Raw genomic sequence first — 452,501 nt, 5'->3', positions numbered from 1 at the left:
GGCATCTCCACCTGGTTCGTCGGCCACACCGAGATCGACAACGGCGCCGTCCCGCACCACCTTCGGCGACGGCCTCATGCCCACCAGCACGATCAAAACCGCCGATCAACCCCACCACCTCACGTACGGGTGGCAGCACGCCCCCGACGGCCGATCCGTCGCCAACGAATACCTCATCGAAGCCCGCGACCGATCCGCCACCGTCCTGCGCGCCGTCATCAGCGGCTTCCTGCCCGGCGACGACTGGGCCGACGAGTTCGAAGCCATGCAGTACGGCAACGCCCTCTTCTTCGCCACCCTCACCGAATACCTGCGCCACTTCCCCGGCCGCAACCTCACCCCGGCCACCCAGTTCGGCCCACCCGTCACCGACTGGGACGCCACCTGGACCACCCTCCACCAACACCTCGGCCTGAGCGCCGACCCGCAACCCGGCGACCGCACCACCGACGGCGGCCACGTCTACCACCGCAACCCCCACACCCTCGGCATCCGCACCGCCCACGGCCTCCACCGCTACCTGCGCGGCTTCCACGGCGCGATGGTCACCGCCCACTCCCACCTCTAGAAAGGCACACCCATGCCCACCGTCACCTCCGCCGACGGCACCACCATCGCCTACGAGACCACCGGAACCGGCCCCGCCCTCATCGTCGTCGACGGCGCCATGTGCCACCGCGACTTCGGCCCCGCCCGCGCCATCGCCAAGGCCCTCGCCGACACCTACACCGTGCACACGTACGACCGGCGCGGCCGCGGCGCCAGCGGCAACACCCCGCCCTGGTCGGCCCAGCGCGAGATCGACGACCTGGCCGCCCTCATCGCCGCCGCCGGCGGCCACACCTACCTGTTCGGCACCTCCTCCGGCGCCGTCCTGGCCGCCGACGCCGCCGCCCGGCTGACCGGCGTCCACGCCGTCGCCCTCTACGAACCGCCGTTCATCGTCGACGACACCCGGCCGCCCCGCGAGGACACCTTCACCGCCGACACCGAGGCGCTGCTCGCCCGCGGCGACCGCTCCGGCGCCCTGAAGAAGTTCATGAAACACGTCGGCATGCCCACCCTCATGGTCAACGTCATGGCGCTGACCCCGGCCTGGAAGAAGCTCAAGGCGGTCGCCCCCACCCTCCCGTACGACCTGCACATCCTCGGCGACACCGGCCGCGGCGTGCCGCTCGACCCGGCGCGCTGGGCGGGGGTGACGATGCCGGCGCTCGTCATGGACGGGGGCAAGAGTCCGGCGTACATGCGCAATGCCGCCCGCGCCTGGAGCGAGACCCTCCCGAACGCCGACTACCGCACCCTGCCCGGCCAGACCCACATGGTGCGGGCGGCGGTCATCGCGCCCGAGATCAAGCGCTTCCTCAGTGCGGCCGGCCGAACCTCAGATACAGAAACCCGCCGAGCGGAATGACGAAGACGATCAGCAGCCGCCAGGTCTCCCGGGGCAGCACCGCCACGACCGGCGCCCCGGCGAGATCGGCCAGGCAGAACGCGACGAACCGGTAGATCAGCGCCACCGCGGCCAAGACGAGCAGCATCGCCGCCGCCAGCGCCAGCGTCACACCGATCCGGTGCGCGTCCATGCCCCCGATTATGCGCGCCACCGTCGCCCGCTTCGCATGTCACAGGCGGGTTGTCGTTGATTCCTTTTTGGTTTGGCTTTTCGGTTTGGCCCTTGCCGTGACCCGGTGGCGGCGCGCACACCGCGTAGAGCATCCTAGGATGCTGCCTTGCCGGGACCGGCGCGCCTAGGGTGAGCAGGCGATGAGCGACAACGACGCCACCACCGAGTCCGAGACCCGACCGTGCGCGCACTGCGGCCGCCCGGTGCCGCAGCGCGCCGCCGCCGGCCGCCCGTTCCGCTACTGCCGCGACAACGACGGCGAATGCCAGCGGGCGTCGCGGAACAGCCGGATGCGGCACCGCTCCTCGCCCGGCCTGGCCGGCCAGGTCGCCCGCACCTGGGAGGTCGTCGACCGCCTCGACCAGCTGGTGGTCACCCTCTCCGAGGCGCTGCACTCGGAGCTCTCCCCCGCCGGCGTCGAACGCCGGCTGGCCGAGCTCCGCGCCGAGACGTCCGGCCAGCTCGCCGCCGCCCACGCCGAACGCGACGACGCCCGCCGCGACGTCGAACGGGCCGAGTCGTCGGCCGCCACCGCCCAGCAGCTGACCGCCGCCGCCGTCGCCGAACGCGACGAGGCCCGCCACCAGGCCGAGGAGTCCGCCCGCCGGGCCGCCGCCGCCGTCGAGGCAGCGGAGGCGGCCCGGCGCGAGCGCGACGAGGCCCGCCGCGAGGCCACCGCCGCCGCGGCCCTGCAGGAGCGGGCCGAGACCGAACGGGAGCACGCCCGCGCCGAGCTGGCCGCCGCCCGGACCGAGCTGACCGCCGAGCTGGCCGCCGTCCGCGCCGAGCTCACCGCCGAGCTGGCCGCGGTGCGCGAACAGTCGCGCGACGAGCTGGCCGCCGCCCAGGACGAGCTGCGCCAGTCCCGCCGCGAACGCGACACCCTGGAACACGACCTGGCCGACGCCGTCCGTGAGGCCCGGTCGGCGACCGCCCGCGCCGACGAGCTGCGCGAGACGACCACGGCGCTGAAGACCGCGCAGCGCGAGCTCACCGATCAGCTCACGGCCGCCACCACGACCATTGCTGCCGTACGCCGGGAGGCCGCCGAGCTGACCGAGAAGCTGACCGCGGCGCAGGCCGACCGGGAGGCCCAGCGCCGCGAGCTCGACGATCGGCAGCACGCCGCCGACCGCGCCGTCCAGGACCGCGCCGACCTCGAGCGCCGCCTGGCCACCGCCCGGGCCGAGGCCGAGGCCGCCCAGGCCCGCTCCGCCCAACTTTCGGCCCAGGTCAGCGACTTGGCTTCGGCGCTCGCGTCGCTGGGCGGGGCCCGCCCGGCCACGCCACCGTCCCAGCCGGACCGCGCCCAGGCCCACTAGGGCGGAGGCGAACCGCGGCGCCGGACCCCGATCCGGGCATTGCGGGATTGCGGGGCGGCCCCCGACCGTCGACTATGGAGCGGGCGACCCGCCTCCCGGCGGGCCGACAAGCGCGCGGCGAGGTGGCATGACGGACGTTCTGCTGGTCGTCTACCGCGGTGTGGACCTTGATGAGGTGCGGGCGGCCGTCGGGGACGAGGATGTGCACTTCGTGGTGGCCACCGGGCTGGAGGAGCTGCGGACGGCGTTCGCGGCCGGAACTTTCGATCATGTGGTGATGGGCGGCGGGCTCGACATCGAGACGCGGCTCGCGGCGGTGCGGGAGGTCTTCCGGCTCAGTGCGGGAACCACCGTGCATCTGAAGGACCGGGCCTCGGGGCCGGGCGGCTATGCGGCGTTCGTGGCGGCGGTAGTGACGGGAATGGCGGGGTACTCCGCATCACCTGGGTGAAGGATGCGGAAATTTCCCTCACTTCTGGCCGGCAGCGGACGAACGTAGCCGGACGACGAGAGAAACGGCGCGGCGATTTGCCGGGTACCGCGCCGCGTGACCGGGATCGCACCAACCGTAGAACACCCATAAGCCGGTAAAGTGGACCAAGGTCCACTGCGGCGCGGGGCTGCGGTGACGGGAACGGGCCGGGTCCGGTTACGCTCGTAGCGTTAACACCGCCGTCACAACGGCGGTGCAGAGCTTTGGCGACCGTTGGAATCTCACGGCCGTCCCTTTCGTTACACCAACGAGAGCAGCACCACGAGCGAGGGGAAGCCGATCATGGGCGAACGCATGCTGCGCGGCAGCCGTCTTGGCGCAGTCAGCTACGAGTCCGACCGCAACACCGAGCTGGCGCCCCGACAGACCCGAGAGTACCTGTGCGTCAAGGGCCACCAGTTCGAGGTGCCCTTCGCCGTCGACGCCGAGGTCCCGACCACCTGGGAGTGCAAGTTCGACGGCAGCGTCGCCCGTCTGGTGGACGGCAGCGAGCCCGAGGCGAAGAAGGCGAAGCCGCCGCGCACGCACTGGGACATGCTCCTGGAGCGGCGTTCGATCTCGGAGCTCGAGGACATCCTCAACGAGCGGCTCCAGGAGGTCCGCACCCGCCGGGGTCGCTGACCGCACGAACGACGATGGCCGTCCCGCACGAGCGGGGCGGCCATTTCGTGTGCGCCGAGCGCGGTGGGAGGGGCGGGAGGGGCGCTAGCGGAGGACCTCGCCCTCGATGACCTCGCCCTCGATCGCGCCGGCGGGCGCGCGGACCGCGTCGGGCTGCTCGGGGACGACCACGACCGGGTCGCCGACCGGCTCGCCGCGGCGGACCTTCACCCGGCGGGGGCCGAAGAAGTCGCCGGCGACCGCCGCGCCGACCTGGCGCTCGGTGAACCGCTCGATGCCGCGGCGGGCCAGGGTGCGCCCGGGCGGCAGCAGCAGCACGAGGCCGATCACCGCGGTGAGGAAGCCGGGCATCGCCAGCAGCAGGGCGCCGCCCAGGCCGGCCAGCGAGTTGCTCACCTCGGGGCCGGGCGGCCGGCCGGACTCGGCGGCGGCGCGGAAGGCCCGCCAGCCGCGGATGCCCTCGCGGCGCAGCAGCGCCATGCCGGTGATGCTGAACGCCGCCAGCAGCAGCAGGGCCCACCCGCCGCCGATCGCGTGCGCCACGGTCACGAACAGCGCCACCTCGGCGACCGCCAGAACGGCCAGCACGAGCGGCAGCAGGGCAAATCCTCGACGCTGCATGGGATCCTCCGGGTCACGCCAACTCGTCCAGCATGACACGGCGGTGCCCGGTCACGGCCAGGTCGAACCCTGGCCGGGCTTGCGCCCGAGCCGCTTCATCAGGTCGTCGCGGCGCGACTGCACACCCCACACGGTGACCCTGAGCAGCTGTTCCTTGAAGATATTGCCGCTCATCTTGCTGACGCCGTGTTCGCGCTCGGTGAACGTGATCGGCACCTCGACGAGCCGGAAGCCGTGCTTGTACGACCGCCAGGCGAGCTCGACCTGGAACGAGTAGCCGGTCGAGGCGACGGTCTCCACGTTGATCGCGTCGAGCACCGGCATGCGGTAGGCGCGGTAGCCGCCGGTCGCGTCCCGGAACGGCATGCCCAGCGCCATCCGGATGTAGATGTTGCCGCCGCGGGAGAGCAGCAGCCGGCGCATCGGCCAGTTGTGCACGCTGCCGCCGGGGATGTAGCGGGTGCCGAGCACCACGTCCGCCCCGGCCAGCGCCTCAAGCAGCTTCGGCAGCTCCTCGGGGGCGTGCGAGCCGTCGGCGTCCATCTCGACGACCGCTTCGTACCCCTTGTTCTTGGCCCAGGCGAAGCCGGCCTTGTACGCGGCGCCGAGGCCCTCCTTGCCCGCCCGGTGCAGCACGAAGATGTGGTCGTCGGCCTCGGCGAGCTCGTCGGCGATGCGGCCGGTGCCGTCGGGCGAGTTGTCGTCGGCGACCAGGATGTCGACGGCGGGCACCGCGGCCCGGACCCGGCCGGTGATGGTGCGGATGTTGTCCGCCTCGTTGTAGGTCGGGATGACCACGAGGACCCGTCCCACTCCCGGGTAACCTTCGTCGCTCACCGTGCCTCCGCCTTGTAGTCGCCGTTGACGCGCCGGCCGCGCCGCAGGGCGAACGCGCCGACCAGTGCGGCCACCGTCAGCGCGACGGCCGCGATCTCGGGCAGCACGCCCAAGCGAGTCGCTAGCGTACGCGACGTACCCAGGTGCATCGCACGCACCTGGACCGCCCGGACATTGAACCCGGTGTCCTGGTGGACGCGGCCGGCGGTGTCCACGAAACCGGACACGCCGACGGTGGAGACCATCAGCGAGTCGCGGCCGTGCTCGACCGCGCGCAGCCGCACCATGGCCAGCTGCTGGCGGGCCTCGGCCTCGTTGAAGGTCGCGTTGTTGGTCTGCACGGCCAGCACCTGGGCGCCGCCGGTGACGGTGTCGCGGACGATGCCGTCGTAGGCGACCTCGAAGCAGATCACGTCGCCGAGCGTCAACGGCCCCGTCCGGATCACCCCGGGGTGGTCGCCGGCGAGCATGTTGCGCACCAGGTCGACCTTGTCGGACACCAGGCGGGCGATCGAGCGCAGCGGCATGTACTCGGCGAACGGCACCGGGTGCCGCTTGACGTACTGCTGGGCCAGGTCGGCCCCGGCGCCGGGCACCCACAGCAGGCCGGCGTTCTTGATGTCGTTCGGGTTGTCGGTACGCAGGACGGCGCCGACCAGGATCGGGGCGCCGATCGCCTCGGTGGCCGCCGCGATCTCCGACGACGCGTCCTGGTTGCGCAGCGGGTCGATGTCGCTGGCGTTCTCCGGCCACACGACCAGGTCGGGGCGCGGCTGCCGGCCGGCGGCGACGTCGGCGGCCAGCTGCAGGGTGGCCGTGACGTGGTTGTCGAGGACGGCCCGGCGCTGCTCGTTGAAGTCGAGCCCGAGCCGGGGCACATTGCCCTGCACGATCGCGACGACCTTGGCCGGGGCGTGGGCGGTGGAGGCGACCGGCAGCGCCGCCGGCAGCAGGACCAGGGCCGGCAGCACCGCGGCGAACCCGAGGACCGGACCCAGCCGGGCCCGGACCGGCCGCAGGAAGACCGGCCGCAGGAAGAACAGGGCGGCCAGCGCGCCCCCGGCGGCGGCCACCGCGAAGGTCACGGCCGGGGCGCCGCCGTACGCGGCCAGCCGCAGGCTCGGCGCGTCGCCCTGCGAGAACGCCAGCCGGCCCCACGGGAAGCCGCCGAACGGCGCCCGGTCGCGCACCGCCTCCTGAGTCACCCACAGCAGCCCGGTCAGCGGCACCCACAACGCGCCGTGCCACCGCTCCAGCAACGGCCGCAGCCAGGCGGTGGCCAGGCCGGTGAGGCCGACGAACAGCGCCTCGGCCAGCGACAGCAGCGACCACGGCAGCCAGCCGGCGGAGAAGCTGGTCCAGTGCAGCAGCGGGAAGAACAGCACCACGCCGGTGAGGAAGCCGAGCCCGAGACCGGCCCGCAGGCGGCGGCGGTGGGTGGCGACGCCGAGCAGGGCGACCCCGACCGGCGCCAGCGGCCACAGATCCCACGGCGGCAGGGCGAGCAGCAGGGCCGCGCCGGCCGCGATCGACAGGGCCACGGCCACCGGCAGCGGCAGCCGCCGCGGGGGCTCGCCGGGCACCGCGGCCTGGGGTGCGACCGGGGGCTGCAGCGTCATTTCCACCCGCGGAAGGCTACCGGCAGAAACTTGAAGGTGGGAACACGGTACGGAAGAGGCGCGGCCGGTGCGGCCGCGCCTCGTGTGCTCCACTCGTGCATCCGGGCACGGCCGGTGGGTCAGCAGGACATCGCGGACGCCTTCGGACCGACGCGCCGGTGACTGGCTGCCCCCGCCGTGCCGTTGTCTACTGGCGCCGTTCCGACCCCCTGCCCCACCCTCGGCGCGATCGGTCCGCTGCCGCCCCGCCGGCCCCCTTCCACTGGACCTGGCTGAACGCGCGACCCCTGCGAGGACTGCGGCCAGTGGAGGAGGAACGAAGTTGACGACGATCGCTTGCCGTGCTCAGGACCTGAAGACGGTACGTCCGGCCCCCGCCCGCCTGTCAACAGGGGTGCCCGTGCTGCGGCGTGTCGCGTTCCCCGGCGTGTCATGCCGCGTACTCGATCGGGTTACAGCGTGTTCAACAGCGCGGCCGCGGCGTCACGGTGGTCGATGGCCAGCAGGCCGGCCGCGGCGAGCACGTAGCGCTCGTCGACCACGGTGCGGGCGCCGGCCGGCGCGGCCCAGCCGCCGGCCGTGTCGGCGAGCACGGTGTCCAGCACAAATTTGCCGCCGCCGTGCCGCAGCACCCCGCCCGAGCCGACGACGAGCCGCACGTCGCGCAGGTCACGGCCGCCGGTGCGTGGAAGACCCGGCCCCGGAGAGTGACCGCGGGCGTGCCGGCGCAGGGCCACGACGGCGGCCGCGGCGGCCAAAGATCGATCACTCTCCGGCGTCGGCGGCAGTCCGGATTCCGGTAGTGCCAAGTTGAGTGTCAATTTCTCCGTTGTGGCGGCTGCCACAGTTCCGGGCGCACCGACCGCCACACCGAGGTCACCCTCGACGGTCCGGGAACGCCACAGCGTGCCCGCCACGTCACGCCGCGGGCCGGTCTCGGCCTCGGCGTCGGGCACCAGCGCCGAGTAGACGTCGGTGGTGGCGCCGCCGACGTCGACGACGAGCACCCCGGCGCCGGTGAGGTCGGCGAGCAGCTCGACCCCGGCCAGCACTGCGTCGGGGGTGGCCGCCCGGACCAGCGAGGCGAAGCGCCGGCCCCGGGACAGCTTCTTGCCGCCGATCACGTGCCGCAGGAACACCGAGCGGATCGCGGCCCGGGCCGGCCCCGGGTCAAGCACGCCGATCCGGGGCAGCACGTTCGAGGTCACGGTGACCGGAATGCCGCGGTCGGTGAGCAGCGCGGCGGCCGAAGGGGAAATGTCGGAGTTGCCGGCCACGACGACCGGCACCCGGATGCGGGACGTGGCAAGACGGCGGGCGTTGTGCAGCAGCACCGAGGCGTCGCCGCCGTCGGTGCCGCCCACCAGCAGGATCACGTCGGGTCGCGCGGCCCGCACGGCGGCGATCCCCCGCCCGTCGAGCGGCCCGGCGGCCACGTGCACGACCTGCGCCCCGGCCGACAGACCCACGCGATGCCCGGCCTCGGCGGTGACCAGCGACTCGTACCCGATGACGGCGAGCCGCAGCCCCCCACCGGCGCTCGAACAGACGTACCGGGGAAGGGAAGCGGAACCCCCCACCGCCGCGACCGCCTCGTCCAGGCCGTGCAGCACGTCGGTGGCGGAGGTGGTGGGGACCTCGGCCCGCGCGCCCATCTCCCCCGACGCGAGATCGACCCGGCACGCCTTCGTGTACGTGGACCCGACGTCGACGCAGACGGCGGAGGTCATCCCTTCGGCGGCACGACCACCGTGCCCGTCGCCGTCACCGCCACGATCGGCTCGTCGAGCACCGCCGCCGACGACCCGCCGGTCCCCCGGCACACCACCGCCGACGTGAACGCGATCTTCCGCGAGCGAGTGCCCATCGCCACCACGGTCGCGGTGACCTCCAGGACGTCGCCGGCCTGCACCGGCGCCTTGAACTGCACGTCGTCGTAGGAGGCGAACAGGCCCTCGTCGCCGTCGAGCCGGATGCACACCTCGGTGGCGACGTCGCCGAACAGGCCCAGCGAGTAGGCGCCGTCGACCAGGTTCCCGGCGTAGTGGGCGTGCGCGTAGGGCACGTAGCGGCGGTGGGTGACGGTGATCATGCGGGACTCCCGGCGAGCGCGTGGACGAGGTAGGAGGCGACTTCCCGCGGGGTCGTCCCGCGGCCGAAGATCCGGTCGACGCCGAGCTCGGCCGCCATCAGCTCGTCGAAGCGCGGCCCGCCGACGATCAGCAGCGGCCGCTTGCCCGCCGGCAGCGCCTCCCGGAAGGCGGCCGACATGGCCCGGGTGTTCTGCAGGTGGGCGTCGCGCTGGGTGACCACCTGGGAGACCAGCACCGCGTCGGCCTTGCGGGCGCGGGCGGTCTCGACCAGCTCCGGCACCGACACCTGCGCGCCCATATTGGTCACCGACAGCTCGCTGTAGTACTCCAGGCCCTTCTCGCCGGCGATGCCCTTGACGTTGAGGATCGCGTCGATGCCGACCGTGTGCGCGTCGGTGCCGATGCAGGCGCCGACCACGTTGAGCCGCCGCCGCAGCCGCCGCTTGATCGCCGCGTTCACCTCCTTGGCGCTCAGCAGCGGGAAGTCCCGCTCGACGACCTGCACCTTCTCGGTGTCGACCAGGTGGTTCACCCGGCCGTAGACCACGAAGAAGGTGTACGCGTCGCCCATCTGCTTGGCGTGCACGAGCATCGCCGGGTCCATGCCCATCTTGGCCGCCAGCTGCAGCGCGGCGCCCTCGGCCCGCTTGTCGTGCGGGATCGGCAGCGTGAACGACAGCTGCACCATGCCGTCGCCGGTGGTGTCCCCGTAGGGGCGGATGATGCTCATGCCTCCAGGGCCTCCGTCACCGGGTTGTAGTAGCCGTCCTCGTGCCTGGCGACGCCGTCGAGGCCCTTGCCGCGGTCGGCCGGGCGCTTCATGATCCCGAAGGTGCCGTCGGCGATCGCGTTCAGCAGGGTGTCGTCGGCGATCCGCTCCAGAAGATCGACGGCTTCCCCGAGTACGCGGTGAGCCCGCTGCTGGATGAAGCCGCCGGCCGCCGGCACGAAGTCCTCGTGCAGCCCGCCGGCGCCGTTGAGCACGTACCGCACGTTCTGCAGCGCCACGTCCCGGTCGGACAGCCACGGCGTCACCACCGCCTCGGTCATCATCCCGACCAGCAGGATGCCCTGCCCGGTGAGCGTGCCGGCCAGGTTGAAGAAGCCGTCGAGCAGGTTGCCGCGGAACACGTCGCCGGTCATGTGCTTGGTCGGCGGCATCCACTTCAGCGGCGCGTCCGGGAACAGCTCCCGGGCCAGCAGCGCATGCGCGAGCTCGAGCCGGAACGACTCCGGCAGGTCCGGGTTGATCTCGAACGCGTGCCCCAGGCCCAGCTGCCAGTCCGCCAGACCCGCCTCGTGCGCGAAGTACTCGTTCAGCAGCTGCGACACCGTGACCGTGTGGGCCGCCTCGACCGCGTCCGCGGTGGTCAGGTAGTTGTCCTCGCCGGTGTTGATGATGATCCCGGCCCGGGCGTGCACCTGCCGGCTGAACCGCTGGTCGACGAACGTGCGGATCGGGTTGATGTCGCGGAACAGAATCCCGTACATCGAGTCGTTGAGCATCATGTCCAGCCGTTCCAGACCGGCCAGCGCGGCGATCTCCGGCATGCACAGCCCGGACGCGTAGTTGGTCAGCCGCACGTACCGGCCCAGCTCCTTCGACGTCTCGTCCAGCGCCGAGCGCATCAGCCGGAAGTTCTCCTGCGTCGCGTAGGTGCCGGCGAAGCCCTCCCGGGTGGCGCCCTCCGGCACGTAGTCCAGCAGCGACTGCCCGGTCGACCGGATGACGGCGATGATGTCGGCCCCGGCCCGGGCGGCGGCCTGCGCCTGCGGGATGTCCTCGTAGATGTCGCCGGTGGCCACGATCAGGTAGATCCAGGGGCGTTGCGGCGGGTCACCGTACCGCTTGATCAGCCGTTCCCGCTCGGCGCGGCGCCGGTCGATCCGCTTGATGCCGTCGCCGGTCGCCCTCTTCGCCAGGCGCCGGGCCGCGAGGGCATCCGCCTTCCCCGCCGGTACGGTGAACCGCACCGCCCCCGCCGCCGCCTTCTGCGCCAGGACGGTGACGTCGTCGATGCCCGCCTCGCGCAGGGCGTGGAACACCGGCAGGGCGACGCCGTGCCCCAGCCCCACATCGGCCCGCACGGCGTCGACCAGCCGGTTCACCCACGGGATGCCGTCCGCATCGGCGCCGTGCACGCCGGCCAGGCGCAGCACGGCCCGCTCGACCGACACCGTGGTGTGTGACCGGGCGAGGTCGACGATCGGGCGGCCCGCCTTCGCGGCCAGCCGCCGCGCCGTGCGCACCACCTTCGGGTCCAGATTCAGTTTCCCGGCCACCTGTGCTCCTTGACTGCTCCGAAAACCCGGCCGGCTCCGCTGCCGGCCGGGGTCACGCCTCGAAGATCGTTTCGCCGGCCAGCACCGTGCGCCGGCACACCGGCCGCGCCGGCGTCACGCCGTCGACATCCGGCACCAGGGCCGGCAACCCGCCGGTGATCCCGCCCGGCGTCTCCCACACCGCGAACGTGGCCGCCTTGCCCGGCGCCAGCACGCCCGCGTCGTCCACCCCGGCCGCCCGCCAGCCGCCCCGCGACGACGCCGCGAACGCCGACCGCACGCTCATCCGGTGCACCGGGTTGGTCGGGGCCGCGGCCGCCACCACCACCGCCCACGGGTCGAGCGCCGTCACCGGCGAGTCCGACCCGAACGCCAGCGGCACCCCGGTCGCGTGCATCGTGCCGATCGGGTTGCTGGCCAGCGTCCGCTCCCGGCCCAGCCGCTGCTCGTACATGCGCCCGGGCCCGCCCCACAGGGCGTCGAAGACCGGCTGCACCGAGGCGGTCACCCCGAACTCCACCATCCGGCCGATCATCGGCTTGTCGATCAGCTCGACGTGCTCGACCCGGTGCCCGCCCGCGCGTACCCCGTCGACGCCCACCCGCTTCGCGGCCAGCGCGAACCCGTCGAGCACCGCCTCGATCGCGGCGTCACCGATCGCGTGGAAGCCGCCCTGCACCCCGACCCGCATGCACTCCAGCAGATGCTCGGCCGCCTGCTCCGCGGTCACGAACGCCTCACCGACCCCGCCGTCACCGTCGTGGTAGGCGTGCCGCAGCGACGCCGTCCGCGAGCCGAGCGCACCGTCCGCGTACAGGTCACCGGCCGCGCCGACCGCGCCCAGATCCCGCGCCCGCTCCGCGCCGCCCAGCTCACCCCAGTAGCCGAAGACGAGCGGCAGCCCCTGGCCGGACAGCGCCAGCACCGACCGCAGGTCCTCCTCGCTGGACGTGCCCGGACCGGCGCACTCGTGCACCGCGGCGATGCCCAGCGACGCCGCCCGGGACAGCGCGGTCCGCTGCGCCGCCGACCGCTGCTGCGGCGTCAGCGACTCGAGCGCGATCGCGCGTACGGCGTGATGGGCCTGCTCGCGCACCCAGCCCGACGGGTCGTACCCGGCGACGCCCTCCGCCGCCGACAACAGCGACGTCGACGCCAGCGCCGAATGCACGCTCGCCTGCGACAGATAGACCCGCCGGCCGCCGGCCGCCCGCTCCAGCTCCGCCGCCGACGGCGGGGTCTGCTCGACCCAGGTCGACTCGTCCCAGCCGTGCCCGTGCACCACCGCGCCCGGCGGCCGGGTCGCCGCGAACGCCGTCACCCGGTCCAGCAGCTCGGCCGCCGAGCGCACCCCGGACAGGTCGAGACCGTCGAAAGCCAGGCCGGTGTCGGTGGCGTGCAGGTGCGCGTCGACGAACGCCGGCGTCACCAGCAGGCCGGCCAGATCGACCCGCCGGTCGGCGGCGGGCGCGTCGGCGGCGTCGCCCAGCCAGGCGATCCGGCCGTCGCGGACCAGCATCGCGGTGGCCCGCGGATCGGCGGCGGAGTAGAAGCGGCCGTTGGTGTAGAGAACCGTCATGCGCGTCAGTGTCCCGCGACGCGGGCCTCGAACAGCCGCCGGACCGCCGGGACCCGGCGCAGCAGGTCGACCGCGAACTCGGCGTGACCGGGCAGGTACCCGTTGCCGATCAGCATCGTCACGTCGGCGGCCAGGCCCTCGGCGCCGAGCGCGGCGGCCGGGAAGCTGGTCGCCATCGAGAAGAAGATCACCGTGCCGCCGGCCGCGGTCGCCAGGATCGCGCCGTGCTCGCAACCCGGGACGTCCACGCAGACGACCGTCACCGTGGCCGGCGCGCCCAGGGCCGTCTCCACCGCTCGCGCGACCGCCACCGGATCCCGCGCATCGGCGACGGCTGTGGCGTCGGCGAGTCCGTTTCTCCGGATGTTTTCGGCTTCTTCGTCATTGACGACCACCGCCACGGTACGGGCGCCGGCCAGGCGGGCCGCGGCCAGCGACAGGGACCCCGACTTGCCGGCCCCGCCGAGCACCGCGACCGTCTTCTCCCCCTCGTACTCGCGCACCACCCGGTCGGTCAGCGCCGGAGCACCGCACACGTCGAACACGGCCAGGGCCAGCTCGGGGGCGAGATCGTCGGGCAGCACCGCCGCCACCGACCGGCCGAACAGGATCGCCGTTCCCGCGGCCGGGACCTGCTCCGACTTGCCGTCCCAGGCCGACAGCCCATCGGTGATCCGCAGCGGGGTCAGCGTCAGCGAGACCAGCGTGGCGACCCGGTCGCCGGCCTTGAGACCCAGCGGCGACTCCGGCCCGGCCTCCTCGACCACGCCGATCAGCATGCCGCCGGACCCGGTCACCGGGTTGTGCATCTTGCCGCGCGTCCCGACGATCTCCAGCACCTCGGCCCGGATCGCGTCGCCGTCACCCTCGTGTTTCTCCGCCAGCTGCCGATAACTCGCGGCATCCAGGTTCAACCGCTCGACGGCGATGCGCACCTCGTCGGCCCCGATCTCCGGGCTCGCGTCGAGGCGCCACGCCGCCTGCGGCAGCACCCCGGCCGGCTCCAGCACCCTTCCCAGACCCACCGAAACGGACATCCACCCCACCCCCACCAGAAATCAAGGCCCTATGTCGCCGTCACACCGTAAATCCTCCGGGCCAACGGTTTCTAGGCCGGAAATTATCCAGTACGTTGGTTCAGTCCGAACAGCCGACCCAGGGAGGCACCGATGACCGCACCCGCCGGTCAGCCCTACGACTACCAGCGCCGCCCCTTGGTCGAGCCGGACTGGACCCGCTTCCCCGGCTGGCGCGACGTCACCGCCGCCCAGTGGGAGAGCGCCCAGTGGCAGCGCGTCAACTGCGTCAAGAACATCAAGCAGCTGCGCACGGTCATGGGCGACCTGCTCGACGAGCGGTTCTACGACGACCTCCTGGCCGACCAGCAGCGGATGGCCACCATGTCGATGCTGGTCCCGCCGCAGATGCTCAACACCATGGTGCCCGGCGAGACCCCGTCCACGGAGTCGTTCTACGCCGACCCGGTCCGCCGCTACATGATCCCGGTCGCCTCCGACCGCGACCCGATCTGGCCGTCGCACCCGCACGCCACCCGCGACTCCCTGCACGAGCACGACATGTGGGTCGCCGAAGGGCTCACCCACCGCTACCCCACCAAGGTCCTCGCCGAGCTGCTCAGCACCTGCCCGCAGTACTGCGGCCACTGCACCCGGATGGACCTGGTCGGCAACAGCACCCCGGCCGTCGACAAGCTCAAGCTCTCGCTCAAACCCGTCGACCGGTACGACGCGCACCTCACCTACCTTCGCGCGCACCCGGGCGTACGCGACGTCGTGGTGTCCGGCGGCGACGTCGCCAACGTGCCCTGGAAGCAGCTCGAGGCGTACCTCATGGGCCTGCTGTCCGTGCCCACCGTGCGCGACATCCGCCTCGCGACCAAGGCGCTGATGGGTCTCCCCCAGCACTGGCTCCAGCCCGACGTCGTCGAGGGCCTGCACCGGGTCGCGATCACCGCCTCACGGCGCGGGGTCAACCTGGCCGTGCACACCCACGTCAACCACGTGAACTCGCTGACCCCCCTGGTCGCCCGGGCGACCCAGACGCTGCTCGACGTCGGCGTGCGCGACGTGCGCAACCAGGGCGTGCTCATGCGCGGCGTCAACGCGACGACCAAGGACCTGCTCGACCTGTGCTTCGCGCTGCAGGGCGAGGCCGGCATCCTGCCCTACTACTTCTACATGTGCGACATGATCCCGCACGCCGAGCACTGGCGGGTCCCGGTCTGGCACGCCCAGCAGCTGCAGCACGACATGATGGGCTACCTGCCCGGCTACGCGACCCCGCGGATCGTCTGCGACGTGCCGTTCGTCGGCAAGCGGTGGGTGCACATGCTCAACGAGTACGACCGGGAGCACGGCATCTCGTACTGGACCAAGAACTACCGCACGTCCATCGAGAAGGACGACGCCGAGGCGCTGTCGAAGCTCTACGCCTACTACGACCCGATCGACACCCTCCCCCAGTCCGGCCAGGACTGGTGGCGCAAGCAGTCCGCCGAGTCCTGATCTTTCCTCTGCTGGGGGTGTGAAACGGCCCGGGGCTTTTCCTCTTTTGCCCCGGGCCGTTTCACTGTCCGCTCACCGCGGCTCGTCCTAGCTGAACGCGTCCTTGACGTCCTTGCCGGCGTCCTTGACGTGCTCGGCGGCCTTGCGCGCCTCGGCCGAGGTCTCCTGCGCCTCGCCCTTGGCCACCAGGCTCTCGTTGTCGGTGGCACGGCCGACGGCCTGCTTCGTCTTGCCGGCCAGCTCGTCGGCCTCGTTCTTGACCTTGTCCGTGAAGCTCATCGTCAACCCTCCGTGGTTGTCCGTCGACAAGCTTCTGCCCGTACGCGCGAATTTCGAAACCGGGTGCGGGCGCATACCGCCTCGAGCGTCCTAGGATAGTGTCGTCGCCGTGAACGATCACGCCGCCCACGCCAACTCGTTCGGACCCGCCGCCGACATCTACGAACGCGGCCGCCCCGGCTACCCCGCCGACGCCCTCGACTGGCTGCTGCCGCCCGGCGACCCCCGGGTGCTCGACCTCGGCGCCGGCACCGGCAAGCTGACCCGGCAGATCCGCGACCGCGGCCTCGCCGTCACCGCCGTCGACCCGTCCCACGGCATGCTCGCCGAGCTCAACCGCGTCGTGCCCGGCGTGCCCACCCTGGCCGGCACCGCCGAGGACATCCCGCTCCCGCCCGCGTCGGCCGACGTGGTACTGGTCGCCCAGGCCTGGCACTGGGTCGACCCGGCCCGCGCGGTCCCCGAGATCGCCCGGATCCTCGCCCCCGGCGGCCGGCTGGGCCTGATCTGGAACCTGCGCGACGAGACCGTGCCGTGGGTCAGCCGCCTCGGCGACATCATGGGCCACAGCGACCAGGAGCGAGACACGTCCGTCGGCGCGCCGTTCGGCCCCGCCGAGATGGCCCACTTCCGCTGGTCGCAGACGATGGGGCTGGAACGCCTGCTCGACGTGGTCGCCTCCCGCAGCCGGATCATCCTGATGCCGGCCGACGAGCGGGCGGCCCTGCTCAGCGAGGTGCGCAAGCTGGTCGCCACCCATCCCGACCTGGTGGGGCGCACGGAGTTCGAGATGCCGTACGTGACCGAGTGCGTCCGGGCGTCCCTTCCCGCCTGATCGTCGCGTCAGCCGCGGTTGTGTCGCGTTTGCGTCGTCGCTACATCGCGGGTCGGCGCCGTCACAACCGCTAGAGCATCCTAGGAGGCTAGGTTGTTGCTGCTTGCCGCGAACGCAGAGGTCGACGGCGCGGACGCGGGTCAGCCGGGCGGCGACCCCGGTCAGCCGGGCGGCGGCGCCGGGCGGCGGCGCTGGTTAGTCGGGCGGCGGCGCCGCTGCCGCTGCCTCCGGTGGAGAGCCCGCGTGCGGCTGGTGGGTGCAGGCTCATTGAGCCATTTCGGCCTCGAGGCCGCTGCAGGGAAGCCCGGTGAGCTGAGCCGGCCGGGTGTGCGAGCCGCCGTGGAGCAAGGAGCGCGCAGGCCGCCGAGTGGACCTTCACCGAAGTTCGGCGCGCAGGCTGTGGACGGCAGCCCGGAAATGTCATACCCGGCCGCTAACGTCGCCCCACCCAGTGAACGGGGTGGGGTTCAAGCGGGGCAAGGCACGCGGGACGGCGCTACGGGACCTGGCCGGGCGCTGCGGGCGGGACGGCGTCGTCGGGCATCGAAGCGGGACGGCGCTACGGGCCTCCTCGGGCACGCCGCGCCGCGTCGCCGGCGCTCAAGCGCTACGGCGCCTCGTCGGGCGCGGCAGACGGCGACGAGGCCGCGGCCGGGATGGGAGCCAACCGGGGCGGCCGGTTCTCGTACGGCGTGGAGAGCACCACCGTCGTCCGGGTCGTGACGTTCGCGGCGGTGCGGATCTCCTGCAGCAGGCGCTCCAGGTCGGCGGGGCTGGCGACCCGGACGAGCAGCAGGTAGAAGTCCTCGCCGGCCACCGAGTAGCACGAGTCGATCTCGGAGAGGTGGGCCAGGCGCTCGGGGGCGTCGTCCGGCTGGGACGGGTCGAACGGGCGGATCGCGACGAACGCGGTCAGCGGCAGCTCGAGGGCCTCGTAGGAGACGCGCGCGGTGTAGCCCGCGATCACGCCGCGCTGCTCGAGGCGGCGCACCCGCTGGTGCACGGCGGAGACGCTCAGGCCGACGCGCTCCGCCAGGTCGGTGTACGACAGGCGGCCGTCCGCGGTGAGGGCGCCCACGATCGCCCGGTCGATCTCTTCCACGGGGAAACAGTACTTGGCCGGGCGGCGCCACCGGGGGGTTCGGTAGATCGACTACGGCGGATCGGACGATCGGGCCATCGACGGGGTCACGGTGTGGGCGCATGGTGTGGCGATGCGTGATCGGACACCGCCGCCGTCGTTCCGGCTCCCCGTGCAGAGCGAGCCGGGGCCGGAGGAGCGCAAGGTCACGGGGGCTCAGGCGATCCTGCTCAGCATCATCGCCATGGCGCTGGTCTGCTGCGCGGGCGGGTTCGCGATCAGCCTGTTCACCTCCGACGGCGGGAAGAGGGCGGCGGCGGTCACCCAGGTCACCACGGCCGCGCAGCCGCCGGTCACGGAACCGGCCACGGGACCGGCGACGACAGCACCGGCCACGGAACCGGCGACGACGGCACCGGCGACCACCGCGCCGGCCCGCACGGAAGCGACCACGAAGGTGGCGGCCAAACCGGCTCCGACGACGAAGAAACCGACGACGAAGAAACCGACGACGACGCGGCCGACGGGAACGACGACGCCGGCCGGGAACGCGCCGGGCGCGCCCTGCTCGCCGGTCGGCAAGTTCGGGCACAGCAGCACGGGCGAGCTGATGCGCTGCGTCCGCAAGCCCGGCGAGGACCGGGCGCGGTGGCGGAAGGTGTAGGCCTCAGCGGGTCAGCGACCGGCTGATCACCAGGCGCTGGATCTGGTTGGTCCCCTCGACGATCTGCAGCACCTTGGCCTCGCGGAACCAGCGCTCGACCGGGTGGTCGGCCACGTAGCCGTACCCGCCGAGCACCTGCACCGCGTCCGTGGTCACCTTCATCGCGACGTCGGTGGCGAACAGCTTGGCCTTGGCCGCCTCGATCGAGAACGGCCGGCCGGCGTCCTTGAGCCGGGCCGCCGCGAGCATCAGCGCGCGGGCGGCCGACACCTGGGTGGCCATGTCGGCGAGCATGAACCCGACGCCCTGGAACGCCGCGATCGGCTTGCCGAACTGGGTGCGCTCCTTCGCGTACGCCGACGCGTAGTCCACCGCCGCCTGCGCGAGCCCCACCGCGCAGGCCGCGATGCCCAGCCGCCCGGCGTCGAGCGCCTCCATCGCGATGCGGAAGCCGCCGCCCTCGGGGCCGACCAGCCGATCGGCGTCGAGCCGCACGTCCTCCAGCACGATCTGCGCCGGCGCTGACGACCGCAGGCCCATGGTGCGCTCCGGCTTCTGCGGCAGCAGCCCGGGCGTACCCGCCTCGGCGAAGAGACAGGAGATGCCACTCGCGCCGGCCCCGCCCGTACGGACGAAAAGGTGGTAGAAATCGGCGTGGCCCGCGTGGGTGATCCAGGCCTTGGTCCCGTTGACCACCCAGCCCTCGCCGTCGTGCGTGGCCCGGGTCGCCAGCGACGCCGCGTCCGAGCCACCCTGCGGCTCGGAGAGGCAGTACGCGCCGAGCATCTCCCCGCCGAGCAGGTCGGGCAGCATCTTGCGCTGGCGCTCCGACCCGTACGCGTAGATGGGGTAGCAGGAGAGGGTGTGCACGCTGACCGCCTCGGCGATCGCCAGCCAGCTGCCGGCCAGCGTCTCGAGCACCTGGAGATAGACCTCGTAGGGCTGCCCGCCGCCGCCGTCGGCCTCCGGATAGGGCAGGCCGAGCAGGCCGGACCGGCCGAGCGTGCGGATGATCTCGCGCGGGAAGCGGCCGTCGCGCTCGAACGCGTCGGCATTGCCCGCGAGCTCACCGGCGGCGAGGGAACGGGTCAGGTCGAGGAGCTCGTAGGCCTCCTCGGTGGGCAGGATCCGGTCAATCGTCACTCCCTCATCTTAACGATCGTTTGGTTTTCCGGCCGCATCACCACGACCAGTTTTCCGGCCACCCGGTTGGCCTCCATGTCGGCGTGGGCCCGGGCGATCTCGTCCAGCTCGTAGACGCGCGCCACGGGAACGGTGGCGGTGCCGGCGGCGACCGCGTCGAGGAACTCCTGGAGCACCTCCGCCCGCAGGTCGTCGGCCTCCCCGCCGTACGCGGAAAGCCGCACCCCGCGCGGCAGGTAGCCGATCGGATAGAAGTCGCGGACCAGCCACTCGTTCGACAGCATCCCGGTGAAGCAGGCGACACCGTGCACCCGCACCGCCCGCAGCGTGTCGGGCAGCGTCGGCGTCCCGACCAGCTCGAGCGCCAGATCCACGCCGTCCGCGATCAAGCCCCGGACCTGCGACGCCACCGCGCCGTCGTCGATCAGCACGTGGTCGGCGCCGATCGCGGTCAGCGCCGCCGCCTTCGCCGGGTCGCGCGTGGTCGACAGCACGGTCAGGCCGCGCCGCTTGGCCAGCACGGTCGCCGCCATCCCGACCGAGGAGCTGCCGCCCCGGATCAGCAGCGTCTGGCCGGGGCGGAAATCAAGACCGACGACCAGGCTCCCGTACGCCGTCTGCAGCATCTCCGGCACGGCACCGAGCACGGACCAGGGCAGCGCGGAACGGAACGGGATCACCTGACCGGCCGGGACGCAGGTGTACTCCGCGTACCCGCCGTCGAAGACCCGTCCCATCCCGCCCATCATGGTCATGACCTGCCGGCCGGGCTCGAACTCGCCGCCGGGCGCGGCCGCCACCACGCCGGTCGCCTCGATGCCGGGCACCCGCGGGAAGACGACGCCCTCGGCCAGCCCGAGGCGGGTGTGCAGCTCGGAGCGGTTCAGCCCGGACGCGGGCACCTCGATCAGCACCCAGCCCGGCTCGGGCACCGGCACCGGCCGGTCGCGGATCCGCAGGGCGGACGGTGGGCCGGGGGCATCGAGGACGACGGCGCGCATGTGCGCATTCTGCCGCGTGCCGGCGATGGCTAAGGTGTGCTGGTGACCGCACAGCCGCTGCTCGCCGTCGACGCGCCCAGCCTCTACTTCCGCGCCTTCCACGGCATCCCGGAGAAGGCGGCGCAGACCGCCGGCGGGGAGCCGGTGAACGCGATCCGCGGGTTCCTGGACATGATCGCCCAGCTGATCCGCACCCGGCATCCCGATCGGCTCGTGTGCGCGCTCGACGCGTCGTGGCGGCCGGCCTGGCGGGTCGCGCTGGTGCCGTCGTACAAGAAGCACCGGGTCGCGCACGGCGACGTCGAGGAGGTGCCGGCCGCGCTCGAGAAGCAGATCCCGGTGCTGCTGGAGGTGCTCGCGGCCATCGGCATCCCGGCCTTCGGCGTGGACGGCTACGAGGCCGACGACGTGCTCGGCACGCTGGCCGCCACCCAGCCCGCGCCGGTCGAGGTGGTCTCCGGCGACCGCGACCTGTTCCAGCTCGTCGACGACGAGCGCGGCACCCGTCTGCTCTACTGCGGACGCGGCGTGGCCAAGCTCGAGGACGCCGACAACGCACTGGTCGAGAGCAAGTACGGCGTGCCCGCCCGCTGGTACGCGGACTTCGCGGCGATGCGCGGCGACCCGAGCGACGGGCTGCCCGGCGTCCCCGGCGTCGGCGAGAAGACGGCGGCCCGGCTGATCGCCCGCTACGGCGGCGTCGAGCAGATCATGGCGGCCCTCGACGACCCCGGCGCCGGCTTCGCGCCCGGCGTGCGCACCAAGCTGGCCGCGGCCAAGGACTACCTGGCGGCGGCACTGCCGGTCTGCCGGGTCGCGCTCGACGTCGAGCTGCCCGCCTTCGACGCCGCGCTCCCCCGCTCCCCCCAGGACCCGGAGGCGCTGCTGGCGCTGGCCGAGCGGTGGAACCTGGCCGGCTCGGCCCGGCGCCTGGTGGACGCCCTAGCCGGCTGAGCTCGGCCGGGAGGCGAACAGGGTCAACCCCAGGCGGCGGGCCAGGTACGACGCCGCGAGCTGGCCGCGCACACTGTTCCCGTACGCGTCGAGGGGCGGCGAGAAGGCGGCCAGCGCACCCTTGCCCGGCGAGACCACCACGATGCCGCCCCCGATGCCGCTCTTGCCGGGCACCCCGACGTCGTAGAGCCAGTCCCCCGACGTCTCGTAGAGTCCGGCCGTCGCCATCACCGCCAGCGTGTAATGGCAGGCGGCCGCACCGACCAGCCGCTCACCGGTGCGCGGATGCACCCCACCGTTGGCCAGCGTGGCGCCCATGACCGCGAGGTCGGCGGCGGTCACCCGCAGGCAGCTCTGCCGGGTGTAGAGATCCACCGCGTCGGCCGGGTCACAACCGAGCAGCCGGTACGTCTCGAGCAGGCTCGCCAGGGCCCGGTTCCGGTGATTGGTGGCCGCGGCCGAGGCGTGCACTTCCTCGTCGAGCTCCAGCGGGTGGCCCGCGAACCGCGACAGCCCCTGGAGTACGTACGCCCACCTGCTCTTCTGATCGTCGCCCGGCGCGAGGCTCACCGTGGCGATCGCGCCCGCGTTGACCATCGGGTTGGTCCGGCCGTCCGGCGAGCGCTCGACGGCGGCGGCCGAGTTGAACGGCAGCCCGGTCGCGTTGGCGCCCAGCCGGCGATGCGCCTCGCGCGCGCCCAGGCGCTCGCAGATCAGCGCGAACACGAACGGCTTGGCCACGCTCATCAGCGTGAACCCGTGGTCGGCATCCCCCGCCGTGTAGACGCCGCCGTTCACCCCGGCGGCGCACAGCCCGTAGAGGTCGCGCGGTACGCGGGCCAGCGCCGGGTAGACCGCCGACGGCCGGCCGCCGTCCTCGTCGCGGAAACGTTCGTGGGCCTCGTCGACCGCCTTGCGCACGAGCGCGGGATCGGGCAGCTCGCCGGTCGACACGTACCGGGCGTCGTCGTCCATGAGACACGCTAGCCCGGTCGCCGGCCGGTCCTCGTCGTCCGCCCGGGATGGTCCGGTGACGAGGGCGACAGGACTTCGGCTAACCCCGGGGAAAGGTCGGACGATAAACGACTCTGAACGGCCGGTGACGTCCACCGGCCCGGCCTGGGGAGCGGACAGCATGAAGTCGGCGGTGGTGGAGACGGCGGGCAACGGACATCCGGCCTCCTGGTGGGCCCAGCTTCCGGAGGCCGCCGAGCGCTTCGACGACGCCACGGCGGCCGAGGGCCTCAGCGACCTGATCACGGCCAGGATCCCCTCGCCGCTGCTGCGCCGCGAGGCTCAGATCGCGGCCGACCTGGTGGTCCGGCACCTGAGCAAGCCGGCCAGCGCCGAGCTGGCCGAGCGGGCCCAGAAGGCGACCGAGCGGCTGGTCGGCACCGTCGAGCGGCTCGGCGAACGAGAGGCCGGCGCGAGCTCCGGCACCTGCGAGGCGCACGCCCTGTGCCACGCGCTGCAGGGCCGGTGGGCCGACGCCGCCGCCGAGGCCGAGCCGTTCGTCGGGGCCCAGGCGCTGTTGCGGGTCTTCGTCGGCGCCCTCCGGCTCGAGCACTTCGACCAGGCGCTGGCCGTCCGGCTGCTGGGCGCCGGCCAGGGCCCGGGTGCGGCCGTCCGGGCGGCCCAGATGATCGGCAAGCACGGGTGGTGGCCGTCCTGGCTGCTCAAGGTCGTCAACGAGCGGGCCCACGCCGGCACCCTCGACGAGGAGACGGTCGCGGCGCTCGACCGGTGCGCGTACGCCGAGCTCAGCCCGGCCCAGGCGCGGATGGCCGTGCGCCTGCTCAACGGCGACGAGGCGCTGATCGCCTCCGCGGCCGAGCGGCTCGAGGGCCTGGGCGAGGCCGACGCGGCGGTCATGCTCCGGCAGGGCGACCTGACCGCGGTGGCGCTGGCGGCCCGCTCACTGCCGCTGTGACGCGCCGGCTTCTCAGGGGGCGAGCTTCATCTCGTACGTCTGCCCGATGAGCTCCGCCCCGAAGCTGGTGTGCGGCTCGGAGGCGGTCAGCCGGAAGCCCCGCGCGAGATAGATGTGCCGGGCCGCGACCAGGGGATCGTTGGTCCACAGGCGCATCCGGGCATAGCCGGCCCGGCGCGCGAAGGCCAGGCACTGGTCGACCAGCGCGCCGCCGAGGCCGCGACCGCGGGCGGACGGGTCGACCAGCAGGATGCGCAGGACCGCGGTGTCGCCGCCGCCGTCGACGCAGAAGACGCATCCGGCGCGCCGGCCGTCGACCTCGGCGATCCACGCGGCGGAGCGGGCCGGGTCGCGGTCGGTCGCCCAGTCGGCCACGATCCGGGCGACCAGCGCCTCGAACGAGGTGTCCCAGCCGTACTCGGACGCGTACAGCTCGCCGTGCGCCTTGATCACCCAGCCCAGGTCGCCGGGCACGCCCACTTCCCTGATCATCCCGCCTCCCGTGAACTGAAACGACTGTTTCAGTCGGCATACTAGCCGGGTGGCGGCGGGCAGGCGAGAGGAGTTGCTGGAGCTGGCGTACGCGTACGTCGGCGAGCACGGCCTCAGCGACCTGAGCCTGCGCCCGCTGGCCGCCGCGATCGGGTCCAGCCCGCGCGTGCTGCTGTTCCTGTTCGGGAGCAAGGACGGCCTGGTCAAGGCCCTGCTGGCGCGGGCGCGCGCGGAGGAGCTGGCGCTGCTGCACGGGCGGGCGCGGGGTGACGGCCTGGCCGCCGCGGCCGAGGCGGTCTGGGGCTGGCTCTCCGACGAGGCGCACCGGCCGTTGCTGCGGCTTTGGGTCGAGGCGTACGCGCGAAGCCTGCTCGACCGCGACGGCCCGTGGTCCGGTTTCGCCGCCGGCACGGTCGCCGACTGGCTGGCCGTGCTGGCCGACGCCCAGCCGCCGGACGTGCGCGACACCCCCGCCGGCGAGGCCGCGCGCACCGCCGTGCTCGCCGTGCTGCGCGGCGCGCTGCTCGACCTGCTGGCCACCGGCGACGCGGCCCGCACGACCGCGGCCGTCACGCTGCGCCTGGCGTCCTTCGCCTAGCGCGCCCGCTCGCCCGGCCCCCGTGGGCTGCGGCGCGCCCAGCGCGCCCGCTCGCTCGGCCTCCGAGCGCTGCGGCGCGCTCAGCGCGCCGTCCACAGGGCCGCCGGCGACTCCGCGTCGGGAATCAGCACCGTGGGCGACCCCGACCCGTCGGCCGGCACCGACCACACGTCGGCCTCCCGGTCCCGCGCCGCAGCCCGTACATGACCGTCTTGTCGTCGTACCACGCGGCCTGGTCGTCGACGCTGCGCGTCTCGGCGAGGTGCGTCCCTCCCCACGCCCCTCCGCTCGCCCCTCCGCTCGCCCCTCCGCTCGCCCTCCGCTCGGCGCGAGGTCGAGAACGGTCAGCCGCCGGCCTTTGGCCGGGCTGCCGCCGAGGGCCTCCTTGAAGGCGATCCGCGTCCCGTCCGGCGACAGCGACGGGCACTCGACATTGGCGGCGAGGGCCCGCACGGTCCGCGCGGCCACGTCCCCGGCGACCAGATACCGCTTCCCGGCCGTCGACATCGTCGCGTAGAAGTGCCGGTCGTCGGCGAAGGTCACGCCCCAGAAGTTGAGGTCCGCCGACCGGTAGCGCCACCCGTCCACCGTCACCGCGAACGTCTCGAGCGAGTCCACGGTCGAGCCGTCGGCGATGTTCAGCATGCCGGCGCGGGTGGAGAACCGGCCGCCGTTGTAGCTGTCGCCGGTCACGAACACGGTCCAGGACAGCATGTGGCCGCTGGGCGAGACGCGGGCCCGGTTCGGCACGCCGACCAGCGGATAGAAGTCCCTCACCCGCAGATGCTCGTCGAGGACGGCGAGCTGGTAGGTGGCGAGCGGGCCGTCGGGGCGCAGGCAGATCGCGGAGCCGGCGGCGGCGTAGACGCGGTCGCAGGCGAGAGCGGAGACGGTACGCGGGCCGGTCGCATCCGCCCGGGGCACGGTGGCGACGCGGCCGTAGCTGGCGGGGGCCGTGCTGCGGAAGAGAAGCCGGTCGCCGGGGCTCGCGTCGACGACGCCGGCCGCGGCGGCCGGGGCCGCATGCCGGTGGCCGGCGACGACGACGTAGGCGGCGGCCGGGACCGACACTTTCGCGGCGTCGTCCACAGCGCCTCGGTGGAGGGCCAAGGCCGAGGCGGTCAGTGTCAGGGCGGCCAGCGCCGCCACGGCCCGGATCGCGCCGGCCGGGCCCCACCACTGCCAGGCCAGGCCGAGAAGCACCGACGAGACGAAGTAGGCGACCGCCTGTCCGGTCTGGATCAGGGCCAGACCGGTGGTGCGCAGCTCGGGCGGGAGCAGCGGGCCGGCCACCGCCATCAGCACGCCGTCGGCGGCCGCGTAGAAGGTGGGTGATCGCGTAGGACTGCGAGAAGCTCGCGCCCTGCGACGCCAGCGACTTGAAGTAGGGCGCGCTCGAGGCGGTGATCTGCGAGCTCGCCTTGTTCTCGAACATGACCACGACGATGTGGTCGAATCGGGGCACGCCGGTGGCGGCCCGGGCGGCCGGGGTGGAGGGGGCCAGGGCCGCGGCGGACACCGGCGGGCACGGAAGTTCGCCGGCAGATTAAGAATAGATAGCCGTCAATCAGGAATCCGCGCGTGCCCGAGCCCGCCGGAACAGGGCGTAGCCGGCCGCGGCCGCGATCAGCAGGACCACCACGACCGAGATCCACCAGGTGTTGCCGCCGTTGTCGTCGGCGTTCTGGGCGACCGGCACGGCGGCGCCGGTCGTGGATGGAGCGGCCGCCGGCGTCGTGGCGGACGGTGACGCCGCCGGGCTGGACACGGGGGCCGCCGACGGACCCGGCTTCAGGGTCACCAGCGGCGCCGGGTTGTCGGGCTCGTCCTGCCCGGGCTGCTGGATCTCGATCCATCGCACGACCGAGCCGTCGCCGTACGTCTCCAAGGTCTTGAAGCTCAGCCGCGTCTGGCCGTCCGGCAGCTTCGCGACCTTGACCTTCCAGACCGCGTCCTGACCGACCGGGAGCTCCTTGCCGCCGACGGTGAAGCCGTCGGCGCCCACCTGGTACGCCCATCCGGCCGGCGCCTTCACCAGCGTCACCGTGGCCGGGTCGATCCCGGCCGGCAGCACCACCCGCTCGGAGGCGATGCCGGCCTTGTCGTTCTCCGCCTCGCCGGTGAAGGTGAGCGTCACGTTCTCCGCCCCGGCCGTGGTCTTGTCCGCGCTCACCTCGACGTGGGCCAGCGCCGGGCCCGCCACGCCCAGCACCGCCAGCCCGGCGATCGTGCCCACCGTCACCATCCGCGAACCGAAACGCACCCTCTGACCCACTTTCGACGCCGAAGAAACACCGCCGCACGACGGTACGTCATCACAGTCGCGCGCCGGGCCCGGAAAGTTCCCGCGCGTTTCAGGTGGGTTGCCACCCGGTCCCCACCCGGTGAAGCGCTCAGGCCGGGCGCGCCCGTCCCGATCAAAGGCCTGACCTGCCCGGAGATGAAGAGGAGAACGGATGACGACGCGAGCCGCGCGCATGTGCTTCGGCGCGTGGATTGCGGTGCTCACCGCCGTCTACTACGCCTTTCCCGGCAGCCATCTCTACACGTGGGCGGCCATCGGGTACTCCAGCGCGGGCATGGTGCTGCTCGGCGTACGGCTGAACCGGCCGTCCCGCCCATGGCCCTGGTACCTGGTCGCGGCCGCGCTGGTCTTCTTCAACACCGGCGACAACCTCTACAACCTGATCGTGGCGCTCGGGCACACCCCGGACTTCCCCGGTCCCGCCGACCTGGTCTACCTGCTGGTCTACCCGCTGCTCACGGGCGCGTTCGTGCTCATGGTGCGCCGTCGCTCGGGCGGCGCCGGCAACCGGGCGGCGCTGCTGGACGCCTTGGTCCCGACGGTCGGGCTCGGCCTGCTCTCCTGGATCTACTGGATCGCGCCGTTCACCCGCGCGTACGAGCTGTCGCTGCTGGAGAAGCTGGTCTCGGTCGGCTACCCGCTCGGCGACGTGCTGGTGCTGGCCATGACCCTCCGCATGATCACCACGCCCGGCCGCCGTCCGCAGGCGCTGTCGGTGATCGGCGCCGCGATGGTCGGGCTGCTCATCTCCGACATCTGCTACGGCCAGTCGCAGCTCGACGCCGCCTGGTCGCTGGGCGGCCCGGTCGACTTCGGCTGGATCGTGTTCTACGTGGCCATGGGCTACGCCGCCCTGATGCCGTCGATGCACGACCTCACCGAACCGGCGCCGCACGGCGACACCCACGGCGGCCCGCGGCAGATCATCTACATGGCGTCGGCCGCGCTCATCGCACCGGCCGTGCTCTACCTCGAGTGGCTGCAGGGCGACGCCGCCGACGACCGGGTGGTCGACGCCCCCGTGATCGCCGGCGCCGCGGCGCTGACCTTCCTGCTCGTGCTGGCCCGGGTCAACGGCCTGGCCCTGGCCCAGCGCCGGGCCCGGTCCCGGGAGCGGGCGCTGCGCCAGGCCGGCGCGACGCTGTTCGGCGCGGCCACGATCGAGGACGCGGTGGACGCGACCCGCGCGGCGATCGGCACCCTGATGCCGCCGGACAAGCCGTACGAGCTGCTGTTCACCGTCGACCCGGCCGACGAGCCCCGGCGGGAGCCGCTGCGCCCGGTCACCGCGGCCGGGCTGCCGGCCGGCATGCGGGCCGCCGGGTTCGACGCCTTCCTGCTCGGCAAGCTGCCGCTGCCCGGCGACCCGCCCCGGCAGTGGGTCGGCGTGCTGGCCGCCCCGGCCGAGGTGCTGGCCGACCTGCGCGACGCGTTCGAGGCGTTGTTCGCCCAGGTCGAGGTGCTGCTCCAGCGCATCACGCTGACCGGCGAGGTCAACCGCCGCGACAGCGAGGCCTGGTTCCGCACGCTGATCCAGAACTCGTCGGACGTGATCCTGATCGTCACCGACGACGACGAGATCCGCTACGCGAGCCCGTCGGCGGCCACCGTGCTCGGCCACGACGACCTGGACGGCACCCCGCTGGCGGCGCTGGTCGCGCTCAGCCACCACCAGACCATGCGGGACATCCTGGCCGCGGTCCGGGCCGGGCGCGGCACCCACGGCGCGCCCGACCTGACCGTGCTCGGCGCCGACGGCCGGCTCATCCAGGTCGAGGTCGACGGCCGCGACCTGCGGGCCGACCCGACCGTGCGCGGCCTGGTGCTGACCATCGCCGACGTCACCGAGCGGCGGCGCCTCGAGGACGACCTGTCCCACCTGGCCTTCCACGACGGGCTGACCGGGCTCGCCAACCGGGTGCTGTTCCGCAACCGGCTCGAGCAGGCGTACGCCGCGGCCGCGCGCGACGGCAGCACGCTGTCCGTGCTGTTCGTCGATCTCGACGACTTCAAGGAGGTCAACGACACCCTCGGGCACGCGGTCGGCGACGAGCTGCTGGTGACCGTGGGCGAGCGGATCTCGGCGATCATCGGCGCCGGCAGCCTGGCCGCCCGGATGGGCGGCGACGAGTTCGCCGTCCTCGTCGAGGAGGGACACCACGCCGGCACCGCCGAGGAGGTGGCGGCCGCGATCGTGGCGGCACTGGCGGTGGCGGTCGAGGTCTCCGACGGCATCGGCGGCACCCACAGCGTCAGCGGCGCGGCCAGCGTCGGCGTGGCGGCCAGCACCGACGCGGTCAGCGCCACCGAGCTGCTGCGCCATGCCGACCTGGCCCTCTACCAGGCCAAGGGCGGCGCGAAGGGCACCTGGCAGCGCTACCGGCCCGAGCTGCACACCGCGATGGTGCGGCGGCTCGAGGTCCGCGCGGCGCTCCACGAGGCGATCGAGGGCCGGCAGTTCCGGCTCATGTACCAGCCGATCGTGGACATCAACACCGGCCTGATCGCCGGCGTCGAGTCGCTCGTGCGCTGGGAGCACCCCACCCGCGGCCTGCTCGGCCCGTTCGACTTCATCGAGGTGGCCGAGGAGAGCGGCGCGATCGTGGCGATCGGCGGCTGGGTGCTGAGCGAGGCGCTCGCCGAGTTCGCCCGGTGGCGCACGGAGGAGAACACCTCGCTGCGGTACGTCAGCGTCAACGTCTCGGCCCGCCAGTTCCGCACGGCCGGCTTCGTCGACCAGGTGCGCGACGCCATCGCGGCGGCCGGCGCCCGGCCCGAGTGGCTCCTGCTGGAGATCACCGAGAGCCTGGTGCTGCGCGACGCCGAGCAGGTGTGGGCCGATCTGCGGGCGCTGCGGGCGATGGGCGTACGCATCGCGATCGACGACTTCGGCACCGGGTACTCGTCGCTGAGCTACCTGCGGCAGATGCCGGTCGACGTGCTCAAGCTCGACAAGTCGTTCATCGACGACATCCTGAGCAGCGACCAGCAGCACACCATGGTCGACGCGATCGTGACGCTGGCCCGCAACCTCGACCTCGCGGTGGTCGCCGAGGGCATCGAGGACGCCGGTCAGCGCGCCGCCCTGGCCGGCATGGGCTGCCCGTACGGCCAGGGGTACCTGTTCTCGAAGCCGGTCTGGCCGGCCGACGTCCGGGCGCTGGCGCACGACGTGCCCGAGCTCGTCTGAGGGTTTTTGACGGATATTCACTAGCGGCGGCGGCCCGCGACGGGCACATTCGAACCGTGCTCGAAAACCCCGTGTGGGCCGCCCTCTCCGGGCCGCAGGCCTGCTTCGCCGAGGCGTCCGGTGACGCCGCCCGCTATTCCTCCGACATCTCCCCGTTCGCGGCGGTCGCCGACCTCGACGACCCGGCCGCCTGGCGCGACCTCGCCAAGCTGACCGATCTCGCGCTGCTCACCGGCCCGACGATCAAGCCCGGCCCCGGCTGGGAGGTGGCCGTCTCGGTGCCCGGCGTGCAGATGGTCGGCCACGGCATGACCGGCGTCGAGGACCCCGAGGCGGTCGTGCTCACCGAGACCGACGTGCCGGAGATCCTCGACCTGGTCGAGCGGGCCAAGCCCGGCCCGTTCCGCAAGCGCACCATCGAGCTCGGCCGCTACCTGGGCCTGCGCGTCGACGGGCGGCTGGTGGCGATGGCCGGCGAGCGGTTCCACGTGCCGGGGTGGACCGAGGTCAGCGCGGTCTGCACCGACCCCGACTTCCAGGGCCGCGGGCTCGGCGCCCGGCTCACCCTGGCCGTCGCGGCCGGCATCCTGGGCCGCGGCGAGCTGCCGTTCCTGCACGCCGCCGCCGACAACGACCGGGCCCTGCACCTCTACGAGCGGCTCGGCTTCGAGGCCAGCCACGACGTGGTCTTCGCCTCGTTCCGCCGGGTCGGCTGAGACCGGCTGTCCCGCCGCTACTCGCCCAGCGCGCCGTCCTTCTCGGGCGGCGCGTTGCCGGCGTCGGCCCAGCGGTCCTGCAGGTCGCCGATGCTCTGCAGCACGTCGGCGAGCTCTCCGCGTACGCGCTCGAGCCGGTTCTGCTGGTCGGCGGGGAGACCGCCGCCGTGATCGTGCGACGCCAGCGTCGTCTCCCGCTCCTCGAGCTCCTCGCGGCGCTCGTGCAGGCGGTTCAGCTCGGCCTCGTACGCGTCCTGGGTGATCGGTTCGGGCTGCATGCCCTCATCTCTACACCCTCCGCGGGACAGACCCTAAGCCACGTCGTCGCCGAGGTGCAGGCGGCCGGCGGCGGTCGACGGGCGCGCGATCACGACCCGGTCGATCTCCTGGCCGCGCTCGGTCACCGCCCGCACCGTCAGCGTGCTGGTGCGCCCGTCGGCGGCCGGCTGCGAGTCGACGGCCACGAACGAGTAGCCGGTGTAGCGGACCCGCGACCACGAGACCTTCTCGGCCACCCGCTCCCGGCCGGCCGCCCACACGTACGACCTGATCTCCTCCGTCTCCCGCTCGTGGCCCGCGTAGGAGTCCGGCGCCGCGAAGCGGTAGAGGTCGCGGCCGCCGGCGCCGGCGGTCACGTAGACCGTGCCGTGGCGGTCGGGGTGCACGGTGCCGCCGATCGGTGTCGTGGTGGGCACGCCGCCGCGGATGGCGTCCGTTCGTTCGTACACGTGGTTGTGGCCGTTGATCACCAGGTCGACCTGGTACTTGTCGAACAGCGGGACCCACAGGCTGCGGACGCCGCCCTCGGAGGCGTGCGCGGTCGTCGTCGAGAAGGCGCAGTGGTGGAAGAAGACCACGACGAAGTCGACATCGGACTGCGCGCGCAGGAACGTCAGGCGCTGGTCGAGCCATCGCGTCTGGGCGCCGCCGGTGTAGCCGCGGTTGTGGTCCCGCTCGAAGCAGACGTCGTTGGCGTCGAGGGCCACCACGCCGACGTTGCCGTAGATGAACGAGTAGATGCCCTTCTCCGGGCCGTTGTCCGGAAAGGACCAGCGCGCCTTCTGGCCGCCGTAGCCGTCGTGCGAGTACATCGCCTCCATGTCGTGGTTGCCGAAGCACGGCATCCACGGCACGCTGGCGGCGATCGGCTCGGTCTGCAGCAGGAACTCGTCCCACGTCCCCGGGTCGTACACGTCGGACGTGCTCGCCCGCCCGGTCTGGTCGGCGTAGCAGAGGTCGCCGGCGTGCAGGTGGAACGCGGGCCGCTGGGCCGCCACCATGCCGTCGTTGCGCAGCGCGTGCACGCTGACGCCCTGGTCGCCGAAGGCGGTGAAGGTGAACGGCTCGGCGACCCGGCGCCGGCTCGGCGCGGTGGTGAACGAGTCGATCCGGCCGAAGTCGGCGATGTCGGTCGGGTCGTAGCCGGCGTGCCCGACCGCGTAGTAGTACGTCGTGCCCGGCGTCAGGCCGTCCAGCTCGGCGTGCAGGTAGTACTGGTCGATCGGCGCGACCACGTCGTCGATCTCGGAGTGCAGGGCGCGCAGCTCGGCGGGGACCTTCTCACCCAGGTTCCAGGGCTGATCTCCGATGCGCACGTACGGCCGATGCACCCGGTACGGCGTCTGCCAGCCGACCCGCATCTGGGTCCGCGGGTTCGCGCCCCAGGCGAGGTGGCGCCCGAACGGGACGACCATGCGGCCGGGAGGCGTCTGCGACCGGGCGAACGCCGGGCCGCCCCCGGTGACGGCCGCCGCGGCGGCGCCGGCGGCCGCGGCCAGCAGCGTACGGCGGCGGAGAAGGATCTCGTGCTGCTCGGCCATGGAGAGCCGCGCGGCGAGACGGTCGGGCAGGCCCATACGGGGGATGTCGATTCCCGGCACGCGTTGAACCGTATCATCCCGATTGTTCCGTTTTGTCGCGGTGCAGCAGGTCGAGGGTGCGCGGGTCGGCCCCGCCGCACATCACGTCCCGCACCTCGGCGAAGGGCGACGGGTCGATCTCGGCGAAGAGCGTCATCGACGACCGCAGCTTGAGGTCGTCGGGGTAGCCGAAGGTCGTGTGGCTCTTCAGCGCGGCGGCGGCGCACTCCCGCAGGCGCGGCCCGAGCACCGGATGCGCCAGGTAGGCCACCGCCTCGGCGCGGTCCCGGATCGCGTACTGCCGGGCGGTCGGGCTTGAGCCCAGCCCGGCGATCTGCGGAAAGATGAACCACATCCAGTGCGTACGCTTCTGCCCCGCCTCGATCTCGGCGAGAGCCCGCTCGTAGACGCCCTGCTGGGCCGCGACGAAACGCTCCAGATCAGCCATTCGGCCAGTCTGCCGCCATTCCCGTCCGGCCGCCCGCGCACCCGGCCTACAGTCCAGGCGACCCCCCATCTTCTAAGGGGAACAGCACGATGCGCACGACATTCGGCAAGGCTCTCGCCGCGGTGCTCATCACGGGCGCCGCCATTCTCATGCCGGCCTCTCCGGCCCTCGCGGCCACCGGCGTCTTCATCAGCAGCAACGACGGACGCTGCCTCGACGCGGACATCGCCAGCCCCACGCACAACGGCACCAAGGTGCAGGCCTGGCAGTGCATCGGCGGGGAGCGGAACCAGACCTGGACCTGGTACACCGACGGCACGATCCGGACGGCGTGGGACGGCCGCTGCCTCGACGAGGACATCGCCGGCGGCACCCACAACGGCACCAAGGCCCAGCTGTGGGACTGCAACGGCCAGCTCAACCAGAAGTGGAACGTCAACGCCGACCACACGATCACCAGCCGGTGGGACGGCCGCTGCCTCGACGAGGACATCGCCGGCGGCACGCACAACGGCACCAAGGTGCAGGTGTGGGACTGCAACGGCTGGCTCAACCAGAAGTGGCACCGGTAACGCTACATTTGGGCGTTTGCCGTCCGATATGGGGTTAGTACCGTGTTGAGGAGTCACCCATGTCGGACGGCGAGTTCCACGCCTACGTCGCCCTGCTGGCGTTCAGCGGGCTGCTGCTGTCGGTGCTGGCCGTGCGCGGATTCGGCCAGCGACCCTACTCACGCGTGCTCGACGGCATCTTCGCCGCCGGGTTCCTCGGCTACGCGGCGTACCTGATCGTCGCCGACCCGGAAACCGTCATGATCCTCTACTACGCGTTCGCCGCGCCCGTGTGGCTCCTCTGGCACATGTGGCGCGAGCGGACCCGGGAGCGGCGCAAGCGGTTCGCCGCCGGCATCACCACGCAGACGTACGCGCCGCCGCCCGCACCCACGCCGCTGACCCCCTTTCCCCCACCGCCGCCTCCGCTGGGGTCGCTGCCGCCCAGGGACGACCGGCCGGAGCATCAGCACCAGCGCACGTCGTACCAGCCGAAGCCGTCCGGCCTGCCGCCCGCCGCCGCCATCGAGCCGACCGCGCCGCCCGCCGCGCCCGAGCCGATGGGTGTGACGCCCGCTTCATCCGGTCCGTCGGTTTTGTCGGGGTCGTCCGCGCGGTCGGGGCCTTCGGCGTCCTCCGGGCCCTCTGGGGTGCCGTCCGGGCCCTCCCAGGCGCCGTCCGGGTTCGGGGCGCCGTCCGGGTCCGGGGCGCCATCCGGGTACCCGGCGCCGTCCGGGCCCTCCCAGGCGCCGTCCGGGCCCTCCCAGGCGCCGTCCGGGTTCGGAGCGCCGTCCGGGTCCGGGGCAACGCGGCCGTCCGGGCTGCCGGTCGCCGTGGCTGCCGACATGCCGGCGAGTCCGTCACCCGAGTCGCGGCCCGGGATGCCGTCGGGCCTGCCGGGCAGGGCCGAGCCGTGGCCGGCGGCCGCGGCGCCCGCTCCCCTCTCGCCGGCCGGCGGGGCGCCCGGAGCCCTTCCGCCGTCCGCCGGCCCGGAACCCGGTGCGCACCACCTGGCGCCGCCGTGGGCACGTAACGACCTCGACGATCCCGCACCCGCGCGGCACGCCGAGCAGGCCGGGCACGACACCCACGGGGAACGGACGGCCGTGCACGAGACCAGCACCCGGCTGCGGCAACCGGCATACCTCGGCGAGCCCACCCCGCGCGGCCGGCACCGGGCCGCCGACGACACGCCGCCCGCGGAGCCGCCGCCCGGAGACTGGCCGCCCCGCCACTGAGCGACCTCTCCCGCCGACGGACCAGCTCCGCTGGAGGGCCAACTCGGCCGGCGGCCCAACTCGGCCGGCGGCCCAACTCGGCCGGCGGCCCAACTCCGCCGGCGAGCCAACTCCGCCGGCGGACCAACTCCGCTGACCGACCGTCACCGCCGGCGGACCGGCGGGACTCCGCCGGCGGGCCGGGCATGGCAGATTGGCGGGATGGACTATCGCCGGACCTTCCGATCGGCCGCCGTCAGCTACGTCGACCTCGTCTCGCGCATCCCGGCCAAGCGCTGGGATCTGCCCGCGCTCGGCGACTGGACGCTGCGCGACCTGGCCGGCCACACCGTCAGCTCGGCGTTGCGCCAGGTGCCGGAGGTCCTCGGCACCCCGGCCGAGGAGGTCGCCGTCGGCACGGCGGAGGGCTTCTGGGCGTACGCGAAGAACGTGCCCGACGACATCCTGGCCGCCTACACGGCCGCGTCGGGGGCGGACGCGCACGCCACCGGCCTGCTGCTCGGCGCCGACCCCGCCGCGGTGGTGGGCGAGCTGGCCGGGCGGGCCACCCAGGCGCTGGCCGCGGCCGGCGACGACGACATCGTGGCGACCCCGATCGGCGGCATGCGGGCGCGCGAGTGGCTGCGCACCCGGACGTTCGAGCTCGTCGTGCACGGCATCGACACGGCGGCGGCCGGCGGCGTACCTCATGGGATCGCTCCGGAAGCGCTCGCCGAGGCAACCACCCTGGCCGCCCGGCTGGCCGTCGCCCTCGGTGACGGTGAGGCCCTGCTGCGCGCGCTGACCGGCCGCGGTGAGCTGCCGCCGAAGTACTCGATCGTCTGACCCGGTCGCCCCGCCCTCGGGCCTGGTGTCAGTCGCAGCCGGCGAACTCGATGCCGGCGTCGGTCACGGCCGGTGCCGAGCAGAGCTCGCGGGTGATGCGCTGGGGGCCGAACTGGTCCTGGCGGGTGTCCGTCACCACCTCGACCCGGCCGTCCGCCATCGCGCGATAGGTCATCGGGATCGGGTCGCCCTCGGTCGACGGCCGGGTCACCCGCAGGTAAGCCCCGCGGTTGTCGTTCGCGGCGCCGACCAGGCAGCGGGCCGCGTCGCGCGGGAACTCCTGGCCCTGGTCGAGCGTGAACGTCCCGCAGTCGGTGTCCGCGGGCGCGCCTGCGGACACCGCGCCTGCGGACACCGCGCCTGCCGGCGCGCCGGCCGTGGCCGCCGGGCCGGCCTGGGTCGTTCCACTGTGGGCGCAGCCGGCCAGCACGGCGACGGCGAAGATCAGGCGCACGGCACGCGTCATGGCAGTCGGACGCGCCCGGGCGCCCGCCCGTTCCCCCGGGATCCCGGTTTCCCCGCCGGGGTTCAGCGGTCGGGCTCCGGCCGCACGCCTCCGGCCGGGCGCTTCAGTACCGGCACCGCAAGACTTCGAGCGCGTGGCTGTGGACCTCGATCTGGCCGCCGGCGCGGACGGTCTTGCGACGGGTCGCCAGCAGCGGGTCGGCGGTGTTGACGACGACCTCCCACGTACGGCCGAACTCGCGCGGCGGAAGCGTGAAGGAGATGTTGTCGCCCAGGGGGTTGAACAGCAGCAGGAACGAGTCGTCGGTGATCTGCTCGCCCAGGGCGTCGCGTTCCGGAATGCCGTGGCCGTTGAGGAAGACCGTCATCGTCATGCCGCTGCTGGCGTTCCAGTCGGCCTCGGTCATCGGCTGGCCGTCGCGGCGCAACCAGGCGATGTCGGGCGTCTTGGTGTCGCCGGCCGGCTCGCCGGTGAAGAACCGGCGGCGGCGGAAGATCGGGTGCTCGGCGCGCAGCTTGGTGAGGCTGCGGACGAAACCGGTCAGCACGTCCTGGTTGCGGGCGTCCTCCCAGTCGACCCAGCTGAGCTCGTTGTCCTGGCAGTAGACGTTGTTGTTGCCCTGCTGGGTACGGCCCAGCTCGTCGCCGTGCGCGATCATCGGCACGCCCTGCGACAGGAGCAATGTGGCCAGGAAGTTGCGCTTCTGCCGTTCGCGCAGCGCCACGATGTCGGGGTCCTCGGTCGGACCCTCGACGCCGCAGTTCCAGGAGCGGTTGAAGCTCTCGCCGTCGCGGTTCTGCTCGCCGTTGGCCTCGTTGTGCTTCTCGTTGTACGAGACGAGGTCGTTCAGCGTGAAGCCGTCGTGCGCGGTCACGAAGTTGATGCTGGCCAGCGGCCGCCGGCCGTCCACCTCGTAGAGGTCGGAGCTGCCGGTGAAGCGGGACGCGAACTCGCCGAGGCTGGCCGGTTCGCCCCGCCAGAAGTCGCGTACCGAGTCGCGGTATTTGCCGTTCCACTCGGTCCACAGCGGCGGGAAGCCGCCGACCTGGTAGCCGCCGTCACCGACGTCCCAGGGCTCGGCGATCAGCTTCACCTGTGAGACCACCGGGTCCTGGTTGACCAGGTCGAAGAACGCGGCCAGCCGGTCCACCTCGTGGAACTCGCGGGCCAGCGCCGCGGCCAGGTCGAACCGGAACCCGTCGACGTGCATCTCGGTGACCCAGTAGCGCAGCGAGTCCATGATCAGCCGCAAGGACTCGTGGTGCCGCACGTTGAGGCTGTTCCCGGTGCCGGTGGTGTCGTAGTAGTACTGCCGGTCGGCGTCGACCAGCCGGTAGTAGGCGGGGTTGTCGATGCCCTTGAAGGACAGCGTCGGACCAAGGTGGTTGCCCTCGGCGGTGTGGTTGTAGACCACGTCGAGGATCACCTCGATGCCGGCCTGGTGCAGCGCCTTGACCATCGACTTGAACTCCTGCACCTGGCCGCCGTGCCCGCCGAAGGACGCGTAGTCGTTGTGCGGCGCGAAGAACCCGATGGTGTTGTAGCCCCAGTAGTTGGTCAGGCCGCGGTCGATGAGCGTCGAGTCGTGCACGAACTGGTGCACCGGCATCAGCTCGACCGCGGTCACGCCGAGCTTCTGGAAATGCTCGATCATCCGGGGGTGGGCGAGGCCGGAATAGGTGCCGCGCACGTCCTCGGGAATGCCCGGGTGCCGCATCGTGATGCCCTTGACGTGGGTCTCGTAGATGACGGTCTCCCAGAACGGGATCCGCAGCGGCCGGTCGTTCCCCCAGTCGAAGAACGGGTTCACCACGACGGACTTCTGCGCGAACGGCGCCGAGTCGGCCTCGTTGCGGGAGAGCGGGTCCCCGAACTGGTACGCGAAGAGCGCCTCGCTCCACTCGTTGCGGCCGTCGATGGCCTTCGCGTACGGGTCGAGCAGCAGCTTGCTGGGGTTGCACCGCAGTCCGCTGTGCGGGTCGTAGGGGCCGTGCACCCGGTAGCCGTACCGCTGACCGGGCACGACGCGCGGCAGGTAGCCGTGCCAGACCAGTGCCTCCCGTTCCGGCAGGTCGATGCGCGTCTCGGTGCCGTCGTCGTCGAACAGGCACAGCTCGACCCGCTCGGCCACCTCCGAGAACAACGCGAAATTCGTGCCGCCGCCGTCGTAGGTGGCGCCCAGCGGATAGGGATTGCCCGGCCAGATCTTCATGCCCGCACTGCTTCCCACAAGTCCCCCCACACAATCCAGGCTTGAGACCAGGCTTACACGGATCCGGTCTCCGGCTTCCATCGCGGGTGCGGTTGAAAGGCGGCTCACACGGCCGCCCGGGGCTGAGCGGACCCTGAGCCGCCCTCAGCCGTCTCCCAGGCGCCGCCGCCCAGACTGCCGGGGTGAGGCGCATCGCGGCGGCCGGGCTGACGGTCTACGGCCTCGTCCACGCGTGGTGGGCGGTGGCCGGCCCGCCACCCTTCGCGAACGGCGCCGAGTCGCTCTTCCCCGGAGACTGGCTGCCGGTGATCCTCGCCGCGGTCGCGCTGGTCGCTGTCGGCCGCACCGGGCGGCTGCCGCTCGCCGCCGCCGGCGCCGCCCTCGGTCTCTACTCGCTGCTGTTCCCGATGGTCGCCGTCTCCCTGGTCTTCGAGGGCGTGGCCACCGACAAGCTGACCAGCCTGTCCGCCACCGGCGCCGGCGTGGCGTGCGGCGTGCTCTGCCTGGTCGTCGCCCGCCGGCGCCCGCGCGGCCGCCTGGACGAGCGCCGGGCGTACCTCGGCGCCTGGGTCGCGGTGGCCGGCTACCTGATGTGCGTGGCACTGTGGCTGGTGGATCTCGCCGGTGGCACCGGGCCGGCCATGACCGCTTTGGTGGCGGCGACGTCGCCGGCCGGTACGGTGCTGCCGCTCGCGCTGGCCCGTCGGGGCCGGCCCGGGCGCGGTCGTCCCGTTCCCCGATGGCTCCTGCTGGGCCCCGCCTTCGTCGTGGGCGGCGGCCTGACCGCGTACTTCGGCATCGCGGGAATGATGGCCTGGGTCGCCGGCGACTTCGCCGGTCCGTTCCGGGCCCTGCTGCCGGAACTGGCCGGCGGCACGCTCTGGGGATCGGGGCTGCTGCTGGCGGCGGCTTCGTACCGCACGGTGACGCGCCCGGCGCCGAGCGAGGGCGACCGCGACCACGAGCCGTCGGCTAGCCTGCCGTCATGGCGAGCGCCGAGCTGGAGGAGCTGATCGTCGCCGACGCCGGTGCGCTGCGCGCCTGGTTGTCGGCCCACCACGCCACGTCGCCCGGCGTCTGGCTGGCCCTGACCAGGAAGGGCGGCACGGTCACCACGCTGACCTGGCAGCAGGCGGTCGACGAGGCCCTGTGCTTCGGCTGGATCGACGGGCAGGCCCGCAAGGGCGACCACGAGACCTCGTGGATCCGGTTCACCCCGCGACGCCCGCGCAGCGCCTGGTCCCGGCGCAACGTCGCGCACGTCGCCCGGCTGGAGGCCGAGGGCCGGATGCAGCCGGCCGGCCGCGCCGTGGTGGAGGCGGCCAAGGCGGACGGCCGATGGGACGCGGCCTACGCGCCGCCGTCCGAAGCCGAGGCGCCGGCCGACCTGCTCGCCGCGATCGCCGCCGTGCCGGCCGCCCAGGCGATGTTCGACGTGCTGACCAAGACCAACCGGTTCGCGCTGATCTACCGCGTCAACGCCGTCAAACGGGCCGAGACCCGGGAGCGGAAGATCGCCGAGTTCGTCGCCATGCTGGCCCGTCACGAGACGATCTACCCGCAGAAGGCCAAGCCCGCGAGCGCGTCGTGACCGGCGCGTCCCGGGTGTGACGCAGGCGCCGGGGCCGAAGACTGCATCATGCAGCATCGGCGGGGTAGAACTGACGGGTGCGCCGCCCGTATCTCGTCCTCGCCATCTGCTGCATGAGCCTGTTCATCGTGGGGCTGGACGCCACGATCATGAACATCGCGCTGCCCTCGCTGCGGGAGGACCTGGGCGCCTCGGTGTCCGGGCTCCAGTGGACCATCGACGCGTACACGCTGGTGCTGGCGAGTCTGCTGGTGCTGTCGGGGTCGACCGCCGACCGGGTCGGACGGCGGCGGACCTTCCAGACCGGGCTCGCGCTCTTCACCGCCGGGTCGCTGCTGTGCAGCCTGGCCCCGGGGCTGGGGTGGCTGATCGCCTTCCGGGCGGTGCAGGCCATCGGCGGCTCGATGCTCAACCCGGTGGCGATGTCGATCATCACGAACACGTTCACCGAGCCGCGCGAACGGGCCCGGGCGATCGGGGTCTGGGGCGCGGTGGTCGGGCTCAGCATGGCGCTCGGGCCGGTGGTCGGCGGCGCCCTGGTCGGGTCGCTCGGCTGGCGGTCCATCTTCTGGATCAACATCCCGGTCGGCATCGCGGCGTTCCTGCTGGCCCGGCGGTTCGTGCCGGAGTCACGGGCGCCGCGCCCGCGGCGGATCGACCCGGTCGGCCAGGTGCTGGTCTTCCTGGTGCTGGCGACCGTCACCTACGGGATCATCGAGGGGCCGGCGGCGGGCTGGGACTCGTACCGGATCTCCGGTTGTTTCGTGGTCGGCGCCCTCGCCCTGGTGACCCTGCTGCGCTACGAGCCGCGCCGCGAGGAACCGCTCATCGATCTGCGGTTCTTCCGCAGCGTCCCGTTCAGCGGCGCCACCCTCATCGCGGTCTCGGCGTTCGGCTCGCTCGCCGGGTTCCTGTTCCTGAACTCGATCTACCTGCAGGACGTACGCGGACTGTCGCCCCTGCATGCCGGCCTCTGGACCCTGCCGATGGCCGCCACCACAGTGATCGTCTCGCCGCTCTCGGGCCGGCTGGTCGGCGCGCGCGGCACCCGGCTGCCCCTGACGATCGCCGGGGTCGCGTTCATCGCCGGGATGCTGCCGATGACCCGGATCGGCGCGGACACCCCGCTCTGGCAGCTGAGCATCTGTTACGTGCTGTTCGGGGTCGGCTTCGCGATGGTCAACTCCCCGATCACCAACACCGCCGTCTCGGGGATGCCGCGCGAGCAGGCGGGCGTGGCGGCCGCGATCGCGTCGACGAGCCGGCAGGTGGGAGGCGCGCTGGGCGTGGCGGTGATCGGCGCGGCGGTGTCGTCGGCGACGAACGCGGACTTCGCGGTGGCGTCGCGGACCGGCTGGTGGATCATCACGGGGCTGGGGGTGGCGGTGCTGGTGCTGGGGCTGGTCACTACGGGGCGGTGGGCGCGCTCGACCACCGAGCGGGTGGCGGCGGCCATCGAGTCGCCGGCGCCGGCCGCGGTGGCCGGCTGACCGGCGAGCACGCCGGGAGGGGCCGACGGCGGCGAGCGCGCGGCGGCCACAATGGCTCGGTGACAATCAAGCGGGTGGTGGCGGTCGCGGTCGCGGCGGGGTTGCTCTTCCTCGGCGCGTACGCGGGATTTCTCGTCCACCGGTCACGGCATGTGGTCGCGCTGTTCAAGGGCGGGCCGTACCCGGTCGGCCGGGCCGAGCACGAGCTGGCCGACCGGTCGCGGACCGATGAGTTCGCGCCGCTCGGGGGCAACCCGCGGGTGCTGTCGGTGTGGCTCTGGTATCCGGCGGCGGCCGCGACCGGGAAGCCGTCGGCGTACGCGCCGGGGGCGTGGGCGGGGCTGCACAAGTTCGGGCCGGCCGAGACCGCGTTCGATCGGGTCGGCACCGGCACGTACGAGGACGCTCCGGTCGCGGCCGGGCGGTTCCCGGTCGTGGTGCTGCTGCCGGGGCTGGGCTTCGCGGCCCCGCAGTACAGCGCGCTCGCGGCCACGCTGGCCAGCCGCGGGTACATCGTGGCCGGAGTGACGCCGACCTACAGCGCCAACCTCACGGTGATCGGCGGCCATGCGGTGACGGCGTCGGCGGCCGGCGATCCGTCCGATCTCGACGGTCCGCGCGGCGATCGGTTGAACGCGGTCTGGGCGGCCGACGCGCGGTTCGCGGCCGGGCGGGTGGGGGTGCTGCTCGGGACGCACGCGGACGGCGGCCGGGTCGCCTATGTCGGGCACTCGTTCGGCGGGGCGGCGGCGATCACGGCCTGCCACGAGGACGCGGCCTGTGCGGGGGCGGCGGACCTGGACGGCACGCCCTACGGGCCGGTGGTCGGGACCGGGCTCGACCGGCCGTTGCTGATGCTGAGCTCGGAGCGGGACGGCGCCGACCAGGACGCGGCCTCGCGCACCCTGTTCGAGCACAGCGGGAGTGCGGCGTGGGCGTACACGATCCCGGGCGCCCGGCATTTCGACTTCACCGACTACGGCGCGTACTGGCTGGCGGCGCCGGTGCGGGCGGTGCTGCCGCTCGGCTCGCGACGGACGCTGCCGATCGCGTCGGAGTACCTGGCCGGGTTTCTCGAGGCGGCACTGCGCGGGCGGCCCTGGACGCCGCCGGTTGTCGACGGGGTGCGCGCGGCTGACATGCTGGTCCGATGAGTTCGATCATCAACGTCTTCGATCAGGCGTCCTCGACGTACGAGAACGTCGGCGTCGGCTTCTTCGGCCCGATCGCCGCCGAGCTGGTGTCGGCGGTGGCGCCCGGGCGCGGGTGGCGGGCGCTGGACGCCGGCTGCGGCACCGGTGCGGTGCTGCTGCGGGTGGCCGAGGCGGTCGGGCCCGAGGGCCGGGTGACCGGGATCGATCTCGCGCCGGGGATGGTCGCGCGGGCCCGGGCGGCGGCGACCGGGCTCGACAACGTCACGGTGACCACCGGCGACGCGCAGGCGCCCGGCTTTCCGGACGGCTCGTTCGACCTGATCACGTCGGGGCTCGTGCTGTTCTTCCTGCCCGACCCGCCGGCGGCGCTCCGCTCGTACGGGCGCCTCCTGAAGCGCGGGGGCCGCCTCGGGGTGAGCAGCTTCGCCCAGCATGACCCGCGCTATCCGCAGGCCATGAAGATCATCGCGCGGTTCGCCGACGCGCCGCCGCCCCCGCGGAAGCTGCACCCGATCTTCGAGTCGGCCGGCAGCCTGCGGACCGCGGTGCTGGAGGCCGGGTTCACGACGGTGTCGGTGCGGGATGTGGAGGTCGCGAGCTCGTTCCGGGACGTGGCGCACCTCTACGAGTGGATCGGCTCGCACGGTGGCCGGCAGCTGGTGTCGAGGGTGCCGCAGCAGCGGCGGGCGGCGGCGATCGCGGCGATGGCGACCGAGATGCCGGAGCCGCTCGACCTCACCACCCGGATCCGGATCACCGTCGCCGAATGCTGATCATCGTGAGCGGGGCGCCGGGCACCGGGAAGAGCACCCTGGCGCACGCGCTCGGCCGGGCGATCGGCTGTCCGGTGATCAGCCGCGACGAGATCCGGGAGGGCCTCGTCCACGCCGGCACGCCCGACGACCACTACATGGCCACACTCCGGATATTTCGGGAAATGGTGCAGAGACTGGTCGGCGAGGGCGTCACGGTCGTTGCGGAGGCGGCGTTCCAGGACCGCAACTGGCGCCCACTGCTCGGCCTCGGCGAGACCCGGATCATCCGCTGCGTGACGGCGGCCGGCCTGGCTCGGGAGCGGGTGGTGATCCGGGCCGCGCACCCGGGCACGCCGATGAGCGTGGACGAGTGGGTGCCGATCGACGCACCCCATCCGACGCTGATCGTCGACACCACCGACGGCTACTTCCCCACGATGCCGGAGATCGTCGCGTTCGCGGCCGGTCACACGCCGCTGGGATAGGTCTCCGGCTCGCGGGCGTCGACGTGCACCGGATGCAGCGGCCGCAGCGCGCTGGTCTCGTCGATCCAGAGGAACGCGTCGTAGCGATCCCCCAGCACCGACGGCACGTAGTTGGCCCAGTTGTCCCGCTCGGGCCGGTAGACCACGCCGATCGCCCGGTGGTGCACCTCGTCGCGGAGCAGGCCGGGCCGGTCGTCCCCGGGCGGGAAGACGAACAGGGCGCGCTCGGGGGCCTCGGCGTGCAGGATGTCCTCGAGCGAGCCGGGCCGGGCCGGCGGCACGCCCAGCACCTGCATCGGGGCGCCCCACGCGCGCCCGGCGATCACGGTGCCGCGGTGCGAGCCGAGGCCGACCAGCACGACCCGGTCGTCGCCGTAGCGGGCCCGGGCCAGCTCGCCCAGGGTGACCTCGCCGTGCCGGGACTGGTCGGTGGCCCGGGCGTCGCCCACGTGCGTGTTGTGCGCCCAGACGACGGCCCGGGCGCCGGGACCGTACCGGGCGAGGAGCCGGGCCAGGGTGGCGTCCATGTGGCAGTCGCGGACGTTCCACGCGCGCGGGCCGCCCTCGATCATCGCCCGGTAGTACTGCTCGGCGCCGGCCACGACCTCGGCGTTCTGCGCCACCGCGAAGTCCCGGCCGCGCAGCTCGGCCAGCATCCGGACGACCTCGTCCGCGCAGCTGTGCGGGACGAAGCGGGTGGCCCACGCGTACGACTGGGGATCCTCGGCGTACGGCTCGAAGCAGTGATAGGCGCTCAGCGCGACCGGCACCGCGTCCGGGTCGTGCTCGCGCAGCCAGACCAGGATCTCGCGCATCGACTCCCACAGCGAGTAGACGTCGAGCCCGTGGAAGCCCACGTCGGCGCCGGTCCGGGCGTTGTGGGCACGCAGCCACCCGGCGAAGTCGACGGTCTCCTCGTTCGCCCACATCCAGGTCGGCCACCGGTCGTACGCCGTCAGCGCGGCCCGCGGCGCCGGACCGCCCCGGACGCTGGCCGCCACCCGCTCGCAGTCCGGCCAGTCGCCCTCGACCGCCACGAAGGAGAAGCCGCGCTCCTCGATCAGCCGCCGGGTCAGGGCCGCCCGCCAGGTGTAGTACTCGTGCGTGCCGTGGCTGGCCTCGCCGATCAGCACGACCCGCGCGCGGTCCGCCCGGTCGAGCAGCACGTCCAGGTCGCCCGGGTCGCGCAGGGGCCGGGCGATCCCCGCCACCTCATCGCCGTACCGGTGCATGACCTGCGGTTACCCGCCGGGTCGGCACCCATACGTCCGACCTCATACAGTGATCGGCGTGAGGCTCGCCGAGATTCGCCGCTACCCGGTCAAGTCCCTGCTCGGCGAGGAGCTCCCGGCGGCGGCGGTGGGCTGGCGCGGGATGGACGGCGACCGGCTCTGGGCGGTGCGCGACGCCGACGGGAAGTTCGGCAGCGGCAAGAACACCCGGCGGTTCCGGCGCATGGCCGGGCTCTTCGACCTGCGGGCGTACGGGGACGGGGACGTCCCGTCGGTGACCATGGCCGACGGCCGCACGTTCCGCGCCGACGACCCGGCGGCCTTCGAGGCGGTGAGCGCCCACCTCGGCCGCTCGGTCACGCTCGCACGCGAGGACACCGTCCCGCACCACGACGAGGGCCCGGTCAGCGTGATCACCACGGCCGGGCTGCGCGCGCTGAGCCGGCTGGCCGGCAGGCCGGTGGAGGCGACCCGCTTCCGGGCCAACCTGCTGATCGACGTGCCCGGCACCGGCTTCCCCGAGGACGCCTGGGTGGGCCGCCCGCTGCGGATCGGCCCGTCGGTGATCCTGCGGCCGCAGCGGCCGCTCACCCGCTGCGTGATGGTGGACATGGCACAGGACGGGCTGCCGGCCCGGGACGACCTGCTCAAACGGCTGGCCGAGGCGCACGACCTGACGTTCGGGCTGTGGGCGACGGTGCTGCATCCGGGCACGGTCGGCGCCGGCGACGAGTGCGCGCTCGTCTGAAGCCGCTTCCCGGAAGATGAACTTCATGTCATAGTCGTTACTTGCCAGTAACGTCGGTCACGCCGAGGAGGCCGCGGTGCTCTACGGTGTTCAGCCGGCCCGCCGCCGGGACGCGCAGCGCAACCGCTCGGCGATCCTCGAGGCCGCGTGCGAGGTGATGACGACCCAGCAGCCGACGGTCGGCATGCCGGAGATCGCCCGCCGGGCCGGGATCGGGCAGGCCACCCTCTACCGCCACTTCCCCGACCGGTCGGCGCTGGCCGGCGGGGTGGTCGCGTACCTGATCGAGCGGCTCGAGCGCTGCGTGGCGGCCGGGCGGGAGCAGCCGGCGACGTTCCGGACGGCGCTCGACGAGATCCTGCGGGCCCAGGTGACGATGCGGCCGCTCGTGCTGCTGACCCGCCGGCTCGACGCGCCGACCCGCGGGCGCTATCTGCGGCGGATCATCGCGGTTCTGGCCGAGCCGCTGCGGCGGGCGCAGGACCTGGGGCACGTACGCGCGGACCTCGTCCCGGGCGATCTCCTGCTGCTCTTCGGCATGGTCGAGGGCGTCGTCGAGGGGGCGGCCGATGCTAACGAGGCCGTAACGCTCGCGGTCCGGTCGATCGATCTGGCCCTGGATGGAGTTTTCCGGCCGATTTCGCAGCCTTCCGAGGCGAGGCTGCGGATTGGTAGGCTCTGATGTTCGACGAATAAGGTGGAATGTCGATGAGCTCGCCTGAGACCGCTGTCCCTTCTACTGAGCCCACCGCTGTTCCCGAGGCGCCGCCTCCCGCACCTCCCGCCGCGGAGATCGTTCCGCCGCCGGCGGGCGTCGCTGTGCCGGAAAACGGCGCCGCCGGTGAGCGCGTGGACGGTGAGCCCGCGGACGTCGGTGAGCCCGCGGACGTCGGTGAGCCCGCGGCTGACGACGTGCCGGCGGCCGTTGACGCGGTCGCGAGTGCGTCACCGCCCGCGGAGGACGCTGCTCCCGCGGGCGAGGACGGCCTTGCGCCTGCACCCGCGGCGGATGCTGCGCCTGCACCCGCGGACGGCGCCGCACCGGCTCCCGCGGACGGCGCCGCGCCGGCTCCCGCGGCCCCTGCGCCGGCGCCCGCGGTCGATCCGGCGCAGGCCAAGCGCGAGCAGGCCTGGGCCGCCATCGAGGCGACCAAGCAGGAAGACGGCTTCGTCCGCGGCCCGGTCACCGAGGCGGTCAAGGGCGGCCTCATCCTCGACATCGGCGTGCGCGGCTTCCTGCCCGCCTCGCTGGTCGAGATGCGCCGCGTGCGCGACCTCCAGCCGTACGTCGGCCGGGTCCTCGATGCGAAGATCATCGAGCTCGACAAGGCCCGCAACAACGTGGTCCTCTCCCGGCGGGCCTGGCTCGAGCAGCAGGGGCCGGTCAACCGCGGCGAGCTGCTGTCGAAGATCCAGAAGGGGCAGGTGCGCCGGGGCGTCATCTCCAGCGTGGTCAACTTCGGCGCGTTCGTCGACCTCGGCGGGGTCGACGGGCTGGTGCACGTCTCGGAGCTGTCCTGGCGGCACATCGACCACCCGTCCGACGTCGTGCACGTGGGCCAGGAGGTCGAGGTCGAGGTGCTCGACATCGACCAGGCCCGCAAGCGGATCTCGCTGTCGCTCAAGGCGACCCAGGAGGATCCGTGGCGGCAGTTCGCGCGCGTCCACCAGATCGGCCAGATCGTCCCGGGCACGGTGACCAAGCTGGTGCCGTTCGGCGCCTTCGTCCGGGTCAGCGACGGCATCGAGGGCCTCGTGCACATCTCGGAGCTGGGCGAGGGCCACGTCGAGCTGCCCGAGCAGATCGTGCAGAACGGCGCCGAGGTGCTCGTGAAGATCATCGACATCGACCTCGAGCGGCGGCGGATCTCGCTGTCGCTGCGCCAGGCCAACGAGACCTACGTCGAGGGCGAGGAGCACTTCGACCCCACCGTGTACGGCATGGCGGCCGCCTACGACAACGACGGCAACTACATCTACCCCGAGGGCTTCGACCCCGAGACCGGTGAGTGGCTGGAGGGCTTCGAGGCGCAGCGGGACGCGTGGGAGAGCCAGTACGCCCAGGCCCACGACCGCTGGGAGGCGCACGGCCGGCAGGTCCTGGCCAGCCGCGCCGCCGGCCACTGAGGGGCGCTACCGAAGGACGCGGTAGCCGAGCAGCAGCGAGCCGGTCGGCGAGGTCGCGGCGCGCGTCGACGCCAGCCGGGTCGCCGGCAGGTCGTCGAGCAGTCGCCGCCCCCGGCCGGCGATCCGCGGCGTCACCACCAGCTTGAGCTCGTCGACCACGCCGGCGGCGAGCAGGACGCGGGCGACCGAGATGCTGGCGTGCACGCCGATGTCGCCGCCGGGCCGCTCCTTCAGCGCCCGGACGAACGGGACCAGCTCCCCCTCGATCGCCGTCGCTTTGGCCCAGTCGCGGTCCAGCGGGGTCGAGGTCGCCACGTACTTCGGAACGTCATTGATGAAGGACGCGAACGGCTGCATGTCGCTGCCGGGCCAGAACCGCGCCCACTCGGTGTAGCTGCGCCGGCCGAGAACGACCGCCTCCTGGGTCGCGATCACCGCGGCGAGGTCGGCCTCCATCGCGTCGTCCCAGTCGAGGACGAAGCTGTCCGGGTCCTCGGCCACGCCGTCCAGCGACAGCAGCTCGTAGACGACGACCTTCATCGGGCCGTGCGCCGGCCGCGGAGGTGGCGCCGCAGGTCGCGGGTCTCGCCGGTGACCGGGCGGGCGGCCAGGATGCAGGTGTCGTCGTCGGGGTTGGCGCGGCGCAGGCGGGCCAGCAGCTGGGCCAGCGGCTGCTCGGGCGACGCCGCGACCGCCTCGTCGACCGTGCGCATCACCTGGGCCAGGCCGTCGTCGAGGCCGCGGCGGCGGTGCTCGACCAAGCCGTCGGTGTAGAGCAGCAGCACGTCGCCGGGGTGGAAGCCCATCCGGGCCGTGGGATAGACCGCGTCGTCGACCACGCCCAGGATCGGGCCCGGCGGGCGCTCCAGCGGCATCGTGCGGCCGCCCCGGTTGAGCAGCGGCGGCGGGTGGCCGGCCTGGGCCCAGGTGATCTCCTGGCGGGCCGGGTCGAAGCGGGCCACCACGGCGGTGGCCGACAGCTCCGGGTTGTCCCGCTCGAGGTCGCAGGTCAGGCGGTTGAGCTGGCCGAGCAGCACGCCGGGGTCGCTGGTGGTGACGGCCAGCGCGCGCAGGGCGTGCCGCAGCTGGGCCATCGTGGTCGCGGCGGGCGTGCCGTGCCCGGCCACATCGCCGACCGCCAGCAGCACCGTGCCGTCGCGCAGCTGGGTCGCCTGGTACCAGTCGCCGCCGACCAGGCTCTCCTGGCCGGCCGGCAGGTAGCGCAGCGCCACCTTCACGCCGGGCAGCTCGATCGGGCCCTCCGGCACCGGCTGGATGATCCGCTGCAGGTGCCCGGCCAGCTCGTGCTCGTCGGCCAGCTGCCGCTCGACCTCGGCCAGACGGCGGGCGTCGTTCTCCCGGTCGGTCACGTCCTGCACGATGCCGTAGACGCGCAGCGGCCGGCCGGACGCGTCGCGGACCGCCTCGGCGACCGTGCGCAGGTGCTTGACCCGGCTGCCGATGCGGACCCGGGTGGTGACGTCGACCCGGGTTTCGCGGTCGAACGCCTCCAGCGCCTCGAGGACCAGCGGCGCGTCGTCGGGGACGGTCAGCGCGTCCGACTCGGCGCGGCTCATCGGGCCCAGCCGGGGGTCGCGGTCGAAGATCCGGTACAGGTGCTCGGACCAGAAGACGTCGCCGGTGACCAGGTCCCACTCGCCCCAGCCGAGGTTCCCGAGCCGCTCGGTGCCGGCCATCCGCCCGGCCTCGCGGCCGGTGCCGTCGTGCCGGGTCCAGTGCAGCAGCAGGCCGACGCCGAGCCGGTGGGCGCGAATCGTGTAGCGCCCGTCGCCGTAGCGGAACGGGCCGATCGCGGCCGGGCTGCCGGTGTCGAGGACGTCCTGGTAGATGTCCCACCGGCCGCTGGCCGCCGAGCCCGGGAGCTGGACGCTGACCCGCCGGCCGACGAGCCGGGCGCCGCGGCTGCCGTCGGGTGTGCACGCCTCGGGGGTGGCCGCCTGCCAGATCAGGTCGACGATGCGGCCGCCATGGTCGCGCTCGGCCACCAGGTAGCCGCACATGCCGGGGGTGACGTCGAGGACGCGCTGGACGACCGCGAGCCAGGGCTCGAAGCGGCGGGCCGGGGCGACCGGCACGGCGGCCACCGGCGCGGTCAGCACGTCGAGCCGGGGCACGTCGCTGGACTCGGCGACATCCAGGGCGCGGACCAGGCCGTGCGCCACCTCGAGCACGTCGCGCTGCTGGTCGGCGGCCATCCGCAGCAGGTGGCGGCGCGCCTCGGCGAGCCGGCAGCGGGCCCGGCCGGCGAGCAGGCCGACCGCACGCTCCACGGTGGCCCGGTCGGTCTCGGAGCGCTCCACGGTGGCCCGATCGGTCTCGGATGCCAGCGGTGGACGGACGGACGGCCGCAGACTGCCGACGGCTTCCGCGTATGCCCCAGCCACCGAGCCCTCCTGCCTGCCGTCCGACGTTTACGGCCTCCTGCTTACGGCACCGGAACCAAGACCGTCATCCCCCGTTCATCCGGGTCGGTCCTCGACCTGCGGCGCGACGTCGCACCAATCACCCGAAGGGTCCTCAGATTTCGAACAGCTGCCGCATGGCCTCGGTCAAACGGACCATGCTCTGCCCGGTGACCATGCCGATCCGCTCCGCGCCGATCGACGCGGGAAGGCGGCGCATGCGGTTGACGACCACGACCCCGGTGATCGGATCCTGCTCGGTGAGGGCCACCGCGTACGGTGGAAGCTCGGTCGCCCCGCGCTGGCGGACGATCGGCGCGCAGAAGGGCGCCGCGTTCTTCCGTTCGTTGTAGCTGTCGCCGGAGAGCACGAGAACGCGGTAGCGAAGATCGGTGCGGCTGCCGATGGTCCAGATCTCGCCACGCCTCATCGCATCACGTCCGCAGGCACGCGCCGACTCTACCGCCGCGCGGATCTTACGCGACGCGCAGGCCGTTGCGGGCGGTTTCCAACCCGGTGGGACGACCGGGATCGAACCAAGATCGGCCCGATCCCGTAGGTAACAATGAGGTCGTTGAGAGCAGCTAGGGAAGGACGTCAATGATGTCGGAGAAGGCACAGATCGGGGTCACCGGTCTGGCGGTGATGGGTCGCAACCTGGCGCGCAACTTCGCCCGGCACGGCCACACCGTGGCCCTGCACAACCGCTCGTACGGCCGTACCAAGGAGCTGGTCGAGCAGTTCGGCCACGAGGGGAAGTTCATTCCGTCGGAGAGCGCCGAGGACTTCGTGGCCAGCCTCGAGCGCCCCCGCCGCGTGGTGATCATGGTGAAGGCCGGCGCGCCGACCGACGCCGTGATCGACGAGTTCGCGCCGCTGCTGGAGAAGGGCGACATGCTCATCGACGCGGGCAACGCGCACTACCTGGACACCCGGCGGCGGGAGGCGGCGCTGAAGGAGATCGGCATCCACTTCGTGGGCGCCGGCGTCTCGGGTGGCGAGGAGGGCGCGCTGCACGGGCCGAGCATCATGCCGGGCGGCCCCAGGGAGTCGTACGAGGCTCTCGGCCCCCTGCTCGAGGACATCTCGGCCAAGGTGGACGGCGAGCCGTGCTGCGTGCACGTCGGCCCGGACGGCGCCGGCCACTTCGTCAAGATGGTGCACAACGGCATCGAGTACGCCGACATGCAGCTCATCGCCGAGGCGTACGACCTCCTGCGTCAGGTCGGCGGGCACTCCCCGGCCGAGATCGCCGAGATCTTCAAGGGCTGGAACTCCGGGCGCCTCGGGTCGTACCTGATCGAGATCACCGCCGAGGTCCTCAAGCAGGTAGACGCGGAGACGGGCAAGCCGTTCGTCGACGTGGTGCTCGACCAGGCCGAGCAGAAGGGCACCGGCCGCTGGACCGTGCAGGCCGCCCTCGACCTCGGCGTGCCGGTCAGCGGCATCGCCGAGTCGGTCTTCGCGCGGGCGCTGTCGGGCGGGGCCGAGACCCGCAAGGCGGCGCAGGAGGCGGGCCTGCCCGGCCCGTCGGCGTCGGCCGGCGCGCACGGCGGCGACCTGCAGGCCGACGTCGAGCAGGCGCTGTTCGCTTCCAAGATCGTGGCGTACGCGCAGGGCTTCCAGCAGATCCAGGCGGCCAGCAAGGAGTACGACTGGGAGATCGACCCGGGCGCGATGGCGAAGATCTGGCGGGCCGGCTGCATCATCCGGGCGAAGTTCCTGGACTACATCAAGCAGGCGTACGACAAGCAGCCGGACCTGGCGACGCTGCTGGTCGACGACTACTTCCTGGACGCGGTGAGCGGCGCCCAGGACGCGTGGCGCCGGGTGGTGGCGACCGCGGCGGCCCAGGGCATCCCGGCGCCGGGCTTCGCGTCCGCGCTGGCCTACTACGACGGTCTGCGGGCCGAGCGCCTGCCGGCCGCCCTGATCCAGGGCCAGCGCGACTTCTTCGGCGCCCACACGTACCACCGCGTCGACAAGGAGGGCTCGTTCCACACCCTCTGGGCCACCGACGACCGCAAGGAAGTCGAGGCCTAGGAGCCCGGTTCGGGGTGGTGCGCGCCGCCGGTGTGCACCACCCGGTGAACCGATCACCCGCTTTTCCTCAAGCCGCCCCGTTCCCGGCCGACGGTCACCCCGATCGCAACCGAGAAGCTACGGAGAGGGTGCGGCGTGGGGCGGACCAGAACAATCATGAGGACCGCGGCGGCGGCGTCGCTGTCGCTGGGGCTGGCGGGAGCCGCTTCGGTCGCGCCGGCGGCCCAGGCCGGGCCCGGCGGCGGCTGGTCGGGCCGGTGGCTGAGCACGGCGACCGGCACCACCGCGTCGACCACTCTCAAGGACGTCCGCTCGATCATCGGCGCGGACACCGGCGCGGCCGCGGGGCTGACCGGCGCGGGCGTCGGCGTGGCCCTGCTCGACACCGGCGTGGCGCCGGTGGCCGGGCTGCCGGCCGGGCAGATCGTCAACGGGCCGGACCTGTCCTTCGAGTCGCAGGCCGACAGCCTGCGCTACCTCGACTCGTACGGGCACGGCACCCACATGGCCGGCATCATCGTCGGCAACGACGCCGTGAGCGGCACGAAGGGCCTCGCGCCCGGGGCCAAGCTCACCTCGGTCAAGCTGGGCACCGCCAACGGCGCCGTCGACGTCTCCCAGGTGATCGCCGCGATCGACTGGGTGGTGGCCAACAAGGACGCCGACCCGGCCAACCCGATCCGGGTCATCAACCTCTCGTACGGCAGCGGCGGCAACCCGGCCGCGGCGACCGACCCGCTGCAGTACGCGGCCGAGCGGGCGTGGAAGGCCGGCATCGTGGTCGTCGCGGCGGCCGGCAACGACGGCGCCGCGGCCCGCACGCTGGACGACCCGGCCACCGACCCGTTCGTGCTGTCGGTCGGCGCCGCCGCCACCAGGGGCACGGCGGGCACGGCCGACGACGGCCTCGCCGCGTTCACCAACGGCGGCTCGGCCGACAAGGCGGTCGACGTGCTCGCCCCGGGCGAGTCGATCGTCTCGCTGCGCGACCCCGGATCCAGCATCGACGTCAACTACCCGGCGGCCCGGGTCGGCACCACCCTCTTCCGCGGCAGCGGCACCTCCCAGGCCGCCGCCGTCACGTCGGCCGCCGTCGCGCTGCTGCTGCAGGCCCGGCCGTCGCTCACCCCCGACCAGGTCAAGAACCTGCTCCGGCGGGGCACGACGCTGGCCGGCCAGACCGCCAGGGAGCTGAACGTCGGCACCGCGCTGGGGCTGGCCCCGGACGCGAGCGCCCCGCAGACCTTCCCGGCCTCGACCGGCAGCGGCGCGCTCGACGACGCCCGCGGAGGCAGCCGGGTGCTCAGCAACAACGTCGCGCTGAGCGGCGAGTACACGATCTGGGGCCCGTTCCACAGCGCCAACTGGGCGGCCTACGCGGCGGCCGGCCGCAGCTGGATCGGCGGCACCTGGATGGGCTCGATCATCGCCGGCAGCGGCTGGACCGGCACGTCGTGGGCCTCCCGCACGTGGGGGGCGGCGAACTGGGCGGGCGTGCCGTGGGGCGGCACGCAGACCTGGTCCGACCCGAGCTGGAGCGGGAAAGCCTGGTCGGGCAAGGCGTGGTCGGCCACCGACTGGAACGGCGCCCGGTTCGCCTCGAGCGAGGACTGGGCCACCACGAGCTGGGGCTGAGGCTTGCGGGGTCGAGGGAGGAAGCGGCGGCGGGCGCCACGAGCGCCCGCCGCCGCTCGCGCGGCAAAGACCGATCAATCGGACGCCCGCGTTTCCGGGCAGACCCGGGCCGTAGAAGGCCGTCGCCACTTCCGCGGCCGACTGGTCGCCGACCGGCCAGAGCGTTCCGATCACGTGCCGAAAGCCGGCCAACTGGCAGGCGCTCACCAAGGTGTGCGCCCACGTCGCCTCGGGTGCCGGTTCGGGAACCGACGCGACGAGGACACTCGTCCCGGTCGCCGGCGCCGTGCCCGGCAGACCGACCAACGTCCGCAATGTCGGCGCGTACGACGACACCACCAAGTCCATCGCCGACGGGCCGCCCGGCGTTCCAGGGGCATGGAGCGGAAGGCCGGCCAGCAAACCGGTCGGGATCCACCAAAGGCGCCGTGCGTTCCACTCGTCGGCGGGCAGGCTGTCAAGCCTGTCGCCGCGCTCGCCGTCGCTCTGACCATTGCCGGTCCGGGTCCAAAGCTCGGTCCATCGACGCGGCCGCGACACCACCCATCACCATCTCCGTCGCGCGGGTGGTCATTCCCTGCCGAAGTCCCGCCTGAGCACGCCGGAACTCCTCGGCGAGATCATGGTCGGTCCCCTCCAACCGAGAGAGGTCACCCCCGGTGTCGAGCAGGTGCGGCAGAAGGATTCCACGGCCGATCTCCGCAACCTCGGCCGCCGCGACGGCGGCTGTCGCCGCGGACTCCGGGTCGGAAACCTCCAGTCGAGTCGCCACCGCCTCGCCGACCAGGCCGAAGTGGCCGCCGACGGCGAACTGCCGATCTCTCTCCGGACGGCAACCCGAGCCGGGTCGGCCGGATGACCCATCTGTGGATCGCTTACCGGCTCCGGTATGGCGCTACACGCGACCCGTCGGACCTGACCGCAGCGATGAGGTGGCAGCGCGAGGTTGCCGCCGCGGGCGGGGTCTGAGCGGGACCGCTCAGATGATCACCGAGACCGGGTCGGCGGCCATCAGGGCGCCGGCCTCGTCGGCGGGCAGCGGCTTGGCCATGAAGAAGCCCTGTCCCAGGCGGTAGCCCATGTCGCGCAGGCGGTCCAGCTGGGCCTCGCTCTCGATGCCCTCGGCCACCGCCGACAGCTGCAGGTACTCGGCCAGCTGGGCCACCGCCGCCGCCACCGCCAGGCGGCCGCGGTCCTCGCCGTCGGCGATGCCGTCGACGAACGACTTGTCCAGTTTGAGCACGTCGACCGGGAACGCCCGCAGCAGCGACAGCGACGACTGCCCGGTGCCGAAGTCGTCCAGCGCCAGCCGGACGCCCATCTGGTGCAGCGCGTTCAGCGTCTCGCGGACCTGCCGGCCGTCGGCCACCGACGACTCGGTGATCTCCACGACCAGGTTCTGCGGCAACAGGCCGGTGTCGCTGAGCACGGCCGCGACCTCGTCGACGAAGCCGGGCTCGCGCAGCTGGCGGACCGCCACGTTCACGTTGATCGCCTTGATCGCGCCCGCGCCGTACTGCGCCTGCCAGCGGGCCAGCTGCTCGCACGCCTCGCGCAGCACCCACGAGCCGAGCGGCACGATCAGGCCCGAGCGCTCGGCGACCGGGATGAAGTCGCCGGGCGAGACGAAGCCGCGCACCGGGTGCTTCCAGCGCACCAGGGCCTCGGCGCCGTGCAGGCGGCCGGTGACGATGTCGAAGACGGGCTGGTAGAGCAGGAACAGCTCGTTCCGGATGATCGCGTTGTGCAGCTCGCTGCCCAGGCGCGCGTGGTTGACCACGTCCTGGCGCATCCGCGGCTCGAAGCGCACCCAGGCCGCCTTGCCGCCCTCCTTCGCCGCGTACATCGCGATGTCGGCGTTGCGCAGCACCTCGTCGGTGCTGTCGCCGGGCCCGGCGATCGCCACGCCGACGCTGGCGTTGGTGAGCAGCTGGTGCTCGCCGACCCGGAACGGCTCGGCCAGGGCCGTCAGTGTCCGCTGGGCCGCCTCCTCGGCGGTCTCGACGTCGTCCGCGTCGAGCAGGACCGCGAACTCGTCGCCGCCGAGACGGGCCGGCAGCTCGCGGACCTGGCCGTTGACGCGCAGCCGCTGGGCGACCTGGTAGAGCAGCTGGTCGCCGAGGGCCGGGCCCATCGAGTCGTTGATCATCTTGAAGTCGTCGATGTCGATCAGCAGCACGGTCACGGCGCGGTGGGCGGCGAGCCGCTCGGTGAGCGCGCCGGCGAACCGGGTGCGGTTGGCCAGCCCGGTCAGCGGGTCGGTCATGGCCAGCCGCTCGAGCTCGGTCTGCTGGTCGCGGATGCCCTCGACCAGGCGCTTGTTCTCACGCAGCCCGAGCAGCTGGCGGGCGACGACGCAGACCACGATCAGCACGCCGCCGACGATCACGGCACGCTCGCGGCCGCTCATCTGCCGGGCCGAGACGGTGATGACCAGCCCGGCGGTGGCGGTGACGGCCAGGAGCGGGAGCATGTCCCACAGCGAGCGGCGGTGCTTGATCTCGTCGGTGGCGCCCTCGGCGCCGGCCGGGCGGGCCAGGACCAGGCGCTGGCGGTGGGCGGCCAGGCAGAACGACAGGGCCACCACCGGGCCGGTCAGCACCGAGCTGATCAGGCGCGGGGTCGGCGAGCCGGCGATCAGCAGCACGGCCAGCGCGACGGCCACGATCGGCGCCACCGCGAGCAGCCGCAGGGCCAGCGAGTCGACCGGGGCGCCGGGAGCGACCGCGGCCTTGCCGATGATGAAGAGGCTGAGCAGGCCGCCGACGCCGACGACGCCGGCCAGGGCCCGGGTGGTCAGGTCGGTGCCGGAGGGCGCGAAGCTGAGCACCACGTAGCAGAAGATCAGCGTGCCGGCCACGGCGACGGTGGCGCCGTCGAGCAGGATCCGGGCCCAGCCGAGCGGGGTGCGGTCGCCCAGCGGCAGCCGGCCCAGCGCGAACATGACCCAGAAGATGCCGAGCACGTTCGGGCCGGCCGTGTAGAGCGACATGCCGGCGTTGTTGTTGGCCAGCACGACCGCGGCGACGGCGCCGGCCAGCAGCAGGATCGAGGCGTGCGACAGCTGCCGCCAGAAGGCGCGGACCGGGCGGGGCACCATGATCGAGGAGCCGATCCGCTGGCAGGCGTAGATCGCCGCGGCGATCGCGATGGGTCCGCCGGTGTAGCCGGGGTAGAGACCGCCGGGCTGTCCGAGCAGCAGCCAGCCTGCCACCGCGGCCAGGCACGCGGCCGCGATCAGCAAGGGTCCTAGCCCGCTGCCGGTCCCTCGGGGCCGCGCGGCGGGCACGACACGATCTGGCATGCGCTCCCCTGGGCTCCCGAGTCGGTATGGCTTTGCGGCATACCAGTCGGCCGGGAGCCCGGCGAGCTGAGCAATTCAGCCCTTCAGTGCGGCGGAGACCACGCCGCGAGCTTCCTCCTGGATGCGGGCGAGCGCTTCCGGGCCGTGGAACGACTCGGCATAGATCTTGTAGACGTCCTCGGTGCCGGACGGGCGGGCGGCGAACCAGCCGGAGGCCGTGGCGACCTTGAGGCCGCCGATCGCGGCGCCGTTGCCGGGCGCGGTGGTGAGCACCGCGGTGATCGGCTCGCCGTCCAGCTCCTTGGCCGTCACCTGCTCGGGCGAGAGCTTGGCCAGCACCGCCTTCTCCTCGCGGGTGGCGGGCGCGTCGATCCGGGCGTACGCCGGCTCACCGAACCGGGCGGTCAGGTCGCGGTAGTGCTCGCTCGGCGTCCGCCCGGTCACCGCGATGATCTCGGAGGCGAGCAGGTCGAGGATGATGCCGTCCTTGTCGGTGCTCCAGGCCGAGCCGTCGCGGCGCAGGAACGACCCGCCCGCGCTCTCCTCGCCGCCGAAGCCGACCTCGCCCGACAGCAGCCCGGGCACGAACCACTTGAACCCCACCGGCACCTCGTCGAGGCGGCGGCCCAGGTCCTCGGCGACCCGGTCGATCATCGAGGAGGAGACCAGGGTCTTGCCGATGGCGGCGCCGGACGGCCAGTTACCCCGCTGCTTGAACAGGTAGGAGATGGCGACGGCCAGGTAGTGGTTCGGGTTCATGAGGCCGGCGTCGGGCGTGACGATGCCGTGCCGGTCGGCGTCGGCGTCATTGCCGGTGGCGATCTGGAACCGGTCCTTCTGGTGGATCAACGACGCCATCGCGTACGGCGAGGAGCAGTCCATCCGGATCTTGCCGTCCCAGTCGAGGGTCATGAAGCCGAAGGCCGGGTCGACGCGCGGGTTCACGACCGTCAGGTCCAGGCCGTACCGCTCGCCGATCTCGCCCCAGTAGGCGACGCTGGCCCCGCCGAGCGGGTCGGCGCCGATCCGGACGCCCGCGTTGCGGATGGCCTCGAGGTCGATCACCGAGGGCAGGTCGGCGACGTAGCCGTCGAGGAAGTCGTAGCCGCTGACCAGCTCGGAGGTGCGGGCCCGGGCGGCCGGCACCCGGCGCACCTCGCCCAGGCCGGCCGCGATCAGCGCGTTGGCCCGGTCCTGGATCCATTTGGTGGCGTCGGTGTCGGCCGGCCCGCCGTTGGGCGGGTTGTACTTGAAGCCGCCGTCGTCCGGCGGGTTGTGCGAGGGGGTGACCACGACGCCGTCGGCGAGCCCGCTCGTGCGGCCCCGGTTGTAGGCCAGGATCGCCCGCGACACCGACGGGGTCGGCGTGTAGCCGTCCCGGCTGTCGATGAGCGTGGTGACGTCGTTGGCGGCGAACACCTCGAGCGCGGTGATCATGGCCGGCTCGCTCAGCGCGTGCGTGTCGCGGCCGAGGAACAGCGGCCCGTCGGTGCCCTGGGCCCGGCGGTACTCGACGATCGCCTGGCTGGTGGCGGCGATGTGGTCGGAGTTGAAGGCGGTCCTAAGCGACGAGCCGCGGTGGCCGGAGGTGCCGAACGCGACCCGCTGGGCGACCTCGGCCGGGTCCGGGTGCTCGGTGTAATAGCGCGAGACCACCCTCGGCACGTCGATCAGATCACGGGCCTCGGCGGGCGTTCCGGCACGGGGGTCAACGGACATGGGTGGCCTCCTTAGCTACTCTCGCAGCCTATCGATACCCACTTGAACTTTTCCCGCACGGGATCCGAACTACGAGGTGTGATGCGGGCTCTGCGCGTGCTTGGCGTGCTCCTCCTGGCGCTCGGCGCGCTCCTGCTCCCCGCGGGACCGGCCAGCGCCCATGCCGCGCTGCTCGGCTCCACCCCGGCGCCGGGCAGCATCATCGGGTCCTCCCCGAGCGAGATCGTGGTGACCTTCAGCGAGGCGGTCACCCCGGTCACCGGGCGGGTGCAGGTGCTCGACCCGGACGGCAAGCGGATCTCCGGCGAGCCCCGCGTGTCCGGCGCGACCCTGCGCATCCCGGTCCGGCGAGCCGCGCAGCCGCTCGGCACCTACCTGGTCAGCTACCGGGTGATCTCGGCCGACAGCCATCCCGTCGGCGGCGCGATCACGTTCTCGGTGGGCGCGCCGTCGGCCGCGCCGCCGGCGGCCGGGGAGGCGGAGACCCATCGTTCGGTCGCGGTGGCGACGCCGGTCACGCGCTTCCTCGGGTACGCGGGACTGACGCTCGCCGTGGGACCGGCCCTGTTCCTGGGGCTGTTGTGGCCGCGGCGCCGCTCCCGGCTCGGCGCGACCCGGATGGCGTACGCCGGCCTGGGGTTGACGGCTCTCGCCACGCTCGCGTCGCTCTACGTCCAGGCGCCGGCGAGCAGCGGCGCCGCTCTCGGCGACGTCTCCGGAACCGAGCTGCGGCAGGTGCTGACCAGCTCGTTCGGGTTGACCCTGCTGGCCCGCCTGGCGGTGCTCGCGATCGTGGCCGGCCTGCTGCCGCCGGTGCTGCGCGGCACGGCGTCGCGGCCGCGCGCGCTGGCCGTCGCCGTGGCCGCGCTCGGCGGGCTGGTCACCTGGCCGCTGACCGGGCACGCGGCCGCCGCCCCGCTCACCGCCGCCATCGTCGCCTCCGACGTCGTGCACCTGGCGGCGATGGCGGTCTGGCTCGGCGGGTTGATCACGCTGAGTGTCTTCCTGCTGCGCCGCACCGACCCCCGGGTGCTCGGCGTGGTGCTGCCGGTCTGGTCGCGCTGGGCGGCGCTCGCCGTCGTCTGGCTGGTCGCCGGCGGCGTGGTGCAGGCCGTCGTCCAGGTCGGCTCGATTCCCGCGCTCTGGCACACGTCGTACGGCCGCCTGCTGCTCGCGAAGGTCACGGTGCTCGCCGCGACGCTCGCCGTCGCGTTCCTCGCCCGCCGGATGGTCGGCCGCCGCCAGGTCGTCACCGCCGGCCCGTCCCGGATGCGCCGCACGGTCGGCGCCGAGGTGCTGGCGACCGTCGTGATCCTCGGCCTCAGCTCGGTGCTGGTGCAGGTCAACCCCGGTCGCAGCGCCACCGTCGACCAGGGCGCGGTCCGCGACGAGGGTGTGTCGCAGACGCTGACCTGCCCGCTCTACACGCTGCAGTTCAACATCTTCCCGGCCCAGCTCGGCGACAACAACACGATCCACGCCTTCGTCTACACCCCGGCCGGGGCGCCGCTGCCGGCCGACGAGTGGACGGTCTCGTCGCAGCTGCTGGGCCGCGACCTCGAGCCGGTCACCCAGCCGCTGCTGCCCCTGCTGCCCCGGCACCACGCGGCCGGGGCGATCGCCTTCCCGTACCCCGGCACCTACGAGATCAAGTTCACGGTCCGCATCGGCGAGCTGAACCAGGCGACCGTCAAGACCACCGTTTCGGTACCGTCCGATACCGCCACGAGGTGACTTTCGGTCACCTTCTGGGCAAGAGGAAGAGCCAGCATCCCGCGCGCCTCTAGCCTTGGAGGTATCTTGCCGTGCACGTGTCCGTCGTCGGCAACCCCGACGCCTCGGTCGTGGTCACCGTCCGGGGAAACTTGGACATCGACAGCGCCAGCGTCCTGACCACCAGCCTCGACCAGGTGCTGGACCGCCCCGGTCCGCGCGTGGTCGTCGACCTGGCCGGCGTCGAGTTCTGCGACTCGACCGGCCTGTCGGCCTTCGTCCTGGGCCACAACCGGGCCCGCGCCTCCGGCGGCTGGCTGCGGCTGGCCTGCCCGAGCCCGTTCCTCGCCACCTTGCTGGAGACGGTGGGCCTGGCCCGGCGCATGGGCGTCTACCCCACGGTGGCCGAGGCCCTGGCCGACACCGCCGGCTAGGCCGGTGTCTACGCTCGCGACGTGCTGATCCTGCTGCCTCCGTCCGAGGGCAAGACCCCCGCCACCGCCGGCGACCCGCTCGACCACGACCGCCTCTGGCTGCCGGCCCTGGCCCCGGCCCGCAAGCGGGTGCAGACCCGGCTGGTCGCGCTGTGCCGGCGCACCAGCGCCCGGTCCGTGGCCGAGTCGCTGCGCGTGCTCGGCCTCGGCGACGGTCAGCGCGACGAGCTGGCCCGCAACGCGGTGCTGGCCGAGGCCCCGGCCGCACCGGCGGCGGAGATCTACACGGGCGTGCTCTACGAGGCCCTGGGCGCGGGCACGCTGGCGCCGGCCGCCCGGGCATGGCTCGACGAGACCGCGGTCGTCTTCTCCGGCCTGTGGGGCGTGGTGCGGCTGACCGACCGGATCCCGGCCTATCGGTGCTCGGTCGGCGTCACCCTGCCGGCGGTGGGCGGGCTCACCGCGTACTGGAGGAAGGCCTTGAAACCGAAGCTCGACCCGGCGGCCGCCGGCGGGCCGGTGCTGGACCTGCGGTCCGGCGCCTACGCGGGCATGTGGGCACCGCCGGGCCCGGAGACGGCGACGATGCGGGTGCTGCACGAACGCGACGGCAGACGGACCGTCGTCAGCCACTTCAACAAGGCGACCAAGGGCCGCATCGTGCGATCGCTGGCCGAGGCCGGCGCCGCCCTGGAGTCCATCGACGACGTGGTCGCCGCGCTCAAGGAGCTGGGCTGCACCGTCGAGGAGTCCGGGACCGCGCCGGGCCGGCCACGTCAGCTCGACGTGATCGTCGCCGAGCTGTAGAAGGCCCTACTGCGCGGCGAGGATGTCCACGACGAAGCGCAGGTCGCCCTGCTGCGCGCCGTACGCGAGGGCGGCCGGCACGTCGAGCTGCAGGCGCGAGCCGACCTTCTGGCCGGGGATGCCCTCGTCCCAGCCCTGGATCACGGCGCCGACGCCGATCTGGGTGGAGAAGGGCTGGCCGCGCGTCCACGAGGAGTCGATGACCTCGCCGGTCTTGTACGAGACCAGCTTGTAGTTCGCGGTGATCGTCTGGCCCTTCTGGACCGCCGGGCCGGTGCCCTGGACGATCGGGGTGATCACGAGCTTCGACAGCGTGCCCTTGCCCGCCTTCACGTCCGGCTCCTTGGCCAGCGCGGCCGGCGTGTTCACCGACGCCGGAGCCGGCGCCTCCGCGGTCGGCTGGGCCGCCTCGGACGGGGCCTCGGCCGGCGCCGACGCGGCGGGCGCGGCCGCCGGAGCGGACTTGTCCGAATTATCGTGATGCTTCACCAGCGCGAAGACGACGGCCAGGACGACGAGGATCGCCACCCCGGCGGCGGCGCCGGCGACCGCCTGCCCGCGGCGCTTCGCCGCATCGCCGGTGCTCGGGCGCACGGTCTGGGTGCTCATATGTGTCGACTCTCCTGTAACGGGCTGGGCGGAAACTTCCGACACGGTACCCGTAGCGGTGCGCAACGCCGCGGGAAACCTCCACCGAACCGCCGAGGTGGGTGATCGACCGTCCGGACGGTCACGCAAATAGGCCTAGCCCGTGACTGATCGAAGTGAGATCGTTTACCGGCTCAGCAAGCGAGACGTCATGAAAAAAGATTCACGGCCGGGCGGGGCCGTGCGAACGACCAGGGGAGGGTCGGTTTGCCGTCGACCGAAGATGGTCGCCCACCCGCGCGCTACCGGAGAACAGGTCACACCGGATTCCGCCGCGCCGCGGACTCCCCCGAGATCCAGGCACGGGACCGCCGCGGATGGAACGAGATCGCCTCGTCGGCCTCGGTGATCCTGGCCGGCGTGATCGTCGTGATCGGATTCGGCTTCATCGCGAGCCGGGCCATGCGCTCCGACCACGACAACCCGTTGCCCGACCCGCCGCCGACCGCGGCCCTGGGCGGCGCCGAGCTGCCCAGCACCGGTCCCGGCGGGCTCATCCCGCTCGGCAGCCCGTCGCCCTCGCCGGCCTCGTCCTCGCCGTCGCCGTCGCCCTCGTCGTCGTCGCCGATCCCGCCGGCCAGGAAGCCGGCCACCAGGCCGCCCGACAACGGCGCGATCGCGCTGACCGCCGGCGCCGTGCCGGGCCTGGTCGACCTGACCGCCGAGGGCCGGCGCGACTGGGTGCACTGGGGCGAGGACGGCACGTTCTCGCTCGAGCGCAGGAAGGACGGCGGCTTCGCGATCCTCGAGGGCACGCCGACCGCGCCCCGGTTCCGGCACGCGCTGAGCCCGCAGCGGTTCGCGTGGACCGGGGGCGACCCGGTCGACCACAGCGACGGCACGCCGACCGGCATCCGCACCTGCGGCGCGGGCAACGCCTTCACGATCTCGGCGCCGGCCGCCACCGGCAACCGGACGCTGCGGCTCTACCTGGGGGTGGTGTCGGCCAAGGGCACCCTGCGGGCGAGCCTGTCGGCCGGGTCGGCGACCGCCTCGGCCACGTTCGAGCAGCGGGACGGCTCCTTCCACTCGGTGGTCTACACGCTCACGTACCGGGCGCCGAAGACCGCCAGGATCAATCTGACGTGGACGACGACGCAGGCGTTCGGGGACGGCTGCGGCGGGGTGGCGCTGGAAGCCGCCACCCTGCGCTGATTTTCATAGTTGTACGGCGATAAAAGGGGAAATGGTGTTCGCGGGCTGGGGATCGTGGGTCGCCCGTCTCCGCTGGCCGGTGCTGATCGTGACGCTCATCGCGATCATCAACGCCGGCCTGTGGGGGCTGGGTGTGTTCGGGAAGCTGACCGAGGGCGGGTACAACGACCCGAACAGCGAGTCGACCCAGGCCGCCGACGTGGCCCAGGAGGCGTTCGGCGCGCAGGGCGGCGACCTCGTCGTCATCTACACCCCGGTCAAGGGCAAGATCGACGACGCCGCGCTCGGCAAGCGCATCAAGGCCTCGCTGTCGCGGCTGCCGAAATCGGCGGTCACCTCGACCGCGTCGTACTGGTCGGCGAAGAACCCGCAGTACGCCGCGAAGAACAAGCACAGCGCCGTTGCCGTGATCACCCTGGCCGGCGGTGACGACGCGGGCAAGCTCGAGTCGTACCGGGCGATCGACGACAAGTTCGCGGTCCAGGGCGCGACCGTGCAGCTGTCCGGGGCGACCGCGCTGGCCGACGCCTCATCCGCCCGCTCGACCAAGGATCTGGGCACGGCCGAGCTCATCTCGCTGCCGATCACCCTCGTCCTGCTCGTGCTGATCTTCGGCTCGCTGGTGGCGGCGTCGCTGCCGGTGCTGGTCGGCGGCGCGGCGGTGGCCGGCTCGCTCGGCATCCTGCACGCGATCTCGGCGACCAGCGACGTCAACTCGTTCGCCGTCAACGTGGCGAGCCTGCTCGGCCTGGGCATGGCGATCGACTACGGCCTGTTCATGGTCGGCCGCTTCCGGGAGGAACAGGCCGAGGGCCGGGACCCGATCGAGGCGGTCTCCCGCACGGTCGGCACCGCCGGGCGTACCGTCGTCTTCTCCGCCACCCTCCTGATGATCGCCCTGGCCGGCCTGCTGCTGTTCCCGCAGGGTTTCCTCAAGTCGCTCGCCTACGGCGGGCTCGCCGCCGTCTTCCTCGCCGCGGTCCTCTCGCTCACCCTGCTTCCCGCGTTGCTCGCGGTGCTGGGTCCCAAGGTCGACAAGATTCCGGTACGCCTGCCCGGCCGCTCCGGCAAGGAGCCGGGCTCGGGGTGGAGGAAGCTCGCCGGTGTCGTGCTCAAGCGGCCGCTGCTGGTCGCCATCCCGATTCTCGGCATCCTGCTGCTGCTCGCCTCCCCCGTGCGCAACGTGCATTTCGGCGAGAGCGACGAGCGCATCCTGCCGGCCGGCGACCCGTCCCGGACCGCGATCGAGACGCTGAAGGCCGACTACCCGCAGTTCACCGGCGACAGCGTGCAGATCGTGCTGCGCAACGCCCAGGACAGTGCCGCCTTCGCCGTCGCCCTGCGGCAGATCCCCGGGATCAGCCAGATCGGCCCGTCCCGCAAGCAGAAGGGCGTCACGCTCTTCACCGCGACGCTCAAGACCAAGGACGCGTTCAGCACCGAGGCCCGGGACGTGGTCGACGCGATCCGGGCGCTGCCGGTGCCGGCCGGGGCGACGCTGCTGGTCGGCGGCACGACGGCGCGCAACGTGGACAGCCTGGAGGCGACCGCCGAGCGCCTGCCGCTGATGATCGGCCTGCTGGTCGGGGCGACGCTGCTGCTGATGTTCCTGGCCTTCGGCTCGGTGCTGCTGCCGATCAAGGCGGTGCTGATGAGCGCGATCAGCCTCAGCGCCACCTTCGGCGTGCTCGTCTGGATCTTCCAGGACGGCCACGGGTCCGATCTGCTCGACATCAGCCCGGCGCCGCTGGAGGTCGGCATCGTCGTGCTCATGGCGGCGGTCGTCTTCGGCCTCTCCACCGACTACGAGGTCTTCCTGCTCTCCCGCATGGTCGAGGCCCGCACCCGCGGCGCGTCGACGAACGAGGCGGTCACCACCGGCCTGGCCCGCACCGGCCGGGTGATCAGCGCGGCCGCCCTGCTGCTCATCGTGGTCACCGGGGCGTTCGCGCTCTCGGCCGTGACCACCATGCGCTTCGTCGGCGTCGGCATGATCATCGCGCTGCTCCTGGACGCGACCGTCGTGCGCATGCTGCTGGTGCCCGCGATCCTGCGCCTGCTGGGCGACGCGGCCTGGTGGGCGCCCGGGCCGCTGCGGCGGCTCCAGCAGCGGGCCGGGCTTTCCGAGTACGCCGGGGAGCAGCCCGCCGACGAGCCCGCCGGCCGCCACGCGGCGCCCGACGACACCCAGGTGATCCGGTACGCGCCCTACGGCTCGGGGTCGCACGCGCTGCCGGCCACGGCGGCCGCCCGGTCCGGCGCCGCCGAGCCGATCGCCCTGCCCGGCGCGCCCGAGGCCGTCGCCCTGCCCGGCGCGCCCGCGGCGTTCGCACTGCCGGCCGCGCCGATGGACGACTCGACCCAGGTCTTCGCCCGCTTCGAGGACACGGCCGTGCTGCGCCTGCCCGCGCTGTCGCCCGACCCGCACGCCGGCGCCGACATCGAGGAGGTCGAGGCCGAGGCCGTGCCCGACTTCTCCCGGACCGCGCTGCCCGCCCCCGACGACGACACCATCCTCGACGCCGAGATCCTCGAGGACTCCCCGGTCGACGCCGAGACGTCGTGGGGCCTGTCCCCCGCGCCCGCGGAGGCGTCGATCGAGCCCGGCCGCATCCCGCCCGCCGATCTGACGTCGTTGCTGCCGGCCGTGCCCGAGTTCGAGCCCAAGGCGTCGTGGGCAAAGCCCGACCCGGACGGCTTCTTCTTCGGCGCCCCCGCCGCCTCGTCGCCGGCGCAGGCGCCGCTCTCGGGCCCGCCGTCGTCGCCTTCGACGCCGCCGGTCGAGGAGGAGGCCGTCGCCTTGCCGGCGTTCGCCGAGGCCGAAGCGGAGCCGCGGGTTCCGGCCGAGCAGCAGGTTCCTTCCGAGCCGCGGGTCCCGGCCGAGCCGTTCGCCGACGTCTCCGCCGAGCCGGCCGAGGCGTCGTCCGTCGGCACCCCCGCCGAAACCGCGGAGGCGCCCTCCTTCGACATCCCCGCCGAGGCGGAGGCCGAAGACTTCACCAGGCCCGCCCAGCCCATCTCGTCTGCTGATTCCTTCTCGCGCGCGGAACCCATCGCCGACGCGGAGCCCGAGCCCGAGGTCTTCGCCGACGCCGCGTCCGAGACCGTGGCCTCGGCTTTCGTGGACGACGACGAGGACGACGCTGAAGCTCAAGTTGAGGTTGAGGCTCGGGTGGAGGGCGAGTCTGAGGCTGAGGTCGAGCTTGAGGCCGGGGAGGTCTCCCCTGCGGTTGTGGACGAGCCGGTCGCGGAAGAGCCGGTCGCGGAAGAGCCGGTCGCGGACGAGCCGGTCGTCGAGGAGCCGGTCGCGGAAGAGCCCGTCGTCGAGGAGCCGGTCGCCCAGGAGCCGGTCGCGGAGGAGCCGTTCGTCGAGGAGCCGTTCGTCGAGGAGCCGTTCGACTACGAGGCGGCGGCGCAGGCGTTCGGTTATGAGCCGGTTCGGTATGAGCCGTTCGTGCCCAGCTTCAGCGAACCCTTCGACGACACCTATGTGCCGGCGGCGCCGCTCGATGAGCCGGCGCCGACCGTGGACCTGAGCGAGCGTGCCGGGCGGCCGGCCACGCTCGCCGACACGTGGCGCCCGGGGCGGGCGGACGGGCAGACATCGACGCCACGCGGGGCTACGCTCGGCGATCAACCGCTCCCCCGCCGGCCGATCCCCTCCCGTCCGGAGCCTCAGCCCATGACCGACTTCTCGCCGCCGGCTCCCCCGGCCGGACCGGCGACATCGACGACGGCGTCCCCGGCGCCGGGCTCGGTGCCGTCGACGGCCCCAGCCGAGCAGCCCGTGCAGAACATCGAGCCCGGGGCCTCGGTGCCCGTACATCCGGATGGTGCGCCGAGCCGGCGGCCGGCCGATCTGGCCGACCACCTCCGTGAGTCCCGCCCGGCCGATCTGAGCGACTACACCGCCGGCAAGGTCCCGCGGATGCGCCGGCCGGCCGAGCCGCCCGCGCCGGTGAGCCGCCGCCCGGCCACGCTGGCCGACCATCTGTCCACGCGGAAGCCCTCGTCGCCGACGCCGGCGTCAGCGGGCCCGGGGACGCCGGCATCGCCGCCGACGGCCGGAGACGACACGCACGACCTGCGGGACCACGCCCGCCGCGACTGACGCCCGGCTCTGCTCATGCGGGCGCGCGGTCAGCGGAAGACCAGGCCGCCGCCGACCTCGATCACCTGGCCGGTGAGGGCGCCGGCGCCGTCGGAGATCAGCAGGCGGACGGTGGCGACCAGGTCCTCGGGGACCAGGGAGCGCGGGATCGCCTGGGTCGCCACCAGCGGGGCGTGCGCCTCGGCGTCGCGGCCGTGGGCCAGCTCGGCCTCGCCCTCGGTGCGGATCGCGCCCGGGGAGAGGGCGTTCACGGTGATGCCGGCCGGGCCGAGGGCGCGGGCCAGCGAGCGGGTGAGGCCGATCAGCGCGGCCTTGCTGGCGACGTAGGCCGGTCCGGACGGGCCGCCCATCCGGACCGTGGGTGAGACGACGTTGACGATGCGGCCCCAGCCACGCTCGGCCATGCCGGTGCTCAGGGCCTGGGCCAGCAGCATGGGCGCGGTGACGTTGACGGCGAAAGTCGCCTGCCAGTCCTCGAGCGCGAGGACGCCGAAGTCGGCGTTCGAGGCACGGGCGGCGTTGTTGATCAGCACGTCGACCGGGCCGGCCCGGTCGGCCAGCGCGCGGATCGCGGCCGGGTCGGACAGGTCGGCCTCGAGCATCTCGGCCTGGGCGCCCAGGTCGCGGCACAGGGCGGCAACCTTCTCGGCCTCGTCGAGCGTCTGGAGGTGGTGCAGCAACAGCGTGTTGCCGGGGCGGGCCAGGCCGACGGCGACGGCCGCCCCGATGCCCCGCCGGGCGCCGGTGATCAAGATGCGCTGACCCATGCGATCACCCTATGCCGACATCGGCGCCCGCCTCGTCATACCGGCGGCTGGTTTGCCCCGGCCCGGACCGCCCCGGGCGGTCACGGCCAGGGCGCGGGTCAGAGGCCGAGCTCGTTGAACAGGTACAGCCAGACCTCGCTGCGGGTCGGGAACGACGGAATGGCGTGCCGCAGCCGGCGCAGCGGTACCTCGCCGACGATCGCGATGGTGGCGGCCTGCAGGAAGTCGGCCACCTCGGCGCCGGTGAAGGTGACGCCGACCAGCACGTCGCGGTCCTCGTCGACGACGAACCGGCAGGTGCCGGCGCCCCCGCCGGTGAAGGCGCCGCCCGCGTTGGCCTCGGTGCCGACGTCGATGACGCGTACGCGCAAGCCCGCCTTCTCCGCCCCGGCCGCCGTGTAGCCGACCGCCGCCACCTCGGGGTGGGTGAAGATGACGCGCGGCGAGCGCGGGCCGTCGGCCAGGTGCTCCACGACCATGTCGCGGCCCTGGATGTGCTCGGCGGCGATCGCGGCCTGGTACTTGGCCATGTGGGTGTAGAGCGCGCGGCCGTTCAGGTCACCGATCACGTAGAGCCAGTCCTTGCCCGGCACCCGCATGTGGTCGTCGACCTCGAGGTAGCCGTCGGCGTCCAGGCCCAGATCCTTCGACTGCGGCGTGCGCCCGGCCGCGACCAGCAGCTGGTCGGCGGTGGCGGTGCTGCCGTCCTTCAGGGTCACCGTCACCTGGTCGCCGGCCCGCTCGACCTTGACCGCGGACTGCCCGGTACGGATGTCGACGCCCTGCTCCCGCAGCGACTCGGTGACCTGCACGCAGGCGAACTCCTCCTCGCGCGACAGCAGCCGGTGCTCGCCCTCGACCAGCGTGACGCGGCAGCCGAGCGACGCGTACGCCTGGGTCATCTCCGCGCCCACCACCCCGCCACCGATCACGATCAGCGACGCGGGGATCGTCTCGGCCGTGGTCGCCTCCCGGTTGGTCCACGGCTTGGCGTCGCGCAGGCCCTCGATGTCGGGGATCGTCGCCACCGTGCCGCCGGCCAGGATCACGGCCTTGCGGGCCTCGAGGATCTCGCCGCCGACCTCCACCCTGCGGTCGCCGGCGATCCGGCCCCAGCCGCGTACCAGGTGGACGCCGCGCTCCTCCAGCCAGGGCAGCTGCCCGGCGTCGTCGAGGTGCCCGATGTTGTCGTCGCGGGTGGCCAGCACCGCGGCCACGTCCAGCGGCCCGGTGACCGCCTCCCGCACGCCGGGCACCCGTCGCGCCTCGGCCAGCAGCTCACCCGGGCGCAGCAGCGACTTCGACGGGATGCACGCATAGTACGAGCACTCACCGCCGACCTTGTCGGCCTCCACGATCGCCACCGACAGCCCGGCCTGGGCCAGCCGCCCGGCGGCGACCTCGCCGCCGGGCCCGGCCCCGACGACCACCACATCAAAAGTCTGCATACCTTGCATGATCCTCCACCGGAGTGCGGGGCGGCGAGGCCCGGGTACGGTCGGGCGATGCCCGAGCTCCGGCTGCTGCACGCCGACCACGCCCCGGCGGTCCTGGCCTTCGAGGTGGCCAACCGCGCCTACTTCGCCGCCTCGGTGTCCGACCGCGGCGACGACTACTTCGACCGGTTCGCCGGCCACTACCGCGCCCTGCTGGCCGAGCAGGAGGCCGGCACGTGCGCCTTCTACGTGCTCGTCGGCGACGACGGCTCGGTGCTCGGGCGGTTCAACCTGTACGACCTGTCGGACGGCACGGCCGTGCTCGGCTATCGCGTCGCACAGCGGGTCGCGGGCCGGGGCGTGGCGACCACGACGGTCCGCGAGCTGTGCCGGCCGGCGGCGGCCGAGCACGGGCTGCGGACCTTGCGCGCGGCCGCGGCCGACGAGAATGTGGCGTCCACACGGGTTCTGGTCAAGGCCGGGTTCGTCCCGGTCGGCCCGGCCGAGCCCGGGGGCAAGCCGGGCACCTGGTACCGGCGCGACCTCCAGGATCTGTCCGCGGATCACGCGGGGCTGCGGCGAGGCCCAGGGGGCGCCTGACGGCGTCCGCGGGACAGCCTCTAGCCGACCGGGACCGGCTCGGCGGCCACCGGGGCCGGCGCCGGGCGGGTCGAGAGCCAGCAGCCGGCGACGACCAGGGCGAAGCCGGCGACCGTGCTCCCGCTCAGCGGCTCGCTCAGCAGCAGCACGCCGAGCAGCACGGCCACGACCGGGTTCACGTACGTGACCAGGCCCGCCCGGTTCGAGCCGGCCAGCGCGATCAGACGGTAGAAGGCCAGCAGCGCGACCGCTGTGCAGAAGACGCCGAGGGCGGCCAGCGCGGCCCAGGCGTTCGCGTGCACCGGCCCGCTCGGCCAGGTGAGGACGGCGAACGGGGCCAGCACCACGGCGGTGATCGCGGTGGTGCCGCCGGCCAGCGCCTCGGGCGGGATGTCGGCGGCGCGGCGCTGGACCAGCATGGTGGCCACGGCGTAGCTGACGGCGGCGAGCAGGACCATGCCGGCGCCGAGCAGGCCGAGCCGGTCGCCGGAGACGTCGAGGCCGACCAGGACGGCGACGCCGGCGAAACCGAGGACCAGACCGGTGGTACGGACCCGGGTGAGGGGCTCGGTGCGCGACATCAGCAGGGCGATCACGACCGGCTCGACGGCGATCAGCAGGCCGGTCAGGGAGGAGGTGATATGCACCTCGCCGTACGTGATGAGCAGGAACGGGCCGACGATGTGCACCACCGCGATCAGCGCCACCGTCCCCGCCCGCTCGCGCAGCACGCCGAGGCTCCCGCGGGCGGCGGCCACCGGCAGCAGCACCAGGGCGGCGATCAGCCCGCGCCCGGCGACGACGAAGACCGGCGAGAGGTCGTCGATGGCGATCTTGATCAGGAAGTACGGGATCCCCCACAGCACCGAGACGAGGAGGAACAACAGCCAGGCACGTCGATTCACCCCTCGACCCTCTCGTTCCGACGTGGTAAGCGGTAGTGGTGACTTGCTGATGCCGTATTAAGGTGGGCTGATGATCGACGTACGCCGTCTGGCCGTTCTCCGCGAGGTCGCCCGGCAGGGCAGCTTCAACCGGGCCGCGGCCGTCCTGCGGCTGACCCCCTCGGCCGTCTCGCAGCAGATCAGCGCGCTCGAGCGCGGTCTCGGCACGGCCGTGGTGCGGCGCAGCACCCGCGGCGTCGAGCTGACCGACGCCGGCCGGGTGCTGGCCGAGACCAGCGACGCGATCACCGACGAGCTGGCGAGCGCCGAGGAGGAGATCGCCCGGCTGGTCACCGCCCGCACCGAGCGGCTGACCGTCGCCACCTTCACCAGCGGCGGGCAGCGGCTGCTCCCGGCGGCGCTGATCCGGTTCTCGGCCGAGCACCCGGGCGTCGAGCTGACCGTGCTCGAGAACGAGCCCGAGGACGCCCTGCCCCTGGTCCGCTCGGGCGCGGCCGACCTGGCGCTGGCCTACCACTTCGACGGGCCCGCACCGCAGGCGAAGGGCCTGGTCTGGACGCCGCTGCTGGACGACCCGATGTGGATCGTGATGCCGGCCGGGCACCCGTTCGCCGGGCGCGAGTCGGTGGCGCTGCCCGAGCTGGCCGGCGAGCGCTGGGTGCACGGCTGCCTGGCGATCGTCGACATGCTCGACCACTACGCGGCGATGGCCGGCTTCGAGATCCGCACCGCGTGCCGGGGCACCGACTACGTCTTCGCCCAGTCGCTGGTGCGGGCGGGCGTCGGAGTCAGCATGATCCCGCAGGTGGCGCTGACCGCCGACCTGGGCGGGCTGGCCACCGTGCCGCTCGCGCCGCCGTGCCCCTGCCGGTACGTCGGCATCGTCACGGCGGCGCGCCGGCCCCGGCCCCTGGCCGCCGCCCTGGCCCGGGCCCTGCACGAGACGGTCGCCGGCCTGCCGCTGACGACCGCGTAGCCGCGCAGGGCGGCCGCGCGTATCGGTAAGCAGAGCAAAGCGCGGCCGCGCCGTCGCTACCGGCCGCGTAGCTGCGCGAGGACCAGCGGGTCGATCGCGCCGGGGATCAGGCGCTCCTCCAGGTTCTCGATGCCGGCCCAGTCGGCCAGGGCCACGTCGAGGTCGGCCTGGCCGTGGCCGGCCTTCTCCAGCAGTTCGCGCACCTCCTCGGCGACCGCGCCGGTCAGCGGCAGCAGCGTCGCCGGGTCGGGGCGCTCGAAGTACAGCGTGTGCAGGTCGAGCAGCCGGCCCAGCTCGGCGACCGGGTCGGCGTGGTCGTCCACGCGCAGATCCACCCAGACGTCGCTGGTCCCGCCGTACCCCATGCCCTTGGCCACCACGTAGAGCGCCGCGCTCTGCCGGCCCCGCCGGTCGCCGCCGGCCAGGTCGCCCGCCCGCAGCGCCGCGAGCAAGCGGTGGGCGAGGCGATCGTCGGCGGCCGAGCCCGGCGCGGACGAGGACGCCCGCCACGCCACCTCCATCGCCTCCACGACCTGCGGCCCGGCCAGCATGTTGCCCTGGATCGCGAAGCCGTCGCCGGCCGTGCCGCCCGCCCACGGGACGCACTCGGCGCCGGTGAACGTGGCGCCGTCACCGGCGGCACCGACCACGCCGACCTGGCGCAGCGCGACCGGGCCGTCGTCGGCGGCGATCAGGGCCCGCACCGCCCCGGCCGCGGTCACCCCGGTGCTCAGCAGCGAAAGGGCCTGCGGCCGGTACGCGAGATTGGCGTACGACTGGGTGGCGACGGCCCCCACCTCGGCCGACGCGGCGGGAACGGCCGCACCCACCCCGAGGAACCTGCTGGCGACGGCGACGCCGTGGGCCCGCCCGTCGGCGGACCGGGCGACGATCGAAAAAGTCATGGGCGCATTCTGTAACACGACGGGAGCACACTGACCGGCATATGCTCCGCCCTGGGGGCCCGGCCCGAAGACCTCATCTCCTCCTCGCCGCCGCGCCGCCGCCCTCGGCGTGGCCGCCCGGAGCTGCGGGCGGGTTCCGGTGGTTGCCGCGACCGGTTCCCGCCCGCAGCGCCCGTCTACGCCGCCGGGCGTCCGTCTACGCCGCCGGGCGTCCGTCTACGCCGCCGGGCGTCCGTCTACGCCGCCGGGCGCCGGGCATCGGCGGCCGGCGCGCAGAGGCCCGCCAGCTCGGCGGTGAGCCGCTCCGGGTCGCCGTCGGCCGGCAGGCCCCGGGCGAGCGCCGGGTCGAGCGGTGGCACCTCGACATGCGAGATCAGCGGGTGGTACGGACGGGAGTCCGTCTCGCCCGCGCCGAAGAGCACCTCGCTGAGCTTCTCCCCCGGCCGCAGCCCGGTGTACTCGATCTCCACCGGGCGCGGCGCGAGGGCGACCATCTGCCGCGCCACCTCGGCGATCCGCACCGGCTCGCCCATCTCCAGCACGAGCGCCTCGCCGTCGCGGCCGATCGCCGCGGCCTGGATCACCAGGTGCACCGCCTCCTGGATGGTCATGAAGTAGCGGGTGACGTCGGGATGGGTCACGGTCACCGGTCCCCCGTCGGCGATCTGCGCGCTGAACGTGGTGAAGACCGAACCGCGGCTGCCCAGGACGTTGCCGAAGCGGACGCTCAGGAAGGTGCCAGGGCTGTGCCGGGCCACGTACGCGGTCAGCCGTTCGGTGATCCGCTTGGAGTAGCCGAGGACGCTGACCGGGTCGGCCGCCTTGTCGGTGGAGATGTTGACGAAGCGCTCCACGCCGGTCGCCGCCGCCGCGTCGAGGACCGCGAGCGTACCGCGGATGTTGGTCTTGACCGCCTCGCCCGGATAGCGCTCGAGCAGCGGCAGGTGCTTGAGCGCCGCCGCGTGGAAGACCACCTGCGGCCGGCGGGTCCGGAAGATGTCGCGGACCCGGGCCACGTCCCGCAGCGAGGCCAGCAGCAGCGACGGATCGCTCAGCGGCGCCTGCGGGTCGATCGACAGCTGCACCGCCTGCAGCGCGGTCTCGTCCCGGTCGAGCATCATCAGCTCGGCCGGCGCGAACCGGTGGATCTGCCGGCACAGCTCCGACCCGATCGAGCCGCCGGCCCCGGTGACCAGCACGCGCTTGCCGGTCAGGTAGCCGGCGATGGCGCCGAGGTCGGTGTCGATCTGGTGCCGGCCGAGCAGGTCGGCGACGTCGGCCTCGCGCAGGTCGCGCACGCCGAGCTCGTGGTCCATCAGCTCGCTCACCGACGGCACCACCAGGAACCCGGCGCCGGCCGCGGTGGCCAGGTCGCGGATCTCCCGCACGAGGGCGGCCTCGGCGTTGGCGACGGCGAACACCACGGTGGCCGCGCCGGTGCGGTCCACCTGCGCGGCAATGTCGTGACGGTTCCCCAGCACGGGTACGCCCGAGAACCGCATCCGTCGTTTGCGCGGATCGTCGTCGATCACCCCGACCGGCACATACCGGCCGCCGGGGTCGTCGCGCATCGACCGCAGCAGGTTGCGTCCCGCGGCGCCGGCCCCGAACAGCAGCACCGGGGTGACCTCGCGCTCGCCGGGCCGGGCCCGCACCTTCGGGCGCAGCCGCCATCGCAGCCGCGACGCGAGCCCGGCCACCCACGCCGTCGCGTCGGCGGAATGCGGGAGATATCTGTTCCCCTTCGACACGGGCGCACCTCCCGGCTCATTCGCAACATACGGGTCGTCGCTGCCGTTTTCTCAGCCTAAACGAACTTCGGGATATCGCTCCGCCTTCGGCGCCCCGCCGCCTAGTTTGAGGGCAAGCGCGGCGTCGGGAGGTGAGCGTGGAGCTACGTGACTACCTCCGGGTGGCGGGGAGGCAGTGGTGGGTGATGGCCGCCGCGGTGCTGGCCGCGCTCGCGATCACGCAGGTCATCAACCGCCGGACGCCGCCCGAGTACGCGGCGACGGCCACGTTCTTCCTCTCCACGACCGGCAAGGACGGCTCCTCGGCGCTCGAGGGGTCGATGTTCGTGGCGGGGCGGCTCAAGACGTACACCGAACTGCTGACCGGCGACAGATTCGCCCGGGAATTGGCGTCGGAAACGAATACCGGAATGACCGCGGAGCAAATAAAGAAGTCCATCACGGTGACCACCGCGGGCGACAGCGTATTGCTGACCGTAACGGTGACCAATGGAATTCCGGCCCGCGCGCAGGCGATCGCCCAGGCGGTGATCCCGCGGTTCCCCGCGCTGGTGGAGCAGCTCGAGGCGCGGCCCGCGCCGAGCGGCCCGGCGGCGGTGGTCACCCCGGTCGAGCCGGCCGCCCGCCTCAACCCCCACCCGGTCGCGCCGCGGCCCCTGCACAACGACGCGCTCGGCATGGCGGTGGGCCTGCTGATCGGCGCGGCGCTCGCCGTCGTCCGCGAGGTCTTCGACGACTCGGTGCGGACCGCCGCGGTCCTGCCCGAGATGACCGGCGCGCCGGTGCTGGCGCTGGTGCCGCGCGACCGCAAGGCCCGCCGCCGGTCCGGCCCGTTCATCTCCGACAGCCGCTCGCCGCGGGCCGAGGCGCTGCGCCAGCTGCGGACCAACCTGCAGTTCGCGTGCGGCGACCGCCCGCTGAAGATCCTGGCCGTGACCAGCCCGATGCCCGCCGAGGGGCGCTCGGCCACCGCGTGCGGGCTGGCGATCCTGTTCGCCGAGGCCGGCCAGAAGGTGCTGATCGTCGACGCCGAGCTGCGCCGGCCGCGGCTGGCCGCGTTCCTGGGCCGGGAGGGCTCGACCGGGCTGACCACGGTGCTGGTCGGCGGCGCCTCGCTCGACCAGGTGCTGCAGCCGTGGGGCACCGGCCTGTGGCTGCTGGCCAGCGGGCACCGGCCGCCGAACCCGAGCGAGCTGCTCGCCTCGCAGCGGATGGCCGACCTCGTCGACGAGCTGCGCGACCGCTTCGACAAGGTCATCTTCGACACGCCGCCGCTGCTTCCGGTGACCGACGGCGCCGTGGTGGCGGCCCGCGCCGACGGCGCGCTGCTGCTGGTGCGCTCCCGAAGGACCACCGCCGGGCAGGTGGCGGCGGCGATGCGGGCGCTGCGCGCGGTCGACGCCCGGGTGCTCGGCTGCGTGTTCAACATGGTCGCCGCCCCGCGCCGCCGGCTCGGCCTGCCGACCAGCGCCGACACCTTCGGGCCGCCGTTGCCGCCGGCACCGCGGCCGGGCGGCTGGAGCTCGGTCGCCCTCGCCCTGAGCGGTGCCTCGTGACCACGCCGGGCGCCTTGCAGACGGCGACCGAGCGGCAGGTGCCGGGCGCGATCGCCGAGGTCTTCGCGATGAGCCGCGACGACCTGCCGACCAGGCTCGCCAACGCCGCCCGCTACCTGCGCCGGGCCCAGGTCACCCGGTTCGCGGCCCTCTACGAGCTGTTCAAGCTGGCCCTGCCGGTCAAGGGTTCGCTGGTCGAGTGCGGCGTCTTCCGCGGGGCCAGCTTCATGACCTTCGCCCAGCTCAGCGCCGCACTGGAACCGACGAACCTGACCCGGCGGCTGTACGGCTTCGACTCGTTCGGCGGCTTCCCGGCGGTGACCGGGCACGACCGTCCGGCGAAGACCGGCGCGTCCGTCGGCGGGCTCGCCGCCGACAGCTACGACGAGCTGACCCGGCTGCTGGAGATCTACGACACCGACCGGTTCCTCGGCCACCTGCCCAAGGCGACGCTGGTCCGCGGCGACGTCTGCCAGACCGTCCCGCAGTTCGTCGCCGACAACCCGCACCTGGTGGTCAGCCTGCTGTTCCTCGACCTCGACCTGTACGAGCCGACGGCCACCGCGCTGCGTCACTTCCTGCCGCGCATGCCCAAGGGCGCGGTGCTGGCCTTCGACGAGCTGGACAACCCGCTCTGGCCGGGCGAGACGTCGGCGCTGCTCGACGAGGTCGGCATCGGCCGGCTGGAGCTGCGGCGGTTCGAGTTCGACCCGTACATCGGATATGCGGTGCTATGAGCGCGACCACCGCGCGGGCCGTCCGCGCGCACGTGCTCCGGATGACCAACTCCGGGCGCAGCTCGCACGTCGGCTCGGCGCTGTCCTGCGCCGACATCCTCGCCACGCTCTACGACCGCATCCTCGAGGTCGACCCGCAGCACCCGGACCGGGCCGACCGGGACCGGTTCATCATGAGCAAGGGGCACGCCGGCGCCGCCCTCTACGCGACGCTGGCCGAGCGGGGCTTCTTCGACACCGCGCTGCTGACCCAGCACTACCGCAACGGCTCCTTCCTCTCCGGGCACGTCAGCCACGTCGGCATCCCCGGCGTCGAGCTCTCCACCGGCTCGCTCGGGCACGGGCTGCCGGTGGGGGCCGGCCTGGCCTGGCGGGCCCGGCAGACCGGGCAGGCCTGGCGCACCTTCGTGCTGCTCGGTGACGGCGAGTGCGACGAGGGCAGCGTGTGGGAGGCGGCCATGTTCGCCGCCCACCACCGGCTGTCCAACCTGGTGGCGATCGTCGACTACAACAAGCTCCAGTCGCTGACGACGACCGAGGAGACGCTCGCGCTGGAGCCGTTCGCCGGCAAGTGGACGGCGTTCGGCTGGCAGGTGACCGAGGTGGACGGGCACGACCACGAGCAGCTGGCGCGGGCGCTGGACGTGCCGCGCGGCGCCGGGCCGGACCGGCCGCGGTGCCTGCTCGCGCACACGGTCAAGGGCAAGGGCGTGTCCTTCATGGAGAACCAGGTGGCCTGGCACTACCGGCCGCCGACCGACGAGGAGCTGGCGGGAGCGCTGGCCGAGGTGACGTCGTGAGGGCCCGGTTCTTCGCCGACCTGGCCGAGGCCGCGGCCGGCAACCCGGACGTCGTGCTGATCACGGCCGACATCGGGTTCGGCGCGGTCGAGGAGTTCATGACCCGCTGCCCGGGCCAGTTCGTCAACGCCGGGGTGGCCGAGCAGAACATGACCGGGCTGGCGGCCGGGATGGCGCTGGCCGGGGCGCGGGTGTTCACGTACTCGATCGCGAACTTTCCCACGTTGCGCTGCCTCGAGCAGATCCGCAACGACGTCGCGTACCACCACGCGGATGTCGTCGTCGTGGCGGTGGGTGGCGGTCTCGCGTACGGCGCCCTCGGGATGTCCCACCACGCCACCGAGGACCTCGCCATCATGCGCTCGATCCCGGGACTCGCGGTGGCGGCGCCCGGCGACGCGGTCGAGACGTCGGCCGTGATGGAGGACCTGCTGACCAACGGCGGGCCCGCCTACCTGCGGCTGGGCAAGGCCGGCGAACCCGATGTGCATCCGCTTGCGCTGCGTCTCGCGCGGGGTGAGTCGGTCGGCCTGCGTACGGGCGGGGACGTCGCGATCTTCTCCACCGGCGCGATCCTGGCCAACGTCGTGCAGGCCGCCGAGCTGCTCGGCTACGCCGGCGTGCACGCCGACGTCCGCTCGTTCCCGTGGCTCGACCCGCTCGACGTCATGGCCGTGCACGACGCCGCGCACCGCTACCGCACGATCGTCACGGTCGAGGAGCACTCGATCACCGGCGGCCTGGGCAGCGCCGTCGCCGAGATCCTGGCCGAGACGCCGGGGTCGGCCTCGCTCATCCGGATCGGGCTGCCCGCCCGCTTCTCCTCGCTCGTCGGCGACCAGGACCACCTGCGGGGCGCGCACGGCCTCGACCCGGCCGCGATCACCGCCCGCGTGCTCGAACAACTGGAGGTCAACCGTGGACTGGCGTGTCAGGTTCGTTGACTATCCCGAGCAGTGGCGCCGGCAGCGGGCCGGGCTGCTGCCGGTCATCGAGGAGACGATCGCCGCCGGCGACCTGATGCTCCGGCACCAGCTGCGCGACTTCGAGACGAACCTGGCCCGGTTCGTCGGCACGGCGCGCGGCGTCGGGGTCAGCAACTGCACCGACGGTCTGCGGCTGCTCGCCCACGCGCTGGACATCGGTCCCGGCGACGAGATCGTCAGCGTCGCGCACACGTTCGTGGCGACCATCTCGCCGTTCGTGCTGCGCGGGGCCAAGCCGGTGCTGGTCGACATCGGCGAGGACCATCTGATGGACACCGATCAGCTCGCGGACGCGGTGTCGAAGCGGACGAAGGTCATCATCCCGGTGCATCTCAACGGTCGTACGGTCGACATGGCCGCGGTTCTGAAGGTGGCCGAGTCGGTGGGCGCCGTCGTGGTCGAGGACGCCGCGCAGGCCCTCGGCGCGAGCTTCGCCGGGCGCAACGCGGGCACGTTCGGGCTGGCCAGCACCTATTCGTTCTACCCGGCGAAACTGCTGGGCGCGCTCGGCGACGCGGGCGCGGTGCTCACCAGCGACGGCGCGCTCGCCGACCGGCTGCACGCGCTGCGCGACCACGGCCGGGTGGCGCAGGCCGAGCTGGACGGCTGGGGCTACAACTGCCGGCTCGACAACCTGCAGGCGGCGATCCTGGACTGGCGACTGGGGCTGCTGCCCGAGTGGATCAAGCGGCGGCGCGAGCTGGCCCGGCTGTACACCTCGCTCCTGCACGACGTGCCCGATCTGTCGATCCCGGTCGGCCCGGACGCCGATCCCCGCCGCTACGACGTGTTCCAGAACTACCCGGTGACGACGGCGCGCCGCAGCGAGCTGGTCGCGCATCTGCGGGCGGACGGCATCGAGACGCTGATCTCGTGGCCGATCCCGCTGCACCGGCAGAAGGGGCTGGGCCTGGACCACCTGTCGCTGCCGCGGACCGAGCGCCTCTGCCGCGAGGTGGTCTCGCTGCCGCTGCACGTCGAGCTCACCGACGACCAGGTCGCGTACGTCGCGGCCAGCGTCCGCCGGTTCTTCGGCTCATGAGCCTCCCGTTCGTCAGCGTCGTCGTCCCGTGCTGGAACGAGGCGACGTTCATCGAGGCCTTCCTCGAGTCGGCGCTCGGGCAGACGTACCCGGCGGACCGGCTGGAGCTGCTGCTCGTCGACGGGATGAGCACCGATGGCACCCGCGACGTCGTCTCGTCGTTCGGCGACCGGCATCCGCGGCTACGGATGCTCGACAACCCGGGCCACAGCAAGCCGGTCGCGCTGAACAGGGGGATCCGGGCCTCGGTCGGCGACGTGATCGTGCGGCTCGACGTGCACGCGTCCTATCCGCCCGACTACATCGAGCGGTGCGTGGCCGGGCTGCGGGCGCATCCGGACGCGGACAACGTGGGCGGGGTGCGGCGGTCGGTGCCCCGCGACGACCGCCTGCTGTCGCGGGCGATCGCGCTGTCGACGACCGACACGTTCGGGGCCGGCAACTCGAGGTACCGGACCGGGTCGCGTACGCCGCAATGGGTCGACACCGTCTTCGGCGGCTGCTACCGGCGGCGGGTCTTCGACGACATCGGGTTGTTCGACGAGCACCTGACCCGGGCGCAGGACCGGGAGTTCAACAACCGGCTGCGGGAGGCGGGCGGGAAGATCCTGCTGCTGCCCGACATCGTCTGCGTGTACTACCCGCGTTCGGACTTCCCGGAGTTCTGCTCGTGGATGTTCGAGGCCGGGTACTGGCCGTTCGCGGCGTCGCGGTCGGTCGGCCGCTGGATCGGGTCGTGGCGCAACGTGGTGCCGCTCGCCTTCGTGCTGGCGGTGGCGGGCGGCGCGGTCCTGGCGCCGTTCTCCCGGCGGGCGCGGCGGGTCACGGGTGGGGTGCTCGGGGCGTACGGGACGCTGGCTCTTCTCTCCTCGGCGCGGCTCGCCCGCCGGCACCGTGACGCCCGGCTGATGGCCGCGCTGCCGCTGGTCTTCGTGACCACCCACGTCGTCTACGGCGCCGGCTCGGTGTGGGGCATCGTCGATCGGGCGCCGTGATGGAGACCTTCGACTACTACCGGGGGCGGGTGGCGCTCTACGCCATCCTGCGGGGGCTCGGCGCCGTGCCCGGGGACGAGATCATCGTGCCGGGTTACACGTGTGCCGCGGTCGTGGAGCCGCTGATCCGTCTCGGTCTCGTGCCCGTCTTCGTCGACATCGACCCGTTCACCTACGGACCGGACCCGGGCCGGGTTGCCGATGCCGTCACGTCGCGGACCCGGGCCATCATCGTGCAGCACACGTTCGGGAGCATCTCACCCGACTTGTCGGCTTTTATCGGGATGGGTTTGCCCGTGATCGAGGACTGCGCTCACGTCACCGGGCCGCACGAGGTGCGCGGCGTGGCGGCGTTCTTCTCGTACGAGTGGGGTAAGCCGATCGTCGCCGGGGTGGGCGGGACAGCCGTGGTCCGCGACCCCGCGCTCGCCTCGATCATGCGACGGCAATATGCGACATTTCGGACGCCACCGGTCTCTCGCGAGGCGATGATGTCGGCGCAGTACGCGGCGTTCTCGCTGGTCGACCGGACCGGGATGGTGTGGCGGCTGCGGTCGCTGTACCGGCGGCTCGCCGGGCTCGGGCTGGTCGTCGGATCGTATTCGGTCGACCCGTCGGCGAGCCCCGAGTACGCGTGGCGGATGACCCGGTCGGTCCGGCGACGGCTTCCGTCGCGTACCCGGACCGCCGCCCTCCTCGTCCCCCGCCGGGACGCGGTCGCCGAGCGGTACCGGGCCGGCCTCGAGCGGCTCTCGTTGCTGACGCCGCCGGCCGGGACCGGACCGCTGCTCCGGATGCCGGTGCCGGTCGCCGACAAGGCCGCGCTGGTCCGGATCGCCGCTCAGCAGCGGCTCGAGGTCGGCGAGTGGTTCGCCACGCCGGTGCACCCGCTGTCGGGCGAGGCGCTGCGGGCCGCCGGCTACACGCCCGGCTCCTGCCCCAACGGGGAGTGGGCGGCGGACCATCTGATCACTTTCCCGGTACGCGGAAACGTCCGTGACGCCGATGTCGACCGCGGCCTGCGGCTCGTCGGGGACGCCCTGGGCCGGCCGAGCGGGCTCCCCCGGATCCGGGTGCTGGGCGGGCCGTTCACCGAGTTCACCGACGAGCAGATCCGGGCCGTGGCCGAGATGCACGCCACCGAGGTGTCGCAGGGTTTCCTGTCGTCCCTGGGCGTCCCCGCGCTCGAGATGCTCTACCGCCACGTGGCCGCCAGCCGGCACGCCGCGCTGTACATCGCCCAGCGCGGCAACGAGCCGGTCGGCTACATCTGCGGCGCCCGCGACATGTCGGCCCTGCTCCGCGAGTTCGTCCTGCGCAAGTGGTGGGTGGCCGGCCCCGCGCTGGTCCCGAAGCTGCTGACCCGCCAGCGCCTGCGGCGCCTGGCCGAAACTTTGCGCTACGCCTCGCACGCCGGTTCCGCGCTGCCCGACGCCGAGATCATGAACTTCGTCGTCCAGCCCGACTGCCGTGGTCACGGCATCGCGCAGGCCCTGTTCACCGAACTGACGGGCTGGTTCGCCGCGCACGGGGAGACCGCGATCAAAATCGTCACCGGCGAGGAGCAACGCCGGGCGCAGGGCTTCTACGAGAAGATGGGCGCCACCTTCGAGGGCCGCACGTCCATCCACCACGGCGCCACCTCGCGCGTCTACCGGTACTCGCTCTCCTCGCCGCATCCCTCGTCCACGCCGCCGCCCGCGCTCCCTTCCTCGCCGCATCCCTCGTCCACGCCGCCGCCCGCGCTCCCTTCCTCGCCGCATCCCTCGTCCACGCGGCCGTCCGGGCTCCCTTCTTCTCCGCGGCTCCTCCCCTCGCTCTCGCCCTCCTCGCGCCCCTCGCCCTCGTCGCGCGAAACGGATAAATCCTCATAAGTTGGGGATAGGCTGACCGGGTGACCACGGGTTACGACCGCGCGAAACGGATCCTCGACGTGACGGTGGCCGCCGCCGTCCTGATGGCCGGGGCGCCCGTCGCCGCGTTCTGCGCGTGGCGGATCAAGCGGGAGGACGGCGGCCCGATCCTGTATCGCGGCGAGCGCGTGGGTCTCGGCGGCCGCCCGTTCAAGATGCTGAAGTTCCGCAGCATGGTCGTCGACGCCGCCCGCCTCGGCGGCCCGTCCACCGCCGACGACGACCCGAGGCTGACCCTGACCGGCCGGATGCTGCGCCGGTGGAAGCTCGACGAGCTGCCCCAGTTCCTCAACGTGCTGGGCGGGTCGATGAGCCTGGTCGGCCCGCGCCCCCAGGTGCCGTCGGACGTCGCCCGCTACACCGAGCGGGAACGCCGCCTCCTCGAGGTCAAGCCCGGCATCACCGACTGGGCGTCCATCGTCTTCCGCGACGAGGGCGGGATCCTGGCCGGTCACGGCGACCCCGATCTCGCGTACGACCTCCTGATCCGCCCCCGCAAGATCGAGCTGGGCCTGGCGTACGTCGCCGATCACCGCCTCCGCGTCGACCTGGAGATCCTGGTCCTCACCGTGCTGGCCGTGCTCGGTGTCCGCGGGGTCGACGAGTACCTGCTGCGGGTGCTGCCCACCGAGCCCGTGAACGCCTGATCGTGTGTCCCTGCGTGCCCTCGCCGCCGGCATTCCCGCCGTCGTCCGCCGCGACTACGTCGCCTCGACGGCCGCACACTGGCTGACGCTCGCCTCCGGCCTGCTGCTCTTCCACCTGGTCGCCCGCCGGGCCAGCGTGAACGGCTTCGCCTACTACCAGGTCGCCCGGGGCGTGGTCGCCACCGTCCAGCCGTTCGCCCTGCTCGGGCTGGTCCCCGCCCTGCACCGGTACCTCCCCCGCGCCGGCGACCGGGCCCGCATCCTGGCCCTGCAGGCATTCCTGGTCCAGGTCGTCGTCATGGACGTCCTCGGCCTGATCGGCCTGGTCCTGGCCGACGACGTCGGCCGCCTGCTCGGGATCCCCGGCGGCGTGAACGCGGCCCGGGCCGTGGTCGTCCTGGCCGCCGGGAACTGCCTGGTCGTGGTCACGATGGCCGGCCTGCGCGGCAACGGCCAGGTCCGCCTCTCCAACGCCGTGTCGCTGTCCGGCCTCGGCCTCCTCCCGCTGTTCGCCTTCGCCTGCACCACCCGCATCGACCTGTTCCTGGCCATCCAGGGCGCCGCCATGGCGTTCCTGGCCTTCGGCGGCATCGTCGCCGTCCGCCGCCACGCGCCGTCCCCACAGCGCCCGCCCGCAACGCCCGCGCGGCACCCGCCCGCTCCGCCCGCGGAGCACCCGCCCGCGCAGCACCCGCCCGCCCAGCACCCGCCCGCTCCGCCCGCACTGCGAACCCTGCTCCGCTTCGGCATCCGCCGCGCCCCCGGCGAGATCGCCCTGCCGGCCCTGTTCGCCTTCCCCACGTTCTTCGTGGCCGGCGCCGCCCCCGGCTCACCGGCCCCCGGCTTCATCGGCTTCGCCACGTCCGCGATAACCCTGATCTGCTCCGTCTTCGGCATGCTCACGCCGGTCCTGCTCCCGCGCCTCAGCGGCTATTTCCAATCGGCCCCGCTCCACCTACCGGGCCGGAGCGGAGGCCGGAGCCTCACCCGCGGCCTCAAGACCCTCCCCCTCGCCGCGGCCGCCCTCGCCGCCCTCGGCGTCCTCTTCTTCGCCGTGGTCGCCCCGCCGCTGGTCCACAACTTCCTCGGCAGCGAGTTCCACGACGCGATCGACGTCCTCCGCGCCGCCCTCCCCGCCGCGATCCCCCTGGCCGCCTTCTACGCCGCCCGCCCCACGCTCGACGCCCTCCAGGAGACTCCCGTCATCTCCCGCGTCCTCCTTCTCTGCCTGGGCGTGGAGATCGCCCTCACCTATGCCACCGCCGCCGTCGCCTCCCCGGCCGCCGCCGCCATCCTCGGCCTGACCGTCGCCGCCGTCCTCCTGGGCGCCCTCTCCTACGCCGCCCTCCTGCGGGCGATCCCCGCGCGTCAGCCTCGGAGGTAGGCCAGCACCGCTCTCACCCGCCGGTGGTCGTCGGCGTCGGGCGGCAGGTCGAGCTTGGTCAGCACGCTGCCGATGTGTTTGGCCACCGCGGCCTCGCTGACCACCATGCGACGAGCGATCGCCGTGTTGGACCGTCCTTCGGCCATCAGCGCCAGTACCTCCTTCTCCCGTGAGGTGAGCAACGTCAGAGGATCGCGCCGCCGCCCGATGAGCTGCCGCACGACCTCCTGGTCGACGACGGTCTGCCCCTCGGCCACCGCCACGAGGGCGTCGACGAAGTCCGTGACGTCACCGATACGGTCCTTGAGCAGGTAGCCGACGCCGGCCGACTTCCCCGAGTCGAGCAACTCGGCCGCGTAGGCGGGAGCCACGTACTGGCTGAGCACCAGCACCGGCAGCTGCGGGTCGGCGGCTCGCAGCTCGACAGCCGCCTGCAACCCCTCGTCGCTGAAGGTCGGCGGCATCCGCACGTCGGTCACCACGATCTGCGGGCGGTGCTCGATCACGGCCGCCTTCAACTCCCCGGCGTCACCGACAGCGGCTACCACCTCGTGCCCGAATCGTCGCAGCATGCCGGTCACGCCCTCGCGCACGATCAGCCCGTCCTCGGCGAGCACGACTCTCAGCCCGGCCGGTCGGTCCCCGGAGGTGGCCCGGCATTCGGCCCCGGTGGGCCGCGGCGCGGTCACGACGGCACCGGAATCTCGACCCGGACCAGAGTCGGGCCACCCGGCGGGCTGGACAGGGCGACCGTGCCGTCGACGGCCGCCACCCGGTCGGCCAGACCGACCAGGCCGGAGCCGCGAGCCGGGTCGGCCCCGCCTCGGCCGTCGTCGCGTACCTCAAGGGTCAGGCGGTTCCCGGTGACGCTCGCCGTCACCCCGGCGCGGCGCGCCTCGCTGTGCTTCGCCACATTGGTCAATGCCTCCACCACCACGAAGTAGGCCGTCACCTCCACCATGGACGGCAGACGGCCCGGGAGCCCGATGTCAACGTCGACCGGCAGCGGAGCCGTGCCCGCCACCTCGGCCACCGCCGCCTCGAGCCCGCGATCGGTGAGCACCTTGGGGTGCACCCCGCGGATCAGCTCGCGCAGCTCGGTCAGCGCCTGCTTGGCCAGCTCATGGGCGTTGGCGACCGGCTCGGCCGCGGCCGAGCCGGCGGGCATCTCGAGGCGGGCCAGGCCGAGCTGCATGCTCAGCGCGACGAGCCGCTGCTGAGCGCCGTCGTGCAGGTCGCGCTCGATCCGGCGCCGCTCGACCTCGAACGCGTCGACCAGTCGCGCCCGTGATCGTGTCACCTCCACCAGTCGCACATGCTCGTCGTGCACGCGAGGGGCGAGAATGGCGCGGGCCATCGCCGCCCGGGCGCCCGCCCACGCGGTCACCGGGTAGGCCGCGATGACAGCCACCGGGATGCCGGCGAGCGCCAGCGGCACGGTGACGCTCAGCGGCGAGTCGTGGATGTAGAACGGCCCGGCGAGCAACGAGAGGGGAACGTAGATCGCGGCGGTGACGACCACGGCGTCCATCCAGCAGAGCATCAGGCCGGACAGCATCGTGTAGCCGAGCTCGCGCCACGTCGCCTGCTCGCGCAGCCGGAACGTGACCCAGGCCCGCAGGCCGGGCCGCGGGACGGCCCGGTGCGGATCGGGCAGGACGCTCTCGTCGACCAGGCGCATGCGCCAGCGCTCGAGCCGGCCGACCGCGACGCCGGAGAGCACGGTCGCGAGGTAGCCGGCGATGCCGATCACCACGACCGACAGCACCACGCCGGCGAGCAGCAGGCCGACCACGGCGAGTATCGCGGCGAAGCCCAGCAACGCTCCGCCGATGAGATAGGCGAGCGACCGCCAGGGCCAGGCCGAGCACAGGAACTGTGTCGGCCGCATCGTGAGCGCTTCGAGCGCGTTGCGGACCGGCATAGGGGCGACGCTACCGGGGCGGCGGGCCGGTGTCGGTAGACCTGGCTATACCTTCGATTCTCCATCCAGCTCTACTGTGCCGGAGCCGCCGGGCCAGTTGGCTGAACGGCATGACGAGGGAGCAAGCACCACCGGCGGTCGAGCTGAGAGCCGTCACCAGAACCTACGGCACCGGCGAGCGCGGCGTCATCGCGCTCGACAGTGTCGACGCGGTCTTCCCGGCCGGCACATTCACGGCGGTCATGGGTCCGTCCGGGTCGGGCAAGTCGACGCTGCTGCATTGCGCGGCCGGGCTCGACCGGGCGAGCGCCGGCGAGGTCGTGATCGACGGCACGCCGATCGGCGGGCTGTCCGAGCGGCAGCTGACCAGGCTTCGGCGCGAGCGGGTCGGCTTCGTCTTCCAGGCGTTCAATCTGATCGCCGCGCTGACCGCGGCGCAGAACGTGGCTCTACCGCTGCGGCTGGCCGGCCGCAGCCCGGCACCCGGCGAGGTGAGCGCGATGCTGGCCGAGGTCGGTCTCGGCGACCGCGCCGGCCATCGACCGAGCGAGATGTCCGGTGGCCAGCAGCAGCGGGTGGCGATCGCCCGGGCGCTGGTGACCCGTCCTGCCGTGCTGTTCGCGGATGAGCCGACCGGCGCGCTGGACGCGCGCTCCGGCCGGGAGGTGTTACGTCTGCTGCGGCTCGCCGTCGACCAGCACGCACAGACGATCATGATGGTCACGCACGACCCGTTCGCCGCGGCCCACGCCGACCGGGTGCTGTTCCTGGCTGACGGCCGGGTGGTGGACGCGCTTCCCGGGCCGGCCGGCGCGCAGGAGATCGCGGTCCGCACGGCCCGGCTCGAGGAGGCCCGTCCGGCTCGGAGCGCGCGGGTGGCGTCGCGATGATCGCGTGGCAGATGGTGCGGCATCGGTTCGGGAGCTTCGCGGGGACGTTCGTGGCGATCGCGCTGGGTGTGGCGGTGGTCGCCGGCGCGACCACGCTCTACCTTTCGTCCCGGCCGGAGGCTCCGGAGCGATATTCGGCCTCCCCGGTGCTGGTGAGCTCGCCGCCGGTGGCCCACAACGACTACGGCGAGCCCGAGTACGAGTCGTGGACCGCGCCGGAGGCAGCCCGGCTGGCGGCCCGGCTGGCCGAGGTTCCCGGCGTGACGGCGGCGGCCGCCGATCCGGTGTTCTACGTGCAAAGGGTCGTGGACGGGAAACCCGCGGGCGACCCGGAGGAGGCGCGGCTCGACGGGCATGCCTGGTCGTCGGCGGCGCTGGGCGGCTACCGGCTCTCGGCGGGCGCGGCACCCGGGCGGGACGGCGAGGTCGCCGTGCCGGGCCTGGCGCCGGGCACCCGGATCGACGTCCTGACCGCCGCCGGCCCGAGCGTCTGGACGGTCACCGGCACGGTCGACGGACCCGGGTTCTACGTGGCGGATGCCGTCGCCCTGCGGATGTCGCCCGGCGTACGCGTCATCGGTCTGACCGTGGGCGGTGACGCCGGTGCCGTTGCGGAGGCGGCACGTGGGCTGGTCGGCACCGACGGTGTGGTCCTGACCGGCCGCGACCGCGACTCCCTGGAACCGGTCGGTGTGACCCGGATCCGCTGGCTCGGCGCCCAGTTGCTGATCGCGATGGTCACCCTCGGGGCGTTCGTGGCGGTCTTCGTGGTGGCGTCCACCTGCGCGCTGAGCGCCGCGCAACGGCGACGCGAGATCGGGCTGCTGCGGGCGGTCGGCGCGACTCCCGGGCAGGTGCGGCGGATGATGTACGCCGAGACGGTCGTCGTGGCCCTGCTGGCCGCACTGGCCGGGCTGCCGGTCGGCGCGCTCGCGGCCTCGCTGCTGGCCGGCCCGTTCGTGGACGCGGGTCTGGAGCCGGCCGGGTTCACGGTGACCGTGCAGCCGCTCGCGCTGGCCGGGTCGCTCCTGCTCGGCGTGGTCGTCGCCCTCGCCGGGGTCGCCGTCGTCGCGCGGCGCCCGAGCCGCACGCCGCCGCTGGACGCGCTGCGGGAGGCGGCCGTGGAGCGGCGCGCGATGACACCGACGCGCTGGATCGCCGGGGTGGCCGGCGTGGTCGCGGGGCTGGTGCTGCTGGCGCGACTGACCGCGATGCCGGTCACCGTGCGGTCCACCGCCGGTCTCGGGGCGGCGATGCTGCTGCTGACGGCGGCCGCGCTGCTGGCGCCGGTCATGATCGTGCCGCTGGTGCGCGCGGCGACGTGGCCGTGGCGGCGGGCGGCGACGGGCATGCTGGTGCGAGAGGGCACCCTGATCGCGGTGCGGCGGGTGGCCTCGACCGCCGCGCCGGTGCTGCTGACGGTGGGCTTCACGGTTCTGCTCACCGGCACGATTGCCACGATCGACAACGTGCAGGGCGCCGACGAGGCGGCCGACATTCCCGCCGCCACGGTTCTCGCGCCGGAGGGAGCTCCGGGCCTGAGCGACGCGGTGGTGTCGGCGCAGCCGGGCGTCTCACGCCTGCCGACCCGGCTTCTGGTCACGACCGGGAGCACGACCAAGGGCTACGACGCGGCCGGTATACCTGCCGGGGAGTTCGCCGATCTGGCCGGCGGAGGTGGCCCGGGTCTGGTCGTCGACGAAGCCACGGCGACGAAGATGCACGTCAAGACCGGCATGACGCTCGCGGTCGCGTGGGCGGACGGGACGAACGAGCGGCTGACGGTCCGGGCGGTCACGGCCGGGGCGACGGGGGTGGTGCTGACGCGGGACGCGGTCCGGCGTCACGACCCAGCGGCGTTGACCGGCGCCGTGCTGCTCAGCGGTCCGCCGGTGGCGCAGGCCGGGGCGCGGGCGATGACCGCGCGCGAGTACGTGCAGATCGACATCGACGACGAGGGCCGTCTGGTTGACCTGTTCCTGACCGTGCTGATCGGTCTGACGGTCGGGTACACGGGTCTCGCCGTGGCGAACACGCTGCTCATGGCGACGGCGGCGCGGCGGGCCGAGTTCCGGGCGATGCGACTGGCCGGCGCGACCACCGGGCAGGTCGTGCGGGTCACCACGGCCGAGGCGGTGCTCGCCGTGGTCGTCGGCACCGTGCTCGGCGGCGCGGTCGCGGTGGTCTCGCTCGAGGGGGTGCGGTCCGCGGTCGAGGCCGAGCTCGGCCGGGCAGTTCCGCTGGTGGTTCCGTGGGCGGCCACCACGACCGTCACCGCCCTCTGCGCCCTGGTCGCCGCCCTGGCCACGGCCGGTCCGGTACTTCGCGCAGGCCGACGAGCGAAGCAGTGGTGAAGCGGATCATGAAACAAGAGCGAAACGGAGGGTTCTTCCGTTCGCCGCGGCATGCTCGAATGAGACCCAGGCCACAGCGCGACCATGAAGGGGAACCACCGCATGCTCAACCTCTCCGTCCTGCTCGAGGACAGCGCCCGCCACTACCCGGAACGCGCGGCGGTCGTGCTGGGCGACCAGCGCCTCACCTTCGCGCAGGTGAACGCGGCGGCCAATCAGGTGGCCAACCTGCTGGTGGAGCGCGGTATCCGGCCCGGCGACAAGGTCGCGCTCTCGTGCCCGAACCTGCCGTACTTCCCGGTCGTCTACTACGGGATCCTGAAGGCGGGCGCGGTCGTCGTCCCGCTGAACGTGCTGCTCAAGGGGCGGGAGATCGCCTACCACCTGGGCGACTCCCAGGCCAAGGCCTACTTCTGCTTCCAGGGGACGCCGGAGCTGCCGATGGGCGCCGAGGGATTCGCCGGGTTCGGCCAGGCCGCCGAGTGCGAGCAGTTCTTCCTGATCACGGCGGATCCGGCCGCGCCGTCGCCGATCGAGGGGGCCGAGACGCTGGGCGCGGCGCTGGCGGGCAAGGCGCCGGTGTTCGAGTCCGTCCTGCTGCCGGAGACCGATCCCGCCGTCATCCTCTACACCAGTGGGACCACGGGGCAGGCCAAGGGCGCCGAGTTGTCCCACTCGAACCTGATTCTCAACGCTCTGACCTGCAATCGGCTGTTCGGCACCAAGCCCGGCACCGACACCCATCTGCTCGTGCTGCCGTTGTTCCACTCGTTCGGCTCGACCGTGAACATGAACGCCGGCTTCGCGAGCGCCTCGACGCTGGTGCTGCTGCCCCGGTTCGACGCGCCGGCGGCGGTGAAGCTGCTGGAGAAGGAGAACGTGACGTTCTTCGCCGGCGTGCCGACCATGTACTGGGGGCTGCTCAACGCGCTGACCGAGGACGTCGACGTCGAGCGGATCGCGGCGAACATGCGGGTCGCCGTGTCCGGCGGGTCGAGTCTGCCGGTCGAGATCATCAAGGAGGTCAAGCAGCGTCTCGGGGTCACCATCCTGGAGGGCTACGGGCTGTCCGAGACCTCGCCGGTGGCGACGTTCAGCGATCCCGACAGCGACCCGCGGCCCGGCTCGATCGGCATCCCGATCTGGGGCGTCGAGGTGAAGCTGATCGACGAGTCGTGGAACACGGTCGAGGGCGTGGACGAGATCGGCGAGATCGCCATCCGCGGGCACAACATCATGCGCGGCTACTACAACCGGCCGGAGGCGACGGCGGAGGTGATGCGGGACGGCTGGTTCCGCAGCGGGGACCTGGGCCGGCGGGACAAGGACGGCTTCTACTACATCGTCGACCGGGCCAAGGACATGATCATCCGGGGCGGCTTCAACGTCTATCCGCGGGAGATCGAGGAGGTGCTGATGACCCACGAGGCGGTGTCCCTGGCCGCGGTCATCGGCGTCCCGCACCCCAGTCACGGCGAGGAGGTCAAGGCGTTCGTGATCCTCAAGGACGGCGCCACGGTCACCGAGGACGAGCTGGTCGCCTGGGGCAAGGAGCAGATGGCCGCGTACAAGTACCCGCGGATCGTGGCCATCGTGGAGTCGCTGCCGATGACGGCCACCGGGAAGCTGCTGAAGCGCGCCCTGAGCTGAGGCGGCGGCACGGCGACGACCGGCCGTTCGCCGGGACGGCCGCGATGGAATGATCACTTGCGCGGATACCGCACAGTAGGACGCGCGGTCATCCTGCCCGACGGAGGAAGCTTGAGCACAGCCTTGGTGGCCCGGCCAGCACCGGGCACGCAGGTAACGAGGGAACCAGCCGGCGGCTCGCCCGCCGCACGACAACGCGGGCTGAAACGGCTGACCGGCCTGCGGCACACCTCGCCCGGGCGGCTCCAGCTGATCCTCGGTGGCCTGCTGACCCTGGCCGTGCTGGCCGGCCTGGTCGCCGGCATCACCGGCAGCGCCACCTCGTCGGGCACGAGCGACCTGGGCGGCCGGGCGCAGCCGCTGCTGGTGCAGGCCGAGACGATCTACTCGGCGCTGGCCGACGCCGACACCACGGCGGCGCAGGCGTTCCTCGCGGGCGGCCTCGAGCCGGCCGTGCTCACCACCCGGTACAACGAGGACCTCGACCGGGCCACCACCGCCCTCACGTCCGCGGCCCGTCTCACGCCCGACGGCAGCGAGGCCGCCGCCGCGGTACGCGTGCTCAGCTCGGGGGTCGCCCGGTACGCGGCACTGGTCGCCACGGCCAAGGCGGACAACCGGCAGGGCCTGCCGGTCGGGTCCTCCTACCTGTCGGCGGCGTCCGAGCTCAACCGGCAGACGCTGCTGCCGCAGGCCCAGGGCCTGTTCCGCCTCGCCCAGCGCGAGGTCGACGCCGGCTACGCCGGCGCGCGGAGCACCGGCTGGACGGTGCTGTTCGCGGTTTTGCTGCTGTCCCTGATCGCGGCGCTCGTGCTGGCCCAGCGCTACCTGAGCCGGGCCACCCGCCGCACCTTCAACGTGCCGCTGGTCGGGGCGACCGCGCTGACCGTGCTGCTGGCACTCGGGTCGATGTTCGTCCTGGCCGGCCAGCAGTCGCATCTCGGCACGGCCGCGGACACCGGCTCGACGCCGACCGCCCAGCTCGCCGAGGCCCGCATCCTGGCGCTGCGGGAACGCGGCGACGAGGCCCTCACGCTGGCCGCCCACGGCAGCGGCGGCGCCTACGAGCAGGACTTCAAGGACACCGACGAAAGTCTCACCCGGGCCCTGGAGAACCGCTACCTGCCGGACGCGACGCGGACCGATCACCGGCAGTACGTCGGAGCTCATCAGCAGGTCCGCGGGCTGGACGACGCCGGCGACTACGAGAGCGCCGTGAAGGTCGCGATCGGCGACACGACCAGCCGGCGGTTCGGCTCGCTCACCAACGGCATCGGGTCGGTCCTCGACGAGCGCAAGGCCGCCTTCACCGAGGAGATCGACGCGGCCGGGCGCGGGCTCGGGGTGCTGACGGTGCTCGGTCCGCTCGTCGCCGTCGCGATCTGCGTGCTCGCGGTGTCCGGCATCCGCGCCCGCCTGGCGGAGTACCGATGAGACGACACCCGATGCGATCGGCGATCACCAGGCTCGCCGCGGCGGGCACGGCCGCTCTCCTGCTCCTGCTCGCCGGGTGCAGCGGCGACTCGTCCCCCCTGGCGCGCACCACGAGCAAGCCGCCGGCCTCGGCCGCGGCGCCCGCCCACGCCGCGCCCGACACATCGTGCAACCCGCGCGCGAGCCTGCGGCCGGCCGGCGCGCTGCCCGCGCCCGGGCACATGCCCGCCGGCAGTTACATGGCCAAGATCCAGGCGCGGGGCCGGCTCGTGCTCGGCACCAGCCAGGACACGCTGCTGTTCAGCTCGCGCAATCCGTTCACCGGCAAGGTGGAGGGGTTCGACGTGGACATGGCGCGGCAGGTCGCCGCGGCGATCTTCGGGGATCCGGACCGCATTCAGATCAAGGTCATCGGATACGACAAGAGAGTCAGCTCCGCCCGGGACGGCAGCGTGGACATCGTCGCCGACACGATGACGGCGAACTGCGCCCGGTGGAAGGACGTCAACTTCTCCAGCATCTACTACGAGGCCGGGCAGCGGGTGCTGGTCTCGAGCGACTCCAAGGCCCGGACCATCCAGGATCTCGGCGGCAAGCGGGTGTGCGCGGCGTCCGGCTCCACGTCGTACGACAACATCGGCGCCGTCGCGACCAAGCCGATCCCGGTGGCGAAGCCGGCCTTCGGTGACTGCCTGGTCGCCTTCCAGCAGAACGAGGTCGACGCGATCTCGACCGATGACACGATCCTGGCCGGGATGGCGGCCCAGGACCCGTACGCGAAGGTGATCGGGCCCAAGTTCACGCAGGAGCCGTACGGGATGGCGATGTCGCAGGAGCATCCCGAGTTCACCCGGTTCGTCAACGCCGTCCTGGAGAAGAACCGGGCCGACGGCACCTGGGCCGCGACGTACAAGAAATGGCTGGGTGCCTTCGGCGCGCCCCCGGCGCCACCCAAGGCCGAGTACCGATGACCGCTCCGTCGATCGCACCGGCCGACGCCGAGCTGCTCCGCCTCGAGACCGCCATGACCGCCATCGCGTCGAACCTCGTCGACCTCGACGACAACCCGGCCCGCAAGGACCTGGACAAGACGAGGCTGACCGGGAAGACGGCGGCGGCGTGGGCGGACGCGACCGACGCGCTGACGCAGCTGTGGGACGGCTACCGCATGCTGACCGACGTGATCGCCCAGGCCCGGTCCCTGCGTGACCAGCGCAAGCTCAGCGACGCCGACCGGGCGGCGTTCGTGCACCGGGTGCTGGGCAGGTCGATCACGCTGTCGACGACCACCGTGCCGCTCGCGCAGCGGGGGCTGCTCGGGGCCGGGCAGGTGCAGACCACGTGCTCGCCGGCCGAGCTGCTGTCGGCGATGGAGGCCGCCTTCGGCACCGCCGTCACGGTCGCGGTCCAGGCCGGCGAGGCGTGGCAGCGGCTGTTGCCGGCCGCCGCCGACGCGGCCGCCGCGGTCGACAACGTGCGCGCGCTGACCCGGCAGGCGGGCGGCAGCACGGCCACCGTCGACGAGGCGGACCGGCGGCTCGGGGCGTTCACGGCGACGCTCGCCACCGATCCTCTCGGTGTCGACGGGCGCGATCTGGACGCCGTACGGGAGCTGGTGGCCCGGGCCGACGCCGAGCGCACGTCGGCCGCCGAGCTCCGGGAGGCACTCACCCAGCGTCTCGCCGACGCGCGCGCCCTGCTCGCGCAGATCGCCCAGGCCCGGACCGCCGCGGACGCGGCGCTCGACGCCGCCGCCGACCGGTTCCGGGAGCAGGATCTCGCCGGGGTGCGCCGGGCCGAGCTGGGACCGGATCTGGCCGCCATCGACGCGCTCGCCGCGGCCGGGCACTGGGCGCTGATCAGCCCGAAGCTCGCCGACTGGATGCGCCAGGCCCGGGAGCGGCTGACCGCGCTGCGGTCCGCGGCCGCCCACAACGAAGGGCTGCTCACCGCCCGCGGCGAGCTGCGCGGGCGGTTCGACGCCTACCAGGCGAAGGCGCTGCGCCGTGGGCTGGCCGAGAACGCCGAGCTCACCCCCCTGGCCGACGCGGCCCGCACCGCGCTCTACACGGCGCCGTGCGATCTCGACGCGGCTCGCGCGGCCGTCAACGCCTACCAGGACGCCCTCACCGCCACGATCGCGAGGAACGGCCGATGAAGTGCGAACGCAACTGTCCGGGCACGATCGAGGACGGCTACTGCGACACCTGCGGGATGGCGCCGGCGGCCGGCGCGGCCGGGACGGCGAGCAGGGCGGCGTCGGCGACCACACCCCGCCCGCGCGGTGCCGGTGGGACCGCCGCCACGTCGCCGTCGCAGCGGACGGGCGCGCTCTCCACGCGTACCGGCGGAAGCGGGCGGGGCGGCAGCTCCCGGACCGGTTCGCGACGCCGGTTCGGCGGCGGGCTGGTCGACGTCGCGCCCATCGTGCAGGCCGACCCCGCCACCGCGGTCATGTCCCGGGCCGAGGTGCCCGAGGAGCGGCGGTACTGCGCCAAGTGCGGCAAGCCGGTCGGCCGGTCCCGCGGCGACCGCGAGGGGCGCACCTCCGGCTTCTGCCCGGCCTGCGGCGAGCCGTTCAACTTCACCCCCAAGCTGGTCAAGGGCGACCTCGTCGGCGGGCAGTACGAGGTGGTGGGCGCGCTCGCGCACGGTGGTCTCGGCTGGATCTACCTGGCCATCGACAAGAACGTCTCGGACCGCTGGGTGGTGCTCAAGGGCCTGCTCAACTCCGGCGACGAGGACGCGCTGGCCGCGGCGGTGGCCGAGCGGCGGTTCCTGGCCGAGGTCGAGCACCCGAACATCGTCAAGATCTACAACTTCGTCGAGCACGACGGCGCCGGCTACATCGTGATGGAGTACGTCGGCGGGCAGTCGCTGAAGGACATGCTCAAGAAGCGGCGGGCCGCCAACGCCGGCAACGCCGACCCGATCCCGGTCGACCAGGCGCTCGCCTTCGTGCTGGAGATCATGCCGGCGTTCGCCTACCTGCACGACCGCAGCCTGATCTTCTGCGACTTCAAGCCGGACAACGTGATCCAGTCCGGCGACCAGATGAAGCTGATCGACCTCGGCGGCGTCGTGCACATCGACGACCTGGACGCCGCCATCTACGGCACCGTCGGCTACCAGGCGCCGGAGATGGCGACCGAGGGCCCGTCGATCGCGTCCGACCTCTACACCATCGGCCGTACGCTCGCGGTCCTCACCACCGACTTCCGCGGCTACCAGACCACGTTCAAGGACAGCCTCCCGGACCGCGGCGAGTTCGCGGTGTACCGGCAGTTCGAGTCGTTCTACCGGCTGCTGCTGCGGGCGACCCGGCTCGATCCGGCCGAGCGGTTCGTCGACGCGGCCGAGATGAGCGACCAGATGCTCGGCGTGCTGCGGCAGGTGCTCGCGGCCGGCGGCGACCCCCGGCCGGCGCCGTCCCGGCTGTTCACCGGCGAGCTGCGCACCGACCTGAACGCGAACGGCCCCCGCTGGCAGGACCTGCCCACGCCGCTGATCGACCTCACCGACCCGGCCGCCGCGTTCCTGGCCTCGGTGACCGTGACCGACCCGGCCGAGGTGCTGACCCTGCTGGCCACCGCGCCCGAGGACACGGTCGAGGTGCGGCTGCGGGCGTTCCGCGCCCGGATCGACCTCGGCGCGCGCGACGGCGACTTCCGCAACGCGGTCGCCGCCCGGGACGCGCTGCTGGCCGGCGACGGCGCCGACTGGCGGGTGGCCTGGTACGACGGGCTGCTCGCGCTGGCGACCGGGCAGCACGGGTACGCGCGGCAGCAGTTCGACGCGGTCTACTCGGCGCTGCCCGGCGAGCTCGCCCCGCAACTGGCGCTGGGCCTGGCGCTGGAGCTGGCCGGCGATCCGGGCGCGGCCGGCTACTACGACGTGGTGAGCCGCACCGACCCGGCGTACACGGCCGCGGCGGCCGGGCTGGCCCGCTGCCGGCTGGGCGCGGGCGACCGGAGCGGCGCGGTCGAGGCCTACAACCGGGTGCCGGGTACGTCCTCGGCGTACCGGACCTCGCAGGTGGGCGCCGTGCGCGCGCTGGTGCAGGCGCACCCGTCGGCGGCCGCCGACGTGACCTCGCTGACCGCCGCGGCCGCCCTGATCGAGCGGCTCGAGATCGAGGCCGCCCAGCTCGCCGCCCTGCGGGCCGAGCTGCTGGAACAGGCGCTGCGGACGGTGGCCGGCGGCCGGGCGCTGCCCGCCACGGTGCTCGGGCCGGCCCGCGGCGGCGAGGTGACCGAGAGAGACGTACGGTTCGCGCTCGAGGGCGCCTACCGCGAGATGGCCCAGGCGGCGCACGGCCGCGAGAAGATCCGGCTGGTCGATCTCGCGAACGCGTCCCGCCCGAGGACCCGCACATGAGGAACGAGGCACGATGACGATGACGGACTGCGCCTCGTGCGCCGACGAGCGCGCCGCCGGGGCGGCGTTCTGCGAGGCCTGCGGCCGGCCGCTGGCGTCGGAGACCGCCGACTCTCCGGCGGCCCCGGCCGGCGCGCCCTGCCCCAGCTGCGGCACGCCGGGCTCGGTCGCCGCCGACGGCTACTGCGAGAACTGCGGCATGCTGGCCGGCCGCCCGCGCGACCACCTGGAGACCGACTGCGGCACGGTGGCGGCCGCGGTGACCGACCGCGGGCGGCGGCACCATCGCAACGAGGACGCGATGTGGCTGGCCGTACGCGGCGCGGACGTCGACGTGGTCGTCTGCGACGGCGTCTCGGCGTCGTTCGATCCGGACGTCGCCTCCGAGACGGCGGCGATCACGGCCGGCGGGCTGCTGGCCGGGTCGCCGGACGTCTCGGCCGCGATCCTCGGCGCCAAGGCCGCCGTCGCCGGTCTGGTCACCGGCGGCGACCCCCGGCGGGCCGCCTCCAACCCGGCCTGCACGATCGTGATGGCGACCGTGCGCGGCGCCGACGTGAACATCGGCTGGGTCGGCGACAGCCGCGCGTACTGGCTGCCGCCGGACGGGCCGGCCGAGCAGCTCACCGAGGACGACTCGTGGGCCACGCACGCGATCGCGATGGGCGCCGACCCGGAGGCCGCCATGCGCGACCCGAAGGCGCACGCGATCACCGCCTGGCTGGGCGCCGACGCCGCCCCGGTGCTGCCGCGCACCGCCGCCTTCACCGTGGTCGGCGCCGGTCATCTGGTGCTGTGCAGCGACGGGTTGTGGAACTACCTCACCGACCCGGGGGCGTTCGCGGACACGGTGCGGGCGAGCTTGCGCGCGCACGGCACCCTGATCGAGGCGGCGCGCGCGCTGGCCGACTTCGCGAACGGCGAGGGCGGCGCCGACAACATCACCGTCGCCCTCGTACCCGTCTCGTCCGCCGACGCAGTCAAGGAGTAGGAATGCCGTATACCGCCGAGGCCTTCCAGAACGAGTTCCTCGCCCTGGGCGCGACCGAGGTCAACGCGATCATCACGGTCACCTCGTCCGGCGCCGAGGGCGGCCGGCGCACCTCCGGGGCCACCGAGATCATCATCGTGGACGCGTCGGGGTCGATGCAGGCCGAGGGCCGGATCAGCGCCGCCCGCCAGGCCGCGAAGGCCGCCGTCGACTGCATCGACGACGGGGTCAACTTCGCGATCATCGCCGGCGTCAGCACCGCCCAGCAGCTGTTCCCGGCGCCCGGCCAGCTCGCGGTCGCCTCGCCGCAGTCGCGGGCCGAGGCGATCCGCTCGATCGACCGGCTGCAGGCCAGCGGCGGCACGGCGATGGGCGCGTGGCTGCTGCTCGCCGCGCAGCTGTTCGCGCAGCGGCCGGGCGACATCGCGCACGCCATCCTGCTGACCGACGGCGACAACGGCGAGCGCCAGGGCTACCTGGAGAACGTGCTCGACTCGATCGCCGGCAAGTTCACCTGCGACTGCCGCGGCGTCGGGGTGAACTGGAAGGTCTCCGAGCTCCGCAAGATCGCCGAAGCCCTGCTCGGCACCGTGGACATCGTGGCCCAGCCGTCCGGGCTCACCGCCGCGTTCGAGCAGATGATGACCAAGGCGATGGGCAAGACCAGCGCCGACGTGCAGCTCAAGGTGTGGACGCCGGTCAACGCCAAGGTGCGCTTCGTCAAGCAGGTCGAGCCCGAGGTGATGGACCTGACCGGCAAGCGGGCCGAGGACGGGCCGCGGGCCGGGCGCTACCCGCTCGGGTCGTGGGGCGCCGAGAGCCGCGACTACCACGTCTGCGTCGACGTGGCGCCGGGCGCGGCCGGCGACGAGATGCTGGCGGCCCGGGTGTCGGTCGTGGAGGGCGACACCGTGCACGCGCAGGCGCTGGTCCGGGCGGTGTGGACCGAGGACACGGCGCTGTCCACCCGGATCAACCGGCAGGTCGCGCACTACACCGGGCAGGCCGAGCTGGCCGAGACGATCCAGGCCGGCATCGAGGCGCGCAAGGCCGGCGACGACCGTACCGCCACGATCAAGTTCGGCCGGGCCGCGCAGCTCGCCCACGCCAGCGGCAACAAGGCGACCGAGGAGCTGCTGGCCACGGTGGTCGAGATCGAGGACGCGGCGACCGGCACGGTGCGGCTACGGCGCAAGGTCGAGGCGGCGGACGAGATGGCCCTCGACACCCGCTCGACCAAGACGGTGCGGGTCGGGCGGTCGCAGTGACCACCTACACCTGCCCGAAGGGGCACGCGTCGGGCGAGGCCGACTTCTGCGACGAGTGCGGGGCGAAGATCGGCGGCACGGGTGCGGTCAGCGCGCCCGGTGCCGCCACGACCGCCCCGGCGCCGGTGGCCGCGGCGCCGGCCGCGGCCCCGGCCGGGGAGCCGTGCCCGAACTGCGGGGCGCCGCGGGCGGGCGGGAGCCGGTTCTGCGAGGACTGCGGGTACGACCACAGCACCGGCAAGGTGCCGACGCTGTCCGCTCCCCCGGTGGCCGTCACCCCGGTCGCCGGGCAGTGGACGGCGACGATCGCGGTGGACCGCAAGTATTTCGAGGACAACGCGATCGAGGGGGTCGAGTTCCCGGCCGGCGCCCCGTCGAGCACGGTCGACCTGCCGGCGCCGCAGGTGCGGATCGGGCGGCGGAGCACGTCGAAGGGAACCAGCCCGGAGATCGACCTGTCCGACTCCGACCCCGGCGTGTCGCACAACCATGCGCTGCTGACGCTCAGCGTCGACGGGGTGTGGCTGGTGTCCGACCTGGGCTCGACGAACGGGACGTACGTCAACGACGAGCAGCAGGCGCTGACCGCGGGACAGACGCGCTCGCTGAAGGACGGGGACGAGGTGCACGTGGGGGCGTGGACGACGATCACGCTGCACGCGCCGGCCGGCTGACTTCCGCGAACCGGCCACGCGGGCGGTGGGCGGCGGGTTACCTTGCCGATCGTGGGCAGGGTAGAAGCCACCGGCCGGACCCGGCGGTGAGGGACCGCCGGGTCGGGCACGCCGAGCGCACCCAGGTGCTCGGCCTGCTCGGCAACGCGTACGAGGCCGGGGTACTGCCGGTCGGCGAGTACGACGCCCGGGTGGCGGCGGTCGGCAGCGCCGGCTACGCCTCGCAGTTGCGCCTGCAGGTCTCCGATCTGCCCCCGGCGTACGCGTGGAAGGAACCGGTGAGCGCGGGCGCCCCGGAGAGATCGGGAACCGGGCGGATCGCGCTGATCCTCGGCATCGCGTCGGTGCCGATGTCGATGTGCGGGATCGGGCTGGTCCTGGGCGTGCTGGCCGTTGTCGCCGGCCGCACCGCAGGGCCGGCGGACGGCGGACCGCGGGTGACGTCCGCGCTGGTCGGCCGCGTCTTCGGGATCATCGGCATCGCGCTCTCGCTGGCCGGTCTGGCCGCCTTCTACCTGGCCTGGCGACAATCCTCGTGAGCGGACCGGCTAGACCGGCTGCTGGACGTCGGCGAGCAGCTCCAGCGTCGCCAGCCGCAACGCATCGCTGCGCGCGTAGAGCGATGCCCCCGGAGCCGGGCGGGTGCTGCCCGACAGGCCGCCGAACGATCCGCCGGCCTCGGTCAGGATCAGCGACGTGGCCGCGAAGTCCCAGATCTGCCCGCCGGTCTGCAGGGCCAGGTCGAGATCGCCCCGCGCCACCAGCAACCCGGGGTGCACGGTCCACGGCCGGGCGGGCGTGCGCTCCTTGATCGGCCCGGTCAGGTGCGGCGCCCACGTCTCCGGCACCGCCGCGAACCGGCTCTCCTCGATCTCGTCGGTGCCGCGGGCCACGTGCAGCCGGGTCGCGGCGACCACGCGGCCGCCGACGATGCGGCCCTCGTACGCGCCCTCGCCGCACGACGCCCAGAAGACGCTGCCCTGTGCCGGGTGCGCCGCGACGCCGGCGACGACCTCGCCGTCCTCCTCCAGGGCCAGCAGGATCAGCCAGCGGTCGTCCCCGTCGACGAACAGCGCCGTGCCGTCGATCGGGTCGATGATCCACCGCCGTCGCGCGCCGGCCGAGGTCTCGCCCTCCTCCTCACCGAGGATCGCGTCGTCCGGCCTCGCCGTGCTCAGCACGTCCCGGATCGCCGCCTCCACCGCCCGGTCCGCCGCGGTCACCACCGACCCGTCGGCCTTGAGCTCCCGCGGCAGGTCGGCCAGGGCGCTGAAGTGCGGCAACGCCACGGCCGCCCCGGTGATCACGGCGCGTTGCGCCAGCTGCAGGTCGGTCTCCACCAGCCCATCCTGCACGGTCCGCCCGGCTTCCACCCGCAGGTCCCCCTTCGCGATCATGACGTGTCCGGTTGTTCATCACATCAACCGGGCGCAAACACGCGGTCGCCGGGAGGATCAGCAGCCGGGACCCGCGGCCACCCCACCCACGATCCGGTACGCGGTGATGTCGCCCTTCACGAAGCCGGCCAGGTCGCCGATCGCCGCCGGGGGCGCGTCGTGCAGCGCCACGTAGGCCACGATCGCCGAGTCGACCGTGCGGCACGTGGCGGCGGCCGCGACCTCGCGGGCCTCCCGCTCGGCATGATCCGGGTTGAACGCAGAGTAAGAAACGCCGGCAACACTTACCGTAACGGCCGCCGACATGAGTACGTGTGTGAGGTGCACCGAAGCAATCTAGTCATGATTACTTTCGGTGTTGAGCTGGCCGAACGGTCGAGTCTTTCCCGCCGCGCGAACCACTCTGGGTGAAAGTGCTAAGAAGTCCGCAGGAAGTCGAGGATCCGGGCCGAGACCTGCTCGTAGGCGGCGTTACCCGGGTACAGGTAGTCGCCGTGCCGGCCGCCCGCAATCACGACGAACGTCTTCTTCCACGTCGGCGGGACCGCGGCGTAGGCCTGCCGGCCGGCCGCGATCGGCACGGTCGGGTCGCGGTCGCCGTGCAGGAACAGCACCGGGACCGGGGCGCCGCCGAAGGCCGACGACGGCCGGCGGCCGGCCACCGAGACGGCGCCGCGCAGGCCGGGGAGATGCCCCGCCCGCAGCAGGCCGAGCGTCGTCGTCCCGCCGGCCGAGAAGCCGACGGCGAGGATGCGGGACGGGTCGGCGTGCCACGTCGCCGGCGCGCGGAAGATCTCGTGCAGCACGACCAGGGCGTCGGCGGGCTGACGGCGTACGTCGGCCGGATCGATCTTGACCTTGCCGTTGGTGTGCGGATAGGCCGGCGCCACCACGACGAAGCCGGCCGCGGCCCAGGTCGAGGCGATCGGCGCGAACTGGGCCGGCAGCCCGCCGAGACCGTGGCTGAAGATCACCACCGGGTGCCGCCCGGTCATGCCCGCGAGCGACCAGACGGTCGTCGGCAACGGACGGCCCGCGCCCCGGGAGAAGAACGCCGAGCGGGTGATCACGGCGGGGGTGGGCACCGGGGCGGCGTGGGCGTGCGAGGGGGCGCCGCAGCCGGCGACGAGAAGCGCCGGCGCGACCACCGATACCACCCACCCGCGCATGGGACGAGCCTAGAAACGTCACGCCACCGGACATATCACCGTTGTGGGGGCGATGAGACGACGAATCTTGCTGGCCGGCGGCGTCGCGTTGGCCGGGTATGTCGGCATAGCCGGTTACCGCGCCCGAAAGGCTGAGTCCGAACCGGTCATCCCGGACGCGCCGCCGGGCGAGGAGCACCTGGAGCATCGCTGGTCGGCGGCGCGCGGGCGGACCGTCGGCTTCTACACCGCGGTCCCGGCCGGCTACGGCGACGGGCGTGGGCTGCCGGTCTGCCTCGTGCTGCACGGCGGCTCGAAGACGCCCGACGACTACGCCGCGCTCGGCCTGGGCCGGTTCCTGACCGATGCCGTACGCCGCGGGCTGCCCCCGTTCGTGCTGGCCGGAGCGGACGGCGGCCGTCTCGCCTGGCGGCCCAGCGGCGGCGACGACCCCCAGCGGCTGGTGCACGAGGAGATCCCGGTGTGGTGCCGGCAGCGCGGCTTCGACACCGGGCGGATGGCCGCGTGGGGGTGGTCGATGGGCGGCTACGGCGCGTTGCTGCTGGCCGAGGCGTTCCCGGGCTTCGTCGAGGCGGTCGCCGCGTTCTCCCCGGCGGTGCGGCCGGACGACGACGTGACCGGCGCGACCCGGCTGCTGCGCGGCACGCCGGTCGGCCTCTGGTGCGGCAGGCAGGACGCCCTCTACGGCACCGTGCGTGACCTGGAGAGCAGGCTGCCGGAGCCGCCCCGGGCGGGCGGGTACGCGGACGGGCGGCACAACTTCGGGTACTGGTCGCGGTGCCTGCCGGCCGCCTTCGACTTCGTCGCGAACGCGCTCGACAAGAGACCGTGATTTAACCCGCCGGTCAAATGGGATGCCGGACAATGAGCAGATGGTGGCCTCCACCCTGCCGGTCAACGGCATCGAGCTCTGCGTCGAGACGTTCGGCGAGCCGGGCGACCCGGCCGTGCTGCTCATCGCCGGCGGGGCCAGCGCGATGGACTGGTGGGAGGACGAGTTCTGCCGCCGGCTGGCCGCGAACGGGCGGTACGTGATCCGCTACGACCATCGCGACACCGGCCGGTCGACCTCGTTCCCGGTGGGCGCGCCGCCGTACACGGGGGTGGACCTCGCCCACGACGCGCTCGGCGTGCTGGACGCGCTCGGCGTGCACCGGGCGCACGTGGTCGGGATGTCGATGGGTGGCGCGCTGGCCCAGCGGATCGCGATCGAGCGCCCGCACCGGGTGCTGTCGCTGACCCTGATCGCCGCCTGCGCGGGGCCGTGCGACCCCGGCCCCGACGGCCCGGTCGCGCCCCGCAGCATGCCGGACTGGTCGAACCGGCGGGCCTCCGTCGACCGCCTGATCGCGACCGCCCGCGAGCTCGGCGGGCCGTTCACCGCCGACGAGCCGCACCTGCGCCGCCTCGCCGAGCGCGTCTTCGACCGGACCCGCGACATGGCCGCCAGCCAGCTCAACCACTGGTGCTGCCCCGGCGGTCCCGCCTTCGGCCGCAAGCTCGGCTCGATCACCGCACCGACGCTGATCCTGCACGGCACCCTCGACCCGCTGATGCCGTCGTCGCTCGCGGAGGCGCTGGCGGCCGAGATCCCGGGCGCGCGCCTGGTCTGGCTGGAGGGCGTCGGCCACGAGTTCCCCCCGGCGGCGGTCTGGTCGCTGGTGATCGACGAGATCATCGGGCAGGCCGCGCGGGGTCGTCAGCCGGCCTGACCGCGCCGCCTCAGCGCGTTGAGCAGGCTCATCCCGGCCGCGAACGCCCCGCCGCACATGACCAGGTAGATCAGCAGCAGCGCGGCGCTGGTGTGGAACGGCAGGGTCGCGAAGAACAGCGTGAGGACCGCGCCCGCGGCCGCCGAGCCCGCCGTCAGCGTCCAGCCGATCGCCTTCTCGGCCGGCGTGAAGTGCGGCGACGCGCTGGCCAGCAGCATGCCGGCGACCGGGCCGACGACCGGCACGATCAGCGAGCCGACGGTCAGCATGCCGACCGCCACGTACTCGGCGGCGCCGCCGGCCGGCCCGAGCGAGGCCGGCACCGGCGGTGGTGGGATGAGCGCGGGCAGCCGGATGTGCGGCGGGATCTGCCCGCGCCGGGCCGCGTCGACCAGCGACTCCGGCGGCCCCAACCGGGTGATGATCGCGGCCGCGTCGTCGAGCGGGCTGGTGGCGGCGGCCCGGCGCGCCGAGATGTAGTCGGCGACCGTGTGCATGAGCTGGTCGCGCAGCTCGGGCGACAGGTCTTCGCTCTGCGCCCAGAGCGCCGCGAGGTAGTCGAGGACGATCACGTCGGTGTGCGCGAGCGGTGCCGTTGTCATGCTCACGAGAATCGTGTCTCCGCTCCCCGCGCGCATCCCTCCGCGGACCGAATCGTCTGTCGTTCCTACGCCTTTCGGCCGATCGGCCAGAAGAACGAGCGCCCGCCCGGTCTCCAGGACGAAAGCAAACCTGTCCGCGGGAGGAGGCCGACCGCGCGGCCGCCGGGCAGGATGTCGGCATGCGCCTCGTATCCCTGCTTCCCTCCGCCACCGAGATCGTCTACGCGCTCGGCCTCGGCGACGACCTCGTCGGCGTGACCTTCGAGTGCGACGAGCCGCCACGCGCCCGTCAGGAGAAGACGGTGGTGGTCGGCGGCCGCGACACGCGCGGCATGTCGCCGGCCGAGATCGATCGGTACGTCAAGGAGCAGATGTCGGCGGGCGGAGATCTTTACACGCTGCACGCCGGGGCGCTGGCCGGCCTCGAGCCCGATCTGATCCTCACGCAGGATCTGTGCCGGGTCTGCGCGCTGCCCTCGGATCACGTCGGCGAGGCCCTCGACCATCTCGGCTGCCGCGCCGACGTGCTCTCCCTCGATCCCTACTCGCTGGAGCAGGTGCTGGGCACGTTCCTCGAGGTGGGCGCGGCCGCGGGGGTTCCCGGGCGGGCGGCGGCGCTGGTCGCGGGACTGCGCGGGCGGCTGGACCGGGTCGCGGCGGCGGTCGCGGGGCGGCCCCGTCCGCGGGTGGCGGTGGTGGAGTGGGTCGATCCGCCGTTCACCGCCGGGCACTGGGTGCCCGACCTGGTGACGGCGGCGGGCGGCGATCCGGTGGCGGCTCGCGGGGGCTTGCGCTCGATCGAGGTGTCGTACGCCGAGCTGGCCGCCGAAGATCCGCAGGTGGTTCTGGTCACCCCGTGCGGCTTCCACCTGGACGGCGCCCGCGAGCAGGCGAAGGCCGTGGTCCCGCACTTCCCCGGGGCCGACGTGTGGGCTATCGACGGGGACGGCCTGGTGGTCCGCCCGGGCCCGCGCCTGGTCGACGGCGTGGAGGCGATAGCGGCGATCCTCCATCCGGGGGCGGTGCCGGCCCCGCCGCCGGACCGAATAGCGCGGGTCGCTTGAGCGCCGGTCCGCCGGGGCGGGTCAGGCGACTGCCTGGAGCACCGGCTGCGGGGCCGCCGCCGACCAGCGCAGGCGCGCCGCGGCGCGGACCCGGGAGGCCTTGTGGAGCCAGATCGTGTCGCGGCCGAACGACCAGGTCAGGCTGACCAGGGCGACCACGAGCGCGGCCGTTGCCAGCGTCTCCGGCAGCAGGTGAGCGGTCACCAGGGCCAGCACGACGCCCTGGAGGGCGGCCACGACCTTGCGCGAGAAGCGGTACGGCAGGGCGGCGTTCAGCCAGGGCGCGGCCCAGGACGCCGCCACGAAGAGGTAGCGGTAGGCGCCCAGAGCCACCGTCCACCAGCCGAAACGGTCCCCGGCGTACACGCTCAGGACCAGGATGAGGAAGGCATCGATCTCCATGTCGAAACGGGCGCCGAGGGCGGTGGTGCTGCCGGTGCGGCGGGCGACCTGGCCGTCGACGCCGTCGAGGGCGAGTGCCACACCGGCCACCGCGACCAGGGCGGGCGTGCTGACCGGGTGGCTGAACGAGGTCACCACCAGGGCGGTCACGCCGCCGACCAGGATCGCGCGGCTGAAGGTGACCACGTTCGCCGGGCCCATGGTGCGCATGCCGTGGCGCTGGAGGCCGGTCGCGAGCAGGCCGCAGAGCACCAGGCCGTACACGGCGCCGGCGGCGAGACCCGCCGGGGTGAGACCGACCGTCACGGCCAGCGCCGCCAGCAGCAGGAGCTGGGACGTCAGGCCGGTCATCGGTCCGCGCGTGGGCGCCGCCGGGGTGGCTGCGAGTGTCACCGTGCCTCCATTGCAAGATCATTTGCGTAGGGTTGCCGCGTCAGCGCGAAACACACGCCGTCAGCGCTTAACACGCGCCGTGGCGACGATCGGTTCAGCATGTGAGGAGACAGCGCCATGTCGGGTGACGCACGGGCGTTCTGGATCGCCTCCCCCGGGCGGGGCGAGATCCGCGCCGAGCGGGTGCCGGCGCCGGCTCGTGACGAGGTTCTGGTGCGCACGCTGCACACCGGGGTCAGCCGCGGCACCGAGACGCTCGTCTTCGCCGGCCGGGTGCCGGAGAGCCAGTGGCCGCACATGCGAGCGCCGTTCCAGGAGGGCGACTTCCCGGCCCCGGTGAAGTACGGGTACCTGAACGTCGGCGTGGTCGAGCAGGGTCCGGCCGAGCTGCTGCACCGGACCGTGTTCTGTCTCTACCCCCATCAGACCCGATATACCGTCCCGGCGAGCGCGGTCACCGTGGTGCCGGACGACGTGCCCGCTCACCGCGCCGTGCTCGCGGGCACGGTGGAGACCGCGGTCAACGCGCTCTGGGACGCGGCGCCGCGGATCGGCGACCGGATCGCGGTGGTCGGCGGGGGCATGGTGGGCGCGTCGGTCGCGGCCATCGCGACGGCCATTCCCGGCGTACGGGTGCAGCTCGTCGACGTCGACGACACCCGGGCCGCCCTGGCCGCCGCGATCGGGGTGCCCTTCGCCCGGCCGGAGGACGCACGGGGCGACTGCGACATCGTCGTGCACGCCAGCGCCACCTCGGCCGGGCTGAGCACGTCGCTCGGGCTGCTGGCCGCCGAGGGCACGGTCGTCGAGCTCAGCTGGTACGGCGACAAGCAGGTGAGCGTGCCGCTCGGCGAGTTCTTCCACTCCCGGCGGCTGACCGTGCGCTCGAGTCAGGTCGGCGGTATCGTCCCCGGCCGCCGGCGGACCTTCGGTGACCGGCTGGCGCTCGCGCTCGACCTGCTCCGCAACCCGGCGTTCGAGGCGCTGGTCACCGGCCGTTCGCCGTTCGACGAGCTGCCGGACGTGCTGGCCCGGCTCGCGGCGGGTAGCCTTCCCGCCCTCTGCCATGTGATCGACTATCCCGAGCACGCGATCGACCGACCCGAGGAGTAGTCACCTTGTTCAGCGTCACCGTCCGTGACCACATCATGATCGCGCACAGCTTCTCCGGCGACGTCTTCGGACCGGCCCAGAAGCTGCACGGCGCCACCTTCGTGGTGGACGCGACCTTCCGCCGGCCGGAGCTGGACGACGACAACATCGTCGTCGACATCGGCCGCGCGAGCGAGGAGCTGCACGCGATCTGCGGCGGGTTGAGCTACCGCAACCTCGACGACGAGGCCGACTTCCGGGGCGTCAACACGTCCACGGAGTACCTGGCCAAGGTCATCGCCGACCGGCTGGCGGCGAAGGCGGCCGCGGGCGACCTGGGCGCAGGCGCGGCCGGCCTGACCGGCATCGCGGTGACGCTGCACGAGTCGCACATCGCGTGGGCCTCGTACGAGCGCGATCTGTGAGCTCTCCGCTGTGGGCGGTGCTGCCGGGCACGGTCGACGACCCGGCGGCGCCGAGCGGGGGCAACCGGTACGACCGGATCGTCCTCAACCTGCTCACGGCCGGTGACGGGCCGGACGTCCCGGCGCGGGACGTGCACGAGATCGCCGTGCCCGGCGACTGGCCGTCCCCGGCCGCACCGGCTCGCGACGCGCTGGCCCGGGCCTTGTCGGACATCCCCGACAAGGCCGACGTGCTGGTCGATGGGCTGGTCGGGTGTGGCGTTCCCGAGATTCTCCAGCCGCATCGGCATCGCTTGCGGATCGCGGTTCTCGTGCACCTGCCGCTGAGCGACGAGACCGGTCTCGCCCCCGCCGAGGCCGCCGCCCGGCGCAACCGCGAGCGCACGACGCTGCACATGGCCACGAAGGTGATCGCGACCAGCCGGGCCGCCGCCCGCCGCATCACCGACATGCACGATCTGCCGCCCGCCGGCGCCGGAGAGGGTGCGGGCGGCGCGGCGCACGGCCGCGTGTGGGTGGTCGAGCCCGGCGTATCGCCCGCCGAGTGTTCGCCGCCCGACAGATCCGGATCCAGGCTGCTCTGCGTCGCGGCGGTGAGCCCGCGCAAGGGCCAGGACCTGCTGGTGGCCGCACTCGAGGAGCACCTGGCCGACCTGCGGTGGACCTGCACCTTCGCCGGGGCCCTGATCAAACCCGTCGCCCACCGCCACCAGAACATCCGATTCGCCGGTGCGCTGCAGGGGACGGCGCTGGACTCGGCGTACGGGAAAGCGGATCTCCTGGTCCTGCCGTCCCGCGCGGAGACCTACGGCATGGTCGTCACCGAGGCGCTGGCCCGCGGGCTCCCGGTGATCGCGACCGACGTGGGCGGCGTCTCCGAGGCGCTCGGGGTCGCGCCGAACGGTGAGCGACCCGGCCTGCTGGTCCCGCCGGACGACGTGCCGGCCCTGGCCGGCGCCCTGCGCACCTGGCTCACCGACGCCGGCGAGCGCGAGCGGCTGCGCACCGCCGCGCGCGCCCGGCGCGGCACCCTTCCGACCTGGCACGACACGGCACGACGACTGAGTGAGGTGCTCGACGCATGACCGGAGAGTTCAGCGAATCGTGGCTCACGCTGCGGGAACCGGCCGATGCCGCGGCCCGCAGCCGGGAGCTCGTCGCGCTGCTGCCGGGGCCGGTGCGGACCATCCGTGACCTCGGCTGCGGCACCGGCTCGATGGGCCGCTGGCTCGCGCCGCAGCTGGACGGGCCGCAGCACTGGATCATGGCGGACCGGGACCCGGCGCTGCTCGAGTACGCCGCCGCCCACATGCCGTTCCCGGCGGTCACGGTGGAGACCGCGCTCGGCGACGTCACCGAGCTGACCGCGGCCGACCTGGCCGGGACCGACCTGGTCACCTGCTCGGCACTGCTCGACCTGCTCACCGCCGGGGAGGTGGGCGAGCTGGCCCAGGTCTGCGCGGATTCGCGGACGAGCGCGCTGTTCACCCTCTCGGTCGCGGGCGAGGTCACGCTCGACCCGGCGCTGCCCGAGGACGCGGCCGTGCGGGACGCCTTCAACGAGCACCAGCGGCGGGTCGTGGCCGGGCGGCGGCTGCTCGGGCCGGACGCCCCCGAGGCGGCGCGGGCCGCGTTCGAGAAGGCGGGCGCCACGGTGATCACCCGGGAGAGTCCGTGGCGGCTCGGGCCGGACCTCGCCGCGCTCACCGCCGAGTGGCTCGCCGGATGGACCGGCGCCGCCGCCGAACAGCGACCTGACCTGCGGCTCGACGGTTATCGTGCGAACCGGCGGGAATCCGTGCCGACGGCCACGGTCGGACATGTGGATCTTTTGGCGATCTTCGGCTGAACCCTTTGTGCCCGTCCCGGCGTACTAGGGGAAGACGGGCAAACAGAGGGGACTCTCGACGTGACGCGATCGATCTGGCCATGGCTCCGGCTCCTCGGCGGAGCGGGGATCATCGCGGTGCTGCTGTGGCGGCTCGGCACCGGGGCGTTCCTCGACGGGCTGCGCGTGATCGACGGGCCCGCGCTCGTCGCCGCGTTCCTGATCGGGGTGACCACCACGGTGTTCAGCGCCTGGCGGTGGTGCCTGGTCGCGCGCGGCCTCGGGATGCGGCTGCCGATCCGGGCCGCGATCGCCGACTACTACAAGGCGCTGTTCCTCAACGCGGCGCTGCCGGGCGGCGTGCTCGGCGACGTCGACCGGGCGGTCAAGCACGGCCGGGACGAGGGCGATGTGGCCAAGAGCGTGCGCGCGGTCGTGCTCGAGCGGACGGCCGGTCAGATCGTGCTCATCGGCGTGGGGGTGACGGTGCTCCTCACCGTACCGTCGCCGGTCCTCTCCCTGCTCGAGCAGCACGGCGCCGTCGCCGCCGTCGTCGTCACCGCGAGCCTCGCCGCGGCCGCGGTCCTGGTCCTTCTGGCCTGCCGCAAGCTGCGGCAGGGCGGCTCGAAGCTGGCGGCCGGCGTCCGCACCGGGATCGCCGAGATCCGCACCGGCCTGCTCGCCCGCCGCAACTGGCCCGGCATCACGCTGGCCTCGACGGTGGTCCTGGCCGGGCACCTCGCGACGTTCGTGGTGGCCGCCCGCGCCGCCGGATCGCCGGCCTCGCTGACCCGGCTGGCGCCGCTGATGCTGCTGGCGCTGCTGGCGATGTCGCTGCCGGTGAACATCGGGGGCTGGGGTCCGCGCGAGGCGGTGACCGCGTGGGCGTTCGGCGCCGCCGGCCTGAGCGCCACCCAGGGCCTGACCACCGCCGTCGTCTACGGCGTCTTCGCCTTCGTGGCGGCGCTGCCGGGCGCGATCGTCGTGCTGGTGCGGGCGGTGCGCCCGCTCACGGTGGCCCACACCGTACGCGCGGTGGCCCCCGTCTCCCCCGCCGTGCCGGCCTACGTGGCACCGCAGCAGCAGCGTGAGCTCGCCCGCACGGGCGCGTGATCCCCTGGTGTCAGTCCCCGAACCGCTCCGAGAGGGCGTAGCGCAGCAGCACCACGTCGCCGATCTGCCGCACCTCGGCCAGGGTGGCCCGATGGCCCGGGCCCCATGGGAACTCGCCGTCGCCGACGAACCGCGGCGCCCGCGAGTCGCCGACGAAGAAGGGCGCCACCACCAGCTGCAGCTCGTCGACGAGGCCGGACGTGAGGAACTGGGTGTGCATGGTGCCGCCGCCCTCGACCATGAGCCGGCGGACGCCCCGGCTCGCCAGGTCGGACGTCACGCGGCCGAGGTCGACCGGGTCGCCGCCGTCGATGACCGTCGCGACGTCGCCGAGCCGCTTGCGGGCGTCCTCGACGCTCGCGGTGGCACAGTAGACGAGCTTCTCCACGTCGCCGAGGGCGAAGAAGCGGGCGCCCGGGTCGATGTCGCAGCTGCCGGTGACCGTGACCTTCAGGGGGTGCGGCCGCTGGCCGCGCGCCACCCGCAGCGCGCGGCGCTCCGGCGAGCGCACCAGCAGGCGCGGGTCGTCCTGCCGGATGGTGGCCGCGCCGACCAGGATCGCGTCGCAGCCGGCCCGGACCTCGTCGACCCGGTCGAAATCGGCGTCGTTCGACAGCAGCAGCCGGTCCTGGGCGGCGTCGTCGAGGTAGCCGTCGATCGACATGCCGCAGCTCAGCAAAGTGTAAGGACGCTCGCCCACCGATGACGCCTCCAGTCGAGCGACGATCGTCACCCCGGTCGAACAGTTGCGTCCAAGATAATCCGAGCGACGATGACAAGCACGTTCGCAATCTGTTGCGTTGCGGCTACCTCGGCGGCGGGCATAAATCGGCGGGGATCCTAGGAGGAGGACCGATATCCATGGAAAAGGCCACAGTGCGACAGCAGGTGACCGTTCCGCTCCGTTTCAGTGACGGGTACACCACCAGCGCACGGGTGATGACCTTCGACGGTCTCGTGGACGGCAAGGAGCACCTGGCCCTGGGCCTCGGCGACTGGCAGCGCGCGCTGACCAAATCGGCGGCCGGCGGGCGGGCGCCGCTGGTCCGGCCGCACAGCGAGTGCCTGACCGGGGACGTCTTCGGCAGCCAGCGTTGCGACTGCGGACCGCAGCTGCGCGAGGCGGTCGAGCGGATCGCCGACCAGGGCGGGTTCCTGCTCTACCTGCGCCAGGAGGGCCGCGGTATCGGGCTGTACGCCAAGCTCGACGCCTACGCGCTGCAGGACGCGGGGCTCGACACGTACGAAGCGAACGTAGCGCTCGGCCGGGGCGAGGACGAGCGGGACTACGCCGCCGCCGCGCAGATGCTGCTGGCGCTGGGGGCCGACCGGGTGCGGCTGCTCAGCAACAACCCGGACAAGGCGGTGCAGCTCGCGGCGTACGGGATCGACGTCACCCAGCGGATCCCGACCGGCGTGCACATGTCCTCGGCGAACGTCCGTTACCTGGCGACGAAGGCCTCGCACACCTCGCACACCATCGAGCTACCCCTTGCCGAATAGGTACAAGCTCCTTTCTTCGGGCACGATGGGCCGATGACCGACGATCCCCGGCTGCTGCTGGCGGCACTGGACCAGGTGCCGTTCATCCTCGCCGTGTGCGAGGGGCCGGAGCTGCGGGTGCTGAGCCTGAGCGCGGCCACCCGGGCGGTGCTGCCGGGCCGCGACTGGGCGGGCCGGCCGATCCGCGAGGTCATCAGCGACCTGCTCGACCAGCAGATCGTCGACCGGTACTACGAGGTCTACCGGACCGGCGAGCCGGAGAACGGGCGGGAGTGGCGGGTCCATCTGGACATGCCCGACGGCTCGGTGCACGAGATGTACGCCAGCTTCACCATCACGCCGTGGCATGCGCCCTCGGGAGAGCGCCTCGGCGTGATCGGCGTCGGCTTCGACGTCACCGAGTCGGTGCGGCAGCGGCAGGCGGCGGGCGCCCTCCGGCGGCAGGTGGAGCAGTCCCGCCAGGTGATCACGTCGTTGCAGCGGGCGCTGCTGCCGACCGGGCTGCCGGTGCTGCCGGGGGTGCAGGTCGCGGCCAGCTATCTGCTCGCCGACGCGGACACGGCGGCGGGCGGTGACTGGTTCGACGCGGCTGCCCGGCCCGGCGGGCGGGTGGCGCTGATCGTCGGCGACGTGGTCGGGCACGGCGTGTCGGCGTCGGGGGTGATGGGTCAGCTGCGGGCGGTGCTGCGCGACCGGCTCGACGACGGAGCGGGCATCGCCGACGCGCTGGCGGCGGCCGACCGGTTCGCGTCGCGGACGCCGGGCGCCCACGCGACGACGGTCGGCATCGCCGAGCTCGACCCGGTCAGCGGCGATCTCGTCTACTGCATGGCGGGACATCCGCCGCCGCTGGTGGTGTCACCGTCCGGAGAGACCCGGTTCCTTTCCGGTACGGGCGGAACGCCGCTGGCCACCGGCGGTTCCTTTCCCGTGGCCACCGACCGTCTCGCGCCCGGCGAGCTGCTGCTGCTCTACACCGACGGGGTCCTGGAGCGGCCCGGCCGCACCCACGCGACCGGAGCGGCGGAGCTGGCCTCGGTCGCGGCGTCGTGCGCGGCCGGGCGGGCCCTGCGCGACCCCGGCTCGACGGCGGCCGAACGGGTCTGCACCCAGGCGGTCGAGCTCCTGGTCCGGGCCACCGGCCATCACGACGACATCACCCTGCTCGCGGCGCAGCGCGTCCCGGCGCCGTCCCCGCTGGTCCTCGATCTGCCGGTGACGCCCGAGTCGCTCGCCGACGCCCGGGGCGCGATCGGGTCGTGGCTGGCCACCATCGGCGTCACCGCGCACGACGGGTTCGTGGTGCAGCACGCGCTCGGCGAGCTGATGACCAACGCGATCGAGCACGCCCGGTCGGCCTCGATGGTGGAGGTGCGCGGGTCGCTGCTGCCGTCGGGCCGGCTCGCGCTCACGGTCCGCGACCACGGGGAGTGGCGGGCGCCCACGCCGGACCCGAACCGCGGCCGGGGGCTGGCCATGGCCTCGCAACTGGTGGACGAGCTGTCGGTCGAGCCGTCGTCGCCGGGCACCCTCGCATCGGTGACGCATACGCTCGTACGGCCGGCGCTCTTGTTGGATTTGTCGGGCTTATCCGGTTTTTCCGAGCCCCTTGGTCTCGCGGCGCCTTCTTCCGGCACCTTCCGCATCGTCGAGGAGGCGGGGGACGAGACCCGGGTGCGGATCGAGGGACCGGTCGACGCCTCGACCGCCGCCGTCGCCCGGCAGGAGCTGCTGCGGCGCGGGCGCGGCGGGACCGTGGCGCTGACCGTGGATCTCTCGGCGGTGACGCATCTGTCCAGCGCCGGCGTGTCGGCCCTGCATCAGGTGGCCGAACGGCACGCGTCCCCGTCGGCGCCGCTGTCGCTGCACGCCTCGCCGGGCACGCCGGCCCGCGAGATCCTCGAACTGGTGGCGCTGCCCTCGTTGGCGTGACGGGTTGTCCACAGGGTCGCGCAACTTGTCGGTGGGCTTCTCTACTATCGCGGGGTGGCTTCTCCCGTTCCTGCCCCGGCTGTCGATGTGCTCAACCGCGTGTTCGGCTACCCCGACTTCCGCGGCGACCAGCGCGAGATCATCGAGCACGTGATCGGCGGCGGCGACGCTCTCGTGCTGATGCCGACCGGCGGGGGAAAGTCGCTGTGCTACCAGATTCCGGCCCTCGTGCGTCCCGGCACCGGTGTGGTGATCTCGCCGCTCATCGCGCTCATGCAGGACCAGGTCGACGCGCTGCGCACGCTCGGCGTCCGGGCCAACTTCATCAACTCGTCGCAGGACCTCGAGGAGCGGCGGATCGTCGAGGCCGAGTTCGTCAACGGCGAGCTCGACCTGCTCTACGTGGCGCCCGAGGGCCTGGGCGTGCCGGCCACCCAGCGGCTGCTCGACCGGGGCAAGATCTCGCTGTTCGCGATCGACGAGGCGCACTGCGTCTCCCAGTGGGGGCACGACTTCCGCCCCGACTACCTCGGGCTGTCGATGCTGCACGAGCGCTGGCCCGACGTGCCCCGCATCGCGCTGACCGCGACGGCGACCACCGCCACCCGCGACGAGATCGCCACCCGGCTGCGGCTGACCGGGGCGCGGCACTTCACCGCCAGCTTCGACCGGCCCAACATCCAATATCGCATCGCCCCCAAGAGCGAGCCCCGCCGCCAGCTGCTCGACCTGCTGCGCACCGAGCACCCCGGCGACTCCGGCATCGTCTACTGCCTGTCCCGGGCCTCGGTCGAGAAGACGGCGGAGTTCCTGTCCCAGCAGGGCATTCCGGCGCTGCCGTACCACGCCGGCCTCGACAACCGGGTGCGCGCGGCCAACCAGTCCCGCTTCCTCCGGGAGGACGGGCTGGTCATGGTGGCGACGATCGCGTTCGGCATGGGCATCGACAAGCCCGACGTGCGGTTCGTGGCCCATCTCGACCTGCCGAAATCGGTGGAGGGCTACTACCAGGAGACGGGCCGGGCCGGGCGGGACGGGTTGCCGTCGACGGCCTGGCTGGCGTACGGGCTGCAGGACGTGGTGCAGCAGCGCAAGATGATCGAGAGCTCGGACGGTGACGCGGCTTTCCGGCGCAACGCCTCCCAGCACCTCGACGCGATGCTGGCGCTGTGCGAGACGGTCGCCTGCCGGCGCGGGCAGCTGCTGGCGTACTTCGGGGAGAAGGAGGCGCCGGCCTCCTGCGGCAACTGCGACACCTGCCTGACCCCGCCGGAGTCGTGGGACGGCACGGTCGCCGCGCAGAAGCTGCTCTCCACCGTGCTGCGGCTGCAGCGCGAGCGCGGCCAGAAGTTCGGCGCCGGCCAGTCGATCGACATCCTGCTCGGCAAGGAGACCGAAAAGGTCCTCCAGTTCCGCCACCACGAGCTGTCCGTCTTCGGCATCGGCAGCGACCTGCGCGACCAGGAGTGGCGGGGCGTGGTGCGCCAGCTGCTGGCCACCGGTTACCTGGCGGTCGAGGGCGACTACGGCACGCTGGTGCTGACCCCGTCGAGCGCCGAGGTGCTGCGCGGCCAGGTGAAGCTGATGATGCGCCGCGAGGCCCCCAAGCCCGCGCGCCCGCCGCGTTCCCGCACGACGGCGCCCGCCGTCACCGCCGACCTCCCGGCCGCCGCGACCGGCGACTTCGAGCGCTTGCGGGCGTGGCGCGCGGCGACGGCGAAGGAGCAGGGCGTCCCCGCCTACGTCATCTTCCACGACGCGACCCTGAAGGCGATCGCCGCGCTGCGCCCGACGTCGCTGGCCCAGCTCGGCACCGTCAGCGGCGTGGGCCAGAGCAAGCTGTCGAAGTTCGGCCAGCAGGTCCTCGACACCCTCGCCGCGGGCGCCGTCGCAGCCCCTCCCCCGGCCACGTCCGCACCCGCCTCCGCCGCACCCGCTTCCCCTGCACCCGCTTCGCCTGCACCCGCTTCCCCCGCACCTGCTTCGTCTGCACCCGCTTCCCCTGCACCCGCTTCCCCCGCACCCGCTTCCCCCGCACCTGCTTCCCCCGCACCCGCTTATCCCGCACCGGCTTCCCGCGCACCCGCCTCCCCCGCGTCTGCCCCCGCCGCGGCAGACCTCTCCGTCGGCGGGCCCGCCTCGGCCTCGCCGTCCGCCCGTACCGGTGCGTCGCATGCCGGTCGGCCCTCCCGCGCGCCGCAGCAGCGTTCTCCGGAGCCGCCGCCGACGATGTTCTCCGCAGATTTCGCGGACGAGGAGCCGCCCGAGGACGAATACGAGGCCTACGACCCCTACGACGACCGCTCGTTCGACTGAACCGCCCGAGGCCGCCGCTCGCGGCCGGCCGGGTCGCGCGGCCGGCCGGGTCGCGCGGCCGGCCGGGTCGCGCGCCTGGCCGGGTCGCGCGGCAGGCCGGGTCGCGCGGCAGGCCGGGTCGCGCGGCAGGCCGGGTCGCGCGGCAGGCCGGGTCGCGCGGCGCCCTGCCGGAGGCGGCGCCCTCCCCGGGGCGGCCGTCCCGTCGCCGTCGCGCGTGGTCGTGTGTTCAGGAGGCGGCGGCCAGCAGCGGGTCGGCCAGCAGCGGCGCGAAACCCAGGTCGGCCGCGCCCAGCAGGGTGGCGTCGTCGGCCAGGCCGGAGAGGCGCAGCTTGGCGCGCTCGCGGGAGACAGGCATGGCGTGCTGGGCGATGCGCTCGGCCACCTGCGGCGCCGCCGCGGCGTAGACGTCGCGCAGCATGCCGCCGAAGATGACCACGCCGGGGTTGAACAGGTTGATCAGGTTGGCCACGCCGATGCCCAGCCAGTCGCCGATCGCGGCCACCGCGGCCCGGGCCCGCGGATCGCCCGCCGCCGCGTCGCGAACCACCGCCCGTACCGCCTCGCGCCCGATCATGCCGTCGTCCGCGCGGCCGGCGGCGGCCAGCAGCGCGTACTCCCCCGTCTCCGCCTCCAGGCACCCGCGCGAGCCGCAGAGACACGGACGGCCGTTCACCGGGTTGACCAGCATGTGGCCGACCTCGCAGCCGTAGCCGCCCTCGCCGCCCAGCAGCTTGCCGTTGACCAGGATGCCGCCGCCCACGCCGACGTCGCCGTGCAGGTAGATCAGATCGGGTGAGCCGACGCCGGCGCCGCGCTGGAACTCGGCCACGGCGCCCAGGTGCGCCTCGTTGCCGACGGCCACCGGCAGACCGAGGCCGAGCGCGCGGGACAGCTCGGCGCCGAAGGCCTGGTCGACCCAGCCCATCTGCGGGCCGTAGCGCACCATGCCGTCGCCGGGGCGGATCATGCCGCAGTACGAGGCGCCGATGCCGACGCAGATCGAGGTGGCGTCGGCCAGCGAGCGCCCGAGCGCGGCCAGCTTGGCGACCACCGTCTCGAGGTCCACGCCGGCCCGCGGGCGCGCGGTCTCCCGCCGGTCGAGGATCACGCCGCCGATGCCGACCCGGGCGGCCACCAGGCGGTCCACGGCCACATCGAAGGCGAGCACGTGAAAACGGCCCGATTCCGGCCGGACCACGAGCGACGGGCGGCCGGCTCCGGTCGTACCCTCCGGATGCTCCTCGCGCACCAGGCCCGCCGCGGCCAGCTCCGCCGTGAGCGCCAGGATCGTGCTGCGGTTGACGCCCATCCGCTCGGCGAGGGCGGCACGCGACAGTGGCCCGCTCACATGCACGTGATGGAGCAGGGTCCCCAGCGTCGATCGGTGACGGTGCATCCCATCGACAACTTAACCGACCGCCGGTGCATTATCACCGGGTGACGATCAGGGGACTGCTGCTCGACTTCTACGGCACCGTCGTCGAGGACGACGACACCATCATGATGGAGGTCGCCGCCCGCGTGGCGGCCGGCGCGTCGAGGCCCGTCACCGCGGCCGAGGTGATGGCGGCCTGGAGCTGCGAGTACGAGGATCTCGCCGAGCGCACGCCGTTCCGCTCGTTGCGCGCCTGCTCGGTGGGCAGCCTGGCGACGGTGATGGCCGAGTTCGGCTGCCCGGGCGACGCCGAGGAGCTGTGCGCCGGCCAGTACGCCTACTGGGCCGCGCCGCCCCTGCGGCCCGGCACCCGGGACTTCCTGTCCCGCGTCGAGCTGCCGATCTGCGTGGTCTCGGACGCCGACCACGACGATTTGCTGCGCGCCATCGACGCACACGGGCTGTCCTTCGCCGCGGTCGTGTGCAGCGAGCGGGTGGGCGCGTACAAGCCGGACCCGGCGATGTTCGCGGCCGGGCTGGCCGCCCTCGGTCTGGGCGCGCACGAGGTCCTGCACGTCGGGGACTCGCTGCGCACCGACATCGAGGGCGCCCATGCCGCCGGCATCCGCACCGCGTGGGTGAACCGCCGGGGGCTGCCGCGCACCGCCTGCGGGCCGGCGGCCTTCGTCATCAGCGACCTCTCCGAGTTGGACGGTTGTCTGGCTTGAAGCGGCCGATTTGGGGGTTCCCGCATTTGCGTCTGCCCCGCGTCGCGCCGCCCCACACTTTCGCCGCCCCGCGCCCGCGCCCGCCCTCGGCGTCCGCACCGGCGCCGACCCGCCCAGCGCCGCGCCGCACCGAGCCCGCGGCGCCCCGCCCAGCGCCGCACCGACCCGCACCCGTGCCTGCCCTCCGCGCCCGCAACCACGCCGCACCGCACCGCGCCGCACCGCACCGAGCCTGCGCCGCCCCGTCCCAGCGCCGCGTTGGGGTCCGCGCCGCACCCCACCCGTTGTTGGGTGGGGCGAGTAAACCAGCCGCCTACGACAATTTCCGGTCGCCGTCCACAGCCGTGGCGGACAGATCGGATAAACGCTGGAGAAGCCCGCCCTCGCGATGGCATGCTGCGACCCAACTACGGGGATGAAGGGCAGACGACATCGTGGAATTCGCGGAGGCCGTGGAAGCGCACCTGGCCGCGGTCAGCGCACGGGATCTCGACGGCTATCTGAAGTCGGTGCACGACGACGTGTCACTCGTGCTGCCCAACGGGCGGCTCATCGAGGGGCGCGAGGCGATCAGCGAGTTCCACCGCGAGTGGTTCGGCGACCCGGACTGGAGCTGGGAGCTCTCCCGGCTGCGGACCGCGACCGTCGGCGAGACCGGGATGGCCCTCTGCCAGGTGGCCTATCACGACCTGGACGCGGAGGGCCGTCCCTACACCATGCGCTACCTGCTGAGCCTCACCTTCGCCCAAGTCGGCGGGGACTGGCTGCTGCTGCACGACCAGAACACACCGACGAGCTGACCCGGCAGGCGGGGGGTGCGAGTCCACCAGCCCAGCTCGGGAGCGGTCACGGGCCGACCACCTCGTCGCCGTCCCAGGCCAGAACGAGCGGCACGTCGCTGGGGAGATCGGTCGCCGTCCAGGCCGCCGCTGCGGACATTTCCCCGGGGCGCCGCCGAACTTCGCGATCCACAGCGTCATGCTCAGACCCGACCGGGCTACCGGCCGTCCCGGCCACTCATTTTTGTCGTACGGCAGGTCTAGGGTCGGCCGGTGAAAGGAAAGGACAGTCGCTCAGCCAAGGGAGTCTGACATGGCGTCACAGCTCAACCCCTACCTGACCTTCGACGGCAACGCGCGCGAGGCGATGGAGTTCTATCGGTCGATCTTCGGCGGCGAGCTGAGGATCAGCACGTTCGGCGAGTTCGGCAACCCCGATCCGGCCATCAAAGACCTGGTGATGCACGCCAACCTCGACACGCCCCAGGGTTACCGGCTGATGGCCTCCGACACCGCGCCGGGTATGACGCTCCAGCCGGGCAACAACATCACCGTGAGCTTGAGCGGCGACCCGGGCGAGGGCCTCGAGGACGTCTGGGAAAAGCTCGCGGACGGCGGCGAGGTGCACGTGGCGTTCGAGAAGCAGATGTGGGGAGACACGTTCGGCCAGTGCAAGGACAGGTTCGGCGTGCAGTGGATGGTGGACGTCGTCGGGTCCTGAGCGCGCGGAACGCAAGGGCGCGAGTGCGGGCACGACGCGAGCGCGAGGCCGGCGCAGCGAGCGCGGGCACGGCGGAAGCGGGCAACCTGGCCCACGGAAGCAAGACGCGTGGGGAGAGCGCACGCCCGGCCGGGACGGACCGGCCGGGCGCGCAGAACGGCGGGCGAGAGCGCGACGGGAAAGCGCGGGTCAGCGGTGGTCCGACCCGGTCGACTCGACGGCTGCGCGACCCGCCTCCAGGCGGGCCACCGGGACGCGGAACGGCGAGCAGGACACGTAGTCGAGACCGACCTCGTGGAAGAAGTGCACCGACTCGGGGTCGCCGCCGTGTTCGCCGCATACGCCCAGCTTCAGGCCGGGGCGGGTCGCCCGGCCCTCGGCGGCGGCGATGCGGACCAGACGGCCCACGCCGTCGCGGTCGATGGACTCGAAGGGGCTGATGCCGAAGATGCCGAGCTCGAGGTAGCGCCAGAAGAACGCGCCCTCGACGTCGTCGCGGGAGAAGCCCCAGGCCATCTGGGTCAGGTCGTTGGTGCCGAAGGAGAAGAACTCGGCCGCCTCGGCGATCTGGCCCGCGGTCAGCGCCGCGCGCGGCACCTCGATCATGGTGCCGATCAGGACCTCGACGCCCGAGTCGCCGACCACCTCGGCGATGATGCGCTCGGCCTCCGCGCGTACGGTCTCGAGCTCCTGGACCGCACCGACCAGCGGCACCATGATCTCGGGCTTGGGGTGGCCGCCCTCGGCCGCCAGCGCGACCGCCGCCTCGGCGATCGCCCGCACCTGCATCGCGAACAGGCCGGGAATCACCAGGCCGAGCCGGACGCCGCGCAGGCCGAGCATCGGGTTCTGCTCGTGCATGCGCCGTACCGCCGACAGCATCCGCTCGTCGCGCTCGTTCTCCTCGCCGCGCGCCTTGGCGACGGCGACCTGCACCGCCAGCTCCTCCAGCGACGGCAGGAACTCGTGCAGCGGCGGGTCGATCAGCCGCACGGTCACCGGCAGCCCGTTCATCTCGCGGAAGATGTCCAGGAAGTCGGCCCGCTGCAACGGCTGCAGCGCGGCCAGCGCGTCGTTCCGCTCGGCCGGGTTGGGCGCCAGGATCAGCCGCTCGACCAGCTCCCGCCGGTCGCCGAGGAACATGTGCTCGGTGCGGCACAGGCCGATGCCGTGCGCGCCGAAGCGGCGGGCCCGGGCGGCGTCGGCACCGGTGTCGGCGTTGGTGCGCACCTTGAGCGCCGCCCGCGAGTCGGCGTGCGTCATCAGCAGGTGCACGGCGGCGACCAGCGGCTCGTTGGCCAGCGCCGGGTCGAGGTCGCCCTCGAAGTACTGCACCACCTCGGACGGGCGCACCGGGACCTCGCCGAGGTAGACGCGGCCGGTGGTCCCGTCGATCGAGATGACGTCGCCCGCGCGCACCACCTGGCCACCCACGGTGAACTGGTCGCGGCCGACCTCGATCTCGTCGGCGCCGCACACACACGTCTTGCCCATGCCGCGGGCCACGACCGCGGCGTGCGAGGTCTTGCCGCCGCGGGAGGTGAGGATCCCCTGGGCCGCGATCATGCCGGGCAGGTCGTCCGGGTTGGTCTCCCGGCGTACCAGGATGACCGGGCCATCCGCGGCGACCGCTTCGGCGGAGCTGAAGACCACCTTCCCGTACGCGGCGCCGGGCGACGCCCCGACCCCGCGGGTGATCGCCGTGGGGTCGCCGGAGAGGTCGAACCGCGGGAACATCAGCTGGGCGAGCTGCGCCCCGCTGACCCGGGTGAGCGCCTCATCGAGGTCGATCATCCCCTCGTCGACGAGCTGCGCGGCGATGGTGAAGGCCGCCGCCGCGGTCCGCTTGCCGACCCGGGTCTGCAGCATCCACAGCTTGCCGCGCTCGATCGTGAACTCGATGTCGCACAGGTCGTGGTAGTGGCCCTCGAGCGTCGCCATGATCGCGAGCAGCTCGTCGTACGACTTCTTGTCGATCTTCTCGAGGTCGGCGAGCGGGAGCGTGTTGCGGATGCCGGCCACCACGTCCTCGCCCTGCGCGTTCTGCAGGTAATCGCCGTAGATGCCGCTCTCGCCGGTGGCCGGGTCGCGGGTGAAGGCGACGCCGGTGCCGGAGTCCGGGCCGAGGTTGCCGAAGACCATCGCGACCACGTTGACGGCGGTGCCGAGGTCGGCGGGAATCCGCTCCTGCCGCCGGTAGAGCACGGCGCGGTCGGCGTTCCACGAGCGGAACACCGCCTCGATCGCGAGGTCGAGCTGCTGCCGCGGGTCCTGCGGGAAGTCGTGGCCGGTGTGCTTGGCGAAGACCTTCTTGTACGCGCCGACCAGTCCCTTGAGATCGTCGGCGTCGAGCTGGACGTCGTCCTTGACGCCCTTGGCCACCTTCGCCGCGTGCAGCGCTTCCTCGAACTCACTCCCCGGCACGTCGCAGACGGTCTTGCCGAACATCTGGATGAGCCGGCGGTACGAGTCCCAGGCGAACCGGTCGTTGCCGCCGGCCTGCCGGGACAGCCCGTCCACCGACTCGTCGTTGAGCCCGACGTTGAGGACGGTCTCCATCATGCCCGGCATCGAGAACTTGGCGCCCGAGCGTACGGATACCAGCAGCGGGTCGGCCGGGTCGCCGAGCCGCCGCCCCATCGAGCGTTCCAGGGCGGCGAGATGCTCGTCGATCTCGGCGTCGAGACCGTCCACATGGGTGCCGGCGGCCAGGTACCGCTGGCAGGCCTCGGTGGTGATGGTGAAGCCGGCCGGCACGGGCAGCCCGAGATTCGTCATTTCGGCGAGATTCGCGCCCTTGCCGCCGAGCAGATCCTTGAGATCCTTGTTCCCCTCGGCGAAGTCGTAGACGAACTTGGCCATGCCGACCACCTCCGGTTTCGATTCCGCGGCTCAACTGGTTTCTGCCCCGGGATTCGTAAGGCTAAGCCGACGTGGGCCGAATAGTTAACCTGCGCGTGGGGTTTTCCACACGTCCCCGCAGGTCTCTGTTCGGGAAGCGCTTTCTTCGCGCAGTTCCGTGCAAACGGACCTGCGGGTAACGTTTCGCCGGTGAGGGGTCTGCGGTGGCGTAGCGAGCGGCGATTGCGGGGCATCCGGGTCCCGCGCCCGTTCGACCTCGACGCGTTCTGCGCCGGGGTCGCCGCCGGCCGCGGCCGCCCGCTGATCCGCCGGCCGGTCCCCGGGCTGAGCGCCGAGGCGCCGTGCGGACTGTGGATCGCCACCGACCGGGCCGATCACGTCTTCTACGATCCGGGCACCTCGCCGCTGCACGCCGAGCACATCGTGCTGCACGAGCTGGCCCACATGATCTGCGGGCACGCCGGCGCCGACGGCGCGTTCGCCCGGCTCTTCCCCGATCTCGACCCGGCCACCGTGCGGCGGGTGCTCGGCCGGGTCAGCTACACCTGCGAGCAGGAGCGCGAGGCCGAGATGGTGGCCTCGCTGATCCGCGGGCGCTCGGCGCCGCCGCCGGGCACGCCCGGCCGGGTGGCCGACGCCTTCGGCTATGCCGAGTGATCCTCGACGTCGCCCTGCTGGCCCTGCTGTGGGGCGCGTGCGTCGCGCGGCTGCCGACGCTGCTGCGTGACAAGCGGCAGCAGGCCTTGTGGGCGACGCTGTTCGCCGGCGCGCTCACCGAGACGTCGGCGTTCCCCCCGGTCGCCGAGGCGGTCGGCCGGCCGATCCTGACCCACCTGCTCGGCGCGGTGGCGGCGTTCGTGCTGCTGCGGTTCCTGGCCCTGCTGACCGGCGCCGGTGGCCTGCGCCGTCAGCTGGCGCTGACGGTGACGGTGCTGGTCACGTTGCTGGTGCTGGACGCGGTGACGGGCGGGATCGACCCCGGTCCGGCGCGGCTGGCCGGGCCGCTGTCGCCGGCGACGGTCGCCTACTGGGCGGTGCTGGAGGTCTACCTGGGCACCGTGCTGATCATCGCGACGCTGCTGTTCTGGTCGGTGGCCCGGGACGCGCCGGCCGGCCTTCCCCGCCTCGGGCTGCGCACGGCCGCGGTCGGCACGGCCATGATCTCGGTCTACGCGGCGGCCAAGACGACCCTCATCGTGCTGAGCGGGGCCGGGGTGCCGATCGACTTCGATGCGGTGGCGCCGTGGGGCCACTACCTGCAGGGCGTGGGCACGCTGCTGGCGGTGTCGGGGGGCCTCGTGCCGGCCGGCCGCCGGGCGCGGGCGGTGCTCACCGCGTACGTCAGCCTGCTGGTTCTGAGGCCTTTGTGGACCGCCATGCGCGACGCGTTCCCGGAGGTCATCCTGTTCTCGCCGCGCCGGGCGGTGATCGAGCTGGCCGGCGTCGACGAGTTGCACCTGCGGCTCTACCGGCGGGTGATCGAGATCCGGGACGGGATGCTGGCGCTGCGCCCCTACCTCGCGGACGGCTCACACGAGACGCCGCAGGCCGAGGCCATGGCCATCGCGGTGGCGCTGCGGCGCCGCGCCGCCGGATGCCCGCCGGACGACGACGGGCGGACGTTCGCGCCGGTCGGGCCGCAGATGGCCGACGAGGTGGCGTGGCTGAGCCGGGTGAGCCGCGCCTATCGCAAGGCGCGCGTCACGGCTGCCGCTGCTCCGACTCCCAGACCTTCCGGATCAGCTCGCTGATCGTCTCGCGGCCGCGCGGCGACACGTCGGCCGCGCGCAACGCGATCTCGGTGACCCCGGCGTCGCTGATCGACCGCAGCAGGTCGAGCTGCGCGTCCACCCGCCGGGTCTGTTCGTCGTCGAGGAAGTACGACACCGGGACGCCGAAGTAGGTGGCCAGCGCGGTCAGGTGCTGGACCGTCGGGTTGTCGCGCCGGCCGGTGCGCAGCTGCCAGATGTACGTGTGCGAGATCGCCACGCCCTGGCCGGCGCGGATCGCCTCGGCGACCGCCATGTAGCTCGGCTCCGCCCGGCCCGCGTCACGGACCTGGCGGAACAACCGGTCCAGCTTCTCGGCGATGGAGAAGGCGCCCACCACGCCCTCCTCCCCCTGCCGCGGCATCTGGCCGTGCCCTTTAACGGGCCGCTACGACGCCCATGAGCAGGGACGCGCTGTGCGTCCATGCACATCCCCCGATGTAGGACGTCATAAACTGTGGTTGATGAGACCGCAACGAGCCTAAAACACGACCCTTCCTCGCTCAAGCCCCGGCCCTTGTAAGGTCGTCCGGGTGGTGGACATTGTGGCGGGACCCGAGGTGTCGGCCCTGCTCGGCGAGCTGACCACGCCGATCGGCCGGGAAGATCCGTACCCGCGTTACGACCGCCTGCGGGAGATCTCGCCGGTGCTGCGCGCGGACGACGGCGCGCTGGTGGTGACGAAGTATGCCGATTGCGCCGCGGTCACCCGGGATGCCCGGCTCGGCCACATGCCGGCGGACATGCTGGCATTCGTCGGGCTGCCCGACTGGAAGGACCATCCGGCCCTCCAGCAGCTGTTCACGAGCCTGCTGGCGATCAACCCGCCCGATCACACGCGGCTGCGGCGGCTGGTGAGCTCGGCGTTCACGCCGCGCCGGGTCGAGGCGCTGCGGCCGGCCGTCGAGCGGATGGTGGACGACCTGCTGGCACCGTTGTCCGGCCCGGCCGACTTCATCGCGGCCTTCGCGTTTCCCTTGCCGGTCAACGTGATCGGCGAGCTGCTCGGCGTCCCCGCCGAGGACCGGGGACAGTTCCAGTTCCTGGTACGCGACTGGTCGCAGCTGCTCGACACCATCTCCCCGGAGGTGATCGCCCGGGCCGACCCGGCCGCCGCGACCATGCGGTCCTATCTCGCGTCGCTGGCCGCCGTCCGCCGCCGGGAGCCGCGGGACGACCTGATCAGCGCGCTCGTGGCGGTGGAGCAGGAGGGCGACCGGCTCGCCGAGGACGAGTTGGTCACGATGGCCGCGCTGCTGTTCGCGGCCGGCTTCGAGACGACCACCAACCTGCTCGCGAACGGGCTGGTGGCTCTGCTCGCGTCGCCCGCCTCGATCCCGTCGCTGGCGGCCGGCCCGGTGGCGGCGGTCGAGGAGCTGCTGCGGTTCGACTCGCCGGTGCAGCTGGTCGCGCGGGTGGCGTGGGAGGAGACGACGATCGGCGGCGTCGGCATCGCGCCCGGCGACCGGATTGTCGCTTATCTCGGTGCGGGCAATCGGGACCCGGAGCGGTTCGCCGCGCCCGGCCGGCTGGATCTGTCCAGAAGGGACAATGCGCCGCTGTCCTTCGGCGGGGGCATCCACTACTGCCTGGGCGCCCCGCTGGCCCGGCTCGAGGCGCAGGTCGCGTTTCCGGCTCTGCTGCGGCGTTTCCCGGGCATCCGCCTCGACGGGGACCCGGTGCGGCGGGACAGTCTGACGATTCGCGGCTTCACGGCGCTGCCGGTGACCTTCGCGGAAAGTTAAGACGCCGCTGAGAATTCCACGGGGGAAGAACTCTCAACGGCGCACGCCGAACATTAGACGACGCCGGGCGGGTCTGTCTATCCCACGCGCTGCACGACCGTGCCGACAAGTTTCTGCCAGTCGGTGGCGAAGCCGGGTGCGGGGGTCGCGCTGTTCAGCTGATAGATCGCGTACGCGTCGACGAGCACCACGTTCGCCGACTGCACGACGGTGACGGCGGTGTCGGCCGTGCCCGGGTGCGACGGGTCGTATTTCTTGTGCCGGATGACCACGAACCCCGTCCAGGCGCCCTGGTCGAGCGGCTGGATCTCGACCGTCTCGGTGTAGGCGGGCTCGTTGCGGTCGCTGGTCCTGGTGGCCGGCACCGAGACCGTCCGCGGGCAACCCTCGGCCACGCCCCGGAGCCCGGCGAGGGCCGCGTCGGCGCCGGTCTTGTCGCCGTAGACGATGGCGACCTGCTCGAGCGTCTGCGCGCCCTTCTCGCCCTCGTCGACGAGCGGGGCGGCGACGACCTGGCCGCCGGGCGGCACGCTGGGCGCGGGCGACGTGCCGCCGCAGATGCTCATCAGCTGGTCGGGGTCGGCGCTCTCGTCGGGGGCGGTCCAGGTCGGCCCGACCTCGGCCGCTTGGAGCAGGGCGCCACGCATCGTGGTCGTCGTGATGGTCTGCCGGTCGGGCTGCTCATCATCGCCGGAGCTGCTGCAGGCGGCCGTCACGACAAGCGCGCAAGCAGCCACGACGGCGGCCCGGGCGGCTCGGGGGGTCACGAACATCCGGCCATTTTGGCAGATGATCCGGCCCTCGCCGACTGGTCTACGGAGCGTGACAGCTCGGCTCCGGACCGGACTCTCTGGTCGCGCCGCGCCCGCGTGGCGGGTTACGTTGACCGGGGACTCGTCGGCGGTGAGGGGGTCGCGGTGGCTGTGATCGAGAGGCTCGCCGAACGGCTCCGCGCCGAGCTGGGCGCGGCGCGGGTGATCACCGACCGGCAGGAGCTGCGGACCTACGAGTGCGACGGGCTCGCCCATTACCGGGTCGTGCCCGCCCTGGTCGCCCTCCCGCAGGACACGCGGCAGGTCGCCGCCGTGGTGCGGGCCTGCGCCGAGGCGAAGGTCCCGTTCGTGGCGCGCGGCTCGGGCACCGGCCTGTCCGGCGGCGCGCTCCCCCATGCCGACGGGGTGCTGATCGTGACGGCCCAGATGCGCGACATCCTCGAGCTCGCGCCCGGCGACGAGCGGGCCGTCGTGCAGCCGGGCGTCATCAACCTGCAGGTCACCCGGGCCGCCACGCCGCACGGCTACTACTACGCGCCCGACCCGTCGAGCCAGCAGATCTGCTCGATCGGCGGCAACGTGGCGGAGAACTCCGGCGGCGCGCACTGCCTGAAGTACGGGTTCACGACCAACCACGTGACCGGGCTCGAGGTGGTGGCGCCGGACGGCGAGGTGGTGCGGCTCGGCGGGCGGGCGCCGGATCCGCCCGGCTACGACCTGATCGGCGCGTTCGTCGGGTCGGAGGGCACGCTCGGCGTCGCGACCGAGGTGACGGTGAAGCTGACCCGGCTGCCGGAGTCGGTGCGGACGCTGCTGGCCGCGTTCCACGGCACCGATCAGGCCGGCGCCGCGACCTCGGCGATCATCGGCGCGGGGGTGGTGCCGGCCGCGATCGAGATGATGGACGCCCTGGCCATCGAGGCGGCCGAGGCGGCGGTGGCGTGCGGCTACCCGGCCGGCGCCGGCGCGGTGCTGATCGTCGAGCTGGACGGGCCGGCGGCCGAGGTGGCGGCCCAGTTCGACGAGGTGAGCCGGCTGTGCGAGCAGAACGGCGCGTTCGAGATCCGGATAGCGGCCGACGACGCCGAGCGGGCCCTGTTCTGGAAGGGGCGCAAGTCGGCGTTCGCGGCGGTCGGCCGGATCAGCCCGGACTACATCGTGCAGGACGGGGTGATCCCGCGGACCGAGCTGCCCGAGGTGCTGCGCCGCATCGGCGAGCTGGCGGCCGGCCACGGGGTGCGGGTGGCGAACGTGTTCCACGCCGGCGACGGCAACCTGCATCCGCTAGTGCTGTTCGACGACGCGATCGAGGGGCAGGCGGAGCGGGCCGAGGCGGCGTCGGGCGCGATCATCGACCTCTGCATCGAGTACGGCGGGTCGATCACCGGCGAGCACGGGGTGGGCGCCGACAAGGCGAAGTACATGCCGCGCATGTTCACCGACGACGACCTCGACACGATGCAGCTGGTGCGGTGCGCCTTCGACCCGGACGGCATCGCCAACCCGGGCAAGATCTTCCCGACGCCCCGGTTGTGCGGCGAGCGGCCCGGCCGGCATCAGGGCGCGCACCCGTTGCAGGAATCAGGCGTGGCCGAGGTCTTCTGATGACTACTTTGGACGAGCTGACCCGGCCGGCCGGCGACGAGGACGTGGTCGGCGGCGTGCCGGCCCGGCTGGTGGCCGCGCCCGCGACGACGTCGGAGGCGGCCGCGCTGATCGCGGCCGCCCGGGATCTGACCGTGGTCGTGCGCGGGGCCGGCACCAAGCTCGACTGGGGACCGCCGCCCGAGTCGCTCGACCTGATCATCGACACGCGGCGGATGGCCGGCGTCGTCGAGCACGCGGCCGGTGACCTGATCACGATCGTCCGGGCCGGGACGCCGCTGGGCGACATCGCGCTCGGCGATCAGGTCCTCGCGCTGGACGGCCCGGCCGGCGCGACCGTGGGCGGCACGGTCGCGGTGAACACCAGCGGGCCGCGGCGGCTGCACTACGGCACGACGCGCGACCTGCTGATCGGCATCACGGTGGTCCGGCCCGACGGGAAGGTCGCCAAGTCGGGCGGGAAGGTCGTCAAGAACGTCGCCGGGTACGACCTGGGCAAGCTGTACACCGGGTCGTACGGGACGCTGGGGCTGATCACCGAGTGCGCGTTCCGGCTGCACCCGCGGCCGCGGGCGGCGGTGTTCGTGCGGGCACAGGCGCCGGCCTCCGAGGTGGCCCGGGTGCTCGAGGCGCGGGTGGCGCCGGCCGCGATCGAGATCGACTCGGCGTCGGGTGAGCTGGCCGTGCTGATCGAGGGGACGGCCGAGGGCGTACGGGAGCGGTCCGGGGTGGTCGCCAAGGTGCTCGGGGGCGAGGTCGCCGAGGAGGCGCCGCCGTGGTGGGGCGTCGAGCCGTGGGCGGCCGGCGGCATCGGCCTGAAGCTGTCGGTGCCGATCTCGAAGGTGCCCGAGCTGGTGGCCGAGGGCGACCCGGTGCGGGGGTCGGCCGGCACCGGCGTGCTCTACGCGGGCGCGGCCGGGATCACCGACGTCGAGCGGCTGCGGGCGCGGTGCGTGCGGCTCGGCGGGCACGCGGTGGTGCTGACCGCGCCGCCCGAGTGGCGGGACATCCTCGACATGTGGGGACCGGTGCCGGGGCTCACGCTGATGCGGCGGATCAAGGACCAGTTCGACCCGGGGCGCCGCTTCTCCCCCGGCCGGTTCGTGGGAGGGATCTGATGGTCGACGCCACCTGGGGCACCGGCGAGCCGCCGCGCGACGTGCTCGGGCCGGTCCGGTCCTCCGAGCCGGCCTTCGACGACGATCATCCGCCGCGGAAGGATCTGATCGCCGACTGCGTGCACTGCGGGTTCTGCCTGCCGACCTGCCCGACGTACGTGCTGTGGGGCGCCGAGGCCGACTCGCCGCGCGGGCGGATCTACCTGATGAACCAGGGCGTCGACGGGGAGCCGCTGAGCGACTCGATGGTCGAGCACTTCGACCGCTGCCTGGGCTGCATGTCGTGCGTGACGGCCTGCCCGTCGGGTGTGCGGTACGACCGGCTGATCGAGGACACCCGGGCGCAGGTGGAGCGGCGGCATCCGCGCCCGGCCCGGGAGCGGGCGTTGCGCTCGGCGATCTTCGCGTTGTTCCCCTATCCGCGCCGGCTTCGGCTGCTGCGGGGGCCGCTCCGGGCGTACCAGGCCTCGGGTCTGCAGAAGCTGATCGGCCGCACCGGTCTCCTCGAGCGGCTGGGCCCGACCCTCACGACGCTCGAATCGCTGGCCCCACCCCTGCGCCGCGTGCCGCGCCCACCCGAGCGCGTGGCCGCCCGCGGCCGGCGCCGCGCGGTGGTCGGCATGCTGACCGGGTGCGTGCAGAGCGCGTTCTTCCCGGACGTGAACTCGGCGACCGTGCGGGTGCTGGCGGCCGAGGGCTGCGACGTGCTGATCCCACCGTCGCAGGGTTGCTGCGGTGCTCTGAGCGTGCACAACGGACGCCGGGCCGAGGCACAGCGGTTCGCCCGCCGGCTGATCGCGACGTTCGAGCGGACCGGCATGGACTACTTCGTGGTCAACGCGGCCGGGTGCGGGTCGTCGCTCAAGGAGTACGACGAGCTGCTCGCCGACGATCCCGCCTTCGCGGCGCGGGCGAGGGCGTTCACGGCGAAGGTGCGCGACCTGTCGGAGCTGCTGGCCGAGCTCGGCCCGGTGGCGCCGCGGCATCCGCTGGAGATGACCGTCGCCTATCACGACGCCTGCCACCTCGGGCACGCCCAGGGGGTGCGGGCGCAGCCCCGGTCGCTGCTGGCCGGGATTCCGGGGCTGACGCTGCGCGAGATCGCCGATCCGGAGATCTGCTGCGGGTCGGCCGGCATCTGGAACGTGCTGAACCCGGTGCCGGCCGCCGAGCTCGGCGACCGGAAGGCCCGCACCGTGCTCGCCACCGGAGCGTCCCTGCTGGTCACCGCGAATCCCGGGTGTCTCATGCAGATCGCGGCCGCGGCCCGGCGTCAGGGCGGGGAGATCTCCCTGGCGCACACCGCCCAGGTCCTGGACGCCTCGATCCGGAACCTGGGGGTGCGCGCGCTGATCACGTAGGCGTCATCGGATGGCGAAGCTGGGGTGCGGCGGCTGGTTGTAGGCGGTGTTCTGCCAGGCGATCGCCTCGCGGTACTGGACGTCGTGCAGCAGGGTGACGATCCGGCGGTCGGTGGGCTTCGGGGTGCTGTAGATGCGCAGCGCGTTGTTGGCCGTCGTCGGCCAGATCACCTCCTCCCGCCAGTCGCCGAGGAGGTCGCCGGAGAGCGACGGGGTCGACTTGGTGCCGTTGTTGGCGTGCACGTCGGCCGCGGTGAGCAGGCGGGTGTCGCCGGAGGTGCCGTACTTGTCGATGTGGGTGCCGTCGAGCAGCTCGCGGGTGGCGTCGCCGTCCCACCAGACCACGAAGTTGGTGGAGCCGGGCTTGCGGGTGGCGACCACGGCGCCGGACGGGCTGCGCACGCCGTCGGCGGCCGCCGACCACGACTCGGCGCCGGGGCTGCCGGCCCAGATGTCGTCGCTGACGCCGCGGCCGTTGTCGCCGTTGGCCGGGGTCGTCCACAGGACCTGGCCGGTGCGGGCGTCGGCGAACCAGGAGGAGGGCTTGCTGCCGTCCTCGTCGACCTTGAACTCCTCGAGGCCGGGGCGGGACGGGTCGAGGTCGCCGACGTGCAGGGCGTCGCCGTGCCCGTTGCCGGTGTTCCACAGCTTGCCGCCGTTGTCGTCGATCGCCATCGCGCCGTAGACGATCTCGTCCCGGCCGTCCTGGTCGACGTCGGCGATCGCGAGCTGGTGGTTGCCCTGCCCGGCGTAGGCGCTGTTGCCGCTGCCGTTGGAGTCGAACGTCCACCGCCGGGTCAGGGCGCCGTTGCGGAAATCCCAGGCCACGATGACCGTACGGGTGTAGTAGCCGCGCGTCATGATCAGGCTAGGGCGGGCGCCGTCGAGATAGGCCGTGCCGGCCAGGAACCGGTCGACCCGGTTGCCGTAGGAGTCGCCCCAGCTCGAGACGGTGCCGCGGGGCGGCTCGTAGCTGACGGTGCTGGTCGCCGCGCCGGTCCGGCCGTCGAACATCGTCAGGTACTCGGGGCCGGAAAGGATGTAGCCGGACGAGTTGCGGTAGTCGGCGCCGGCGTTGCCGATCACCCGGCCGGTGCCGTCGACGGTGGCGTCGGCCGTCTTCATGGCCACCTCGGCGTCGCCGTCACCGTCGTAGTCGTACACCTGGAACTGGGTGTAGTGCGCGCCGGCCCGGATGTTGCGCCCGAGGTTGATGCGCCAGAGCCGGGTGCCGTCGAGCCGGTAGCCGTCGACGTAGACCGGGTCGGTGACGCCGGACTGCGAGTTGTCCTTGGAGTTGGCCGGATCCCACTTGAGGACGATGTCGAGCTTGCCGTCGCCGTCGAGGTCGCCGACGCTCGCGTCGTTGGCGGTGTAGAGCGAGCTGTTGGGGTTCTGGATCGGGACGTCGAGGTAGCCGTTGGCGAAGGTCAGCGCCGGCCCCTCGGCGGCCTGCTCGACGCCGTTGACCACCGCCCGGACCGTGTAGGCCGAGCCGGCGGCGGCGCCCGGATCCAGCCAGGTCGTCGAGGTGGTGAGCGGGCTCGCGGTGAGCTTGGTGGTGCCCCGGTAGACGTTGAAGGCGATGCCGGCGGGGTCGGTGCCGAGCAGGCGCCAGCTGACCAGGTTGCCGCTTCCGGAGTGGACGCTGACGACGCCGCGGTCCAGCTTTTCGACCTGTCTGCCGTTGACGGTGGCCGTGCCGCCGGCCGGCGGCGGCGTCGTGGTCGGTGGCGTCGTGGTCGGTGGCGTCGTGGTCGGCGGTGTCGTGGTCGGCGGTGCCGTGGTCGGGCCCGTTGTCGGGGTGGTGCTTCCGGTGCAGGCGGTCCCGTTCAACGAGAACGATGTCGGGGTTGCTGCCGTGCCGCTGGCGTTGAAGCCGAAGCTTGTCGTCGCGTTTGTCGCGATATTTGCGTTGTATCCGGCGTCCTTGACCTGAACATCGGCGCGCGCCTGGGTCACCACGCCGTTCCAGAGCTGGGCGATGGTCTGGGTGCCGGGCCAGGTGAAGGTCAGCGTCCAGCCGTTGATCGGGTCACCGAGGTTGGTGATGTCGACGGCCACGCCGAAGCCGCCCTGCCACTGGTTGGTGACGGTGTAGCGGACCTGGCAGCCGGCGGCGGCGTCGGCCCGGGTCGCGACGGCCGTCAGCCCGGCGCCCACGGTGGCGGCGGCGAGGACGGCGGCGATCTTTCGGCGGCTGGCCACGCTGGCCCCCTTACATTTACAGTCATGGATTGGGAGCGCTCCCAGACTGACCGGTCGCGGTCGGTTCGTCAAGCTCCGCGTTCGCCACCCACGTCCCGAGGTTCTCCGGGAGGAACCCATGCGTCGAAGAGTCGCGATTCTCGCCGCCGCGAGCACGGCCCTGGCCACGGCCGCCGTCGTCACCGCCGGACAGGCCTCGGCCGCTGCCGGCTGCCGGGTCAGATACACGATCTCCAGTCAGTGGCCGGGCGGGTTCGGCGCGGCCGTGGACATCACCAATCTCGGCGACCCGATCAGCGGGTGGACGCTGGGGTTCACCTTTGCCGCGGGGCAGTCGATCACTCAGTTGTGGAACGGTTCCGTGGCTCAGTCCGGCTCGGCCGTTACGGTGAAGAACGCCAGCTATAACGGAAATATCCCGATGAATGGGTCGGTCAGCTTTGGCTTCAACGGGTCGTGGACGGGGAGCAATCCGGTGCCTTCGTCGTTCACGCTGAACGGGGTGAGCTGCACCGGGGCCGTGGGCACACCGCCGCCGTCCACGGTCCCGACCACCCCACCGACTTCCCCGACGACGATCCCGGCCACTCCACCGACGACTTCTCCGACCACATCCCCGACGACTTCGCCCACCACGCCACCCACTACTCCGCCTACGACTCCCCCGTCCGGCGCTCCGGTCAAGATCATGGCGCTCGGGGACTCGATCACCGGCTCGCCGGGATGCTGGCGGGCGCTGCTGTGGCAGAAGCTGCCGGCCGCGCGGGTCGACTTCGTGGGCACGCTGCCGCCGCAGGGGTGCGGGTTCACCTACGACGGGGAGAACGAGGGGCACGGCGGCTATCTGGTCACCAACGTGGCCAATCAGGACCTGCTCGTCGGCTGGCTCGCGGCCACCCGTCCGGACGTGGTGATGATGCACTTCGGAACGAACGATGTCTGGAGCAATCTGCCGGCTTCGACGATCCTCACCGCGTACACGAAGCTCGTCTCTCAGATGCGCACCTCGAACCCGCACATGAAGATCCTGGTCGCGCAGATCATTCCGATGAACCCCAGCACGTGTACGGAGTGCGCGGCGCGCGTGGTCACCCTGAATGCCGCGATCCCGGCCTGGGCCGCCGGCCTGACGACCACCGCCTCGCCGATCACGGTCGTCGACCAGTGGACGGGTTTCGACGACGCCATCGACACCTACGACGGCGTGCACCCGAACGACGCGGGCAACGTGAAGATCGCCAACAGGTGGTACCCGTCGGTCGCGGCCGCCATTTCCTGATGTCTCGCGACCGGGCGGCCCTCGTCGCCCGGTCGCGAGTTTTTGTCATACCCGTCCGGCATACTCGCGGCATGTCTGATTCGGATCATCTGGTGGACACCTGGCGCAGCATCATCGCCGGGGACGGCAAATCGTGGGTGGTGTTCGAGCACGGCACCTGCGTCGTGTTCGCCGAAGCGGGCACCGGCGACCTGGCCACGCGGGCGGTTGACGTATTGCGGGAGTTCGGTCCGGTGCGCACCGGCACTCCCGCCGCCGACTTCGGCACCATCACTCTGGAGGAGACGCCGGGCTGGGTGGTGACCGGCCACCATCCCGACGTGCTGACGTTCGTCTCCCCCGACGAGGTCGACCAGCACGACACGCTGGTGGTGGGCCTGACCGGCCGGGCGAAGCGCGACCAGGACGGGAGGTCGCTCACCGTGGTGCACGTCGAGCAGCTCGCCGGCTGAGCGGCACCGGTGCGAGTTCCGCGCCGCGACCGGGAGGCAGCGAGTGGGAGGCGCCGCGGAGCGGAACTGCCGCGGGCCGGAGCGGGACCGGCGCGAGACCGCCACGGGCCGGCGCGAGCCCAGCGCGGGCCGGCGCGGGCCGGCGCGAGACCGGCGCGGGCCGGCGCGAGACCGGCGCGGGCCGGCGCGAGACCAGCGCGGGCCGGCGCGACGCCGAACCCGGCGTCCGCGGGCGTGACGCGCCGCCGGCGTGACGCGCCGCAGTGCCGACTCGCCGCGGGAGGGACGCGCCGCGGCACCGGGCTACTGGCTATCGCAGGGCGCGGACCGCGGTCAAAACCTCGGCCGGTGTCGGGTGCGGGGCGCCGTCCGGCTGGACCTTGACGTGGCGGATCGTGCCGGCGCGGTCGGCTATCACCACGGCCGGGAAAGGAAGGACCGAGCGGCGAGCACCCAGGATCACGTCGGCGCCGGGTTCGTGGAAGCCCAGGTTGAATGCGTCGATCAGGGCGTGTCGGACGTCCGCGGCCACGAAGTAGCTCAGCTCGTGGCGGCGCTTGACGTCGGCCAGCCGCTGCGGGACCTGGGGGCTGACGGCGACCAGGTGGGCGTCCGTGCCGGCCAGGGCGGGCGCCAACTGGTGCTCGTAGGCGGACAAGGTGGCATTGCACGGATCGGAGGAGGCATAGCGGAAGAAGACGAGCACGATCGAGCCGGTCATGCGCAGGCGGTCGAGGTGGATCGGTCCGAGGTCGGCCTCGAGCAGCGTGGCGGACGGCAGGCGGTCGCCGGGCTTGACCATGCGGTTCCAGATGGCGTCGCGGTCGAACTGCCGGCGCAGGGCGTCATGGTCGGAACCGCGGCGGACCGATCCTCCGCCCGCAGGAGGTCGACCGGGCGCAACCCCGTGGTCCGCCGGGCGATGGACGGCCGTCGTCATGGTGTCTCCCCACGTTAAAACCTATCTGCCCGATAGGAATACCCACCATACCCCGGCGCGCGCCACAAGGCGAACCGGCGGCGCAGACTGTGCGAATGCCGCCTCCACAGTGCTCGATCGCGGGCGCATATGCCAAATCGGCAGGGCTCCCCGGCCGGGAGTGCGGCATGGTTTGCCCGTTCCCGGCCGGTGGGAATTCCTCCACGGTCGTCGACTCAGCGCGCTCGGGACACCGCCGCCGCGTCGGGGAACGGCGCGCCCGCAGAGGTGCGATCGGCGGAACTGGCGGCATCGGCCGGGCGGGCGGGGCGGGCGTGCAGCACCTTGGCGGCCAGCATCGCGGTCGCTGCCAGCAGCGCGGCGGCGGTCAAGGACATCACGGTGAAGGCCGTGCTGTAGGCGGCGTTCGCGTGGGCCATCAGGTCTGACGCTGCTGCCGGTGGGAGAGAACCGGCGGTGGAAGCGGCGTCGGGCAGCGTGCCCCCGGCGGGGAGCGGCAAGTCGGCGGTGCCGTGGCGGTAGACGGCTACGACCAGCGAGCCCAGGATGGCAATTCCCAGGGCGCCGAAGAGCTCGGCGCTTGTCTCGGTCACGGCGGCGGCCATTCCGGCCCGGGACGGGTGCGGCTCGCCTGCGGGTGACGACGGGGCGGCGACGGCCGTGGAGACGACCAGTTCCGTGGTCAGGATGTAGACGGGGGCCAAGCCCGACGCGATCAGACACGTGCCGACGACCAGGACCGGCAGATCGCCGAAGGCCGCCGCCGGGAAAGTGGCCACCGCGGCCGGCATGCTCGGATCGGCGGCCATCGCGGCTAGGACGGCGAAACCGGCGGCCATCGCGGCCAAGCCCAGGGCTATCACGCGGCCGCGCGGGAAGCGGTGCGCAAGGGCGGGGCCGAGGAACGATGCGGCCAGGTAGGCGATCACCGAGGGCAGCGTCCACAAGCCGGCCCTCATCGGGGACAGGCCCAGCACCACCTGGAGGTACTGCGCTGTCGCCAGCAGGGAGCCGTACTGGACGAAGAACGACAAGGCGTTGGCTGCCAGAGCCACGGTCAGCCGGCGGTCGCGGAACAGGGTCAGGTCCAGCAGGGGGAAGGTGATGCGGCGCTGGCGGGTCAGGAACGCCGCGCCCAGCAGGAGGGACAGCAGGACGGCGGCCGTGGAGGGCAGGGACCAGCCCGAGGCGGCCAGGCGCTTCACGCCGTACACGAGAAGGAGGACCGCGGACAGGCTGAGCAGCGCGCCGGGCAGGTCGAAGCGGGTGGCGGCGCCGTCGCGGGACTCGGGCAGCAGGAACGGGCCGAGAGCCAGGAGCAGCGCGACCACGGGGACGGCGACCAGGAAGACCGAGCCCCACCAGAAGTGGGCCAGCAGGGCGCCGCCGATCAGCGGGGACGCGATGCCGCCCAGGGAGAAGCTGGCGCTCCAGATGCCGAGGGCGACCGTGCGACGACGAGCGTCGGGGAACATCACGCTGATCAGGGCCAGGGTCGACGGCATCAGCGACGCGCCGGCGAGGCCCATCAGGACGCGGGCGGCGATCAGCTGGGCGGGCGTGGCGGCGAAGGCGGCCAGCAGCGACGAGACGCCGAACGCGGCGGCGCCGGCCAGCAGGAGGCGGCGCCGGCCGATGCGGTCGCCCAGGACGCCCATGGCGATCAGCGCGCCGGCCACCACGAAGACGTAGCTGTCCATGATCCAGAGCTGTTGCACGCCGGTCGGCCGCAGGTCGGCGGCGAGCGCGGGCGCGGCGAGGTTGAGGACCTCGGCGTCGAGCGAGACGAGCAGGCACGGCAGCGCGAGTACGGCGAGACCGATCCAGGCACGCATCTCGTCACCTCCCTTTCCGTAACGCGATCAGGTCATCCATCACGTTACGGGTGGGCGGGACAGCTCGCAACGCGAAGAAACGGGTTAGTGCGTTATGCTCGGCGTATGGGCACGCGGATCGCGGTGATCTCGCCGGCGGAGCTGGTCGGCTTCGTCAACGAGTGGGGCACGCTGCCGCGCGCGGTCGAGGGGCGCCCGCCGGCCGCCGACGCGGTGCGCGCGGCGCTGGCCGACGAGCTGCATCCGGTCTTCGCGGCGACCGCGGCCGGCGAGCGGGCCGCGCTGGTCACCGCGCTGCTCGATCGCACGCGGGTGCGGCCGGGGCTGACCGAGGTCGACGGCGTGCTGACCGAGGTGTGGACGGTGGACGACCCGGCGCAGGCCGAGCGGGCGTCGGCGGCGCTGGCCCTGCGGCATCACCTGGCCGAGCACCCGGGCCGCATCGGGGTGTGCGCCGACGACCAGTGCGCGGACGTCTACGTCGACGCATCCCCGGCCGGCAAGCGCCGGTTCTGCTGCCTGACCTGCCAGAACCGGGCGCGCGCGGCCGCCTTCCGCCGCCGCAGCCGGGAAAAGAGCTGACGGCCGGGAAAGAGCTAGCGCAGGTACGCCAGCTCGGGCAACCGCCGCCGGTACTCCGCGACGAGCCGGCGCGCCACGGGAACCGAGTCGATCAGCGGGTGACAGGCCATCGCCCGCATCGCGACCGCGGCCGAGCCGGTCGCGGCGGCCTCGATCACCGCGCGGTCGACCGACTTGATGCGCTGCACGAGCTCGACGCCGTGACCGGGAACGACCGCTTCCGGATACGGTCGCACGCCGTCGGCGCCGACCCGGCACGGCACCTCGACCACGGCGTCGTCGTCGAGGATCGGCAGCGTTCCGCGGTTGCGCACGTTGAGGATCAGGTCGGTGGGCGTGCCGGTGGCGAGCGCCATCATCAGCGCGAGCGCGATCTCCTCGTAGCCGCCGCCCTCGGCGTCGTCGCGCTCGCCGAGACCCTCCATGGCCATGTAGGTCGCGTCCCGCTGCCGCAGCGCCGACTGCCAGATCGCGAGGGGGTCGGCGCCGGGCTCGGCCAGCGCCGCGTAGACCCCGGCCTGCTGCCGCAACAGGAACTCGCCCCGGGTCTCCACGGCGGCGAGCTCCGCGCGTACCAGATCGGGGGTCTCGTAGTAGTAATGCAGGTATTCGTTGGGCACCGCGCCGAGCTTGCGCAGGCGCTCGGGCCCGAACAGGCGTCCCTCCTCGAAGGACGCGAGGGCCGCGTCGGAGGCCAGCAGCCGCGGGAGGAGATCTTCTTCCCCCTCCCGTACGGCCGAGAGCCAGCCCAGGTGGTTCAGACCGGCGTAGGCGAGGCGGGCCGTCCCCGCCGGCCGCCCCAGCGCGCGCAGCACCCGCCGGCCGAGCGCCGCCGGCGAGTCGCAGATGCCGATCACGCGGTCGCCGAGCTCGGCCGCCATCGCCTCGGTGACCAGGCCGGCCGGGTTCGTAAAGTTGATCACCCAGGCGTCCGGGGCGACCAGCCGCACGCGGCGGGCGAGCGCGCTCGCGACCGGCAGCGTGCGCAGGCCGAACGCGATGCCGCCGGCGCCGACCGTCTCCTGGCCGAGGACACCCTGCTCGAGGGCCACACGCTCGTCGATGACCCGGCCCTCGAGCCCGTGCACGCGGATGGCGCTGAAGACGAAGTGGGCCCCGGTCAGCGCCTCGGTCAGATCGGTCGTGACGGAGACGTCCGGCGCCGGCCCCTCGGCGAAGGCGGCCTGAGCCGTCAGCACGCGCGCGATCGCGGCCAGGCGGGCGTGCGACACGTCGTACAGCGTGATCGAGGTGATGGGGTTGCCGGGGCCGAGCAGGGCACCGTAGATCAGCGGCACACGGAAACCGCCGCCGCCGAGGATCGTCAGCCTCACATGCCACCCCCGTGCGCGTCCGACAGCCGCGCGATCGTCGCCCCCGCTCGCCGCACCCTCCGCTGCTCGCGGCGCGGGATGACGTCGTCGAGGAACGCGTAGCGCGGGTCGCCGGACGTGCGCCACCAGTCGGCGATGTCGCCCCAGCCCGGCGCCGACAGCGACCCGCCGAAATGCTGCACCGACAGCGACGCGATCAGGTTGGCGAAGGCGAGGCGCCGCCCGAGCGGCCAGTCGTTGAGCGTGCCGAGGATGAACCCGGCCATGAAGACGTCCCCGGCCCCGGTCGGATCAAGAGCATCCACGGGTACGGCGGGAGCGTGCACCATCTCGCCGGTGCCCGAGTCGATGGCGATCGCGCCGTCCGCCCCGTTCGTGACCACCACCACCGGCACGAGGCCGGCCAGCCGCCGCGCCGCCTCCTCCGGCGTACCGGCCCGGGTGTAGCGCATCGCCTCGACCGCGTTGGGCAGGAACGCGTAGCAGTCGTCGAGCATGCCGAGCGCCTCGGCCGGCCACTCGTCGGTCGCGTCCCAGCCCACGTCCGCGAACACCAGCGTCCCCGCCTCGCGCGCCTTGCGCACCCACGGCAGCCGGTCCTTGGTGAGGCTCACCGACGCGGCCCGGGCCTCCGGGAGCGCCCCGACCAGGCCATCCGCGTTCAAGGGCGGCGGGTGGGCGTGCGTGATCATGCTGCGGTCGCGGTCGTACGCGAGCGACACCGTCACCGGCGAGTGCCCCTCGATGCGGGTCGAGGCCGTGAGGTCGACGTTCTCCTGGGTGCAGAGGATCTGGGCGCAGAAATCGCCGTACGCGTCGGTCGCCAGGGCGGTGCCCAGACCCGTACGCAGTCCGAGGCGGGCGGCCGCGACCGCGAGGTTCGCCACCCCGCCCGGGCACGAGCCCATGCCGTTGGCCCAGACCTCGGTGCCCGGCCGCGGAAGCTCGCGCAGGCCGGTGAAGACGATGTCGAGGTAGACGACGCCGGGAACGAAGAGGTCGAGCCCCATCCCGCGATCTTATTTCCTACCTGCCCCCGGGGGACTGATCACGGCGTGCCGGGAACGTGATCCTGCTGACGCGAACGACCGCGGCGGCCATGACGCCATCCTTCATGCTGGCGGAGTGGACGACAGACGCGACCGGGCCCTCACCTATCGCCGTCATCACGGTGGCGAGCTCGACGACCTGATGATGCTGGCCGTGCCGGCGCACCCGCCGGCGCACCGGCCGGCCGGCGTCGAGATCGTGACGGTGGGCCATACCTCGCCGGCGGCGCTGATCCGGGAAAACCTCGACGTCAACGAGCGGGGGTTCGACCCGGCGGCGGCCCCGGTCGGCGACGAGCAGGCCGAGGCGTTCCGGTACGACCTGGAGGGCGGCTGCGCGATCACCGTGCGGGCGGGCGGACGGCCGGTCGCGGCCGGGATGGTGCTTCCGGTCTGCGCCGGGGTCACGGAGATCGCCGGCGTGGCCACCTTGGTGCCGTATCGCGGACGCGGCTACGGCCGGATCGTCACCGAGGCCCTGGTCGAGGCCGCCGCGGGGCTCGGCGCGGACCTGATCGTGCTCGGCGCCGACGATCCGGCCGCGCGACGGCTCTACGAGCGGGTGGGGTTCACCCCCGTCTGATCAGCGGCCGGCCCGCGCACGCTCAGCACCTGGCCCACTACTGGTCCCCACCCGTTACTGGGTGGGGACGAACATAGCGACCCCCTACGACATTTCCAGCTCGGTCGTCCACAGGGACTCGGCGGCGGCGAGGTCTGCGGACGCACCGCCGACAATCTCGACCCGCCACGGCAGCGCGGCCCCGTCCCGGAAGGCGCGCACGGCGGTGCCGTTCCGGGTCACGGTGAACGTGCTGTCGCCCACGACGACAGTGGTCTCCCCTTCGGCCGGCTCGTAGAGGCGCAACGTCACGCCGTCGCGGTGGTCGTAGTCGGGGCGATCCGTGCGGCTGCCGATCGGCAGCACGGCACCCGGGCGGACCAGCAGCGGCACGCTGTCGAAGCCGTGCGTCTCGGTGACCCAGGCCGGGCCCTCGACGATCTCGGCGTCGCCGACGCCGGTCTCCGCGTCGCCGACGCCGGTCTCCGCGTCGCCGACGCCGGTCCCGGTCTCGAAGCGGGTCCACCGGCCGGCCGGAACGTAGTACGTGACCTCGCCGGACTCCGCGAAGACCGGTGCCACCAGCAGGTCGGGGCCGAGCAGGTACTGCCGGTCGAGATGGGTCACTGCCGGGTCGCCGGGGAAGCCGACGATCATCGGGCGCATCACGGGCAGGCCGGTGGCGTGCGCCACCCGGGCGGCGCCGTACAGGTACGGCATCAGGGCGTGCTTCAGGTGCGTGAACTTGCGCAGCACCTCGACCGACTCGTCGTCGAAGAGCCACGGCACGCGGTACGAGTGATTGCCGTGCAGCCGGCTGTGCGAGGACAGCAGGCCGAACGCGATCCAGCGCTTGAACACCGCGGGATCGGGCCGGCCCTCGAATCCCCCGATGTCATGGCTCCAGAAACCGAAACCGGACGACATCAGCGACAGGCCGCCGCGCAGGGACTCGGCCATCGACTCGTACGTGGCCGAGTTGTCCCCGCCCCAGTGCACCGGGAACTGCTGACCGCCGACGGTGGCCGAGCGGGCGAACAGCACCGCCTCGCCCTCGCCCCGGGCCTCGCGCAGCACGTCGAAGACGACCTGGTTGTAGAGCTGCGTGTAGTAGTTGTGCATCCGCGCCGGGTCGGAGCCGTCGTGCCAGACCACGTCGGTCGGGATCCGCTCGCCGAAGTCGGACTTGAACGCGTCGACCCCCATATCGACCAATGTCCGTAATTTTCCGGCGAACCATTCCCGGGCCGCCGGGTTGGTGAAGTCGACCAGCGCCATCCCGGCCTGCCAGCGGTCCCACTGCCAGACGTCGCCGTCGGCCCGGACGACCAGGTACCCGTTCTCCCGGCCCTCGGCGAACAGAGCGGACCGCTGCGCGATGTACGGGTTGATCCACAGGCACGTGCGCAGGCCCCGGTCGTGCAGGCGCTTCAGCATGCCCGGTGGGTCGGGGAAGATCCGCGGGTCCCACTCGAAGTCGCACCAGTGGAACTCGCGCATCCAGAACGTGTCGAAGTGGAAGACGCTCAGCGGCAGGTCGCGCTCGGCCATCCCGTCGACGAACCGGGTGACCGTCTCCTCGTCGTACGGCGTCGTGAACGAGGTCGACAGCCACAGGCCGAACGACCAGGCCGGCGGCAGGGCCGGACGGCCGGTGAGCGCGGTGTACTTCCGGAGGATCTCGGCCGGCGTCGGTCCGTAGATCACCACGTAGGACAGCGTCTGCCCGGCCACGCTGAACTGGGTCCGGGACACCATCTCGCTGGCCACCTCGAACGAGACCCGTCCCGGATGGTCGACGAGAACGCCGTACCCCTTGTTGGTGAAGTAGAAGGGCACGTTCTTGTAGGCCTGCTCGCTGCTGGTGCCGCCGTCCTCGTTCCAGATGTCGATGCTCTGCCCGTTCTTGACGAACGGCCCGAACCGCTCCCCCAGCCCGTAGACCGCTTCGCCCACCCCGAGATCCAATTGCTCGTGTACGTAGTGAGCACCGTCGCGGGTGTCCACGATCCCCATGCCCTTCACGCCGCTGCCGGTGAGCCGCCGGCCGTCGGCGAGGAAATCCAGCCCCCATTCGTGACCGGCCCCCTGGCCCGGGTCTTGCCGCGAAACCGCCGGGGAAGCCGCCGGGGAAGCTTTGAAGCGCGCCGTCAGCGAGCCCGCGGTGATCTCGTGCTCGGTGATCGTGACCGGGTGGTCCTCGCGGTTCAGCGCGAAGTTCGGCCCCCGCTCGACGCCGCCGAGAAAATGCCCCACGGTCACCCGGATGACGTCCGGCGCGAGCGCCTCGGCCCGGACCGTGATGATCGGGGCGTCCAGGGTGTCGCTGCGGCTCTTCACCCGGCGGGCGGTGGCGTACGCGGTGAGCGTCACGCCGTCCGACTCGGTGTCGTGCAGCTGTACCGGGTGCAGGACGGCGAACCCCTCGCGCTTCTGCCAGTAGCCGTCGGTGAACTTCATGCGTATCCCTTACTTGATGGCGCCGGCGGTGATGCCGCGGGTGAGCGTGCGCTGGAAGATCACGAAGAAGAGCATGGCCGGCACGATGCCGATGAGCGCCGAGGCGCTGGTGGTGGTCGCGTCCATGAGGCGGTCGCCCTGCAGCACGCCGAGCGCGACCGGCACGGTCTGCTTGTCGTTCGAGATCAGGAACACCAGCGGCAGGAAGAACTCGTTCCAGGTCCAGATGAAGAAGAAGGTGAACAGCACGCCGAGGGTGGGCCGGCTGACCGGGACCACGACCCGCCACAGGGTCCGCCACCTCCCGGCGCCGTCGACCGAGGCGGCGTCCAGCAGCTCGCCCGGGAACTCGGCGTACACGCTGGTCAGCAGGTACGTCCCGAAGGCGCTCTGGATGACGGTGAAGATGATGACGATCGAGATCAGGTTGTCGTAGAGACCGACCTGCTTGGACAGGTAGTACAGCGGATAGACCAGCACCTCCTGCGGCAGCAGGTTGGCGACCAGGAAGAAGACCAGGAACCAGACGCGCCCTTTGACCTTCCCGATCCCCAGCGCGTACGCGTTGAGAATGCTCAGCAGGACGCCGAGAACCGCCACGACGATGCTGGTGATGAAGCTGTTCCAGAGCTTATGGCCGAAGTCGACGCGGTTCCAGAAGGTGACGATCCCGTCCCAGTAGAGGTGGGCCGGCCACGACAGCGGCCCGTGGCTCGCGTAGTCGGACGGGCTCTTCACCGCGTTGAGCGCGACGACCAGCAGGGGCGCGATCATCAGGAGCAGCAGGACGAGAAGGGCGGCCAGGACGGCGTACCGCAGCGGGTTTCTCCGCTTTTCCGCGGTGGTCGCGGCCTTCTCCTCGGTGACGCGGGGCGGCGAGGCGGTCACGGTCATGTCAGGCACCCGCCTTCTCGGCCCGGTTCTGCAGCCGCAGGAACACGAACGCCAGCACGATGATCATCACGGTGAGCACTGTCGAGATCGCCGAGCCGTAGCCGACCTGGGCCTTCTCGAAGAAGTTCTTGTAGGCGAAGTACGAGGGCACCAGCGTCGCGTTGCTCGGCCCGCCCCGGGTCAGCACGAAGATCGGCCCGAAGATCTTGAGCGCCGCGATCGTGGTCGTCACCAGCACCACGTAGAGCTCGGGCCGGATCATGTGGACCGTGATCTTGCGGAAGCGCTGCCACCAGGTGGCGCCGTCGAGGTCGGCCGCCTCGTAGAGCGACGGATCGATGCGCTGCAGGCCGGACATGAACATCACGATCGGGTAGCCGAGCTGGAACCAGATCATGATCGCCATGACGCTGTAGAGGGCGTACCGCGGATCGCCGAGCCAGTTCTCGGCCAGCGCGCCCAGGCCGATCGAGTCCAGGACCTTGTTGAGCGCGCCGTAGTCCGGGTGCAGGATCCAGCCCCACACGATGCCGGTCACCGCGACCGGGATGACCTGCGGCAGGTAGAACCCGGACCGGAAGACCGAGGCCCACCGGTGGCTGAACTTCTTGGCGACGTAGTCGAACAGCACCGCCGCCAGCACCAGGCCGAGCAGCGTCGGCACCACCGCCATGGCCAGGATCAGCAGGATGATGTGCCCGAAGGACGACCAGAACAGGGTGTCCTCGAACAGCCGCGTGTAGTTGCCGAAGCCGATCCACGTCTGGTCGCCGACGCCGTTCCACCGGGTGAAGCTGGTGTACACCGTCATGACCAGCGGGACCACGATGATCGCCAGCGAGGCCACGACTCCCGGGATCAGGTAGACCGCGTACCCGCTCTTCTTGCTCGCCATGTGACGTCCCTTCTGTCCTCCCCGGCGGGCGGCGGGATCGCTCCCGCCGCCCGTGGGACGGTCACTTGCCGAGGTCGGCGAGGTTCTCCTGGTACGGCTTGGCGATCTCGTCCAGGAACGCGGACGGGGTCTTCGAGCCGTTGATCAGCCCCTGCACGCCGCCGACCAGCACGTCGTAGTAGCCGGGGGCCGGCCAGTCCGGGTAGAAGGCGAGGCCGTCGGCGCCGGAGATCTTGTTGAACTCCTCGATCTGCGCCTTGTTCTTGGGGTCGGTGATCGCGGCGGGGTCGGCCGCCACCGGCAGGCCACCGCTGTTGCCCAGCAGGTTCTGCACCTCGGGCTGCATGGTGATGTCGATGAAGTCGTACGCGAGGGCCTTGGCCTTGCTCTTCTCCGGCACCACCCACAGGTTGCCGCTCGAACCCGGGTGCAGCTTGTTGCCGGGGAACAGGAAGGTGCCCCACGCGAAGTTCTTGACCTCGGACACGAACCGGCCGTACCACCAGCTGCCGGAGATCAGGATCGGGAACTTGCCCTGCTCCCACGCCACGCCCATGTCCTCGGCCTTGATGCCGGCCGAGTTCTTGGCGATGTAGCCCTTCTTGACCCAGTCGGCGAACGTGGTGGCGCCGTAGGTCAGCTGCGGGCCGTGGAAGTCCACCTTGTTCTTGTAGAGCTGGTAGTCGTCGACGAACGCGCGGTCGGCCTGGGACAGGGCGAGCTCGTAGAAGATCTGCTGGGCCGGGTACTCGGCGCCGCCGACGCTCAGCGGGGTCACGCCCTTGGCCACGAAGGCGTCCATGACCTTGGTGAACTCGTCGAGCGTGGCCGGGACCTGCAGGTTGTACTTCTTGAACAGGTCCTGGTTGTAGTAGACCGTCACGTACTCGCCGTAGTTCGGCACCCCGAACCACTTGCCCGAGCCCATGATGCCCTGGTCGTCGTACTTGGCAGTGGTCTGCAGGCTGCTGCTGAGCTTCTTGTCCCACCCGTGCTTGGCCGCCTCGTCGCTCAGGTCGGTGAGCAGGCCCTGCTTCGACAGAAGCCCGGCGGTGGCGTTGCCCTTGTTGTACTCCATGATGTCGGGCGCGCTGTCGGAGTTGAGGATCATCTGGGCGTTCTGCTGGATCTGCTCGAAGCCCTTCTGCTCGAACTTCACCTCGACGCCCGGGTGCTTCTGCTTGAAGATCTCGATCGCCTTGTTCCAGGCGACGCCCATGGCGCTGGTCGGGCCCTCGTAGTGCCACAGCGTGAGGGTCTTCGCGTCGCCGCCACTCTCGTCGTCCGAGCCGGAACCGCTGCACGCGGTCAGCGCGAGAGACGTCGCCAGCAACAATGCGCCGGCGGCAGCGCCGGCTCGTTTTCTGAACATGCCGTCCTCCGGGTGGGATCCGTCGAAGCGCTTCGACACAGCGTCGTCGAAGCGCTTCGACGCGGGACTTTCCGGTGACGTTAGGGTTCGCCGCGCATGGATGTCAACGGTGTGACGAAGAGATTTCGCAACGAAGCGGAACCCGGCGCCACCGGCCGCCTGACGACCGCCCATCGGGCCGCTGAGCTCGTCGCCGAGCCACCCGACACAGAGCCACCCGTCGATGGCCCCCGGCGTCGCACCCCAGCCTAACGGCGAGCCCGCCCCGGCGCGGTCGATCGCCCGCGCGGCGCCCCCGATGTCCCCCGATCAGGCGCGCGGCGGTGCGCAGCTCTCGCGTTCGACGAGGGTGGGCGGGAGCAGGCGGACCGGCTCGGTGTGGCGGCCGTCGAGCAGCTTCATCACGGTCTCGACGGCCAGGCCGCCGACGTCGTGGGCCGGGATGTCGACCGACGTCAGCGGAAGCGGCATCGACAGGGCCACGTCGCGGGGGCAGACCGCGACCAGCGAGATGTCCTCGGGCACGCGGCGGCCGGCCGCCCCGAGCTGGTCGAGCAGGGGCCGCAGCGCCTCCTCGTTGTGGACGACCAGGGCGGTGACGCCGTCCAGCTCGGCGTCGATGTCGGCCAGGCACGTGCGCACGCCGTCCTGCCCCGGCTCGCACGGGTGGGTCATGGTCTCGAGGCCGAGCTCGGCCGACGCCTCGGTGAAGCCGGCCAGGAAGCGCTCCGCGTAGCTGGTGCCGCGGCGGTAGACCGACGGCGACGGGCCGACCAGCGCGATCCGGCGGTGGCCGTGCCAGGCCAGGTGGCGGAGCGTCTCCTTGGCGGCGGCGGCGAAGTCGAGGTCGACGCAGACGATGCCGTCCGGGTTCTGCGGCAGGCCGATCAGCACCGAGGGCTGCTTGAGCCGGCGCAACGCGGGGATGCGCACGTCGTCCTTCTCGACGTCCATGACGATCAACGCGTCGACCATGGTCGAGTGGGCGACCCGCTCGAGGCCGGTCGTGCCCTCGTCCTTGGTCAGCAGCAGCACGTCGTGGTTGTGGGTGCGGGCGGCGGTCACCACGGCGGTCGCGAACTGCATGATGACCGGCACGTTGACGTCCACCCGCAGCGGCACCACGAGCGCGACCACGTTGGTCTTGCTGCTGGCCAGCGCCCGCGCACCGGCGTGCGGGTGGAACCCCAGCTCGGCGATGGCGGCCTGGACCCGGGCCCGGGTCTGCGCCGAGATCGGCCGCCGCCCGCTCAGCACGTACGACACCGTGCTGGGCGACACCCCGGCGGCCCGGGCGACGTCGTTGATCGTCGGCATCGGCCCTCCCCACGTGACCCGATCGCTGTTCATCATGCGCCCTTCGCCAGGAATCCTAACTACCTACTTGATCAATCGGGCACGTCCGGTACGGGCACACCTCCGCGCTGTGATCCGGCGACCACCAGATGCGGGGTCGCCACGGATGACGGCTCCTCGGCGATGACGGCCATGGCCAGCGTGTTCCGGCCGTTCTGCCGCAGCAGGCCGGCGGGCAGCACGAAGTCGGTCTGCGGGCCGATCGCCGCGCCGTACTGCCCCAGGTTCCAGCCGTTCAGGTAGAGGATCACCCGGTACCGGTTCGGCGGCGCGCCGTCGAACCGCAGGGCCACCGACGTGTCCTGCCCCCGCGGCAGGTCGAGCCCGAACCCGGTGCGCAGCCACGTCACGCCCGGCGCGACGGACGAGGTCGCGGCCGGCCACGCGCGGTCGGCGTAGCCGGGCAGACTCCAGCCGTACCGCTCCCCGAACAGCCCGCCGTTGTTGAGCCCGCCCCGCACCGGGTCGACCCGCGCCTGCCCCTGGATCCGCCAAGCGATCGCTGAGACGCCGTCGACCGACGCTCCGACGAGGCCGCGCGGCTGGCGGAACCGGCTGTCCTCGGCCGTCCAATCATCGTTGTTGCCCATGTTCTGCACCACGACCGAAAGGACGGCCGTTGTGCCCGGTTCGATCAGCCCGCCGGGGATGGCGAACCGCCCCTCGCCCGGCGACGGATTGGCCGGCGCGTCCGAGTCCGCCTGCACGCCCCCGGCGGCACTGCCCAGATACCGCCCGTTCAGCCAGACCAGATAGTTCCCGCGCTTGCCGGTGATCGCGTTGAGCTGCACCGTCTTCTCGGCGCCGGTCCCGGTGAACCGCCCCCGGTACCAGACGCTTCCCGCGTGGTGGCCGTACTCGTCGGAGAACAGCACCGGCAGCGTGAGCGGCGGGAAGGTGCTCAGGCTCGTGGACTTGTCGGCCACCGTCCAGCGGGAGTCGTCGAAGCCGGGTTGGGCCTCGGGCGCCTCGGCCCGCTGCCTCCACCCGTTCAGCGCGGGCAGCACAACCCGGCGGGGCCCGGGCAGGCCGCCTTCCAGTGATCCACTCGCGGTGGTTCGGGTGCGCACGCCGGCGCCGTTGACCGCAACCCGCCGAGCATCGGCGAAGACCTCGACAGCGCCCGCCGCATCTGTGTCGGCCCGCAGCGAGGCGACGCCGTGCGCGACGGTTGCCGATCGGACCAGCGCGGTCCCCCGGACCAGGACCGGCCCGGAAGCGGTGCCGGCCCGCCAGAACTGCGCCGCCGTGTCGTCGGTGCCGAGCAGGAGCAGCAGCGGGCGACGTCCCCCACCGGTGATCGACACCCGGGCGAGACCCCGGTGCTCGTAGTCGAGGCGGAGGTCGCCGTTCGCGTAGGCGGACCGGACGGCGCCGGCGAGCACGCGGACCGAAGGGCGGGACGGATACCGCAGCACGGTCGTGCCCGGCGTGCCCGGCGACCCGTAGAGCACCGTGACGTCCCGCCCACCGACGGCCGCGGTGGTCAGCAGCTCCGAGGACGACGCCACCAGCCGTTGCCCGCCCAGGTCGGCCCCGCTGAGCAGGACCTTGGCGTCGTGACCGGGCAGCGTGAGCGCCAGCGACGTGCCGCCGAGCGGGAGAGTGGACGACACCGGCGCCGTCGAACCGTTGCGCACCAGCACGAACTGGGTGCCGGTGTCGGGATTGGTGCGCGCCGCCGTCTCCAGCCCGGCCGCGACCGGCGCCGCCGACGCGTCGGTCTTGGTCAGCGCCGGCACCGCTTGCAGGAAGTACCCCTGCCGCTTGTACTCGAAGTACTTCGCGGTCAGCTGCCGCGCCTCGGTGATGGCGGCGCCGTAGTCGTACGAGGTGTAGACGTCGTTGGGCTGCCCGAGCCAGCCCCAGTTCGTACCGCCGAAGCCCATGTAGTGGTTGACGGCGGTCGCGCCGCTGAGGATGAGGTTGCCCTTCGGGAAGTACTTGGTGTACGGGGTTCCGGTCAGGTCGCGGCAGGCGTCGTAACCGGCGTTGTCAAGGTCGATCGCCCCCGCCTGATATTCGGCCGCGAAGACCGGCGCGTCGTCGCGCACCCGCTCGGTGACCCCGGCGCCCCACGGGCCCCACGTCGTGCCGGCCGCCCGGCACTGGAAGGACTGCGGATAGTCGTCGACGCCCGGGATCGGCACGGCGCCCGGCCCCGATCCCCAGGTGGACGACCAGGATGCGGCGTCGCAGCAGTCGTTCGTCGTGATCGGCACATCGATCCCGTCGGTGCGGGCCGTGTCCTGCAGATCCTGCATGTAGGCGGCGTCGGTGTTCACCGCGTACTCGTTCTCGACGTTGTAGAGCAGGACCGAGCCGCCCCGGGTGACCTGGTGCCGGGCGATGATCGGATCGATGTGCGCGAGCCACTCGTGGTAGGCCGCCGTGTAGCCGGGATCGCTGCTGCGCGCCCGTCCCGGCACCGTCTTGAGCCAGGCCGGGAAGCCGCCGCCGCTGGTCTCGGCGTTGATGTAGGGACCGGGCCGGGCCACGACATAAAGACCCACTTCCTCGGCCGTACGAAGGAGACGGTCCACGTCCCGGACGCCGGTGAAGTCGTATTCGCCCGGGGCCGGCGAGTGGAAGGCCCAGGAGAAGTAGACCGAGATCGCGTTGAAGCCGGCCGCCTTCTCCTTCTCGAGGACGTCTCTCCAGAGGCCGGGTGACGGTAGCCGGAAGTAGTGGAACTCGGCCGCCTGAAGAAGGATGCGGCGGCCGTCGACCTGCAGCGAATATCGGTCGTACGCGACGCGGTGGGCGGGCGTCGCGGCCGACGGACCGGCGAGACCGGTCAGGCCGGTCAGGCCGGCCAGGGACAGGACGAGTGCGAGCAGAACACGGCGGATTCTCATGTGGATTCTCATGCGGGGCCTCCCGGGACCTTCGATGACCCGCCCGCCGGCTGACCAGGCCGGCGGGCGGGTTCCCCTCTCACCGAATGGAGAATGTGGAGATCCGCAGCGCGCCACCGAAGACCAGGTAGACGTCGTGCCGGCCGCCGGTCCGGGCCAGCTTCGCGGTCGTGGTGGCGTAGCGATACACGTCACCGGTGGCGGCGACCGGCGCGGTGCCGAGCAGCCGGCCGGCCGGCGAGTCGAGGCGCACCTCGACGGTCGAGGCGGTCAGCGCCGCGGTGCTCGCCGTGAAGGCCGCGGCGTGCCGCAGGTCGGCGTCCCTGAAGACGATCCAGTCGCCGGCCCGCGACGATCCGGCGGCCGTTCCCGCGGCCTTCGACTCGTCCACGAGCTTGACCGCCGGGGCGTACGCGTCGAAGTTCTCCGCCCTGGTCGTCCGCGCGAGATCGCGGGCCGGGATGGTCTCCCCGCGCACGTTCCACGTCGTGCGCCCGCGGATGTCGGTCGACGAGGCGCCGACCATGATGTCGTAGACCGAGGACTCGACCACCCAGCGGCCGCGCGTGACGTCCCAGTGCTTGAGGTCGCCGGCGGTCAGCCGCAGCGAGACGGTCCTGGTCTGGCCGGCCCGCAGGTGCACCCGGTCGAAGGCGCGCAGCTGCTTGACCGCCGTGGCGTCGCGCGAGGTGCGCTGGTGGGTGTAGAGCTGGACCACCTCGTCGCCGTCGCGCCGGCCGGTGTTGGTCACGGTGAAGGTGACCTTGCCGTGGCCCACGGTGGGCCGGCCGTACCGGAACGACGTGTAGGACAGGCCGTAGCCGAACGGGTAGAGCGGCGCCTGCCTGCTGTAGAGATAGGTCTGGCCGGACGAGATGATGTCGTAGTCCAGCAGGTCGGGCGGCAGCTGGCGGTCGCTGCGGTACCACGTCTGCGTCAGGCGGCCCGCCGGGTTGTGGTCGCCGTAGAGCACGTCCGCGATCGCGTGGCCCGTCTCCGCGCCCGCGTGCGTCGTCCACACGATGCCGGGGACGTGCTGCTGCTCCCAGGTGATCGTGTCGGGGTAGCTGGTCTGCAGCACCACGATCGTGTGCGGGTTGACCGCGCGGACCGCCTTGACCAGGGCTTCCTGGCCGGCGCCGAGGGCCGTCGTGGTGCGGTCGTGCGCCTCGCGGCCGTTGATGAACGGCTGGCTGCCGACCACGAGCACCGCGGTGTCGGCCGACTTCGCCGCGGCGACCGCCTCGTCGATGCCGCTGCGCAGCACCTCCTTGCTGAACTTGGCGGCGCCCGCCGCGTCCGGGGAACCGAGGGCCAGCTTGCCGTCGACGCCGACGGTCAGGTAGCGGTTCGGGCCGAACCAGCTCTCGGTCGTCTCGTAGCCGGCGTAGCGGACGGCGACCGTGCCGCCGGCCTGCGGCTCGAGCTTGAACTGCTGCTGCACGTACCAGCCGTTGGGCTGGTCGTCCCGGGTGATGAACGGTCCCCAGTTGTAGCCGAGGTACTTGCCGGTGGCGACGTTCTTGAGAGTCAGCACGTCCTGGCCCCAGTCGTCGGCGTCGAACTGCGCGGCCTCGGTGGCGCTGCCGGCCGTCACCGCGACGGCGTCCGCGTCCGTGCTCCCGGTCGACGTCAGGTACCTGCCGGTGGCCACGTCCTTGAGGGCGATCCGGTCGGAGCCGGTCGAGCTGACGACACTGCCCGCCTTCTCCTTGATGCCGTCGACGGCGGTCACCTGGTAGGGCAGCTTCCCGCCGTACCAGTCGCTGTAGAGGGTGCCGGCGAGGGGGCCGACCACCGCGACCTTCCCGCCCGGCTTCAGCGGCAGCGCGTTGTCCTGGTTCTTCAGCAGCACCATCGCCTTGGCGGCGGTCTCCCGGGCCAGCCGCTGGTGGGCCGGGCTGTTGATGACCTCGGGGCCGATCGTGCCGTACCGGCCGCCGCCGGGGTCGAACTCGCCGAGCCGGAAGCGGATGCTCAGCGCCTGCCCGGCCGCCACGTCGATGTCGTGCACGGTGAGCAGACCCTGGTCGAGGGCCTGCTTGATTGCGGTGACGGTCGGCGTGCCGTTGGCGTCGTCGACGGTGAAGGAGTTGAGCCCGGCCTTGATCACCGCGGCGTCGGCCTCGGCCTGGGTGGCGTAGTACTTCTGCGAACCGGTGAGGTTGTAGGGGGCGTACGCGTCGGAGACGTTGAAGAGGGGGTAGTGGCTCCAGCTCCGCTCGATCGTCGCGAGGTCCGGGTCCACCGTGGCCGGTCGCCCGTTGACCAGGTTGTAGGAGGCCATCACGCCGGTGGCGGCGTCGGCGCCGAGCGCGGGCCGGAATGCCTCCCGGTCGTACTCGTTGAGCACCCGCGGCGGCACGTTGGACGAGGTGACGTCGCGGCCGGCCTCGTTGTTGTAGGCCAGGTAGTGCTTCAGCGTCGGCGCCGTCTTGAGGTGCGCCGGGTCGCCGCCCTCGAGGCCCTCGCCGTACGCGGTCGAGATGGCCCCGGTGAGCAGCGGGTCCTCGGAGTAGCCCTCCTCGTTGCGGCCCCACCGCGGGTCGCGCAGCAGGTTGACCACCGGCGCCCACAGGTTCAGGCCGAAGACCCGCGGGTTCTTGGCGTGGAAGCCACGGGCCTCGTCGCCGACGGCCGAGCCGACCCGCTTGATCAGGCCGGTGTCTTAGGTGCTCGCGAGGCCGACCGGCTGGGCGAAGGAGGTGCCGTCGGCCTGGACCACCGCGCCGTTGTTGTCGATGTCGTTGGACCAGGCGACGCCGTGCAGGGCCTCGGTGCCGGCCTTGAAGAGGTCGATGCCCAGCCGCGGGATGGCCGGCTGATACTGGTGCAGGAGCGAGATCTTCTCGTCCAGCGTGAGCCGCCCGACCAGGTCGTCGACGCGGACCGGCAACGGCAGACGTGGATCACGGAACGGATAGGCCGGGTCCGCGTGCGCGGTGCCCGGAATGGCCGGCGCGAGCAGCAGGACGGCCGCCAGCATCGCCAAGGAACGCCTTCGCATGGGCGATTCTCCTCATCGAAGGATCTATTTGTGAGCACGGCAAATCGCCTGATCAGCGCGGTGGGCGCCGCAGCAGGCCGGTGTTGAATCGATTTGTCGAAGCGCTTCGATTATCGGCGGTATCGCTCACGATAGATGTCCCCCGATCCCGTGTCCACACCCGAGTCGAAATCCGCCGGTAACATCGACGGACATCATCTGTGGAGGTGGGCATGTACGGCGGGCTGGTCCGATTCGTGGTCAAGCCGGGAAAGCGGGACGCGTTCCTGGAGATCGTCCGATGGTCCGCGCGCTGCGCCCGGGAGTCGGAGCCGGGCACGCTGCGGATCGACGCGTGGGAGGTCCCCGGGGAGCCGGACGTGGTCTACGGCTACGAGGCGTACACCGACGCCGCCGCCTTCGAGGAGCACGCCAAGAACCCGGCGGTGCAGGAGTTCGGGAAGCGGATGGACGAGCTCGTCGAGGGCTGGACCGAGGTCATCCCGTTCGGCGACAGCAGCGCCTCCAGCGCCGAGTCATAGCGGCGCGCCGGTCGCCACGGCCGGCTCCCACTGGGCACGCGCGTCCTCGAGGCGGGCCGCCGGCGCGGCCTCGATCGCCGGGGCGGCGTCGCTGCCGAGGACCAGGCGCCGGGGCGCGGGCACGGCGTCGACCGAGGCGATCATCGCGGCGGCCATCCGGGCGGGATCGCCATGCCGTGGGTGATGCGCTCGGCGAGTATCCGGCGGACGGCGGCCGCGGGCGTGCCGTCGTGGGCGTCGATCCGCCCGGCCGGCACCGATCCGCCGTACCGGACGTTCGTGCGGGCGCCGCCGGGCTCGACGATCCGCCGGCCCCGCCCACCAGGCCGAGCCGGCATTCGAGACCACGACGTCGATGCGGCCGAGGCGCGGGGAACCGGCGGGGCCGACCGATCCGCGCCCCCGATCAGCTGCCGGTGTAGAAGGCGAACACCCGGTCCGCCCGCTCGGCCGCCGCCCGGGGATCGTCGCCGGCCTCGACCGCGACCTTCGCCCACGCGTCCGAGCTGGCCCGGTAGAACGCCTTGCCCTCGTCGGTGGCGACCCAGGCCATCAGCCCCTCCATCGACGGCCGCGCCGACGACGGGTCGTCGAGATGGCGGGCCAGGCCGTAGAGTCCGCCGTCCCAGCCGACGCCGGTCGCGCCCGGGCCGAACTGGTCCCACCACTCGTCCTTGACGTGGGCGACGTGCTCGAGCTCGAAGCGGGTGCCACCGCCCTCGGGGGTCAGCCGCACCTCGATCCACGAGACCTCCTCGCCGTACTCCCAGGTCGCGGTGTATCCGTGCGGCTTGTCGCAGGAGGTGACCGTGCCGCCGGCGTTGCCCTCGAGCTGGTAGTGGCCGCCCTCCTTGAGCTCGCCGCTGACCGGCATGAACCAGCGCTCGATGCGCTCGGGGCGGGTCACCACCTCCCACAGGTCGTCGATGCCCGTGTCGTAGACCTGGCTGATGGTGGAGACCCGGGCCTCGCCCGCCTCCAGGGTGCGGTGGCCCAGTGTGCGCCGCACGTTGCTGATCTGCTGGCGTACGTCGATCATCGGGTGTTCCCCTCGTCTGCGATACGTCGTTGGCGTTTGCCGCGCGCGACCTCGGTGGCCATCGCCGCGAGGTGCGGCGCCCAGAACCGCCGGAACCGGCCGAGCCAGGCGTCGGCCTCGCGCAGCGCGGTGTCGTCGACCGCGTAGAGCCGCCGGGCGCCGTCGGGCCGGACCGTGGCGAAGCCGTTGTCGCGCAACACCCTCAGGTGCTGCGACACGGCCGGCTGGGAGATGCCGAACTCGGCCCGGATGACTTCGGTGACCTCGCCCGATGACCGCTCACCGTCGGCGAGCAGCTCCAGGATGCGGCGCCGGACCGGGTCTCCGAGCACGTCGAACGCGTGCATGGGCGGTACGTTATCAGATCTGGCTTATATAAGTCACGCACGAAATACAGCGTTGCGGATGGCCGCGGCCATCGTGTCGGCGGCCGCCGCCCGGATCAGGTCGAGGTCCGCGCCGTCGACCTCCCCGGTGGCCAGCGCCACGACCGCGTCGCCGTCGTAGCGGGAATGCGCCGGATGAAGAGCGCGGGCGAATCCGGTATGCCCGGACTGGGCGAGCAGGAAGCAGTCGTTCTTGGCGAGGGCGGCGTCGGTCAGCAGCACGCCGATGGTGGTGTTGAACCCGGCACCGCGCTCGGACGGCAGCGCGGACGTACCGGCGAAGAGCGGCGATCCGTCGGGAGCGAGCACGTCACCCCAGGCGTTCACGACCACGACCGCGCAGACCGAAGCCGGGCCGGCGCTGCCGTACGCGATCCCCAGCCCACCCGGATCGAGCCGCGACCGCCACTTCCCCGTCGTCGCACCCGCCCCCGCCCCGACCGCCCCGGTGGTGAACGGCACACCCCGCAACGCGGCCTCGAACGCGAGCGCCCCCGAGGAGGCCGACGGCGGATCCGCGGCCACCGACCGGTCGAAGATCGACATGCCGACCACGATCGGCACCGGCCCGAGCGGCGTCGCGAACCCGCGCCCGAGCGCCCGCAGCCCGCCCACCACCCCGTCGCCGGCCGCGAGCCCGAACGCCGAACCCCCGGACAGCACGACCGCATCCACCCGGTCCACCAGCCGGTACGGCTCCAGCAGGGCGAACTCGCGGGACGCGGGCGCTCCCCCGCGCACCTCCCCCGACCCGACCGTCCCCGGCGGCGGCACGATCACGGTGACCCCGGTGCCCGATCCGGTCCAGTGGCCGGCGTGGGCCGAGAGCAGCTGCGGAGAACTCACGCCCCCATCTAACCGGTCAGTACCGGAACGTGGACACCAGGCTGGTCAGCTCGGCCGACATCCGCGCGAGCTCGGCCGTGGCCTGCTGCGACTGCTCGACCCCTTCGGTCGTCAGCCGGGCCGCCTGCGCCACCGCGGTGATGTTCTCGGCGATGTCGCCGGTGCCGGCCGCCGCCTCGCCGACGGACCGGTTCATCTCGGCCGTCGTCGCGGTCTGCTCCTCCACCGCCGAGGCGATCGTGGTCTGGAAGTCGCTGATCCGGGCGATCACCCGGCTGATCTCCTCGATCGCGCCCACCGCGCCGTCGGTGTCGGCCTGGATGGCCGCGACCCGGCGGGAGATGTCCTCGGTGGCCCGGGCCGTCTCCTGGGCCAGGTCCTTGACCTCCGACGCCACCACCGCGAAGCCCTTGCCCGCCTCGCCCGCCCGGGCCGCCTCGATCGTCGCGTTCAGGGCCAGCAGGTTGGTCTGCTCGGCGATCGACGTGATCGTGTTGATGACGTGGCCGATCTCGGAGGACGACGCGCCGAGCTGGTTCATCGTCGACGAGGTGCGGGACGCGAGCCCGACCGCCTCGGCGGCGACCTGGGCCGCCTCGGACGCGTTCTGCGAGATCTCCCGGATCGACGCGCCCATCTCCTCGCTGCCGGCCGACACCGTCTCCACGCTCCGGGAGATCTGCTCGGCCGCCACCGACACCGCCTGCGCCTGGACGGCGGTCTCCGACGCCGAGGCGGCGATCTGCCGGGCCACCCCATTCATCTGCTCGGACGCCCCGGCCAGCGAGGTCGCCGAGCCGTCGATGGTGGAGACCGTGGTCCGCAGGCGCAACATGGCCTCGTCGAGCGCGCGGCCCATCTGCCCGGGCTCGTCGCCGGAGGTGAGACCCGAGGCGCGGGTGAGGTCGCCGGCGGCCAGCCCTTCGCACACGTCCTTGACCCGGCGCAGCGATCGCACGATCGTCCGCGCGATGTAGGCGCCGAGGCCGGACGCCGCGAGCGTGCCGATGATCAGCAGCAGCACCGTGCGCAGCCGGCTCTCGTGATGCTGACGGCTCGCGTCGGCGGCCGAGTCCGAGGCGTCGGCGCTCTCCGCCGTACGCAGCTCGGCCAGGTTCTGCTTGATCTTGTCGATGATCGGCGTGATCTGCTGGTCGCGCACCGCCCGCCAGGCCACGAAGTCCTTCCGCGCACCGTTGGCCAGCTGCTCGTTCGTGGCGATGTCGACGTAGGCCGCCCAGTTCTTCTGGAAGTCGGCGATGAGCGCGGGGTCGGCGGCCGGCCCGCTCGCACGGTAGGCGGCGATCGCCTCGTCGACGGCCTTCAGATCGTTCGCGAACGTCTGCGCGTACTTCGCGGTGGTCGCGCCGTCCCCGGACAGGATCTGGTTGGCCAGGCTGAGCCGGGCCTGGGTGGTCGACGCGGCGATCATCCCGAGCGCGTTGGTGCTGGTCAGGTTGTTGGCGTAGATGTCGCGTGCGGCCGCGGCGGCGCCGCTGAGCGCGTGCAGCCCGAGGATGCCGATCACCAGCGAGACCACGACCCCGACCACGACGACAATCCCGATCTTCACCTGCACACTGAGATCGGCGAACGATCGTCCCCTGGTGATGCCGTTCATCCCGTTCCTCCCGACGCCGCACCGCTCCGGATATCACCGTACGATTCGGGCACGGGGTCATGGATCTCGTTCTCCGGATTCCGCGCTCCTGTCCCGGCAGCCAATCGACGAGGGGCATCCCATGGATCGCATCATCGCGCTGACCGCGGCCGGCGTGACCGTCCTGCTCGAGGCGCCCGGCGACGCTCTCCCGTCGATCGCCTACTGGGGCCCGGAGCTGCCCGGCCTCGACGCGACGCAGGCGGCCGAGCTGCTGCGCGCGCTCGATCCGGTCACCGGGACCAACGACATCGCGCGCCGCCCGCGCACCGCGGTCCTGCCTTCCCACGCGACCGGCTGGACGGGACGGCCGGGCCTGAGCGGCTCGGCGTCGGGCGCGGGGTGGTCACCCTCCTTCCAACCCACTTCCCTGTACGCGACGGCACCGTCGCGTGGTTCCCGAGGGGAAACCCGGGACGAGGACCTCGCGGGCGCGAGCTTCATCGCGGGCGGCCCGGGCCGGGTCGAGGCCGAGGCGGTCGACGACTCGGGACGGCTCGGGCTGCGGCTGGAGATCGAGCTGCTCGACTCGGGACTGCTGCGGGCACGCGCCGAGGTCGGGAACCGGTCGGCCGACCCGTACGAACTCCATGATCTGGTCTTGTCGTTCCCGGTGCCGGACGAGGCGAGCGAGATCCTCGACTTCGCCGGGCGGCACAACCTCGAGCGGGTGCCGCAGCGGAGCCGGTTCGGGGTCGGGACCCACCTGCGTGAGAACCGGAAGGGGCGCACCGGGGCCGACAGCGCCTACGTGCTGCACGCCGGCACGCCGGGGTTCGGCTTCGCGAGCGGGCGGATCTGGGCCGTGCACACCGCGTGGAGCGGGAACCACACCCACTACGCCGAGCGGGTCTTCACCGGAGAGCAGCGGATCGGCGGCGGGGAGCTGCTGCTGCCGGGCGAGGTGCGGCTGGGCGAGGGCGAGAGCTATCGCGGCCCGTGGGTCTACGGCGCGTACGGCGAGGGGCTCGACCGGATCGCCCGGCGCTTCCACCGGCATGTGCGGTCGAGGCCGCGCCCGGTCGGCACCCGGCGGCCGGTCACCCTCAACGTCTGGGAGGCCGTCTACTTCGACCACGACGCCGCCCGGCTCATCGACCTCGCCGGGCGGGCGGCCGAGGCGGGCGTCGAGCGGTTCGTGCTGGACGACGGGTGGTTCGGCTCGCGCCGGGACGACACCTCGGGGCTCGGCGACTGGGTGGTCTCCCCCGACGCGTGGCCGGACGGGCTGCATCCGCTGGTCGACCGGGTCCGGGAGCTGGGCATGCAGTTCGGCCTGTGGTTCGAGCCGGAGATGGTCAACCCCGACTCCGAGCTGGCCCGCGCGCATCCCGACTGGATCATGGCGGCCCGCGCCTCCTGGCCGGTCGAGTCGCGGCACCAGCAGGTGCTGAACCTGGGCATTCCGGCCGCTTACGCGCACGTCCGCGACCAGATCCTGGCGATCCTCGGCGAATACGACATCGGCTACCTCAAGTGGGACCACAACCGCGACCTGATCGAGGCCGGCAACCAGCTCGAGCACGGCCGGGCCGGGGTGCACGAGCAGACGCTGGCGTTCTACCGCCTGCTCGACGAGATCCGCGCCGCCCATCCCACGTTGGAGATCGAGTCCTGCTCCTCCGGCGGCGCCCGGGTCGACCTCGAGGTGCTCGAGCGCGCCGACCGCGTCTGGGTCTCCGACAACATCGACCCGCACGACCGCCAGTCGATGCTGCGCTGGACCACCCAGCTGGTGCCGCCCGAGATCATGGGCTCGCACATCGCCTCGGGCCGCTCGCACGAGACCGGCCGCCGCCACGACCTCGGCTTCCGGGCCGGCACCGCGATCTTCGGCCACCTCGGCATCGAGTGGGACCTGGCGCACGTGACCCCGGCCGAGCTGACCGAGCTGACCGAGTGGGTGACGCTCTTCAAGGAGAACCGCGACCTGCTCCTGGGCGGCGACCTGGTGCGGATGGACGGCTACCCGCCCGCGCTGCTGGTCCACGGCGTCGTGGCCGCCGACCGCTCCCGGGCGATCTTCGCCATGGTCACCCTGGACAGCCCCTACCCCGACCCGCCGTCCCGGCTGCGGTTCCGCGGCCTCGACCCGGCGCGGCTCTACCGGGTGCGCCCGATCCGCCCGACCGGGATCGCCCCGCCGTGGTGGTCCGACGCCCCGCCCCGGGCCGGAGCGGTGCAGCCGGGCGCCCCGCCCCGGGCCGGAGCGGTGCAGCCGGGCGCCCCGCCCCGGGCCGCAGCGGTGCAGCCGGGCGCCCCGCCCCGGGCCGCAGCGGTGCAGCCGGGCGCCCCGCCCCGGGCCGCAGCGGTGCAGCCGGGCGCCACGTTCCGGGCCGGCGCGGTGCTCTCCGGCGCGGCCCTGGAGCACGTCGGCGTGGCCTGCCCGCGCGTGCATCCGGATCAGGTGGTCCTCTATCGCGCCGACGCCGAGGGCTGACCCGGCGGGATCAGGCGCGCAGCGACTTCAGGGCGCCGGCCACCCGGGCCAGCTCGTCGAGCATCGCCACGGCGGCGGTGCCGGTCGTCTCGTTCGGCTCGAACCGGCCATCGCTGATCTGCGCGTGCACGAACGGGATGTTCACCGCCTGGCTGATCATGAACAGGTTGAGGGCGTACGCGCTGGCGTGCAGGGCCATCGCCGACCGCGTGCCGGCCGAGACGCCGCCGTAGCTGACCACGCTCGCGGGCTTGTAGCGCCACTCGTGGTGCAGGTAGTCGAGGGCGTTCTTGAGCGAGGGGGCGATGCCGTAGTTGTACTCGGGGGCCACGAAGACGAACGCGTCGGCGGCGGCGACCTTCTCGCTCCAGCGCCTGGTGTGGTCGTGCTCGTACCGGGCCAGCCGCGGGTGGTGCGGCTCGTCCAGCAGCGGCAGGTTCTCCTCGGCCAGGTCGGCCACCGACACCTGGAACCCGCCGTTGGCCTTGGCGGCGTCGACGAACCACTGCGAGACCGGCAGGCCGACCCGGCCGGGGCGGGTGCTCGCGACGACTACCAGCAGACTGAGGTCACTCACGGTGGCGATCCGTTCTCGATGGGCGGCGCAGGAAAGTTGCTGCATCAGACAACAACACTACGCCGCCCCCGGGAGGGATCAGCGATCGGCCCGGGCCGCGTTCGCGGCGATCTCGTCGATGATCGGCGTCCACAGCTGTACGGGCAGGTCGTGGCCCATGCCGGGGATCAGCACCAGCGACGAGCCGGGGATCGCGGCCGCCGTGGCCTGACCCCCGGACATCGGGATCAGCGGGTCGGCCTCGCCGTGGATCACCACGGTCGGCACGCTGACGTCGTGCAGCGCGGCCGTGCGGTCGGGCGACGCGATGATCGCCGCGTACTGACGCAGGGTGCCGGCCGGGCGGTACCCGCGGTCGTACTTGGCGGCGACCCGGCGCTCGATCTCGGCCTGCGGCACCGGGTAGCCGGGCGAGCCGATCACCCGGGCAGTCTCCACGCCGGCGGCGATCGCGGCCTCCTTACCGGTGGCCGGCGGGCGGATCAGCACCGCCTGCGCCTCGGGGGTGGGCCGGCCGACGCCGCGGGCGCCGGTGGTCGACATGATCGAGGCGAGGCTGGCGACCAGGCCGGGGTGGTCGATGGTCAGCTGCTGGGCGATCATGCCGCCCATCGAGGCGCCGACCACGTGGGCGCGCTCGATGCCCAGGGCCTTGAGCAGCCCGGCGGCGTCGTCGGCGAGATCGGCCAGCAGGTACGCCACCGTGGACGGGTCGCCGCCGATGATGGCCGGCAGGTCGGGCAGGCCGAGGGCGTCGAGCGGCGTGGAGAGCCCGGCGTCGCGGTTGTCGAAGAGGATCACGTGGAAGCCGCGCGCCGCGAGCTGCTCGACGAAACCGGCCGGCCAGTCGATCAGCTGCGCCCCCAGCCCCATGATCAGGAGCAGGGGCGGGTCGCCCGGGTCGCCTACGGTCTCGTACCAGAGGTCGATGCCGTTGGAATGGATCTCGGCCACGTCACATGTCCCTTCTCCGAGCTCCGGCGAACCTGGAGGTCGGCCGGGAACACCAGTCGCCAGTGCGGGGCGATGCGCCGCTCGACCAGGGCCCGGGTGGCGGCCGCGGCCATCTGCTCGACCGGCTGGCGCACCGAGGTCAGCGGCGGGGTCGTGCACGAGGCGATCACGCTGTCGTCGAAGCCGGCCACCGCCACGTCCTCGGGCACGCGGCGGCCGAGGTCGGCGAGGGCCTGCAGCGCGCCGGTCGCCATCAGGTCGCAGCCCGCGAACACCGCGTCGATCTCCGGATGATCGGCGAGCAGGCGGCCGGTCAGCTGATATCCGGCCTCGCGCCGGAACTTGCCGGCCTGCGATATCTCCGGCAGCCCCAGCTCCCGCACGGCGCGCTGATATCCGAGGCGGCGGCCGGCGGCGTCGTGGTTGCTCTCCTGCCCGTGCAGCGCGGCGATGCGACGCCGGCCGGTCGCGTGCAGATGCATGACCGCGGCGTACGCGCCCTCGGCGTTCTCCATGCTCACGTACGGGACACCGGGCGCCGACGGGGCCATCGAGACCACCCGGCCACAGCGGTCGTGGAAGGAGGCCGCCAGCGGGTCCGGCACATTGATCAGCAGCACGCCGAGCGAGACCGTCTCGGCCAGGCGCGCGAGCAGCGCCGCCGCGTCTCCTTCATCGACCACGTGCACGCGCAGGTGGGCGTTGGTGCCGGCCAGCTCCTGGAGGATGCCGGCCGTGACCCGCCCGTAGTAGGGGCTGTCGCTGAACACCGAGGCGTCGTCGACCACCACGAGCTCGACCAGGTCGCCGTGCCCCGACGCCAGCGCCCGCGCCACCGGGTCGGGCCGGTAGCCGAGCCGCTCGATCACCTCTTGCACGCGGGAGCGGGTCGGCGCCGAGACGCCGGGCGCGTCGTTGATGACCCGCGAGACGGCCGCCTTGGACACGCCGGCTTCGGCGGCGACATCGGCCAACGTCGGCCTCCGGTGCGGCATCGCACCACTCTAGCCGCCAGGGTTTGTCCCGTGGATCACGCGAGTGCGAGGCGCGGTCCAGGCGGCGCCTGACGGCGTCCGCGAAACGCCCGAATCCAACACCGGGATGCGGCCGCTTCGCGGCCGACGCCAGCCACCACCTGGACCGCGCCTCGCACTCGCGTGATCCACGGGACAAACCCTAGCGGATCGACCGGAGGGTACGCCTACCGGCCAGTACGGCCACCGCCGACAGCACCACGAACGAGGCCACGGCGGCGCCCAGCAACGACAGCGGCCGGGGCAGCTCCGGCAGCGGCAACGCCGGCGGATCGAGGCCGGCCAGCGGCAGCGCCCACCCGGTCAGCCGCCAGCCGAGCAGCGCGATCGCGGTGCCGGCCACGACCGCCGCACCGACCAGCACCGGGTACGTCCACAGCGTCGCCCGCCGGACGGCCGCCCGGGTCAGTCCCTGCCCGCGCAGCGCCGTCAGGTCCTCGACGCGCCGCGACCGGTCCACGGTGGCGGCCAGCACCAGCGCGCCGGCCGCGAGCGCCACGGCCAGCACCGCGACGATCACGTAGAACCACAGCGCCAGCGCCGGGCCCTGCCGGTCGAGCTGGGCCCGCACCTGCGCGGCCCGGATGTCGGACGTGACCACCAGCCCGGCCGCGCGCAGCCTGCCGACGGCGTCGGCGGGGGCGTCCGCGGACAGCCACACCTGGCCCTGCACGGTCGGGGCGGCGTCGGTGGCGAGCCGGTCGGCGTACTCGAGGTCGGCCAGCACGGCCCCGGTGCCGAGCCCGGGAACGGCCGGCACCCGCAGCGCCTCGGTCACGGTCAGCGCCCGGCCGTCGAGCCCGCGCACCGCCGAGACGACGACCGGGCCGGCGGTGGCCACCGGCAGTGGGCGCGGCGCGTCGGCCGGCTGCACGAACAGCCCGTCGGTGATGCCGTTGAGCGAGGTGATCTCGACCCGGAGGCCGTCCGGACCGGCGGTGAGCCGGCCGCCCTCGGTCGCCCGCCAGCCGTCGGCGGCCGCCAGCGCCCCGGCCGGGAGCCCCGCCGGCGCGACGTCGCCGGCGGCGGTCCCGGCCGCCGCCCGCACCGCGTGCAGCGTGATCACCCCGGTCAGATCGAGCGACCCGGCCCGGCCGGCGAGCTGCAGCGACTTGACGGCGCAGCCGGCGGCGCAGGCCGGGACGTCGGCGGTGTACGAGTGCCGGCCGGCGATCAGCTCGCCGAGGCCGACCGACTCGTCGGCGGGCCCGCCGGCCGGGGACAGCACGACGGTGGCGAGCACGCCCTTGCCGACGGTCAGCTTCCCGGCCGTGATGTCGAAGGTGAACCGCCCGCCGCGGAGCGGGACCGGCCGGCCGGCCGGCGGGCGCAGCACGGGCGCGACCCGGGCGGGGTCGTAGCCGCCCCACTCGGCGACCTTCGCGGCGCGGGCGGTGTCGATCGCGAGGACCGGCGGGCGGCCGCGCTCGGCGGGCAGGCGGACGGCGGCCATCGCGTACGCGCCGGCCGGGTCGGCTGCCCGCACCGCGGCCAGCAGGCCCTGGCGGCTGACCGACCCGACCGAGACCACCCGGGCCGCGCCGATGCCGACGCCGGCCTGCACCTCGCGGCCGCGGGCGCCGACGTCGACCGCGCCGGCCGCGTACCCGACGACCGCGATCGCGGCCGTGAGCAGCGCGAACAGGCGGGCCCCGCCGGGCCGCCGGGAGACCTGGAAGGCGGCCAGCGCGGTGGCGAGCCGGCCCACCCGCAGCTGGCGGCGGGCCAGCACGGTCGACCAGGGCAGGATCACCCGGGCCGCGACCAGGGCGGCGGCGACCAGCACCAGGGCGGCGGCGAAGGTGCCGACGCCGGTGAGGCCGCCGCCGGTGACGGCGAGTTGGGCGACCGCGACGGCGGCCAGCAGCACGACCACGGCCTCGGCGGCGATCGCCCCGGCGGCGCGGGGCGCGGGCGGGACCCGGCGCAGCAGCTCGGCGACCGGGCGGCCGAGCTGGCGGCGCTCGGCGAGCAGCGCGGTGACCACGGCGGCGGCCGCGGCGGCCGGCGCCCAGCGCAGCGCCTCGAGCCCGGGATCGGCGCCGACCCCGGGGAAGCGCCAGGCCGCGAACAGATCGACGAGCACCTGGCCGGCGAGGCAGCCGAGGACCGCGCCGGCCAGGATCGCCACCAGGTTCTCCCCGGTGGCCAGCCACCAGCGCTGACCCCAGCGGGCGCCGCGCAGGGCGACCACGGCGAGCTCGGGACGGCGGCCCTCGGTGCCGTAGCCGACGGCCAGGTAGATGGTGAGGCAGGCGAGCAGCACGAGCGACACGGCGAGCACCGGCACGATCCGGTGCGCGGCCGCCCGGCCGGCGTCGATCCGGGCCAGCAGATCGGGCATCCGGGTGTCCACCGAGATGCCGCCGCCGAGCCGGGCGACCTGCGCGTTCAGGCGGGCGAGCCCGTCCCGTACGGCCGGGAGGCGGTCGACCGAGAGCGCGGTGGCCGGGGCCGAGCCGTCGATGCTCTGGTCGACGTCGCCCCGGTCCATCCCGGTGAGGGTGGCGTTGGTGACGAACGCCGGCTCGCCGGCCCGGGCCCCGGTGTCGGCGCCGAAGTAGTTGTGCGCGCCCCAGTAGGCCTCGCCCGGGTCGGTGGCCCGGTAGACGCCGCTGACCAGCAGCCGCTTGGCGGCGCCGTCGGCGATCCACTCGTTGGTCTTGCGGTTGAAGAAGCTGTACCGCAGGCGGATCTCGTCGCCCGGCCCGATCTTCAGCCGTTTCGCGGTCTGCTCGCCGAGGACCACATCGGACTCGCCGATCAGGCAGCGGCCGGCGGTGACGGTCAGGTGGCGGCACGCCTGCTGCCGGTAGACGAGCCGGGTGCGGTAGCGGTTGTCCGGGTCGAGGCCGGTGGTGGGGAACTCGGCCGCGTACGTGTAGTCGAAGCCGGGCAGGCTCACCAGCGACGAGCCGGTGTCGCCGAGCGCGACGTCGTGGGCGGTGAGGTCGGCCCGGGTGCGTCCGGGCCGGCGGTCGTGCTGCCGGGCGATCAGGCTGAGGCTGCGCTCCTCGGCCCGCGAGGTGCCGACCTGGCCGGCGGCGACGGCCCGGTCGGCGGCCCGCAGGTAGGCGGGCGCGGCCACGGCGGCGGCCACCCCGAACAGCGTGAGCAGGGCGAGCGTCACGGCCTGGCCGCGGCGGACCCAGACCATGGCGAGCACGAGCGCGATCATCGGGCGCCCTTCCGCGCGGCCCGGGTCGCGACCCAGCCGGCCGCGCCGAACACGACCAGCCCGGCGACCGCGGCGAGGCCGAGCACCGGCGGCGACAGCACGCCCGGCGGCGGGACCACCCGCCAGTGGTCGGCGAACGGCGGTGCGGTGACGTGCGCGACCGGCCCGGCGACCAGCGCCGCGACCAGGCCGCCGGCCACGCCCGCGAGGACCAGCGCGACCATGCCGAGGTAGCCGCTGACCGCGGCGGTGCGTCGGGACAGGCCCTGCACCCGCAGCGCGTGCAGCAGGGCGATCTGCGGTTCCCGGTTGGCCGCCGCCAGCACGCCGATCAGGGTGGCCGCCAGCAGCAGCGCCATGGCCACGACGAACAGGCCGAACGGCGCGGTGACCACCGAGCCCTCGGCGGCCAGGGCCGCGGTGCGGGCGGCCGCGCTGTGGTCGGCGAGCACGGTCAGGCCCTGGGCGCGCAGCGCGTCGACGACCGGGGCCGGTGCGCCCCCGGCCAGCCACACCTGGAACGTGCCGCCGAGGTCGGCGTCGGCGGCCAGGCGGCGGGCCGCGTCGAGGTCGGTGAGCAGGCCGTTCCCGCCGAGCACGGGCAGCACCGGCACGGTCGCGACGACGTCGACCGGGGTGCTGGTGCCGCCGAACCGGGCCGACATCGCGTCGTCGAAGGTCCACTTGTCGGGCCGGGCGCCGGCCAGCACGATCGGCAGCGGGAGCGGGGCGTCGACGGCGAGGACGTCGGTGCCCGAGGAGTCGGTGGCGGAGACGGCCAGGCCCCGCTGCGCGGACAGGTAGCGGGCGGCCGCCCCGGTGTAACCGGCGTGCCAGCGGCGCACGTCGGCCAGCGCGGCCGCGTCGAGCACGGTGGCGGCCGGGCCCTGCTGGGCGACCGAGGTGATGGTGAGCCCGCCCGCGGCCGGGAACAGCTGCCAGCCGACCAGCCGGCAGCCGGGGGCCCGGGCGCAGGACGGCACCGCCGCGGTCGCGCGCTGGGCGCCGGCGCGCAGGCCGCGCAGCTCGACCCGGAAGCCGTTGCCGGTGCCCTCGTGTTGCAGGATCACGCCGAGCAGGGCCGGGCCGCCCGGGTCGCGGTCGATCCCGACGGTCAGGGTGCGGCCGGTGATCAGGGGCGCCGGCGCCGGCCGTGGCGCCGGCCGGGTCAGCGCACCGATCGGGCCCTTCCAGGTGGTGACGGCGGCCAGCCGGCCGCTGTCGACGGCGAGCACCGGCGGGTCGGCGGTGGTGTCGACGACGACCGCCATCGCCTGCCGGCCGGCCGGGTCGGCCTGCCGGACCGCGTACTCGAGCTGGGTGCGCGACTCGGCCCGCACGGTGAGGACCCGGGCCGCGCCCAGCTCCTGGGCGGCCCGATCGGCGCGGGCCCGGTGGCCGGCGGCCAGCCCGCCGGTGGTCAGCGCGATCAGGGCGACGGCGAGCACCAGCACGGTGAACACCCGGTCGGTGCCGGGCTGCCGGGAGATCTGCACCGCGGTGAGGCCGGCGCGGACCCGGCCGGCGCGCAGCGCGACCCCGCCGGCCCGGTCGGCGACCCAGCGCAGCAGCCGGGCCATCAGCAGCCCGACGGCCAGCGCGACCAGGGCCGGGGCGGCGACGCCGAGGCCGCTCGCCGGGCCGCCGGTGCGGGCCTGGTAGACGGCGCCGGCGGCGAGTGCCACGAACGCCAGGTCGACGAAGCGGGACCGCCAGTCGCGGCGGGCCAGCGGCACCCGGCGCAGCAGCGCGACCACCGGCGCCCGCTGGGCCAGCGCGTCCATCGCGGCCAGCACGAGCAGGCCGCCGAGCGCGACCGCGAGGACCGCGCCGACGGCCATCAGCAGGGCGATCCACCACTCCGAGCGCACCGGCAGCGAGCCGGCGACCAGCCAGGCGGCGAGGATGCCGAGCGGGAGCCCGATCGCGGCGCCGGTCAGCAGCGGCGGCACGTGCTGGCCGGCGGTGAGCCGCAGCAGGCCGCCGCGGGTCGCGCCGCGCAGCTTGAGCAGCCCGGCGTCGGCCCGCCGGTCGCGGCCGGTGAGCCGCCCGGCCAGCCCGAGCGCGAACCACGCCAGCACCAGGAACTGGACCAGCGCGACGAGCACGCCCTCGAGGACGGTGGCACGGTCGGCGATGACCGCGTCGAACAGCTCGCCGGTCGGGTTGTCGAGGTCGAGCTGGGCGGCGGCGAAGCGGGTGCCGGCCGCGTTGAGCACGCCGTTGAGGTCGTAGAGGGCGTCGCCGCGCAGCAGCGGCAGGGGCACCGGCAGCGCGACCGCCAGCGTGGGCCGCCCCAGCTGCGGCTGCCGGAACGTGTCGAGCGTGGTGAACACCGGGTCGAGGTCGCCCTGGGCGAGGAAGAGCTTGTCGGTCCAGTACGCGCCGACCGGCACGTAGACGCCGACCACGCGCAGGGTCAGCGAGCCGACCGCCCCGTCCGGGCGTACCGGAAAGGTGTCCCCGATCTCCAGGCCCAGGCGCTTGGCCACGTCGTCGCTGATCGCCACGGTCGACGGGGTCGTCGGGCAGGCGCCGGTCAGCCGTACGTTGTCGCAGAACCCGTCGCGGTAGGCGACCGGCATGCCCGAGGGCGCGGAACCGTGCAGCGTGTCGATGTAGATCGTGTCCTGGGCGAGACCCAGGATCGGCGTCGTGCCGGCCAGCGGGAGCAGGGCGTGCACCCGGGCGTCCAAGGCGTCGAGCGCCCGCCGGGGATCGCCGTTGGTCTCCGCCTCCGGCTGGTGCACCGTGATCACCCGCTGGGCCGCGGGCCGGGCCGCCACCTCGGCGCCCGCCGCCCGCGACGCCACGGTCAGGCCGAACCAGGGCCCGGCCGACGCCACCGCCGCGGCCAGTGCCGCCAGCACCGCGAGCAGCACCGCCTGCGCGGTGCGCCGTCGCACCGCGCCCCAGCTCACGAAGTACATCGGCCCCCGCTCCCCCGCATCACCGCAGCCGCGCCGCCCGGGTCGTCAGGTAGCGCCGCTCGGGCAGGCTGGTGGTGCGGCCCGCCGCGGCAGCGTACAGCCGCGCGGCCGCCTCCGGCTCCCCCGCCCGTTCGAGCAGGTGGGCGCGAACCGCGTCCCGGCGATGATGCCCGGCGAGACGGTCGCCGAGATCGTCGAGCGCCTTGAGCCCGGCCCGCGGTCCGTCCACCATGGCCAGCGCGACCGCTCGGTTCAGCGCCACCACCGGGTTGCCGGTCATCCGCTCGAGCAGGCCGTAGAGCGCGAGGATCTGCGGCCAGTCGGTCTCCGCGGTGCTCGGCGCCCGGTCGTGCAGGGCCGCGATGGCCGCCTGCAGCTGATACTCGCCGACCCGGCCACGGGTGATCGCGGCGTCGAGCACGGCGGTCCCCTCGGCGATCAGGGCGCGGTTCCAGAGCGTACGGTCCTGCTCCTCCAGCGGCACCAGATCGCCGCCGGGGCCGAGCCGTGCCGGGCGGCGGGCGTCGGTCAGCAGCATGAGCGCGAGCAGGCCGGCGTTCTCCGGGTCCTCGTGGCTCAGCAGCCGGGCGAGCCGGATCGCCTCCCCCGACAGCTCCGCCCGGTGCAGCGACGGGCCGGTGCTCACCGCGTACCCCTCGTTGAAGATCAGGTAGAGCACGCGCCGCACCTGGCTCTCCGGGCCCGGGCCGAAGCCCACGCCCGAGCTCTTGATCTTCTGTTTGGCCCAGCTGATCCGCTGGGCCATGGTGGCCTCGGGCACCAGGAAGGCGGCCGCGATCTCGGCGGTGGTGAGGCCGCCGGCCGCCCGCAGGGTGAGCGCCACCTGGGACGCCGGGGTGAGCGACGGATGGCAGCACATGCTCAGGACGGTGAGCGTGTCGTCCTCGGGCCAGGCCTCCCCTCCCGTCTCACCCAGATAGGCGGCCTCCTCCCGGCGCCGCCGCGCCTCGGCGTTCCGCATCGCATCGATCAACTTGCGCGAGGCGGTCTGCAACAGCCATCCGCGGGGGTTCTCCGGGACTCCGGCTTCCGGCCACTGCAGATAGGCCTTGACCAGCGCTTCCTGTACGGCGTCCTCGGCCGCCCCGAAATCCTGCGACCGACGCGCGAGCACGCCCAGCACCTGCGGGGCGAGCTCGCGCAGCAGATCGTTCATGCGCCGAGGGCCTCGAAGTCGGCGTCGGACATGACCCGGCGAACCGTGATCGGCTGCCGCAGCGGCACCCCGCCCGGCCCCGGCACCGCGGAGACCAGCGCGGCGATCTCGATGGCCCGCTCCTCCGACTCGACCTCGACGATCTGGTAGCCGGCCAGCATCTCCTTGGCCTCGGCGAACGGCCCGTCGGTCACCACCGTGGCGCCGGCGCCGTCGGAGACCACCTCCTTGCCCTGGGCCGGCGAGGTCAGCGCCTCGCCCCCGACCAGCTCACCGGTCTCGGTGAGCATCCGGTTGAGCGCCCCGTAGTAGTCCATGTGTGCCTTGATCTCGTCGGGCTTCCACTCGTCCATCGGCGCCTCGACGTCGCCCGGCCGGTAGTCGACGATGAGCAGGTAACGCGGCATGGTCTCTCCCTTCCTCACCCACCGGACGAAGCCGATCTCCGTCGCTCGACATCATCTCGTCGATTAAGTTCGTGTGCATGAGTGTGCGCTTCGGAGTGTTCGTGCCCCAGGGCTGGAAGATGGACCTGACCGAGATCGCCGATCCGGTCGAGCAGTACGAGGCGATGACCGCGGTCGCCAAGCTCGCCGACGCCGGCCCGTGGGACTCGATCTGGCTTTACGACCACTTCCACACCGTGCCCGAGCCGACCGACAACGCGGTCTTCGAGTGCTGGACGGCCACCGCCACGCTGGCCCGCGACACCAGCCGGGTCAACATCGGCCAGATGGTCGGCTGCAACGGCTACCGGCAACCGTCCCTGTACGCCAAGATCGCCTCGACCGTGGACGTGGCCAGCCACGGCCGCCTCTACGCGGGCCTGGGCGCCGGCTGGTACGAGCACGAGTGGAAGGCGTACGGCTACCGCTGGACCGAGGTGCCCGAGCGGATGGGCGCCTTCCGCGAGGCGGTCCAGATCGTGCACAAGATGTGGACCGAGGACCGCCCGGTCTTCACCGGCAAGCACTACGCCATCGACGGCCCGATCAACCAGCCGCGCCGCAAGCCCCGGTTCTGGATCGGCGGCGGCGGCGAGAAGGTCACGCTCAAGCTGGTCGCGCAGTACGCCGACGGCTGCAACGTCGGCAACAGCGACCCCGACCTGATCCGTCGCAAGCTCGCCGTGCTGCGCGAGCACTGCGACAATGTCGGCCGCGACTACGCGTCGATCGCCAAGTCCACCTCGATGGACGTCGACCTGTCCTGGTCCAACGCCGAGGTCATCGAGCGGGTCACCCGGGTCCTCGACGCCGGCTGCGACTACGTCATCTTCTACCTGCCGCGGGTGGCCTACGACCACGAGCCCCTGCAGCGCTTCGCCGAGGAGATCATCCCCCAGTTCAGCTGAGCGGAATGTCGAACTCCGGGCCGCGCTCGCCGTCGGGGCGCGGCCCGAACAGCCGCCGGTCCGCCTCGGCGATGCGCACGTCGTTGATGGAGGCCTCCCGCCGGCGCATCAGGCCGTACTCGTCGAACTCCCACAGCTCGTTGCCGTAGCTGCGCCACCACTGGCCGGCCCGGTCACGGCACTCGTACTGAAATCGCACGGCGATGCGATCCCCCGCGTACGCCCAGAGGCTCTTGCGCAGCGCGTAGTCGAGCTCGCGCTCCCACTTGGCGGTGAGGAAGGCGACGATCTGCTCGCGGCCGGTGACGAACTGGTCGCGGTTGCGCCACACCGAGCCGGCCGTGTAGGCCAGGCTGACCCGGTGCGGGTCGCGGGTGTTCCAGGCGTCCTCCGCGGCTTGCACCTTCTGCCGCGCCGTCCGCTCGTCGAACGGCGGCACCGGCGGCCTGCTCTCGATCATGCCCGAGTCTCTCACGCCCGCCGCCCCGTGCCCGCCCCGCCGACGCTCGGCAGTTGCGGTGAGCAGGCAGTTTTCCGCCCTTTGCGCTGCTTACCGATACGCGCATCGCCCACGCCCACCCGTGGCGCGCGTAGTCGGTGAGCAGGGCGACGTTCGCTTCGGTAAGCAGAGCAAAGGGCGCGGCGGAGTGGCTCGGCCGGGCGCGTCCGCACGCCGGTAGGTGGGTCCGCGAGCCGGCGGGTGCGGCCCGACCGCTGGGCGGCGAGATCAGCGCGAGGACGGCGCTGAGGTCCCGCCGGTGAGCAGCCCGAACGGCGGGAGGCCGACGGGTGAGCGGCCGGCGATGGGACCGCGCGGCGGGCGGGGACGCAGCCGGTGGGATCAGTCGACGGGCTTGCCGTCCAGGACGTCGAGGACGTGCTCGGCGATGGCCATGCTCGAGGTGGCCGCCGGTGAGGGGGCGTTGCGGACGGCCGTGACCGGTCCGAGGCGGTGGATGCGGAAGTCGTCGACGAGGGTGCCGTCGCGGTCCAGCGCCTGGGCGCGCACGCCGGCGCCGGCCCGCTCGACGTCACCGACGCCGATCTCGGGGACGTAGCGCCGGGCCGCCTTCATGTAAGCGCGCATGGATACCGACCCGTACATCTCCCGGATTCCGGTCCGCCAGTGCCGCGCCGCCATCTTCCAGGTGCCCGGCCAGGACGCGATGCCCCGGAGGTCGCGCAGGGAGACGTCGCCCAGTCGATATCCCTCGCGGGCGGTCGCGAGCACGGCGTTGGGGCCGACCTCGAGAGTCCCGTCCACGCGCCGCGTGTAATGAACGCCGAGGAACGGATACCTCGGGTCCGGCACCGGGTAGATCAAGCCGCGCACCATGCCCGATTTGTCGGCCTTGACCCGCATGTACTCACCGCGGAACGGGATGATCCGTGGGGCCGCCGTGTCCCCGGCCAGGCCGGCCACCAGGTCGGAGTGGATGCCGGCGCAGACGATGAGCTGGCCGGCGACGACCTCCCCGGCGGGCGAGCGCACGGCCAGGCCGCCCGGCACGGACGAGACCGAGGTGACCGGGAAGTTGAGACGCACCTCGCCCCCGGCCGCCACGATGTCGTCGGCGAACGCCTCGGCGATGCGCACGTAGTCGGTGATCGCGGTGCGGGGCGAGTACAGCGCGGCCAGGCCGGCGCCGTGCGGCTCGATCTCGCGGATCTCGGCCGGGCCGACCCGCCGCAGCCCCGGCACCGCGTTGTCGCCGGCCCGGGCCGCGAGCGCGTCGAGGCGGACGACGTCGTCCGGGGTCACCGCCACGACCAGCTTGCCGCACTCGTCGTACGGCAGATGGCGCTCGGCGCAGTATTCCCGCAGCATCGCGCCGCCGCGCGTGCAGAGCCGCGCCTTGAGGCTGCCGGGCTTGTAGTAGATGCCGGCGTGCACGACGCCCGAGTTGTGGCCGGTCTGGTGGACCGCGACCCGGCTCTCCTTCTCGACCACCACGACGCGCGCGCCGGGGCGCCGCCGGGTGAGCTCGCGCCCGATGGCCAGGCCCACGATGCCGGCGCCGATGATGCCGATGGTCTCGTCCGCCATAGTAGGAACCCTAGTGGCGACCCGTCTCGCGGGAACCGGACGGGGAGGGACTGAGCTCCAGCGCCTCGTGCAGCTTCTGCAGCAGCTCGCCACTGCTGAACGGTTTCTCCAGGAACGGGATGCCGGAGTCGAGCACGCGGGTGCTGCCGAGCAGCCCGTTGCTGTAGCCGGACATGTAGAGCACCGGCAGGTCCGGCTGCCGGTCGTGGACCAGCTCGGCCAGGCGCGGCCCGGACATCTCGGGCATGATGACGTCGGTGAGCAGGGCGTCGCAGCCCTTGTCCTGGAAGATCGCGTACGCCTCGGCGCCGGTCGACGCGGCCAGCACCCGGTAGCCGGCCGCGGTCAGGATGCGGTGCACCACCCGGGCCAGCGCCTCCTCGTCCTCCACCACCAGCACCGTCCGGCCGTCGCCGGACGGCGGCGGGGCGCCGCGCGAGGCGGGCACGGGCGGCCCGGCCGAGGTCGCGGCCATCGGCAGGTAGATCCGGAACGTCGTGCCGACGCCGAGCTCGGAGAAGACGTTGATGCTGCCGCCCGCCTCGGCCACGATGCCGTAGACGGTGGCCAGCCCGAGCCCGGTGCCCTTGCCGCGCGGCTTGGTCGTGTAGAACGGCTCGAAGATGTGCGCCGCCACGTCGGCCGACATGCCCTCGCCGGTGTCGCTGACCTGGATGCGGGCGTAGCGGCCGGGGGACACGGCCGGCTGCATGTTCAGCTCCTCGCCGTCGAGCTCGGCCTCGTCCGCTTCGATCACCAGAGTGCCGCCGTCCGGCATCGCGTCCCGCGCGTTGATGGCCAGGTTCAGCAGCACCTGCTGGAGCTGCCCGGGGTCGCCGTGCACGACCAGGGGGCGCTCACCGGGCCGGGCGAAGAGCGCGATGTCCTCCCCGATGGTGCGGTCGAGCATGGCCCGCACCTCGGCGATCGCGGCGTTCAGATCGACGTCCTGCGGCTGGATCGTGTCGCCGCGGGTGAAGGTGAGCAGCTGCCGGGTCAGGTTCATGGCCCGGCCGGCCGCGGTGCGCACGTGGTCGAGATCGGCGCGTACGGCCGGATTGTCCGCCGCCTCCGCCGCGAACTCGGTGTAGTTCATGATGATCGCCAGGATGTTGTTGAAGTCGTGGGCGATCCCGCCGGCCAGCTTGCCCAGGCTCTCCATCCGCTGCTGCTGGTTGGTGCGCTCCTCGAGCGCGCGCCGCCGGTCGGCGGCCTCCTTGGCCGCGGTGATGTCGCGGGCGACGACCGAGACGCCGATGATGTCGCCGGCCGAGTCGCGGACGGCGGTGATGTTCACCGCGACCTCCACCCGGCCGCCGTCCTTGCGGATCCGGCGTGCCTCGTACGCGACGTTCGGCTCGCCGGCCATCACCCGCTCGAGGAGCTCCTGCTGGTGCCGGCCGCCGGCGTCGTCGGTGATGGTCTCGATCGGCCGGCCCACCATCTCGGCCGCCGTCCAGCCCAACATCATCTCGGCGCCGTGGTTCCAGGCGTTGACCTTGCCGTCTCGCGAGACGCCGATGATGGCCGCGTCGGTCTGCTCGGCGACCGCGGTGAGCGTGGCGCGGTGGGCCTCGGCCGCGTCCCGGGCCGCGCGTTCGCGGGCGTCGGCCTCCTCGAGACGGTGCTTCTCCCACGGCGACACGTAGATGGCGCCCCGGCCGAGCAGCACGCCGTAGCTGCGGCGGAGGCTCCAGTAGTAGACGCCGACCCCGGCGGTGAACAGATCCCAGATCGCCGACGGCCAAGACCAGCCGGCCGGCGCCTCGTGCCCCGGGTGCCCGGCCACGATGGCGTGATAGGTGACCACGGCGTGCAGCCCGTGCCCGACGGCGCAGCTGAAGAAGATGAGGGCGGTCGCGACCGCGAGCTTGTTGCTGCGCAGCTGACCCGCCCGGCTCACGGGCACCACGATGGCCACCATGATCGCCGCGTACGCCACCATGATGACCAGGTTGCCGAGAAGGAAGAGCTGCTCCGGCACGATCGTCCTATCGGCTGCCCTCCCCCCGGAGCTGAGGCCGCGCCGCCGGGCACGACGGGCGGTATCCTTCGCAGCACGGCACGAGGGGCGCGTGCCGACGGCGAGCGCGAGGGCACGGACGGACATGGCGGCAGACGGCGACGGTGACCGTCGGCATGTGGGTGAGGCGCTGCGCGACGCGATCCTGTCCGGCGAGTTCCTGCCCGGTGAGCGGCTGGTCGAGGCGCAGCTGATGACCCGGTTCGGGGCCAGCCGGTTCAACGTCCGGGCGGCCCTGCAGGACCTCGCGGCCGAGGGGCTGATCGAGACCCAGCGCAACCGGGGCGCACAGGTGCGCAAGGTGTCGCTCGACGAGGCGATCGAGATCACCGAGGTACGCATGGTGGTCGAGGGCCTGATCGCGGCCCGCGCCGCGGAGCGGATCGACGCCGAGCGGGCCTCCGAGCTCGACGAGATCGCCCTGCTGATGCGGCGGGCGGTCGACGCCGGGGAGTATCGGCGCTACAGCGACCTCAACCAGCGGCTGCACGCGCTGATCCGGCAGATCGCCGGGCACCGCACGGCCGACCGGATCGTCGGCACGCTCCGCGGCCAGCTGGTGCGGCACCAGTTCGTGCTCTCGCTGCTGCCGGGCCGGCCGCAGCAGTCGCTGCCCCAGCACGAGCGGATCATCGCGGCGATCCGGGACGGCGACGCCAAGGTGGCCGAGGCCGCGATGCGCGAGCACATCGCCAGCGTCATCGAGGCGCTGCGCTCGATCGATCAGCTCGGCGGGCCGGCCTGATCGTCGCCCGGCGCGACCGGCAGCGTGATGGTCACGACCGTGCCGGCCGGCGTGTTCGGGCCGGCGGCGACGGTGCCGCCGTGCTGGGCGGCGGTCTGGGCCACGATCGCGAGCCCCAGCCCCGAGCCGGGCATCGACCGCGCCGCCGCCGCGCGGTAGAAGCGGTCGAAGACGTGCGGCATGTCCTCGCCGGCGATCCCCGGGCCGTGGTCCGCCACCGTCAGCACCCCGCCGGCCAGCACCACGGTCACCTCGCCGCCTGGCGGGCTCCACTTGGCCGCGTTGTCGAGCACGTTCACGACCATCCGCTCGAGCTCGCCGGGCCGCCCGATCACCCGCGCCGGCGCCAGCGACGCCGTGAAGACCAGCCCCGGAGCCCGGATCCGCACCCGGTTGATCGCGGCCGTCACCACGTCGGCCAGTTCGACCGGCTCGGCCGCCTCCCGCGCGGCGTCCTCCCGGGCCAGCTCGACCAGCTCGGTGGTCAGCGTCGCCAGCTCGCGCACCTGGGCGTCGAGGTCGGCGAGCAGCTTGGCCCGGTCCTCCGGCGGCAGCCGGTCGGCCAGCTCGGGGTGGCGCTCGACGGTCAGCAGCAGCTCGACGTTGGTACGGATGCTGGTCAGCGGCGTCCGCAGCTCGTGGCCCGCGTCCTCGACCAGCGCCCGCTGCTGCCGGCGGGAGGTGTCGATGGCGGCCAGCATCGTGTTCACCGAGCGGCCCAGGCGGGCGACCTCGTCCTCCCCGGTCACCTCGATCGGCCGGGTCAGGTCGGTGGTGGCCGCGACCTCCTCGACCGCCTCGGTGAGCCGCTCGACCGGCAGCAGTCCGGCCCGGGCCACGGCTCGCCCGGCGAAGGCGGCCCCGACGATGCCCACGACACAGCCGATGCCGAGCAGGATTCCGAGCACATCGAGCGTACGGCGGGACTCCTCCTCGTCGATCGCGACCTGCACCGCCCCGCCCCGGTTGATCGCGGTCGTCAGCATCTGATAGCTGTCGTCGCCGATGGTGACCCGTTCCCGGACCGACCGGCCCTTGCCCGCACCGGCCGCCACCGACCGCGCCCCGGCGGTGACCGGAAGCGGGCTGTCCGGCGCGCTGACCACCTCACCGCCGGCCGAGAGGATCTGCCAGCGCGGGCCCAGCTCCCGCCGATGGTTGCGGCCGGGCCGACCGGCATCGCCGGGCGGACCGTCCCGGTTGGCCGCCCACTGCCCCGGCGACTGCGAGATGGCGAGGGCGTCCGTGCTGAGCTGGGCCGCGATCCGGTGCTCCTGCAGCCCGCGCACGGCCACCCAGGAGGCGATGGCGAAGGCGATGAGCGCGATCGCGACCGCGGCGCCGACCAGGAACGCCATCCGCGCGTGCAGGGTCCGCCGCCGCCACCAGCCGGTCGCCCAGCCGCGGGCGAGCGGGCTCACAGCGGGTCTTCGCGCAGCGCGAAGCCCACGCCCCGCACGGTGTGCAGCAGCCGGGACTCGCCGTCGGCCTCCAGCTTGCGGCGGAGGTAGCCGAGGTAGACGTGGACGCTGTTGGAGGACTCCCCGAAGTCGTACCCCCAGACCTGCTCGAACAGCGCCGCCCGGGTGAGCACCTGCCGCGGGTGGCGCAGGAACGCCTCCAGGATCGCGAACTCGGTGCGGGTCAGCCGCAGCGGCCGCGAGCCCCGCCACACCTCGCGGGTGACCGGGTCGAGCCGCACGTCGGCGAAGGTGAGCCGGCCGCCGGACGACGGCGGCGGCCCGGCGGCGAGGGCCGAGCGCCGCAGCAGCGCGCGCACCCGGGCCAGCAGCTCCTGCAGGGCGAACGGCTTGACCAGGTAGTCGTCGGCGCCGGCGTCGAGCCCCGCCACCCGGTCGCCCACGCTGTCCCGGGCGGTCAGCATCAGCACCGGCAGCACCACGCCCGCCGACCGCAGCTGCCGGCAGGTCTGCAGGCCGTCGAGCCGGGGCATGCTGACGTCGAGGATCATCGCGTCCGGCTCGGACCCGGTGACCGCCTCGAGCGCCTCGACGCCGTCGGCCGCCGTCTCGACCTGATGCCCCTCGAAGCGGAGGGTGCGCGCCAGCGAGTCCCGCACCGCCGCGTCGTCCTCCACCACCAGGATGCGCACGCCGTTCCCCTCAGTTCCGGTGCGCCGCGTCCAACGCGGACTGCAGCGACTGCCGGTAGCCGTCGCTCGTGACGGTAGCGCCGGAGACGGCGTCGATGTCGGCGCTCTGCTTCTCCAGCGTCTCCTGCCGCAGGATCGGCAGCGCCCGCGAGTTGATCTCCACGTCCCGCCCGTTGTTCGACGGGTAGGTGGGCACGCCGACGTCGGTGATCCGGCCGCCCGACACGGTGATCGAGACCTGCACCGGCCCCCACCGGGTCTGCGCGACGTTCCCGGTGTAGGTCTTCCCGCCGCCCTGCGGCAGCGAAGCGGGAGCGGTTGCCGCGACCGCGGGACCGCTGGAACCGGCGGTGCTGGTGCGGTAGCTGAACAACAGGACGACCGCGGCGACCGTCGAGAACAGCCACAGCGTGATCCGGCGCATCTCTTCCCTTCCCGCTACCAGGAGAACAACTCGGTGTGCACCCGGGCCGCGGGCACCCCGGCCGCCCGCGCCGCCGACCGGGCCTCCGCCGCCCACTCCTCGGGGCCGCAGATGTAGACCTCGGAGGCGCCGATCCGGGGCACGACCTGAGGCAGCGTGGCGCCGGCGAACTGCGCGGGCAGCCACGACGGGCCGCGCGACCCGAGCAGGTAGACCACCCGTACCCCGCGATGCCGCGCGAACCACTCCAGCTCGCCGCGGAACGCGATCTCGGCCTCGCTGCGGGCCCGGTAGACGAGCGTCGCCTCGCCCGGCCGGTAGCGCAGCTCGCCCAGCAGCGCCAGCAGCGGCGTCACCCCGATGCCGCAGGCCAGCAGCGTCACCGGGCCGCCCGGATAGCTCTCGCCGGTGAGCCTGCCGTACGGCCCCTCGATCAGCGCCCGGGTGCCGGGCCGCAGCGACGAGACCCGGGCGCTGCCGTCGCCCAGGTCCTTCACCGTGATCCGCAGCCGGTCGCCGTGCGGGGTGGCCGACAGCGAGTAGGGGTGCGCCCGCGACCATCCCGGCCCGTCGAGGAAGCGCCACTGGAAGAACTGCCCCGCGCGTACCGGAAGGGCGCCCAGCTGCCGCCCGGCCAGATAGACCGACGTGAGACCCGGTCCCTCCGGGACCACATGCGAGACCACGAGCCGATGACGCCGGGTGCGCCAGACCGGCAGCCCCAGCCGGTACGCCACCAGGGCGCCGGCCGACACCGCGTAGAGCGTCCACCAATAGGCCGTCGCGAGCGGCGAGGCCAGGAAGTCGGCGCCGGTCCAGAGCTGGTGCGGCAGGGCCAGGCCGACGCCGAGGTAGGCGTACAGGTGCAGGAGATGCCACGACTCGTAGCGCAACCGGCGCCGGGCCGCCCGCATCGAGGTGACCACCACCATGACCAGCAGCAGCGTGCCCGCCGTGGCGAGCAGCATGCCCGGATAGTCGAGGACCAGGTCCCACAGCTCGCCCAGCACGCTGCGCGAGTCGGTGCCGGTGTAGGCCACCGTGATCAGCACGATGTGCAGCACCATCAGCCAGAACGAGGTGAACCCGGTCCACCGGTGCCAGCGGGCCAGCCGGTCCTGCCCGAAGGCCCGCTCGACGATCGGGATGCGCGCCATCAGCAGCACCTGGATCAGCAGCAGGTCGGCCGACCACAGCCCGCTCAAGCGCCCGGCGGAGAGCACGCCCAGGTCACGGATGCCCCCGTGGCCGGCCCAGAGGGCGGTCACCAGGAGCAGCGAGGTGGCGGCCGCGACGCCCCCGGCGTCCGCATGCCAACGACGAGCGGTCACCCGTCAACGATCCGCGTCCCGGGTCAAAGCTGGTAGGGCGGATCGTAAGAGTTCGCTAAGAACCGACCCGCTCCCGGTGCCGGAACATGCCCCTCAGCGCGTGCCACGTCCGGGTGACGCCCCACCCGGCCGTGTTGACCAGCCGGTCGCCCACGATCGCGAACTCGGCGACCAGCGACGCCGCCCGGTCCATCGCCCGCCGCGCCTCCTCGAAGTCCTCCGCGTCGTTGCGCAGCTCCCACAGGCGCCGGGCCTGGTCCCAGGCGTGCGCGCGGGTGACCGTGACCAGCGTCCGCTGGCTCCAGTCGTCCAGCGGGCCGACGAACTCGTCGATCTCCAGCTGCCAGCGGGTCGAGAAGCCCCGGCGCAGCGGCGGGATCTCCTCGAAGAAGATCTGGTTGACCAGCAGGTAGTCGGGGTGGATGAGGTCGTCGGCCGGCGCGCCCACCTCGTTCCAGGTGCCGATCAGCGCCAATGCCAGGTCGTGGTTGATGTGCGCGTTGACCCCGAGCATCGCCGCGGTCAGCCGGCTCATCTTCAGGTCGTGGCCGCGCTTGAAGAGGACCTCCCACACGTCGGGGGTGGCCTCGTCGTCGTTGTTCCACAGATCGAGTGCGGAGAAGTAGCGCTTGGCGAACTCGACGTCGAGCAGCTCCAGGAACTCGGGCTGGTTGACGCCGGTGTGCAGGGCGCCGTCCACCCGGCGGGTGATCGTGTTGTAGAGCGAGTTGAACGCCGACACCCGGTTCTTGGCCGGCGAGGGCGGCAGCTCGTCGAAGATGAACTGCAGCGTGTCCAGCTTCTTGATCACTTCGCCGATGCCGCCCGGCTGGGTCGCCACCACGGCGGCCATCCGGTCGCGCAGCGGATCCCAGCCTCGCCCCGGCGGTATCTCCAGCGCCGAGAGCTCGAGACGCTTCTCCTTGAGCGTCTCGGCGCTGCCGCGCACACTCTCCCGGTCGAACGTTGTCGTCATGCCCCACAGCCTGGTGATCTCCGGTCCCGGCCACCACCACCCTGTCGGCAACCCGTCGCCCGAAAAAATCGGATGACGCCGGTACGCGCGGCCGATAGCGTCGCCGTCATGTCGGTGACCTACCTGTTCCTCGCCCCCGCGCGGGGAACGCAGCACTCGATCCGTGTGCGTGCCCGGGCCTGTGCCCTGGCCCCCATCGAGTAGCGCACCACCTCCTCACGCCAGGGCCTCGCCGAGTCCACTCCGGATCGGACGGGCCACCGACGCCTGTCCGTGTTCGCCGCCCGAGAGCGCGGCAGACGGGACCACCACGGCCATGGCGCCACGCTTCACCCGGCACGAGCACGCCCGCTCGCGCCGCACCCTGGGACAGAACTTCCTGGCCGACCCGGCCGCGATCCGGCGCCTCGCCGATGCCGCGGCGCCGGGACCGGACACCCTGCTCTACGAGATCGGGGCCGGCCGCGGGCGGCTCACCACGGCGCTCCTGCCGCTCTGCGGGCGGCTCGTCGCGTACGAGATCGACGCGGACATGGCCGCCCGCCTCCCGCGCCATCCCCGCCTCACCGTGCGCACCGAGGATTTTCTGGCGGCGAGGCCGCCGGCCGAGGACTTCGCGGTGGTCGGCAACATCCCCTACGCGTTGACCGCGGCCGTCGTGCGCTGGTGCCTGGACGCGCCGGCGCTGCGCCGCGCCACCCTGCTGACCCAGCTCGAGTACGCCCGCAAGCGCGCCGGCGACTACGGACGCTGGAGCCGGCTGACCGTGCTGACCTGGCCCGAGCACTCCTGGCGGCTGGCCGGGCGGGTGCCACGCGACGCGTTCCGCCCGATGCCCCGGGTCGACGGCGGCATCCTGCAGATCGAGCGCCGTGCCGTCCCGCTGGTCCGGCCCGCCCTGATGCCCGCCTGGCGCCGCCTGGTCGAGGAGGGCTTCACCGGCGCCGGCGGCTCGCTGCACGCCACCCTCGCGCGCCGGTTCGGCGACCGGCGGGCGTACGCGGCGACGCGCGCGGCCCGGCTCGGCCCGGACGTACCGGTCGGCGAGGTCTGGCCGGAGCAGTGGCTCAGCCTGTTCCGCCTGCTGGCCCCACGGTGAGCGAGCCGAGCCCGGCCACCGCGTCGATGTCGAGCCCGCCCTCCCCGTCACCGTCCTGCAGCGTGGTGTTCCGGTCGATGCCGCGGGTGCGGTCGCCGTTGAGCGTGACCGAGCCCGCGCCGTCGCGCACCAGCACCTTGACCGGCACCTCGCGGGGTGTGGTGATGGTCCAGGTGCCGACGCCGCCGGTCATCCGGATCGGCAGCGTCTCGTCCGGCACCGGCAGCGCCATGTCCCAGCGGCCCGCCCCGCCGATCAGGTCGATGCGCCGGATCATCCCCGTGGACAGGGCGAAATCGGCGTCCCGCACCCCACCGGTCATCCGCAGCGACCAGGTGACCTTGCGGTTGAGCCGGACGGCGAGCTTTCCGGTGCCCTCGCCGGCGGACCTCACGCTCAGCCGTACGGTGCTGCCGTCCCGGCTGAGGCGGGGCGTGAGCCCGCTGCCGGCCGGGGCGCTGACCCGGACCGGGTCGGCGCCCAGGGACGCGATCGTCACGTCGAGCTCGGCGACGTCGCTGACCATCTCGAACGTGCCCGAGCTGAACGGCGGCTCGGGGTCCCTCGGCCGGGCCGGGCTGGTCGTCGCCGGGTCCTTGGCCGCCGGGGCCTCGGTCGCCGTGGACGACGACGCCGGACCCTCGGGCGCGATCGACACCGGCGGGCTCGGCGGCACCGCCCCGATCGTCCCGGTCGGAATCGGGGCCGGTGGGGCGGGGGCGGCCGTCCCGTCGTCGCCCCGCAGCACCAGCCGGCCGAGGGTGACCACGCTGCCGCCGAGAAAGACCAGCGCGGCGAGGGCACCGAGCAGGAACCGCAGCCGCGTGCGCCGGGGCGCGGCCGGCGGCCCGAAGACCCGCGCGGGCGGCGGCGCGGCCGCGCGCGGCGGCGGCTCGCCCCCGCCCTCGCCCGGGTAGTAGTCGGCCTCCGGGCCCATCCGGTGCGGCGCGTCGGGCCAGTAGTCGGAGATGTGCGGGATGCCGCCGGTGGGGGTCTCGTCCGATGCGGAGCCGTCCACGTGAAGTCCCCCTCGACACTACGTATGGAGTCGATCGGGGATACGGGCGGCAACGGCCCGCGGTTCGATTCGCGCGTGGACCGAGCCAAAGATGCGCTTAAATCTCACTCTTGCGATTCACGGTGTTCGCCGCAAGAATGCCTTTTCGAGACTTTAAGAGCACCTTAGGTGGCCGGCCGCAGGAGCGGATGTTACATGCCCCACGACGACGAGCGATTCGGCCGGCTGCCGGTGCCCTATCGCCCGATGCCCCCTCGGTCGGTGGCCGCCGAGGCCGCGCACGCCCGGCGCGTGCTGGTCGCCTGCTCGATCGCCGTCACGGCCGGCGTCGCCGGGGTCATGGCGCTCATCCTGCCGCTCGGCGGCGACGAGCCCGACCCGGTCGCGCAGCAGATCACCTATGCCTCCCCATGGGACTTCGAGCCCTCGGCGCCGGTGTCGATGCTGCCCGCGCCCTCGTCCTCCACCAGCGCTTCTCCGTCCGCGACCCGGCCACCGGCCCCGCCGCCGGGCCCACCGGCGGCGCCGGTGCGGGCCCGGACCCCCCGGCCCGGCACGACGCCGCCGGGGACCGCGCCGACCGTCGACCTCGACATCGGGTCGACGGTCGGCCTCGAGCTCGCCGGCCGCCCCGGCCGCCGGCTGCGGCACCGCGACTTCATCGGCCGGGTCGACCCGATCGGGCCCTCGAGCACCGATCTGGAACGAGCCGATTCCCGTTTCGTGGTCCGCAAGGGACTCGCGCGCGGCGGCTGCGTCTCGCTCGAATCGACGAACTATCCCGGCTATTTCCTCCGCCACCGCGACTTCGTGCTGCGCCTCGACCAACGCGACCGGCGGCGCGATTCATTGTTCGCCGAGGACGCCACGTTCTGCGCCACGCCCACACGCGACGGAACCGCCATTGTTCTGGAATCGATCAATTATCCGTCGCGGTCCCTCCGTCTCCGGGACGACGGCGTGCTGGTTCTCGAGGAGGGCTCCGGCGCCGCCTTCGCGGTGCGGTCACCGCTCTGAGAGCTCGCCGGCCTCGTCCAGGCGGGTCAGCTGGTCGCCGGTCAGCTTGACGTCCAGCGCGGGCAGGGCGTCCTCGAGCTGCTCCGGCGTGCGCGGGCCGATCAGCGGCAGCACTCGCGGCGCGGTCTGGGCCAGCAGCCACGCCAGGACCAGCTGGTTCGGGGTCACGCCGACCTCGGCCGCCACCGCGGCCGCCGCGGCCAGGCGGGCGTCGGCGTCCGGGCCCGCGTAGCTGGCCATCATCCAGTGGTCACGCTGCTTCTCCTTGCTGTCGTAGACGCCCTTGACGATCGGCGAGTACGCCACCAGCGTCTGGTCGTCGTTGTCGCGCAGATAGTCCAGCTGCTCGGCGTCCACGATGGACGCCGTGTCGAGACCGGCCCGGCGGCGCAGGTAGCTGTGCTGCTGCTGGATCGCCACCGGCAGCGGCCAGCCGTTGCGCTCGCACAGCCCGCGGATGCGCTCCAGCCGCCAGGTGCGCACGTTCGACCAGCCCAGGAAGCGCACCTTGCCCGCCTGCACGAAGCCGGCCAGCGTCTCGAGCGTCTCCTCCAGCGGGGTGGCCTTGTCGTCGACATGGATGTAGTAGAGGTCCACGTGGTCGGTGCCGAGCCGGCGCAGGCTGCCGTCGAGCGCGTCGGTGAGCGTCCGGCGCCCCGCCCCCGCGAAGGTGCGCCGGGCCAGGTCCCAGTTGGCCGTGCCGTCGGCGTTCCACAGGTCGGGCGAGTAGTGCGGCAGGGCGCTGCCCTTGGTGGCGAGGAAGAGCCGGTCCCGCTTGCCGCCGTCGCGCATCCAGCGGCCGAGCAGCTCCTCGCTCTCGCCGCCGCGGCTGTCCCGCCGGGCCCACCACTCGTAGCAGTCGGCGGTGTCGATGAACGACCCGCCGGCCTCCAGGTACCGGTTCAGGATCCGGACGGAGTCGGCCTCGCTCGTGGCGTTGCCCATCTGCATGGCGCCGAGCGCGAGCTGGCTGACCTGCTGGCCGGTGCGGCCCAATTCGATCGTCTGCATGAACCCGACGCTATGACCTGGAGCGCGCTCCAGGTCAAGGAGCCGATCGCTACCATTCCGGGCATGTACGCGCCACGCCCCGGAACCGCCCGCGAGCGGCTGCTCGCCGCGGCGCTCGACCTGTTCGCCGAGCACGGGGTCACCGGCACGTCGCTGCAGATGATCGCCGACCGTCTCGGCGTCACCAAGGCCGCGGTCTACCACCAGTTCCAGAGCAAGGACGACATCGTCGTGGCGGTGATCGACCCGGCCATGGACCGGCTCGGCGAGATCGCCGCTCACGCCGAGGCCCAGCGCGGCCCGGCCGCGAGGCGGGAGGCGGTGCTGGCCGGTGTGGTCCAGCTGGTGGTCGACTTCCGCAAGGTGGCGACCACGCTGAGCTTCGACCCGGTGGTGATGCGGCTGGTGCGGGCCCATCCCGGGCTGCGATCGCTGCAGCGGGTGCGGCGCCTGCTCGGCGGCACCGCGCCCGATCCGGGCAGCCGGGTGCGGATGGCGGTGCTGAGCGGGGGCCTGATCATGGCCGGCGCCGACCCGGCCGTCGCCGGGCTCGACGACGAGGACTTCCGCGACCACCTGCTGGCCGCGGGCCGGCGCATCCTGAAGGGCTGAGCCGGCCGGGCTTGCGTTTTCTGTTGCTTTCGCAACCGATCCTCAACCGCTGCCGCCGGGAGCCGATGCCACGGAGGACCTCTTTCCGTCCGCACGGCTCCTGGAAGGCGCTAGATGACCACCGCTACCGAACTACACACCCCGGCGCCACCGGCGACCGCCGGCCCGGGCGGCAACGGCCGCTGGTGGGCGCTGGTCGTGCTGGCGATGGCCCAGCTCATGGTGGTCCTCGACGCGACGATCGTGAACATCGCGCTGCCCACCGCGCAGCAGGACCTCGGCTTCTCGGACGCGAGCCGCCAGTGGGTCGTCACCGGGTACGCCCTCGCGTTCGGCAGCCTGCTCCTGCTCGGCGGACGCCTTTCCGACTTCTTCGGCCGCAAGCGCATGTTCCTCATCGGCCTCATCGGTTTCGCGCTCGCCTCCGCGCTCGGTGGCGCCGCGAACGGCATCGAGATGCTGATCGTCGCCCGCGCGCTGCAGGGCGCGTTCGGCGCCGCCCTCGCCCCGGCCGCCCTCTCGCTGCTCGCGACCACGTTCACCGACCCGGCCGACCGGGGCAAGGCGTTCGGCATCTTCGGCGCCATCTCCGGCGCCGGCGGCGCGGTCGGCCTGCTGCTCGGCGGCGTCCTCAGCGAGTACGCGTCGTGGCGCTGGTGCCTCTACGTCAACCTGGTCATCGCGGCGGTCGCGGTCGCCGGCGCCCTCGTCAAGCTCGCCGACGAGCGCGTCACCAGCCGCAACAAGCTCGACATGCCCGGCGTGGTCACCTCCGTCGGCGGCCTGGTCGGCGTCGTCTTCGGCCTCGGCAAGGTCGAGACCGACGGCTGGGGCGCGGCCTCGGTGCTGGTCCCGCTGTTCGCCGGCGTCGTCCTGCTCGTCGCGTTCGTGGTCATCGAGCTGCGCGTGCCGCACCCGCTGCTGCCGCTGCGCGTGGTGCTCGACCGCAACCGGGGCGGCGCCTACGCCTCGATCGCGATCTCCGGCGCCGGCATGTTCGGCATCTTCCTGTTCCTGACCTTCTACATGACCAAGTACCTGCACTTCTCGCAGATCCAGACCGGCCTGGCCTTCCTGCCGATGCTCGCCGCGATCATGACGACCGCGACCACGGCCGGCTCGATCCTCACCCCGAAGATCGGCCCCCGCCCGCTCGTCCCGGTCGGCGCGCTGATCGCGGCCGGCGGCATGGCCTACATGACCCGGCTCGGCCTCGACTCGTCGTACCACTTCGGCGTCCTGCCCGGCCTGATCATCATCGGCCTCGGCCTCGGCCTGGTCTTCGCGCCCACCCAGAACGCCGCCACCAGCGGCGTCGAGCACGGCGACGCGGGCGTGGCCTCGGCAATGATCAACACGATGCAGCAGATCGGCGGCTCGATCGGCACCGCGCTGCTGAGCTCGTTCGCCGCGAGCGCCGGCACCCACTACGCGCAGACCCACGCACCGTCGGCGCTGCTGCCGGCGCGGGCCGAGCTGGCCGGCTTCCACACCGTCTTCTGGTGGTCGTGCGGCTTCTTCCTGGTCGCCGCCGTGGTCGCGACGCTGCTGTTCCGCACCGGCCCGCTCGACGTCGACCCCGACGCCCCGCCCGCCATGGCCCACTGACCCGTCGTTCCCCGGAGCCCCCGGCCGCGCCTGACCAGGCCTGGCCGGGGGCTTTGCTCTGCTCACCCCTACGCGCCACTGCAAGCCGCGCGTACCGGTGAGCAGAGCGATTTCGCTCTGCTCACCCCTACGCGCGCCCCGGCGGTGGCCGGAACGATCACGACTTGCTTGAATGTCCGCATGCCGTGCTCCCGGGGTCACCCGCTCGAACCTCGCGAGCGGCTGCTGCCCGGCCTCTACCGCTGCCTCAGCGGCGGGCATCACGAGCTCTACTACGACGGCACGGCCGAGCCGATCGCCACCTGCTCGTGCGGCGACCTCGCGATCACGACGTGCGACCAGTGCCGTTCCCACCGCTGTCCCCGCCACCAGCCCGCGGGCCACCACCTCTGCGGCGCCTGCGAGGCCGCCCGCGGCACCGGGCAGTCCGACGCCGACCGCGAGCGCCGGCTGCGCGCGATCGCCGGCCTGCCCGACCCGGTCGAGCGGCTGCTGATCACCGCGATGATCCTGGAGACCGACCCGGCCGGCGACGTCTATGCCTGGGCGAAATGGGCGTGCCCCTATCTCGCGTACGCTCCCGGAATGCGCTTCTGGGAGCCGCTCGAGGCCGTCTTCCCGCCCGGCGAGCAGCCCCTGCCCTGGGACTCGGCGGCGATCGGCCGCTGGTTCGCCCGGCGCGCCGCCGCGCTGCGCCTCCCGGCTCCGTTCCAGCTCACCGAGGGCCGGGTCTTCACGCAGACCTGGTACGGCTGGCGCCTGCTGGCCGGCAGCAGCGTCCGCGTCGACGACGGCTTCACCGACACGGCGTTCGTCCTCACCGGGGGCGAGGTGGTGCGGGCCGTGGCCCCCGAGGAACGCCACCCCGGTCGCATTGCCACCCGCCGGACCCTCCACACGGGCCTCAACCTGCTGGCCCTGGCCGAGCTCGGCCGGACCCTCCACCTGCGCGCGCCGGAACCGGCCTAGAGTCCGAAAAATGCCACTCCCCGGGCAATGACGGGCGGCCCCGCCGGCGGCTAGCGTGATCCTCCGGCCGACAAGGCGCGACAAGGCGCGACGAGGCGTGGCGAGCGAGGGGAATCGGCAGTTGAGCGACGACAATGGCGCGCCCGCCGCGCGCTGGGGCTGGCAGTTCTGGGTGGCCACCGGTCTGCTGATCGGTTTCGCGGTGCTCGTGGTCGCGATGATCTGGCTGGCCGGCGGCGACGACGTGGTCTGGCAGCGGCGGCTGTACGTGTTCGGCGCCGTCGAGGCGATCGTGTTCACCGCGGTGGGCTGGCTGTTCGGCCGCGAGGTGAACCGCAGCGCGGTCGACTCGGCCCGCGCCGACGCCACCGAGGCGCGCGAGGCCGCAGCCGCCCAGACCGCCGAGGCGACCGAGGAGCGGGTCGCGGCCACCGAGGCCAACACCCGCCTCGACGCCGTGCGCGCGGCCGTCCAGGTCGGCACGACGCCGGCGCAGACCGGGCCGCAGGACGTCAGCGCCCGCCCCCGCGCCGATGCGGCCGCCGACCTGCGCGCCCTGATCGAGGCGATCGCCGGGCCACCCCGCCCGCGATGAGCGAGCCGGTCACCGCCCTGCTCCCGCCGGTGTGACGAAGCAGGCGTCCGAATTTCGCCGGACGCCGAAGCGTCGGTACGGCATGCTGCCCTCCATGGATCAGAGACGGGCCGCGATCGCCGCGGCCGGGGTGACGGTGGTGCTGTGGGCGTCGGCCTTCGTCGGCATCAGGGCGGCGGCGCCGTACTTCTCGCCGGGCGCGCTCGCTCTCGGGCGGCTCGGGGCCGGCGCGGTCACGCTGCTGGTGTTCCTCCTGGCCCGGCGCGAGGGGCTGCCGCCGAGGGCCGCCTGGCCCGGCATCGTCGCTTCCGGCATCCTCTGGTTCGGGTTCTACATGGTGGTGCTCAACTGGGGTGAGCGCGAGGTCGACGCCGGCACCGCGGCCATGGTGGTCAACGTCGGGCCGATCATCATGGCGCTGCTCGCCGGGTGGGTGCTGCGCGAGGGATTCCCGCCCCGGCTGCTCGGCGGCATCCTGGTCTCCTGCTGCGGCGCGGTCGTGGTCGGCGTGTCGCTGTCGGGCGGCGGCCGGTCGTCGGTGCTCGGCGTGGTGCTGTGCCTGCTCGCCGCGATCAGCTACGCGGCGGGGGCGGTCGCACAGAAGCCGGCCCTTCGGCATGCCAGCGCGCTGCAGGTCACCACGTACGGCTGCGTGATCGGTCTGGTGGTCTGCCTGCCGTTCGCCGGGCGGCTCGCCGCCGAGGTGGCCGGCGCGCCGGCGCACATCACGCTGACGGTGGTCTATCTGGGCGTCTTTCCCACCGCGATAGCGTTCACCACCTGGGCGTACGCGATGGCCCGCACCACCGCCGGCAAGATGGGCTCGACGACCTACCTCGTCCCCGTCGTGGTCATCGTGATCTCGGCGCTGGTGCTGCACGAGGTGCCCGCGCCGCTGGCCATCCTCGGCGGCGTGCTGTGCCTGGCCGGCGTGGCGGTCTCGCGGGGCGGCCGAGCCCCGGCCGCCGTGGAGCCCGTCACCCGGCGCTGACAGCACACCGGCCGGCGGTGCGCTCCGGTGTGCTGCGTCCGACGTCCCTCAGGCGCGCACCACCAGTGTCTTGGCGGCCATGTCGCCCAAGCGGCGGCGGCTGCCGGAGTTGATGACGACCAGGAAGCCGACCAGGTAGGCGAAGATGCCGTCGATCAGGCGCAGCAGCGTGCGCACGAACGCCGACAACAGGCCGGGCGCCCGGCCCGTCTGCGCGTCCACCACGCGGATGCCGGTGACCATCTTGCCGACCGTGCGGCCGGTCGTGCCCTCCAACAGCGTGTAGTAGAGGACCACGATCACCAGCAGCCACAGGCTTCCGGTGAAGCTCAGGGTGGTCAGGTTGAAGCCCGACGACGCCTTCTCGGTGCCGAAGGCGGCCGAGAGGAACGAGTTGACGACGCCGAAGATGAGGCCGTCGACGATCGTGGCGACGACACGCCGGCCGGTCACGTGGACGTCGGGCGGGGCGGAGAGGTACGTCATGATCCGATGATGCCGGTGGGACGCAACCTCATGACGCCCGATGATCTGGTGCGGGCCGCGATCGCGGTCGCCGAGGACGGCATGGCCCGGGGCGAGATGCCGATCGGGGCCGTGGTCGCGATGGGCGACGAGATCATCGCCAGCGCCCACACCCGGGACGTCGGGCTCGGCCGCCGGCTCGTGCACGCCGACCTGCTCGCGATGACCGCCGCCGACGAGCGCCTCGGCTGGGGCGCCCGGCCGCATCCGCTGCGCCTGGCCGTCAACCTCGAGCCGTGCCTGATGTGCCTGGGCGCGGCGATGGCGCTGAAGGTCTCCGAGGTCTACTTCGGACTGGAGTCACCGGCCGACGGCGGCACCGCGCTCGTCGAGGACTGGCCGGTCAGCGAGGATCTGCCGTGGTACGCGCCACCGGCCATGACCGGCGGCATCCGCCGCGACGAGGTACGGGACCAGTTCCGCCGGTTCTGCGACCGGGCCCCCGAGTCGGGCTTCCGGCGCTGGGCCCGCACCCTGCTGTGAGGCGGTCACCTCCCGCAGGCCGCGGCGATGCCCCCGGGTGCCGCGCCGGCCGCCACGAGCATGCCGAACGTCGCCGCGCCGCCGATCGCCAGCCGGCCGTTGTATGAAGCGTTCCCGACGACGACATCCGGCCCGGACGCCTCCGCGACGCCGTTCCAGACGGACACGAGGCGCTCGTCGCCGCCCCAGCGCCAGGAGACGTGCCACCCGTCGAGCGGTTCCGCGCCCACGTTGCGCACGGTGACCGTGGCGACGTAGCCGCCGTTCCACGCACTGTCGACGGCGACCGTCGCCGCGCAGGCGGGACGCGCCGCCGTCCGGGCGGTGCCGATCACGTACGGATCGTGCTTCCCATCCGCGCTGAACCGGAACCAGTACGCGGTGTCCGGCGTCAGCCCGCCGATCGTCACCGTGCCGCTGCGTTCCGGCCCGGAGACCGCCTCGGCGACCGGGTTCACCCACTGCCGGGCGTCGTCGGCCGAGGCGAAGAGCGTGATGGTGACCGGCGCGTTGTAGCCGCAGGGCGGGGTCATCAGCATCGAGTACCGGATCGTCACGCTGGTCTCGGTCGCCGCCGACATGACCCCGCCGACCGGCAGCGCCGGCGGGCACGTCAGCGTCGGCCCCGGCGTAGGCGTCCCGGTCGGCCCCGCAGTCAGCGTCGGCCCCGGCGTAGCCGTCGTCGTGGCCGGCCCGGCGGTCGGCGTCGACCCCGGCGCGGCCCCCGCCGCCCCGCCGGCCCCGACCATCAACGCGACAGCCACCCCACCGAGCACCACGCCGAACCTGTGCAGCATCGCTACCTCCCCCGTTCGCGCGCGGGACCGCGCCCTGCTCGCACCGTATATCGAACTACGCCGATGCGTGTACGCCGTCCCAGAAGGCGGTGAGCGAGTCGTCCGGAGCGATCGGCACCTCGAGGTCGGCGATCGGGGTGAGGAACACCGCGCCGACGTCGTCCGACCACATGCTGTGGTACTTCCGCCAGAACTCCCGGAAATACGGCCCGTGGAGGTAGACGAAGCGGAAGTAGCGTTCCCAGTCACCGGTGTACGGGCCGAGGACCCGTTTCGAGTTGACGCAGATCTCGGCCAGGTTGCCCATGGCCGCCGCCATGCAGGCCAGGTCGGCGCGATCCTCCAGTTCCCCCGGCGGCGCCGGCTGGTCGGCGTGGAAGTAGGGCCACAGGTGCGGCCGGTCGATCAGGAACTTGTCGAACTCGATCCACTGAACCGTGATGTTCTGGTAGAACTGCGCGTTGCTGACGTGCTCGGCGACGGCGATCTGCCGTTTGAGGAGATGGCCCTGCCACAGGGCCGCGCCGAGTGCCGCCAGCGCGACCGCCGTGCCGGCGATGCTCAGGACTACCGCGTTCATCCCCCCTCCTTCGCTGAGGCCGCCGATGGTGGCCGGCCCAACCTACCGGGCGGAGGACGCGGCGCCGTCTCGCGCGAAACTCTTGGCAACGCCGCCGCCGGGCACCTACGAACCCGGAGCGAGGCGCGCGGTCCGGTCCACTTCGGAGATCGGCCGGACCACGCGGCACGGCACGCCCATCGCCACACTCATCGGCGGGATGTCGCGGGAGACCACGCTTCCCGCGCCGATCACGCTTCCATAGCCGATGCGTACGCCCGGCAGGACCACGACGTTGCTGCCGACCCAGACCTTGTCCTCGATGACGATCGGCTCGGAGAAGCGCCGGAAATCCTCGCGCAGGTCCGGATGGATCGGGTGCCCGGTCGTGGTGAGCGTGACACTCGGGGCGATCATCACGCCGTCCCCGATCCGGATCTCGACGTCGTCGACGAACGTCAGGTTGACGTTGCCGAAGAAGTCGTCGCCGATGTGCACGTTGCTCCCGAAGCCGGCATGGAACGGCGACAGCAGCACCGTACGCTCCCCCACTGAGCCGAAGATCTTCTCCAGCAGCGCCCGCCGCCGCCCGGTGTCGCCGGGCCGGGTCGCGTTGTACTCGAAGACCAGATCGGCCCGCCGCCGCGAATCCTGGAACGACGCCTCCGACTCCGTGTAGAGAAGCCCCTGCCGGATCCGCGTCAACACCTCGTCATCCATGATCCCCATCTTCCCCGGTCCATCGGCGTGGGGTGGACCCGAGAGCCGGTGCGGCTCGCCCGACGGCCCTAGGCCGGCAGCCGCGCGGCCAGTGACGCCAGCGCCTCCGCGTCCCCGGCCAGCGAGGCCAGCCAGGACCGGGCCGACGTCCGGAACACCTCGTCGGCGCCGGCGGGCTGGTCCCGCAGGAACGTCTTGGCGTGGTGGGCGAAGAGGTAGAGGATCGCGTAGCCGTCGTGCAGGGCATCTGCGCACAGGTACGCGACCCGGAGCTCGCCCCGGTCGTCCGGGTTCCGTGCGAGCCGGGTCAGGGCGAGCTGGATCCGCCGCACCGCCGCCTCGTCGGGATCGCGGTCGAGCAGGTCGTCCACGTCGGTCAGGGGCGCATCGGCGGAACGGCCGGAAAGGGCCCGGCCGGTGGCGAGCGCGCGCGTCGTCGCGTCGGGCCATCCGGCCACCAGCGCCGCCGCCGACCCGCCGGCCGCCGCCGACCCGCCGGCCGCGGCCGAGATGCCGGCGAACGGATCGCCGTGCAGGACGTAAGCCGCTCCGACGAGCGGGTGCATCCCGGCCGCGTCGAGCGTCGCCCGCGCCCGCCGCATCGCCTCGCCGGCCGGGGCCGACCGGGCCGCGCCGTAGAAGGCCCGCGCCACCGGCACGCAGACGCTGTCGGGCACCGTCGCCAGCGCCCCGACGATGGCCGGCGCCCCGCGGTCGAGCAGCCGCAGCGCCCAGCCGCGTTGCCGGCCACCGGCCACGTGCCGCACCCGGCCGAGCAGGCAGGCGTTGAAGAAGACGAACGGCGCGCCGTCCCCGGCCGGCAGCTCGGAGGCGTTCAGTACGGCGTCGCCGGAGAGCGGCAGCAGCTCCCCGATCGGGTTGGCGAACCCGTGCCCGACGTAGTGGACCGCGGCCTGTGCGGTGAAGACGCCGAGTGCCGCCGCCGGGTCGCCGAGGTCCACCCGCTCCGGCGCCAGCCCCAGCACCCCGGCCGCGCGGGTGACCATGCCGGCCTCGGCTTCCGCCTCGCCCAGCAGCCCGAGCGCGGGATCGGGGGCGGCGGTCGCGATGACGAGCCGCGGATCGGGCCGCGGGCGGCGCGCGTTCGGGGCGAGTGCCTCGTCGAGGTACTGGAAGGACGGGCAGCGCGCGACCACGTGGGTCGTGCCCAGCCAGCCGCCGTCGTGCCGCAGCAGCTCGAACGGGATGTCGGCCACCGAGGCGCCGCCGCTCGGGAGGTAGAGGACCGTGCGCGCGCCGAGGATCGCCTCCCGCACCGGCTCCGGCAGCGACCGCCAGCCCGCCTCGGCCGCCTCGACCAGGCCCGCGGACGGCGCCGACCGCGGCATCCGTTCGCCGGTCAGCAGCGCCTGCCGTTCGTCGTCGGCCCGGGTCGCGAGGGTGTAGAGGGCCGCGTGCGCGGTGCCGGAGGTGGCGAGGTGCCACCGGTCGCCCGCGACGACCAGGAAGACCGGGGTCTGGCCCGGCCCCTCGATCTGCGGCTCGATCGCGACGAGCACGGTGTCCGGCAGCTTCCGGAGCCGCTCGCCCAGGATCGCGAACGGCCGGGTCACCCGGGCGACGACCGGGTCGGCGTCGCAGGTGGCCGCGCGCAGGATCGGACGGTCGCCGCGCAGCACCTCGATCAGCCCGACCACGTCGGCCAGGTCGTCGCCGGCCGAAGCATCGGCCCCGGCCATCTGGAACAGCAGGAAGCGGCGCGCGTACTCCAGCATCGCCATGAGACGGCCGTCCCCGCCGGGCGCCTGCGCGGCCTGCGCCTCCAGCGTCGCCACCGCCCGGCTGAGCTCGGCGCGGTCCGGCGGCTCACCGGCGGCGGCCCGGGCCAGGCGCGGCGCGAGGGCGATCACCGCGGCGTCACCGGTCGCCCCGGCCGCGCGCAGCCCGGCCAGCGCGATGTCGTACTCGTCGGCCGCCTCGCCCGCGCGGCCGAGCCCGAGCAGCGCGCGGGCCCGGTTGGCGTGCAGCTTCGCGGTCAGCGTGTCGCGCTCGTTCCCGGGCGGCATCCGGCCGGCCAGCGCCAGCCCGTCCGACGCCTGCCCCAGGCTCGCCGCGAACTGCTGCGCGTCGTCGGCCGACGAGGAGAGCGTGAGGCGGAGGCCGGCGGAGAAGCGGAGCTGGTCCCAGTCGGGGACCGACCACGACCGGGTCGTGGCGAGGGCGTCGTTGGCCAGCCCGCGCGCGGCCGCGAAGCCCTCGACCCGGGCGACCAGCCCGGTCGTCCGGGTGATGATCTCGGCCGCCTCGGTGACCAGCCGGTCCAGCCAGAGCGTCGCGGCGCCGATCTCGGCCGGGATGCCCGCCCGCGCGGCCAGGCCGGCCACGTAGTCGGCGCCGAGCGCCGCGAACACCAGGTCGGCGGCGCCCGCGCAGGCGGCGGCGAAGACCGGCGCCGCCTCGGGTGAGTCGTTCCCGAAGACCCCACCGAGCGAGAGCCAGCGCGACGACGCCCAGCGCAGGGGCGCGTACGCCCGGCCGGCCTCGCCGTCGTCCTGGAAGAGCTTGCCGCGCAGGCCGGCCAGCTCCAGCAGCAGGACCGGCTGCCGCCCGGCCGGTACCTGCTCGGCGACCCGGTCGGCGGCGTCCAGGGCCTGGTGGGCGAGGACGAAGGCGGCCGCGTTCTTGGCCCACTGCGCCTCCAGCCACAGCCGCCAGGCACGCTCCTGGGGCGGACCGCCGGCGGACTCGAGGACGGCGATCCGCTTGCCCACGGTGACCGCCGCGATCGGGCCGAGCCGCAGGTGGTCCGGCACCGAGGCGAGCACGTCGGCGAGGGTGCCCATCTCAGCGGACCGCCCAGTACGGCAGGGCCGCGGTGTCGCCCGCCGGCCGGTACGGGAGGAACCAGCGCCCGGCCGGGAACGTGTAGGACGCCGTACAGGAGATGGTGGTCTGTTGCTCGAGATGGAAGCCGGCGCCCGCCTTGCCGCCCACGTCGACCCCGATGTCGGCCTTGCGCTTGCCGGCCAGCGTCATCGCCGACTTGCGGGTGACGGCCGCGTCGTACGAGCGCAGATCGAGCGCGCCCGCCTCGTCCTCGTCGAACTCCAGCGGGTCGAGGTCGTCCCCGGACGCGCCACAGTGGACGCACGGGTCGAGCCCGACGAACTCGCGGTTGCTCCACGCCACCACGTCGGTGCGGATCCACGGCTGACCGGCCGCGTCGCGCTCGAACCGCCGCACGGCGAGCGTCACGTGCTGGCGGATCACCATGCACCGGTTGCGCTCGGGGATGTCCTCGTCGACGGCGAGGGTGAGCGTGCGGCCGCCGCCGAAGCCGGAGCCGATCGCCTTGATCGACACCTGCCGGTCACCGCTCTCGCTGCGGGCCAGGTGCAGCGCCGCCCGGCCGGCCGGCGGCACGTGCAGGCCGAGGATCTCGAACGCGGCGTCGACCTCACCCAGCTCCTCGACCGGGCGGGCGCCACGCAGCCGGTCGATCACCCGCCGGGCGATGCCGGGCAGGCCGCGCTCGGCGGGGAGCGACAGGCCGTCGGTGGCCAGCGACTCCAGGAGCCGGTCCGGCGCGTCGTCGCCGAGGTCCGCGACGGCGGCCACTCGGTCGGCGACGCCCACCACCGGCTCGTCGGCGACGACCTTCACGACCGGGCGCCGAGCACGAGCGACGGGAACGAGCAGGCTTCGTGCCCCTCCGCCGAGTCCGGCGGCAGGAACCAGCGGTGGCACAGCGCCCCGGCGTGCTGGGGGCAGGCGACATGGGCGCAGTACGCGTCCCCGCCCGTCACCGGCGAGGTCATGCGCTCGGCCGCGCCGTATGTGCCGGCCGCCGCGATGATGCGGTAGGCGAAGCGGGAGTCGTCCCCGCGCGCGAGCCCGTTGCGGTGGTGGACGAGCCCGCCGTCCCGCGACGGGTAGACGATCAGCGGCGGCTCGATCGCCCGCAGCTCGTCCTCGCCCAGCGCGAGCAGCCCGGTGGCCGGCCGCGCCAGCGTCTCGATCAGCGCCGACCGCCCGTGCAACGCCAGGGCCGCCCGCAGCGGGTCGACCAGGAACGGCGTGCCGATCGGCTCGCCGGCCACGATCAGGTCGAGGTACTCCTCGTAGTTGTCGGCCCAGCCCAGCCGGTCGAGCAGCTGGGCCGCGCTCAGGCCGGCGACGCCCTCCGCCTGCTTCGCGACGGCCGGCGCCAGCTGGTCGAACATGCCGGCCGGGTCGTCGCCGAGGAAGACCAGGAACGTGACCAGGGCCAGCAGCTCGTAGGCGGCGTCGAGCCCGGCCACGCCGGCGAAGTGGTCGAACGCCTTGCGGCGAGGCTCGGCCGGGTCCGGGTACGCGTGGTGCAGCTGCGACCGGTAGAGCGCGGCGGGCGAGCCGGCCGGCAGCGTGCCGGCCAGCGTCGCGTACGTCATCCGGGCCGACTCCAGCTCGGCCGCCGACTCCAGCAGGTCCCCGGCGGTCAGGCCGGACGCGTTCGGCCGCCGGGTCACGGCGAGCTCGGCCCGCAGCTCGGCCGGGTCGGCGCCGCCCACGACCTCCTCCGCCATCCGCAGCAGCCGCAGCCCGTGCCGGTGCAGGAACGGGCTGCCGAGCGCCTGCACGAAGTGCAGGATGCCGTGCTGGAACTGCTGGTTCGGGCCGCCGTAGCGGTACGGCACCAGCGACGTGGTCAGCTCGACCATGGTCTCGTAGTCAGTGGGCAGCACCAGCAGGCCGGCCCACGGGAAGGAGAGCTCGGCCGCCCCGCCGAGCGGATCCAGATGCCTGTCCGGGCAGGCGCATCCCGCCATCGCCATACCGTGACAGCGGGGCGCGCGCCGGGCAACGCGCCCGCCCAAACACGACAGCCCGGCCCGGCGGCCACCCGCCTAGACGTACTGCCGGTAGACCGTGCGCGCGACGCAGGCCGGCTTGGCCACACCGTCGATCTCGACCGTGAAGTCGAACGTGCTCTGCGTACCGCCCGGCACGTCCTCGACCGACACCACGGTCGCGCCCAGCCGGATCTTCGACCCGACCGGCACCGGGTGCGGGAAACGAACCTTCTCCAGGCCGTAGTTGACGCCCATCTTCACGCCCTCGACCTTGAGCAGCTCGCCGAAGAGCGGAATGACCAGCGACAGCGTGAGGTAGCCGTGGGCGATCGGGCCGCCGAACGGGCCGCTCCGGGCCCGCTCGACGTCGACGTGGATCCACTGGTGGTCGCCGGTGGCGTCGGCGAACGTGTTCACCCGTTCCTGGGTGATCTCGAGCCAGGAGCTGTGGCCGAGGTCCTTGCCGGCGAGGGCCTTCAGCTCGTCCAGGCCGTTCACGGTGATCATGCGTCCTCCTCGGGGTGGCCCAGCGGGCCGGGCGGCGTTGCCCCGAAGTTACCCGGGCTCGCCCACGAACCGGGCGGCGCGGTCGAGGGCGTCGTCGGCGTCGTCGAGACGGCCGAAGTTGTTCTGGTAGACGTGCGGCAGGCCGGCGCCGACCTCGAGGCGGACCGTCCCGCCGTCGGCGGCGACCTTCGCGGCCAGCCGGACGGCGTCGTCGAGCAGGACCTCGTCGTTGCCGACCTGGATCAGCAGCGGCGCGATCCGGGACAGGTCGGCGAACAGCGGGCTGGCCTCCTTCTCGCGGCCGGGGGCGTACTTGATGGCGTACCAGCGCAGGCTCTCGACGGTGAAGAGGGGGTCGACGCCGTCCCGGGTGCGCATGCTCTCGCCGGCCAGCGTCAGGTCGACCCAGGGCGAGAACACCACGGCGGCCCGCGGTTGGGCAAGCCCGGCCTCGCGTGCCTCGATCAGCAGCGACACCGCGAGGCCACCGCCGGCCGAGTCGCCCGCCACCACCACGTCGCCACCGCCGGCGACCAGCTCCCGGTACGCGGCGAGCGCGTCCTCGACCCCGTGCGGGTGGACGTGCTCGGGCGCCAGGCGGTAGTCCAGCGAGTAGGCCACGCCACCGGTCCGGACGGCGAGCGCGCCGGCCAGCCCCGCGCCGGTGCGGCCGGAGCCGACCACGTAGCCGCCGCCGTGCAGATAGAGCAGCACCGGTCCGTCACCGTCCGCGCGCAGCCGCACCGCCGGGCGGCCGCCCAGCGTCACCTCGTCGCGGACCAGCCGCGGATCGGGCGGCCGGGCCGCCGCGAACGCCTCGAACGACTCCCGCTCGCTCGCCACGCTTCCGCGCTCGCGGGGAACCGCGGCGAGCGCCGCCCGGACGATCGCGCGTTGTGCTTGCCGGTCCATGTCGGCCTCCATCAGGTAGGTTCCAAGGAATGCACTTCCGTAAACTAGATTCCCCGGAAGCTAATTCCAAGGATTGCTGACGTGACCGACCTCACCGCGCTCTTCACCGACCTGATCCGGGCCGAGACGCTGCTGTTCAACCTGATCGACGCCCGGGTCCGCGCCGCCCACGACATGAGCCTGGGCACGCTGGAGTTCCTGCGGATCATGGAGCGCCGCGGCCGCTGCCGGGTCTACGACATCGCCCACGAGGTGCACATCACGATCGGCGCGACCAGCAAGGCGGTGGACCGCATCGAGGCGCGGGGCTGGTGCCGCCGCGAGGCCAACCCCGGCGACCGCCGCTCGTCGCTGCTGGTCCTCACCGATGAGGGCCGGGCCGCGCTGACCGCCGCCGTGCCGACCTTCGAGGAGGCGATGACCGCGTACGCGTCCGGCCTGCCCGCGCCCGTTCTCGACCAGCTGGCATCGGGCCTCGCCCAGTGGCGTGAGCGGCTGGAGGAGCAGCCGTGAGAGATTTCGCCGTGTCGACGCTGGGCTGCCCCGGCCTGCCGTTGCCCGCGGTGGGCGCCCTGCTGGGCCGCCACGGCGTGCGCGCGGTGCAGCTGCGGTGCGCCGAGGACGAGCCGGTCCACGCCGGCATCGACGCGGCCGCGCGCCGCACCGCCCGGCGGGTGCTGGACGACCACGGCCTGAGGCTGACCGGGCTGGCCACCTACGTGAACCTGTCGTCCGGCGCCGGCGGCCTCGACGCGCATCTCGACCTCGCCCACGACCTCGGCGCCCCCGCCCTGCGCCTGATGCCCGGCACCGCCGGTGTCGAGGTGACCGCGCCCGCGCTGGCCGCCGCCGTCGCCCGCGCCGGCGACATCCGGCTGCTGGTCGAGACCCACGACGCCTACCTGCGCGGCGCCGACCTGCGCCCGCTGCTGGCGGCCGCCCCCGGCGCCGGCGCGATCTGGGACGCCCTGCACCCGTGGCGGGCCGGCGAGTCCCCGGCCGGCACCTCGGCCGCGCTGGCTCCGTGGCTGGCCGAGATCCAGATCAAGGACGTCGCCTCCCCCACCGAGCGCCGCCCCCTGGTCCCCGGCGCGGGCGCGGTCCCGCTGCGCGAGGTGCTGGCCCTGCACCCCGGCGTCCCGGTCGTCCTCGAGCACGAGGCCCGCTGGCACACCGACGCGGCCCCGATCGACGACGCCATCGCCGGCGCGCTGACGCTGCTCGGGTGACCCACGGCTCGGCCAGCTCAGGACTCGTCGATCACCGCCGCCATGCGCTCCGCGAGGGCCGGCGACATCTCGACCGCGCTGTCGCGGCTCCAGGCCGTAACCGAGCCGCGCACGAGCGAGCCGACGCGCGGGCTGGTCGCCGCCACCAACCGCAGGAAACGAAGGAACGCCTCCTCCACGCCCGCCTGCTTCTCCGCCAGCACGGCCCAGTCCCGCAGGACTCCCCGCATCCGCTCGAACGTCAAGGGGCTGTCCAGGGTCCTGGCCCAGAGCCCCGCCACCACGGAGCGCGCCTCGGGGAGGTCGCGCGTGAGGAGCAGCAGCAGGGGCCAGACGACATCCTCATCCTGGTCGGCAGCAACGGTCGCCGTGGTGGCGGCCAGGACGGTGAAGGCGAGCTCGCTCCCGGCGCTGCGGCTGCGCCCGCTGCTCCATCGGGCGAGCGCATCGATGACGTCGAGGGCATCGCGGCCGCCGTCCTTGGCGAGCTGAGCCATCGCCGCACCCACCGCGTCGGCCACCACCTCCGGGGCGTCCTCGGTCAGTCCGCCGAGCGCCGACAGGGCGCCGCCCAGGTCGGTGGCGCCGAGACCGGCGCCGTAGGCGAGGGCGGCGGTCGCCCGCGCTTCCGGACTGTTCCGGTCGGCCCGCCAGCCCGCGATGACCGCCGGTATCCGGCCGCCGACGGCGTTGTCGAGGATCGCGAGCCGGAACGCGGTGACCACCGCCTCGCGAAGACGCCGGTCGGTGCCGGTCGCCCAGGGCACGGCGACCGCGTCGACCACGAACTCGAACGACTGTGTCGCGATCATGCCGAGGGCCGTCGCCGCGAACACCCGTACCGGCTCCGACTCGTCCCGCGCCAGGTCGGTCAGCCATTCGAGGAGGGGCACCCGGATGACGTCGTACTCACGCCAGACGTGCCGGATGACCTTCGGAGCGACGCTCGGATCGTCGAACGAGACGAGCTCCACCGGTGCGCGACCGTATCGGGTTCGCACGACCGACACCTCGAGGTGGGCCCGGACGTCCTGGAGGCGCCGGCCACGCGGCGACGAGAACGCCGGCACGCCGGCGGCCCGGGCCGACCCGTCGACGCGCCGGAACAGAGCCACTGCCGCGGCGCTCACCCGGTCGTAGGGCAGGCCGCCCAGCACTGCTATCGCGATGGCCAGGGTTCGCAGGTCGGCATCGGCCAGATCGGCGAACCACGACTGGACCTCGCTCTCCGCCCGGGACTCCCACCGCCGCGCCGCCTCGTCCCGGTCGAACTCACCCCCCGGTTCCGTCGCCCGGTCGATGATCTCCGCCAGCGCCACGGCATCCCGGACGTTCGTGACCGAGGCGAGATGTTCCGTCGCCCACTGCACTCCCTCCTCGGTCGCTGCCGCGCCGAGGTGAGCCCGGAAGACCTCGGGCAGCGGAGCCGGGACGGCGAGATGCACGGTGAACGGTGCCGCCTCGATGCCGGACACATCCTCCCCGGCGACGATGAGCAGCCACGATCCGGCGCTGGTCAGCGCTGCCGCGATCGCGCCGAGAACCGCCTCGTCGATGACCTCACCGGGCGCCAGCCCGTCGAGGAGGTAGCCCGTGCCGGCCGGGCCGTGCCGCAGCCAATCGGCGAGGGCGCCGAGGCCGGCCGGCGCGTCGATCCGCACCAGCTCGCCGGCTCCGACCGCCATCAGCAATGCCAGCGCGGCCGTCGTGGCACCGACACCCGGGTTGGCGGTCATGACCAGAGTGCGCGTCGAACGGAAAGGCTCGACCCACTCCGGCCACCCGGGAGGAGGCACAAAGGTGTCCCGGACCCGTTCCCGCTCGGCTCCCGCCACCGTCACCGGACGAACCGGGCCGGCGGCGAAGACGCGGTCGGTGTAGCGGGCGGTCGCGACGGACACCAGCTTGTCGCCGTGGACGACGTCGCCGGCGAAGACGGTCCGGGCGGCCGGCGTGGCGCCCGGTTCGTCGTCGCGCGGGTAGATCGTGACGGTGACCATGCCGTCGGCCTCGCTCACCGTCGGCTCGCGGAAACCGTCCTCGCGGCACTCGTGCACCGCCCGGTGCAGCCCGGCGCCCTCGCCCTCCACCAGCTTCATCCAGCCCAGGACGTCGGCCAGCCGGAAGTTGCGGCGGCGGGACTCGCTGGTCAGCTCCCCGATCCGGCGGAGCTCGCCGGGCCCGAGGCCGCGGCCGACCCAGGCACCGGGGCTGGACACCTCGACCCGGTCGGTGAACACCCGCACGTGGACGCACTGCTCGTGCTGCTCGTAGTCGCGGTGCACGACGGCGTTGGCGACCACCTCGCGCACGGTGATCATCGGGTACGCGAAGACCGTCCGCGAGCGTGCCGCGCCCTCGACCGGCTCCTCGCCGCGGGTCGCGAGCCGCGCGACGAACTCCTGCGCCTTGACGATCTGCTCGGGCAGTGTGCCGCGGAGGGTGCGACTGTCGATCAATCCGTTCTTGTCCCGTCCCCGGATGTGGGTGCACTGGATGACGGCGGCCGGGAAGACCGCCGCCGGGCGCTCGCCGAACAGCAGCGCTCCGGCCATGGTGAGCCGGCCGTCCCGCATGAGGAGCGCGGCGTGCAGGAAGTCGGTGGCCGACAGTCGCTCGGGCAGGCCGAGCTCCGCGTCCTGCTTCATGTCCCGCCGGAAGGCGGAGAGCCGATCCGGGTGGTACGAGGTGAGCGCCGTCAGCCGGTCGAGAAAGGGCACGACCTCGGGCTCGGTGGCCGCGGCGGCAGCAGCAGCAGCAGGAGTGGCCGGCTCGTCGCGGAGCTCGCGCGCGAGTCGCCGGCGCGCGATCGGAATGACGCCCGACCCGGTCCAGATCCGGAACGGGCGGGGTCCGTCCTCGGCGATCGCGTCGAGATACGAGTGCAGGTCGTCCAGGTCGACCAGGCCGTCGCCGTCCCGATCGTCGGCCCCGCGGCGCAGGGCATCGATGAGCCATCGCGTGTACGTGCTCAGCTGCTGACCGTCCTCGGCGTCCTTGGCCTGGTGCACCGGGGAGGTCGCGGCGAGGATGTACCGGCCCCGCCCGGCGAGCCGCTCGGCGTCCGGCGGCCCCTTGAACGCCCCGCTGTAGCAGCAGTCCAGGATGAGGATCTTCGCTCTCGCACGCGAGCGGTTCAGCACCCGGTTCAGCGCGCTGTCGGGGACCGCCGTCGACTCCATGTACTTCGCCTTGGTGTCCCGCGCGCACAGGAACAACTGGCCGTCCTGGCGGTAGCCGTGCCCGCTGTAATAGAACAGCGCGACGTCGTCCGGCCCGGCGCCGCCGTAGAACTTCTCGGCCTCGTGCAGGATCTTCGACGCCGGGAACTCGAAGAGGCTCTGCACACCGTCCTCGGCGAACAGGCCGGTCTCGGGATCGGTCAGCGCTCGCACGAGGTGGACGCCGTCGGCACGGGGGCCGCGCAGCTCGGTGAAGGCCGCCGGGTCGGCCTCGTACATCGAGTTGCAGACGATGAGAGCCCGGTGCACCTCACGCTCCGTTCGACCGGCGTGACGTCCAGCCTAGATGGTCGGCTCGACCTTGATGACCACCGCCGTCGCGTTGTCGGCGCCGCCGGCCTCCAGGGTGTCCTCGAGCAGGAAGTGGGCGGCTGCGGCCGGGTCGGGGTTCGTGCCGAGCAGCTGGATCAGGCGCTCGTAGCTGAGCTGGTCGGTCACGCCGTCGGTGCACAGCAGGTAGACGTCGCCGGGGTGGAGCGTCACGTTCAGGATGTCGGGCTCGGCGTTCCCGGGGTGGCCGAGGTAGCGGGTCAGCCGGTAGCGGGCCGTGCGCGCGTCCGGCGAGTCGGGCGCGAACCAGCCGTAGAGCAGGCCGAGCCAGGCGACGGTGTGGTCGGTGGTGAGCAGTTCCAGCAGACCATCGCGGAGCCGGTACGCGCGGGAGTCGCCGATCTGGACGATCCAGGCGGCCGCGTGGGCGTCCGCGACCATGGCGGTCATCGTGCAGCCGGTCAGCTCGTCCAGGGTGCGGGCGGCCCGCCGTACCTCCTGCTGTGCCTGGTCGACCGCGACCCGCAGCGCGGCAGGAGAGCACGTCGCCGGCACATCGCGCACGAAGACGTCGACGGCCGTCCGGCCGGCGGCGGCACTCCCGGGACCGTCGCCCATGCCGTCCGCCACCACCGCGAGGAACCGGCCCGGGTCGAGGTGCACGACGTCGTAGTTGTCGCGGTAGCGGTTGCCGACGACGCTGCCGGACGCCGCGGTCAGCCGCCGGCCCGCCGCCGACCACGCGACCTTGTGAATCTCGATCTGCACGGCTTCTTTCTAGCCGATCCGGCACAGCACCGGGCCCCGCTCCTCGTGGGAAGAGAGCGGGGCCCGGCGGTTATGGGGGCGGGTTACGTGGTGCCTCTCCTACGAGAGGGGCGGGTAGGCGTTGGTCATCAGCTGCTGGAACTGGGCCGAGAACCAGGCGCCGGAGATCGGGGCGTTCGGGAGCGCGCCGGTCGGGCTGTTGCCGTTGCGGGCGTTGCCGCCGTAGGTCGGGTCGCACATCTGGTCGAAGCCCTTGCCCTCGTTGTTGGGGATGAGGGAGCTCGAGCCGTCCGACTCGCCCGGGGGCTTGACCCAGACGTAGGCGTCGATGCCGGCGGCCGGGGCCGCCTTCGGGCGCTCGCCGAGGCCGGCGCCGGACTGGTTGCACCAGTTGCCGGCGTGGTACCGGCGGTCGATGCGCGACTCGTTGACGTACGTGTTGACGTCGGTCGACGTGCTGGCCTTGGTCGGCCGGTTCGGGCCGCCCCAGCCGTTACGCGACGTGTCGATCAGCATGCCGATGTTGGAGTTGAAGCCGAGCGAGACCAGCTTCTGCCGGAACGCCTGGGCGAAGGTCAGCTCGTCGCTGTACTGGTTCCAGTCCAGCCACTTGGACTGCCGGATGTTCTGGCCGCCGACGGTGGTGCTCGGCTGGATGTATGGCTCCTGCAGCGCCGAGTAGTTGGCGGTGTTGGTGATGAAGCCGGTGACGTTGTTGACGCTGCCGGAGAGCACGGCGGTCTGGTACATGATGTCGGCGACCGGGCCGAAGTTGGAGTCCCAGCCGATCCAGCCGTGGTGCGCCGCGTCCACGTAGTTGTAGACGTTGCCGATCGCGCCGAACTTGCTCAACGCGTACGCGATGCCCTGCTGGTATCCGCCGTTGGCCTTCATCGTGTCGCACATCGCCGTGGCGCCGGCCTGGCCGCCCGTGTTGGTGACGATGTTCGGCAGCGAGTCGATCTCGACGACGTTGATGATCCGCAGGTTCTGGTACTTGGCGTCCCGCTCGATCGCGGCGATCGGGTCGATGTACTCCGACTTGTACCGCGGCAGGTCGTTCGGCCCGAGCTCACCGTTGGAGGCGAGCGCCGAGCAGTCGCGGCCCGGCAGGTCGTAGATCACGAACTGGATGTAGCCGGCACCCTGGGCGAGAGCGGCGTCCAGGTGCGCCCGTACGCCCATCGCGCCGTTGGAGCTGCTGTCGGTCGTGCCGTTGATGGCCGCGATCCGGTCCAGCCAGACGGCGGTCGGGTTGTTCGACACCCGGCTGCCACCGGGCTCGGCGTCGGCCTTGGCCTTCCACTCCGGGTTGACGTAGCCCTTGACCCCCGCGTACGGGTTGTCGACCTTCGGGCCCGGGTTGCCGGTCGGTCCGGTGGTCGGGCCGGACGTGGGACCGGAGGTGGGGCCGGACGTCGGTCCGGAGGTCGGTCCGGACGTCGGGCCCGAGGTGGGGCCGGAGGTCGGGCCGGTGGTCGGCACGCTGCCGGTGCAGGCGGTGCCGTTGAGCTTGAACGACGCCGGGGCGTTGTTCGTGCCCGAGTAGTTGGCGTTGAAGCCGAAGTTGACGCTGGCGTTCGAGCCGATCGACGTCGACCAGGAGGGGTTCGTGGCCGTGACGTTCGCACCGGACTGGCTGATCGTCGCGCTCCAGCCCTGGGTGACCGTCTGGTTGCCCGGGAACGTCCAGGTCACGTTCCAGCCGCCGGAGATCGGGTCACCGAGGTTCGTGACGGTCAGATTCGCGGTGAACCCGGTGTTCCACTGGTTCACCGAGTAGTTGACCCGGCAGCCGGCGGCGGCGCTGGCGCTGGTCGCGGCAAAGATGCCGAGCCCGGCGACCATCGTTGCCGCTGCAGCCGCGGTCAGTCCGCGGATGAGGACAGGTCTCATGTGGTGGCTCCTCGAGACATGCGAGTGGCGCAATCCCTCACGCCAGGGGGGATCGACCGGTTTCGCGTATCGAGGGGCATCGCTCCCCGGCCGTTCGCACAGCATGACATGGGAGCGCTCCCACCGCAATCACCCAGATACTCCCCGGAAACATTTGTTCCACCTCCGGGCCCAGAGGCGGTCGCCCTGGCGGGCATGGGGTAAAACGGGCGCATGCGGGTTTTCGAGCTGACCGAGGCGTTGTCCGAGGTCCCCGGGGTCGAGGTGAGTGTCCGGCGGGGCGCTCTGCACATCCACGTGCCCGCGCTGGGCGACACGGCGACGCTCGACCCCGACGACGTGACCGACGTGGCCGACGTCTTCGTGCCGACCCAGGAGCCGGCCGTCCAGCTCGACATCCGCCGCGGCCGCGCGATCCTCCCGCTGATCGTCACCACCGCCGACCTGGTCTTCACCCCCGCCTACGCCGACGACCTGATCGCCGAGGGCGCCGAGGTGCTGGTGCCGGCGATGCCCTCGATGATCGCCTACTCGGAGATGCACCGCGACGTGCGCGCGCTGGGCAAGGCGATCGACGAGGAGGGCCTCGACCCGCGGATGCTCACGGCCACGCTGATCGCGCACCGCTGCTTCCTGCGCGGCGCGATCCGGGTGGGCCTGTGGCCGGTGCGGGTGGCGGCCTGGTGGGAGTACTCGAACGCGCGCGTGGCGGGCTCGCTGACGATGCCGCCCTTCCGCGCCGACGAGGAGTGGGACGACCTGCTGGCCGACGTGGCCGAGGCGCGCAAGCAGACCATCTAGGGCCGGAAATCCGGCGGCTCATGCGTGGTAGGTCAGGGACAGCACATCCGCACGGCGCTGCCCGAGATACCAGACGGCGTTCTCCGCGAGGTCGATCCGGTGGCGCAGCAGGCCCGGCGCTCCGGCCGGAAGCTCGGCCAGCACCTCGCCGCGCGGCGAGACCAGCATCGTGGGGCAGTGCTGATCCGGATGGGCGACGTTGGCGGCGGCCAGGAAGCGCTGGTTCTCGGCGGCCCGGCTGACCAGATGGCTGCGCCAGACGCCCGGCGTCTCCCGCACGTTGGCGGCGTGGGTGAGGTAGACGAAGATCTGCGCGCCGGCCGCCGCCAGATGCTGCCATTGCTCCGGAAAGCGAATCTCCCGGCACAGCTGGATGCCGGCGGTGACCGCGTCGCCGGCCAACGGGACCAGGGGCAGCGCGGAGCCGGCCACCAGACGCCCCCGCTCGTTCATGGCCAGGTTGATCTTCCGATAGACGGCCCGGCCCCCATCGGGCGCGAACAACAGGCCCGCATTGCACCAGCCCGCCCCGGCCGGGAACAGGGACCCGCAGAAGATGTGCACGGCCCGGTCGACGGCCAGTTTCGCCACGTCGTCGGCGGCCGCGAGCACGGCCGCCGGCGAGAGGTCGTCCAGCGGGGCGAGGTCGTCGCCGTAGCCGGACAGCATGCCCTCGGGCATGACGACCACGTCACCGGCGGCCGCTTCGGCGACGACCGCGTGGACGGTGGCGAGGTTGGCGGCGACATCCCAGACGACGGGGACCTGGGCGATCATGAGGCTCATGTGCATCCGGCCATCTTGTCGGATCGGCGCACACCCTCCGGGATGCGCATTGCGGGATGGGCCGCGCGCTACGGGGTCAGTCATCCCCCGGCGCCGCATCGAGCCGCCGGGCTCGTCAGTCGTCAGCGTGGCCGGCCTTGTCGGCGCCGTCGCTGCGGTCATGGGCCGACACCGTAGGCTCCTCGACGCCGTCCCTGCGGTCAGAGGCCGGCGCCGCGGGCTCGGGGATGCCGGTCAGCGTGCGGACCGCCGGCGTCAGCAGGCACGCGGTGGCGCCCAGCGAAACGACGGCAGCCGCGCCGATCACCGCCCGCGGGCCGAGGGCGGCCGCCGCCAGGCCACCGGCCAGGGCACCGACCGTGGTGGCGCCGTAGGAGATGGTCTTGACCACGGCGTTGACCCGGCCGAGCAGGGGCGGCGGGGTGACGGCCTGGCGAACCGCGATCGAGTGCAGGTTGAAGAGTCCGGAGCCAAGTCCGGCGAGCGCGGATCCGGCCACCACCAGCGGAAGTCCGGCCGAGACCGCGACAAGAGCGACGCCGAGGGCCCCGAGCAGCGAGGCGATGACGAGGACGCGCCCGGTCCCGAACCGGCGGGCAGCGCCCGGGCTGACCAGCGCACCGCTCAGGAAGCCGAAGCCGGTGGCGGCCACCGCGAAGCCCACGGCGGCCGCGCCCCGCTCCAGCGTGCGAACGACGAACAACAGCAGCGCCGTCTGGAAGGCCTGCGCCGCGAGGTTGTTGACGGCCAGGTAGGAGGTGAGCGGCCGGACGTAACCGTCAGCCCAGAGCCAGGTCCAGCCCGCGGCGAGCTCACGCGCCGCCTGTGGACGACGGCGGAAACCCGAACCCCCCGACGGCCATCGATTGACAGCCGTAAACAGCGCACCCACCGCGAACGAGACGGCGTCGATAGCGACCACCGCCGCCGCCCCCAGCGCGGCGACCAATGCGCCACCCACCGCCGGCCCGATCAGCGACACCGCCGCGTGCGACGACTCCACCGCCCGGTTCGCGGCCGGCAGCGACGACCGGGAGTCCACGAGCTCCGGCAGCACCGAGAGGTACGCCACCTCGTACGCGACCGTGCCCACGCCGATCAGGAAGACCAGCGCGACCAGGCCGCTCACCGGAAGGGCCGCCCCGGCCAGCGCGATCGCCAGCACCAGCGGGGCCCGCGCCAGATCGGCGGTCAGCAGCAGGCGCCGGCGGGAGACGCGGTCGGCCAGCAGCCCGACGGGGACGGCCAGGAGCAGGAACGGCAGCGTCTGCGCGGCCCGCAGGACGCCCACCTCCGCGTCCGAAGCGTGCAACGTCTCGATCGCCAGCAGCGGCAGGGCGACCGCGGACAGCGCTCCCCCGGCCGCGCTTATCGTGTCGCCCGTCCAGAACAGGCGGAACCGGCGAGGAGCCACCCGCACAGACAAGCAGAGCGGGGCCGATGTCTCGACCCCGCTCCGCGCGCCGGAGGGTGATCAGTTCCCCGAGGAGTACAACTGAGCGATCTCGTCGGCCGAGAGCGCCCGGTCGTACAGGTGCACCTGGTCGACCGTGCCGTCCAGGTAGTCCACCGGGTTGCCGCCGTACTTGCCGCGGCCGATCACGGTGTTGCCGGTCGGCGCGGCCTGCGGCATGCAGGCACTGGCGGTGCCGGCGAGCCGGCCGTCGACGTACAGCCGCAGCTCGCCCTTGACCGTGTCGCGGACGCCGACCAGGTGGTACCACCTGCCGGTCTCGGGCTTGAACGACGCCAGCGCGCGCACCCCGGCGAAGCTCATCGCGAAGCGCTGGTCGGCGCCGGAGTACTGCAGGAAGAAGTCGCTGTTGGACGCGCCGTCCTGGGAGACGACCGTCTGGAACGCGCCGTCCGCCTTGTCGAGCTTGACCCAGGCCGCCGCGGAGTAGTCGGACGCCGTGTTCAGCACCGGCTTGCCCGCGTCGAGGTAGCCGCCGTTGAGGTCGACACCCTGTCCGTTATGCCCGTCCACGAAAGCGGGGGCCGGAGAACCGGCCGGGGTCAGCGAACCGTAGGAGCCGTCGAGCGGCCAGAACGCGATCCCGGTCAGGCCCGGCGTGCCGGGCGGCGGCTGCGGCACGTTGGCGCCCGACCCGTCCGCCGATTTGATGATCTTCTGGTTGATCCGGCGGACCTGCGCGAGGTCCATCTTGGTCTTCTGCCGGTCGTACGTGAAGAAGCCGTTGAGCTCCGCCTCGACGTCGGTGATCTGGGTGTAGATCGCCGCGCTGATCCCGCAGTACTTGGCCGAGGTGATCACGGCTTCCTGGTTGGCCACGTACTTCGAGGTCAACGTGGCCGAGTCGGGCTCCATCTCGTACGCCTGGCCGTCGCCGAACCACATGTGGTTGGACGTCTTGAGGCCGAAGCCGCCGTGCTCGCCGTCGATCGCCACCCGGGTGCCGGACGGCGCCGGGGTGGCCGGGCCGAGGTACTGGTGGAAGTCGATGACGTCGCCGGCGCCGGAGTCACCGTGCGAGTTGCAGCAGTTGACGCCGGAGTGCGCGTTGACCAGCCGAGACGGGTCCTGCGCCTGGACGTCGGTGGCGATCCGCCCGGTGTCCTGTCTGCTCCACTCGCCCCAGCCCTCGTTGAACGGCACCCAGGCGACGATCGACGTCCAGGAGCTGTGCTCGCGGACCATCTCGTGCAGCTCGGCCTCGAACTGGGCCCGCCACTCGGCCGGGATCGGCCCGGTGTTGGCGGCCGGCATGTCCTGCCAGACCAGCAGGCCGAGCTTGTCGGCCCAGTAGTACCAGCGGTCGGGCTCGACCTTGATGTGCTTGCGGACCGCGTTGAAGCCCATCCGCTTGTCCTGCTCGAGGTCCCACCGCAGCGCGGAGTCGGTCGGCGCGGTGTAGAGGCCGTCCGGCCAGAACCCCTGGTCGAGGTTGGCCATGTTGAACAGGATCTTGCCGTTCAACGTGATCCGCAGCTTGCCGTCGGCCCCGGGCGCCGTGCCGATCTCGCGCATCCCGAAGTACGACCCGACCGAGTCGACCGTCTTGCCCCGGTCGACCAGCGAAACCGACAAGTCGTACAAATATGGGTTGTCCGGCGACCACAGCTTGGCGTGCGGCATCGGCAGCGTGAGATCGGTGCCCACGGCGCCGGTGACCGAGCCACCACCCTTGGCCGAGGCCTTGACGGTGAGGCCGGCAGCGCCGTCGGCGGCCACCGAAAGGTGCAGCACGCCCTCGCTGACGGACGGCGTCAGCTTCAAGCCGGTGATGTTCGCGGCCGGCGTCGGCTCCATCCAGACCGTACGCCAGATGCCCGAGCTGCCCTGGTAGAAGATGCCGTGGTCGCTGGTCCGGCGCTGCTTGCCGATCGGCTGGCCGGTGGCGTCGGTGAGGTCCTCGGCCCAGACGATCAGCTCCTGCGGCCCGCTCGCGGTCAGCGCGCCGGTGACGTCCACGTCGAAGCCGTCGTACCCGCCGCGGTGCGTGGCCACCTGGGTGCCGTTGACGAAGACCTTGGCGTCGTAGTCGACCGCGCCGAAGTGCAGCTGCAGCCGGTTGCCGCTGCCGACCTTCCAGCTCGGGGGCACGGTGAAGGTCCGGCGGTACCACATCCGGTCCTCGTGCCGCTGGATGCCGGAAAGAGCGCTTTCGATGGGGTACGGGACGAGCACCCGCTCGCCGAGGCTCCGGCCGGCCGGGACGGGCTCGTTCACCGCCGCCTTGGCGAACTCCCAGACGCCGTTGAGGTTCTGCCACCGGGAGCGGGTCAGTTGCGGCCGGGGGTATTCCGGGAGCGCGTTGTCCGGCCCGACCTGGTCGGTCCAGGCGGTGGCGAGCGGCGGGATGCCCTTGTGCCAGGCGGGATCGGCGGCCGCGGCGACCGCCCCGGTCAGCGCCGGCGCGGCAAGGGCCGGGGCGGTCCGGGCCGGGGTCCGGCCGTGGCGGTCATCGGCGGAGGCGGAGGAGGCGACGCTGAGCAGGAGTGCCGTTGCGGACCCGGCGGCGAGCAGCCAGCGGCTCCGGACATGTTTTTTCACGCGCGAAAAGTCCCTTCGGAGCGGAAGAGTGCGCTCGTGTTTCGCCATGAGCCAACACAGTTCAACAAGATGTTTCAGCAAACGTCAAGGTTTCAAGCAGATCTATGTACGGCGGGGCAACGTTGCAACTTGTTTGCGACCGGCGCCACGTGGGCCGTCTCTCAAGGGCACGGCGGGGGTGCCGACTCATAGGGCCATGAGCGTCAGCAGCGGAGTGCGGCCGATGGGCGCCGTCCTGGGCACGTCGGTGGCGCACGAGCCGACCGGCGACCCGCAGGACGCGCTGCTCGCCGCCCTCGTCGCGTTCATGACCAAGGACACCCCGTCCGTCCAGCACGTCCTCGACCTGGCCGTTCCCTACCTCACCGCGGCCGGCGCGCTGACCGGCGCCGTCGTGTTCGAGCTCGACTACGAGACCGGCCTGTTCAACGAGATGGCCCGGTTCGGCGCGCCCGGCGCCCGGGAGCAGATCCTCGCCGGCAAGGTGCTGCGGGCCGCGGCCGGGGCGAAACCGCTCGTGGACGGCGAGCGGATGGCCGTACGGCTGCGGATCGGCGGCCAGACCGTCGGCGTCCTGCTGCTCACCGGCACCGAGCTCGACCGCCTGCGCCCGGAGACCCTCTCCCCGCTCGCCCTGCACTTCGCCACCACGCTGCAGGCGCTCGCCGCCGAGAAGCAGCGGCAGTTCCTGGCCCACGTGCAGGCGATCATCCTGCGCCTGTTCGAGCGGGGCATGGAGGCGGCCACGGTCGAGGAGGCCGGCCGCATCCTGGTCTCGTCGGCGGCCGAGGGCTTCCGCACCGAGTACGGCGCGCTCTGCCTCGTCGACGCCGGCGGCCGGATCCGGTACGTGCACAGCGTCGGCCTGGCCGACGGCGACGCGCGGTTCGCCCACCTGATCGACAAGCCGGTCACCGAGTCGCCGGTGTGGCGGGCCGTCGCCGAGGGCAAGCCCGCCCTGGTCGGCGACGCGAGCCAGGCGGCCGCGGCCACCGGCGGCTTCGTCCGCACGATGGGGCTCAGGTCGTACATAGCGATCCCGATGATGTCCGCGCAGGGCCCGGTCGGCATGATCGTGTGCGGGGACGCGGCCGGCACCCGCGAGTGGACCAGCCGCGACCGCGCCCTGGCCGAGCAGCTGTCGGTCGAGGGCGGCCTGATCGTGGACAGCGCCGGGATGCGGCAGGCCGCCCAGGCGCACGTCGCCCAGCTCTCCCACCAGGCTTACCACGACCCGCTGACCGGGCTGCCCAACCGCTCGTTCCTGCTCGACCGCGCATCGCAGGCGGTGACGCGGGCGGCCGCGAACGGCACCCGGGCCGCGCTGATGCTGCTCGACCTCAACGGCTTCAAGGAGGTCAACGACACCGCCGGGCACCACGCCGGCGATGTGCTGCTGCAGCAGGTCGCCGGCCGGCTGCTCGGCGCCGTCCGCGACGACGACGTGGTCTCCCGGCTCGGCGGCGACGAGTTCGCGATCCTGCTGACCCGCGACCCGGACGAGCAGGTCGCCGCCGCGGTGGCGGGCCGGATCGTGGACCGGCTGCGCGAGCCGTTCACGATCGACGACCGGGAGGTGCGGATCGGCGGCAGCGTCGGGATCGCGTTGTTCCCGGACGACGCCGGCGACTACGACGCGCTGATGCGCGGCGCGGACGCGGCCATGTACGAGGCGAAGCGCGACACCAAGACGCTCGGCGGCGGCGCCCGGCGCGCCCACCGCGAGGCCGGGCGGGAGATCGAGCGCGAGATCGAGCGCGAGGCCCACCGCGCCGCGTAGCCTCATCCGGCGCTAGGAACTGCGCACGGCGCCCTGGTCCTCGCGGCGGCCCGGGCGGCGGTCCTGGTGGCGGTCCGGGCCGTGGTCCTCGTGGCGGTCCGGGCGGCGGTTGTCGTCGTGGTCTCCGTGGCGGGAGGAGAGCACGTCGGCGATGCCGGCGATCAGGGCGATGCCGACGAAGGCGATGATCACCCAGAGCGAGGTGCGGAACGCCGCCTGCCAGTCGCCGCCGTTGCCGGCCAGCCGGTTGAAGAACACCGAGCCGACGGCGGCGATGCCGACCGCGGTGCCGATCCGCTGGCCGGTCTGCAGCACGGCGGCGGCGCTGCCGGCCCGGCGCACCGGCACCTCGGAGAGGGTGATCGTCTGGTTCGGGGCGATGACCAGGCCGCTGCCCAGGCCGGCGACCAGCAACGGAACCGCCGTCGCCCAGCCGGCGTGGCGACCGGGCCAGAGGTCCAGCGCGAGCAGCGCGCCGGCCAGGCCGACGATCACCAGGATCAGGCCGGCGACGACCAGCGGGCGGCCGTACCGGTTGACCGCGCGGCCGCCGAGCGCCGACGCGACGGCCGAGCCCAGCGCGAACGGGGTGATGGCCAGGCCGGCCTCGAGCGCGGTGTAGTGCAGGCCGCTCTGCAGTGTCAGCGTGTAGGTGAAGAAGATGGCGGTGAACCCACCGAAGTAGAGCAGGCCGAGGAGCGAGCCCAGGGCGTACGACCGCACCTTGAAGAGCGCGAGGTCGACGACCGACGTGTCGTGCCGCGCGTAGCGGCGCTCCCAGAGCAGGAACCCGGCCAGCACCAGCAACGCGGCCGGAACCAGCAGCCACTTGGCCGGGCCGTGCCACTCGCGCTCCTGCACCAGCGGCAGGAGCAGCAGCAGGACGCCGATGCCGAGCAGCACCACGCCGACCGGGTCGAGGCTCTCCCGCTCGCGCTTCTCCCGCGGCCGGGCCGGGATCCAGCGGTAGCCGAGGACGATCGCGACCAGCCCGATCGGCACGTTGATGTAGAAGATCCAGCGCCAGCCCTCGGAGGTGCCGAAGATCTGGATGAGCAGGCCGCCGAGCAGCGGGCCGACCGCGGTCGAGATGCCGATGGTGGCGCCCAGCAGGCCGAACGGGCGGCCGCGCTCGGCCGGCTTGAACAGCTGCTGGATGAGGCCGGAGACCTGCGGGTTGACCACGCCGGCCGCGGCGCCCTGCACCAGCCGGGCGATCACCAGCCACAGCGGACCGGTGGCCAGGCCGGCGGCGGCGCTGGCCAGGGTGAAGACGGCCAGGCCGAGGATGAAGACGTTGCGGCGGCCGCGGGCGTCGCCGTACCGGCCGGCCGGGACCAGCAGCAGGCCGAACGTGAGCGCGTAGCCGGAGAGCACCCACTGCAGCTCGCCCGAGCTCAGGTGCAGGTCACTGCGGATCGAGGGCAGCGCGACGTTGACGATGCTGACGTCGAGCAGGGTCATGAACCCGGCGACGAGGGCGACGGTCATCGCCTTCCAGCGGTTGACCTGCGGGGTTTCGGCACTCACCGCAGCCAGGTGCCCGGGCCGGGGGAACTTAACCCTAGGCGAACATCGCGGCGACTGTGACGCCGATCAACAGGCCGCCGGCCGCCAGCCCGATGCCGAACCTGCGGGTCTCGGGCAGGTACAGGCTGCCGCCGGCGATCAGCAGGAACAGCGGCACCCAGCCCCACACCGAGGAGAGACCGGGCACGATCGTGGACGGGCCGACCCGGGCGACGCACGGGCCGAGGCAGCCGGTGGCCAGGCCCGCGCCCAGGCCGGCGAGCAGGCCACGGTCGAGGAACGGCACCGGGAACGGCGGCGAGGCGACGGTCAGGATCGGGTCCTCGAGGCCGTGGCGGGCCAGCGTCACGACGTACCCGGCCGGATCGTGCGCCTCCAGAAGACGGCCGTCCAGACCCGCCGCGTCCTCGACCCGGCAGCCGGCCTCCCGCCACAGCTCGCCGACCACCTCGAACACCTCGTCGTCGCCCTCGGGCAGCCGGCCGCCGCGCAGCACCCGCCGACCACCCGGCGGCGTCTCGGGCGCGCGCAGGAACTGGGCCGGCAGCGGCTCGACACGCAGGCCCGGGTACGCGTGGACGGTCGCGGCCAGGCGCTGCTCCACGCCCTCGGCCGCCTCCGCCCGCGTCGGTCCCGCACTCTGCGCCACCTGCGCAGGATGTCGCAGATCGGGCCGTCAGGTGCCCGGTTCGGCCAGATCAGGCCGCCCCGTCCGCCACCTGGGCCACACGGGCGCGCAACCCGTCCCCGCCCTCGGGCCGCCCCCGGATCGCGCCGATGTCCCGGCGCAGCCCGTCCAGCCAGACGCGCAGGTCGGCGATGATGTAGAGGTCCTGGCCGAGGTCGGTGGGCCAGACCAGGCGCTCGGCGGTCACCGGTGACGGCACGACCGGCTCGTGCCGCGTCAAAGCTTCGGCGGCGTCGTCGTAGCGGGCGGCCACCTCGGCGGCGGCCGCCGTCAGCGGGGTGACCGACGGCAGCAGACCCCCGGCCGGGCAGGACCGCACGAGCGCTTCCGCCCCGCGTACGGCGTGATGCCCCGCGACCAGCGTGGCCTGCCAGTCCGGAGTGGCCTCGCCGTGCCGTTCGCTCTGATGTCGCTCGCTCTGATCTCGCTCGCTCTGATCTCGCTCGCTCTGATCTCGCTCGCTCTGGTAGAGCGCGAACGACGCCTCCGCGAGCTGACCGGCCAGCCGGGCCCGCGGCATCGCCGCCCCCGGCGCGTGACCGTCGGCCATCACCTCCACCGTCTCCCGGATGACGCCGGCCGCGGCCGCGATGAACGTGCCCGCCGCCCGGTGCAGCTCGCCGGCACCGCCGCGCGGCCACGCGAACAGGCCGATCAGCACGCCGATCGCCGCGCCCAGCACGACATCGAGCACGCGCACCTCGGCCAGCCGCCAGTCGACCGGCGTGACCTGCGCGAAGACCAGGGCGATGACCAGCGTGAACAGGGCCTGCGACCAGCCGATGCCGAGCAGCGGGCCGGCCGCGAAGCCGAACAGCATGACGATCGGCAGCACCACGGCGTAGAGGGTCGGATGCATGCCGGTCACCAGCAGCGCAGCGGCGACCAGCGAGCCGGCGACCGTTCCGGCCAGCGCCGGACGCAGGGCCGACCGGGTCTCGGCGGCCGAGGTCCGCAGCACGGTGAGGATCGTCAGCAGCACCCAGAACCCGTGCGAGAGGTCGAGGACGCCGGCGAGCAGGCGGGCCACCGCGAGCGCGGCGGCCAGGCGCAGGGCGCCCTGGAAGGCGACGGAGCGGGGGGTGAGATTTTCCTTCAGGCGGTGCCAGTAGAGCGAGGGGGTGCGGCGGTACGCGTACCAGAACGGACCCGGCTGAGCCGCGGCCGGCGTGGGATCCGGATGTCCCGGCTGCTCGCCCCCCGCGATCCGGATCGCAAAGATCAGGGTCTTGGTCCACTCCCCCAGCGCCAGCGCCAGCGCGCCGAGCCGCAGCCGCTCGGGCGCGATCCCGTCCGGGTCGGTGTTCATCCGGGCGGCCCGGAAGTCGGACAGCGCCTCGACCACGTGCCGCGTGTCCGGCAGCGGCCCGTCCCCGCGCAGCCACGCCGCCGCGGCGGCCGTGCACTCCGCGGTGCGGCGCAGCAGCCGGGTCGCGGCCGGCAGCGTCACCGCGTCCCGCTCGTCGGTGAAGAACAGATCGACGCTGCGGCCGAGCAGAAGCCGCGCGGTGCCGGCCGCGGCGCTGTAGGCCCGGTCCCGGCGCCCCGCCGAGGCCGGCCGCTGCAGGGGCGGCAGCCGCGAGGGCCGCAGCGCGTCGGCGGCGTCGGTGGCCTCCGGCAGCAACGCGGCCAGACGCTCGCGCCCGCGCGCGTCACCCGCCCACGCGTCGGCGACGGCCGCGAGGCATCCCGCGAGCGCCCCGACCGCGGCGCCGAGCTTCTCCCGGTACGGCGCCGGGGACGGGTCGGGCCAGAGGACGACCTCGGATACGGCCAGTAACAGGATCGCGAAGGTCACGCCGGCCAGGCGGTACGGCAGCGAGCCCGGGTCGTAGGGCGGGAAGCACGGCAGGATGTAGAGCAGCTGCATGCCGGCGGCCAGACCGGCCAGGCGGGGGCCGCCCACCCCCGCATAGCTGACCGCGAAGCCGAGCACGAACATCCCCGCCGTCGCCGCGACCGTGCTGAACGACAGCAGCGTGCCCAGGCTGACCAGCACCCAGACGACCGGAAGCACGGCGAGAAGCGTGCGCGACCGCTGCCGCGGCGAGCCCGGAATCTGCGAGAGGACCCCGAGCGCGACGGCGCCGAAGAGGGCATAGGGTGCCATGGCCGGGCGGTCGAGCGCGTACCGGCAGAGATAGAAGCCGAGGCAGGCGACCAGCGTGACCCGGGCGGCCCGGCGGACCGCGAGGAGCTGGGGATCGCGTCGCCGCAGCCACTGCATCGCCCGATCTTCGCATCCGGCCGCGGGTTTCGGCATGGCCGGTCGTGCGCCGCGTTGCCGGATTCCGGCATTGCGCGCAGGGCCGGTGGGGCGGCTGGTCGCCGCTGTCCGTCCGTTTCGGTCCGATCGGGGATGACTGTCGCCGTCGGCCGTCATGGGCCCCTGCCACGGTCTGCGAGGCCGTCCCAGCGGTGTCGCAGCATCACCACGGCCGACCCGAGGGTGCCGGAAGCCGAACCGGCCCTCCGCCGATGTCCGCGCCGCCACGAGACCGGGTGACCGTTTCGCACTCGACCGGCATGTTCGCCCCTCGGTAAGCGGGTCGCGCCGACGTCGCAGCGGCCCGGAGCCTACGGGCCGTCGCCGGGCGCGGCTTCCAGGCACATCTCCTACGTCATTTCCCCCGCCGTCATGCCCGTCCGTCGCCAGCACACTCACCGCCCGTCACTAGTGGGATTGCAACGCGACTGCCTTGGCGTCGATGGCCCTCGTTCAGCTGGTTTCTGCTCGTTTCTGCTTGTTTCGGCTCGGCTCAGCGATCGCCCACGCTGGACGACACCCCTCGTTCTCCTTCGCGCCGTAAGGGATGAAGAATTCGCGCGCCATACGAGCAGAAACTCTTCATCGCTTACTGGCGACGGTCCGTCCGGTAACCGCGCTAGCACGTTTCTCGGAATCGCCGGCCGTTTTCCACATCGGTGGTTCGTCCACAGGCCGGCAAGCGCGTTCGCGTGACCTTGGAATTCTTTCGCCACAATGGCGAGCGGGGGCTTCCCCCTGGGAGGGCGGGGTCGGCGATCTTGCGGGTTCGGGGTGAAACGGACCGTACTGGGCTTCGGCTGCCTCGGCCGACGTCACCGGCGTTCGGACTCGCCCGACCACTGAAGACTTCCTGCTCCCCACGAGCGGGAACTCTTCATCCCTCCCCCCGATACCGCACCGCCACCCCCCACGTCCCCACCCCCGCCGCGAGAAACATGACCGCCAACACCACCCACCCCGGCCCGCCATGGTTCACCGCCGTCGACGTCACCACGGCCGGGGCCACCGCCGTCCCCACCGCGAACCCGGTCTGGCTGATCCCCTGATAGACCCCGGCCGCCCGGGGATCGGCCAGCTCGAAGGCCAACTCCCAGCCCCCCGCCTCGGACAGAACCTCCCCCAGGCTGTGCGCCAGCACGGCCGGCACGAGGATCGCCACCGCCGCCGCGGCGACGACCCGGGAAGCGGCCGCATACAACCCGCACGCCACAACCAAGGCAACGGCGGCGGAGAGCACCACGCGACCCGCCGCCGGCACGTCACGGACCATCCGCGCGGCGCGCACCTGGCACAGCGCGACCACAACGGTGTTCAGCACCAGCAGCAGGGCCACGGTGGCGGCCGGCGCCCGGGTGTGAGCGGTCACCCAGAGCGGCATCCCGACGGTCAGCACGCCGAACTGGATGGTCATCACGGCGTTCAGGGCCGCCGCGGTCAGATACCGGCGGTCACGCAGCGGCGCGCGTACGGCGGCATCGCGCTGGTGACCGGGAAAGGGGGAACGCGGCGCAGGGCGATCACCGAGGACAGGACGAGCAGCGCGGCGGCGATCATCGCCAGGCGGTAGGCCAGCGGCGATCCGGCGGCCAGGGCGGCCGCGGCCAGCAGGGAGCCGAGGCCGACCGAGACGTTGGTGACCACGCGCAGGCGGGCGCGCACCTGCACCCGTTCGGCGCCGGTGAACTGACGCGCGAGCAGGGCGGACTGGGCGGTCCGCTGGGCGCCTTGCGCGCCGAGCGCGACGCAGGCGACCAGGACGAACGGGATGGCCGAGCGCACGATGCCGTACGCGCCGAGCGCCGCGCCCTGGCCGGCCGCGGCGCCGAGCAGGACCCGCCGGGCGCCGACCCGGTCGGCCAGATAGCCGGAGCCGAACGCGACGGCGATGCCGGCTCCCCCGGCGATGGTGAGGCCGATGCCGACGGTGGCCGGCGACAGGCCGATGACGGTGGTGAAGAACAGCGCGCTGACCGCGAACTGCAGGCCCTTGGCCAGCGACGCGGTGGCGGAGGCCCAGGCCAGAGCGGATTCGACCGGGCTCGTACGGGTGGTGAGCAGCACCCGTCAGTTGTCGCAGCCGGCGTCGGGCGGCGCGATCGATGTAGCGTATCGCTTCATGGTCATCCGATACCGGCTCGTCGGGCAGGACCTCGGCGGCGTCCGGTTCGCCATCTCGCCGCTCAACGAGCTCGCCCTGTCGCTGCGCACGTGGCGGGATCCGGGCCGGTTCCCGCTGCATCTGCCGTGGATCCGGCGGATGGAGCGGCAGCGCGGCCGGCTCGACGTGGCGACGCTGTCGCTGCTGGTCAACGACGACCTGTGGTGCCCGGACTTCGTGACGCCGATGCCGCGCTCGCCGCTGACCCGGCTCGAGGACGAGATGGCCGTGGTGGCCGCCACGCCGGCCGAGGTGGTGGCCCGCGACCTGCACGCGCTGCACGGGCCGGGAAGGCTGCCGGCCCCGCTGCGCGGACCGGGTGCTCTGCGGCGGATCGTGGACGCTCTCCACGCGTACTGGGAGGTGTGCTTCGCCCCGCATTGGCCGCGCCTGCGCGCCCTGCTCGAGGCCGATGTGACCCACCGCGGCCGGGAGATCGCCCAGCGCGGGCTGGCGGGGATGTTCGCCGGGCTGGCGCGGCGGGTGAGCATGGCCGGCGACGTGGTCGAGGTGCGCGTGCGGTCGAACGTGGACTATGCGCGCGACACGACGGGCGGGCTGACGCTGGTGCCGTCGATCTGGCCGAGCAGCGCCTCGGCCCCGATCTCGCCGCTCGAGCCGCCGATGATCATCTACGCGGCGCGCGGCGTCGGCACTCTCTGGGAGCCGCAACCGCTGCCGGCTCCGGGTGCGCTGGCCGCCCTGGTCGGCCGGCCGCGGGCCGGGCTGCTGGTGCTGCTCGCGACGCCGGCCTCGTCGACCGAGCTGGCCGCCCGGCTCGGCGTCTCGACCACGGCGGTCAACCAGCACCTGCGCGCGCTGCGCGACGGCGGCCTGCTGGTCAGCGCCCGGCACGGCCGGTCGGTGCTGTACCGGCGGTCCGATGTGGCCGACCGCCTCGTCGCCGGGTCATCTCCCGGGTGATCGGCGGCGCGGATCGCGACCGGCCTGGCGGCCATGACGTATCGTGCCGAGGGCGTAGCTTTCCGTCACCGTTCCGGGAGCCTGATGATCCGCCGCTGGCACCTCGTCGCGTTCGCCGTCCTCGCCACGCTCGCTCTGGCCTGCGAGGGCGGGGCGGGCGGGGCGACACCGTCGCCGTCGGCCACGGCCAAGGGCTATCCGGCGTCGATGGCCGCCCTGGGTGACTCGATCACGGCCGGCTTCGGCTCGTGCGGCACGTACCTGGCGTGCGGCCGCAACTCCTGGTCGACCGGCTCGGCCGACGAGGTCGACAGCCACTACCGCCGCATCCTGGCCCGGAACGGCAAGATCAAGGGGCACGCCCGCAGCTATGCCGAGCCGGGCGCGCGGGCGGCCGACCTCTCCGGCCAGGCCGCCCAGGCGGTGGCGATGAAGGCCGCCTACGTGACGGTCCTGATCGGCGCCAACGACGCGTGCGCCTCGACCGTCGCCGGGATGACCCCGGTGGCGTCCTTCCGCGACGCGGTCGACGAGGCGCTGACCCGGCTGAGGAAGGGACTGCCCCGGTCGCGTGTGCTGGTGGCCAGCATTCCGGACGTCTACCGCCTGTGGGATCTGGGCCGGAGCAATGCCTCGGCCGTACGGGTGTGGAGCCGCCTGCACATCTGCCCCGCGATGCTGTCCGCCCCGACCTCGGACGCGGCCCCGGACGAGGCCCGCCGCCGCGCCGTCCGCGACCGCATCGACGCCTACAACGATCAGCTGCGCGACGCGTGCCGCGCCTACGGCAAGCGCTGCCGCTGGGACAACGGCGCCGTGCACGGCGTCCGCTTCGGGCTCGACCTGGTCAACCACGTCGACTACTTCCACCCCGACGCCGAGGGCCAGAGGGAGATCGCCGACGTCACCTATCCGGGCCGCTTTACCTGGTGAGGGGATATTCCGTACCGGCCCCGAACACGACCCACCTAGACTTTCCAGCCATGCTCACCATGCAGGACGCCCTGGCCCGGTTGACCGCGTACTGGACGGAACAGGGCTGCCTGACCGTCCAGCCGATGAACACCGAGGTCGGGGCCGGGACGCTGAACCCGGCGACCTTCCTGCGGGTGCTCGGCCCCGAGCCGTGGCGGGTGGTCTACGTCGAGCCCTCGGTGCGGCCCGACGACTCGCGCTACGGCGAGAACCCCAACCGGTTGCAGACGCACACCCAGCTGCAGGTGATCCTCAAGCCCGACCCCGGCAACCCGCAGGAGCTCTACCTCGGCAGCCTGGCCGCGCTCGGCGTCGACGTGGCCGCGCACGACGTGCGGTTCGTCGAGGACAACTGGGCGGCGCCGGCGATGGGCGCGTGGGGGCTGGGCTGGGAGGTCTGGCTGGACGGCCTGGAGATCACCCAGTTCACCTACTTCCAGCAGGCCGGCGGCATCAACCTCGACCCGGTGTCGGTGGAGATCACCTACGGCATCGAGCGCATCATCATGGCGCTGCAGGACAAGCAGCACTTCAAGGAGATCGAGTACGCGCCCGGCATCTCGTACGGGGAGGTGTTCGGCCAGACCGAGTACGAGATGTCCCGGTACTACCTGGACGACGCCGACGTGGCCGCCAACCGGCAGCTGCTGGAGCTCTATGCGGCCGAGGCGCAGCGCCTGATCGATGCCGGACTTCCGGTGCCCGCGCACACGTACGTGCTGAAGTGCTCCCAGGCCTTCAACGTGCTCGATGCCCGCGGCGCCGTGTCGACCGCCGACCGCGCGGCCGAGTTCGCCCGGATGCGCCGGCTCGCCGCCGACGTCGCCCGGCTGTGGGTGGCCCGCCGCGATGAGCTGGGACACCCGCTCGGCCTGGTCGAGCCGCTCGCGCTCGCCGCGCCGCACGCCGCCCCGGCCGAGAAGAACGGTGTACGGCTGCTGGTCTTCGAGATCGGCACCGAGGAGCTGCCACCCTCGGAGTGCCGGGCGGCGCTCCAGTACCTGTCCGAATCGGTCACCGAGGGCATGAGGGGCACCCGTCTGTCCCACGGCGAGGTGCGGGTGTTCGCGACCCCGAGGCGTCTGGTCGCGGTGGTCGCCGACGTCGCGGCCCGCGAGGACGATCACGTACGGACGGTGCGCGGTCCCAAGATCGCGCAGGCGTACGCGGCCGACGGCAGTCCGACGAAGGCGCTCGAGGGCTTCGTCCGGGGCCAGGGTGCGGCCCTCGGTGACGTCGCCGAGCGGGACTTCAACGGCGTACGCCACGCGGTGGTGGAGAAGCACGAAGCCGGCGGCGCGGCAGCCACCGTGCTCGCCCCCGTGCTCGCGAAGGTGGTCGCCGGCCTGCGTGCCTCGAAGAACATGCGCTGGAACGATCCGCAGCTGTCGTTCAGCCGGCCGATCCGGTGGCTGGTGGCGCTGTGGGGCGACGACGTGGTGCCGGTGTCGGTGGGCGCGCTCGCGGCCGGCCGGACCACCCGCGTGCTGCGCACCTCGGCCGCCCCGCTGGTCGAGATCGAGTCGGCCGAGACGTTCATGGAGACGCTGGCGTTCAACGGCATCGTGGCCGACCCCGAGGACCGCCACGAGCTGATCGTGACCGGCGCGCAGGACCTCGTCTACCCGGACGGCCGCGTCGACGTGCGCGGCGAGGCGGCGCTGGTCGAGCAGATCACGTACCTGGTGGAGGCGCCGACGCCGCTGCTCGGCACGTTCGACGATAGCTACCTGACGCTGCCGGACGCGGTGCTGACCACCGTGATGCGCAAGCACCAGCGCTACCTGCCGGTGCGCGACGCCGAGGGCGCGCTGCTGCCGATGTTCGTGACGGTGGCGAACGGACCGGTCGACGTGGAGCTGGTCCGGGCCGGCAACGAGGCGGTGCTGCGGGCCCGCTACGAGGACGCGGCGTTCTTCTACCGCGCCGACCGGGAGCTGCCGCTCGCCGAGATGCGCTCCCGGCTGTCGCGGCTGACGTTCACCGACAAGCTGGGTTCGATGGCCGACCGGGCCGAGCGGATCGGCTCGCTGGCCGTGGAACTGGCCGGTGGACTGGGGCTGTCGTCGGCGACTCTCGACCGGGCGGCGCAGCTGCTCAAGTTCGACCTCGGGTCCCAGCTGGTTACCGAGATGACGAGCCTGGCCGGCGTCATGGCCCGCGACTACGCGCTGCACGCCGGGGAGCCGCGGGCGGTGGCGCAGGCCGTCTACGAGGCCGAGCTGCCCCGCCACACCGGCGACGAGCTGCCGGCGTCGCTGCCGGGCGCGCTGCTGTCGCTGGCCGACCGGCTCGACCTGGTGGCCGGCCTGGCCGCGACCGTGGGCCTGCCGACCGGCAGCAGCGATCCGTTCGCCGTGCGGCGGGCGGTGCTGGGCCTGATCGCGGTGCACCGGGCGCATCCGGCGCTGGCCGGCCTCTCGCTCGCCGACGGCCTGCGGGCGGCCGCGTCACGCCAGCCGGTGCCGGTCCCGGCCGGCGTGCTGGCCGCGGCGGCCGACTTCCTGGCCAAGCGACTGGAGCAGGCGTTGACCGAGGAGGGCAACCCCGTCGATCGCGTACGTGCGGTGCTCGTCCACGCCGACCGCCCGTCGACCGCCTCGGCCCTGCTGGCGCAGCTGGCCGAGGTGGCCGGCAACCCCGACTTCGAGGCCGTCGCCGAGGCGATCCAGCGGGCCCGGCGCATCGTCCCGGCGTCGACGCCGGCCGGCTACGACCCCGGTGTGCTGAAGGAGCCGGCCGAGGTGGCCCTGCACGAGGCCGTCACCGCGGTCGCGGCGGAGCTGGACGCGTCCGCGCCGGCCGGCCCTGACCTGCTCCGCTTCACCGCCGCCGTGTCCCGCCTGGTCGGCCCGCTGGCCACGTTCTTCGACGACGTCTTCGTGATGGCCGACGACCCCGCGGTGCGCGCCGCCCGCCTTGGCCTGCTCGCAACGGTCCGCGACCTGGGAAAGGGCGTCCTCGACTGGTCGGCGTTGCAGCCCCGCTAGGCGGCCGCCTCGCCGCCGGCACCGCGCCTGGTCGGCGTTGCGGCCGCGCTCGCCTCGAGCACGTCCTTCATCTGGGCCAGGCCGCGCTCGCCTCGAGAACGTCCTTCATCTCGGCCAGGCCGCGCTCGACCCGTGGCCGCACGTGGCCGGCCATCTCGTGCGGGAGCACGTCGGTCACCCAGACCAGGCGGGCCCGGTCGCCCTCGGCGAAGACCTGGAACGCGGCGTGGTGGTAGGCGAGCGGCATCCGCTGCCCGCCGACCACCGAGTAGGCCATCCGGCGCCGCTCATGGTCGACGGCGACGATCAGCTCGCGCACGACCGCGCCGTCGGGCATGGTCAGGATGCGGGTGTCACCGTCCAAGCGCGCGTCGGCCACGCGCCCGGGGAGAAGTCGCCGATGCACCGCGCCGACGTCCGCGATCGCGTCCCACACCGCCTCCGCCGGCGCCTCGACCAGCGTCTCCACGCGCACGCTGGCCATCAGCGACCCACCGCCGCGACCGCGCCGGACACTCGGCTCCCCCATCAGTTGCCGGCCAGGTCGGCCGGGGCGCGCATGTGCCACGCGTCGGTGACCAGCTCGGTGAGGCGCTCGGCCGGGCACAGCGGCAGCCGCAGCATCACCAGCGGCAGGCCGTCGTAGCCGGGCGTCGTGAAGAACAGGTCGGGCTCGCCCAGCACCAAGGCCTGCTTCTCGGCCTCGTCGCCGACGTAGAGGACCGCTATGTCGGTGCGGATCACGCGCGGCTTTCCCGGCCGGCGCTCCGGATAGGACCAGACGAAGCCCTTGTTGCCGACCCGGAAGTCGAAGCCGTCGCTGTCGATCTCCTCGACCCCGGGCAGCGACAGCGCCAGGCGGCGTACGTCATCGGCGTCGGCCACCGCGACAGACTACTCCCAGGTCGTCGCGTGCTTCTCGAAGTCCTCGCTGTGCTGGGGGATCACGCACAGGATGTGGCCGCCGGGCGCGCGCAGGATGCGGCACTCCAGCCACTGGTCGATCTGGACGGCGCCGAGCGCGAGCAGCCGGGCCGTCTCGGCCTCGAGGTCGTCGGTCTCGAGGTCGACGTGGTAGCGGGCCTCGGCGTCGACCGACTGGACGGCGAGCGAGAGGCCGGGCAGCGCGCCGGGCAGCCCGGTGAACTGCTCCTCGCCGGGCACGGGCCGGGCGGGCACGCCGAGCGCGGCCGACCAGAACGCGGCGGCGGCGGGCGCCTCGGCCACGGGAACGTCGATGAGCACGGTGGAGAGTCGGCTGCGATGCATTCCGGCAATCTACCGAAACCGCCGCGGAGCCGCCGGAGGCCTCCGAAGACCCGGCGAGCGGCTTCGGCCGACGCTTCCCGCGCCGTTTCCGTGATCGCCACACGACGGTCGCCGGCCGGTCGGACGAGTAACGTCGACTGCTGTCCGGGACCCCCGGCGAAGGTCGCCGGTGACCGAGTCCCGTGGAGGACCTCATGGCAGACCGACGTCAGGTGCTGCGCATGGGCGCCGTAGCCGTCGCCGCCCCCGCGCTCACCACGGCCATCGCCGTCCCCGCCGAGGCCGGGGCGCGCCACGGCCGTCCCGCAACGGAGGTGTTCGGGCACCGCGGCGCCTCCGGCTACCGGCCCGAGCACACGCTCGCCTCGTACGAGCTGGCGGCCCGGATGGGCGCCGACTACATCGAGCCCGACCTCGTCTCGACCAAGGACCACGTGCTGGTCTGCCGGCACGAGCCGGAGATCGGCGGCACCACCGACGTGTCGTCCCGGCCCGAGTTCGCGGGCCGGAAGAAGACCGTCCTGCTCGACGGGGTGAGCACCACCGGCTGGTTCACCGAGGACTTCACGCTGGCCGAGCTGAAGACGCTGCGCGCGGTCGAGCGGCTGCCCGCCGTGCGGCAGCGCAACACGATCTACAACGGGCTGTTCGAGGTGCCGACCTTCCACGAGATGCTGGCGCTGCGTGCCCGGCTGTCCCACGAGCTCGGGCGGAACATCGGCGTGATCCCGGAGACGAAGCACCCGACGTACCACCGCCGCCTCGGTCTTGAACTGGAAGGGCCGCTGCTGCGGGCGCTGCGCGGCTTCGGCCTCGACCACCGCGGCGCGAAGGTGTGGATCCAGTCGTTCGAGGCGGCGAACCTGCGCGCCCTGCGCCCGCAGACCAAGGTCAACCTGGTGTTCCTGACCAGCGCGTCGGGGTCGCCGTTCAACGACCCGAAGACCTATGCGGAATACCTGACGCCGGCGGGCCTCAAGGACCTGGCGCGCTACGTCAACGGCATCGGCCCGGACAAGGCGCAGGTCATCCCCCGCAACGCCGACGACACGCTGGGCACGCCTACGTCGCTGGTCAGGGACGCGCACGCGGCCGGTCTCAAGGTCATCCCGTACACGTTCCGGGCCGAGAACCAGTTCCTGCCGGCCGACTACCGGATCGGCACGAACCCGAACGACTACGGGCGCGCGTTCGACGAGCAGATCACGTACCTGAACGCCGGGATCGACGGTCTCTTCACCGACCAGGCCGACATCGGCGTGCTGGCCCGCCAGCTGCGGTAGTCAGGGGCGGGGGGACGCCGAGGCGTCCCCCCGCACCCCTCAGTGCTTGGCGACGATCGTCGGGTAGATGTGCTCGAAGCTCAGCGCCTTGCCGAAGCCGGTCGCCACGATGAACGTGATGCCGAGCAGGACGCCCAGCACGACGACGGCGAAGAGCGTGAAGCCGAGCGCGCGGCCGGCCGGGCGGGCCACCCCGCCGGCGTCGGACCAGGCCAGCGAGCGGATGCCGAGCGCGAACAGGATCGGCAGGCCGGCACCGAGCGCCAGGCCGGCGAGCAGGACGCGCCACGCGCCGTCGAGGGCGAAACCCAGGTTGTGCATGTCAGACCCTCTCGGCGACCCGCGGGCGGGCGGGCGCCGGCGTCGCCACCGGCTCCCACTCGTCGTTGACGTTGTGGCTGTCCACCGGGATGCGGCGCGAGCGCAGCCACATGCCGGCCGCGGCCGCCACCAGCAGCCCGAAGATCACCAGCGCGCCGGCCACGCCGCCGATCAGGTCGCCGACCCACCACATCGCGGCGCCGACCAGGCCGGCCGCGGGAAGGGTGATCAGCCAGGCGGTGACCATGCGGCCGGCCACCCGCCAGCGGACCTGGGCGGCGGGGCGGCCCACACCCGAGCCGAGCACCGAGCCGGTGGCCACGTGGGTGGTGGAGAGCGCGAAGCCGAGGTGGCTGGACGCGAGGATGACGGCGGCCGAGGCCGACTGGGCGGCCATGCCCTGGGCGGGGGCGATGTCGACCAGACCCTTGCCGAGCGTACGGATGATCCGCCACCCGCCGAGGTAGGTGCCCAGCGCGATGGCCACGGCGCAGGCCACCTTCACCCACAGCGGGATGCTCTTGGTGTCGGTCCAGTTGCCGGAGGCGATCAGGGCGAGCGTGATGACGCCCATCGTCTTCTGCGCGTCGTTGGTGCCGTGCGCGAGCGAGACCAGCGAGGCGCTGCCGATCTGCCCCCACTTGAAGCCGCGCTCCGCGTACCGGACCGCGATGCCTGTGGTGATCTTGAAGATGATCCAGGTGCCGGCGGCGGCGACCACGCCGGCGATGACCGGGGACATGACCGCCGGCAGCAGGACCTTGCCGACCACGCCGTCGAGCTTGGTGCGGTTGCCGTTCCAGTTCACCCCGGCCCAGCCCAGCCCCGCGATGGTGGCGCCGATCAGCCCGCCGAACAGGGCGTGCGACGACGACGACGGCAGGCCGAGCAGCCAGGTCAGCAGGTTCCAGATGATGCCGCCGACGAGACCGGCGAGGACGATCAGCAGCAGTGCCTCGCCGCCGTTCGCGGTCAGCGACCCCTTCGGCGTACCGTCCGAATTCTGGATCTTGACCACCGCGTTCGTCACGGTGAGCGCCACCTGCACCGAGAGGAACGCGCCGACCAGGTTGAGCAGACCCGAGAGGGCGACGGCGGTCTTCGGCTTGAGCGCCTTGGTGGCGATCGAGGTCGCCATCGCGTTCGCGGTGTCGTGGAACCCGTTGGTGAAATCGAAGGCCAGCGCCGTCACGACCACCAGGGCGAGGATGACCGAAGCTTGACTCACGTGGTGATGGTCGCCCGGATGGATGATCGCTGGCCAGAGGATGAACATCACCTTTTCGATGTTCCATCCTCGTTAACCGGATGTTTCCCTAATATGAACGTAGAGTAGTGAATCTTCTACGCATAGTGAACGGCCGAGGCTTGTCGCCTCGGCCGTTCACGTGAGGTTCATCATGCGGTCGGCGGGTCGGCCAGCGGCCAGCCGCCGGCCGCCAGGTGGGCCGAGACCCGGGCGACGTCCTCCGGGGTGGCCTCCTGCAGCATCGAGTCACTGATCATGGTCTCGATGTCCTCGCCGCTGATCGGGTCGTCGCTGAGGAGAGACTGCGCGGCCAGATCCTTGGCGATCTGCCGGATCTCGTCCTCGGTGAGCTTGCGGCGCAGCAGGCCGAGCAGGGCGATGTAGTCCTGCCGGGGCACCCCGGTGGGGTAGCCGGCGCGCAGCCATTCCACGCTGCGGGTCAGAAAGTTGGAACGGTCGCTCACGCGTGCTCCTGTCAGTGCTTGTCGACGATCGTCGGGAAGATGTGCTCGAAGCTCAACTGCGTGCCGAAACCACTGGCCACGATGAAGGTAATGCCGAGCGCGATCCCCGCCAACACCACCGCGAAGAGGACGTACGCGAGAACCTTGCCGGCCGGGCGCGCCCGGGGACCGGTGACGCCGTCGGCGTGCACCTGGGCCTCGTCACCGGCCCCCCACGCCAGGGAGCGGACCCCGAGCGCGAAGATCGCCGGCAGCCCGGCGCCGAGGACGAGCCCCGCGAGCAGGACCTTCCATGCCGCCTCGAACGTGAACTGCAGGTTGTTTCCCATGGTCGGATCCCCTCTCAGCCGGCCGTGCCCGCGGGAACCCGCTCCGGCGCCGGAGTGTCCTCCCACTCGTCGTTGACGTTGTGGTGGCCGACCGGCTCCCGGCGCGAGCGCAGGTACATGTACCCGGCCGCGGCGAGCAGCAGCACGAAGATCGCGATCGCGCCGGCGACGCCGCCGATCAGGTCACTCAGGTACCACATGACCGCGCCGACGACGCCCGCCGCCGGCATCGTGATCAGCCAGGCCGACACCATCCGGCCCGCGACCCGCCAGCGCACCTGCGCACCCGGTTTGCCGACGCCGGAGCCGAGGATCGATCCGGTGGCGACGTGAGTGGTCGAGAGGGCGAAGCCGAGGTGGCTGGACGCCAGGATGACCGCGGCCGAGGCCGACTCGGCGGCCATGCCCTGCGGCGACGTGATCTCGACCAGGCCCTTGCCGAGAGTCCGGATGATCCGCCAGCCGCCCAGGTAGGTGCCGGCCGCGATCGCCACCGCACAGCAGACCTTCACCCAGAACGGGATGCTCGAGGTGCTGATCCAGTGGCCGGAGGCGATGAGCGCGAGGGTGATGACGCCCATCGTCTTCTGCGCGTCGTTGGTGCCGTGCGCCAGCGAGACCAGCGAGGCGCTGCCGATCTGGCCCCAGCGGAACCCGCTCTCGGTGAATCTCGTCGCCACGCCGGCCACGACGCGATAGATCAGCCAGGTGCCGACGCCGGCCACGATGCCGGCGATCACCGGGGACAGCACGGCCGGGAGAATCACCTTGCCGACCACGCCGTCGAGCTTGGTGCCGTTGCCGTTCCAGTTGACACCGGCCCAGCCGAGGCCCGCGATCGTCGCCCCGATGAGCCCGCCGAAGAGAGCGTGCGACGAGGACGACGGGAGGCCGAGCAGCCACGTCAGGAGGTTCCAGATGATCCCGCCGACCAGGCCGGCCAGGATGATCACCAGGAGTGCCACGCCGCCGTCCGCGGTCAAGGACTCCTTAGGTGCGCCGCTCGACTCCTGCAGTTTGACGACCGCGTTGGTGACGGTCAGCGCGACCTCGACCGAGAGGAACGCGCCGATCAGGTTCAGCAGCCCCGAGAGGGCTACGGCCACCTTCGGCCGCAGCGCGCCGGTGGCGATGGAGGTGGCCATCGCATTGGCCGTGTCGTGAAAGCCGTTGGTGAAATCGAAACCGAGGGCGGTGACGATCACCAGGATCAGGATGACCGTTGACTCTGTCACACGGCCAGCCTCGCGCCGTAAAGGTCAGACTTGAAGGCCTGCAGGTCAGCGCAACGAGATTTCGACCGGCGTTGGTCAATGCACCACGCAGCGTTCGCCGACCCGTCAGCCACGGCGAGGTTTACGCCGCCGGCCGCCGGGTCAGAAGCGGATGCTCGCCAGGAAGTCGTAGCCGGCCTCGGCCGTCCTGAGCGCGTCGGCCGGGGTGCGCGGCGGGGTGCCGGCGTCGTCGCGCTCCACGATGTACTCGACCAGGCCGGCCTCCCGGGACCGGGCGAAGATGCGGCCGAAGTCGATCAGCCCGGCGCCCGGGTCGGCGAAGCTGCCGTTGACGTCGAGATCCTTGACGTGCACCTGCTTGATCCGGCCCCGCAGCTTCTCGATCAGGTCGACCGGGTCGCGCGCGCCCCGGAACGCCCAGAACAGGTCGACCTCGAGGTGGACCAGGCGCGGGTCGGTCTCGCCGGTGAGGATGTCGTAGCCGGTCCGCGAGGTCCCGTTCTGGCGCAGGAACTCGGCCTGGTGGTTGTGGTACCCGAAGTCGAGCCCGGCCCGCCGGGCCAGCGCGCCGGCCCGGTTGAGGTCGCGGGCGAAGGCGTGGTAGATCGCCGCGTCGCGGATCGGGCCGCCCGCGTTCTGCCCGAAGAACGGGTGGACGATGTACTTGTTGCCGACGATGTTGGCGTCCTCGAGCGCGGCCTCCCAGACGTCCGCGTCGAACGGCTGCGGGATGGCGACGTGGCCCGAGGTGGCGCGCAGCCCGGCATGGTCGAGCGCGACGCGGAACTGGGCGGCGGTGCGGCCGACGAAGCCGGCGTGCTCGACCCGGGTGTATCCGATCTCGGCGAGCTCGGCCAGGCTGCCCTCGAGGTCGATGCCGAGCTGGTCGCGCAGCGTGTAGAGCTGCACGCTGATCTGGTCCCGTGGCACCCGGTGCGGGCGGCCGTGCTGCCCCCCGGCCTGAGCGGCGCCGGCGATGCCCAGCGAGCCGGCGGCGCCGGCAGCGGCGGCGGCACCGAGGAGTTGGCGGCGGTTCAGTGACTGCGGCATTGCGGTCTCCTTCGAACGGCTGTCCTGGCGCAGACTAACCGCCGGTTTCGTCCACTGTGAAGGCAAGTTTCTTCAGATCAGGCAAAAGTTCGATCTGATCATGCGAAACGGGCCGGTCACGCACCGTGAGCACACAGGACCTTTTCAGATTTCTTTCGGTGCAGGTGCAACGCAATCGCGAGCCGGACGCGTCTTTCCCATGAAGACACCGGTTCCCCCGGGGGACAACTGAAGAGATTCAATTGAGGGGGACCACGAAATGCCATTGACGGGTTTCGAGGCGATCACGGCCGAACAACGGGAGGAGTTCCAGCGGGAGGGCATTCTGCTCATACGCGATGCGCTCACCGAGGAGCACCGGGCGCGACTGGAGGCGGCCGTCGATCGGGTCTATGCGGAGGAGCGCGAGGCCGGGCGGCTCAAACCGGACGGCACGCTGCATCTGCTCGGCTTCCTCGACAGCGACGAGGCGTTCGGCGAGCTGCTCACCCATCCCGGGACCTTCCCGTACGTGTGGGGCCTCGCCGGGTGGAACATCTACAGCCACCACAACCACCTCGACGTGACGCCGCCGCAGCCGGCCGAGGAGCCGCCGGGGTGGGGCTGGCACCAGGACGGCTACCGGCAGAACTCCGATCCGGAGTCGTTGTCCGGCGAGCCCCGGCCGATGCTCTCGCTCAAGGTCGCCTACGTGCTGTCCGACCTGTCGCGGACCGGGCGCGGGGCGACCAAGGTCATCCCGGGCAGCCACCTGAGCAACACGCTCGAGCGCACCGAGGCCGGCCGCGACCCGCGGGGCGCGGTCGAGATCACGGCGAACCCGGGCGACTGCTTCGTCTTCGACCGTCGGCTGTGGCACTCGCGGTCGGTCAACCGCAGCGCGGTCACCCGCAAGATGCTGTTCGTGGGATACACCTACCGCTGGATCCGCCCGCTCGACGACATGCCGATCGACCACGAGAGCGAATGGTGGCGAAATCGTACGCCGGTGCAGCGGCAATTGCTCGGCGAAGCAACCCACACGGCCAATCATTGGGGCGTGAACTGGGACGGCTACATCGACGAGAAGATCCCGCTGCGGTACGAGTTGTCGACCCGGGGCCTGCTCGACCGGGCCATTCCGTGGCTCCGCTAGCTCAATTGCTCCGTTAGCCACTCACGGAAAGTAGCCGCCGCCGGCCCCGCCCCCGGGCCGGCGGCTCACGCCTCGGGCGTCGTGGTCAGCAGATAGTCCTCGGCGTCCGGGCTCCAGCTCAGCCCGACCGCGCCGCTGGTGGCGGCGGCCTTGGTGAACTGCAGGAAGCTGCGGTAGCCGAGCTTCTTCTCGCTGAAGCCGGGCGTGACCTTGCGCACCTTGTTCTTGAGGCCGGAGAGCGCGACGGCGCCGTCGGGACCGGCCTCGTCGCGCACCACCGAGCGCAGCAGCGCGAAGGCGGCCTCACGGTCGCCGTGCTCGGGCAGCGTCACCTCGGGGTCGCCCTTGGCCGAGCCGGCCGACAGCTCGACGACGTTGTGGCCGGCCAGGTGCCGCAGCAGCTCGCCGAACGCGCGGAAGCCGTAGTCGGCCTCGTTGAAGGTCGGGTCCTTGCGCAGCAGCGCCCGCTTGAGCGACGACGCGGTGACCGGCCCGCTCGCGCTGCTCTGGATGCCGGCGACGGTCTGCGCGACCTGGGCCGCGAGCGAGTCGACGTCCTTCGGCACCTCCGCGCCGGCCGTGGGCTCCTCGGCGGGCGGCGGCTCCTCGGCGGGCGGCCGCGCCGCGATCCGCCCGTTCGGCGCCGGCGCGGACTCGGCCTTCGCGGCCGGGCGCCCGGTGGCGGGTGCGGGCGGCACGGTGTCGGACGTCGCGCCGTGGGGCGCCGCAGCGTCGGGCGCCGCAGCGTCGGGCGCCGCAGCGTCGGGCGCCGCAGCGTCGGAAGTCGCGGCGTCGGGCGTCGCGGCGTCGGAAGTCGCGGCGTCGGGCGTCGCGGTGTCGGACGGCGCGGCGTCGGGGCGGGTGGCCGGGCGCCCACGGCGGGGCCGGGGCGCAGGGGCCTCGACGCCCTCCAGCCGGTCGTAGTACAGGAACTCGTCGCACGCGGGCGGGAGCAGCGCCGACGTCGTCTTCTCGACGCCGACGCCGATCACCCGCTTGTTCAGCTCCCGCAGCTTGTCGACCAGCGGCGTGAAGTCGCTGTCGCCGGTGCAGAGCACGAAGGTCGAGATGTAGTCCCGCTCGAACGCCACCTCCAGGGCGTCCACCACCATCTTGATGTCGGCGGCGTTCTTGCGGGACGTGCCCATCCGCTGCGGTATGTCGATCAGCTCGACCCGGGCCCGGGTGAGCCGGCGCCGGTCCTCGTCGAAGAACGACCAGTCGGCGTACGCCCGGCGCACCACCACCCGGCCCCGCTCGGCCAGCGCGTCGGCGACCGGCCGCAGGTCGAACGCGGCGCCGCCGAGCGTCTCCCGGGCGCTGATCGCCAGGTTCTCGTAGTCCAGGAACAGGGCGATCCGCTCTTCTTGATCCACGGAGGTCAGCCTACGCGGTACGACGCGTCCGCCTCGGTGATGGCGTCGACCAGCACGGCCAGGCCCTCGCGCGCCTCCTCCTCGGTCAGCGTCAGCGGCGGGCCGATCCGCACGACGTTGCCGTAGAGGCCGCCCTTGCCGACCAGCAGCCCACCGGCGCGGCACCGGTCGAACACCTCCGCCGTGGCGGCCGGGTCCGGCTCGGTGGTGCCCGGGCGCACGAACTCCAGCCCGACCATGAGGCCCTTTCCGCGTACCTCGGCCAGGATCGGCAGGTCCAGCGCGCGCAGCCCGTCCAGCAGGATGGCGCCCACCCGCGCCGCGTTGGCCTGCAGGTCGTGCGACAGCACGTAGTCGAGGACCGCGTTGCCCGCCGCCGCCGACAGCGGGTTGCCGCCGAAGGTCGAGAAGCTGATCGCCGGCACCGCGTTCATCACCGCGGCCCGCCCGACGACGCCGCCGAGCGCGAACCCGTTCCCGATGCCCTTGGCGAACGTGATCAGGTCGGGCGTCACGCCGTGCGCCTGGTACCCCCAGAAATGCTCGCCGGTGCGCCCCCACCCGGTCTGCACCTCGTCCGCGATCAGCAAGATGCCCGATTCATGCAGGACCTTCTGGTACGCGCCGAGCACCCCGTCCGGAGCCGCGACGAACCCGCCGACGCCCTGGATCGGCTCGGCGATGAGCGCCGCCACGTCCCCGGAGGTGACCGTCGCCAGCACCTCCCGCAGATCGTCGACCGCCGCCTCGGCGATGTCGCCGGCCGACATCCCGGCCATCCGGCCCCGCAGCCGGTCCCCCGATGCCAGCCACGAGACGTTGAGCGGGCTGAGCGCGCTCGACGACCAGGAGCGGTGCCCGGTGATCGCCATCGTCGCGAACGTCCGGCCGTGGTAGCTGTTCTTGATCGCCAGGATCTGGTTCGAGCGGCGCACGTTCGTCGCCATCAGCAGCGCGGTCTCGTTGGCCTCGGTGCCGGAGTTGGTGAGGAAGACGCGCGCGTCCGGGATGCCGGAGACGCGGGCGATCTTCTCGGCCAGCTCGACCTGCTGCCGGATGAGGTAGAGCGTCGAGGTGTGCACGACGCCGGTCGCGAGCTGGGCGCGTACCGCCTCGTTGATCTCGGCCACGTCGTAGCCGATCATGTTGGTCAGCACGCCGCCGAAGAAGTCCAGGTAGGACCGGCCGGCCGAGTCGGTGACCCGCCGGCCCGAGCCGGAGACGATCTCGATCGCCTCGTCGCCGTAGTAGATCGGCATCCAGCCCGGCATGACCGCCCGGTGCCGCGCCAGCAGATCGTCGTCGCTCATGTCAGAAACCTCCGGTGGAGATCAGCGCCAGCCGCGCGGGTGCGGGCGGGCCCGGGCGCCGCTGCCGCGGCTGTCCAGGATGGCCGCCGACGCGAGCGCGCCGGCGAGGTCGTCGAAGCCGTCCGCGACCAGCCCGACCGTCACCCGGACGTGGTCGGTCGCGGCGGGAGTGACACAGAACGGCGTTCCGGGCGCGACCGCGATGCCGCGCGCCGCCAGCGACACCATGGCGATCTGCTGGTCGTCGACCGCCATCCACAGGTTGATCCCGTCGGCCGCGGAGGCGGTGACACCCCGTTCGCGCAGCCGGCTCAGCATCGCCTCGCGCCGGCCGGCGTACGCGTCGCGCGCCGCCGCCACCTGGGCGACCGCGACCGGGTCGGTGAGCAGGTCGAGCAGCACGGCCTGGAGCAGGCGGCTGGACCAGCCCGGCCCGAGCAGCCGCCGGTCGGCCACCGCCGCGACGATCGGGGCCGGACCGCCGATCGCGGCCAGGCGCAGGTCGGGCCCGTGGCTCTTGGAGAAGCTCGCCACGTGCACCGTCCGGGCGCTCAGGTGCCGGCCGAGGCTGACCGGCGGCGCGCCGGCGATGTCGCCGGCGTGGTCGTCCTCGACCACCACCACGTCCGGGAAGCCGGCGAGCACGGCGGCGAGCGCCGCCGCGCGGGACGGCGACATGCTCACGCCGGTCGGGTTGTGGGCCCGCGGCTGCAGGAACAGCGCGACCGCCGGGTGCCCGGTGAGCGCCGCGTGCAGCCGGTCGGGGACGATCCCGTGGTCGTCCATCGGCACCCCGATCACCGACGCGCCGACGGTCTGCAGGAGGTCGAGCAGCGGCGGGAAGGCCGGGTCCTCCACGATCACGTGGTCGCCGAAGCTGACCACCTCGCCGATGATCCGGTCGATCGCGTCGAGCGCGCCGTCGACCACGGTGAGGCCCTCCGGCGGGAACGGCCAGCGGTTGCGCAGCACGGTCTCGAGCATCGGCAGCACCGGCTCGTCCAGGTAGCTCGTGGTCAGGCGCCCGTCGCCGATCCGCTTGAGCGCGTCGGTCAGATCGGGCAGCAGGTCGTGGTCGGGAATGCCGGTGGACAGGTCCCACCGGGTGGCCGGCGACGGGCCCATCTGCGAGTAGCGCCAGCTCTGCCGGGGCACGACCGGCGGGGACACGAACGTGCCGGAGCGCCCGCGGGTCTGTATCGCGCCGGCCCGGGCCAGGCTGCGCCACGCCTCGCTGACCGTCGTCGGGCTGACGCCGAGCTCCCGCGCGACGTCGCGCACGGTCGGCAGACGGGCGCCCGCCGGCAGCGACCCGGCGCTGACCAGCCGGCCGACCGCCGCGGCTATCCCCCGGGCCGTGCGGTCCTCCACCGCGCCGGTGATGAGCGCCAGCAAGCGACCCCCTCCCCCTGACGACCGGTGACGTACGGGCGATTGTCCGCCCGCAGGTGTGTCGTTAGTGTCCTACGGCCGCGGCCGGGCAATCAAGATCATCAGAGCCGCGAATCTCTTTCGAGCTCCGCCGATCGGCCGGGCGCCCCCGACCGCTCATCCAAGAATGGCAAATCGCGTTGCCCGACCAGGTGACTGACATTGCGGCCATTTTCCGCCGCTCCCTACGGTGAGGACGCAACGCATTTATCGCGATCGGAGAGGGGCCTGACATGCGTCGTCGCGCCTGAATTCGCATAGAGGCGGCGACTCGCGAGAAATCGCAGGTCGCCGCCTCGGCATTTCCGTCCCGTTGTTCCCCCATCGCCTTTTCCGACGACTGAATGAACCGGAGCGTCAATGCCGGATGGTCGCACCCTCACCCTGCTGCGAAACCCGGACATCCGCCGGCTGCTCGCGGCGCTCGCCGCTTCCCGGATAGGCGATTGGGCCTTCAACACGGCGCTGATCGCCGTGGTCTACGAACGGACCCACTCGGCGTCGTGGCTCGCCGCCACCGCGGTCGCGCGCATCGGCCCGGTCATCCTGCTCGGCCCGATCGGCGGATCGCTCGCCGACCGCTACGACCGGCGCCGCCTGCTGATCGCCGCCGACCTGTACCGGGTGGCGCTGATGGCGGCCGCCGCCTACGTCGTCGCCGCCGGGCTGCCCGTCGCCCTGCTCCTGCTGTGCACCGCGCTGACCACGGCGGCGTCCGCGCCGTTCGACACCGCCCTGGCCGCTCTGGTGCCCGCGCTGGCCGGCGAGGACCGGGTGACCGCCGCCAACGCGGCCCGCGCCGGCGTCACCGAGGTCAGCTCCGTGCTCGGCCCGCTGGTGTTCGCCATCGGCTACGGCCACCTGCCCGACGCCGGCCCGTTCCTGGTCAACGCGGCCAGCTTCGGAATCTCCGCCGCGTTCCTGGCGCGGCTGAGCCGGGTCGCCGTGGCGCCCGCCGCCGGCGAGCCGGAACCGCGGCGGTCGCTGCTGCGCGACGTGGTCGTCGGCTGGCAGGCGATCCGGGGCCGCCCGGCGATCTGGCGGCTCGCCGGAGCGGACATCCTGGAGAGCGCCGTCTTCGGCGCCCTGACCGTGCTGCTGCTCCTGCTCAGCCAGCGCGTCACCGGCGGCGATGCCGCCTACGGCACGCTGATGGCGGCGACCGGCGTCGGCGGCGGCCTCGCGGCGTTCGGCACCGCCTGGCTCGGCCGCCGGTTCCGGGCCGTGCCGCTGGTCCGGATCGCCCTGTTCGCTACCGCGGTACCGCTGTTGCTGCTCGGCGTCCTCACCGACCGGCTCACCGTAGTCGTGGCGGCGGTCATGGCCGCGATCCTCGGCGGCGCCAACGTGGTCGCCGAGATCCAGTGCGACTCGGTCCTGCAGACCCAGCTCGACGACGAGGTCCTGGGCCGCGCCTTCGGGCTGGTGCTGCCCGCCTGCATGCTGGCGGCCGTCGCCGGGACCGCGGCCGCGCCGGCCCTGGCCGCGGCCCTCTCCCTGCCCGGCGCGTTCCTCCTGCTCGGCGTGCTGGTGATGGTCTACGTGCCGGTCGCCACGCTCCGGCCGCCGGTCGTCTCGGCGACCGACCGCGGTCGGGTGCGGGACATTGCCGACGCGGGCTGACCCTGCACGGTGTCATGCCGGGTCCGGGGGATGGGACATGACCACCACGAGTGGGCGACGAGAAGATCACCCTGGAGGCCCAGGAGCCCACCCCGCTGTTGGTCCGGACCGCGACCCAGACTGGCCGACCCCGGGTCGGGCGCCGGACGAAGCCGCAGGCGGCCGGGCCCGGCCCGGCGAAGCGCCGCCGGCGGTTCCCGCGGTTCGGCCGCCGCCCGGGACCGCCGGGATCGTCAGCGCACCGGCGCCTTCCGGCCGGAGCGGGTCAGCCGGCGGCGCAGCCATCGCTCGGCCGGGCGCTCCACGACCGCGAACAGCAGGCTCGCCACCGCGACCGAAACGGCCAGGACGCCGGCCGCGAGCGCCGGCCAGCGGCCCGGAGACAGCGGCCGGCCGCCGCCGAGGGCCGCGGCGAGCAGCTTGATGACCGACGCGTGCACCAGGTACAGCGCGAAGGAACGCTCGCCGAGCCACACGAGCGGGCGGCACCGCAGCAGGGTCCGGCGGCGATCGAGGTCGGCGCCGGCGGCCACGGCGATGAGGGCCAGGAACGCCGGCAGCAGCGCCGAGTCGGCCAGCACCCGCGGGATCTGGCCCTCGCTGTCGCGCGGCGCGAGCCAGGCGACCGCCGCGTACACCACCACGACGGCGGCCACCGGCACGGCGATCGGCCAGTGCGGCCGCCACCCGCGGCGGATCGCCACCGCGAGCCCCATGCCGAGCATGAACTCGCCGATCCGGTAGGCGGGGTTGAGGTACAGCAGAAAGCCCCACGCGGTGTCGGGCACGACCGCCACGACGGCGAGAGCGCCGATCACCAGCGCTGCCACCACCAGCGCGGCGGCGCGCCTCAGCCGGGCGGCCGGCCACGCCGCGGCGCCGATCAGGAACGGGAACAGCGCATAGAAGAACGCCTCGGCCGACAGCGACCAGGACGGCCCGTTGAACGCGTAGTGCCAGCTCGGCGGCGGAGCCCAGACATGCACCAGGAGCAGGACCAACGGCAGCGCGGCCCACACCGGACGGACACCGGCGACGTACGCCACCACGATGGCGGCGAGGGTGACGACCGCGTGCGCCGGCCAGATCCGGGCGAACCGCCGCGCGTAGAAGTCCCACCGGGAGTCGACCGGGCGGGCCGACCAGGTCAGGACGAAGCCGGACAGCGCGAAGAAGAACGACACGCCGGTGTATCCCAGCTCGGCCGCGCCGCCGACGGCGCCCACGGTCGGGAACGTCCCCTCGACGTGCACGGCGACCACACCGACTGCGGCGAAGAAGCGCAGGCTGGTCAGCGAGTCCAGCCGCGGCCGGTCCGGTTCACCGCTGACCGACAGCATGGAAGCACCCCCGTTGGCATACGCCCGATTAATACCTTATCGAGGGTTCCGTACGAGGAGAGGACGATTCCTGCCGCTGATCGGAGGGCGGACGGACCGCAGCCAGGAGGAAGAAGATCCACATCAGGCGGGAGTCGTAGTAGTCGCCGGAGAAGAGACCCGCGCACCCGATGAGGATGCCGCAGCTGGCGGCGGTCCTCGCCTCCAGGGAACGCCGCCGGTACGGGACGCGGGCGTACTCCCGGCGCAGGGCGATGAAGGCGGCGATCAGGAGCATCACGCCCACTACGCCACCCTCGGCGGCCACCGCCAGGGGCAGGTTGTGGACGTAGATCCCGGCGCTGCCCACGTTGGCGCTGACCGAGAAGCCGTGTACGCCCACGCCGAGGACGGGGTGCTCGTAGAAGACCTCCAGGCCCTTCTCGTAGAGGACGTCCCGGCCGGACGTGTAGTGCTCCTTCAACGTGGCGACAGCCAGGCGGTTCTGGGACAGGGCCACCACGGTCGGGCCGAACACGGACCACAGGGCGGCACACATGACGGCGAACAGGACCAGCGGGCGGATGAACCGGCGGGTCCCGAGGATCCGCCAGAGCCGGGGCAGGGCCACGCCGGCGGTGATGCCCAGCGCGGTCAGGCCGCCACGTGAGCCGGAGCCCAGGGCACCGACCAGGAACGGGGGCACGCCGATGAGCCAGATCAGGCGGTCGCCGTCACGGCAGTAGAGGTACACGGCGGCCAGCATGCCGAGGATCATGACGCGGACGAAGACGTTCGGTCCTCCGCCGAACGCGGCCCAGCGACCGCTGGCGGTGTGGCCTCGGCCGGACGCGGCGTACAGAAAATAGAGCCAGGCGGCGCCGTACAGGCTGGTCAGGGTGATGCGGATGACCCGATCGCCGTCCCATTCGGCGAGCGCGGCGTAGACGCACACCAGGACCGTCTCGGCCACCAGATCGGTCAGGACGTCGTTGATGACGGCGCCGGGCGGGGCCCACGACGCGGACAGCATCTGATATCCGAACAGGACCAGGACCGGATGCAGGCAGCGCCGGGTGCCGAGCGCCGCACCGAGCCTCGTCACCCGGGAGCCGGCCCGGCGGGAGGCGGCGGTGGCCTCCAGGACGAAGGACATCACCACCGCGGAGAACAGCAACACGCGCGAGTCGTTGAGCACCGGGATGGTCAGACCGAGCCGGTCGAGCGTGAAGTGCCCGGCCAGCGTCGTCACGAACGCGAGGCCGATGACCACGAGAGTCGGCCGGGGCTGGTCGGCGGCGCCGGACAGTTCGATGCCGGACGGGTGAGCGCCAGCCATTGCGCCGAGCATAACGACGCCGGCACCCCGCCGGCGGCGACTTCACGAAGTGCGAACTGCCCCCGGGCATCAGCGAGCGGCGAGGACGGTCGCCGCGAGCAAATTACCTGGCAGAAACAGTCTGTTACGTACGGGCAATTGTTCGGCTCGATGTGTGTCGTTAGGGTCCTACGGCATCTGAAGCCGACACGCAAGCCCTAGCGCAGCCGGTATGACGGGGAGTAGACACACGATCACGGGCGCTTCCACCGCGCCTGGGCTAGTACAAGATCAAAGAGAGGGGCAGCGGTCATGACCGACGTCGTTCGCGCCGCCCTCGTCCAGACGACCTGGACGGGCGACAAGGAATCGATGATCAAGGCGCACGAGGACTATGCCCGCGACGCCGCCGCACAGGGCGCCAAGGTGATCTGCTTCCAGGAGCTCTTCTACGGCCCGTACTTCTGCCAGGTGCAGGACGCCGCCTACTACGAGTACGCCGAGTCCATCCCCGGCCCGACGACCGAGCGCTTCCAGGCGCTGGCCGCCGAGCTCGGCCTCGTGATGGTGCTGCCGATGTACGAGAAGGAGCAGGAGGGCGTCCTCTACAACACCGCCGCCGTCGTCGACGCCGACGGCAAGTACCTCGGCAAGTACCGCAAGCACCACATCCCGCAGGTGAACGGCTTCTGGGAGAAGTTCTACTTCCGCCCCGGCAACCTCGGCTACCCGGTCTTCGACACCGCGGTCGGCAAGGTCGGCGTCTACATCTGCTACGACCGGCACTTCCCGGAGGGCTGGCGCGAGCTCGGCCTGGGCGGCGCGCAGATCGTCTTCAACCCGTCGGCCACCAGCCGCGGCCTCTCCAGCTACCTGTGGCAGCTGGAGCAGCCGGCCAGCGCGGTCGCCAACGAGTACTACATCGGCGCGATCAACCGGGTCGGCATCGAGGAGCTGGGCGACGACGACTTCTACGGCCAGTCCTACTTCGTCGACCCCGAGGGCAAGTTCGTCGGGGACGTCGGCGACACCCACAACCCCGAGCTGATCGTACGGGACCTCGACCTCGGCCTGATCAAGACGGTGCGCGAGCGATGGCAGTTCTACCGCGACCGCCGCCCGGAGTCCTACACCCGGACGGTGGAGCTGTGAGCATCCTGATCAAGGGCGGCACCGTGGTCACCCCTACCGGACCCATCGAGGCCGACGTGGTCGTCGAGGGTGAGAAGATCGCGGCGCTGGTGACGCGCGGTTATGGATTCTCCGAGCCGTCCGAAGGACCAGGCTTCGGCAGCAGCACAGCGGTCGTCGACGCCACCGGCAAGTACGTGATCCCGGGCGCCATCGACGGCCACACCCACATGCAGATGCCGTTCGGCGGCACCGAGGCCAGCGACACCTTCGACACCGGCACCCGGGCGGCGGCGATCGGCGGCACCACCACGATCGTCGACTTCGCGATCCAGCGGTACGGCGAGGTCGTCCAGGACGGGCTGGCCGCCTGGCACGCCAAGACCGCCGGCGAGTGCCACATCGACTACGGCTTCCACATGATCCTGGGCGGGGTCGACGACGACTCGCTCAAGGCCATGGACCAGCTCGTGGCGAGCGAGGGCATCACCAGCTTCAAGCTGTTCATGGCGTACCCGGGCGTCTTCTACTCCGACGACGGCCAGATCCTGCGGGCGATGCAGAAGGCGCGGGAGAACGGCGCCCTGATCATGATGCACGCCGAGAACGGGCCGGCCATCGACGTCCTGGTGAAGCAGGCCCTGGAACGCGGCGAGACCGACCCGGTCTACCACGGCATTACCCGGCCGCAGGAGCTCGAGGCGGAGGCGACCAGCCGGGCCATCTGGCTGGCGAGCGTGGCGGCCGACTGCCCGCTCTACATCGTGCACCTGTCCGCGTCGAAGGCTCTCGAGCAGGTCCGCAACGCCCGCGACCTCGGCCGCAACGTGTTCGCCGAGACCTGCCCGCAGTACCTCTACCTGACGCTTGAGGACCAGCTGGGCGCGCCCGGCTTCGAGGGCGCCAAGTGGGTCTGCTCGACGCCGTTGCGCAGCGGCAAGGAGAGCCACCGCGCCGATCTGTGGCAGGGGCTGCGCACCAACGACCTCTCGGTGGTCTCGACCGACCACTGCCCGTTCTGCATGAAGGACCAGAAGGAGATGGGCATCGGCGACTTCTCCAAGATCCCGAACGGGATCGGCGGCGTCGAGCACCGCGTCGACCTGCTCTACCAGGGCGTCGTCGACAAGAAGCTGTCGCTCGCGCGCTGGGTCGAGACGATCGCGACCACGCCGGCCCGGATGTTCGGCATGTACCCGAAGAAGGGCATCATCGCGCCCGGCTCGGACGCCGACATCGTGCTCTACGACCCGAACGGCCGCACCCGGATCAGCGTCGAGACCCACCACATGAACATGGACTACTCGGCCTGGGAGGGCTGGGAGATCGACGGCCGGGTCGACACGGTCATGTCCCGCGGCGAGGTCATCGTCGCCGGCGGCGAGTACCAGGGCCGGAAGGGGCGCGGCAGGTACGTCCCGCGCACGCTCTCCGAATATCTGGTGTAGCCATGGACATCGGTGTGGTGCTCCAGAACGACCCGCCGGCGAGCAAAGTCGTCGAGCTGGCCAGGAAGGCGGAGGCGGCCGGCTTCAGCCACGTGTGGACGTTCGACTCGCACGTGCTGTGGCAGGAGCCGTTCGTCATCTACTCCAAGATCCTCGACGAGACACGGAAGATCACGGTCGGCCCGATGGTCACCAACCCCGGCACCCGGGACTGGACCGTCACCGCCTCGCTGTTCGCCACCCTCAACGAGATGTACGGCAACCGGACCATCTGCGGCATCGGCCGGGGCGACTCGGCGTTGCGGGTGCTCGGAGCGCAGCCCCAGACGCTCGGACAGCTCCGCGAGGCGGTGCAGGTGATCAAGGCGCTCGGCAACGGCGGGAAAGTGACCCTGCGCGGCCGGGAGCTGCAGTTCGCATGGGCGCCGGAGAGCCGGCTCGAGGTGTGGGTCGCCGCCTACGGCCCGAAGGCGCTGGCGCTGACCGGCGAGGTCGGCGACGGCTACATCCTGCAGCTCGCCGACCCGGACATCGCGGCCTGGATGATCGGGGCGGTGCGGCGGGCGGCCGAGCGGGCCGGCCGCGACCCGATGGCGATCAAGTTCTGCGTGGCGGCGCCGGCCTACGTCGGCGACGACCTGGCCCACCAGCGGGAGCAGACCCGGTGGTTCGGCGGGATGGTCGGCAACCACGTGGCCGACATCGTGGCCCGCTACGGCGCCGACGGCACGGTGCCGCAGGTGCTGACCGACTACATCAAGGGCCGCGAGGGCTACGACTACGCCGAGCACGGCCGGGCCGGCAACACGCACACCACGTTCGTGCCGGACGAGGTGGTCGACCGGTTCTGCGTCCTGGGCCCGGTCGAGAGCCACCTGAAGCGCCTGCACGAGCTGCGCGACCTCGGCGTCGACCAGTTCGCGGTCTATCTGCAGCACGACAACAAGGAGGAGACACTGGCCGCGTACGGGTCACAGATCATCCCGGCGATGACGTGAGGCGGACGCTGCTGGTCCTCGCCGGCGTCGCCCTCTTCGCGCTGCTCTGGGAGGGCTACAAGGCGGTCGGCAACCCCGACGGCACGGTCCTGTTCGGGGTGCGGGTGCTGCCCCGCGCCGACGACCTCTCCATGCCGCACCTGTGGACGGTGCTGCAACGGCTCGGCCGCCCGGAGCTCACGGGCGGCCGGCCGGTCTGGATCGTGGTCGTACAGGCGTGCCTGTTCACGCTCGGCATCACGGCCGTCGGTTTCCTGGTCGGCGCCGCGGTCGGGCTTCTGCTGGCGATCGCGATGCAGCGCTTCCGGATCGTCGAGCGCGGGCTCCTGCCGTACGTCATCCTCTCCCAGACCGTGCCGCTGGTCGCGCTCGCGCCGTTGATCGCCGGGTGGGGCGGGACCATCATGCCGCCCTGGGCGACGGTCGCCGTGATCGCCGCCTACCTGGCGTTCTTCCCGGTCGCCGTGGGCATGCTGCGCGGGCTGCAGTCGCCGGCCGCGAGCGGCGTGGAGCTGATGCACAGCTACGCGGCGGGCTGGTGGCGGACCCTGGTCAAGCTCCGCTTCCCGGCCTCGCTCCCCTATCTCTTCCCGGCCCTGCGCCTGGCCGGGGCCGCCGCCGTGGTCGGCGCCGTGGTCGGCGAGATCTCCACCGGCACCCGCGGCGGCATCGGCCGCCTGATCATCGAGTACTCCCGCGAGGCCACCAGCGACCCCGCGAAGGTCTACACCGCGATGCTCGGCGCCGCCCTGCTGGGCCTGGTCGTCGCCGGCGCCGTCAGCCTGCTCGAGCTGCCGCTGATGCGGCACCGGCGCCACGTGGAGGTGGTGACACTGTGAGTGCCGTCGTCGTGGACAAGGTGACGAAGGTCTTCAACCAGGGACGGCCGGACGAGGTGACCGCGCTGTCCGAGGTGGAGCTGGTGGTCGGCGACGGCGAGTTCGTCTCGCTGATCGGCCCGTCCGGCTGCGGCAAGAGCACGCTGCTGCGCCTGGTCGCCGATCTCATCGAGCCGACCTCGGGGACGGTGTCGGTGGCCGGCAAGGACGCCGGCCGGGCCCGCCGCGACCAGGACTACGGCATCGCGTTCCAGCAGGCCGGCCTGTTCGAGTGGCGGACCGTGCGGCGCAACGTGGAGCTCCCGCTCGAGCTGCGCGGCATGGCCAAGAATGAGCGCCGGGCCCGGGCCGACGAGATGCTGACGCTGGTCGGGCTCCAGGATTTCGGCGGGCACTACCCGGCCCAGCTCTCCGGCGGCATGCAGCAGCGGGTGGCGATCGGCCGGGCGCTGGCCGTGCAGCCGCCGCTGCTGCTGATGGACGAGCCGTTCGGCGCCCTCGACGAGATGACCCGGGAACGGCTGCAGGCCGAGCTGCTCGGCATCTGTTCCCAGACCGGCACCAGCACCGTGTTCGTCACCCACTCGATCTCCGAGGCGGTGTTCCTGTCGAACCGGGTGGTGGTGATGTCGGCCCGGCCCGGCCGGATCGTCGCCGCCGTCGACGTCGACCTGCCGGTCCGCGACGAGGCGGCCCGGCAGTCGGAGAAGTACTTCGAGCACGTCACCGCCGTCCGGCAGGCGCTGCGCGGGGTGCCGGCCTCGAGCGCGTCATGAGGCGCGTCCTCCCGCCGGTGATCGTCGGCATCGTCGCGATCGTCGCGTGGCAGCTGACCGTGACCCTCGGCCGGATCGCCCCGTTCATCCTGCCGGCGCCCAGCGCGATCTGGTCCGAGCTGGTCGAGCAGCGCCGCAACGTCTTCCAGGCGGCGCTGGCGAGCGGCGAGAACGCGCTGATCGGCCTGGTCCTCGGCGGGGTCGCCGGGGTGCTGATGGCGATGGCGGCGAGCCGGTTCCGGCCGCTCGCCGACGTGTCGATCCCGTTCGCGGCCGTGGTGAGCGCGCTCCCGATCATCGCGCTCGCCCCGATCCTCAACAACATGTTCGAGACGACCAGCAGCATCCCGCGCCGGCTGGTCGCCGCGATCATCGTGTTCTTCCCGGTCTTCCTCAACACGCTGCGCGGCCTGCGCGAGGTCGACCCCATCCATCAGGAGCTCATGCGCACGTACGCTGCGAGCGGCTGGACCTTCGCCCGGAAGGTGCGACTGCCCGGCGCCCTCCCCTACGTCTTCACCGGGCTGCGGCAGGCGTCCTCGCTGGCGGTGATCGCGGCGGTCGTCGCCGAGTACTTCGGCGGGCTGCAGAACGGGCTCGGCTCGCGGATCACGTCGGCGGCGGCGTTCACCGCGTACCCCCGGGCCTGGGCCTTCGTGGTCGGCGCCTGCCTGCTCGGGCTCGTCTTCTACCTGACCACGCTTCTGCTCGAGCGCCTGGCCATGCCCTGGCGCGCACGCCTCATCGCCTGATCCCCCGGGAGGTTCGTCAATGCGCAAATTCCAGATATTTACCGCTATCGCCGCCACATCCACTCTCCTGCTGGCCGCCTGCGGCACGGCCGACGAAGCGAAGACGCCGGCGCCGGGCGGCAGCGGCGGGGCGCTGACCCCGATCAAGCTGCAGCTGCAGTGGTTCTACCAGGCCCAGTTCGCCGGCTACATCGCCGCCGTCGACCAGGGCTTCTACAAGGAGCAGGGCCTCGACGTGCAGCTGCTCGAGGGCGGCGTCGACATCGTCCCGCAGACCGTGCTCGCCCAGGGCAAGGCCGACTACGCCGTCGCCTGGGTGCCCAAGGCCCTCGCGTCGCGCGAGCAGGGGGCCGGCATCACGGACGTCGGGCAGATCTTCGGGCGCTCCGGCACGTACCAGGTCGCCTGGAAGAGCTCGGGAATCACCTCGCCCGCGCAGTTCAAGGGCAAGAAGATCGGCAACTGGGGCTTCGGCAACGAGTTCGAGCTGTTCGCCGGCATGACCAAGGCCGGCCTCGACCCGGGCAAGGACGTCACCCTGGTGCAGCAGCAGTTCGACATGCAGGCGCTGCTCAAGCACGAGATCGACGCGGCCCAGGCGATGAGCTACAACGAGTACGCGCAGCTGCTGGAGGCCACGAACCCGCAGACCGGCAAGCTCTACACCGCCGACGACTTCTCGATCATCGACTGGAAGCAGAACGGCTCGGCCATGCTGCAGGACGCGGTGTGGGCCAACACCGAGAAGCTGAAGGACGCGAACTACCAGGCCCAGACGGTCAAGTTCCTGCTCGGCACGATCAAGGGCTGGGCGTTCTGCCGGGACAACCCGGAGAAGTGCCGGGACCTGGTGGTGGCCAAGGGCTCGAAGTTGGGCAAGAGCCATCAGCTGTGGCAGATGAACGAGGTCAACAAGCTGATCTGGCCGGCCGCCGGCGGCATCGGCGTGGTCGACGACGCGGCCTGGAAGCAGACCGTGGACATCTCGATGACCACCAAGAACCAGACCGGCGACACCGTGCTGAAGAAGGCGCCGGAGGGTCAGGCGTACACCAACGACTACATCAACCAGGCGATCACGCAGGCCAAGGCGGCCGGGATCGACGTCAACGGCACATCCTTCCAGCCGCAGACCGTGACCCTGTCGGCGGGCGGGGCCTAGAGCGGGATGAGCCGGGCGGCGAGGGCGACCGCGATCAGGTCGCCCTCGCGCAGCTTGGCCGCGGCCTGGGGCTCGCCGAGTCCCTCCAGGCGGTAGGCGGAGGCGTCGATCAGGTCCGGCTCGCCGTTGAGCAGCCGGCGGGCCATCCGCGCCTGGGCCGGCGACAGCTCCGCGTACGCGCAGTTGTCCAGGGCCGCGATCGTGTCCTCGTCGAGCGTGCCGGCCATGGCCCGCTCGTTGACGATCTTCAGCAGCCAGGTCGGCCACCAGCCGTACTTGCCGACGATCTGACCGGTGCGGACCGCGGCCGCCGGGACCTGGCCGGCGTTGAGCAGCTTGACCGTCAGACTGATGTCGAAGTGCTCCAGGCGCAGCGCGCTCACGAAGGCCCGCAGCAGCGGTGCCGTGCCGACGAACGTCTCGGCCTCGGCCGCCGCCTCGGCCCAGTCGCCCTGAAGGCAGCGGCACAGGGCCCAGGTCTCGGCGATGCCGGCGTCCTCGCCGGTGGACCGCTCCTCGAGCCGCTCGACGGTGGCGACCAGGCGCTGGACGCCCTTCTTGGCCCGGGCGGCGAGCTCCTCGCTCGACGGCTTGTTCAGGTGCCGGATGACGATCTCGGTGGCGATCTCGGCCTCGCGGCGCAGCAGCGCCGACGCGATCTTCGGGATGATCTCGTCGCTGAGCGTCTCGGCCACCAGGGCCGCGTCGAAGCGGTCGGAGACCTCCGGGAACTGCGCCCACCAGGAGGCCGGGTGTCCCCGGTGCGGCGTCTCCAAGGTGTGCGTCTCCACGCTCATGTCATCGACCGGTCAGCCGCCGACTTGAGGGGGATCCCATGGCAACTCGGCCGCCTCCCCCACCGCCTCGACCCCGGCCGAGTGCCGCGGCGCCGGCAGGTCGGCGACGGTGTGCCAGCGGCCGCGGGTGCGGGCCGCCTCCCGGGTGACCAGGTGCACCGGCAGCGGCGGCGGGCGGAACGGGCCGGCGCCCCAGCGCACCCAGAGGGCGAGCCGGCCGGCGGCGGCCTCGGCCAGCAGCTTGTCCACGGTGCGCTGCCGGTCGAGCCGGTCGATCTCGACCGCGATCGGCTGGCCGCCGGGGCGGGCGCAGGCGACGTCGAGCACCGAGTGGCCCTTGAGCGGCGGCGGGAGCTCCAGGACGCTCGGCGCCCGCCGGTAGACCCGCCAGCCCTGCGACTCGCCCCACTCCACCACCGCGTCGACGATGCGGGCGGTCGCCTTGTCCTCCGCGAGGTCGGCGAACTGCAGAGCGGCCAGGTGGGCAGCGAGCGAGGCAGCGGTGCGGGTGCCGTCGTCCATCGCCGTACTTTAGACCGCCGCCACCTGCTGGGACGCGAGCAGCCGGGTGACGTCCGCGGCCGGCATCGGCCGGGCCAGGTGATAGCCCTGGCCGAGGCCGTAGCCGAGCTCGGCGAGCCGGTCGGCCTGGGCCTGGCTCTCGATGCCCTCGGCCACCGTTTCGAGGCCGAGCGCGCGGGCCATCTGGATCACCGCGTGGGCGACCGCCTGCCGGGCCGTCGCCTCCGGGGTGCCCGGCTCGCCGACCTCGATGCCGTCGACGAACGACTTGTCCAGCTTCACGATCGAGGCCGGGAACGCCCGCAGCAGCGACAGCGAGGACTCGCCGGTGCCGAAGTCGTCGAGTGCCAGCCGGATGCCCATCTCGTGCAGCTGGTGCAGGGTCCGCAGCACCTGGGGGCCGCGCAGCACCGCCGACTCGGTCAGTTCCAGCACCACGCGGTCGGCCGGCAGCCCGGTCTCGGCGAGGATGGCCCGTACGTCCTCGACGAAGTCGGGGTCGTGCAGCTGGCGCACCGACACGTTGGGGCCGACCTTCCGCAGCGCGTCGGGGCCGAACTCGGCCAGCCACGCCGCGGCCTGCCGGCAGGTCTCGCGCAGCACGTACCGGCCGAGCGGCACGATCAGGCCGGTGCCCTCGGCGGCCGGGATGAACTCGGCCGGCGAGACCAGGCCCCGGGTCGGGTGCTGCCAGCGGACCAGGGCCTCGACGCCGACCACGCGGCCGTGCCGGAGATCCATGATCGGCTGGTAGACGAGCCGGAACTCGTCGGTGTCCAGGGCCCGGCGCAGCTCGCCGCCGAGCCGGGCGTGGCCGAGCACCGGCAGGTCCATGCCGCCGTGGTAGCGCACGAAGTTGGCCTTGCCGCGCTGCTTGGCCGCGTACATGGCGACGTCGGCCTCGCGCAGCACGGTGTCGAGCGGGGTGCCGGCCTCGGCGGTGGCGATGCCGATGCTGGCGTGCACGAGCAGGTGGTGGGCGCTCATCGGGCCGGCGAAGGCGTCCAGGAGGCGCTGCGCGACCGCCTCGCCGTCCACGGCCGGGTGGCCGAGCAGCACCGCGAACTCGTCGCCGCCGAGCCGGGCCGGGAGGCCGTCGCGGGCCGCGATGCGCAGCGCGTCGGCGACCGCGATCAGCAGGTCGTCGCCGACCTCGTGGCCCATCGAGTCGTTCACCGTCTTGAAGTCGTCGAGGTCGACCACCAGCACGGTGGTCTCGCCGTCGGCAAGGGCGGCGGCCAGCCGTTCGCGGAACAGGCCGCGGTTGGCCAGGCCGGTGAGGCCGTCGTGGGTGACCTCGTGGCGCAGCCGCTCCTCGGAGGCGCGCTTCTCGCGCAGCAGCCGGGCGTTCTCCCGCATGGCGAGCAGCTGGCGGACCGCGACCAGGGCGTTGACCAGCACCGCGGCCACGATGACGAGCCGGCCGGGCCAGGTCAGCACGTGCCCCGGCAGCAGGGCGATCAGCGGCACGTCGACGGCGGCGATGGCGAGGTAGGGCAGCCAGGTGTTGGCGCGGCGGGGCCGGGCGCCGGTGGACGTCCACTGGCGGCGCACGGCGGCCACGGCCAGCAGCGGGGCGAACGGCATGACGACGGCCTGGGCCGGGACGGCACTGCCGTAGCCGCCGGCCACCGAGAGCAGGGCCACGGCCGCGCCGACCAGCCCGGAGCAGCCGATCAGCCGGATCGCCACCCGGTCGACCGGGCCGTCGCCGAGGTAGGAGACCTTGGTGATGCCCCCGACCGCCAGCACGAACGACAGGCCGATCAGCACCAGCGCCTGCGGGCTCCACGGGTCGGACGCGCCGAGCATCGGGACAAGGCCGAAGTCGAACAGCACCGTGGTGCAGCCGAGGAAGGCGATCGCCCGGTCCAGCCACTGCCGGCGTCGGTGGGCGCGGCCGTGGATGCCCAGCGGCACCCGCGCGACCGCCCACATGGCCAGGCCGAACGCGGCCGCGGCCAGGCCGGCGGCCGGGATCGGCATGCTCGGCAGCTCGCTCGTATCCCGGAACGCGGCGATGGCCAGGCCCGCGTAGCCGGCGGCGAGCAGCACGAAAGCGGCGAACAGCAGCCGCCAGAAGCGCCGCGCGACCGGGTCGGCCACGCGGCCGCGGATCAGGCCGAGGATGGCGTGGGCGCCGATCGCGGCGGTGACCGGCAGCGCCAGGTAGGCGATCGCCGCCGGCCCGGGACCGCCGGCCAGCCAGGCCGCGTACCAGGCGGTGAAGGCGGCCATGATCGCGGCGGTGACCACCAGGTGGCGTCGCGGTGCGCGGGAAGGTGCGGTCACCTGGGGTACATCGGCCGCGCCGGCCGCGGATGAAGCCTTCACGCCGCTTCGGCGCCCAGCGCCGCCTCGACGCGCCGCTGACCGGCGAGCATCGCCGCGACCAGCTCGGGGCTCATCGGCTCGGCCAGGTGGAAGCCCTGGCCGAGGGAGTAGCCGAGCCGGCGCAACCGCTCCGCCTGCTCCTCGTTCTCGATGCCCTCGGCGACCGTGTCGAGGTCGAGCGCGCCGGCCATCTGGATCACGGCGCGGGCCACCGCCTGCCGGGCGGCCGCCTCCGGGGTGTCCGGTTCGTCGAGCTCGATGCCGTCGACGAACGACTTGTCCAGCTTCACGATCGAGGCCGGGAAGGCGCGCAGCAGGCTGAGCGAGGACTCGCCGGTGCCGAAGTCGTCGAGCGCCAGCCGTACGCCCATGTCGTGCAGCTCGTGCAGGGTGCGCGAGACCTGCTGGCCGCGCAGCACCGCCGACTCGGTCAGCTCGAGCACCAGCATCGAGCCGGGCAGCCCGCTGTCGGCCAGGGCCGCGCGGACGTCGTCGACGAAGTCGGGGTCGTGCAACTGGCGGGCGGAGACGTTGGGCCCGGCTTTCTGCAGCACGTCCGGGCCGAACTCGGCCAGCCAGGCGGCCGCCTGCCGGCAGGTCTCGCGCAGCACGAACCGGCCCAGCGGCACGATCAGGCCGGTGCGCTCGGCGACCGGGATGAACTCGGCCGGCGAGATCATTCCGCGGACCGGGTGCTGCCAGCGGACCAGCGCCTCGACGCCGATGACCTGGTTGCGGTGCAGATCCACGAGCGGCTGGTAGACGACCCGGAACTCGCTCGCCTCCAGGCCGCGGCGCAGGTCGGCGCCGAGCTGGGCGTCGGCCACCACCGGCCGTTCCATGCCGGCGGTGAACCGCACCCAGTTGTCCCCGCCGCGCTGCTTGGCGGCGTAGAGGGCGGTGTCGGCGTTGCGCATCACGTGGTCGAGCGGGGTGCCGGCCGGGGCGGTCGCGATGCCGGCGCTGGCGTGCATGAGCAGCCGGTGCTCGCTCAGCGAGCCGCCGAGCACGGTCTCGATGCGGCCGGCCAGCTGCTCGGGGTCGACGGCCTCGTCGGTGACCAGCACGGCGAACTCGTCGCCGCCGAGCCGGGCGGTCAGACCGTCCGGGCCGGTCGCGTCGCGCAGCGCCGCGGCCACCGCGACCAGCAGGTCGTCGCCGATGTTGTGGCCGAGCGAGTCGTTGACCGTCTTGAAGTCGTCGAGGTCGACCAGGATCACGGTGGCCGGGCCCGCGGCGAGGGCGGCGGAGAGCCGGTCGCGGAACAGGGCGCGGTTGACCAGGCCGGTCAGCGAGTCGTGGGTGGCGTCGTAGCGCAGCCGCTCCTCCGACTCCCGCTGGCAGCGGATCAGGCGCTGGTTCTCCCGGTAGGCGAGGAACTGCCGCAGCGAGGCGAGCAGGGTGACGCCGACGGCGAGCAGCACGACCACGCGGCCGGGCCAGCGCATCGGGCCGAAGACGGTGGCGACCAGCGGCACGTCGACGGCGATCACGGCCAGGTACGGCAGCCAGGCGTCGCGCTGCGGCCGGGGCACGGTGTGGCGCCACTGCCGGGCGACAGCCAGGCAGATCAGCAGCGGGCCGAGCGGCAGCAGCAGCGCCAGGCTCGGGATGGTGGCGCGGTGCCCGGCGTGGGCGGCGACCATGGCGTAGCCGGCGGCGGCGAGCCCGCTGCAGGCGACCAGCCGCACGGCGGCCCGGTCGACCGGGCCGCCCGGCACGTACGCGACCCGGCTGATCCCGATCGCGCTCATCACGATGGCCAGGCCGACGGTCAGCTTGCTGCGGGCCGGCCAGTTGTCGTCCGACTCGATGAGCGGGGCGAGCGCGGCGAACCAGAGCAGCGTGAAGCAGCCGGTGAAGGCGATGGCCCGGTCCAGCCGCCGCTTCCAGCGCTCGGCGCGGGCGGTGGCGCCCAGCGGCACGAAGCAGATGGCGACGATCGCCACGACCAGCCCCACGGCGCTCAGCAGCGACGCCCAGAACGGCGGCTGGGGCGGCTGCGGGTAGGCGGCGAACGCGTATCCCGCCTGGATGCCGCGACCGAGCCCGACCGACGCCTCCAGCACCAGGATCAGCAGCCAGAACCGGCGCGCGGCCGCCTCCATCGGCACCGACCGCAGCAGCGCCAGCACCGAGATCGCGCCGACCAGCGTGCCGGCCGGCGCGGCCAGGTACGCCAGCACCGACGGTCCGGCGCCGACCGTCGCGTGCGCCAGGTACCAGACGGCCGACAGCCCGGCCACGGTGGCCGAGGCCAGCACGTAGCGACGGGGACGGCCGCGCCGGAGTTCGGTCATGCCGCAGGAATCGGCCGTATCCCGGCCGACTGTAGGAATCAGGTCACACCGGCCGGGGCAAGGAGCGCAGGATGGGCGCATGGACGTGAGCACGCGTGAGGGCGAGATCCGGGAGCGGCTGACCGACATCGGCGGCGACGATCCGGGCGCGGCCGAGCGGGCACTGATGGCGCGGCTGCTCCGGTCGTTCGCGGCCAAGACGCCGGGTGCGGTGGAACGGCTGGGCGAGCTGCTGCGCGGCGGCGACCCGGCGGCCGTACGCGACCAGGCACACGCCCTGAAGGGGTCGGCCGCCAACATCGGCGCCGCCACCCTGTCCGGCATCTTCGCCGAGATCGAGCACGACGCCCGCGACGGCGTGATCCCCGACGCCGACCTGACCCTGGGCCGCATCGGCGCCGAGCAGGCCCTCGTACTCGGCCTGCTCGACGAGGTCGCGCGGGAGCTGGACGGCTAGTCCCGGGTCTCCAGCGGCCGCAGCGCGCCCGGGATGGCCAGCACCGGCTCGACGATCTCGATCATCCGGGCGTAGTTGTCGAGGCGGTCCAGCAGCAGCGAGGTGACCACCATGCCCCGGCCGATCAGGACCAGGCCGTTGGTGGCGACGATGTCCTCGGCCACCCGCATGCCGACCTCGAGGTCGACGACCCGCAGGCCGCGGACCTTCTTCTCGGCCACCTGCCCGAGTCCCTTGACCTCGCGCAGCCGGGCCAGCACCGGCATGGCCGCGTGGTCGCGGCACTCGAGCACGGTGATCGCGTTCTCGATCTCCAGGCCGCGGCTCTCCAGCGTCTCGTAGTCGATCGCGGTGCGGACGACGTCGACGGCCGCCGCGATCACCGGCGAGGACGGCCGGGGCGCATCCGGCGCCAGCCCGCGCACGATCTCCAGGACGTCCTCGAGGTTCGGGATGCCCTGCAACAGCCGCACCGCGACGCCCGGCATGTGGTCGACCATCGCCTGCTCCTCGTCGGTGCAGGGCAGGCCCTTGTCCAGCTTGGCCAGCACGCTCGGCGGAATGGTGACGGCGCCGAGCTGGGAGGCCATGGCGGCGACCTCGATCTCCCACAGGTTGCCGAGCTGGAGGGCGGCGCAGAGCTCGGAGACGAGGGTACGGATCCGGCCGGCCCGGGCGAAGGCGACCGGGCTGGCCAGCTCGAGGCAGCCGAAGACGGCCTGGATGCTGGCCTTGAGCGTGGTGTCGAGCAGGTGCCGCTCGGTCGTCGAGCGGCCGTAGCGGGCGACCGCCTCCTGCACCGTGGCCCGCAGCTCCTCGCTCTTGACCGGCTTGGCCAGGTAGCGGTAGACGCCGCCGTCGTTGATCGCCGCGATCGCCGCGTTCAGGTCGCTCTGGGCGGTGTGCAGCACGCGGGTGGTGTCCGGGTACTCCAGCTGGACCCGGCGCAGCAGCTCGACGCCGTCCATGCCGGGCATCCGCAGGTCGCTGATCACCGCGGCGACCGGCCCGGCGTCGGCCAGCACGCGCAGCGCGTCGTCGCCGCTCCCGGCGGTCAGCACCCGGTGGTCGCGGCGCAGCTGGAGCGAAAGCGCCTCGAGGATCTCCGACTCGTCGTCGACGACCAGCACGGTCGAGCGCTCAGTTGCCATGTCCCCGCTCCCGGTCAGCGTGATGTGCCTCTCGTCACCATGATCGGACGATGGCCGCCCCCGGGTGAGCGTTTGACCGGCTATTCGCCGCCCGAGACCGGCGTGCCGACCCGGGCGGTGATGTGCGCGGGCGGCTCGATGCCGGCCGGCAGCAGCGGGTCGGCCACCGGCGTGCCCCAGGTCGCGACCACCGGCAGCCGGCCGGCCCACAGCCCGAGCGCGGCGTCCGGGCCGTCGCCGTCCTCGGGATGACCGTCGCTGATCTTCACCGAGGCCTCGGTCAGCGGCACCGCGAGCAGCCGGGTGGCGGCCAGCTCCTTGCCCGACGGGCCACGCGCGTAGTCCCACTGCCCGGGCGCCAGGTGCTCGGAGAGCAGCCGCAGCCCGTACCGCAGGTCGTCGGGGCCGGTGACCGGCTCGGGCACGCCGTAGATCATCGCGCTCCGGTAGTTGACGCCGTGCTCGAAGACCGACCGGGCCAGGACCAGCCCGTCCAGCACGGTGACCGTCACGCACACCTCGGCCGGGCCGGTGAGCAGGCTGCGGCTGGCCACCGAGCCGTGCAGGAAGATCCGTTCGCGGTCGTAGCCGTACACGGTCGGCACCACCATCGGATGCCCGTCGACGATCACGCCGAGGTGGGCGACCTGGCCGGCGGCGAGCACCGCGAAGAGGTCGGCCGGGTCGGTGCGGCCGTTCTCCTTGATGCGGCGGTGGCGGGTGCGAGGGGTGGAGGAGAGCACGCCTCACTTTAGGGGTTCAGGCGTTGACCGGTCGCCGCGCCGGGCAGTCCCCCCATTTCGGGTTCTCCGCGCCGTCCGAAGGACCAGGCGCCGGTGACGGCCCCGTGTTGTGGTGGTCGTGCGGGCCCAGGTCCAGCATCTCCTGGACGGTCGAGCGCAGCAGGTCGTTCGGACACGGCTTGAGCAGGATCGCGCAGCAGCCGGCCGCGATCGGCTCGTTGTCGCCGGGGTTGAGGTGCCCGCTGAGCATGACGATCGGCGTACGGGAGAGGTCGGGGTGCCGCCGGATCGCGCGGGTCAGCTCGAGCCCGTCCATCCGCGGCATGCCGAGGTCGGTGAGGATCAGATCGGGGCGGTCGGCGGCGGCGCGCTCGAGCGCGGCCAGCCCGTCCGGCTCGTGCAGCACGGTGTGCCCGGCGCGCCTGAGCAACCTGGTGAGGATGGCAGCGATGTCCTGGTCGTCCTCGGCAATGAGCACTACGGCCATGTCCGCTCCGGCACGCTGGTGGCTGACAGTTCCCCTCAGCATGCGCCGCGGACGTCCGGGATGTGCGGGAAACGAGTTATGTCTTGACGGCCACGCCGGCGATGATCTCGTCCCGCACGGCCGGCCCGGGATCGGGATCGCCGGACTCGGGACGCCAGTCCCCCGCCGGCACGATGCCCGGCTCGACCAGCCGCCAGTCGCCGAAGAACGCCCGGAGCTCGTCACACTCCCGCAGGATCATCGGCGAGGTCGTGTGGTTGTAGATCCGCAGGAGCGCCCGGGCGTGCGGCCGGCTGCGGTCGGCACACGCGTGGGTCAGCACCAGGTGGCTGCCGGGCGCCAGCGCGTCGCGGTACCGCTCGAGGGCGCGCCCGAGCCGCTCGGTGTCCGGGATGAAGTGCGCGACGGCCACGGCCAGCAGGCACACCGGACGATCAAGATCAAGCAGCGCGCGTACGGCCGGAGCACCGAGCACCGCGTCGGCGTCGGTCAGATCGGCCAGCACCGCGGCCGAGCCCCCGTCCCCCTCCGCCACCCGCCGGGTGTGCACCACGGCCACCGGGTCGAGGTCGACCGAGACGATCCGGCAGTCCGGGCGGATCGCCCGCGCCACCTCGGGCACGCTGCCCGCGGCCGGGATGCCGGCGCCCAGATCCAGGAACTGGTCGAGCCCGTCGCGGGCGGCGGCGGCCACCGCCCGGCGCAGGAAGGCCCGGCCCATCCGCAGCACGGTCGGCAGCTCGGGCATGGCGGCCAGCGCGATCGCGGCCGCCTGCCGGTCGGCCGCGAAGTGATGCGTGCCGCCCAGGTAGTAGTCGTACACCCGGGCGGCGCTCGGCCGCTGCGGATCGATCTCGGGCACGGTCTCGATCGCCACCGCTATCGCCTCCCCTCCCGCGAGCCTAGGGAAACCGGTACCCGGAGCGTGGCGAATCGATAATGTAGGTCCGGATATGGGGCAGACGCGCGGTTATGGGCAATCGGAACCGGACGAGCGGCCGGCAGAGGCGCCCGGCGAGCTGCTCCGGGCGATGATCCAGTCCTCGCACGATGCGATCTTCGCGGTCGGCCGGGACTTCACCGTGCTGGCCTGGAACCCGGCGGCCGAGGCGCTCTACGGCTACCGCGCCGACGAGATCGTCGGCCGGGGCGTCGACGTGCTGGTCCCCGGCGACCGCCGCGCCGACCAGCGGGAGATGTTCCTGCTGCTGGAGTCGGGCGCCCGCCTCGAGCGGTTCCGCACCCGCCGCCGGCACCGCGACGGCCACTGGCTGCAGGTCACGCTCACCATGTCGCCGCTGCACGGCCCGGACGGCACGATGACCGGCTACACCGTGATCGCACGGCCGGTCAGCGCCCGGGAACGGCTCGAGTCCAGCTTCCAGGCCCTGCTCGAGGCGGCCCCGGATGCGTTCGTCGGGGTCGGCGACGACGGCCGGGTGGTGCTGGCCAACACGCAGGCCGAGACGCTGTTCGGGCTGACCCGGCACGGGCTGCTGGGCCGGCAGATCGACAAGCTGCTCACGCCGCCGCTGCCGGGCGACGCCGTGCTCGCGCCGACGCTGGACGACGATCCGGGGCCGGCCTCGACGGCGCACCGGGCCGACGGGACGACGGTGCCGGTCGAGGTGTCGGTGAGCATCCTGCCGACCGAGGACGGGCGGATCCGGTGCGCGGTCATCCGGGACATCACCGAGCGCGTACGGGCGCAGGAAAGGTTTCTGCAGTTGCAGGCCGAGGCCGAGCGCGCGCAGGTGGAGGCGCAACTGCAGCGCACCCAGCGGCTCGAGGGCCTGGGTCAGCTGGCCGGCGGGGTCGCGCACGACTTCAACAACCTGATCGCGGTGATCAGCAACTACGCGACGTTCATCGCCGAGGCCGCGCACGAGGAGGGGCTCGCCGAGATCGCCGGCGACGCCGAGCAGATCACCAAGGCGGCCCAGCGCGGCGCCGACCTCACCCACCAGCTGCTGGCGTTCGCGCGGCGCGAGGTGGTGCGGCCTCGGGCGCTGGACCTCAACGATGTGGTGAGCGGTATCGAGCAGATGTTGCGCCGGTCGATCGGCGAGCACATCACCCTCGACGTACGCCTGGAGGAGAGTCTTCCGTCGATCACCGCCGACCCCGGTCAGCTCGACCAGGTGCTGGTGAACCTGGCGGTGAACGCGCGCGACGCCATGCCGCGCGGCGGGACGATCACGATCGAGACCTGCGAGCTGACCGTGGACCGCGACTACGCGGCGACCCGGCCGCAGCTGCGCACCGGGCGCTACGTCCGGCTGCGGGTCAGCGACACCGGCACCGGCATGCCGCCCGAGGTGATCGAGCGCGCGTTCGAGCCGTTCTACACGACCAAGCCGGCCGGCAAGGGCACCGGGCTGGGGCTGGCCACCGTCTACGGCATCATCACCGCGGCGGGCGGCGACCTCGGCATCTACTCGGAGCCGGGGCTGGGCACCACGTTCACGATCCTGCTGCCCACCACCGACGCGCGGCCGGCCGAGGCCGAGGAGCCGGACGAGCCGCCGCCGACCGGCTCCCGCCGCGGCACCATCCTCGCGGTCGAGGACGAGCCGGCCCTGCGCGACGTGCTGCAGCGCATCCTGGCCGGCGCCGGGCACCAGGTGCTGATCGCCGCCGACGGCCCGGCCGCGCTGCTGCTGGCGGCCGCGCACGAGGGCCACATCGACGTGCTGCTCACCGACGTGGTGATGCCGCACATGCTGGGCAAGGACCTGGCCGAGCGGTTCCGGTCGGTGGCGCCCGGCGCCGGCGTGCTGTTCATGTCCGGCTACGCCCGGCCGGCGCTGGCCTCGCAGGGCACGCTCGACCCCGACATGACGCTGGTCGAGAAGCCGTTCTCCAAGGCGCAGCTGCTGGCGGCCGTGCAGCAGTGCCTGGAGCACGCCTGAGCCGCGGCCGTGTCATCCTTCTCGGCGTGACCACGATCGGTTTCCTGCACACCGCCGACGTCCACGTGCCCACGTTCCGGGGCCTGCGCGAGGAGCTCGCCCCCGGCTGGCAGGACCTGCACGTCGTCGACCCGTCGCTGCTCGCCGACGCCCGCCGGGAGGGGATCACGCCGGAGCTGGCCGCGCGGATCGACGCGCAGCTGCACGAGCTGGCCGACCGGGGCGCCGACGTCATCGTCTGCACCTGCTCGACGCTGGGCGGCCACGTCGAGCGGCGCACCGCCGACCTGGGCGTGCCGGTGCTGCGGCTGGACCGGCCGATGGCCGAGGCCGCGGTGGCGGCCGGCTCCCGGATCGCCGTCGTCGCCACGGTCGCCTCGACCCTGCAGCCGACGTGCGACCTGTTGCGCTCGGCCGCGGCCGCCGCTGTCCCCGCGGTCACGCTCGTGGAAGTGCTCTGCGCCGAGGCCTGGCCGTTCTTCGAGGCCGGCGACCTCGACGGCTACGCCCGGACCGTCGCCGCCCGGGCGCGCAAGATCGCGCCCGAGGTGGACGTGATCGTGCTGGCCCAGGCCAGCCTGACGCCGGCCGCGGCGCTGCTCGCGGATCTGCCGATCCCGGTGCTGAGCAGCCCGCGGGCGGCCGTGGCCCGGGCGATATCGACGATGGCCTAGGCCCTCCCGTCGACCGCGCGTGATCGGCGAGACCGGCCCGGCCTGGCCGATCCGGCGGCTCAGCGCTCGGCCGCTTCCTCCTCCTCGGCCTCGACCCGCTCGTCCTCGGCCGACTGGCGCTGGGCCGGAACCTGCTCCTCGCCGTCCTCGGCGCCGTGCCGGGGACCGGAGACCGGGGCCTCGACCGGCTGCGGGACGACGTGGCCGTTGCCCTGCGCGGCCGGCGCCACCAGCGACTGCTCCGGCAGCTCGCCGGCGACCTGCGGCTGGTCGACCCAGAGCGCGCGCAGCTGGCCCTGCATGAAGGTGGTCAGGCGCGACCGGTACTCGCGGTCGAACTGCTCGAGCGCCTCGATCTGCTGCTGCAGCGCCTCGCGCTTGGTGCCGAGGCTGCCGACCACGTCGTCGTAGCGCTGGCGGGCCTGCAGGTTGAGGTGGTCGGCGTTGGCCTGCGCGTCGACCGCGATCTGGTCGGCCTGGGCGCGGGCGTCGGCGACGATCTTCTCCGCCGTGCGGCGCGACTCCTCGGTGCGCTGGTGCGAGTCGCGAGCGATCTGCTCGGCGGCGGCGCGGGCGTCGGTGAGGATCTTCTCGGCCTCACGGCGGACGTTGTGCGCGTGCACCTGCGCGTCGCGGGCGATCTGCTCGGCCGCGGCCAGCGCGTCCGTACGGATCTTGTCGGCCTGGTGGTGGGCGCGGGCGACGTGCTCCTCGGCCGTGCGCTGCGCGAGCGTCAGCACCTGCAGCGCCTGGTTGGGGTGGGCCTGCGGCGGCGGAACGACCGCCTGCTCGGAGGTCTGGCTGTCCGCTGACGTCCCATTGAGAAGCACTTTTACTCGATCCTTCATACGGTTGTCGGACAAGATGAAGACCTCCGGTGAGCCACCTGCGACGGGGGCGCTGGCGTGATCCGGCGGGGATGCTACCAACTTGAGCAGGCGTTTCGCGAGGGCCGAAGAGCCGCGATGTGCCCGGCTCGAGGTGGGGACTGCCCAGCTAGTTTCGGTTGTCCGGGGCTGCGCTTTAGGCCCGGCTCACCACGGGAGAGGTCACCCGTACGTCGTAGGGAGACCACACGCCCGCGTCCCACTACCCTGGGACCGTGCCAGACGACGCCGTGGCCTCCGCCGTCCGCGAGGTGCTGTCCGTCATTCCGGCGGGCTGCTCCTGGCTGCGCCCGGTGGCGGGCGACGACGGGACGATCGTCGACTTCGAGGTGGCGGCGGCGAGCGGCAGCGGTCACGACATCTACCGCCGCGGCACCGAGCGGGTCCACTCCCGGCTCAGCGCGCTCTATCCGAGCATGGTCGGCGGTCCGCTGTGGGAGCTCTACCTCGAGGTGCTGCGCACCGGCGAGCCGGGAAAGATCAACGAGTTCCGGTACGAGGAGAGCGCGGCCGGCATCGTGCCGAGCTCGCTGTTCGACGTGTCCGTCAACCGCGTGCTCGACGGCCTGCTGGTCTGGTGGCAGCGGCTGGACGAGGACCGCCGCCGCATCGAGCGCACCGAGCAGCTGGGCAACCTCGGCTGGGCCGAGTACGACATGGTGACCGGGCAGAGCCACTGGTCGCCCGGCATGTACCGGATCTTCGAGCGCGATCCCGCCCGCGGGCCGCTGAGCCAGGCCGAGCAGGCCGCCGCCGTCGAGCCGGACGACCGGGGGCTGGGCGAGGCCGCCTGGCAGACCATGGACATCGGCGGCGTCTCCGACGTGACCGTGCGTTTCCGGATCGGCTCGTCGGTCAAGTACCTGCGCGTGCTGTCGGACGTGGTGATGGACGCGGCCGGCAGCCCCATCAAGGTCAACGCCGTGGTCCAGGACGTGACGGCGCGCGAGCAGACCCGCGGGGCGATCGAGCGGCTCAGCGACCAACTGCGGACCCGGGAGCTGACCGCGATCGCCGAGCACCGCCTGGCCGCCCGCCTGCAGAACATGATCCAGCCGATCCCGGCGGCGCCGTTCCACCTGCCCGGCCTCGAGGTGATGGTCGGCTACCTGCCGGCCGAGAGCGCGGTGCGGGTCGGCGGCGACTGGTACCACGCGCAGGAGCTGACCGACGGCCGGTCGCTGTTGGCGGTCGGCGACATGGCCGGGCACGGGCTGTCGGCGGCCAACAGCATGGCCCACCTGCGGTTCGCGCTGATCGCGTGGCTGGCCATCGGCATCGACGATCCGGCCACGCTGCTGCGCCACCTCAACCAGCTGTGCGGGCGGCTGAAGGTCACCGGGACCGCCGTGATCGCCGTCTACGACCCACACGCGCGGTCGCTGACCTGGGGGCGGGCCGGCCACGCGGCGCCGCTGCTGGCCCGGGGCGGCACGGCGCTGCCGCTCGACCTGCCGGCCGGGCTGCTGCTCGGCGCCGACGACCACTCGACGTACCAGGTGCTGACGCCCTGCCTGGCCGCCGGCGACCTGCTGCTGCTCTACACCGACGGGTTGGTCGAGCGCCGCCGCCCGGGCACCCCGAGCCTGCTCTCCGAGGTGATCGAGGCGGTCGGCGCGGCGTCGGCCGAGCCTCCCGGCACCGCGCTGGCCGGCCTGGCCGGGCGCCTCAACCGCCCCAGCCCCGACGACGACACCTGCACGGTCGCGGTCCGCGTCCTCTAGCCCGCCGGCCCGCCGCCGGCCCGCCGCCCGGTCGCTGCCGGCCCGCCGCCCGGTCGCTGCCGGCCCGCCGCCCGGTCGCTGCCGGCCCGCCGCCCGGTCGCTGCCGGCCCGCCGCCCGGTCGCCGCCGGCCCGCCGCGTCGGCGGCGCCGCCTCGCCTAGCGGACCATCCCCAGCCGCACGGCGGTGTGGCCGTCGCCGTCGGAGGCGATGCCGACCTCGTCGCAGATCCGTTCCACGATCGCCAGTCCCCGGCCGCGCAGCTCGTCGGCGGCCGGCATGGCCCGCCCGAAACCGGGTGGCCTGCCCTCGTCGACCACGTCGCACCGGACCCGTTCGCCGTCGGCCCAGATCCGCACTACCCCGCCGCCGGTCGTGTGCTGCAGCGTGTTCGTGGCCAGCTCGCTGACGGCCACCGCGAGCAGGTCGGCGCGCAGCGGGGAGAGGCCCAGCGCGGTCGCCTCGCCGCGGACGAACTCGCGCACCACGGCCAGATCCCCGGGCTCGCGATACGACGACTCGGCCGGTCGCGTCGCGGCGGCGGGCGGGTCGAGCGGAGTGCTCACCAGGTCACTCCCCCGCCCGGTCGCCGTGGTGCGGGCCCTCACCGTGGCCCGGGACATCGCCCGGCGGCGCGGCGCCATTGTGCGTCCCGGCGGCCTTGCCGGTGGCGTCGCGGGCCAGCAGCGCGGCGACGCCGGTCAGGTCGAGGACCGCCGCGACCGAGCCGCTCGGGTTCTCCAGATAGAGCCGGCCGCCACGCTCGGCCGCCGCGCGGTGGGCGGCGACCAGTCCGTGCACCCCGCTGGAGTCGAGGAAGTCGACGGCGCCGAGATCGACGACGACCGCGGTCGACCGGTCCACGGCGGCCAGCAGGGTGGCGATCAGCTCATCCCGTACGGCCAAATCGCAGTCGCCGGCCAACGCAACCCGGACGCCGCCCGGTTCCTCGGAGGTCGTGGCCGCGAAGCGTGCCATCGATACCCCCTCCCCGTGCGCGGACCGAGCCATCATGTCATCCGCCGGGCGCGGTTCCAACGTCTTCCGCCCTCGGGGCGACTCATGTGGTCGACTTCTGCCTTTAAGACCCTTATATGCCCCTTAGTATGAGTTGTCGGAAACACAGCATCGCGGCGACGGGGGTCTTATGAGGTTGCGACGTTTCTGGATCCTCGCGGCGGCCGCCTGCGCCGCCCTGCTTCCCGCCGCCGCTCCGGCCCGGGCCGACGCCGTCTACACCGTCGCGTCGTGGGAGATGAACGAGCGCCCCGGATCGCGGGTGATGCACGACGACAGCGGCAACGGGCTGTACGGCACGATCGGCCGCGAGGTGATCACCGGCTCGGGCGGCTTCCGGTTCGCCCGGCTGCAGCCGGACACCCCGCCTACGCACCCGCGCCACCTGGTCGTGGTGCCGAACGCGGGCGAGCTCAACCCCGGTGACCGCGAGTTCGAGATCTCGCTGCGGCTGCGGACGGTCTACCACTTCGGCAACATCGTCCAGAAGGGACAGGCCACGGTGGCCGGCGGCAGCTACAAGCTGCAGATCCCGAGCGGCAAGGTGCAGTGCTGGTTCCGGGGCTCGGCCGGGCAGGTGCTGGTGACCGCGCCGCGGGCGATCAACGACGGCCGGTGGCATTTGGTCACCTGCACCCGCTACTCCGACGGCGTGACGCTGGCGATCGACGGGTCCCGGGTGGCGTCGCGGTGGGGCGCGACCGGCCGGATCGCCAACTCGTGGCCACTGTCGATCGGCGGCAAGACCACGTGCGACCAAGTCACGGTCGGCTGCGACTACTTCGCGGGCGATCTCGACTACGTACGCATCAACGCCGCCGACCACGACTGGTAGCGCGCGGAACACGCTCCGAAAGATCGCCGTCCGCGATCGCCCCCGAGGTTGACACTCGGGGGCGAGCCGGGCGAATGTTCGACAATGAGCGATGAGTGGCCCGGCGCGGGAACCCTGCTGGCCGCGCGCTACCGCCTGGTCGCCCTCCTCGAGACCGGCGGCATGGCGCAGATCTGGCACGCCCGCGACGAGTCGCTGGACCGCAACGTCGCGGTGAAGCTGCCGAAGGGCCCGCAGGTCGTCTGGCGCGAGGCCCGGATGGCGGCCAAGCTGCAGCATCCGGCCATCGCCGCGGTCCACGACTACCGCGAGGCGGTGCGCCCGGACGGGACCGTGTCACCGTTCGTCGTGATGGAGCTGCTGGCCGGCGAGACGGTCGCGGCCCGCCTGGTCCGCGAGACGTTCACCTGGCCGGAGGCCGCCCGCGTCGGCGCCGCGGTGGCCGACGCGCTGGCCGCCGCCCACGCCGGCGGCGTCGTCCACCGCGACATCAAGCCCGGCAACGTCATGCTCACCCCCACCGGCGTGAAGATCCTCGACTTCGGCATCAGCGCCACCGCCGGCGAACCCGACGACGACGACACCGGCGCCACCTTCGGCACGCCGGCCTACGTCGCGCCCGAGCGCCTGGACGGCATGCCGGCCGAGCCGGCCACCGACGTGTACGGCCTGGGCGTGCTGCTGTTCGAGATGGTGACCGGCCAGCCGCCGTACCCGGTGGAGACCTGGGAGGAGCTCGACGAGGCCCGCCTCTCCGGCCCGCGCACACTCCCCGAGTCGCTGCCCACCGACTTCCGCGCCGTGGTCGAGGGTTGCCTGGCCGAGAACCCGGCCGACCGCCCGCCGGCGAGCGAGGTGCGCTTCACCCTCACCTCCCTGTGGCTGGCCGACCAGCCCGATCCGGATGCGCCCGCCGCCGAGCCGGCCGCGTCCGCCGCCCGGCCGGCGCCCGCCGCGGTGCGCACCTCGGCGCGGCCCGCAGCCCGGCCCGCATCGGCCCCGCCGCCTGCCACCCGGCCGACATCCGCCCCACCGGCCACCCGGCCGACATCCGCCCCACCGGCCACCCGGCCGACATCCGCCCCACCGGCCACCCGGCCGGCATCCGCCCCGCCGGCCACCCGGCCGACGTCGCCGCAGCCCGTCCTGGCACCACAGTTCGCCGCCGGGGCCTCACCCGTCCGTCCGCGGGTGGCCGAGATGGTCTGGCCCGAGCCCGTCTCCGGCCGGGTCGCGGCCGACACCCTGCCCCTGACGACGGCGCCGCCGAAGCGCCCTCTGGCCTTCGTCCTCGGCGTCCTGGCTCTCCTGGTCGCGGCCGGCGGCATCTACGCCGTGGTCAACCGCCCTCAGGAGAAGCACGACACCCCCGCGGCCGCCCCGACCGCCACGCTCCTGTACTCGCTCGACCCGCCGGTCGCACCGCCCGCGACCAGGCCGTCCAGCGCCGCGCCCACCACCACGTCGCCCACGCCCAAGCTCAGTTTCGACGACGCCCTGAGCAACCTGCGCTCCGCGGTCGAGAACGGCCGGGCCAACGGCAGCATCCGCGGCGACGTCGCCACCGACTTCCTCAACCTCATCCGCAACCTGGGCCGCTCGGACGGCAAGGACGTGGACGCCCAGGTCGCGCAGCTACGCCGGAAGATCGCCCAGCGCACCGGCGAGGACGACGCCCTCACCCCCGCCCAGGCCGCCGTGCTGCGAGCCCGGGTGACCGATTTGGACCGCGCCGCCGGAATGTAGCCGGCCGCATCGCGCGGCCGGGAACGCCGCATCGCGCGGCCGAGCGCACCGCTAGGCGGAGCCGCGGATCACCAGGCGGGTGGGCAGCACGACCTCCCGGTCGCCCTCGTCGTCGCCGTCCAGCTTGGCCAGCAGCAGGCGCACCATCTCGCGGCCCATCTCGGCGATCGGCTGGTCGACGCTGGTCAGCGGGGGCTCGGTGTGGCGGGCGATGACCGAGTCGTCGAAGCCGATCAGGGCGACGTCCTCGGGGACGCGGCGGCCGAACTGGCGCAGCACCCGCAGCGCGCCGGCGGCCATCGTGTCGGAGGCGGCGAACACGCCGTCGACCTCGGGGTACTGCTCGAGCAGGCGGTACATCGCGGCGGCGCCGCTCTCCTGGCTGAAGTCGCCGAACGCCACCGGGCCGTCGCCGACCACGTCGCGGTAGCCGTCGAGGCGGGCGATGCCGGCGGCCAGGTCCAGCGGGCCGGTGATGGCGGCGATGCAGCGGCGGCCCTGGGCCTGCAGGTACGCGACGGCCTCGCGTGCGCCGGCCCGGTTGTCGGCGTCGACGAAGGTGCCACGCTCGGTGTTGTAGATCGGGCGGCCGACCCGGACCGTGGCCACGCCGCGCTCCTCGAGCAGCGCCGGCAGCGGGTCGTCGCCGTGCAGCGAGAGCAGCAGCGCGCCGTCGACGTGCTGGCGGGTCAGGTAGCCCTCGAGCCGGCGGCGTTCCTCGGGCGCCTGCGCGATCATGAGGACCATCTGCAGGTTGCGGGCCACCAGCACGGACGAGACGGCCTGCACGATGCGGCCGAAGAACGGCTCGGCGAAGAACCGCTCGCCGGACTCGAAGACGACCAGCGCGACCGAGTCGGTCCGCTGGGTCACCAGCGTGCGGGCCGCCCGGTTCGGCACGTAGCCGAGCTCGGCGATCGCGTCCTCGACCGCCTGCTTGGCCCGGGGGCTGACCTGCGCCGACCCGTTCACGACCCGGGAGACCGTGCCGCGGCCGACGCCGGCACGCAGCGCCACCTCTTCCAGGGTCGGCCGGCCGGTCGCCCGGCTCCGGTCCGTCGTCATCCCTCGCACCTCCTACGCGCGACGCTCGCCACGCCCGACAGCGCGACCGACGCCACGCCCGACACAAAGTACCTGCATTGCGCAGCCCCGCACATGATCAGCCCGCCACCTTCGCCTCGCCGCGCACGGTAGATCGCCGCGAGGCCGGCCGCGATCAGACCATCGTGCGAGCCGATCCACGCGGGCACGGTAGCAAGACATTGAGATGGGAGCGCTCCCATGACACGATGATGTCATTCGATGGAAACGTTCGGGGGAAATGACATGCGAGTCGATCGGCGCTGGGTCTGGGCGCTCGCCGCCGCGCTGGCGCTGACCGGCTGCTCCGGCGGTCCGGGAGACAAGGCGGCGGTGAAGGCGGGCGCGCCGGTGCGCGACCGCGTCGCCGACCTGCTGGGCCGCATGTCGCTGGCCGACAAGATCGGGCAGATGACCCAGGCCGAGCGGGACGGCGTCACCCCCGCGCAGGTCACCGAGTTCCGCCTGGGTTCGGTGCTCTCCGGCGGCGGCTCGGCGCCGGAGGACAACACCCCGGCCGGGTGGGCGGACATGTACGACGCCTACCAGCGCGGCGCGCTGGCCACCCCCCTCAAGATCCCGATGCTGTACGGGACGGACGCCGTGCACGGCGACAACAACGTGCCCGGCTCGACGATCTTCCCGCACAACATCGGCCTCGGCGCCACCCGCGACCCGGCCCTGGTGCGGCGGATCGGCACCGCCACCGCCGAGGAGGTCACCGGCGCCGGGCCGGACTGGACGTTCGCGCCCTGCCTCTGCGTGGCCCGTGACGACCGGTGGGGCCGCACCTACGAGTCGTTCGGCGAGGACCCCGCGATCGCGACCGGGATGACCACGATCGTGGACGGGCTGCAGACGGGGCCGGCGCGGATCCTGGCGACGGCCAAGCACTACCTCGGCGACGGCGGCACCACCGGCGGCGACGACCAGGGCGACACCGAGCTCGGCGAGGCCGACCTGCGAAAGATCCACCTGCCGCCGTTCGAGGCCGCGGTCGACCGGGGCGTCGGGGCGGTGATGATCTCGTTCAGCAGCGTCAACGGCCTGAAGATGCACGCCGGCAAGTACCTGATCACCGACGTGCTCAAGAAGGAGCTCGGCTTCACCGGCATCACGATCTCGGACTGGGCCGCCATCGACCAGCTCGACGGGCAGCCCGGCTTCACCCGGGCCGAGGTGGTCACCGCGGTCAACGCGGGTCTCGACATGCTGATGGTGCCGGAGAACTGGCAGACGTTCCTCGGCTACCTGCGGGCGGCGGTTCAGGGCGGCGAGATCCCGATATCGCGCATCGACGACGCCGTCAGCCGGATCCTGACCAAGAAGTTCGAGCTGGGGCTCTTCGAGAAGCCGTACGCGGATCGCGCGTACGCGGACACCGTCGGCAGCGCCGCGCACCGCGCGCTGGCCCGCCAGGCCGTGCGCGAGTCGCAGGTGCTGCTGCGCAACCAGAACGACGTCCTGCCGCTGGCCAGGTCGGGCGGCAAGATCTTCGTGGCCGGCAAGAGCGCGGACGACCTCGGCAACCAGTGCGGCGGCTGGACGGTCAGCTGGCAGGGCGCGAGCGGCGCCACGGTCCCCGGCGGCACCACCGTCCTGCAGGGCATCCGGGACGTCGCCGGATCCGGGACCGAGGTCGACTACGAGCGGTACGGCGAAGGCGTCGACGGCACCTACCGGGCGGCGATCGCGGTGATCGGCGAGACGCCGTACGCGGAGGGCGAGGGCGACGCCCCCGGCGGCCTCGGGCTCGACGACGAGGACCGGGCGACCCTGGCCAAGCTCGAAGCGGCCGGCGTCCCGCTGGTCGTGGTCATGGTCAGCGGCCGGCCGCTCGACATCGCGGCCGAGGCCGGTCGCTGGGACGCGCTGGTGGCGGCCTGGCTGCCGGGCAGCGAGGGCGCGGGCGTGGCCGACGTGCTGTTCGGCGACTACGCACCCACCGGACGGCTGCCGATCACCTGGCCCCGCTCGAGCGACCAGGAGCCGATCAACGACGGCGACGGCAAGAGCGGGCTTTACGCGTACGGCTATGGGCTCTCCTATGCCGATCGCGGCGCCGACAGCGCCCCGCCGAGCGTGCCCGGCGCCCCGGCCGCGCCCTCGGTGACCGCGACGGCGCTGCGGCTGAGCTGGATGGCCTCGACCGACACCGGCGGCAGCGGGCTCGACGGCTACGACGTGCTCGAGGACAACGCCCTGGCCGGCACCACCACCGCCACCTCGTTCCGCCTCGGCGGCCTGACCCCCGGCGCCCGCTACACGTTCAGCGTGGTGGCACGCGACAAGGCCGGGAACCGCTCGGCCCCCTCGACCCCGCTGGTGATCACCGTCCCGATCCCCGGCGGTTGCAAGACGCGCGACGGCACCTGTGCCGCCACGTAGACTCCCCGTCCCCTCCCACCCGTAGGAGCACCACATGTTCCGACGCGTCGCCTTAGCGACGGCCGCCGCCGGCGCCCTCATCGCCGGCATCGTCACCGCCCTGCCCGCCTCCGCCGCCACCGGCGGCACGGGAACCGGCTACCTGCACACCAGCGGCAACAAGATCGTGGACAGCACCGGAGCGACCGTCCGGCTGACCGGGATCAACTGGTTCGGCATGGAGACCGACAACAAGACCTTCCACGGTCTGTGGTCGAGCAACCCGTGGCGCGGCCAGCTCGACACGATGGCCTCGCTCGGCTACAACACGCTGCGCATCCCGTTCTCGGACGACGCGCTCAAGGCCGGGGCGACGGCGACCGGGATCAACGACTACGTCAACCCCGACCTGGTCGGCAACTCGCCCCTGCAGATCCTGGACAAGGTGATCGCGTACGCCGGCACCAAGGGCATGCGGGTCATCCTCGACCGCCACCGCCCGACGTCGGCCGGGCAGACCGCGCTCTGGTACACCTCGGGCGTACCGGAGAGCACGTGGATCGCCGACTGGCAGGCGCTGGCCCGCCGGTACGCGGGCAACACCACGGTCATCGGCGCCGACCTGCACAACGAGCCGCACGCGGAGGGGACCAACCCGGCGGCCACCGGCGCGTGCTGGGGCTGCGGCGACACCGCGCGGGACTGGCGGCTGGCGGCCGAGCGGGCCGGCAACGCGATCCTCTCGGTGCAGCCGAACTGGCTGATCTTCGTGGAGGGCGTGTCCTGCCCGAGCGGCGGCCTCTCCAACGTCTGGGACAACGACCCCAGCAACGACGAGGACTGCGGCTGGTGGGGTGGCAACCTCTCCAAGGCGGGCGACTTCCCGGTACGCCTGTCGGTCGCCAACCGGCTGGTCTACTCCCCGCACGAGTACGCCACGTCGGTCTACCACCAGGCCTGGTTCGACGACCCGTCGTACCCGGCGAACATGCCGGCGATCTGGGACCACTACTGGGGTTACCTCTACAAGCAGAACATCGCGCCGATCATGATGGGCGAGTTCGGGACGACGCTGCAGGCCAACGTCGACAAGATCTGGCTGCAGGAGCTGCTGAAGTACACCGGGACGGGTGTCAACGGCATGTCGTTCACGTACTGGTCGTGGAACCCGAACTCGGGTGACACCGGCGGCATCGCCAACGACGACTGGACCACGATCAACCAGGCCAAGCAGTCGATCATCCAGCCGTACCTGATCCCGCCGGTCGGCGGCGGCACCGGGCCGACCACCTCACCGACCGGGCCGACCCCGTCCGCCTCGACCTCGACGCCGCCGGCCGCCGGCGCCTGCACCGTGACCTACAAGCAGGACAACGCCTGGCAGGGCGGCTTCCAGGGCTCGGTGACCGTGAAGAACACCGGCGGCGGGACGCTCAACCCGTGGTCGGCGACCTGGACCTGGCCGTCCGGCGTCACGCTGGTCAACGGCTGGAACGCCACCGTGACCCAGAGCGGCACGACGGTGACGGCGGCCGCGCCGTCGTACGCGTCGTCGCTGGCCGCGGGCGCCTCGGTGACGATCGGCTTCACCGCCAACGGCACGGCCAGCACGCCGGCGTCGGTGAAGCTGAACGGCGCCACCTGCGCCTGACCTTGCGGTAACCCTTTCCGAGACCGAGCGGTGCGGGCCTCCGGGCGGCCCGCACCGCTCACCCCTTCCCAGGGTCGCGGGACCGTCAGGCCTCCGGCGTCAGAGACGGCTCCGGGGTGTCGGACGGCTCGGGCGTCACATCGTCCGAGGGCGACGGGCTCTCGTCCGACGGCGACGGGCTCACGGTCGGGCTCGCCGTCGGGCTCGCGGTCGGCGAGGCCGACGGCTTGCCGGCCGGCTTCTTCCCGCGGGCCTGGATCGCCGCCGCGGTGTAGACCGTCCCGGCGTGGGTGCCGGTCACGGTGACGCCGAAGCCGGCCGCGATGTCGGCCAGCGTCTTGCCCGAGCCGTTGACGTTGATGCGCGTCCCGGCCGGCACCGCGATCGTCACCGTGCCACGGCGGACGTCCTTGGTGCCGCCCTTGACCTTCACCGTGAGCGTGCCGGCGGTCGCGTCGACCGCGGTGACGACGCCGGTGGCGGCGAACTTGACCTTCGCCGGCTTGCTCGGCTTGGCCGGCTTACTGGGCTTACTGGGATTACTGGGCTTACTGGGCTTGCTCGGCTTGGCCGACTTGGCGGCCTGGTAGCCGGCGGCACCACTTCCCGGGGCGGCGACCGCGACGGTCGAGGCGGTGGGCAGAACGACAGCGGTGGCCAGCGCCGCAGCGACGGCTACACGACGGAAACGCACGGTGACTCCTTGCGATCGGGGGTGATCCGATCGTGCGCCCGGCCGGGTGCGGCACGGTTGCCGGCGCGGTTGCGGCGCCGTTGCGAAACCGGCCGCCGGTCAGGCGCAGGCCGCGCTCTGCCCCGCCCGCGGCCAGTTCCGGGCGGCCGCCACCGATGCGCCGATCACGCCGGCCGTCGCGGCGCCCAGCGCGTCGGCCCCGGCCAGCTGCGCGCCCGAGAGGTCGGCGCCCTGCAGGCAGGCGTCACGCAGATCCGCGCCGCGCAGGTCGGCCCCGCTCAGATCCGCTCCCCGCAGGTCGGCCCGGCGCAGGGACGCGAGCTGCAGGTCGGCGCCGCGCAGGGTGGCGTCCCGCAGCGTCGTTCCCTCCAGGGTGGCCCGCCGCAGCGACGTACCGGTGGCGTCGAGCCCGGTGAGGTCGGCGTAGGGAAGCACGAGCCCGTCGAGGTTCGCCCCGCCGACCCGCGCGCCGGCCTTGAGGCCGCTCCGGGGCGTCGCGGCCGTCGTCACCCCGGCCACCGACTCGGCCGGGTGGCTGCTGAGCGCCGGCCAGCCCCGGGCGTGGCCGTAGACCACGACCAGAACCGCCAGGCCGACCACGACCCCGATGCCGAGCCGGCTCCGGTCGGTGAAGAAGGTGCCACCGAGCCAGAACGCCAGCGCCCCGATCGTGGCGACGCCGGTGAGCAGGGCGCCGAACGGGCCGAAGACCTCGCCGGCCCAGGCCATCGCGATCACCGCGACGATCGGCCAGAGCCAGAGCAGCCGGTCCCGCGGACGCGGCGGCGAAGCAGTTCCCGCCGTGCGGCCGGACTGCCCGGCGCCGGCGTCGGTCGGCGACCCGGTGGACCCCGGGTGGCCACGCTGCCCGGCGCCGGCGTCCGTCAGCGACCCGGTGGACCCCGGGTGGCCACGCTGCCCGGCGCCGGCGTCCGTCACCGACCCGGTGGACGCCGGGCCGGCCGCCGAAGGCGACCCGGCGGTGAACGGCTCGGCCCGCGGAATCGGCACGGGCGGCGGGAGGTCGCCGGGGCCGCCGACATCCTCGGTCGGGAGTTCCGGCGCCTCGTCGCCCGGTCGGGTCTCCTCCGGTGACGCCATGCCCGCATCGTCGCAGCCGACGTCGAAGAACGCCAATACCCGGCGGCGTCAGGCCTCCTGCGTGTCCGCATCGGGCGACGGCCCGCCGGGCGGTGGCCCGTCAGGCGGGGACGTGGCGGCGACCGGCTCCGCGTACCGGCCGAGATTCGCACCGCCGAAGCCGAAGACGTCCATGAGCCGCTGGTTCTGGGCGTACTCGGCGTCGTGGCTGCGCGGCGACGGCAGGCGCATGGCGTCGTAGAGGGGGAAGCGGCCGAGGTCGACCAGGACGGCCATGCTGAGCCCGTACTCGTGGGCGAGCGCGACCGAGCCGCGGTAGGAGAGGAAGGCGACGGCGTACGGCACGAGGGCCAGCAGGAGCCACCATCCGTGCCACCAGAAGAAGAACGTGGTGACGACGGCCGCCAGCAGGCTCAGCAGTGCCGTGCGGATGGCCAGCTCCAGCTGCGTGCGCTGGTTCTCGAGGTACGCGATCTCGCGCTCGCCGGCGACCATCGCGAGCCGGGGCACGGTGCGGATGGCGTCGATCCCGTACGGTCGGCCGACCCGCGACTCGTACGAGCGCAGCACGTTCCCGAGGCGCGTGGGCAGGACCTGCGACGGCCGCTCGGGATAGCCGGCGGCGGCCCGGTTGTGGGTGAACAGCCGCACGGCCCGGGCCACCGTCTCCGGTGGGGCGTCGTCGTCGGCCAGGCGCTCGGCGTCCAGGTCCTTGGCGGCCGCGGTGGCCTCGCCGCGGTGGGCGGCCAGCGCCCGCCGGTGGTGCATGATCCGCATGGTGGCCAGCTCCTGGGCCAGCGGCCGGCTGCCCCAGTAGCCCTCGAAGAGGCGGATGAGCTCGACCTGCAACGGGTTGAGCGCGAGCGACAGCACGAGCGCGGCCAGGCCGACCACGACCAGTTGGGCCGGATCGAAGTCGACGACCGCCGACCAGCGCACCGGGCCGCTCCAGGCGCCGGTGCGGATGAGCACGTAGACGTACGCGAAGAAGACCGTCGACGGTAAGGCGCTGACCACCGAAAAGTACCGGCCCACGCGGCCGGCACCGCCACCGACGGCCCCCATGACATCGGTGCTCACCCGGTCCCCCGCTTCAGTTCGTCAGGCCGCAGAACTGGCAGCGCCACATCCGGTCGGCCGCGGTCACGAGCCCGATCCGGCAATGGCGGCAGGTGCCTTTCCGGTGACGATAGCGATGGCCACCCGGGCACCACCAGTACCGGTCGGCGAAGGTGCCGATGCCGGCGCAGAGCGGACAGAGCAGTCCGCGGGCGGCGTGGCCCTTCGCGCACCACCAGTTGGCGAAGTCGCTGCTGGCCAGGAGCGCGGGGCAGTCCGGCACGCAGGCGGTGTAGAGGAACGAGACCCGGCCGTCCTCGGTACAGCGTCCCCCGCGGCCGGAGTCCGACTCGAACGCCGGGTGAGCGGCCCAGCCCTGGTGCTCGGGCGCCAGGCAGGCGATCCGCCGGGGAATCGCATCCGGGTGGCCGGGCAGGCCGACGCCCGGCCCGATGTGCGGAGCGGTCAGCCACCAGATACGCAGCACCGTGACGAGACCAGCGGCGCGTGGCCGACGACCCGATCGGTTCACGGTGCCCTCCATGGCCGACAACCGGAGGGTAGGCCCGGCACGGCCATGACCACATCGACCGACCGGGCCGGAGTGAGCCGCGGGGCCGGCCACCGCCGCCGGTGGCCGGGCCCGCGGCCGGTCCTACAGGATGCCGCGGTCGCGGAAGGCGGCACGCACCTTCGCCGCCGCGTGCGGGCCGTAGAGCGCGCGGGCCGTCAGCACGGTGCGCTCGGCGGCCTGCGGCATGGTGATCTCGGGGTTGAAGAGGAACTGGGCCTCGAGGATCACCCGGTTGGCGGCGGTCCGGCCGAGCGCGCCGTTGATGTTCCAGAGCGCGTGCGACCAGATCTCGCCGTCGTCGTGCACCTCGCCGTCGAGGTCGCCGGGGTAGAGCTTCGGGCCGTCGGTGCGCCGCAGGCAGTGCGGGGTGTCGACGGTGTACGAGGTGGAGTCCCAGTCCATCACGCACGGCCATGGGGTGACGGCCGTGTCCGGGCTGGTCGCCTGGGACATGGTCACCGCCCAGTAGTCGCCGAAGCCCTCGCCGATCGCGCCGGCCTCCTCCGACTCGCCGAAGCCGGGCACCTGGTCGTCCTGGATCGCGTGGCCGTATTCGTGCCAGATCACCTCGTTGTCCTCGGCGTCGTCGACGCCGCCGGTGCCGAAGGTGATCGCGTCCACGCTGGGGTCGTAGTACGAGTTGTCGTCGGTGTAGCCGGTGGTGCTGTAGTCCTGCGGCTCGCTGTTGACGTGGCGGAACCCGAGCCGGTGGATGTACTCCTGGGCCGAGGTGATGCTGTAGTAGCCCATCACCTGCTCGAAGCCGGGCTGCGAGCGGTGGTAGAGGTAGACCCGGTACCGCGAGGTCACGGCGTTCTCACTGATGTTGTTGGCGTACCGGCCCTGCAGGGTGGATCTGCCCTTGTCGAGCTGCGTCAGCCGTACGGTGCGATAGGCCCTGGTGAACTGCGGCCCGTCGGCGTCGTCGTTGTCGGTCAGCGACTCGTCCTGCAGCCGGACCACCGGGTTGGGATCGAAGACGCGGCCGACGCCGTCCGCCTGCTGGGCCGTGTTCTCCTCGTGCAGCACCGCGCCCGAGCCGGCGTCGACCAGGGTGCGGTAGGTGCCCCGGCTGGTCGGCGTCAACGTCATCCACGCCAGCTTGGCCCGGGCGCCCGGCATGATCACCAGCGACGCGTCCGCCGGCTGCCGGCCGAGCCGGCCGGCGACCGACGACTTGGCCCGCTGCGAGGTCAGGCCGGCCGTCGGCGAGGACAGCCCGGTGACCGGCTTGCGGCCGTCGTCGACCGTGCGCACGCCGTGCGAGGTGTGCGTGGCGTAATAACCGCCGAAGACCGGGATTCCCCGATAGGTCTGTTGATACCAGGTGTGCGTGCCGAGCAGGGACTGGCGCGACTGGACCAGCTCGAGATCGCCCGGCACCGGCGGCGCGGCCTGCGCGGCGCTGCCGCCGGCGACCACGAGACCCATCGTGACCAGCGGCGCGAGCACACGAATCGTCCTCTTCAAGGACACCCCCCACGTAGTTCCTCAGAGGGAGGCGAGCCTAGCCAACGCCGCGAGCGATGGAAATATGTAAATGATCTGCGTGGGTGGCACTCAGCAGCCCACCCGGTCACTGGGTGGGGGCAAGATAGGGCCCGCCTACGACAGAACTCGCGCGCTATCCACCGGTCGGCAGGCGGATCGAGACGGCCGCGCCGCGGCCCGGGTCGCTCTCGATGGCCAGGGCGCCGCCGTGGGCGTCGACGATCGCCTTGACGATGCTCAGGCCGAGCCCGGCCCCCTGGACCTCGTGGCGCTCGGCGTCGGCGGTGCGGCGGAACGGCGCCAGCACCCGCTCCCGGTCGGCGGGACCGATGCCGATGCCGGTGTCGCGTACCTCCAGAAGTGCCTCGTCGCCGAGCGCGGCGGTCCGCACCCGGATGTCGCCGCGCGGGGTGAACTTGACCGCGTTGAGCACGAGCCGCTCGAGCGCCTGCCCCAGACGCTGCTCGTCGGCGTGCACCGGCACCGGCTCGGGCGCGTCGGCCCACAGGCGCAGGCCGCGGCCGGCGGCGAGCACCTCGTTGCGCGCCACCGCGGCCCGGGCCAGCTCGGCGAGGTCGATCACCGTGCGGCGCAGCACCAGCGCGCTCTGGCCGGCTTGCGCGGCCAGCAGCATGTCGTCGACCAGGGCCATCAGCCGGTCGGAGTTGCGGCGGATGCGGGCCAGGAACTCGTGGCCGTCCTGGGGCGGGACGTCGCCGAGCACCTCCAGGTACCCGTTGATCGAGGTCAGCGGGGTGCGCAGCTCATGCGTGATCCGGGAGATGAACTCGTCCTTGACCCGGTCGGCGTCGCGCAGCCGCTCGTTGGCCCGGTCCAGGCCGCGGGCGTACTGGCGCAGCTCGAGCTGGGCCATCACGTGTTTGGCCAGGGTGCGCAGGCCCGCGCACTCGGCCGGGTTGAGAAGCCGCGGCTCGTGGTCCAGCACGCACAGGCTGCCCAGCGGCTCGCCGTCGGAGGTGACCAGCGGGGCGCCGGCGTAGAAGCGGAGGTACGGCTCGCCGGTCACCAGCGGGTTGGTGCGGAAGCGGGGGTCGAGCAGGGTGTCGGGCACCTGCATGACCTCGGTGCCGCGCATCGCGTGGGCGCAGAACGAGTGCTCGCGGGAGATGTCGCAACCCTCGAAGCCGATGGCGGACTTCGGCCACTGCCGGTCGGAGGTGACGAGGGTGATCGCGGCGCTCGGGGTACGGCACAACTGGGCCGCGAGCAGCGCGATGTCGTCGAAGTCGGCCTCCGGCGCGGAGTCCAGCACCTCGTAGCGGTGCAGGGCGGCGAGGCGCCGCCCTTCGGCGGCCGCTATATCCGACATATGCGAATTGCTCCTTCCCATCCGCACGCTACTACCCGCCGGGAGCGCACCGAATCCGGCCGGGAAGCCAACCGAACGGCAACCGCGACTGATCTCACCCCGGCCCGGGCCCGGCCGAACTACCAGCCTGAACGACAGTGAGAGGACCGATGACCATGGCCGTGATCGTTGCCGCCGAGGACGACGCCGACGTCGCCGGCATGCTCGAGACCACCCTCAGCCGCGCCGGGCACACGGTGCACCTGGCCGGCACCGGCCCCCGTGCACTGCACATGGTCGCCCAGTTCCACCCCGACCTGGTCATCCTCGACCACACGATGCCCGGGATGACCGGCCTCAGCGTCGGCCGCCGGCTGCGCGCCGACGCCGACACCGCCGGCCTGCCGCTGCTGATGCTGACCGCGGCCGCCCCCGACGAGGCGCCCGAGGTGTTCGACCAGGTGCTGTTCAAGCCGCTCCCGCTGCGGCGGGTGGCCGACGCCGCCGGCGACCTGCTCTCGGCGAGCCGGCCGCACCCGGTCAGCGGCCGCTCGCTGACCGATCCGCAGCGGCTGAGCGCGGTGGCCTCGCTGCTGGGCGATCCCGACCCGGTGGACGAGCTCGACCTGGCCATCCTGGTCGCCAACATCGCGGAGACCGTCGGCGTACGCACGGCGGCCGCCAAGCTGGTGCTCAACGACGCCGTGCTGACGCTCGCCTCGGTGGGTATGCCCGATCTGGTGGTCGAGGCCGGCGGCATGCCGGTCGAGTGGACCCCGTCCGGCGTGACGGCCGGCTCCAACCGCCCGGTGGTGTCCCACGACCTCACGGCCGACCCGGTCTACCGCGACATCGCGATGGCGACGATCTGCGGCATCCGGTCGTACGCGAGCGTCCCGCTGCGCGACCGGGACGGCTTCGTGGTCGGCGCCCTGGCCGCGATGGACCCGGAGCCGGGCCGCCTGCCGGGCGACGTGGCCGACGTGCTGAACGCGACGGCCCCGGCCGTGATGGACCTGGTGGCCCGCCGCCGCGACGGAAAGAGCGGCCCCTATCGGAGCTAGCTGCCGCGGCGGTGCTCGAAGATCAGGTGGGTCTCGGTGCCGGCCACCAAGTGGGTGCCGCTCAGGCGCTCGGTGATGATCGAGCGCAGGTCCTCGACGTCGGCCGTAGCGACGTGCAGCAGGAAGTCGTAGGAACCGGAGACGAAGTAGACGTCGCGCACGGCCGGGATGCCGGCCAGCGACTCGGCGAACTTGCCGATCGCGTCGCGCGCGTCGGAGCGGATCCGCACGGCGATCATGGCCTGGATCGGGCGGCCGATCCAGGCCGGGTCGACGTCGGCGTGGAAGCCGCGGATCGCGCCCAGCTCGCGCAGCCGGCGGATGCGGGTCAGGCACGTCGACGGCGCGATGCCGACCCGCTCGGCGAGCGCGTTGTTGGGCATGCGGCCGTCGACCTCGAGCAGCGCCAGCAGCTCGAGGTCGGTGTGATCCAGCCCTCGAAGATCATTCGGCGAGTCCGGCATCAGCGGCGCTCGAATCGCATGTTCTTCGCTCCCTACCGTGCAGACAGAATCTTATGCGGCCATGTTGCGCCGATACTGCACATCGTTCCACCCTATCGGCACCCCCGACAACGACGTCCGAGAGGAAACCCCGATGATCGTCGGCGTGCCGACCGAGGTCAAGAACCACGAGTACCGGGTGGCCATCACCCCGGCCGGCGTGGCCGAGCTCGTCCGCCGCGGGCACCAGGTGCTCGTCCAGGCCGGCGCCGGCACGGGCTCGGCGATCACCGACGACGACTACGCCACCGCCGGCGCCCGCATCGTGCCGGACGCCGACCGCGTGTGGGCCGAGGCCGACCTCCTGCTCAAGGTCAAGGAGCCGATCGCCGTCGAGTACCACCGGCTGCGCGCCGGCCAGGTCGTCTTCACCTACCTGCACCTCGCCGCCGACGCCGAGGGCACCAGGGCGCTGCTGGAGAGCGGGACGACCGCCATCGCGTACGAGACGGTGCAGCTGGCCGACGGCTCGCTGCCGCTGCTGGCCCCGATGTCCGAGGTCGCCGGCCGCCTCGCGCCGCAGGTCGGCGCGTACTCGCTGATGCGCAGCAGCGGCGGCCGGGGCGTACTGCCGGGCGGGGTCCCGGGCGTGAGCCCGGCGAAGATCACCGTCATCGGCGGCGGCGTCTCCGGCGTCAACGCCGCGACCATCGCGCTCGGCATGGGCGCCGACGTCACCGTGCTCGACCTCAACATCGGCCGGCTGCGGCAGATCGACGCCCAGTTCGGTGGCCGGGTCAAGACGCTCGTGTCCAGCTCGTACGCGATCGAGCAGTCGGTGCTCGAGGCCGACATGGTGATCGGCGCGGTGCTGGTGCCGGGGGCCAAGGCCCCGAAGCTGGTCTCCAACGACCTGGTCAAGCGGATGAAGCCGGGCGCGGTGCTGGTCGACATCGCGATCGACCAGGGCGGCTGCTTCGAGGACTCACGTGCGACCACGCACGAGGACCCGATCTACCGGGTGCACGACACCGTCTTCTACTGCGTGGCGAACATGCCGGGCGCGGTGCCGAACACGTCCACCTACGCCCTCACGAACGCCACCCTCCCGTACGCGCTGAAGCTCGCCGACCTCGGCTGGACCGGCGCGCTGGAGCGGGACCCCGCGCTCGCGAAGGGTCTCAGCGTGCACGCCGGGCAGCTGACGAACGCCGAGGTCGGGGAGGCGCTGGGCCTCCCCTCGGTCGAGATCGCCGACGTCCTCCGGGCCGGACAGCCGTCCTAGAGGTAGTGCGAGATCTGCGACAGATCGGCCGGCGACAGGCGGTCGGTGCTGGTGTTGCGGTGGTGCCAGAACGGATAGCGCAGCGGTGAGCCACTGACGTCGTCGAGCGCGGCGATCTCGTCGGCCGACAGCACCAGGTCGGCGGCGGCCAGGTTGTCGCGCAGCTGATCAGGCGTGCGGGCGCCGACGATCACCGAGGTCACCGCCGGCTTCTGGGCGATGTACGCCAGCGACACCCGCGCCGCCGACACGCCGTGCGACTCGCCGATCTTCACCGCCACCTCGATAGTGTCGTACAGCTTGTCCTCGTCGTGGACCGGCGGCTCCGACCAGTCGGTCAGATGGCGGCTGCCGGCCGGGGCCTCGACCCCGCGGCGGTACTTGCCGGAGAGCAGGCCGCCGGCGATCGGGCTCCACACCAGGATGCCCACGCCCTGGTCGAGGCAGGCCGGCACGATCTCGGCCTCGATGTCGCGGTTCTGCAGCGAGTAGTAGAGCTGGTTGCTGGCGAACCGCTCCAGCTGCCGTTGCTCGGAGACGCCCAGCGCCTTCATCATGTGCCAGGCCGCGTAGTTCGAGCAGCCCACGTAGCGGACCTTGCCGCTGCGGACCAGGTCGTCCAGCGCGGTCAGGGTCTCCTCGAGCGGGGTGTGCCCGTCCCACTCGTGCACCTGGTAGAGATCGATGTAGTCGGTGCCGAGGCGACGCAGGCTCGCCTCGCAGCCACGGATGATGTGATGCCGGGACAGGCCCGCGTCGTTCGGCCCCTCGCCCATCGGCATGCGCACCTTGGTGGCGATCAGCCAGTCCTCCCGGGTGTCGCCCAGCGCCTGGCCGAGGATCTCCTCGGACAGCCCCGCCGAGTAGACGTCCGCCGTGTCGATCATGTTGACCCCGGCGTCCCGGGCGATCGCGATCTCCTCCCGGGCGCCGTCGACGTCGATCGTGCCGACCGGGGTGGCCCAGCCGGTGCCACCGAAACCCATGGTGCCCAGGGTGAACGTGGAGACCCGCAGGCCGGTCCGCCCAAGCTGCCGGTATTGCATGTCATCGCCCTCTCTGACGCTCTGCGAACAACTCACCCTTTACCCCGGCGCGGCCGCTTGTCCACCGAACGGGTGGGGTACTCGGCTGTGATGACGGTCCCCGCAGTCCTCGCCGCCGTGCTCGGCATCACCACCGTCGTCGCTCCGGGCGCTCCCGGCTCCGACGAGCAGTACCTCCCGGCCGACAAGGCCGGCCTCGTCACCTCGCACACCACCACCAGCCACGTCTGGGCCACCGTCCAGAAGGAGGGCGGTCTCGGCGAGATCTTCTACCCGACGATCGGCGGGCCCTCCGCCCGCGCCCTGCGCTTCGTGATCGCCGACGGCCACGGGCACGCCGTCCTGGCCGGCAGCGGCCGGGTGCGCACCGAGCAGACCGACGCCCGCAGCCTCAGCTTCCGGCAGACGTTCACCGGCCGGGGCTGGCGGCTGACCGCCTCCTACGTCACCGATCCGCACCACGACACGGTGCTCATGAAGTTGCGTCTCGACGGCCGCGGTCATTCCCTGTACGCGATCTACGATCCGGCGCTCGGCAACTCGCGCGGCGGCGACTCCGGCGCCACCACGGGACGCTCGCTGGTGGCCACCGACGGCGACGTCTCCAGCGCGCTGGTCGCCGCGCCGCCGATCCGGGCCGCCTCGAGCGGTTTCGCCGGGGTCAGCGACGGGCTCACCGACCTGCTGCCGGACGGGCGCATGGACTGGCATTACTCCTCGGCGCCCGCCGGCAACCTCGTGCAGACCGCCGCGCTCGCGCCCCGCACGACCCTCGCGCTGGGCTTCGGCACGACCGCGAGCGGCGCGATCTCGGCGGCGGCGACCTCTCTGCGGCGCGGCTTCGGCCCGGTCTCCCGGCTTTACGCGTACGGGTGGAAGCAGTACCTGGCCGGGCTGGCTCGGCCGCCGTCGTCCGTCCCCCCGCGCCTCTACGACGTCTCCGCGATGGTGCTGGCCGCCAGCGAGGACAAGACCCACCCCGGCGCGTACGTGGCGGCACCCGCCTCGCCATGGGCATTCGGCCGGGACGACCCCTCCGGGCCCTACCACCTGGTGTGGTCGCGTGACCTCTACCAGATCGCCACCGCGCTGATCGCCGCCGGCGACCGGGCCGGTGCCAACCGGGCGCTGGACTTCCTGTTCGGCGTCCAGCAGAAGCCGGACGGCTCGTTCCCGCAGAACTCCCAGGTCGACGGCGCCCCGGTCTGGGGCGGGCTGCAGCTCGACGAGGTCGCGCTGCCGATCGTGCTCGCCTACCAGCTGGGCCGGGCCGACACCTGGCCGCACGTCAAGCGGGCGGCCGACTTCCTGATCGGCTTCACCCAGGACGGCTTCGCCGCGCCGTGGACGCCGCAGGACCGCTGGGAGAACCAGTCCGGCTACTCGCCGGCCACCATCGCCGCGCAGATCGCCGGCCTGGTGTGCGCGGCCGCCCTCGCCCAGGCGGCCGGGGCCGACGCCGACGCGGCGCGCTACCTGACCGTGGCGGACCGGTGGCGGTCGAAGGTGAAGTCCTGGACCGTGACGACCACCGGGCCGTACTCGCCGAAGCCTTATTTCCTGCGGCTCACCAAGGACGGGAAGCCCGACGCCGGCACCACCTACACCATCGGCGACAGCGGACCGGCGAACGTGGACCAGCGGACCGTGGTCGACCCCGGCTTCCTCGAGCTGGTGCGCCTCGGCGTGCTGCCGGCCACCGACCCCGACGTGCGCAACACCCTCGCCGTCGTCGACGAGCAGCTCGGCGTCGCCACCCCGAACGGCTTCTTCTGGCACCGCGCCTCCTTCGACGGGTACGGGGAGAAGGCCGACGGCAGCGCCTGGGACTACGGCCTGCCCGACGGGTCGCTGATCACCCGCGGCCGGGCCTGGCCACTGCTCAACGGCGAGCGCGGCGAGTATCAGCTCGCGGCCGGATCGACCGGCGCCGCCCGCGCCCAGCTCGCCACCATGGCCCGCGCCGCCGGGCCCGGCGGCATGATGCCCGAGCAGGTGTGGGACCAGGCGCCGCCGGCGCCGGCCGTCACGCCGGGGACACCGACGTACTCGGCCACGCCGCTGGCCTGGACGCACGCCCAGTTCATCCGGCTCGCGTGGGACGTGCAAGCGGGACGGATCCTCGAGCAGCCGGCCGTGGTCGCCGCCCGCTACGCCGGTTAGAGCGACTTCCGGATGCGCCCGCGCCGGCCGCGTTTCGCCCCGGCCGGCGCGGGCACCGGGCTGGTCAGGCGGTCCGGCCAGGTGAAGACCACCTTGCCGGTCGCCTCGAACTCGACGGCCAGCTCGGCCAGCAGGGCGACGGAGGCGGCCACCTGCTCCCCGGTCCACGGGAACGGGTCGGTGCTGAACACACCCCAGTTGCGCCGGGCCCGCTCCAGGGCGTCCCGCTCGTCCTTCTCGACCGCGTCGTGCACCACGCCGGCCAGCAGCTCGGCCACCCCCAGCGACTGCTTGTTGGCCGCGAGCAGGCGCTTGCTGCGCTCGCTCGCGTCGTGCCGCGGCCGGCCCGCGACCACCCGCATGTTCTCGAAGACGCCGCCGCCCGCGATCGAGCCGAACACGCCGCCGTCCAGGCCCAGCTCCCGCTCGGTGACCGCGTGGGCGAGGTCGTGCGGAACCCGCCATTTGCGGTCGTAGCCCGGCAACTCGAGCACCACACCGTCGGCCCGCCGGATGGTCGCCAGGGTGGACCCGCTCAACGCCCGTACGAACGTGATGTGCATCAAGGCATGGTGGCCCCGCCGGACCCGCTCCGACCAGCGAATTAGTTCCGGTTCTCCAGGATCTGCCGCAGACGGGCCTTGACTATGTAGGTCGTCATACATACCGTGCTGGCATGCCGATGATCGACGTCTACGCTCCGGCGGGCACGTTCGCCGACGAGCACGCCCTCGCGGTCGCCATGGCCACCGCCGTCATGCGGATCGAGCAGGTTCCGGACATCGCGATGTTCCGCACGAACACCGCCGCCTTCGTCCACTCCACGTCCGCGTTCGCCAACGTCGACGGCGATGCCGATCACGTACGCGTCCAGGTCCTCACCAACGCCGGCGCGCTCGACCGGCCGAAGCAGCTGGCGGTGGTCGCCCGCCTGACCGAGCTGATCGCCGAGGCGGCCGGGGACGAGTCGCTGAAGGACCGCACGTGGGTGCTGCTGACCGAGGCCGCACCGGGCGGATGGGGCCTGCACGGCCACGCCCACACGAACGAGGAACTGGTCGCCGCGGCCCGGGCCGAGCTGGCCGCGCTCGCCCGGCCCGCCCCCTAGGTCGCCCTCGCCCGGCCCGCCCTCTAGGTCGCCCTCGCCCGGCCGGCCCCCTAGGTCGCCCTCGCCCGGCCCGCCCCCTAGGTCGCCCTCGCCGCCTGGCCCGCCCCTAGGTTCTGTCTCTTAGATCAAGTCTGTCGGGTACGGCTCGGAGCCAGTCGAGCATTTCGACGAGGTCGAGGGTGGCTTGAAAGTGGGCGCCGAGCTTGTCGTAACGGGTGGCCAGTCCGCGCCAGTGTTTGCGCCGGTTGAAGCCGCGTTCGACCTGGTTGCGCCGCTTGTAGGCGTGCGGGTCGAACGCGGGTGGCCGACCGCCGTTGCGGCCCTTGCGCAGCCGGTTGGCGACCTGGTCACGCGGCTGCGGGATCGTGGTGGCGATGTGTTTGTCCCGCAAGGCCTTGCGGTTGGCCCGTGACGAGTACGCCCGGTCGCCGGTTAACGAGTTCGGACGCACACGCGGGCGCCCAGGTCCGGGTGTGGCCACCCGAACCTGGTTGAGCAGCGGGATCAGCTGCTGGGTGTCGGCGGCTTGCCCGGGCGTGATCAGCGATGCCAGCGACCGGCCCCGGCCGTCGGCCAGGGTGTGGATTTTCGTGGTCAGCCCGCCGCGGGAGCGTCCGATGCCTTCGCGTGCCTGCGTCGCGGCGACGTCGAGCCCCTTTTTGCGGCCCCGGCAGCATGCTGATGGGTGCGCACGATCGTGGCGTCGACCTGGGCGTCCCAGTCGATGTCGTCGTCGAGTTCGGCAAGCGTGACGACCTGGGCTTTCAACCGCGCCCAGGTGCCATCGGCCGCCCACCGGCGGAAACGTTGGTACGGCGTCTTCCACGGCCCGTACCGTTCGGGCAAATCCCGCCAGGGTGAACCGGTGCGCTTGACCCAGCAGATCGCGTTGATCACCTGCCGGTGATCACGCCACCGCCGGCCCTGAACCGGCTGCGCCGGCAGCAACGGCGCCAGCACAGCCCATTCCTGGTTCGTCAAATCACCACGCGCCACACCCGATCCAACGATCGACGCCCATGATCGCCACGATGATCTAAGAGACAGAACCTAGGCCGCGCGGCTCACGACCGGGCCGTGACCGCTCGCACCTGGGCCAGCAGGTGGCCGGCCACCGCGTCGAACGGCTCCATCGACCGCTCGGCGCGGGCCATCACCACGGCGCCCTCGCTCGCGGCCACCAGCGTGGCCGCGAAGGCGCCGGCGTCGGGCAGGCCGCCCGCCTCGAACAGGTCACTCAACCGGGAGCGCCACGCGCGGAACACCGCGCCCGCCCCCGAGACCAGCTCGTCGGAGCGGGTCGCCACCGTGACGGCGAGGACCGCGCAGCCGGCGGTCATGCCGGTGCGTTCCAGGAGCAACCGCCAGAGGCCCAGGAAAGCCTCCGTGACACGCTCCGGCGACTGTCCCGCCAGCCCGTCGAGAACTCCGATCGCCCGCGCACCGGCCGCCTCGACCGCGGCCGCCACCAGCTGGTCCTTCCCGCCCGGGAAGTGATGATAGATCGACCCCCGCGGGGCGCCGGTCAGCTGCAGCACCTCGGCGAAGGACGTCGCCTGCAGGCCCTGCTGAGCCAGCAGGCGCACCGCGCCGTCGATCATCCGGTCCCGCACGCCGTCGGCCACGGCCGCCCCTTCCGCTATGCCGATCACCATAGTGAGTCGCCCGGCATCCCGTGGCGAGCGGCCCGGCACCGCCGCTACGGCATCCTAGGAGGCTAGGCACCTTCGGTGCCTTCGCCGACGGTCGCCATTGAGTTCGGTTAACTGTGTTTACTAATCACGGCCGAGGGGATACCTTCGGCGCATGCGGCGGGTATCGATAGTCCTCGTTGTTGCCCTGGCGCTGGGCGGATGCGGGACGGCGCCGCAACGCGAACCCACCGCGGCGCCCGGCGCGCCGGGACCGTCCGGCGCGCCCGCACCGGGCGGCGCGCCCGCAGTGCCCGGGGAGCCCGGCGCGGCCGGCATGCCCGGAGCCGCCGGCACGCCCGCAGTGCCCGGGGAGCCCGGCGCGGCTGCCGCAACCGGCGCCGGAAGAGCCGGCGCCGGAAACAGCGGCGGCCCCGCCAAGGCGGGCGCCCGCCACGCCCCGGCCGACGTCGCGTTCGTGACGGCGCTCCTCCCCCACCATCAGCAGGGCATCGGGCTCGCGCGGGAGGCGGCCGGCCGGCCCGAGGCCCGGACCCTGGCCGAGGCGATCATCGTCACCCAGCAGGACGAGATGGTGCGGATGACCGGCTGGCTCCGGGAATGGGGCGGGACCCCGCCGCCCACCGCCGGCACGGCCACCACCACGGCCCGTCGCGGCGGCGATGCCATCCGGGCGCTCATCGCGCATCAGGAAGAGGCGATCAAGCTGGCCCAGCAGGAGCAGGCGAACGGGATCAACCCCACCGCCCTCGACTTCGCCAAGCAGGTCATCGAGTCGCGGGCCGGCGAGGTGGACCAGCTCCACGGATACGTCGAGTAGAACGGTCCAGAACAAGTTGCTTTACGACACCTTTTCGGCATAGAAAATCATGCATGCGTCCGAAGGAGATCGCGCAGGCTTGGTTCGACATGTGTCGGGCGGGGGACGTGGGCACGTTCGACGCGATCGCCACCGAGGACTTCCTCTGTCACGGGCCGGGCGGCACCGGTGACCGGGACACGTTCGCCGATTGGCTGCGGTGGTACCCCTCGGCGTTCGCCGACCAGCGGGCCACGCTCGACGACGTGATCGCGGACGGCGACCGGGTCGTCGTGCGCTACACGGTCAGGTCGACGTACCGCGGCGGCTATCTGGACATCCCGGGGCACGGGCAGCACGTCGAGGAGACCGGCATCATCATCTACCGGCTGACCGGCGGCCGGGTGGCGGAGACCTGGTTCGAGGGCAACGACCTCGAGGTCGCCCAGCAGCTGGGAGCGCGGGTCCACGCCCCGGAGGACTAGCCGGCCGGGCGGACGTCCTGTTCCCGCGACGAAGCCGCCCGGCCGGAAAGCGGACGGAAAACGAACCCCTCGGCGGCGCCTTTGTCCCCCCGGCGAAGTTCGACCCGCACGCCATCCCCGCACGATCCGTATAAAACCGATATTTCTCGGTCATACTGGGCGGCGAACAGGCCGGGGGTGGGTGGGGTGACGCAGCCAGAGTGGCTGGAGGTCCGCACGCGGGACAAGCAGGCGATCGCCGAGGCGCTCAACAGCATCACCGCGCATCGGGCGCGCATCGCGATCGACGACGGGGATCGCCTCGATCTGCAGGTGAGGATGGCCAACAGCGGTGCGCTCGGCGCGGCCCGGGTGCGGCTGTGCGGGGTGAGCTACGGCGCCGACACCGATCCGGTGGACTTCCTGCTCGCCGGCAGCCTGGCCGACGGGCGCACCCGCATCCGGGCGCCGGGGCAGGAGCTCGCGCTGACGCGCTCCGACGGATACCTGTTCCCGCTGGGCGTGCCCGTCAGCGGTGAATACGGGAACAGCTCGATCGATCTGGTCACCCTTCCCCTGTCGTACGCGGCGGAGCTCGCCGAGGCGACGACCGGGTTACCCGCGGCCGATCTCCGTTTCGAGTCGCCGCAGCCGTTGTCCACGTCGATGCGCCTGTACTGGGCCGCCACCGTCGCGTACCTGGCCGACCAGCTGACCCGGCCCGAGGCGGATCTGCCCCCGCTCGTACGGGATCAGATGACCCGCCTCGCCGCCGCCACCCTGCTCGCCACCTTCCCGAACACGACGATGACCGCCCGGTTGCCGCGCGAGGGCCGGGTGGCCCCGGCCGCGATCCGGCGCGCGATCGCCTACATGGACACCCACCCCGAGCGGCCGCTCACCATCACCGAGGTCGCGGCCGCGGCCGGCGTGGGCGCCCGGGCGCTGCAGAGCGCGTTCCGCCGCCACCTCGACGTCACGCCGATGGGCTACCTGCGCCGGGTGCGCCTCGAGCGGGTGCACCGCGAGCTGCAGACCGCCGACCCCGCCGACGGAGCGACGGTGCGGGCGACCGCGCACCGCTGGGGTTTCGCGAACCCGAGCCGTTTCGCCGCCGACTACCGGGCCGCGTTCGGCCAGCCGCCGAGCCGCACGCTGCGCACGTAGCTGCACGAGCGCCGGCCGCCGCGCCGCCCGGTCACCGCCTTCGCCGCAGCGCCCCCGCCACCGCAGCGCCCGAGCCGCCGCGCCGCCCCAGCCACCACAGCGCCCGAGCCGCCGCGCCGCCCCCGCCACCACGGCCGCCTCGAGCCGGCTCAGGCGTTGGCCTTCAGGAACGGCAGCAGGAACGGCAGGACCACCTCGGCCTGCATCGCGGCCATGTGGTCGGCGCCCGGGACGACCTCGACCCGCCAGCCGCGGGCGGTGAGCTCGTCACGGCGGGCGATCAGCGGGCCGGCGATGTCCACGACCGCGTCGTCCCACTGCGGGCCGTACGCGATCACGTCCTTCTCCCCCGCGAACGCCAGCCGCGGCACGCTCAGCGGCACCGACTCGAAGGCGTCCGGATCGCGCAGGGACTCGTAGAGCGTCACGTACTGCCCGGTCTGCTCGGGGGTGCGGGTGAACGGCACGCTCTCCCAGTCGCCGGGCACGGGCTCGCCGGCCGGCGGTGGCGGCGGGTTGTCGCGGTGGGCGATCGCCATCCGGTGCGCGACCCGGGTGACGGCGAGCATCGCGTCGTAGGGACCGCCGAGCGGCGGGTAGCCGCCCATGACCAGCGCGGTCAGGCGGTCGGTGCGCAGGGCGAGCTGGAGGCCGGCGACCGCCAGCCAGGAGTAGCCGTAGTAGGCGAAACGGGGTGCGCGCGCGGCGTCGGCGATGGCGAGCAGATCGGTGCTGACGGCGGCGGCGTCGAGCGTACGCGCGGCGGGGTGCCCGGTGCGGTGGGCCTCGTAGTCGGCCGCCACCACCCGCAGGCCCGCCCCGGTCAGCGCGGAGGCCAGCGTGTGCCCGAGGCCCGGGTCGGCGCCCCAGGCCCGCAGCTCCTCGGCCGCCGGGCCCTCGATCTCGCGGACGCCGATCGGCAGCAGCACCGCGGGACCGTCGCCCAGGACCGTGACGTCGATGTGGGATCCGTCGTGAAGTCGTGCGTTCGGCATGCGAAACACTATACGGTGTAAGGACTATGTCTCCGGAAGATGTCACGGCGCACGTCCGCCGCCTCTGGCGCCACCGCGGCACGACGTTGCGCACGCCCCGCCGCGGACCCCGGCAGCAGCTCGACCTCGACGAGATCCTCGACGCGGCGGTCGCGCTGGCCGACGCCGAGGGACTGGCGGCGGTCTCGACCCGTGCGGTGGCGGCCCGCTTCGGCAAGACCGCGATGGCCCTCTATCCCTACGTAGGCGACAAGGGGCAGATGCTCGCGCTGATGCTCGACCACGCCTCGGTGCTGCCCTCGTGGACCGATCCCGGCACGTCCCCGGCCGACGACCTGTCGGCGTGGGCGCTCGCGTTCCTCGAGCTGCACCTCGCGCACCCGTGGCTGACGTCGCTCTCCTGGGCGCGGGCGGCGCCCGGCCCGCACGAGCAGGACTGGCTGGAGCGCCTGCTGGCCATCCTCGACCGGTGGGCGACGCCGGCCGCGATGCGATCCCCCACCATCACCATGCTGTACGCCACGGTCCGCTCCTGCGCCGAGACGGCCGCCGCCTACCGCACCTTCGACAGCGGCGACGCGGCCCAATGGCGCGAGGGAGCGGACGCGACCCGCCGGCTGATCCCCGACCTGGCCGAGCGCTACCCGCTGACCGCCGCGCTGCCTCCCGTCACGGCCGACTGGCGGCAGGCGCCCCGGGAAGGCCTGCTGGCGGCGGTCCGCCTGATCGCCGCCGCGCTCCCCTGAGCCGCGCGCTCCCCTGAGCCGCGCGCTCCCCTGAGCCCCGCGCTCCCCTGAGCCCCGCGCTCCCCTGAGCCCCGCGCTCCCCTGAGCCGCGCGCTGCCCTGAGGTCACGCCCGTCGCGGCGCCCTCGGTGGTCTCCCTCACCGAAGCCGCGCCACCATCCTTGCCGACTCAGGCCGCCGCCGGTACCCGACCAAAGTCGATTTCCGCGGCCGGCCGGCCGAAGTGGTAGCCCTGCAGGTAGCGGTACCCCAGCCGGGTCAGGACCTCGGCCTGCTCCGCCGTCTCGACGCCCTCGGCCACCGCCGACAGGCCGAGCCCGCCGCTCAGCCGGATCAGCGCCTCGGCGATCACCGCCGGCCGCCCGGCCTCGGTGATGTCGTCGACGAACGACTTGTCGACCTTGATGGTGTCGACCGGCACGGTCTGCAGCAGGCCCAGCGACGAGTGCCCGGTGCCGAAGTCGTCCAGCGCCACCCGCACGCCCAGCGCCCGCAGCTCGTGCAGCGTCGCCACCGCCGGGCCGCCCTCGAACACGGCCGTCTCGGTCACCTCGACGGTCAGGCACGCGGCCGGCAGCCCGACCTCGGCCAGCGTCGACGCGACGAACGAGGCGAAACCCGCGCGGGCGAGCTGCTTGGCCGACACGTTCACGCTGACCCGGCCCGGCGCCAGATCACCGAGCGAGGTGCGCCACAAGGCCAACCGCGCGCACGCCGTACGCAGGATCCACGCCCCCAGCTCGACGATCAGCCCGTTCTGCTCGGCCACCGGCACGAACGCGGCCGGGCTCACCATGCCCCGCACCGGGTGCTCCCAGCGGACCAGCGCCTCCACCGCGGCGATCCGCCCCGAGGGCATCTCCACGATCGGCTGGTACACCATGCGGAACTGCCCGCCGTCCAGCGCCTGCCGCAGCTCGGCGCCCAGCTGCGCGTACTCGACGTCGCGCTGGTCGAGGGCCGGCGTCCAGCGACGGATCGGCACCCCGCCGCGCTTCGCCGCGTACATCGCCGTCTCCGCCTGCCGCAGCAGCTCGACCGCCTCGACGCCGGCCCCGCCGGCGAGCCCGACCCCGACGCCGACCAGCAGGTCGTGCCCGTCGGCCGAGACCGGCGGGTGCAGCACCGCCACGAGGGCGCCGGCCAGCGCCTGGGCCTCCTCGGCGTTCGCGTCCGGCAGCAGCACGGCAAACTCGTCGCCGCCCATCCGGGCGATCAGCGCGCCGGCCGGGACGACCGAGGAGATGCGCAGCGCGAGCACCGACAGCACCTGGTCGCCGGCCGCACGGCCGAGCTCGTCGTTGACGTTCTTGAAGCCGTTGAGACCGATCATGGCGATCTGCGGCCGGCCGGACACGGTCGCCCGCCGCAGCGACTCCTCGACCCGGCGGCGGTTGGCCAGCCCGGTCAGGTCGTCGGTCATGGCCAGCGAGCGCAACTGCCCGGCCTGCCCGCGCAGCATCCGCATGAACTGCCACATCCGCACGCTGACCAGCACGAAGAGCACGGCCGAGCCGACCGCGAGCGCGCATCGGTCGAGGTTGTCGTGGCCGATCCGCGGCAGCAGCATGAGGCCGGGCGCGATCGTCGCGCAGGCGCCGAGGACGATCAGCCGGACCGGCCGGACGTGCGCGTCCGGGTCGCCGGCGGTCTCGACGACGGCCATCGACGGGTGCAGCGCGGCGCCCGCCCAGAAGACGTACGACAGCAGGAACGCCGCGTTGATGACGGGGACGTCGGCGGTCCAGTAGAGCGACACGACGGAGAACGCGGTGTCGGCCGCGAACAGGAGGACGGCCGCCACGCCGATCAGGCGGGTGCTGACGGTGCGTCCGCTGGGGTCGGCGAAGAGCCGGGCCAGCAGCGCCAGCAGGAGCACGTCGACGGCCGGATAGGTGGTGCCGATCAGCCGCTCCAGCATCGTGGAGCCCGAGTCGGCGGCGACCGGATGCAGGACGAACACCCAGAACGCCAGGCCGAGCCCGACGGCGGCGATGGCCGCCTCGACGAGGCCGGAGGCGCCCCGGCCGCGGCGGCGCACCAGCAGCACCAGGCCGGCGGCATTCAACGGGTACGACGCCAGGTAGAAGACGTCGGCCAGCGACGGGTACGGGTTCTGGTCGAGCACGAACTGGTAGTAGACCCAGAGCACGTCGCCGGCGGTCGAGGCGAGCTGCCCGAAGGCGAACAGGTACCACATGGCCGGCCGCGGGGGCCGGTGCAGCCGGACCGCGGCGAAGATGGCCACGCCGGAGACCAGGCCGATGGCGTCGTAGGTGAGGTTGGCGAGGAGAGACTCGGACGGCAACAGGCTGTAGGCGGCGATCACCAGGATGCCGCCGCCGAGCCACCAGCGCCACAGGGTCGTGCGGTTCATGCTGCCACCGGGAAGGATGCGAATTCGGGATCGGCCATCGGCCGGCCGTAGTGATAGCCCTGCAGGTACCGGTAGCCGAGGCGGGTCAGCGCGGCGGCCTGTTCGGCGGTCTCCACGCCTTCGGCCACGGCGGAGAGCCCGAGGCCACCGCTGAGCCGGATGAGCGCCTCGGCGATCACGGTCGGCCGGCCGGCCTCGGTGATGTCGTCGACGAACGACTTGTCGACCTTGATGGTGTCGACCGGCACGGTCTGCAGCAGGCCGAGCGACGAGTGCCCGGTGCCGAAGTCGTCGAGCGCCACCCGGACGCCCAGCGCCCGCAGCTCGTGCAGGGCGACGACGGCGGGACCGCCCTCGAAGACGGCGGTCTCGGTGACCTCGACGGTGAGGCAGGAGGCGGGGAGGCCGGTCTCGGCGAGCACCTCGGCCACGAAGCCGGGGAAGCCGGGGCGGGCGAGCTGCTTGGCCGACACGTTGACGCTGATCCGCCCGGGCGCGGACGAGCCCAGCGACGCCCGCCAAAGAGCCAACCGCGCGCATGCCGTACGCATGATCCAGGCGCCCAGCTCGACAATCAGGCCGTTCTGCTCGGCCACCGGGATGAAGGCCGCCGGGCTGACCAGCCCGCGCACCGGGTGCTCCCAGCGGACCAGCGCCTCCACCGCCGTCGTCCGGCCCGAGGGCAGCTCGACGATCGGCTGGTAGACGACCCGGAACTGTCCCGCGTCGAGCGCCAGCCGCAGCTCGGCGCCGAGCTGGGCGTGCTCGATGTCGCGCTGGTCGAGGGCCGGCGACCAGCGCACCGGCTCCCCGGCGCGCTTGGCCGCGTGCATGGCCACCTCGGCCTGGCGCAGCAGCTCGACCGGATCGACGCCGGCGCCCCCGGCCATCCCGACGCTGACGCCGACCAGCAGGTCGCGGCCGTCGGCGCTGACCGGCGAACCGAGGTCGCCGGTCAGTGCGAACGCGGTCGCCAGCAGGAACTGGGCGTGCGAGTCGGTCAGCAGCACGGCGAACTCGTCGCCGCCGGTGCGGGCGACCAGCGCGCCGTCCGGGGCGCCCGCGACCAGCCGGGCGGCGACCACGGTCAGCACCTGGTCGGCGGCCGGGCGGCCGAGCTCGTCGTTGACGTTCTTGAAGCCGTTCAGCCCGAACAGCGCAATCTGCGGCCGGCCGTCGGCCGCGGCGCTGCGCAGCGCCCGCTCGAGCGCCCGGCGGTTGGCCAGCCCGGTGAGGTCGTCGGTCATCGCGAGCCGGTGCAGCTGGGCCTGCTGGCGGCGGACCTGCCGCATGTAGCCGGCGAGCCGGGTCACCACGAGCAGGAAAAGAACGATCGACCCGATCGCGACGGCGCGCCGGTCGGACGGGTCGCCGCCGATCCGGGGCATCAGCAGCAGGGCCGGGCCCAGCAGCGAGCTGGCGGCGAACAGGGTCAGCCACAGCCGGCGGGTGCGGACCTCGGGCAGCGCGGCCGGCTGCCCGGTGACGGCCGCCGGGTGCAGGGCGGCGGCGGCCCAGAAGGCGTACGCGAGCAGATAGAGCGCGTTGACCAGCGGGGTCGTGCCACCGGCGTAGAGGGTCAGGAGCGAGTAGGCGACATCGCCGGCCAGCAGCAGCAGGGCCGCCACGGTCAGCAGCGAAGCCGCCGGCCGCCGGCCGCCGGCCCCGGCCAGCAGAAGCAGGGCGAGCGCGACCAGCACCACGTCGATCGCCGGGTACGCGGTCGCGACCCAGCGGTCGGCCAGCGTGGTGCCGGAGTCCCGGGCGAACGGGTGCAATACGAAGATCCAGAGGACCAGGCCCACGCCGGTCGCGATGATCGCCGCCTCGAGCAGCCGCTCGAGACCGCGGCCGGGCCGCTGACGCAGGATCAGCAGCATGCCGGCGGCGAGGGCCGGGTACGAGAAGAAGTACCAAAGGTCGGCGACGGAGAGAGCGGCCGGCCCGCCGGCGGCCGGCATCAGCATGTCGAAGATCGCGTCGCCGAGCACGGAGAGCGCGATGCCGGCGGCGAACAGGTACCAGATCAGCGGTCGGGACGGCCGGTGCAGCTTGGCGGCCCCGGCGATGGCCAGCGCCGCCAGCAGCCCGGTTGCGTCGTAGAGGAGCTCGGCGACGGTGGTGTCAGCCGGCAGGACGAGGTAGCCGGCGGCCGCGGCGAGCCCGCCGGTCAGCCACCACGCCCATATCCTGTCTCTGCGCACGTAGGGACATCGGCGGATCCGTCGGACGGATTAGGAAACCCGCGGTCAGGAAGCCCGGCGCAGCACGTCGAGCACGAACCATTCGTCCTCGTGCCGGACGACCGGCTCCAGGCCGGGGCGGGACGCCAGCGCGGCGTGCACGTTGAAGCCGTCGTAGTTGCCGCCGCTGCGGTCGCGGAAGTGCACCGAGACCAGGTCACCGCCCGGGTCCAGGCGCTGGGCCAGGCCGTCCAGCAGCGCCTCCAGGTCGTCCTCGGACAGGTAGTAGAGCAGGTCACCGATCACGATCAGATCGAATGTGCCGGCCGGGAGGTCGGCCGGCAGCATGGCCTGCTCGACGCGTACGTGGGGGAAGTCACGCACCTCCTCGGCCGCGCTGCGCACCGCGTCGGGCACCGCGTCGACCGCGAGGATCTCGTCGCAGCGGGGCGCCAGCAGACGGGTGAGCAGGCCGACCGAGCAGCCCGGCTCGTAGCAGCGGCGGTAGCGCCCGCGCGGCAGGCTGGCCATGGTGACCGCGTACTTGCGCTGGTCATGCCACTTGGTGGCGGTGTCCCACGGGTCGGTCTTGGCCTCGTACATCCCGATGAAGTGATCCAGCGGGACCGTCTTCTCCGGCGGCCGCGCGTCACCCTGCGCTCGTGTCACCGCCCTATTTTCCACGCAGCCCTATCTTCCCCGCAGCGCCTGGGTCAGCGACGCGGCCAGGTCCGGTGGCAGGTCCGGCTGGGTGCCGTCGAGCACGGCGTGCACCTCGCGGCTGAGCGTCTCGCTGAACGCCACGTAGTTGCGGGAGATCGGGCGCGGCCGCGCGCTTTCGATCGCGGTGAGCAGCAGGGGCGCGTACGGGCGATCGGCCTTGACCGTCTCGTCGGCATAGACCCCGGCCCGGGTCGCCGCGAAGCCGCCCTTGTCGAACAGGACGCGCTGGCTGCCGGCGCTGGTGAGGAACTCGGCCAGCGCCTGGGCGGCCCGCGGCTTCTTGGTCAGCGCCGAGATCGCCAGGTTCTGCCCACCGAGCACGCTGGGGCCGGGCAGGGCGGTGACCCCGAAGCCGATCTTCTCCAGGGCGCCGTACGCGACCGGCCAGTTCCGCATGAACATCACGCTCCCGTCGGCGAACGTGCTGGTGCTCTCGCTCTCCTGAGAGCGCAGCGCGTCCGGGTGCACGATGCCCTTCTCGCCGTCGCGGGGCGGGATCAGCGTGTGCACCGCCGCGTTCCAGGTGGCCAGGTCCAGCCGCACCGTGCCGTCCGGCCCGACGCTGAGATCGCCGCCGTTCGCCCAGACCGCCTCCAGCGTGTTGACCGTGAGTCCCTCGTACGGGCCGAGCTGGGCCGTGTACGCCGCCCGGAACTCCGGGTGCCGGGCCGCGGTCGCCTTGATCTTGGCCCAGTCGAACGGCGGCTCGGCGCCGAGGCCCTTGCGGTAGTAGAGCAGCCCGGCGTCGGTGTTGAACGGCAGCGCCCAGAGCTTGCCCTCGTAGCGGCAGGTCGAGAGCGGCCCGGCCATGAACGCCTGCTCGGGGCTCTCGGCCAGCCAGGACCGCTCGATCGGCCGGATCAGCGGATCCGGGCCGGCGGCGAACGCGGCGGTCAGCGTGACGTCGAGGTTGAAGACGTCGATGCCGGGGTTGCGGGCCTGCGCCAGCATCTCGGTGTACTGGTCGCCGGCGACCCCGTTGATCGGGATGATCCGGGCCGGGTTGTGCGGGTGGGCGGCGTTCCAGATGTCGACGAGCTGCTGACGCTGACCGCCGGCGCTGTCGTCGCGGCCGCTCAGCACGGTCAGCGGGCCCGGCTCCAGCTCGGGCTCCCCGCCGCGGGACGCGACCAGGAACACGCCGCTCACCATCACGGCGGCGCTCACGAAGCCGAGCACGAAGTCGCGGGTGGGTCGCAGCCGCACGAGAGTCCTCCTACCTGTTCCACAGGGCCCGGAACATGCCGCTGAGCACGTCCTCGAGCGCGTCGAGCCCGGCGTCGAAGCACCCGCCGCCGCTGGTCGCGGCGAGCGCCTCGAGGGCGTTGTCGGCGCAGGTCACGTCGCCGACCGCGATGACGAAGACGCGGACGCCGGCGACCTGGGCCGGTGTCGGCGGTGGGCGGCGGCTGGTGTCGCGGCCGTCGGTGAGCACGACCAGCGCCCGCAGCTGGCCGGGCCCGCCCGGATGCGACCGCAACTGGCCGGCGCCGGCGATGACGGCCTGGTAGAGCGGGGTGTCGCCGCCCGGACGCACGGCCGCGGCGAGGCGGCCGACCTTCGTGGTCAGGCCGGCGGCCGGGCGGGTGAAGCCGAGCACCGGCCGGGGCGGGGTGGCGCCCGGGCCGGAGAACGTGACGACGCCGAGCTCGTCGGCGCCGCCGACCCGGGCAGCGGCCTGGCGCAGGGCGGCCACCGCCACCTCGTACCGGGTCTCGGTCGGGTCGCCGGTGACCGTGTTCATCGAGCCGGACGCGTCGAGGGCGACCAGGAAGCGGCCGGAGCGGCGGGCCTTGGCGTAGACGGCGGCGGTCGCGCGGGCCTCCCCGGACGTCGCCTCGGCGCCGGTGAGCGCGCCGAACGGCCAGTCGGGCAGGGCGCCGTTGTCGCGGACCAGCGGCTGACCGGCGTCCAGCGAGGAGGTGCGCAGGCCCTGGCGGTGCAGCGCGGCGCGGCCGTCGTCGCCGGCCAGCCACCGGACGAGCCATCGGGCGTACGCGTGGGTCTCGTCGCTCTGGATGCCGGCCGGCCACCGCAGCTGGACCGCGACCTTGGTCACCACCGGGGTCTGCGCCGGGTAGTAGGCGACGAGGTGGTCGGCGTTGCCCGGCTTCTCGCCCGGCACGCAGTCGCCGTCGGGAAGGCCCAGGTTGAAGCGGACCAGCTCCTGCTCGGTGAGGATGACCGCGGGGGTCTTCGCCGACGGGGAGGTGCGGTGGATCTCCAGCTGGCGGCAGAGCAGGCCGGGCTCGCCGGTCAGCGGGTAGCGGCCGGCGTCGAGGCGCTGCTCGACCGCCCGCTCGACCTCGTCGTGGGCCTCGGCCGGGCTGCGCCGGGCGTAGAGCTGGCCGGTGACCATCTGCGCGGTGGTGGACAGCGTCGGGTCGCCGCGGATCACGCCCCACCGCGCCGACCCGGTGGCGAACAGCTGTGGCCAGGTTGCGCGGGCGCGGCGGAAGGCGTCGTCCTCGCCCGCCTGGGGCGCGGTGACGCCGAGCACGATCGGCGTGCGGGCCACGGGCACCACCCGCTCGATCGGCCCGGCCGCGCCGGCCGGCACGTCCCGGCCGGCGGCCGGGAACCAGACGTCGGGATGCGGTACGTGCCGGGCGGCCGCGCCCCAGCCGCCGGCCAGCCCGGCGGTGACCTGGGCGGCGTCGGCCGCGAAGAGATAGGGGTGCACCGACCGGCAGCCGTGCGAGCGGGCGGCCACGTAGCGCTCGAACTCCCCGGCGACACCCCGGTACGCGGCCAGGTCGGCCGGGTCGACCGCGATGCGCAGCTGGGTGGTGGCCGGGCACAGGCGGGTGGCGACCGGGCCGTCGGCCTGGGTCGCGCAGCCGGCCAGGAGGGTCGCGCCGGCCAGCATGCCGCCGACCACCGGCCGGGGCAGGCGGCCGCGGCCGCCGAGCTCGCGCAGGAACTTGCGGGGCCGGCTGAAGGCGAGCACGCTGCGGCGGCGCAACGGCGGGAACGGCGCCGGCTCGGGGTGGCCGGGGTTGCGCGCGATGTGGATCGGGCCGTACACGATGTCGGCCGAGTACGTGGGGGTCTGCCGCGCGCCCGCCATCCGCCGCTGGACGTACTCGAACAGCTCGCCGGTGTCGACGAAGCCGTCGCCGTCGAGGTCGGCCCACCCGTGCTCGAGGCCCTCGACGACGGCGTCGGTGAAGACCCCGCTGCGGTCCTCGTAGCTGCGCTGCACGGCGGTGGCCGCGGTCATCACGACCCGGCCGCGCCCCTCCAGCGCCTCGATGTCGGCGGTCTTGCCCCGGAACCGGCCGCGGCTGCCGTCGGCCCGGCCGAACGCGCCGCCGTAGCAGCAGTCGAGCAGGACGATCTTGGCGCGGGCCCGGCTGTGCCGCATCTCCTTGGCGACGTGGTGGGCGGCGAGCGCGGTGGCGTGCAGCGAGTCGTGGTCGGTGTCGTGGTTGATGAAGTAGAGATGCCCGTCGTCGTCGACCTCGCCGTGCCCGGAGAGGTAGAGCAGCAGCGTCGCGTCGGGGGGCGCCTTCTTGAAGAACTGCTCGACGTCGACGGCGACCTTGCGCAGGTTCTCGTTGCGCAGCACGGTGACCTCGAAACCGCCGATCGCCGCGTCGGCCAGCACCCTCTCCAGGTTGTCGGCGTCGGCCTGGGTGCCGGGCAGAGGCCGGTACTGCGGGTCCTCGTACTTCTCCGTCGCGATGATCAGCGCGCGCCTCATGAGTCTGTGTCGAACACCTTCCGCACGAAGGCGTCGACCACGCGGTCCATCTGCTCGGGGGTCGCGTTCTCCAGCGTCAGCTCCTGGCCGTCGACCCGGACCTGGAGGCGGCCGCCGCGCCGCACGACGCGGTCGGTGAGGAACTTGAGCACGGCGGTGACGGCCTCGGGCTGGCTCAGCACGGTCGCGACCAGGCCGCCGATGGCGACCAGCTCGCCGCCTTTCGCCCCGTCGGGGGCGGAGCCGTCGCCGGCCAGGGCGGTACCGGTGACCTCGTCGAACTCGCGGAGGTCGGTCAGCAGGCGGCGAGCGACCTCGTCCGTACGCTCATCGTCGCCGTCCGACACGGTGATGTGCACCACCCGTTGCGTGCTCACGCATGCACCATACTCATTGGACACCACCTCCAAACGTCAGATGATTGCCACATCGGGCTCATCGCGCGCCGTTCCGGGAGATCATGACGAGGTGACGGGCCGCACCTTCGGGATCCTGTCGCCGTTCGTCGGCGGCGACTATTACGGGGCGATCATCGAGGGCGTCAACGCGGCCGCGGTCGCGGGCGGCGACCGGGTCATGGCGATCCAGACGCTCGGCCCGGGCGCGCACAGCGCCGACCGCAGCGGCCTGCCGGACTTCCGCCGCCCGCTGGCCTGGAGCCTGCTCGACGGCCTGGTGGTGCTGCCCGGTGCGGTCGACCCGGCCTACGCCGCCGGCGCCCGGGCCGGCGGCCTGCCGGTGGTATTCGTGGCTCAGGACGCGACCGACATCGGCTGCTCGTCGGTGCTCGCCGACAACCGCAGCGGCGTCCGGGAGGCGGTCACCCACCTGGTCGGCCACGGCCACGAGCGGATCGCGTTCGCCGGTCACCTCGCCCATTTCGACCTGCGCGAGCGGCACGAGGGCTACCGCGAGGGGCTGCTGGCGCACGGCATCGTGCCCCGCGCCGAGCTGCTCTTCGACACCGGGGACAACCACGAGAGCGGCGGCGAGGCGGTCGCCGGCGCGCTGATCCGGGCCGGGATGCCGGCCACCGCGATCGTGCTCGGCACCGACCGCAACGCCATCGGCCTCACCTCCCGGCTGACGGCGGCCGGCTACGACCTTCCGGGCGAGCTCGCCGTGGCCGGATTCGACGACATCGCCGACGCCACCTACCAGCGGCCCAGTCTCGCCACGGTGCGGCAGCCGCTGGACGAGCTGGGCGCCGCGGCCTACGGCACTCTCGCCGAGCGCGCCGCGGACCCCCGGCGGGCGGCCTTCCGGCGGCACGTGGCGACGTCGTTCGTACGCCGTGACTCGTGCGGGTGCCCCGGCGACGGCCTGCCCGTCTCCGAGCCGCAGGCCCGCGCGCTGTTCGCCCAGGTCCAGCTTCTCCAGGGCACCCTGAACATCCAGTACGAGCTCGGGATCGAGCTGCTCGGGACCCACTCCCGCGACCCCCGCGCCCTCGAGTGGCTGGGCCTGACCCCGGCGATCGCGGGCTGCCTCGGCCTGTGGACGCCCGGCGACGACACCCGGCTCGAGGTGGTCGGCGACTTCCGGGCCGGCTGTGACACCGGCACGGCCCTCGCGCCCGGGGAGTTCCCGCCGCCGCGGCTGTTCGAGCTGACCGACGGGCCGGCCGGCGACATCGTCTTCCTGGTGCCGGTGCGCAGCCGCAACCGCGACTGGGGCGTGCTGGCCGCCGTCGGGCGGATCCAGTCGACCACCCCGCCCGGCCGCGAGATGATGAACCACTCCGGCGCGCTGCTGGCCGCGGCCCTCGACTACGAGGTGATGATGGCCGCCCTGCGCGAGCAGGAGCAGAGCCTGCGCGACGCCGCGCTGCACGACCACCTCACCGGCCTGCCCAACCGGACGCTGCTCGAGGACCGGATGGAGCAGGCCGCGATGCGCTCGGCCCGCCGGCCCGGCTACCGCTTCGCGATCCTGCTGCTCGACCTGGACGGCTTCAAGGCGGTCAACGACACGCTCGGGCACGCCGCCGGCGACCAGCTGCTGATCGAGGTGGCCCGCCGGCTGACCGGCCTGCTCCGCAAGTCGGACACGGTGGCCCGGCTCGGCGGCGACGAGTTCGTCATCCTGCTCGACGGGTTCGCGCCGCCCCACGGGCACCAGGCGGTCGGCCACAACATCGCGGCCGCGATCTCGGCGCCGTTCTTCCTCGACGGCGAGCGGGTCGACGTCGGCGCCAGCATCGGCGTCGCCGTCTCCGGGCCGGGCTCGTCCGACCCCGACCACCTGCTGCGCGAGGCCGACGCCGCGATGTACCGGGCGAAGTCGGCGGCCCGGCGGCCTACTTCTCGGTGAGGTTGGTCAGCGGCGTCGGCTGGTCGATGTTCGGCGGCGCGTTCCACTTCTGGATGTCGGCCGTGGTGCACGCCGCGATCTTGACCTTGCTGGTGCCGTCGCCGTGGAAGTCGTTCGCGATGCCGGTGCCCTGCTCGGTGGGCTGCAGGCAGTTCTCCCAGTGGTCCTCGATCCGGTAGCTGGTGCCGTAGTCGCCGGTGTCGTGGTAGACGGTCCAGGTCAGCGCGTCCTGCTTCTGGGTGGCGGCGTCCTTGCAGGGCACCACCGTCACCCAGGACGTGGCGGTGACGGTGCCCGGCGACTTCAGGCAGTAGTTGTTGTTGGCGCTGCTGTTGTTGGCGTTGCTGTTGGAGCTGGTGTTGTTGACGATGATCGGGCCGGACTTGGAGGTCTCGGGCAGCACCGGGACGGGATGCACCCACTGCTGGTTGAAGTCGACGAGCGCGCCCGGGTCCTGCTTGCAGAACCAGGCGATCATGTACGTCGCGCCCATGTTCTTGCCCGTCACGTCCAGGCAGCGGCTGAACTGCTTGTAGTTGACCAGCTGGTTGGTGGCGTCCCCGGCCATGCCGGCGCCGACGCCGGGCGCGGAGTACCAGACGTTCTTGGTGGAGGTGGCGCCGCAGCCGGCGAGGACCACCGCACGGTCGGCGGTGGATCCCGGTGTCCGGATGTTCATGCAGTAGCTTCCGTCGGACTTGCTGGCCGACGTGGTGGCGTGGAAGACACTGCTGCCGTCGAGCGCCCACTGGTAGGTGGTGGTGCGCGTGGCCGGGCAGGCCTGGAAGACGACCGGGGTCGTGCCGCTCACCCGGGTCGGGTTCGCGAACAGGCACATGCCGAGCGAGGCGGTGGACGAGTCCGAGTTGATCAGCTTGAGGTAGAGGTCGGGCGTGTAGCCGAACTGCTGCCGGCTGCTGCCGTTGCAGCTCTGCACGGTCACCGCCGTACCGGCGGCCGGGCTCGCCGCGGCGCCGGCGTCGAGGCACTGCTCGCCCAGGCTGCTGCTCGAGATCTTGATGCGGCCGCCCGGGATGTTGGTGTTGCTGGTGGAGAAGACGTACGTGGCGGTCAGCGTCCGGGTCACCACCCCGTTGGTGCCGGCCGACGTGACGGTCGCCTTGCTCGGCACCTCGTTGACGGCGCAGCCGGTGACGACGTTCCCGTCCTTGTCGAGGTAGGTCACCGTCACCTGGTAGGTCGACGAGATGCCGCCGTCGGTCACGCCCACGCTCCCGGCCATCGAGCACGGGGGCAGGTTCTCCAGGTAACCGTTCTGCAAGGCGTCGGAGGCGGCCCGGACGCGGGCCATCATGACGTCCAGGCCGGCCTGGGCGGCGTCGAGCGCGCCGCCGCGCTGGTCGTAGTTCTGCGTGTTGCCGATCTGGCGGACCACGACCGGGACCATGGTGGCCGACAGCGACAGCACCACGGTGATCACGAGCATGGCCAGCGGCAGGGAGCCCTCCTCGCGGCGGAGCGAGGGCGCGCGGAAAATACGGTGCCTCATGCGGCCGGCCTTCCCTTGCTGCAGTCGTTGAGCGCCGGGGTGTTGCGGTTGGTGTTCTGCGCCGTGAACAGCACGTCCAGCGGCAGCTCGACCTTGCCCGCCCGGCCGCTGAACCGGAGCCGCACCTGGTCGTGCTCGAGCTCGTACTCGCCGCCGACGCCGCTGACGCCGGGGGCGGCGGTGGCGTACGGCTTGTCTCCCGGCTCGTAGACGGTGAACGGGTCCACCCCGGGGGTCGGTGCCAGATCGGTGGCGATCGTCGTCGGCGACCCCGGGCTCGTGCCCGGCAGGGTCCAGGTCGACCGGGTCAGCACACCGTTGCGGAACGCGAGCTGCTGACAGTCGGTGCTGCTGGTGGCGTACTCGAGGTACCAGCCGTCGCCGACCTTGCCCGGCGTGGCGACCCAGGTGGCGTACCGCAGCTCCTTGTCCAGCCGGCGGAAGCTGTTGCCGACCTGGTCCCGGGCGGTGCTGATCCCGTCGGTCCGGTTGACGTCGGAGTAGATCTCCAGGATCGCGCCGGTGACGAACACCATGATCACCGCCATGATCGAGGTGGCGACGAGGACGTCGATCAGGGAGAAGCCCTCGTCCCGGCGCTCCGGCGTCTCGAGGTCGTCGCTCATGTGATCGTCCAGACGAAGGTGAGGATGCTGCTGCTGGCCGGGGCGGCGGTGGTGGCCGTCGCCGTCACCGTGTACCGGCCGGCGGTGGTCGGCGTCCCGGAGATGACACCGGTCAGCGCGTTCAGCGTCAGGCCCGGCGGCAGGCCGGAGACGGTCAGCACCGGAGAGAGGCCCAGCAGGGTCCCGTTGGTGCGCAGCGTCAGCGAGGCGGCGCTGCCCCGGGCCGTGGTCTGGTCCGGCGCGGTCAGCGACGGGGCGGTGAAGACGAGGGAGTTGCTCGTGGTCACGATGACCACCATCGGGAGGCTGGTGCTCAGGCCGCTGCCGTCGGCGACGGTGATCGTGGCCAGGAACCGGCCGGACGCGGTCGACTTGCTGGAGACCTTCCCGTTCTTGTTGCCGATCGACGTGCCGGGGGGCATGCCGGCCGCGCTGAAGGTGTACTTGCCGTCGCCGCCGGAGGCGGCCGCGGTGAAGTCCAGTTTCGAGCCCAGGTCGATCGTCTGGTCGGACACGCCGGTCAGGGTCAGGCCGGGGGTGACGGTGTGCGTGTACGTGGCGGCGCCGGTCCGCTGGTTGGCGTCGGTGACCCGGACGGTGACGGTGTAGACGCCGGCGACGGTCGTGGTGCCGGTGACGGCCCCGGTCGCCGCGTCGATCTGCAGGCCGGTCGGCAGGCCGGTGGCGGTCCACGCCGAGTACGGCGGCACGCCGTAGGTGGCCGACAGGCTCAGGTTGTAGGCGTCGCCGACCCGGCTGGCGGCACTGGCGGGCACGGCCGGGGTGGGCGGCCGGACCACCGTGAAGATCACCGAACCGGTGTTGTTGCGGTTGGCGTGGTCGGTGACCGTCGCGGTGGTGGCGAGGCCGCCCGACGCGGTCGGGGTGGTCGGCGTGCCGGTGATCACCCCGGACGGGGACATCGACAGGCCGGCCGGCAACGCGGCGATCGTCCAGGTGTTGGGCAGCTGACCGCCGCGCGCCTTCATCTGGTACGAGACGGCGTCGCCGACGTACCAGGTCTGGTTGTTGTCCATGACCTGCGGGGCCGGGCGGTTGAAGTCGAAGGTCGGCTCCGAGGCCCGCGAGACCAGCGTCGTGGCGACGTAGGCGCACGAGCCGTCCGCGCAGGTGTTGTCCGGCCATGTCTCGAGCACCACGACCCGGAAGAACTGCAGAACGTCGGTCGAGTCCGCGGGAGCCGCCGAGCCCTTCGGGTAGATGCACTCGGACGTGCCGGTCAGATAGATCTCGCACTGACCGACGTAGATGTTCTGGGTGTAGGTGGTGCCCTCGACCGTGACGTGCTGTGCCGCCGTCGAAATCGGCGCCTCGGCCCCGGCCGTCGAGGCGCTGTCCTTGATCGTCGGGCTGCCGGCCACCTGCATCTGGTCCAGATACGGCCGGACCACGGCCGGGGCGGCATCGAACTGCGCCTGGGTGGCCAGGACGCTGCGGCCGGACAGCAGGGAGCTGCCCTTGAGGCCGCGTACCTGCTCCATGGCGGTGCCGGCGAGCTGGATCGCCGCCTGCCGGGTGCGCTGCTTGTTGACGTTGCTCAGGCTGCGCACGAAGAACGGGGCGCTCGCGAGCATGGTGACGCTCAGGATGGCGAGCGCGACGAGCATCTCGGCCAGGCCGAAGCCGTCGTCGCCGGCCGGGCGGCAGGGACGGCAGCACCGCACGGCGCTCTCCTTTCGAGGGGGGACTACCTACGCCTTATCGGCAGCCCCCCTCGGAAAGGAAAGAACTTTCCGCGCCCGGTTCAACCGCCGGCCATGGCGCCGACCACCATGAACGGCTCCTCGCCGGAGACGACGCGCGCGGGCAGCGGGGCGTCCGGCGACTCGTTGGACAGGTCCTGTTCGCAGGCGAAGAAGCGCACCAGCGCCCGCCGCTTTCCGGTGCCCCGGTCACGCATCGTGCCGCGCAGCATCGGATACCGCGACTCGACCGCGTCGAGCACCACCCGCTGGGTGACCGGCGCGTCGACGGCGACCCGGACCTCGCCGCTCACCCGGGCCAGCGCCCGCAGGTGCGGCGGCAGGATCACCCGGATCACGGCAGCACCTGGGCTTCCACGGACAGCACCGCGGGCAGGTCGCGGACCAGCGGCTGCCACGAGTCGCCGCCGTCGGGGGAACCGTAGATCTGGCCGCCTGTCGTGCCGAAGTAGACGCCGCACTCGTCCAGGGTGTCCACCGCCATGGCGTCGCGCAGGATGTTGACGTAGCAGTTCTCCTGGGGCAGCCCCCGGGTGAGCGGCTCCCACTCGTCGCCGCCGCTGCGGCTGCGGTAGACGCGCAGACGGGCCTCGGGCACGTAATGCTCCGAGTCACTGGTGATGGGTACGACGTACACCGTCTCCGGCTCGTGCGCGTGCACCGCGATCGGGAAGCCGAAGTCGGTGGGCAGGTTGCCGCTGATCTCGCGCCAGTTGCCGCCGGCGTCGTCGGTGCGCATCACGTCCCAGTGCTTCTGCATGTAGAGCACGTCGGGCCGGGACGGGTGCATGGCCAGCCGGTGCACGCAGTGGCCGACCTCGGCGTCCTCGTCGGGGATGCCGCCGGAGCGCAGGCCCCGGTTGATCGGCTGCCAGCTCTTGCCCCCGTCGTCGGTGCGGAAGGCGCCGGCGGCCGAGATCGCCACGAAGATCCGGTCGGGGTCGGCCGGGTCGAGGATGATCGTGTGCAGGCACATGCCCCCGGCGCCGGGCTGCCAGCTCGGCGCCGACGGGTGGGTGCGCAGCGCCGGCAGCTCGGCCCAGCTGCCGCCGCCGTCGGTGGACCGGTAGAGGGCGGCGTCCTCGCCGCCGGCGTAGACCGTGTCGGGGTCGGTGCGGGACGGCTCGAGGTGCCAGATGCGCTTGAACTCGAACGGGCGCGGCGTCCCGTCGTACCAGAGGTGCTCGCCGGCCTCGCCGTCGTACGCGAAGTCGTTGCCGACCGCGTCCCAGGTACGGCCGCCGTCGTCGGAGCGCTGGATGACCTGGCCGAACCAGCCCGAGGACTGCGACGCCCACAGCCGGTCCGGGTCGGCCGGGGAGCCGTTGACGTGGTAGATCTCCCAGCCCCCGAAGTGGGGGCCGCTCACCGTCCAGTCCCGGCGCGTGCCGTCCGCGGTCAGGGTGAACGCGCCTTTGCGGGTGCCGACCAGCAGTCGTACGGAAGTCATGGGCCCTATTGTGACCCGGGTCACCCCACTGCGGGCAAGAGCACCCGAGCGCTGGTTCCCTGATCCGGGCCGGGCGAGGACACCGTGAGACTGCCGCCGTGGGCGGTCACGATCCGCCACGCGATCGGCAGGCCGAGGCCCATGCCCGGCACCGCCTGCCGCCGGGCGTAGCCGCCCCGGTAGAAGCGCTCGAACACGTACGGCAGCTCGTCGGACGGGATGCCCGCGCCCTCGTCGGTGACCTCGACCCCGGCCCCGTCCATCTCCACCCGGGCCGTGCCGCCGCCGGACGAGAAGAGGATGGCGTTGCGGATCAGATGCTCGACCGCCTGGCCGAGCCCGGCCGCCTCGCCGGCCACGTACACCGGCTCGTGACCGCCGCCGACCTCGAGCCGCACGCCGCGCTCGCCGGCCAGCGGCTCGCAGCTCGCGACCGCGCCGCGCACCGCCGCCGTCAGGTCGACCAGGCCGTCCTGCTGCTCCGGCGCGCCGGCCGGGCGGGCCCCGGCGAGCAGGTGGTCGACCATGCGGACCAGCCGGTCGCCGTTGCGCCGGATCGGGTCGATCATCCGCCGGTACGACGCCAGCTGCTCCTGCTCGCCGAGCGCCTCGACCAGCATCTCGAGGTAGCCCTGCATGGTGGTCACCGGCGTGCGCAGCTCGTGCGACACGGTGGCGACCAGGTCCTGCTCGCGGCCGCTGAGCCGGGACAGCTCGGCGTCGAGCGCGGCCAGCTTGGTCTGCTCACGGATCGCCTCGAGGTGGCCGGCCGCCTGCGCCGCCAGGTCGCCCAGCATCTGCACCTGCTCCGAGCCGATCGTGCGCGGCTCCCGGTCGACGACGCAGACGCTGCCGAGCACGTGCCCGCCGTCGCCGACCAGCGGCACCCCGGCGTAGAACCGGATGAACGGGTCGCCGGTGACGTTGCGGTAGCCGCGGAACCGGGGGTCGAGCCGGGCGTCGGGGACGATCAGCGGGCGAGGGTTGTCGATCATGTACGCGCAGAACGAGATGTCCCGGGACGTCTCGCTGTCGGCCATGCCGGTCTTGCCGGCGAACCACTGACGGTCCGCGTCGACCAGCGAGACGATCGCCATCGGGGTGTCGAAGATCCGGGCGGCCAGGCGGGTCAGGTCGTCCAGCACCACCGGTCGCACGGCATCCAGCAGACCGTAGCTGTACAACGCCGCCAATCTGCTCTGCTCGCTCACAGTCAAGTCCCGTCGGTGTCGCGTCGGTGAAGGTATCCCTTACGGTCGGCCGTCCGTGGCCGGATCTGAGCGAAGCCGTATCGTCGCTTCCCATGACCCGTATCCTGCTGATCTCGGGGAACACCCGGGCGGACTCGCTGCACACGGCGGCGCTGCGGACGGTCGCCCGGTTCGCGCCGGCCGGGATCAGTGCCGCGCTCTACGACGGCCTGCGTGACCTGCCCGCCTTCGAGCCGGGCGAGGGGCCCGACCCGGTGCGGTTCCTGCGGCTGCAGGTGGCGGCGGCCGACGCGGTGCTGTTCAGCACGCCCGAGTTCGCCGGGTCGATGCCGGGGAGCCTGAAGAACCTGCTCGACTGGCTGGTCGACGGCGGCGACCTGACCGGCCGGCCGGCGGCCTGGCTGTCGGTCGCGACCCCGGGGCAGGACGACGGCGCCTGCGCGGCGCTGGAGACGGTGCTCGCCCACGCCGGGGCCAAGGTGCTGCACGCCGCGTGCGTACGCATCCCGCTCAGCCAGGCCGCGCTCGACGGCGAGGGCACGGTCGCCGACCCGCAGCTGCACCAGGCCCTGCTCGACACGCTGCAGACCCTGGCCCGGGCGCTGGCCGCCCCCGCGCCGAAGGCGCAGCCGTCGTGGCAGGCCGTCTCCAGCCTCTACCCGGTCGTGCAGCGCAACGACGCGACACCGTTCCGCAGCTGGCGGGCCGAGATCTGGCGGCCCGGCGAATAGGCCCCGGCGAATAAGCCGTGCTGGACCGGCACGGTTAATCTTTCGCGCATGCAGGACGGGCGATACGAGCGGCGGCAGCTCCTCGGCGACGGGGGCATGGGCCAGGTCTGGCGTGGCGTCGACACGGTGCTCGGCCGGGACGTCGCGCTCAAGCTGCCGCTGGCCCGGCTCGCCCAGGACCCGCAGTTCGCCGAGCGGTTCCGCCGGGAGGCGCGGGCGATGGCCAGCGTCCGCCACGAGAACATCATCGACATCTACGACGTGTGCGACTCCCCCGGCGGCCCGTTCATCGTCATGGAGTACGTGCCCGGCGGCTCGGTGGCCGAGCTGCTGGAGCGGCGGGGGCGGCTGAGCGCCCGCGAGACCGTGCCGATCGTCACGCAGGCGGCCCGGGCGCTGGCGGCCGCCCACCGGCAGGGCGTGGTCCACCGGGACGTCAAGCCGGGCAACCTGCTGCTGCGGGAGGACGGCTCGGTGGTGCTCACCGACTTCGGCATCGCGCGTACGGCCGCCGGCGACCAGATCACCGGCACCGGCCAGAACATCGGGACCGCGACCTACATGGCGCCCGAGCTGTTCCACGGCGGCCCGGCCACGTCCGCCTCGGACATCTACGCGCTCGGCGTGGTGGCGTACGAGTGCCTGAGCGGGCGTCCGCCGTTCCACGCCGACAGCGTCATCGCCGTCGCCACCATGCATGTGATGCGCGAGCCGCCGCCGTTGCCGGACGACGTCCCCGCGCCGCTGCGGGCCATCGTGGCCGCCGCGATGAGCAAGGACTCCACGCACCGGTACGCCTCGGCCGACGAGCTCGTGGCGGCGCTGGCGGACCCGGCGGCGACCGCCGGGACCGGGCGCGGCCGGTTCTGGAGCGCCGCGCGTGCATCGGGGGCCGCTTCGGCCGGCCGCACCGAGCGCGCCTCTTCCGCCAGCCCCGCCGAGCGTGCGGCCTCCGCCGGCCGCACCGAGCGCGCACCTTCCGCCGGCCGCACCGCCCCGACTCCGGGCGCCACTTCAGCCGATCGCACCCCCCAGGCGCCGGACGCCGCTTCTGCCGGCCGCACCGCCCAGGCGCCGGACGCCGAATTCGCCGACCGCACCGCCCAGGCGCCGGAGGCCGCGACCCCCGGCCGGAACGGTACCCGGCGAACCCGCCGCCGCCTGGTCGCCGCCGGTGGTCGCGCTGGCCGTGGCCGGCGCCGCCGCCGGCCTGCTCGTCCGCGCCTACGCCGGCGACAACGGCGACGGCGGCACCGGCAACGCCTCGGCCCTGCCCGCCGACCTGCGCGACTTCGCCCGGGGCTGGCCGCTGGACGGCTGCACCCGGGACGGGACGCCCGGCGACAAGCAGGACGAGCGCTGGCGCTGCCCGGTCGACGGCTCGACGTCGCTCTACCTCATCCGCTACCAGCCCGGCGGCCACCGCGACACGATCCGCGAGCGGAACGACCGGATGAAGCCGCTGGCCGGCAAGATCAGGCTGGAGCGCGGCCCGGCCAGCGCCCCCGGCGGCGCGAAGGGCCTCTACCGGGAGTACGAGGTGGACATCGGCTCGGCCGGCCGACCCGACTGGAACGACCAGATCTGGTTCGACAACTACCCGGTCCAGTCCCCGCCGCTGGCCCTCATCCTGCGCACCGCCCGCACCCCCGACACCGCGCAGGCGCTGGCCCACCTGCGCGAATTGTGGGCCAAGGCCGGCTACTCGCGCCCGGCGTAGAACGAGACGGCCTCGGCGATGGCGAGGTCGGTGAGCTTCGGGTCGTGGCGGGGGCCGATGTCGCGCATGAAGGCGTGCTCGCCGCCGCGGTAGATGTGCAGCTCGAGGTCGTCGTGGCCGGCCGCGTACAGGGCCTGGACGATCTGCAGGCGGGCGTCGGCGGGCACGTGCGGGTCCTGCGAGCCGAAGACGACCATGAGGCGGCCGCGGATGTCGGCCGCGCGGGCGAGCGAGCCGGGGTCGTCGGCGCCGAGCCCGCCGTTCTGCAGCCCGGTCGGATAGAAGCAGACGGTGGCGGCCACCCGCTCGTCGAACGCGGCCCGGAACGCCAGGTGCCCGCCGATGCAGAAGCCGGTGACGAACAGCGCCGAGATGTCGTCGCGGCCGGCCATGTAGTCGAGCACCGCCGTACGGTCGGCGTCGAACTGGGCAGTGGTGGTGGCGGCCGCCCCGGCCAGTCCGGCCGCCTTGCCGGCGTCGTCGAACTCGAGCGCGACCCCGGCCAGCTCACCGTGCGGATAGATCTCGGGTACGCAGACCACGAACCCTTCCGCGGCGAAGCGCCGGGCGGTGCGCAGGGTCGACTCCGTGAGCTGGAAGATGTCGGTGTAGAGCAGCAGGCCGGGCCAGGTCCCCGGGCCGGCCGGGCGGATCACCTTGGTGCGGATCCCGTCCGCCACCCGGACCTCGTCCTCGCGTACCTTCATGCCGCCCGACCCTACCGGGCTGACCAGCGCATCTCCGGCGGCGCGCCGCTGCCGATCCCCGGCGGTGCGCCGGGTCGGCCGCGGACCGGAAAGTCAGGCTTTCACGAGCTCAGCGGTGCCGGCCTCCACCGCGTACGACGCCGAGGTGGTCACCGGGCTCTCACGGACCTCGATGGTCTCCACCGTGCGGACGCCGGTGTGCCACGCCGCGCGGTTGACCGAGCAGCGCAGGTAGCCCCGCCGGGAACCGTCGAAGTAGCGCACGTGCGGGTTGAGGGTCGGGTTGAGCGCCTTGAGCGGGGCGTCGAAGGCGATCGGGAAGTCGGAGCTCACCGACGTCGCGGTGAACTCGACGGCGACGGGGGCGGCCGACGGGTCGTCGAAGTCGGTGCGCAGCTCACTGAACCACGTCGAGTGGCTGTCGCCGGCCAGCACGACCGGGTTCGCGACCCGCGCCTCGGCGAGATGGGTCAGCAGGCGGGTGCGCTGCGGCGCGTACCCGTCCCAAGGGTCCAGGTTGGCCAGCAGCGGAGGGACGCCGCCCGCCGGGTTCGGGAACTTGATGCGGCTCATCATCACCTGCTGGGCGATCACGTTCCAGCGGGCCGGCGAGTGGTCGAGGCCGTGCGAACGCGGCGACGGTCTGGTGGCGGGCGCCGGTGTCGTCGATCTCGTCGATCAGCGACGCGTCGTTGTTCTCGGTCTCGTGGTCGTCCCAGGTCACGATCCACGGGAAGGCGGCGTGCGCGGCCTGCAGCGCCGGATCGCTCCTGTACTGCGCGTGCCGGGCGCGGTAGTCGTCCAGGGTGACGAGCTGGTCCAGACCCGGGGTGGCGGGCGTGGTGTGGTTGCGGTCGGCGAAACGGCTCGACGGGTCGTACTCGTAGATGTAGTCGCCCAGATGCACGACGAGGTCAAGGCCGTCGGTGGCCAGTCCCCGGTAGGCGGGCCAGTAGCCGTTCTGGAAGTCCTGGCAGTTCACGATGCCGAACCGCAGGCGGGAGCAGTCGTCGCGCCGGGACGGTGCGGTACGCGTACGGCCGAGGGGGCTGATGTGGCCCTTGGCGCGGAACCGGTAGAAGTACTCCCGGCCGGGCGCGCGTCTGCGGACGTCGACGTGCACCGATTGGGCCAGCGACGGGTGCGCCCAGGTGCGGCCGGCACGGACCACCCGGCGGAAGCGCTCGTCGTGCGTGACCTGCCAGTCCACCTCGACCGGGCGGCCGGAGCCGGTCATCAGGCGGGTCCAGAGGATCACACCGTCGGGCACGGGATCGCCGCTGACCCGCTCGGGCCCCGATCCACATCGGAGGAGCACCAGGACCCACGGGCTCGCGGCGAGCGTGCCGAGGTGGTGCGGCATGCGGTAACCATGCGGGGTCAACCGGAAACTTGTGTGTACGGCCCTTGAACAGCGGACCTAGAGTGTGGGTGGGGGCACCCCCGCCAGGGCGCCCCCGCCCACCTACTGGTTCGCCGCCCGGCGCGCGGTGTATTCCGTCCGGCGCGTCGGATATTGGATGAGATTGTTCGGGACGTCGTCCATCGTGCTGTCCCAGCCGCCGCGCATGTCGTCGTACTGCGGGCGGGGCAGGAACTGCCGGCCGTAGTCCATCATCCCGTCGATCAGCCGGTCGACGTCGCGCGCCGGCCGCACCACGAGCCGCATGAACTGGCTGGTCATGCCCAGCTTGTTGCCGCACTCCCGGGTGTAGACGCCGTGGTTGGCGACCAGGAAGTCGCGCAGGGCGGTGCCGGACCACTCGGTCGGCAGCTTCACCAGGATGAAGTTGCCCTGCGACGGGAAGACGGTCAGCCCCGGCACGCGGGACAGCTCGCCGGCCATGCCGCGGCGGTCCCGGCTCAGCAGGCGCAGGCTGTCCTCGTACTCCTCCTCATGCTCTTGAATCATGAAGACGACCTTCTCGGCCAGGGAGTTGAGGTTCCACTTCGGCAGCGCCTTGCCGATCGTGCCGGCGATGGCCGGGTTGGCCAGCATGTAGCCGAAGCGGATGCCGTGCAGCCCGAAGTTCTTGCCGAGGCTCTTGAGGACCACCGTGTTGGGCCGGATCACCGCGTCCGGGCCGACCGACGGGTACTGCTCGGCGTCGGAGAAGTCGATGAACGACTCGTCGATGACCACCAGGTCGAGGTCGCCGAGCATGTCCATGAACCGGATGACGTCGCGCCGCGGGATGTAGTTGCCGTCCGGGTTGTTGACGTTGCAGATCACCGCGACCCGGGAGTTGCGCTCGCGGATGAAGCGCACGTAGTCGTCGAGGTTGAGCCGGAAGCCGTCGCGCTCCTGCAGCGGGAACATGTCGACCCGCTTGCCGGTCTCGAACGGCTGGTCGGTCCAGCGCCCGAAGGTCGGGATCGGGATCGCCACGCTCTCCTTGATCAGCAGGTGGTCGATCCAGGTGATCAGCTCGGTCGAGCCGTTGGCCATCGCGACCGTCTGCGGGTGCAGGCCGAGCACGCTGGCCAGCTTCTTGGTGATGCCCATCGAGTCCGACGGGTAGTACTTCAGGATGTTCCGCAGATCGCGGGACAGCTCGTCGAACATCTCCGGCGTCGGGAAGTACGGATTGCACGGAATGCAGAAGTCGACGATCTCGACGCCCTCACCGGCGCTTCGAGCGAGATCGAAATAAGACGCACTGTGCGCTCCCTTGTGCAGGATCGAGGTGTCGATTCCGGTCCCGGCCATCGCGACTCCTTCTCCGTCCGCCGGCTTCATCGCCGTCCGTCAGTACGGGCGAGGGGCGCGTTTCGTTCAGATCCGGGTGTCGTGCGCAAGTAACGCACCGAGACCGCGGCCGCCCAGACCCACCCGAGCGGAATGATGATCCGCCCGGCGATCCCGTCCGCGAGCTGGAACCACCGGCTGCCGACGGACTCGGTCTGCAGGTAGAACGCGCCGACCACGAGCACCACCGGCGCCGCGACCGCGTTGACGACGAGACCGGCCGCCCACAAACGACCGCCCTCCTGTGCCCGGAACCGCCGGGCGAACACCGCGCACGCCGCCGTGGCCGCGGCATAGAGCACCATCACCGCCACCGTGTGCAGCGTGGCGTGCCACGTCTCGGGCGCGTTGGTACCCGGCAGCCGGTCGCTGGGCGTGCCCGGCGGGAAGCCGAGTTGCGGGTCGGTGACGAAGGCGGCCGTGCCGATCATGGCGCCCCCGTACACCGCCATGAGTCGCGGCCCCCAGCGCCCGGCGCCGGCCGCCCGCAGCCCGGCCGAGCAGGCGATCATCAGCGCCCCGCAGACCATGAAGTTGACGATCTGCACCCAGCCGCCGGGGCCGAGCATCAGCAGGCTGGGCCCGTGCCGCAGCAGGACGAAACCCTCGCGGGTGGCCGCGTCCAGATGGAAGAGAATGAGGAATCCGATGCTTCCGGCGGCTCCGCATCCGATCAGCGCCCGCCGTCCCCGTGTTGATGTCATGCGCCGAAGCTATGGCGGCGCCGGGGCGGCCACGACTCCCGCGCGGACGACCCCGGGGCGGACGCCTATGCCGCGCGGCATACACGTCTCCCATGAACGTGCCACCTCGCGTACCGGCGCCCGATCTTGCCCTTGATCGTGGGTCACCCTCTCCGGGCTGAAGATCACCAAGGGGAGGTACGCATGAGATTGTCGGTCGTTGTCCCGGTCTTCGACGAGGAGGACGTGCTTCCGCTGTTCGCGGGCCGGCTGCGTCCCGTGCTCGACGCGCTCGGCGTGGACTACGAGGTGATCACCGTCGACGACGGCAGCCGCGACGCCACGCCGATGGTGCTGGAGCTGATCCGCCGGGAGTGGCCCGAGCTGCGCGTCATCCGGCTGCGGCGCAACAGCGGGCACCAGAACGCGCTCACCGCCGGCCTGCACCGGTCCCGCGGGCAGTACGTGGTCAGCCTCGACGTCGACCTGCAGGACCCGCCCGAGGTCATCGCCGAGATGCTGCGGCTGGCCGAGACGTCGGGGCTCGACGTGGTGTACGGCGTCCGGGCCGATCGCAGCACCGACACCGCGTTCAAGAGGTGGACCGCCGGCCTGTACTACCGGCTGGTCCGGCGGGTGGTCGGCAGCCCGGTGCCGCGCCACGCCGGGGACTTCCGGATGCTCAGCCGGACCGCGGTCGACGCGCTGACCGAGCTGCCCGAGCACCTGCCGGTCTATCGCCTGCTGGTGCCCTGGCTGGGGCTGCCCAGCGGCGAGGTGACCTACGTGCGGGAACGGCGCGCGGCCGGCCGTTCGAAGTACCCGATCGCCCGGATGGTGCGCCTCGCCGTCGACAGCATCACCGGCTTCTCGGCCGCGCCGCTGCGGGTCGCGACCTGGCTGGGCTGCGCGGGCATTGCGCTGTGCGTCGCCCTGGCCGGCGCCGGGATCGCCCTGCATCTGTGGGGCACCGTGGTGCCGGGCTGGACGTCGCTGCTGGTCGCGATGGTGTTCCTGGGTGCGTTGCAACTGCTGTGCCTGGGCCTTCTGGGCGAGTACGTCGCGCGCGTCTTCACCCAACTGCAGGGGCGGCCGCCGTACGTCGTGAGCTCCGACTCGCTGAGCCGCCCGTACGCCACGACGGGCCGTTGACGTGCAGACCGTCCTCGAGAGACCGGCGTCCGCGGCCGGGACGGCGACCGCGCCGGCCCGCCGTCCCTGGCGGACGGCGATCCGGTCGGCCCTCGCCGTGTGGTCCACGATCTTCGTCGTCCACCTGCTGGTGAGTGCCCTGGCGTGGTTGCCCCGCAAGGATGGCCAGGTCCCGGACCTGGCCGCGATGTTTCTGGGCTGGAACCGGTGGGACGCCGGCCACTACGTGCGGATCGCCGAGCACGGCTACCACCTGGGACCGGGCTTCCCCGCGTTCTTCCCGCTCTATCCGTTGCTGATCCGGGTCACCGACGTCCTGCTGCCGGGCGGCGCCCTGGTCAGCGCCCTGGTCGTGGCCAACGCGGCCGCGGCCGGTGCCCTCGCTGTCCTGCACCGGCTGGCCGAGCACGAGTTCGGGCCGGCGGTGGCCCAGCGCGCGACCTGGTACCTGGCCGCCTTCCCGACCGGGTTCTTCCTCTTCATCGGCTACAACGAGTCGCTGTTCCTGCTGCTGGCGATCGGGGCGCTGTACGCCGGGCGCCGCGGGCACTGGTGGCTGGCCGGCTCGCTCGGCGCCCTCGCGTCGGCCACCCGCTTGTTCGGGGTGCTGCTGATGGCGCCGCTCGCCGTGGAGTACCTGCGGCAGGCCGGCCTGTTCGAGGCCGGCCCGCGGCGAATCCGGCTGCGGCCGGACGCCCTGGCGATCCTGCTGGTGCCGCTGGGCGTCGTCGCCTACGCCGTCTACTGCGCGATCGACCTGGGCAGCCCGCTGGCGTTCAGCATCGCCCAGGACCAGTGGGGCCGGCGCTACACGGTCCCCGGCGAGGCGTGGCTCATCTCCCTCCGGCAGGCGCACGCCCACCCGCTGCTGTCGCCGTCCACTCTGGGCGCCCTGCTCGACGCGGGCACCGTCCTGCTCGCGGCGGTGCTGCTGGTCCTGGCGGTCAAGGGCCGTCTCCGCTTCCGCCGCGACCAGCTCTACCTGGTCGTCCAGGGTGCGCTGACGTTGCTCCTGCTGATGTCGACCGAGGTCGGCGGCCGCTCGATGCAGTCCGCCGCGCGCTACGCCATGGAGGCCGTCGCCATCTTCCTCGTGCTGGCCCGGGCCGGCGCCGACCGGCTGGTCGACCGGGCGGTGCTGACCATCGGCGTCGCCCTGCACGCCGTCCTCCTGGTGGTGTTCACGGCCGGCACCTTCCTGGTCGCCTGAGCGTGTGCGGATCGCGTGATGCAGCAGGGTCGTCTACCGCAACCCGGGGATGACCGTGCGGGAGGACGAGATCCGCCGGCCGGACGGGTCGCCGGCCGCGCTGACGCTCGACCGGCTCGCCTCGCCGTGACGCAGGTCACAAGGCTGGCGAATCCGCAGCAAGGCCCCCGTAAATACACCGCCGATCCACCGGCTCGTTCGCAAAGTTGTCGGACCCCCGTCGTAGTGTCCGCAAGGCCCACGTTTCGTGACGACGGGAGCCCGTCCAGTGACGACGCTCGACCACGACGCGGCCGCGGCCACCAGCCGCCGGCTGCGCACTCAGGAGGAAGTGGAGGCGCACATCCGCGCCATCTGCTTCAAGACCGGCCCACCGGCGCTGATCGGCGCCGAGCTCGAATGGACCGTTCACCACACCGCGGCGCCCCGCGCGCCCCTCGACCGCGAGACCCTGCGACACGCCCTCGGCCGGCACACGCCGGCCCTCCTCGATCCCGCTCCCCGAGCCGGCTCCCCCGGCCCGGCCGCCTCACCCGGCGGGACCGCGGGGCGCACGCCCGATCCGCTGCCCGCCGGCGGCACGCTCACCATCGAGCCCGGCGGCCAGCTGGAGATCTCCTCGGCCCCGGCCTCCTCGACCGCCGCGCTGCACGCGGCCGTCACCGCCGATCTGGCCTACCTCACCGCCCTGCTCGACGACGCCGGGCTGCGCCTCGGCGAGCACGGCATCGACCCGCACCGGCCACCCCGGCGCCTGCTCGACACCCCGCGCTACGCGGCCATGGAGCGCACCTTCGACGCCCGCGGCCGGCACGGCCGGATCATGATGTGCAGCACCGCGGGCCTGCAGGTCTGCCTCGACGCCGGCACGCCGGGCGACGTGCCGCTGCGGTGGCGCACGGCGCTGGCGCTCGGTCCGCCGCTGCTCGCGCTCTTCGCCAACTCGTCGCGGCACGCCGGGCGCGACACCGGCCTCGCCTCGGCCCGGATGGCGACCTGGTGGGGCATGGATCCGCGGGTCACCCATCCGCCGGCCGGTCCGGCCGGCGACCCGGCCGGGGCCTGGGCGCGGTACGCGCTGGCCGCTCCCCTGCTCTGCGTGCGGCGCGGCGGCGGCTGCTGGGATCCGCCGCCCGGGATGACACTGGCCGACTGGGTCGGCGGGGCGCTGCCCGGGCCGCCGACCGTGGACGACGTCGACTACCACCTCAGCACGCTGTTCCCGCCCGTGCGCCCGCGCGGCTACCTCGAGCTGCGCTACCTCGACAGCCAGCCCGGCCCGGAATGGTTCGCCCCGGTCGCGATGGTCGCCGCGCTGTTCGCCGGCCGGTCACTGACCGAGCAGGCCCTCGCGGCCGCCGAGCCGGTCGCCGGGTACTGGCACACGGCGTACCGGACGGGTCTGGCCGACCCGGCGCTGCGCCGGAGCGCCGAGGCCCTCACCCACCTCGCCGCCCCGCACCTGGACGGCGCCGTCACCGACATCATCGAGCGGCGCCTGCGTGCCGCCGTCACCGCCGGGGAGCAGTGATGACCTACCAGACCGACCGCCTGCGCGACCTGGTCGCCACCGAGCTCGGCCGCGCCCGCGACCGCACCACCCTGCTGACCGAGTCCGTCGACGAGGGAGACCTCGTCCGGCAGCACTCGCCGCTGATGTCGCCGCTGGTGTGGGACCTCGCCCACGTCGGCAACCAGGAGGAGCTGTGGCTGGTCCGCGACGTCGGCGGCCGCGAGCCGGTGCGCCGCGACATCGACGAGCTGTACGACGCGTTCAAGCACCCGCGCCGCGACCGGCCCCAGCTGCCGCTGCTCGGGCCGGGCGAGGCCCGGCGCTACGTGGCGACCGTCCGCGACAAGGTGCTCGACGTGCTCGACCACGCCCGGCTCGACGGGTCGCCGCTGGTCGACAACGGGTTCGCGTTCGGCATGATCGTGCAGCACGAGCAGCAGCACGACGAGACCATGCTCGCCACCCATCAACTGCGCGCCGGCGCCCCGGTCCTCGACGCGCCGCCGCCCCCGCCGGCCACGTCGGCGGTCGAGGGCGAGGCGTTCGTCCCCGGCGGCCCGTTCACGATGGGCACCAGCACCGAGGCGTGGGCCCTGGACAACGAGCGGCCGGCCCACGCCGTGGACGTGCCCGGCTTCTTCATCGACCGGGCGCCGGTCACCAACGGCCGCTACGCCGAGTTCATCGACTCCGGCGGCTACGACGACGAGCGCTGGTGGTCGGCCGAGGGCTGGGCCCACCGGCAGGCGGCCGGGCTGGTGGCGCCGCTGCACTGGGAGCGGGACGGCGACGGCTGGGCGTGCCGGCAGTTCGGCCGGACGTCACGGATCGTCCCGGAGGAACCGGTGGTGCACGTCTGCTTCCACGAGGCCGAGGCGTTCGCGGCCTGGGCCGGCAAACGGCTGCCGACCGAGCCCGAGTGGGAGAAGGCGGCCCGCTTCGACCCGGCGACCGGCCGGTCCCGGCGTTTCCCCTGGGGCGACGAGCCGCCCACCTCGGAGCGGGCCAACCTGGGGCAGCGGCACCTGCGGCCGGCCCCGGTCGGCGCCTATCCCGCGGGCGCCTCGCCGGCCGGGGTGCACCAGCTGATCGGCGACGTCTGGGAGTGGGTGTCGACCGACTTCCACGGCTATCCGGGCTTCGTGCCGTTCCCCTACCGCGAATACTCCGAGGTCTTCTTCGGTACGGAGTACAAGGTCCTGCGCGGCGGCTCGTTCGGCACCGACGCGGCGGCCTGCCGGGGCACCTTCCGCAACTGGGACTACCCGATCCGCCGGCAGATCTTCAGCGGGTTCCGCTGCGCCCGGGACGCCTGAATGTGCCGTCACCTGGCGTACCTCGGCCCGCCTGTGCCGCTTTCGCGGCTGCTCTTCGATCCGCCGCACTCGCTGAGCCGGCAGTCGTGGGCGCCCCGCGACATGCGCGGCGGCGGCACGATCAACGCGGACGGCTTCGGCGTCGGCTGGTACGGAAGCGGTGTGGCCGGGCCGGTGCGGTACCGGCGGCACACGCCGATCTGGAGCGACACCACGCTGCCCGGGCTGGCGGCCTCGCTGACCTCGACCGCGGTCCTGGCCGCCGTGCGCAGCGCCACGGTCGGCATGCCGGTCACCGAGTCGGCGGCGGCGCCCTTCGGTGACGGCCCCTGGCTCTTCAGCCACAACGGGGTCGTCACCGGCTGGCCGGGCTCGGTCGCGAAGCTCGCGGGAACACTGCCACCCGCCGATCTGTTGACCCTCGACGCACCGACCGATGCGGCGCTGCTGTGGCTGCTGGTCCGCGATCGGCTGCGCTCCGGCGAGTCCCTTCCGTCATCGCTCAGGTCGGTGATCGCGGATGTGCGCGAGGTGGCGCCCGGCTCCCGGCTCAACCTGCTGGTCACCGACGGCTCGTCGCTCGCGGCGAGCGCCGTCGGCCACTCGCTGTCGGTCCGCACCGGGCCCGGCGCGATCACCGTGGCCTCCGAACCTCTCGACGACGACCCCGCGTGGCGCGCGGTCCCCGACCGGACCCTGCTGAGCGCCACCGCCTCCGACCTTTCCTTCACTCCGCTGGGAGAAGCATGAACGCGCCCGAGCTCGAAGTTCACCTCGACGCCGACGACCTGGCCCGCTCGCTGCGGGCCGACGTGATCAACGGCCTCACCGCCGAGAAGAAGACGCTGCCGCCCAAGTGGTTCTACGACGCCCGGGGCAGCGAGCTGTTCGAGCGGATCACGGAGCTGCCCGAGTACTACCCGACCCGCGCCGAGCGGCAGATCCTGACCGACCGGGCGACCGAGATCGCCGCCGTCACCCGCGCCACCGCGCTGCTGGAGCTCGGCTCGGGGTACTCGACCAAGACCCGGCTGCTGCTCGACGCCCTGACCGCGGCCGGCACGCTGCGCACGTTCGCCCCGATGGACGTCTCGCCGACCGCGCTGACCGCGGCCGCCTCCCGGATCACCGCCGACTACCCCGGGCTCGCCGTGCACAACATCGTCGGCGACCTGACCCGGCACCTCAAGCACCTGCCGACCGGCGGCGACCGGCTGGTGGCGTTCCTCGGCGGCACGATCGGCAACCTGGTGCCGGCCGAGCGGGCGGCGTTCCTGGCCGACGTGCGCGCGGTGCTCGAGCCGGGCGAGCACCTGCTGCTCGGCACCGACCTGGTGAAGAGCCCGAGCGTGGTCGTGCCCGCCTACGACGACGCCCAGGGCGTGACCGCCGAGTTCAACCGCAACGTGCTGCGGGTGCTGAACGCGAGCCTCGGCGCCGACTTCGACCTGGACGGCTTCGCGCACGTCGCCCTGTGGGACGCCGAACGCGAGTGGATCGAGATGCGGCTGCGCGCCCGCTGGCCGATGCGCGCGACGATCCCCGGCGTCGGCCTGGTCGTCGACTTCGCGGCCGGCGAGGAGGTCCGCACCGAGGTGTCGGCCAAGTTCCGCCGCGAGGGCGTCGAGCGGGAACTGGCCGAGGCCGGCTTCGCCCTGGACCGTTGGTGGACCGACCGCGACGGGCTGTTCGCCGTGTCGCTGGCCCGCGCCGTGCAGGAGGACTGACCTCGCCGGGCGGACCGCCGCCGCGACCGCAGCCGCGGTGACCGTCGTGACCGCGGTGACCGTCGCCGCGACCGCCGGGATCACGGTGACCGAGACGATGCCCGGCCGGATCATCCTGCCGAAAATGCCACCCATCCGGGGCGGCGTCCGGCCCGAATGATGGGTGTCACCCACAGGAGAGGCGGGACCATGGCGGAGCGGGGCACCAGCCGCCGGCCGGAGCATCTGTCGCCGGTGCCGGACCGGCCCGACCCGGGCCACCTGCTGCGGGCGGTGGCCGGCGGTGAGGAGGCGGCGTTCGGCAAGCTCTACGATCTGGTCGCGCCGCGCGTCTACGGGCTGATCCGGCGGGTGCTGCGCGATCCGGCCCAGGCCGAGGAGGTGGCGCAGGAGGTGCTGGTCGAGGTGTGGCGCACGGCGGCCCGCTTCGATCCGGCGCGCGGCTCGGCCACGGCGTGGATCTGCACGATCGCGCACCGGCGGGCGGTCGACCGGGTGCGGGCCGAGCAGGCGGCGAGCGAACGGCTGGCCTTCGTCGGGCGGGCGCAGGTGGACACGCCGTACGATGCGGTGGCCGACGAGGTCTCCGGGCGCCTCGAACGGCAGCAGGTGCGCCGCTGCCTCGCCGGCCTGACCGAGCTCCAGCGGGAGGCGGTCACCCTCGCGTACTACCAGGGCCACAGCTATCCGCAGGTGGCGGAGCTGCTGGGCACGCCGCTGCCGACCGTGAAGACCAGGATGCGGGACGGCCTGATCAGGCTGCGGGACTGTCTGGGGGTGACGGCATGACCGGCGCCGACGTGCATGCGCTGATCGGCGCGTACGTGCTGGACGCCGTCGACGACCTCGAGCGGGCGGCCTTCGACCGGCACCTGAGCGAGTGCGCCGCCTGCCGGGCCGAGGTGGACGAGCTGCGGGCGGCGTCGGCCCGGCTCGCGGACGGGGCGTGGTCGGTGCCGCCGCCGGCGTTGCGCACGCAGGTGATGGCGGCGATCGGCTCGGTGGCCCAGCTTCCGCCCGCGCGGGTCACTCCCCCGCGTTCCCCGCGGCGACGGCTGGTTCTCACGGCCGCGGCCGCCGCGGTGGTGCTGGCGGCGGCGGGCGCGGTCGCGGTGGTGCAGACTTCGCGCGTACGGGATGAGCATGCTCGCGCCGAGACCGCGGAGGCCGCCTCCGCCCGCCTGCAAGCGCTCCTGACCGCGCCCGACCTCGTGGTGAAGGAGTCGCCCGTCACCGGCGGCGGGCGTGTCACCGTCGCGACGTCCCGCCTGCACGACGCCGGCGTGATCATGCTCGCCGCCGCTGCCGCACCGACCGGCGGCCGCGTCTACCAGCTGTGGACGATCCGCTCGGCCGTGCCTGTCCCCGAGGGAACGCTGCCGCCCGGCCGGACCACCTCGGTGCAGATCGTGGCCGGCATGGACGCGGCGTCGGCGGTCGGGGTCTCGGTCGAGCCGCCCGGTGGTTCCCCGAAGCCGACGATGCCCCTGGTAGCGGCGGTGGAGCTCTAAGCGCGGCCCCAGAGCTCGTACGGATGACGGCCGGGCCGGAACCCGTACGCCTCGGCCATCGCCGCCGCCTCCCGGAAGCCGTGCCCGACGAGGTCCGGCAGGTGCGCGTCGCTCCCGAAGCTCACCGCGTCCCCGCCCTCCTCCCGCCACCACCGGAGAAGGACCGCCGCCAGCGGAATCCGCGTGTTGATCTCCAACGCGCGCTGCGTCCCGGCCGTCGCCCGCAGCGCCGCCCGGAACTCCTCCTCGAAGTCGCGGACGTCGGCGCCGGGCCACGACCGCAGCGCGTAGTCGATGTGCGCGAGAACCGCGAACGAGTCGCAGGTCGTGACCAGCTCGACGACCCCGGCCAGATAGTCGCGCAGCACCTCCCCGGCGTCCCGGTGCGGATATATGGCCCACGGCTCCGCGACCCCGTCGCCGTCCCGGAGGCAGTGCAGCGACCCCAGCACCCGGTCGAAGCTGTGGCTGTGCAGCAGGGCCGCGGTCGGGGCCGCGAACCAGTGCGGCTCGCCCAGCTCGAGCCCACTGAGGATCCGCAGCCCCGGAAACTTCTCCCGGCACCGCTCGACGCATTCCAGGTAGCCGTCGGCGTCGAACCCCGGCGGCCGCACGATGCCGTCGTCCCCGGCCACCGCCGTGAGGTGCGCGCTGACATAGGGCCCCTCGGTCGGCGCCGCCCACGAGACATGATCGACGTGCTCGGTGAAGGCGACGGCCGGAAGCCCGAGCCGGATCGCTTGCTCGCAGGTCCGCTCCATGTCGCCGACCGGCGTGTCCCACGACCATTCACTGTGCACATGGCTGTCCGCCGGGAGGCTCACCACCCCATCCTCCGTCATCGGGAGCCGGTGTCCAGAACTGTCCACGTCCGGCCGGCAGCGTGGCGATGAGGAAGGGACTCTGGATCCGGACGCGCGATGAGGCGGATCCGGCGACAACGGCTGCGCCACCGGCAACCGGCGCGCCGGCGTCGCTGCCGGGACGGCCCGCTGCGTAAGGACCTAGGAGCTCTCCACGATTCCCTGCGGCATACTTCGAGCGATGGTGGGCCGGCCGTTCGGCGCTCGTCACGGCCCACCTCTTGGCGCGCACCAACGCGGACAAGTGACAACGACAGGTTGGGGCCGCACATGCAACGGGGCACCCGCGACGAGCTGCTCGGCCACCTCGCGGCGGCGGTCGGGTCGGTGAGCGTCGCGCACCCGGTGCGCGTCGCCGTCGACGGGGCGCCGGCCGCCGGCAAGACCACCCTCGCCGACGAGCTGGCACGTGTGCTGCGCGCAACGGGCCGCGACGTCATCCGGGCGACGATCGACGACTTCCTGTTTCCGCGGGCCCGGCGCTATGCGCGCGGCGAGTTCTCGGCCGACGGCTGCTACCTCGACGCCCACGACCGCGGCGCGCTCAAGCGGGTTCTGCTCGATCCGCTCGGCCCGGGTGGTAATCGGCGCTTCCAGACCGCGACCTACGACCGCGCCGCTGACGCGACGCTTTCTCCCCGGCCGGCGACCGCCCCCGCCGACGCCGTGCTGCTCCTCGACGGCGTCTTCCTCCTGCGCCCGGAACTGTTCGACCGGTGGGACCTGCGGATCTTCCTGTCCACGGCGCTGGAGGAGACCGTGGACCGCGCGGTGATCCGGGAGCGCCGGGTGTCGTCCCGGGCCGAGGTCGAACGCCGCTGGCGCGAACGTTATCTCCCGGCCCAGCGGCTCTATTTCGCCTCGGCGCGGCCGGCCGACAAGGCCGACATCGTGGTGCACAACGACGACCCACGCCGGCCGATGTGGGAGAGCGGGCTGCTTCGCCCGCCGGCCGATCGGTGATCGCGCCGGGCAGGCGGTGAACACCTTCCCGCCGCGCGAACCGGAGCCGTCGCCGACCGCTCGTCCCGGCGAAGCGGCTGATTCGACCGGCGTCGCGGCCCGGTGCCGGACACAACCAGCCGTGCGAGCAGCGTGCCGTTCGGATTTCCGTCGCGAGCAGACCCTACGACGGGTCGCGCAGGGCGTCCGAGACCGACTTGGCGCCTCCGTGGGAGGACGCCCCGCCGTCGACCGGGATCTCGGCGCCGGTCACGTAGGAGGCGGCGTCGCTGAGCAGGAAAGCGATCACGGCGGCTACCTCGGCCGGGGTGCCGGCCCGGCCGAGCGGGGACTCGGCGAGACTGGCGGCGCGGAACGCGGGCGGCGCGGTGGCGGTCATCGGGGTGTCGATGAAGCCCGGGTGCACGATGTTGACCCGGATGCCGCGCGGGCCGAGCTCGAGCGCGGCGGCGCGTGTCACGCCGCGCAGCGACCACTTGCTGGCCGTGTACGCGACTGGGTAGTGCCCCTGCAGCGCGGCCACCGAGCCGACGTTGACGATCGACGCGCCCGGGCCCATCAGCGGGGCGAGGGCCTGGATGCCGAGCAGCGGGCCGAGCACGTTGACGGCCTGCACCCGCTCGAAGTCGGCCACGGTCACCGCGCCGACCCGCGCCCGCCATGTGACTCCGGCGCAGTTCACGAGGCCCCGCGGCGGCGCATCCCGCAGCGACTCGGCCAGATCGGACCACGAAGCTTCATCCCGTACGTCGAAAGCGGTTCGAAGCACGTCAATGCTCTCGGCTCGAAGAAGCGTGACCACGGCCGCCCCGATGCCGGACTCCGAACCGGTGACCACAACTCGGCGCATGGCATTCACCTTGGGGCAGGGACCGGTCATCACGGAAGAACGGGTTGGTGATGTCCGCCATCAATGTGGCTTATGACTCGTAGCACACACTCCGGGCCGAAATATCGGGTGCGGCGGATCGGTTGTGGTGGTCGATCAGCCTGGAGGTCTGCCATGAAGAGCGGAATTCACCCGGAGTACCACAGCGTCGTCTACCGCGACCGGAACGCCGACTACGCGTTCCTGACCCGCTCGACGGCCACGAGCACCAGGACGATCGAGTGGGCGGACGGCAACACGTACCCGGTCATCGACGTCCAGATCTCGGCCGCGAGCCACCCGTTCTGGACCGGCCGCACGCGCGTTCTCGACGAGGCCGGCCGGATCGAGAAGTTCCGGGCCAAGTACGCCCGTTTCGGCAAGTAGGACCCTTTCGCTGGAGAGGGCCGCCTCGGTTTCGGGGCGGCCCTTTTCGGCCTTTTGCTTTCTGCCTTTTGCTTTCGGCGGTCGCGCGCGCTGCCGATGTTCAGCGGCATGAGACCGTGGATGCCGCTGGTGGCGGCGGTCGCCCTGACCGCGGGCTGCGGCGGCGCGTCGGCCCCGGTCGGTTCGACGGCCCGCGCGGCCGGCTTCGCCTACACGGTGAACGCATTCGCCTGCGCATCCGAGATCTGCACGCTGGACATCACCATCCATAACATCGGCCGTACGCCCCGGACGCCCGGCGTCGCCTTCGCCCGTGCTTACGACACCGGTGGCCGGGAGTATCTGGCCGACCTGACCCTGATCGGCCTCGACGATCCGCTGCTGTCCGACCTCGCGCCGGGCGCCACGATCGAGCGAAGGCTGCGCTACCGGGTACCGGCTGATCACACGATCGCCAAGCTCGAGCTGCGCGAGTCCCCCGACGCGGAGGCCATCAGCGTGCCGCTCCCCTGACCACCGATCACGCGCCCGGGAGACGCGGCGGTAGGGGCTGGTCCGCGCGGTGGGCGGGCGCGACGCTGGTCAGGGAGCGTCGTCCGGGTCGCGCAGGGAGGTCGGGGACAGCAGCTCGCCCACCAACGTTCCGCGGGAGCGGCGGGCCACGCCGGCCAGGAGGTCGGCCACCTGGACCCGGGCGTCGTCCCGGGAGTCGACCATCACCAGGCCGGCCAGCGGGGAAACACCCGAGTCGCCGGCCAGGGCCCGCTGCAGCCGGGTCAGTCGGTCGGCGGTCAGGGCGCTCTGCTCGTCGTGGACGACCAGCACCCGGCGGCCGCCCGCGCTCCACTGCAGAACCGCCTCGGCCAGCGCCGGGAGCAGGGGCTCGAGCGGAGGCGGGATCGACCGGTCCTCGTCGTCGAGGCGCCGGAGGACGGCCCGCACGCGCGCCGGCTCGAGCGCGGCCAGTACATCGACGGCCGACGCATCGGCGCCAGGCGGCACGGCGGCGCCAGGCGGCACGGCGGCGCCAGGCGGCACGGCGGCGCCAGGCGGCACGGCGGCGCCAGGCGGCACGGCGGCGCCAGGCGGCACGGCGGCGCCAGGCGGCACGGCGGCGCCAGGCGGCACGGCGGCGCCAGGCGGCACGGCGGCGCCAGGCGGCACGGCGGCGCCAGGCGGCACGGCGGCGCCAGGCGGCACGGCGGCGCCAGGCGGCACGGCGCCTGGCGAGTCGGCGGCACGCACAACGGCGGGCAGCGCATCGGCGGCACGCACAACCGCGGGCGACACATCCGCGGGCGACACATCCGCGGGCGACACATCCGCGGGCGACACATCCGCGGGCGACACATCCGTGGGCGACACATCTGCGGCCCGAACGGCCGCGGACAGCGCGTCGCGGGCGCGCAGGAACCGGTCGATCGCGGGTCCCGACGGATAGCGGCGCTTGGGGCGGACCATGTCCACGAACGCGGCCAGGAACTCGCTCCAGCGGGCGCGGTCCGTGTGGCGGGAGCGGTACAGCGCCAGCGCGGCCGGGCGCCGGGACATGGTCAGGCGGGTGCCGGCCGCGTAGGTGGGCGGCGCGACCAGGAGGTCGACGACGCGGGTCACCAGGAAGAGCTCCTTGTCGACCAGGTGGACGTACGCGCGCCCCCGCAGTTGGCCCAGGAACCAGCCGAGCGCCTCGCCGCGCCGCAGGAACTGCCCGGATTTCAGCTCGTGCGGCGAGAAGCGGAAGCCCGATCGCAGCGATTCGATGAGTCCGGCCGCCTCGGTGAGGGCGAGGTCGACGCTCGCGTGCGTGATGACCGGGGTGGCGGGATCGAGCAGGTTGGTGCCGGAGAAGCCGGACTCGTCGCACGCGATCTCCACGACGGCGCCGCGCACCGCGCCCGCCGGCGGAAGGCCACCCTGAAGCGGCGTTCGCAGCGCCATGCCGACCATGGTGGCCGGTCAGACCTCACAGAACAACCACATTTGCGCCCGTACGCCGCGGCCCCGGGGGTCAGCGCGCGACGAGCGCGTCGGTGAGCGCCTCCGCCAGCCACTGTTCGTACCGCTCCGGGGTCCAGCCCCGGTCGGCGACGAGCAGCTCGTAGACCTCCGGTGCGATCAACGCCCAGACGATGTCGCGGGCCCGGTCCTGGTCGAGGCCGGGACGCAGGCCTCCGGTCTCGGCCAGGTGGCCGACGATGGCGCCGGCCCCGATCAGACGCTCCTGGTTGATGGTCTGCCGGAACTGCGCCAGGTCGGGGTCGCCGCCCCGCGCGCCGGCCAGCAACCGGGCCAGCAGCGGGCCGATGCGCTCGGCGATCCGGCGGGCGGCGAAGGCGTACCGGCCGATCTTGTCGAGCGGGCCGGCCGCCGCCAGCACCGCCTGCAGCTCGGGACGGTCGATCATCGGGATCGGCTCGTCGTCGCCGGCCAGCGTCACGTCGTACACGTCCTTGATCAGAGCCGCCTTGGTGCCGAACGTCTTGTAGACCGTCTCGGCCGAGACGCCCGCGTGCCGGGCGATGTCGCGCATGGTGACCGCCGTCGGGCCGCGCTCGACCAGCAGCTCGCGGGCGGCGTCGAGGACCCGGCGGCGGGTGAGCCGCGCCTGCTCGGTCCGGCGGGTGTTGTCGTATGCGCGACGCGTCATTGCTTACCGTCCACCAGTATCGAATACTTCTCCACTGTATCCGATTCTACGAGTGGGGGACATCATGCGCACCATCGACACCGACGTCTGCATCCGGTCCATGGCGATCATGGCTTGCGGCGACCTCGACGAGCTGACCGAATGCGTTCACCCGCAGGCGGTCAACCGGGAGGCCAAGGACGAGCCGCCGGCCTGCCGGGGACGGGGACCGGCCGCGTTCGCGGCCACCGCGCACTGGCTGCGGGCCGGGTTCGCCGACCTGTCCTTCGAGATCCACGACGCGGTGGCCGACGGGGAGCTGATCGCCGTCCACTGCACCATGTCCGGGCGGCAGGTCGGCCCGTTCCTGTCCTACGACGAGCACGGCGAGGTGGCGCAGGCGATGCCGCCGACCGGCCGCACGTTCGCCATCACCCAGACGCACTGGTTCCGGATGAAGGACGGCCAGGTGATCGAGCACTGGGCCAACCGGGACGACCTCGGGCTGGCCACCCAGCTCGGCTGGGTCCCGCCCACCCCGGTCTTCCTGTGGCGGATGGCCCGCGCCAGGCGGCAGGCCCGCCGATCCTGACGAAGGAGGGTTGCCGGCCCGGCGTTGGGGGAACAGCGACGTCCGGACCCGCAACCCTCCTCATCGGACGGAGACCGGCATGCTGGATGATCTCGCCGTGGTCGGTGGCCCGAAGACCCCGGTCTCCACCGCCGCGCTGATCGGCTTCTTCGCCCTCGTCGTGGTCGCCATCGTCGTGATCCTGCTGCTGCGCCGCCGCGACCGCTAGGTTCGCCCTCAGCCGGCGGCCAGCGAGCCGTTCTCCAGCCGCAGCCGGCGCCGCACCCCGATCTCGCTCAGGAACCGCTCGTCGTGGCTGACCACCACGAACGCTCCCCGGTACGCGGACAGCGCGCTCTCCAGCTGACCGACACTGACCAGATCGAGGTTGTTCGTCGGCTCGTCGAGCAGCAGCAGATGCGGCGGCGGGGAGGCACACAGCACGCACGCCAGCGTCGCCCGTAGCCGTTCCCCGCCGGACAGCACGCGTACCGGCAAATGTGCGCGACCACCGCGGAAGAGGAAGCGGGCCAGCAGGTTCATACGCTCGGCATCGGGGATGCCGGGCGCGAACGCCGCCATGTTCTCCGCCACCGTCCGGTCCGGATCGAGAAGATCAAGGCGTTGCGAGAGGTACGCGACCCGACCGTCGGCGGTCCTCGCGGAACCGCCCGACGGCGTCAGCTCGCCCGCGATCAGCCGCAGCAGGGTGGACTTCCCGGCGCCGTTGGGCCCGGTCAGCGCGATCCGCTCCGGGCCCCGGATGCTCAGGTCCACACCGTCGAACAGGTCGCGGACGCGCAGGCCCGCGCCCGTGAAGAGGGTCCGCCCCGCGGGAACGGCCGTCCCCGGCAGGTCGACCACGAGCTTGTCGTCCTCGCGCAGCTGCCGTTCGGCCGCGTCGAGCCGGGCCTTGGCCTCGGCGACCCGGGAGGCGTGCGTCTGCCCGGCCCGTCCCGCGGACTCCTGCGCGCCCCGCTTCATGTTCCCCGCGAAGAGCCGCGGCAGCCCGGCGCTCTCCAGGTTGCGCGCCGCGGTCGAGGCCCGTCGCGCGGCCCGCTCCCGCGCCTGCTGCAGCTCCCGCTTCTCCCGCTTGACCTCCTGCTCGGCGGTGCGCACGTTCTTCTCGGCGACCTCCAGCGCGGCGGTGCGGGCCCGGTCGTACGCGGCGAAGTTGCCCCCGAAGAGGGTGAGCTCGCCGCGCTCGAGGGCGGCGATCCGGTCCATCCGGTCGAGCAGCTCGCGGTCGTGGCTGACCACGAGAAGGCCGCCGGCGAAGTCGCCGAGCACGTCGAACAGGCGCAGCCGGGCCGCACGGTCGAGGTTGTTGGTGGGCTCGTCGAGCAGCAGCACATCGGGTTCCCGCAGCAACTGCGCCGCGAGCCCGAGCGACACGACCTGGCCCCCGCTGAGCGTGGACAACGGCCGGTCGAGGGCGACGCCGCCGAGGCCGAGCCGGTCGAGCACGGCCCGGCTGCGCTCCTCGACGTCCCAGTCGGTGCCGATGACGGTGAACAGCTCTTCGCCGGCCTCGCCGGCCTCGATCGCGTGCAGGGCGCGCACCTGGGCGTCGACCCCCAGCACCTCGGCCACGCTGCGGGCGGTGGTGAGCGGCAGGTCCTGCGGAAGGTACCCGAGGACGCCGTCGACCGTGATCGTGCCCCCGGCCGGCTCGAGCTCCCCGGCGATCAGGCGCAGCAGCGTGCAATTGCCGGCGCCGTTGGCGGCGACCAGGCCGGTGCGGCCGGCAGGCACGGTGAAGGACAGGTCGGCGAACACAGGGGTGTCGTCCGGCCAGGAGAAAGACACGTGGGAGCCCACGATGGACATGAAGGGAAGCACCTCAGGGAGTGGAGGGACGGAACGTGACGACAGGACGGGGGGAAGCTCACCCTGCGATGTCGTCGTCTCCCTGGATCATGCGATCAAGACTAGCCGGTTTCTCCGGATCCGGCACCGGGATTGAGGTGTCCTGGGTTCGCGCCCGGGTGCATTGTGGATGGCGGCCGGATTTTGTCGTACCGGGCCGCTAGCCTCGCCCCACCCAGTTACGGGTGGGGTCCGGTAAGGCGGCGGGCGCGCCTTTCGCCGCGGGAGCTTGCGGCGGGAGCCCGCCGATGGGCCGCCTCGACGGATCGGCCCGGCGGAACCAGCCGACTCCGCGCGCCCGCCCGCCGTGGCGGTGGTTCAGCCGGCCTGCGGGCGCCGGGCGGTCCACACGTCGCGGGTGGCGTGGACCGTCAGATCCTCGCGCTCGGGGAGCGTCGTGATGACGCGCTCCAGGGCGGCACGGTCGGTGGCGTCGAGCTGGTCGGCCAGGCCGTGCCGTGCGCGCTCGAGGGTGGCCCGGGCGTAGTCGACCGCCTTCGCCGGCAGAGGGCTCGGCAACTTGATGTCGAAGCGGCGCTCGCCGTCGAGCTCGAAGCCGGCTGCCTTCAGCCGGGCGCCCCAGTCCAGGCCCATGTGCAGGCCGGCTTCGTGCCGGCGCTGGGCCGCCGCCTCGTGCAGCCGGTCCTCCAAGGCCGCGTCGGCGGTACCGGACAGGAAGCGCGGGAACGAGTCCATCTCCGTGACCACGAAGGCGCCGCCGGGGCGCAGGACGTCGCGCACCCGGGTCAGGGCGCGGGCCGGGTCGGCCAGGTGATGCATCGATGCCGACGCCCACACCAGGTCGGCCGGGCCGAGTGCGGGCCACTCGCCGTCGAGGTCGGCGCGGATCGTACGGACCCGGTCGGCCACGCCGGTCGCGGCCGCGCGGCGGCGCAGGTGGTCGAGCATCTCCTCGTCGACGTCCACCGCGGTGACCTCGGCCGTGGGCAGCAGCCGGGCCAGCGAGAGCGTGCCCGCGCCGGAGCCGGCACCGAGGTCGACGATGCGGGGACGGTCCGGGACCAGGGAGCCGGCCCAGCCGATCACCGCCCGGTGGTAGTCGTGGAGGACGTCGATGTCGAGGTCGAGCAGGTCGGCCAGATGCTGGTGTGCCATGGGCTCGACGGTAGCGGGCCTTTGCGCGTACGACATAGGCTCTTGCGTATGACGCAAGACGGCGAGCTCGACACCCTGGTCCGGCAGCGGATCCGGAGCCTGCGGGTGGCGCGCGGCTGGTCGCTGGACGAGCTGGCCGCCCGCAGTTACCTGAGCCCCTCCACGCTGAGCCGCATCGAGACCGGGCACCGGCGGATCGCCCTCGACCAGCTGGCCCCGATCGCCCGCGCGCTGGGTACGACGCTCGACCAGCTGGTGGAGTCGGGCCGCGACGAGGACGTGGTGATCCGCCCGCACCGCGACGACGAGCGCGGCATCACCACGTGGCTGCTCTCCCGCGAGGGCAACCCGGCCGGCATGCGGGTGGCGAAGATGCTGCTCACCCGGCCGGCCCACCCGGCGTTGCGCGTGCACCCGGGGCGCGACTGGTTCACGGTCCTCTCCGGCACGGTGGTGCTGCGGCTGGCCGAGCGGACGGTGCTGGTGCGGGCGGGCGAGGCGGCCGAGTTCTCGACGATGGTGCCGCACGCGTTCGGCGCGGCCGGCGGGCCGGCCGAGATCCTGTGCATCCTCGACCACGACGGCGAGCGTACGCATCTGGGCCCGGCCGGAGACTGACGACCGGCCGCGTGGGCTGCACCCACAGCGGGCACTCAGGCTCGCCCGGGTGACCGGCGAACCGCATGGCGCGCCGGGGTGACAGCTCCGACCGCCCATATCGGAACTTCCGTCACGAGGTTGTCTCGGCATGACATCCAAGAAGCGCATCGCGCTCGCGATCGCGGCAGTCACGGTCCCGGCGGCGCTCGCCGCCGCACCGGCCATGGCCGGCGTCGCGCACAACCCGGCCCCCCACGCGTCGGCCACGCACAAGCCCGGCACGCACAGCACGACCACCCACAGCAAGCCGGGCGCACACAAGCCGGCTGCGCGCCCGGCCGCGGCCGGGCGGACCATCACGGTGACCACCGCGGACAACGGCAAGCACGTTCGGGTGCACAAGGGCGAGTACGTGCTGGTGCGGCTCCGGCTTGACCCGCGCGCCAACCCGGACGCGACCACGTGGTGGCGCGCGATCCGCGAGTCCGGCCGGCCGCTGCAGGTGCGGCCGCAGACGGCGGTGAGCGTCCGCGGCACCACGCGCGGGCGCTACAAGGCCGTCGCGCCGGGCTCGGCCACCCTCTCGTCGTCGCGGGCGGTGTGCCCGGCACACGGCACGACACCGACCTGCCACAGCATGCAGAGCTGGACCGTCACGGTCGACGTGACGGCGAAATAGCCGGCCGTCAGTACAGAGAGGAACGCCGGGTGGGGGCAAGACGGAGGCGCTCGGTCTTCGTCACCCCGTCCGGCGCCTCCCTCTCCACCGGAGACCGGGTGAGCCACACCAGCGCGTGCTCACCCTCACGCACCGGCAGCGCGGGGAAATCGTTGGCGGCGTGATGGGTCGCGAGCAGGGCCACGGTGCCGGCGGGGCGGACGGACGGATCGGGGAACGGGCCGTCGAAGTACCAGATGGTCGCGTGCAGGGTCGAGGCCGGATCGGCGCCCCCGCGTACGGACACCGGCACCGGCACGATCTCGCGCAGCAGGAGCACGTCGTCCGAGTCGAGCATCGTCGCGTTCGCCGCCGGGCCGTGCCTCGCCCACACCGGGCCGCCGTAGAAGGCCTCCAGGCCGGCGCGCCGGGACCGCATGCCGGCGAACCCGCGCAGCCACACGAACCGGTCGGGGCGGTCGAGATCGCGGAACTGGCCCAGCACCGCCATGCCCAGCTCCTCCTGGGTCTCCACGAACTCGCGGTCGAACAACGCGATCAGCTCGTCGCGGCGGCCCGGGCGCAGGGCGTAGGAGCGCAGTTCGACGATCATGCGAGGATCCTTTCCAGTACGTCGGCGATGCTCCGGCCGGCCAGGGCCGACCGGAACGCGTCGGTGGCTTCCTCGTAGAGGCCGGCCAGCACCGGGCGGATCCCGTTCCCGACCGGGCACTCGAGGTTGGGCTCGGTGTGATGCAGGGCCAGCAGCGGCTCGGGCGAGACGGCCGACCAGACGTCGAGCATCGTGATGGCGGCCGCCGGGCGGGCGAGCGAGAAGCCCGCGCCGGCGCCGCGGCGGGCCGTCACCAGGCCGGCCCGGTGCAGGTCGCCGAGGCTGCGCCGGACGATGACCGGATTGGTGTTGACGCTGGCCGCCACCTCGTCGGAGGTCAGCACCGCCCGCCCCTGCCGGCGGGCCAGCTCGAGCCACGCCAGCGCGTGGGCCGCGATCGTCACCCTGCTGTTGGCCGCCACGGCGACAGTCTTCCCGGCCCGGCGCCTGAAAGCAACAGTTTCTGTTACAACGCCGCCGCTCTCCTACGATGGGCCGATGGCAGCGATCGCACAGATCTCCCTGGGCGTGCAGGATCCCGAGCGCGCCGGCCGGTTCTGGAGCCGGGCGCTCGGGTACGTCCGCCGGCCGCCCCGGTGGGACGGCGACGACTGGATCGTGATCGGCCCGCCGCCCGGGGCGACCGGCAGCGCCATCGCCATGGACGTCAGCGAGAGTCCGGCCGAGGACTTTCCCCGCGTCCACCTGGACATCGACGCCGGCGACACCGACCTCGACGCCGAGGTGGAGCGGCTGCTCGGCCTGGGCGCGCGGCGGGTCGACTGGCCGCACTACCCGGAGCCGGGCGGGCAGCGGCCCGAGGAGCCGCCCTACGTCGTGCTCGCCGACCCCGAGGGAAACCGCTTCTGCGTGAGCGGGCTGCGCCGGAGCGGCCCGCCGCGCCGGTGAGCCGGGCGGGCCCCCGGAGCGGCCCGCCGCGCCGATGAGCCGGGCGGTCCCCGGAGCGGGACCGGCGGCGCTCGCCGGGGCGCGCCGACGTGTCAGGAGCGCAGCCGGTCCAGGCCGAGCACCCGGTTCAGCAGGCGCAGCCGGTAGGCCAGGCTCAGCACCGCGAACCAGACGATCAGCATCAGCAGCACGACCGCGAACACCGGCCGCGACGGGCCGGCCAGACCGAAGTAGGTGTACAGCGCCGGCACGAAGAGGACCGCGCCGAACGCCACCGCGAGACCGCACACCAGGTAGGTCGGCCGCCGGTCGGGGGTCGGCGCCGTCCAGGCCGCGAAGAACTTGTTCGGCGGCGCCAGGAAGAGGATCAGCACGAACGAGGCCAGGCAGAAGAACGTCGACAGCCCGGTCTGGGACGCGATCGTGGCGGCGGCCGCGGTGAAGTCGGTGTCACTCCCGTACGTCAGGCCGGTGTACTTCTCGAACTCCCCGATGACCTCCGCGGGCGTACGGCCGGAGCTGAACCCGATCATGACCGCCTCGTAGAGGCCGGCGTAGATGGCCGTGCCGAACCCTGCCGTGATCACCGCCGCCGGGATGACGAAGCCGGCCAGCCCGGCGAACAGGTTCGTGTCCGGCGGCCGCGGCTCGGCCCACATGGTGAGGAAGAACGTGGGCACGCCGACGGTGAACAGGGTCAGCCCGACCTGGGTCGGCGAGTACGGGAAGCCGAGCCCGAGCATCGTGACGGTCACGATCACGAGCCCCTGCGTGCCCACCCGGGCCAGGAACACGTACAGCGACATCGCGATGCCGTTGATGATCCGCCGCCCCTCCTGCTGGGCCGGCGGCAGCGCCGCGAACGAGTCGTCGACCAGCACGATGTCGGCGACGTCCCGGGTGACCGCACTCCCGCTGCGCATCGCGACGCCGACCTGGGCGCCCTTGAGCGCGCGGGCGTCGTTCACCCCGTCGCCGATCATCGCGACGTAGTGGCCCTGCCGGCGCAGCGACCGGACGATCCGCTCCTTGTGCTCGGGCGCCACCCGCCCGAAGACCGTCGTGTGCGGCACCAGGCGGTCGAGCGCGGCGTCGTCGAGCCCGTCCAGCATCGCGCCGGCGACCGGTTCCGCGGGGTCGAGGCCGGCCCGCGCCGCGATCGCCGCCACCGTTCGCGGATCGTCGCCGGAGAGCACCTTCAGGGCGACCCCGTTGCGCCGCAGCCGCCGGACCGTATCCACGACGTCGGGCCGCAACTCGTCGGCGAGCGCCACGAACCCGACCCGCTTCAGCGCGGGCAGGGTGGTGCGTCCGGCGCCGTCGCGCAGTCGCGCGCCGTCCTCCACCGGACGAGCCAGCAGCAGTACGCGGAGACCGCGCCCGGCCAGCTCCATGACCACCTCGTCGACGAAGCCGAGCGCGTCCGGCGCGCCGAGCACCCAGGTCCCCTCCGCGGCCACCACCCCCGACCAGCGCAGCGACGACGCGAACGGCACCTCCTCGCGGACGCGCCAGGCGTGCCCGGGCATCTCCAGCGCCAGCGCCTGGGTGGTCAGGTTCGGCGTGCCCGCGCTGCGGGCCAGCGAGCCGAGCAGCAGCTCCAGGTCGTGCCGGGTGACGCCGCCGACCGGGTGCAGCGACTCGACGGTGAGCCGGCCGGTGGTGAGGGTGCCGGTCTTGTCGGTGCAGACCACGTCCACATTGCTCACCGACTCGACGGCGTTGACCTGCTGCACGAGGGCGCCGCGGCGGGCGATCGCGGCGGCCCCGGCGGTGTAGGCGACGGCGATCAGGAAGAACAGGCCATACGGTACGAGACCGGAGAGCACCGCGGTCATCTGCACCACCCGCAGCAGCGAGAACCCCTCGATCGCCGCCTGACCCAGGATCGCGCCGCTCATCAGGGTGGTCAGCGCCATCACGAGCCGGACCAGGAACTCCACCCGCCGCTGCAGGGGCGTCTTGTCGGTGCTCGCCCGCCGGGCCTCGGCCGTGAGCCGGCCCGCGTAGCTGGCCGCCCCGACGTCGCGGGCCACCATCAGGCCGTCCCCCGCCACGCACAGGCTGCCCGACCGCAGGTCGTCCCCGGGAGCCTTGGCCACCGGATCGGACTCCCCGGTCAGCAACGACTCGTCGGCCTCGACCCGGCCGCCGTCCAGCAGCGGCCCGTCGACGACGATCTGGTCGCCCGGCCGGACCCGGAGCACGTCACCGCGTACGACCGCATCGGGGTTGATCGGGGTTTCCCGCCCGTCGCGCAGCGCCGTCACCGGCGCCCGCTCCAGCAGTTGCAGCCGGTCGAGCTTGCGCTTGGCCCGGATCTCCTGGGCCGCGCTGATCACCGCGTTGATCAGGCCGAGCCCGACGCTGATCAGCGCGTCGCTGAAACGACCCATGGCCAGCAGGACGGCGCCGATGACGAACAGGATGATGTTGAAGAACGAGAGCACGTTGGTACGCAGGATGTCGGCGTAGCCTCGGGACCCGCCCTTGACCGGCGCGTTGGACTCCCCGCGCCGGCGGCGCCGCTCGGCCTCGGCGGTGGTCAACCCCTCGACGGCGGTCTGCACTGTCAGCACCCTACCGCCCGGTGAGTCCGGTTTCGGGGCTTTCCCGGCGGACGTGCGCCGCCGATCCATGACATTTGTCGGGGCGCGCGCTGGAGTGCGGATGCCACTGTGAGAGGTGTGACGACGACACCTGATGTGGTGCGGCTGCGCCCGCCGATGAACCGGGTCAGCCCGCGCGCGCTGTGGTACTGGGCGGCCCGGGCCGCGGTGCTCTGGATCGTGCTGCTCGTGCCCCAGGTGATCTGGTGGTTCGCCGACGGCGACGGCGGGCGGCTCCCGCACCTGCTGGTCGCGGCGGCGTGGCTGGTGCTGGCGGCCGTGCACCTGGTGGTGATGCCGCAGTGGCGCTACCGGGTGCACCGCTGGGAGGCCACCGACACCGCGGTGTACACCCAGACCGGCTGGCTCAGCCAGGAGCGGCGGATCGCACCGATCTCCCGGGTGCAGACCGTGGACAGCGAGCGGGGGCCGATCGAGCAGCTGTTCAAGCTGGCCAACGTCACCGTGACGACGGCCTCGGCGGCCGGCCCCATCAAGATCGACGGCTTGGCCGCGCGGGACGCCGACCGCCTGGTCGCCGATCTGACCGCCCGGGTCGGCGAGACCACCGGGGACGCGACATGACCACCGCGATGGAGAACGCCGAGGAGGTGGTACGCGACGCCGGCGAGCCGTGGCGCCGGCTGAGCCCCCGGATGCTGGCCGTGCACCCGGTGATGGAGCTGCGACGGCTGATCTTCCCGCTGGTCGCGGTGCTGATCGGCGTGCGCAGCGGCGACGGCGGCGAGGGCGGCTGGTGGGCGCTGGCGATCGGCGGCCTCGGCATCGGGCTCGGCTTCCTGCGCTACTTCACCACCTCGTTCCGGATCACCCCGACCCACGTGCAGGTCCGCCGCGGCCTGCTGCGCCGCCGGGTGCTGACCGTCCCGCGCGACCGGATCCGCACCGTGGACGTCACCTCGAACGTGCTGCACCGGATCTTCGGCCTGGCCCGGGTCACCGTCGGCACCGGGCAGACCGATCGCCGGAACGACGGCGTGAAGCTGGACGGCCTGAGCGCGGCCGCCGCCGAGAACCTGCACCGCGAGCTGCTGCATCGGCCGGTCGCGGCGTCTCGCCTGTCTCCGTCTCCGTCTCCGTTTGCGTCTCCGTCTCGTTCTCTGTCTCCGTCTCCGTCTCCGTCTCCGGTCGCCGAGACGGCCTTGGCGGTCCTCGATCCGGCCTGGATCCGCTACGGGCCGTTCACGCTCTCCGGCCTGGTCGCGATCGGCGTGCTGTTCGGCATCGGCTCGCGGCTGGTCAACGAGAGCCACGTCGACGTCACCAAGGTCGGCTACGTCCACGACTCGCTCGACTACCTGGGCCGGCGGCCGCTGCCGGTGGCGATCCTGCTGGTGGCCGCGGCCGTCGTCGTGTTCACCGTGATCGCCTCGACCATCGGCTACGTGCTGACGTTCTGGAACTTCCGGCTGAGCCGCCACGCCGGCGGCACCCTGCACGTACGGCGCGGCCTGCTCACCACCCGCAACACCACGATCGAGGAGCGCCGGCTGCGCGGTGTGGAGCTGAGCGAGCCGCTGCTGCTCCGCTCCGTGCGCGGCGCCCGGGTCCTGGCCATCGCCACCGGCCTGCGCGTGGGCCGGGGCGCCGACCGCGGCGGCTCGATCCTGCTGCCGCCCGCACCGCGGGCCGTGGCGGCCGCGGTGGGCGGCACCGTCATCGGCGACCCGGACCCGCTCACCACGGCCCTGATCCCGCACGGCGCCCGGGCCCGCCGGCGCCGCTTCACCCGGGCCGGCACGGTCAGCACCCTCCTTGCCCTCGTCGTGCTGGCCTTCGTGCTTCTCGCCGGCACGCCGTGGTGGGCCTTCTGGACGACGCTCGCGCTGCTGCCGATCGGCGCCCTGCTGGCCGCCGACCGGGCGGCGGCGCTCGGCCACGCCCTGACCGGCGACTGGCTGGTCAGCCGGCACGGGAGCCTGGTGCGCCGGCGGTACGTGCTGCGGACCGACGCGGTGATCGGCTGGAACATGACCACGTCGGTGTTCCAGCGCCGGGCCGGCCTGACCACGCTGGTCGCCACCACGGCCGGCGGACGGCAGAGCTACGCGGTTCCCGACGTCCCCGACGCCGAGGCGATCCGGGTGGCCCGCGCCGCCGTGCCCGGTCTGCTCGAGCAGTTCCTTTCCTATTGAGCCCATGGGAGATGTGCACTACGGTCAGCTCGTGCACTCATCCATGCGAATGTCTCGCCGTGCCGTGCTGGCGACCGCCGCCGGCGCCGGCGCCGCCACCCTGCTGAACCCGCCGACCGCGAGCGCCGCCGCCCCGCGGGTGGACACCCTGCTCGAGTGGTTCGACCTCACCGCCGCCACGATCGGCGTCATCACCGGCCCGCAGCAGGTGACCAACAGCCGCACGTGGGCCGTCGCCTGGAGCGCCGCCTGGCGCGCGGTCGCCGCCATCCGGCCCGGCGTGTCCTCCTCCGCCCTCGGTTCCGCCTCCGCCTCCGCCTCTGCCTTGGCCTCCGCGTCCGCCTCCGCCTTGGCCTCCGCCTCCGCCTCCGCCTTGGCCTCCGCCTCCGCGGCCGCCTCCGCCTCCGCGGCCGCCTCCGCCTCCGCGGCCGCCTCCCCTTCCGCCGGTGCCTTCCCCCTCGCCGACGCTGAGCTCGCGGTGGCCGCCGCCGTGCACGAGACCCTGATCACCACCAACCCGGCCGCCGCGTCCACGCTGGACGCCGCCTTCGCCGCGACGGCGGCCCGGCTGCACGCCCGGCGCCCGGACCGGGCCGTCGCCGCCGGTGTCGAGGCCGCCCGCGCGGTGCTCGCCGAGCGGGCCGGCGACGGGCTCGACCCGGCCTCGGTCAACCGGCCGTACACCCCGCCGGCGGCCGCGCCCGGCGTATGGCAGCCGACCCCGCCCGCCTTCGCCACGCCGGTCCAGTCCGGGCAGGGCGACGGGCGGCCGTTCCTGGTGCGCTCGGTGACGCCGCTGCTGCCGGGCCCGCCGCCAGCCATCGACAGCGAGATCTTCCTGCGCGACCTGGCCGAGTCGCGGGCGGTCGGGGCGGCCGACAGCGCCGTACGCACGCCGCAGCAGACGGCGGTGGCCCGCTTCTGGGCGCAGACGTCGCTCAACGGCTTCACCGGCGCGCTGCGCACGACCCTCGCCCCGAACGGCTCGCATGCCGCCGACCGCCGCCCGCTCGTCCAGCGGATCGCGCTGATCGCCCTGTTCCACGCGGCGACGATCGACGCCCAGATCACCACCTACCAGGCGAAGTACCGCGACCTGTTCTGGCGGCCGGTCACCGCGATCCGCACCGGCGCCGTGGCCCCCGACCCGTCGTGGACGCCGCTGCTCGCCACGCCCGCACACCCCGAGTACCCGTCCGGCCACACCACCTACGCGGGCGCCGCCCAGGCCGTGCTGGAGCGGCTGGCCGGCCCGCCGCGCGCCGCCTTCACGCTGACCAGCCCCGCGGCGGCCGACGTGACGCTGACGTACCGGCAGTGGTCCGAGCTGACCCGCGACAACATCGACGCCCGCGTCTGGGAGGGCGTGCACTTCCGCAACACCGACCAGGTGGGTGCGGCCGTCGGACGGCGGGCGGCGCTGGCCGCGCTGTCCCGCTGGGACGGGCGGCCGCTGTAGGCCCCTGTGGACAGTCCTCGAGGAATTGTCGTAGGTGGACCGTACCGTGCGGCCCACCCAAGACGGGTGGGGACGGGTGGGGACGGGTGGGGACGGCCGGGGACGGCCGGGGACGGGTGGGGACGGCCGAGGACGAGACGGCCCGGAGAGCAGCTCAGGCGCTCCTCCACGCCTCGACCGCGCGGCGCGTCTCCTCGGCGACCAGATCGGCGTTGATCTGGGCGCCGGCCAGGGCGCCCGCCGCGGCGGCGCTGCCCACCTGCGCGGACAAGTCGGTGACGTTGCCGGCGACCCAGACGCCGGGGACGGCGGTGCGCCCGGCCGGGTCGGCGGGGATGTGCTCGCCCATGCCCGAGGCGTGCGGCACCGGCTCGAGACCCAGATCGGTCAGGAAGCCGGCCCGGGCGACCATCCGGCTGGCCACCGCCACGACCGCCCGCGGGATCACGGTGCCGGACGCCAGGCGTACGCCCTCGATCTTGTCGTCCTTGATCTCCAGGCCGTCGACCGCGCCGGTCACCAGCGTGATGCCACGGGCGGCCAGTTGCTCGGCCTGCTCCTCCGGGAGGTCGGGCTGGGTGTCCTGGAAGAACATCAGGTCGTCGGTGAGCTGCCGGAACAGCAGCGCGTGGTGAAGCGACGCGGCACCGGTGGCGAGCACGCCGATCGGCTGGTCGCGCACCTCCCAGCCGTGGCAGTACGGGCAGTGCACCACGTCGCGGCCCCAGCGCTCGCGCAGACCGGGCACGTCCGGCAGCTCGTCGACGAGCCCCGTGGTGATCAGCAGCCGGCCGGCGGCGACGTGGCGGCCGTCGGCGAGCGCGATGTCGAAAGCCGTCGCGTTCCGGGTCGCGCCGACCACCTCGCCGGTGATCACCTGGCCGCCGTAGTGGCGTACCTCCCGCCGGCCCCGCTCGACCAGCTCCCGCGGCGGCATGCCGTCCCGGGCGAGCAGGCCGTGCACCCCGTCGGCGGGCGCGTTGCGCGGCTGTCCCGCGTCGATCACCAGCACGCTCCGGCGCGAGCGGGCGAGCATGAGGGCGCCGTTGAGGCCGGCCGCTCCCCCGCCGACGACGACCACCTCGTAGGCGTGTTCCAGCAGTTCGGACATCGTCTCCACCTCCGCGGACGACCATGCCGCGGCGGCGCGCGAGGCGGCAAGCTCCGTTGCCATTGCGGCAAACGCCGGTGCCGACGCAAACCCCACCCGTTGTGGGTGGGGCGGACTCTACGACCCCGGTACGACATTTCCCCGACCGCCGTCCACAACCGGGCCCGACTCGGTGGATCCGGCCAGCGGGCTCTCGTCGCGGTAGCGCACCTCGTAGACCCGCTCGGCGAAGCGCCACCCGGCAGGCGTCCGGCGGTACCGGTCGTGGTAGACGGCCCAGTTCTGCTCGCCTCGGCCGTCGCGAAGGCGGCCTAGCTCATGCAGGTACGCGCGCCCGGTGGCCACGTCGCCGTCCAGCACGATGACGCCGGCGTGCGTGGTCTGCAGCAGGAACTCCACGACCGCGGGGACGCGCTCGCCCCACGCCCGGATCTGGGCCGGCCCGTCGAGCTCGACCGGGACGTTCGGCATGCGCAGCACGCCCTCGTCGGTGAACAGCGCGGCGATCCGGTCGTAGTCACGCATCATCACGGCGTCGGAGTACTCGCCGCGCAGGGCCTCGATCTCGACCCGGTCGGCCAGGGCTTGCAACTCGGTCATCATCACTCCCACCCGACGAGACGGGCCGGGCGTTTGTGCGCACTACCATCGTTGCGATGACGATGAGGCCGGCCGGCGCGGCCGATCTGCCGTTCCTGGAGCGGATCCTGCTCGAGGCGTTCAACTGGTCGCAGCCGCGGTTCACGCTCGACTGGGTGCGGAGCGATCCGGCGGCCCGGCGCTACGTCGACGGGTTCCCCGGCCCGGGCGACCTCGGGGTGATCGCGCTGGACGAGGAGGGCGAGCCGGTGGGCGCGGTGTGGGGACGGGCGCTGCCGGCCGAGCGGGCGGGCTACGGGTTCGTCGCCCCCGACATCCCGGAGCTGACCATCGGCGTGCTCCCGCGGGCGCGCGGCCGGGGCGTGGCGTCGGCTCTGCTGGCGGAGATCATCCGGCGGGCCGGGGAGAGCGGCGTCCGCGGGCTGAGCCTCAGCGTCGAGGACGGGAACGCGGCGCGGCGCCTCTACGAGCGGGCCGGGTTCGAGGTGGCCGGGCGCCACGGCGGCTCCGACACCATGCTGCGCAAGATCACGCCGCCACCGGCTCGGCGGCCGGTTCCATAGACTCCTGCCACGCCGCCCAGCGGGTCTGCGGCGCGTGCTTCTTGGCCCGGTACATCGCCAGGTCGGCGCGGTGCACGATCTCGTCGTGGGTGAGCTCGCCCGGCCCCGACACGGCCACGCCGATGCTCGCCGCCATCTCGACCAGCCGGCCGGCGACGACCACCGGCGCCAGCTCGGCGGCGATGCGGCCGGCCACCTCGTACGCCCGCCCGGGGTCGTCGAGGTCGGGCAGGACCACCGCGAACTCGTCCCCACCCAGCCGGCACGGCAGTCCGGGCCCGGGCACGCAGCGTCGCAGCAACGCGGCGAACTCGATCAGCACCAGGTCCCCGGCCTTGTGGCCGAGCGTGTCGTTGATCTCCTTGAAGCCGTTCATGTCGATCACCAGGACGGCGCTGTGCCGGCCGGTGCGGGCGGCGCGGGCCAGCGAGCGGGCGTCGGTGGCGCGGAAACGGCTGCGGTTGGCGAGGCCGGTGAGGTGGTCGGTGACCGCCTGCTCGTCGCTCTCCCGCTGCACCAGCGTCTGCCGCCACAGCACGAGCGCGCTCAGCAGCGCGCTCCCGGCGGCCAGGCCGCCCCACGGGAAGAACGTGCCCTCGGACACCGCGGCGCCCAGCATCAGGATGTGGGCGACGGCCACCGCGGCGTACGGCAGGAAACGCGCCGCCCGCAGATGGCGCCGCACGTCGCGCGAGGGTCGTGAGGCGCGGCGGCCCGGCCCGAGGGCGTCGGCCGCGAAGAGCGCACCGGCCGCCAGCAGCGCGTCGGCGGTGATCCAGCAGATGAACTGCCACGGCGAGTGCAGCTGGACCGGGCCGTGCCCGTCGAGGTGACCGTGCAGCGCGTCGCCCGCGAAGAGCACCATCGCGCCCGCCGCCAGCCAGCGCAGCGGGCGCCGGGCCGCGTCGCCGGCGCCGCGCAGCAGCACCCGGGCCACACTGAACAGCAGCGCCAGGTCGCCCATCGGATAGAGGGCGGCCGAGACCACCACGGTCGCGGAGAAGCCATGGCGTTCCACGTACGGGCCGAAGGACGTGTACCAGAGCACCATCGAGCCGCCCACCAGCACCGTCAGGGCGTCGATCGCCGACTTCCAGCGCTCCCGGCGCGTGGTGCGGGCCGCCGGGAACATCTGCAGGGCGACCAGCAGGGCCAGCACGAACGCCACATGGGTGACGTCGTCGGCGGCCTCGATGCCGACCCGGTGCAGCGCGAGCCGCAGCAGCGGGGCGGTCACCAGCACGGCGAAGCTGACCGCGACCGCCGTCCAGGCCCGGCGCCCGCGGGTGGCCAGGCCCGGCCCGCGCGCCGCCCGGCCCGCGGCCACCAGGCCGATCAGGCCGAACAGCACGCGGGCGAGCTCGGCGACGTTGTGCCGCAGGGAACCGGTCGCGAGCACCAGGAGCACGGCGTAGAGCAGACCGAGCAGCAGGTGCGCGACGGGCACTCGGGCGGTCCGCAGGCGCATGACCGCCAGAATCGGCGGTCCGGCGCGCGACTTGAGAGGGCTAGCGCTTCGCCTCGGCCAGGGCCGCCCGCACCTTCGCGGCGCTCGCCGGGGTGCCGGCCGGTTCCTCGAAGCTGCCGTAGGGCGGCCCGTAGGCGGGCTGTCCCGGCTCGAACCGCCAGCTGTCGGCGAGCGTGCCCACGTCGACCGCGTCGTAGCCGATCGCGTCGAGGAAGGCGGCCGCCGTCCTCTTGGCCTCGGTGTCGTCGCCGGCGATCGGCAACGCCGTACGGTCGGAAGCGCCCGCCGGCCGGGCGAGCGAGCCCAGGTGCCGGTAGAAGATGTTGTTGAAGACCTTCACGATCCTGGCCGTGCCCAGATGCCGCTGCTCCAGCTCGGCGCTGGTCAGCCTGCCCTCGTCGAGCTCGGCCACCTGCCCGTCACGCTGCGCGTAGTAGTTGTCGGTGTCCAGCACCACCTTGCCGGCCAGCGCCTCGGCCGGCAGCTTGGCGTGGGCGTGGAACGGAACGCTCACCACCACGATGTCGCCGGCCTTCGCCGCCTCCTCGGCGGTCGCCGCACGGCCGTGGTCGCCCAGCTCCGCCACCAGCTCGGCCAGCGTCTCCGGCCCGCGCGAGTTGCTCACCACCACGTCGTAGCCGGCCGCCACCGCCAGCCGCGCGACGGTGCCGCCGATGTTCCCGCTCCCGATGAATCCCACAGTCGTCATACCGCTGCCAACACGGCCTACCGGATCGCGTTTCCCGGCCCAGGGTGTGACGAAAAGCTTATTGTCCGCATCATGGGTTCGCAGGCGGGCTGACCGGCATGATCCTCACCGGGATGTCGCTCGCGGCGGCCGGCCCCGCGCGTCCCGGCCGCCGCCCGTCGCGCCCGGTGTAGGTTCGGCTCATGCGTCTTCCCACCGCGGCGATCACGGCCGGCTCTCTCATCGGCGGCTGGCAGCTGGCCCGGCGCACCGGCATCCGCCCGCTGGGCGGCCTCGTCCTGGCCGCCGGCGGCGTCGTGGCCGGCCAGGAGTGGGCGCGCACCACCAGCCCGGCCGTGACCGGGGCGCTGGTCGCGACCTATGTCGGGGCGTTCGGCCTGTCGCACCCGCTGGCCCGGCGGATCGGCTCCTGGCCGTCGGTGCTCGCCGTCTCGGCCCTGACCGCCGCCGCGTCCTACGCGGCGTCGGACCGGCGCGCACGCCGCTGACCCCGGCCCGGTCCGGCTCTTCCTCCCGTCCCGCCGGGACTTCCGGCCCTGCCGCACGGCCCCGCACGCGACCAGGCTGGAAGCGTGGGAGGGAACGAGATGAGCCGTGCATGGCGCGGGTTCCGGTCCTGCCGTTCCACCGCTTGGCGGGGATGGGCCGACGCCGGACCGGACGCCTGCGGCCGGCACGCTCGCGCCCGCGTCAAGGCCGGCAATCAGCCGCCTCCTCCGCCGCCCGGTGGAGGAGACGATGTAGGGCCGCCCTTGGACACCGACAAGGTCACGGTCGAACCGCAGGCGACTTCCGTCCCGGCCGCCGGGTCCTGCCCGACCACGGTGCCGGCCGGCTGATCGGCCTCGACCTCTTGCCGGCTCGACCGCAAGTTGGCGACGTCCAACTCCGACCGGGCGCTCTCGTCGTCCCTGCCGATGACGCTCGGAACTCGGCAGTCCGTGGGGGGATCGGGGCCTTTCGCTACCAGGATGACAATGGTCGATCCGGCGTCCACCGAGGTGCCGGGCCGTGGCCGGGAGCCGACGACCGTTCCTCGTTCGGCGGTGCTGTCCGTCTCCTCGCATCGGCCGAACAACCCGCGCGCACGCAGAGCCGTCTTGGCCGACTTGCACGTGCCGCTCAGCCCGGGCACGGTGATCTGCCGGTTGCCGCCGTGACTCGTGGTCGCAGCGGTCGACGGCGTGACGGTGGTGGTCGGCGTCGACGCCGTCCCGCACACGGTGACGCTGACCTGAGTCCCGCGGCCGGCCGCCCGACCGGGAGGCGGGTCCTGCGCGACCACCGCTCCCGGCTTGCAGGCGCTGCCCACCGGCGCGGGAACGACGGCCGGCGTCAGGCCCCTTGCCCTCAGCATCGCCTCGGCCGCCGCCCGGTCCAGACCGACCAGCTGAGGGACCTGCGTGATGACGTCGGACGGTTGATCGTCCGAGTGCGCCAGTAGCCCGAGGGTGCCGGTGATGAGCAGAACGGCCCCGGCGGCCGCGACCGGCCACCGCCAGCGCCTCCGCCGGCCCCCGCTGCCTCCACCGCTTCCGCCGCCCGGTGGGGCGGGCGGCAGGACAGCGGCCGGCGGTTCGATGGCGGTCCGCGGCATGGCAACGGTCGATTGCACCCCTGCGGCCGGCCCGGTGGTGGCCGGCCCGGTGGTGGCCGGCCCGGTGGTGGCCGGCCCGGTGGTGGCCGGCCCGGTGGTGGCCGGCGCCGCAGTGGTCGGCGCCGGCACGGCCGGGGGTGGCTCGGTGGCGGCCGGCGGCACACTGGTCGGCTTCGGCACGGCCGTGGGCGGTGGCACGGCAGTGAGTCGCGGCACCGGAGTGGTCGGAGGCTCGACGGCGGCCGGCATCGGCACCCGCCCCAGGGCGCGGGCCGGCTCGTCCCGGCGCGGCTCGTCCCGGCGCGGCCCGTCCCGGACCGGCTCGTCCCGGACCGGCTCGTCCCGAACCGGCTCGTCCCGAACCGACTCGTCCCGGACCGGCCCATCCCGGGCCGGTGATCCCGGCCGGGGCGCCGGGGGCTCGGGGCCTTTCGGTGGCGCCGCGGCCGGGCCGCCGCGGTCGACGGTGACGTGCACCCGCACCACCTGCGCCGTTCCCGACCGGCGGTCGCGCACCACGATCTTGCCGCGGTTGTGGCCGGGCCGTGGCCGGAGATCGATCATCAACTGCCCGCCGCGCACCTCGGCGTGCAGCCAGCCGGCGTCGGTGACAGCCGTGCAGTCCACCGCGGCATCGGTGAGCGGGTAGATGTCGATGACCTCCGGGGCGAGTCGTTCGTCCGCGCCGACATCCTGGAGCGTGACCACGTTCTCGGACAGCACGAACGCCGGGTCGCCGGTCCGGACCCTGGCAATGGCGGCCGAGGGCTGCGTGACCGGCCGCCGGGCCAGCATGACCGCCGCGTCGCCGTCGAACCGGCAATGTGGGATCTGCTTCGTGGTGGCGGTCAGCTTCGTCCGTACGTAGTCGAAGACCTCCCGCAGATCGAGGAAGCCGTCGCCGTCCCGGTCGTCCGCGGCACCGAGCAGGCCGGTGACGAGGTGCTCGGTGAACAGGCTGGTGCCGGTGGCCAGCGCCGCGTCGTTGGCCAGCGCCGCGCCGCGGGTGCTGGACACGACGTACCGTCCCGGACCGGCGAGCGGGGCGGACACGTCCCCGCCCTTGAACATGCCGCTGCTGCAGCAGTCCAGGATGATCACGGTGCAGCGGGCCACCGACTGCTCGATGAACTCGTTGATCCGTACGTTGCTGACCGCCGTCCGCAGCAGCTTGTCGGACCGGGTGTTGCGGCCGCACAGGTACAGCTGGTTGCGGTCGTCGAGCAGGCCGTGCCCGCTGTAGTAGAGAAGAAGCAGGTCGTCACGGTCGGCTGCGGAGAAGAAGGTGTCCAGCTCGTCGAGCAGATCGTCCGAACCGCGTTCGATCACCAGCCGGACGTGCTCCTCGGCGAACAGCCCGGTGGCCTGGTCCACCAGCGCCCGATGCAGGCGGGCGACGTCCTTCGTCGGGGCGTTGAGCGGGTTCAGGCCGGCGTCGGCGTCGAACACGCTGTTGCCGATGAGCAGCGCCCGGTACGTCATCAGGGCTCCCGGGCGAGCTCCGAGGCGGCCTCGATCAGGGGCGCCAGGGAGTCCGTGCCGGCGTTCTCGGCCGACGCGCGCACGGTCCGCCGGTTGCCCGCGGCGTCGGTGAAGGTCAATTCCACCGACCGGTGCCGGTCCCGCTTCAGCCAGGTGCCGAGCAGCTGAACGGCGACGCTGAACGCCCCGGCCGAGCCCAGCGACAGGATGAGCTGGTCGGCCGCGCCCTTCGTCCCCGGCACCGGCGTGCGGTCCAGGCGCACCGAGCCGGCCTCGGCGCGCAGGTCGTGGACGAGCGCCGCGGTCTGGGCATGCCACCGCGGATCGTCGTCGTCATATCGATCGTTGTGCGCGACGAGTGCAATCTCCAGCTTTCCGGGCATCGATGCTTCACCCGCTCCCGCCTAGGGCGCCCCTGAACTGCGATTGTCGCGCGTGAGCAGTGATCCGATCACCGCCTGTCACGCACCCGACCCAGGGACCGGCCGATCGGCCAGCCACGCCTCGTGTGCGGCCACCAGGCGCCGCCAGAGGTCGGCGCGCTCGGGGCGCGTCACGTCGTCGAGTGTCAGGCCGTAGATGTCGGCCAGGGCGGTGAAGTAGTCGGTCTCGGACTCCAGCACCCGCGTGACGCTCTCCTCCGCCCACCGGGTCAGCGTCAAGCCGCGCAACCCGTCCACCCCGTCCGCGTCCCGGCGGAAGGCGGTCGCGGTGCGGACGAATCCCGACTCCGGTGATGTCTCCAAATATCGGTGCATGTCGGTGAAGGCTGCCATCTCGGTCGCTGCGCCGTGGAAGTCGAAACCGGCGAAACCGCCCGCGGGGTCGTGGTCGAACCGCCAGCCGTCCGGCGCGATGTCCGACGCTCTCAACGCGTACCGGAAAGGACCCTGCCGGAACTCACCCACCGTGAGCGGCAGGGGTTCGTGGATGCCGTCGCCCATGCCGAGGTCGACGAGCCAATCGTGCGGGCCGAGGCCGGAGACCGTCAGCACCAGGTGGTTCCCGGTCACCTCGGCCGGCCGCCCGTGGCTCTGCACCCCGCCGAAGTGCCGCGTCACCCGGTAACCGAGCGCGATCAGCAGCGCCGAGAACGCGCCGTTGAGGTGGAAGCAGTACCCGCCGCGGCCGCGCACGATGCGGGCCACCGACTCGGCCGGCGCCACGGTTGTCGGACGCCGGAGCCAGATCTCCAGATTCTCGTACGGCACCAGCTCCGCATGCGCCCGATGCAGCGCGACCAGACCCGCCTCGCTGGGCGCCGCGCCCTTGAGATGCCCCAGCCGCAGCCGCCGCAGGTACCCGCTCACGTCGATCATCGGCCCATTATCGGAATCTCGGCACGCGGGCACGATGACCATTGCCGGACGGGTCAGTACCATCGCCCGGTGCGGATTCGAGCGGCCCTCGCCATCACCCTGTTGATCCTGGTCAGCGCCTGTCACTCCGGCTCGTCGGACACTTCGGGCACTTCGGGCGCGGGCCCGCTGCTGGTCGACCCGAGCTCCCCGGCGGTGTCCGCTTTGCCGGCTTCCGGGGCGCCGGCGTCGGCCCCGGCCTCGAGCGCGCCGCCGACATCCGCCGCGCCGTCGAAGTCGGCCGCCGCGAAACCCAAGACCCTTCCGAAACCCGGCAATCCGGGTGGGCACGCGACGATTCCGGCCGCGGCCAAGGCGGTGGACACGAGCAAGCCCGACCGTACGGTGGGGACCGGCACGGCGGCCAGCTGCACCTCGGCGGCGGTGGTCAAGGCGGTGGCCGCCGGCGGCATCATCACGTTCGACTGCGGTCCCGACCCGGTCACCATCACGATGACGGCCACGGCCAAGGTCAAGAACGCGCACTCCCCGGTCGTGCTCGACGGCGGCGGCCGGGTCACCCTCAGCGGCGGCGGCAAGCGGCGCATCCTCTACGTCAACGCCTGCGACGAGGCGCTGGGCTGGACGACCTCGCACTGCAACGACCAGGAGACGCCCAGGGTGACGGTGCAGAACCTGGTGTTCACCAACGGCAACAGCACCGGCGACACGACCGACGGCGGCGGTGGCGGGGCGATCTTCCAGCGCGGCGGTCACCTCAAGGTCGTCAACTCGCGGTTCACCGGCAACCGGTGCGACCGCACCGGCCCCGACCTCGGCGGAGCGGCGATCCGGGTGCTCGACCAGGGCGGCGACAGCCCGGTCTACGTCGTGGGCAGCACCTTCACCGGCGGCGTCTGCTCGAACGGGTCGGCGCTGAGCAGCATCGGCGTCTCCTGGACGGTGCTGAACAGCCTCTTCTCCGGCAACTCGGCGGTCGGCAACGGCGCGAACCCGGCCCGCGCGGGCACCCCCGGCGGCGGCAGCGGCGGCGCGATCTACCTGGACGGGGACCGGTTCACGCTCACCCTCGACGGCACGCTGATCGAGAAGAACCGCGCCAACGAGGGCGGCAGCGCGATCTTCTTCGTCAGCAACGACCGCACCGGCACGCTGGTGATCCGCAACTCCACCTTGCGCTCCAACAAGGGCGACAAGTTCCAGACCTTCCCCGGCGTCTTCTACCTGGGCTCCGGCGATCCGAAGATCACAAATTCAAAGATCGGCTGAGACCCTTCGCGGGTACGTGTGGGAGCCGGTGTCGCGGCTTGGAGCGGGGGCCGGTGTCGCGGCTTTCAGCGGGTGCCGGTGTCGCGGTGCGGGAGCGGATCGTCGTAGGTGCCGGAGCGGCCCGCGTACAGGCGATGGCCGTCCGGGTAGGGCCACGGGTTGGGCCGGCACCCGTGCAGTCCGAGCGTCTGCTGCTGCATGACCGGCGCCGCCCGCCCCGGACCGGGGCAGAGCTGGTGGCCGTTGCCGAGCTTGTGCCCGACCTCGTGGTTCACCATGTACTGCCGATAGGTGGCGAGACTGCCCGCGCCGTACCGCGGAACGCCTTTGACCCACCGGGCGACGTTGAGCACGACGTTGCCGCCGTTGCGGCAGGAGGTATATCCGTCGGTCCCTTCGGCGCAGAGCTTGTCGCGCGTGTCCGGCGTGGCCAGATAGACCGTGAAGTCGGCACGCTGCCCCGGCCCGACCCGCCGGAAGCGAAATTTCCCGCCCGCCGTCCAGCCGCGCGCGTCCCCGAGCGTCTCCGACACCATCTCCGCGAAGGCACCCGCGCCGACCCCGTCGATGTCCCTCTCGACGGCGACCCGGTAGCGCAGCAGCCGCCCCTCGTCCCCCACCGTCTCCCCGGCCGGCGCGACCGCCCACTCCTGGTGCCCATGCGCCGGGTAGGTGATCCGCACAGCAGGTAGGCCACCCGCCGCCGAACCCACATCCGCCGCCGAGCCCGCGCCCGCCGCTGAACCCGCATCCCCCGCCGAGCCCGCGCCCGCCTCCAAGCCACCGCTCGCATCCGCCGCCGAGCCCCCGCCGGCCTCCGAGTCCCCGCCCGCCGCTGAGCCCGCGCCCGCCGCCCTCGTGTGGCTGCCCGTCGCCGCCTCGCCCGCGCCACCGCCCGCCGCGGCACCAGCAGTATTCGGCGCCGTGTCGCAGGCGGCCACACCGAGGCACAGAACGAGGGCGGCAACGCCCCGCCGAAGCCGGTCGGCCATTCGTGACACCTCCTCACATCCCTGAGCCCATGACGTATGGCCGGGACGCGAGGTTGGGTCGCGACGACTAGATCACCTTTTGAACCGCGTGAGGATCGGCGCCATAACCCACCCCACCCGTAACTGGGTGGGGTGACGATACGGCTGGCCTACGACATTTCTTGCCCGTCGTCCACAGGCGGTTGCCGGCCCGTAGGGTGTCCGGGTGGTGAATCGACGAGGCGCCGTGAACCGCCGTCCCCGCTCCGGGCCGCCCCGCGAGCCGAGGACGCCGGCCGAGCTGCAGGCAGCCGGCGAACTCCAGCTCGAGCTCGAGCACGAGCAGACGGTCGAGACCACCGCCTACGACGACGCCGATCTGGCCGGCGCCGAGGCCGAGGCGATCGTGTTCGACCGTTGCGGCTTCCGGCGGACCGGGCTCGCCGGCGCGCACCTGCCGGGTGTGCGCTTCGTCGACTGCCGGGTGGAGGTGTCCGACCTGTCGAACCTGCGGGCCGAGAAGGCGCGGCTCGAGCGGGTGACGCTGACCGGCTGCCGGGCGACCGGCCTGGCCGCGTACGACGGGCTGTTCTCCGACGTCGCGTTCGCCGACTGCAAGGCCGACCTGACGAACTGGCGGTTCGCCCGCTTCGACGTGGTGACCTTTCGCGACTGCAACCTGGCCGGCGCCGACTTCACCGAGGCCGACCTGCGGGGCGCGAGCTTCACCGGCTGCGATCTGACCGGCGCCCAGTTCCATCGGGCCACCATGGCCGGGGCCCGGTTCCGGCGGTGCGAGCTGTCGGGCATCGGCGGCATCACCAGCTGGGAGGGCGCCGTCGTGCACCCCGAAGACCTTCTCGAGCTGTCGTACGTCTTCGCCCGCGCGCTGGGCATCGTGGTCGACGCCGGCGACCGGTAGGGATCGCGCCGCCTAGTGGGTTGCGAAGCGCGCCGAGGAGCGGCGGACCGCGAGGGCCGTGCCCAGTCCGGCCGCGGCCGCCAGGAGGAACGCGGCGCTCGCCCCGCCCCGCGGCAGCGCCAGCAGGGCGAGCAGGGCGGCCACGCCGAGGGCGTTGCCGAGCTGGGCGGCGGTGTTGAGCAGCCCGACCGCGGCGCTGTCGGCGCCGGGCGGCCCCGAACCCTCCACACCGGACCGCCCGCCGCGCCCCGCGGTGGACCGGCCACTCTCGACCTTCGTCGTACCGAGTGACGTCGCGCCGACCGAGGCCAAGCCGAGGCCGACGCCGGCGACCGCGATGGCGGTCACGATCGCCGCGACCTGGTCGTGCCGGATCGCGAGGATCAGGCCGCCGGCGGAGATCGCCAGCAGGCCCAGCACGGTAGGCCGCACCGAGCCGGTGGCCAGCGCCGGCAGGCGGGAGGCGAGCGATCCGATCACCACCGCCACGCTGAACGGCATCATCACCACGGCGGCGACCGCCGGCGACAGACCCAGGTCGTCCTGCAGGATCAGCACCACCACGATGGCGATGCCGCTGGTCGTCGCCGTGTTCACGAAGGACGCCCCGACCCCGGCCCGCAGGTGCGGATCGCGCCGGCTCGACCGGGCGACCAGCGGCTCGGCCGCGCGTCCCTGCTGGACGGCGAACAGCACGCCGAGCACCGCCCCGGCGAGCAGGCCGGCCACGCCCCACCCGGCCGCACCGTCCTGCAGCACGGCGGCCGCGCCGACCAGGGCCATCACCGAGGTCGTCAGCAGCACCGCGCCCCACACGTCGAGGCGTACGCCGTCGTCGGCCGTGTCCGCGGGCACCAGCAGCACCACGCCGGCGATCAGGAGGCCGGTGATCGGCACGTTGATCCAGAAGACCCATGACCAGCCCAGCAGCTCGGTCAGGCCGCCGCCGACCACGTACCCGAGGACGCCGGCCGCGGCACCGGCCGCGCTCCACCCGGCCAGCGCCGTGCGCCGCCGGCCGGGTTCGGGGCTCAGCCGCAGCAACGCCCACATCGCGGCCGGCACGCACAGCGCGGCGGCGACGCCCTGCCCGATCCGGGCCACGACCAGCTGACCGACCGAGTGCGCGGTGCCGCCGGTCACCGCCGCGAGGCCGAAGACGACCAACCCCGCCACCAGGATCCGGCGGTGCCCGAAACGGTCGCCGAGCCGGGCGCTGAGCAGCAAGAGCCCGGCGAACGCCATCGCGGCGGAGGCCGACAGCAGGGTGGCCGCCCCGCGCGGCGCCCCGGTGGCGGCCAGCATCGCCGGAATCGCCGGGATGACGCTGGTGACGACGAGGACGTCGACCAGCTGCACGCCCCACAGGATGACGAGGCGGCTCACCCAGCGCGGGGTGCTCGTCCCGGTGCCGACGGACATCGACTCATCTTATGAAGGCGCGGCGGGCGGCGCAGAGGATCATGAACCGGATCCGGCCGGACGGCGTTCGGGGGTGCGAGAGGAAGACCGCACTAAGGAGGTCGGACGATGACCGATCATGCTTCCCGCTCACCCGCCGTCCACGCCACCACCGCCCGCGCCGGTGTCTCCGCCGGGGAGCGCATCCTCGCGGTGGTCACGGCCGCGCTGCTCGGCGTCGACGGCTACGTCCATCTGCACTACGCCGCCTCGTACGACGGCTTCAAGTCCTCGGTGATGACCGAGGGCACACTGTTCCGGATCCAGGCGGTCGTCGCGATCGTGGTCGCGGTGCTGCTGCTGATCCGGCCGGCGATCGTCACCTGGCTGCTGTCGCTGCTGGTGGCGGGGAGCGCGGCGATCGCGGTCACGCTCTACACGTATGTGAACGTGGGTCAGCTGGGCCCGCTGCCGAACCTCTACGAGAACACCTGGCACGTGGGCGGCAAGATTCCGTCCGCGGTCGCCGAGGCCGTGGCCGCCCTGCTCTCCCTCGTCGGCCTGGTGATGGCCGTGCGGCGCCGCCGGGGGTGAGCGATGTCAGGCGGCGACGAGACCGCCCGCCGCGGGGATCCCGGCGTGGAGCGGGTCGCCGGGCGCGTCCGGCCGGAACACGATCCAGCGGCCGCGCCCGGACCGCTTCGCGGCGTACATCGCCACGTCGGCCCGGCGGATCAGGTCACGGTCCTCGTCGTCGCCGGTGGCGAGCGCGATCCCGACGCTGGCGCCGACCTCGGCGGTGCGGCCGTCGGCCATCGGGTACGGCCGGGACACCTCGTCGATGATGCGGGCGGCCACCTCGGCCGCGTCCTTCTCGCACGCCGGCGACAGCACGACGGCGAACTCGTCGCCGCCCAGCCGGCCGACCATGTCGCCCTCCCGCACCGCCCCGAGCAGCCGCCGGGCGACCTCCACCAGCAGCAGGTCACCGGCCGCGTGGCCGAGGGTGTCGTTCACGGCCTTGAACCGGTCGAGGTCGACGAACAGCAGCGCGACCTGCCCGGCGCCGCTCCCGTCGGTCAGGTGCCGCTGCAGTCGCTCGTGGAACAACGCGCGGCCGGCGAGCCCGGTCAGTCCGTCGCGGCGCGCGGCCTCCATGTCCTGCGCGGTCTTCGCGTCGGACAGGGCCAGGCTGACCTGCTCGGCGAAGAGCAGCAGGTTCTCCCGGTCCGCGTCGTCGAGCGCGCGGCCGGCGGGTGGGACGGCGGCGAGCGCGCCGACGGTACGCCCGTGCTCGTGCACCGGCACGGCGGTGCCGGCGCGGCCGCGGTCGTCGGCGAAGTCCAGGGCGGCGTTGGTACGGGTCACGGTGGCGGCGAGCGTGGCGGCGTCCCGGGTGACGGCACTGCCGCCGCCGGCCGGCCACAGCTCGGCCGGTCCGCCGATCACGTCGGTCACCGCGGCCAGCGTCGTGCTCAGCACCTGATCCAGGGGCACCCGCCGGGACAGCGACCGCTGTATCTCGTACAGGTGCCGCATGAGTCTTTCCTGCCGCCGCTGCGTCTGCAGCGTGCGCAGCATGCGCAAGGTCAGTCCCAGCACCCGCGCCATGCCGCGGATCAGATTGTGCTCGGCGACCGAGAACGGCTCCTCCCACCGGCCCAGCACCAGCATGCCCTCGTCGGGCCGGCCGAGCATGGCCGCGCCGGTCGCGCACGGCGGCAGGCCCGGCAGCGGCATCGTTCCACCCCGCCCGGGCCGCACCGTCGCGAGCACCCGATAGTCGGGCGAGCCGGCCGGCAACCCGACGGCGGTCACCACGGCACCGCCGACGACGAGACCACAGATCTCCGCCTGCAACGTCTCGGCCGCGCGCTCCACGGCGGCCCGGATGGCGGTCTGCTCATCGTCGCAACTGGACACGACGGCGAGCAGCTCCACCAGGTCCTGCGCCTGCGTCGATGGGTCGGGCATCGCGAGCTCCTAGGCGAAGGCGAGAACGACCATGGTCTGGTTGTGAAAACCGTTGATTCCCTTGGTACGCGCGATCTCGCCGTAGGTGTAGAAGCCGGCGAACGGGATGCTGCCCGCCTGCTCGGCGATGCGTGCGCCCTCCTGCGCGATGCCCTCGTCGCCGAGCACCGCGCGGCAGGCGGCGCAGCTGAGCGTGAGCAGCCCGACCGGGGTCGCCCCGCCGAGCTGGTCGATCGCCGAGCGGCAGGCCTGCGCCGAGGCGGTCAGCACCGACTCCACGTCACCCTCCATCGCGTACGCGAGGGCGCCGAGCGCGAGGTCACCGCCGCCGCCGATGGTGCGCCCGTCGGTGTCGACCTCGGTGCTCATGTTGCGCACCTCGACGCCGCCGCGGCGCTGCACGCCCAGCGGCCGGCTGAGCACGTAATGCTGCAGCGCGAGCTTGTCGTGGTAGACCTCCTCGGGCGCGCCGAGCCGCTCGAGATAGGCGTCCAGGGCCGGCGCGTCGTCGAGCTCCAGGACCCGGCCGTCGCCGCTCTGGGTCACCACCAGGGGTTCCCCGGCCGGCCGCCAGCCGTGGTCGATGCCGAGCGCCATCGGCGCGTCCGAGCCGATGCAGGCCGCCACCACGCCGTTGCTGAACACCTGGTCACCGTGCAGCTGGAAGGTGCCGGACATCCGCCATCCGTCGCCGGCCGCGCCACCGAAGAGCGGCACGCCGGCGCCGAGCACGCCGTAGGCGCCGCGGAGGACGGCTTCCTGATCACGCGCGAGGCCGTCGGTGAGCAACAGCAGCACCCGGTACGGCCGGTCGGCCACCGCGGCGACGCAGCCGGCCACCTCGGCGCCCGCCTCGCGCTGCCGGTCGGTGATCTCGCCGACCGACGCCGTCGAGACCGAGAACCCGCTGCCGCCGAGCGCGGTCACCACGACCGTCCCGTCGTGCGGTCCGCCGGCGTTGATCTCCCCGTGGGTCGAGCAGCCGATGACCGGCACGCCGGGCGCCGCCGCCGCGATCCCCTCGGCCAGGCGGCGCGGGTCGTGCGCGATGCCGGCGAAGACGAGCAGCAGCCGCGGCGCGTCGCCCTCGATCGCCGCACGGGTGGCTTCGAGGCCCGCCGCGTACGAGTCGGGGGCGGACGAGTGCCCGACCGCCATCCAGCGGGCGGTCGCCCCGGTGGTTCCGGCGTCAGCAGCCATCTTGCCTCCCGTTGTGGTCGCGCTCGACGAGCCCGCGTCGCGTTCCACTATCGGACGGAACCGGACAGACGTTAGCCGATTCGCCGGGTCCGGTGCTGGCCCGGCGACGGCCGGCGTCCTGCTCCGGGTTCTCGGCTTCCTGGGCCGGCTCGTGCCGTACGTGCCCCGGCTGCTCGCCATCCATCTCGGCGTCTCGCTGCTGGCCGCCGCCGTCTCCGGGCATTTCCTCACCCATGACCTCGAGGTCGGCCACGTGACCCGGGGCGCCACCATGCTGCTGCTGGAAGGGGCCCTCGGCGTCTGGTTCATCACCGGCATCCGGCTGCGCCCGGCCGCCGTACTGCTCGCCCTGGCCGGCCCGCTCGCGCTCCTGGTGACCGGCCCGGTCGGCCTGCTGTCGGCGATGGACCTGCTCGGTGTCGCCGTGTTCCTGGCCTTCGTGCCGCCGTCCGACGCCGCGTTCGGCCGGGTCGAGGTGGACGCCGTGGCGCTGCGGCGCGGGCTGCTCGCCCTCCGGCTGGGGGCCGGTGGCGCGCTGATCACGCTGGCCTTCACCGAGAAGCTGGCCAACCCGGCCCTGGCCCGCGAGACGCCGCGGATGTTCCCGCACCTGGATGTCTTCGCCCTGGCCGGCATCCACCTGCTGGCCGACACCTTCATCACCGTCGCCGGCGCCACCGAGCTGCTCTTCGGCCTGCTGGTCATCTCCGGCGCGCTGCCGCAGGTCGCCGTCCTGGTCGCCGGCATACCGTTCAACGCCACGCTGCTGCTGTTCGGCGGCACCGAGATGCTCGGCCACCTGCCGGTCTACGGCGTCTTCCTGACCCTGCTGGTGTACGGGTCGCGCGCCCGCACCGCCGAGCTGGTCCGGTGACTGCCCACCCGGTCGTGGCCGTCCGTGCGCCCGGGAGTGCCCGTCCGTACCCCAAGCATCTAAAGTTTGTTTAAGTTCCTCCCATAAGCCCGTTTCTGACTTGACGCATGGCAACCAATTTCCAAGACTCCATCGCATCGACCCTCTCCCCGGAGGACATCCCCCATGCGTAAGTCAAGGTTTTTCGTCGCGGCGGCCGCGGTCGTGGTCGCCCTCGGCGCCGGGCTCACCGTCGCCTCCCGCAGTGACACGGCCGAGGCCGCCGTCGTGTGGAACGAGGACTTCAACGGCGCGGCCGGCACCGGCGTCGACACGTCGAAGTGGAACTTCGACACCGGCGGCAGCGGCTTCGGCAACCAGGAGCTGCAGTACTACACCAGCGGCACGAGCAACGTCGCGATGGACGGCCAGGGTCATCTGGTCATCACCGCCCGCAAGGGCAGCGGCGGCCACAACGACTGCTGGAACGGCACCTGCCAGTTCACCTCGGGCCGCATCCAGACCGCCGGCAAGTTCACCCAGCAGTACGGCCACATCGAGGCCCGCATCCAGGTCCCCAACGGCTCCGGCCTCTGGCCCGCCTTCTGGATGCTCGGCGGCGGCAACTGGCCGACCGACGGCGAGATCGACATCATGGAGGTCGTCGGCCGGGACCCCAACCGGCTGTTCGGCACGCTGCACGGCCCCGGCTACTCCGGCGGCAACTCGTTCGGCGGTCAGCTCGTCGCCGGCTCCCCGTGGTACCAGGCCTTCCACAACTACGCCGTGGACTGGTCGCCCAACCTGATCGTCTGGACCGTCGACGGCCAGGAGTACTTCCGGGCCACGCCGGCCTCGCTGCAGGCGGCCAAGGGCAACGTGAGCTGGGTCTACAACCACGCGTTCTTCATCATCCTCAACCTGGCGGTCGGCGGTAACTTCGGCCAGGGCAACCCGGCGAGCCTGCCGGCCGAGAGCAAGATGCTGATCGACTACGTGCACGTCAGCACCTCGGGCACCACGCCCCCGCCCCCGCCGAGCGGCGGCAACGCGCTCAAGTCCAGCCTCAGCGGCCGCTGCATCGACATCCCCGGCGCGAACCCGGTCGACGGCGCCCGCCTGCAGACCTGGGACTGCAACGGCACGGCCGCCCAGCAGTGGACCGCGAACGGCGACGGCACCATGCGGGCGATGGGCAAGTGCATGGACCCGGCCGGCGGCGCCCTGACCAACGGCACCCCGATCCAGCTGGTCACCTGCAACGGCAACCCGGTCCAGCGCTTCACCCTGTCGGCCGCCGGCGACCTGGTGAACGTCTCCGCCAACCGCTGCGTGGACGTGAAGGACCGCAACACCGCCAACGGCGCCCAGCTGCAGCTGTGGGACTGCACCGGCGGCTCGAACCAGAAGTGGTCGCGCGCCTGATCCGCTGAACCACGAGACGCCGGCAGCCCCCACGCTGCCGGCGTCTCCCGTTCCGCGATCGCGCCTACATTGGAGGCATGGAACCCGGCGAACCGGCCTCCGTCACCCTGCTCTCCGTCGACAACCTGCAGGGCTACGTGCCGGAGCGGTATCTCGGTCTCGTGCAGGCCCTCGCCGCCTCCGCCGCCGAGGCGACCAAGGCCCTCGAGGAACGGGCGCTGAACCGCGCGCGCCGGGCGAACGCCGACGCGCTCCGCCATCGGCCGGCGGCGGGCGGCATCTACGTGGTGCTGGGCGTGCGCCTCGCGGCCGGCATCAACGCCAGCGGCCAGCCGGTGTGGGTGGCGTACGGCACGCTGGTCCGCGGCCACCGCGCCACTTAGGACGAGGGCGCCGGGGCGAGGGCGGGTGCCGGCGCGCCCGGCGTCAGCGTGAACGAGAGTCGCTGACCACCGGCGGCCCCGGGACCCAGGCCGCGCTGACCGCGGTGAGACACAGCGTGTGCGGTCCCGCCGGCAGCGGACGACGGCGGCGACAGCACGGCGATCGGGGACGGCACGGCGGTCGGGGACGGCACGGCCAGGAGGGCCGCAGCCGGCGCACCGGGGCCCGGCCCGCGGCCAGCCGCCGGGCGGCGACCGGCAGGCCCCGGCAACTTGAAGACGGGCCTAAAGTCCCGCTTTCCGCTCCCCGAGCAGCCGGGTGGCGAGGATGGCGGCCTGGGTGCGGCGCTCGAGGCCGAGCTTGGCCAGCAGGCTCGACACGTAGTTCTTCACCGTCTTCTCGGCCAGGAACATCCGGCCGGCGATCTCCCGGTTGGTCAGGCCCTCGGCGATCAGCTCGAGGATGCGGCGCTCCTGGTCGGTCAGGCCGGCCAGCTCGCGCGGCTGCTCGACGCCGTTGCGGATCCGCTCCAGCACCCGCTGCGTGACCGCCGGGTCGAGCAGCGACTGCCCCTCGGCGACCCGCCGGACCGCGTCGACCAGGTCGGTGCCACGGATCTGCTTCAACACGTACCCGGAAGCCCCGGCCATGATCGCCGCGAAGAGCGCCTCGTCGTCCTCGTACGAGGTGAGGATGAGTCCCTTGATCGTCGAGTCGATGGCGCGCACGTCCCGGCAGACGTCGATGCCGTTGCCGTCGGGCAGCCGGGCGTCGAGGACCGCGACGTCGGGGCGCAGCGCCGGGATGCGGCGGGCCGCCTCCAGGGCCGAGCCCGACTCCCCCACGACCTCGATGTCGCCGTCGGCCTGCAGCAGGTCGACGAGGCCACGGCGGACGACCTCGTGGTCGTCGAGCAGGAACACGCGGATCATCCGCCCATCCTCGCGTGACCGGCGCCCGCCCACCAAGGGACCAAGGTCCCGTGTTGCGCGCTCACCCGGCGCGGACGGTGCGGGGCCCCGGCTCGCCGGATAACCTCGCGGCATGTCCGAACCGCCTTCGCTGGGGCTCAGTCCCCTGTCCCGGGTGCGTCTCGACGAGCTGCTGCAGGAGATGCTCGACCGGGTCGGCGACGTGATGGCCAGCCGCGAGCGCCTGCGGGCCCTGCTCGACGCGGTGGTCGGCATCGGCTCCGACCTCGACCTGCGCAGCACCCTGCAGCGGATCGTCGAGGCGGCGTGCGCGCTGGCCGGCGCGAAATACGGCGCGCTGGGCGTGATCGGCGCCGACCGCACCGAGCTGGTCGACTTCATCACGTACGGCATCGACCCCGAGACGCACGCGCGGATCGGCGACCTGCCGCACGGCCGCGGGGTGCTGGGCCTGCTCATCACCGACCCGCACCCGGTGCGCCTGCCGGACATCACCGAGCATCCCCGGTCGTACGGCTTCCCGCCGCACCACCCCCCGATGCACAGCTTCCTCGGCGTCCCGGTCCGCACCCGCGACCAGATCTTCGGCAACCTCTACCTGGCCGAGAAGAAGGGCGCCGCCGAGTTCAGCGACGACGACGAGGAGATCGTGGTGGCGCTGGCCGCCGCCGCCAGCGTCGCGATCGAGAACGCCCGCCTCTACGCGCTGGCCCGGCGGCGGGAGCGCTGGCTGGCGGCGACCGCCGAGATCACCGGGGTGCTGCTCGGCACCGTACGCCGTACCGAGGCGCTGCGCCTGATCGCCCGCCGTGCCCGCGAGGTCTCGGGCGCCGACCTGGTGATGGTGCTGCTCTACGACGACGAGCTCGCCTGCTACACGATCGAGGTCGCCGAGGGCGCCGACGGGCTGGCCGGGCGTCAGGTGGCGGCCGCCTTCGACCAGGAGAAGTACCAGGTGCTGGCGAATCTGCGCGCGGTCACCGCGTGGCCGGCCCCGGTGCCCGACGGCCCGGCCCTGACCGCGCCGCTGACCGCCGCCGAGACGCTGCGCGGCATGCTGATCGTCTCGCAGCCGGTGGACCGCGCGCCCGACGCCGAGGACGCGGTGCTGCTGTCCACGTTCGCCGGCCAGGCCGCGCTCGCCCTCGACCGGGCCCGGGCCCAGGAGCAGCGCGAGCAGTTCGCGGTGCTGGAGGACCGCGAGCGCATCGCCCGTGACCTGCACGACGTGGTGATCCAGCGGCTGTTCGCGACCGGCATGCAGCTGCAGGGCGCGGTGCCGCACGCGGCGCGGCCGGAGGCGGTGAAAAGGATCAACGCGGCCGTCGACGACCTGGACGCGACGATCCGCGACATCCGGCGGTCGATCTTCGAGTTGCGTACGCCGGTGGGACCGTCGCTGCGCACCGAGCTGCACGAGACGGTGGACGCCGCCGCCGGCTCGCTCGGGTTCCGGCCGGTGCTCGACACGATCGGGCCGGTCGACAGCGCGATCCCTCACGACATCGTGCCCGAGCTGATGGCCGTGCTGCGGGAGGCGCTCGCCAACGTCGCCCGCCACGCCCGGGCCGCCGAGGTGCGGGTGGCGGTGCGGGCGACCGGCGACGAGGTGGTGCTGCGGGTCGAGGACGACGGGATCGGCGCCGACCCGGCCGGGGCCCGCGGCGGCATGGTGAACATGAGCGAGCGTGCCGCCGACCTCGGCGGCACGTTCACGATCGAGCCCGGCCCGGCCGGCACCGGCACGGTGCTGACCTGGCGGGCGCCGCTGAACGGCTGACTCGGGACCTTCGGCCCTGAACGCCGGGCCGGCCCGTCCGCCAGTGTGGAGGCATGACTGCGCTCGAAGAAGCCGCCCGGGCGGCCCAGCACGCACCCTCGGTCTTCAACACCCAGCCGTGGTCGTGGCGGATCACCGGCGACACCATGTCCTTGTTCGCCGACTCTTCGCGGCGCCTCACCACGGTCGACAAGGAGGGCCGGCTGCTCTACCTGAGCTGCGGCGCCGCTCTGCACCACGCCCGGGTCGCGCTGGCCGCCTCGGGTCACGCCGCGGCCGTCTCCCTGCTTCCCGACCCCGCGGAGCCGGCGTTGCTGGCCACCGTGCGCCTGACCGGCACGGCCGAGGCCACCGAGGCGGACCGGTCGCTCTTCTCGGCCATCACCCGCCGGCACAGCGACCGTCGCTCCTTCGGTGACCGGCCGGTGCCGGAGGACGAGCTCACCGTCCTCCGCCGGCTGGTCGAGGAGGCGGGGGCCTATCTCCATGTGGTACGCCCGGAGCAGGTGACCGACCTGGCGATCAGCGCCGAGGTGGCGGGCAACGCCGAGCGGGACGACCCCGCGTACCGGGAGGAGCTCGACCGCTGGACGAACCGCCCCGACTTCACCGGCGACGGGGTTCCGCCCGCGACCGGCGTGTCGCCCGGCCTGCGCCGCGTGCCGGTGCGCGACTTCACGCCCGGCTCGCCGAGCGGCATGCCCCCGGGCGACCTGCACGACAAGGGCACGGCCTACGTGGTCCTCTTCGGCCGCACCGAGGAGCCGGCCGACCTGCTGCGCGGCGGCGAGGCCCTCTCCGCGCTGCTGCTGCGGGCCACCGCCGACGGCCTGTCCAGCTCCCTGATCAGCGACGCGATCGAGGTGGAGTGGCCGCGCCACCTGATCCGCGGGCTGATCGCCGGCATCGGCGAGCCGTACCTGGTGGTGCGGCTCGGCTACCTGCCCGACGTGCCGCCCCCGCCCCCGACCCCGCGCCGCGACCCGCGCGACGTCATCACCATCGTCGAGTAGCGCCCGGTTGCGTGCCGGGCCGTCCGAAGCGGCGGGGTCTAGGGTGGGCGGCGTGGGAGCCGACGTGCTCGTTCTCGACACCGAAGATCCGCTGGCGGTCGCCGCGGTCAGGGCCATCCACACCGGTGATGTCCCGGCGTTGCGGCGGCTGCTGGCCGAGCGGCCGGAGCTGGCCACGGCCCGGCTCGGCGACCACGACGGCGGCCCCGGCGGGGGCATGGCCCGAACCTTGCTGCACGTAGCCACGGATTGGCCCGGGCACTACCCGGACGGGCCGGGCACGGTCGCGGCGCTGGTTGCGGCGGGCGCGGACGTGAACGCCCGGTTCACCGGCCCGCACACCGAGACGCCGCTGCACTGGGCGGCCAGCAGCGACGACGTCGCCGTGCTGGACGCGCTGCTGGACGCCGGTGCGGAGATCGACGCGCCGGGTGCGGTGATCGGTGGCGGCACACCGCTGGACGACGCGACCGCGTTCGCGCAATGGCGGGCCGCGCGCCGGCTGGTCGAACGCGGCGCACACACGACGCCGTGGCACGCGGCGACCCTCGGCCTGCTGGACCAACTCCGCACGTCCTTCGCCGGGCCTGCCCAGCCGCAGCCGGCCGAGGTCGGCGACCTGTTCTGGGGTGCGTGCCACGGCGGCCAGTTGCCGGCCGCGCAGTTCCTGCTCGAGCGGGGCGCCGACCTCGACCGGATCCCGGGCTGGGAGAACCTGACCCCGCTGGACGCCGCCCTCCGCAGCGACGCCACCGACGTGATCGCCTGGCTGCGCGAGCGTGGCGCGAAGACCGCCGCCGAGCTCGGCCGGTGAACCGATTCCTGACACCGGCTTCGTGCTGCCGGAGAATCTGGCCGACAGCGTCCGCTCGGACCGGTCGCCGCAGCGGGTGGCCTGGCTGGCGGCCCTGCCGCGGCTCGTCGGCGAGTTCACCGAACGCTGGTCGCTGACGCTCGGGCCGCCGTTCCAGCCGGGCGGCCGCAGCGCCTGGGTGGCGCCGGCCCGCGACCGCGACGGCCTGGATCTGGTGCTCAAGCTGGCCTGGCAGCACGACGAGGCCCGCGACGAAGCCGCCGGGCTGCGCGCCTGGAACGGCAACGGCGTGGTACGGCTGCACGCGGACGCGACCACCACCGATACGGCGGTGCTGCTGCTGGAACGCTGCCGACCCGGCGTCGCCCTGGGCGAGACGCTGCCCGAGGCCGAGCAGGACCGGGTCGTCGCCGGGCTGCTGAAACGGCTCTGGCAGGCGCCCGCCGATCCTGGAACGTTCCGGCCGTTGCAGGTCATGGCCGACAGCTGGGCGGCAGAGTTCCAGCAGCGCCTGGCCGCCGAACCCGGCCGGGTCGGTCCCGGGCCGGCCGGTGAGGCGATCGAACTGCTGGGCACCCTGCCGGCCACCGCCGACCGGCAGGTGTTGCTGGCCACGGACCTGCACGCCGGGAACATCCTCGCCGCCGATCGCGAACCCTGGCTGGCCATCGACCCCAAGCCCTACCTCGGCGACCCCAGCTACGACCCGGTGCAACACTTGCTCAACTGCCAGCAGCGCCTGACCGCCGACCCGGCCGGCCTGACCCGCCGGATGGCCGGCCTGCTGGAGCTCGACCTCGACCGGCTGCGCCAGTGGCTGTTCGCTCGTTGCGTGCAGGAATCCCTCGATGAACCCGGTCTGCTCGACGTCGCCGCCCGGCTGGCCGCATGATCAGCCGAGTGGGGGGTTCGGCCGATCAACCCGATGCGGCTGCCGTCGATCCGCGCTTACCGGCGGCCGTGACTACTCGAGGTCGATGTCGGCGTAGATGGCGGCGTGATCCGATCCGGCATGGACGGCCGCCGTCATCGTCGGGTAGATCGGCCACAACCGGCCGCGCCGGCCGCCCCACACGCCCCGGCGGAAGATGCCGCCACCGCGGGCGGCGGCGAACATCGCGGGCGACAGCAACACGTAATCCAGCTTGTTGCGGGCGGTGCAATAGCCGTACGTCCCCGGCCGCCCGCCGTCCTCGAAGGCCGGATGCGCCGAGATGTCCCGCAGATCCGTCCCGGTCAGCAGCGGCGCGAGCGGTTCGCTGTCCGGGGTGTCGTTGAGGTCGCCGACCACCGCCACGTGCGCGACGCCGCCGGCGACCAGCTCGCGGTAGATCGCCGCGACCCGGACGGCCTGCCGGCGGCGGATCGCGTCGGAGGCGACCTTCCCGCCGTATCCCTTGCTCTTGAAGTGGTTGACCAGGACCGCGACCGGCAGCCCGCCGGGCGTGCGGAAGTGGTACTCGGCGCAGTCACGGCTGAAGACGCGCCCCACCTCATCGGCGTCGTCGACGTGGGTGCGCTGGCCGACCAGCGGAAACCCGGTCGCGGCCAGCACGCCCACGTCGATGCCGCGCTCGTCGTTGCCGTCGACCACCATGACGTACGGGTAATGCGGTTTGCCGTTGGTCACGACGCCGGCGTCGGCGAACCGCTTGAGCGCGAACCGGCTCTCCGCCTCGATCACCCCGACGATGTCCGCCCCGACGTCGCGCAACACCCGCGCGGTGTGCTCCAGAGCCAGCTCGTCGCAGCGGTCGGTGGTGAGCTCGACCCAGCCGATCCAGTCCGCCCGCCCGTCGGCGATCACCCGCACCTGCCCGTCGCGCGAGCGCCGCAGCAGCCGACCCCGGTTCTGCCGCAGCCGGGCGAACGGGGCGGTGTCGGAGTTGCGCAGCCCGAGCCGTACCAGCTCGCGCAGGATCTCCCGCTTGATCTCGTCGGAGTACCGGGGCTCTTCGAGCAAGGAGCAGATCCGCTGGTACGCCTCGAGCACCGGCCGGCCCAGCGACCAGCTCCGCTGATCGAGCGCCCGCGCGCGGTTGAAGAGGTTCTCGACGTTGAAGGCGGCGATCCGCATCCCTATCGGGCCGCCGCGATGACCCGGGTCAGGGCGGCGTGCAGCTGTCTCAGCTCCTCGATCGGCATGCCGAGCCGTTGCACCACCGCGGGCGGGATCTTCTCGGCCTCGGCCCGCAGCGCCCGCCCCGCCGCGGTCAGCGTGATCGCGAGCGTCCGCTCGTCGCCCGGCTTGCGCTCGCGCCGCAGGTAGCCGATCGCCTCGAGCCGCTTGAGCAGCGGCGACAGCGTGCCCGGGTCGAGCTGGAGCAGCTCGCTGAGCCGGCGCACGGACAGCGGCGCGTGCTGCCAGAGCGCGAGCATCACCAGGTACTGCGGGTGGGTCAGGCCCATCGGCTCGAGCAGCGGGCGGTAGACGGCCACCACGCCGCGCGCCGCCACCGACAGCGCGAAGCAGACCTGCTCCTCCAGCGCCAGCGGGTCCGCGGTGTCGAGCGCGTCACTCATCGGCCGGCTCCCTTCAGCTCGTACCCATCCTACCGATAGTTTGTATGCCAACGGTTGGGGTACCAATGATGCGAGCGGGAGGCAGCGATGAGCAGGTTCAAGCAGTGGTGGCACCAGACCTTCGACGACTGGGCGTTCCGCTCGATGATCGGCCCCGCGCAGACCAAGGGCGCGGTGCACGGCGCCGACCAGAGCTCCCGCGAGCAGTGGAAGCGCGATCTGGCCAACCGTAAGCGCTACACCCGGGAGCAGCGCGAGCGGCGCCGCCTCGACAATCGCTGAAGTCCCTGCTCAGGGGTAGCATGATTTCGGAGCGCAATTAGCCGGTCACGAATAGTTACGGCGCCTTTTCGATATTGGCGAGGACTAGCCTGCGAGTACTACGCACGTGCGCACTTGAGTTGTCACGGATTCGGACAACAATCAGGTCATGACGTACGGCAAGAAAGACCTGCCTTACCCCTACAGCCAGGACTTTTCCGGCATCGTCACCCGGGTCAAGGGTGTGCGGGAGTCGACCCGCGCCGCCTTGGTGAACTCGTTGAAAGTCGCTTCGTACCTCAAAGCGGGAGCAAATCTCGTCGAGCGGCACCTCGGCGCGCCGGCCACGAGCACCCCGCGCAGCGACGGCCGGAAAGAGTACTGGTCGGGTTTGCACTTCTTGTCGGAGCGTGCACTATCCCGCGAGGTGGCCGACCTGGAACCCCCCTTCCTGCGGCAGCGCGGCACCGGCCCCTACCGCTCGACCTGGGCCAGCCACGACGACTACCTGAACGACTTGCTGTCCTTCCTGTTCCACGCCATGAACTACGACCCCCAGTACGGTGCCGAGCTGGAGACCCGGGGCGACTGGCTGGCCACCGACGAGAACTTCGTCGGCGCCGTGGACCGGGCCGCGTACCACGAGATCCTCGCCGTCTGCCGGATGCCGCTCTTCCGCCTGCAGCTCATCGTCTGCGCGACGGCCGACCGCAACGACGGCATCCACGAGACGATCGCCAGCAACTACGCCGGCGCGCTCGAGCCGTGGGCCAAGGTCTACGAGCAGACGATCGCGTCGCGCGGGCTGCGCTTGCGCAAGGGCATCACGCTGGAGCAGTTCACCAACATCCTGGCCGCGATCATCGAGGGCTTCACGATCCGGCACATGGGCGACCCGGCGGCCGGCATCCTCGGCGACGGCGACAGCGAGAACCTGGTCGGCATGGCGATCCTCGGCATGATGAACAGCTATCTGGAACGGGCCGATGAACCGGAGGGCCCGCCTCTTCGTGAACTGTTCGAGAGCACTAAGCAACCGACTGAGCACGGGGAGTAACAATGACCAGCACCACCGAGAGGCCGGCGTTTCCCCGCGCGGCCAAACCCCCCTCCTGGTGGGAACGCCAGGGTGACCTGCTCATGCGGCGGCCGTTCAACGAGTGGACCTTCACCCACATGAACTGGCTGATGCCGACCGAGCGGGTGGCCCGGGGCGACCGGCGCGAGCCACTCCCCTACGAGCCGCACCACCTCGACCTGACGTACCGGTTCGAGGGCCGCGACCGCACGCTCGACGAGTTGCACCGGCGCACCAACACCACGGCGTTCCTGGTGCTGCACCACGGCCGGATCATCCACGAGTACTACCCGGGCGTGTTCGCCGGACCCCGTACGCGCATGCAGCTCTTCTCGATCTCGAAGTCGGTCACCTCGCTGCTGGTCGGGATCGCGCTGGCCGAGGGCGCGATCGGCGACATCTACGACCGCGTCGTGGACTACCGGAAGGACTTCGTCGGCACGGCGTACGAGGACACCACCGTCGCCGAGTTGCTGACCATGACCAGCGGGGTCGGCGACCTCGAGGTGTGGGACGTGCCGGACAGCGGCATCAAGCGGTTCGAGCAGGCCACCATGGGAGGCGGAAGTGTCCTCGAGGTCGTGCGCCAGGCCCCGCGTACTGCGCCGGGCGGCGAGCGGTTCAACTACTCCACCTTCGACACGCAGATACTCGGATGGGTGCTCGAGGCCGCCACCGAGATGAGCATCGCGTCGTACCTCTCGGACCGGCTCTGGCGTCATCTCGGCGCCGAGCGCGACGCCTTCTACTGGCTCACGCGCGGCCGTCCGCGCACCGCGATCGGCGGCGGCTCGCTCAACGCGACCCCGCGCGACGTCGCGCGCATCGGGCTGCTGATGATCCACGACGGCGTCGCCGGCGGCCGGCAGGTGGTTCCCTCCGAGTGGGTACGCCGGAGCCGGGGCAGTGAGATGCCGCAGCTCGCGGTCGGGCAGCTCGGCCCCAGCGGCTACGCGCACTACGGCTACAGCAACCAGTGGTGGACGCTGGGCAGCGCCAGCTTCGACGCGTTCACCGCGCTCGGCGTGCACGGCCAGTACCTCTACGTCGACCCGTCGGCCGACGTCGTGATCGTCAAGTGCAGCGCCTGGCCCACCCAGGACGACGAGGGCCGCGACCGCGAGACCATCGCCGCGCTGCGCCGGATCGCCGACCACTTCGCCTCGGCTCGCTGAGCCGGCACACCTCCACAGTTGTCCGCCGGAGCTCCACCATGCCTGACACCCGCCCGAGGAAGGGAGAAAACTGGCGGCGCATCGCTCCGGCGGAGCAGCCCACCCCCACGACACCGGCCGACGGCATCCCACGCGCCGACCCCCCGCGCGGGGTGCCGTCGCCACCAGCGAGGGGGAGGGCGGCAACGGTACGAGCGGCGGCTTCCGCTTTGTCGTGGATCGGAAGCCGCCGCTCCACCACCCGGTTGCTCCCGGCTTGCGGCCGGAATGCGGGCGCGGGCACCGTCCATGGTGGCCGTGCCCGCTTCGCTGCCCCTGGACGACCCGTCACCCGGGCGTGCCTTAAGAGCCCGATCTCCCCCCGTCCGCCCTTCGGTCGCATTACCGTGGCCGGATGCCGAAATTTCGCACTAAACCGGTCGTTTCCGCCGCCGCGCTGATGGCTGGCATCGCCCTGTTCGCGCCCGTCCCCGCCCACGCCGCCCCCGTACCCGTGGCACCGGCCGCGCCCGCCGCCCTCCTGGCCGCCCCCGCGTCCGCGCCGTTCCAGGCCGCCTCCGCGTCCGCGCCGCTCCAGGCCGCGCCCGCATCCGCGCCGCTCCAGGCCGCCCCCGCGTCCGCGCCGTTCCAGGCCGCGCCCGCCCCCGGCCCGTTCCAGCTGCGCGACGCCCTGCTCGACGCCTCCGACCTCCCGCGCGGCTACGCGCCGTCGAGCAGCGGCTACATGTCGGCCGTCTCCGACCTCAGCGGCGACACCAACATCTGCGACCACCGGGTGGCCTCGCCCGGCCACTCCCCCACCGCCCAGGCCGTCTTCCTGCGCGGCATCCCCGGCCCCATGCTCTTCGAGACCCTGACCGGCACCGGCCCACGCACCGCCCGCGCGATCGTCGCCGGAATCGCCGCCGCCCCGCGCCGTTGCCACGCCTTCAACGACGGCGCTCCCGACGGTGCCATGCAGTCGCAGTTGCAACTGTTCCCGATGCGGGTCCCCCGCCTGGGTGACGCATCGTCCGGAATCCGCTTCTCGGTACGCCCGGCCGCCACCAACCTGGTCATCCAGGGCCGCCTGATCTCCATCGCCCGCCGCGGCGTAGCCGTGACCATCATCCTGATCAACGCGGGCCCCCACGACCAGCGCGACTTGAACACCATCGCGGCCGCCGCGGTTCGCAAGCTCGATCGCGCCCTCTGAGACGACCTCCGGCCGACGCTGCCGCCGGACCGGTCATCGGGCTCGCCGTGGTTTGCGCCGGGGAGGTTGGCGGGCCGCCAGCGCAGAGATCCGCCGATCGCCACCGCTGAAGGCCGCCGGCCGCCACCACTGAAGGCGCCGGCGGCACCGCGGAGGGTTCCGCCCGCTGCGGATGAAGTCCGCCCGGCCCCATCCACCCTCGGACGTGCCACTCGGCGCCTTAACCCACCCCACCCCGTCACTGGGTGGGGTGAGAGTAGGGCCTGGCTACGACACTTCCGGTCCGGTTGTCCACAGCGGTGCCCACGACGAAGGCCCGACGTGCTCACTGTGGCGAAACTCCTGCGGGCATCGACGCCCGTGTCGAGCGGATGCGCAGGCAAGCCACGACCGGCGGGCGACCCGCCGCGCAAGGCCGCAGACCCGCCGCGCACGGCCGCACACCCACCGCGCACGGCCGCACACCCGCCGCGCACGGCCGCGAACTCGTCGCGCACGACCGCGACCGGAACACCCGCGGTAGCGTGCCAGCAGGGCGGAGCCACGGGGACCGACGCGAGGCGGTGAGCGAGTCGTGAGCGAGACCAGGACTGCGCCGGAATGGCAGTCGAAGCGGAGCCGGGCGGACAGTCTGCGGTGGATGGCCGAAGGCACCACGCTGCTGCTCGGCGCGCTCGAGATGGCGTCCGACCGCCAGCTCGACGGGCCCTGCGCGCTGCCGGGGTGGAGCGGCCGGCATCTCGTCGCGCACCTCGCGCTCAACGCCGAGGCTCTGATGAACCTTGCGCGCTGGGCCCGTACCGGGGTCGAGACGCCGATGTACTCGTCCATGGCGCAGCGCGACGCCGACATCGAGGCGGGCTCGCGGCTTCCGGCGGCGGAGCTGCGCGACCGGGTGGTGGAGACGGCGGTGGCGCTCGACGCCACCCTCGCGGGGCTCACCGCCGAGCAGTGGGGCAATCCGGTGCGTACGGCTCAGGGCCGCGCCGTGTCCGGGGAGGAGATTCCCTGGATGCGGAGCCGTGAGGTCATGGTGCACGCGGTCGACCTCGGCACCGGCGTGCGGTTCGGTGATCTGCCGACGGACTTCCTGGCGTCACTGGTCGACGACATCGTGGCCAAGCGGGCCGGCGAGAAGCTCGGGCTGGTCATCGTGGCCGAGGATCACGGCGGGCGGTGGGAGATCCCGGGGGCCGGAACCACCGAGGTCCCGGGGGCCGAAACCACCGAGGTCCCGGGGGCCGGAACCACCGAGGTCGCGAGGGCCGGGACCACCGAGGTCGTGGCGCCACTGAGCGAGCTCGCGGCGTACCTGGCGGGAAGAGAGAGCACGCTCGGAGCGCAACCGGTCCTCCCCCGGTGGCTATGAGCTGATTTCCGACATCGACCCCGGTCGAGCGGCCGGGTTAGCGTGTGCCCAACGCAAGCGCCGGGCCGAGCGGCGCCTCGACGAGCTGACCCACTAGGTGGCGGGGAGGACGCCGTGACGAGCTGGGACGACGAATGGGCCGAGTTGATCGCCGCGTTGTGCGCGGATGACCCGGCCCGGATCGGGACCATCGGTAGAGACGAGTTCGATCCCGCCCACGTGCACCCGACGGTGTTCGGGTGGCTGGCCGGCTTCGACTGGTGGCCGGCCGACGAGGGCACGGGCATCGCGCTGCTCGACCTGACCGAACCGGGCACGATGCCGCCGGCGGCCTGGGAACGGCTGTGCGGGCCGCTGGGCGAGGCGACCGCGGCCGGCGAGGACCGCCTGCTGGTGGGACGGCACACCCCGGCCGGGTCGGCCCGGTCGGCGACGCTCACCCTGGTCACCGATCGGACGTCGCGCGTCGTGACCGTACGCGTCCGGGTCGAACCCGCGCAGCGGAAGACACCCGCCTAGGGAAGGACATCGGCCAGGGTCCCGAGGGGCCCTGGCCGACGGTCGCGGGTGACGCTACTTCTTGCTCGACGCGCCGAGCTGCTCGATCTCGGCGGTGTTGTCGGTGCGGACGGCGGTGAACAGGGCCTTGGCCTTGGCCTCGTCCGGCAGGACCACGCTCTGGTTGCCGATCATGCCGGTGCCCTTGCTGGGGCTCGTGAAGAACTTCAGGTTCCCCGAGCGCAGGTGCCGCAGCTGGGTCGCCATCGACAGCATGTTGAGGTCCTTGTCGACGCTCACCGTGTTGGTCGTGGCGTTGAGGAACGCGTTGATCTTGCCGGGGCTGGACAGCGTGCCACCGGAGGCGGCCTTGTCGAGGATCGCTTTGATCACGTCCTGCTGGTGCCGGATGCGGGCGAAGTCGCCGTCCTTGAACGAGTAGCGCTCGCGGGCGTAGTCGAGGGCGGCCGGGCCGTCCAGGACCTGCGGGCCCTTCTCGAAGTGCCGGATGTGGTTGGCATTGAGCGAGTGGTTCGACGTGAACGTCGCCTCGACGTTGACCGTCACGCCGCCGAGCGCGTCGACGATCTCCTTGAAGCCGGCGAAGTCGACCAGCGCCACGTGGTCGATGCGGACGCCGGTGTACTTCTCCACGGTCTGCACCATCAGCGCGGGGCCGCCCCACGCGTACGCCGCGTTGATCTTCGATTTGGTGTCGCCGTGCTGGCCGTTGGCCGACTTGGGGATGTAGACCCAGGTGTCCCGCGGAATCGAGATCAGCTGTGCGGACTGCTGGTTCTTGTCCAGGTGCATCACGATGATCGTGTCGCTCCGGGAGCCGCCGGTGCTCTCCGGGTCGCGGGTGTCGCTGCCGAGCAGCAGGAAGTTGATGGCGCCACCGGCCGCGGCGTCCTTCTGCGGACGACCGGCCTCGGGGATGCCGGCGAACGCGTCGACACGCTGCACCTTCCCCTCGACGTGACGAAGGTAGAGGCCACCGGCGATGAGACCGACCCCGACGAGGATCAACGGCACGAGCACGCAGATCAAGATGATCTTCTTCTTGTTCCGCTTGCGTTTCGGCTGTTCGGCCGGGGGGTACTGGTCGTCGCCGAGGCCGATCACTTCGGTGGCGTCGCTGTTGTACATCGGCTGTCGGGTCGGCATGGCAGAGATCGTACTGACGGGCGCAAGTCCGCACGGCCCCGTGACCGGCCACTTCGTCGCGGAACGTGAAGATGTGACGAATTACATTGTCCACCGGCGCGGCGCCGATTCGCCGGGATTGACGACGATTGACCGGAGTACCAATACCGCAAGGTACGGGATTCGGGGCAAAGCCTACATCGATCGGTATCGCATCGATGGTCACACACCGGGTGGTGCGGATCCACAGCAACCTTTAACATTCCCGTCCGATCGCGGTAGATGAACCGCTTTCGTACACGGGGGAAGCTGATGGTGCAGACGGGTCCGGCATTCCCGGGGCATTCCCCGGAGACGTCGACTGGTGGTTTGCGGTCCGTCACCGGCGGGCCGGGCGGCCGCGACGACGCGCGGTACGAGGTCTTCGACTGGTGGCAGCCGGCCGGTGAGGACCCGATCGACCCGCCGGCCGAGGCGGTGATCCCCCGCCCGCGCAAGCCCGCCGACGGCGCCCGCAAGGACGAGCCGCCGACCGAGCGGCTGATCATCGACGGCACCTCGCGGTCGACGGTCGTGCTGCCGTACATCCCGTCGGAGAAGGCCAAGCGCACCCGCCCGCTGCGGGCGTGGATGCTGGCGCTGCCGATCGACCTGGCCGCGCTGCTGGCGCCGATCGCGTGGAGCCAGCAGTACTGGAAGGGCAGCGTCGCGCTGGCCCTGCTGAGCGCGGGCGCGTTCGCGATCGGCGGCCTCTACCGTGCCCGGCGGCACCTCAGCGTGCTCGACGAGCTGCCGACCCTCTACTTCCGCTTCCTGGCGGCGACCGCGATCATCGCGATCGTGGTGGCCGGCCGGCACGACTCGGTCAACTACGTCAGCGGCTTCCTGCAGCTGGCCGCCATCTCGGCGCTGCTGCTGCTGCCGGCCCGCGCGGTCAGCCGGATGGCGGTGCTGATGGCCCGCCGGCGGCGGATCGTCGAGCACAGCGCCATCATCGTCGGCGGCGGCCCGATCGCCATCGAGCTGGCCCGGCTGCTGCGCCGCTACCCGCAGTACGGCCTGCGCTTCGCCGGCTTCGTCGACGTGCCCTCGACGGCGCACGACAAGCGCGAGAGCCAGCCGTACGTGGGCGAGCTCGAGCAGCTGGAGGAGCTGGTCCGCTACACCGAGTGCGACGTCGTCATCATCGCCGACATCGACTGCCCGGAGAACCGCCTGCTGCGCGCCGTCCGGGCGCCGGGCCTGGCCAAGACCGACCTGTGGATGGTGCCGCGGCTGCGCGAGTTCCCCGGCTCGGTCGGCTCGCCCGACCACATCGGCGCGATCCCGGTGGTGCCGCTGCGCCGGCCGACTCTCTCCGGCCCCAAGTGGGCGGTCAAGCGCTCGGCCGACGTCCTCTTCGCCTCGATCGCGCTGCTGCTGCTCACCCCGATCCTGGCCTTCTGCGCGATCGGCACGTTCCTGGAGGGCGGCCGGGGCATCATCTTCAAGCAGCAGCGGATCGGCCAGTTCGGCAAGCCGTTCAACGTGCTGAAGTTCCGCTCGATGCGACCGGCCAACGACAACGAGTCGCAGACCAACTGGAACATCGGCCACGACCCGCGGGTCGGCCCGTTCGGCAAGTTCATGCGGCGTACGTCGCTCGACGAGCTGCCCCAGCTGTGGAACATCCTGCGCGGCGACATGACCGTGGTCGGCCCCCGCCCCGAGCGGCCGTACTTCGTGGACCGCTTCTCGGTCGACTACCCGGAGTACGCGATGCGTCACCGGGTGCCGGTCGGCCTGACCGGTCTGGCCCAGGTGAGTGGCCTGCGCGGCGACACCCCGATCTCCGACCGCGCCCGGTTCGACAACTACTACATCGAGAACTGGTCCCTCTGGCTCGACGTGAAGGTCATCCTCCGTACGGTGGGCGAGGTCTTCCGCGCCGGCGGCCGCTGACTTTCACGGCTTTTTCTCCGCCCGGTCACGACCGCGTGACCGGGCGCAGCCGTCCTCAGCGGCTCCCTCGCGCCGGCGGAGTTCCACAACCTGGCGTCAGCGGCGTCGCCGAGCGGCAGCTGGCCGGCGTCCCCGAGGACCGGGCCGTCTACCACCGGACCAACGGGAGCGTCGACCGGCTGCACCCGAGCGAGCGCGGGCACCGGCTGCTGGCGTACCGGTTCGCGGTGGCGTTGCGCGAGGCGGGACATCCGGTCGTGGCACTCCCCGGCCTCGCCGCCACGAACCCGGAGCCGACGGCCCGCCAGCGGGCCTGGTGGATGGCGACCCAGGGCAACCGGTGGCTGCTCCGGCGCTGGACCGACCTGCTGCCCGCGCTCGCCCGCATGGTCGTCGACGAGCTGCGCCGCCGGCCCGCCGGAAATTGCCGCACCGGAGATTCGGAACTTGCGATAGAGTCACGGAACTTACGGTCCGGCACTTCCTGAGGGGTACGCATGACGAGCACCGAGGCCACGACCGCGACCCTGACCGGGCGCGCGATCCAGAACCCGGTGCTCACCGGCTTCCACCCCGACCCGTCGATCCTGCGCGTGGGCTCGGACTACTACATCGCCACGTCGACGTTCGAGTGGTACCCGGGCGTGCGCCTGCACCACTCCACCAACCTGGTCGACTGGGAGCCGCTGGGCGGCGCGCTCAACGAGAAGCGGCTGCTCGACCTGACCGGCGCGGCCGACTCCGGTGGCGTGTGGGCACCCAGCCTGACGTACGCCCACGGCTTGTTCTGGCTGCTCTACACCGACGTCGCCACGTTCGCCGGCGGGTACTGGGACCCGCAGAACTACCTGGTCACCGCGCCGAGCCCGACCGGGCCGTGGTCGGACCCGGTGGTGCTGCACGGCCGCGGCTTCGACGCCTCGCTCTTCCACGACGAGGACGGCTCGACCTGGATGCTGTCGATGGTCGCCGACGCCCGTCCCGGCAACAACCGGTTCGCCGGCATCTCCATCCAGCGCTACGACCGGGACGCGCGCACGCTCACCGGCGACGAGCACATGATCTTCAAGGGCACCGCCGCCGAGGTCACCGAGGCGCCCAACCTCTACCGCAAGGACGACTGGTACTACCTGGTCACGGCCGAGGGCGGCACCAGCTGGGCGCATCAGGTCACGGTGGCGCGGTCGCGCGACATCCTCGGCCCGTACGAGGCGGATCCGGCCGGTCCGCTCCTGACCTCCAACGGTCACCCCGAGCTCACCCTGCAGAAGGCCGGCCACGGCAGCCTGGTCGAGACGCCGGCCGGCCAGTGGTACCTCGCGCACCTCGTCGGCCGGCCGTACTCGACGCTCGGCCGCTGCGTGCTCGGCCGCGAGTCGGCCATCCAGGAGGTCACCTGGACCGAGGACGGCTGGCCGCGGATCGCCGGCGGCATCCCGGCCGACTCGGTGCCGGCCCCGCTCGGGGTCACCGTGCCCGACGTGCGCCCGGTCTCCTCCGAGCAGAGCGAGGCCGACGACTTCGACGCGCCGGAGCTGGGCGTCAACTGGTCCACGCTGCGCCGCCCGGCCACGCCCGACTGGGTCGACCTGACCAGCCGCCCGTCGTTCCTGCGCATCACCGGCGGCCAGTCGCCGATGAGCCGGCACCGGCCGAGCCTGGTGGCGCGGCGCGTGGTGGCCCGCCGCTGCGACCTCGAGACGGTGATGGAGTTCCGGCCGCGCAACTATCGGCAGCTCGCCGGCGTCACGGCCTACTACAACACCAACAACTGGTACTTCCTCAACGTGACCGCCGAGGACGACGGCACGCGGGTGCTCGGCCTGCTGGCGTGCGACCGCGGCAAGGTGCGCGTCGTCGACGGCGTCCGCGTCGACCTGACCGGAATCGATCGGATCGGGCTGCGGGTACGCCTGGACGGAGCGTCACTGACTTTCGCGTACAAGGTGGAGCCCGACGCCGCCGCGGCCCCGTGGCGGGATGCCGGGCCCACGTTCGACGCCACCACGCTGTCGGACGAGTACGCGGCGAAGGTGGTGGCGGGCGAGCCCGAGGTGTGGGGCTTCACCGGCGCGTTCGTCGGGCTCTGGGTGCAGGACCTCGGCGCCGAGGGCGGCTACGCCGAGTTCGACCGCGCCACCTATCAGACCTCCGGGTGAAGAGGGGTGCCCGGGCCGGGCGGGGCGCGCCCGGCCCGGGCATTAAAACGCTCACGTCCGCAGCACCACGTCGAAGGTCAGCACGCGGAACGGGTTGGGCAGCCCCACGCTCGCGGCCCGCGCCGGGTCGTCCACCTCCGGCACCTCGCGGATCAGGCTCTCCTTGACGCCGAACACGGCATCCGACTCCAGGTAGGGACTGCCGGCGACGAAGACGTGCGTGGTCACCGGGCGATATCCGGGCGCCGAGACGATGAAGTGCAGATGCGCCGGCCGGTACGGGTGCCGCGCCGTCGCGGCGAGCAGCTCGCCGACCGGCCCGTCGTCGGGGATCGGGTAGTACCGCGGCACCACCGACCGGAACCAGTAGCGGCCGCCGGCGTCGGTCGTGAACAGCCCGCGCAGGTTCAGCGGCGGCTGGACGCCCGGCTGCTGCACGTCGTAGAAGCCGTCCTCGTTGGCCTGCCAGATGTCGACCGTGGCGCCCGCGATCGGCTCGCCGCCGGGACCGGTCACCCGGCCCTCGACCAGGCACGGCGTCCCCTTGCCGTCGAGCGCCACGTCGTCGCCGAGCGCGCGTGGCGGCGACTCGACCACGTGGAAGGGGCCGAGCACCGTGGACTCGGTGGCCGTACCGCCGGATCGGTGGTTGATCGTCTCGACCAGCATGGAGACGCCGAGCACGTCGGAGAGCAGGATGAACTCCTGCCGGGCCGCGTCGCACTTCTGCCCGGTGCGGGTGAGGAAGTCGATCGCGACCGCCCACTCGGCCTCGGTCAGCTCGACCTCCTTGACGAACGCGTGCAGGTGCTCGACCAGCGCGGTCATCACCCGCTTGAGCCGCGCGTCCGGCGTGCCGGCGAAGCTCGCCGCCACCACCTCGGCCGACCCGTCCTCGGTGAACAGGAGACCCGTACCCATCGCGACACCTCCGGCGTCAGATCATCGATCCGCCCGCACGAGGGCGGAGAACCACAAACTAGCCGCCCTTCAGTAGGGTCTGCCGCATGACCGAGGTCCGCTCCGCCGCCCGCGCGCGGATGGTGGCGGTGGACGACGGCGTGCGGCTGCGGACGTGGACGACCGGGACGGCCGGCGACCGGCCGGCCGTGGTCCTGCTGCACGGCGGCCCGGGCCTGTGGGACTACCTCGGCCCGGTCGCCGGCATGCTGGCGCCGGTCACCGTGGTCCACCGGTTCGACCAGCGCGGCTGCGGCGGGTCGGAGACGTCGCCCGAGCAGAGCCTGGCACGGTCGGTGGCCGACATCGAGGCGCTGCGGGGGCACTGGGGACACGAGCGCTGGGTGGTGATCGGGCACTCGTTCGGGGCGACGCTGGCGCTGGCCTATGCCGTACGCCATCCGGGCCGGACCGCCGCGCTCGGCTACCTGAGCGGGGTCGGCGTGGGTGACTGGCGCGGACCGCACCGGGCCGAGCGGGCCCGGCGCCTGACCGCCGCCCAGCGCGACCGGCTCGCGGCGCTCGAGGAGCGGAGCGAGCGCACCGCGGAGGAGGAGATCGAGTTCCGGGCGCTGCACTGGGTCACCGACTTCGCCGACCCCGGACGCGCCTGGCAGTGGGCCCTCCAGGACGCCGGCAGCGGGCATCCGATCAACTGGGCGGCCCACCGCGCGCTGATGGCGGACGCCGGGCGCTGGTCCGACGCCGACGTCCGGGCCCGGGCGGCCGCGCTGGACATGCCGTGCTGGTTCCTCCACGGCGACCGGGACACGCGCCCGGCCGGTACCGTCGCCGAGCTGGCCGCGGTGGTGCCGGGCGCGCGGGTGCACCTGATCGCCGGTGGCGGCCACCAGCCGTGGCGGGAACGCCCGGGGGACGTCCGGCGGCTGCTGCGCGGGCTGCTGGCCGCGGCACGCTGACCCGGGCTCCCTACTGGTACGCCGGCGGGGACGCGGCCGGGTCGGCGCGCACCACGTCGAGGCGGGGGTCGGTGGTCAGGCGTTCCACCAGCAGCTCCCGGCCGCCGATGCCGGCCCAGTGCGGGTCGACGTCGAGGGCCACACACCAGGCGTGGTCGGCCGGCCAGACGAAGGCGGGCGCCGTCTCGTCCGGCAGCGACTCGGGCATGCCCCAGGCGCCGACCTCGGCCAGCGGGCCGCGGAACAGCCAGTACTCCCGGTGCGGGACGACGACCTTGGGCCGGCCCGGCGTGGGCCGGCCGGGGGTGGGCCGCGCCGGGGCGAGGCCGGGCACGGCGTCGGGGCGCGGGACCGCCTCGGCGAGTCCGGTCCCCGGGTCGCCGCCGCCGAAGCCCTCCCAGACCAGGAAGTAGCAGTCGCCGGGGACGGTCGTGTACCCGGCGAGCGTCTCGAACAGACGCGGCAGCTGCTCGCCCCGCCAGTCCTCGGCCTCGACGTCGTTCTCGCTCTGGCCCGGGTGCTCCGGATCGGGCAGCAGTCGCAGCCGAGCGTAGGCGTCGAACCCGCCCGGACCGAAGGTCACCAGCCGCTGCCAGGGCAGATCGCTGCGCGCGATCCAGTCGGCGGCCGTCAGGTCGGAACAGAAGGTGAGCGTCACAGATCCCGTTGTATCGTCCGCGGCCCGCCCAGGCGATCAGCCACGCCTACTCATGTTTGCCGCGCCGGGCCCGGTCAGAGCCGCACCAGGCCGCGGTGACCGTCGAACACCGCGAAACTCGCCACCGTGCGGACCGGGGCGCCCGGCACGGTGACCGCGTCCAGGGCCCGGAAGTCGGCGCGCAGCTCGGAGCGGGTGATCCGGGTACGCGTGTAGCCGCGACGGTCCGAGTAGAACCTCAGGTGCGGGTTGACGTCGGCGGTCGGCACCTCGGTCACCGGCGTGCCGTCGCCGCGGGAGGTGATCGACGTGCAGATGAGCTCGGCGCCGACCGTGGCCGACGCCGGATCGGTGTAGTCGGCCTTCAGGTCGTTGGCCCACGCCGTGTGGATGTCGCCGGTGAGGACGACCGGGTTGCGGACGCCGCGCTCGACCCACCCGCGCTGAAGGCGGTCCCGCGAGGCCCGGTAGCCGTCCCAGGCGTCCATGTTGCCGGCGCCGGACGCGTTGACCTGCCAGGCGAAGAAGACCTGCTGGCCGATCACGTCCCAGACGGCCCGGTGCTGGGCCAGGCCGTCGAGCAGCCACCGCTCCTGGGCCCGGCCGGGCAGGCTGCGCCCCGGCCGATCGGCGTCGGGACACACCTTCCAGTGGCCGCCGCACGCCTGCGGGTCGCGGAACTGGCGGGTGTCGAGCATGTGGAACGTCGCGAGCCGCCCCCACGGGACGCGCCGGTGCAGCGGGACACCGGGCCGGAGCGGGAGGTGCTCACGGTAGGCGCGATAGGCGGCGTTGCGGCGGGTCACCCAGCGCGCGGCGGACAGCGGCGGTACGTCGTCGAGCCGATGCCACCCCGCGTAGTCGTCCTCGACGTCGTGGTCGTCGGGCACCGCCAGCCACGGCGCGCTCGCGTGCGCCGCCTGCAGGTCCGGGTCGGTCTTGTACTGCCCGTAGCGCCGCCGGTAGCCGGCCAGGGTCAGGACCTCGGGACCGAGGTGCATGCGGGCGTGCCCCGGCGTCGCGCCGCCCTCGTAGATGTAGTCGCCCAGGTGCAGGATCAGGTCGGGGTGTTCCTCGGCCATCCGCCGGTACGCGGTGAAGAAGCCGGCCTCGAAGTTGGCGCACGAGGCGAACAGCATGAGCAGGTCGCCCCCGCCCCGGCCGGCCGCGGGCGCGGTCCGCGTGCGCCCGACCGGCGAGATCGACCCCTGCGCCCGGAACCGGTAGTAGTACTCCCCGTCCGGGGCGAGCCCACCGGCGACCACGTGCACGGTGTGCGCCGACGCGTGGCGGGCGACCGCGGTGCCCGAGGCGACCAGCCGGGCGAACGACGCGCTCCGGGAGACCTGCCACTCGACGGCGACGTCGGCCGCCGGCATCCCGCCGTGCCCGTCGTCGGCGAGCGGCGAGGGCGCGAGCCGGGTCCAGAGCACGACGCTGTCCGGCGCGGGGTCCCCGGAAGCGACGCCGAGCGAGAACGGGTACGGGAGCGGGCGTCGCGGCAGCACCGCCGCGCCGAGACTGCCGAGCACGAACACCCGGCGGCTGAGCGTGGTCACGGGCGCCCAGCGTAGGGGGCGGTTCGTCCGGATTCCCGTGCGACACCCGAGCAGGCATGATCTTCACCGTGAAGAGGCTGCGGCTCGTGCTGGCCGGGATGCTCGTCTCCGCGCTCGGGGACGGGATGAGCCTGGTCGCGGTGGCGTGGCTCGCGCTGCAGATCGCGCCGGACGGGCAGGAGGGCGTCTGGACCGGGATCTCGGTGGCGGCCTACGCCCTGCCGGCGCCGATCGGGGCGGCGCTGCTCGCCCGGTGGATGCGGCGGCTGCCGGCGGCGCGGCTGGTCACGGCGGACGCGACGCTGCGGGCGGTCGCGCTCGGTGCGGCGGGGGCGCTGGCGATCACGGGCCGGCTCGACCCGGTGGCGTACGCCTGCCTGCTCGCCCTTTCCTCGCTGCTGCACGCGTGGGGAACCGCCGGGGCGTACACCCTGGTCGCCGAGCATTTCCCGGCCGAGAAGCGGTTGGCCGGCAACGCGCTGGTGTCGGCGTTCGCGCAGGTCTCCATCGTGGTCGGGCCGGCCGTCGCGGGCGGGCTGGCGGCGCTGGCCGGGCCCGGCTGGGTGATCGCCGCCGACGCCGCGACCTGGGCGGTGCTGGCGCTGACCGCGTGGACGGTGCCGACCCGGCCGGTGGGCGAGGCGGAGGCGGGCGGCTGGCGGACGATCCGGGACCGGCCCGCGCTGCTCGGCCTGATCGCGGTCACCTGCGTGTTCTTCTTCCTCTACGGCCCGGTCGAGGTGGCGCTGCCGGTGCTGGTGGCCGGCGACCTGCACGGCTCGGCCGGGCTGCTCGGTCTCTACTGGACGGTCTTCGGGATCGGCGCCACGGTCGGCGCGGCGAGCGCCGCGCTGCTGCGCCGGCTGCCGCCCTGGACCGTGGTCGTCGTGATCATCATCGGGTGGGGCGCGGCGCTGCTGCCGGTCGGGCTGAGCGCGGCGATCGTGCCGGGGCTGATCGGCATGGCGGCCGGTGGGCTGATCTACGGGCCGTTCACGGCCATCACCACGGGGCTGTTCCAGACCGCGACCCCGCCCGAGGCGTTGAGCCGGGTGCTGGCGACCCGGGCGGCGATCCAGACGCCGTCCGCGTCGCTGGGCACGTTGCTCGGCGGGCCGCTGGTGACCCTGGCCGGCGCCCGCCCGACGCTGGTGCTGTCGGCGCTGCTGACCATCGGTCTGGGGGTGGCGGCCGGCGCCGGGCGGCGGTCGTGACCCGCCGGCTCAGCGGTTGCGCCAGCGGGGCTTGCGCTTCTCGGCGAACGCGGTCAGCCCCTCGATCGCGTCCTCGCTGACCATCAGGTCGTCGAGCGCGGCGCTGTGGTGGCGGACGGCGTCGACCACGTCGGGTATGCCGCGGGTCTCCTCCATGACCCGCAGCGAGGTCCGCACCGACGTCGGCGACGACTCCAGGATCTCGGCCGCCAGTTCACGGGCGCCGGCGAGCGCCTCCCCCGCCGGCGCGACCCGGTTGACCAGCCCGTGGGCCAGGGCCTCGGCGGCGGTGAGCCGGCGGCCGGTCAGGATCATCTCGTGGGCCAGCTTCGGCGGGACGGCCCGGGGCAGGCGCACCACGCCGCCGGCGCCGGCGACCAGGCCGACCTTGACCTCACTGAGCGCGAACCTCGCGGTCTCGTCCGCGACGACCAGGTGGCAGGCGAGGGCGATCTCGCAGCCACCGCCCATCGCGAAGCCGTTGACCGCGGCGATGACCGGCTTGGGCATGCTGCGCCGGCTGGTCAGGCCGGCGAAACCGTTCTTGGGCACCCACATCGGCTTGCCCGACGCCGAGTAGACGAGGTCGTTGCCGGCCGAGAACGCCTTGTCGCCGGCGCCGGTCAGGATCGCGACCCACAGGTCGTCGTCGGCGAAGTACGCGTCGAACACGTGGTCCAGCTCGTCGTTCGCCATCGGGTGCAGACTGTTGCGGGCCTCGGGGCGGTTGATGGTGACTTCCAGGAGATGGCCGTCACGGCGTACGAGAAGGTGCTCGTAACGCTCCCGCAGCACCGCGGGCGACGCCGGGAAGAGCGAGTCCATCGTGGCTTGGTCGGCCGTGACCCGGTTGCCGAAGCCGAACGAGCGCACGTAGACCCGCCGGCCGATCGGCTCGTCCGTGCTCAGCAGCTCGATCGTCGCGGCGTCACGGTCGTCGGTCCGGGCGAGGAAGCGGCGTCCGTCGTCCTCGAGGCGGCCGATGACGATGCCGGTGCGCCTGCCGTCGCGGGCGTGCTTCACCGTGTACGTCTCGACGGTCGCCCAGCCGTCGGCCTGGCGCGCCTCCCCCGGGGCCGGCCAGGAGTCGATCTCGGCCTGCAGGGTGGCGCTGTGATCCGGCCGCCAGGGCGTGGGCGTGGTGGTGTAGACGCCGGCCGAGTACTTGCTCATGATGCCGCCGTTGGCGCCGACGAAGCCGTAGCTGCCCGGCTGCCGCCGGATCCGCTCGACGGTCTCGGCGATGGCGTGCATCGAGTAGTTGTTGCCGGCGCCCCCGAAGAACGGCAGTCCGCCGGTCACGGTGAGGCCGCGCGGGTCGTCCGGCTCGAGGCCGAGCGCGTCGGCGACGGTGAAGACCGGGGCCGGGAAGCAGCTGTAGAGGTCGATGGTCGCGAGGTCGCCGGCGTCGATGCCGGCCTGCTCGAGGGCGTGCCGGGCGGCCATCGCCGAGGCCGGCCCGGCGGCGAGATCGGCGCGGTCCATGAGGTCGCGTTCGCGCAGGTCGGCGTGCCCGGCCAGGTAGACCCACCGCGCGGGCGGGATGCCGAGGCGGCGGGCCGCGGCGACCGACGTGAGCAGCACCGCGGCGCCCTGGTTGACCTTCTCGCGGGCGACGACGTAGCGGGTGTACGGGTCGGCGATCGGCCGGTTGGAGGCGGTCGGCTTGACCAGCTCCTCGGCGCTGCGCTCGACCGGGGCGGCGGCGTGCGGGTTGGCCGCCGCGACCCGGGTGAAGGGCGCGAACAGGGCGCCGATCCGGGCCGCGTACTCGTCTCGGGTGAGCTTGAGGCGCGCCCGCCGCGCGTTGTCGACGAGGGCGTACTGACTGGGCGCGTCGGTCAGTCCGTGGGCGGCGTGATGCATGCTGACCAGGCCGCGGAGGCCGAAGCCGCGGTCCTCCAGGTCGCCGTCGGCGTGCTCGGAGAAGTCCAATTCGCCGGCCTGGCGGGCGAACCGTTCGATGGTCGAGATCGCCTCCGCCCCGACGAGCAGGACCGCCTCGGCCCCACCCGCGGCGATCGTGGCGGCGAACTCGTTGACCAGGTGCTGGGGGCTCTGGCCGCCGGCCACCTCGAGGACGGCTCGCCGGGGGTCGGCGCCGACCCGGCCGGCCACCGAGCGGGGGAAGTTGTCCGAGCGGCCGAGCGGAGCGCGGGCGCCGGGCATCGAGTTCTCGAACTGGCGGGTGCCGGCGACCGTGTCGACGGCGGCGGCCACCGCGGCCGGATCGGCGCCGGTGTCGGCAAGCGCGGCGCGGGCGGCGTCGGCGGCGAGCTCGACCGGCGAGCGGCGGCGGTAGTCCGGGTCGTCCAGGCGCTCCGACGACTGGCCGACCCCGACGATCACCGGAGTGCGCTCGTCGGTGGATATGTCGCCGGGATTGTCGTACGGGGTCGCTACGTTCGTCCCCACCCAGTGACGGGGTGGGGTGGAGTTGGCGTTGTCCATCGCGATCCCGCGCCTCCTATACTGAACGCTTCCCGTTCACTTATGCGGACTGTATCCTGACGGAAACCGTTCAGCAATAGCGCGGAGGATGGCCCGATGAGTGGTGCGATGCCGGCGCCCGGCCGGCCCCGGGACCCGGAGGTGGACCGCCGCATCGCCCGAGCCGCCCTGGACGTCTTCGGCGAGGCCGGCTGGGCCGGGTTCGCGATGGAGGCGGTGGCGCGGCGGGCGGGCGTCGGGAAGGCGTCGCTCTACCTGCGGTGGAGCGGCAAGGAGGCGCTGCTGACCGACGCGCTCACGGTGGGCCTGTTGCAGGTCAGCGACGTCGACACCGGCACGTTGCACGGCGACCTGGTCGAGCTGGCGACCCAGATGCTCGATCTCTACCTCGGTCCGGCGAGCCGGGCGGCGATGCGGCTCCACCTGGAGGCGGCCTCGATTCCGGGCGTGGCCGAGCACTACGAGGCGATGCGTACGTCGCAGGTCCGCGCCGCCCGGGCGATCGTGCGCCGGGGCATCGACCGCGGCGAGCTGCCCGCCACCACGCCGGTCACCCTGCTGCTCGACACGCTGGTCGGCGGCGCGATGATGCACGCGCTGACCACGCCGGCCGGCCGGCGCGACGCGCTCGTGAACGACAAGGCCGGTTACGCCCGGCGCCTGGTCGGCTTCCTGCTCCAGCCGGTCAGCGCATGATCGTCACCGGAACGGCGCAGCGCTCGGCCTGGCAGGAGCGGGTCCTCCCGCCGGTGGAGCAGGTCCGGCCGGGCGTGTGGTCGATCCCGGTGCCGATCCCGCACAACCCGCTGCGCTACACGCTGAGCTACGCGTTCCTCGACGACGCCGGCGTGCTGGTCGTCGACCCGGGCTGGGACACGGCCGAGGGCCGCGCGGCGCTCACCGCGGGACTGTCCCGGGCCGGCGCCGCGCTCGCCGACGTGGCCGGCGTCGTGGTCACCCACGTGCATCCCGACCACCACGGGCTCAGCGGCTGGTTGCGGGCGGAGTCCGGGGCCTGGGTCGGCATGCACCCGGTCGAGGCGCGTACGCTGCCCGGCCGGGTCTGGCGCGACCGCCGGCCCGACCACGACCGCGCCTGGCTGCGGCGGCACGGCACGCCGCCGGAGGAGGCCGGCCGGCTGGTGATCGACCCGGCGCGGATCAGCGACATCCTGGGCATGGCCGAGCCGGACCGGGCGATCGAGGACGGCGACCTGCTGCCGCTGGCCGGGCACGAGGTGCGGGCGGTCTGGACGCCCGGGCACACCCCCGGTCACCTGTGCCTGCACGACGCCGGGGCCGGGATCCTGCTCACCGGCGACCACCTGCTGCCGCGGATCAGCCCGAACATCGGCGTGCACTCCGGCGCCGGCGGCGACCCGCTCGGCGACTATCTCGGCTCCCTGGAGGCCGCGGCCAAGTTCGACGCCGACGAGGCGCTGCCCGCGCACGAGTACCGGTTCCGCGGCATCGGCGACCGGGCCGCCGAGCTGGCCCGGCACCACGAGGACCGCGGCCGTGAGATCCTGGGCGTGCTCGCCGCGCCGGCCACCGCGTGGGAGGTGGCCTCCCGGCTCACCTGGTCGCGCGGATGGGACGCGCTGCACGGCATGATGCGGCGGATGGCGCTCGCCGAGACCCTCGCCCACCTGCATCATCTCGCCGCGGCCGGCGCGGTCCGGGCCGACGGGGAGGCGCCGCTGCGCTGGCATCGGTAGCGCCGGCACCACCGGCGCCTGCCGCCGGCGGTCCGACGCCGCGGGCCGCGCTAGACCTCGATCTCTCCCCGGGACCAGCGCTCGCGGACGGCCGCGACGACGCCGCGCACCACGCGGTCGGCGTCGCGGCCGGCCAGCCAGACCAGGCCGAGCCGGAAGCGGGGAGCGTCGACCAGCGGCACCAGCGCGAACGCCGGATCGTCGAAGATGCGGGCCGAGCCGCCGGTCTCGGGCGACAGCGTGAAGGTCAGCTCGCCGGTGCGGCGGACGTGGCCGGCCAGCATGGCCGCGTCGGCGCCGGCCAGCAGCCGGAAATGCCGCAGGCCGCGGCGGACGAGGTCGTCGCGCAGGCCCTGCATGGCCAGCGGCTGCAGGGTCAGCGGGTAGGTGACGATCGTGCGGTCGACCAGGTCGGTCAGCGACAGCGCCGGGCGGCCGGCGAGCGGGTCGTCGTGGCGCATGGCGACCATGAAGTGGTACGAGGCCAGGCCGATCGACATCATCGCGGGCTCGGCCACCGGCAGGTGCACGACGGCGGCGTCCAGCTCGCCGCGCTCGAGACGGGGCAGCAGCTCGGCCGACGGCGCCAGGGCCACGTCGACCTCGCGGCCGGGATTGCCCTTCTCGGCGCACTCCACGACCGCGTCGAGGATGCCGGGCGGGGACAGGTGCGAGCCGCCCAGCCGCACCACGCGCTCCTCCCCCGCCGCGACCAGCTGGACCTCGCTGCGCAGCCGGTCGAACTCGGCCAGCAGCGGCGGCACCCGGCGGGCCAGCTCGCGGCCGGCCGGCGTCAGCTGGATCCGGTGGTAGCCGCGGACGAACAGGTCGGTGCCCAGCTCGCGCTCGAGCTCCTTGACGATCCGGCTGACCGGGGAGGCGGTCATGTGCAGCCGCTCGGCCGCGCGGCCGAAGTGCAGCTCCTCGGCGACCGCGAGGAAGCAACGCAGCTGCGCGATGTCCATGCCGTCCAGTCTGACGTTACTGAACGATCACCGGCAAGGAAGTACCGTGACGCATTGCGGCGGGCGGCACGTAACGTGCGCGAAACAGCGATTTACGGCCCCGGCCGCGCGGGCGATGGTGGGTCGCATGGACGCTCAGCTTCCCCTTTCCGGAGTTCGCGTCGTCGACCGCACCGACGGCCCCGGCGAGACCACCGCCCGCCTGCTCGCCGACCTCGGCGCCGACGTGATCCGGGTGGAGCCGGCCGAGGGCGCCGCGTCGCGCCGGCATGCGGCCCGGCACGCGACCCACAACGTCAACAAGCGGGCCGTGGTGGTGGACGACGTGGGCCTGCGGCGCCTGCTCGGCACCGCCGGCATCCTGGTGACCAACGCCGCCGACGACCTCGCGGCCCTCCGCGAGGCGCACCCGGCGCTGGTCGTCGTGGCCGTCACCGACTACGGGCTGACCGGGCCCTACCGGGACTGGCAGGCGACCGAGTCGACGCACCTGGCCCTCGGCGGCGTGCTCGCCCGGTCGGGGCTGCCCGGGCGCGAGCCGCTGATGCCGCCCGGCTCGATGGCGTACGAGTCGGCGGCCGTCCAGGCGGCGTGGGCGGCCCTGGTCGCGTACTTCGCCGGCGGCGGCGACCTGGTCGACGTCTCCGTCTACGAGGCCACCGCGCAGGTGCTCGACCCCGGCTTCGGCATCGGCGGCAGCGCCACCGGCGGGGTCCCGGCCGCCGACGGGCCGCGCGGGCGGCCCGACGCCCGGCACCTCTACCCGATCTTCCGCTGCGCCGACGGCTGGGTGCGCATCTGCGTGCTCGCGCCGCGCCAGTGGCAGGGGATGTTCGCGTGGCTGGGCCGGCCCGCGGAGTTCGCCGACCCGGCGCTGAACAACCTCGGCACGCGGTTCGCCGCGACCGGGAAGATCTATCCGGCGATCGGGCGGCTCTTCGCCGGCCGCACGCGCGAGGAGATCGTCGCGCAGGGCCAGGCCTTCGGCGTGCCGACCGCCGCCCTGCTCTCGTCCGCCGAGGTGCGCGCCGCCGACCACTTCGTCGCGCGCGAGGCCTTCGCCGAGGTGCTCGGCGTGGTGATGCCGAACGGCTGCGTGGAGATCGACGGTCGCCGGGCCGGAATCCGCCTCGCGGCCCCGGCGATCGGCGAGCACACCGACGAGGTGCTCGCGTCGCTCCCGGCCGAGGAGGAGTCCGCGCGCAAGGAGGAAACCACGCGGACGCGGCGGCGGCCGCTGGACGGGCTGCGCGTTCTCGACCTCGGCGTCATCGTCGTCGGCGCGGAGCTGGGCCGGCTCTTCGCCGACATGGGCGCCGAGGTCATCAAGGTCGAGAACAGGGCCTTCCCCGACGGCAGCCGGCAGACGTTCGACGGGTCGCCGATCAGTGCGTCCTTCGCCTACGGGCATCGCAACAAGCTGGGGCTCGGCCTCGATCTCCGTACGCCGGAAGGGCTCGGGATCTTCGAGAAGCTGGTGGCGAAGTCGGACGTGGTGGTGTCGAACTTCAAGCCGGGCACGATGGAGTCGCTCGGTCTCGGCTACGACCGGCTCGCCGCGATCAACCCGGGCATTGTCGTCGCCGAGTCGAGCGCCTTCGGGCCGACCGGGCCGTGGAGCAGGCGACTCGGGTACGGCCCGCTCGTGCGCGCCTCGGCCGGGCTCAGCGGCATGTGGCGCTACCCGGACGACGAGGACAGCTTCAGCGACGCGTCGACGATCTATCCCGACCATGTCGCGGCCCGGGTCGAGGCGGTGGCGATCCTGGCCAAGCTGGTCGAGCGGCGGCGCACCGGGCGCGGCGGCACGGTCAGCGTCGCCCAGGCCGAGGTGATCCTGAGCCAGCTGGCCGCCGGGCGGACGACGACCGGGGGCATCTACCCGTGCGCCGGGGACGACGAGTGGTGCGTCGTCGACCCGCGCGACCAGGACGATTGGCGGCGGCTCTCGGCCGTACTGGGAAATGATCTCGAGAACACCGGTCGCCGGGATGAGCTGATCGCGGCGTGGACGTCGGCGCGCCCGCCGCGCCGGGCGATGGCCGAGCTGCAGGCGGCCGGCGTGCCCGCCGCGATGATGCAGCGGGTGCCCGAGCTGCTCGACGACCCGCATCTCGCGGAGCGCCGCTTCTTCCGCACCATGCGCCATCCGCGGATCGCCCGGCCGATGCCGGCCGAGAACGGGCCGGCCGTCTTCGCGAACGTCCCGGACCCCGAGCTCGGCCCGGCGCCGCTGGCCGGCGAGCACTCCCGCGATGTGCTCGCCCGGGTGCTCGGGCTGCCGGAGGACCGGATCGACGCGCTGATCGAGGCGGGAGTCGTCGAGCAGCCGGCACCCGAGCTCCTTTCTTCCGCAAGGCCCTCGGCCTGAGCCGCGACGACCGGGCGGCTACGGCACCACGGTGACCGGCCAGCGGCCGCAGCGCACCAGCCGGGTGGCCAGCGAGCCGGCGATCCGGTGCAGGATCTTGGTGGAGCGGCCGACGATCACCGCGTCGGCGTGCACCTGGCGGGCCACGTCGAGCAGCTCCGCGTACGGGTCGCCGGTGCGCACCACCAGCCGCACGTCCACGTCGAGCGGGGCCACCCGCTGCTCGATGGCCGTGCGCAGCTCCCGCTCGACCGCGTCCTGCGCGTCGTTGACGCTGGTCACGCGGCACCGGCGTCGGCCACCGGCAGCACGAAGCTCGCCGCCGTGCGCACGTAGACGGCCACCAGCCGGGAGCGCTGCCGGCGGGCGAGCCCGGCGGCGTAGGCGGCGGCGTGCAGCGAGGTCGGAGAGCCGTCGACACCGACCAGGATCGTGCCGGGCCCGTCGGCGCCCCGATCGGGCACGCCCGGGGAGCGCAGCAGTTCGAGGTCGTCGTCGGTCATCTCGTCTCCCGCTGAACGCCGTCCACTGTATATCGGTTACCGGGACAGAGCCCGCGTCAAGGCGTCCAGGCGGGACGCCCAGATCCGCCGGGAGAGCGCGGCGTCGGGGGCGAACGTCTCGGCGGCGTGGTAGCTGCCGGGGTGGATGTGCAGCTCGGTCGGGACGCCGGCGGCCATCAGCCGCTGGGCGAACGCGATGTCCTCGTCCCGGAAGAGATCGACCGTGCCGACGTCGATGAACGCCGGCGGCAGCCCGGACAGGTCGGTGGCGCGGGCGGGCGCCGCGTACTGGTCGGCCTCCTTGCCGCCCAGGTACCACGACCAGGCCTCGATGTTGCCGGCCCGGTCCCAGATGCCGATGTCGTCGATCTCCCGGCTCGAGTCGGTGGTGTTGGTGTCGTCGATCATCGGATAGATCGGCATCATGAACCGCAGGGCCGGGCCGCCGCGGTCGCGGGCCAGCAGCGCGACCGCGATGGTGAGGCCGCCGCCGGCGCTGGCGCCGTAGACGGCCAGCCGCTCGGGGTCGAAGCCGAGCTCGGCCGCGTTCTTGGCCATCCAGACCAGGCCGGCGTAGCAGTCCTCGACCGGCGCCGGGTGCGGGTGCTCGGGCGAGAGCCGGTACTCGACCGACACCACGATCGCGCCGAGCCGGTCGCAGAGCAGGGTGGCGGTCGGGTCCTCACCGGCCACGCTGCCGAGGATCATGCCGCCGCCGTGGATGAAGTAGATGCCGGGGCAGGTGCCGGTGGCGCTGACCGGGCGGTAGATGCGGACGGTGATGTCGGGCTCGCCGTCCGGGCCGGGGACGGTGCGGTCCTCCTTGGCGACGTTCGGATTGTCGGGGATCTCGACGCCGGCGTTCATCGCCTCGATGGCGGCGCGCCGCTGGACGATGTCGGGCACGGCGTTGAAGCCGCCGGGCAGGGCGTCGAGCAGCGCCTCCAGGGGCGGACGCAGCTCGGGGTCGATCAGGTCAAGACGGGACATCGACTTCTCCTTCCGGGGTCAGGCGATCAGTGAAAAGCCCTCGTAGCCGCGGGCGGCCACGTCGTCGCACTTCTTGCGGTACTCGCCGACCCCGCCCACGTACGGCATGAAGACGCGGGTCTTGCCGGGCACGTTCGTGCCCATGTACCAGGAGTTGGCCTTGGGATAGAGGGTGTAGCCGGCGAGCTCGTTGACGTGCGCGACCCAGGCGTCCTGGGCCTCGGGGGTGGCCTCGATGGCGCGCAGGCCCTCACGGTCGAGGTGGGCGATGGCGCCGGCCACCCATTCCACGTGCTGCTCGATCGAGACGATCATGTTCGACAGCACGGACGGGCTGCCGGGTCCGGTGATCATGAACAGGTTCGGGAAACCCGAGGATCCGATCCCGAGATAGGTACGCGGGCCGGCACTCCACGTCTCCTTCAGCGACAACCCGTCCCGGCCACGGATGTCGACGCCGGTCAGCGCCCCGGTCATGGCGTCGAAGCCGGTCGCGTAGACGATCGCGTCGAACTCGTACTCCCGCTCGCTGGTCCGGATGCCCTTCTCGGTGACCTCGACCAGCGGGGTGCGCCGCAGGCTGACCAGGTGCACGTTCGGCCGGTTGTAGGTCTCGTAGTAGTTGGTGTCGAGACAGGGCCGCTTGGTGCCGACCGGGTACTCCGGACACAGGTCCGCGGCCGTCCGCGGGTCCCGGACGATCTCGCGGATCTTGCCGTGGATCCAGTTCCTGCAGGTGTCGTTCGCCTCCTGGCTGATCGCGAAGTCGGTGAACGTGGAGAGCAGGTTCACCAGGCTGCCGCTCTCCCAGGCCTGCTCGAACGCGGCGTCGCGCTCCTCGTCGGACACTTCCAGGGCCGACTTCGTCGGCACCACCACCGGCACGCCGCCCGAGGACTCCCGCTGGGCTTTCCGGTACGCGCGATAGGTCGCCCGCATGTCGGCGATCTCGTCCGGGCGCAGCGGCCGGTTGCGGGCCGGCAGCGAGAACGACGGCGTGCGCTGGAAGACGGTCAGGTCGGCGGCCTGCTCGGCGATGACCGGGATGGACTGCACGCCGGACGAGCCGGTGCCGATGATGCCGACCCGCTTGCCGGTGAAGTCGACGTCCTCGTGCGGCCAGCGCGAGGTCTGGTAGGACGCGCCCTTGAACGTCTCGATGCCGGGGATCTCGGGCAGCTTCGGGGTGGAGAGGCAGCCGGTGGCCATGATGAGGAACCGGGCCGTCACCGCGTCCTCGTGCTCGGTGCGGACCAGCCACGTACGGCTGTCGTCGTCCCAGCCCGCCCCGGTGACGCGGGTCCGGAACACGATGTCGCGGCGCAGGTCGAAGCGGTCGGCGACGTGGTTGGCGTACTTGAGGATCTCCGGCTGCGTCGGGTAGCGCTCCCGCCAGGGGTACTCCTGCTCGAGGTCCTCGGAGAACGAGTACGAGTAGGCCAGGCTCTCGACGTCGACCCGGGCGCCCGGGTAGCGGTTCCAGTACCAGGTGCCGCCGACGCCGGCGCCGGCCTCGAAGACGACGGCGGTGAGGTTCTGCTCGCGCAGCTTGTGCAGCAGGTACATGCCGGAGAAACCGGCGCCGACGATGACGGCGTCCACGCGCGGCGGAACGGTGCGGGTCTCGATGGTGGTCATGGGGGCCTCCTGCGAGCGATGGGGTGTCGCGGAGGGAGAGGCTCGAGCGATCTCCATGTGATCGAGCCCACAATGTAGAATGCATTCTGCATTGGGGTCAATGTTGCGGCTCCGTTAAACGGGCATAACGGATTGCCGATTCCGGCAGGCTACGTGCCGCAAAACGCAACGCGCCCGACGTGACGGCGTTCTCACCGCGAAAACTTGCCCCGCGAGAAAGTTTAGTCGATGCTCGAAGGGTGAAACGGCGACTGCGCGGCGTGGCGATCGGAGCGCTCCTGCTCCTGCTCGCGGTCGAGCTCGTCCTCGGCTGGCCGGCGCTGGCCGGCGCGCTGCGTCAGCTGCGGACGCCGCATCCCGGGTGGCTGGTGCTGGCGACCGGCGTCGAGCTGGGCGCCATGAACGCGTACGCCCGGATGCAGCGCCACCTGCTGCGGTCGGCCGGCGTGCGCGCCTCGATCGTCGAGCACCTCAAGCTGGCCTACGCCGCGCACTCGCTGAGCGCCACGCTGCCCGGCGGTCCCGCCTTCTCGACCCGCTTCAACTTCCAGCAGATGCGTCGCCTCGGCGCCTCGCCCGCGGTCGCCTCGTGGGCCATCGCGCTCAGCGGCATCCTCTCCGCGTGCGCCCTGGCCGCGCTCACCCTGGCGAGCGCGGTCGCGGCCGGCGGCGCGGCCGAGTGGCATCACCTGGCGTGGCTGCTGGGCGGTGCGGTCGCGCTGGTTCTGGCCGTGCGCCACGTGTCGCGCCACCCGGCGATCTTCCGCCCGGCCCTGGCGCTGTTCAACCGCCTCCGCCGTCGCCCGGCGACCGACGGCCGGGACCGCATCCCGGCGTTCCTGGCCCAGCTGCGCGCGGCCCGGCTGAGCGCCGGCCACGCGGTCGCCGCCGCCGGGCTGGCCCTGCTCAACTGGACGCTGGACGCGCTCTGCCTGTGGCTGTGCTTCCGCGCGGTGGGCGAGCGCCCGGCCGCGCTGACCGTGGTGCTGCTCGCCTTCTGCGCCGCGATGGCGGCCGGCACGATCACGATCGTCCCCGGCGGGCTCGGCATCATCGACAGCGCCCTGATCCTGGGCCTGGTCGCGGGCGGCGTCGGCGCCGCGCCCGCGGTCGCCGCCGTCGTCCTCTACCGCGTGATCAGCTTCGGCTTCATCGTGGCCCTGGGCTGGCTGTCCTGGCTGCGGCTGCGCACCCCGGCCCGCGCGCTGGAGTCCCGCGGCGGCGTCGCCGAGGCGCTCGGCTGACCGGTCACGCGGGTCCGAGCGGCTTGTGGAAGATGAGGAAGTCGCACGGCGTGGCCAGCCTCGGCACCAGCGCCGGGTAGTCGTCGGCCAGGTCGCCCCGCCGCACGACGCGGTAGCCGAGCCGGGTGTACCACTCGTGGAGGAACTGCTTCACCGGGTGCGTCCACTCCCGCGGCAGGAGAAGTTCCAGCTGCATGGTCCGCAAACCCCGATCAACGGCCCACTTCTCCCCGTACGCGATGAGCCCGCGCCCGATCCCCCGGCCGCGCTGCCCGGGGTCCGCCACCAGCATGCCGAGCTCGCCCTCGCCGGTGGCCAGGCGCCGGACCCGCGCGACCCCGAGCAGCTCGCCGCCGTCGCGGGCCTCGATCAGCTCGCCGGCCGCGACGTAGCCGGCGATCTCGGCGGCGCCGACCCGGTCGGTGCCGGCGATCCACAGGCCCTCCTCGGCCGCCGCATAGACCACGTTGACCAGATCGGTGACCTGCTCGACGTACCGCCGATCCCGCGCCCTCGCGGTGGTGACGTGCGAGATCAACGCTGGCCCACTCCCTCGATCGCGCCGTAAGTCCCGGGCGATGGTATCGGCCGCGTTGTGTCCGCCGGCCGTCCGCTTAGCCGGCGCAGCGCGGCGACGTGACCGGGCTCACCGCGGGGGACCCGCCTGTCCCGCAAGAACAAGTTAGGTTAGCCTCACCTCATGACAAGCGAGGTGGCGCTCACCGGCGCCGATCTGACGCTCGCCTACGACGGCCGCACGGTCGTGCACGGCGCCGGCATCGAGCTGCGCGCGGGCCGGGTCGTGGCGCTGATCGGGCCGAACGGCTCGGGCAAGTCGACCCTGCTGCGCTCGCTCGCCCGGCTGCACGCGCCCCAGGGCGGCTCGGTCACGCTCGACGGCGACGACGCGCTGGCGCTGCGGCCCCGGGACTTCGCGCGGCGGGTCACCCTGCTGACCCAGTCGCGGCCGACCCCCGGCGGCGTACGGGTGCGGGACGTCGTCGCCTACGGCCGGCACCCGTACCGGTCGCGTTTCGGCGCCGGCGACCCGGACGGTCCGGCCGTGGTCGAGCGCGCGATGCGGCTGACCGGTGTGGACGGCATGGCCGGCCGGGCCGTCGACGAGCTGTCCGGCGGCGAGCTGCAGCGGGTCTGGCTCGCCACCTGCCTCGCCCAGGACACCGGCGTCGTCCTGCTCGACGAGCCGACCACGTTCCTCGACCTGCGCTATCAGATCGAGACCCTGGACATCGTCCGCGACCTCGCCGACGAGCACGGCGTCGCGGTCGGCGTGGTGCTGCACGACCTCGACCAGGCCGCCGCCGTCGCCGACGAGCTGGTGCTGCTGCACCGCGGCGTGGTCCGGGCGGCCGGGCGACCGGCCGACGTGCTCACCGCCGAGCTGCTCACCGAGATCTACGGCCTGCGCATCGACGTCGCGGTCGACGCCGGCGGCCACGTCCGCACCCGCCCCCTCGGCCGGCACCACGCCCGGGCCGTTCTCCGATGACGAAAGGTTCCCTCCGCATGGCTCTCACCCGTCGCGCGTTCGCCACCTCGGCGGCCGCGCTCACCGCGCTCCTCGTCGCGGCCTGCGGCACCACCGAGGACCCGGCCGGCCCGGCCGCCGCTCCCGGCTCGCCGGCACCTTCCGGACCGGTCGACCTCACCGACGAGCGCGGGACCGTGCATCTGGACGCGCCCGCCAGGAACGTGGTCTCGCTCGAGTGGGGCCTCACCGAGAACCTGGTGGCGCTGGGCGTCGAGCCGGCCGGCCAGGCCGACGTCAAGGGCTACAACGTCTGGGACACCAGCGCCCCGATCGACGCCGCCACCCCGGACGTCGGCCAGCGCGGCGAGCCCAGCCTCGACGCCATCGTCGCGCTCGACCCCGACCTGGTGGTCACCACGACCGACCTCCAGGAGACGGTGATCAAGCAGCTCGCGGCCAAGGTGCCGGTGCTGGCCCTGCGCGGCTCGGACGGGGCCGACCCGATCGGCTACATGCGCCGCACGGTGACCACCCTGGCCAAGGCCACCGGCACCGAGGCCAAGGGCGCCGAGCTGCTGGCCGGCTTCGATGCCAAGGTCGCCGCGGGCAAGGACGCGCTGGCCAGGGCGGGCAAGGCCGGGGCGCCGTTCACCATGTCCGACGGCTGGGTCGACTCCGGCACGGTCTCGCTGCGCATGTACACGCCGACCTCGTTCTTCGGCGCCATCGCCGCGCAGCTGGGCCTGCGGAACCAGTGGACGGCCGGCGGCGACAAGGACTACGGCCTGGCCCAGACCGACGTCGAGGGCCTCACCAAGATCACCAACCCGCAGAGCACCTTCCTGTACGTGGCCAACAAGTCCGACGGCGGCGACTTCACCGACGCGCTGAAGAACAACGCGGTCTGGAAGCGGCTGCCGTTCGTCACCGCGCAGAACGTCAAGCGCACCCCGGACGGCATCTGGATGTTCGGCGGTCCCGCCTCGGCGAACGCCTACGTCGACGCTCTCGTCTCCGCCCTCTCCGCCTGAGGCTCACCCCGATGACCAGCACGATCACCGCCCCCACCGTCGCGCGGCCCCGGGCGGAGCACCGCCGGACGTCCCGCGTCGCCGCCGTCTTCGCGGGCACGGTCGTGCTGCTCGCCGTCCTGGCCGCGGTGCACCTCACCCAGGGCACCGCGCGCCTGGGCGCCGGCGAGCTGCTGCACGCCCTGCTGCCCTGGGCCCACCCGGACGGCGACCGGGCCGAGGCGGTGGCCGTGCTGGTCACGAGCCGGCTGCCCCGGCTCGCCGCCGCCCTGCTCGTCGGCATCGCGGCCGGCATCGCCGGCGGCGTCCTGCAGTCGGTCGCCCGCAACACGCTGGCCTCCCCCGACACCCTGGCGGTCAACGCCGGCGCCTACGTCGCCGTGGTCGCGGTCGCCGCCTTCGGCGTCTCGCTGCCGTTCCTCCTCAACGGCCTGACCGCCTTCGCCGGCGGCCTGCTCGCCGCCGGCCTGGTGCTGCTGGTGTCCCGCGGCGGCGCGGCCGGACCGACCCGGCTCCTGCTGGCCGGCTCGGCGGTCGCGCTCGCGCTCAACTCGCTGACGGTCGTGCTGCTGATGCTGTTCTCGCAGAACACCGTCGGCCTGTACGCGTGGGGCAGCGGCACCACCGTCCAGTCCGGCGGCCACCAGGTGAGGATGACCGCTCCCCTGGTCGCCGCCGGCCTTCTGCTCGTGCTGCTGCTCGCCCACCGCCTCGACGTGCTGGCCCTGGGCGACGACCCGGCCCGGGTGCTGGGCGTGGACGTACGGCGTACCCGGGTCCTCGCGGTGACCGTGGCGGTCCTGCTGGCCGCCACCGCCGTCACCGTCGCCGGCCCGATCGGCTTCGCCGGCCTGTGCGCGCCGGTCATCGCCCGCCTGATCGCCCGGCGCGTCCCCGGGCTCGGCGCCCACCTGCTGCTCCTCCCGTTCGCCGCGCTGGCCGGCGCGATCGTGGTGGTCGGCGCCGACGTGCTCCTGCGCGCCGTGCTGCCGGCCGACGCCGCCATCTCGGTGCCGACCGGCGTCGTCACCTCGCTGGCCGGCGCCACCGTCCTGGTCTGGCTGGCCCGCGGCCTGCGCGACGGCGGCCCGGCCGCCGCACCCGCGCGCGGCGCACACGGGTCGGTCCGCTCCCGCGGCTGGATCGTCACCGTCGGGGTGGTGCTGGCCGTGGCCCTGGTCGCCGCGTTCGTCGCGGCGCTGCTGTTCGGCGACCGCCTGGTGCTGCTCGGCGACGTCGCGAACTGGTGGCAGGGCCGGGCCGGGCGCACCGTCGGGTTCGTCCTCGACCAGCGCCTGCCCCGGGTGCTGGCCGCCCTGCTCGGCGGCGCCGCCCTGGCCCTGGCCGGCGCGATCGTCCAGGCCGTCTGCCGCAACCCGCTGGCCGAGCCCGGCCTGCTCGGCGTGACGCCGGGAGCCGGGGCCGGCGCGGTGACGGTCGCCCTGCTGCTGCCCGGCCTCGGCGTCTGGCCGACGATGGCCGCCGCCACGGTCGCCGCCCTCGCCACGTTCGCCCTGGTCTACCGGCTGGCGGCCGGCCGCGGCCCGGCGCCGGACCGGATCGTGCTGGTCGGCATCGGCGTGAGCGCGGCCGCCACGGCGCTGACCACGCTGCTGGTGGTCGTCGTCTCCCCGTGGAACACGAGCGCCGCGCTGACCTGGCTCGCCGGCTCGACGTACGGCCGGACGACCGGCCAGGTGATCCCGGTGGCGCTGGTCCTGCTCGCCGCCATGCCACTGACCCTGGCCGGCGCCCGCACGCTCGACCTGATCGCACTGGACGAGGACGTTCCGCGCGTGCTGGGCGTGCCGCTGTCGCGAGCGCGCCTGGCGTTCCTGGCCCTGGCCGCGGTGCTGACCGCGGCCGCGGCCTGCGCGGTGGGCGCGCTGGCCTTCGTCGGCCTGGTCGCCCCGCACGCGGCCCGGGCCCTGACCGGCGCGAAGCACGCCCGATCCGTCCCGGTCGCGGTGGCGCTGGGCGCGGTCCTGGTCAGCGTCGCCGACACCCTCGGGCGCACCGTGCTGGCCCCGACCCAGCTGGCCGCCGGCCTGGTGACCGCGATGATCGGAGCGCCCTACTTCGTCTGGCTGCTGTGGCGCAGCCGCACCGCCTGATCGCCGCCGGCCGTGAAGCCCGCCGTGAAGGCTGTGGATGGTGGCGCGAGATTGTCGTACCCCCGCGCTAACGTCGCCCCACCCAGTGACCGGGTGGGGCCGGACGGCCGCGCGACGATCATTTCCGGGCGTCCGGGGGCTGCCGCTCGTACTTGGCCAGCGCTTCGATGATTTTGGCCCGGTCGGCCGGGCGGGTCTTGCGCAGGGCCTCGTGCAGGCTGTCCCGGCGGCTGCGGGCGCGGATCTTCTCCCGCCACACGGTGAACGCCGCGCCGGCCGCGCCGACCAGCGACGCGCTCATCGCGAGCCAGATCGCAGGCTCCATCCCGGACTCCTCTCGACACCGGTCGAGAGGGCGCACGGCTCAGCTCGACCACCGGAACGGCGGAAGCTGAGATCCGCACCGACACGCGGGAAACTCAGGTCGGTAAAGCCATCTATATGAACAGCACGCCGGCTGGGATCCGTGAAGCAGGGGCGACCGTTGTCGGCCCGGGAGCCCGATGAGCCGGGGGGTGATGCGCATTTTAACCCTTTTGCCGGCCGGGCCGGAAGACCCCGTCAGCAGGACCCGCCGGTGAGACTGCCGCGCGCCAGGGTGACGTCCCGGCCCGACAGACGGATGCGCAGGCCGGTCGGCAGGACCTCCACCTTCCCGTACGCCAGTCCGGCCGGCAGCTTCTGCAGCGGGAACGTGGTCTGCTGCGCCGACACCTCGGCCAGCACCTTCGCGGCCGGGAACCGGATGCCGAACATCTGGATCTGCCGCGGCGCGATGTCCAACGTGGCGCCGCGGATGACCGGCCGCCCGTAGAGCGTGATCGGGGTGGCCTCGCCCGAGCCGCCCTTCTGCGTCGCGGTGAGCAGCCCGCCCGCCGCCCCGAACGTGGTCGGGTGGTCCCCGGCCGGCTGGGACAGCGCCGAGAACGGCTTCACGGTGACGCCGTCGATGACCAGCCGGATCCCGCCCGGGTCGACCGTGACCGAGCGGTACGACACCCCACGGGGCAGCGCGGGCAGCGTACGGCTGAGGGAGCTCTTGTCCGTCTGCGCGAGGACCAGCTTGGCGATCGCGTCGCCCGGATCGTGGTCGCCGCCGAGAATGTGGACCTTACGCGGCGTCAGCGTCAGCGTGGTCCCGGACAGCACCGGCTCCGTCTTGATCGTCAGCGGCAGGCCGATCGCCGACGTGTTGATGCCGAGCAGCCCGTCCGCCGCCGTGTAGGTGACGTCCCGCCCGCCCACCGTGGAAGGCAGCGCCGACAGCGGCGTCGTCGACACCCCACCCAGCGCGACGTGCAGGCCGTCGGCGCGCGGCGTGATCGACTTGTAGACCACGCCGTCCGGCAGATGCGGGAGCTTCTCCGTGCGTACGCCGCCGGTCAGATCGCTCACCTGCCCCGCCGGCACCGTCCTGCCGAAGAGCTCCAGCCGCTGCGGCACCGAGCGCACCGTCTCGCCCTGCACGCTCATCGTGAGATAGAGCCGGGCCTTGACGTTGTCGGCCGCCTCGGCCGGCATCACCACGTCGACCGTGAGCCCGCCATCGGGCGCGCGATGGAAGGAGGGCCTGGTCGCCTGCCCCTGCGCCGGCAGATTCGCGAAGGCAACGGTGATCTCCGCGTCCATGCTCCCGACGTGCGTGCTGTTCCCGTCCGGCTGGCTGACGTCCTTCATGGTGGCGGCGAACGCGGCGTGCGGCACTCCGCTGAGCGTCACGTCCGGCACCCTGACCCGCAGCTCGCCGAGTGTCCCGCGCAGCGCCTGCGGCAGCAGCGGCCCGTCACCGCCGACGGTCACCTCCGGCCGGGACGGCAGCGTTCCCGGGCAGGCGACCTGGTCACCGACGCGCTGCCGGACGCGGTCACCGAGAAAACCTTCGAGACCGGGCACCGGTACGGCGAGAGCCAGCATCCCGAGAGCGACAAGAACCGTGACACCGGTAGCCGCCAGGGCCACCCCCTTGCGGCGCAGCCCGCGCACACCGTGGTGCGCCGGCCGATGGACCTCAGGTAGCAGCGCGGTCATGCTGAAGTTTACGGACTGGTAACCGTGTGGGGTTCAGGGTGGCGGGCCGCTTCTTCGACCGAACTCGAACTCCGGAGCCCGCCGCATCACGGCCGCCCCGCTCCACGCCCCGCGCGACCGGCCCCGCCCGAGCACCGCCCACGCCCGCCCGCGCACCGCCCCCCGCACCGCCCCCACTCCGCGCCACCGCCCCCGCACCGCCGCCTCTCCCGCGAATCTTGAGAACTTCTCCGTCCGGCGGGTGCAGCAACTCAACAAGATCCGGCCAGGGCCGCCGCCACCACGCCCGCCCGCTCCTCACCCGCCAGAACACTGATGAGTTGCCGCTCCCCCTATGCGGCAAATCATCAAGATCGCGGGCGGCGCCGCGATCAAGCGGCGACCAGCTCCCGCTCGGCCGCCTTCGTCCGCGTCGACGAGATCGACGCCGCGATACCGAGCGCCACCAGCACCATCACCGTCGCCGCCACGAACGACGTGCGGAAGCCCTGCGCCGACAAGGTCGCCAGCACGGCCAGCCCCAGCGCCGACCCCACCTCGGCCGTCGTGCTGAACACGCCCGACGCCAGGCCCGCGTCCTCCGGCGTCGCGTCCGACATGGCCAGCGCGGCCAGCGCCGGGAACGCCAGCCCACCGCCGAGACCCAGCAGCAGCATCGACGGCAGCACGTCCGTCGCGTAGGAGCCGTCCGCCGGCACCCGGGCGAACCACGCCAGACCACCCGCCACCAGGGCCAGACCGGCGATCACGAGACGGCGGGCGCCGTAGGAGGAGATGAGCTTCTCGGTGTATCGCAGCGACAGCGCGCCCATCACGACCGTCACCGGCAGGAACGCCAGGCCGATGCGCAGGGCGCCGTAGCCGAGGACGTGCTGGCAGTAGAGGACGCCCACGAAGAACATGCCGAACATGCCGGCCGCGCTGGTCAGCTGGGCCAGGTTGGCACACGTCAGGGTGCGGGAGCGGAAGATCCGGAGGGGGACGAGCGGCGACTTGGCGGTGGCTTCGCGCACGACGAAGGCTCCCAGGAGAATGATGGCGAGCGCCCCCGGGCCGAGTTTATTCGATGATCCAGAGACGACGGCGTAGACCCCGGCCATCAGGGCTCCGGTGATCAGCGCGGCGCCGAGAACGTCCGCGCCGCGGCCGTGACCCCGGTCGTGCGGGATCAGGCGGCGGGCCGCCAGCACTGTGGCGACGCCGACCGGCACGTTCACGAAGAAGATCCAGTGCCAGTTCACGGCCGACGTGAGAACGCCGCCGAGCAGCAGGCCGACCGCTCCCCCGGCCGACGCCACGAAGCTGTAGACGCCGATCGCGCGCGCCTGCTCGGCCGGCGCCGGGAACATCGTGACGATCATGCCGAGGATGACGGCGGACGTGGCGGCGCCGCCCACGCCCTGCAGGAAGCGGGCCGCGATCAGCATCTGCTGGCTGCCGGCCACACCGCACAGCGCGGACGCGGCGGTGAAGACGATCAGCCCGGCCACGAAGACGCCGCGGCGGGAGATCAGGTCGCCCAGGCGCCCGGCCAGCAGCAGCAGGCTGCCGAACGGGATGAGGTAGGCGTTGACGACCCAGGCCAGCCCGGACTGCGTGAAGCCGAGCTCGGCCTGGATGGCGGGCAGGGCCACGTTCACGATGGTCACGTCCAGGATGATCATCAACATGCCGGCGCACAGCACCAGCAGCGCGATCCAGCGACGGTCGGACAGGCTCACGGTCTCCTCCACTCAATAGGATCGCCAGGACAGACCGGGGCCGCCGGCGAAACTCATCGGCGGCGCAGCGATGAGTCCGGGCGCGGAGAGCGGTCGGTACTTACGAGGAGGCGCGTCGTGGACACCGACACCGAATTCGTTCAGCAGGCCGACCCGTACCGGCGGGAGCTGCTGGCGCACTGCTACCGGATGCTGGGCTCGGTCTACGACGCCGAGGACCTGGTACAGGAGACGTACGTGCGGGCCTGGCGCTCGTACGACCGGTTCGAGGGCCGCTCCTCGATGCGCACGTGGCTGCACCGGATCGCGACCAACGCGTGCCTGAACGCGCTGGAGTCCCGCGGCCGGCGCCCGCTGCCGATCGGGCTCGGCGCGCCCAGCTCCGACCCGGCCGACGCGCTCAACGAGCAGAAAGAGGTGCCCTGGCTGGTGCCGGTGCCGGACGCGCTGATCGACCCGGCCGGCGTGGTCGCCCAGCGGGAGAGCATCCGGCTCGCCGTGGTCGCGGCCATGCAGTACCTGCCGCCCCGGCAGCGGGCCGTGCTGATCCTGCGCGACGTGCTGCAGTGGCCGGCGGCCGAGGTCGGCGAGATGCTCGGCATGACGACCGCCTCGGTGAACAGCGCCCTGCAGCGGGCCCGCGCCCAGCTCGCCCAGGCCACCGTGTCGGCCGACGAGGTGGCGGTGCCGACCGAGGCCGAGGAGCGCGACCTGCTCGACCGGTTCGTGGCCGCGTTCGAGGCCAAGGACATCCCGGCGCTCGTCGACATCTTCACCAAGGACGCCACCTGGGAGATGCCGCCGTTCGCCGGCTGGTACGAGGGCCCGGAGACGATCGCCCGGCTGATCGACACGCGCTGCCCGGCCCAGGGACCCGGCGACATGAAGCTGGTGCCGACCCGGGCGAACGGCCAGCACGCGTTCGGCCTCTACATGCGCGACGGCGACACCTACCGGCCGTTCAACCTGCCCGTGCTGACCCTCGCGCCGCACGGCGTGCGCCACGTGTCGAGCTTCTTCGACCTGCGGCTGTTCGCCACCTTCGGCCTCCCGGAATCGATCCCGGTCTGAGATGGACACGGCGCTGCGGGCCGGGGTGGCCGTGCTGGAACGGGCGGTCGCCTTCTGCCTCGGCAGCGTCTCCCTGGTGACGCCGGCGCTGTTGTCACGTCCCACGCCGTGCGCCGCCTGGGATCTGCGGGACCTGCTGGCGCACCTGATCGACTCGATGGCGGCGATCGAGGAGGCGGCGTCGGGGCGGGTGTCGCTGGTCCCGCTGCCGGACGCGGCCGAGGTGATCGCCACGGCCCGGGAGCGCGCGGCACGCTTGGTCGGTGCCTGGGCTCATGCCTGCGGCGCCGCCTCCGTACGGGCGGAAGAAGCGCGCCTGAATGCGCCGCTGCTCGCCGGGGCGGGCGCCATCGAGCTGGCCGTGCACGGCTGGGACGTGGCGCGCGCGTGCGGCGACCCGCGCCCGATCCCGGCCGCCCTCGCCGACGAGCTGCTCGACCTGGCCGTGGTGCTGGTGCGGCCGGGTGACCGGCCGGGCCGCTTCGACCGCCCGCGCCCGGCGCCGCCCGGCGCATCGCCGGGAGACCAGTTGCTGAGCTTCTTAGGGCGTGCGCCGTAAGACGGGCGTGAAGTTCCGAATTCCGGCAAACGCGGACTCCGGGGCACACGGCGCCGCAAGTATTTGCCAGGGTCTATCCGGAGCCGGGACGGTCCCGGCACGGGGAGGCACCTGATGCGTCGACGAAGACTGCCGGCCGTCTTACTGACCGCGACCCTGGTGGTCGCGGCACTGCAGGCACCGGCGGCGGCCGCACCGCCCGCCACCGGCGGAGCGGGCCCGGCCGGCACGGCCGACCGGGCCGGCCAGGCCACATCATCCACGTCGGTCACCTTGATCACCGGCGACCGGGTCACCGTCCACGGCCAGGGCGCTTCCGTCCAGCCCGGACCGGGCCGGTCGAAGATCAGGTTCATGACCCAGCGATCGGGCGGGCACCGCTACGTCATCCCGTCCGACGCCCTGCCGCTGCTGCGGGCGGGCCGGCTCGACAAACGGCTGTTCGACGTCAGCCTGTTGAACGCCACCGGCGACCTCAAGCTGCTCGTCTCGTACCCGAAGAACGACGCGAGCAGCGCGAGCAGCGCCCGCAGCGCGCTCACCGCCGGCGGCGCCCAGGTCACCCGCGACATCCCGGCCGTCGGCGCGCTGGCCGTGCACGCCGACGTCGCCGAGCGGCAGTCCCTGTGGTCCTCGCTGACCGCCGGGCCCGCCACCGCGCGCTCGCTGCGCCCCGGCGTCCAGCGCGTCTGGCTCGACGGCAAGCGCAAGATCACCCTCGACCACAGCGTGCCGCAGATCGGCGCGCCCACCGCCTGGAAGGCCGGCTACGACGGCACCGGCGTCACCGTCGGCATCCTCGACACCGGCATCGACCAGACCCACCCGGACTTCGCGGGCAAGATCGTGGGAACCGCGAACTTCACCGGCGCGCCGACGGTCGACGACGAGGTCGGGCACGGCACGCACGTCGCCTCGATCATCGCCGGCTCCGGCGCCGCGTCCGGCGGCCGCTACAAGGGCGTCGCGCCCGGCGCCAAGCTGCTGATCGGCAAGGTCTGCGAGACCGAGTTCTGCGACGACTCGGCGATCCTGGCCGGCATGGCCTGGGCCGCGCCGCAGGTGAAGGTCGTCAGCATCAGCATCGGCGGCCCGGACACCCCGGAGATCGACCCGCTGGAGCAGGCGGTCAACGACCTCACCGCCCAGTACGACACGCTGTTCGTCATCGCCGCCGGCAACGACGGCAGCCCGGGCTCGGTCGGCTCGCCGTCCACCGCCGACGCCGCGCTCTCGGTCGGCGCCGTCGACCGTGACGACCAGCTGGCCGACTTCTCCAGCCGCGGCCCGCGCGCCGAGGACCACGGCCTCAAGCCCGACATCACCGCGCCCGGCGTCGACATCGTGGCGGCCAAGGCCAAGAACGGCGTCATCGGCGACCCCGCCCCGGTCGACGGCTACGTGTCGCTGTCCGGCACGTCGATGGCCACCCCGCACGTGTCCGGCTCGGCCGCGATCCTCGTGCAGGAGCACCCGGGCTGGTCGTCGAAGCTGCGCAAGAACACGCTGATGGGCTCGGCCAAGCCGACCGCCGGCGTGAACGCGTTCGACCAGGGCGCCGGCCGCGTCGACGTGGCCCGTGAGATCACCCAGACGGTCACCGCCGACGAGGGCAGCCTGAGCTTCGGCCTGCAGCGCTGGCCGCACGGCGACGACCAGCCGGTCACCAGGACCGTCACCTACCGCAACTCGGGCCCGGCCGCGGTCACCCTGTCGCTGGCCGCGCCGGGCAAGCCGTTCACCGTCGCCAAGACCACGCTGACGGTGCCGGCCGGCGGGACGGCCTCGACCACGGTCACCGCCGACACCCGCGACGCGAGCCTGACCGACGGGCCGCTGGGCGGCTACCTCACCGCGACGGCGGCCGGCGGCGTACGGGTGGAGACCCCGCTCGGCGTCGACCGCGAGGTGGAGAGCTACGACGTCACCGTGCCGGTCACCGGCCTCGACGGCAAGCCCAGCACCGACCACTACGTCGCGCTGTTCAACCTCGACACCTTCCTCGAGTTCGACGGCTACTCGGCGAACCCGGTCGAGAAGTTCCGGCTGCCCAAGGGCCGCTACGGCGTGTTCGCCTGGATCCACCAGGGCGAGGTCGCCACCGGGCAGCTCGTCGCGCCCGAGGTCGTCGTCGACCACACCATGACCCTGAAGATCGACGGCACCAAGGCCAAGCCGGTACGGGTGAAGGCGCCCCAGAAGAACGCGGGCACCCTGCTCGCGGCGATCAACTCCGACTGGACGTCCGAGAACTTCGGCATGTCCGTCTCGCTGATCGGCGACGCGTTCGACACCCTGTACACCGGCCGGATCAACGAGGTGTCCAAGCCGTTCTTCCTCGGCAGCGTCAACGGCTCGTTCGCCGACCCCGGCGCCGACGGGACGTTCCGCAACAGCCCGTGGACGACCGACCTGGCGTACTTCAGCCCCGGCCGGAACTTCGCCGGGCTGACCCGGGCCCCGCGCCTGTCCGACCTGGCCACGCTCAAGACCACGTTCGCCGCCGAGGCGACCGGGGCCGAGGGCGCCAAGGGCAACATGGCGCAGTACACCGAGAACGGCGGCGGCTGGACCACCTTCCTGCCGTTCAAGCTGCCGTTCCACCGCACCGAGTACGTGAACACGGACGCTCCCTGGTCGGGCGACTTCATGCAGCAGCTGCCGGCGGTCGGCGACGAGTTCCCGGAGTGGCTCAGCGAGCAGACCAGCGGCCGGGTCGCGTACAAGCCGGGTCGCACCTATCCGCAGGCGTGGAACACGGCGGTCTTCGGGCCCAACGTCACCCAGCCGCCGTGGGTGGGGCTGTGGGTGAGCCGGCAGGCCGACCACATCATCGCGGTGGTGCCGATGTTCGGCGACGGCGCCGGACACCCCGGCGGCTCGACCACCGAGACCGACTCGGTCGTGCTCTACCGCAACGGCACGAAGGTGGGCGAGGGCACCGACTACGACGTGCCCGCGGGCAAGGCGTCGTACCGGCTCGAGGCCTCCTCGACCCGCGGCGCGCCGCACACGCTCTCCACCTCGGTCAGCGGCACGTGGACGTTCAAGTCGGCGCACGTGGCCGGCGAGGACTTCCAGCGGCTGCCGGTCTCCACGGTCCGGTTCAGCCCGCGCCTCGACAGCTCCGGCGCCGCGGCGCGCGGATGCCGCTTCGAGATCCCGCTGACGGTCGAGCGGCAGCCCGGCTCGGCGGCGGGCGCGGTCCGGTCGCTGACCGTGCAGGTGTCCTACGACGACGGCAAGACCTGGAAGCGGGCCGCCGTCCGCGGATCCGGCGACCACCGGGTGGCGATCGTCGACCACCCGCGCACGGCCGGCTTCGCGTCGCTGCGCGTGGCGGCGACCGACACCAAGGGGAACACCGTCAGCCAGACGGTGCTTCGGGCGTACGCGGTGCGCTGATGTAGTTCGTTCCGGCCCGCGGGCGGTCGCGCTTCGGCGACCGCCCGCGGTGCAGGGCCGGCGGATCACCTGTTAAGGTCCCTGGAAATCGATGGCCGTGCATCTCATGGCCTCACGGGGATCGATGAACGGGAGCACCTCCACATGCGCACCCTCCTGCGCGCGAGCGTCACCGCGGTCACGGCCGCCACCCTGCTGGCCACCAGCGCCGTCAGCGCCCACGCCGCCCCCGCCCCCGCCGCCGCCCCCGCCGCCGCCGCCGCCGTCACCGTCACCGCCGGCCCGCTGGTTCTCGAGCCCGGGCGCCACGGACACACCGGCAGCGTGCGGGCGACCATCCACAACGACACCGCCGAGCCCTTCCTCGGCAGCGTCCTGATCACCGAGCCGTTGCCGGCCACCATCGACACCATCGAGGGCGCCTCCGGCTGCACGCTCGACCACACGCCCGACCAGCGGGCCATCGCCATCTGCTCCCTGGACGCCGCGATCGCCCCCGGCGGCACCGGCGTTGTCACCGTCCGGTTCCGGTCGCCGGCCCGCCCGCGGGTCTACCCGCAGATCGCTCCCCAGCACGGCACGGTCACGGTCGAGGGCTCCACGGCCGACTTCGCGGCGATCTTCCGGTCCGTCACCGGGTCGGTGCGCAACCCGCGGCCGTACGCCCAGAGCACCGCCGCCGCCCTCACCGTGACCGCCCGGGACGTCACCCTCACCCGCCGGCCGGACGGCACGTTCGCGGGCCGGGTCCCGGTGAGCGTCCGCAACGGCACCGACGCCCCGCACGCGTACCTGTCGGCCGCGATCGTCGTCCCGCCGGGCGTCGACTACCCGTCCATCGAGCCGCCCGACGCCTGCGTCCTAGGCACCGACCGCTTGCCCGTCGCACCCGGCGAGAACGCCTCCACCTGCGGCGTAGCCGGCGGCCAGCTGGCGGAGCGCGACACGCGGGCCTTCGACTTCGTGCTGACCGCGCCGGCCGGCACGCCCACCGGCCTCCTGGGCACCGGCACCACCACGACATGGCTGGACGGCGGCCCCGCCACAGCCCAAACCGACGGCGCCGACGTCGACACGTTCACCATCACCGTGGCCGGCTGACCGCCCCTCAAGACCAACTCCCCCCACCACACGCGACGCGGGTCTCCCCCGGACCCGCGTCGCGTGCTGTCGCCCCACCGAGGTCGCGTCGTCAACATTGATCGCACCGCCCCGTTCTCGTCGTCGACCGGCTCGCGCGCGCCCAAGACCGGCGCCACCGCCGTGCCGCGATCGTCGACCCGCTCGCCCGCGCTCAAGACCGGCCCCAACCGCCGCGCCGTGATCGTTTGAGCGGCTCCCCAGCACCGCCTCGCCCCGGTTGAGCGCCGCGGCCGGAGTCGGCGGCGGTTGGCCGCGTCACGCTGTCTTGAGCTTCCTAGGAGGCTAGGCCGCAGGTCTTGGCGCGAGGCCGGAGCGGTGGGCGCGGAGAGCATGAGCGCGAGCGACGCGGATTGGAGCAACGCGGGCAGGACCCGGCGCAGGAGGAGCGTGGGCGCGAGCAGCACGGGGCGCGAGCAGCACGGGGCGCGAGCAGCACGGGGCGCGAGCAGCACGGGGCGCGAGCAGCACGGGCACGCGGACAGGCCAGGAACAGTGCGAGCCGCGCAGGAGCAATGCGGGCGCAGGGCCGGCCGCAGCCGCGTCGGTCAGGGCGTTAGCAGCCTGCGGGCCAGGGCGGCGTTGCGGCCGGCGAAAGCGACCCACTCGGCGGGCGTCAGCTCGAGGTGGCGGCGGGCCGCCGCGTACGAGCTCGGGCGTTGTTCCCACCCGTCCAAGCGACCTTTTCGCATGCGGAAGCGGACCAGCAAGCCGTCCGACCAGCCGTGGACGTCGTGGTCGGGCGTGGGAACCAGGCGGGTGACCTTCTGCTCGGCGACGATCCACTCCATCGCCTCGATCTCCTCCTGGATGCGCGCGGCCAGCTCGAAGGCGAGGTTCCCGGCGGCGCGGTCGCGGTGGGCTTCGAGCATTTCCCGTACGCCACGGGCCGCCCCGATGTCGCCGCCGAGCACCGCGGCGATGGTGTCGATGAAGGCGGCGCGGTCGGTTCGGGCGACACCCCGGATGCGGGCCAGGTCGCGGAGGCCGCCGTCGAGCCGGTCGCCGGTGTAGCGCAACGGGAACAGGCGGTCGAGCGCCGAGACGGCCAGCCGGCCGCGGGCGCCGCCGAGATAGGGGCCGAAGATCTTGCCGGCGCCGGGCAGGGGCTCGCTGTCCGGCCCGGGACGCCCGGGCCGGGCCTCGCCATCCGACCGGGCAGGCCCGGGCAGGGGCTCGCCGTCCGGCCGGGGACGCTGGGGCCGGACCTCGCCGTCCGGCCGCGCGGGCCCGGGCGGGGCCTCGCCCTCCGGCCGGGCCGGCGCGAGCGGCGGGAGCGGCCAGTGAGCGAGGACCAGGCGCGGGGTGCCGGCGACCTCGTGCAGGCGGATGTAGACCGGGACCTCGGTGCCGCCGCGGATGCGGTTCCAGCGGGGCTTGGCGCGTTCCAGCAGGTTGCGCTCGAGCCAGGCCGCCTCGTGGACCGAGTCGCACGCGACCGCCTCGATGCGGGCGATCTGCGGGACCATGCGGCGCAGATGACGGCGGTCGCGCAGGTCACCCCAGTAGGACGCGACCCGGCCGCGCAACTGCGTGGCGCGGCCGATGTAGAGCACGCGGCCCGCGCCGTCGCGGAACCGATAGACGCCGGGCGCTACCGGCAGCGCGGCAATGGTCGCACGCAGCTGCCCGGTCATGGCGGCAGCCTAACCCGGCATCCGGGCGCGCGGAGGTAAGCAGAGCGGCAGGACGAAAGGGCGGCAGGACGAAAGGGCGGCAGGACGAAAGGGCGGCAGGACGAAAGGGCGGCAGGACGAAAGGGCGGCAGGACGAAAGGGCGGCAGGACGATGGGCGGCAGGACGATGGGCGGCAGGACGACGGTAAGCAGAGCGGCAGGACGATCAGGCGGCGGTCCACTCCTCGACCGGGGTCAGCGGGACCAGGGGCGGCCGCTCGGCGGTGGTGGTCAGCTCCCGGCGACGGCCCGCGGCGGCCGACTCCAGCAGGGCCGTCATCGCGTCCAGGACGTGCAGGGCCAGGGTGCCGGTCGCGCGCGGCTCGGCGGCGGCTATCTGGTCGAGCAGGCCGATGCCGCGGGCGGCCGCGGTGTAGCCGGCCGACGGGGGCAGGGTTCGCCACTCGGTGGCGCCCAGCTCGAAGAGGCGGACGTCGCCGTCGAACTTGTTGGGGTCGGGTACGGCCAGGGAGCCCCGGTCGCCGTGGATCTCGATGGGGGACGCGGTGGTGCGTACGGCGTCGAAGCTCGTCGTGATCGTGGAGAGCGCGCCGGACGTGTGCTCGAGGATGCCGGTGACGTGGGTGTCGATCTCGACCGGGATCGTCGTGCCCTGGCGTGGGCCGCTGCCGATCGTGCGGGACGACCGCGGGCGGCTCGCGGCGCCGGTCACGGCCCGGATCGGGCCCAGCAGCTGGACCAGGGCGGTCAGGTAGTACGGGCCCATGTCGAGCAGCGGGCCGCCGCCGGGCAGGTAGTAGAAGTCCGGGTCCGGGTGCCAGCGCTCGTGTCCGGGCGTGACCATGACGGCCGAGGCGGCGACCGGGCGGCCGATCACCCCGCCGTCGACGGCGGCCCGCGCGGTCTGGATGCCGGTGCCGAGCACGGTGTCGGGGGCGCAGCCGAGCGTCACCCCGGCGGCGGCCGCCGCGGCGACCATCGCACGCGCATCGGTCAGGGTCGCGGCCAGGGGCTTCTCGCCGTACACGTGAAGCTTGCGGGAAACGGCACCGAGCGCGACCGGAGCATGCGCCGCGGGCACCGTCAGGTTGAGCACCGTCTCGACCTCGCCGCCGGTGAGCAGCTCGTCGACGGACATCGCGCGCGCCGACGGCAGCGAGGAGGCGACCGCGGCCGCCCGATCCGGGTCGAGGTCGGCGACCGCGGCGATCGCCACCCGCGGGTGACCGGCCAGCGTCGACAGGTAGGCCCGGGAGATGAAGCCGGCGCCTACGATCCCGACGCGGTGCGGGTCGCCCACAGCATGCCCCTTTCGATGACGGTACGGACATTGCCGTTCTCGAGGACGTCGAGACTGTGCCCGGGGGTCGTGACCACGATGCGGCCCCGGCCCCACTCCCGGGTCCAGATCGCCGGGGACGTGATCGGCCGGTGCCACGGGTGCCAGGGCGCGACCGGGTGGGTGGTGGTGGCGAGGACGTCGATCAGGTCGTCGTGCAGCACCCAGTACTGCTCGGTCTCCAGCTCGAAGTCGTCGAGCCCGGCGGTGATCGGATGCGATCGGCCGAGCTCGGTCAACGAGACGCGGTACTTCAGGAAGTTGTCGGAGGCGTCGCCGCGGCAGCGGCCGGGCTCCTTGCTCGGATGGGTCGCGAACTGGCCGCCGACCAGCTGCAGGTAGTCCGAGGAGGCCCGGTACGAGTCGGCGATGCCGCCGTGCCAGCCGGTGAACCCGGTCCCGGCCGCGACGGCCGCCCGCAGCCCGGCGACCTCCTCCTTCTCGATCGTCGACATCGTCATGCACTGCACGACCAGATCGACGGCGGCCATGTCCGCGGCCGACGCGTAGATCGCCGGGGACTCCTCCACCCGTACCGCAAAACCGGATCTTTCCAGGAAGGGCAGGAACATGTCGGTCGCCTTGACCGGCTCATGACCCTCCCATCCCCCGCGCACCACCAGAGCCCGCAACGGTCGCTCCTCCCCTGTCGCCACCCCTCAGGCCTATCAGATCTTCCGCCGCAGAAAAAACGGACATAGGCGTCTCTCCATGCCTTGACTCGGAAGATCACCCTGGCCAGGAACGGTCATAGCGGGGGACGATCGACCGAAGGAGGAGCCATGGCTCGTCGTCGCGTTCTCCCCGGTCTGCTCGCCGCCGTCGCCCTGCTGATCGCCGCCACGCCCGCCCCCGCGTCGTCCGGGCGCGAGATGCGCATTTTTCCGGACATCTCGTATGCGGCCACCGTGGGTCGCGGGCACCTGCTCGACCTCTACCTGCCGGGGCGGCGCACCGCGAACCGGCGGCCCCTGCTGATCGTGATGGGCGGCTCCGGCTGGTTCGGCGACGACGGCAAGGCGTACGCGCAGAGCCTCGCCCCCTTCTTCACCGCCGCCGGCTTCGTGGTCGCCGGCGTCTCCACCCGCTCGAGCCGCCAGGCACGCTTCCCGGCGCAGGTCCACGACGTGAAGGCGGCCATCCGCTGGCTGCGCAAGCACGCCGCCGGCTTCGGCATCGACCCGCGCCGGGTGGCCGTGCTCGGCGACTCCTCCGGCGGCTGGACCGCGGCGATGGCCGGCCTCACCGGGCCCGCGTTCGAGGGCCGGGTCGGCGTCGGCGGCTACCCGAGCGACGTGCAGGCGGTCGTCGACCTCTACGGACCGACCGACTTCGCCCAGATGGACGCGCACATGCTGCCGGGCGCCTGCGACGAGCTCAACCGCAACTTCGGCCTCACCACCTGCCACGCCGACCCGCGCTCCCCCGAGTCGTCCCTGCTCGGCTGCCCGATCCTGACCTGCCCCTCGGCCGTGCAGAGAGCGAACCCGATCACGTACGTCGCGAAGCACGCCCCGCCGTTCCTGATCGCGCACGGCGAGGAGGACCGCCTGGTCCCCCTGCACCAGAGCCGGCTGCTCTTCGACGCGCTGCACGCCGCGGGCGCCCCGGCCACCTTCTACTCGGTCCCCGGCGCCGGCCACGACAAGAGCATCGTCTCGCCGTCCCACGCCGTGGCCACCGTCCGCCGCACGGCCGCCGGCCGGGAGGCCGCCCCCGGGACCGGCCGGCCCACGCTCGAGACCGTCGACCGCTTCCTCCGGCAGGCGCTCGGCCTCTGAGCCGCCGGAGATAATTCCGGGGCGCGGTGTCGGCCCGGGCCCGCGGCGTTCGTAGTACCGGTAGAGAGTGCCCACGAGGGCGCCCCAGACGCGGGAGATGATCTTCAGATGCAGTACCTGGTTTCCGTGATCAACGACAACACGGCCCTCGCCACCGACGAGGAGATGGCGGCCATCGACGTCTTCAACGACCGGGTGCAGGCCGACGGCCACTGGGTCTTCGCGGGCGGGCTGGCGGGGCCGGACGCGGCCACCGTCATCGACAACCGCGCCGGCGCGGCGCTGATCACCGACGGGCCGTTCCTGGAGTCGAAGGAGTTCATCATCGGCTTCTGGGTGTTCGAGGCACCCGATCTCGACGTGGCACTCAAGCTCGCCGCCGACGGGTCGAAGGCCTGCAACCGCAAGGTCGAGGTACGGCCGTTCCGGTGAGCGACATCGAGGAGGCGATCACCCGGGCCCACCGTCAGGAGTGGGCGCGGGTGGTCGCCGGCCTGGCCCGGCGGTTCGGCGACCTGGACATCGCCGAGGAGGCGGCGGCCGACGCGTTCGCGATCGCGGTCGAGCGGTGGCCGGCCGACGGCATCCCGCCGAACCCGGGCGCCTGGCTCACCACCACCGCCCAGCGCCGGGCCATCGACCGGATCCGGCGCGAGAGCAAGCGCGACGACAAGCACCGGGAGGCCGGGATGACGTACCTCGAGCCGCCCGAGCCGATCGGCGTCATCGACGACGAGCGGCTCCGGCTGATCTTCACGTGCTGCCACCCGGCGCTGGCCATGGAGACCCGGGTGGCGCTGACCCTGCGCCTGGTCGGCGGGCTGACCGTGGCCGAGATCGCGCGTGCCTTCCTGGTTCGCGAGACCGCGATGGAACAGCGGATCACCCGGGCCAAGAACAAGATCAAAGCCGCCCGCATCCCGTACGCGGTGCCGGCCGCCGAGGATCTGCCGGCGCGCGTCTCCGGGGTGCTCGCCGTGCTGTTCCTGGTCTTCAACGAGGGTTACCTGGCGACCGGGGCCGGCGCCGGGGCCGAGCCGCTCCGGCACGAGCTGACCGGCGAGGCGATCCGGCTCACCCGCCTGATCCGCGAGCTGCTGCCGGCCGACGGCGAGGTGGCCGGCCTGCTGGCGCTGATGCTGCTCACCGAGGCCCGCCGCGCCGCCCGGGTCTCGGCCACCGGCGAGCTGGTCGCCCTCGACGAGCAGGACCGGGGCGCCTGGGACCGGGAGCTGATCGCCGAGGGCCACCGGCTCGTGCGCGAGCGCCTGGCCGGCGGCGTGGCGCCGGGCCGCTACCAGATCCTGGCCGCGGTCAACGCCGTGCACACCTCGGCCCGCGACGTGCGCGACACCGACTGGTCGCAGGTCGTCGCCCTCTACGACCAGCTCGTCCGGCTCGATGAGTCCCCGGTCGTCGCGCTGAACCGGGCGATCGCGGTGGCCGAGCTGGACGGGCCGGAGGTGGCGCTGGCCGCCGTCGACCGGCTCGGCGACCGGCTCGCCGGCTACCACCCGTACCACGCGACCAGGGCCGAGCTGCTGCGCCGGACGGGCCGCGGCGAGGAGTCGCTCGCCGCCTACGACCGGGCCATCGAGCTGTCCGGCAACGCCGCCGAGGCCGCCCACCTGGCCCGCCGCCGCGACCAGCTGGGGTGCGCCGGCGGCCCGTCCCGCACTGGACAGGCCGAGCAAGATGGAGCGCATGACCGCTGACGCTCCCACCGTGCCCCACCCGCTGCAGCCCGTGGACGAGAACTGGCAGCGCGGCCTCGCCATCGTCTCCCACCCCGACGACCTCGAGTTCGGCGCCGCCGCCGCGGTCGCCCGCTGGACCGGCCAGGGCAAGCAGATCGCGTACGTGCTGCTCACCAGCGGCGAGGCCGGCATCGACGGCATCGACCCGGCCGAGGCCGGTCCGCTGCGCGAGCGGGAGCAGCGTGCGTCGGCCGCGATCGTCGGTGTCTCCGAGGTGGAGTTCCTCGGCCTGCCCGACGGCGTGCTGGAGTACGGCGTGCCGCTGCGCCGCGAGCTGAGCCGGGTGATCCGCCGGCACCGGCCCGAGATCGTCATCACCGGCAACTTCCACGACAGCTGGGACGACGAGGGCAACGCCCTGAACATGTCCGACCACATCGTCACCGGCAAGGCGGTGCTCGACGCGGTCCGGGACGCGGCCAACCGGTGGGTGTTCCGCGAGCAGATCGAGCAGGACGGCCTCGAGAAGTGGGGCGGGGTGCGCGAGGTGTGGGCGGCCGGCTCGCCCCGCGCCCGGCACGCGGCCGACACCACCGAGACGTTCGAGCAGGGCGTCCGGTCGCTCGAGGCGCACGAGGCCTACCTGCGCGGGCTGGGCTCGGGCGACTTCGACGCCGAGGAGTTCCTGGAGGGGTTCTCCCGCCAGACCGGCGCCCGGCTCGCCACCAAGTACGCGGCGAGCTTCGAGGTGTTCCGCCTGGGCCTCTTCTGACGCTCACCGGCTCCGGCCGCCTGGCGCTCGTTCCAGGCGGCCCATCCCTGGCGCTCGTTCCAGGCGGCTCATCCCTGGCGCTTTCCTCGCGCTCATTCCTCCGAGCGGACCAGGGCCGGCTCGTGGCGGCCGTAGCGCCCGCGGATCTCGCGCCGCACCGGCGCGGCTCGCCGGGTCTCCCGGCCGGGCGGGTCGCCGGCCGGAGCCGGCGGCGTGATGGGCGGGGCCGGCGAGGCGGGTGGGTGCCATTCGACGCGCCAGCCGGGTCGCAGGACGGCCAGCAAGTAGCCGGCGCTGCAGCACCAGAGTGAGGTGGTGAGTCCCGCGCCGGCCAGGATCGCGGCCCCGGCCAGGCCGCCGAACGGGATGCCCGACCACGCACAGGCGGTGATCAGGGTCTGCACCCGGCCCAGCAGCTCGGGCGGGATCCGCTCGTAGGTGAGCGTGCTGATGATCGGGTTGACCAGGCCCGAGCCGAGCCCGGCCACGGTGAAGATGATCAGCACGACGTCGGGCGGCAGGCCGGCCGCCAGCGCCACGATCCGGGAGACGCCGCTGATGACGAAGCCGACCAGGTAGGTGACGCGGCGCGGCAGCCGGTGCCCGATCCAGGCGGCGAGCAGCGCGGTGCCGATCGACGCCGTGGCGAAGCCGCTGATGGCCAGGCCGACCAGCGCGGCGCCGTGGCCGGTGCCGCGGGCCCAGACCGGCAGCAGCACGGTGAGGAAGGCCTGGTCGGCGAAGTTGGTGATCACGATCATCGTGACGATGGCCCGCAGCGAGGTGTCGCCGCGCAGGAACTCCGCCCCGTGCCGCAGCCGCGCCAGGTAGGCGTCACCGGCCGGCGGCACCTCGCGCGGCGACACTCCCGTGCGCGACAGCCGACCGGTCGGGCCGGCGGCGACGGCGGGCAGGACCGCGGCGGCCGCGAGCAGGGCCCCGACCGCCGACCACAGCGCGGCGGGCACCCCGTACCCGGCGATCAGCAACCCGGCCAGGGCGGGCCCGGCCGCGGTGGCCGTCCGCTCGGCGGCCGTGGCCAGGCCGGCGCCGCGCTCGAGCGGCTGGCCGGCCCGGGCCGTCGCGGACGGCAGGAGCATGCCCTTGGCCGCGGTGGCCGGCCCGTCGGCCGCCCCGATCAGCGCGGCGACGGCCATCAGCACCCACAGCGGCCGCTCGCCCGGCAGCGCCAGGGCGGCGATCGCCGCCGCCGAGGTCAGGTCGCCGGCGGTGCTCACCAGCCGGGGCCGGACCCGGTCGAGGATCGGCCCGGTCAGCGCCTGGACGACGACGAACGGCAGCACCTGGCAGAACGCCACGAGCCCGGTCCGCGCCGGGCTTCCGGTGGCGGTCAGCACCAGCCACGGCAGCGCGACCAGCAAGATCCGATTGGCGGTGAGCGCGCCGGTCTGCGCGACCAGCAACCCGCTGAGCGGTCGCCACGACACCAGCATCCCGGGCTGCTCCCATCGCCGCCGAAATAGTCCGAGTGATGTGGCCGGGTACTGGCCGCCGTCTATAGGGTCTACGGGCTCGGCGCAAGGTCGCGGCAGGGGAATTGGACAACTTGGCGACACTCCTTCGTACCGTGATCACACCGACACGAAACGTCAGTTTTTCGGCCTTGTCGATCTCCGTTCGGCCGGCACCCGAAGGCTGCTGCGGCCGCACCCGGCCGGCAACCCGGCGGCGTTCTACTGATCGGATGCGGCAAACCGGGCGACTGACCGCCGACCCCGTCCTGCGCGTGCTGGCGGCTGTCGGCGTACTCCTCGTGCCGTGGTTCCTTCTCGGCCCGGGTGGCGAGAGCTCGTCCTGGGTGGTGCAGACCGGGATCGACCTGGTCACCCTCGGCATCGCCGTGCGGCTGCTCCGGTTGCCCGGCAACGGCCGGCACACCCGCCGCTTCTGGGCCGCCGTCACCGCCGCCCTGGTCTGCAGCACGCTCGGTGACACGTATCAGACGATCGTGACCATCGCCGGGCGGGAGAGCTCGCAGTCGGCCGCCGTGCAGTCGGGCCTGGTCGTCACCGGCATGGTGATCGTGGTGATCACCATGCTGTTCCACCCGTTCGGCGGCGCCGGCCGGCAACGCCTGCGGATGTGGCTCGACTCGGCGACCGTGCTCGTCGCGGTCGCCGTGTTCCTGTGGTACTTCCTGCTCGCCGGCAAGTTCAGCGACGGCCGGGTCGCGGACCGGGTCGGCGCGTCGGCCACCGTGGCCGTGATGATGCTGGTGACCTTCGGCCTGATCAAGCTGATCTTCAGCTCGTCGGCGCCGTTCCACGGCAGCGCGGGCATGGTCGGCACGCTCGGCGTCACCGGCACGGCCGTCGCGGCGCCCGCCGCCGCCCTGATCACCGGCGACTCGGCCGTCATGTTCCTGGCCCAGCTGACCCCCTGCCTGCTGATGCCGGTCAGCCTGCGCATGCAGGAGATCCTCACCCGCCGCGACCTCGGCCGGCGGGTCACCCACGAGCGGCGCGGCTTCTCCCGCCTCCCGTACGCGGCGGTGGCCGCCACCCAGCTGCTGCTGGTGGCCGGCCTCGCGGCCGTCGACCCCGACCTGCGCATCTGGGGCGTGGCGGTCGGCGTGCTGATCAGCACCGGCCTCGTGCTGGCCCGTCAGCAGGCCGCCTTCCGCGACAACGAGCGCCTGGTGACCGAGCTGAGCGCCAGCCGCGAGTGGTTCAGCGCGCTGGTCCAGCACGCCGCCGACCTGATCGTGGTGGTCGGCACCGACGACGTCGTCCAGTACGCCAGCCCCGCCGCCGGCCGCATCCTCGGCGCCGAGGCCGGCCGGACCGCCGCCGACACGCTGCACCCCCGGATCCACCCCGACGACCGCCCCGTCTTCGCCGACCTCAACGAGCGGCTGACCGCCGGGTCGAGCGCCGAGGCCGAGTTCCGCGTCGCCCGCGAGGACGGCACGTACGCCTGGCTGCACGTGGTCGCCACCGACCTGCGCGGCAACCCCAACGTGCGCGGCGTCGTCTGGAACAGCCGGGACATCACCGACTCCCGCCGGCTCCAGGACGAGCTGCGGCACCAGGCCACCCACGACGCGCTGACCGGGCTCGCCAACCGGGTGCTGCTCCAGCAGAAGGTGCGCGAGACCAACCCCGAGCTGCCGATCTGCATGCTGCTGCTCGACCTCGACGGCTTCAAGCAGGTCAACGACGTGCACGGCCACCACGCCGGCGACGAGGTGCTGATCACCGTGGCCCGCCGGGTCACGGCGCTGCTGGGCCGGGCGGGCACGATCGCCCGCCTCGGTGGCGACGAGTTCGCGGTGCTGCTGCCCGGCGCCGACCCGGCCCGCGCCGCCGTGCTGGCCGACCTGATCGCCGCCTCGGTCGCCGAGCCGATCGAGGTCTTCGGCGGAACCGTCACGGTCGGCGCCAGCGTCGGCGTGGCGGCCGGCACCCCCGCCGACGCCGACCGCCTGCTGCGCGACGCCGACGAGGCCATGTACCGGACGAAGCAGTCCCGCCGGTCGGAGGTGCCCGCCACCCTGACCGCGGAGGCGCCGGCACGACGCTGAGGCCGGACGCCCAGGATGTCGTGCCCGCCGCGCGCGCCGAGTGGCACGGGCTCGTGCGACCGGTCGTCACCAGGTTGGGGGGCAACCGATCCCCACCCGGTCACTGGGTGGGGTGGAGACTAGCCGGGACCTATGACATTTCCGGCCGGATATCCACGGGGCACAAAGGTGACCGCCGGTCGCGCATCATGGGCCGATGCGGACTCGGCTGATCTTTGTGCGGCACGGCGAATCGGTGCACGGCGTCGAGGACGTCGTCGGCGGGGTGCGGGGCTGCCGCGGCCTCACCGGGCGCGGCCACGAGCAGGCGAACCGGGTGGCCGCGCGGCTGGCCGGCGAGCTCGATGACGCCGCGGCGGTCTACTCGTCGACACTGCGCCGGGCGGTGGAGACGGCCCGGCCGATCGCCGCGGCCCTGGGCGTCGAGACCGTCGAGGACTGCGGGCTCTGCACCTGGCACACCCCGGACTACGCCGACGGCATGCCGAAGGGCGAGTTCCTCCACGCGCACGCGCGGGAGGGCGGCGGGGTGTTCCGTCCGTTCCAGCGGGGCAACGAGACCTGGGCCGAGCTCGTCACCCGGAGCGGGCGGTCGATCATGGACATCGCGCACCGGCACCGGGGGGCCACCGCGGTCCTGGTCGGCCACAGCGAGACGGTGAACGCGTCGTTCCACGCGCTCGCCGCTCAGCCGCTAATGCGCGCGTTCGATCTCGCGGTGGCGCCGGCCTCGATCACCGAGTGGACCACCGATGACGATCCCACCGGGCTGCCGCCGGCCCGCTGGACCCTCCACCGGTTCGGCGAGGCGCCCCGGTGAAGCGGCTGACGAACGCTCAGGAGTCGCGGCGGCGCTCGTCCATGACCGGTCTGGTGATGGGCTCCTTGCTCGGCTTGTCGGTCTTCAGGAAGACCAGCACGAAGACCACCGCGACCACCGCGAGCGGGATGCCGGCGAACAGCAGAGCACCTTCGACATCGTTCACCCGGGCAACGGTACGCCGGGCGGCCCGACCGGGCGCGGCCGGCGGGCCGGCAGCGGGTGCGGAGCCCACCGGTCCGGGCCCACCTCCGGCGGCGGCGCCAGCGGGTGGTTCGCCGGGCGGATCGTGCCGTCGACGAAGATGGCGTACCAGAGGCAGAACATCGCCACCGTCCACACCTTGCGGGAGTTGTCGGCGCCCCCGGCGCGGTGCTCGGCCAGCAGGCCCTGGGCGTAGTCGAGGTCGAGCAGCCCCCGCGCCCCCGAGCCCGCCATCAGGCCGGCCACCCAGTCGCCGATCGCACCCCGGAGCCAGAGGCGGGTCGGTGTCGGAAAGCCCAGCTTGCGGTTCGACCGTACGGACTCGGGAACGATGCCGCGCATCGCCTCGCGCAACGCGTGCTTGGTCGCGCGGCTGTGCGCCGGCAGCTTCAGCTCGGTCGGCAGGCCGGCCGCCGCGGCGTAGACCAGCGGGTCGAGGAACGGCGTGCGCAGCTCCAGCGAGTGCGCCATCGACATCCGGTCGGACTTGACCAGGATGTCGCCGGGCAGCCAGGTGTGCAGGTCGACGTACTGCATCGAGGCGACATCGTCGACGTCGGCGGTCTCGGCGTACAGATGCGCGGTGATCGCGGTGTGCGGGTCGGCGGTGAAGCGCATCAGCCGGGCCTTCTCGGCCGGCGAGAAGATCCGGGCGTTGCCGTAGTAGCGCTCCTCGATCGGTGTCGTGCCGCGCTCGAGGAAGCTGCGCCCGCGCATGCCCTCGGGCATCGCGTGGGCGACACCGCGCAGGCCGCGCTTGAGGCCGGGGCCGAGCCGGTCGATGCGGGCCAGCGACCTCGGCTCGCGGTAGATGGTGTAGCCGCCGAACAGCTCGTCCGAACCCTCCCCCGACAGCGCGACGGTCACGTAGCGGGACGCCGTCTGGGCCAGGAAGTAGAGCGGGATGAGTGACGGGTCGGCCAGCGGGTCGTCGAGCAGCTGGACGATCCGCGGGAGCTCCCGGATCACGTCGTCCTCGGAGACCACGGTCGGCGTGCACCGTACGCCCAGCTGCTCCGCGGTGTCCTGCGCGATCTCGACCTCGGAGTAACCGTCGTGGGCGAAGCCGGCGGTGAAGACGTGCAGGTCGGGCTTGACCTCGCGGGCCAGCGCCACGATCGCCGACGAGTCGACGCCGCTGGACAGGAACGCGCCCACCGGCACGTCGGCGTGCAGGTGCCGGCGCACGCTGTCGCGCAGGGCGTCCCGGATCGCGGCGTGCGCCGCCTCCGGCCGCACGCTGAGCGGCCGCAGCTGGGGCCGGAAGTAGCGCTCGGTCCGCAGGCCGCCGCCGGGCGTCCAGGTCAGCCGGTGCCCGGGCGGGAGCCGGCGCACCTCGCGGTGCAGGGTCAGCGGGTCCGGCACGTACTGGAACGTCAGGTAGTGCGCAAGCGCGTCGTGGTCGAGGGTGGCCCGCGACGAGCCGCTGTACGGCAGCAGGGCCTTGCGCTCGCTGGCCACAAACAGCCCGTCGACGGTCTCGAGCAGGTACAGCGGCTTGATCCCGAACGGGTCGCGGGCGGCGTGCACGGTGCCGGTCCAGCGGTCGTACGCGACGAAGGCGAACATCCCCCGCAGCCGCGGCAGCGCCCCCGGCCCCCAGTAGTGGAACGCGGCCGCCAGCACCTCGCTGTCGCCCTCGGTCGCGAACGTCGCGCCGTGCCCGGAGACGAGCTCCTCGCGTAGCTCCCGGTAGTTGTAGATCTCGCCGTTGAACACCAGCGTCCAGCGGTCGTGGTAGGTCATCGGTTGAGCCGCGTGCTCACGGTCGACGATCGCCAGGCGCTTGAAGCCGAACGCCGCGCCGCCGGCGAACTCGACCCGGGTGTCGTCCGGCCCGCGGTGGTGCAGCGTCTCCAGCGCGGCGGCGAAGGCGGCGCTGGTCGCCGGGTCCGGTGCCGCGGCGACCGGGCGGCTGCTGACGAAGACGGTCAGCCCACACATGGCATCCCCCACAGAGTCGGTCGCCGGAACGCTAGGGACCCACCTGTGAAGAACTCGTGCGGAAGCGGCCCGGATCCGTACCGCCACCGGAATCGGATCCGGACTTCATCGGAATCGCACATTCCTTGGCCGGACCAACGATGCTCGGAAACAATCGCCGCGTGACCGCACGTATCCTCGTGGCCGACGACGACGCCAAGCACGCCCAGCTCATCCGCCTCTATCTGGAGCGCGAGGGGCATCAGGTCATCACCGTCGGTGACGGCCGGGCGGCCCTCGACGTGGCCCGCGCCCGCAAGCCCGACCTGGTCGTGCTGGACGTGATGATGCCGCTGGTCGACGGCCTCGACGTCTGCCGCATCCTGCGCGCCGAGTCGGACGTCGCGATCCTCATGGTCACGGCCCGCTCGTCGGAGAACGACATGCTGCTCGGGCTCGACCTGGGCGCCGACGACTACCTGGCCAAGCCGGTCAGCCCGCGCGAGCTGACGGCCCGGATCCGGGCGCTGCTGCGGCGGGTGGGTGCGGCGGGCGAGACCGATGCGCCGGTACGGGTGGGCGACCTCGAGGTTGATCCGGACCGGTTCGAGGTACGGGTGCGAGCCGTCCCGGTCGTGCTGACGGCCAAGGAGTTCGCGATCCTCGAGCTGCTCGCCCGCGAGCCGGGGCGGGTCTTCACCCGTACCCAGATCATCGACAAGGCGTTCGGCTTCGAGCAGGACATCTCCGAGCGCACCGTCGACGCCCACGTGGTCAACCTGCGCCGCAAGATCGAGGAGAACCCGGCCGAGCCCCGCTACGTGCAGACGGTCTACGGCCGGGGGTACCGGATGGCCGAGCAGTGAGCTTCCGGCTTCGGATCTTCCTGCTGGTCATGCTGGTGGCGGTGACGGCGATCGGCGCGACCGCGTGGCTCACCCTCAACCTGACCTCGCGCGAGGTGGCACGCGCGCTCACCGCGCAGAACCGGCACCGCGCGGAGATCATCGCGGAGATCCAGCGGTACGGGGTTCTGCACGGCGCCTGGCCCGGCGTGAACCGGCTCATCACCGGCCTGTCCGACCGCACCCACCTGCGCATCCAGCTGCAGACCGAGAAGGGCACGGTGCTGGCCGACTCCGACGCCGGGGCCACCCGCACGTCGGGGCCGGTGCAGGCGGTCGCGTACGAGATCATGCCGGTCCCGGTCCCGCAGATCCGCCCGGTCAACGCCGAGGCGCTGCTGCCGCCGGCCGTCTTCCCCAAGCTGCACCTGATCCCGAAGAGCCTGTTCGGCCCGGACCCGGCCGACGTGCTCGACGGCAGCCCGCAGGCGCTCGTGCTGCGGCAGGCCGCGCAGTACCGGGCGGCCACCATCCTGGTGCGCTGCCTGGCCGAGACCCGCGGGGAGGCGCCGGTGCTGCCCAGCGACCGGGCGCCGTACGTGACCGGCGCGCAGCTGGCCGCCTCGCCCGCGTGCACGAGCCGGGCCACCGGCTCCGTCCTCGGCGACACGGCCTGGTTCGACCGGTACTGGTCGTACTACGCCCGGTGCGCCGAGGCCCGCGGCGACGGGCTCGGCCTGACCAGCAACACCTGTCTCACCGGCGCGTTCACCGAAGCGGTGCGGTCCGGCGGCGCCCCCGACCCGCTGCGGCTCTACCTGGGCAGCCGCAGCACCGTCGAGATCGGCGACTTCGGGCAGCCGGCCGTCGCCGGCACGGCCGGGCTGCTGGTCGTCGCGCTGGCCGGGACGTTCTTCATCGCCCGGCAGGTGAGCCGCCCGGTCGGCCGGCTGACCGACGCCTCCCAGCAGGTCGCCGAGGGCCGCCTCGACGTGCGGGTGCCGGCCGGCGGCGGCCGCGAGCTGAACCGGCTGGCCGCCTCGTTCAACGCGATGGCCGAGGCGGTGCAGCGCAGCGAGGAGCGCCAGCGCCAGCTCGTCGCGGACGTGGCGCACGAGATGCGTACGCCGTTGTCGAACCTGCGCGGATATCTCGAAGGTCTCGCCGAGGGGGTGATCGAGCCGAGCCCGGCGCTGTTCGCGTCGCTGCACGAGGAGACCATGCTCCAGCGCCGCATCCTCGACGACCTGCAGGTGCTGGCGATGGCCGAGGCCGGCGACCTGACCTACCGCCGCACACCGACCGACCTGGCCGACCTGGCCTCGAACACGGCGACCGCGCACCGGGCGGTGGCCGCCGAGGCCGGCATCGACCTGATCGCCGACGCGCCGGCGCCGGTCTGGGTCGAGGCCGACCAGGACCGCATCCGCCAGGTGCTGGGCAACCTGCTGACCAACGCGATCCGCTACACCGACCGGGACGGCCAGGTGCGGGTGACGGTGGCGGCCGAGAACGGCGAGGCGGTGCTGACCGTACGCGACACCGGGGTGGGCATCGCGGCCGGCGACCTGCCGCACGTCTTCGACCGCTTCTGGCGCGCCGACCCGGCCCGGCAGCGCGCGACCGGCGGCACCGGCCTGGGCCTGACCATCGCGCACCGGATCGTCACCGACCACGGAGGCCGCATCGAGGCCGCCAGCCTGCGCCACATGGGCACGGTCCTCACCGTGTTCCTGCCACTGACGCGCGCGCCGGTCACGTAGCCGCCGCAAACGTTGTCGGCCGTTCCTGACCACTTTGTGCCTGCCGATGAGGGACCGACACGGTGAGTTCGAGTGGCACGCCGCCAAGGTGACCCGCATCGAGACCGCGCGCGTGGCCGTGACGCCCCGCGACGTCAAGGATCTCCTCAACCTGTACGACGTGCGGGACAACGAATACCGCGAGCTGCTGATCGGCCTGGCCCGAGCGGGACGGGAACGAGCCTGGTGGTCGGAATACCGCGACATCGTGCCGGTGGGGCCCTTTATCCGGCTCGAGGCGGAGGCGTCGGCACTGCGCAACTGGGAGCCGACGGTCGTGCCGGGCCTGCTGCAGACCGAGGCCTACACGCGGGCGATCTCATCCTGACGGCGATCCTCGACGAGTCGGTGATCCACCGCAGGATCGGCGGCGCCGGTGTCATGGCCGAGCAACTGCGGCACCTGGTCGCCATGTCCGAACTGCCCACGGTGAGCCTGCGTGTCGCGCCGTACGCGGCCGGCGCGCATCCCCTGCTCGGGACCGCCGTGGCGATCCTCGAGTACGACGACGCGCCGGACCTGAACATCGTCTACGTCGAGCAGTACCGCGGCACGCACCATTTCATGAAGCAGCCGGCCGAAGTCGCCCGGTGCCAGGCGAACTTCGCCGAGCTGACCGCGAAATGTCTCGACGAGCGTGCGACCAAGGAGCTCATCGCGGAAGCCGCGGCGCGACTGACCGCCTGACGCAGCCGATGCCCGGCCGGCGCACCGGCCGGGCATCGGGGCCGTCAGACCGCGAAACCGCGGTGGCGGCGGATGAGCTTGCGCAGCATGAAGACGGTCTGCGCGATGGTCGCCAGGTAGAGGACCGGCCAGCCCAGCGACAGGATCGCCGACTGCACGCCGATGCTCTGCTGGCTCCACGCGTAGATCGCGCCGCCGAGGATGGCCAGCAGGACCACCAGCGGCATGATGTACGCCGAGCCCTTGCCCTTCTCCGCGTTGGCCTGCGCGGCCCAGTTGTCCTTGTCGGTCTGGGCCAGGAACTGCGTCCAGGCGGAGACGAAGTGCCCCATCCTGATCCACATGTAGAGCTCGGCCGGGACGATCAGCAACGCGTACAGCAGGTCGGAAGCGCTCTTGTCCTTCATGGCCAGCGCCAGCCGCAGGTTGAGCAGCGCGGCGACGGCCGGCGGGATCAGCCAGATCGGGTTGAACACGAAGGCGTGGATGGACAGCGCCGCGACCAGCAGCAGGACGAAGCCGAGCCGCGAGGACAGGTTGAACAGCATCGAGACGTTCTCGTACCACCGCAGCCGCAGGTTGGGGTGGAACGGCTGGCCCTTGTTGTCGCCGCGCTGGCCGGGCCAGAACAGGTCGATGGCGCCGAAGTTCCACTTGACCTGCTGGCCGTGCAGGGCGCGCAGGTTGGTCATCGGGCCGACCCAGGCGCGGGCGGTGGCGCTGATCTTCGTGCTGAAGCCGGCGTCCTTGATCTGCAGCGAGAGCTTGCTGTCCTCGACCTCGCTGTCGCGGACCCACGGCGCCTGCTGGTGGTGGCGGATCATGACCATTTCCAGCGCCCGTACGCTGAACAGGCTGCACTGTCCACCGAGGACAGCCATGTTCCGGCCGCGGAGCAGGTTGTCCATGTTGAAGGCGGCGAACTGGGCGCGCTGGCCGGCCACCAGGAAGCGCGCCATCAGGCCCTTGTAGCGGCTCTTGTCGAAGCTGTAGATGGCGCTGAGCCCGCCGATGCGCGGGTCGTCGGTCATCTCCAGCTCGAGCCGCTCGACGCAGTCGCGGGCCAGGGTCGTGTCGCCGTCGACGCCGAGGATGAAGTCGAAGCCACGGGACAGGAAGTAGCCGTAGTTGAGCGCGCCGACCTTCTTGTCGGGGTTCGAGCCCATGTCGTGCACCTGCACGACAGTGACGAACTCCTCGCCCTTCACCGTACGGGTGTGCCGGCCCTCGAAGCCGCGAGCGATCTCGGGGGTGTCGTCGTCGGTGTTGTTGATGATGACGTGGATGACGTCCGGCAGCCGGGTCTGGGCGAGGATGCTCCGCAGGACGTCGGCGATCGTGTCCTGCTCGTTGTAGCAGGGGATGATGCAGCTGATCGTGGCGTGGCGCGGCGTCGCGGCGGACGGGCCGGCGGCGATCTCGCCGGAGACGGCCTCGACCGCCTCGAGCTCGGCCAGCCGCGGCGGCGCGGGCGGCAGGGCCAGCGTTCCGGCCTTGGCGCTTCTCGGCAGCAGGATCTGGCGGTCGGTCACCCGGCGCAGGCCGGGACTGTGCTCGGTCATTGGGCGGCACCATTCGTGAGCAGCGGCAGCGACAGGGTGTCGAGAGCGGTGGAGCGGTAGTAGCTGTTCGACTCCGGCGCGGTCTCGACCAGCAGATCCAGCCGGACCGTGAGGGTGAGCCTGGTCGCCCCGGTGGTGGCCGCCGGCACCGTGATGACGGTGTTGTAGGGATACGGCGGCGTGACGTCGAACTTGCCGGTGTCGGTGCTGACCACGGCGCGCTTGGTGCCGTCGTCCTGGGTCACCTGGAAGGTGCTGATGGTGACCCGGTGTGTGCTGTCGGCGTCCTCGATGTGGGCCGCGACGTTGATCGTCTTCAGCGACTCGGCCGTGTAGAGCTTGGCGTTGTCGCCGGTCCAGTACGTCAGCTGGACGGTGAAGGAGCCCTGCTTGAGGCGGTGGACGACCGAACCGGTGTCCAGCGGCCCACTCGGGCGGACGGGCAGCTTGGCGGCGACCGGCTGGGCGGTCGCGGACACCGACGGCGAGGGCGACGGCGTGGGGCTCGTCGTGCTCTTGCCGATCAGCGGCTTGCTGCTGCTGGTGATCTCCTTGATGCTGCCGCAGCCGCTGAGGCTGCCGCAGAGCACGGCCGCGGCCATGCCGAGTGTGACGCTTGGGGGAAGGCGCACTGGTGACCTTTCGAGTCCTGCGTTCCGTACGGGCCAGGGGTCGGTGACCAGCATCGGCAGGACGCGGCGCCACTTGAGCGCAACGACGGGTGACCGTCTTCACAGGGGTGAGGTCCCGAGGACACACCCATCGGCGGCGCACGGCCGGACGTGAGCGTTCGGCCGCGGACACACCGACGGCGCCGCCTCGGCGGAGGCGGCGCCGTCGGGTTTCCCAACCGGTTAAGGCTTGAGGGCCTTGGCGGCCGGAGTCCAGGTCGACTCGTCGTGCACGTCGGCCACCTTGATCGACTGAGCGATCTTCTTGAGCTCCGCCTCCGGCAGCTCCGCGCCGGTGGCCTCGTCGCTGACCTGCACCTGCACCTTGCCGTCCGCGCTCCACACGTTGCAGAAGCCGCCGGCGTAGCACTTGGTCTTGCCGGCCTGCGCCTTCTGGTTCGAGTTCCCGCTCGGCACCACGAAGATATTGAAGCTGTTCCGGATGGTGCCGTCGACCGAGTCGTATGGCTGGGAAAGTCCCGTGGCGGCCGGCGCCGGCCGGGCGAAGGTCGCCCCGCCGAAGTCGCCCTCGCGGGCCGCGGCGATGCCGTCGAGACCGGGCATCGCGTGCGTGCCGGTCTGCACGGCGGTGAAGCCGGCCGGCACGTAGCCGACCGTGAACGGCAGCGGGGCCGCCTTCGGTGCGGCCGGCTTCAGGCCGGTCACCAGCGCGCCGAGGTCGGTGAAGGACGGGTCGGCCTCGTCGCTGGAGATCGACGTGACCATCGCCCACGCGTTGTCGGCGTACTCCCAGGCGAGACCCTTGTTGGCCGGGTCGGCCGGGTTCTTCGGGTCGAGGCCGACGGGCAGGGTCGCCTGCACCGCCTTGTGCCCGGCCACGGTCACCGCCTTGCCGTTCCGGATCCCGGCCGGGTCGAAGGCACCCGGACGGTAGACGGTCAGGTAGGCGTACAGGGTCGGCTCGCGCTTGCCGCCGTTCTTCAGCTTGTCGAGCGTCGCCTTCGCCTCGTCGCCGGAGACAGGCTTGTCGTTGGAGGTGCGGCCGGTCTCATAAACCGAGGCGATCTGGTACGCCGTCGACGTCACGATCGGGTCCTGCACCTGGAACTTGCCGGCATCGAAGCCCGCGAACGTGAACGTGAACGGCGCCGCGTCGGCCCACTTGGCCTCGTTCCCGGGCGCCGCGGCCACCCCCTTCGTGGTGGTGGCCGGTCCGGCCTCGGTGGTGCTCCTCTTCGCGCCGGTGGAGGAGAGCGCGAACGAGCCCGCCACCACCACGGCGACCAGCCCGGCCGCGCCGGCCGAGGCAAGGCCGGCCCGGCGGCGGCGCTCGGCCCGCCGGCCGGCCACCACGATGTCGTCGGCGGTGCGCGCCAGCGGCGGCTCGTCGGCCATCACCGAGTCCACCACGTCATGCAACTGCATTGGTCCACTCCTCCATCGCTTCCCCGGTCAGATTGATGCGTTCGGCGGCCAGCAGCTCGCGGAGCTTGGCCAGCCCGCGCGACGACTGGCTCTTGGCGGTCCCGACGTTGCAGTCGAGAACACCGGCGGTGTCCTCGAGGCTCAGGCCGAGGTAGTGCCGAAGGAAGACGGCCGCGCGCTGCCGGGCCGGCACCGCGTGGAGCGCGGCCCGCAGGCGAAGCCGCTCGTCGGTCGCGCCGGCCGGGTCGGCCAGCGGCACCTCCGGCATGGCCTGGCCGGACGACTGCTCCCGGCGCCACGGGCGGCGGGTCTCGTCGATCGCGGCCCGGTACACCATCGTGCGCACGTAGAGATCGGGCCGTTCCAGCTTGCGCCAGCGCGGATAGAGCTTCACCAGCGCGTTGGCCACGGCGTCCTCGGCCGCGTGCCAGTCGCCGCAGGTCACGTACGCCAGCTTGCGCAACGGTCCGATCTGGAACGTCACGAACTCGCGGAACGCCTGTTCGTCTTCGGCTTTCAAGTCGGTTGCCTCCCCTTGTGACGAAGGTGGAACGGTGGGAGCGGCGCCGGGAGTTGCACGGCCGGGCAAAGTAATCGGGCGGTCACCGGGCGAGGCGGTCGTGGTCGAGCGCGGCCCGCGCGCGCACCTCGGTCACGAACCGCCGGGCCACCCCCGCGGAGACCATGACCGCGCCGTCGGCGGTGGTCAGGTCCGCCTCGGTGGCCTCCTGGTAGGCGAGCAGGCAGGAGCGCATGCCCTCGGCGAGGTGGTCGAGCAGGCTGCGGCTGGGCCGGCGCGGGTCGAGCAGGGTCAGGCGCTCCAGCAGCCCGGCCAGGGCCTGCTCGCGGTGGCCGGGCTGCAGGCCGGCGACCCAGTCCCGGGCCGAGTCGACCAGCCGCGGCAGGCCGGCCGGGTCGGGCACGAGGCCCCGCCCGGCCGCCATCGCCTCGCCGATCAGGTGCGTCACGACGCGCCGCGGCGACTCGCCCTCGACCAGGATCGCCTGCACGACGGTCGCCGGCACCTCGGCCTGCGGGCCCAGATCGTCGAGCCGGCAGAAGACCGTCACCGGGTCGCAGCCGGCGGCGTCGGCCGCCACCGAGGCGGCGGCCGCGAGCCAGTGCGCGGCCGCGACGCACGCGGCCGGCGGGTCCATCGCGGCGAACAGGTGCGGGTCGCCGAGCGGCGTCTCGTGCAGCAGCCGGTTCGCCGCCGCCACCTGCACCGGCGACGGATCCTCGTGGTCCAGGCCGGCGGCCTGGGCGGCCCGGCCGGAGAGGTCGCCCCGCCCGGCCCGGTCGAGCGCCTCGGTCTCGGCGTCGACCTCGCCCAGCACCACCCGGGTCAGGGCGGGCGACGCCAGCAGGTGCAGCAGCCGGCCGAGCGCGTGCCCGGCCTCCACCAGCGGATCGAGGGAGACGGACTGGATGCCGCGCCGATCGGGAAGGTTCGGCGCGAGCAGCGCCTCCCGCATCCGGCGGAGACGTTCGGCGAGGACCAGCACGCCGGGGTACGTCTCCCACAGTCGCGTCGACAGCCGGCCGAGCGCCACGCAGACGTCGGCGCCCCGCCCCGGGGCGAGCTCCGGCGGCCACCGGCACACGGTCGCCGCGCGCGGCGCGACGCCGGTCGGCCAGACGGCGATCATCGTGGCCGGGTCCCCGTCCCGGTCCCGGCACAGGGCGTACGTGGTCACGGGTTCCCCCGGGCGACCCGGTCGAGGCGGACCCGGGTCACCGTGTAGGTGATCGTGACGCCGTGGCCGACGAACCGGATCGGCTCGCCGGTGGACGCGTCGAGGGTCAGGCTCTCGGTCGTGCCGGGCGCGAAGGCGGGCGCGCCGGCGGTCAGCGTGAGCGTCGCCCGGTCGCCGGCGGCGCCGCGCCCGACCGTCACCTCGGGCATGGTCGACAGCAGCCGCAGCACGCCGGCCCGCACCATCGGGTCGCCCGCGCCGGCACAGAGGGCGTCGAGGGAGTTGCCCCAGACCCAGTTGTCGGTCCGGTTGACGGGGTGCCGGCCGCCGGGCTTCCGCGCGGCCGCGCCGGCCGGGTCACCAGAGGTGGCCCCGGGGCCGGGGTCGCCGGGCGTGACCGCGGGACCGGGGTCGCCAGGCGTGACCCCGGGGCCGATCGGGTCGACCGCGGCCGCCGGGTCGGGCGCCGACGCCATCCGCTGCCGGGCGATGTGCAGGTCGCCGGTGGCCGCGAACCGGGCCGCCGCCAGCTCCCGGCGGTAGAGGTCGCCGCCCTCGGTCCGGTGCGCCTTCACCCGGGCCGGGAGGGCGCCACGCGTACCGGCGAAGTAGTAGTCGCCGTTGTCGGCGAACAGGTCGAACACCCGCACCCGCCGGCCGTCGGCCAGTCTCTGGTCGCGCCGGATCAGCGTCGCGTCCCCGGCCGGCCGCCGCTCGGCCGCCAGATAGTCGACCAGCTGAAGCAGCGGGGTGGCCGGCCCGTCGGAGCCCGGGACCGTCACCGAGGGGCGCGCCGCGGCCGGCTCCTCCCCCGGCGCTCCGGATCCGCCGCCGACCGCCAAGCCGGCCGCCGCCACGACGGCCAGCACGCCGGCGCCGCCCGCCAGCCGCGCCGCCACCCGCCGGCGCCGCAGCTGGCGGGCCCGCTTCTCGACCCGGTCGAAGTCGGGCGCGAACGGCCGGTCCGCCGCGAGGTAGCCGAGCGCCGCGCTGAGGTCTTCCTCGGTGCCGAACATGGTCACCGCTCCGCCCGGCCGGGGACGGACCTCAGCTCGGTCAGCGCCCGGCGTGCTTCCCGCCCGAGGTCGCCGGGCAGGTGCCGATCGCCACACACCAGGAACGCCGTGCGGCGCAACGAGGCGGAAATGCCGCGAACGACGTGCCGGAAATCGTCGACAAGCATTTCCGCGGCGAGATCGTCCCTGGTCAGAACATGAAGAGACACACTCTTGAGACGAATTCCGGGGCCCGGTTGTGCACCGGCGCCGAAAATTCGGAAAAGGGCAGGCTACGTCGAATCGCGAACGATCAATCGAGCGCGGCCCGGTGGTACGCCGTCGATCTCCAGCCCCAGGGCGGCCCGCGCGGCCCGCCGGCCGTGCCCCTCGCCGTCGATCTGCACGGTGGTCAGGGCCGGGGTGGCGAACGCGCCGTGCTCGGTGTCGTCGAACCCGATCACGGCCAGGTCGGCGGGCGCGGACAGGCCCAGATCGGCCATCGCGGCCAGGGTGCGCAGGGCGGTCTCGTCGTCGTGGCCGGCGATCGCGGTCACCTCCGGGAACACGGCACGGAAGGCGGCCAGCGCCGCGACGGCCGCCGAGCGCGACCGCGGCACGGGAAAGCAGACCGGGGGCGGCAACCCGGCCGCGGCCGCGGCCCGGCCGCAGATGCGCAGCCGCACGTCGCCCGGCAGCGGGTCGGCCGGGGTGGCCAGGGCGATGCGGGTGTGCCCGCGCGACGCCAGGTGCCGGATCTGCAGACCGGCGTGCGCGGCGAGGCCGTCCGGCCGGTCGTCGTCGCCGGGCTCGTCGCCGGTCCGGCAGATCTCCGCGAAGCTCAGCACCGCGCGCGGCCGGATGGCGTCGAGGATCTGCTTGGCGGCCGTGCCGGTGGGCGCGCCCGGCCGCACCAGCAGCACGTGGCCGTGCGCGGTCAGCTCGTGGTCGAGGCCCTGGATGAAGCTGCGCGAGTAGTTGCCGCCGATGCCGCTCTCGATGTGCAGCACCACGATGCGCGACGCGCCCTCGCGCAGCGCCCGGGCGATGCCGTGCGGAACGTAGCCGAGGTCGCGGACCGTGCGCAGCACCCGCTCGCGCGTCGCCGTCGAGATCGTCTGGTTCGGCGTCTCGTTCAGCACGAAGCTCACCGTGGCCCGCGAGACGCCGCTCGCCGCGGCCACGTCCTTGAGCGTCGCGCGGCGGGTCTCGGTCATGGCTGCACGTTATCGACCGTTGCCAAGTCGCCGGCCGGGCCGGGACGGGACCGGACCGGGCGCGCTCGGCCGCCGCCGGCCGAGCGACGGTGGGCAGTGTGGCGGGGACCACAATGAGGACCGTTCTACCCGCGGTCGCGACTCCGCACCGGCCGCGGCGACCGGTGAAAAGCCGTGGCGGGTGACCCTTCGTCGCATTTGGCGACGGTTTCCGGGTCCCGGGATCTCTATCGGCCAAAATAGAAGACAGTCAAATAAGCGCCGTTCCGGAATCGGAAGATCACAACCGGTCACAAGCGGGATGTACCGCCCCAACGGCCGATTGACTACGGCAACGTGAAGATATATCTGTTCTGTGCGATGTTCTGCCCGGCGCGGGCGACCCCGCCATTCCGGGGCTGGTTAACACGCTCGTGTCAGGAGGAATCGACGGATGCCGGGACAGACCGTCTCCCAGGGGCCCCGCGACGTCCGGTCGAGCGGCGGCGGCGCCAACGGCAACGTCCCCAAGCTGAAGGCGAAGCGGCAGAAGGCCCCGCTCTGGGCAAAGGCGGTCACCGCCGTCGGCACGTTCATGGCGGTCCTGGCCATCACCGGCATCGTCAGCGTCAAGTACTTCCTCGGTCAGCTGACCCACAACATCCAGACCACGTCGAGCGTCCTCGACGACGAGACGGCCGGCACCAAGACGGCCTCCGGCAAGCTGCCCGACGGCGCGATGAACCTGCTGCTGCTCGGCCTCGACACCCGGGCCGGCTGGGAGGAACGGGGCGAGGCGTCCCGCTCCGACACGATGCTGATCCTGCACATCCCCGCGACGCGCGACCAGGCGTACATGATCTCGATCCCGCGCGACATGGACGTGCAGATCCCGGCGGACCGCACGCTGGGCACGCCGGCCCAGGTCGGGAAGATCAATGGGGCGTACGCGACCGGCTCCGAGAACAAGCGGGGCTGGACCGGCGGCGCGAAGCTCGCCACCAAGACCGTCCACGAGCTGACCGGCATCGACTTCAACGGCGTCGTGGTCATCGACTTCAACGGCTTCCAGGGCATGCTCAACGCCATGGGCGGCGTCTACATGTGCGTCGACAAGGACGTCTGGTCCAGCCACTACATCATCGTCGACGGCAAGGTGCAGTACGCGGTGGGCGCCGACCCGCTGTCGCCTCCCAAGAACGCCCTCTGGTTCAAGAAGGGCTGCCGCGAGATGAAGCCGTGGGAGGCGCTCGAGTTCTCCCGGATCCGCCACTCCAGCAACGGCGACTACGACCGCCAGCGCCACCAGCAGCAGCTGCTGCGGGCGATGGCCAAGAAGGCGACGAGCGCCGGCATCCTGACCAACCCGGCCCGGGTCGCCGCCATCCTCAAGGCGGCCGGCTCGTCGCTCAAGATGGACACCCACGGCGTCAGCGTCGAGGACTTCATGTTCGGCCTGAAGGGCCTGGCCGCCGGCGACCTCATCCCGGTCAAGACCAACAACGGCACGTACGCGAAGTCCGAGCTCGGCAACGGCGAAGGCATCACCCAGAGCACCAAGGACCTGTTCAAGGCCACGGCCGACGACAACCTGCGCAACTACCTGGGCCGCCACCCCGAGCTGCTGATCAGCGACGGCGCCGCCTCCTAGGCCCAGACCCCGGTCAGGCGGCCGGACCAGCCGTTCAGCGTCGCCGCCGGGTCGCTCCGCAACACCTCGGCCAGCAGGGACGCGTAGACGTCACGGAAGTCGGTCGTGTACTTGAGGTCGCCCTGGTCGAGGTCGGTCAGGCTGGGCGCCTCGCCGTAGAGGCCGCCCCGCACGCCCGCGCCGAGCAGGAACATGGACGAAGCGGTGCCGTGGTCGGTGCCGTCCGAGGCGTTCGCGGTCACCCGCCGGCCGAACTCCGAGTAGACGGCCACCACCACGTTGCGGCCGGCGGCGGTGCGGGACATGCGGTCGGCGAAGACGGCCAGCGGCTTGTCCAGCTTGGCCAGCTGGCCCTCCTGCGCCTGCTTCTCATCGGCGTGCAGGTCGAAGCCGCCGAGCGACACCGAGTAGACCCGGGTCGCGGCGCCGGCCTCGACACACCTGGCCACGAGCGCGAGCTGCGCCGCGAGGGTCTGGTCGCCGCCGCCGGTGGTCGTCGCGCCGGAATCGTCGCCCGGCTCGTCCTCGCCGCCGGAGGAGGCGGAAGAGGCACCGCCCGCGGAAGAGGCGGAAGAGGGACCGCCCGCGGAGGAGGCACCGCCCGCGGAAGAGGCACCGCCCGCGGAAGAGGCACCGCCCGCAGAGGAGGCGGAGGAGCCTGCGGAGTCGGCGGCCGAGACCTCGTGCATCAGGTCCTGGATGCGGGTCAGGTCGGTGAAGCAGGCGGCGGCGCGGGCGCGGGCGGCGGGCTCGCCGGCGGCGGGACGGCCGAGCGCCGCCAGCTGGGCGGTGGTCACGCCCGCGGGCAGGGCGACCGCGCCGCCGGGAACGGTGGCGCCGGCGCTGTGCGCGCCGGCCAGCAGCGGGGGCAGCACCGGCTCGAACGAGACGGCCAGCCGTGGGTCGCCGCCGGCCGCGTCCAGCCAGCGGCCGAGCCAGCCGGTGTTCTCGGGGCGGTCGGGACGGCCGGTCTGCCAGATGTCCATCGACCGGAAGTGGCTGCGGTCGGGACGGGGATAGCCGACGCCGCGGACCACGGCCAGCCGGCCGGCGCGGAAGAGCCGGTGCAGGCCGGTCATCGCCGGGTTGAGGCCGAACCCGTCGTCGAGGGGGAGCACCTGATCGGCGTCGTAGGCCAGGGCCGGCCGGGCCCGGGCGTAGGCGGGATCGGCGTACGGGATGACGGTGTTGAGCCCGTCGTTGCCCCCGTAGAGCGTCACCAGCACCAGCGTGCGCGCCGAGGGATCGCGGTCGCCGGCCGTGCGCAGGATGTCGGAGAGGGCGTAGGCGCCCCCGCCCGCGGCGAGCAGACCGCCGGCCGCGACGCCGCTCGCGACGAGAAACCGGCGGCGGGTGATGGCGTCCATGAACGTGGTCCTCCTCAGTGGACGGTGTACTCGGGAGTGGCCAGCGCGAGCGCGAGCAGGCGCTGGGGCTGCTCGGCGACCGGCTCGAGCACGGCGGCGGTGCGGTCGCTCCAGGCGTCGACCGCGAGCAGGGCGGCGAGCGCGTCGAGGCGGTCGCCCTCGGCGGTCTCGGCGAGCTGCCGTACGGCAGCCGGGGCGAGCGCGGTCAGCGCCTGCCCGGTGCGCAGGCGCGCCTGGGCGGCGGCCGTCGTCAGCCACGCCTCCCCGGCCGGCCAGCCGCCCACGCTCGGCGGCCGCAGCGGGACCTGGCCGAGCGCGCGGAGACCGGCGAGGATCGGCTTGCGGCCCTTCGACGGATCGACACCGAGCTGCCGTACGGCGCCCACCACCCACTCGATCGGCTGCTTCACGAGGTGGCCGGCCGTCGCCGCGAAGCCGGGATCGAGCGCGAGCGTCCGCAGCATCGCGGTCACGTCGTTGCCCACAGCGGTGAGGGCGGCCGGCACCGGCTGATCGCCCGAGCCGTAGCGCAGCCAGACCCGGCCGGCCAGGAACGGCACGTGCGCCGGGTGCCGGACGAGCAGGTCGGCGAAACCGTCGACGTCGAGCTCACCGGTGCGGCCGAGCAGCGTGACCGGGCCGGTGGCGTGCCGACCGGCGGCGAGGCGGCTGGTGCCGGCGGCCCGGTCGATCTGCCAGCCGGTGAGCACCCGGGCCGCGGCCTTCACATCCTGCTCGGTGTAGTGGCCGACGCCGAGCGTGAACAGCTCCATGACCTCGCGGGCCAGGTTCTCGTTCGGCGCCTTGCGGGTGTTGCGCTGACCGTCGAGCCAGAGGATCAGGGCCGGGTCGCGCAGCATGGCCCGGACCAGCGGGCCGGTGGCTCCCGGCCCGTACCGCCGGAAGGTCTGCTGTTGTCTCAGCATGAGCCCGGCCGAGCGCACCTTCCGCACACTGGTCGCCCAATGGCCGTGCCAGAAGAACGTGAGCTTCTCGGCCGCGGTGCCGCCGGCGGCCATCCGTCCCAGCCACCACGCCACCGCGTCGGCCACCTGTGCCTGAGCGGCCTGCCGGGCCCGTTGCCGGTCCTCGCGGGACGCACCCCGGCCCAGCGCGGCCACCGGATCGGCGCCGGGCGAGGGCAGGTCGGGGACGCCCGCGGGCGCGAGGAGCCGGGCCACGGTGGGCTCGAGCCCGTCGCGCACCGCGGCGTCGACCTCGGCGGCGGTCGGCCCGAAGGTCAGCCGTCGCAGCACGTGGGAAACCAGGCGTCGGTCCGTCATGGGGGCGAAGGTAGGCCGCCCGTGTAAGCGTGCGGTAAGGGCGAGGTCAGGTCATTGATCGGGGTGGTCGGGAAAGGAGACCTGGACGCGCAGTCCGTCGTGGCCGGTCGAGTGGGCGGCGATGGTGCCGTCGTGGGCGCGGGTGATCGACCGGGCGATCGACAGGCCGAGCCCGGCGCCGCCACTGTGGTCGATGCGCGACCCGGCCAGCCGGCGGAACGGCTCGAACAGCCCGGTCACGTCCTCGGGCGGGACGTCGTCACCGGTGTTCACCACCACGAGGGCGGGGCTGCCGGCCACGCGTACGTCGATCGTGCCGTTCTTGCGGTTGTATTTGACCGCGTTCTGCACCAGGTTCGTGACCAGCCGCTCGAGCAGCACCCGCTCGCCGACCACCACCCGCGGCGCCAGCGTGCTGGTGATCGTGACGCCCGCCTCCTCGGCCCGCGCCCGGTGCGCCTCGAGCACCGCCGCCGTCACCTCGTCGAGCCGCACCGGCGAGCGCGACACCAGCCCCCGGTCGCTCTCGCTCAGCACCAGCAGGCCCTCGATCAGCCGCTCGTTGCGCTGGTTGGTCTCCAGCAGCTGCGCCGCCAGCAGCGCGATCTGGTCCGGGTTGAGCTCGCGGGCCATCCCGACCTCGATCAGCGTGCGCTGTACGGCGAGCGGCGTGCGCAGCTCGTGCGAGGCGTCGGCGGCGAACCGGCGCTGGGCGTCGTAGCCGACCGCGATGCGATCCATCATGTCGTCGATCGCGCGGCCGAGGTCGGCCAGCTCACCCCGCTTGCGGGCCGGCCGCAGCCGGTGGCCGAGGTTCTGCGGCCCGATGTCGGCGATCACCGGGATCAGCTCGCGCAACGGGGCCACACACCACTGGACGGCGGCCACGCAGACGCCCAGGATGACCAGGAGCACGACGGCGCGGGCCAGGATCGGCACGACGCTGGGATGCCGGAAGAACTGCGCGCACACGTACGCGGTGCTGTCCCGGCACGGGGACGGAACGAGCTCGCCCCACAGGTAGAGCAGCTCGTCGGCGAGGCGCGGCGCGAACGTGGCGGCGAGCAGCAGCAGGCCGCAGACCAGCAGCATCCGCCGCGCCGGGGACCGGTCGGTCACGAGCCGAGCCGGTAGCCGACGCGGGGCACGGTGTGGATCACGGGCGGGTCGCCGAGCTTGCGGCGCAGCGTCATGATCGTCACCCGGACCGCGTTGGTGAACGGGTCGGCGTTCTCGTCCCAGGCCTTGTCGAGCAGGTCCTCGGCGCTGACCACCTGGCCGCCGGCCCGCAGCAGCACGTCGAGGACGGCGAACTCCTTGGGCGACAGCGACAGCACCAGCCCGTCCCGCGAGGCGGTGTGCCGGGTGGTGTCGAGCGTGACCCCGTCCCGCTCCAGCAACGGCGGCAGCGCCGGCGCCGAGCGGCGGGACAGCGCCTGGAGCCGGGCGACCAGCTCGGCGAACGCGAACGGCTTGGTCAGGTAGTCGTCGGCGCCCAGGCCGAGGCCCTCGACCCGGTCGCGGATGCCGGCCGCGGCGGTCAGCAGCAGCACCCGGGTGGTGGCGCCGGAGCCGACGATGCGGCGGCACACCTCGTCGCCGGTGCGGCCGGGCATGTCACGGTCGAGGACGGCCACGTCGTACCGGTTGACGCCGAGCCGTTCGAGGGCGCTGTCGCCGTCGTAGACCACGTCGACGGCCATCGACTGCCGGCGCAGCCCCTCGGCCACCGTGTCGGCGAGCATCCGCTCGTCGTCGGCCAGCAGCACTCGCACGAATCCTCCACTCCCGGGGCAGGTCAGCCTCGCACAGCGGGGATAAAGGTTTCGTAAACGGTCCGCTGACGCTCGCCCGACGGCCGGATCGGCAGCATCGGTCACCGTGTCCCGAACGTACCTCGTCCGCCTGCTCACGGCGGCCGCGTCGATCGTCGTGCCGGCCGCACTGGTCGTCGTGCCGGCCGCGCCCGCGGCCGCCGTCGCGCACGGCGACCGGGTCGCCGCGGGCCGGTACCGGTTCGCCACCAAGCTGACGATGACCGGCATCCCCACCGGAGGCGGCGAGACCCGGGACAGCTGGTGCTCGGGCGCGCTCGTCGCACCGCGCTGGGTGATCACCGCCGGGCACTGCTTCCGCGACGCCGCCGGCCGCCGGGTCAGCGAGACGGTGGCCCGCCGCACGGTCGCCTCGGTCGGCGGTCACGACGTCCCGGTCGTCGCGGCGCACCAGGCTCCCGGCTACGACGTGGCCCTCGCCGAGCTGGCCACGCCGGTCACCGACGTCACCCCGATCCGGCTCGGCACCGGCGCACCCCGCGAGGGCGAGATCGTGCGCCTTCTCGGCTTCGGGCTGGCCTCCGGCGACGAGTCGGCCGGCTCCCCCGGTCTGCGGACCGGCCGGTTCGTGGTCGACCGGGTGGGCGACACGCTCCTGGACATCTCCGGCCGCGAGCCCCGGGCCGACACCAGTGCCTGCCCGCACGACTCCGGCGGTCCCTACTTCACCGAGTCGCGCGGCGGGACGGCCGTCCTGGTCGCCGTGGTCAGCACCGGCCCGGCCTGCCCGCACCCCGGCGCCGACTTCGCCGCCCGCACCGACCGTCTCGGCGACTGGATCACCGACACCACCGCCGGCGGACGGGGTCTTTCGTTCGGGTGGGCGGCGGTTCCCCTGCTCATAGCGCTCGCGGCTCTGATCATCCGGCGACGCCGTTCCGGAGCGCGTCGAACAGCGCCTCGAACCGCGCCCGATGACCATCCAGCACGGCTTCTCGTGTCTCCCCGGCGATGAGCCGGCGCGCGGTCTCCACCAGCACCGTCGCGTAGCCGGCCACGAAGAACGCGGCGAGCAGCCCGTCCACCTCTGCGGCCAGGGTCCGCTCCAGCGAGGCGGCGATCTCCCGGGCCCGGCCGATCAGCGCCGGCGACCCCGCCACCGTCCGGAAGAACGGCACCGACCGCTCGTCGAGCCCGGAGAGCGGGTGCCGCTCGTCGACGAGGCGGAAGGTCAGCGAGCGCAGCGCCGCCACCGCGTCGACGCCCGGCGCCCGGTCGCGTACGGCCGCCCGCAGCAGTTCGGCCGCCTCGGCCGAGCGGTCCAGGAACAGGTCCTCCTTGCGCGGGAAGTGGTTGAAGACGGTGACGCTCGAGACGCCCGCCTCCCGCGCGACCTCGGCCACCGTGACCGCGTCGAAGCCCTGCTCGAGGAACAGGCGGGCGGCGACCTCCGCGATCCGCGCGCGCGTCCGGGGCCCGCCGCGCTCTGCGTTCCGGGGCATGTGACCTCACTCTCTTGTGTGACTAAATTTAGTGACTTAGCTTAGTGGCATGACTTCGTTGCGCGCCGCCTGGATGGCCCTGACCGGCCTGTCCGCCGTGTTCCTCTTCGAAATGCTGGACAACTCGATCCTGAACGTCGCCCTGCCCACGATCGGGCGCGACCTGCACGCGTCGACCACCGCCCTGCAGTGGGTGACCGGCGCGTACGCGGTGGTCTTCGGTGGCCTGATGCTCGCGTTCGGCGCGGTCGCCGACCGGTTCGGCCGCCGCCGGATCATGCTGCTCGGGCTCGTCCTGCTCGGCGCGGCCGGCCTGGCCACCGCCTTCGTCACCACCGCCGGCGAGCTGATCGCCGTCCGGGCCGCGATGGGCGTGGCCGCCGCGATGACCACTCCCGGCTCGATGGCGCTGGCCTTCCGCCTGTTCGACGACGACAAGCTGCGGGTCCGCGCCATCAACGTCATCTCGACGGTGGGCCTGGCCGGCCTCGCGATCGGCCCGGCCGCCGGCGGCTTCGTGCTCGCGGTCGCGCCGTGGCCGGTGCTGCTGCTGGCGAACGTGCCGATCGCCGCGCTCGCCTTCGCCGGCATCCGCCTCGGCGTCGCCGCCGACGACCCGGCCGGCCTGCATCGCGACCCGGTCGACGTGCCCGGCGCGGTGCTGGGCACGGCCGCGATCGTGCTCGCCCTGGTCGCGCCCACGCTCTTCGTCGACGAGGGGGCCGGCTCGTGGGCGCCGTGGGCGGTGACGGCCGGGTCAGGCGTCGCGGCGGCGCTGTTCGCCCGGCGCGAGCGCTCGGCCCGGCACCCGCTGCTCGACCTCAAGCTGGTCGCCCATCCCCTCGTCTCCAGCGGCCTGGCGTTCAAGGCCGCGGCCGGTCTGGCGGTCGCCGGCCTCGGCTACATGGTGACCCTTCAGCTGCAGCTCGATTGGGGCTGGTCCGCCGGTCTCGCCGCCATCGGGCTCCTGCCGCAGGTCATCGTCCTGATCGCGGGCGGCGCGCTGCTCACCCCGTTCGTCGAACGCGCCGGCCTGGAGCGGGCGGCCCGGCTCAGCGCCGCGACCGTGGTGGCCGGCCTCGCCGTCTACGGCCTGCTCGGCAATCTCGGGTACGCCTTCGTGGCCCTGGCGCTCGCGCTGGTCGCCGCCGGGATCCGGGTCGTCGGCGTGGTCGCCGGGACCAACGTCCTGCGCGGCCTGCCGGCGGACCGGACGACCATCGGCGCCGCGCTGACCGACACGGCCACCGAGGTGACGTCGGGCGCCGGCATCGCGATGACCGGCACGATCCTGGCCGCGATGTTCACCGGCAGCATCGCGACGCCGCACTGGAGCGCGCAGCAGACGGGCGAGTTCCGCTCGGCGATCACCATCGCGTCACTCACCCTCACCGTCGTGGCGGCGGCCCTGGTGGCCTTCGGATTCGCCCGTACGCGCAAAGCTCCCACCCCCGAACTGACGCCGCGCACATTGGTGTAGCAAGTTGCCATAGTGTGTGTCGCGCAGTATCGTGTCGAGCATGACGATGGATGCGACGTTGGCGGGACACCTCCAAGAGCTGCGGCGGGGAACGGTCGTCGTCGCGAGCCTGACCGTCCTGCGCGAGCCCGGCTACGGCTACTCGCTGCTCGAGACGCTGAGCGAGGCCGGCTTCGAGGTCGAGGCCAACACGCTCTATCCGCTGCTGCGCCGGCTCGAGGCGCAGGGGCTGCTGACCAGCGAGTGGAACACCGACGAGGCCCGGCCGCGCAAGTTCTACCGCACCACCGAGCAGGGTAGCGCGCTCGCCGCCCTCCTCCGCGAGGAATGGGCTCGCCTCGACAAGGCGATCACCGATCTCGACACGACCACGGGGAGCACACGATGACGAACCTCGTCGACCGCTACGTCCACACCGCCCTGCGCCGCGTGCCCGAGCAGCAACGCGCCGACATCGATCGCGAGCTGCGGGCCTCCATCGAGGACGCGGTGGACGCCCGCGTCGAGGCGGGCGAGAGCCGGGAGGCCGCCGTCGAGGGCACGCTGACCGAGCTCGGCGACCCCGACCGGCTCGCCGACAGCTACGCCGACCGGCCGCAGTACCTGATCGGACCGGAGCTCTACCCGGCCTGGCGGCGGCTGTCGGTGCTGCTGCTCAGCGCGGTGCTGCCGGTCGTCGTGGCGGTGGTGGTCGTCATCCAGCTCTTCGACGACCCGGCGATCGGCAAGGTGATCGCCGCCGCGGTGACCTCGGCGCTCACCGTGGGCGTGCAGATGATGTTCTGGACCACCCTGATCTTCTTCGTCGTCGAGCGGGCCGGCCGCGGCACGATCAGCCTGCGGTCGCCGTGGTCGCTCAAGGACCTGCCGCGCTACGAGCCGGACGGGTTGCCCACCCACGAGATGGCGGCCGGCCTGGTCTGGCCCGCGCTGCTGATCGCCGCGCTGATCCTCCAGCAGTTCACGTTCAGCGAGGTTCCGGTGCTCGATCCGGCCAACTGGACGTTCTGGTGGCCGTACCTCATCGTGGTCCTGATCCTGCAGGGGGTCTACGAGGTCTGGGTGTGGCGGCTCGGCACCTGGAACCGCACGGTGACCGTGGTCAACACCGTCCTGCAGCTGCTCTTCACGGTTCCGCTGATCTACCTGCTCGCGACCGGTCACTTCTTCAACCCGGAGTTCGACAGCTTCGCCGGCCTCGGCGATGACGTGGACGTGGAGCGCTGGCTGTCGCTGGGGATCATCGCGATCCTGCTGATCGGCACGGTCAAGGACGTCGTCGAGGTGGCGATGCGCGGGGAGCGGATCCGCAAGGGCGTGCCGGCCAAGGTGGCCGGCAGCGGTGGCGGTTACGAGATCGGCTGAGATCGGCTGAGCTTCCGGTCGGGTCTTCCGGTCGGGTCTTCCGGTCGAGTTATCCACAGAGGACGGGTCGCCCGCGGGCGGCCCGTTCGCGTGCGCGGCAAACTGTTCGCACCAGCGCGTTCCGCAACGAGGCAGGACGGTGTCCCATGGCCCAGCCGCTCTTCTGGCAGCTCACCGACGACGACCGTCAGGTCAACCTGACGGCGACGGCCCGGCCGGACGGTTATGCCGTCCGCGTGGTCGTCTGCGCCGAGCCCGACGGGCGGGTGGTCGCCCAGCTCACCGGGCGGGTGCCGGAGCTCAAGCACATCGGCGGCATCGGGCGGGTGTTCCTGAAACCGCCGGCGTCCCGGAGCGGCGCGCCGGCCGACCGGGCGCGGAAGACGGGCGCGCCGACGGCCGCACCCCGCCGGGCGCGGGAGGCGGCCACGGCCTCACCCCGAGGTGCGCGGGAGTCGGCCACGGCCTCACCCCCGGCGGGCGCGGCGGCCACGTGCGGAACCGGCCGGCAGCGCCTGACGGCCGGCGGCGTCAGGCCGGCAGGCCGTCCAGGCGGGCCAGCACCTGCAGCATGACCTCGTCGGCGCCGGCGCCGATGGAGGTCAGGCGGACGTCGCGGAGCATGCGGGCCGTCCAGGTCTCCTCGAGGTAACCGGCGCCGCCGTGGAACTGCAGGCACCAGTCGGCCACCTCGCGGATCAGGCGGCCGGCCTTGAGCTTCGCGACGGTGGCCATGCGGGTGATGTCCTCGCCGGCCATCAGCGCCTCGCAGGTCTGCAGGTTGTGGCTGCGCAACAGGTCGACCTCGGCCTGCAGCTCGGTCAGGCGGAACGCCACGTACTGGCGGTCGGCGAGCGGGCGGCCGAAGACCGAGCGCTCGTGGACGAAGGCGCGCGTGCGGTCCAGCGCGTACTGGCACTGGCCGGCCGTGGTGTAGGCGGCGAACATGCGCTCGGTGACGAACTGGCGCATCTGCTGCTGGAAGCCGCGGCCGGCCTCGCCGATCGTGTAGGCGACCGGGACGCGTACCTCGTCGAGCACCAGCTCGGCGGTGTCGGAGCAACGGTTGCCGAGCTTGTCGAAGGTGCGGGCGACCGAGAAGCCGGGGAGGTCGGTGGGCACGACGATCTGCGACATGCCGCGGTAGCCGCCCTCGTCGGAGGTGCGGGCCAGCAGGCACAGCCAGTCGGCCTGGGCGCCGTTGGTGATGTAGACCTTGCGGCCGGTGATGACCCAGTCGCCGCCGTCGCGCACCGCCCGCGTGCGCAGCCTCGAGACGTCGGAGCCGGTGTCGGGCTCGGTGACGGCGATCGAGGTGACCGCCGTACCGGCGATCGCCGGGGCGAGGAACTGCTCCTTGAGCGCCGGGGAGCCGAAGTCGTGCAGGGACGGCGTGGCCATCATGGCCTGCACGCCGATCGCCATGCCGACGCCGCCGGCGTGCATCCGCCCGTACTCCTCGGCCGCCACCAGCTGGAAGCTGTGGTCGGCGCCCTCGCCGCCGTAGTCCGGTGAATACTCCAAGCCCAGCAGCCCCAGCGCCGCGGCCTTGGGGAACAGGTCGTGCAGCGGCGCGCGCCCGGCCGCCTCCCACGCGTCGACGTGCGGGTTGACCTCGGTGTCGACGAAACGCCGGACACTTTCCCGGAAGGCCTTGTGGTCCTCGTTGAGCCGCATCACCCGACGGTAGCGACCGGCCCGGCCGGAAAACAAGCACGCTTGCTTGTTTTTCCCGGCTGTGCGAGCCTCGGCTGGTGATCCGCATCGGCAACTGCTCCGGCTTCTACGGGGACCGCCTCTCCGCGATGCGGGAGATGCTGGAGGGCGGCGACCTCGACGTGCTCACCGGCGACTACCTCGCCGAGCTGACCATGCTGATCCTCGGGCGCGACCGCCGGGAGGACGCCGGTCTCGGGTACGCGCGGACTTTCCTCACCCAGCTGCGCGACTGCCTGCGGCTCGCCCTCGACCGCCGTGTGAAGATCGTGACGAACGCCGGTGGCGTGAACCCGTCGGCGCTGGCCACCGCGATCCGCGCGGTCGCCGCCGAGCAGGGCCTCTCCCCCACGGTCGCGCTCGTGCGCGGTGACGAGCTGGGTGCGGGCCGCCACGCGTACCTGGGCGGATTCGGCATTGCTCGCGCGATGGACGCGGACATCGTGGTCACCGGACGGGTGACCGACGCCTCGCTGGTGGTCGGGCCGGCCGTCGCGCGCTTCGGCTGGGGGCGCGACGATCTCGACCGGCTCGCGGGCGCCACGGTCGCCGGGCACGTCATCGAATGCGGCACGCAGGCCACCGGCGGGAACTATCCGTTCTTCACCGAGATCGAGGACCTGGCGCATCCCGGCTTCCCGATCGCGGAGGTCCACGAGGACGGCTCCAGCGTGATCACCAAACACCCCGGGACGGGCGGCGCGGTCACGGTCGGCACGGTGACGGCGCAACTGGTGTACGAGGTGCAGGACGCCCGCTACCTCGGCCCCGACGTGACGACCCGCCTCGACACGGTCTCGCTGCGGCAGGAGGGACCGGACCGGGTGCGCGTCGACGGCGTACGCGGGGAAGCGCCCCCACCCACGCTGAAGGTCTCGCAGACGGCGGTCGCCGGGTATCGCAACGAGATGTCGGTGGTGCTGACCGGGCTCGACATCGAGGCCAAGGCGGCGTTGTTCCGGCGGCAGTTCGAGGCCGGGCTGCGACGGCGGCCGGCCGAGCTGACGTGGGACCTGGCGCGGCTCGACGTGCCCGACGCGGCCACCG

The 452,501-nt window shown here is 73.0% G+C and carries 407 protein-coding genes and 5 pseudogenes (1 of these 412 cut by a window edge); 197 read left to right on the top strand and 215 right to left on the bottom strand.

The window, feature by feature from the left end; translation table 11 throughout:
- The first annotated feature begins 76 nt into the window (after nt 1–76).
- On the top strand, nt 77–568 hold the full coding sequence (locus tag ACQP2F_RS23830) for a hypothetical protein (protein WP_433290799.1): 492 nt from the start codon (nt 77–79) through the stop codon (nt 566–568).
- Between the two features lie 12 nt (nt 569–580).
- Nucleotides 581–1,414, top strand: a complete 834-nt coding sequence (locus tag ACQP2F_RS23825) for an alpha/beta fold hydrolase (protein WP_433290797.1) — start codon at nt 581–583, stop codon at nt 1,412–1,414.
- On the opposite strand, the gene ACQP2F_RS23820 is transcribed toward ACQP2F_RS23825, so the two are convergent.
- On the bottom strand, nt 1,365–1,586 hold the full coding sequence (locus ACQP2F_RS23820; RefSeq protein WP_433290795.1) for a hypothetical protein: 222 nt from the start codon (nt 1,584–1,586) through the stop codon (nt 1,365–1,367). The two genes, ACQP2F_RS23825 and ACQP2F_RS23820, sit on opposite strands and share 50 nt — an antisense overlap.
- A 181-nt stretch (nt 1,587–1,767) precedes the next feature.
- Between ACQP2F_RS23820 and ACQP2F_RS23815 the strand changes: the two genes are divergently transcribed.
- From ACQP2F_RS23815 to ACQP2F_RS23805, 3 genes are all read left to right on the top strand, one after another.
- Nucleotides 1,768–2,949 (top strand): serine/threonine protein kinase, encoded by a 1,182-nt coding sequence (locus tag ACQP2F_RS23815; RefSeq protein ID WP_433290793.1) that lies wholly within the window; start codon nt 1,768–1,770, stop codon nt 2,947–2,949.
- Between the two features lie 127 nt (nt 2,950–3,076).
- Nucleotides 3,077–3,400 (top strand): hypothetical protein, encoded by a 324-nt coding sequence (locus tag ACQP2F_RS23810; RefSeq protein WP_433290791.1) that lies wholly within the window; start codon nt 3,077–3,079, stop codon nt 3,398–3,400.
- Nucleotides 3,401–3,724: 324 nt separating this feature from the next.
- Nucleotides 3,725–4,063, top strand: coding sequence for an RNA polymerase-binding protein RbpA (locus ACQP2F_RS23805; RefSeq protein ID WP_433290789.1), 339 nt, complete (start codon nt 3,725–3,727; stop codon nt 4,061–4,063).
- Between the two features lie 84 nt (nt 4,064–4,147).
- Here the strand turns inward: ACQP2F_RS23805 and ACQP2F_RS23800 are convergent, their stop codons facing one another.
- The 9 genes from ACQP2F_RS23800 to ACQP2F_RS23760 all read right to left on the bottom strand — a co-directional run bounded on the left by ACQP2F_RS23800 (nt 4,148) and on the right by ACQP2F_RS23760 (nt 14,132).
- Nucleotides 4,148–4,684, bottom strand: a complete 537-nt coding sequence (locus tag ACQP2F_RS23800) for an FxsA family protein (RefSeq protein ID WP_433290787.1) — start codon at nt 4,682–4,684, stop codon at nt 4,148–4,150.
- Nucleotides 4,685–4,735: 51 nt separating this feature from the next.
- Nucleotides 4,736–5,521 carry a polyprenol monophosphomannose synthase gene (locus tag ACQP2F_RS23795; protein ID WP_433290785.1) on the bottom strand — a complete coding sequence of 262 codons (786 nt, stop codon included), beginning with the start codon at nt 5,519–5,521 and terminating at the stop codon, nt 4,736–4,738.
- Nucleotides 5,518–7,140 carry an apolipoprotein N-acyltransferase gene (gene lnt, locus ACQP2F_RS23790; protein WP_433307594.1) on the bottom strand — a complete coding sequence of 541 codons (1,623 nt, stop codon included), beginning with the start codon at nt 7,138–7,140 and terminating at the stop codon, nt 5,518–5,520. The genes ACQP2F_RS23795 and lnt overlap by 4 nt, the downstream gene beginning before the upstream one ends.
- 452 nt (nt 7,141–7,592) lie before the next feature.
- Nucleotides 7,593–8,870: a glutamate mutase L gene (locus ACQP2F_RS23785; RefSeq protein ID WP_433290783.1), complete on the bottom strand. Its 1,278-nt coding sequence runs from the start codon at nt 8,868–8,870 to the stop codon at nt 7,593–7,595.
- Complete coding sequence (locus ACQP2F_RS23780) at nt 8,867–9,232, bottom strand: hotdog domain-containing protein (protein WP_433290781.1); 366 nt, start codon at nt 9,230–9,232, stop codon at nt 8,867–8,869. The genes ACQP2F_RS23785 and ACQP2F_RS23780 overlap by 4 nt, the downstream gene beginning before the upstream one ends.
- Nucleotides 9,229–9,963, bottom strand: a complete 735-nt coding sequence (locus ACQP2F_RS23775; protein WP_433290779.1) for an OAM dimerization domain-containing protein — start codon at nt 9,961–9,963, stop codon at nt 9,229–9,231. Before ACQP2F_RS23775 ends, ACQP2F_RS23780 begins: the two co-directional genes overlap by 4 nt.
- Nucleotides 9,960–11,516 (bottom strand): lysine 5,6-aminomutase subunit alpha, encoded by a 1,557-nt coding sequence (locus ACQP2F_RS23770; RefSeq protein ID WP_433290777.1) that lies wholly within the window; start codon nt 11,514–11,516, stop codon nt 9,960–9,962. Before ACQP2F_RS23770 ends, ACQP2F_RS23775 begins: the two co-directional genes overlap by 4 nt.
- A gap of 52 nt (nt 11,517–11,568) precedes the next feature.
- Complete coding sequence (locus ACQP2F_RS23765) at nt 11,569–13,104, bottom strand: amidohydrolase (RefSeq protein ID WP_433307592.1); 1,536 nt, start codon at nt 13,102–13,104, stop codon at nt 11,569–11,571.
- Nucleotides 13,101–14,132 carry an L-erythro-3,5-diaminohexanoate dehydrogenase gene (locus tag ACQP2F_RS23760; RefSeq protein ID WP_433290775.1) on the bottom strand — a complete coding sequence of 344 codons (1,032 nt, stop codon included), beginning with the start codon at nt 14,130–14,132 and terminating at the stop codon, nt 13,101–13,103. The genes ACQP2F_RS23765 and ACQP2F_RS23760 overlap by 4 nt, the downstream gene beginning before the upstream one ends.
- Before the next feature lie 132 nt (nt 14,133–14,264).
- Between ACQP2F_RS23760 and ACQP2F_RS23755 the strand changes: the two genes are divergently transcribed.
- Nucleotides 14,265–15,620 (top strand): KamA family radical SAM protein, encoded by a 1,356-nt coding sequence (locus ACQP2F_RS23755; protein ID WP_433290773.1) that lies wholly within the window; start codon nt 14,265–14,267, stop codon nt 15,618–15,620.
- A gap of 87 nt (nt 15,621–15,707) precedes the next feature.
- Here ACQP2F_RS23755 and ACQP2F_RS23750 read toward each other — a convergent pair whose 3' ends face one another.
- The gene (locus ACQP2F_RS23750) at nt 15,708–15,899 is read right to left on the bottom strand and encodes a CsbD family protein (RefSeq protein WP_433290770.1); all 192 of its coding nucleotides are present in this window, start codon (nt 15,897–15,899) and stop codon (nt 15,708–15,710) included.
- 109 nt (nt 15,900–16,008) lie between these two features.
- On the opposite strand from ACQP2F_RS23750, the gene ACQP2F_RS23745 reads away from it, so the two are divergent.
- Entirely contained in the window at nt 16,009–16,734 is a 726-nt protein-coding gene (locus ACQP2F_RS23745; RefSeq protein ID WP_433290768.1) for a class I SAM-dependent methyltransferase, read from the top strand.
- Nucleotides 16,735–17,341: 607 nt separating this feature from the next.
- Here the strand turns inward: ACQP2F_RS23745 and ACQP2F_RS23740 are convergent.
- A complete protein-coding gene (locus ACQP2F_RS23740) occupies nt 17,342–17,836 on the bottom strand; it encodes an Lrp/AsnC family transcriptional regulator (RefSeq protein WP_433290766.1) in 495 nt (164 codons plus the stop codon).
- Between the two features lie 112 nt (nt 17,837–17,948).
- Between ACQP2F_RS23740 and ACQP2F_RS23735 the strand changes: the two genes are divergently transcribed.
- Nucleotides 17,949–18,479: a hypothetical protein gene (locus tag ACQP2F_RS23735; RefSeq protein WP_433290764.1), complete on the top strand. Its 531-nt coding sequence runs from the start codon at nt 17,949–17,951 to the stop codon at nt 18,477–18,479.
- A 3-nt stretch (nt 18,480–18,482) separates the two neighbouring features.
- On the opposite strand, the gene ACQP2F_RS23730 is transcribed toward ACQP2F_RS23735, so the two are convergent.
- Nucleotides 18,483–19,622 (bottom strand): acyl-CoA dehydrogenase family protein, encoded by a 1,140-nt coding sequence (locus ACQP2F_RS23730; RefSeq protein WP_433290762.1) that lies wholly within the window; start codon nt 19,620–19,622, stop codon nt 18,483–18,485.
- On the bottom strand, nt 19,619–20,623 hold the full coding sequence (locus ACQP2F_RS23725; RefSeq protein ID WP_433290761.1) for a zinc-binding alcohol dehydrogenase family protein: 1,005 nt from the start codon (nt 20,621–20,623) through the stop codon (nt 19,619–19,621). Before ACQP2F_RS23725 ends, ACQP2F_RS23730 begins: the two co-directional genes overlap by 4 nt.
- Nucleotides 20,624–20,662: 39 nt before the next feature.
- Here ACQP2F_RS23725 and ACQP2F_RS23720 point away from each other — a divergent pair, with 39 nt between their 5' ends.
- The gene (locus ACQP2F_RS23720) at nt 20,663–21,577 is read left to right on the top strand and encodes a 5'-3' exonuclease (RefSeq protein ID WP_433307590.1); all 915 of its coding nucleotides are present in this window, start codon (nt 20,663–20,665) and stop codon (nt 21,575–21,577) included.
- Here ACQP2F_RS23720 and glsA read toward each other — a convergent pair.
- Entirely contained in the window at nt 21,566–22,552 is a 987-nt protein-coding gene (gene glsA, locus ACQP2F_RS23715) for a glutaminase A (RefSeq protein ID WP_433290759.1), read from the bottom strand. The genes ACQP2F_RS23720 and glsA overlap by 12 nt on opposite strands.
- A 124-nt stretch (nt 22,553–22,676) precedes the next feature.
- Here glsA and ACQP2F_RS23710 point away from each other — a divergent pair, with 124 nt between their 5' ends.
- The gene (locus ACQP2F_RS23710) at nt 22,677–23,507 is read left to right on the top strand and encodes a hypothetical protein (protein ID WP_433290757.1); all 831 of its coding nucleotides are present in this window, start codon (nt 22,677–22,679) and stop codon (nt 23,505–23,507) included.
- A gap of 12 nt (nt 23,508–23,519) precedes the next feature.
- Here the strand turns inward: ACQP2F_RS23710 and ACQP2F_RS23705 are convergent, their stop codons facing one another.
- Entirely contained in the window at nt 23,520–23,999 is a 480-nt protein-coding gene (locus tag ACQP2F_RS23705) for a GNAT family N-acetyltransferase (protein WP_433290755.1), read from the bottom strand.
- 49 nt (nt 24,000–24,048) lie between these two features.
- Here ACQP2F_RS23705 and ACQP2F_RS23700 point away from each other — a divergent pair, with 49 nt between their 5' ends.
- A complete protein-coding gene (locus ACQP2F_RS23700) occupies nt 24,049–24,597 on the top strand; it encodes a TetR/AcrR family transcriptional regulator (RefSeq protein WP_433290753.1) in 549 nt (182 codons plus the stop codon).
- A 1,567-nt stretch (nt 24,598–26,164) separates the two neighbouring features.
- On the opposite strand, the gene ACQP2F_RS23695 is transcribed toward ACQP2F_RS23700, so the two are convergent.
- Nucleotides 26,165–26,842: a DUF1775 domain-containing protein gene (locus ACQP2F_RS23695; RefSeq protein WP_433290751.1), complete on the bottom strand. Its 678-nt coding sequence runs from the start codon at nt 26,840–26,842 to the stop codon at nt 26,165–26,167.
- A 211-nt stretch (nt 26,843–27,053) separates the two neighbouring features.
- On the opposite strand from ACQP2F_RS23695, the gene ACQP2F_RS23690 reads away from it, so the two are divergent.
- On the top strand, nt 27,054–30,092 hold the full coding sequence (locus tag ACQP2F_RS23690; RefSeq protein ID WP_433290749.1) for a putative bifunctional diguanylate cyclase/phosphodiesterase: 3,039 nt from the start codon (nt 27,054–27,056) through the stop codon (nt 30,090–30,092).
- 56 nt (nt 30,093–30,148) lie between these two features.
- Nucleotides 30,149–30,808: a GNAT family N-acetyltransferase gene (locus ACQP2F_RS23685; RefSeq protein WP_433290747.1), complete on the top strand. Its 660-nt coding sequence runs from the start codon at nt 30,149–30,151 to the stop codon at nt 30,806–30,808.
- A 17-nt stretch (nt 30,809–30,825) separates the two neighbouring features.
- Here ACQP2F_RS23685 and ACQP2F_RS23680 read toward each other — a convergent pair whose 3' ends face one another.
- Genes ACQP2F_RS23680 through ACQP2F_RS23670 form a run of 3 tightly spaced genes read right to left on the bottom strand, consistent with a single transcriptional unit; the run spans nt 30,826 to nt 33,115 of the window.
- Complete coding sequence (locus tag ACQP2F_RS23680; protein ID WP_433290745.1) at nt 30,826–31,086, bottom strand: hypothetical protein; 261 nt, start codon at nt 31,084–31,086, stop codon at nt 30,826–30,828.
- Nucleotides 31,087–31,119: 33 nt separating this feature from the next.
- Nucleotides 31,120–32,688 (bottom strand): purple acid phosphatase family protein, encoded by a 1,569-nt coding sequence (locus ACQP2F_RS23675; RefSeq protein ID WP_433290742.1) that lies wholly within the window; start codon nt 32,686–32,688, stop codon nt 31,120–31,122.
- 13 nt (nt 32,689–32,701) lie between these two features.
- Nucleotides 32,702–33,115, bottom strand: a complete 414-nt coding sequence (locus ACQP2F_RS23670; protein ID WP_433290740.1) for a DUF1810 domain-containing protein — start codon at nt 33,113–33,115, stop codon at nt 32,702–32,704.
- 89 nt (nt 33,116–33,204) lie between these two features.
- On the opposite strand from ACQP2F_RS23670, the gene ACQP2F_RS23665 reads away from it, so the two are divergent.
- From ACQP2F_RS23665 to ACQP2F_RS23655, 3 genes are all read left to right on the top strand, one after another.
- The gene (locus tag ACQP2F_RS23665) at nt 33,205–33,687 is read left to right on the top strand and encodes a ricin-type beta-trefoil lectin domain protein (RefSeq protein ID WP_433290738.1); all 483 of its coding nucleotides are present in this window, start codon (nt 33,205–33,207) and stop codon (nt 33,685–33,687) included.
- Between the two features lie 59 nt (nt 33,688–33,746).
- Complete coding sequence (locus ACQP2F_RS23660; protein WP_433290736.1) at nt 33,747–34,904, top strand: hypothetical protein; 1,158 nt, start codon at nt 33,747–33,749, stop codon at nt 34,902–34,904.
- A 201-nt stretch (nt 34,905–35,105) separates the two neighbouring features.
- Complete coding sequence (locus ACQP2F_RS23655; RefSeq protein ID WP_433290734.1) at nt 35,106–35,729, top strand: maleylpyruvate isomerase N-terminal domain-containing protein; 624 nt, start codon at nt 35,106–35,108, stop codon at nt 35,727–35,729.
- Between the two features lie 28 nt (nt 35,730–35,757).
- On the opposite strand, the gene ACQP2F_RS23650 is transcribed toward ACQP2F_RS23655, so the two are convergent.
- Both ACQP2F_RS23650 and glgX read right to left on the bottom strand, forming a co-directional pair.
- The gene (locus ACQP2F_RS23650) at nt 35,758–36,195 is read right to left on the bottom strand and encodes a DUF4362 domain-containing protein (protein ID WP_433290732.1); all 438 of its coding nucleotides are present in this window, start codon (nt 36,193–36,195) and stop codon (nt 35,758–35,760) included.
- A 103-nt stretch (nt 36,196–36,298) separates the two neighbouring features.
- On the bottom strand, nt 36,299–38,407 hold the full coding sequence (gene glgX, locus ACQP2F_RS23645; protein WP_433290730.1) for a glycogen debranching protein GlgX: 2,109 nt from the start codon (nt 38,405–38,407) through the stop codon (nt 36,299–36,301).
- A 182-nt stretch (nt 38,408–38,589) separates the two neighbouring features.
- Between glgX and ACQP2F_RS23640 the strand changes: the two genes are divergently transcribed.
- The 6 genes from ACQP2F_RS23640 to ACQP2F_RS23615 all read left to right on the top strand — a co-directional run bounded on the left by ACQP2F_RS23640 (nt 38,590) and on the right by ACQP2F_RS23615 (nt 43,882).
- Complete coding sequence (locus ACQP2F_RS23640) at nt 38,590–39,420, top strand: hypothetical protein (RefSeq protein ID WP_433290728.1); 831 nt, start codon at nt 38,590–38,592, stop codon at nt 39,418–39,420.
- On the top strand, nt 39,393–39,998 hold the full coding sequence (locus ACQP2F_RS23635; RefSeq protein ID WP_433290725.1) for a YdeI/OmpD-associated family protein: 606 nt from the start codon (nt 39,393–39,395) through the stop codon (nt 39,996–39,998). Before ACQP2F_RS23640 ends, ACQP2F_RS23635 begins: the two co-directional genes overlap by 28 nt.
- A gap of 77 nt (nt 39,999–40,075) precedes the next feature.
- Nucleotides 40,076–41,488: an MFS transporter gene (locus ACQP2F_RS23630; protein WP_433290723.1), complete on the top strand. Its 1,413-nt coding sequence runs from the start codon at nt 40,076–40,078 to the stop codon at nt 41,486–41,488.
- 59 nt (nt 41,489–41,547) lie between these two features.
- Nucleotides 41,548–42,642, top strand: coding sequence for a hypothetical protein (locus ACQP2F_RS23625; RefSeq protein ID WP_433290721.1), 1,095 nt, complete (start codon nt 41,548–41,550; stop codon nt 42,640–42,642).
- Nucleotides 42,639–43,415, top strand: coding sequence for a class I SAM-dependent methyltransferase (locus ACQP2F_RS23620; RefSeq protein ID WP_433290719.1), 777 nt, complete (start codon nt 42,639–42,641; stop codon nt 43,413–43,415). The genes ACQP2F_RS23625 and ACQP2F_RS23620 overlap by 4 nt, the downstream gene beginning before the upstream one ends.
- A complete protein-coding gene (locus ACQP2F_RS23615) occupies nt 43,409–43,882 on the top strand; it encodes an AAA family ATPase (RefSeq protein ID WP_433290717.1) in 474 nt (157 codons plus the stop codon). Before ACQP2F_RS23620 ends, ACQP2F_RS23615 begins: the two co-directional genes overlap by 7 nt.
- Here ACQP2F_RS23615 and ACQP2F_RS23610 read toward each other — a convergent pair.
- Nucleotides 43,864–45,114: an erythromycin esterase family protein gene (locus ACQP2F_RS23610; protein WP_433290715.1), complete on the bottom strand. Its 1,251-nt coding sequence runs from the start codon at nt 45,112–45,114 to the stop codon at nt 43,864–43,866. The two genes, ACQP2F_RS23615 and ACQP2F_RS23610, sit on opposite strands and share 19 nt — an antisense overlap.
- A 58-nt stretch (nt 45,115–45,172) precedes the next feature.
- Between ACQP2F_RS23610 and ACQP2F_RS23605 the strand changes: the two genes are divergently transcribed.
- From ACQP2F_RS23605 to ACQP2F_RS23595, 3 genes and pseudogenes are all read left to right on the top strand, one after another.
- Nucleotides 45,173–45,862: an MOSC domain-containing protein gene (locus ACQP2F_RS23605; RefSeq protein WP_433290713.1), complete on the top strand. Its 690-nt coding sequence runs from the start codon at nt 45,173–45,175 to the stop codon at nt 45,860–45,862.
- Nucleotides 45,863–45,938: 76 nt separating this feature from the next.
- Nucleotides 45,939–46,544 (top strand): TetR/AcrR family transcriptional regulator, encoded by a 606-nt coding sequence (locus tag ACQP2F_RS23600; RefSeq protein WP_433290711.1) that lies wholly within the window; start codon nt 45,939–45,941, stop codon nt 46,542–46,544.
- 428 nt (nt 46,545–46,972) lie between these two features.
- Nucleotides 46,973–48,099 (top strand): annotated as a pseudogene (locus tag ACQP2F_RS23595) (S1 RNA-binding domain-containing protein); the annotation flags it as partial.
- On the opposite strand, the gene ACQP2F_RS23590 reads toward ACQP2F_RS23595, so the two are convergent.
- The 3 genes from ACQP2F_RS23590 to ACQP2F_RS23580 form a co-directional block, all read right to left on the bottom strand.
- A complete protein-coding gene (locus ACQP2F_RS23590; RefSeq protein ID WP_433290709.1) occupies nt 47,996–48,529 on the bottom strand; it encodes a dihydrofolate reductase family protein in 534 nt (177 codons plus the stop codon). The pseudogene ACQP2F_RS23595 and the gene ACQP2F_RS23590 sit on opposite strands and share 104 nt — an antisense overlap.
- A complete protein-coding gene (locus tag ACQP2F_RS23585) occupies nt 48,526–50,394 on the bottom strand; it encodes a SpoIIE family protein phosphatase (protein ID WP_433290707.1) in 1,869 nt (622 codons plus the stop codon). The genes ACQP2F_RS23590 and ACQP2F_RS23585 overlap by 4 nt, the downstream gene beginning before the upstream one ends.
- A gap of 133 nt (nt 50,395–50,527) precedes the next feature.
- Nucleotides 50,528–50,842, bottom strand: a complete 315-nt coding sequence (locus ACQP2F_RS23580; RefSeq protein ID WP_433290705.1) for a type II toxin-antitoxin system PemK/MazF family toxin — start codon at nt 50,840–50,842, stop codon at nt 50,528–50,530.
- A gap of 173 nt (nt 50,843–51,015) precedes the next feature.
- Between ACQP2F_RS23580 and gndA the strand changes: the two genes are divergently transcribed.
- Together gndA and ACQP2F_RS23570 are read left to right on the top strand one after the other, a co-directional pair.
- On the top strand, nt 51,016–52,455 hold the full coding sequence (gene gndA / locus ACQP2F_RS23575; protein WP_433290703.1) for an NADP-dependent phosphogluconate dehydrogenase: 1,440 nt from the start codon (nt 51,016–51,018) through the stop codon (nt 52,453–52,455).
- A 156-nt stretch (nt 52,456–52,611) separates the two neighbouring features.
- A complete protein-coding gene (locus ACQP2F_RS23570; protein WP_433290701.1) occupies nt 52,612–54,090 on the top strand; it encodes a S8 family serine peptidase in 1,479 nt (492 codons plus the stop codon).
- A 979-nt stretch (nt 54,091–55,069) separates the two neighbouring features.
- On the opposite strand, the gene ACQP2F_RS23565 is transcribed toward ACQP2F_RS23570, so the two are convergent.
- Both ACQP2F_RS23565 and pgm read right to left on the bottom strand, forming a co-directional pair.
- Complete coding sequence (locus ACQP2F_RS23565; RefSeq protein ID WP_433290699.1) at nt 55,070–57,394, bottom strand: putative bifunctional diguanylate cyclase/phosphodiesterase; 2,325 nt, start codon at nt 57,392–57,394, stop codon at nt 55,070–55,072.
- A 75-nt stretch (nt 57,395–57,469) separates the two neighbouring features.
- The gene (gene pgm / locus ACQP2F_RS23560) at nt 57,470–59,113 is read right to left on the bottom strand and encodes a phosphoglucomutase (alpha-D-glucose-1,6-bisphosphate-dependent) (protein WP_433290697.1); all 1,644 of its coding nucleotides are present in this window, start codon (nt 59,111–59,113) and stop codon (nt 57,470–57,472) included.
- A gap of 81 nt (nt 59,114–59,194) precedes the next feature.
- Between pgm and ACQP2F_RS23555 the strand changes: the two genes are divergently transcribed.
- From ACQP2F_RS23555 to ACQP2F_RS23545, 3 genes are all read left to right on the top strand, one after another.
- Entirely contained in the window at nt 59,195–60,847 is a 1,653-nt protein-coding gene (locus tag ACQP2F_RS23555) for a copper resistance CopC/CopD family protein (protein ID WP_433290695.1), read from the top strand.
- 71 nt (nt 60,848–60,918) lie between these two features.
- Nucleotides 60,919–61,260: an STAS domain-containing protein gene (locus ACQP2F_RS23550; protein WP_433290694.1), complete on the top strand. Its 342-nt coding sequence runs from the start codon at nt 60,919–60,921 to the stop codon at nt 61,258–61,260.
- A 21-nt stretch (nt 61,261–61,281) separates the two neighbouring features.
- On the top strand, nt 61,282–62,067 hold the full coding sequence (locus ACQP2F_RS23545; RefSeq protein ID WP_433290692.1) for a YaaA family protein: 786 nt from the start codon (nt 61,282–61,284) through the stop codon (nt 62,065–62,067).
- Nucleotides 62,068–62,073: 6 nt separating this feature from the next.
- On the opposite strand, the gene ACQP2F_RS23540 is transcribed toward ACQP2F_RS23545, so the two are convergent.
- Nucleotides 62,074–62,676 carry an FKBP-type peptidyl-prolyl cis-trans isomerase gene (locus tag ACQP2F_RS23540; protein ID WP_433290690.1) on the bottom strand — a complete coding sequence of 201 codons (603 nt, stop codon included), beginning with the start codon at nt 62,674–62,676 and terminating at the stop codon, nt 62,074–62,076.
- A 246-nt stretch (nt 62,677–62,922) separates the two neighbouring features.
- Here ACQP2F_RS23540 and ACQP2F_RS23535 point away from each other — a divergent pair, with 246 nt between their 5' ends.
- Both ACQP2F_RS23535 and ACQP2F_RS23530 read left to right on the top strand, forming a co-directional pair.
- Entirely contained in the window at nt 62,923–63,870 is a 948-nt protein-coding gene (locus ACQP2F_RS23535; protein WP_433290688.1) for a hypothetical protein, read from the top strand.
- 31 nt (nt 63,871–63,901) lie between these two features.
- Nucleotides 63,902–67,981 carry an MMPL family transporter gene (locus ACQP2F_RS23530; protein ID WP_433290686.1) on the top strand — a complete coding sequence of 1,360 codons (4,080 nt, stop codon included), beginning with the start codon at nt 63,902–63,904 and terminating at the stop codon, nt 67,979–67,981.
- Nucleotides 67,982–68,010: 29 nt separating this feature from the next.
- Here the strand turns inward: ACQP2F_RS23530 and ACQP2F_RS23525 are convergent, their stop codons facing one another.
- Together ACQP2F_RS23525 and ACQP2F_RS23520 are read right to left on the bottom strand one after the other, a co-directional pair.
- Complete coding sequence (locus ACQP2F_RS23525; protein WP_433290684.1) at nt 68,011–68,748, bottom strand: SDR family NAD(P)-dependent oxidoreductase; 738 nt, start codon at nt 68,746–68,748, stop codon at nt 68,011–68,013.
- A gap of 98 nt (nt 68,749–68,846) precedes the next feature.
- Nucleotides 68,847–70,196 carry a dihydrolipoyl dehydrogenase family protein gene (locus ACQP2F_RS23520; RefSeq protein ID WP_433290682.1) on the bottom strand — a complete coding sequence of 450 codons (1,350 nt, stop codon included), beginning with the start codon at nt 70,194–70,196 and terminating at the stop codon, nt 68,847–68,849.
- Between the two features lie 57 nt (nt 70,197–70,253).
- On the opposite strand from ACQP2F_RS23520, the gene ACQP2F_RS23515 reads away from it, so the two are divergent.
- Complete coding sequence (locus tag ACQP2F_RS23515) at nt 70,254–70,784, top strand: GNAT family N-acetyltransferase (protein ID WP_433290680.1); 531 nt, start codon at nt 70,254–70,256, stop codon at nt 70,782–70,784.
- A gap of 20 nt (nt 70,785–70,804) precedes the next feature.
- On the opposite strand, the gene ACQP2F_RS23510 is transcribed toward ACQP2F_RS23515, so the two are convergent.
- Complete coding sequence (locus tag ACQP2F_RS23510; protein ID WP_433290678.1) at nt 70,805–71,689, bottom strand: DMT family transporter; 885 nt, start codon at nt 71,687–71,689, stop codon at nt 70,805–70,807.
- Nucleotides 71,690–71,759: 70 nt separating this feature from the next.
- On the opposite strand from ACQP2F_RS23510, the gene ACQP2F_RS23505 reads away from it, so the two are divergent.
- On the top strand, nt 71,760–72,665 hold the full coding sequence (locus ACQP2F_RS23505) for a LysR family transcriptional regulator (RefSeq protein ID WP_433290676.1): 906 nt from the start codon (nt 71,760–71,762) through the stop codon (nt 72,663–72,665).
- 56 nt (nt 72,666–72,721) lie between these two features.
- Here ACQP2F_RS23505 and ACQP2F_RS23500 read toward each other — a convergent pair whose 3' ends face one another.
- Both ACQP2F_RS23500 and ACQP2F_RS23495 read right to left on the bottom strand, forming a co-directional pair.
- Nucleotides 72,722–73,570, bottom strand: a complete 849-nt coding sequence (locus tag ACQP2F_RS23500) for a DUF1028 domain-containing protein (protein ID WP_433290674.1) — start codon at nt 73,568–73,570, stop codon at nt 72,722–72,724.
- 236 nt (nt 73,571–73,806) lie between these two features.
- On the bottom strand, nt 73,807–75,321 hold the full coding sequence (locus tag ACQP2F_RS23495; RefSeq protein WP_433290672.1) for a polysaccharide biosynthesis protein: 1,515 nt from the start codon (nt 75,319–75,321) through the stop codon (nt 73,807–73,809).
- 137 nt (nt 75,322–75,458) lie between these two features.
- Between ACQP2F_RS23495 and ACQP2F_RS23490 the strand changes: the two genes are divergently transcribed.
- Genes ACQP2F_RS23490 through ACQP2F_RS23450 form a run of 9 tightly spaced genes read left to right on the top strand, consistent with a single transcriptional unit; the run spans nt 75,459 to nt 85,381 of the window.
- A complete protein-coding gene (locus ACQP2F_RS23490; protein WP_433290670.1) occupies nt 75,459–76,877 on the top strand; it encodes a polysaccharide biosynthesis tyrosine autokinase in 1,419 nt (472 codons plus the stop codon).
- Nucleotides 76,874–77,614 (top strand): TylF/MycF/NovP-related O-methyltransferase, encoded by a 741-nt coding sequence (locus ACQP2F_RS23485; protein ID WP_433290669.1) that lies wholly within the window; start codon nt 76,874–76,876, stop codon nt 77,612–77,614. Before ACQP2F_RS23490 ends, ACQP2F_RS23485 begins: the two co-directional genes overlap by 4 nt.
- Nucleotides 77,611–78,414 carry a transketolase gene (locus ACQP2F_RS23480; RefSeq protein WP_433290667.1) on the top strand — a complete coding sequence of 268 codons (804 nt, stop codon included), beginning with the start codon at nt 77,611–77,613 and terminating at the stop codon, nt 78,412–78,414. Before ACQP2F_RS23485 ends, ACQP2F_RS23480 begins: the two co-directional genes overlap by 4 nt.
- Nucleotides 78,411–79,358, top strand: coding sequence for a transketolase family protein (locus ACQP2F_RS23475; RefSeq protein ID WP_433290665.1), 948 nt, complete (start codon nt 78,411–78,413; stop codon nt 79,356–79,358). Before ACQP2F_RS23480 ends, ACQP2F_RS23475 begins: the two co-directional genes overlap by 4 nt.
- Nucleotides 79,333–80,442, top strand: coding sequence for a DegT/DnrJ/EryC1/StrS family aminotransferase (locus ACQP2F_RS23470; RefSeq protein ID WP_433290663.1), 1,110 nt, complete (start codon nt 79,333–79,335; stop codon nt 80,440–80,442). Before ACQP2F_RS23475 ends, ACQP2F_RS23470 begins: the two co-directional genes overlap by 26 nt.
- Nucleotides 80,439–81,437 carry a glycosyltransferase family 2 protein gene (locus tag ACQP2F_RS23465; RefSeq protein ID WP_433290661.1) on the top strand — a complete coding sequence of 333 codons (999 nt, stop codon included), beginning with the start codon at nt 80,439–80,441 and terminating at the stop codon, nt 81,435–81,437. Before ACQP2F_RS23470 ends, ACQP2F_RS23465 begins: the two co-directional genes overlap by 4 nt.
- Nucleotides 81,437–83,311 carry a GNAT family N-acetyltransferase gene (locus tag ACQP2F_RS23460; RefSeq protein ID WP_433290659.1) on the top strand — a complete coding sequence of 625 codons (1,875 nt, stop codon included), beginning with the start codon at nt 81,437–81,439 and terminating at the stop codon, nt 83,309–83,311. The genes ACQP2F_RS23465 and ACQP2F_RS23460 overlap by 1 nt, the downstream gene beginning before the upstream one ends.
- Nucleotides 83,312–83,331: 20 nt before the next feature.
- On the top strand, nt 83,332–83,997 hold the full coding sequence (locus ACQP2F_RS23455; protein ID WP_433290657.1) for a sugar transferase: 666 nt from the start codon (nt 83,332–83,334) through the stop codon (nt 83,995–83,997).
- A gap of 4 nt (nt 83,998–84,001) precedes the next feature.
- Nucleotides 84,002–85,381: a hypothetical protein gene (locus ACQP2F_RS23450; protein ID WP_433290655.1), complete on the top strand. Its 1,380-nt coding sequence runs from the start codon at nt 84,002–84,004 to the stop codon at nt 85,379–85,381.
- On the opposite strand, the gene ACQP2F_RS23445 is transcribed toward ACQP2F_RS23450, so the two are convergent.
- On the bottom strand, nt 85,366–85,953 hold the full coding sequence (locus ACQP2F_RS23445; RefSeq protein WP_433307589.1) for a LuxR C-terminal-related transcriptional regulator: 588 nt from the start codon (nt 85,951–85,953) through the stop codon (nt 85,366–85,368). The two genes, ACQP2F_RS23450 and ACQP2F_RS23445, sit on opposite strands and share 16 nt — an antisense overlap.
- A gap of 113 nt (nt 85,954–86,066) precedes the next feature.
- Nucleotides 86,067–87,305 carry a sensor histidine kinase gene (locus ACQP2F_RS23440; RefSeq protein ID WP_433290653.1) on the bottom strand — a complete coding sequence of 413 codons (1,239 nt, stop codon included), beginning with the start codon at nt 87,303–87,305 and terminating at the stop codon, nt 86,067–86,069.
- 110 nt (nt 87,306–87,415) lie between these two features.
- Here ACQP2F_RS23440 and ACQP2F_RS23435 point away from each other — a divergent pair, with 110 nt between their 5' ends.
- From ACQP2F_RS23435 to ACQP2F_RS23385, 11 genes are all read left to right on the top strand, one after another.
- Entirely contained in the window at nt 87,416–88,195 is a 780-nt protein-coding gene (locus tag ACQP2F_RS23435) for an ABC transporter ATP-binding protein (RefSeq protein ID WP_433290651.1), read from the top strand.
- Nucleotides 88,192–90,549 carry an FtsX-like permease family protein gene (locus ACQP2F_RS23430; protein ID WP_433290649.1) on the top strand — a complete coding sequence of 786 codons (2,358 nt, stop codon included), beginning with the start codon at nt 88,192–88,194 and terminating at the stop codon, nt 90,547–90,549. Before ACQP2F_RS23435 ends, ACQP2F_RS23430 begins: the two co-directional genes overlap by 4 nt.
- A gap of 84 nt (nt 90,550–90,633) precedes the next feature.
- Nucleotides 90,634–92,199, top strand: coding sequence for a long-chain-fatty-acid--CoA ligase (locus tag ACQP2F_RS23425; RefSeq protein WP_433290647.1), 1,566 nt, complete (start codon nt 90,634–90,636; stop codon nt 92,197–92,199).
- Between the two features lie 111 nt (nt 92,200–92,310).
- On the top strand, nt 92,311–93,633 hold the full coding sequence (locus ACQP2F_RS23420; protein WP_433290645.1) for a hypothetical protein: 1,323 nt from the start codon (nt 92,311–92,313) through the stop codon (nt 93,631–93,633).
- A complete protein-coding gene (locus ACQP2F_RS23415) occupies nt 93,630–94,604 on the top strand; it encodes a glutamate ABC transporter substrate-binding protein (RefSeq protein ID WP_433290643.1) in 975 nt (324 codons plus the stop codon). Before ACQP2F_RS23420 ends, ACQP2F_RS23415 begins: the two co-directional genes overlap by 4 nt.
- On the top strand, nt 94,601–95,791 hold the full coding sequence (locus ACQP2F_RS23410) for a hypothetical protein (RefSeq protein WP_433290642.1): 1,191 nt from the start codon (nt 94,601–94,603) through the stop codon (nt 95,789–95,791). The genes ACQP2F_RS23415 and ACQP2F_RS23410 overlap by 4 nt, the downstream gene beginning before the upstream one ends.
- Nucleotides 95,788–98,010 carry a tetratricopeptide repeat protein gene (locus tag ACQP2F_RS23405; RefSeq protein ID WP_433290640.1) on the top strand — a complete coding sequence of 741 codons (2,223 nt, stop codon included), beginning with the start codon at nt 95,788–95,790 and terminating at the stop codon, nt 98,008–98,010. Before ACQP2F_RS23410 ends, ACQP2F_RS23405 begins: the two co-directional genes overlap by 4 nt.
- 13 nt (nt 98,011–98,023) lie before the next feature.
- A complete protein-coding gene (locus ACQP2F_RS23400) occupies nt 98,024–99,001 on the top strand; it encodes a protein phosphatase 2C domain-containing protein (protein ID WP_433290638.1) in 978 nt (325 codons plus the stop codon).
- Between the two features lie 2 nt (nt 99,002–99,003).
- Nucleotides 99,004–100,269: a VWA domain-containing protein gene (locus ACQP2F_RS23395; RefSeq protein WP_433290636.1), complete on the top strand. Its 1,266-nt coding sequence runs from the start codon at nt 99,004–99,006 to the stop codon at nt 100,267–100,269.
- Nucleotides 100,266–100,943 (top strand): FHA domain-containing protein, encoded by a 678-nt coding sequence (locus ACQP2F_RS23390; protein WP_433290634.1) that lies wholly within the window; start codon nt 100,266–100,268, stop codon nt 100,941–100,943. Before ACQP2F_RS23395 ends, ACQP2F_RS23390 begins: the two co-directional genes overlap by 4 nt.
- Nucleotides 100,944–101,029: 86 nt before the next feature.
- Nucleotides 101,030–101,482, top strand: coding sequence for a DUF1707 SHOCT-like domain-containing protein (locus ACQP2F_RS23385; protein WP_433290632.1), 453 nt, complete (start codon nt 101,030–101,032; stop codon nt 101,480–101,482).
- Nucleotides 101,483–101,491: 9 nt separating this feature from the next.
- Here the strand turns inward: ACQP2F_RS23385 and ACQP2F_RS23380 are convergent, their stop codons facing one another.
- From ACQP2F_RS23380 to ACQP2F_RS23370, 3 genes are all read right to left on the bottom strand, one after another.
- Nucleotides 101,492–102,340 (bottom strand): inositol monophosphatase family protein, encoded by an 849-nt coding sequence (locus tag ACQP2F_RS23380; RefSeq protein WP_433290630.1) that lies wholly within the window; start codon nt 102,338–102,340, stop codon nt 101,492–101,494.
- 57 nt (nt 102,341–102,397) lie between these two features.
- Nucleotides 102,398–102,667: a hypothetical protein gene (locus ACQP2F_RS23375; RefSeq protein ID WP_433290628.1), complete on the bottom strand. Its 270-nt coding sequence runs from the start codon at nt 102,665–102,667 to the stop codon at nt 102,398–102,400.
- An 89-nt stretch (nt 102,668–102,756) separates the two neighbouring features.
- Nucleotides 102,757–103,509 carry an alpha/beta hydrolase family protein gene (locus ACQP2F_RS23370; protein ID WP_433290626.1) on the bottom strand — a complete coding sequence of 251 codons (753 nt, stop codon included), beginning with the start codon at nt 103,507–103,509 and terminating at the stop codon, nt 102,757–102,759.
- Nucleotides 103,510–103,561: 52 nt separating this feature from the next.
- On the opposite strand from ACQP2F_RS23370, the gene ACQP2F_RS23365 reads away from it, so the two are divergent.
- Nucleotides 103,562–104,341 (top strand): alpha/beta hydrolase, encoded by a 780-nt coding sequence (locus ACQP2F_RS23365; RefSeq protein ID WP_433290624.1) that lies wholly within the window; start codon nt 103,562–103,564, stop codon nt 104,339–104,341.
- 40 nt (nt 104,342–104,381) lie between these two features.
- Nucleotides 104,382–105,221: an alpha/beta fold hydrolase gene (locus ACQP2F_RS23360; RefSeq protein WP_433290622.1), complete on the top strand. Its 840-nt coding sequence runs from the start codon at nt 104,382–104,384 to the stop codon at nt 105,219–105,221.
- Here the strand turns inward: ACQP2F_RS23360 and ACQP2F_RS23355 are convergent.
- Complete coding sequence (locus tag ACQP2F_RS23355) at nt 105,209–105,823, bottom strand: HAAS signaling domain-containing protein (RefSeq protein ID WP_433290620.1); 615 nt, start codon at nt 105,821–105,823, stop codon at nt 105,209–105,211. The two genes, ACQP2F_RS23360 and ACQP2F_RS23355, sit on opposite strands and share 13 nt — an antisense overlap.
- Nucleotides 105,824–106,002: 179 nt before the next feature.
- Between ACQP2F_RS23355 and ACQP2F_RS23350 the strand changes: the two genes are divergently transcribed.
- A complete protein-coding gene (locus tag ACQP2F_RS23350) occupies nt 106,003–106,887 on the top strand; it encodes an ABC transporter substrate-binding protein (protein ID WP_433290618.1) in 885 nt (294 codons plus the stop codon).
- Between the two features lie 21 nt (nt 106,888–106,908).
- Here ACQP2F_RS23350 and ACQP2F_RS23345 read toward each other — a convergent pair whose 3' ends face one another.
- Nucleotides 106,909–107,682: a CDP-alcohol phosphatidyltransferase family protein gene (locus tag ACQP2F_RS23345; RefSeq protein ID WP_433290616.1), complete on the bottom strand. Its 774-nt coding sequence runs from the start codon at nt 107,680–107,682 to the stop codon at nt 106,909–106,911.
- Between the two features lie 117 nt (nt 107,683–107,799).
- Here ACQP2F_RS23345 and ACQP2F_RS23340 point away from each other — a divergent pair, with 117 nt between their 5' ends.
- The 5 genes from ACQP2F_RS23340 to ACQP2F_RS23320 are packed head-to-tail and all read left to right on the top strand — an operon-like array spanning nt 107,800 to nt 112,140.
- Nucleotides 107,800–108,795, top strand: a complete 996-nt coding sequence (locus ACQP2F_RS23340; protein ID WP_433290614.1) for a zinc-dependent alcohol dehydrogenase — start codon at nt 107,800–107,802, stop codon at nt 108,793–108,795.
- Between the two features lie 5 nt (nt 108,796–108,800).
- Nucleotides 108,801–109,199 carry a 6-pyruvoyl trahydropterin synthase family protein gene (locus ACQP2F_RS23335; RefSeq protein WP_433290612.1) on the top strand — a complete coding sequence of 133 codons (399 nt, stop codon included), beginning with the start codon at nt 108,801–108,803 and terminating at the stop codon, nt 109,197–109,199.
- Entirely contained in the window at nt 109,196–110,284 is a 1,089-nt protein-coding gene (locus ACQP2F_RS23330) for a glycosyltransferase family 4 protein (RefSeq protein ID WP_433290610.1), read from the top strand. The genes ACQP2F_RS23335 and ACQP2F_RS23330 overlap by 4 nt, the downstream gene beginning before the upstream one ends.
- Nucleotides 110,281–111,048, top strand: a complete 768-nt coding sequence (locus ACQP2F_RS23325) for a class I SAM-dependent methyltransferase (RefSeq protein ID WP_433290608.1) — start codon at nt 110,281–110,283, stop codon at nt 111,046–111,048. The genes ACQP2F_RS23330 and ACQP2F_RS23325 overlap by 4 nt, the downstream gene beginning before the upstream one ends.
- 60 nt (nt 111,049–111,108) lie before the next feature.
- Nucleotides 111,109–112,140 (top strand): lysylphosphatidylglycerol synthase transmembrane domain-containing protein, encoded by a 1,032-nt coding sequence (locus ACQP2F_RS23320; RefSeq protein ID WP_433290606.1) that lies wholly within the window; start codon nt 111,109–111,111, stop codon nt 112,138–112,140.
- 10 nt (nt 112,141–112,150) lie between these two features.
- Here the strand turns inward: ACQP2F_RS23320 and ACQP2F_RS23315 are convergent, their stop codons facing one another.
- A complete protein-coding gene (locus ACQP2F_RS23315; protein ID WP_433290604.1) occupies nt 112,151–112,840 on the bottom strand; it encodes a RibD family protein in 690 nt (229 codons plus the stop codon).
- Between the two features lie 161 nt (nt 112,841–113,001).
- Between ACQP2F_RS23315 and ACQP2F_RS23310 the strand changes: the two genes are divergently transcribed.
- From ACQP2F_RS23310 to recQ, 3 genes and pseudogenes are all read left to right on the top strand, one after another.
- On the top strand, nt 113,002–113,643 hold the full coding sequence (locus ACQP2F_RS23310) for a GTP cyclohydrolase II (protein ID WP_433290602.1): 642 nt from the start codon (nt 113,002–113,004) through the stop codon (nt 113,641–113,643).
- 33 nt (nt 113,644–113,676) lie between these two features.
- Nucleotides 113,677–115,575 carry a SpoIIE family protein phosphatase gene (locus tag ACQP2F_RS23305; protein ID WP_433290600.1) on the top strand — a complete coding sequence of 633 codons (1,899 nt, stop codon included), beginning with the start codon at nt 113,677–113,679 and terminating at the stop codon, nt 115,573–115,575.
- A gap of 54 nt (nt 115,576–115,629) precedes the next feature.
- Nucleotides 115,630–117,456 (top strand): annotated as a pseudogene (gene recQ, locus ACQP2F_RS23300) (DNA helicase RecQ); the annotation flags it as partial.
- Nucleotides 117,457–118,117: 661 nt separating this feature from the next.
- On the opposite strand, the gene ACQP2F_RS23295 reads toward recQ, so the two are convergent.
- On the bottom strand, nt 118,118–119,287 hold the full coding sequence (locus ACQP2F_RS23295) for an ROK family protein (RefSeq protein ID WP_433290598.1): 1,170 nt from the start codon (nt 119,285–119,287) through the stop codon (nt 118,118–118,120).
- 41 nt (nt 119,288–119,328) lie between these two features.
- Between ACQP2F_RS23295 and ACQP2F_RS23290 the strand changes: the two genes are divergently transcribed.
- Nucleotides 119,329–119,994: an HAD family hydrolase gene (locus ACQP2F_RS23290; RefSeq protein ID WP_433290596.1), complete on the top strand. Its 666-nt coding sequence runs from the start codon at nt 119,329–119,331 to the stop codon at nt 119,992–119,994.
- A 434-nt stretch (nt 119,995–120,428) separates the two neighbouring features.
- The gene (locus ACQP2F_RS23285; protein WP_433290594.1) at nt 120,429–120,794 is read left to right on the top strand and encodes a YybH family protein; all 366 of its coding nucleotides are present in this window, start codon (nt 120,429–120,431) and stop codon (nt 120,792–120,794) included.
- 46 nt (nt 120,795–120,840) lie between these two features.
- On the opposite strand, the gene ACQP2F_RS23280 is transcribed toward ACQP2F_RS23285, so the two are convergent.
- Entirely contained in the window at nt 120,841–120,966 is a 126-nt protein-coding gene (locus ACQP2F_RS23280; protein ID WP_433290592.1) for a hypothetical protein, read from the bottom strand.
- A 120-nt stretch (nt 120,967–121,086) separates the two neighbouring features.
- On the opposite strand from ACQP2F_RS23280, the gene ACQP2F_RS23275 reads away from it, so the two are divergent.
- Nucleotides 121,087–121,494, top strand: a complete 408-nt coding sequence (locus ACQP2F_RS23275; RefSeq protein ID WP_433290590.1) for a VOC family protein — start codon at nt 121,087–121,089, stop codon at nt 121,492–121,494.
- Nucleotides 121,495–121,683: 189 nt separating this feature from the next.
- Here ACQP2F_RS23275 and ppdK read toward each other — a convergent pair whose 3' ends face one another.
- Nucleotides 121,684–124,356, bottom strand: a complete 2,673-nt coding sequence (ppdK, locus tag ACQP2F_RS23270) for a pyruvate, phosphate dikinase (RefSeq protein WP_433290588.1) — start codon at nt 124,354–124,356, stop codon at nt 121,684–121,686.
- Nucleotides 124,357–124,545: 189 nt separating this feature from the next.
- Here ppdK and ACQP2F_RS23265 point away from each other — a divergent pair, with 189 nt between their 5' ends.
- Nucleotides 124,546–125,013: a hypothetical protein gene (locus ACQP2F_RS23265; protein ID WP_433290586.1), complete on the top strand. Its 468-nt coding sequence runs from the start codon at nt 124,546–124,548 to the stop codon at nt 125,011–125,013.
- Nucleotides 125,010–126,107 (top strand): MAB_1171c family putative transporter, encoded by a 1,098-nt coding sequence (locus ACQP2F_RS23260; RefSeq protein ID WP_433290584.1) that lies wholly within the window; start codon nt 125,010–125,012, stop codon nt 126,105–126,107. Before ACQP2F_RS23265 ends, ACQP2F_RS23260 begins: the two co-directional genes overlap by 4 nt.
- Here ACQP2F_RS23260 and ACQP2F_RS23255 read toward each other — a convergent pair.
- The gene (locus ACQP2F_RS23255) at nt 126,058–126,489 is read right to left on the bottom strand and encodes a helix-turn-helix domain-containing protein (protein ID WP_433290582.1); all 432 of its coding nucleotides are present in this window, start codon (nt 126,487–126,489) and stop codon (nt 126,058–126,060) included. The two genes, ACQP2F_RS23260 and ACQP2F_RS23255, sit on opposite strands and share 50 nt — an antisense overlap.
- A gap of 169 nt (nt 126,490–126,658) precedes the next feature.
- Between ACQP2F_RS23255 and ACQP2F_RS23250 the strand changes: the two genes are divergently transcribed.
- Nucleotides 126,659–127,870, top strand: coding sequence for a cytochrome P450 (locus ACQP2F_RS23250; protein WP_433290580.1), 1,212 nt, complete (start codon nt 126,659–126,661; stop codon nt 127,868–127,870).
- A 77-nt stretch (nt 127,871–127,947) separates the two neighbouring features.
- Here the strand turns inward: ACQP2F_RS23250 and ACQP2F_RS23245 are convergent, their stop codons facing one another.
- The gene (locus tag ACQP2F_RS23245) at nt 127,948–128,643 is read right to left on the bottom strand and encodes a hypothetical protein (protein ID WP_433290578.1); all 696 of its coding nucleotides are present in this window, start codon (nt 128,641–128,643) and stop codon (nt 127,948–127,950) included.
- A gap of 144 nt (nt 128,644–128,787) precedes the next feature.
- Between ACQP2F_RS23245 and ACQP2F_RS23240 the strand changes: the two genes are divergently transcribed.
- From ACQP2F_RS23240 to ACQP2F_RS23230, 3 genes are read left to right on the top strand one after another with little or no spacing between them, the layout of a single operon-like run.
- Nucleotides 128,788–130,248 carry an FAD-linked oxidase C-terminal domain-containing protein gene (locus tag ACQP2F_RS23240; protein ID WP_433290576.1) on the top strand — a complete coding sequence of 487 codons (1,461 nt, stop codon included), beginning with the start codon at nt 128,788–128,790 and terminating at the stop codon, nt 130,246–130,248.
- Entirely contained in the window at nt 130,248–131,366 is a 1,119-nt protein-coding gene (locus ACQP2F_RS23235) for an FAD-binding oxidoreductase (protein WP_433290574.1), read from the top strand. The genes ACQP2F_RS23240 and ACQP2F_RS23235 overlap by 1 nt, the downstream gene beginning before the upstream one ends.
- Nucleotides 131,366–132,727: a (Fe-S)-binding protein gene (locus ACQP2F_RS23230; RefSeq protein ID WP_433290572.1), complete on the top strand. Its 1,362-nt coding sequence runs from the start codon at nt 131,366–131,368 to the stop codon at nt 132,725–132,727. The genes ACQP2F_RS23235 and ACQP2F_RS23230 overlap by 1 nt, the downstream gene beginning before the upstream one ends.
- Before the next feature lie 3 nt (nt 132,728–132,730).
- On the opposite strand, the gene ACQP2F_RS23225 is transcribed toward ACQP2F_RS23230, so the two are convergent.
- Nucleotides 132,731–134,935 carry a cellulose binding domain-containing protein gene (locus tag ACQP2F_RS23225; RefSeq protein ID WP_433290570.1) on the bottom strand — a complete coding sequence of 735 codons (2,205 nt, stop codon included), beginning with the start codon at nt 134,933–134,935 and terminating at the stop codon, nt 132,731–132,733.
- A 118-nt stretch (nt 134,936–135,053) separates the two neighbouring features.
- Here ACQP2F_RS23225 and ACQP2F_RS23220 point away from each other — a divergent pair, with 118 nt between their 5' ends.
- Both ACQP2F_RS23220 and ACQP2F_RS23215 read left to right on the top strand, forming a co-directional pair.
- Nucleotides 135,054–136,214, top strand: coding sequence for a cellulose binding domain-containing protein (locus tag ACQP2F_RS23220; protein ID WP_433290568.1), 1,161 nt, complete (start codon nt 135,054–135,056; stop codon nt 136,212–136,214).
- A 71-nt stretch (nt 136,215–136,285) separates the two neighbouring features.
- A complete protein-coding gene (locus ACQP2F_RS23215; protein WP_433290566.1) occupies nt 136,286–136,666 on the top strand; it encodes a hypothetical protein in 381 nt (126 codons plus the stop codon).
- A 310-nt stretch (nt 136,667–136,976) separates the two neighbouring features.
- On the opposite strand, the gene ACQP2F_RS23210 is transcribed toward ACQP2F_RS23215, so the two are convergent.
- Nucleotides 136,977–137,606, bottom strand: a complete 630-nt coding sequence (locus ACQP2F_RS23210) for a redoxin domain-containing protein (RefSeq protein ID WP_433290564.1) — start codon at nt 137,604–137,606, stop codon at nt 136,977–136,979.
- 215 nt (nt 137,607–137,821) lie between these two features.
- Nucleotides 137,822–139,441: an MFS transporter gene (locus tag ACQP2F_RS23205; RefSeq protein WP_433290562.1), complete on the bottom strand. Its 1,620-nt coding sequence runs from the start codon at nt 139,439–139,441 to the stop codon at nt 137,822–137,824.
- A 105-nt stretch (nt 139,442–139,546) separates the two neighbouring features.
- Between ACQP2F_RS23205 and ACQP2F_RS23200 the strand changes: the two genes are divergently transcribed.
- Nucleotides 139,547–140,023, top strand: coding sequence for a CGNR zinc finger domain-containing protein (locus tag ACQP2F_RS23200; RefSeq protein WP_433290560.1), 477 nt, complete (start codon nt 139,547–139,549; stop codon nt 140,021–140,023).
- Between the two features lie 14 nt (nt 140,024–140,037).
- Here the strand turns inward: ACQP2F_RS23200 and ACQP2F_RS23195 are convergent, their stop codons facing one another.
- Both ACQP2F_RS23195 and ACQP2F_RS23190 read right to left on the bottom strand, forming a co-directional pair.
- On the bottom strand, nt 140,038–141,357 hold the full coding sequence (locus ACQP2F_RS23195; RefSeq protein ID WP_433290558.1) for a 6-phospho-beta-glucosidase: 1,320 nt from the start codon (nt 141,355–141,357) through the stop codon (nt 140,038–140,040).
- Nucleotides 141,354–142,367, bottom strand: coding sequence for a carbohydrate kinase family protein (locus tag ACQP2F_RS23190; protein WP_433290556.1), 1,014 nt, complete (start codon nt 142,365–142,367; stop codon nt 141,354–141,356). Before ACQP2F_RS23190 ends, ACQP2F_RS23195 begins: the two co-directional genes overlap by 4 nt.
- A 115-nt stretch (nt 142,368–142,482) precedes the next feature.
- Between ACQP2F_RS23190 and ACQP2F_RS23185 the strand changes: the two genes are divergently transcribed.
- The gene (locus ACQP2F_RS23185; RefSeq protein ID WP_433290554.1) at nt 142,483–142,989 is read left to right on the top strand and encodes a GNAT family N-acetyltransferase; all 507 of its coding nucleotides are present in this window, start codon (nt 142,483–142,485) and stop codon (nt 142,987–142,989) included.
- A gap of 84 nt (nt 142,990–143,073) precedes the next feature.
- Here ACQP2F_RS23185 and yicI read toward each other — a convergent pair whose 3' ends face one another.
- From yicI to ACQP2F_RS23145, 8 genes are all read right to left on the bottom strand, one after another.
- Nucleotides 143,074–145,428, bottom strand: a complete 2,355-nt coding sequence (yicI, locus tag ACQP2F_RS23180; RefSeq protein WP_433290552.1) for an alpha-xylosidase — start codon at nt 145,426–145,428, stop codon at nt 143,074–143,076.
- 9 nt (nt 145,429–145,437) lie between these two features.
- Nucleotides 145,438–146,322 carry a carbohydrate ABC transporter permease gene (locus tag ACQP2F_RS23175; protein ID WP_433290550.1) on the bottom strand — a complete coding sequence of 295 codons (885 nt, stop codon included), beginning with the start codon at nt 146,320–146,322 and terminating at the stop codon, nt 145,438–145,440.
- A gap of 1 nt (nt 146,323) precedes the next feature.
- On the bottom strand, nt 146,324–147,217 hold the full coding sequence (locus ACQP2F_RS23170) for a carbohydrate ABC transporter permease (protein ID WP_433290548.1): 894 nt from the start codon (nt 147,215–147,217) through the stop codon (nt 146,324–146,326).
- 61 nt (nt 147,218–147,278) lie between these two features.
- Complete coding sequence (locus tag ACQP2F_RS23165; RefSeq protein ID WP_433290546.1) at nt 147,279–148,589, bottom strand: extracellular solute-binding protein; 1,311 nt, start codon at nt 148,587–148,589, stop codon at nt 147,279–147,281.
- A 309-nt stretch (nt 148,590–148,898) separates the two neighbouring features.
- Nucleotides 148,899–149,906 carry a LacI family DNA-binding transcriptional regulator gene (locus ACQP2F_RS23160; protein WP_433290544.1) on the bottom strand — a complete coding sequence of 336 codons (1,008 nt, stop codon included), beginning with the start codon at nt 149,904–149,906 and terminating at the stop codon, nt 148,899–148,901.
- Between the two features lie 71 nt (nt 149,907–149,977).
- A complete protein-coding gene (locus tag ACQP2F_RS23155) occupies nt 149,978–152,803 on the bottom strand; it encodes a beta-galactosidase (protein ID WP_433307289.1) in 2,826 nt (941 codons plus the stop codon).
- 79 nt (nt 152,804–152,882) lie between these two features.
- Nucleotides 152,883–155,369 (bottom strand): glycoside hydrolase family 3 C-terminal domain-containing protein, encoded by a 2,487-nt coding sequence (locus tag ACQP2F_RS23150; protein WP_433307287.1) that lies wholly within the window; start codon nt 155,367–155,369, stop codon nt 152,883–152,885.
- A gap of 102 nt (nt 155,370–155,471) precedes the next feature.
- Nucleotides 155,472–155,810, bottom strand: a complete 339-nt coding sequence (locus ACQP2F_RS23145) for a hypothetical protein (RefSeq protein ID WP_433307285.1) — start codon at nt 155,808–155,810, stop codon at nt 155,472–155,474.
- A 212-nt stretch (nt 155,811–156,022) separates the two neighbouring features.
- Between ACQP2F_RS23145 and ACQP2F_RS23140 the strand changes: the two genes are divergently transcribed.
- Nucleotides 156,023–156,331, top strand: coding sequence for a putative quinol monooxygenase (locus ACQP2F_RS23140; RefSeq protein WP_433307587.1), 309 nt, complete (start codon nt 156,023–156,025; stop codon nt 156,329–156,331).
- Here ACQP2F_RS23140 and ACQP2F_RS23135 read toward each other — a convergent pair.
- From ACQP2F_RS23135 to ACQP2F_RS23110, 6 genes are all read right to left on the bottom strand, one after another.
- Nucleotides 156,326–156,487 carry a hypothetical protein gene (locus ACQP2F_RS23135; protein WP_433307283.1) on the bottom strand — a complete coding sequence of 54 codons (162 nt, stop codon included), beginning with the start codon at nt 156,485–156,487 and terminating at the stop codon, nt 156,326–156,328. The two genes, ACQP2F_RS23140 and ACQP2F_RS23135, sit on opposite strands and share 6 nt — an antisense overlap.
- The gene (locus ACQP2F_RS23130) at nt 156,472–156,669 is read right to left on the bottom strand and encodes a hypothetical protein (protein ID WP_433307281.1); all 198 of its coding nucleotides are present in this window, start codon (nt 156,667–156,669) and stop codon (nt 156,472–156,474) included. The genes ACQP2F_RS23135 and ACQP2F_RS23130 overlap by 16 nt, the downstream gene beginning before the upstream one ends.
- Before the next feature lie 68 nt (nt 156,670–156,737).
- Nucleotides 156,738–157,370 (bottom strand): SRPBCC family protein, encoded by a 633-nt coding sequence (locus ACQP2F_RS23125; RefSeq protein WP_433307279.1) that lies wholly within the window; start codon nt 157,368–157,370, stop codon nt 156,738–156,740.
- Entirely contained in the window at nt 157,367–157,717 is a 351-nt protein-coding gene (locus tag ACQP2F_RS23120; protein WP_433307277.1) for an ArsR/SmtB family transcription factor, read from the bottom strand. The genes ACQP2F_RS23125 and ACQP2F_RS23120 overlap by 4 nt, the downstream gene beginning before the upstream one ends.
- Before the next feature lie 33 nt (nt 157,718–157,750).
- Nucleotides 157,751–158,602 (bottom strand): P1 family peptidase, encoded by an 852-nt coding sequence (locus tag ACQP2F_RS23115; RefSeq protein ID WP_433307275.1) that lies wholly within the window; start codon nt 158,600–158,602, stop codon nt 157,751–157,753.
- Nucleotides 158,603–158,618: 16 nt separating this feature from the next.
- Nucleotides 158,619–160,223 carry a methyl-accepting chemotaxis protein gene (locus ACQP2F_RS23110; protein WP_433307273.1) on the bottom strand — a complete coding sequence of 535 codons (1,605 nt, stop codon included), beginning with the start codon at nt 160,221–160,223 and terminating at the stop codon, nt 158,619–158,621.
- Nucleotides 160,224–160,344: 121 nt separating this feature from the next.
- On the opposite strand from ACQP2F_RS23110, the gene ACQP2F_RS23105 reads away from it, so the two are divergent.
- Nucleotides 160,345–162,702: an alpha-galactosidase gene (locus ACQP2F_RS23105; protein ID WP_433307272.1), complete on the top strand. Its 2,358-nt coding sequence runs from the start codon at nt 160,345–160,347 to the stop codon at nt 162,700–162,702.
- A 10-nt stretch (nt 162,703–162,712) separates the two neighbouring features.
- On the opposite strand, the gene ACQP2F_RS23100 is transcribed toward ACQP2F_RS23105, so the two are convergent.
- The 7 genes from ACQP2F_RS23100 to ACQP2F_RS23070 form a co-directional block, all read right to left on the bottom strand.
- On the bottom strand, nt 162,713–163,279 hold the full coding sequence (locus ACQP2F_RS23100) for an NADPH-dependent FMN reductase (RefSeq protein ID WP_433307270.1): 567 nt from the start codon (nt 163,277–163,279) through the stop codon (nt 162,713–162,715).
- A 78-nt stretch (nt 163,280–163,357) separates the two neighbouring features.
- Nucleotides 163,358–164,233, bottom strand: coding sequence for an alpha/beta fold hydrolase (locus tag ACQP2F_RS23095; RefSeq protein WP_433307269.1), 876 nt, complete (start codon nt 164,231–164,233; stop codon nt 163,358–163,360).
- Nucleotides 164,185–165,228, bottom strand: coding sequence for a LacI family DNA-binding transcriptional regulator (locus ACQP2F_RS23090; RefSeq protein WP_433307267.1), 1,044 nt, complete (start codon nt 165,226–165,228; stop codon nt 164,185–164,187). Before ACQP2F_RS23090 ends, ACQP2F_RS23095 begins: the two co-directional genes overlap by 49 nt.
- 181 nt (nt 165,229–165,409) lie before the next feature.
- Nucleotides 165,410–168,445 (bottom strand): FtsX-like permease family protein, encoded by a 3,036-nt coding sequence (locus tag ACQP2F_RS23085; protein WP_433307265.1) that lies wholly within the window; start codon nt 168,443–168,445, stop codon nt 165,410–165,412.
- Nucleotides 168,442–171,375 (bottom strand): FtsX-like permease family protein, encoded by a 2,934-nt coding sequence (locus ACQP2F_RS23080; RefSeq protein ID WP_433307262.1) that lies wholly within the window; start codon nt 171,373–171,375, stop codon nt 168,442–168,444. Before ACQP2F_RS23080 ends, ACQP2F_RS23085 begins: the two co-directional genes overlap by 4 nt.
- Nucleotides 171,376–171,394: 19 nt before the next feature.
- Nucleotides 171,395–172,552, bottom strand: coding sequence for an RNA polymerase sigma factor (locus ACQP2F_RS23075; RefSeq protein ID WP_433307261.1), 1,158 nt, complete (start codon nt 172,550–172,552; stop codon nt 171,395–171,397).
- Nucleotides 172,549–172,959 carry a YciI family protein gene (locus ACQP2F_RS23070; protein ID WP_433307259.1) on the bottom strand — a complete coding sequence of 137 codons (411 nt, stop codon included), beginning with the start codon at nt 172,957–172,959 and terminating at the stop codon, nt 172,549–172,551. Before ACQP2F_RS23070 ends, ACQP2F_RS23075 begins: the two co-directional genes overlap by 4 nt.
- 77 nt (nt 172,960–173,036) lie before the next feature.
- On the opposite strand from ACQP2F_RS23070, the gene ACQP2F_RS23065 reads away from it, so the two are divergent.
- Nucleotides 173,037–173,906: an LLM class F420-dependent oxidoreductase gene (locus ACQP2F_RS23065; protein ID WP_433307258.1), complete on the top strand. Its 870-nt coding sequence runs from the start codon at nt 173,037–173,039 to the stop codon at nt 173,904–173,906.
- Here the strand turns inward: ACQP2F_RS23065 and ACQP2F_RS23060 are convergent.
- The 3 genes from ACQP2F_RS23060 to ACQP2F_RS23050 form a co-directional block, all read right to left on the bottom strand.
- Nucleotides 173,899–174,366, bottom strand: a complete 468-nt coding sequence (locus ACQP2F_RS23060) for a DUF1348 family protein (protein ID WP_433307256.1) — start codon at nt 174,364–174,366, stop codon at nt 173,899–173,901. The two genes, ACQP2F_RS23065 and ACQP2F_RS23060, sit on opposite strands and share 8 nt — an antisense overlap.
- A 381-nt stretch (nt 174,367–174,747) precedes the next feature.
- A complete protein-coding gene (lhgO, locus tag ACQP2F_RS23055; RefSeq protein WP_433307255.1) occupies nt 174,748–175,953 on the bottom strand; it encodes an L-2-hydroxyglutarate oxidase in 1,206 nt (401 codons plus the stop codon).
- 10 nt (nt 175,954–175,963) lie between these two features.
- Nucleotides 175,964–177,937, bottom strand: coding sequence for a PAS domain S-box protein (locus ACQP2F_RS23050; RefSeq protein WP_433307253.1), 1,974 nt, complete (start codon nt 177,935–177,937; stop codon nt 175,964–175,966).
- A gap of 157 nt (nt 177,938–178,094) precedes the next feature.
- Between ACQP2F_RS23050 and ACQP2F_RS23045 the strand changes: the two genes are divergently transcribed.
- On the top strand, nt 178,095–178,721 hold the full coding sequence (locus ACQP2F_RS23045; RefSeq protein WP_433307251.1) for a GntR family transcriptional regulator: 627 nt from the start codon (nt 178,095–178,097) through the stop codon (nt 178,719–178,721).
- Here the strand turns inward: ACQP2F_RS23045 and ACQP2F_RS23040 are convergent.
- Genes ACQP2F_RS23040 through ACQP2F_RS23020 form a run of 5 tightly spaced genes read right to left on the bottom strand, consistent with a single transcriptional unit; the run spans nt 178,700 to nt 183,565 of the window.
- Nucleotides 178,700–180,142: an ATP-binding protein gene (locus ACQP2F_RS23040; RefSeq protein WP_433307250.1), complete on the bottom strand. Its 1,443-nt coding sequence runs from the start codon at nt 180,140–180,142 to the stop codon at nt 178,700–178,702. The two genes, ACQP2F_RS23045 and ACQP2F_RS23040, sit on opposite strands and share 22 nt — an antisense overlap.
- Entirely contained in the window at nt 180,139–180,834 is a 696-nt protein-coding gene (locus ACQP2F_RS23035) for a response regulator transcription factor (protein ID WP_433307248.1), read from the bottom strand. The genes ACQP2F_RS23040 and ACQP2F_RS23035 overlap by 4 nt, the downstream gene beginning before the upstream one ends.
- Nucleotides 180,835–180,844: 10 nt before the next feature.
- Nucleotides 180,845–181,258 carry an FMN-binding protein gene (locus ACQP2F_RS23030; RefSeq protein ID WP_433307247.1) on the bottom strand — a complete coding sequence of 138 codons (414 nt, stop codon included), beginning with the start codon at nt 181,256–181,258 and terminating at the stop codon, nt 180,845–180,847.
- Between the two features lie 14 nt (nt 181,259–181,272).
- Entirely contained in the window at nt 181,273–182,589 is a 1,317-nt protein-coding gene (locus ACQP2F_RS23025; protein WP_433307246.1) for a ferredoxin reductase family protein, read from the bottom strand.
- A 55-nt stretch (nt 182,590–182,644) separates the two neighbouring features.
- Nucleotides 182,645–183,565: a DUF5995 family protein gene (locus tag ACQP2F_RS23020; RefSeq protein WP_433307245.1), complete on the bottom strand. Its 921-nt coding sequence runs from the start codon at nt 183,563–183,565 to the stop codon at nt 182,645–182,647.
- A 316-nt stretch (nt 183,566–183,881) separates the two neighbouring features.
- Between ACQP2F_RS23020 and erm the strand changes: the two genes are divergently transcribed.
- A complete protein-coding gene (gene erm, locus ACQP2F_RS23015; RefSeq protein WP_433307243.1) occupies nt 183,882–184,664 on the top strand; it encodes an ErmE/ErmH/ErmO/ErmR family 23S rRNA (adenine(2058)-N(6))-methyltransferase in 783 nt (260 codons plus the stop codon).
- Here the strand turns inward: erm and ACQP2F_RS23010 are convergent.
- Nucleotides 184,633–185,682 (bottom strand): hypothetical protein, encoded by a 1,050-nt coding sequence (locus ACQP2F_RS23010; RefSeq protein ID WP_433307241.1) that lies wholly within the window; start codon nt 185,680–185,682, stop codon nt 184,633–184,635. The genes erm and ACQP2F_RS23010 overlap by 32 nt on opposite strands.
- Before the next feature lie 195 nt (nt 185,683–185,877).
- On the opposite strand from ACQP2F_RS23010, the gene ACQP2F_RS23005 reads away from it, so the two are divergent.
- Complete coding sequence (locus tag ACQP2F_RS23005; protein WP_433307240.1) at nt 185,878–186,699, top strand: AbfB domain-containing protein; 822 nt, start codon at nt 185,878–185,880, stop codon at nt 186,697–186,699.
- On the opposite strand, the gene ACQP2F_RS23000 is transcribed toward ACQP2F_RS23005, so the two are convergent.
- On the bottom strand, nt 186,688–187,710 hold the full coding sequence (locus tag ACQP2F_RS23000) for an aldo/keto reductase (RefSeq protein ID WP_433307239.1): 1,023 nt from the start codon (nt 187,708–187,710) through the stop codon (nt 186,688–186,690). The genes ACQP2F_RS23005 and ACQP2F_RS23000 overlap by 12 nt on opposite strands.
- A 63-nt stretch (nt 187,711–187,773) precedes the next feature.
- Between ACQP2F_RS23000 and ACQP2F_RS22995 the strand changes: the two genes are divergently transcribed.
- From ACQP2F_RS22995 to ACQP2F_RS22975, 5 genes are all read left to right on the top strand, one after another.
- Complete coding sequence (locus ACQP2F_RS22995; RefSeq protein ID WP_433307237.1) at nt 187,774–188,322, top strand: TetR/AcrR family transcriptional regulator; 549 nt, start codon at nt 187,774–187,776, stop codon at nt 188,320–188,322.
- Between the two features lie 114 nt (nt 188,323–188,436).
- A complete protein-coding gene (locus ACQP2F_RS22990) occupies nt 188,437–189,930 on the top strand; it encodes an MFS transporter (protein WP_433307235.1) in 1,494 nt (497 codons plus the stop codon).
- A 180-nt stretch (nt 189,931–190,110) separates the two neighbouring features.
- Nucleotides 190,111–190,899, top strand: coding sequence for a hypothetical protein (locus ACQP2F_RS22985; RefSeq protein ID WP_433307233.1), 789 nt, complete (start codon nt 190,111–190,113; stop codon nt 190,897–190,899).
- A 121-nt stretch (nt 190,900–191,020) separates the two neighbouring features.
- The gene (locus ACQP2F_RS22980) at nt 191,021–191,494 is read left to right on the top strand and encodes a hypothetical protein (RefSeq protein ID WP_433307231.1); all 474 of its coding nucleotides are present in this window, start codon (nt 191,021–191,023) and stop codon (nt 191,492–191,494) included.
- A gap of 94 nt (nt 191,495–191,588) precedes the next feature.
- The gene (locus ACQP2F_RS22975; RefSeq protein ID WP_433307229.1) at nt 191,589–192,485 is read left to right on the top strand and encodes a DMT family transporter; all 897 of its coding nucleotides are present in this window, start codon (nt 191,589–191,591) and stop codon (nt 192,483–192,485) included.
- Nucleotides 192,486–192,533: 48 nt separating this feature from the next.
- Here the strand turns inward: ACQP2F_RS22975 and ACQP2F_RS22970 are convergent, their stop codons facing one another.
- A complete protein-coding gene (locus ACQP2F_RS22970; RefSeq protein WP_433307228.1) occupies nt 192,534–192,971 on the bottom strand; it encodes an RDD family protein in 438 nt (145 codons plus the stop codon).
- 9 nt (nt 192,972–192,980) lie between these two features.
- On the opposite strand from ACQP2F_RS22970, the gene ACQP2F_RS22965 reads away from it, so the two are divergent.
- The gene (locus tag ACQP2F_RS22965; protein WP_433307227.1) at nt 192,981–193,493 is read left to right on the top strand and encodes a nucleoside deaminase; all 513 of its coding nucleotides are present in this window, start codon (nt 192,981–192,983) and stop codon (nt 193,491–193,493) included.
- 5 nt (nt 193,494–193,498) lie between these two features.
- Here the strand turns inward: ACQP2F_RS22965 and ACQP2F_RS22960 are convergent, their stop codons facing one another.
- From ACQP2F_RS22960 to ACQP2F_RS22925, 8 genes are all read right to left on the bottom strand, one after another.
- Nucleotides 193,499–194,290 carry a cellulose binding domain-containing protein gene (locus ACQP2F_RS22960; RefSeq protein ID WP_433307225.1) on the bottom strand — a complete coding sequence of 264 codons (792 nt, stop codon included), beginning with the start codon at nt 194,288–194,290 and terminating at the stop codon, nt 193,499–193,501.
- Between the two features lie 55 nt (nt 194,291–194,345).
- Entirely contained in the window at nt 194,346–194,870 is a 525-nt protein-coding gene (locus tag ACQP2F_RS22955) for a hypothetical protein (protein WP_433307224.1), read from the bottom strand.
- Between the two features lie 105 nt (nt 194,871–194,975).
- Nucleotides 194,976–195,569, bottom strand: a complete 594-nt coding sequence (locus tag ACQP2F_RS22950) for a sugar O-acetyltransferase (protein WP_433307222.1) — start codon at nt 195,567–195,569, stop codon at nt 194,976–194,978.
- 68 nt (nt 195,570–195,637) lie between these two features.
- Complete coding sequence (locus tag ACQP2F_RS22945) at nt 195,638–198,373, bottom strand: CHAT domain-containing protein (protein WP_433307220.1); 2,736 nt, start codon at nt 198,371–198,373, stop codon at nt 195,638–195,640.
- A 1-nt stretch (nt 198,374) separates the two neighbouring features.
- Nucleotides 198,375–199,193 (bottom strand): hypothetical protein, encoded by an 819-nt coding sequence (locus ACQP2F_RS22940; protein ID WP_433307219.1) that lies wholly within the window; start codon nt 199,191–199,193, stop codon nt 198,375–198,377.
- Nucleotides 199,190–200,338, bottom strand: a complete 1,149-nt coding sequence (locus ACQP2F_RS22935) for a hypothetical protein (protein ID WP_433307218.1) — start codon at nt 200,336–200,338, stop codon at nt 199,190–199,192. Before ACQP2F_RS22935 ends, ACQP2F_RS22940 begins: the two co-directional genes overlap by 4 nt.
- A gap of 78 nt (nt 200,339–200,416) precedes the next feature.
- Complete coding sequence (locus ACQP2F_RS22930) at nt 200,417–200,869, bottom strand: MaoC family dehydratase (protein ID WP_433307217.1); 453 nt, start codon at nt 200,867–200,869, stop codon at nt 200,417–200,419.
- A gap of 48 nt (nt 200,870–200,917) precedes the next feature.
- Entirely contained in the window at nt 200,918–201,781 is an 864-nt protein-coding gene (locus ACQP2F_RS22925) for an alpha/beta hydrolase (RefSeq protein WP_433307216.1), read from the bottom strand.
- Nucleotides 201,782–201,862: 81 nt separating this feature from the next.
- On the opposite strand from ACQP2F_RS22925, the gene ACQP2F_RS22920 reads away from it, so the two are divergent.
- Nucleotides 201,863–202,294, top strand: coding sequence for a MarR family winged helix-turn-helix transcriptional regulator (locus ACQP2F_RS22920; protein ID WP_433307215.1), 432 nt, complete (start codon nt 201,863–201,865; stop codon nt 202,292–202,294).
- Nucleotides 202,291–203,010: a sugar phosphate isomerase/epimerase family protein gene (locus tag ACQP2F_RS22915; RefSeq protein WP_433307214.1), complete on the top strand. Its 720-nt coding sequence runs from the start codon at nt 202,291–202,293 to the stop codon at nt 203,008–203,010. Before ACQP2F_RS22920 ends, ACQP2F_RS22915 begins: the two co-directional genes overlap by 4 nt.
- Before the next feature lie 17 nt (nt 203,011–203,027).
- Here the strand turns inward: ACQP2F_RS22915 and ACQP2F_RS22910 are convergent, their stop codons facing one another.
- The 3 genes from ACQP2F_RS22910 to ACQP2F_RS22900 all read right to left on the bottom strand — a co-directional run bounded on the left by ACQP2F_RS22910 (nt 203,028) and on the right by ACQP2F_RS22900 (nt 209,186).
- Nucleotides 203,028–206,501 carry a caspase, EACC1-associated type gene (locus ACQP2F_RS22910; protein WP_433307213.1) on the bottom strand — a complete coding sequence of 1,158 codons (3,474 nt, stop codon included), beginning with the start codon at nt 206,499–206,501 and terminating at the stop codon, nt 203,028–203,030.
- A 33-nt stretch (nt 206,502–206,534) separates the two neighbouring features.
- Complete coding sequence (locus ACQP2F_RS22905; protein WP_433307212.1) at nt 206,535–207,290, bottom strand: PP2C family protein-serine/threonine phosphatase; 756 nt, start codon at nt 207,288–207,290, stop codon at nt 206,535–206,537.
- A 99-nt stretch (nt 207,291–207,389) separates the two neighbouring features.
- Nucleotides 207,390–209,186, bottom strand: a complete 1,797-nt coding sequence (locus ACQP2F_RS22900; protein ID WP_433307210.1) for a glycoside hydrolase family 6 protein — start codon at nt 209,184–209,186, stop codon at nt 207,390–207,392.
- A 213-nt stretch (nt 209,187–209,399) separates the two neighbouring features.
- Here ACQP2F_RS22900 and ACQP2F_RS22895 point away from each other — a divergent pair, with 213 nt between their 5' ends.
- The gene (locus ACQP2F_RS22895) at nt 209,400–209,987 is read left to right on the top strand and encodes a hypothetical protein (protein WP_433307208.1); all 588 of its coding nucleotides are present in this window, start codon (nt 209,400–209,402) and stop codon (nt 209,985–209,987) included.
- A gap of 18 nt (nt 209,988–210,005) precedes the next feature.
- Here the strand turns inward: ACQP2F_RS22895 and ACQP2F_RS22890 are convergent, their stop codons facing one another.
- From ACQP2F_RS22890 to ACQP2F_RS22880, 3 genes are all read right to left on the bottom strand, one after another.
- On the bottom strand, nt 210,006–210,779 hold the full coding sequence (locus ACQP2F_RS22890; RefSeq protein WP_433307206.1) for a carbon-nitrogen hydrolase family protein: 774 nt from the start codon (nt 210,777–210,779) through the stop codon (nt 210,006–210,008).
- A 109-nt stretch (nt 210,780–210,888) separates the two neighbouring features.
- Entirely contained in the window at nt 210,889–212,187 is a 1,299-nt protein-coding gene (locus ACQP2F_RS22885; RefSeq protein WP_433307204.1) for an MFS transporter, read from the bottom strand.
- 60 nt (nt 212,188–212,247) lie between these two features.
- Nucleotides 212,248–214,788, bottom strand: coding sequence for a LamG-like jellyroll fold domain-containing protein (locus ACQP2F_RS22880; RefSeq protein ID WP_433307202.1), 2,541 nt, complete (start codon nt 214,786–214,788; stop codon nt 212,248–212,250).
- A gap of 196 nt (nt 214,789–214,984) precedes the next feature.
- Here ACQP2F_RS22880 and ACQP2F_RS22875 point away from each other — a divergent pair, with 196 nt between their 5' ends.
- Nucleotides 214,985–216,568: a diguanylate cyclase domain-containing protein gene (locus ACQP2F_RS22875; RefSeq protein ID WP_433307200.1), complete on the top strand. Its 1,584-nt coding sequence runs from the start codon at nt 214,985–214,987 to the stop codon at nt 216,566–216,568.
- A gap of 12 nt (nt 216,569–216,580) precedes the next feature.
- On the opposite strand, the gene ACQP2F_RS22870 is transcribed toward ACQP2F_RS22875, so the two are convergent.
- The 5 genes from ACQP2F_RS22870 to ACQP2F_RS22850 form a co-directional block, all read right to left on the bottom strand.
- Entirely contained in the window at nt 216,581–218,059 is a 1,479-nt protein-coding gene (locus ACQP2F_RS22870) for an MFS transporter (RefSeq protein ID WP_433307585.1), read from the bottom strand.
- A 73-nt stretch (nt 218,060–218,132) separates the two neighbouring features.
- Nucleotides 218,133–218,747, bottom strand: coding sequence for a hypothetical protein (locus ACQP2F_RS22865; RefSeq protein WP_433307198.1), 615 nt, complete (start codon nt 218,745–218,747; stop codon nt 218,133–218,135).
- 49 nt (nt 218,748–218,796) lie between these two features.
- A complete protein-coding gene (locus ACQP2F_RS22860) occupies nt 218,797–221,013 on the bottom strand; it encodes an FUSC family protein (RefSeq protein WP_433307197.1) in 2,217 nt (738 codons plus the stop codon).
- A gap of 916 nt (nt 221,014–221,929) precedes the next feature.
- Nucleotides 221,930–222,466, bottom strand: coding sequence for a hypothetical protein (locus ACQP2F_RS22855; RefSeq protein WP_433307195.1), 537 nt, complete (start codon nt 222,464–222,466; stop codon nt 221,930–221,932).
- Between the two features lie 23 nt (nt 222,467–222,489).
- Nucleotides 222,490–223,116, bottom strand: a complete 627-nt coding sequence (locus ACQP2F_RS22850; RefSeq protein WP_433307193.1) for an MFS transporter — start codon at nt 223,114–223,116, stop codon at nt 222,490–222,492.
- Nucleotides 223,117–223,171: 55 nt separating this feature from the next.
- Here ACQP2F_RS22850 and ACQP2F_RS22845 point away from each other — a divergent pair, with 55 nt between their 5' ends.
- The 3 genes from ACQP2F_RS22845 to ACQP2F_RS22835 all read left to right on the top strand — a co-directional run bounded on the left by ACQP2F_RS22845 (nt 223,172) and on the right by ACQP2F_RS22835 (nt 228,102).
- On the top strand, nt 223,172–224,137 hold the full coding sequence (locus ACQP2F_RS22845) for a helix-turn-helix domain-containing protein (RefSeq protein WP_433307191.1): 966 nt from the start codon (nt 223,172–223,174) through the stop codon (nt 224,135–224,137).
- Between the two features lie 84 nt (nt 224,138–224,221).
- Entirely contained in the window at nt 224,222–225,070 is an 849-nt protein-coding gene (locus ACQP2F_RS22840) for an SGNH/GDSL hydrolase family protein (protein ID WP_433307189.1), read from the top strand.
- A gap of 50 nt (nt 225,071–225,120) precedes the next feature.
- Entirely contained in the window at nt 225,121–228,102 is a 2,982-nt protein-coding gene (locus ACQP2F_RS22835; protein ID WP_433307187.1) for a glycine--tRNA ligase, read from the top strand.
- A 67-nt stretch (nt 228,103–228,169) separates the two neighbouring features.
- Here the strand turns inward: ACQP2F_RS22835 and ACQP2F_RS22830 are convergent, their stop codons facing one another.
- The 3 genes from ACQP2F_RS22830 to ACQP2F_RS22820 are packed head-to-tail and all read right to left on the bottom strand — an operon-like array spanning nt 228,170 to nt 229,371.
- Nucleotides 228,170–228,586: an SRPBCC family protein gene (locus ACQP2F_RS22830; protein WP_433307185.1), complete on the bottom strand. Its 417-nt coding sequence runs from the start codon at nt 228,584–228,586 to the stop codon at nt 228,170–228,172.
- A 44-nt stretch (nt 228,587–228,630) separates the two neighbouring features.
- Nucleotides 228,631–228,987: an MmcQ/YjbR family DNA-binding protein gene (locus tag ACQP2F_RS22825; protein ID WP_433307183.1), complete on the bottom strand. Its 357-nt coding sequence runs from the start codon at nt 228,985–228,987 to the stop codon at nt 228,631–228,633.
- 9 nt (nt 228,988–228,996) lie between these two features.
- Nucleotides 228,997–229,371 (bottom strand): VOC family protein, encoded by a 375-nt coding sequence (locus ACQP2F_RS22820; protein ID WP_433307181.1) that lies wholly within the window; start codon nt 229,369–229,371, stop codon nt 228,997–228,999.
- A gap of 194 nt (nt 229,372–229,565) precedes the next feature.
- On the opposite strand from ACQP2F_RS22820, the gene ACQP2F_RS22815 reads away from it, so the two are divergent.
- Entirely contained in the window at nt 229,566–230,654 is a 1,089-nt protein-coding gene (locus tag ACQP2F_RS22815; RefSeq protein ID WP_433307179.1) for a glycerophosphodiester phosphodiesterase, read from the top strand.
- Nucleotides 230,655–230,693: 39 nt separating this feature from the next.
- Here ACQP2F_RS22815 and ACQP2F_RS22810 read toward each other — a convergent pair whose 3' ends face one another.
- The 6 genes from ACQP2F_RS22810 to ACQP2F_RS22785 form a co-directional block, all read right to left on the bottom strand.
- On the bottom strand, nt 230,694–230,975 hold the full coding sequence (locus ACQP2F_RS22810; RefSeq protein WP_433307177.1) for a hypothetical protein: 282 nt from the start codon (nt 230,973–230,975) through the stop codon (nt 230,694–230,696).
- A 1-nt stretch (nt 230,976) separates the two neighbouring features.
- A complete protein-coding gene (locus ACQP2F_RS22805; RefSeq protein ID WP_433307584.1) occupies nt 230,977–232,251 on the bottom strand; it encodes an anion permease in 1,275 nt (424 codons plus the stop codon).
- A gap of 122 nt (nt 232,252–232,373) precedes the next feature.
- The gene (locus ACQP2F_RS22800) at nt 232,374–232,688 is read right to left on the bottom strand and encodes a DUF3349 domain-containing protein (RefSeq protein WP_433307175.1); all 315 of its coding nucleotides are present in this window, start codon (nt 232,686–232,688) and stop codon (nt 232,374–232,376) included.
- Nucleotides 232,689–232,699: 11 nt separating this feature from the next.
- Complete coding sequence (locus tag ACQP2F_RS22795) at nt 232,700–233,017, bottom strand: hypothetical protein (protein ID WP_433307173.1); 318 nt, start codon at nt 233,015–233,017, stop codon at nt 232,700–232,702.
- Nucleotides 233,018–233,031: 14 nt separating this feature from the next.
- Nucleotides 233,032–234,252, bottom strand: a complete 1,221-nt coding sequence (locus tag ACQP2F_RS22790) for an anion permease (protein ID WP_433307171.1) — start codon at nt 234,250–234,252, stop codon at nt 233,032–233,034.
- Nucleotides 234,253–234,393: 141 nt separating this feature from the next.
- Nucleotides 234,394–235,302 (bottom strand): sugar phosphate isomerase/epimerase family protein, encoded by a 909-nt coding sequence (locus ACQP2F_RS22785; RefSeq protein ID WP_433307169.1) that lies wholly within the window; start codon nt 235,300–235,302, stop codon nt 234,394–234,396.
- A gap of 259 nt (nt 235,303–235,561) precedes the next feature.
- Here ACQP2F_RS22785 and ACQP2F_RS22780 point away from each other — a divergent pair, with 259 nt between their 5' ends.
- Nucleotides 235,562–236,437: a phytanoyl-CoA dioxygenase family protein gene (locus ACQP2F_RS22780; RefSeq protein WP_433307167.1), complete on the top strand. Its 876-nt coding sequence runs from the start codon at nt 235,562–235,564 to the stop codon at nt 236,435–236,437.
- 65 nt (nt 236,438–236,502) lie between these two features.
- On the opposite strand, the gene ACQP2F_RS22775 is transcribed toward ACQP2F_RS22780, so the two are convergent.
- Genes ACQP2F_RS22775 through ACQP2F_RS22765 form a run of 3 tightly spaced genes read right to left on the bottom strand, consistent with a single transcriptional unit; the run spans nt 236,503 to nt 240,518 of the window.
- Nucleotides 236,503–237,813 (bottom strand): NYN domain-containing protein, encoded by a 1,311-nt coding sequence (locus ACQP2F_RS22775; protein WP_433307165.1) that lies wholly within the window; start codon nt 237,811–237,813, stop codon nt 236,503–236,505.
- A 5-nt stretch (nt 237,814–237,818) separates the two neighbouring features.
- Nucleotides 237,819–239,123, bottom strand: a complete 1,305-nt coding sequence (locus ACQP2F_RS22770; RefSeq protein ID WP_433307163.1) for an aspartate aminotransferase family protein — start codon at nt 239,121–239,123, stop codon at nt 237,819–237,821.
- A gap of 21 nt (nt 239,124–239,144) precedes the next feature.
- Nucleotides 239,145–240,518, bottom strand: a complete 1,374-nt coding sequence (locus ACQP2F_RS22765; RefSeq protein ID WP_433307161.1) for a PLP-dependent aminotransferase family protein — start codon at nt 240,516–240,518, stop codon at nt 239,145–239,147.
- 396 nt (nt 240,519–240,914) lie between these two features.
- On the opposite strand from ACQP2F_RS22765, the gene ACQP2F_RS22760 reads away from it, so the two are divergent.
- On the top strand, nt 240,915–242,177 hold the full coding sequence (locus ACQP2F_RS22760) for an MFS transporter (RefSeq protein WP_433307159.1): 1,263 nt from the start codon (nt 240,915–240,917) through the stop codon (nt 242,175–242,177).
- 233 nt (nt 242,178–242,410) lie between these two features.
- Here ACQP2F_RS22760 and ACQP2F_RS22755 read toward each other — a convergent pair whose 3' ends face one another.
- Complete coding sequence (locus ACQP2F_RS22755) at nt 242,411–243,517, bottom strand: acyltransferase family protein (RefSeq protein WP_433307158.1); 1,107 nt, start codon at nt 243,515–243,517, stop codon at nt 242,411–242,413.
- A gap of 28 nt (nt 243,518–243,545) precedes the next feature.
- Nucleotides 243,546–244,835 (bottom strand): O-antigen ligase family protein, encoded by a 1,290-nt coding sequence (locus tag ACQP2F_RS22750; protein ID WP_433307157.1) that lies wholly within the window; start codon nt 244,833–244,835, stop codon nt 243,546–243,548.
- 291 nt (nt 244,836–245,126) lie between these two features.
- On the opposite strand from ACQP2F_RS22750, the gene ACQP2F_RS22745 reads away from it, so the two are divergent.
- The 7 genes from ACQP2F_RS22745 to ACQP2F_RS22715 are packed head-to-tail and all read left to right on the top strand — an operon-like array spanning nt 245,127 to nt 251,920.
- Nucleotides 245,127–245,966, top strand: a complete 840-nt coding sequence (locus tag ACQP2F_RS22745; RefSeq protein ID WP_433307155.1) for a nitrilase-related carbon-nitrogen hydrolase — start codon at nt 245,127–245,129, stop codon at nt 245,964–245,966.
- On the top strand, nt 245,963–247,393 hold the full coding sequence (hydA, locus tag ACQP2F_RS22740; protein ID WP_433307153.1) for a dihydropyrimidinase: 1,431 nt from the start codon (nt 245,963–245,965) through the stop codon (nt 247,391–247,393). The genes ACQP2F_RS22745 and hydA overlap by 4 nt, the downstream gene beginning before the upstream one ends.
- A gap of 2 nt (nt 247,394–247,395) precedes the next feature.
- The gene (locus ACQP2F_RS22735) at nt 247,396–248,391 is read left to right on the top strand and encodes a TIGR03842 family LLM class F420-dependent oxidoreductase (RefSeq protein ID WP_433307150.1); all 996 of its coding nucleotides are present in this window, start codon (nt 247,396–247,398) and stop codon (nt 248,389–248,391) included.
- The gene (locus ACQP2F_RS22730) at nt 248,388–249,230 is read left to right on the top strand and encodes an ABC transporter permease (protein ID WP_433307148.1); all 843 of its coding nucleotides are present in this window, start codon (nt 248,388–248,390) and stop codon (nt 249,228–249,230) included. Before ACQP2F_RS22735 ends, ACQP2F_RS22730 begins: the two co-directional genes overlap by 4 nt.
- A complete protein-coding gene (locus tag ACQP2F_RS22725; RefSeq protein ID WP_433307147.1) occupies nt 249,227–250,006 on the top strand; it encodes an ABC transporter ATP-binding protein in 780 nt (259 codons plus the stop codon). The genes ACQP2F_RS22730 and ACQP2F_RS22725 overlap by 4 nt, the downstream gene beginning before the upstream one ends.
- Nucleotides 250,003–250,758, top strand: coding sequence for an ABC transporter permease (locus ACQP2F_RS22720; RefSeq protein ID WP_433307146.1), 756 nt, complete (start codon nt 250,003–250,005; stop codon nt 250,756–250,758). Before ACQP2F_RS22725 ends, ACQP2F_RS22720 begins: the two co-directional genes overlap by 4 nt.
- Nucleotides 250,759–250,777: 19 nt before the next feature.
- On the top strand, nt 250,778–251,920 hold the full coding sequence (locus ACQP2F_RS22715) for an ABC transporter substrate-binding protein (RefSeq protein WP_433307144.1): 1,143 nt from the start codon (nt 250,778–250,780) through the stop codon (nt 251,918–251,920).
- On the opposite strand, the gene ACQP2F_RS22710 is transcribed toward ACQP2F_RS22715, so the two are convergent.
- The 4 genes from ACQP2F_RS22710 to ACQP2F_RS22695 are packed head-to-tail and all read right to left on the bottom strand — an operon-like array spanning nt 251,917 to nt 257,873.
- Nucleotides 251,917–252,717, bottom strand: coding sequence for a hypothetical protein (locus ACQP2F_RS22710; RefSeq protein ID WP_433307142.1), 801 nt, complete (start codon nt 252,715–252,717; stop codon nt 251,917–251,919). The two genes, ACQP2F_RS22715 and ACQP2F_RS22710, sit on opposite strands and share 4 nt — an antisense overlap.
- A gap of 12 nt (nt 252,718–252,729) precedes the next feature.
- On the bottom strand, nt 252,730–253,239 hold the full coding sequence (locus ACQP2F_RS22705) for a hypothetical protein (protein ID WP_433307140.1): 510 nt from the start codon (nt 253,237–253,239) through the stop codon (nt 252,730–252,732).
- Nucleotides 253,240–253,248: 9 nt separating this feature from the next.
- Nucleotides 253,249–255,573: a putative bifunctional diguanylate cyclase/phosphodiesterase gene (locus ACQP2F_RS22700; protein WP_433307139.1), complete on the bottom strand. Its 2,325-nt coding sequence runs from the start codon at nt 255,571–255,573 to the stop codon at nt 253,249–253,251.
- Nucleotides 255,570–257,873, bottom strand: a complete 2,304-nt coding sequence (locus ACQP2F_RS22695; protein ID WP_433307137.1) for a putative bifunctional diguanylate cyclase/phosphodiesterase — start codon at nt 257,871–257,873, stop codon at nt 255,570–255,572. Before ACQP2F_RS22695 ends, ACQP2F_RS22700 begins: the two co-directional genes overlap by 4 nt.
- A gap of 79 nt (nt 257,874–257,952) precedes the next feature.
- On the opposite strand from ACQP2F_RS22695, the gene ACQP2F_RS22690 reads away from it, so the two are divergent.
- Nucleotides 257,953–258,330 carry an Hpt domain-containing protein gene (locus ACQP2F_RS22690; protein ID WP_433307135.1) on the top strand — a complete coding sequence of 126 codons (378 nt, stop codon included), beginning with the start codon at nt 257,953–257,955 and terminating at the stop codon, nt 258,328–258,330.
- On the opposite strand, the gene ACQP2F_RS22685 is transcribed toward ACQP2F_RS22690, so the two are convergent.
- From ACQP2F_RS22685 to ACQP2F_RS22670, 4 genes are all read right to left on the bottom strand, one after another.
- Entirely contained in the window at nt 258,327–259,481 is a 1,155-nt protein-coding gene (locus tag ACQP2F_RS22685; protein ID WP_433307133.1) for a response regulator, read from the bottom strand. The genes ACQP2F_RS22690 and ACQP2F_RS22685 overlap by 4 nt on opposite strands.
- An 80-nt stretch (nt 259,482–259,561) precedes the next feature.
- The gene (locus ACQP2F_RS22680; protein WP_433307132.1) at nt 259,562–260,224 is read right to left on the bottom strand and encodes a pyridoxamine 5'-phosphate oxidase family protein; all 663 of its coding nucleotides are present in this window, start codon (nt 260,222–260,224) and stop codon (nt 259,562–259,564) included.
- Between the two features lie 16 nt (nt 260,225–260,240).
- Complete coding sequence (locus ACQP2F_RS22675; protein ID WP_433307130.1) at nt 260,241–260,711, bottom strand: response regulator; 471 nt, start codon at nt 260,709–260,711, stop codon at nt 260,241–260,243.
- Between the two features lie 76 nt (nt 260,712–260,787).
- The gene (locus ACQP2F_RS22670; protein ID WP_433307128.1) at nt 260,788–261,588 is read right to left on the bottom strand and encodes an SAM-dependent methyltransferase; all 801 of its coding nucleotides are present in this window, start codon (nt 261,586–261,588) and stop codon (nt 260,788–260,790) included.
- 76 nt (nt 261,589–261,664) lie between these two features.
- Between ACQP2F_RS22670 and ACQP2F_RS22665 the strand changes: the two genes are divergently transcribed.
- Together ACQP2F_RS22665 and ACQP2F_RS22660 are read left to right on the top strand one after the other, a co-directional pair.
- Nucleotides 261,665–263,623, top strand: a complete 1,959-nt coding sequence (locus ACQP2F_RS22665; RefSeq protein ID WP_433307126.1) for a PAS domain S-box protein — start codon at nt 261,665–261,667, stop codon at nt 263,621–263,623.
- Between the two features lie 26 nt (nt 263,624–263,649).
- Nucleotides 263,650–264,297, top strand: coding sequence for an aspartate/glutamate racemase family protein (locus ACQP2F_RS22660; protein ID WP_433307124.1), 648 nt, complete (start codon nt 263,650–263,652; stop codon nt 264,295–264,297).
- Nucleotides 264,298–264,356: 59 nt separating this feature from the next.
- On the opposite strand, the gene ACQP2F_RS22655 is transcribed toward ACQP2F_RS22660, so the two are convergent.
- On the bottom strand, nt 264,357–265,127 hold the full coding sequence (locus ACQP2F_RS22655; protein ID WP_433307122.1) for a hypothetical protein: 771 nt from the start codon (nt 265,125–265,127) through the stop codon (nt 264,357–264,359).
- 272 nt (nt 265,128–265,399) lie between these two features.
- On the opposite strand from ACQP2F_RS22655, the gene ACQP2F_RS22650 reads away from it, so the two are divergent.
- The gene (locus ACQP2F_RS22650; protein ID WP_433307120.1) at nt 265,400–266,908 is read left to right on the top strand and encodes a PP2C family protein-serine/threonine phosphatase; all 1,509 of its coding nucleotides are present in this window, start codon (nt 265,400–265,402) and stop codon (nt 266,906–266,908) included.
- A 156-nt stretch (nt 266,909–267,064) separates the two neighbouring features.
- On the opposite strand, the gene ACQP2F_RS22645 is transcribed toward ACQP2F_RS22650, so the two are convergent.
- Both ACQP2F_RS22645 and ACQP2F_RS22640 read right to left on the bottom strand, forming a co-directional pair.
- Nucleotides 267,065–267,472, bottom strand: a complete 408-nt coding sequence (locus ACQP2F_RS22645) for an ATP-binding protein (protein WP_433307118.1) — start codon at nt 267,470–267,472, stop codon at nt 267,065–267,067.
- 4 nt (nt 267,473–267,476) lie between these two features.
- Nucleotides 267,477–267,884 (bottom strand): STAS domain-containing protein, encoded by a 408-nt coding sequence (locus ACQP2F_RS22640; protein ID WP_433307116.1) that lies wholly within the window; start codon nt 267,882–267,884, stop codon nt 267,477–267,479.
- 169 nt (nt 267,885–268,053) lie between these two features.
- Here ACQP2F_RS22640 and ACQP2F_RS22635 point away from each other — a divergent pair, with 169 nt between their 5' ends.
- The gene (locus tag ACQP2F_RS22635) at nt 268,054–268,758 is read left to right on the top strand and encodes a LamG-like jellyroll fold domain-containing protein (RefSeq protein ID WP_433307114.1); all 705 of its coding nucleotides are present in this window, start codon (nt 268,054–268,056) and stop codon (nt 268,756–268,758) included.
- 84 nt (nt 268,759–268,842) lie between these two features.
- The gene (locus tag ACQP2F_RS22630; protein WP_433307112.1) at nt 268,843–270,504 is read left to right on the top strand and encodes a protein kinase domain-containing protein; all 1,662 of its coding nucleotides are present in this window, start codon (nt 268,843–268,845) and stop codon (nt 270,502–270,504) included.
- 51 nt (nt 270,505–270,555) lie between these two features.
- Here ACQP2F_RS22630 and ACQP2F_RS22625 read toward each other — a convergent pair whose 3' ends face one another.
- Nucleotides 270,556–271,569, bottom strand: coding sequence for a LacI family DNA-binding transcriptional regulator (locus ACQP2F_RS22625; RefSeq protein WP_433307110.1), 1,014 nt, complete (start codon nt 271,567–271,569; stop codon nt 270,556–270,558).
- 264 nt (nt 271,570–271,833) lie between these two features.
- Between ACQP2F_RS22625 and ACQP2F_RS22620 the strand changes: the two genes are divergently transcribed.
- Nucleotides 271,834–273,975 (top strand): glycoside hydrolase family 3 N-terminal domain-containing protein, encoded by a 2,142-nt coding sequence (locus tag ACQP2F_RS22620; RefSeq protein WP_433307108.1) that lies wholly within the window; start codon nt 271,834–271,836, stop codon nt 273,973–273,975.
- 34 nt (nt 273,976–274,009) lie between these two features.
- Complete coding sequence (locus tag ACQP2F_RS22615) at nt 274,010–275,605, top strand: cellulase family glycosylhydrolase (protein WP_433307106.1); 1,596 nt, start codon at nt 274,010–274,012, stop codon at nt 275,603–275,605.
- 85 nt (nt 275,606–275,690) lie between these two features.
- On the opposite strand, the gene ACQP2F_RS22610 is transcribed toward ACQP2F_RS22615, so the two are convergent.
- From ACQP2F_RS22610 to ACQP2F_RS22585, 6 genes are all read right to left on the bottom strand, one after another.
- A complete protein-coding gene (locus ACQP2F_RS22610; protein ID WP_433307104.1) occupies nt 275,691–276,299 on the bottom strand; it encodes a hypothetical protein in 609 nt (202 codons plus the stop codon).
- A 99-nt stretch (nt 276,300–276,398) separates the two neighbouring features.
- Nucleotides 276,399–277,400 (bottom strand): pentapeptide repeat-containing protein, encoded by a 1,002-nt coding sequence (locus tag ACQP2F_RS22605; protein ID WP_433307102.1) that lies wholly within the window; start codon nt 277,398–277,400, stop codon nt 276,399–276,401.
- 48 nt (nt 277,401–277,448) lie between these two features.
- Complete coding sequence (locus ACQP2F_RS22600) at nt 277,449–278,435, bottom strand: hypothetical protein (RefSeq protein WP_433307100.1); 987 nt, start codon at nt 278,433–278,435, stop codon at nt 277,449–277,451.
- Nucleotides 278,436–278,493: 58 nt separating this feature from the next.
- On the bottom strand, nt 278,494–278,946 hold the full coding sequence (locus ACQP2F_RS22595; RefSeq protein WP_433307098.1) for a hypothetical protein: 453 nt from the start codon (nt 278,944–278,946) through the stop codon (nt 278,494–278,496).
- Between the two features lie 168 nt (nt 278,947–279,114).
- Nucleotides 279,115–280,485 carry a M36 family metallopeptidase gene (locus tag ACQP2F_RS22590; protein WP_433307096.1) on the bottom strand — a complete coding sequence of 457 codons (1,371 nt, stop codon included), beginning with the start codon at nt 280,483–280,485 and terminating at the stop codon, nt 279,115–279,117.
- 172 nt (nt 280,486–280,657) lie between these two features.
- Nucleotides 280,658–281,854 (bottom strand): GAF domain-containing sensor histidine kinase, encoded by a 1,197-nt coding sequence (locus tag ACQP2F_RS22585; RefSeq protein WP_433307094.1) that lies wholly within the window; start codon nt 281,852–281,854, stop codon nt 280,658–280,660.
- A gap of 155 nt (nt 281,855–282,009) precedes the next feature.
- Between ACQP2F_RS22585 and ACQP2F_RS22580 the strand changes: the two genes are divergently transcribed.
- Nucleotides 282,010–282,897, top strand: a complete 888-nt coding sequence (locus ACQP2F_RS22580) for a response regulator (RefSeq protein WP_433307092.1) — start codon at nt 282,010–282,012, stop codon at nt 282,895–282,897.
- On the opposite strand, the gene ACQP2F_RS22575 is transcribed toward ACQP2F_RS22580, so the two are convergent.
- On the bottom strand, nt 282,894–283,361 hold the full coding sequence (locus ACQP2F_RS22575; RefSeq protein ID WP_433307090.1) for an Lrp/AsnC family transcriptional regulator: 468 nt from the start codon (nt 283,359–283,361) through the stop codon (nt 282,894–282,896). The genes ACQP2F_RS22580 and ACQP2F_RS22575 overlap by 4 nt on opposite strands.
- Before the next feature lie 133 nt (nt 283,362–283,494).
- Here ACQP2F_RS22575 and ald point away from each other — a divergent pair, with 133 nt between their 5' ends.
- Complete coding sequence (gene ald, locus ACQP2F_RS22570) at nt 283,495–284,625, top strand: alanine dehydrogenase (RefSeq protein ID WP_433307088.1); 1,131 nt, start codon at nt 283,495–283,497, stop codon at nt 284,623–284,625.
- Here ald and ACQP2F_RS22565 read toward each other — a convergent pair.
- Nucleotides 284,622–285,671 carry an aldo/keto reductase gene (locus ACQP2F_RS22565; RefSeq protein WP_433307086.1) on the bottom strand — a complete coding sequence of 350 codons (1,050 nt, stop codon included), beginning with the start codon at nt 285,669–285,671 and terminating at the stop codon, nt 284,622–284,624. The two genes, ald and ACQP2F_RS22565, sit on opposite strands and share 4 nt — an antisense overlap.
- Nucleotides 285,672–285,761: 90 nt before the next feature.
- Between ACQP2F_RS22565 and ACQP2F_RS22560 the strand changes: the two genes are divergently transcribed.
- Nucleotides 285,762–287,834, top strand: a complete 2,073-nt coding sequence (locus tag ACQP2F_RS22560; RefSeq protein WP_433307084.1) for a glycoside hydrolase family 15 protein — start codon at nt 285,762–285,764, stop codon at nt 287,832–287,834.
- Here the strand turns inward: ACQP2F_RS22560 and ACQP2F_RS22555 are convergent.
- Complete coding sequence (locus tag ACQP2F_RS22555; RefSeq protein WP_433307082.1) at nt 287,831–288,397, bottom strand: hypothetical protein; 567 nt, start codon at nt 288,395–288,397, stop codon at nt 287,831–287,833. The two genes, ACQP2F_RS22560 and ACQP2F_RS22555, sit on opposite strands and share 4 nt — an antisense overlap.
- 113 nt (nt 288,398–288,510) lie before the next feature.
- Between ACQP2F_RS22555 and ACQP2F_RS22550 the strand changes: the two genes are divergently transcribed.
- Nucleotides 288,511–288,942 carry a tautomerase family protein gene (locus ACQP2F_RS22550; RefSeq protein ID WP_433307080.1) on the top strand — a complete coding sequence of 144 codons (432 nt, stop codon included), beginning with the start codon at nt 288,511–288,513 and terminating at the stop codon, nt 288,940–288,942.
- A gap of 106 nt (nt 288,943–289,048) precedes the next feature.
- Here the strand turns inward: ACQP2F_RS22550 and ACQP2F_RS22545 are convergent.
- Nucleotides 289,049–289,938 (bottom strand): annotated as a pseudogene (locus ACQP2F_RS22545) (IS5 family transposase).
- A 68-nt stretch (nt 289,939–290,006) separates the two neighbouring features.
- Nucleotides 290,007–290,567: a TetR/AcrR family transcriptional regulator gene (locus ACQP2F_RS22540; RefSeq protein WP_433307078.1), complete on the bottom strand. Its 561-nt coding sequence runs from the start codon at nt 290,565–290,567 to the stop codon at nt 290,007–290,009.
- 181 nt (nt 290,568–290,748) lie between these two features.
- Between ACQP2F_RS22540 and ACQP2F_RS22535 the strand changes: the two genes are divergently transcribed.
- The 3 genes from ACQP2F_RS22535 (at nt 290,749) to ACQP2F_RS22525 (ending at nt 293,024) form a co-directional block, all read left to right on the top strand.
- Complete coding sequence (locus ACQP2F_RS22535; protein WP_433307076.1) at nt 290,749–291,414, top strand: DUF305 domain-containing protein; 666 nt, start codon at nt 290,749–290,751, stop codon at nt 291,412–291,414.
- A gap of 53 nt (nt 291,415–291,467) precedes the next feature.
- Nucleotides 291,468–291,878 (top strand): ester cyclase, encoded by a 411-nt coding sequence (locus tag ACQP2F_RS22530; RefSeq protein WP_433307074.1) that lies wholly within the window; start codon nt 291,468–291,470, stop codon nt 291,876–291,878.
- Between the two features lie 186 nt (nt 291,879–292,064).
- On the top strand, nt 292,065–293,024 hold the full coding sequence (locus tag ACQP2F_RS22525) for an AraC family transcriptional regulator (RefSeq protein ID WP_433307072.1): 960 nt from the start codon (nt 292,065–292,067) through the stop codon (nt 293,022–293,024).
- 149 nt (nt 293,025–293,173) lie between these two features.
- On the opposite strand, the gene ACQP2F_RS22520 is transcribed toward ACQP2F_RS22525, so the two are convergent.
- Nucleotides 293,174–294,019, bottom strand: a complete 846-nt coding sequence (locus ACQP2F_RS22520) for an alpha/beta fold hydrolase (protein WP_433307070.1) — start codon at nt 294,017–294,019, stop codon at nt 293,174–293,176.
- A gap of 26 nt (nt 294,020–294,045) precedes the next feature.
- Here ACQP2F_RS22520 and ACQP2F_RS22515 point away from each other — a divergent pair, with 26 nt between their 5' ends.
- Nucleotides 294,046–294,765, top strand: a complete 720-nt coding sequence (locus ACQP2F_RS22515; RefSeq protein WP_433307068.1) for a TetR/AcrR family transcriptional regulator — start codon at nt 294,046–294,048, stop codon at nt 294,763–294,765.
- A 168-nt stretch (nt 294,766–294,933) separates the two neighbouring features.
- On the opposite strand, the gene ACQP2F_RS22510 is transcribed toward ACQP2F_RS22515, so the two are convergent.
- Genes ACQP2F_RS22510 through ACQP2F_RS22485 form a run of 6 tightly spaced genes read right to left on the bottom strand, consistent with a single transcriptional unit; the run spans nt 294,934 to nt 304,130 of the window.
- Entirely contained in the window at nt 294,934–297,141 is a 2,208-nt protein-coding gene (locus ACQP2F_RS22510; RefSeq protein WP_433307066.1) for a putative bifunctional diguanylate cyclase/phosphodiesterase, read from the bottom strand.
- Nucleotides 297,138–299,345: a putative bifunctional diguanylate cyclase/phosphodiesterase gene (locus ACQP2F_RS22505; protein WP_433307064.1), complete on the bottom strand. Its 2,208-nt coding sequence runs from the start codon at nt 299,343–299,345 to the stop codon at nt 297,138–297,140. The genes ACQP2F_RS22510 and ACQP2F_RS22505 overlap by 4 nt, the downstream gene beginning before the upstream one ends.
- A gap of 45 nt (nt 299,346–299,390) precedes the next feature.
- The gene (locus tag ACQP2F_RS22500) at nt 299,391–299,993 is read right to left on the bottom strand and encodes a class I SAM-dependent DNA methyltransferase (RefSeq protein ID WP_433307062.1); all 603 of its coding nucleotides are present in this window, start codon (nt 299,991–299,993) and stop codon (nt 299,391–299,393) included.
- Nucleotides 299,994–300,014: 21 nt separating this feature from the next.
- Nucleotides 300,015–301,253: an extracellular solute-binding protein gene (locus ACQP2F_RS22495; RefSeq protein WP_433307060.1), complete on the bottom strand. Its 1,239-nt coding sequence runs from the start codon at nt 301,251–301,253 to the stop codon at nt 300,015–300,017.
- A gap of 10 nt (nt 301,254–301,263) precedes the next feature.
- Nucleotides 301,264–303,753 (bottom strand): caspase, EACC1-associated type, encoded by a 2,490-nt coding sequence (locus tag ACQP2F_RS22490; RefSeq protein ID WP_433307058.1) that lies wholly within the window; start codon nt 303,751–303,753, stop codon nt 301,264–301,266.
- The gene (locus tag ACQP2F_RS22485) at nt 303,750–304,130 is read right to left on the bottom strand and encodes a hypothetical protein (protein WP_433307056.1); all 381 of its coding nucleotides are present in this window, start codon (nt 304,128–304,130) and stop codon (nt 303,750–303,752) included. The genes ACQP2F_RS22490 and ACQP2F_RS22485 overlap by 4 nt, the downstream gene beginning before the upstream one ends.
- A 91-nt stretch (nt 304,131–304,221) precedes the next feature.
- On the opposite strand from ACQP2F_RS22485, the gene ACQP2F_RS22480 reads away from it, so the two are divergent.
- Complete coding sequence (locus tag ACQP2F_RS22480) at nt 304,222–306,066, top strand: diguanylate cyclase domain-containing protein (RefSeq protein ID WP_433307054.1); 1,845 nt, start codon at nt 304,222–304,224, stop codon at nt 306,064–306,066.
- Here ACQP2F_RS22480 and ACQP2F_RS22475 read toward each other — a convergent pair.
- From ACQP2F_RS22475 to ACQP2F_RS22450, 6 genes are all read right to left on the bottom strand, one after another.
- The gene (locus ACQP2F_RS22475; protein ID WP_433307053.1) at nt 306,053–307,576 is read right to left on the bottom strand and encodes a ricin-type beta-trefoil lectin domain protein; all 1,524 of its coding nucleotides are present in this window, start codon (nt 307,574–307,576) and stop codon (nt 306,053–306,055) included. The genes ACQP2F_RS22480 and ACQP2F_RS22475 overlap by 14 nt on opposite strands.
- On the bottom strand, nt 307,573–308,202 hold the full coding sequence (locus ACQP2F_RS22470) for a PulJ/GspJ family protein (protein ID WP_433307051.1): 630 nt from the start codon (nt 308,200–308,202) through the stop codon (nt 307,573–307,575). Before ACQP2F_RS22470 ends, ACQP2F_RS22475 begins: the two co-directional genes overlap by 4 nt.
- Nucleotides 308,199–309,887 (bottom strand): putative Ig domain-containing protein, encoded by a 1,689-nt coding sequence (locus ACQP2F_RS22465; RefSeq protein WP_433307049.1) that lies wholly within the window; start codon nt 309,885–309,887, stop codon nt 308,199–308,201. The genes ACQP2F_RS22470 and ACQP2F_RS22465 overlap by 4 nt, the downstream gene beginning before the upstream one ends.
- An 80-nt stretch (nt 309,888–309,967) precedes the next feature.
- Entirely contained in the window at nt 309,968–310,264 is a 297-nt protein-coding gene (locus ACQP2F_RS22460; RefSeq protein ID WP_433307048.1) for a MoaD/ThiS family protein, read from the bottom strand.
- Nucleotides 310,261–311,376 carry a WD40/YVTN/BNR-like repeat-containing protein gene (locus tag ACQP2F_RS22455; protein ID WP_433307046.1) on the bottom strand — a complete coding sequence of 372 codons (1,116 nt, stop codon included), beginning with the start codon at nt 311,374–311,376 and terminating at the stop codon, nt 310,261–310,263. Before ACQP2F_RS22455 ends, ACQP2F_RS22460 begins: the two co-directional genes overlap by 4 nt.
- A 20-nt stretch (nt 311,377–311,396) precedes the next feature.
- Nucleotides 311,397–312,587, bottom strand: a complete 1,191-nt coding sequence (locus ACQP2F_RS22450; RefSeq protein WP_433307044.1) for a GAF domain-containing sensor histidine kinase — start codon at nt 312,585–312,587, stop codon at nt 311,397–311,399.
- Between the two features lie 92 nt (nt 312,588–312,679).
- Here ACQP2F_RS22450 and ACQP2F_RS22445 point away from each other — a divergent pair, with 92 nt between their 5' ends.
- From ACQP2F_RS22445 to ACQP2F_RS22435, 3 genes and pseudogenes are all read left to right on the top strand, one after another.
- Nucleotides 312,680–313,318 (top strand): NADPH-dependent FMN reductase, encoded by a 639-nt coding sequence (locus ACQP2F_RS22445; RefSeq protein ID WP_433307042.1) that lies wholly within the window; start codon nt 312,680–312,682, stop codon nt 313,316–313,318.
- 48 nt (nt 313,319–313,366) lie between these two features.
- Nucleotides 313,367–314,068: pseudogene (locus ACQP2F_RS22440) on the top strand (serine/threonine-protein kinase); the annotation flags it as partial.
- Nucleotides 314,069–314,492: 424 nt separating this feature from the next.
- Entirely contained in the window at nt 314,493–315,038 is a 546-nt protein-coding gene (locus ACQP2F_RS22435; protein WP_433307040.1) for a hypothetical protein, read from the top strand.
- Here the strand turns inward: ACQP2F_RS22435 and ACQP2F_RS22430 are convergent.
- The 5 genes and pseudogenes from ACQP2F_RS22430 to ACQP2F_RS22410 form a co-directional block, all read right to left on the bottom strand.
- Nucleotides 315,020–315,745: a dienelactone hydrolase family protein gene (locus ACQP2F_RS22430; protein WP_433307038.1), complete on the bottom strand. Its 726-nt coding sequence runs from the start codon at nt 315,743–315,745 to the stop codon at nt 315,020–315,022. The two genes, ACQP2F_RS22435 and ACQP2F_RS22430, sit on opposite strands and share 19 nt — an antisense overlap.
- Before the next feature lie 93 nt (nt 315,746–315,838).
- Nucleotides 315,839–316,318: an alkaline phosphatase D family protein gene (locus tag ACQP2F_RS22425; protein WP_433307036.1), complete on the bottom strand. Its 480-nt coding sequence runs from the start codon at nt 316,316–316,318 to the stop codon at nt 315,839–315,841.
- A 160-nt stretch (nt 316,319–316,478) separates the two neighbouring features.
- Nucleotides 316,479–316,982: pseudogene (locus ACQP2F_RS22420) on the bottom strand (alkaline phosphatase D family protein); the annotation flags it as partial.
- A 228-nt stretch (nt 316,983–317,210) separates the two neighbouring features.
- The gene (locus tag ACQP2F_RS22415) at nt 317,211–318,455 is read right to left on the bottom strand and encodes a pyridoxal phosphate-dependent aminotransferase (RefSeq protein ID WP_433307034.1); all 1,245 of its coding nucleotides are present in this window, start codon (nt 318,453–318,455) and stop codon (nt 317,211–317,213) included.
- A gap of 26 nt (nt 318,456–318,481) precedes the next feature.
- On the bottom strand, nt 318,482–319,198 hold the full coding sequence (locus ACQP2F_RS22410; RefSeq protein WP_433307032.1) for a DUF998 domain-containing protein: 717 nt from the start codon (nt 319,196–319,198) through the stop codon (nt 318,482–318,484).
- Nucleotides 319,199–319,381: 183 nt separating this feature from the next.
- Between ACQP2F_RS22410 and ACQP2F_RS22405 the strand changes: the two genes are divergently transcribed.
- The 8 genes from ACQP2F_RS22405 (at nt 319,382) to ACQP2F_RS22370 (ending at nt 327,606) form a co-directional block, all read left to right on the top strand.
- Complete coding sequence (locus tag ACQP2F_RS22405) at nt 319,382–320,329, top strand: glycosyltransferase family 2 protein (RefSeq protein WP_433307030.1); 948 nt, start codon at nt 319,382–319,384, stop codon at nt 320,327–320,329.
- 1 nt (nt 320,330) lies between these two features.
- The gene (locus ACQP2F_RS22400; RefSeq protein WP_433307028.1) at nt 320,331–321,539 is read left to right on the top strand and encodes a mannosyltransferase family protein; all 1,209 of its coding nucleotides are present in this window, start codon (nt 320,331–320,333) and stop codon (nt 321,537–321,539) included.
- 268 nt (nt 321,540–321,807) lie between these two features.
- On the top strand, nt 321,808–323,070 hold the full coding sequence (locus ACQP2F_RS22395; protein ID WP_433307026.1) for a glutamate-cysteine ligase family protein: 1,263 nt from the start codon (nt 321,808–321,810) through the stop codon (nt 323,068–323,070).
- A complete protein-coding gene (gene egtB / locus ACQP2F_RS22390; RefSeq protein ID WP_433307025.1) occupies nt 323,070–324,368 on the top strand; it encodes an ergothioneine biosynthesis protein EgtB in 1,299 nt (432 codons plus the stop codon). Before ACQP2F_RS22395 ends, egtB begins: the two co-directional genes overlap by 1 nt.
- Nucleotides 324,369–325,118 carry an ergothioneine biosynthesis protein EgtC gene (egtC, locus tag ACQP2F_RS22385; protein WP_433307023.1) on the top strand — a complete coding sequence of 250 codons (750 nt, stop codon included), beginning with the start codon at nt 324,369–324,371 and terminating at the stop codon, nt 325,116–325,118.
- Complete coding sequence (egtD, locus tag ACQP2F_RS22380; RefSeq protein WP_433307021.1) at nt 325,115–326,095, top strand: L-histidine N(alpha)-methyltransferase; 981 nt, start codon at nt 325,115–325,117, stop codon at nt 326,093–326,095. Before egtC ends, egtD begins: the two co-directional genes overlap by 4 nt.
- Nucleotides 326,096–326,284: 189 nt before the next feature.
- The gene (sigK, locus tag ACQP2F_RS22375) at nt 326,285–326,884 is read left to right on the top strand and encodes an ECF RNA polymerase sigma factor SigK (protein WP_433307019.1); all 600 of its coding nucleotides are present in this window, start codon (nt 326,285–326,287) and stop codon (nt 326,882–326,884) included.
- The gene (locus ACQP2F_RS22370; protein ID WP_433307017.1) at nt 326,881–327,606 is read left to right on the top strand and encodes an anti-sigma factor; all 726 of its coding nucleotides are present in this window, start codon (nt 326,881–326,883) and stop codon (nt 327,604–327,606) included. Before sigK ends, ACQP2F_RS22370 begins: the two co-directional genes overlap by 4 nt.
- Here the strand turns inward: ACQP2F_RS22370 and ACQP2F_RS22365 are convergent.
- The gene (locus ACQP2F_RS22365; protein ID WP_433307015.1) at nt 327,603–328,430 is read right to left on the bottom strand and encodes a PHP domain-containing protein; all 828 of its coding nucleotides are present in this window, start codon (nt 328,428–328,430) and stop codon (nt 327,603–327,605) included. The genes ACQP2F_RS22370 and ACQP2F_RS22365 overlap by 4 nt on opposite strands.
- A 309-nt stretch (nt 328,431–328,739) precedes the next feature.
- On the opposite strand from ACQP2F_RS22365, the gene ACQP2F_RS22360 reads away from it, so the two are divergent.
- Entirely contained in the window at nt 328,740–329,432 is a 693-nt protein-coding gene (locus ACQP2F_RS22360) for a cytidylate kinase family protein (protein WP_433307013.1), read from the top strand.
- Between the two features lie 163 nt (nt 329,433–329,595).
- On the opposite strand, the gene ACQP2F_RS22355 is transcribed toward ACQP2F_RS22360, so the two are convergent.
- Nucleotides 329,596–330,282, bottom strand: coding sequence for an SDR family NAD(P)-dependent oxidoreductase (locus ACQP2F_RS22355; RefSeq protein WP_433307011.1), 687 nt, complete (start codon nt 330,280–330,282; stop codon nt 329,596–329,598).
- 153 nt (nt 330,283–330,435) lie between these two features.
- Between ACQP2F_RS22355 and ACQP2F_RS22350 the strand changes: the two genes are divergently transcribed.
- Nucleotides 330,436–330,687: a type B 50S ribosomal protein L31 gene (locus tag ACQP2F_RS22350; RefSeq protein WP_433307009.1), complete on the top strand. Its 252-nt coding sequence runs from the start codon at nt 330,436–330,438 to the stop codon at nt 330,685–330,687.
- Nucleotides 330,688–330,795: 108 nt separating this feature from the next.
- On the top strand, nt 330,796–331,200 hold the full coding sequence (locus tag ACQP2F_RS22345) for a DUF4352 domain-containing protein (protein ID WP_433307007.1): 405 nt from the start codon (nt 330,796–330,798) through the stop codon (nt 331,198–331,200).
- A gap of 69 nt (nt 331,201–331,269) precedes the next feature.
- On the opposite strand, the gene ACQP2F_RS22340 is transcribed toward ACQP2F_RS22345, so the two are convergent.
- Together ACQP2F_RS22340 and ACQP2F_RS22335 are read right to left on the bottom strand one after the other, a co-directional pair.
- On the bottom strand, nt 331,270–332,625 hold the full coding sequence (locus ACQP2F_RS22340; RefSeq protein ID WP_433307006.1) for a hypothetical protein: 1,356 nt from the start codon (nt 332,623–332,625) through the stop codon (nt 331,270–331,272).
- Nucleotides 332,626–332,695: 70 nt separating this feature from the next.
- Nucleotides 332,696–333,334, bottom strand: a complete 639-nt coding sequence (locus tag ACQP2F_RS22335; RefSeq protein ID WP_433307004.1) for a TetR/AcrR family transcriptional regulator — start codon at nt 333,332–333,334, stop codon at nt 332,696–332,698.
- A gap of 64 nt (nt 333,335–333,398) precedes the next feature.
- Here ACQP2F_RS22335 and ACQP2F_RS22330 point away from each other — a divergent pair, with 64 nt between their 5' ends.
- Nucleotides 333,399–333,905, top strand: a complete 507-nt coding sequence (locus ACQP2F_RS22330) for an ester cyclase (protein WP_433307002.1) — start codon at nt 333,399–333,401, stop codon at nt 333,903–333,905.
- A 79-nt stretch (nt 333,906–333,984) separates the two neighbouring features.
- Entirely contained in the window at nt 333,985–334,113 is a 129-nt protein-coding gene (locus ACQP2F_RS22325) for a hypothetical protein (protein ID WP_433307001.1), read from the top strand.
- A gap of 8 nt (nt 334,114–334,121) precedes the next feature.
- Here ACQP2F_RS22325 and ACQP2F_RS22320 read toward each other — a convergent pair whose 3' ends face one another.
- Complete coding sequence (locus ACQP2F_RS22320; protein WP_433306999.1) at nt 334,122–335,714, bottom strand: ABC-F family ATP-binding cassette domain-containing protein; 1,593 nt, start codon at nt 335,712–335,714, stop codon at nt 334,122–334,124.
- A gap of 357 nt (nt 335,715–336,071) precedes the next feature.
- A complete protein-coding gene (locus ACQP2F_RS22315) occupies nt 336,072–336,869 on the bottom strand; it encodes a class I SAM-dependent methyltransferase (protein WP_433306997.1) in 798 nt (265 codons plus the stop codon).
- 48 nt (nt 336,870–336,917) lie between these two features.
- Here ACQP2F_RS22315 and ACQP2F_RS22310 point away from each other — a divergent pair, with 48 nt between their 5' ends.
- The gene (locus tag ACQP2F_RS22310) at nt 336,918–337,487 is read left to right on the top strand and encodes a helix-turn-helix domain-containing protein (RefSeq protein WP_433306995.1); all 570 of its coding nucleotides are present in this window, start codon (nt 336,918–336,920) and stop codon (nt 337,485–337,487) included.
- A 130-nt stretch (nt 337,488–337,617) separates the two neighbouring features.
- Entirely contained in the window at nt 337,618–338,148 is a 531-nt protein-coding gene (locus ACQP2F_RS22305) for a hypothetical protein (RefSeq protein ID WP_433306994.1), read from the top strand.
- A 7-nt stretch (nt 338,149–338,155) separates the two neighbouring features.
- Here the strand turns inward: ACQP2F_RS22305 and ACQP2F_RS22300 are convergent, their stop codons facing one another.
- Together ACQP2F_RS22300 and ACQP2F_RS22295 are read right to left on the bottom strand one after the other, a co-directional pair.
- The gene (locus tag ACQP2F_RS22300; protein ID WP_433306992.1) at nt 338,156–338,740 is read right to left on the bottom strand and encodes an NIPSNAP family protein; all 585 of its coding nucleotides are present in this window, start codon (nt 338,738–338,740) and stop codon (nt 338,156–338,158) included.
- The gene (locus ACQP2F_RS22295; protein WP_433306990.1) at nt 338,737–339,162 is read right to left on the bottom strand and encodes an Rrf2 family transcriptional regulator; all 426 of its coding nucleotides are present in this window, start codon (nt 339,160–339,162) and stop codon (nt 338,737–338,739) included. The genes ACQP2F_RS22300 and ACQP2F_RS22295 overlap by 4 nt, the downstream gene beginning before the upstream one ends.
- A 76-nt stretch (nt 339,163–339,238) precedes the next feature.
- Here ACQP2F_RS22295 and ACQP2F_RS22290 point away from each other — a divergent pair, with 76 nt between their 5' ends.
- A complete protein-coding gene (locus tag ACQP2F_RS22290) occupies nt 339,239–339,649 on the top strand; it encodes a VOC family protein (RefSeq protein ID WP_433306989.1) in 411 nt (136 codons plus the stop codon).
- Nucleotides 339,650–339,741: 92 nt separating this feature from the next.
- Here ACQP2F_RS22290 and ACQP2F_RS22285 read toward each other — a convergent pair whose 3' ends face one another.
- Nucleotides 339,742–342,219 carry an HAD-IC family P-type ATPase gene (locus ACQP2F_RS22285; RefSeq protein WP_433306988.1) on the bottom strand — a complete coding sequence of 826 codons (2,478 nt, stop codon included), beginning with the start codon at nt 342,217–342,219 and terminating at the stop codon, nt 339,742–339,744.
- Nucleotides 342,220–342,336: 117 nt separating this feature from the next.
- Between ACQP2F_RS22285 and ACQP2F_RS22280 the strand changes: the two genes are divergently transcribed.
- Genes ACQP2F_RS22280 through ACQP2F_RS22270 form a run of 3 tightly spaced genes read left to right on the top strand, consistent with a single transcriptional unit; the run spans nt 342,337 to nt 345,873 of the window.
- Nucleotides 342,337–342,843 carry a PH domain-containing protein gene (locus ACQP2F_RS22280; RefSeq protein WP_433306987.1) on the top strand — a complete coding sequence of 169 codons (507 nt, stop codon included), beginning with the start codon at nt 342,337–342,339 and terminating at the stop codon, nt 342,841–342,843.
- A complete protein-coding gene (locus ACQP2F_RS22275) occupies nt 342,840–344,414 on the top strand; it encodes a PH domain-containing protein (RefSeq protein WP_433306986.1) in 1,575 nt (524 codons plus the stop codon). The genes ACQP2F_RS22280 and ACQP2F_RS22275 overlap by 4 nt, the downstream gene beginning before the upstream one ends.
- Before the next feature lie 49 nt (nt 344,415–344,463).
- Nucleotides 344,464–345,873 carry a vanadium-dependent haloperoxidase gene (locus tag ACQP2F_RS22270; RefSeq protein WP_433306984.1) on the top strand — a complete coding sequence of 470 codons (1,410 nt, stop codon included), beginning with the start codon at nt 344,464–344,466 and terminating at the stop codon, nt 345,871–345,873.
- Nucleotides 345,874–346,027: 154 nt separating this feature from the next.
- Here ACQP2F_RS22270 and ACQP2F_RS22265 read toward each other — a convergent pair whose 3' ends face one another.
- Together ACQP2F_RS22265 and ACQP2F_RS22260 are read right to left on the bottom strand one after the other, a co-directional pair.
- The gene (locus ACQP2F_RS22265) at nt 346,028–346,984 is read right to left on the bottom strand and encodes an NAD(P)/FAD-dependent oxidoreductase (RefSeq protein WP_433306982.1); all 957 of its coding nucleotides are present in this window, start codon (nt 346,982–346,984) and stop codon (nt 346,028–346,030) included.
- A 117-nt stretch (nt 346,985–347,101) separates the two neighbouring features.
- Nucleotides 347,102–347,584 (bottom strand): nuclear transport factor 2 family protein, encoded by a 483-nt coding sequence (locus ACQP2F_RS22260; protein ID WP_433306981.1) that lies wholly within the window; start codon nt 347,582–347,584, stop codon nt 347,102–347,104.
- Nucleotides 347,585–347,640: 56 nt separating this feature from the next.
- Here ACQP2F_RS22260 and ACQP2F_RS22255 point away from each other — a divergent pair, with 56 nt between their 5' ends.
- Entirely contained in the window at nt 347,641–348,147 is a 507-nt protein-coding gene (locus tag ACQP2F_RS22255; protein WP_433306979.1) for an N-acetyltransferase family protein, read from the top strand.
- On the opposite strand, the gene ACQP2F_RS22250 is transcribed toward ACQP2F_RS22255, so the two are convergent.
- Both ACQP2F_RS22250 and ACQP2F_RS22245 read right to left on the bottom strand, forming a co-directional pair.
- Nucleotides 348,113–349,615: a diguanylate cyclase domain-containing protein gene (locus tag ACQP2F_RS22250; protein WP_433306977.1), complete on the bottom strand. Its 1,503-nt coding sequence runs from the start codon at nt 349,613–349,615 to the stop codon at nt 348,113–348,115. The genes ACQP2F_RS22255 and ACQP2F_RS22250 overlap by 35 nt on opposite strands.
- Before the next feature lie 40 nt (nt 349,616–349,655).
- Nucleotides 349,656–350,324, bottom strand: coding sequence for an NADPH-dependent F420 reductase (locus tag ACQP2F_RS22245; RefSeq protein WP_433306975.1), 669 nt, complete (start codon nt 350,322–350,324; stop codon nt 349,656–349,658).
- Nucleotides 350,325–350,506: 182 nt separating this feature from the next.
- On the opposite strand from ACQP2F_RS22245, the gene ACQP2F_RS22240 reads away from it, so the two are divergent.
- Nucleotides 350,507–350,812 carry a hypothetical protein gene (locus ACQP2F_RS22240; protein WP_433306974.1) on the top strand — a complete coding sequence of 102 codons (306 nt, stop codon included), beginning with the start codon at nt 350,507–350,509 and terminating at the stop codon, nt 350,810–350,812.
- Between the two features lie 215 nt (nt 350,813–351,027).
- Here ACQP2F_RS22240 and ACQP2F_RS22235 read toward each other — a convergent pair whose 3' ends face one another.
- The 3 genes from ACQP2F_RS22235 to ACQP2F_RS22225 form a co-directional block, all read right to left on the bottom strand.
- Nucleotides 351,028–353,403 carry a caspase, EACC1-associated type gene (locus ACQP2F_RS22235; RefSeq protein ID WP_433306972.1) on the bottom strand — a complete coding sequence of 792 codons (2,376 nt, stop codon included), beginning with the start codon at nt 353,401–353,403 and terminating at the stop codon, nt 351,028–351,030.
- Nucleotides 353,403–353,786 carry an effector-associated constant component EACC1 gene (locus ACQP2F_RS22230; protein ID WP_433306971.1) on the bottom strand — a complete coding sequence of 128 codons (384 nt, stop codon included), beginning with the start codon at nt 353,784–353,786 and terminating at the stop codon, nt 353,403–353,405. The genes ACQP2F_RS22235 and ACQP2F_RS22230 overlap by 1 nt, the downstream gene beginning before the upstream one ends.
- Nucleotides 353,787–353,864: 78 nt before the next feature.
- Nucleotides 353,865–354,722, bottom strand: coding sequence for an arylamine N-acetyltransferase family protein (locus ACQP2F_RS22225; RefSeq protein WP_433306969.1), 858 nt, complete (start codon nt 354,720–354,722; stop codon nt 353,865–353,867).
- Between the two features lie 69 nt (nt 354,723–354,791).
- Between ACQP2F_RS22225 and ACQP2F_RS22220 the strand changes: the two genes are divergently transcribed.
- Entirely contained in the window at nt 354,792–355,991 is a 1,200-nt protein-coding gene (locus ACQP2F_RS22220) for a hypothetical protein (RefSeq protein WP_433306967.1), read from the top strand.
- Nucleotides 355,992–356,056: 65 nt separating this feature from the next.
- On the opposite strand, the gene ACQP2F_RS22215 is transcribed toward ACQP2F_RS22220, so the two are convergent.
- Nucleotides 356,057–356,674, bottom strand: a complete 618-nt coding sequence (locus tag ACQP2F_RS22215; protein WP_433306965.1) for a DUF3152 domain-containing protein — start codon at nt 356,672–356,674, stop codon at nt 356,057–356,059.
- Between the two features lie 535 nt (nt 356,675–357,209).
- On the opposite strand from ACQP2F_RS22215, the gene ACQP2F_RS22210 reads away from it, so the two are divergent.
- Nucleotides 357,210–357,884 carry a pentapeptide repeat-containing protein gene (locus ACQP2F_RS22210; protein WP_433306964.1) on the top strand — a complete coding sequence of 225 codons (675 nt, stop codon included), beginning with the start codon at nt 357,210–357,212 and terminating at the stop codon, nt 357,882–357,884.
- Nucleotides 357,885–357,896: 12 nt separating this feature from the next.
- On the opposite strand, the gene ACQP2F_RS22205 is transcribed toward ACQP2F_RS22210, so the two are convergent.
- Nucleotides 357,897–359,306: an MFS transporter gene (locus tag ACQP2F_RS22205; protein ID WP_433306962.1), complete on the bottom strand. Its 1,410-nt coding sequence runs from the start codon at nt 359,304–359,306 to the stop codon at nt 357,897–357,899.
- A gap of 108 nt (nt 359,307–359,414) precedes the next feature.
- Between ACQP2F_RS22205 and ACQP2F_RS22200 the strand changes: the two genes are divergently transcribed.
- Nucleotides 359,415–359,879, top strand: coding sequence for a hypothetical protein (locus ACQP2F_RS22200; RefSeq protein ID WP_433306960.1), 465 nt, complete (start codon nt 359,415–359,417; stop codon nt 359,877–359,879).
- 6 nt (nt 359,880–359,885) lie between these two features.
- Here ACQP2F_RS22200 and ACQP2F_RS22195 read toward each other — a convergent pair whose 3' ends face one another.
- On the bottom strand, nt 359,886–361,259 hold the full coding sequence (locus tag ACQP2F_RS22195) for a diguanylate cyclase domain-containing protein (protein ID WP_433306958.1): 1,374 nt from the start codon (nt 361,257–361,259) through the stop codon (nt 359,886–359,888).
- 9 nt (nt 361,260–361,268) lie between these two features.
- On the bottom strand, nt 361,269–362,459 hold the full coding sequence (locus ACQP2F_RS22190; protein ID WP_433306956.1) for an FIST signal transduction protein: 1,191 nt from the start codon (nt 362,457–362,459) through the stop codon (nt 361,269–361,271).
- Between the two features lie 151 nt (nt 362,460–362,610).
- On the opposite strand from ACQP2F_RS22190, the gene ACQP2F_RS22185 reads away from it, so the two are divergent.
- The 3 genes from ACQP2F_RS22185 to ACQP2F_RS22175 all read left to right on the top strand — a co-directional run bounded on the left by ACQP2F_RS22185 (nt 362,611) and on the right by ACQP2F_RS22175 (nt 365,120).
- Nucleotides 362,611–363,333 carry a hypothetical protein gene (locus ACQP2F_RS22185; RefSeq protein WP_433306954.1) on the top strand — a complete coding sequence of 241 codons (723 nt, stop codon included), beginning with the start codon at nt 362,611–362,613 and terminating at the stop codon, nt 363,331–363,333.
- A gap of 165 nt (nt 363,334–363,498) precedes the next feature.
- Nucleotides 363,499–364,737 carry a ricin-type beta-trefoil lectin domain protein gene (locus ACQP2F_RS22180; RefSeq protein WP_433306953.1) on the top strand — a complete coding sequence of 413 codons (1,239 nt, stop codon included), beginning with the start codon at nt 363,499–363,501 and terminating at the stop codon, nt 364,735–364,737.
- A 77-nt stretch (nt 364,738–364,814) separates the two neighbouring features.
- Nucleotides 364,815–365,120: a hypothetical protein gene (locus ACQP2F_RS22175; RefSeq protein WP_433306951.1), complete on the top strand. Its 306-nt coding sequence runs from the start codon at nt 364,815–364,817 to the stop codon at nt 365,118–365,120.
- Nucleotides 365,121–365,405: 285 nt separating this feature from the next.
- Here ACQP2F_RS22175 and ACQP2F_RS22170 read toward each other — a convergent pair whose 3' ends face one another.
- Entirely contained in the window at nt 365,406–366,053 is a 648-nt protein-coding gene (locus tag ACQP2F_RS22170; RefSeq protein WP_433306948.1) for a response regulator, read from the bottom strand.
- 112 nt (nt 366,054–366,165) lie between these two features.
- On the opposite strand from ACQP2F_RS22170, the gene ACQP2F_RS22165 reads away from it, so the two are divergent.
- Genes ACQP2F_RS22165 through ACQP2F_RS22150 form a run of 4 tightly spaced genes read left to right on the top strand, consistent with a single transcriptional unit; the run spans nt 366,166 to nt 370,552 of the window.
- Entirely contained in the window at nt 366,166–367,833 is a 1,668-nt protein-coding gene (locus tag ACQP2F_RS22165) for a GAF domain-containing protein (RefSeq protein WP_433306946.1), read from the top strand.
- Nucleotides 367,834–367,886: 53 nt separating this feature from the next.
- Nucleotides 367,887–368,846 carry an Acg family FMN-binding oxidoreductase gene (locus ACQP2F_RS22160; protein ID WP_433306944.1) on the top strand — a complete coding sequence of 320 codons (960 nt, stop codon included), beginning with the start codon at nt 367,887–367,889 and terminating at the stop codon, nt 368,844–368,846.
- Nucleotides 368,847–368,898: 52 nt separating this feature from the next.
- Nucleotides 368,899–369,660: an ankyrin repeat domain-containing protein gene (locus ACQP2F_RS22155; RefSeq protein ID WP_433306942.1), complete on the top strand. Its 762-nt coding sequence runs from the start codon at nt 368,899–368,901 to the stop codon at nt 369,658–369,660.
- Between the two features lie 22 nt (nt 369,661–369,682).
- On the top strand, nt 369,683–370,552 hold the full coding sequence (locus ACQP2F_RS22150; protein WP_433306940.1) for an aminoglycoside phosphotransferase family protein: 870 nt from the start codon (nt 369,683–369,685) through the stop codon (nt 370,550–370,552).
- Between the two features lie 72 nt (nt 370,553–370,624).
- Here ACQP2F_RS22150 and ACQP2F_RS22145 read toward each other — a convergent pair whose 3' ends face one another.
- Together ACQP2F_RS22145 and ACQP2F_RS22140 are read right to left on the bottom strand one after the other, a co-directional pair.
- On the bottom strand, nt 370,625–371,737 hold the full coding sequence (locus ACQP2F_RS22145; protein WP_433306938.1) for an endonuclease/exonuclease/phosphatase family protein: 1,113 nt from the start codon (nt 371,735–371,737) through the stop codon (nt 370,625–370,627).
- 2 nt (nt 371,738–371,739) lie between these two features.
- A complete protein-coding gene (locus ACQP2F_RS22140) occupies nt 371,740–372,183 on the bottom strand; it encodes a MarR family winged helix-turn-helix transcriptional regulator (protein WP_433306936.1) in 444 nt (147 codons plus the stop codon).
- 87 nt (nt 372,184–372,270) lie between these two features.
- Between ACQP2F_RS22140 and ACQP2F_RS22135 the strand changes: the two genes are divergently transcribed.
- The 6 genes from ACQP2F_RS22135 (at nt 372,271) to ACQP2F_RS22110 (ending at nt 377,780) form a co-directional block, all read left to right on the top strand.
- Nucleotides 372,271–372,465, top strand: a complete 195-nt coding sequence (locus ACQP2F_RS22135; protein WP_433306935.1) for a hypothetical protein — start codon at nt 372,271–372,273, stop codon at nt 372,463–372,465.
- A gap of 148 nt (nt 372,466–372,613) precedes the next feature.
- A complete protein-coding gene (locus ACQP2F_RS22130) occupies nt 372,614–373,501 on the top strand; it encodes a hypothetical protein (protein WP_433306934.1) in 888 nt (295 codons plus the stop codon).
- Nucleotides 373,502–373,503: 2 nt separating this feature from the next.
- On the top strand, nt 373,504–374,697 hold the full coding sequence (locus ACQP2F_RS22125; RefSeq protein ID WP_433306932.1) for a serine hydrolase domain-containing protein: 1,194 nt from the start codon (nt 373,504–373,506) through the stop codon (nt 374,695–374,697).
- 394 nt (nt 374,698–375,091) lie between these two features.
- Entirely contained in the window at nt 375,092–375,892 is an 801-nt protein-coding gene (locus tag ACQP2F_RS22120; RefSeq protein ID WP_433306930.1) for a hypothetical protein, read from the top strand.
- Nucleotides 375,893–376,532: 640 nt separating this feature from the next.
- The gene (locus tag ACQP2F_RS22115) at nt 376,533–377,261 is read left to right on the top strand and encodes a maleylpyruvate isomerase N-terminal domain-containing protein (protein ID WP_433306928.1); all 729 of its coding nucleotides are present in this window, start codon (nt 376,533–376,535) and stop codon (nt 377,259–377,261) included.
- Nucleotides 377,262–377,375: 114 nt separating this feature from the next.
- On the top strand, nt 377,376–377,780 hold the full coding sequence (locus ACQP2F_RS22110; RefSeq protein WP_433306926.1) for a hypothetical protein: 405 nt from the start codon (nt 377,376–377,378) through the stop codon (nt 377,778–377,780).
- 54 nt (nt 377,781–377,834) lie between these two features.
- Here ACQP2F_RS22110 and ACQP2F_RS22105 read toward each other — a convergent pair whose 3' ends face one another.
- On the bottom strand, nt 377,835–378,926 hold the full coding sequence (locus tag ACQP2F_RS22105; RefSeq protein ID WP_433306924.1) for an LCP family protein: 1,092 nt from the start codon (nt 378,924–378,926) through the stop codon (nt 377,835–377,837).
- A 348-nt stretch (nt 378,927–379,274) separates the two neighbouring features.
- On the opposite strand from ACQP2F_RS22105, the gene ACQP2F_RS22100 reads away from it, so the two are divergent.
- The 3 genes from ACQP2F_RS22100 to ACQP2F_RS22090 are packed head-to-tail and all read left to right on the top strand — an operon-like array spanning nt 379,275 to nt 383,005.
- Nucleotides 379,275–380,846 carry a sugar transferase gene (locus ACQP2F_RS22100; protein ID WP_433306923.1) on the top strand — a complete coding sequence of 524 codons (1,572 nt, stop codon included), beginning with the start codon at nt 379,275–379,277 and terminating at the stop codon, nt 380,844–380,846.
- Nucleotides 380,847–380,881: 35 nt separating this feature from the next.
- On the top strand, nt 380,882–381,334 hold the full coding sequence (locus ACQP2F_RS22095; RefSeq protein WP_433306921.1) for a hypothetical protein: 453 nt from the start codon (nt 380,882–380,884) through the stop codon (nt 381,332–381,334).
- A gap of 9 nt (nt 381,335–381,343) precedes the next feature.
- Nucleotides 381,344–383,005 (top strand): glycoside hydrolase family 43 protein, encoded by a 1,662-nt coding sequence (locus ACQP2F_RS22090; protein ID WP_433306919.1) that lies wholly within the window; start codon nt 381,344–381,346, stop codon nt 383,003–383,005.
- Between the two features lie 51 nt (nt 383,006–383,056).
- Here the strand turns inward: ACQP2F_RS22090 and ACQP2F_RS22085 are convergent, their stop codons facing one another.
- Entirely contained in the window at nt 383,057–383,926 is an 870-nt protein-coding gene (locus tag ACQP2F_RS22085) for an intradiol ring-cleavage dioxygenase (RefSeq protein ID WP_433306917.1), read from the bottom strand.
- Between the two features lie 86 nt (nt 383,927–384,012).
- Between ACQP2F_RS22085 and ACQP2F_RS22080 the strand changes: the two genes are divergently transcribed.
- Nucleotides 384,013–384,885, top strand: a complete 873-nt coding sequence (locus ACQP2F_RS22080) for an alpha/beta fold hydrolase (RefSeq protein WP_433306915.1) — start codon at nt 384,013–384,015, stop codon at nt 384,883–384,885.
- Nucleotides 384,886–384,895: 10 nt separating this feature from the next.
- On the opposite strand, the gene ACQP2F_RS22075 is transcribed toward ACQP2F_RS22080, so the two are convergent.
- The gene (locus tag ACQP2F_RS22075; protein WP_433306913.1) at nt 384,896–385,543 is read right to left on the bottom strand and encodes a hypothetical protein; all 648 of its coding nucleotides are present in this window, start codon (nt 385,541–385,543) and stop codon (nt 384,896–384,898) included.
- 74 nt (nt 385,544–385,617) lie between these two features.
- Entirely contained in the window at nt 385,618–387,102 is a 1,485-nt protein-coding gene (locus ACQP2F_RS22070; RefSeq protein ID WP_433306911.1) for an alkaline phosphatase D family protein, read from the bottom strand.
- A 68-nt stretch (nt 387,103–387,170) separates the two neighbouring features.
- On the opposite strand from ACQP2F_RS22070, the gene ACQP2F_RS22065 reads away from it, so the two are divergent.
- A complete protein-coding gene (locus ACQP2F_RS22065) occupies nt 387,171–388,316 on the top strand; it encodes an MFS transporter (protein ID WP_433306909.1) in 1,146 nt (381 codons plus the stop codon).
- A gap of 9 nt (nt 388,317–388,325) precedes the next feature.
- Here ACQP2F_RS22065 and ACQP2F_RS22060 read toward each other — a convergent pair whose 3' ends face one another.
- Nucleotides 388,326–390,731 carry an acetyl-CoA acetyltransferase gene (locus ACQP2F_RS22060; protein ID WP_433306908.1) on the bottom strand — a complete coding sequence of 802 codons (2,406 nt, stop codon included), beginning with the start codon at nt 390,729–390,731 and terminating at the stop codon, nt 388,326–388,328.
- Nucleotides 390,732–390,863: 132 nt separating this feature from the next.
- On the opposite strand from ACQP2F_RS22060, the gene ACQP2F_RS22055 reads away from it, so the two are divergent.
- Both ACQP2F_RS22055 and ACQP2F_RS22050 read left to right on the top strand, forming a co-directional pair.
- Nucleotides 390,864–391,463, top strand: a complete 600-nt coding sequence (locus ACQP2F_RS22055) for a TetR/AcrR family transcriptional regulator (RefSeq protein ID WP_433306906.1) — start codon at nt 390,864–390,866, stop codon at nt 391,461–391,463.
- The gene (locus ACQP2F_RS22050; RefSeq protein ID WP_433306904.1) at nt 391,460–392,485 is read left to right on the top strand and encodes an MBL fold metallo-hydrolase; all 1,026 of its coding nucleotides are present in this window, start codon (nt 391,460–391,462) and stop codon (nt 392,483–392,485) included. The genes ACQP2F_RS22055 and ACQP2F_RS22050 overlap by 4 nt, the downstream gene beginning before the upstream one ends.
- A gap of 50 nt (nt 392,486–392,535) precedes the next feature.
- On the opposite strand, the gene ACQP2F_RS22045 is transcribed toward ACQP2F_RS22050, so the two are convergent.
- Nucleotides 392,536–393,450: a LysR family transcriptional regulator gene (locus ACQP2F_RS22045; RefSeq protein WP_433306902.1), complete on the bottom strand. Its 915-nt coding sequence runs from the start codon at nt 393,448–393,450 to the stop codon at nt 392,536–392,538.
- 127 nt (nt 393,451–393,577) lie between these two features.
- Between ACQP2F_RS22045 and ACQP2F_RS22040 the strand changes: the two genes are divergently transcribed.
- Nucleotides 393,578–395,821: a CoA transferase gene (locus ACQP2F_RS22040; protein WP_433306901.1), complete on the top strand. Its 2,244-nt coding sequence runs from the start codon at nt 393,578–393,580 to the stop codon at nt 395,819–395,821.
- A gap of 18 nt (nt 395,822–395,839) precedes the next feature.
- Here the strand turns inward: ACQP2F_RS22040 and ACQP2F_RS22035 are convergent, their stop codons facing one another.
- Genes ACQP2F_RS22035 through ACQP2F_RS22020 form a run of 4 tightly spaced genes read right to left on the bottom strand, consistent with a single transcriptional unit; the run spans nt 395,840 to nt 398,952 of the window.
- Nucleotides 395,840–396,103, bottom strand: coding sequence for a universal stress protein (locus ACQP2F_RS22035; RefSeq protein WP_433306899.1), 264 nt, complete (start codon nt 396,101–396,103; stop codon nt 395,840–395,842).
- Entirely contained in the window at nt 396,100–396,324 is a 225-nt protein-coding gene (locus ACQP2F_RS22030) for a universal stress protein (protein WP_433306897.1), read from the bottom strand. The genes ACQP2F_RS22035 and ACQP2F_RS22030 overlap by 4 nt, the downstream gene beginning before the upstream one ends.
- Before the next feature lie 36 nt (nt 396,325–396,360).
- Complete coding sequence (locus ACQP2F_RS22025; RefSeq protein ID WP_433306895.1) at nt 396,361–397,314, bottom strand: alpha/beta hydrolase; 954 nt, start codon at nt 397,312–397,314, stop codon at nt 396,361–396,363.
- A gap of 18 nt (nt 397,315–397,332) precedes the next feature.
- A complete protein-coding gene (locus ACQP2F_RS22020) occupies nt 397,333–398,952 on the bottom strand; it encodes a flavin-containing monooxygenase (RefSeq protein WP_433306893.1) in 1,620 nt (539 codons plus the stop codon).
- Between the two features lie 239 nt (nt 398,953–399,191).
- On the opposite strand from ACQP2F_RS22020, the gene ACQP2F_RS22015 reads away from it, so the two are divergent.
- A complete protein-coding gene (locus tag ACQP2F_RS22015; protein ID WP_433306892.1) occupies nt 399,192–400,196 on the top strand; it encodes a lysylphosphatidylglycerol synthase transmembrane domain-containing protein in 1,005 nt (334 codons plus the stop codon).
- Between the two features lie 4 nt (nt 400,197–400,200).
- Here ACQP2F_RS22015 and ACQP2F_RS22010 read toward each other — a convergent pair whose 3' ends face one another.
- Nucleotides 400,201–400,734, bottom strand: coding sequence for a GNAT family N-acetyltransferase (locus ACQP2F_RS22010; protein ID WP_433306891.1), 534 nt, complete (start codon nt 400,732–400,734; stop codon nt 400,201–400,203).
- Between the two features lie 162 nt (nt 400,735–400,896).
- Here ACQP2F_RS22010 and ACQP2F_RS22005 point away from each other — a divergent pair, with 162 nt between their 5' ends.
- Genes ACQP2F_RS22005 through ACQP2F_RS21995 form a run of 3 tightly spaced genes read left to right on the top strand, consistent with a single transcriptional unit; the run spans nt 400,897 to nt 404,833 of the window.
- Nucleotides 400,897–401,706: an ABC transporter ATP-binding protein gene (locus ACQP2F_RS22005; protein ID WP_433306889.1), complete on the top strand. Its 810-nt coding sequence runs from the start codon at nt 400,897–400,899 to the stop codon at nt 401,704–401,706.
- 17 nt (nt 401,707–401,723) lie between these two features.
- The gene (locus ACQP2F_RS22000; RefSeq protein WP_433306888.1) at nt 401,724–402,719 is read left to right on the top strand and encodes an ABC transporter substrate-binding protein; all 996 of its coding nucleotides are present in this window, start codon (nt 401,724–401,726) and stop codon (nt 402,717–402,719) included.
- A gap of 11 nt (nt 402,720–402,730) precedes the next feature.
- Entirely contained in the window at nt 402,731–404,833 is a 2,103-nt protein-coding gene (locus tag ACQP2F_RS21995; protein WP_433306886.1) for an iron ABC transporter permease, read from the top strand.
- A 118-nt stretch (nt 404,834–404,951) separates the two neighbouring features.
- Here ACQP2F_RS21995 and ACQP2F_RS21990 read toward each other — a convergent pair whose 3' ends face one another.
- The 3 genes from ACQP2F_RS21990 to ACQP2F_RS21980 all read right to left on the bottom strand — a co-directional run bounded on the left by ACQP2F_RS21990 (nt 404,952) and on the right by ACQP2F_RS21980 (nt 408,582).
- A complete protein-coding gene (locus tag ACQP2F_RS21990; protein WP_433306884.1) occupies nt 404,952–405,158 on the bottom strand; it encodes a hypothetical protein in 207 nt (68 codons plus the stop codon).
- A 236-nt stretch (nt 405,159–405,394) separates the two neighbouring features.
- Nucleotides 405,395–406,861: an LmeA family phospholipid-binding protein gene (locus tag ACQP2F_RS21985; RefSeq protein ID WP_433306882.1), complete on the bottom strand. Its 1,467-nt coding sequence runs from the start codon at nt 406,859–406,861 to the stop codon at nt 405,395–405,397.
- A gap of 371 nt (nt 406,862–407,232) precedes the next feature.
- Nucleotides 407,233–408,582 (bottom strand): MFS transporter, encoded by a 1,350-nt coding sequence (locus ACQP2F_RS21980; protein ID WP_433306880.1) that lies wholly within the window; start codon nt 408,580–408,582, stop codon nt 407,233–407,235.
- 117 nt (nt 408,583–408,699) lie between these two features.
- Between ACQP2F_RS21980 and ACQP2F_RS21975 the strand changes: the two genes are divergently transcribed.
- The 4 genes from ACQP2F_RS21975 (at nt 408,700) to ACQP2F_RS21960 (ending at nt 414,718) form a co-directional block, all read left to right on the top strand.
- Complete coding sequence (locus ACQP2F_RS21975) at nt 408,700–409,653, top strand: sigma-70 family RNA polymerase sigma factor (RefSeq protein ID WP_433306879.1); 954 nt, start codon at nt 408,700–408,702, stop codon at nt 409,651–409,653.
- Between the two features lies 1 nt (nt 409,654).
- Nucleotides 409,655–410,212 carry a TIGR03086 family metal-binding protein gene (locus ACQP2F_RS21970; protein ID WP_433306877.1) on the top strand — a complete coding sequence of 186 codons (558 nt, stop codon included), beginning with the start codon at nt 409,655–409,657 and terminating at the stop codon, nt 410,210–410,212.
- A gap of 114 nt (nt 410,213–410,326) precedes the next feature.
- The gene (locus ACQP2F_RS21965) at nt 410,327–413,617 is read left to right on the top strand and encodes a S8 family peptidase (protein ID WP_433306874.1); all 3,291 of its coding nucleotides are present in this window, start codon (nt 410,327–410,329) and stop codon (nt 413,615–413,617) included.
- A 144-nt stretch (nt 413,618–413,761) separates the two neighbouring features.
- Nucleotides 413,762–414,718, top strand: coding sequence for a hypothetical protein (locus ACQP2F_RS21960; protein ID WP_433306872.1), 957 nt, complete (start codon nt 413,762–413,764; stop codon nt 414,716–414,718).
- 587 nt (nt 414,719–415,305) lie between these two features.
- On the opposite strand, the gene ACQP2F_RS21955 is transcribed toward ACQP2F_RS21960, so the two are convergent.
- The 3 genes from ACQP2F_RS21955 to ACQP2F_RS21945 all read right to left on the bottom strand — a co-directional run bounded on the left by ACQP2F_RS21955 (nt 415,306) and on the right by ACQP2F_RS21945 (nt 418,365).
- On the bottom strand, nt 415,306–416,394 hold the full coding sequence (locus tag ACQP2F_RS21955) for a GIY-YIG nuclease family protein (protein ID WP_433306870.1): 1,089 nt from the start codon (nt 416,392–416,394) through the stop codon (nt 415,306–415,308).
- 205 nt (nt 416,395–416,599) lie between these two features.
- Complete coding sequence (locus ACQP2F_RS21950) at nt 416,600–417,694, bottom strand: Gfo/Idh/MocA family protein (protein WP_433306869.1); 1,095 nt, start codon at nt 417,692–417,694, stop codon at nt 416,600–416,602.
- Nucleotides 417,664–418,365 (bottom strand): ThuA domain-containing protein, encoded by a 702-nt coding sequence (locus ACQP2F_RS21945; RefSeq protein WP_433306867.1) that lies wholly within the window; start codon nt 418,363–418,365, stop codon nt 417,664–417,666. Before ACQP2F_RS21945 ends, ACQP2F_RS21950 begins: the two co-directional genes overlap by 31 nt.
- Nucleotides 418,366–418,515: 150 nt before the next feature.
- Here ACQP2F_RS21945 and ACQP2F_RS21940 point away from each other — a divergent pair, with 150 nt between their 5' ends.
- From ACQP2F_RS21940 to ACQP2F_RS21925, 4 genes are all read left to right on the top strand, one after another.
- Complete coding sequence (locus ACQP2F_RS21940; protein WP_433306865.1) at nt 418,516–419,514, top strand: alpha/beta hydrolase fold domain-containing protein; 999 nt, start codon at nt 418,516–418,518, stop codon at nt 419,512–419,514.
- A 108-nt stretch (nt 419,515–419,622) separates the two neighbouring features.
- Nucleotides 419,623–419,946, top strand: coding sequence for a YciI family protein (locus ACQP2F_RS21935; RefSeq protein WP_433306863.1), 324 nt, complete (start codon nt 419,623–419,625; stop codon nt 419,944–419,946).
- A complete protein-coding gene (locus ACQP2F_RS21930) occupies nt 419,943–421,229 on the top strand; it encodes an RNA polymerase sigma factor (RefSeq protein WP_433306861.1) in 1,287 nt (428 codons plus the stop codon). The genes ACQP2F_RS21935 and ACQP2F_RS21930 overlap by 4 nt, the downstream gene beginning before the upstream one ends.
- Nucleotides 421,219–421,983, top strand: coding sequence for a PIG-L deacetylase family protein (locus ACQP2F_RS21925; protein WP_433306859.1), 765 nt, complete (start codon nt 421,219–421,221; stop codon nt 421,981–421,983). Before ACQP2F_RS21930 ends, ACQP2F_RS21925 begins: the two co-directional genes overlap by 11 nt.
- Nucleotides 421,984–422,075: 92 nt before the next feature.
- Here the strand turns inward: ACQP2F_RS21925 and ACQP2F_RS21920 are convergent, their stop codons facing one another.
- A complete protein-coding gene (locus tag ACQP2F_RS21920; protein WP_433306857.1) occupies nt 422,076–423,437 on the bottom strand; it encodes an MFS transporter in 1,362 nt (453 codons plus the stop codon).
- A 251-nt stretch (nt 423,438–423,688) separates the two neighbouring features.
- On the opposite strand from ACQP2F_RS21920, the gene ACQP2F_RS21915 reads away from it, so the two are divergent.
- Nucleotides 423,689–425,527, top strand: a complete 1,839-nt coding sequence (locus ACQP2F_RS21915) for a diguanylate cyclase domain-containing protein (protein WP_433306855.1) — start codon at nt 423,689–423,691, stop codon at nt 425,525–425,527.
- A gap of 196 nt (nt 425,528–425,723) precedes the next feature.
- Nucleotides 425,724–426,347: a histidine phosphatase family protein gene (locus ACQP2F_RS21910; RefSeq protein WP_433306853.1), complete on the top strand. Its 624-nt coding sequence runs from the start codon at nt 425,724–425,726 to the stop codon at nt 426,345–426,347.
- A 16-nt stretch (nt 426,348–426,363) separates the two neighbouring features.
- On the opposite strand, the gene ACQP2F_RS21905 is transcribed toward ACQP2F_RS21910, so the two are convergent.
- Nucleotides 426,364–426,513: a hypothetical protein gene (locus ACQP2F_RS21905; RefSeq protein WP_433306851.1), complete on the bottom strand. Its 150-nt coding sequence runs from the start codon at nt 426,511–426,513 to the stop codon at nt 426,364–426,366.
- Nucleotides 426,510–428,495, bottom strand: coding sequence for an asparagine synthase (glutamine-hydrolyzing) (asnB, locus tag ACQP2F_RS21900; RefSeq protein ID WP_433306849.1), 1,986 nt, complete (start codon nt 428,493–428,495; stop codon nt 426,510–426,512). Before asnB ends, ACQP2F_RS21905 begins: the two co-directional genes overlap by 4 nt.
- Nucleotides 428,496–428,635: 140 nt before the next feature.
- Here asnB and ACQP2F_RS21895 point away from each other — a divergent pair, with 140 nt between their 5' ends.
- From ACQP2F_RS21895 to ACQP2F_RS21880, 4 genes are read left to right on the top strand one after another with little or no spacing between them, the layout of a single operon-like run.
- Entirely contained in the window at nt 428,636–429,340 is a 705-nt protein-coding gene (locus ACQP2F_RS21895) for a response regulator transcription factor (RefSeq protein ID WP_433306847.1), read from the top strand.
- A complete protein-coding gene (locus ACQP2F_RS21890; RefSeq protein WP_433306845.1) occupies nt 429,337–431,082 on the top strand; it encodes a sensor histidine kinase in 1,746 nt (581 codons plus the stop codon). Before ACQP2F_RS21895 ends, ACQP2F_RS21890 begins: the two co-directional genes overlap by 4 nt.
- 46 nt (nt 431,083–431,128) lie before the next feature.
- On the top strand, nt 431,129–431,449 hold the full coding sequence (locus tag ACQP2F_RS21885) for a Scr1 family TA system antitoxin-like transcriptional regulator (protein WP_433306843.1): 321 nt from the start codon (nt 431,129–431,131) through the stop codon (nt 431,447–431,449).
- A 20-nt stretch (nt 431,450–431,469) separates the two neighbouring features.
- Entirely contained in the window at nt 431,470–431,808 is a 339-nt protein-coding gene (locus ACQP2F_RS21880; RefSeq protein WP_433306841.1) for a Scr1 family TA system antitoxin-like transcriptional regulator, read from the top strand.
- Nucleotides 431,809–431,852: 44 nt separating this feature from the next.
- On the opposite strand, the gene ACQP2F_RS21875 is transcribed toward ACQP2F_RS21880, so the two are convergent.
- From ACQP2F_RS21875 to ACQP2F_RS21840, 8 genes are all read right to left on the bottom strand, one after another.
- Nucleotides 431,853–433,370: a glycosyltransferase family 2 protein gene (locus tag ACQP2F_RS21875; protein ID WP_433306839.1), complete on the bottom strand. Its 1,518-nt coding sequence runs from the start codon at nt 433,368–433,370 to the stop codon at nt 431,853–431,855.
- Nucleotides 433,367–434,002 carry a hypothetical protein gene (locus tag ACQP2F_RS21870; protein WP_433306838.1) on the bottom strand — a complete coding sequence of 212 codons (636 nt, stop codon included), beginning with the start codon at nt 434,000–434,002 and terminating at the stop codon, nt 433,367–433,369. The genes ACQP2F_RS21875 and ACQP2F_RS21870 overlap by 4 nt, the downstream gene beginning before the upstream one ends.
- A 222-nt stretch (nt 434,003–434,224) precedes the next feature.
- Entirely contained in the window at nt 434,225–435,427 is a 1,203-nt protein-coding gene (locus tag ACQP2F_RS21865) for a hypothetical protein (protein ID WP_433306836.1), read from the bottom strand.
- Entirely contained in the window at nt 435,414–435,947 is a 534-nt protein-coding gene (locus tag ACQP2F_RS21860) for a SigE family RNA polymerase sigma factor (RefSeq protein WP_433306834.1), read from the bottom strand. The genes ACQP2F_RS21865 and ACQP2F_RS21860 overlap by 14 nt, the downstream gene beginning before the upstream one ends.
- 82 nt (nt 435,948–436,029) lie before the next feature.
- Nucleotides 436,030–437,124, bottom strand: coding sequence for a hypothetical protein (locus ACQP2F_RS21855; protein ID WP_433306832.1), 1,095 nt, complete (start codon nt 437,122–437,124; stop codon nt 436,030–436,032).
- Nucleotides 437,121–438,140: a hypothetical protein gene (locus tag ACQP2F_RS21850; protein WP_433306830.1), complete on the bottom strand. Its 1,020-nt coding sequence runs from the start codon at nt 438,138–438,140 to the stop codon at nt 437,121–437,123. Before ACQP2F_RS21850 ends, ACQP2F_RS21855 begins: the two co-directional genes overlap by 4 nt.
- Nucleotides 438,141–438,142: 2 nt before the next feature.
- On the bottom strand, nt 438,143–438,349 hold the full coding sequence (locus tag ACQP2F_RS21845) for a hypothetical protein (protein ID WP_433306828.1): 207 nt from the start codon (nt 438,347–438,349) through the stop codon (nt 438,143–438,145).
- Between the two features lie 63 nt (nt 438,350–438,412).
- Nucleotides 438,413–439,336 (bottom strand): LacI family DNA-binding transcriptional regulator, encoded by a 924-nt coding sequence (locus tag ACQP2F_RS21840; protein WP_433306826.1) that lies wholly within the window; start codon nt 439,334–439,336, stop codon nt 438,413–438,415.
- A gap of 433 nt (nt 439,337–439,769) precedes the next feature.
- Between ACQP2F_RS21840 and ACQP2F_RS21835 the strand changes: the two genes are divergently transcribed.
- Nucleotides 439,770–440,966, top strand: a complete 1,197-nt coding sequence (locus ACQP2F_RS21835; protein WP_433306824.1) for an LCP family protein — start codon at nt 439,770–439,772, stop codon at nt 440,964–440,966.
- On the opposite strand, the gene ACQP2F_RS21830 is transcribed toward ACQP2F_RS21835, so the two are convergent.
- Genes ACQP2F_RS21830 through ACQP2F_RS21815 form a run of 4 tightly spaced genes read right to left on the bottom strand, consistent with a single transcriptional unit; the run spans nt 440,963 to nt 445,391 of the window.
- On the bottom strand, nt 440,963–442,333 hold the full coding sequence (locus ACQP2F_RS21830; RefSeq protein WP_433306822.1) for a DUF1501 domain-containing protein: 1,371 nt from the start codon (nt 442,331–442,333) through the stop codon (nt 440,963–440,965). The two genes, ACQP2F_RS21835 and ACQP2F_RS21830, sit on opposite strands and share 4 nt — an antisense overlap.
- A gap of 14 nt (nt 442,334–442,347) precedes the next feature.
- Nucleotides 442,348–443,616 (bottom strand): DUF1800 domain-containing protein, encoded by a 1,269-nt coding sequence (locus ACQP2F_RS21825; RefSeq protein WP_433306820.1) that lies wholly within the window; start codon nt 443,614–443,616, stop codon nt 442,348–442,350.
- A gap of 51 nt (nt 443,617–443,667) precedes the next feature.
- Nucleotides 443,668–444,735, bottom strand: a complete 1,068-nt coding sequence (locus ACQP2F_RS21820; protein ID WP_433306818.1) for a sensor histidine kinase — start codon at nt 444,733–444,735, stop codon at nt 443,668–443,670.
- Nucleotides 444,732–445,391, bottom strand: coding sequence for a response regulator transcription factor (locus tag ACQP2F_RS21815; RefSeq protein ID WP_433306816.1), 660 nt, complete (start codon nt 445,389–445,391; stop codon nt 444,732–444,734). Before ACQP2F_RS21815 ends, ACQP2F_RS21820 begins: the two co-directional genes overlap by 4 nt.
- Nucleotides 445,392–445,497: 106 nt before the next feature.
- Here ACQP2F_RS21815 and ACQP2F_RS21810 point away from each other — a divergent pair, with 106 nt between their 5' ends.
- Nucleotides 445,498–446,406 carry a S1 family peptidase gene (locus ACQP2F_RS21810; protein WP_433306814.1) on the top strand — a complete coding sequence of 303 codons (909 nt, stop codon included), beginning with the start codon at nt 445,498–445,500 and terminating at the stop codon, nt 446,404–446,406.
- On the opposite strand, the gene ACQP2F_RS21805 is transcribed toward ACQP2F_RS21810, so the two are convergent.
- Entirely contained in the window at nt 446,312–446,893 is a 582-nt protein-coding gene (locus ACQP2F_RS21805; RefSeq protein ID WP_433306812.1) for a TetR/AcrR family transcriptional regulator, read from the bottom strand. The two genes, ACQP2F_RS21810 and ACQP2F_RS21805, sit on opposite strands and share 95 nt — an antisense overlap.
- Nucleotides 446,894–446,942: 49 nt before the next feature.
- On the opposite strand from ACQP2F_RS21805, the gene ACQP2F_RS21800 reads away from it, so the two are divergent.
- From ACQP2F_RS21800 to ACQP2F_RS21785, 4 genes are all read left to right on the top strand, one after another.
- Complete coding sequence (locus ACQP2F_RS21800) at nt 446,943–448,373, top strand: MFS transporter (protein ID WP_433306810.1); 1,431 nt, start codon at nt 446,943–446,945, stop codon at nt 448,371–448,373.
- Between the two features lie 40 nt (nt 448,374–448,413).
- Nucleotides 448,414–448,761: a PadR family transcriptional regulator gene (locus ACQP2F_RS21795; protein ID WP_433306808.1), complete on the top strand. Its 348-nt coding sequence runs from the start codon at nt 448,414–448,416 to the stop codon at nt 448,759–448,761.
- Entirely contained in the window at nt 448,758–449,738 is a 981-nt protein-coding gene (locus ACQP2F_RS21790) for a permease prefix domain 1-containing protein (RefSeq protein ID WP_433306806.1), read from the top strand. Before ACQP2F_RS21795 ends, ACQP2F_RS21790 begins: the two co-directional genes overlap by 4 nt.
- Before the next feature lie 146 nt (nt 449,739–449,884).
- The gene (locus ACQP2F_RS21785; protein WP_433306804.1) at nt 449,885–450,313 is read left to right on the top strand and encodes a hypothetical protein; all 429 of its coding nucleotides are present in this window, start codon (nt 449,885–449,887) and stop codon (nt 450,311–450,313) included.
- Here the strand turns inward: ACQP2F_RS21785 and ACQP2F_RS21780 are convergent.
- Complete coding sequence (locus ACQP2F_RS21780; protein ID WP_433306802.1) at nt 450,270–451,415, bottom strand: acyl-CoA dehydrogenase family protein; 1,146 nt, start codon at nt 451,413–451,415, stop codon at nt 450,270–450,272. The genes ACQP2F_RS21785 and ACQP2F_RS21780 overlap by 44 nt on opposite strands.
- Before the next feature lie 128 nt (nt 451,416–451,543).
- Between ACQP2F_RS21780 and ACQP2F_RS21775 the strand changes: the two genes are divergently transcribed.
- Nucleotides 451,544–452,501 carry the 5' portion of an acyclic terpene utilization AtuA family protein gene (locus tag ACQP2F_RS21775; protein WP_433307582.1) on the top strand. Its footprint extends 686 nt past the window's final position, so the window shows 958 of its 1,644 coding nt (coding positions 1–958); the start codon lies at nt 451,544–451,546; its stop codon lies off the right edge, out of view.

The organism is Actinoplanes sp. CA-030573, from assembly GCF_050951115.1.
GTDB lineage: Bacteria > Actinomycetota > Actinomycetes > Mycobacteriales > Micromonosporaceae > Actinoplanes.
Note: the sequence above shows the minus strand (reverse complement) of the source record. Positions and strands in the feature narration are given on the sequence as shown.

Bases quoted from the DNA above. Each gene is read 5' to 3' on its own strand.
- ACQP2F_RS23830 (WP_433290799.1), top strand. From the start codon at position 77: ATGCCCACCAGCACGATCAAAACCGCCGATCAACCCCACCACCTCACG.
- ACQP2F_RS23825 (WP_433290797.1), top strand. From the start codon at position 581: ATGCCCACCGTCACCTCCGCCGACGGCACCACCATCGCCTACGAGACC.
- ACQP2F_RS23820 (WP_433290795.1), bottom strand. From the start codon at position 1,586: ATGGACGCGCACCGGATCGGTGTGACGCTGGCGCTGGCGGCGGCGATG.
- ACQP2F_RS23815 (WP_433290793.1), top strand. From the start codon at position 1,768: ATGAGCGACAACGACGCCACCACCGAGTCCGAGACCCGACCGTGCGCG.
- ACQP2F_RS23810 (WP_433290791.1), top strand. From the start codon at position 3,077: ATGACGGACGTTCTGCTGGTCGTCTACCGCGGTGTGGACCTTGATGAG.
- ACQP2F_RS23805 (WP_433290789.1), top strand. From the start codon at position 3,725: ATGGGCGAACGCATGCTGCGCGGCAGCCGTCTTGGCGCAGTCAGCTAC.
- ACQP2F_RS23800 (WP_433290787.1), bottom strand. From the start codon at position 4,684: ATGCAGCGTCGAGGATTTGCCCTGCTGCCGCTCGTGCTGGCCGTTCTG.
- lnt (WP_433307594.1), bottom strand. From the start codon at position 7,140: ATGACGCTGCAGCCCCCGGTCGCACCCCAGGCCGCGGTGCCCGGCGAG.
- ACQP2F_RS23785 (WP_433290783.1), bottom strand. From the start codon at position 8,870: ATGACCTCCGCCGTCTGCGTCGACGTCGGGTCCACGTACACGAAGGCG.
- ACQP2F_RS23780 (WP_433290781.1), bottom strand. From the start codon at position 9,232: ATGATCACCGTCACCCACCGCCGCTACGTGCCCTACGCGCACGCCCAC.
- ACQP2F_RS23775 (WP_433290779.1), bottom strand. From the start codon at position 9,963: ATGAGCATCATCCGCCCCTACGGGGACACCACCGGCGACGGCATGGTG.
- ACQP2F_RS23760 (WP_433290775.1), bottom strand. From the start codon at position 14,132: ATGTCCGTTTCGGTGGGTCTGGGAAGGGTGCTGGAGCCGGCCGGGGTG.
- ACQP2F_RS23755 (WP_433290773.1), top strand. From the start codon at position 14,265: ATGACCGCACCCGCCGGTCAGCCCTACGACTACCAGCGCCGCCCCTTG.
- ACQP2F_RS23750 (WP_433290770.1), bottom strand. From the start codon at position 15,899: ATGAGCTTCACGGACAAGGTCAAGAACGAGGCCGACGAGCTGGCCGGC.
- ACQP2F_RS23735 (WP_433290764.1), top strand. From the start codon at position 17,949: ATGCGTGATCGGACACCGCCGCCGTCGTTCCGGCTCCCCGTGCAGAGC.
- ACQP2F_RS23725 (WP_433290761.1), bottom strand. From the start codon at position 20,623: ATGCGCGCCGTCGTCCTCGATGCCCCCGGCCCACCGTCCGCCCTGCGG.
- glsA (WP_433290759.1), bottom strand. From the start codon at position 22,552: ATGGACGACGACGCCCGGTACGTGTCGACCGGCGAGCTGCCCGATCCC.
- ACQP2F_RS23705 (WP_433290755.1), bottom strand. From the start codon at position 23,999: ATGATCAGGGAAGTGGGCGTGCCCGGCGACCTGGGCTGGGTGATCAAG.
- ACQP2F_RS23695 (WP_433290751.1), bottom strand. From the start codon at position 26,842: ATGGTGACGGTGGGCACGATCGCCGGGCTGGCGGTGCTGGGCGTGGCG.
- ACQP2F_RS23690 (WP_433290749.1), top strand. From the start codon at position 27,054: ATGACGACGCGAGCCGCGCGCATGTGCTTCGGCGCGTGGATTGCGGTG.
- ACQP2F_RS23680 (WP_433290745.1), bottom strand. From the start codon at position 31,086: ATGCAGCCCGAACCGATCACCCAGGACGCGTACGAGGCCGAGCTGAAC.
- ACQP2F_RS23670 (WP_433290740.1), bottom strand. From the start codon at position 33,115: ATGGCTGATCTGGAGCGTTTCGTCGCGGCCCAGCAGGGCGTCTACGAG.
- ACQP2F_RS23665 (WP_433290738.1), top strand. From the start codon at position 33,205: ATGCGCACGACATTCGGCAAGGCTCTCGCCGCGGTGCTCATCACGGGC.
- ACQP2F_RS23660 (WP_433290736.1), top strand. From the start codon at position 33,747: ATGTCGGACGGCGAGTTCCACGCCTACGTCGCCCTGCTGGCGTTCAGC.
- ACQP2F_RS23655 (WP_433290734.1), top strand. From the start codon at position 35,106: ATGGACTATCGCCGGACCTTCCGATCGGCCGCCGTCAGCTACGTCGAC.
- ACQP2F_RS23650 (WP_433290732.1), bottom strand. From the start codon at position 36,195: ATGACGCGTGCCGTGCGCCTGATCTTCGCCGTCGCCGTGCTGGCCGGC.
- glgX (WP_433290730.1), bottom strand. From the start codon at position 38,407: ATGAAGATCTGGCCGGGCAATCCCTATCCGCTGGGCGCCACCTACGAC.
- ACQP2F_RS23635 (WP_433290725.1), top strand. From the start codon at position 39,393: ATGGCGAGCGCCGAGCTGGAGGAGCTGATCGTCGCCGACGCCGGTGCG.
- ACQP2F_RS23620 (WP_433290719.1), top strand. From the start codon at position 42,639: ATGAGTTCGATCATCAACGTCTTCGATCAGGCGTCCTCGACGTACGAG.
- ACQP2F_RS23615 (WP_433290717.1), top strand. From the start codon at position 43,409: ATGCTGATCATCGTGAGCGGGGCGCCGGGCACCGGGAAGAGCACCCTG.
- ACQP2F_RS23610 (WP_433290715.1), bottom strand. From the start codon at position 45,114: ATGCACCGGTACGGCGATGAGGTGGCGGGGATCGCCCGGCCCCTGCGC.
- ACQP2F_RS23590 (WP_433290709.1), bottom strand. From the start codon at position 48,529: ATGAAGGTCGTCGTCTACGAGCTGCTGTCGCTGGACGGCGTGGCCGAG.
- ACQP2F_RS23580 (WP_433290705.1), bottom strand. From the start codon at position 50,842: ATGAGGCGTGGCGAGATCTGGACCATCGGCAGCCGCACCGATCTTCGC.
- gndA (WP_433290703.1), top strand. From the start codon at position 51,016: ATGTCGGAGAAGGCACAGATCGGGGTCACCGGTCTGGCGGTGATGGGT.
- ACQP2F_RS23570 (WP_433290701.1), top strand. From the start codon at position 52,612: ATGAGGACCGCGGCGGCGGCGTCGCTGTCGCTGGGGCTGGCGGGAGCC.
- ACQP2F_RS23565 (WP_433290699.1), bottom strand. From the start codon at position 57,394: ATGCCAGATCGTGTCGTGCCCGCCGCGCGGCCCCGAGGGACCGGCAGC.
- pgm (WP_433290697.1), bottom strand. From the start codon at position 59,113: ATGTCCGTTGACCCCCGTGCCGGAACGCCCGCCGAGGCCCGTGATCTG.
- ACQP2F_RS23555 (WP_433290695.1), top strand. From the start codon at position 59,195: ATGCGGGCTCTGCGCGTGCTTGGCGTGCTCCTCCTGGCGCTCGGCGCG.
- ACQP2F_RS23540 (WP_433290690.1), bottom strand. From the start codon at position 62,676: ATGAGCACCCAGACCGTGCGCCCGAGCACCGGCGATGCGGCGAAGCGC.
- ACQP2F_RS23530 (WP_433290686.1), top strand. From the start codon at position 63,902: ATGGTGTTCGCGGGCTGGGGATCGTGGGTCGCCCGTCTCCGCTGGCCG.
- ACQP2F_RS23525 (WP_433290684.1), bottom strand. From the start codon at position 68,748: ATGGGTCAGCGCATCTTGATCACCGGCGCCCGGCGGGGCATCGGGGCG.
- ACQP2F_RS23520 (WP_433290682.1), bottom strand. From the start codon at position 70,196: ATGCAGACTTTTGATGTGGTGGTCGTCGGGGCCGGGCCCGGCGGCGAG.
- ACQP2F_RS23515 (WP_433290680.1), top strand. From the start codon at position 70,254: ATGCCCGAGCTCCGGCTGCTGCACGCCGACCACGCCCCGGCGGTCCTG.
- ACQP2F_RS23505 (WP_433290676.1), top strand. From the start codon at position 71,760: ATGATCGACGTACGCCGTCTGGCCGTTCTCCGCGAGGTCGCCCGGCAG.
- ACQP2F_RS23500 (WP_433290674.1), bottom strand. From the start codon at position 73,570: ATGACTTTTTCGATCGTCGCCCGGTCCGCCGACGGGCGGGCCCACGGC.
- ACQP2F_RS23480 (WP_433290667.1), top strand. From the start codon at position 77,611: ATGAGCGCGACCACCGCGCGGGCCGTCCGCGCGCACGTGCTCCGGATG.
- ACQP2F_RS23465 (WP_433290661.1), top strand. From the start codon at position 80,439: ATGAGCCTCCCGTTCGTCAGCGTCGTCGTCCCGTGCTGGAACGAGGCG.
- ACQP2F_RS23460 (WP_433290659.1), top strand. From the start codon at position 81,437: ATGGAGACCTTCGACTACTACCGGGGGCGGGTGGCGCTCTACGCCATC.
- ACQP2F_RS23445 (WP_433307589.1), bottom strand. From the start codon at position 85,953: ATGCTGCGACGATTCGGGCACGAGGTGGTAGCCGCTGTCGGTGACGCC.
- ACQP2F_RS23440 (WP_433290653.1), bottom strand. From the start codon at position 87,305: ATGCCGGTCCGCAACGCGCTCGAAGCGCTCACGATGCGGCCGACACAG.
- ACQP2F_RS23435 (WP_433290651.1), top strand. From the start codon at position 87,416: ATGACGAGGGAGCAAGCACCACCGGCGGTCGAGCTGAGAGCCGTCACC.
- ACQP2F_RS23430 (WP_433290649.1), top strand. From the start codon at position 88,192: ATGATCGCGTGGCAGATGGTGCGGCATCGGTTCGGGAGCTTCGCGGGG.
- ACQP2F_RS23425 (WP_433290647.1), top strand. From the start codon at position 90,634: ATGAAGGGGAACCACCGCATGCTCAACCTCTCCGTCCTGCTCGAGGAC.
- ACQP2F_RS23415 (WP_433290643.1), top strand. From the start codon at position 93,630: ATGAGACGACACCCGATGCGATCGGCGATCACCAGGCTCGCCGCGGCG.
- ACQP2F_RS23410 (WP_433290642.1), top strand. From the start codon at position 94,601: ATGACCGCTCCGTCGATCGCACCGGCCGACGCCGAGCTGCTCCGCCTC.
- ACQP2F_RS23405 (WP_433290640.1), top strand. From the start codon at position 95,788: ATGAAGTGCGAACGCAACTGTCCGGGCACGATCGAGGACGGCTACTGC.
- ACQP2F_RS23400 (WP_433290638.1), top strand. From the start codon at position 98,024: ATGACGATGACGGACTGCGCCTCGTGCGCCGACGAGCGCGCCGCCGGG.
- ACQP2F_RS23395 (WP_433290636.1), top strand. From the start codon at position 99,004: ATGCCGTATACCGCCGAGGCCTTCCAGAACGAGTTCCTCGCCCTGGGC.
- ACQP2F_RS23380 (WP_433290630.1), bottom strand. From the start codon at position 102,340: ATGATCGCGAAGGGGGACCTGCGGGTGGAAGCCGGGCGGACCGTGCAG.
- ACQP2F_RS23370 (WP_433290626.1), bottom strand. From the start codon at position 103,509: ATGCGCGGGTGGGTGGTATCGGTGGTCGCGCCGGCGCTTCTCGTCGCC.
- ACQP2F_RS23365 (WP_433290624.1), top strand. From the start codon at position 103,562: ATGAGACGACGAATCTTGCTGGCCGGCGGCGTCGCGTTGGCCGGGTAT.
- ACQP2F_RS23360 (WP_433290622.1), top strand. From the start codon at position 104,382: ATGGTGGCCTCCACCCTGCCGGTCAACGGCATCGAGCTCTGCGTCGAG.
- ACQP2F_RS23355 (WP_433290620.1), bottom strand. From the start codon at position 105,823: ATGACAACGGCACCGCTCGCGCACACCGACGTGATCGTCCTCGACTAC.
- ACQP2F_RS23350 (WP_433290618.1), top strand. From the start codon at position 106,003: ATGCGCCTCGTATCCCTGCTTCCCTCCGCCACCGAGATCGTCTACGCG.
- ACQP2F_RS23340 (WP_433290614.1), top strand. From the start codon at position 107,800: ATGTCGGGTGACGCACGGGCGTTCTGGATCGCCTCCCCCGGGCGGGGC.
- ACQP2F_RS23325 (WP_433290608.1), top strand. From the start codon at position 110,281: ATGACCGGAGAGTTCAGCGAATCGTGGCTCACGCTGCGGGAACCGGCC.
- ACQP2F_RS23310 (WP_433290602.1), top strand. From the start codon at position 113,002: ATGGAAAAGGCCACAGTGCGACAGCAGGTGACCGTTCCGCTCCGTTTC.
- ACQP2F_RS23305 (WP_433290600.1), top strand. From the start codon at position 113,677: ATGACCGACGATCCCCGGCTGCTGCTGGCGGCACTGGACCAGGTGCCG.
- ACQP2F_RS23295 (WP_433290598.1), bottom strand. From the start codon at position 119,287: ATGCACCGTCACCGATCGACGCTGGGGACCCTGCTCCATCACGTGCAT.
- ACQP2F_RS23275 (WP_433290590.1), top strand. From the start codon at position 121,087: ATGGCGTCACAGCTCAACCCCTACCTGACCTTCGACGGCAACGCGCGC.
- ppdK (WP_433290588.1), bottom strand. From the start codon at position 124,356: ATGGCCAAGTTCGTCTACGACTTCGCCGAGGGGAACAAGGATCTCAAG.
- ACQP2F_RS23255 (WP_433290582.1), bottom strand. From the start codon at position 126,489: ATGCCGCGGCAGGGGGAGGAGGGCGTGGTGGGCGCCTTCTCCATCGCC.
- ACQP2F_RS23245 (WP_433290578.1), bottom strand. From the start codon at position 128,643: ATGTTCGTGACCCCCCGAGCCGCCCGGGCCGCCGTCGTGGCTGCTTGC.
- ACQP2F_RS23235 (WP_433290574.1), top strand. From the start codon at position 130,248: ATGACTACTTTGGACGAGCTGACCCGGCCGGCCGGCGACGAGGACGTG.
- ACQP2F_RS23230 (WP_433290572.1), top strand. From the start codon at position 131,366: ATGGTCGACGCCACCTGGGGCACCGGCGAGCCGCCGCGCGACGTGCTC.
- ACQP2F_RS23220 (WP_433290568.1), top strand. From the start codon at position 135,054: ATGCGTCGAAGAGTCGCGATTCTCGCCGCCGCGAGCACGGCCCTGGCC.
- ACQP2F_RS23215 (WP_433290566.1), top strand. From the start codon at position 136,286: ATGTCTGATTCGGATCATCTGGTGGACACCTGGCGCAGCATCATCGCC.
- ACQP2F_RS23210 (WP_433290564.1), bottom strand. From the start codon at position 137,606: ATGACGACGGCCGTCCATCGCCCGGCGGACCACGGGGTTGCGCCCGGT.
- ACQP2F_RS23205 (WP_433290562.1), bottom strand. From the start codon at position 139,441: ATGCGTGCCTGGATCGGTCTCGCCGTACTCGCGCTGCCGTGCCTGCTC.
- ACQP2F_RS23200 (WP_433290560.1), top strand. From the start codon at position 139,547: ATGGGCACGCGGATCGCGGTGATCTCGCCGGCGGAGCTGGTCGGCTTC.
- ACQP2F_RS23190 (WP_433290556.1), bottom strand. From the start codon at position 142,367: ATGGGGCTCGACCTCTTCGTTCCCGGCGTCGTCTACCTCGACATCGTC.
- yicI (WP_433290552.1), bottom strand. From the start codon at position 145,428: ATGAAGTTCACCGACGGCTACTGGCAGAAGCGCGAGGGGTTCGCCGTC.
- ACQP2F_RS23175 (WP_433290550.1), bottom strand. From the start codon at position 146,322: ATGACCGTGACCGCCTCGCCGCCCCGCGTCACCGAGGAGAAGGCCGCG.
- ACQP2F_RS23170 (WP_433290548.1), bottom strand. From the start codon at position 147,217: ATGGCGAGCAAGAAGAGCGGGTACGCGGTCTACCTGATCCCGGGAGTC.
- ACQP2F_RS23165 (WP_433290546.1), bottom strand. From the start codon at position 148,589: ATGTTCAGAAAACGAGCCGGCGCTGCCGCCGGCGCATTGTTGCTGGCG.
- ACQP2F_RS23160 (WP_433290544.1), bottom strand. From the start codon at position 149,906: ATGCCGACGATCAACGACGTCGCCCGGGCCGCCGGGGTGTCGCCCAGC.
- ACQP2F_RS23155 (WP_433307289.1), bottom strand. From the start codon at position 152,803: ATGAGAATCCGCCGTGTTCTGCTCGCACTCGTCCTGTCCCTGGCCGGC.
- ACQP2F_RS23145 (WP_433307285.1), bottom strand. From the start codon at position 155,810: ATGCGAAGGCGTTCCTTGGCGATGCTGGCGGCCGTCCTGCTGCTCGCG.
- ACQP2F_RS23140 (WP_433307587.1), top strand. From the start codon at position 156,023: ATGTACGGCGGGCTGGTCCGATTCGTGGTCAAGCCGGGAAAGCGGGAC.
- ACQP2F_RS23135 (WP_433307283.1), bottom strand. From the start codon at position 156,487: ATGGCCGCCGCGATGATCGCCTCGGTCGACGCCGTGCCCGCGCCCCGG.
- ACQP2F_RS23130 (WP_433307281.1), bottom strand. From the start codon at position 156,669: ATGCCGGCTCGGCCTGGTGGGCGGGGCCGGCGGATCGTCGAGCCCGGC.
- ACQP2F_RS23125 (WP_433307279.1), bottom strand. From the start codon at position 157,370: ATGATCGACGTACGCCAGCAGATCAGCAACGTGCGGCGCACACTGGGC.
- ACQP2F_RS23120 (WP_433307277.1), bottom strand. From the start codon at position 157,717: ATGCACGCGTTCGACGTGCTCGGAGACCCGGTCCGGCGCCGCATCCTG.
- ACQP2F_RS23110 (WP_433307273.1), bottom strand. From the start codon at position 160,223: ATGAACGGCATCACCAGGGGACGATCGTTCGCCGATCTCAGTGTGCAG.
- ACQP2F_RS23105 (WP_433307272.1), top strand. From the start codon at position 160,345: ATGGATCGCATCATCGCGCTGACCGCGGCCGGCGTGACCGTCCTGCTC.
- ACQP2F_RS23090 (WP_433307267.1), bottom strand. From the start codon at position 165,228: ATGCCGCACCGGAGGCCGACGTTGGCCGATGTCGCCGCCGAAGCCGGC.
- ACQP2F_RS23085 (WP_433307265.1), bottom strand. From the start codon at position 168,445: ATGATCGCGCTCGTGCTCGCCATGGTCTGGGTCCGCCGCGGCCAGGCC.
- ACQP2F_RS23080 (WP_433307262.1), bottom strand. From the start codon at position 171,375: ATGTACTTCGTGAGCTGGGGCGCGGTGCGACGGCGCACCGCGCAGGCG.
- ACQP2F_RS23075 (WP_433307261.1), bottom strand. From the start codon at position 172,552: ATGAACGATCTGCTGCGCGAGCTCGCCCCGCAGGTGCTGGGCGTGCTC.
- ACQP2F_RS23070 (WP_433307259.1), bottom strand. From the start codon at position 172,959: ATGCCGCGTTACCTGCTCATCGTCGACTACCGGCCGGGCGACGTCGAG.
- ACQP2F_RS23065 (WP_433307258.1), top strand. From the start codon at position 173,037: ATGAGTGTGCGCTTCGGAGTGTTCGTGCCCCAGGGCTGGAAGATGGAC.
- ACQP2F_RS23060 (WP_433307256.1), bottom strand. From the start codon at position 174,366: ATGATCGAGAGCAGGCCGCCGGTGCCGCCGTTCGACGAGCGGACGGCG.
- lhgO (WP_433307255.1), bottom strand. From the start codon at position 175,953: ATGGCGGACGAGACCATCGGCATCATCGGCGCCGGCATCGTGGGCCTG.
- ACQP2F_RS23030 (WP_433307247.1), bottom strand. From the start codon at position 181,258: ATGCGCCGGATCACGCTGTGGCTGTTCTCGACGGTCGCCGCGGTCGTC.
- ACQP2F_RS23020 (WP_433307245.1), bottom strand. From the start codon at position 183,565: ATGACGACAACGTTCGACCGGGAGAGTGTGCGCGGCAGCGCCGAGACG.
- erm (WP_433307243.1), top strand. From the start codon at position 183,882: ATGGCGCCACGCTTCACCCGGCACGAGCACGCCCGCTCGCGCCGCACC.
- ACQP2F_RS23005 (WP_433307240.1), top strand. From the start codon at position 185,878: ATGCCCCACGACGACGAGCGATTCGGCCGGCTGCCGGTGCCCTATCGC.
- ACQP2F_RS23000 (WP_433307239.1), bottom strand. From the start codon at position 187,710: ATGCAGACGATCGAATTGGGCCGCACCGGCCAGCAGGTCAGCCAGCTC.
- ACQP2F_RS22995 (WP_433307237.1), top strand. From the start codon at position 187,774: ATGTACGCGCCACGCCCCGGAACCGCCCGCGAGCGGCTGCTCGCCGCG.
- ACQP2F_RS22990 (WP_433307235.1), top strand. From the start codon at position 188,437: ATGACCACCGCTACCGAACTACACACCCCGGCGCCACCGGCGACCGCC.
- ACQP2F_RS22985 (WP_433307233.1), top strand. From the start codon at position 190,111: ATGCCGTGCTCCCGGGGTCACCCGCTCGAACCTCGCGAGCGGCTGCTG.
- ACQP2F_RS22975 (WP_433307229.1), top strand. From the start codon at position 191,589: ATGGATCAGAGACGGGCCGCGATCGCCGCGGCCGGGGTGACGGTGGTG.
- ACQP2F_RS22970 (WP_433307228.1), bottom strand. From the start codon at position 192,971: ATGACGTACCTCTCCGCCCCGCCCGACGTCCACGTGACCGGCCGGCGT.
- ACQP2F_RS22965 (WP_433307227.1), top strand. From the start codon at position 192,981: ATGCCGGTGGGACGCAACCTCATGACGCCCGATGATCTGGTGCGGGCC.
- ACQP2F_RS22960 (WP_433307225.1), bottom strand. From the start codon at position 194,290: ATGCTGCACAGGTTCGGCGTGGTGCTCGGTGGGGTGGCTGTCGCGTTG.
- ACQP2F_RS22955 (WP_433307224.1), bottom strand. From the start codon at position 194,870: ATGAACGCGGTAGTCCTGAGCATCGCCGGCACGGCGGTCGCGCTGGCG.
- ACQP2F_RS22950 (WP_433307222.1), bottom strand. From the start codon at position 195,569: ATGGATGACGAGGTGTTGACGCGGATCCGGCAGGGGCTTCTCTACACG.
- ACQP2F_RS22945 (WP_433307220.1), bottom strand. From the start codon at position 198,373: ATGGGCACCCTCGCCGACGTGCTCGCCTCGGTGCCGGACCACCTGCGG.
- ACQP2F_RS22935 (WP_433307218.1), bottom strand. From the start codon at position 200,338: ATGGCGGGATGCGCCTGCCCGGACAGGCATCTGGATCCGCTCGGCGGG.
- ACQP2F_RS22930 (WP_433307217.1), bottom strand. From the start codon at position 200,869: ATGATCACCGTGAACGGCCTGGACGAGCTGAAGGCCCTCGCCGGCAAG.
- ACQP2F_RS22925 (WP_433307216.1), bottom strand. From the start codon at position 201,781: ATGGACCGGCAAGCACAACGCGCGATCGTCCGGGCGGCGCTCGCCGCG.
- ACQP2F_RS22900 (WP_433307210.1), bottom strand. From the start codon at position 209,186: ATGAGACCTGTCCTCATCCGCGGACTGACCGCGGCTGCAGCGGCAACG.
- ACQP2F_RS22895 (WP_433307208.1), top strand. From the start codon at position 209,400: ATGCGGGTTTTCGAGCTGACCGAGGCGTTGTCCGAGGTCCCCGGGGTC.
- ACQP2F_RS22890 (WP_433307206.1), bottom strand. From the start codon at position 210,779: ATGCACATGAGCCTCATGATCGCCCAGGTCCCCGTCGTCTGGGATGTC.
- ACQP2F_RS22875 (WP_433307200.1), top strand. From the start codon at position 214,985: ATGAGCGTCAGCAGCGGAGTGCGGCCGATGGGCGCCGTCCTGGGCACG.
- ACQP2F_RS22870 (WP_433307585.1), bottom strand. From the start codon at position 218,059: ATGACCGTCGCCCTCGTCGCCGGGTTCATGACCCTGCTCGACGTCAGC.
- ACQP2F_RS22860 (WP_433307197.1), bottom strand. From the start codon at position 221,013: ATGCAGTGGCTGCGGCGACGCGATCCCCAGCTCCTCGCGGTCCGCCGG.
- ACQP2F_RS22855 (WP_433307195.1), bottom strand. From the start codon at position 222,466: ATGACCATCCAGTTCGGCGTGCTGACCGTCGGGATGCCGCTCTGGGTG.
- ACQP2F_RS22845 (WP_433307191.1), top strand. From the start codon at position 223,172: ATGGTCATCCGATACCGGCTCGTCGGGCAGGACCTCGGCGGCGTCCGG.
- ACQP2F_RS22840 (WP_433307189.1), top strand. From the start codon at position 224,222: ATGATCCGCCGCTGGCACCTCGTCGCGTTCGCCGTCCTCGCCACGCTC.
- ACQP2F_RS22835 (WP_433307187.1), top strand. From the start codon at position 225,121: ATGCTCACCATGCAGGACGCCCTGGCCCGGTTGACCGCGTACTGGACG.
- ACQP2F_RS22830 (WP_433307185.1), bottom strand. From the start codon at position 228,586: ATGGCCAGCGTGCGCGTGGAGACGCTGGTCGAGGCGCCGGCGGAGGCG.
- ACQP2F_RS22820 (WP_433307181.1), bottom strand. From the start codon at position 229,371: ATGCATCGCAGCCGACTCTCCACCGTGCTCATCGACGTTCCCGTGGCC.
- ACQP2F_RS22815 (WP_433307179.1), top strand. From the start codon at position 229,566: ATGGCAGACCGACGTCAGGTGCTGCGCATGGGCGCCGTAGCCGTCGCC.
- ACQP2F_RS22810 (WP_433307177.1), bottom strand. From the start codon at position 230,975: ATGCACAACCTGGGTTTCGCCCTCGACGGCGCGTGGCGCGTCCTGCTC.
- ACQP2F_RS22805 (WP_433307584.1), bottom strand. From the start codon at position 232,251: ATGTTCATCCTCTGGCCAGCGATCATCCATCCGGGCGACCATCACCAC.
- ACQP2F_RS22795 (WP_433307173.1), bottom strand. From the start codon at position 233,017: ATGGGAAACAACCTGCAGTTCACGTTCGAGGCGGCATGGAAGGTCCTG.
- ACQP2F_RS22785 (WP_433307169.1), bottom strand. From the start codon at position 235,302: ATGCCGCAGTCACTGAACCGCCGCCAACTCCTCGGTGCCGCCGCCGCT.
- ACQP2F_RS22780 (WP_433307167.1), top strand. From the start codon at position 235,562: ATGCCATTGACGGGTTTCGAGGCGATCACGGCCGAACAACGGGAGGAG.
- ACQP2F_RS22770 (WP_433307163.1), bottom strand. From the start codon at position 239,123: ATGAGCGACGACGATCTGCTGGCGCGGCACCGGGCGGTCATGCCGGGC.
- ACQP2F_RS22760 (WP_433307159.1), top strand. From the start codon at position 240,915: ATGCCGGATGGTCGCACCCTCACCCTGCTGCGAAACCCGGACATCCGC.
- ACQP2F_RS22755 (WP_433307158.1), bottom strand. From the start codon at position 243,517: ATGCTGTCGGTCAGCGGTGAACCGGACCGGCCGCGGCTGGACTCGCTG.
- ACQP2F_RS22750 (WP_433307157.1), bottom strand. From the start codon at position 244,835: ATGGCTGGCGCTCACCCGTCCGGCATCGAACTGTCCGGCGCCGCCGAC.
- ACQP2F_RS22745 (WP_433307155.1), top strand. From the start codon at position 245,127: ATGACCGACGTCGTTCGCGCCGCCCTCGTCCAGACGACCTGGACGGGC.
- ACQP2F_RS22735 (WP_433307150.1), top strand. From the start codon at position 247,396: ATGGACATCGGTGTGGTGCTCCAGAACGACCCGCCGGCGAGCAAAGTC.
- ACQP2F_RS22720 (WP_433307146.1), top strand. From the start codon at position 250,003: ATGAGGCGCGTCCTCCCGCCGGTGATCGTCGGCATCGTCGCGATCGTC.
- ACQP2F_RS22715 (WP_433307144.1), top strand. From the start codon at position 250,778: ATGCGCAAATTCCAGATATTTACCGCTATCGCCGCCACATCCACTCTC.
- ACQP2F_RS22710 (WP_433307142.1), bottom strand. From the start codon at position 252,717: ATGAGCGTGGAGACGCACACCTTGGAGACGCCGCACCGGGGACACCCG.
- ACQP2F_RS22705 (WP_433307140.1), bottom strand. From the start codon at position 253,239: ATGGACGACGGCACCCGCACCGCTGCCTCGCTCGCTGCCCACCTGGCC.
- ACQP2F_RS22695 (WP_433307137.1), bottom strand. From the start codon at position 257,873: ATGACCGAACTCCGGCGCGGCCGTCCCCGTCGCTACGTGCTGGCCTCG.
- ACQP2F_RS22690 (WP_433307135.1), top strand. From the start codon at position 257,953: ATGGACGTGAGCACGCGTGAGGGCGAGATCCGGGAGCGGCTGACCGAC.
- ACQP2F_RS22685 (WP_433307133.1), bottom strand. From the start codon at position 259,481: ATGGCAACTGAGCGCTCGACCGTGCTGGTCGTCGACGACGAGTCGGAG.
- ACQP2F_RS22675 (WP_433307130.1), bottom strand. From the start codon at position 260,711: ATGGCCGTAGTGCTCATTGCCGAGGACGACCAGGACATCGCTGCCATC.
- ACQP2F_RS22665 (WP_433307126.1), top strand. From the start codon at position 261,665: ATGGGGCAGACGCGCGGTTATGGGCAATCGGAACCGGACGAGCGGCCG.
- ACQP2F_RS22640 (WP_433307116.1), bottom strand. From the start codon at position 267,884: ATGGCACGCTTCGCGGCCACGACCTCCGAGGAACCGGGCGGCGTCCGG.
- ACQP2F_RS22635 (WP_433307114.1), top strand. From the start codon at position 268,054: ATGAGGTTGCGACGTTTCTGGATCCTCGCGGCGGCCGCCTGCGCCGCC.
- ACQP2F_RS22630 (WP_433307112.1), top strand. From the start codon at position 268,843: ATGAGCGATGAGTGGCCCGGCGCGGGAACCCTGCTGGCCGCGCGCTAC.
- ACQP2F_RS22625 (WP_433307110.1), bottom strand. From the start codon at position 271,569: ATGACGACGGACCGGAGCCGGGCGACCGGCCGGCCGACCCTGGAAGAG.
- ACQP2F_RS22620 (WP_433307108.1), top strand. From the start codon at position 271,834: ATGCGAGTCGATCGGCGCTGGGTCTGGGCGCTCGCCGCCGCGCTGGCG.
- ACQP2F_RS22615 (WP_433307106.1), top strand. From the start codon at position 274,010: ATGTTCCGACGCGTCGCCTTAGCGACGGCCGCCGCCGGCGCCCTCATC.
- ACQP2F_RS22605 (WP_433307102.1), bottom strand. From the start codon at position 277,400: ATGGCGTCACCGGAGGAGACCCGACCGGGCGACGAGGCGCCGGAACTC.
- ACQP2F_RS22585 (WP_433307094.1), bottom strand. From the start codon at position 281,854: ATGTCGGATATAGCGGCCGCCGAAGGGCGGCGCCTCGCCGCCCTGCAC.
- ACQP2F_RS22580 (WP_433307092.1), top strand. From the start codon at position 282,010: ATGGCCGTGATCGTTGCCGCCGAGGACGACGCCGACGTCGCCGGCATG.
- ACQP2F_RS22575 (WP_433307090.1), bottom strand. From the start codon at position 283,361: ATGCCGGACTCGCCGAATGATCTTCGAGGGCTGGATCACACCGACCTC.
- ald (WP_433307088.1), top strand. From the start codon at position 283,495: ATGATCGTCGGCGTGCCGACCGAGGTCAAGAACCACGAGTACCGGGTG.
- ACQP2F_RS22565 (WP_433307086.1), bottom strand. From the start codon at position 285,671: ATGCAATACCGGCAGCTTGGGCGGACCGGCCTGCGGGTCTCCACGTTC.
- ACQP2F_RS22560 (WP_433307084.1), top strand. From the start codon at position 285,762: ATGACGGTCCCCGCAGTCCTCGCCGCCGTGCTCGGCATCACCACCGTC.
- ACQP2F_RS22555 (WP_433307082.1), bottom strand. From the start codon at position 288,397: ATGCACATCACGTTCGTACGGGCGTTGAGCGGGTCCACCCTGGCGACC.
- ACQP2F_RS22550 (WP_433307080.1), top strand. From the start codon at position 288,511: ATGCCGATGATCGACGTCTACGCTCCGGCGGGCACGTTCGCCGACGAG.
- ACQP2F_RS22535 (WP_433307076.1), top strand. From the start codon at position 290,749: ATGCGGCGGGTATCGATAGTCCTCGTTGTTGCCCTGGCGCTGGGCGGA.
- ACQP2F_RS22530 (WP_433307074.1), top strand. From the start codon at position 291,468: ATGCGTCCGAAGGAGATCGCGCAGGCTTGGTTCGACATGTGTCGGGCG.
- ACQP2F_RS22520 (WP_433307070.1), bottom strand. From the start codon at position 294,019: ATGCCGAACGCACGACTTCACGACGGATCCCACATCGACGTCACGGTC.
- ACQP2F_RS22515 (WP_433307068.1), top strand. From the start codon at position 294,046: ATGTCTCCGGAAGATGTCACGGCGCACGTCCGCCGCCTCTGGCGCCAC.
- ACQP2F_RS22510 (WP_433307066.1), bottom strand. From the start codon at position 297,141: ATGAACCGCACGACCCTGTGGCGCTGGTGGCTCGGCGGCGGCATCCTG.
- ACQP2F_RS22490 (WP_433307058.1), bottom strand. From the start codon at position 303,753: ATGAGGCGCGCGCTGATCATCGCGACGGAGAAGTACGAGGACCCGCAG.
- ACQP2F_RS22475 (WP_433307053.1), bottom strand. From the start codon at position 307,576: ATGAGGCACCGTATTTTCCGCGCGCCCTCGCTCCGCCGCGAGGAGGGC.
- ACQP2F_RS22470 (WP_433307051.1), bottom strand. From the start codon at position 308,202: ATGAGCGACGACCTCGAGACGCCGGAGCGCCGGGACGAGGGCTTCTCC.
- ACQP2F_RS22455 (WP_433307046.1), bottom strand. From the start codon at position 311,376: ATGACTTCCGTACGACTGCTGGTCGGCACCCGCAAAGGCGCGTTCACC.
- ACQP2F_RS22445 (WP_433307042.1), top strand. From the start codon at position 312,680: ATGACCCGTATCCTGCTGATCTCGGGGAACACCCGGGCGGACTCGCTG.
- ACQP2F_RS22430 (WP_433307038.1), bottom strand. From the start codon at position 315,745: ATGAAGGTACGCGAGGACGAGGTCCGGGTGGCGGACGGGATCCGCACC.
- ACQP2F_RS22425 (WP_433307036.1), bottom strand. From the start codon at position 316,318: ATGAGCCGCATCAAGTTCCCGAACCCGGCGGGCGGCGTCCCTCCGCTG.
- ACQP2F_RS22415 (WP_433307034.1), bottom strand. From the start codon at position 318,455: ATGGCCGGGACCGGAATCGACACCTCGATCCTGCACAAGGGAGCGCAC.
- ACQP2F_RS22410 (WP_433307032.1), bottom strand. From the start codon at position 319,198: ATGACATCAACACGGGGACGGCGGGCGCTGATCGGATGCGGAGCCGCC.
- ACQP2F_RS22405 (WP_433307030.1), top strand. From the start codon at position 319,382: ATGAGATTGTCGGTCGTTGTCCCGGTCTTCGACGAGGAGGACGTGCTT.
- egtB (WP_433307025.1), top strand. From the start codon at position 323,070: ATGACCTACCAGACCGACCGCCTGCGCGACCTGGTCGCCACCGAGCTC.
- egtC (WP_433307023.1), top strand. From the start codon at position 324,369: ATGTGCCGTCACCTGGCGTACCTCGGCCCGCCTGTGCCGCTTTCGCGG.
- egtD (WP_433307021.1), top strand. From the start codon at position 325,115: ATGAACGCGCCCGAGCTCGAAGTTCACCTCGACGCCGACGACCTGGCC.
- sigK (WP_433307019.1), top strand. From the start codon at position 326,285: ATGGCGGAGCGGGGCACCAGCCGCCGGCCGGAGCATCTGTCGCCGGTG.
- ACQP2F_RS22370 (WP_433307017.1), top strand. From the start codon at position 326,881: ATGACCGGCGCCGACGTGCATGCGCTGATCGGCGCGTACGTGCTGGAC.
- ACQP2F_RS22360 (WP_433307013.1), top strand. From the start codon at position 328,740: ATGCAACGGGGCACCCGCGACGAGCTGCTCGGCCACCTCGCGGCGGCG.
- ACQP2F_RS22355 (WP_433307011.1), bottom strand. From the start codon at position 330,282: ATGCGCCGAGTTGTGGTCACCGGTTCGGAGTCCGGCATCGGGGCGGCC.
- ACQP2F_RS22350 (WP_433307009.1), top strand. From the start codon at position 330,436: ATGAAGAGCGGAATTCACCCGGAGTACCACAGCGTCGTCTACCGCGAC.
- ACQP2F_RS22345 (WP_433307007.1), top strand. From the start codon at position 330,796: ATGAGACCGTGGATGCCGCTGGTGGCGGCGGTCGCCCTGACCGCGGGC.
- ACQP2F_RS22340 (WP_433307006.1), bottom strand. From the start codon at position 332,625: ATGGCGCTGCGAACGCCGCTTCAGGGTGGCCTTCCGCCGGCGGGCGCG.
- ACQP2F_RS22335 (WP_433307004.1), bottom strand. From the start codon at position 333,334: ATGACGCGTCGCGCATACGACAACACCCGCCGGACCGAGCAGGCGCGG.
- ACQP2F_RS22330 (WP_433307002.1), top strand. From the start codon at position 333,399: ATGCGCACCATCGACACCGACGTCTGCATCCGGTCCATGGCGATCATG.
- ACQP2F_RS22325 (WP_433307001.1), top strand. From the start codon at position 333,985: ATGCTGGATGATCTCGCCGTGGTCGGTGGCCCGAAGACCCCGGTCTCC.
- ACQP2F_RS22320 (WP_433306999.1), bottom strand. From the start codon at position 335,714: ATGTCCATCGTGGGCTCCCACGTGTCTTTCTCCTGGCCGGACGACACC.
- ACQP2F_RS22315 (WP_433306997.1), bottom strand. From the start codon at position 336,869: ATGGCACACCAGCATCTGGCCGACCTGCTCGACCTCGACATCGACGTC.
- ACQP2F_RS22310 (WP_433306995.1), top strand. From the start codon at position 336,918: ATGACGCAAGACGGCGAGCTCGACACCCTGGTCCGGCAGCGGATCCGG.
- ACQP2F_RS22305 (WP_433306994.1), top strand. From the start codon at position 337,618: ATGACATCCAAGAAGCGCATCGCGCTCGCGATCGCGGCAGTCACGGTC.
- ACQP2F_RS22300 (WP_433306992.1), bottom strand. From the start codon at position 338,740: ATGATCGTCGAACTGCGCTCCTACGCCCTGCGCCCGGGCCGCCGCGAC.
- ACQP2F_RS22290 (WP_433306989.1), top strand. From the start codon at position 339,239: ATGGCAGCGATCGCACAGATCTCCCTGGGCGTGCAGGATCCCGAGCGC.
- ACQP2F_RS22275 (WP_433306986.1), top strand. From the start codon at position 342,840: ATGACCACCGCGATGGAGAACGCCGAGGAGGTGGTACGCGACGCCGGC.
- ACQP2F_RS22270 (WP_433306984.1), top strand. From the start codon at position 344,464: ATGTCTCGCCGTGCCGTGCTGGCGACCGCCGCCGGCGCCGGCGCCGCC.
- ACQP2F_RS22265 (WP_433306982.1), bottom strand. From the start codon at position 346,984: ATGTCCGAACTGCTGGAACACGCCTACGAGGTGGTCGTCGTCGGCGGG.
- ACQP2F_RS22260 (WP_433306981.1), bottom strand. From the start codon at position 347,584: ATGACCGAGTTGCAAGCCCTGGCCGACCGGGTCGAGATCGAGGCCCTG.
- ACQP2F_RS22255 (WP_433306979.1), top strand. From the start codon at position 347,641: ATGACGATGAGGCCGGCCGGCGCGGCCGATCTGCCGTTCCTGGAGCGG.
- ACQP2F_RS22250 (WP_433306977.1), bottom strand. From the start codon at position 349,615: ATGCGCCTGCGGACCGCCCGAGTGCCCGTCGCGCACCTGCTGCTCGGT.
- ACQP2F_RS22245 (WP_433306975.1), bottom strand. From the start codon at position 350,324: ATGACGACTGTGGGATTCATCGGGAGCGGGAACATCGGCGGCACCGTC.
- ACQP2F_RS22240 (WP_433306974.1), top strand. From the start codon at position 350,507: ATGCGTCTTCCCACCGCGGCGATCACGGCCGGCTCTCTCATCGGCGGC.
- ACQP2F_RS22235 (WP_433306972.1), bottom strand. From the start codon at position 353,403: ATGACGTACCGGGCGCTGCTCATCGGCAACAGCGTGTTCGACGCCGAC.
- ACQP2F_RS22230 (WP_433306971.1), bottom strand. From the start codon at position 353,786: ATGCCCGGAAAGCTGGAGATTGCACTCGTCGCGCACAACGATCGATAT.
- ACQP2F_RS22225 (WP_433306969.1), bottom strand. From the start codon at position 354,722: ATGATCGACGTGAGCGGGTACCTGCGGCGGCTGCGGCTGGGGCATCTC.
- ACQP2F_RS22205 (WP_433306962.1), bottom strand. From the start codon at position 359,306: ATGTCCGTCGGCACCGGGACGAGCACCCCGCGCTGGGTGAGCCGCCTC.
- ACQP2F_RS22200 (WP_433306960.1), top strand. From the start codon at position 359,415: ATGACCGATCATGCTTCCCGCTCACCCGCCGTCCACGCCACCACCGCC.
- ACQP2F_RS22195 (WP_433306958.1), bottom strand. From the start codon at position 361,259: ATGCCCGACCCATCGACGCAGGCGCAGGACCTGGTGGAGCTGCTCGCC.
- ACQP2F_RS22190 (WP_433306956.1), bottom strand. From the start codon at position 362,459: ATGGCTGCTGACGCCGGAACCACCGGGGCGACCGCCCGCTGGATGGCG.
- ACQP2F_RS22180 (WP_433306953.1), top strand. From the start codon at position 363,499: ATGCGTAAGTCAAGGTTTTTCGTCGCGGCGGCCGCGGTCGTGGTCGCC.
- ACQP2F_RS22175 (WP_433306951.1), top strand. From the start codon at position 364,815: ATGGAACCCGGCGAACCGGCCTCCGTCACCCTGCTCTCCGTCGACAAC.
- ACQP2F_RS22170 (WP_433306948.1), bottom strand. From the start codon at position 366,053: ATGATCCGCGTGTTCCTGCTCGACGACCACGAGGTCGTCCGCCGTGGC.
- ACQP2F_RS22165 (WP_433306946.1), top strand. From the start codon at position 366,166: ATGTCCGAACCGCCTTCGCTGGGGCTCAGTCCCCTGTCCCGGGTGCGT.
- ACQP2F_RS22160 (WP_433306944.1), top strand. From the start codon at position 367,887: ATGACTGCGCTCGAAGAAGCCGCCCGGGCGGCCCAGCACGCACCCTCG.
- ACQP2F_RS22145 (WP_433306938.1), bottom strand. From the start codon at position 371,737: ATGCGGATCGCCGCCTTCAACGTCGAGAACCTCTTCAACCGCGCGCGG.
- ACQP2F_RS22140 (WP_433306936.1), bottom strand. From the start codon at position 372,183: ATGAGTGACGCGCTCGACACCGCGGACCCGCTGGCGCTGGAGGAGCAG.
- ACQP2F_RS22135 (WP_433306935.1), top strand. From the start codon at position 372,271: ATGAGCAGGTTCAAGCAGTGGTGGCACCAGACCTTCGACGACTGGGCG.
- ACQP2F_RS22130 (WP_433306934.1), top strand. From the start codon at position 372,614: ATGACGTACGGCAAGAAAGACCTGCCTTACCCCTACAGCCAGGACTTT.
- ACQP2F_RS22125 (WP_433306932.1), top strand. From the start codon at position 373,504: ATGACCAGCACCACCGAGAGGCCGGCGTTTCCCCGCGCGGCCAAACCC.
- ACQP2F_RS22120 (WP_433306930.1), top strand. From the start codon at position 375,092: ATGCCGAAATTTCGCACTAAACCGGTCGTTTCCGCCGCCGCGCTGATG.
- ACQP2F_RS22115 (WP_433306928.1), top strand. From the start codon at position 376,533: ATGGCCGAAGGCACCACGCTGCTGCTCGGCGCGCTCGAGATGGCGTCC.
- ACQP2F_RS22105 (WP_433306924.1), bottom strand. From the start codon at position 378,926: ATGCCGACCCGACAGCCGATGTACAACAGCGACGCCACCGAAGTGATC.
- ACQP2F_RS22090 (WP_433306919.1), top strand. From the start codon at position 381,344: ATGACGAGCACCGAGGCCACGACCGCGACCCTGACCGGGCGCGCGATC.
- ACQP2F_RS22085 (WP_433306917.1), bottom strand. From the start codon at position 383,926: ATGGGTACGGGTCTCCTGTTCACCGAGGACGGGTCGGCCGAGGTGGTG.
- ACQP2F_RS22080 (WP_433306915.1), top strand. From the start codon at position 384,013: ATGACCGAGGTCCGCTCCGCCGCCCGCGCGCGGATGGTGGCGGTGGAC.
- ACQP2F_RS22055 (WP_433306906.1), top strand. From the start codon at position 390,864: ATGAGTGGTGCGATGCCGGCGCCCGGCCGGCCCCGGGACCCGGAGGTG.
- ACQP2F_RS22050 (WP_433306904.1), top strand. From the start codon at position 391,460: ATGATCGTCACCGGAACGGCGCAGCGCTCGGCCTGGCAGGAGCGGGTC.
- ACQP2F_RS22045 (WP_433306902.1), bottom strand. From the start codon at position 393,450: ATGGACATCGCGCAGCTGCGTTGCTTCCTCGCGGTCGCCGAGGAGCTG.
- ACQP2F_RS22040 (WP_433306901.1), top strand. From the start codon at position 393,578: ATGGACGCTCAGCTTCCCCTTTCCGGAGTTCGCGTCGTCGACCGCACC.
- ACQP2F_RS22030 (WP_433306897.1), bottom strand. From the start codon at position 396,324: ATGACCGACGACGACCTCGAACTGCTGCGCTCCCCGGGCGTGCCCGAT.
- ACQP2F_RS22025 (WP_433306895.1), bottom strand. From the start codon at position 397,314: ATGTCCCGTCTTGACCTGATCGACCCCGAGCTGCGTCCGCCCCTGGAG.
- ACQP2F_RS22020 (WP_433306893.1), bottom strand. From the start codon at position 398,952: ATGACCACCATCGAGACCCGCACCGTTCCGCCGCGCGTGGACGCCGTC.
- ACQP2F_RS22005 (WP_433306889.1), top strand. From the start codon at position 400,897: ATGACAAGCGAGGTGGCGCTCACCGGCGCCGATCTGACGCTCGCCTAC.
- ACQP2F_RS22000 (WP_433306888.1), top strand. From the start codon at position 401,724: ATGGCTCTCACCCGTCGCGCGTTCGCCACCTCGGCGGCCGCGCTCACC.
- ACQP2F_RS21995 (WP_433306886.1), top strand. From the start codon at position 402,731: ATGACCAGCACGATCACCGCCCCCACCGTCGCGCGGCCCCGGGCGGAG.
- ACQP2F_RS21990 (WP_433306884.1), bottom strand. From the start codon at position 405,158: ATGGAGCCTGCGATCTGGCTCGCGATGAGCGCGTCGCTGGTCGGCGCG.
- ACQP2F_RS21985 (WP_433306882.1), bottom strand. From the start codon at position 406,861: ATGACCGCGCTGCTACCTGAGGTCCATCGGCCGGCGCACCACGGTGTG.
- ACQP2F_RS21970 (WP_433306877.1), top strand. From the start codon at position 409,655: ATGGACACGGCGCTGCGGGCCGGGGTGGCCGTGCTGGAACGGGCGGTC.
- ACQP2F_RS21965 (WP_433306874.1), top strand. From the start codon at position 410,327: ATGCGTCGACGAAGACTGCCGGCCGTCTTACTGACCGCGACCCTGGTG.
- ACQP2F_RS21960 (WP_433306872.1), top strand. From the start codon at position 413,762: ATGCGCACCCTCCTGCGCGCGAGCGTCACCGCGGTCACGGCCGCCACC.
- ACQP2F_RS21955 (WP_433306870.1), bottom strand. From the start codon at position 416,394: ATGACCGGGCAGCTGCGTGCGACCATTGCCGCGCTGCCGGTAGCGCCC.
- ACQP2F_RS21940 (WP_433306865.1), top strand. From the start codon at position 418,516: ATGGCTCGTCGTCGCGTTCTCCCCGGTCTGCTCGCCGCCGTCGCCCTG.
- ACQP2F_RS21935 (WP_433306863.1), top strand. From the start codon at position 419,623: ATGCAGTACCTGGTTTCCGTGATCAACGACAACACGGCCCTCGCCACC.
- ACQP2F_RS21925 (WP_433306859.1), top strand. From the start codon at position 421,219: ATGACCGCTGACGCTCCCACCGTGCCCCACCCGCTGCAGCCCGTGGAC.
- ACQP2F_RS21920 (WP_433306857.1), bottom strand. From the start codon at position 423,437: ATGCTGGTGTCGTGGCGACCGCTCAGCGGGTTGCTGGTCGCGCAGACC.
- ACQP2F_RS21915 (WP_433306855.1), top strand. From the start codon at position 423,689: ATGCGGCAAACCGGGCGACTGACCGCCGACCCCGTCCTGCGCGTGCTG.
- ACQP2F_RS21910 (WP_433306853.1), top strand. From the start codon at position 425,724: ATGCGGACTCGGCTGATCTTTGTGCGGCACGGCGAATCGGTGCACGGC.
- asnB (WP_433306849.1), bottom strand. From the start codon at position 428,495: ATGTGTGGGCTGACCGTCTTCGTCAGCAGCCGCCCGGTCGCCGCGGCA.
- ACQP2F_RS21895 (WP_433306847.1), top strand. From the start codon at position 428,636: ATGCTCGGAAACAATCGCCGCGTGACCGCACGTATCCTCGTGGCCGAC.
- ACQP2F_RS21885 (WP_433306843.1), top strand. From the start codon at position 431,129: ATGAGGGACCGACACGGTGAGTTCGAGTGGCACGCCGCCAAGGTGACC.
- ACQP2F_RS21875 (WP_433306839.1), bottom strand. From the start codon at position 433,370: ATGACCGAGCACAGTCCCGGCCTGCGCCGGGTGACCGACCGCCAGATC.
- ACQP2F_RS21865 (WP_433306836.1), bottom strand. From the start codon at position 435,427: ATGCAGTTGCATGACGTGGTGGACTCGGTGATGGCCGACGAGCCGCCG.
- ACQP2F_RS21850 (WP_433306830.1), bottom strand. From the start codon at position 438,140: ATGTTCGGCACCGAGGAAGACCTCAGCGCGGCGCTCGGCTACCTCGCG.
- ACQP2F_RS21840 (WP_433306826.1), bottom strand. From the start codon at position 439,336: ATGACCGAGACCCGCCGCGCGACGCTCAAGGACGTGGCCGCGGCGAGC.
- ACQP2F_RS21835 (WP_433306824.1), top strand. From the start codon at position 439,770: ATGCCGGGACAGACCGTCTCCCAGGGGCCCCGCGACGTCCGGTCGAGC.
- ACQP2F_RS21830 (WP_433306822.1), bottom strand. From the start codon at position 442,333: ATGGACGCCATCACCCGCCGCCGGTTTCTCGTCGCGAGCGGCGTCGCG.
- ACQP2F_RS21825 (WP_433306820.1), bottom strand. From the start codon at position 443,616: ATGACGGACCGACGCCTGGTTTCCCACGTGCTGCGACGGCTGACCTTC.
- ACQP2F_RS21805 (WP_433306812.1), bottom strand. From the start codon at position 446,893: ATGCCCCGGAACGCAGAGCGCGGCGGGCCCCGGACGCGCGCGCGGATC.
- ACQP2F_RS21800 (WP_433306810.1), top strand. From the start codon at position 446,943: ATGACTTCGTTGCGCGCCGCCTGGATGGCCCTGACCGGCCTGTCCGCC.
- ACQP2F_RS21795 (WP_433306808.1), top strand. From the start codon at position 448,414: ATGACGATGGATGCGACGTTGGCGGGACACCTCCAAGAGCTGCGGCGG.
- ACQP2F_RS21790 (WP_433306806.1), top strand. From the start codon at position 448,758: ATGACGAACCTCGTCGACCGCTACGTCCACACCGCCCTGCGCCGCGTG.
- ACQP2F_RS21785 (WP_433306804.1), top strand. From the start codon at position 449,885: ATGGCCCAGCCGCTCTTCTGGCAGCTCACCGACGACGACCGTCAGGTC.
- ACQP2F_RS21780 (WP_433306802.1), bottom strand. From the start codon at position 451,415: ATGCGGCTCAACGAGGACCACAAGGCCTTCCGGGAAAGTGTCCGGCGT.